We start from the raw sequence: 454,798 nt of genomic DNA, 5'->3' as shown, positions 1-454,798 counted from the left end.
AGTCGGCGTCCGGCACGTCACGCAGGCTCCAGCCGGCAAACAGCGCCGGGTCCAGTTCGCCCGCCGCGGCGGCTTCTTCCATGATCTGCGCGGGGTCGGCTCCGTCGGGCAACAGCGCCACGACGCGGTTGCGCTCCCAGGCCTGCACGTCGGGCTCGGTGCCGGGCTCGCCGAACAGGGGCCGCTCGTCGTCGGTGCCCAGGTCGGCATCTTCGACAGAGACCGACAGCACGCCGGCTTCGAGCAGCGCGTCGGACAGGGCCTCGGCTTGCGCCTCCTGGCAGTGGAGCACGAGTTCACGCATGATGATTCTTCCATCTGGCCAACGGGCCGCGGCAAACGCCGCGGCCCGGTCAGCCGGTTAAGGCAACGCCTTGATCAAGGCGGTAAAAAAGGGGCACGAGGCCCCTTCGGCTGGTCAGGGACGCTGCGCCAGCTTGTTTTCCAGATAGTGGATGCTGGTGCCGCCTTCGACGAAGCGGGCATCCTGCAGCAGCTCGCGATGCAGCGGGATGTTGGTGGAAATGCCTTCCACCACCATTTCCGACAGCGCCGTGCGCATGCGGGCCAGCGCCTGGTCGCGCGTATCGCCGTAGGTAATGACCTTGGCAATCATCGAATCATAGTTCGGCGGCACGAAATAGCCGTTGAACGCGTGCGAATCGATGCGCACGCCCGGGCCGCCCGGCGTGTGCCAGTTGGTGATGCGGCCGGGGCTGGGCACGAAGCGGAACGGATCTTCGGCGTTGATACGGCATTCGATCGCATGGCCCTTGAAGACGATGTCGCGCTGACGCAGCGTGAACTTCTCGCCAGCGGCGATCAGGATCTGCTGCTGCACCAGGTCGACGCCGGTGATCAGTTCGGTGACCGGATGTTCGACCTGGATGCGGGTGTTCATTTCGATGAAATAGAACTCGCCGTTTTCATACAGGAATTCGAACGTGCCGGCGCCGCGGTAGCCCATCTTGCGGCAGGCGTCGGCGCAGCGGTCGCCGATGCGCTCGATCAGGCGACGGGCGATGCCCGGGGCCGGCGCTTCTTCGATGACCTTCTGGTGGCGGCGCTGCATGGAGCAGTCGCGTTCGCCCAGCCACACGGCGTTGCGTCCGCCATCGGCCAGCACCTGGATTTCCACATGGCGCGGGTTCTCGAGGAACTTCTCCATATAGACTTCAGGGTTGTTGAACGCGGCGCCCGCTTCCGAACGCGTCATGGTGACGGCGTTCAGCAGCGCGGCCTCGGTGTACACCACGCGCATGCCGCGGCCACCGCCGCCGCCGGCGGCCTTGATGATGACCGGGTAGCCCACTTCGCGCGCGGTGCGGATGATTTCCTGCGGATCGTCGGGCAACGCGCCCTCGGAACCCGGCACCACCGGCACGCCGGCTTCGATCATGGCGCGCTTGGCGCTGACCTTGTCGCCCATCAGGCGAATGGTGTCGGGACGCGGGCCGATGAACACGAAGCCGCTCTTTTCGACGCGATCGGCGAAGTCGGCATTTTCGGACAAGAACCCGTAACCCGGGTGGATTGCCTCGGAATCCGTGACTTCGGCCGCCGAAATGATGGCGGGCATGTTCAGGTAGCTGTCGCGCGACGGCGCAGGCCCGATGCACACGGATTCATCGGCCAGGCGCACGTACTTGGCTTCGCGGTCGGCCTCGGAGTGCACCACCACGGTTTTGATGCCCAGCTCGCGGCAAGCGCGCTGAATGCGCAGGGCGATTTCGCCCCGATTGGCGATCAGGATTTTTTCGAACATTTTCAGCTATCAGCCAATGACGAACAGGGGTTGACCGTACTCGACGGGCTCACCGTTTTCGACCAGGATTTCTTTGATGACGCCGGACTTGTCGGCTTCGATTTCATTGAGCAGCTTCATGGCTTCAATGATGCACAGCGGGTCGCCTTCCTTGACGGTGGAACCGACGTCGATGAACGGCGCGGCGCCCGGGTTCGGCGAGCGGTAGAAGGTGCCGACCATGGGCGCCTTGACCACGTGACCCTGGATCGCCGGGGCGGCTTCCGCGGCCGGGGCGGCAGCGGCGGCGGGGGCTGCGGCAGCCACGGGCGCGGCGGGCACGCCGGCTTCGGGCTGGTGGTAGGCCACCGGCTGCAAGGTCTGCGAGAACTTGACGATGCGAACCTTGCCTTCGCCTTCGGTGATTTCCAGCTCGGCGATACCCGATTCAGCCACCAGGTCGATCAGGGTTTTGAGTTTTCGGAGGTCCATAGAAGCTGCTTCCCGAGATAGTGTCGGCAACGTCCCGGTGTTCGGGTTCGCGCCATATAAGATGTAAAAGCGATGAGTTGGTGCGAGATCAGTGCCGCACTGCGTAACGCAGAGCCGCTTCGTAGCCATCCGCGCCCAGGCCGCTGATGAGGCCTACTGCCAAGTCGGACAGATATGAGTGATGCCTGAAGGGCTCTCGCTTATACAGGTTGGACAAATGTACTTCAATAAATGGGATCGCGACCCCAGCCAGCGCATCGCGGATCGCGACGCTGGTGTGCGTATATGCCGCCGCGTTGATGATGATGAAGTCCGTGCCGTCTTGCCGGGCCGCCTGGATGCGGTCAACCAGCGCACCTTCGTGATTGCCTTGCCACGCCGTCAGCGTGGCGCCCAATTCGCCCGCCAGCAACTCAAGCCCCTCGTTGATCTGGGACAGCGTGAGGCTGCCGTAGATGTGAGGTTCCCGGGTGCCTAGCAGGTTCAGATTCGGGCCATGCAATACCAGTATGTTTTGCGCCATGCGCTTGCCAATGAGTGGATTGCCAATTGTTGGCAAAACAGCCGATAAACCAGCTTTTTACGCCAATTCCTATTATTTGTCCAACAGACTTACGCCTTGAGGCCGGACAGCGTCTGGTTCAAGTCGTCGGGCTGGATTTCGCCCAGTATTTTCCGGTTAATGCTGCCATCTGCATTGAAAACGATGGTAAATGGCAGGCCGCCACTGGGATTACCCAGTTTGCGCAGGGTATCGATGGCCCCTGCCCCAATGACCCACAACGGGTAGGAAACCTGTACTTTCTCGACAAATTTTTGCATGTTGGCGGCGGAATCGACGCCGATGCCGACAAAGCGGATTTGTGGGTACTTTTTCTGCAAGGCGTCGAGTTCGGGCATTTCCTTGACGCAAGGCGCGCACCAGGTGGCCCAGAAATTGACGACGATGGGCTGCCCTTTCCAGGCGGCCAGCGAGTGGGAGGCGCCATTCAGGTCGGGCAGTTGCAGTTGCATCAGGCCGGCGACGGGATCGTCGGCAGCGGCTGCCGGTGCGGGCTGGGGCTTGTTGCGGCCCAGAAGCGTGTAGCCGCCCGCGACCGTGGCGGCTATGGCCACGCCGGCGGAAAGGAGTAGGCGTCGATTCATGGCGCGATCATAACCGTTGCAGCCGGTTTGCGCCGCAACCGCGCCAGGCCTGCCCGACGCGCCGGTGCGGCCGCTGCCTATATATACAATGCAGGTCAGGAGAGTTTTCAATGCACCTGCACATTCTTGGCATCTGCGGTACGTTCATGGGTGGCCTGGCGCTGATCGCGCGCGCCGCCGGCCACAAGGTCACCGGTTGCGACGCGGGCGTGTACCCGCCGATGAGCACCCAGTTGTCCGAACAGGGAATCGAGCTGATCGAGGGCTTCGGCCCCGAACAGATGGCGCTCAAGCCCGACCTGTACGTCATCGGCAACGTGGTCAGCCGCGGCAACCCGCTGATGGAAGCGATTCTGGAATCCGGCGCCCGCTATGTGTCCGGCCCGCAATGGCTGGGCGACAACATCCTGCCCGGCGCGCACGTGCTGGCCGTGGCCGGCACCCACGGCAAGACCACCACCAGCTCGATGCTGGCCTGGATCCTGGAAGCCGCGGGCATGGCGCCCAACTTCCTGATCGGCGGCGTGGCCCCCGACCTGCAGGTGTCGGCGCGCTACGACCCGGCCCGCCGCCCCTTCGTGATCGAGGCAGACGAGTACGACACCGCATTCTTCGACAAGCGGTCCAAGTTCGTGCACTACCGCCCCCGCACGGCCATTCTGAACAACCTGGAATACGATCACGCCGACATCTTCCCCGATCTGGCGGCGATCGAAACCCAATTCCACCACCTGGTGCGCACGATTCCGGCGACCGGTCGCATCTTGCGCCCCGCCCGATCCGACGCCCTGGATCGCGTGATTGCGCGCGGATGCTGGTCGGAAACCATCACGTTCGGTCCTGATGGCGCCTGGCAGGCCGCCCCCCCCGATGCGGACGGCGCTTTCGAGGTACTGCACGATGGCGCCTCGCCGGGCACCGTGCGCTGGACGCTCACCGGCGAACACAACCGCATGAACGCGTTGGCGGCGCTGGCGGCGGCCGAACACATCGGCGTGCCGGCGGCCCAGGGCATCGAGGCGCTGGGACGCTTTGGCGGGGTCAAGCGCCGCATGGAACTGCGCGGCACGGTCAACGGCGTCAAAGTCTATGACGACTTTGCGCACCACCCCACTGCCATCGCCACCACCCTGGAAGGCCTGCGCCGCCAGGTCGGGTCGGCCCGCATCCTGGCCGTGCTGGAACCCCGTTCCAACACCATGAAGCTGGGCGCCATGGCGGCCCGCCTGCCCGAATCACTGGCCGACGCCGACCTGGTGTTCTGCTTTGGCGCCCGCGCCGGCAAGCACGCCCTGGGCTGGAATCCGGCCGAGGTGCTGGCGCCCCTGGGCGAACGCGCTTCCAGTTACGATGACATCGACGCCCTGGTGGCGGCCGTGGCGCACGCCGCCCGGCCCGGCGACCAGGTGCTGGTCATGAGCAACGGCGGATTCGGCGGCATCCACGGCAAGCTGCTCGCCGCGCTGGAACCGCGCGGCTGAGGCGCCGCCCGCCTCCTGCCCGGCCACTCGAAAGGCACGACATGATTCTCTATCTGCACGGTTTCCGTTCGTCGCCGACCTCGTTCAAGGCCCGCATGATGGCCGACGCCATGGCCGAGCGCGGCCGGGCCGCCGACTGGGCCTGCCCACAGTTGCCGGCCAGCCCGCGCGAAGCTGCCGAGCTGGCGCTGGACATCGCCCGCCGCCAACTGGCCCAGGCGGCCGATTCCCTGGCGCTGACCGTGGTGGGCTCGTCGCTGGGCGGGTTCTACGCCACCTGGCTGGCCGAACAGCTGGGCTGCAAGGCCGTGCTGCTGAACCCCGCCGTCGAGGCCGCGCGCGACCTGGCGACCCAGGTGGGCGAGCACCGCATGTATCATTCCGACGCGCCGTTCGTGTTCCTGCCCGCCTATGTCGACGAACTGGCCGCCCTGCACGTACCCCGCATCACCCGGCCGGACCGCTACTTTCTGGTGGCGGCCACGGGCGACGAGGTGCTGGATTGGCAGGAAATGCGCGATCGCTACGCGGGCTGTCGCCAGCGTATCGTGCAAGGCAGCGACCACGGTTTGTCCGACTTCGCCACCTGGCTGCCCGAGGTGCTTGATTTCGCCCTTGGCCCCCAGCCGGATGGCCCCAGATAATCCCCTGTACTCAACACTCTATATATAGCTGCGCAAGGCGGCGCGTGCGCGCCGCCCAGGACGACCCTCACCATGTATGTGTTTTACGAAGACGACGGCAGCTTCAAGGCCGGCCATATCCTGTCTGAAACCGACGCCAGCCTGCAGGTGGAATCGGAGTCGGGCAAGCGCAGCAAGATCAAGCGCGCCAACACCCTGTTCACCTTCGCCGCGCCCGACCCGGCGGCGCTGATGAGCCAGGCGGCCGCGACCGCCGAGACCCTGGACCTGCAATTCCTGTGGGAATGCGCGCCGCAGGAAGAATTCGACACGCCCACGCTGGCGGCGGACTATTTCGGCCATGCCCCCACCCCGGTGGAGCAGGCCGCACTGCTGATGCGGCTGCACGGCGCGCCGGCCTATTTCCATCGCCGGGGCAAGGGCCGCTACCGCCCCGCCCCGCCCGACATCCTGGCCGCCGCGCTGGCCGCGCTGGACAAGAAACAGCGCCAGGCCGAGCAGCAGCAGGAATGGGTCGACGAGATGGCCGCGGGCCGCCTGCCCGAGCCGATCGCCCAGGCCGCCGAGTCGCTGTTGATCCGCCCGGACAAGAATTCGCAGCAATGGAAGGCCCTGGACGCCGCCTGCGCCAAGCTGGGCAAGAGCCCGGACCGCCTGCTGCTGGAACTGGGCGCGTGGCCGCACGCGCTGGCGCTGCACAAGCGCCGCTTCCTGGCCGTGAATTTCCCGCGCGGGCTGGCCTTCCCCGACCTGGAGCTGCCGCCGATCGACCGCGAACTGCCGCTGTCCGACGCCGAGATCTATTCGGTGGACGACGTGACCACGACGGAAATCGACGACGCCTTGTCGGTGTCGAGGCTGCCGGACGGCAATCTGCGGGTGGGCGTGCACGTGGCTGCCCCCGGCCTGTCGGTCACGCGCGACAGCGAGTTCGACAAGCTGGCGCGCGCGCGCCTGTCGACGGTGTACATGCCGGGCGACAAGATTCCGATGCAGCCGGACAACGTGATCCGCGCGTTCTCGCTTGATGCGGGGCGCGAGGTGCCGGTGCTGTCGCTGTACGTGACGGCCAACCCGGAAACGGGCGAGGTGATTGAGTCCGAAACTCGCCTGGAGCGCGTAGTGGTGCGCGAGAACCTGCGCCACAACATGCTGGACACGCAAGTCACGGAAGAAAGCCTGTCGGACCCGGCAGCAGACCTGCCCTACGGCCACTGGCTGCGCCCGTTGTGGAAGCTGGCGCAGGCGCTGTCGGCGCAACGTGAAAACGTGCGCGGCAAGCCGGAAAACAATTCGCGGGTGGAATACAGCTTCTACCTGGACGGCGACCCCGACGATCCGGACACACCAGTGCGCCTGGTGCCGCGCCAGCGCAATGCGCCGCTGGACCGGATGGTGGCCGAATACATGATCCTGGCGAACAACCTGTGGGGCGGCCTGCTGAACCAGCACGGCGTTCCGGGGATCTACCGTTCGCAGCAGGCCGGGCGGGTGCGCATGAGCACGCAGGCGCTGCCGCACGAAGCTATCGGGGTGCCGCAATACGCGTGGAGCACGTCGCCGCTGCGCCGCTATGTGGACCTGGTGAACCAATGGCAGCTGATTGCCGCCGTGGAACACGGGGTGTCGGCCCGCCTGGTGGCGCCCTTCAAGCCGCGCGACGCGGACCTGTTCGCGATCATCGGGGCGTTCGACGCGCAATATGCGGCCTGGGCAGAGTTCCAGAGCGCGATGGAACGCTACTGGTGCCTGCGCTGGCTGAAGCAGAACCACATTACGCGGACGGTGGCGCATGTGCTGCGCGAGGATTTGATCCGGCTGGCGAATTGTCCGTTGGTGACTCGGATTGGCGGGATGCCTGAGTTGGAGCGGGGGACGGCTGTGGAAGTCGAGATTCTGGGGATGGATGAGTTGTCTTTGGAACTCGATTGCCGGTATGTGGGAGAGGTGAGCATTTCTGCTTCTTCTGCTTCTTCTGCTGATTCTGCTGCTGAGGGTGCGGGTAGCTGATTGTTTCTTCGCGTCTTCTTCGTAGGCCGCCCCTGGCGGGGGTGGCATGCGGAGTGGGCGCCCACGATTGCGGTCCGGAGCCTTCGCTCCGGACTTCCCCCTCGTCATCTTCGTCCGGGCCTACGGCCCCTCCTCTCAAGAATCTCCCGTCAAGCTGCTGATTTGTTTGGGGTTTTTTACGCTGTCTCTGGAAGTGGCGTGAGGCTATAGCCCATCGCCTGGGCGCGCTTGGTCAAGTGATGCATGACGCGCTGCTTGTAGCGTTCCTCGTAATACAGCTCGCCCTGGTCGACATATTCGGTGCCTTTGGTGAGCATGGCGTAGATCAGACGAGCCAACTTGTGGGCCGCAGCGGTGATGGCGCGAGGCTTGTCCAGGCGTGCGCACAGCCGTCGGTAATAGGCACCCAAGGCCGACTGGCTTGTTCGCAACGCAGCGGCGGCCAGGCGCAGGGCTTGGGCGGCGCGGTTTGGCGAGCGCTTGGTGGCGCTGCTCAGGACCTTGCCCCCGGAGATCCGTGTCCCCGGGCACAACCCGAGCCAAGAGGCGAAGTGCTTGGATGTGGGGAAGCGGGTCATATCAGGCCCGACCTCGGCCAGGACTTTGAAGGCGGTCATTTCATCGACCCCATTGATGCGGGTCAGGTCCACGCCGCACATGGCGAACAGGTGCGTGCGCAGGTCGAAGGCCATGGCCTTCTTGGGCCAGCGACGCTGGGACTTGCCTGGGTCGCCGTCATGGCGCTGTAGCTTATGCAGCTCAGTCTGGATGAGCTGATCGCACTCATAGAGCTGGCTCTGATACGCGTCGTACAGGGCAAGCGCCTGGCGTAGCGCGAACAGGTGCTCATGGCGCCAGGTCCCTTGCAGGGCTGCGGCGATATCGTCTTCGCTGGCCTTGACCTGGCGCTTTTTAAGGCGGGCCAGGACGTGGGGATCACGCTCGCCGGCCACGATGGCGCGGATGATGGCCTGGCCGGTGACCCCGACGACGTCCGAGAGCACTTGGGTCAACTGGATGTTCATCTGCGTGAGCGCCTTCTGCATGTGCTGCACGTGGCGCACCTGTGAGGCCAGCAGCATCTGGCGTTGGCGCGAGAACTCGCGCAAGACGCAGATCTGGTCCGAAGGCCGGAAGGCGCTGGCCAGCAGGCCGTAGCTCATGAGCTGTTGCAACCACTGGCAGTCCAGGACGTCGGACTTGCGGCCGCAGACGTTCTTGACGTGCCGGGCGTTGACCAGATAGACAGTAAAGCCCTGGCTGTCGAGCAACTCGTACAAGGGGATCCAGTAGACGCCGGTGGACTCCATGGCGACCGCGGTAATGCCGCAGTCCTTGAGCCACTGCGCCAGGCGATAGAGATCGGCAGTAAAGCTCTTGAACTCACGAACGGGCTGCTCATCGCGGTCGGCAGGCACGGCGACAAAGTGACTGGCCGAGCCGATGTCGATGCCTGCGGCATCGGGGTGGGCCAGGGTTAAGGGTGCAACAGACTTGCGCAGGGACATGGCTTGCTCCATGATCACAAACGGAATGCCGCCGGGCATGGGTACGTCGTTGTACTCACTCTCTCAAACGGGATGCACGCGCTATGCGTGTGCTCACCAATGTCGGTGACGTCACCCGGGGCCATGCTTCAGAACGGGCGTGCGCTAACACGCACCACTGGAAGGTCGGTCTTTACCTGGCGGCATTCCACCTTGCCACAGCCGATGCCACGGAGAAAGTTTCTTCGTCACGGGTGTCGTGCATGACGACTATTGGGCTTCAGATTCCCTCGGGCGCATCGAGGTTGCCCACTCCGCATGCCACCCCCGCCAGGGGCTACGTGCGTCTGAGTTTGTCGCGCTGCTAGACCTGTGGTCAGGGATGACGTTGCTGCTGCCCGCCGATGACGGCCGCGCGGGCGGCCGCCAGCGGCTTACGCGGTGTCTTGGTTTGCTTGATGACGCTTGCGCGCTTTTTGTCAGTTGCTTGCTTGGGGGCCTCCCCATTTGGGGGTGGGCGGTGATGGGCGGCGCGATGGCGGGTGGTTTGCGTTTGAAGGGCTGTGGCGCGCCGCCCATCGTTGTGGGGGCTGGGGTTCTTGCCGAATAGGGTTCTTTCGGCGGAGCCGGATGTTTGTCACATCGGTTCATTTGGCAGCCACGATTCCTGCCACTAGCGCTTTTCCATGGGGCCGGCGTTCGTACCTACTAATGCTCGTTTGAGGGGCCGTCGGTCCATCGCGCACACCCTCCACCGACCGCGCCTGTTTTTCTCTTCCCCGTTGCCCCGCGCACGGGAGACCGCCAACGCCGCGGGCGGCCTTCGAAGAGCTGGCCGCCCACTAAAACGCACAGCCTCCCGTTAAACTCCCCCAAAAAACCACAACAACATTGGAGAACAAACATGCGCATTTTGCTCGTCGAGGACAACCTTGACCTGGGCGATGCCGTGGAGAGCAAACTGCGCTCGGCCGGCCATAGCGTGCAGTGGGTGCGCAATGGGGTGGAGGCGTTGCGGTGGGGGTTGGACGAGACGTGGGATGCCTTGGTGCTCGATATCAACCTGCCCGGCAAGGATGGGTTTACCGTCATTCGGGAACTGCGGGCCGCGGGGCTGGAAGCGCCGGTGCTCGTCGTCACGGCGCGGTCCGAGATCGAAGACAAGATCGATATGCTGGACCTGGGAGCCGACGATTATCTCGTCAAGCCGTTTGATCTGCGCGAACTTGAGGCGCGGCTGCGGGCGTTGCTGCGGCGGCCGGCGGGGCAGACCACCAGCGTCACCACCTATGGCAACCTGAGCCTGGACATGGCCAATCGGCATGTCGTGTTGGCTGGCATGCCGCTGGAACTGGGGCGGCGCGAATTTCGGTTGTTGGAGATTCTGCTGGGCAAACTGGGGCAGACCGTGGCCAAGGAGCGGTTGATGAACCAGCTGTTCGACCTGGATGATGGGTCGCTCAATGCGCTGGAATTGCTGATTTCGCGGCTGCGCAAGAAGCTCGCGGGTGCGTCCATCGATATCGTCACCGTGCGGGGCGTGGGGTATCAGGCCCGCAGCCATGAGCCTTCCTGACAGCTTTTCGATCCGCCGGCGCGTCTTCACGTTGGGCGCCGTGCTGCTGGCCTGCGCGTTGCTGGGGCTGGTCTTCTTTTTGCGCGGCTATGCCCAGCGGGCCGCCGAGCAGGCGTTTGACCGGCTGTTGGCGGCGTCGGCGCTGACGATTGCGGGGTCGGTGCAGATCGAGGACAACGGCGTCACCGTGGAACCGCCGGTGTCGTCGCTGGCCATGCTGTCGGGCAGCGAAAGGGTGTTCTACGAAGCGCGCACCTCCAACGGCCGGCTCATTACCGGCTATGCCGATCTGGCGCCGGGCCTGCCGTTGGCGCAGTCGGCCACGCCTGTGTTCACGTATCTCAGCTATCACGATGAACCCGTGCGCGTGGCGACAGTGGGGCGGCTGGTGTCGGCCAGCCAGCATGCGGGCTGGGTGACCGTGCGGGTGGCGGAAACGCTGGGGTCGCGCGAAGAATTGGCCGATGAAATATTGGGGCGCAGCGTGTTGCCGTTGATCGTGGTGTCGCTGGTGGCGTTGGGGCTGCTGTGGTTCGGGGTGCAGCGGGCCTTTGCGCCGCTGGCCGTGGTGGAACGCGAACTGCGGCGGCGGGCGCCGGATGATCTGGCGCCGCTGGTCACCCCCGTGCCCAGCGAAGTGCGGCGGCTGGTCGAGGCGCTCAATGCCTTCATGCAACGGCTGTCCGGGCTGATGGATACGCTGAACACGCTGGTCGCCGATGCCGCGCACCAGGTGCGCACGCCGCTGGCCTCGTTGCGGGCGCAGGCCGAGGTGGCGCTGGACGAAACCGACCCCAAGCGCCTGCACGAGCGCCTGGGGCGCATCCACCAGAACGCCACGCATGCCAGCCAGCTCATCAACCAGCTGTTGATGGACGCCACCATCACGCACCGGCTGGGCAAGGGGTCGCGCGCGCCGGTGGGCGTGGCCGAGACCATCAATGAAACGCGGCGCCGCATCGGGCCGCTGGAGGCGCAGCGGCTGCGCATCGAAATCGCGCCGCAGGTGCGGCGTGCGCGCATCGCAGGCGATCGCGTGGCCTTGCGCGAAATGCTGCGCAACCTGGTGGACAACGCGCTGCGCTACGCGCCGGACGGCACCGTGGACATCCAGGCCACGCCCGTGGCCGGGTTCCGGGTGGCGCTGACCGTGTCCGATCGCGGCCCCGGCATCGCGGATGACGAAAAGGATGCCGTGCAGCAGCGCTTCATACGCGGACGGACGGGAGAATCGCAGCCGGGTTCCGGCCTGGGCCTGGCCATCGTGCGGTCGGTGGCGGTGGCGCACGGCGGGTCCCTGTGGCTGCAGGACCGCCCCGGCGGCGGCCTGTCGGCGCGGGTGATCCTGCCGCTGGCGCGCCAGCGCAGCGGGGCCGGCGGGCGCACGCTGGCGGGTTGGCTGGGAGCCGTGTTTGCGGCCGCGCTGCTGCTGGCGGCCGCCCCGGCCGACGTGCGCGCCGCCGACATTCCGGAAATCGTGACCCGCTATCCGGCGCCGCAGCCGTCGTCGCGCGTGCTGACCATCGCGGGGCCGACCGACACGCCGGTGGTGGCGCCGCTGATCCTGGGCTTTCAGGCGCAGCGGCCCGACGTCACCGTCGTGTATCGCGAGATGGGCAGCCGCGAACTGTACGAGGCGGCCATCGAGAACCAGCTGAAGGACGTGGACGTGCTGATGAGCTCGGCCTCGGACTTGCAGATCCGGCTGGCCAACGACGGCTACGCACAGCGCTATGCCTCGCCCTATGCGGCCAAGCTGCCGTCGTGGGCGGTGTGGCGCAACGAGGTCTACGGTTTTACCTTCGAGCCGGCGGTGTTCGTCTACAACCCCAAGCGCTACACCGAGGCCACCGTGCCGCGCTCGCGCCAGGACCTGCTGCGCACGCTCGAACACGACCGCGCGCGGCTGCATGGGCGCGTGGGCACCTATGACATTTCGCGCAGCAGCGTGGGCTACCTGATGGCCGAACAGGACGAACTGGTGTCATCCAATTTCTGGGGCCTGGCCAACGCCCTGGGCCAGGTCGGCGTGCGCTTGTCGGCCACCAGCGCGGACCTGCTGGACGCGATCGAGAACGACGAGATGGACCTGGGCTACAACATCCTGGGGTCCTATGCGCTGTCACGCCAGGCGGCGGGCAGCAAGATCGGCATCGTGTTTCCGCAGGACTACGTGCTGGTGCTGGCGCGTTCGGTGCTGATTGCCCGCAAAGCGCCCAATCCGGACCTGGGCCGCGCGCTGGTCGACTGGCTGCTGTCGCCGGCCGGCCAGCAGGTGGCGTCCAGCCACGCGGCGCTGGGGTCGATCATGGAAGACACACCGGGGCGCTGGACCTCGGAGGCCGTGCTGGCACGCTCGCAAGGCATCGTGCAGCCCGTGGTGCTGTCACCCGCGCTGCTGGTGGGGTTGGACCAGCGGCGGCACTCGCGCTTCGTGCAGAACTGGATTCGGCTGGTCACCGATACGCCGGAACGGCCCTAGGCCACACCGCCCCGGCACGACGCCGCGTCGTGCCGGCGGGCCTGCTCCCGACCACGGGATTACCCCTATCCCACCCTGCCCCCCATGACAGGACGACGACAGACGCCGGCCCCTAAGATGCGGTCGAACAGGCTTCGCGCCTGTCGATACTAATTCCAACGGAGACAAGACCCATGCTTGCCAAGTCCAGACTGGCGGCCGCCTGCGCCGCTGCATTCGCCATCGCCGCCGGCAGCGCCTACGCCCAATCCGTGCCCGCGGGCTACCCCGCCGACTACCAGAAGATTCTCGACGGCGCCAAGAAGGAAGGCAAGGTCGTGATCTATTCGACCACCGACACCAAGGCCGCCGGCCCCATCATCAAGGGCTTCGAAGCGCTGTACCCGGGCGTCAAGGTCGAATACAACGACATGAACAGCACCGAGCTGTACAACCGCTACATCAGCGAACAGGCGGCGGGCGGCAGCAGCGGCGACATCGTCTGGAGCTCGTCGATGGATTCGGCCCTGAAGCTGGCCACCGACTACGCGCTGCAGTACAAGTCGCCCGAGATCGGCAAGCTGCCGGCCTGGGCCGTCTGGAAGGACTCGGCCTACGGCACGACCTACGAGCCGGCCGTGTTCATCTACAACAAGCGCCTGATTCCGGCCAACGAAGTGCCGACCACGCACGGCGCCCTGGCCAAGCTGATCGCCAGCCAGCCGGACAAGTTCAAGAACAAGGTCACCACCTACGACATCGAGAAGTCGGCCGTGGGCTTCATGCTGGCCGTGCAGGACAAGGCCAATGACCCCAAGTACTTCGACACGCTCAAGGACATCGCCAAGGGCGGCCTGATCGTGCAGTCGTCCACCGGCACCATGATGGAACGCGTGTCGTCGGGCGAAAACCTGATCGGCTACAACATCCTGGGCTCGTACGCCGAAACCCGCGCCAAGACCGACCCGTCGCTGGGCGTGGCCTACCCGACCGACTACGCGCTGGTGCTGTCGCGCGTGGCGTTCATCAGCAAGAAGGCCAAGAACCGCAACGCGGCCAAGCTGTGGATGGACTACCTGCTGTCGCAGAAGGGCCAGGAAATCATGGCCAACCAGGCTGACCTGGCCTCGGTGCGCGACGACATCGAAGGCGACAACGATGTGGACGGCATGACCAAGAAGCTGGGCGCCTCGCTCAAGCCGATCCCGGTCAACGAAACGCTGCTGGACTACCTGGAGCAGAACAAGCGCCTGCAGTTCATCAAGGACTGGCGCGCCGCAGCAGGCAAGTAAGGCTGCCGGCGCCACGGGGGCAACGCATCCGCCCCCGGCCGCCAGCACGCGGGAGGGCGGCATGCCCCCCACCCGCCGGCCGGACATTCACCTGCGGGTGAATGCCGGCGGGTGATCGCCAGCGGGCGCCCCCCGCGTCTATCGAATCAACAGGATTTCCCCATGCAGTCATTGCGCAGAAAATGGCAGTCCCTGCCGCGCGGCGTGGTGGTGCTGATCACAGCCCTGGCCATCTACGTGCCGCTGTCGTTCATCATCATCCAGAGCTTCCTGTCCGCGCCCTTCTTTTCGCCGTCCAAGGTCTTCAGCCTGGACGCATTCCGCTTCATCTTCGCGGACCCGGATTTCTACAAGGCGCTGAAAAGCGGCTTCATCCTGGCCTTCGGGCTGGCCATCATCGCCATCCCCCTGGGCGGCATGCTGGCCTTCCTGATGATCCGCACCGACCTGCCCGGCCGGCGCTGGATCGAGCCCCTGATCCTGGTGCCGGTGTTCGTGTCGCCGATGGTGCTGGGCTTTGGCTACGTGGTGGCGGCCGGCCCGGTCGGCTTTTTCTCGACCTGGGCGCAGAACATCCTGGGCTTCGTGCCCTGGAACGTGTATTCGCTGACCAGCATCGTCATCATCGCCGGCCTCACGCACGTGCCGCACGCCTACCTGTACATCTCGTCGGCCCTGCGCAGCATGGGGTCGGACGTGGAAGAAGCGGCCCGCGTCACCGGCGCCTCGCCGCTGCGCGTGATGGTGTCGGTCAGCCTGCCGATGGTGCGCCCGGCCATGCTGTACGCCACCGTGCTGCTGTTCTTCCTGGGCCTGGAAGTGTTCGGCCTGGTGCTGGTGCTGGGCGACCCGGAAGGCAACCTGGTGCTGGCCACCTACCTGTACAAGCTGACCAACAAGCTCGGCATTCCGTCGTACCACCTGATGGCCGCCGTGGCCGTGGTGCTGATCTGCATGACGATTCCGCTGGTGATGCTGCAGCGCCGCCTGATGCGCACGGCCAACCGTTTCGTCACCGTCAAGGGCAAGGCCTCGCGCGCCCGTCCGCTGCCGCTGGGCAAGTGGCGCTGGGTGGCGGGCGGCGTGGTGGCGTTCTGGCTGCTGGTCACCATCGTGGTGCCGCTGATGGGCGTGCTGCTGCGCGCGTTCGTGTCCAACTGGGGCATGGGCGTGTCGCTGTTCGACGTGCTGTCGCTGGATGCCTTCCGCACCGTGTTCGCGCAACCGAACCTGATGCGCGCCATCGTCAACTCGGTGGCCATCGGCGTGTTCGGCGGCGCGCTGGCCGTGATGTGCTACATGTTCGTGGGCCTGGCGATGCACCGCAAGCCGGACAACGTCACCCGCTTCATGGACTACAGCGTGCTGGTGCCGCGCGCGGTGCCCGGCCTGCTGGCGGGCCTGGCGTTCCTGTGGGTGTTCCTGTTCGTGCCGATGTGGCTGGACAACGCGCTGGATCCGGACCTGGGCGGCTGGCTGTCGGGCCTGCCGTTCGCCGAGTGGCTGCGCGAGAACTTCATCGAATGGCTGCGTGCCATGCGCAGCACCATCTTCAGCGTGTGGCTGGCCTACACGGTGGTCTGGATGGCCTACGGCCTGCGCCTGATCTCGTCGACGCTGCTGCAGGTGGGGCCTGAACTGGAAGAGGCCGCCCGCAGCGCCGGCGCGCGACGCGGCCAGGTCACCCGCCACGTCACCGTGCCGCTGGCCAAGTACGGCCTGATCGGTTCGTGGCTGCTGATGTTCCTGATCTTCGAGCGCGAATACTCCACCGGCGTCTACCTGCTGTCGCCAGGCACCGAGACCATCGGGTCCATGCTGGTGTCGCTGTGGGCGTCCGGCGCCATCGACATCGTGGCCGCGCTTTCCTTCATCAATATCGTTCTGGTCGTGATCGGCCTGGGCATCGCCCTGCGATTCGGAGTCAAACTTCATGATTGAGCTTTCTGTAGAAGACCTGCACCTGGATTACGGCGACAACCCGGTGCTCAAGGGCGTGTCGATGCAACTGCGCCAGGGCGAAGTGGTGTCCTTGCTGGGCCCGTCGGGCAGCGGCAAGACCACGCTGCTGCGCGCCGTGGCGGGCCTGGAAGGCCCCAAGCGCGGCCGCATCACCATCGGCGACCGCGTGGTCTACGACGGCGGGGCCCGCAAGGAAATCCCGGCCGAAGAGCGCAACCTGGGCCTGGTGTTCCAGTCGTACGCGCTGTGGCCGCACAAGACCGTGTTCGAGAACGTGGCCTACCCGCTGAAGCTGCGCAAGGTGCCGTCCGCCGAAGTGCGCGAACGCGTGCAGGCCGTGCTGGACCAGCTGGGCCTGGGCAAGCTGGGCCAGCGCCATCCGCACGCGCTGTCCGGCGGCCAGCAGCAGCGCGTGGCCATCGGCCGGGCGCTGGTGTACAGCCCGCCCGTCATCCTGCTGGACGAGCCGCTGTCCAATCTGGATGCCAAGCTGCGCGAAGAGGCCCGCGCCTTCCTGCGCGAACTGATCATCCGTCTGGGGCTGTCGGCCCTGATGGTGACGCATGACCAGAGCGAAGCCATGGCCATTTCCGACCGCATCCTGCTGCTGAACAACGGCAAGATCGAGCAGCAAGGCACGCCGCAGGAAATGTACGGCTCGCCGTCGACCCTGTTTACCGCCGAGTTCATGGGCAGCAACAACCGGCTGGACGGCAAGGTCACCGAAGTGCGCGACGGCCGCGCCCGCATCGAGGGCCACGGCTGGGCGCTGTGGGGCAAGGCCGGCGAAGGCGTGACCCAGGGCCAGGACGCCACCGCGGTGATCCGGGTCGAACAGGTCCGCCTGGCGGACGATCCCGACGGCAACCACCTGGACATGCCGCTTCTGACCAGCATGTACCTGGGCGACCGCTGGGAATACCTGTTCCGCACCCCCGATGCAGACCCGGCCAACACCCTGGCGCTGCGCGCCTACGGCCCCGAAGGCCGCGAACCCGGCCCCTGCCGCCTGGCCCTGCCGGCCAGCAAGGTCTGGGTCTTCCCGCGGCCCTCGAAGTAAGCGCTACGGGCAGCCACAGGTGACGGCGGCGGGCGGACTGGCTCTACAATGCGTGCGTGCAACGCCTTGCTGATTCCCCCTCTCCGCTGAGCCGTCTGCTGTGGTGGCTGGGCGCGCCCGCCCAGCACTACCTGCGCATCGGCATTGCGATTTCGCTGTTGGTGCACGCCGGCGCCCTGGCGTGGCGCTTCGGCGCGCCCGCGCTGTCCCGCCCCCCGGCGGCCAGCCTCGAAGTGGTGCTGCTGAACGCCCGCAGCGAAACGCCCCCCGATACCCCCCGGGCCCAGGCGCAAAACCAGATGAGCGGCGGCGGCAATGCCGAACGCGGCCTGTCCACCACCCCCCTGCCCCAGACCGGCGCGTCGGCCGAGACCATCGTGCTGGAAGCCATGCGGCGGCGCCAGGTGCAGTTGGAAGCCGAACAGGCCCGCCTGATGACCCAGCTGCGCGCCGCCGACAAGGCTGGCGCCGAGCGCCAGGCGGTCAACCCCTGGCCCGACGGCAACGAGCGCGGCCAGGACGCCCAGGACCAGGCCAGCGTCATCCAGAACGCCCAGATCGCCGCCCTGGCCGCCAAGGTCCAGCAATACAGCGCCGAGCCGCGCAAGCAGTTCGTGGCGCCCTCGGCCGAGGCCTCGCGCTACGCCGCCTACCTGGATGCCTGGCGCACCCGCATCGAATCCGTCGGCACCCAGCATTACCCGGACGAAGCCCGCGGCCGCATCTATGGCTCGCTGCGCATCACCGTGTCGGTGCGCGCCGACGGCAGCATCGCGGCGGTCGACATCGACCAGCCCTCGCCCCATGCCGTGCTGAACCAGGCCGCCCGCCGCATCGTGCAGCTGGCCGCGCCGTTCCCGCCCTTCCCGCCCGACATCGCCCGCGACACCGACGTGCTGGTCATCACCCGCACCTGGCATTTCGTCAACGACACCCTGGAAACCGAAGCCCCATGACCGAGGCGCCCCCTCTTGCCCGCTACGCCGTCATCGGCAACCCCATCGCGCACAGCCGCTCGCCCCAGATCCACGCCCTGTTCTCGCAACAGACCGGCAAGCCGCTGACCTACGAGCGCCTGCTGGCGCCGGTGGACGGCTTTGGCGCCGCGGTCGCCGCCTTTGCCGCCGAAGGCGGGCTGGGCCTGAATGTCACGGTGCCGTTCAAGCAGGACGCCTACGCGCTGGCGTCGGGCCACCTGTCCAGCCGCGCCCGGTTGGCCGGGGCGGTCAACACCCTGTCGTGGCGCGACGGCGTCTGGCACGGCTGCAACACCGACGGCGTCGGTCTGGTGTCCGACCTGATGCGCCTGGGCGTGCGCCTGACCGGCGCGTCCGTCCTGCTGGCAGGCGCGGGCGGCGCCGCCCGGGGGGTGCTGCAACCGCTGGCCCAGGCCGGCTGCGCCCGCATCCATATCGTCAACCGCACCGCCGCCCGGGCGCTGGAACTGGCCGAGGCCTGGCGCGCAACCGGCGCCGAGCCCCAGACTCGCGTCACTGCCGGCGGCCTGGCGGACGCCGCCCTGCCCGGGGGCTGGAACCTGGTGGTCAATGCCACCGCCAGCGGCCTGCAGGATGCCGCCCCCGACCTGCCCGCCGGCCTGTATGCCGAGGGCGCGGCCGGCTACGACATGATGTACGGCGCCCAGCCCACCGCCTTCATGCGGCAGGCCCGCGAGGACGGCGCAGCCCTGACCGCCGACGGCCTGGGCATGCTGGTGGGCCAGGCCGCCGAAAGTTTCTTCATCTGGCACGGCGTGCGGCCCGACCCGGCCCCTGTGCTGGCGGCGCTGCGCGAGGCGCTGATGGCCGGAAGCTGACCCGATGGCCGCCCGCGGCAAGAGCGGCAAGCGCCGTTCCTGGTTCCGGATCATCACCGGCGTACTGATGGCGCTGGTGTGTGCGGTGCTGCTCTACCAGTTCTGGCTGTTCGGGCTGGTGGTCTGGTACAAGTACCAGAACCCGGGCAGCAGCGCCGTGATGCGTGAAGAACTCGCCCGACTGCAGGACGGCAACCCCGATTTCCGCCTGAAATACGAATGGGTGCCCTACGACAAGATCAACCGCAGCCTGAAGCTGGCGGTGGTGGCATCCGAAGATTCCAATTTCACCGAGCACGACGGCGTCGAATGGGACGCCATCCGCAAGGCGTGGGAATACAACCAGAAACAGGAAGAAGCCGGCCGCAGCAAGATGCGCGGCGGCTCGACCATCACCCAGCAGCTGGCCAAGAACCTGTTCCTGTCCAGTTCCCGCAGCTACGTCCGCAAGGGCCAGGAACTGGTGCTGACCTACATGATCGAACACGTCATGACCAAGGAACGCATCCTCGAGCTGTACCTGAATGTGGCGGAATGGGGCGTGGGTGTCTTCGGCGCCCAGGCGGCGGCCAAGCACTATTACAACGTGCCGGCGGCCAACCTGGGGGCCAGCCAGTCGGCCCGGCTGGCGGCCATGCTGCCCAATCCCCGCTTCTATGACAGCCATCGCAATTCCAACTACCTGAACTCCCGCGTCTACACCCTGACCCGGCGGATGCAGATGGTGGACATCCCCTGACACGAGAAACCGACTGATTCCCCAGGCTCCCGCCCACCTTGGACGGCGGGATTTGTTAAGCTTTCACGTTTACGCGCTCCTTCGTCCCTTTTCATGCGTACCGCACGTCGCTACCTGGCCCGCGAGATCTATCGCTCTTGTGCAGTGGTCCTTATGGCCCTGCTGGGCCTTTTCACGTTTTTCGCGCTGGTGGACGACCTGGACAACGTGGGCGACAAGTTCTCCATGCTGGCCTTGCTGTACATGCAGGCGCTGGCCATCCCCACCCGCCTGTACGACCTGCTGCCCATCGGCCTTCTGATCGGCGCGATCCTGGCGCTGGCCGGCCTGGCCCAGCGCAACGAACTGGTCATCTTGCGGGTTTCGGGCGTCAGCGGCATGCGCCTGTTGCGCATGCTCTGGATCGTGACCATCCCGCTGATGATCGGCGCAGCCCTGCTGTCCGAATACGTCACGCCCTGGGCCGAAATCAAGTCTGGCGAAGCCAACCTGCAGTTTCGCGGCAAGGCCGGCGGCGACCGCCTGAACAGCGGCTACTGGTTCAAGGAACCCACGGCCAACGGCGGCACCCGCATCATCAACATCGCCGAACTGAAGGGCGACGGCCAGGTCACGGGCGTCACGCTGTACGAGTTCAAGAAAGACCTGACGCTGTCGGTACTGTCGACGGCGCCCACGGGCCTGTTCGCCCATGGCGACCTGGTGCTCAAAGACGTGGCCGAAACCCGCCTGGATGACGAGGCCTCGGAAGCCCTGGCCAACGCCCGCCCCCCGAAGAACCCGCCGGCCACGGTGGTGAAAGTGCCCGAACGCACGGTCGACACGACGCTCAGCGCCGAACGCCTGCTGGCCCGGGTGCTGACGCCCGAGCGCATGTCGATCGTGACGCTGCTCGATTATGTGGATTATTTGCGCAACAACCAGCTGCAATATGGTCGACAGGTCGTCGCGTTGTGGCGCAAACTGGCGTATCCGTTCACGCTGCTGGTGATGATCACGATCGCGGCCCCCATCGGGCTGATGCAGACTCGCCGCGGCGGCGTGGGCGCCAAGGTCTTCATCGGCATCCTGCTGGGCGTGGGCTTTTTCATGCTGAACCAGCTGGCGCTGAACGTAGGCATGCTGGGCAAGTGGCCGCCCTGGCTGACGGCCCTGGGCCCGAATATCGGGGCCATGGCCTTGGCGCTGGGCGCCATGAGCTACATGGAATACCGCCACACCATTACCCGTATCGTCCAACAACGTTGGCCCTGGAGTAAGAGTCCCGCATGAACAGCAGTATCTGGATGATCGGCGACGTGCAAGGTTGCTGCTCGCCGCTGGATCGCTTGCTGTCCCATCCCGAACTGGTCGGCGACCCGAAGTCGCGCTTCTGGTTCGCCGGGGATCTGGTCAATCGCGGCCCGCAGTCACTGGCAACGCTGCGTCGCATCATCGACCTGGGCGACCGCGCCACGGTGGTGCTGGGCAACCATGACCTGCACCTGCTGGCCGCGGCCGCGGGCGTGCGCAAGCCGTCAAAATCAGACACGCTCGACGAGATTCTTCGCGCGCCGGATTCGGCCGCGCTGATCGACTGGCTGCGCTCGCGCCCGCTGGCCCATTTCGAGCACGACCACCTGATGGTGCACGCGGGCACGCTGGCAAAATGGGACGTGGCCAAGACGCTGTCGCTGGCCGCCGAAGTGCAGGACGCGCTGCGCGGCCCGAACTGGCAGAAAGCACTGCAAAAGATGTACGGCAACGAGCCGGCCACCTGGAAGGAAGACCACAAGGGCGGCAAGCGGATGCGGGTGATCATCAACGCACTCACGCGCATCCGCCTGTGCACGCCCAACGGCCACATGGAATTCGCAACCAAGGTAACACCGGGTGCATGGCCGCCGGGGCTAGTGCCTTGGTTCGACGTGCCGAATCGAGCTACCCGAAATATCACGACGGTGTTTGGACACTGGTCTACGCTGGGGCTGATGCAGCGTCCGGATGTGATCTGCCTGGATACGGGTTGCGTGTGGGGTGGGGCGTTGACGGCGTTGCGGTTGCAGGATCGGAAGCTGGTGCAGATCAAGTGTTCGCAGTTTCAGGATCCGATGGCGGAGTGAATCTTCGGTTGATTTTTGAGGCCGGCTGACGGGGTGTTGCTTGTCGCTTGCTTGCTTGCTTGCGGCGTTTGGGCTTCGTAGGTCGCTCGGCGGGGCGACCTACGAAGAACAGCTCACCCGATCAACCGATCAAAGAATCAAAGCACAGCCCGAATAGCATCCCGAGCCTGATGCGACAACTCCAACCGAGTCGGCAACGTCCCATCAGCATGCTTAGCCGCCAAAGCCGGCAAGAACACCACTTCCACTGACAGCCCCGTAGCCCCCATAACCTTCCAAAGATTCGCCACCAGCGTCTCCTCGCCCACAAATGCGGCGAAGCCGCTGCGTTTGCCGTCTTTCAGAAAGCGCAGGGCTACCGGTTGGATTTCGATGGCGGCCGATCTTGCCGGTTCGAACAGGCTGGCGTGGAAGGGGCGCAGGTCGAAGCCTTCGCTGGTGGTGCCTTCGGGGAACAGGCCCACCGCGTCGCCCAGCTTGAAGCGGGCTTGCATCGATTCGCCCATTGCATGGACCGCGTGGCGTTGGCCGCGTTCGATGAAGAGCGTGCCCGCGCCGGCCACCAGCCAGCCGATCACCGGCCAGCTGCGGATTTCGCTCTTGGCCACGAACGACGTCGCGCGGGCCGAATTGAGCACGAAAATGTCGATCCAGGAGACGTGGTTCGCGACCAGCAGCACCGGGCCCGTCATGCGCGGTTCGCCCTTGAAGACGACCCGCAGCCCACAGGCCGCCATCAGGCAGCGCGACCACGTGCGGTTCAGCCAGGCGCGCGACTTGGGACGCAGCAGCGGATACACCAGGCCCACGCACAACAGGCCGAAGACGATCAAAGGCACGACGAGAAAAAGCCGGAGGACAAAGCGCAGCAGCTTCAAGCAGGGGTCTCCCAGGCCGGGCTGCCACCCACCAGGGTGGCGCGGACTCGACCGGGCAGCATCATACCCGCGAACGGCGTATGACGGCTGTGGCTTTGCAGTGCCGGCGGGGCGACCAGCCACTCCGCTTCCAGGTCCACCAGGCACACGTCTGCCGGCGCGCCGACCGCCAGGTCGCCGCGGCCGGACTGCGATGGCAACAGGCCCCGCAACACCGCTGCCGGGCCGGTCGTGACGCGGGCCAGCGCCTGCGGCAGCGGGATCCGATTGTCGCGGGCCCATTTCAGCGTCAGTGACAGCAACAACTCCAGCCCCGTGGCGCCGGGCGGTGACAACGGGAACGGCGCGGCCTTGCCGTCGGCGTCCACCAGCGTGTGGTCCGAGCAAAGCGCGTCCACCAGGCCGTCGCGCAGCGCCGCCTGGATCGCCTCGCGGTCGCGTTGGCCACGCAGCGGCGGCGTCACGTGGAAATTCGTATCGAAATAGCCGATATCCACGTCGGTCAGCAACAGGCTGTTGGCCGACACGTCGGCCGTGACCGGCAGACCTTGGCGGCGCGCGGCGCGCAGCAGCTCCAGGCCTGCGGCGGTGGACAGGCGCGACAGGTGCACGCGGGCGCCTGTCGCGCGTTGCAACTCGAAGATCGTCTGCAACGCCAGCGTCTCGGCTTGCGGCGGCAGGCCGTGCAGGCCCAGGCGGTCGGCGTAGGCGCCGGCGGCCACCACCGCGTTCTGGGCCAGCCAGGGGTCTTGCGGATGCAGCCATAGCGTCAGGCCCTGGCCGCTGGCGTAGCGCATGGCGCCCCACAGCACGCGGGTGTCGGCGATGCCGGCGTTGCCTTGCGAAAACGCGATGGCGCCGGCTTGGGACAACAGCGTCATCTCGGCCAGCGTTTCGCCGCGCAGGCCGACCGTCAGGGCGCCCAGCGGCAGGATGCGGGGCCGGTCGGCCGGCGCCTGGCACAGCAGCGCCTCGAGCTTGGCGGGTTCGTCCAGCGGCGCGTCGGGCTGCGGCGGCAGGACCAGCGTGGTCACGCCGCCAGCCAGCGCGGCGCGCAGTTCTGCCGGGGCGAACTGCGGGTCGGCTGGGGCCATGCGCGAACCTGGCGGAAGATTGTCGGGATGCCCCGCCGCGGCAGTCGCAGCGGCCATCGCCACAGCGCCATGGCTGGCCGCCGGATCGCGCAATACCCGGGCCGACAGATCCACCAGGCCCGGCAGCACGACCAGGCCGGTGGCGTCCAGGCGGCGATCGGCTTGGAAGCCGTCCGGGGCCTGCCCGGTGGCAACGATGTGGCCGTCGGCAATGAAGAGGTCTTGCGGACCGTCGTAGCCGCTGGCCGGGTCGATCACGCGGCCGTGGGCGATGTGCAGTCTCATGGCGCGGCCCCCAGGACGCTCAGCGCCGCCAGGCGCAGGTGCCGTTCGGTGTCCGCCAGTTGCGCGTCGATGGCGGTCAGGCTGGCGGCGAGCTCGCCGTCGACCTCGATGCCAGGGGTCAGGCGCCCCCCGGGCAGCAGCAGCGCGTCGGGCTTGGCGGCGGCCAGGCGGGCTGCCGTCAGGCCGCAGGCGGCGGCGTATTCGCGGGCGGAGGGCAGCAGTGCGCCGCTCAGGGATTCGATATGCAGCGGCAGCACGATGACCACGTCGGCATCGGCCAGGCATTCCTGCAGCGTGGCGCAGGCGCGCACGCCGAGCTGCGGCAGGCCATCGGGCAGCAAGGTCCGCGGCGCGGTGGCGCGCACTTCGGGCACGCCCAGCGTGGTGAATGCGTGGATCAGGCTGCGGGCGACCGCGCTATGGCGGATGTCGCCGACCAGGGCGACGGCCAGGTGGGTCAGGTCTTGCCTGGCGCGCAGCATCGCCGCCACCCGCGCCAGGGCGGGCAAGGGATCGGCATGAATGCCGTCGCCGGCATTGAGGATGCGCAGGCCGGGCGGTGCGGCGGCCGCCGCGCTGACGGCAGCGCCGCTGGCGGCGTGGCGCAGCACCAGGATGCCGGGGGGCAAGTCGGCGGCGGGCGCGGGGATATTCCCCGCAGGCAGGTCGTCATCCAGCACAATCGGCCGCAAGCCCAGCCGCCGCGCAGCGGACTCGTAGTCCCGGCGCAAAGCGGCATCATCGGCAGGCAGGCCGAGATACAACGGCAGGTCCAGAGGCGCGCCGGACGGTGCCGCGGGGGTTCCTGGCGTCTTGGCGTGTGTTGCGGCGCTGGCGCTGGCGGCCGCCGCATCCTCCTGCGCAAACCCCGCGGCCGCGTCCAGCAGCCGTTCGACGTGGCGGCGCGGCAGCCCTTCCGTGGTGAGCAGGTGGATGAGTTCGCCGCGGCGGTCGAGTTGGGGATTGAGCATGAGCGGACCGGAGGGCGGGCGTCAGGGCGCCGGCAGTTTATCCAGGTAGCGTTGCAGGATGACGGCGGCGGCCATGGCGTCGTCGGCCTCGTGGGTGCCCAGCAGGCGCTGGGCTTCCATGCTGGAGCCGCGCTCGTCGACCAGTTCGACGGTGACGCCGAAGCGGCCGTGCAGTTGGTTGGCGAAGCGACGGCAGCGCGCGGTGGCGGGCTGTTCGCCGCCGTCGGCGTCCAGCGCCAGGCCGACCACCACCCGCTGCGGCTGCCATTCCTTGAGCAGCGCGGCGATGCGCGAAAAGCGCACGTCGCGGACCTCGCTGAAAATGATTTCCAGGGGCCGCGCGTGGCGCGTCAGCGTATTGCCGATCGCGATGCCGAGCTTTTTCTCGCCGAAATCGAAGGCAAGCAGGGTTTCTTCAGGCATGGCCCGCATCGCCGGCAAGCATCACGGGATCGATGCCCAGCAGCTTGAGGGCGGCGGGGTAGCGATCTTCGGGCGGCACGTCGAAGATGATGTGGTCGTCGGCGCCGACCGACAGCCAGGCGTTCTGGCCCATTTCGCTTTCGAGCTGGCCCGCGCCCCAGCCGGCGTAGCCCAGCGTGACCAGCATGCGGGCCGGACCATTGCCGTCTGCCACGGCCTGCAGCACGTCGCGCGACGTGGTCAAGGCCATGCCGCCCAGCTTGATGCTCGAGCTGTAGTCGCCGGCAGGCGCGTGCAGCACGAAGCCGCGGTCGGTCTGGACCGGCCCGCCGAAGAACACCAGCGTGTCCTTGACCGGGCCGATCTCGAGCGCCAGGTCGATGCGTTCGAACAGCGTGCCCAGCGTCAGGTCGGTGGGCCGGTTGATGACCAGGCCCAGCGCGCCGCGCTCGGTGTGTTCGCAGACGTAGATGACCGACCCCGCCAGACTGCCTTCGACCATGCCGGGCATGGCGATCAGGAACTGGTTGGCGAAGTTGGCCGACTGGGTCTTGGGGTTCTCGTGGTGTTTTTCCGTCATGGCAACCCCTTTATTCGCGGAAAGGATCGGTATGGCCGATCAGATTTCCATCAGTTCGAAGTCCTCTTTGCGGGCGCCGCATTCAGGACAGACCCAGTTCGGGGGCACATCTTCCCAGCGGGTGCCGGGTGCGATGCCTTCGTCGGGCAGGCCGGCTTCTTCATCGTAAACCCAGCCACAAATCAGACACATCCAAGTACGCATAGTTCTCTCTTACATCAATTCCCCGCCGTCTTCCCCGTGATGGGGCAAAGGCGGAAGGCATCCATTAGAATGGGGACAATCTTACCGAAACCCAATAGGGGATCCCCTGATTCATCGCAAATGAGTCCGGGCACCCTTACTCAAGCGCTGTCCACGTGGCCCCCGTTACTCCCCCTCTCGTTTTGGTCTTCGGCCCGCTCGACCCCTCGGGCGCCGACGGTTTGCCCGCGGACGCCGTTACCTGCGCCCGGCTGGGCTGTCATGGCCTGGCGGCCGTCACGGCGTTGACGGTGCAGGACACCGCCGGCATCGAAGAAATCCATCCCGTATCGCCCGACCTGCTGGACGACCAGGCGCGCTGCCTGCTCGAAGACATGTCCGTGCAGGCAATCAAGGTGGGCGGACTATACACCGCCGAAACGGCAAGCGTAGCCGCCCAGGTGGCCGCCGATTACAGCCAGGTGCCGCTGGTGCTGCACCTGGGCCAGCGCGCCCAGGTGCCGGCCGACGCCGCCGACGAGGACGACGCCGACGACCTGCTGGCCGCCACGCTGGAACTGGTGCTGCCGCAGACCGACCTGCTGGTCATCGAGCACCTGCGCCTGGCGCAGTGGCATGCGGACGGCGACATCGATATCGGGGACGCACCATCGCCGATGCACGCCCTGGTGTCGGCCGGCGCCGAATGGGTGCTGGTGCTGGGCAGTCCGCAACGCCCCGGCCACTACGCCAACGTGCTGCTGGGCCCCAACGGCCAGACCACCACCCTGCCCTGGCAGGCGCCGCCCGACCGCAACGGCGATGCCGGCGGCCTGGCGGCCACGGCCATCACCGCCATGCTGGCCCGCGGCCTGGAAATGCCCGAGGCCGTGCGCCAGGGCCTGGCCCATGCCGACGCGGCGGTGGCCGCCAGCTTCCTGCCGGGCATGGGCCGGCGCATTCCCAACCGGATCCAACCGCAATGAAAGCCCTGCGTTTTCCCGCCGGCCTGTACGGCGTCACCCCCGAATGGGACGACACCGAGCGCCTGCTGCGCGCGGTACGCCAGGCTGCCGACGGCGGCATGCGGGCGCTGCAGCTGCGCCGCAAGAACGTGCCCGACGCCGTGCGCGCCGAACAAGCCCGCGCCCTGGCGCCGCTGTGCCGCGAGCTGGGCGTGGTGTTTCTCATCAATGACGACTGGCGCCTGGCGCTCGAGGTCGGCGCCGATGGCGCCCACGTCGGCCGCGACGACGACAGCCTGGCCCGCATCCGCGCCGAAGTGGGCCCCGACCTGATCCTGGGCGGCTCCAGCTACGACGATCTGGCCCGCGCCCGCGAACTGCTGGATGCCGGGGCCGACTACATCGCCTTCGGCGCGATGTTCGCCTCGCAGGTCAAGCCCGACACGGTGCGCGCGCCGCTGTCGGTGCTGACCGAAGCCCGCGCCCTGGTCGAAGCGCGCGACGCGCCCCGCCCGGCCGTGGTCGCCATCGGCGGCATCACGCCCGACAACGCGGCGCTGGTCGCCGCAGCCGGCGCCGACTCCATCGCCGTCATCACCGGCCTGTTCGAGGCGCCAGCCATCCGCGCCGCCGCGGCCGCCTGCTCGGCGCCCTACTCCGTTAACCGCAACCAGAAGCCTTGACCGCCATGTCCCGTAACGCTCAGCTTTTCGAACGCGCCTGCCGCAGCATTCCCGGCGGCGTCAATTCGCCCGTCCGCGCCTTCCGCTCCGTGGGCGGCACGCCGCGCTTCATCAAGCGCGCGCAAGGCCCGTACGTCTGGGACGCCGAAGACAAGCAGTACATCGACTACGTGGGCTCGTGGGGTCCGGCCATCCTGGGCCACTCGCACCCTGAGGTGGTGCGCGCGGTGCAGGAAGCCGCCGTCAACGGCCTGTCGTTCGGCGCCCCCACCGAGGCCGAAATCGAACTGGCCGAAACGCTGATCGCCCGCCTGCCGTCGCTGGAGCAGGTGCGCCTGGTCAGCTCGGGCACCGAGGCCACCATGACGGCCATCCGGCTGGCGCGCGGCGCCACCGGCCGCGCCAAGATCGTGAAATTCGAAGGCTGCTATCACGGCCACTCCGACAGCCTGCTGGTCAAGGCCGGCTCGGGCCTGCTGACGTTCGGCAACCCCAGCTCGGCCGGCGTGCCGCCTGAATTCGTCTCGCACACGCTGACCCTGGAATACAACAACCTGGACGCGGTGCGCGAAGCCTTCGCCCAGCACGGCGCCGACATCGCCTGCATCATCGTCGAGCCGATCGCCGGCAACATGAACCTGATCAAGCCCGCGCCCGGCTTCCTGGAAGGCCTGCGCGAAGTCTGCACGCAGCACGGCGCGCTGCTGATCTTCGACGAAGTCATGACCGGTTTCCGCGTGGGGCCGCAGGGCGTGCAGGGCCTGTCGGGCGTCAAGCCTGACCTGACCACGCTGGCCAAGGTGATCGGCGGCGGCATGCCGGTGGGCGCCTTCGGCGGCAGCGCCGAGATCATGAAGCACATCGCCCCGCTGGGCGGCGTGTACCAGGCGGGCACGCTGTCGGGCAACCCCGTGGCCGTAGCCGCAGGCCTGGCCACGCTGCGCCTGATCGCCGCGCCGGGCTTCTACGACAAGCTGGCGGCCCAGACCGCCAAGCTGGCCCAGGGCCTGCAGGAACGCGCCCGCGCCGCCGGCCTGGCCTTCTCGGCCGACTCGGTGGGCGGCATGTTCGGCATTTACTTCAGCGACACGGTGCCGACCTCGTTCGCCGAGGTGTCGACGTGCGACACCGCGCGCTTCAACCGCTTCTTCCATGCCATGCTCGACCACGGCGTGCATTTCGCGCCGTCGGCCTTCGAAGCCGGCTTCGTGTCGGCCACCCACGACGACGCCGTCATCCAGTCGACGCTGGACATCGCCGAAAAGGTCTTCGCTTCGATCTGAGGCCCGCGCCGGACCGCCCCACGGGGCGCTCCGGCCTCTCGCCCCCTCAGGGCGTCTTGTAGTGCTTGTACAGCGCCGTCACGTCCCGCACGTACTGCTGCGTTTCGGCATAGGGCGGCACGGCGTCGTATTTGCGCACGGCCCCTTCGCCTGCGTTGTAGGCCGCCAGCGCCAGGTCCAGCCGGCCGGGATACTGGTCGATCAGCCGGCGCAGCAAGCTGGACCCCGCCTTCACATTGGTGGCCGGGTCCACCAGCGCGCGTTCGATATCGTCGGACGCCAGCAGCGTGGCGGCGGTGGCCGGCATCAGCTGCATCAGGCCCAGCGCCCCCTTGGGCGAGCGCGCATCACTGCGAAAGCCCGATTCCACCGCGATGACCGCGGTGATCAGCGCCTGGTCCACCCCTGAATCCTTGGCCGCCTGCGCGATCAGCCCATCGTGCGCCGTGGACGGCGGCACCGGCCCCCAGCGCAACACCCGGTTGCCCAGCGCCAGCACGCTGGCGCCGTCGCCCACCTGCGGCTCGCAATCCAGGCAGACCTTGATGCGATTGCCGCGCAACGCGGTGCGGACCTGCGCCCGCTTGTAATACTTGGCGTAGCCGTTGGGCACCTTCATGGCGCGCCAGACGCCGAACGGGTCTTTGTAACGGTAGATCTCGTCTGCGTGCGCGGCGCCGGCGGGCATCAGCGCGGCAGCCAGGCCGGCCAGGGCAATGGCCAGCGCGAGGCCGGCTGCGCGCGTCCAGGCCGCGCCAGGCGCGGGGGGCAGGAAGCAGGAAAGGCGGGACATGGCGTGGGCGCTCCGGCGGCGTCCAGGGACGCGGATTCGAACGCCTATGCTGAGCCTGCCCGGGCGCTTTGTCGCTCGTGCCTATGCCCTAGGATCCGTCGCCACAATTTGCGCAAGCGCCCTCGCACCGACCGCTGCCGACGGCCCATTCCCGCGTGGCCCGCCGATGCAGACTTTGTAACGGAACACGGCCACAGAAATCAGGGCCGGCATTACATCTTTTGGTGGAGTTTCCCTTGCATTACTGCGCAGTAGGGCGAGGTTCATGGGTTAACATATGTCGCAATATTTCGTTTAATTACTAAATGAATGAACCTGGCTGCGAATGCCGGGCGGGAGAGGCGACAGATGGGCGCAGACCACACGCTCCAGCTACTGCTGGATGCCAATACCAACGTCCTGACGGCGGTGTATGTACCCCCGCCCGCCCCGGAGACCGACACCGCGCGCGAGGCGGGCGACCCGCCTGCCGCCGAAGGCGAAGCGCAGGCCGCCGACCAGGCCGTCGGCATCGCCCTGGCACCCTCGCCCGCCAACCTGCCCAGCTGGGATTCCCTGGCCGCGCTGGCCGCCGCCCAAGGCTGGTCCACCGAAGCCCTGGACAACCACGCCGTCATCACCTTCATCGACCTGTGCCGCGAAGCCACGGAGCCGGTCCAGGCCCCTGTCGGCAAGGTCGTGGACGGCTCGTTCGACCTGGAAGTGGACGCCAGCTGCATGTCGGCGCTGGTGACCCTGCACCCGCCCAAGGGCGGCAAGCCGGTGGCCCTGGCCGTGCTGCGCCAGGCCATCGCCGACCAGGGCATCGTGCATGGCGTGCTGGAACAGGAACTGGCCGACGCCGTGGAACGCGGCGGCAGCCAGACGGTGCTGATCGCCCAGGGCACGCCGCCCACGCGGGGCACCCCCACTCGCTTCGAAAGCCTGCTGGACCGCCTGAAGCCCCGCGCCCAGGAAATCGACGAACTCGCCCAGGTGGACTACCGCGACCTGGGCAGCCTGCTGCTGGTGACCGCCGGCACGCCCCTGATGCGCCGGATTCCGCCGCTGCCCGGCATCGACGGCTGTGACGTGCTGGGCCAGCCGGTGCTGCCGGAAGAACTGCCCGATACGCCGTTTTCCAAAGACATGTCCGGCGTCGAGGTCGACCCCGAAGACCCCAATCTGCTGCGCGCCAGCATCGCCGGTTCGCCCAAGCTGATCCACCAGGGCGCCCAGGTCAACCCGGTGGTCGAGGTGGATGCGGTGGACCTGTCCACCGGCAACATCAATTTCGAAGGCTCGCTGCAGGTGCGCGGCGACATCAGCGCCACGATGGAAGTGCGGGTGACGGGCGACGTGGTCGTCAACGGCACCATGGAAGCCGCGCTGGTCGAGGCGGGCGGCAACGTCACGGTCAAGGGCGGCATCATCGGCATGGCCGAGGCCATGCAGGACAGCGCCAACGTCAGCACCAGCCCCGCCCGCACCGCGCACATCGTCTGCGGCGGCGACCTGAAGGCCCGCTTCATCACCAACGCCATCATCAGCGCCGGCCAGAACGTGGAAGTGGAACGCGAAATCCGCCAGAGCAGCATCGCCGCGGGCGGCAGCGTCAATGTCGGCGCGCCCAACAGCCAGCAGACCGCGATTACCGGCGGCCATACCCGCGCCCTGAAGTCGGTGCGGGCCGGCACCATCGGGTCGCCCGCGGGCGTGCCCACAGTGGTGCAGGCGGGCCTGGACCCGCACGCCGACATCAAGCGGTCGGCGCTGACGCGCAAGCGGCTGAAGATGAACGAGGAAAAGGCCAAGCTGGAACAACTGCTGCTGTTCCTGCATGCGCACCCCGAGCGCGCCACCGGCGACGTGGTCGAGCGCGCCCGCAACACCCACACCAAGCTGGGCCGCGACCTGATCCAGCTGGACGAGGAAGAAGCCCAGCTGATCCGCGACCTGCAGCCCCTGCACGACGCCACCATCATCGCCGCGCGGCGCTTTTGCGGCGGCACGAAGATTCAGGTGGGCAACAAGCAGCAGGAATTCCTGGAAGACCAGGTGGGTGGCAAGGCCGGCGTGGAAGAAGGCCAGATCGTCATCCGCTGACGACGGGCGGCGGCGTCTCGCCGGGCGCCGTGTGCGCCTGCGCTGGCCCATGACAATGAACGCGGCGCAGGGTCCGTACGACCGCCGCGCCCGGATCAGGACACGCGCGTCAAGGCGCCAACTGCTTGAACCAGGCGCGAGGCGAAATGCCGCGGTCCGGGCCCAGGATCGAAAAGCCGCCGTCCACCGGGATATCCACGCCGGTCATCCAGGACGCCGCATCGGAACACGCGAAGCACACCGCCGCGGCGATCTCTTCGCCCGAGCCCACGCGGCCCAGCGGATGAAAATGCGCGCCGACGGCGTCGGCCGCTTCGCGCGAGCCGCCCGCCAGCTGTTCGACGGAGGGCGACCAGGTCCAGGCGGGCGACACCGCCAGCACGCGGATGCCGGCGGGGGCCAGTTCCACCGCGAAATTCTTGGTGATCTGCAACAGCGCCGCCTTGGACGCCGGGTACAGCGCGCGCCCGGCCGCGCCGAACTTGCCACCGGTGCTGCCCAGGTTGATCACGGCGCTGCCGCGCGGCAGCAGGGGTGCGGCCATCTGCGTGAAGATCGCCGCCGACACGAGGTTGGTGTCCAGCGTGGCGTGCCACTCTTCGCGGGTGGACGCCAGGCCGCGGTCGGCGTACTGGCAGGCGTTGTTCACCAGGATGTCGACCCGGCCGAACCGGGCCTGCGCCGCATCCAGGCAACGCTGGATCTGGCTGTCCTGGCCGATGTCGGTTTCGCAGAACAGCGCCGCTTCGCCCAGGCTGGCGGCCAGCGCCTGCCCGGCCTGCGCGTTGCGCCCCACCAGCACTACGTTGGCGCCCGCCGCGGCCAGGCCGCGCGCAATGTCGGCGCCCAGGCCCTGGGTGCTGCCGGTCACGATGGCGGTCTTGCCGGCCAAGCCGGGAAAGCCTGAAAAGTCCATGAATCATCCTTGATCAGTGGGGCGCCGCGGCCCAGCGCACAGCTTGCGCCACCGAGCCCGTCTGCGCAATCAGGCGCATGCTGGCCAGCGAGGCGTCGTGCACGGCCGGGTCGGCCGAGGCGCAGGCGTCTTCGGCCACCATCACATGAAAGCCGATATCGGCCGCGTGCCGCACGGTGCCTTCGACCACCGAATGCGTGGCCACACCCGCCACCACCAGCCGCCGGGCCCCCAGCACCCGCAGCGTTTCTTCCAGCGGCGTGCCGTAGAAGGCGCTGATGCGGGTGTGCTTGACCACGAACTCGCGTGGGCTGCCGGCCAGCGGTTGCAGCCCGTCGTAGAAGTCGCTGCCCCACTGCCCTTCCGCCACGGCGCCGATGCTGGCCACGTTGCGAAAGATATCGCAGTTGGGCAGCAGATCGGCGTAGTCGGGCCGAAAGGCGATGCGCACGTGCACGATGGGCAGCCCCTGGGCCCGGGCGCTGTCAAGCAGCGACGCGGCAGCGCGCAGCAGCCGTTGGCGCACGTCGCCGTCGGCATCCAGCCCGACGCGGATCTTGCCTTCCGGATGCAGCACGTCGTTCTGGTAGTGCAGCGCCAGCACCGCGGCGTCGGTGGCGCTCACACGAACACCTCGAACACGTCGTGGGCGTCATCGCAGTTCACCAGGTCCACGCGCTTCATGCGGATGCGCCAGCTGTCGCCGTCGGCCGCCAGCTTGTGGGTGTAGCGCCCAGCCAGCTGGCGCGGCTGGCGCTTGCGCCATTCGGTCATCTGGAATGCAGAATGCACCACCAGGTTGCCCCCCGCGTCCACGCCTTCGACCTGCACGCCGCCCACCAGCCGCACGCTGCGCGTAGGGGGCTGCTGCGACCAGTTGCGCGGGTGCTCCAGGCGGCGGATGCGCACGTCGCGCAGCATGCGGTCTTCCCAGAACAGCGAGATGTGGTCGTAGGGGCTGGCCTGGCCGGGTTCGCGCGGCATCCAGTACATGCCGTCATCCGTCCACAGCGCCTGCCAGTCGTCGTAGCGGCGCTCGTCCAGCAGGCGGGCCTCGCGGTACAGGAACTGGGCGATGCGGTGATAGGCCTCGGCCGGCACGTCGGCCGGGGCCAGCTTGTCGATCGAGACGTCGAAATCCAGGTCTAGCAGCATGCGCCTTCTCCTTGGGCCGGGGCCTGCGCCACCGCGCCCGCTTCCATGTATTGCTTCCAGGCGCGAAATTGGTTGCGCATCGGCAGTTCGCTGGTGCCGTTGACCGACACCATGCCGTCGGCATCGCTGCGGTCGGTGCCGTGGTAGCGGTGCATGCTGACCCATTCGCCGCCGCGCGTGGCGTTGCCTTCCTGGCAGCGGTTGTACAGCTCGATGTCGTCCGGCATGACGTTGGACGACGGCGAGTTGATCACGTTGGCATACAGCATGGCGCGCTTGAACACGCCGTCAGGCGCGCCCTTGCAGCGGAAGGTCTGGATCTCGATCAGCGTGCGATCCACGGCGATCGGGCGAATGACGCGGAACTGCTGGAACACGGTGTGGGGTGAACCGCTGCCGTAGATGACCGTGTTGTGGCGGTTCATGCCCAGGATCTCGCGGGCGCGTTCCGGCCCGTAGGCGGCGGACAGCGTTTCGAAGTGGGCGCGCGAAATCGGGTCGCGTTCGGCCGCGCCGGGGTTGAAGATGCCTTCCATGTAGCCATGGCCGTTGTCGTAGGCGCGCAGTTCCAGCTTTTCCCAGAACTCGTAGGGCTCGCCGTTGCCGTCCATGATGTGCAGCTCGAACGGCATTTCACCGATTTCCCTGGCTTCGTCGCGGGCCGCGGCAAACGACGATTCATGCGTCACGCGGGCATGCATGGTGTCGTGCAGGTTCTCGTAGAACACTTTCCAGTTGGACCGCTGCATCACGCGGAAGATGCCGCCGGCCACTTCCACCTCGCCCACCGGCGAGCGGTCGCAGAGGTTGTCGATGGACGAACGCGCGCCGCCCAGGAAGTCTTCCAGGCCCTGGCCGTCACGGGCCTGGCTGGCAAAGACGAAGCCGCGGTAGCTTTCCACGCGCGGCAGCCGCCGCATCGAAAAACTGGGGTCGGTGGGGTCGTAGGACGTGCCTTCGAGCCCCTGCTTGAGCGGCACGCCCAGATGGCTGCCATCCAGCTTGAAGGTCCAGGCGTGGTACGGGCAACGGAAGAACTTGCCCACGCAGCCATCGCCGTCGGCCACCACCTTGGCGCCCTTGTGCGGGCAGCGGTTGTACAGCACGTGCACACGGCCATCGGTGGCGCGCACCATCAACACGTCCTGGTCGCCCAGGCGGGTGGTGTGATAGTCGCCCGTCTTGGGCACCTGGCTTTCATGGCCCACGTAGACCCAGGCGCGGCCGTAGATGCGCTGCATCTCCAGCTCGAAAATGGCCGGGTCGGTGTACAGGCTGCGGTGCACGCTGTCGCCGCGCACCATCTCGCCCAATTGTTGATCGCTGTACGACATGGCGGTCTCCTACTTGTTCTCGCTGTCTTTCCAGCGCGCCATCAGCGTGTTGGACGGCAGCGTCTCGTCCAGCAGCTTGCGCGCCGTGTCACGACCGGCCACCGGCAGGCCCTCGGGGTCCAGCAGGCCGATCTGCACCAGCACGCTGGCCTGGTCCCAATAGATATGTTCGTGGCAGAGCTTGTCGCCGCGGAACTTCACGATGGCCACCAGCGGAATCTCGACATACTTGCCCGTGGGCGGCACGCCCGGCAGCATCCAGTCGATCTCGGTGGTGTGGGTGAAGCAGAACAGCAGTTCGTCCACGATCTGCGTGGCGCCCACGGTGCGCGACAGCGGCACCAGACGAGTGTCCGGCGGATTGCTGTTGACGAAGTGGTGCTGGTAGAAGCGCGAAAGCTCGCGGTAGCCGACCCCACCCGTCATGGTGGGGATGTGATTGACGTAGGGCTCGGCCACCATCGTGGCCATGGTGGCGGCCACGTCGCGGGTGCCGAATTCGTATTCGCAGTGCTTGTCCCACAGGAATGAATAGTCGAACTGCGGCCCGATCACGCGTTGCAGCGCGGCCATGCTGCGCTGGTGCGCCATCAGCGCCGACGGCTTGTCGTAATGCGCGCCGCCCGTGCGGGCAAAAGCGTGGTCCATGCCCGGATAGACGTACAGCTCGACGCCCGGCTTGCCGCCCAGCGCCTCGAGAATGCGCTGGCGTGCGGGCGGCGGACAGAAGCCGTCCTGCTCGGCGATGTGCAGCACCAGCCGGCCGCGCAGGTTCGCGGCTTCGTCCAGGCTGTCTTCGATGCCCACGCCGTAATAGCCGACGGCCACGTCCGCATCCGTGCGGCAGGCGGCCAGGTAGGCCAGCTTGCCGCCCAGGCAATAGCCCAGCACGCCGGCGCCGCCCTGCTGCTCGGGCAGCGCGCGCAACGCCGCCAGGGTCGAGGCGATGTCCTTGATGCCCAGGTCCACGTCAAAGCGCTGGTACAGCTCGAAGGCGCGCGGCATGTCGGCCGGGCCATCGGTCAGCTGGATGCCGGGCTGCTGGCGCCAGAACAGGTCGGGTGCCAGCACCACATAGCCTTCCTCGGCCAGGGCCTGCGCCGTGCGGCGCATGAAATCGTTGATGCCGAAGATCTCCTGGCACAGCACCAGGCCGGGCCCGTGCCCCGAGGCCGGCACGGCCAGGTAGGCGCCAAAAGACTGGCCATCGTGCGAGGCAATGGTGACCTCGCGGGTCGAGATAGTCGCTGTCATGCGTCGTGCTCCTTTGCGATCGTTGCCGCGCCTACTTCATCTGGCAGGCGGCGGCGAACGGGTCCTGGTACTGCGTCAGCACCGTGCCCGACAATTTGTTGGCCAGCTTGCCGTCCGCGCCCTTCTCGATGGTGCGCAGGTAGTAGTTCTGGATGGGATACTGGTTGCGATTGAATTTGAAGTCGCCGCGCACCGACTTGAAGTCGGCGCGACGCAGCGCCGGCCGCAGCGCGTCGGCGCCGAGCTTGCCGCCCGTCTGGCGCACCGCGCTGTCCAGCAGCATGGCGGCGTCGTAGCCCTGCGACGCATACAGCGTGGGGCTGCGGTGGTAGGCCTTCTTGAAGTCGGCCACGAATTGGCGGTTGGCCGGGTTGTCCAGGTCCACCGCCCACTGCGAGGTATTGCGCAGCCCCTCGATCGGCGCGCCCACGGCGCCGATGGTGTCTTCATCACCCGAGAAGCCCGGCGCCAGCAGCACGATGTCCTTGCCCAGGCCCGCGCCATTGAACTGTTTGATGAAATTCACGCCCATGCCTCCCGGCAAAAAGAAGAACACCGCGTCCGGCTTGCTGGCGCGCAGCCGCGTGATTTCCACGCCATAGTCCAGCTGGCCCAGTTGGGTATAGATCTCTTCGGACAGGCCGCCCTTGTACAGGCGCTTGAAGCCGTTGAGCGACTCGCGTCCGCCCGGATAATCCGGCGCGATCAGCGCGACCCGCTTGAAACCCTGGTCCGCCGCGTACTTGCCCATGGCGGCGGGAATGTCCTCGTTCTGCCAGGCCACCGCGAAGAAATTCGGATTGCATCCCGCACCCGCATAATTCTCGGGTCCGGTGTTGGTGCTGAGATAGATCGTGCCGGACTGCAAGATGGCCGGCATCACGGGCAGCAGCACGTTGGAAAACACGATGCCGGTCATGACGTCGACCTTGTCGCGCTTGAGCAGGCGCTCGACCGCCTGGCGGCCCGTATCGGCCTTCTGCTGGTCATCGGCCACCACCACTTCGGCGGGCAGCCCGCCCAGCTTGCCGCCGGTATGTTGCAACGCAAGATTGAATCCGTCGCGAATTTCATTGCCCAGCGCGGCCCCCGGCCCGGACAGCGTGGTCAGCAGCCCGACCTTGATTTTGTCCTGGGCCGACACGCCGGCCGCCGCCGTCATGCAAACCAGCGCCGCCAGCGCACGCCGACTCCATCGTTTTCCATTCATGAGCCACCCCTTGTGTCCGCCGGCGCCGCCGGCACGATGCTGACAGAATCCGTCTGCCGTCGGTTACCGCAAGCCGCCCTGAAAATCGCCAGCTTACGCGCCGCGGCGCCGCCTTCCAACAACCCCCAGAGTAGGCCCGCCCGCCGCGCCGCTCTATCCGATTCCGCCCACGCTTATCCGGGATTCACTTAATTCCCACGGCTGGCCGATTGCATTACGCTGGTCGGCCATACGGGAGCGTTCCCGTCCCGGAGACTCCCATGCACGGCTGGTCCCGCATCGAGCTGGCGCCATTGCTCAAAAGGCGCGTGTTCAGTTCCACCCAGGCGGCGGAAACGCGCGAACGCGTATCCGAAGCACTGAAGGAACACCGCCTGACCTGGAAAGGCGGTCGCGTCGACGCCGAACTGAACCGCGGCCGCTTCGGCGCCCTGAGCGTCTGTACGCTGCGCTACGGCGCCGAAGTCCACATCGAACCCGACCGCCTGCAGGACTTCATGCTGGTCCAGGTGCCCCTGCACGGCCGTGCCCGCATCGAATGTGGCGCCGACAGCGTAGACACCCACCCCGACTGCGCCGCCGTCATCGCCCCCAACCGCGCCCTGAAGCTGCACTGGGAAGCCGGCTGCGAACAACTGCTGTTGAAGATCCCCCGCGGCAAACTGGAAACCATCGGCCGCCGCATCTTCGGCGACGCCGCCACCCGCCCCCTGGACTTCACCCCCGCGCTACGCCTGGACACCCCCATCGGCGCTGCCTGGCGCAGCATGGTCACAGGCCTGATCCACCTGCTCCCCACGCTTGACGACGGCGCCCCTCGCCCGCCTGCAGCATGGCTGGAACACCTGGAAGACACGCTGGTACTGCACCTGCTGTACAACCAGCCGAACACCTGGCAAAGCGGCGCGACGCAAGCCCCTGCGCAACCGCGCAGGCTGGCCCAAGCCGAGTCGTACATGAGAAAGAACCTGTCAGCCCCGCTAACGCTGACAGAAATCGCCCGCGGCGCAGGCGCCAGCGCAAGCGCGCTGACCAGGCTATTCCAGGAACATCGCGGCACAACCCCGATGCAAGCGCTGAGAACGCTACGCCTGGACGCGGCACGAGAACGCTTACAGCAAGGCTCCTGCGCAAGCGTGACGGAAGTAGCGGTATCCGTAGGAATCGGACACCTGGGCAGATTCTCGGAGTACTACCGAGAACGCTTTGGCGAGCTGCCACGGGAAACGCTACAGCATCGAGGCTGAATTCCCATCACCCACACGCGAGAGCGTCATCGGCGCCCGCAAGACGCCGCGTAAGCTTCGTAAGGCCGCCCGCGCGGCCGGCACGAAGCGGGCACCGTCCCACCCCGCCCACCCCACCCCGTCGCTGCAAAAAAACGCCAAGCACCCCACCCGCCCCAACACCCACGAGTAATGCACATCATGAGCGCGTGGCGGGGCAGGCGGGGTGAGGGCGGGGCGTGTAGATGCGCCCGAGGGAATCGGAAGGGAGCCGAAGGCGGACGACGATGACGAAGGGGGGGGCCGCCTAGGCAAGTCCGGAGCGAAGGCTCCGGACCGCAATCGTAGCCCCGCCCTCACCCCGCCTGCCCCGTCACGCGCGGCTCAAGAACTCAACCGCAACAAACAAACGAAAACCCCAAAACCCTACCCCGGCACAACAGCCGTAACTTCAATCTCAACCTTAGCCCGATCCTCAACCAGATCAGCCACCTCCACCGCCGTCATAGCCGGAAAATGCCGCCCGATCAGCTCCCGATAATGCTTCCCGATCTCCGGATAAGCCGCCACATAAGCATCCTTGTCGGTCACATACCAAGTCATCCGCACAATATGCTCAGGCTTCGCCCCACCCTCGGCCAAAATCGCAACGATATTGGCCAACGTCTGCCGAACCTGATCAGCCAGGTCATCCGATTCAAACTGCTGCTGCCCGTTCCAGCCGACCTGCCCCCCCACGAACACCAGCTTGCTCCCCACCGTCATCTCGGTCAGGATTCCATTCGAATAGCCTCGCGGCGCCATCCAATCCGGCGGTTGCAGAATCTTCATAACGTCTCATCCTATTATCAAAAAAACAAATGACGCGGAATCACTCCGCGGCGACCAGATAAGCCTGCATCCGTTCACGTAGATCGTCCGGCAGCGGCATCGACTTCATCGTCCGCAGGTCCACCGTCACGATCGTCAGCGTCGCCGACAGCCGCAACTGGCCGTCCGGCCCCTCGAAACGCACCAGCGCCTTGAACGACGCCCCGCCGATACGCTGCACCTGCAGCGTCTGGCGCAGTTGCTCGTGCCAGCGGCTCGGTGCGCTGAAATCGCACGTCACCGACGCCATCGGCGTGCCGATATGGCGATCCACGTGCAGCGCATGGAAAGGCAACCCCATGCCCTTGTCGAACCATTCCTCGACAAAGTCATTGATCATCTCGAAATAGCGAGGATAGAAAACGATGCCCGCCGGATCGCAATGACGAAAGCGGACTTCGACCTGGCTGATGAAAGGGGCTGCCATGGGATTTCCTTGTGATTCCTTAGTGCCGGTTCACGCCATCTTGCGCAGCGCAAAGCGCTGCAGCTTGCCCGTTTCCGTGCGCGGCAAGGCCGACACGAACTCGATGGCGCGGGGATACTTGTACGGTGCGATGCTGGCTTTGACGAACTGCTGCAGTGCCGCCACCATTGCGTCACCGGGCTGGAAGCCGGGCTTGAGCACCACGAACGCCTTCACGAGCTGGCCGCGTTCCTCGTCGGCCGCCCCCACCACCCCGCACTCGGCCACGGCCTCGTGGCGCAGCAGGGCGTCCTCCACCTCGGGACCCGCGATGTTGTAGCCGGCCGACACGATCATGTCGTCGTTGCGGGCCTGGTAGAACAGGTAGCCGTCGTCGTCCTGCAGGAACGTATCGCCCGGCAGGTTCCAGCCCTTTTGCACGAAACGGCGCTGGCGCTCGTCGGCCAGGTAGCGGCAACCGGTGGGGCCCTTGATGGCCAGCCGGCCCACGGTGCCGTTAGGCACCGGGTTCATGTCGTCGTCCACGATCTGCGCGATGTAGCCGGGCACGACGCGGCCGATGGCGCCGCGGCGTACCGATTCGGGCGGGCTGGACACGAACACGTGGATCATCTCCGTGCCGCCGATGCCGTCGATCATCTCGATGCCGCTCGCTTGCTTCCACAGTTGGCGGGTGGCGTCGGGCAGCGCCTCGCCGGCCGACACGCTCTTCTTCAGCGACGACAGGTCGAACTTGCCGACCAGCGCGGCCATCTGGCGATAGAACGTGGGCGCCGTGAACACGATCGTGGCGCGGAAGTCCTGGATCAGCTGCAACAGGCTTTCCGGCGTCAGGCGTTCGGCCAGCACGGTGCTGGCGCCCACGCGCAGCGGAAAGCACAGCAGCCCGCCCAGCCCGAACGTGAAGGCCAGCGGCGGCGTGCCGCAGAAGATGTCGTCCGGGCCCGGCTTGATGACGTGCCTGGGGAACAGGTCGCACATGGCCAGCACGTCGCGGTGAAAGTGCATGCAGCCCTTGGGCGCGCCCGTCGTGCCGCTGGTGAAGGCGATCAGGCAGACGTCATCGGCGGCGGTGTCGCAGGCCGTGAAATCATCCGGCTTGGCCGCGGCCAGCGCGTCCAGCGCATCGGGCGCGGTGTCGTTGAAGTACATGATCTGCGCCAGTTCGGCGCAGTGGTGCTCGTGACCGGGCTGGGCGCAGAACTGGGCCTCTTCCTTCAGGCGTGCATCGCACAGCACCGCCTGGATCTGCGCCTTTTCGATGATCTGCTTGAGTTCCTTGGCACGCAGCAGCGGCATGGTCGGCACGGTGACCAGGCCCGCCTTGATGGCGGCCAGCCAGGCGGCGGCCATCATGGGGTTGTTCGGGCCGCGCAGCAGCAGGCGGTTGCCGGGCACCAGCTTCATGTCTTCGGCCAGCACGCGGGCGATGCGGTTGGTCAGCGCCGCCAGTTCGCGGTAGGTCATGGTGGCCGGCTTGCCGTCCTGGGGCCAGCGCAGCGCGATGCGCTCGCCGTGGCCGCGTTCGACCATGGCGTCCACCAGTTCCACGGCGCAATTGAAGCGCTTGGGATAGGCCACGTCGGGGCCGTCCAGCAGGAATTCTGGCCATTGTTCGCCCGGGGGCAGGTTATCCCGGGCAAAGGTGTCGATGTGGGCGGATACTTCCATGAAATTCCCCTTGCTGCTGCGGTGTGGTTGACTATGCGGAAGGCGGAAGGCTCGATGGCCTCTTTATGCCTTCAGCAGTTCGCGGGCGATGATCAACTTCTGCACTTCGGTGGCGCCTTCGTAGATACGCAGCGCTCTGATTTCCCTGTAAAGCTTCTCCACCGGCATTCCCGACACCACGCCCGCGCCGCCGAACATCTGCAACGCGCGGTCGATCACGGTCTGCGCCGATTCCGTGGCCGTCATCTTGGCCATGGCCGCTTCGCGCGTGGTGCGTACTTTCTGCACGTCGCGCATCCACGCGGCGCGATAGGTCAAAAGCGCCGAGGCGTCGATAGCGGTGGCCATGTCGCCCAGCGCGGCCTGCGTCAGTTGCAGGTCGGCCAGCGTCTGGCCGAACATGCGGCGCGACTTCGAACGCGCCAGGCCTTCGTCCAGCGCGCGGCGGGCAAAGCCCAGCGCGGCGGCGGCTACCGAGGCGCGGAAGATGTCCAGCGTCATCATGGCCAGCTTGAAGCCCTGCCCCGCATCGCCCAGCCGGTGCGACACTGGCACACGGCAGTTGTCGAATGTGATGGTGGCCAGCGGGTGCGGCGCGATCAGCTCGATGCGTTCCGAGACCTCGAAGCCCGGGGTGTCGGCATCCACCACGAAGGCGCTGATGCCGCGTGCACCCGGGGCCTCGCCGGTGCGGGCGAAGACGCAGTAGAAATCGGCGATGCCGCCGTTGGAAATCCAGGTCTTGGCGCCGTTCAGCACATAGGCGTCGCCGTCCAGGCGGGCCTCGCAGGCCAGCGCGGCCACGTCGGAACCGGCATCGGGCTCGGACAGCGCAAAGGCCGCGATGGCCTCGCCGCGGGCCACGCGCGGCAGATAGCGCTGGCGCAGCTCGTCAGAGCCCATCAGCGAAATCGCGCCGCTGCCCAGGCCCTGCATGGCGAAGGCAAAGTCGGCCAGGCCTTCGTGGCGCGCAAAGGTCTCGCGCAGGATGCAGACCGCGCGCGAATCGACTTCCGGCAGCGCGCCGCCCCAGGCGCCGCCCGGGCCGCCGGCCACCGCATAGCGCAGCCAGCCGGCCTGGCCCATGGCCTTGACCAGCTTCTTGCAAGCGGCGTCGGCATCGTGGTGGTCCACGTCGGTCAGCGCGCCCTCGCACCAGGCGTCGACCTCGTGCGCCAACTGGCGATGGGTTTCGTCGAAAAAGGGCCAGTCCAGCCAGCTTGCGTCGCGCATCATCAATTCCCTTCGAAAACGGGCTTTTGCTTGGCCACGAAGGCCTCGTAGGCGCGATGGAAATCGCGCGTCTGCATGCAGATGGCCTGGGCCTGGGCTTCGGCCTCGATGGCCTCGTCCACGCCCATGTTCCATTCCTGGTGCAGCAGCTTCTTGGTCACGCCCTGGGCGAAGGTGGGGCCGGCAGCCAGTTGCGCGGCCAGCTTGGCGGCAGCGTCCATCAGCTCGCCCGATTCGTGCAACGCGTTGAAGAAGCCCCAGCTGGCGCCCTCGTCAGCCGTCATGGCGCGGCCGGTGTACAGCAGTTCAGAGGCGCGACCCTGGCCGATCATGCGCGGCAGCAGCGTGCAGGCGCCCATGTCGGCGCCCGCCAGGCCCACCCGCGTGAACAGGAAGGCGGTGCGCGAGGCCGGCGTGCCCAGGCGCATGTCGGACGCCAGCGCCACCATCGCGCCGGCGCCGGCGCAGATGCCGTCCACCGCCGCCACGATGGGCTGCGGGCAGGCGCGCATGGCCTTGACCAGGTCGCCCGTCATGCGGGTGAAGTCCAGCAGCTCGGGCATGCTCATTTTGGTGAGCGGCCCGATGATCTCGTGCACGTCGCCGCCCGAGCAGAAGTTGCCGCCGGCGCCGGTCACCACCACCACCTTGATGTCGGTCGCGTACACCAGGGCGCGGAACAGATCGCGCAGCTCGGCGTAGGAATCGAAGGTCAGCGGGTTCTTGCGCTCGGGGCGGTTGAGCGTGATGGTGCCAACCTTGCCGTCGGCCGACACCTGCCACAGGAACGTGCGGGCCTGGTAGTCGGCCAGCGGGCGCTTGTGGTGCTTCATGGTGTGCTCTTCGGGCTGGGTGCTCATGGTGTCTCCGTTCATGAATGCTGGGGATGGGGGCCGGCTCAGCCGGTCATCACTTCACCGCCGTCGACGGCGATGGCCTGGCCGTTGATCGCCGCCGACGCCGGCAGGGCCAGCCAGGCGACCGTCTCGGCCACTTCTTCGGGCTGCACCAGGCGGCCCTGCGGGTTGCGCTCGGCCAGCTTGGCGCGCGCGGCTTCCGGCGTCATGCCGGTCTTGTCGACGATATTGGCCACCGCGCCGCGCACGATGTCGGTTTCGGTATAGCCCGGGCAGACGGCGTTGACGGTGACGCCCTTCTGCGCGGTCTCCAGCGCCAGCGAGCGGGTCAGGCCGATGACGCCATGCTTGGCCGCGCAGTAGGCGCTGACGTAGGCGTAGCCGATCAGGCCGGCGGTGCTGGCCACGTTGATGACGCGGCCCCACTTGGCGGCCAGCATGCCGGGCAAGGCGGCCTGGATGCAATGAAACGTGCCGGTCAGATTGACCGCCAGCATCGACTGCCACAGCGCAGCGTCGGTGCGGTCAAAGCGCTGGCTGACGGCCTGGCCGGCGTTGTTGACCAGCACCAGCACGGGGCCGAGTTCGGCCTCGGCCTGGGCAAAGGCCTGGCGGACCGACGCCTCGTCGGCGATGTCCGCGCTGACCGCCTGCACCTGGCCCAGGCCGGCCAGGCTGTCGACGGCGGCTTCCAGCGCACCGCCATCGCGGCCCAGCAGCGTGACGCGGGCGCCGCGCGCCAGCAGCGCGCGGGCGCTGGCCAGGCCGATGCCGCGGGCACCGCCCGTCACCAGGGCGTGGCGGCCTGCCAGGGGTTGGGCGAGCGTACTCATTTGATGTCCAGTTGCGCCATGGCGGCGGCGCGCTCGAAGTTGGTTTCCAGCTGGCGCTTGCCGGCGAAGTACTGGCTGGGCCAGGCCACGTCGCGGTAGCCCACGCGGGCGGATTCGCGCAGCGTCCAGGACGCATCGGCCAGGTGCGGCCGCGCCAGCGCGCACAGGTCGGCGCGACCCGAGGCGATGATGGCGTTGGCGTGGTCGGCCTCGAAGATGGCGCCCACCGCGATGGTGGGAATGCCGGCCTCGTTGCGCACGCGGTCGGCGAACGGGGTCTGGAACATGCGGCCGTAGACGGGCTTTTCTTCCTTGCTGACCTGGCCCGACGAGCAGTCGATCATGTCGGCGCCAGCGGCCTTGAAGTGGCGCGCGATCTCGACCGCATCGTCGGCGGTGATGCCGCCCTCGACCCAGTCGCTGGCCGAGATGCGCACCGACATGGGCTTGTCTTCAGGCCAGACGGCGCGCACGGCGTGGAACACTTCCAGCGGGAAGCGCAGGCGGTTTTCCAGGCTGCCGCCGTAGTCGTCGTCGCGCTGGTTGGTCAGCGGCGAGATGAAGCTGGACAACAGGTAGCCGTGGGCGCAGTGCAGTTCCAGCCAGTCGAAACCGGCAGCCCGGGCGCGGCGGGCGGCGGCCACGAAGTTGTCGCGCACCTGGTCCATGTCGGCGCGCGTCATGGCGCGCGGCGTCTGCGACACGCCATCGATGTAAGGCAAGGCCGACGCCGACAGCAGCGGCCAGTTGCCTTCGGCCAGCGGATGGTCGATCTTCTGCCAGCCCAGCTGGGTGGAACCCTTGCGGCCGGCATGGCCGATCTGCACGCCGATACGGGCATCGCTGTTGCCATGCACGAAGTCGACGATGCGGGCGAAGGCCTGCTGCTGTTCGTCGTTCCACAGCCCCGGGCACCCCGGGGTGATGCGGGCATCGGGCGACACGCAGGTCATTTCGACCATGACCAGCCCGGCGCCGCCCATGGCGCGCGCGCCCAGGTGCACCAGGTGGAAGTCGCCCGGCACGCCGTCGGTGCACGAGTACATGGCCATGGGCGACACCAGGATGCGGTTCTTGAGCCGCACGCCGCGCGCCTGGTAGGGCGTCAGCATGGGCAGCGGCGGCCGCTGGCCGGCCGGCGCCGGGGCGCCGGCATGCTCGGCGATCCAGCGCTCGAAGCCCTCGAGCCAGGCCGGATCGCGCAGCCGCAGGTTTTCGTGCGAGATGCGCTGCGACCGGGTCAGCAGCGAGTAGGCGAATTGTTCGGGTTCGAGTTCCGCATAACGCTCGACGTTCTCGAACCATTCGGTGGAGTTGCGCGCGGCGTTCTGGATTTTCAAGACTTCCACGCTGCGCACGTCTTCGTAGTGCTTGAGCCCGCGCTCGACGCTGCCTTCGGCGCCGCTCAGGCAGCGCGCCAGTTCGATGGCGTCTTCCAGGGCCAGCTTGGTGCCGGAGCCGATGGAGAAGTGGGCGGTATGGGCGGCATCGCCCATCAGCACGACGGGCACGGTGCGCTTGCCGCGGGCGGTTTCAAGCGGGTTCCAATGCACCCAGGTGTTGCAGATGACGCGCGGAAAGCGAATCCAGATGGCCGAGCCGCGCAGGTGCGAGGCGTTGCTGATGAGCGCATTGCCATCCAGCCAGGGCGCGAACAGTTTTTCGCAGTAGGCGATGCCCTCTTCCTGGCTCATCTGTTCGATGCCGGCGGCCTGCCAGGTTTCTTCGGGCGTTTCGACGATGAAGGTCGACATGCCGTCTTCATACCGATAGGCATGGGCCTGGAACCAGCCATGCTCGGTCTGGACGAAGGCAAAGGTGAAGGCGTCGAAGACTTTCTTGGTGCCCAGCCAGACGAAGCGGCAGCGGCGCTGGTCGATGTCGGGATGGAAGGTGTCGGTGTAACGGGTACGGATCTGGCTGTTGATGCCGTCGGACGCGATGACGAGGTCGGCATCGTATTCGCGGGCGATGGCCTGGTCGTCCTGGACGAAGTTTTCGAAGACGAGCTTGACGCCGACGTCTTCGCAACGCGCCTGCAAGATGTTCAACAGCTTTTTGCGGCCGATGCCGATGAACCCATGGCCGCCGCTGCGAATGCTGCGTCCCTTGAAGTGGATGTCGATGTCATCCCAATGATTGAAGGCATCGCCAATGGTCTGGGCGGAGACGGGATCCGCCTCGCGCAGGTTCTGCATGGTGGCATCGGAAAACACGACGCCCCAACCAAAGGTGTCATACGGACGGTTGCGCTCGATGACGGTAACTTCGTTGGCGGGGTCTTGCAGCTTCATGAGCAGACCGAAATACAAGCCGGCGGGACCCCCACCAATGCAGACTATTTTCATTGCCGTAATGCTCCATGAAGGGCGATCTGCGAGTGACGGGATCGCGGCTTTTTAGGTCTTGATAGTTTAGGCTTGAAATATATACCTGGATGGGGAGGATCGCAAATGGGGGAAACGTTTAGTTGAAATGGGGACGGGATGTGGGGTTTTTTTGGGGGGGTGGGTTTGGTTGCTGGCGGGGAGCGGTCTTCGTGGGTCGTCCCTCGCGGCGGTGGCATGCGGGGCGGGCGCCCACGATTGCGGTCCGGAGCGTTCGCTCCGGACTGCCCCGTCGTCATCGTCGTCCAGGCCTTCGGCCTTCCCTTCCGATTCCCTCGGGCGCATCGAGGTTGCCCGCCCCGCATGCCACCGCCGCGAGGGACTACGCGCGTCTTGGATCGTTGCGCTGCTAGACCTGTGGTCAGGGCATGAGATCTACAGGGTCGCCAAGCCGCGGCCGCGCGGGCGGCCACGTTTGGCATTGCGTTGCTGGAATGTGTTGCGGGTGCGCTGCGCGCTGTTGGAGATCGGCTTTCTAGTGGCCCGTCATTCATGTTGGGGGTGGGGCGGTGATGGGCGGCGCGGCAGAGTCCTGCTTGCGCATGCTGACTGTCTCGCGCGCCGCCCATCGGGCGCTGCACATTCATGTTGAACGCCACGGCATCCGCGCCGCTACAGACCACCAGCGATTCTGATGCCATCTGCTTCGCTCACACGCAAGAGCGACATCTTGGCACCACCAACACCACTACCCACACGCGAGAGCGGCATCGGCGCTCGCAAGACGCCGCGTAAGCTTCGTAAGGCCGCCCGCGCGGCCGGCACGAAGCGGGCAACGCACCCTCCTCCATACCCCCTCTGACCGTGGCTACCATGCCAAGCACACTGACCGCCCCAGCGGCCGATGCCAAGCCTCATCTAGAGCGCTGGGCGGGGTGGGTGTGGGGTGGGCGGGGCGTTAGATGCGCCCGAGGGAATCGGAAGGCAGTCGCCGAAGGCGACAACGACGATGACGAAGGGGCAGTCCGGAGCGAAGGCTCCGGACCGCAATCGTAGCCCCGCCCACCCCACACCCACCCCGCCCAGCGCGGCTTAAGAACCAACATCTACACACCAAAAACCGATCACCCCCGCGCCCGCAACCACTCCTCCAAATCTCCCGCCGGCAACGGCGGCGAAAACAAGAACCCTTGTCCTGCTGCACACCCCTGCTCGATCAAGAACCGCCGCTGCTCCTCGTTCTCGATCCCTTCGGCCACCACCGGCAAGCTCAGACTCTCCCCGATTCGAATCACAGCGCTTGTCAGCGCCCGAGCCGCATCGTCGCTCTCCAGCCCCTGAACGAAACTGCGATCCAGCTTCAGCTCATCGACGATCAAGCGCCTCAAATGTCCCAGGCTTGAATAGCCGGTCCCGAAATCGTCCATCGACAGGCGTACGCCCAGGCGGTGGAGTTCGGCGATGGTGCGTAGCGTGCCGGCGGTGGCGTCCAGGACCACGCCTTCCGTGATTTCCAGCATCAGGTCCTGCGCGGCCAGGCCGAACTCGGCCAGGGTCGCCGCGATCATGCGGGGCAGGTTCAGGTTGTGGAAGTTGGTGGCTGACAGGTTCACCGATACCGACGGGACGCGCAGGCCGTTGTGGCGCCATGTCGATAGTTGCGAGCAGGCTTCGCGTACGGCCCAGTCGCCCAGGTCGCCGATCAGGCCGCATTCTTCGGCCAGGGGCACGAAGCGGGCGGGGGAAATGTCGCCCAGCGTGGGGTGGCGCCAGCGGGCCAGCGCCTCGACCCCGTACAGGCTGCCGTTCTTCAGGCCGACCTGGGGCTGGTAGTGCAGCCGCAGCGCGCGGCCTTCCAGGGCGTCGCGCAGGGCGGCTTCCAGGGCCAGGCGTTCCTGGGCCTGGCGGTTCATTTCGGCGCTGAAGAACGAAATGCGGTTGCGGCCCGCTGTCTTGGCCTGGTACATCGCCATGTCCGCGTGGCGCAGCAGCGTATCCATGTCGCGACCGTTTTCCGGGAACACGCTGATGCCGATGCTCACCGACGGGTTCAGCGTGACGCCGCCCACCACGAACGGTTGCGCCAGGGCGACCAGGATGTGTTCCGCGGCGGCGGTCAGGCGGCCGTGCTCGAAATCGGGCATCAGCATCACGAACTCGTCGCCCGACAGGCGGCCGACGATGTCGGTGGCGCGGGCCAGGCGGCGCAGGCGCTGGGCGACGTCGCGCAGCAGTGCGTCGCCGATGGGATGGCCGAGCGTGTCGTTGACCTGTTTGAAGCGGTCCAGATCCAGGAACAGCACCGCCACGCGCTTGCGATCGGGTTCGGCCCGCGCGATGGCCTGCTCGGCCTGGGCCAGCAGCAGATTGCGGTTGGGCAGGCCCGTCAGCTCGTCGTAGAACGCCAGCTGGCGGATGCGGGCGCGCGCTTCTTCGCGTTCCAGCGCCAGCGCGCACAGGTAGACGCAGACGTCCACCAGGCGGTGGTGGAAATCGTCGGGCAGGCGGCGTTCACGGAAATAGAAGCCGAACGTGCCGATCACGCGGCCGTCGCTGGACTTGATGGGCGAGGACCAGCACGCCTTGATGTCTTCCGGCAGCGGCAGGTGGCGGTAGTTGTCCCACAGCGGATCGGTGGCGATGTCCGGCACGATCACCGGGCGGCCCAGGAAGGCGGCGGTGCCGCAAGCACCGGACTGCGGGCCGATGGCTTCGCCGTCCAGGGCGTCGGCGTAGGCCGACGGCAGGCTCGGCGAGGCCAGGGGCCGCAGCTTGCCGGCCTCGTCCACGCGCAGCACCGTGGCCGCGACTTCGGGCGCCAGGCGCTCGACCTCGCGGCACACCATGTTCATCACTTCCACCACCGAAGCCTCGTTCACCATCGCCTGCAGCACCCTTCGCTGCAGCACCTCGTGCACCTTGGTGGGCGTGATGTCGGTCAGCACGTCGACGATGTTGACCAGCGAGCCGCGTTCGTCGAACACGGAATTGGCCATCACCGACACCCACAGCGGCTTGCCGCCGCGGTCGTAGACCAGCACGTCCTTGTGGTAGCCCTCGCGGCAGGCGATGCGGCGGTCGAGCTCTTCGCGGGTGCCGCCGTCGGGGCGCCCGCCGGCCAGCAGTTCGCCCAGCTCCTGGTTCAGCGCGTCGCCGCGGGCAAAGCCCAGCATGCGCTGGAAACCGTCGTTGACGTAGACGATGCGGCCGTCGCGGCCCGAGACGGCCACGGCGTTGCCGGTTTCGTTGATGCCCAGCAGCAGCAGGCGGATTTCTTCCTGGCGCTCGGCGTCGGCGATGGACTTGCGCGAGATGACCGAGATGCGGCGCACCTCGCCCGTGTCGTCGCGCATCGGCAGGTAGGTGGCTTCGATCCAGAGGGATCCGCCGTCCTGCCTGCGGTAACGGCAGGTGCCGGAAAAGAAGTCGCCGCGGCGCAGCCGGGCCCAGATGTTTTCGGCGCTGGCAATGCCTTTGCCTTCGTCCATGCTGTCGCACAGCAGGTCATGGCGCAGGCCGTCGATGTCGCCTTGGGCGTAGCCCATGGCGGCCAGGAAGTTTTCGTTTGCGTTCAGGAGCGAACCGGCCGCGTCGAAATCGAACAGCAGCAGTGCCCGGTCCATCGACGCCAGGTAGTTGTCCACCTGCCACGCGGCGCCTTGCGGGGCCGCGCTTGAACCACCTGGATGAGAATCAAGCATAAGGGGCTCCATACCGGAAGACTGCGATTCCGGGTTCATTTCAGGGCCGGGGGAATCCAAGCGCGACGCGATCGCGTCCGTCCTGCTTGGCCAGGTACAGCGCCTGGTCCGCCCGGCTGAGCGTTTCTGAAAAAGTTTCTCCGAGCTGGTGATACGCCATGCCGATGCTGACGGTCAGGCGCAGCACGTCTGCGCCGACATTGATCGCCAATCCCCGCACCGCGCCCACCAGGCGGTCCATCACGCCCTGCGCCGTTTCCGGCGGGGTCGCGGGCAGCAGCACCAGGAATTCCTCGCCGCCCCAGCGACCGCACAGGTCGTATTCACGCACGCTGTTGCGCATGGCGCCGGCCAGTTCGACCAGGGCGCGGTCGCCGATTTCGTGACCGTAGCGGTCGTTGACCGACTTGAAGTGGTCCACGTCCAGCATGGCGACGACGAAGGCCTGGCCGCCGCGGGCGGCGCGCTGGACTTCCTGCTTGATCATTTCCATCAGCGCGCGCCGGTTCAAGAGACCCGTCAGGGGATCGCGGCTGGAGGTTTCTTCCAGCGCCGCGTTCAGGTCGCGCATCATGCTCTGGTAGTGGTCGGAGATACGGGCGATACGGGCAAGGCGTCGCAACTGCCGGTCGAACTGTTCGCACAGACCCATTTCCCGCTGGTGCGCCATGGACTGGTAGGCGTCGGACAGGTGGGTGACGCGTTCGATCCGCGCCATCTGCTCGGCGGTGTGCCGCCACAGGTCCTGCAATGCGTCACGCAGGGGATGCCCGGCGTAGGCCGGATCCGCCAGCAGGCGGCCGATGCGTTCGTCCAGCTCGGCGTTGCCGGGCTTCATTGGCGGCCGACGACCGAGAACGGGAAGGTGCAGTCTTCCTTGAATTCCTCGGCCAGTTCGCCCACGCGCTCGTTGCGCATGTCGTAGAACCAGGTGACGCTGACGCTGCGGCCCTTGCCGTGGGCGGCTTCCAGCAGGTCGAAGATGTCCATCACCGACTTGATGCTGCTGGTGTTCAGGTACAGCAGTTCAAGTTCCAGGTTCAGCGGCGCATCGCCGCCCTGCAGGTAGGTCTCGACCCACTCGATCACCGGGCCGAACAGCTCGAAGGAATTCTCGGGGTAGGAATCGCCGCGCATCGCCAGCACGCCGGCGGCGAAGTCGGCGGTAATGGCGGGCGTGGACTGGGTCCCGGGAATATTCAGGTCTTTCATCAATCACTCCGAAAAGGGTCTAGGGCGCGCGGAGAGGCGGCGGTCAGATCACGACGCTCAGGCTGAAGAACGCCTTGCCCTCGCCCGCCGCGGGCGTCAGGCTGGCTTCCAGCGGTGCGCCCGCCCGGCGCGCGATGTCGATCAGCCCCAGGCCGGCGCCCGAGGCAACGCCGGGGGTGCGCGGCTTGTGCAGCTGAGCCTTGTATTCGGCTTTCAGGGCCGCCTTGTCCAGCGCGGCCAGTCGCTGGATGCGGTCCACCAGATGGCGGCCGTCTTCGGCCTTGACCAGGTTGCCGGCCGACACCACATAGCGGCTTTCGTCACGGCGGCCGATCACCACGGTGGCGGCGGCATCGGCATCGCCGTTCTGCGCGGCGTACTGGCGGATGTTCTGGATCATCTCGATGTAGACCGAGAACACGTCCATGGCTTCCGCCGGCCGGGCGTGTTCGGCATTCAGGTAGTTCTTCAGCGCATTGCCGATTTCCTCGATCAGGCTACGGGAGATCGGCCCGTTGAAGCACAGCAGGGTGCGGTTCTGGTCGAACCGCTCGCCCAATGCGTAGAGATCGGAGGCATTCATGGGAGTTACCGCCCTGATAACGATTATTCGAAACGGAAAGACAGCAAGGTAATGTCATCGCGCTGCGGCCGTCCGCCTTGATACTGGGCCAAGGCCTCGGAAAAAGCGGCCGCCTGTTCGGTTAACGGCTGCTGCGCGTGTCTCTTGAGCATTTCGGCGAAACGCGTGTTGCCGAAACCGAAGCCGTGCTCGCCGCCCGCCTGGTCCAGGAAGCCGTCGGTGGCCAGGTAGTACGTCCAGCCGGGTTCCATGCGCAGCTCGATGTTCTGGTAAACCCCCGTGCGCTTGTCGCCCAGCGCGCGCTTGCCTCCGGGCACTTCGCGCAGGGTCTGGCCGTCGCTGGCATACAGGCTGATCTTGGCGCCGGCATACCGCAAGCTGCCGGATTCGCGGTCAATATATACCAGGCCCGCGTCCGTATTGGTGGCCAGGGCACGGGGCAGTTGCGCATCCGCAAGCATGGCCCGGATCGCGCTGTCGGTACGCGCCAGGATGCCCGCCGGGTCGGCCGGCCCGGCCTCGGTGATGGCCAGGTCGATGGCCGCGCGGGCCAGCATGGTCATCAGCGCGCCGGGCACGCCGTGGCCGGCGCAGTCCATGATGCCGAGCAGGCAATTGTTGCCATCGGAGCGGAACACATAGAAATCGCCGCCCACCACGTCGCGCGGCTTCCACAGCACGAAGTGATGCGCGCCCAGCGACTGGGTCAGTTGGCGGTCGGGCAGGATGGCGCGCTGGATCAGGCTGGCGTAGTCGATGGAATCGCCGATCTTCTTGTGAGCGGCGGCCATGGCGCGGTTGGCGTCTTCCAGTGCGGAGGTACGTTCGCGCACCTTGGTCTCGAGTTCGGCGGTGTGCTGGCGCACCTTGTCGGCCATTACGCCGAAGGCGCGGCTCAGGTCGCCGATCTCGTCCTGCCCGCCCGGCGGCAGGCGCACGTCGTAGCTGCCGTTGGCGATGGCACGGGCGGACTGCTGCAGGCGGCGCAACGGCCGCAGCATCAGGCGTTCAATGGCATAGCCGAAGCACAGCAGCAGCGCGGCGAACAGCAGCACCAGGCCGATTGCCGCGGGCCACAGCCAGTCGGTATCCAGCACCCGGGCAGCGCCCAGGTCCACCACGGTCAGCACGTGCCAGCGCAATTCGGGCATGTAGGCCACCGACACCAGCTGGCGCACCCCGTCGAGGGTGACCCAGGCGGATTGCACCGATTGCGGGTCGGCCTGGGCGGCGTGCAGGGCCGCGCGCAGTTCGTCGCGGCCGTGCCCGGCGTCCAGCAGGTTGAACACCATGCCGCGGCCGTCCTTGCCGCCGGCCCCGCCCGCGCCCGAGTTGTAGGCGATCAGGGTGGGGTCCATGTGCGCCTGGATCGCGCCATCTTCGTCGACGATGATGGGGGTGACGCCCGGCTGGCCGCTATTGACGAAGTCGCGCAGGAAGCCGCCCACGTCCAGGCCGGCGCCGGTCAGGCCGATGACCTTGTCGCCGTCGCGCACCTGCACGTTGATCCAGACCCGCGTGGTCTTGAGCTTCAGGTCGGGATTGACGTTGATGTTGTAGCGGTTGGGCGACTTGAGCGTGCTGTAGAACCAGCCGTCGTCGGCGGCCTCGCGGCTGAGCGTGTAGCGCGGCGCCTCGGACAGGGGCTGGTCATCGTTGAAGTAATAGTGGCCGGTGGCGGCGCTGGCGATGAAGTAGGCGCGGCCCAGCAGGTCGCGCCGGTACCCATCGGCTTCGCGGAAGAACAGCTCGCGCGCGGCCGGATCGCTTTCATTGCGCAGCCAGCGGCGCGTGACTTCGCTGTCGGCCAGGCGCTGCGACAGCGCCAGTTCGCGCGACACCGGCGCCAGGATGCGCTGGCGGTTCAGTTGAGTGAAATTGTCGGCGAACGCGCGGCCGAAGTGGTCGCGGACCCCGTCCAGCACCTGCCATCCTATCAGCGCGGCCGGCGCCAGAGCGACCAGGCACGCCAGCAACAGCGCCATCAATGATTTTTTGCGCAAACCCCATTTCGCCATGCGAAGTCTTCCTGACAGTCCGGGCCTGTTGAGACGCTGGGCCCTGTTTGAGACGTGACGCATCCACGCGGGATCGCACGGCGCGCTAAGTGTAGAGAACAGCGGGATGAATTGAAACAGGCGTAAACGCGCGAATTTGCCAAAGGTCAGCCTGTTTCGCGCAGGCTGCGCCGATCCGTGCGTTTATTGCGTTTTATATCGAAAGAAAAGCCGCCACCCGCATCGGGGCTGCGGCTTTCGCGCTACACGCCCAGGTAGCGTTCCCACAGGCCGCGGTCGGCGTCCAGCGCGGCGGAGTCACCGTTCCAGACCACCTTGCCGCGTTCCAGGATGACATGGCGGTCAGCCAGGCTGAGCAGGCGTTCGACGTATTTGTCGATCACCAGGATCGTCTGGCCGGCCTGCCGCAGGCGCGCCAGGCAATGCCAGATTTCCTCGCGGATCTTGGGCGCCAGGCCCTCGGTGGCCTCGTCCAGGATCAACAGCCGCGGGTTGGTGACCAGCGCGCGGCCAATGGCCAGCATCTGCTGTTCGCCGCCCGACAGCTGGTTGCCCATGTTGCGGGCGCGTTCGCCCAGGCGTGGAAACAGCTCGAACACGCGTTCGGGTGTCCAGGGTTCGCCAATGGACGGGTTGCGCGCGGCCACGAAGGCCGTCAGGTGTTCGCGCACGGTCAGGTTGGGAAAGCACTGGCGCCCTTCGGGCACGATCGCCATGCCGGTGCGCGCAATGCGGTCGGGGCTCCAGCCGCTGATGTCCTGGCCGGCGAAGCTGATCTTGCCGCCGCGCAGCGGCAGTTGCCCGAACAGCGTGCGCAACAGCGTGGTCTTGCCCATGCCGTTGCGGCCCAGCAAGGTCACCACCTGGCCGGCGCCGATCTGCAGGTCCACGCCGAACAGCACCTGGCTGGCGCCGTAGCCGCTCTGGGCCGATTCAATGCTGAGCATCACGCTGTCTCCTGGCGCGCGGGCGCCGTCTCGTCGTCGCCCAGGTAGGCCTGGCGCACGTCCGGATTGGCGCGGATTTCGTCGGGCGTGCCGGTGGCGATCACCCGGCCATAGACCAGCACCGAAATGCGGTCGGCCAGCCGGAACACGGCCTGCATGTCGTGTTCGACCAGCAGCATCGCGGCGCGGCCGCGCAGGGCTTCGATCAGTTCGGTCAGGCGCAGGGTCTCGTCGGGCCCCATGCCGGCCATGGGTTCGTCCAGCAGCAGCACGCTGGGCCGGGCGGCCAGGGCCAGCGCGAATTCCACCTTGCGCTGCTCGCCGTGCGGCAGCGTGCCGGCGGCGCGGTCCAGCAGGGCCGGGGCGATGGCGCATTCGTGCGCCAGTTCGCGGGCCTGCTCGTACAGGGCCGCTTCGGCGGCGCGCGGCCGCCAGAAACGGAAGCTGCTGCCGGCGTGCGCCTGCACGGCCAGCACCAGGTTGTCCAGCACGCTGGACTGCTTGAAGATGTTGGTGATCTGGTACGAACGCGACAGGCCCGCCGCCACGCGCTGGTGCGCGTTCATGGCCGTGACGTCGCGCCCGCCCACGGCCAGCGTGCCGGAATCGGCCGCCAGCGTGCCCGACAGCAGGTGGATCAGCGTGGACTTGCCGGCGCCGTTGGGCCCGATCAGGGCATGGATCTCGCCCGGGTTCAGCGAGATCGAGACATTGTCGGTGGCCACCAGCGCGCCAAAGCGGCGCACCAGGTTGCTGGCCTGCAAGGCAGGCGTACTGGACTGAGATGGGGATTGGGGTTGACTCATGATCCCGCCTTGCCGGTTGATGCCGCCTTGCCGCCGCCGAACAGCGGACCGAACAGGCCCACCAGGCCGCGCGGCGCGCCGAACACCACGCACAGCAGCAGCACGCCCAGCGGCAGGTGCCAGTATTCGGTCCATTGGCGCAGCACTTCTTCCAGCACCAGCATCACCACCGCACCCGCCACGCCGCCGTAGCGCAGGCCGATGCCGCCCACCAGCACCATGATCAGCAGGTTGGCCGACTGGGTCCAGTGCATGAGGCTGGGCGAGATGAACAGGTTGTGGTTGGCCAGCAGCGCGCCCGCCAGCCCGGCCGCCGCGCCGCTCAACGTGAACGCCGTGAGCTTGATGCGGTAGACGGGATAACCCAGCGATTCCATGCGCGATTCGTTTTCGCGGATGCCTTGCAGCGCCGTGCCGAAGCGCGAGGCCACCACCCGGCCGAACAGCCACATCGCCACCGCGAACAGCGCCAGCACCAGGTAATAGAACGACACGTCGTTGGCCAGGTCGATGCCGGGCAGCGTGGAATAGCCGGGCAGGTTCAGGCCGTCTTCACCGCCATACTGGCGCAGCGAGATGAAGATGTAGAACAGCATCTGGGCAAACGCCAGCGTGATCATGATGAAGTACACACCGCGGGTGCGCAGCGAGATCGCGCCGGTGATGCAGGCCAGCAGGCCGGCCAGCGCCATCGCCACCGGCCAGGACACCAGCGCCGAGGTCACGCCCGACATCGCCAGGATGCCCACCGCGTAGGCGCCTGCGCCGAAAAAGGCCGCGTGGCCCAGCGCCACCATGCCGCCATAGCCCAGGATCAGGTTCAGGCTGGTCGCGGCCAGCGCGTAGATCAGCACGCGGCGCACGAAAGAAATATAGAAGTCCAGGCCCAGCGCCGGCGCCACCAGCGGAAACACCGCCAGCAGGGCCAGCAGGGCCAGGGTCCAGAGAGTCGAAGACATCCGCATGCTCAGCCTCGCGCCGGAAACAGGCCGGAAGGCCGGAACACCAGGACCGCCGCCATCAATACATAGATGGCGATCGCGGCCAGCGTGGGGCCGACGCTGGAAGCCACGGCAGGCGAGAACACCTGGCGCAGCAGCATCGGCAGGAAGGCCCGCCCGGCGGTGTCCACCATGCCCACCAGCAGCGCCCCGACAAAGGCGCCGCGGATCGAGCCGATGCCGCCGATGACGATGCACACCAGCACCAGGATGAGGATTTCCTCACCCATGCCGACCTGCACCGAGGTGATCGGCCCGAGCAGCGCGCCGGCCACGGCCGCCAGCATGGCGCCCAGCACGAATACGCCCAGGAACAACAGCGGCACGCGCACGCCCATCAGCGTGGCCATCTGGCGGTTCGAGGCGCCGGCCCGCACCAGCACGCCGGCGCGGGTGCGCGTGACGAACCAGTACAAGCCCACGGCCGAGGCCACGCCGAAGACGATGATCATCAGGCGGTAGGCGGGATAGAGCAGGTCGGGCAAAAGCCGCACCGGGCCGGACAGCATGGCGGGCATGTTGAGCATGACGGGGGCCGGGCCCCAGATCATCTTGACCAGGTCATTGGCGATGAGGATGACGGCGTAGGTGCCCAGCACCTGGGCCAGGTGATCGCGCAGCGCCAGGCGGCGGATCAGCGTGAGTTCCAGCGCCACCCCGACCAGGCCGGTGGCGACCGCCGCGACCAGCACCGCGGCCGTGAACGACCCCGTGCGCTGCATGGTTTCGGCGGCGACATAGGCGCCTGCCATATAGAGCGAGCCGTGCGCCAGATTCATGATGTCCATGATGCCGAACACCAGGGTCAGCCCGGCCGCGATCAGAAACAACATCAACCCAAACTGCAGACCGTTCAGCAATTGCTCGACGATGAGCGTGAACGTCATGAAAAAATCCCCTCTGGTCTTCCCACCCCCGAAGCGCTGCGCGCTTCCCCCTCAAGGGGGCGTCGCGACGGACCGGCAAAGCCGGCTCCGTGCGACCCCGCGGGGCAGAGCCTTATCGTTTGTCGTTTGCGAGCGTCAGAGCTTGCAGTCGCCGACGTAGACGTCTTGATACTTGTCGAAGACCTTGCCCACCAGCTTGTTGGTGATGCGGCCGCTGGCGTCCTTGTCGACGACGCGCAGGTAGTAGGCCTGGATCGGGTAGTGGTTCTTGCCGTAGGTGTAGCTGCCGCGCACCGAGGGGTAGTCGGCCTTTTCCAGCGCCTTGACGATGGCCTCGCGGTCGGCGGCCTTGCCGCCGGCCTGCTTGACGGCGGCGTCCATGGCCATGATGACGTCATAGGCCTGGGCGGCGTACACCGACGGGTAGCGGCCGTTGTATTCCTTGCGGAAGGCCTCGACGAAGGCCTTGTTCTGCGGCACGTCCAGGTCATGCGCCCACTGCGCGGTGTTGTACATGCCCAGCATGGGTTCGCCCACGGCCTGGATCACGTCTTCGTCGGCCGAGAAGCCCGGGCCGATCAGCTTGACGCTTTGCGACAGGCCGGCCGAGACGAATTGCTTGACGAAATTGATGCCCATGCCGCCCGGCAGGAAGATGTAGACGGCGTCCGGCTTGGCGGCGCGGATCTGGGCAATCTCGGCGGCGTAGTCGATCTGGCCGAGCTTGGTGTAGACCTCGTCGCCCGGGGCGGTCTTGTAGCCGCGCTTGAAGCCGGTCAGCGCATCCTTGCCCGCCGGGTAGTCCGGGGCCATGATGAACATCTTCTTGAAGCCGCGGTCGGCGGCGACCTTGCCGGCGGCTTCGTGGAAGGCGTCGTTCTGGTACGACGAGCCGAACCAGTAGTTATTGCACTGGGCGCCGGCGAACTGGCTGGGGCCCGGGTTGTTCGACAGGTACGGCACCTTGGCGGCGAACAGCGCGGGGCCGACGGCCAGCGCCACGTTCGAGCCGATCGGGCCGGTGAAGAAATCGACCTTGTCGCGCTGGATGTAGCGCGTGACCAGCTGGCGGGCCTGGTCGGGGTTGCCGCCCATGTCGGTCTGCAGGAATTCGGCGGGCTGGCCGCCCAGCTTGCTGCCCAGCTGCTTGATGGCCAGGTTGAAGCCGTCGCGGGCTTCGGCGCCCAACGCCGAGAACGGGCCGGAAATATCGTTGGCGATGCCGACCTTGACCGGGTCGGCGCAGGCCAGTGCCGGAACCAGCGCGGCGGCGGCAACGAGGGAAGTGATCAAACGCATGGTGGTGTGCTCCGTGCGCGAGCCGCGCAGAGGGTGTTTTTTTGGAATTGCGATTCGAAGGACTTCTATGCCCGGCCTGCCGGCCTGGTTAGGCGGCCGTCAGACCGGCGCCCGCAGCAGCCGATCCCGTGATGCGGCATGGGGAGAACTGGCGTGGTTCATAGTTTAGGTTTAAAGTATTCGCCAAAACAAGTCTAGGGTTTTCACCAGCCCCGCGCGGACATTACCCGACATCCGGCGGATACTCAAGAAATCCGCCCGTCGAAAACCGCCCTTCACCCTGTATTCCCGGTAACCTTCCCGACCATGACAGACGCTCCCGACCTGGAATCCCGCGCCGCGCCCGACGACCACCATGCGCTGCGCCTGTGGCTGCGCATGCTGACCTGCGCCAATCTCATCGAAGGCGAGATCCGCAGCCGGCTGCGCAACGAGTTCGACACCACCCTGCCCCGTTTCGACCTGATGGCGCAACTGCAGCGCGCCCCCAAGGGCATGAAGATGGGCGAACTGTCGCGCCACATGATGGTGACCAACGGCAATATCACCGGCATCACCGACCAGCTCGAAAAAGAAGGCCTGGTGGTGCGCACCAAGGTCGAATCCGACCGCCGCAGCTCGCTCATCAAACTGACGCCGCAGGGCAAGAAGAGCTTCGCCAGGATGGCGCGGGCGCACGAGTCGTGGGTGAAATCCATGTTCGGCGAGCTGCCCGAAGGCAGCCGCAACGCGCTTTTTCAGGCGCTGGGCGAGCTGAAGCTGCAGGTGGTGGCCACGCGTTCGGCCGCGGCCAAGGACTAGGCGACGGCCTCGGGCGGCAGGCGCCGTCCGGCCAACCGTTTGCGGCCGGCGGTTTTCCCCCCGCCCGCGCCGGAAAACGCCATCGGTTTGGCGCATAATTGCCGCCATGATTCCGGTATCTCTTCCTGGCGGTAATTTCTACGTGATGATGGTGGTCTCGCTGGCCTGCCTGTCCACGCTGCTGACCTGGCTGGCCGTGCTGGCCACCAGCCGCGGCGCCAGGCTGTGGCTGGGCGAACACCGGCGCGGCGGCGCGATCCTGATGGCGCTGCTGGCCAGCATCGGCGCCATCTTCCCCTACCAGCAACTGAGCCTGTGGCTGGCCGCCCAGCGCGACGCCCGCCAGGACGCCAGCCTGAACATGACGCTGCCCCAGCCCACCCGGCTGGCCGGCGTGGACATGCCCGCCGGGACGGTACTGCGCGTCACCACCCCGGGCGACCCCGGCTCGTTCGACCGCGCCACCTTTCCAGAGGGCCACCTGGCCTCGGTGCAGGGCGTCAGCGCGACCCGCCTGTTCCATTACCCGGCCACCGCCCGCCAGCCCGAAACCCTGTCGGTCGAGATCGCCCGCGACCAGGCCCAGGACGGCTGGCTCTGCGCCCACGGCCACCGCCTGGAATTCGTGATGCTGGGCGGCCAGCCCCGATTTGCCAGCTGCCACCTGGCCATCGGCAACACCCTGAACCAGCAGCCGGTGCCGGCCGGCGCCTGGATCAAGGTCGACGAGGCCGCCCGCGCCAGCGCCCCCGACCCGGCCAGCCCGGCGCCGCGCTGGCGGCTCAGCGCCGAAGGCAGCGAGCCCCTGACCGTAGCCGGCATGCCGCTCTTGAAGGTGGACATGACGCTGGACGCCCAGCGCCGCCTGCTGGCATTCGAAGGCCTGCTGGCGCGCGAAAGCGCACTGGGCGGCATCACCTACCCCACCGGCACCCGCATGCTGACCGCCGGCCCGCGCGTGCCCGGCGTGCAGGCCGGCGACCTGCTGTTTTCGCCCTCGCGCGGCCGCTCGGCGCGCCAGGCCGACGGCAAGGAGATCGCCGCCGGCATGTCGGTGCTGCAGGCGCCGGACGGCACCGTGCGCGGCATCCTGTCCAACCGCGACGCCGGCGTGCTGGACGTGGCCGCCATGCGGACCGCCCCCTGACCGCCGGCGTTGCGCCGCCCGCCGCTGCCTGTCGCAAAGCAGTGGGATAATACGAAGCTTTCCCCCCCGCGCGCCGCCTGGCCCAGGCGGCGATTCCGTCCTTCTCATTCATGAGACGAAGTCATGGCCGTTAACCTGCTGATCCCCTCCGAGTCCGAAATTTTCCCTGTTGCCGGCGTAGAAATCGGCGTCACCGAGGCCGGCATCCGCAAAGCCAACCGACGCGACCTGACGGTTTTCCGCCTGGCCGAAGGCACCAGCGTTGCCGGCGTGTTCACGCGCAACCGCTTCTGCGCCGCGCCCGTGCAGGTCTGCCAGGCCCACCTGGCCGCCGGCGGCCCGATCAGCGCCCTGGTCATCAACACCGGCAATGCCAACGCCGGCACCGGCGCCGAAGGCCTGAAGAAGGCCCAGGACACCTGCGTCGAACTCGGCCGCCTGCTGGGTGTGCCCGCCGAACAGGTGCTGCCGTTCTCGACCGGCGTGATTCTCGAACCGCTGCCCCTGGATCGCCTGTTCGCCGGCCTGCCCGGCGCTATCGCCGACCTGGCCGCCGACCACTGGTCCAGCGCCGCGCACGGCATCATGACCACCGACACCCTGCCCAAGATCTCGTCGCGCCGCGTCCAGATCGCCGGCAAGACCGTCACCTTCACCGGCATCAGCAAGGGCGCCGGCATGATCCGCCCCAACATGGCGACCATGCTCAGCTTCCTGGCCACCGACGCCGGCATCGCCCAGCCGCTCTTGCGCAAGCTGGCCGTCGAAATCGCCGACGCCTCGTTCAACCGCATCACGGTTGACGGCGACACCTCCACCAACGACTCGTTCATCATTGCCGCCACCGGCAAGTCGGGCGTGGAAATCAACGCCGAAACCGACGCCGCCTACGTCGCCGTGCGCGAGGCCCTGTCGGCCGCTGCCCTGGAACTGGCGCAGAAGATCGTGCGCGACGCCGAAGGCGCCACCAAGTTCATGACGGTGCGCGTCGAAGAAGCCGGCAACACCGAAGAAGCCCTGAAGGTGGCCTACGCCGTGGCGCACTCGCCGCTGGTCAAGACCGCCTTCTTCGCGTCGGACCCCAACCTGGGCCGCATCCTGGCCGCCGTCGGCTACGCCGGCATCGACGACCTGGACGTGTCGCGCATCCGCCTGTGGCTGGACGACGTGCTGGTGGCGCGCGATGGCGGCCGCAACCCCGACTACCAGGAAGCCGATGGCCAACGCGTCATGAAGCAGGCCGAGATCACGGTCCGCATCGCGCTGGGCCGCGGCCAGGTCAGCGACACCGTCTACACCTGCGACTTCTCGCACGAGTACGTGACGATCAACGCCGACTACCGTTCCTGACCGTTTTACCGTCGCCCGCCGTCCGGCTGACCCCGGCGGTGGGCGGCAGCAGTGCAATCCAGTGGCTGTGCCTTACCCATCGCCTGTCACTGCCCCCCGGCGGCCCGCGGCATCACTGCGGCCCCGGCCGGTGACAACCGTTGAGCGGCGCGTGTTCCAGGACGCCTTGCGGCGGAACGCGCCCCCCTCATCCGACGATGCCCGCGAATGCGCCGCGGGCCCGACGCCAGGGCCCGCCCGTTCGCTCTCCCAGGACTACACCGTGACCGCAAACGAATTCACCACCCTCATCCAGCGCGCCGAGCGCGTGCTGGCGCAGCTTGAAGCCTGGCTGCCCCCGGCCCCGCCCGAAATCGACTGGAGCGCGCACGCGTTCCGCTGGCGCAAGCGCGGCTCGCGCGGCTGGCTGGACGCCGTACGCCACGTAGCCACCATCGACCTGCAGGACCTGCAGCACATCGAGCGCCAGAAAGGCATCATCGACCGCAACACCCAGCAGTTCATCGACAAGAAGCCGGCCAACAACGTGCTGATGACCGGCGCGCGCGGCACCGGCAAGAGCTCGCTGGTCAAGGCCATGCTGGCCGCCTACGGCGACCGGGGCCTGCGCCTGATCGAGGTCGACAAGTCCGACCTGGGCGACCTGGCCGACATCGTCGAACTGGTGGCCTCGCGCCCCGAACGCTTCATCGTGTTCTGCGACGACCTGTCGTTCGAGGAAGGCGAAGCCGGCTACAAGGCGCTGAAGTCGGTGCTGGACGGCTCGGTGTCCGCCTCGGGCGACAACGTGCTGATCTACGCCACGTCCAACCGGCGCCACCTGATGCCGGAATACATGAGCGAGAACCTGGCGGCCAAGCACCAGCCCGACGGCGAGATCCACCCCGGCGAAACCGTGGAAGAGAAGATCTCGCTGTCCGAGCGATTCGGCCTGTGGCTGTCGTTCTACCCGTTCAAGCAGGACGACTACCTGGACATCGTCTACCACTGGCTGCGCGAGCTGGGCTGCCCCGAGGCGCAGATCGAGCCGTCGCGCACCGAGGCGCTGCAATGGACCATCGAACGCGGCTCGCGTTCGGGCCGCGTCGCCTACCAATTCGCGCGCGACTGGGCTGCCCGCCATGTCTGACAAGATCATCGATGTCGCCGCCGGCCTGATCCTGCGCCCGGACGGCATGCTGCTCCTGGGGCAGCGCCCCGAAGGCAAGCCCTGGTCGGGCTGGTGGGAACTGCCCGGCGGCAAGCTGGAGCCCGGCGAAACCGTGCTGCAGGCCCTGGCGCGCGAATTGCAGGAAGAAATCGGCATCCGCGTGACGCAATCGCGTCCGTGGGTGACCTACGTGCACGTCTACCCCCACACCACGGTGCGCCTGGCGTTCTGCCACGTCACGGCGTGGGAAGGCGAACCGCGCAGCCTGGAAAACCAGCGCCTGGAATGGGTAGACCCGGCCAACGCCGCCGCGGTGGGCGACCTTTTGCCCGCCACGCTGCCGCCGCTGCGCTGGCTGCAACTGCCCACGGCTTACGGCATCAGTTCCATCGGCTCGCGGGCCGGGCTGGCGGCCTTCCTGGGTCGGCTGGATGCGGCGCTGGCGCGCGGCGTCAAGCTGGTGCAGCTGCGCGAGCCGCAATGGCCGGACGGCGCGGCATCGGCCTCGCTGCACGAGGCGCTGCAGCAGATCGTCAAGCGCTGCCGCGCCGCGGGCGCGCGGGTGCTGGTCAACAGCGCCCACCCGGCCGCCTGGTGGCGCGAGGCTGATGGCGTGCACCTGCGCAGCGCGGATGCCGCCCGCCTGACGGCCCGCCCCGAGCTGCCGGCCGGCGCGCTGGTCGGCGTGTCCGCCCACGACAACGCGCAGGTGGTGCATGCGCGCGAGCTGGGCGCCGACTTCGCGGTGCTCGGCCCCGTGCTGGATACGCCCAGCCACCCCGGCGCGCCCACGCTGGGCTGGGAAGGCTTTGTGGAAGGCAACCGCGACGCCGGCATTCCGGTGTTCGCGCTGGGCGGGCAATCCACCCAGACCGTGTCGCAGGCCTTGCGCCACGGCGCGCACGGCATCGCCGGCATTCGCGGGCTGATCTGACGGCCCCGGGGGCTGGCGCCGCCGCGCGCCGGCCCCATTCCCGCCGGGCTGCGGATCGGCCCGAAAACCTTCCTGGCAAACGCCGCCCGTGCATGGGCCGAGGCGTCGGCGCATCCCGTTAGGGAAACTCCCCCCTTGCTGCCCCGGACGCGAAAGCCATATCTTCACGTTTGATGTGACCATGCAGTCACATTGCGATCGCCCCACCGCTGTTGCTGCACCGTTTCTTTGTCGTCGTTCCCACAACAAGGAAGTCCAGCATGCCCCTGCCCCCTTTTCCCGATGGCCACCCCCACCCGGGCCCGGCGTCGCCTGACCGCGCCGGCCTGGACCGCCGCGGCTTTCTCCTGCGCGGCGCCGCGGGCCTGGCCGGTGCTGCCGGGCTGGCGGCCGGCGGCTGGCCCCTGCGGGCGCTGGCGCAGCAGGCCGCGCCGCTGACCTTCGCCTTCTGGCCCTGGGGCAGTGAAATCGTGCAGCAAGGCGCGACGCGTTTCACCCAGGAAAGCGGCGTGCCGGTGAACCTGTCGCCCATTCCCGGCGACTACGCCGCGGTGCTGGAAACCCAGCTGGCCGCCAAGGCGCCGCTGGACATGTTCTACGCCCAGCGCGGCCAGGCCTCGCGCTGGTATGCGGCCGGGTGGATCCGCCCCATCGACGACATGCCCGGCCTGGCCGACATCCAGAAGCAGATGTTCCCCGGCATCGTCGACGATGCCCGCGCCACCGACGGCCGCTACCTGGGCCTGACCTACTACAACGGCGGCCCCTACGCCCTGTTCCGCAATGAAAAGATGTTGGGCGAGGCAGGCTTTGGCGGCACCGCCAACGCCGCCGACTACCCGCAGGACTGGGCCACCGTCGAAAAGCAGGCGCGCGAGATCAAGAAAAAGGGCCTGGCCCAGCACCCCATGCTGATGCCCTGGTACAACGCCTGGACCGGCCTGCCATGGGCCCTGATCGCCCAGTGCTTTGCCGAAGGCGAGCGCTTTGTCAACGGCGAACTGCGCGCCACCTTCGGCCCCGACACGCCGCTGGTGAAGGTGCTGACCGACTGGAAGCGCTGGTGGGACGACGAGCTGGTGCAGCGCGCCGTGCTGACCTGGTCGGGCACCGAGACGTCCAGCTCGTGGATGAAAGGCCAGCACGCCTTCCACCTGAACATCGACTACTACAGCTTCAACTACAACGACCCGGCCAAGAGCCAGATCGCCGAGCATTCCAGCTACAACCCGGTAGTGCCGGGCGCCACCCACGACACGGTGCTGGTGGGCCATGCCTTGCTGTGCATGTCGACCCGCAAGCGCAGCGACGCCGAGCAGGCCGCGCTGTGGGAACTGGTCAAGTACTTCGGCTACCGCGACCGCGCCGGCCAGCTGACCACGCACAAGAACTGGATCGCCAAGGCCAACCTGGAAGTGCCGTTTCCCGAGCTGTACCGCGATGCCGACAGCCGCGCCGCCATCATGAAATGGATGTACCCAGCCTACAGGGAGCAGGTCTACCAGTGGCTGTTCGAAGGCCGCGAGAAAGCCGTGGCCGCCAACATCCTGAAGGCGCCCTGGTACCAGGAATGGGATACCGGCATGCACGAGATGATCGCGCAGGACATGCTGATCAAAGGCACCCGCACGCCTGTGCAGGTGGCCACCGAGCTGCGGGCGCGCTGGGACGGCCTGTACAAGAAGTACGCCAAGATCTTGAAGCGGAGCTGACATGGCCAGCGTATCCCTGCAAGGCATACAGAAGTCGTACACGCGCTTCACGGCCGTGCATTCACTGGACCTGGACATCCGCGATGGTGAATTCGTGGTGCTGCTGGGGCCGTCGGGCTGTGGCAAGACCACCACGCTGAACATGATCGCGGGACTGGACACGCCCACGGGCGGCCAGATCCGCATCGACGACCGGCGCGTGGACCAGGTGCCGCCGCACCGGCGCAACGTGGCCATGGTGTTCCAGAGCATCGCGCTGTATCCGCACATGACCGTGCGCGAGAACATCGGCTTTCCGCTGCGCATGCAGAAGATGCCCGCGGCCGAGGTGCGCAGCCGGGTCGACCGCGCGGCCGCGCTGCTGCGGGTCGAATCGATGCTGGACCGCAAGCCCTACCAGTTGTCGGGCGGCCAGCGCCAGCGCGTGGCGATCGGCCGCGCCGTGGTGCGCGACCCCGACCTGTTCCTGTTCGACGAGCCGCTGTCCAGCCTGGACGCCAAGCTGCGCACCGACATGCGGGTCGAGCTCAAGCGCCTGCACCGCAGCCTGAACGCGACCTTCATCTACGTCACCCACGACCAGGTCGAAGCCATGACGCTGGCCGATCGCATCGCGGTGATGTCGGGCGGCAACCTGCTGCAGTTCGCCGACCCGGACACCATCTACCGCCGCCCGGCCACCATGGAAGTGGCGGACTTCATCGGCAACCCGGGCATGAACTTCCTGCGCGGCACGCTGGACGCGCAGGACGGCGCCCCGGCGCTGCGCACCGCCGGCGGCGTCTACGCGTTGCCGCCCGCGCTGGCCGCGGCCGCGCGCGCATTGCCCGCCGGCAGCCAGGCCGCCCTGGGCATCCGCCCCGAAGCCATGGCGCCCGCGCCGCTGGCCGGCAGCGGCGTGCTGCTGCAGGGCCATGTCTGGGCGGTGGAACCGGTGGGCCCGGACCAGTTCGTGGACGTGGCCACCGCGGGCGAAGACGGGCCGCGCCTGCGCGCCCGCCTGCCGCCGGAGCGCCGCTACGAGGTGGGCGCCCCCATCGCGCTGGCCCTGCCCGAAGCCCGCCTGTACCTGTTCGACGCCGCCGGCCTGCGCGTGCATGGCGGCGAGGAGCCGCGCACATGAGCGCCGCCAGCCTGCCGCAGACGTCCGCGACGCGCGCCGCCCCCGGCGGCAAAGAGATGTCGGACCTGAGCTTTGCGCTGACGGTCATCATCGCCGTGTATGCGCTGAACACGCTGATCATCGGCGTGCCGCTGGGCTATTCGTTCTGGCTCAGCCTGCACGACACCAATGCCATCCTGCGCACAGAGGAATTCGTCGGCGCCGATCTCTACGGCGAAGTGCTGTCCGACCCCGCCGTGACCGACGCCATCTGGCGCAGCCTGGGCTTCGTGGCGATGTGCGTGGTGGGGTCGTTCGTGGCGGCGCTGGGCATCGCACTGGTGCTCAACGAAGAAATGCCGCTGCGCGGCCTGGTGCGCGGACTGGCATTGCTGCCCTGGGCCATGTCGCAAGTGGTGACGGCCACGGTGTTTTCCTTCCTGCTCAATCCCAGCTTCGGTGCGCTGACCGGTCTGTTGACGCCGTTGGGCCTGGCCGGCCCGGGCACCGTGTGGCTGGGCAGCGACTGGGCGCTGTTCTGGGTGGCGCTGGCCTTCGTGTGGCACATCGCGCCGCTGGGCAGCTTCTTCTACCTGGCTGCCTTGCAGACCATTCCGCGCGACCTGTACCGCGCCGCGCGGGTGGACGGCGCCGGCCCCCTGGCGCGCTTTCGCCACATCACGCTGCCGCACCTGAAGCACACCACGCTGATCGTGCTGGTGGTGATGACGGTGGAAGCCGTGCGGCAGTTCGACCTGCTGTTCTCGCTGACCCGCGGGGGGCCGGGCACGTCCACGCAGATCCTGCCGCTCTTGATCTTCCGCTACAACTTCGAGTTCTCGAAATACGGCCTGGCGTCGGCCGCCGCCTTCCTGCTGACGGTGCTGTCGCTGCTGCTGGCGACGGCGTATTTCATGTTGATCCGCAAGAAGCGTCCGCAAGGAGCCAGCCATGCGTAGTGAAACCGCAAGAGCGGCCGGCGAAGGCTGGCGCCCCTGGCTGGTCGGGGCCGGCGTGGCGGCCGTGGCGTTCTGGTGCCTGTTCCCGCTGTACTGGACGCTGAAGGCCTCGTTCATGGACGAGTCGGCCATCATCATGGGCGTGGCACACAACGCCGGCGGCTATACCTTCGACAACTACCTGCGGGTGCTGGGGCTGTCCAGCTCGGATTCGATCTTCGGCGGCCAGACCCGCGCCATCATGGCCGGCTTCGTCAACAGCGCGCTGGTGGCGCTGCCTGCGGCGGCGGCCGGCACCGCCATCGCCACGCTGGCGGGCTACGTGCTGGGGCGTTTCGAGTTTCCCTTCAAGGGGCCGCTGCTGTACGTGCTGCTGGCCTCGCGCACGCTGCCGCCGATTGCCCTGCTGATTCCGTACTACGTGTTCTTTGCCGCCATCGGCCTGGCCGGCAGCCTGTTCGGGCTGTGGATCGTCTACCTGACCGCCGTCATTCCGCTGCTGTCGTGGGTGCTGATGGGCTACTTCGCGTCGCTGCCGGTGGAAATCGAACGCGCCGCGCGGATGGACGGCTGCACCCGCTGGCAGATGCTGCGCCACGTGACCCTGCCGATGGCGCTGCCCGGCATTGCCGCGGCCTTCATCATCGCCTTCCTGGTGGGCTGGAACGATCTGCTGTTCGCCATCGTGCTGACAGGCGGCACGGCCGCGCAGACGCTGTCGGCGGCCCTGCTGGGGCTGTCGCCGCTGATGCCGGGCTTTCGGGCCGACCTGGGCCTGTTCGCCGCGGCCAGCATGCTGGCCGCCCTGCCGCCGCTGGCGCTGGCCATGCTGTTCCAGCGCTTCATCACCAACCTGAACATCGTCGACCCGGTGACGAGCAATACGGACTGACGCCATGCCCACGACCAGGAACTCCGCATGACCATCGGCGTCGCCGCCTACGGCCCCAACGCCGGCGCCGCGGTGCACGCCGCCGCGCTGGGGGCCGAACTGCTGGGCCACGGCGCCATCGGCGGCTTCGCGGTGGTCGCCGTGCTGGACGACGACGGCCGGGTGCAGCACGCGACAGTCCAGCGCGGCGGCGTGACGGCGCTGGACCTGCCGCCGGCCTGGCTGCGGGCCCGCCATGCGGCCCTGATCGAAAGCGGCCCCGACCGCCCCGAACCGCTGGTGCAATTCCTGCCGGGCGCCGACGGCGTCGGGCTGGTGACCGGCCACCGGCTGCCCAACCGCCCGGGCGCCGACGGCGTGCCGCTGAACCAGGCGGTGCTGCGGCGCCTGGCCGCCGGGCAAGCGCCCGAATCCGCCGTGGCCGAGGTATTGCAGGCCCACCCTGAAGTCGATGCCGGCCTGATCGCCCTGGCCGCCGACGGCCGCCTGGCCTGGGGCAACACCAGCCGGGTGGCTCGCCGCCCCGACCATGGCCAGGCCGCCCGCGACGACGGCGCCTGCCGGCTGGCCGTGCTGCACAACTCGATCTTTCCCTGCCCGCCGCTGGCCGAGGCGATGGCCGACCTGGCCTGGCAGGTGCTGACGGGCGCGACCGGCGCGTGCCGGGCCCTGAGCCTGCGCGCACCGGTGACGATCCAGCCCGGTCCGCGCGACCGGGTGCACGTCGACGCCCGCCTGCGCGTCAGCGCCATCGAGCAGGCCGATCCGTCGTTTCCCGCCGCCCGCCGACGCGCCAACGCCGTCTACCTGGGCAGCGAAGTCTGGCAAGATGGCAGGCATATCGGCCATACCGTCAGCGAGCTAGTCGTCGACATGGCCGACGGCCGGGTGTTCGGTCTGCCGGACCCCGCCCGCTCCCTCATCCTCATGAAGGAATCGGCCCATGTCCCGACGTGAAAACACCGAGCGCCAGATCCTGCAGGCCCTGGAAGACCAGATCAAGGAAACCGGCATGCAGGGCGTGGGCATCAATGCCATCGCCAAGCGCGCCGGGGTCAGCAAGGAACTCATCTACCGCTACTTCGACGGCATGCCCGGCCTGATGCTGGCCTGGATGCAGGAACAGGACTTCTGGACCCGCAACCCGGGCCTGCTGGCCGCCGACGAGTCCAGCCAGCGCAGCCCCGGCGACCTGGTGCTGTCCATGCTGCGCGCCCAGATCGACGCACTGGCCGGCAACGAGTCGCTGCGTGAAGTGCGCCGCTGGGAACTGATCGAGCGCAACGACGTGTCCGCGCCGCTGGCCGAGCGCCGCGAGCGCGCCGCGCGCGGCTTCATCGACCGCGTCGACGGCCTGACCAGCGACATGGACGCGCCCGCCGTCGTCAGCGTGATGCTGGCCGGCGTGCTGTACCTGATGCTGCGCGCCAAGACCGAAAGCCACTTCCTGGGCGTGCCCCTGCGCACCCCGGAAGGCTGGGACCGCATCAACGGCGCCCTGGAACACCTGGTCAAGCACGGCTTTCCCGAACCGCTCAACACCGAATCCCTCGCCACCCTGGAGGCGCGCCGCAAGAAAGCCCGGCCGCCCGCCAATACCGACACCTGACACCCTCCATGCCAGCGCATCCGCAGGACTACGACCTCATCATCAGCGGCGGCCTGATCGCCGACGGCCTGGGCAGCCCCGCCCGCCGCGCCGACCTGGCCATCTCGGGCCAACGCATCGCCGCCATCGGCGACGGCGCCGCCTGGACCGCCCCGCGCCGCCTGGATGCCACCGGCAAGGTGGTGGCGCCGGGCTTCATCGACTGCCATACCCACGACGATCGCGCCCTGCTGGGTTCGCCGCTGATGCGCCCCAAGGTCAGCCAGGGCATCACCACCGTGGTGACGGGCAACTGCGGCATCAGCCTGGCGCCGGTGCGTGCGCCGGGCGACACGGTGCCGCCGCCGCTGAACCTGCTGGCCCAGCACACCGGTGAACTGTATGCCCGCATGCAGGACTACGCCGCCGCGCTGGACGCCCACCCCGCCGCCGTCAACAGCCTGGCGCTGGTGGGCCATTCCAGCCTGCGGGTATCGGCGATGGACCGGCTGGACCGGCCCGCCGACAAAAAGGAAATCGCCGCCATGCGCCACGCGCTGGACCAGGCCATGGCCGCGGGCGCAGCGGGCCTTTCCACCGGCCTGTACTACCCCACCGCCATGCACGCCAGCACCGAAGAGGTGATCGGCGTGGCCGCACCGCTGGCCGCCTGGCAGGGCCTGTACACCACCCACCTGCGCGACGAGGCCGACCACGTCTGCGAGTCCATGGAAGAGGCCTTTCTGATCGGCCGCGCGGCCGACGTGCCGGCCATCCTGTCGCACCACAAGGTCACCGGCAAGCACAACCACGGCCGCACCGCCGAAACGCTGGCGCTGTACGACCGCGTGCGCGCCGACCAGCCGGTGGGCATGGACGTGTATCCCTACGCGGCCTCGTCCACCATCCTGGAGCCGCGCCGCGTGCCGGCCGGCGAGAAGATCATCGTGACCTGGTCACAGACCCGGCCCGAGATCCAGGGCGTGGACCTGCGCGAACTGGCGGCCCGCGAAGGCAAGGACCCACAGCGCCTGGCCGAAGAACTCTCGCCGGGCGGCGCCATCTATTTCTCGATGGACGAAGACGACGTCAAACGCGTCATCGGCCACGCCAACGTGATGATCGGCTCTGATGGCCTGCCGCATGACCAGCGGCCGCACCCGCGGCTGTGGGGCGCGTTTTCGCGGGTGCTGGGCCGGTATGTGCGAGAAATGCGGGTGCTGGGCATGGAGCAGGCCATACGCCGCATGACCAGCCTGACCGCCGCGCAGTTCGGCCTGCGCGACCGCGGCGTGCTGCGCGCCGGCTGCTATGCCGACGTGGTGGTGTTCGACCCGGCCGCCGTGGCCGACCTGGCCACCTTCGCCGACCCGATGCAACCGTCCGCCGGCATCCAGGCGGTTCTGGTCAACGGCCAACTGGTCGAAGAACACGGCGCGCCCACCGGCGCGCGGCCGGGCCGCCTGTTGCGCGGCGACGACCGCGCGGCGCCGGGCTTTGACACGCCGGCATGGGCCGGCCCCGGCACGCCCGCTTCTTCGGACCCGCCAGCCGCCTGATCCCCGTCTGAATCGCGCGGCCCCGCCGCGCGGCATCCCTGCCATCCGACGCCGTCCCGCGGGCGGCGCCTTTCCTTGGAGCATCATGCGCACTATCGTCATCGGCGCGGGCGTGGTCGGCATGGCCACTGCCTACACCCTGCATCGCGAAGGCCACCAGGTCAGCGTGGTGGACGCCGGACCCGGCCCCGGCCTGGGCACCAGCCGGGCCAACGGCGCCCAGCTCAGCTACAGTTTCGTGGCGCCGCTGGCCGACCCCGCGGTGCTGCCCAAGCTACCCGCCTGGCTGCTGGGCCGCGACACGCCCCTGCGCTGGCGTCCGCGGCTGGACCCGGCGCAATGGCGCTGGTGCCTGGACTTCCTGCGCGCCTGCACCCGCGCCCAAAGCCGCGCCACCACGCGCGAGCTGCTGGCGCTGGGCCTGTACAGCCGCTTGTGCGTGCATGAGCTGGTCGGGCAGGAACGGCCGGCATTCGACTTCAGTTCGAGCGGCAAGCTGCTGGTCTACCAGGACGCCGCCAGCTACGGCCGTGCGCTGGCGCAGATGGACTACCAGGCGTCGCTGGGCTGCGAACAGCGTGCGCTGGACCGCCAGGCCTGCCTGGACCTGGAACCCGCGCTGGCCGACATCGGCGCCAGCATCGCCGGCGCCATCTATACGCCCACCGAAGACGCCGGCGACTGCCTGCGGCTGTGCGATGAACTGGCCCGCATCCTGCGCGCCGCGCCCGGCCCGGCGCGCTTTCATTTCAATACCCCGGTGTCAGCCCTGCGCACCGAGAACGGCCGTATCGTCGCACTGTCCACGCCCGACGGCGACCTGCAGGCCGATCACTACGTGCTGGCCGGCGGCATCGGCGCGCAGTTGCTGGCGCGGCGCATCGGGCTGGACCTGCGCATCTACCCGCTCAAGGGCTACAGCTTGACCTACGACCTGACGCACGACAGCATCGCGCCCGTCTCCAGCATCAGCGATATCGGCCGCAAGGTGGTGTATGCGCGGCTGGGCCAGCGCCTGCGCGTGGCCGGCATGGTCGACATCGGCGCGGCGGACGCGGCCATCGACCCGCGCCGCGTGCAAAGCCTGCGCGACGACGTGGCGCGTTTCTTTCCCCGGCTGAATCCTGCGGGTGCGCCCCAGGCCTGGGCCGGCCTGCGCCCCGCGCGGCCCGACGGCAAGCCGCTCATCGGCGCCACGCCGTGGCGCAATCTATGGCTGAACGCCGGCCATGGCGGCCTGGGCTTCACGCTGGCCGCGGGCAGCGCCCGCATGTTGGCGGACTTGATGCGGGGCCGCCGTCCCGCCGTGGATCCGGCGGCGTTCGCACTGGCGGCATGACGCCGCGGGGCCGATTGCCGGCCCCGCCCGCCCTCAATCGGCCTTGATCCCCCGGCTCTGGATCAGCTTGCCCCACTTGTCGCGTTCCTTCACCTCGAAGGCCGCCAGATCCGCGCCGAACAGGTTGCCGGGCGTAGCGCCCCCCTGCGCCAGCGACTGCTTCAAGGCGGGCGATTGCAGGGCCTGCTTCATCGCCGCGATCAGCTTGTCCACCACCGGCGCGGGCGTGCCGCGCGGCGCGTACAGGCCCGACCACGCGGTGACCTCGAAGCCCGGCAGCCCGGCCTCGGCCATGGTGGGCAGGTCAGGCGCGGCGGGGCTGCGTTCGGCCGACGTGACGGCGATGCCGCGCAGCCGGTCGCCCGCCTTCAACGCCGCCATCGAACTGGGCAGGTTGTCCATCAGGATATCGACCTGCCCGCCGATCACCGCGGGGATCGCGGCCGACGAGCCCTTGAACGGCACGTGCAGCATCTGCAAGCCCGCCATCGACTCGAAATACGCACCGGTCAGGTGCACCGACGAGCCGATGCCGGGCGACGCATAGGAATACTTGCCCGGGTCCTTCTTCACCGCCTTCATGACGTCGTCCAGCGTGCGCCAGGGCGATCCGGCCGCCACCGCCATGACGTTGGGCGTGGACGCGATCATGCCCAGCGGCACCAGGTCGGTGGCGGGATTGAAGCCGATGTTGCTGTACAGGAATTGATTGACGCTCTGCGTACCCACCGAGCCCAGCACGATGGTGTAGCCGTCCGGCTGCGCGCGCGCCGCCGCGGCCACGCCCAGGTTGCCGGCCGCCCCCGGCTTGTTCTCGACCACGATGGACTGGCCCAGCGCCGGCCGCATGTGCTCGGCGATGGTGCGGGCGAAAATGTCGGTCGTGCCGCCTGGCGGGAAAGGCACGATCAGGGTGATGGGCCGCTCGGGCCAGGCCGCGACCGCGGGTGCACACACCGCCAGGGCGCCAGCCGCCACGGCCATGCCTGCGACAGCCAGGCGAGCGGCCGCAGCGCCCGCGCTTGCACGAAAAAACCTGCCCATCCTCTTCCCCTTCACAAGAAGTGTTCGATTGATCAAACGGAATCCGGCGCCACGGTACTTCGATGCGGACGGGTCGGCCAGGCCAGGCCCGGCACGCGTCCCGGGCGGTGCGCCCAGCGTGACCAGTTGGTCACTTTTGACGCATTAAGAACCCGCGGCCCGGCCTTGTCAATCGGGGGAAGGAGAGGTTAGGCGTTATCCCTAGGGCTGCGCGGCGGGGGTCGCCGCGGGCGCCGGCGCCGGGCTGGCTGCCGCGGTGGGCGCTGCGGCGTCGGCAGCCGGCGCAGGCGTGCCAGACACCGGGCCCAGCCCGTCCCAGCCGCCGCCCAGGGCCACGATCAGGTTCACGCTGGCCACCAGGCGGTTGCCGTACAGGCTCAGCGCGCTGCGCTCATTATTGAGTGCGGTGGCATCCACCACCGCCACGCTCAGGTAGTCGACCAGGCCGGCCTTGTACTGGTTCTGGATCAAGCGCAGCGATTCACGTGCCGCTTCCAGCGCGCGGCGCTGCACCGTCTGTTCGCTTTCCATCACGCGCAGCTGGATCAGGTAGTCCTCGACCTCGCGCAGCCCGACCAGCGCGGCCTGGCGATACGCGGCGGCCTGCGCGTCATACGAGGCCCGCGCCTGCTCGACCTGGGCCTCGCGCGCCCCGCCATCGAAGATCGTCAGAGCCAGCGCCGGGCCCAAGGACCAGAAGCGCGCCGGCGCGGTCAGCAGTTCAGCGAACTGACCGTTGCGAAAGCCGCCGTCGGCCGACAGCGTCAGGCTGGGGAACCAGGCCGCCTGCGCCACGCCGATCTGCGCATTGGCCGCGGCCGCGCGGCGTTCCGCGGCGGCCACGTCGGGCCGGCGTTCCAGCAATTCCGACGGCAGGCCCACCGGAATCTGCGGCAGCTGCACGTTGAAGGCGGCGGGCGGCAGGGTGAAGTGCGACGGCGCCTGGCCCATCAGCACGGCGATGGCGTGCTCGTACTGGCCACGCTGCCAATCCAGGTCGATCGACTGCGCGCGGGTGCTCTCCACCTGCGTGCGCGCCACGGCCACGTCCGACTGCCCCACCACGCCGACGTTGTAGCGGTTCTGCGTCAGTTGCAGCGATTTCTCGTAGGCCGCCACGGTGGCGTCGAGCAAACGCTTCTGTTCGTCCAGCACGCGCAGCTGCAGGTAGGCCTGCACCAGCGCGGCCTGCGCGCTCAAGCGCGTGGCGGCCAGGTCGGCCAGGCTGGCCGCGGCGCTGGCCTCGGATGACTCGACATTGCGGCGCACGCGGCCCCACACGTCCAGTTCCCAGCTGACGCTGCCGGTCAACGAATACTGGTTCGACACATTGCTGCCGCCGCTGCCGCCGGAAGACGAAGACGCGCCGCTGCCCCCGCCGCTGCCCGAGCGCGTCAGGCCCGCACCGGCACCCACCGTCGGGAAAAAGCCCGCGCGCGCGCCGCGCACCAGGCCCAGCGCCTGCCGGTAATTGGCCTCGGCCTGCGCAATGGTCTGGTTCGACGCGTTCAGCCGCGCCACCAGGTCATTGAGCGTGGCATCGTCGTACACAAGCCACCACTTGCCGCGGTCGGCATCGTCGCGCGGTTCGGCCCGCTTCCAGCCCGGCACTTCGACCTGCCCTTCCTTGTAGGCCGCGCCCACGTCCAGCGCCGGGCGCTGGTAATCAGGGCCGACGGCGCAGGCGCCCAGCGCGGCGCACAGCGCCAGCACCGCGCCCGCGCGCGGCAGGATTGCGTAGGAAGAAGGCTTGGCGTTGCGGATCATATTTGTTCTATGGAAGCGTCGCCGCCCGTTCGCCGGGTGCGCCCGCGCGCGGCCCAGAGACGGAAACGGTCTAGGTAAAGATAAACCACGGGGGTGGTGTACAGCGTCAGGATCTGGCTCAGCACCAGCCCGCCCACGATGGTAATGCCCAGCGGCTGGCGCATCTCGACGCCGGCGCCGGTGGCCACCACCAGCGGCAGCGCGCCGAAGATGGCCGCCATGGTGGTCATCATGATCGGGCGAAAACGCGTCAGGCAGGCCTGGAAGATGGCTTCACGCGGCGCCATGCCCTGGTTGCGCTCGGCATCCAGCGCAAAGTCCACCATCATGATGGCGTTCTTCTTGACGATGCCGATCAACAGGAACACCCCGATCAGCGCGATCAGGGTGAAATCGGTGCGCACCAGCAGCAACGCCAGCAGCGCCCCCAGGCCGGCGGAGGGCAAGGTCGACAGAATCGTCAGCGGGTGCACGAAGCTCTCGTACAGGATGCCCAGCACGATATACATCGTGACCAGCGCCGCCAGGATCAGCCAAGGCTGCTGCGCCAGCGTCTGCTGCAACGCGGCCGCCGTGCCCTGGAATCCCGCCTGGATCTGGTCCGACGGCAGGCCGATGCGCGCCACCGCCGCATCGATGGCCGCCGTGGCCTGCCCCAGCGACACGCCGGGTGCCAGGCTGAACGACACCGTGTCCGCCACGAACAGCCCCTGGTGCTGCACACTGAGCGGCGCGTTGGCGTTCTCGAAACGCGCAAACGCCGCCATCGGCACGCGCGCCCCGGTCGAGGTAATCACTTCCACCTGCTTGAGCGATTCGATGTCCTGCGCGAACTTCGCGTCCACACCCAGCACCACGTGGTACTGGTTCAACGGCCCGTACATCACCGACACCTGCCGCTGGCTGAAGGAATTGTTCAGCACCGTCGAAATCGTCGACATGCTCACGCCCAGCCGCGTGGCGGCCTCGCGGTCGATCACCAGATTGATCTCGCGGCCCTTGTCCTCGACGTCGGTATCCACGTCGGTGATCTCGGGAATCTTCGACATCGCCAGCTGCACCTTGGGCATCCAGGTGCGCAGCAATTGCAGGTCGCCCGACATCAGGGTGTAGTCGTACGAGCCCTGGCTCTGCCGGCCGCCGATGCGGATGTCCTGCTGCGACACCAGGAACATGCGCGCCCCGGGCATGTTCTGCAACCGGGCGCGCAGGCGGTTGATGACCTGGTCGGCCGACGCCTGGCGTTCGCCCAGCGGCTTGAGCTGGATCTGCATGAAGCTGCTGTTGCTGCCGCCGCGCCCGCCGGCGTAGCCGGTCATGCTCTGCACGGCCGGATCCGCCAGCACGATCTTGCGCAGCGCATCCAGCTTCGGAATCGTGGCCTGGAACGACGTGCCCTGGTCCACCCGGAAAAAGCCCAGAAGCTGGCCGGTGTCCTGCTGCGGGAAAAAGCCCTTGGGCACGACGGTGTACAGGTAGACATTCAGGCCCACCGCCGCGGCCAGTATCACCATCATCAGGCGGCTGTGCGCCAGCGCCCACGCCAGGCTGCGGCGGTAGCCGTCCTGCATCCAGGCAAAGCCGCTTTCGGCCCAGCGCGCCAGCCGGCCGGGCGGTTCGGGTTCCTTGGGCTCGGGTTTGAGCAGGCGGGCGCACATCATGGGCGTCAAGGTCAGCGATACCACCAGCGACACCATGATGGACGCCGACAGCGTCACGGCGAACTCGCGAAACAGCCGCCCCACCACCCCGCCCATCAGCAGGATGGGAATGAACACCGCCACCAGCGACAGGCTCATCGACAGCACGGTAAAGCCGACCTCGCGCGAACCGCGCAGCGCCGCCCGCATCGGCGACATGCCGTTCTCGACGTGGCGCATGATGTTCTCGAGCACCACGATGGCGTCGTCCACCACGAAGCCGGTGGCGACAATCAGCGCCATCAGCGAAATGGTGTTCAGCGTGAAGCCGCACAGATACATGATGCAGAAGGTACCGATCAGCGACACCGGCACCGCAATGCTGGGAATGATGGCCGCCCGCCACCGCCGCAGGAACAGCAGCACCACCAGCACCACCAGGCCCACCGCGATGATCAGCGTCAGTTCGGCCTCGTGCAGCGACGCGCGGATGCTGGGCGTGCGGTCCTGCGCCACGGTCAGCTGCACATCGGCCGGCATCAGCGCCAGCAACACCGGCAGTTGCGCCCGCACCGCGTCCACGGTCTCGATGATGTTGGCGTCGGCCTGGCGCCGCACGATCATCAGAATGGCATTGCGCTGGTTGTAGAAGCCGGTCTGGTACAGGTCTTCGACCGAATCCTCGACCTTGGCGACGTCCGACACACGCACCGGCGCACCGTCGCGCCAGGCCACGATCAGCGGCCGGTATTGCTCGGCCCGGCTGAGCTGGTCGTTGACCATGATCTGCCAGTGATAGCGGTCGTTTTCCAGTACGCCCTTGGGCCGGTTGGCGTTGGCATTGGCCAGCGCCGTGCGTACCTCGTCCAGCGATACGCCGCGGTTGGCCAGCGCCCCCGGCAGCACCGTCACGCGCACCGCCGGCAGCGAACTGCCGCCCACCGTGACCTCGCCCACCCCGTCCACCTGCGACAGCTTCTGCGCGACGATGGTGGACGCCAGGTCGTACATCTTGCCCTGGCTGAGCGTGTCGGACGTCAGCGCCAGGGTCATGATGGGTGCGTCCGACGGGTTGGACTTGTGATACGTGGGGTTGCTGCGCAGGCTGGTCGGCAACAGCGAACGGGCCGCGTTGATGGCCGCCTGCACGTCGCGCGCCGCGCCGTTGATGTCACGCGACAGATCGAACTGCAGCGTCACGCGGGTCGAGCCCTGCGAGCTGCTGGACGTCATTTCGGTCACGCCCGCGATGCTGCCCAGCGAACGTTCCAGCGGCGTGGCCACGCTGGACGCCATGGTCTCTGGGCTGGCGCCCGGCAGGCTGGCCGACACCGAGATGGTGGGGATGTCCACCTGCGGCAGCGGCGCCACCGGCAGCAGGAAAAACGACAGCATGCCCGCCAGCACGACCGCCAGCGACAGCAGCGTGGTCGCCACCGGCCGGACGATGAAGGGGGCCGACAGGATCATCGCACGTCCCCGGCGCGGGCCTCGCGCATGCTGCGCCAGCGCCGCGACATGCGGTCGAACATCAGGTAGATCACGGGCGTGGTGAACAGGGTCAGCACCTGGCTGAGCAGCAGGCCGCCCACCATCACCAGGCCCAGCGGCTGGCGCAGCTCGGCGCCGGTGCCCGACGACAGCATCAGCGGCAACGCGCCGAACAGCGCGGCCAGCGTGGTCATCAGGATGGGCCGGAACCGCAGCAGGGCCGCCTCATGGATCGCCGCCCGCGGCGACAGGCCGCGCTTGCGCTCGGCGTCCAGCGCGAAGTCGATCATCATGATCGCGTTCTTCTTGACGATGCCGATCAGCAGGATGATGCCGATGATGCCGATCATGTCCAGCTCGGTGCCGCTGATCAGCAATGCCAGCAACGCCCCCACGCCGGCCGACGGCAGCGTCGACAGGATGGTGATGGGATGGATGTAGCTTTCGTACAGCACGCCCAGCACGATGTACATGGTGACGATCGCCGCCAGGATCAGCCACAGCGTGCTGGTCAGCGAATTCTGGAACGCCAGCGCCGCGCCCTGGAAGCGCGTCTCGATGCTGGCCGGCATGCCGATCTCGGCTTCGGCTGCCGTAATGGCCTCGACCGCCGCCGACAGCGACGCGCCGGGCGCCAGGTTGAACGACACCGTCACCATCGGAAACTGGTCCAGCCGGTTCACGGCCAGCACCGTCTTGCCTTCGGTGATGCGGGCAATAGACGACAGCGGCACCTGCGTGCCGCTGGACGTCGGCACATGGATCTGCCCCAGCGCGGCCGGGTTCATCTGGAACTGCGGCTGCACTTCCAGCACCACGCGATACTGGTTGGACTGGGTGAAGATGGTGGAGATCAGGCGCTGGCCAAAGGCGTCGTACAGCGCCTCATCCACCACCGCAGCCGTGATGCCCAGGCGCGAAGCCGCATCGCGATCGATCTCGACCCAGGTCTGCAGACCGTCGTCCTGCAGGTCGTCGGTCACGTCCTTCAGGCCCGGCACCTGGCGCAGGCGGTCGATCAGCTTGGGCGTCCATTCGCTCAGCACCGCCAGGTCGGGGTTGGACACCGTCATCTGGTACTGCGTGCGGCTGATGCGGTCTTCGATCGTCAGGTCCTGCACCGGCTGCATGTAGACCGTCAGGCCGTCCTGCTTGGCAAACGACTGCTGCAACCGCGCCATCACGGTGGCGAGATCGCCTTTGCGCTCGGCCTGCGGCTTGAGCGCGATCTGCATGCGTCCGGCGCTGAGCGTGGCGTTGCTGCCATCCACGCCGATGAACGAGGACACCGCCTGCACGTCCGGGTCTTCCAGCGCCAGCCGCGCCGCGACCTGCTGGCGATCGGCCATGGCCGTGAACGAAATGGATTGCGGCGCCTGGGTGATGGCCTGGATCAGGCCGGTGTCCTGCTGCGGGAAAAAGCCCTTGGGCACCAGGATATACAGCAGCACCGTCAGCGCGAACGTGGCCAGGGCCACCAGCAAGGTCAAGGGCTGGTGGCGCAGCACCTTCTGCAGCATGCGGTCGTAGGCGGCAATGACGCGGTCGATGAAGGCGCCGGTGGCCTGGTGGAACCGGCCGTGCTTCTGTTCGGATTCGGCGCGCAGCAGGCGCGCGCACATCATCGGCGTCAGCGTCAGCGAGACCACCAGCGATATCAGGATCGACACCGCCAGCGTGATGGCGAACTCGCGAAACAGCCGACCCACCACTTCGGTCATGAACAGCAGCGGGATCAGCACCGCGATCAGCGAGAACGTCAGCGAGATCAGCGTGAAGCCGATCTGCGAGGCGCCCTTGAGCGCCGCCTGCAGCGGCGTTTCGCCCTCTTCGATGTGGCGCGCGATGTTCTCGATCATGACGATGGCGTCGTCCACCACGAAGCCGGTGGCGATCGTCAGCGCCATCAGCGTCAGGTTGTTGATCGAGAACCCGGCCAGGTACATGATGCCGAACGTGCCCACCAGCGACAGCGGCACCACCACGCTGGGAATCAACGTGGCGGTCAGGCTGCGCAGGAAGACGAACGTCACCATCACCACCAGCCCCACCGCCAGCAGCATTTCGAACTGCACGTCGGCCACCGAATCGCGAATGGTCTGGGTGCGGTCGGACACCACCGTCACGTCCAGCGTGGCCGGCAGCGCCGCGCGCAGTTGCGGCAGCAGCTTCTGGATGCGATTGACCACGTCGATGACGTTGGCACCCGGCTGGCGCTGGATGTTCAGCAAGATGGCCGGCTTGTCACCGGCCCAGGCCGCCTGGCGCGTGTCTTCGGCGCCTTCCACCGCGCGCGCCACGTCGGACAGGCGCAGCGGCGCGTTGTTCTTGTAGGCAATGATCAGGTCGTTGTAGTCGGTGGGCGACTTGAGCTGGTCATTGGCATTGATGGTGGTCGAGCGCAGCGGCCCGTCCAGGTTGCCCTTGGGCTGGTTGACGTTGGCGCCCACCACCGCGGTGCGCAGATCCGTCAGCCCCAGCCCGTTGGCCGCCAGCGCCTGCGGGTTGACCTGCACCCGCACGGCCGGGCGCTGCCCGCCTGCCACGCTGACCAGGCCCACCCCGGGAATCTGCGACAGCTTCTGCGCCACCCGCGTATCGACCAGGTCGCGCACCTGCGGCAGCGGCATGGTGGGCGAGGTGATTGCCAGGGTCAGCACCGCGGCGTCCGCCGGATTGACCTTGTTGTACGTCGGCGGCACCGGCAGATCGCTGGGCAGCAGGTTCGAGGCGGCATTGATGGCCGCCTGCACCTGTTGCTCGGCCACGTCCAGCGGCAGCGTCAGGTTGAACTGCATGGTGATGACCGACGCGCCGCCTGAACTCGTGGACGACATCTGGTTCAGGCCCGGCATCTGGCCGAATTGCCGTTCCAGCGGCGACGTCACCAGCGAGGTCATCACGTCCGGGCTGGCGCCCGGATACAGCGTGGTCACCTGGATGGTGGGGTAGTCGACTTCGGGCAGGGCCGAGACGGGCAGCAGGCGATAGGCGATGAAGCCCGCGATCAGGATGGCCACCATCGACAGCGTGGTGGCCACGGGCCGCAGGATGAACAGGCGCGACGGGCTCACGGCGATATCCCTGGCTTACCGGGTCGCCGGCGTGGTGCCCGCCGGGGCGCCCCCGCCCAGCGACTTGTCCTTGGGAATCACCTCGGCGCCGCCCACGACCTCGACCTTGGCGCCAGCGCGCAGGCGGTCGGTGCCCTCGGTCACGACGCGGTCGCCGGGCTGCAGCCCTTCGTTCACGGCCACCATGCCGTTGTTGATGGCGCCCAGCTTGACCTGCTTGACCTGCACCGTGTTGTCCGGCTGCACCTGGAACACGAACGCGCCGGCGGACCCCTGCTGGATCGCCGCCGTGGGAATCGCGGTGACGTCCTTGCGCGTCAGCACGTGCAGGCGCACGTTGACGAACTGGTTCGGAAACAGCGCGTCGTCCTGGTTGTCGAACTTGGCCTTGAGCTTGAGGGTGCCGGTGGTGACGTCGATCTGGTTGTCCAGCGTTTCCAGCTTGCCGGCGGCAATGCGGCGGGTATCGGCGCGGTCATAGGCCTCGACCGCCAGGGTGCGGCCCTGGGCCAGTTCGGCGCGCACTTCGGGCAACTGGGTTTCGGGCAGCGTGAACACCACCGAAATCGGCTGGGTCTGGGTAATCACGACCAAGCCGTTGGTGTCCGAACTGGACACGAGGTTGCCGCGGTCGACCTGGCGCAAGCCCAGGCGGCCGCTGATGGGCGCGGTGATGCGCGCGTAATCCAGTTGCAGGCGGGCATTGTCGACGTTGGCCTGGTCGCTCTTGATGGTGCCTTCATATTGGCGCACCAGCGCGGCCTGGGTGTCGACCTGCTGCTTGGCGATGGAGTCCTGCTTGAACAGGGCCTGGTAGCGCTGCAGGTCGCGGCGCGCGTTCTCGAGCAGCGCCTGATTCTGCATCTGGGTGCCGCGGGCCTGGTCCAGGGCCACCTGGAAGGCGCGCGGGTCCACCTGGGCCAGCAGGTCGCCGGCCTTGACCATCTGCCCTTCCTGGAACGGCACGTCCACCAGCTCGCCGCTGACGCGGCTGCGCACGGTAACGGTGTTGTAGGCGGTCACGGTGCCCAGCGACTTCAGGAAAATGTCGATGTCCTGCGTCACGGCGGTGGCCACGCGCACCGGGACGGCCAGGTTGGCCATGGCCGCCGCCATGTTGGGCCGCCCGCCTGCGCCCGGGCGTCCGCCCCCCGCGCCGCCCGGCGTGGCTGCCGGCCGCAGCGCCACCCAGGCAACGCCGGCCACCACCAGCAAAAGCACCACCACCCCGATGATTCTGCGGCGGGTCCAGCGGGAGGTCGGGGAAACGGGACGACTATCGGACATGGGAAACGGTTCCGGCACGGACGGAGAAAGCCGTATTGTGTACTAGACAACCGTCATTTCAGCGATTGGCCGTTACGACTGAAATAGCGCGCAACAGGAATCGGGACATGGGCAGGGGGGGGGGACGGCCCGCCGAGGGGGGAGACCATCCAGGGACGGCCATCCGGGGCCGATCACCCCGGGGACCTGCCATCCGGGCGCCACCCCGGAGGGGGCCGCCCGTGCGGATCAGGAATTGCAGAGCGTCATCTGGAAGGGGACGTCCCGGGCGACCTGCTGGGGCTTGAATTCGCCGTCTTGCGTCGAAAAGCGGATCCAGATCATGTACTTATTGGCGCTGATTTCGGGAAACACCCCCTGGGCCGCGTCCACCCATACGCGCAGCAGCTGGAACTGCTTGCCGGCCAGCATCTGCTGGTAGGCGCCCTGTTCGGCCACGATGTCGGTCTTGCGGCCGGATTCGCGCAACAGGCGCAGCGCCAGGGTCAGGCCGTCGTAGAGCGGCCCGAAAGGCGCCAGCCAGGCTTGCAGGTCGGCGCAGCGCGCGGCCTCGGACTTGTGCTGCCAGGCGTAGTACGAGGGCATGTCGACCTGGGTGGCGCCGCCGGGCACCGACAGGCGCCCGCGCAGGCTGGTCAGCCATTCGTTTTCGCGCAGCGATTGGCCGGTCTTGCCGGGCGCGGCCAGGGCCGCCGAGACTTTTTCCAGTTCGCGCAGCATGCCTTCCAGCGCATCTTGCGCCACGCCGGGGTGGTCGCGCAGGCCCATCAGGGCCACGCGTTGGCGTTCCAGGTCTTGCAGCACGGCGCCTTTGACGTCGGTGCGTTCGCACGCGTCGAGCAGATCGAACAGCGAGGTGACGGCGACCTGGTGCTGGCGTGAGTCTCCCTCGCGGGCGAAGAAGAACAGCCTGTCGAACAGGTATTCCAGCCGCAGGTAAGCGCGGATGCGCTCATTGAAGGGATATTCAAAAACAATCACGCTTGTAAACAGGCCCATCAGAGGTCGGCCTGGAGGCCGAGATTATTCAGGGGTGCCGGACAAGCCCTGGGCTTGCCGGCCCGTCGTGGCCGCCAGCGCCAGCCAGCGATCATGCAGGGTCTTTGCCTGCGCGCGCAATTGGTCCGGTGAGGTCGCACCGTCGTTATTGATGACATCGTCGGCGACTGCCAACCGGCTTGCCCGCGCAGCCTGTGCCGCCATGATACGCCTGATGGCAGAGTCCGTCAGCCCGCTGCGCGAACGCACGCGCGCCACTTGGGTTTCGGGGTCGCAATCGACCACGCAGATGCGGTCGACGCGGTCGCGCCAACGCGCGATCGACTCGACCAGCAGCGGCACCACGAACACCAGATAAGGCCCGCGCGCGGCCGCGGCCTGGCGCTCGGTTTCCTGGCCGATGACCGGATGCAGCAAGGCTTCCAGGCGCAGGCGGACCTGCGGGTCGGCGAAGGCGCGCTCGCGCATCCAGTCGCGGTTCAAGGCGCCGTCGGCGGTCAAGGCCGCGGGCCCGAACTCACGTTCGATGGCGGGCATCGCGGCACCGCCAGCGGCCGTCAGGGCGCGTGCAATCTCGTCGGTATCGACGACCGATGCGCCCCATTCACCCAGCATGTCGGCCACGCGCGACTTGCCGGAACCGATGCCGCCTGTCAGGCCGATATTGAACATGTGCGTCATTCCTTGCGAACTAGAACGGTAGAGCCTGCCATGGCGGGGGATTGCATCGATGAGTAACCGGCATTGGCGGATGGGCCGCATCGGCGGGTGGGCGGCATCGGCTGGGTGAGCGGCGTCCGCGTTGCGGCCAGGGTCAGCCCAGCAACCATCCCAGGCCCTGCTCGCCCCCCAACAGCAGCACCACCACACCGGCCAGCGCCAGGTACGGCCCGAAAGGCAAGGCCTGCCCGCGGCTGGCACGGCCGCTGAGGGTTTGCGCCCCGCCGATCACCACGCCCACCACCGAGGCGCCCAGCAGCAGCATCGGCAAGGCGCCCACGCCAAACCACGCCCCCAGCGCGGCCAGCAGCTTGAAATCACCAAAACCCATGCCCTCGCGACCGGTCAGCAGGCGGAAGGCATGAAAGATAACCCACAGGAACAGGTAGCCGGCCACCGCGCCCACCACCGCCAGCTGCAACGTGGTGAAGGCGTCGAACAGGTTCACCAGCAGGCCCGCCCAGGCCAGCGGCAGGGTGATGGAATCGGGCAGCAAGGTGGATTCCAGGTCGATCCAGGCCAACGCCACCAGCGCAGCCGACAGGCCCATGGCGCACAGCGCGATGGGCGTGGCGCCGAAGCGCCAGGCGCAGGCGGCGAACAGCACGCAGGTGGTCAGTTCAATGGCGGGGTAACGCCAGCCGATCACGCCGTGGCACGCGGCGCAGCGGCCCCGCAGCGCCAGCCAGCCCGCGAGCGGCAGCCGGCGCCAGCCGGCCACGGGGGCTTGGCAATGCGGGCAATGCGAAGGCGGCGCCAGCAGGCCGTAATCGGCCGGTGGCCGGGCCTTGCCCACGGCGTCCAGGCATTGGGCCTGCCACTCGCGTTCCATCATGCGCGGCAGCCGGTAGGTCAGCCGGGTCAGCCAGCCGCCCACGAACAGGCCAACCCCCGCGGCCAGGCCGATGAACGCGGCCAGCGGTAACGGATAGACATGCCACAAGGAGGTCATGCGAAGCCCCGAGACGCGGTCCGCCCTGCCGAACATCCGGCATTTTCGGCAAAACGGCAGGCTGGCCGCCTGGGACCGTGTCGTAATTTGTGCATAAAGGACGAACAGTGTCTTTCGGGGTGTGGGGGAACGTATCGAATCTTCGCATAAGTGCGTAAAATCGGAGACAGACTCAACTTACGGATCAGCTGCCATGGCCGCGCGCGTCGATATCCCCTCCCGCCCCCGCAAACTCAGCATCGTGGGGCTGCTGTTAGCGGGCACGGTACTGGGCGCTGCGGGCTGCGCCCAGCAACGCACCGAAGGCTACTACGACCCGCCGGTCGAAAGCACGGTCACCGACGCCCAGTACCAGGGCTCGGGCGCCGGCTACCGCACCGTGCTGCGCGCGCCCTCGCAAGTGCAGATCGCGCTCAAGCCCGACCAGAAGAAAACCCAGGCCCAAGCCAGCCAGCCCGCCCAGGGCGGCAACGTCACCGAAGACGGCCAGGCCGTACCGGAAGGCGCCGAAGGCGGCTCGGTGTCGGCCGGGTCGGCCACCGCGCCGGTCGCCGCGCCCGTGGGCGGCGCCGGCGGTGCCCCCCATAGCGCCGCTGCCAACAGCCTGGTGCCGCAACCGCAAACCTACATGGGCACCCTGCCGTGTTTCTCGCCCGCCATGCAGTGCACGGCCCAGCGCGTCACGCTGACGCTGGCGCCCAATGGCCGCTGGCGCGGCCGCACGGCCTACCTGGAAGATGCCGCCAAGAAGGCCGCCCCGGTCGTGGAACAAGGCTGCTGGGATGCCACCGACGAACGCCCGCCGCGCGTGATCTTGCTGGATGGCCAGGGCAATGTGCGGGTGGAATTCCTGGTGGCGGCCAATAACGTGCTGCGCGTGCGTTCCATTGGTGGCCAGACGCCCAACCTGAACTACAACCTGACCCGCCAGCCGGATCTGGACCCGATCGACGAGCTGGCCAAGGCCAACGCGCCCCAGTGCCCGTAAGCCTGCCGGGCCGGTCGTTCCGCCTGGCTTGACCTTGGCGCTTTCCTTCCAGGGCCTGCCGAACTTCACGTTCGCCAGGCCCTGAATTTTGGGCGCCAGCGGGATTGATGTAAGCACCCACTTACTCCACAGGCGTTGAATCACGCGCTTTTATCAGAAATTTCGGGGCCAGGCTGCCCGTTCGGGGCGGCATCCGCGCCAGACCCGCCCGTGGCCGTGCCCGGGAGGTCGCCGGCCGGCGCAGCCCGGGCCGCATACCCCGCCCGGGCGTCCTGCGGTTCATGCAACCAATGCGCCGCCACTGGCGCAGCTGCCGCCCACGCGGGCGGGGCCGCCAAAGACAGCAAGGGATCTTCCTGCGTGATGCCCAGCACGGGCGAGGCGCCCGACCGGCCATGGGCGCACAGCCGGCACGCCAACTGCATGGCATTGCGCGCCCGCAGCTTGGTGAAGATGCGGGCGCGGTGGGATTCCACGGTGCGCAGGGAAATGCCCAGGTCGATGGCGATGACCTTGTTGGGGCGGCCCGCCGCAACGTAGGCAACGATTTGCCGCTCGCGCGGGGTCAGGGCGGACAGGACGGCATGGAGGTCGGGACGGGGTGTCTGCATGGGTGGACTCGGCTCTGCAATGAAGGATTGCAGTGAGTCTGCCCGGCGACCGACGCCGCCGTAAGCTGGCAATTCTGACAGGGGCCCCGGCGTCGCCGGGGCTGCCGGCCGGCCCCCCTGGCACCGGCACGCAAGCACGCCCCGGGCCACGACCCGGCCGCCCGTCGGACACCCTACGCGGTGTAGGACAGTTCCAGGTTATCGATCAGGCGGGTGGCGCCCAGCTTGGCGGCGGCCAGCACCACCACCGGCTCGCCGGCCTGCAGGTCGGCGGCTTCGGGGCGCTTGAGGTCGCGCTGGCGGCGCAGGGCGATGTAGTCCACGCGCCAGCCGCGGTCGGTCAGGGCCTGGGTCGCATCGCGTTCCAGGGCGGCCGCATCGCGCTCGCCGGCGGCCAGGCGTTGGCCGATGTGCTGCAGCTGCGCGTACAGCACCGGGGCTTCGGCGCGTTCGGCATCGCTCAGGTAGCGGTTGCGCGAAGACAAGGCCAGGCCGTCGTCGGCGCGCACGGTCTCGTGCGCCAGTACCTCGACGGGCAACTGGAACTGGCGGCACATGTTGCGCACCACCATCAGCTGCTGGTAGTCCTTCTTGCCGAACACGGCCACGCGCGGCTGCACGCAGGAAAACAGCTTGAGCACCACGGTGCTGACACCCGCGAAAAAACCCGGGCGGAATTCGCCTTCCAGGATGTCGCCCAGGTCATCGGGCGGCTGCACGCGATAGTTCTGGGGTTCGGGGTACATCTCGCGCTCGTTGGGCGCGAACAGCACGTAGACGTCGCGTTCGCGTTCGAGCTTTTCGATGTCGGCGGCCAGGGTGCGCGGGTACTGGTCGAAATCTTCATTGGGCCCGAACTGCAGGCGATTCACGAAGATGCTGGCCACCACCGGGTCGCCATGCTGGCGCGCCAGTTTCATCAGCGCCAGGTGGCCTTCGTGCAGGTTGCCCATGGTGGGCACGAACGACACGCGGTTCTGGCCGCGCAGCTGGTCGCGCAATTCCTGGATGGTGTGTACGACTTTCAAGGGAATTCTCCGGGGTTGGGGGCAGCCCGGTCAGGTTTAGGGCCTGTTGACGAAAAGGACCTAGGCCGCGACCGCCGCGACGCTGGTGTAGGCCAGGCGCACGTAGATGGGAGCATAGGGTTCGGCCTGCGTGATTTCCAGCAAGGATTCACGGGCCAGTTCCAGCATGGCGATGAAGTGCACCACGACGACCGCCGCGGGCGCGCCTTCGCGCACCCGTTCCATGAACAGGTCGCCGAATTCCATGAAGCGCACGTCGTTCAGGCGCCGCAGGATGTGCGTCATGTGGTCGCGTACCGAGAGCTGCTCGCGCGTGATGTGGTGGTGCTGGTTGAGCTTGGCCCGCTTCATGATGTCGGCCCAGGCTTCGCGCAGGTCATCGACACTGACTTCGGGCAGCATGCGCTCGACGCTCAGGTCGGCCACGGCATGGCTGCTGACGAAGTCGCGGCCCAGCTGGGGCATGGCGTCCAGCTTCTGGGCGGCCAGCTTCATCTGCTCGTATTCGAGCAGGCGGCGCACCAGTTCGGCGCGCGGGTCTTCGGGTTCTTCGCCGGTGTCGGTCTTTTTCACCGGCAGCAGCATGCGCGACTTGATCTCGATCAGCATCGCCGCCATGAGCAGGTATTCGGCCGCCAGCTCAAGGTTGTGGATGCGGATCTGGTCTACATACGACAGGTACTGCCGCGTGACATCCGCCATGGGGATGTCCAGCACATTGAAGTTCTGTTTGCGGATCAGGTAGAGCAAGAGGTCCAGCGGCCCCTCGAACGCCTCGAGGAAGATCTCCAGCGCGTCCGGCGGAATGTACAGGTCCGTCGGCATCTGGAACAGCGGCTCGCCGTACAGACGCGCGAACGCCACGCTGTCTATCGTGTCGGGGGTGCTGTCGACGGGCGGTTCCACTAGCGCGGCCAGGGCATCGCCCGGGACGGAGGGGGGGTGGGCCATGGTTGCCGCAGCGAGATCAGTCGGCCTGATACACGTACGGCTTTTGCGGCACGCGCGCCGCGCGGAAGCCTTCCAGCAGTTCCGGGTCCTGGGGCTTGTCCCAAAGACGGGCGCGGCCTTCGCGCTGGCGTTCTTCGGTGCCAGGATGCGACTGCTTGAAGTCTTTCAGGAAAAGGGTGATCTCGGATTCGTAGTTGGTCGCCATGGCACCAATTTCATTGGGTTTCGGATACCCGGAGTTTACTGCACGCGGGACCGGGCCCCGGCGTTACAATCTTTTGGCTCCCAACGCCCCCTCCCGCCATGTCCGCAGAATCCGCAGCCGCAGCCAATCCCGCTCCCCCTACCACCCCGGACGCGGTGCGCGCGGCGCGAATGATTCCCTTCATCGTGGGCTGTGCGCTGTTCATGCAGATGCTGGACGCCACCGTGGTGGCCACCGCCCTGCCGGCCATGGCCCGGGCCCTGGGATCGACCCCGGTGCGGCTGAACGTGGCCATTACCTCCTACCTGCTGTCGGTGGCCGTGTTCGTGCCGGTCAGCGGCTGGGCAGCCGACCGCTACGGCGCGCGCCGGGTGTTCGTGGCCGCCATCGGCCTGTTCACGCTCAGCTCGGTCGCCTGCGCCCTGTCGCAGGATCTGCCCCAGCTGGTCGTCGCCCGGGTCATCCAGGGCATGGCCGGGGCCATGATGGTGCCGGTGGGGCGCATCATCCTCTTGCGCACCGTGCCCAAGCAGGACCTGCTCAAGGCCATGTCGTTCCTGTCGATCCCGGCGCTGCTGGGGCCGGTGATCGGGCCGCCGCTGGGCGGCTTCATGGTCACCTACATGTCGTGGCACTGGATCTTCCTGATCAACATCCCCATCGGCGTGCTGGGCATCGCCCTGGTGCTGCGCTTCGTGGCCGAAATCAAGGAAGAAACCGCGCCGCGCCTGGACTGGCTGGGCTTTCTGCTCAGCGCCGTGTGCCTGGCCGCCCTGGTCAGCGGCTTCGAGGCCATCGGCCGCGACGTGATGCCGCTGCCTGCCCTGCTGGGCCTGATCGCGCTGGGCGCGGCCTGCGGCCTGGCCTATGGCTGGCACGCGCGGCGCATCGACTACGCCATCATCGACCTGTCGCTGATGCGCATCCCCACCTTCGCCATCTCGACGCTGGGCGGCAACCTGTGCCGCTTCGCCGTGGGCGCCACGCCCTTCCTGCTGGCGATGCTGCTGCAGGTGGGCTTCGGCCTGTCGCCGTTTTCGGCCGGCCTGATCACCTTTGCCAGCGCGGCCGGCGCCCTGCTGATGAAATTCGTCGCCACCCCCATCGTGCGCCACTTCGGCTTTCGCCGCGTGCTGACCGTGAACGCCGTGCTGACCGGTATCTTCATCATGGTGTGCGCCACCTTCACGCCGGCCACGCCGGTGTGGCTGCTGATCGCCATCCTGCTGGTCGGCGGCTTCTTCCGTTCGCTGCAATTTACGGGGGTAAATACGCTAACCTATGCCGACATCCCCCCTGCCAAGATGAGCCGCGCCAGCAGCTTTGCCGCCATGGCGCAGCAACTGGGCATCAGCCTTGGCGTGGGTGTGGCCGCCGTCACGCTGAACATCAGCATGACGCTGCGCGGCGCCGAAACACTGGCGGTCGGCGACGTCATCGCCGGCTTCATCGTCATCGGCCTGCTGTGCGCGGCCTCGGTCTTTTCCTTTAGACGCCTCGATCCTCTGGCCGGGGCACACCTGAACGGCGCCAAACAAAGTGACGACGAATGAATTTGTCCTAGCCCTGGACCAGGGCACCACCAGCTCCCGCGCCATCGTGTTCGATCGCGACGGCGTGGTGCGCGGCATCGGCCAACGCGAATTCCGCCAGCACTATCCGCGGCCGGGCTGGGTCGAGCACGACCCCGGCGAAATCTGGCACAGCCAGCTGGACGTGGCCCGCGAAGCCTTGCGCAACGCCGCCGCCAGCGCCGCCGACGTGGCCGCCATCGGCATCACCAACCAGCGTGAAACCACCCTGATCTGGGAACGCGCCACCGGCCGCCCGCTGGCCCGCGCCATCGTCTGGCAGGACCGTCGCACGGCGCCGCTATGCGACCAGCTGCGTGCGGACGGCCACGCCGACTTCCTGCAGGCGCGCACGGGCCTGGTGCTGGACGCCTACTTCTCGGGCACCAAGCTGGCCTGGCTGCTGGACCACGTGCCCGGCGCGCGCCAGAAGGCCGAGCGCGGCGAACTGGCCTTCGGCACGGTCGACACCTGGCTGGTGTGGCAACTGACGGGCGGCGCGGTGCACAGCACCGACCCCAGCAACGCGTCGCGCACGATGCTGTTCGACCTGCATACGCAAGACTGGAACGACGAGATCCTGGCGCTGCTCAACATTCCGCGCAGCGTGCTGCCAGCCATCGCGCCCAGCAGCGCGGTGGTGGGCGAGGCCCTGCCCGAATGGCTGGGCGGCTCCATTCCCATCGCCGGCGTGGCGGGTGACCAGCAGGCCGCCACCTTCGGCCAGGCCTGCTTCAAGCCGGGCATGGCCAAGAACACCTACGGCACCGGCTGCTTCATGCTGATGAACGTGGGCGACCAGCCGGTGCAGTCGCGCAACCACCTCCTGTCCACCGTCGGCTGGGGCCTGCCGGCGCAGGGCCAGGCCGGTTGGCAACCCACCTACATGCTGGAAGGCGGCGTGTTCGTGGCGGGCGCCGCGGTGCAGTGGCTGCGCGACGGGCTGGGCATCATCCAGCGGTCCGAGGAAATCGAATCGCTGGCCGCCAGCGTGGCCGACACCGACGACGTCTTCATGGTGCCGGCCTTTGCCGGCCTGGGCGCGCCGCACTGGGACCCTTACGCCCGCGGCACGCTGGTGGGCCTGACGCGCGGCACCACCCGCGCCCACATCGCCCGCGCCACGCTCGAATCCATCGCGCTGCAAAGCGCCGAACTGCTCACCTGCATGAACGGCGACAGCGGCATCGCGCTGACCGAGCTGCGCGTGGACGGCGGCGCCGCCCGCAACGACCTGCTGATGCAGATGCAGGCCGACCTGCTGGGCGTGCCCGTGGTGCGCCCGCGGGTGCCGGAATCCACCGCGCTGGGCGCGGCCGGCCTGGCCGGGCTGGCGGTCGGCTTCTGGTCGGGCCAGGATGAATTCGCCTCCAAGTGGCAGGCCGAACGCACGTTCGAACCGTCATGGCCGCAATCGGTGCGCGACGCCCGCATGAAACGCTGGCGCCAGGCGGTGGAACTGTCCAAGGGCTGGTCCAACACGGCCAACTAGGCCAGACGGCAGCGGCGCAACGCCGCTGCCCCTTGCAGGATTCGGCGCCGGCCCGTCGGGCTGCCCCCGCCCGGCGGCGACTCAGCGCCGCCGCGCCCGCATCACACGCCGCGCCATCTGGTAGCCGGCGAACACATAGAACGCATTGCTGTTCATCAGCAGCCAGGCGCCCGCGCCGCCGAGCAAGGCGACCACCGGGCCCACGGCCCGCATATCCCCTTGCGACCAGGCGATCAGCCCGAGGACGCCGCTGGCCGCCAACGTCAGCGCAGTGCGCTTGAGCAGCACCAGGCCGAACGCGTGGCCGCCCATGAAAGCCACCACGCCGATGGCCAGCGCCAGTGCGGTGACCGCGCAGGCCAGCACCAGCGCAAAGGCCGCCAACGCCGGCCCCGCGGGGCGCAGCAGCAGGCTCAACAGGCCGATGCCCACGCCGATGCCGCCCACCATCGTCAACACCGCCAGCACCAGCGGCGACCACAGGCCGGGCGGGGTCTGGCGCGCGTCCACGTCGGCAATGAAGCGGTGCATGGCGGTGGACGTGGCAGCAGCGCGGCGATCCCCCTCTGGCGCCGCGCCATCCTCGCGCCCGGCCTCGTCCCGCAGCGCCGCTTCCAGCTTGCGGCACTGCGCGATCAGCGCGTTCAGGCCCGGGCTTGTAGCCATCACAGCCTCGTCACGCCCGGGGCGTGTTCGGCCACCGTGTTGCGCAGGGCCGCCATGGCTTGCTGCACGGCGGCCGGGCGGAAGGCGTCTTCGCGCCAGTACATCGCCACCGAGCCAAAACCCGACAGCCGCACCGGGATGATGCGCATCGCCTTCATCTGCGCAAAGCGCAGCGCGGCGCGGTGCGAGGCCACGCCGATCATGTCGCTGTTGTTGATCAGCGTGAGGTTGATGGTCACCGAATTGGATTCCACGTGATCCGCGGGCGGCGCCTGCCCGGCCGCGGCCAGCGCGGCATCGACTGCGTTGCGGATCGGCGTGCCCTTGGGCCAGAGGATCCAGCGGTACGACAGCAGGTCCGGCCAGCCCGGCTGTTCCAGCGCGAACAGCGGATGGCGCGGCCGCGCCACCAGGTGGATCGGTTCAAGGTACAGGGCTTCGAAGCGGATGGCGGGGTCGTGGTGCTCGGGCGCCGAGCGGCCCACCACGATGTCCAGGTCGCCCTGGGCCAGTTGCGCCAGCAGGCGGTCGGTGGTGCCTTCCACCAGCTTCACGCGGGCCTGCGGCATGCGCTCCAACAGTTTCAGCACCGCCAGCGGCACGGTGTCGGACGCCGAAGCGCCCGATGCGCCGATCACCACCCGGCCGCCGCCGCCTTCGCGCAGCGCGGCCATGTCCGCGCTGGCGCGGTCCAGCTGCGCCTCGACCCGCTGCGCATGCGCGATCAGCACGTCGCCATGCGGCGTGGGCCGCAGGCCGCGCGCGTGGCGCTCGAACAGCGGCAGGCCGATATCGTCTTCCAGGTCCTTCAGCCATTTCGACAGGCCCGGCTGGGTCGTGTTGAGCATGGCGGCCGAGTGGCTGATGTTGCGGGTCTGGGCCAGGCTGAGCAACATTTTCAGGTTGCGCAGGCGCAGGCGGTGGGTCCAGTCCATGGCGCCCTCTTGTCTCTTGTGAGGTGTCGTACGTGAGCCGGGCGGCGCCGTACGTATATGGTTATTGGTATGGATAATAAGATAATTTCATTTCAAAACACATAGCTCGTTCCGCATAATCGTCTCCCTATCAGGCCCCGCCGCGCCCCTTGCGACGGCGGGCCATGCCGACAAGAAGGCCGGCCCCGACGCCGGCCCAGGAGACAAGACCATGCCCGACGGCCATCCCCCCGGCGCGGACCGCGCTGCCTATTACGCGCGCATCGCGCAGAAACACATGGCGCCCCTGTGGGAATCGCTGCACAACCTGGTGCCGCGCCACCCCGCGCCGCGCTGCGTGCCCGCCCTCTGGAAATACGACGACGTGCGCGATGACGTGCTGTCCTCGGGCTCGCTCATCAGCGCCGAAGAGGCCGTGCGCCGCGTGCTGATCCTGGAGAACCCCGGCCTGCCCGGCCAGGCCAGCATCACGCAAAGCCTGTACGCCGGCCTGCAACTGATCCTGCCCGGCGAAATCGCGCCCAGCCATCGCCACACCCAGTCGGCCCTGCGCTTCATCGTCGAAGGCCGCGGCGCCTACACCGCGGTCAACGGCGAACGCACCACCATGCACCCGGGCGATTTCATCATCACGCCGTCCTGGACCTGGCACGACCATGGCAACGCCGAAACGGTCGACGGCGGCGAGCCGGTCGTGTGGCTGGACGGCCTGGACATTCCGCTGCTGCGCTTTCTGGACGCGGGCTTTGCCGAGAACTACCCGCAGGCCACCCAACCCGTCACGCGCCCCGAAGGCGACAGCATGGCGCGCTTTGGCCACAACATGGCGCCCGTGCGGCATCGCGCGGCCGGCGGCACCTCGCCGATCTTCAACTACCCCTACGAGCGCAGCCGCGAAGCCCTGGATTCACTCTACCGCCACGGCGAACTCGACCCCTGGGACGGCGTGAAGCTGCGCTACCTGAACCCGGCCACCGGCGGCTACCCCATGCCCACCATGGCCACCTTCATGCAGCTGCTGCCCGCGGGCTTTCAGGGCAAGCCATTTCGCAGCACCGATTCCACCGTCTACAGCGTGGTGGAAGGCCGCGGCACGGCCCGCATCGGCGACGCCGAATTCCACTTCGGCCCGCGCGACGTGTTCGTGGCGCCGTCGTGGCTGCCGGTGCAACTGGCGGCGCTGGACGACGCCACGCTGTTCAGCTATTCGGACCGCCCGGTGCAGGACGCCCTGGGCCTGTGGCGCGAAGAGCGCATCGCCTGAACGCCCCGCGTTTCCCACTTCATGTCGGCCGGCGCCCGCGCGGGCGCCGGCCTCGCATTCCTACAAGGTGACCCATGTCTTTTGTCTTTGATCCCGCCGCTCCCGTTGCCGTGCCCGTCGCCGGCAGCGCCGACTGCTTCCCCGTGCGCCGCGTCTACTGCGTGGGCCGCAACTACGCCGCCCATGCCCGCGAGATGGGCTTCGACCCCGACCGCGAACCGCCTTTCTTCTTCTGCAAGCCGGCCGACGCCGTGGTGCCGGTGGCGCCGGACACCACGCTGTCGCTGCCCTACCCGCCCGAAACCGCCAACCTGCACTACGAAATCGAACTGGTCGCGGCCATTGGCAAGGGCGGCGCGAACATCGGCGTCGACGAGGCGCTGCAGCACGTCTGGGGCTATGCCGTCGGCCTGGACATGACCCGCCGCGACCTGCAGATGAAGATGCGCGAAGCCGGCCGCCCGTGGGAATTGGGCAAGGCCTTCGACCAGAGCGCCCCGATCGGCCCGTTGCACCGCGCAGCCAAGGTGGCTGGCATACACGAGGCGGCCATCTGGCTGCAGGTCAACGGCACGGACAAGCAGCGCAGCGACATCGGCAAGCTCATCTGGTCGGTCGCCGAAACCATCGCCTACCTGTCCCGGTACTTCCGCCTGGAAGCCGGCGACCTGATCTACACCGGCACGCCCGAAGGCGTGGGCCCGGTGGTACGCGGCGACACGATGGTCGGCGGCGTGGACGGCCTGGGCACGCTCAGCGTGCGCATCGACTGAGCCGGAGGCCCCATGCAACTGCACAGCTTCTTCAACAGCTCCACCTCGTACCGCGTGCGCATCGCGCTGGCCCTGAAGGGCGTGGCGTTCGAGGTGCTGCCCATCAACCTGCGCAAGCAGGAACAGCGCGCCGCCGGCTACGTTGCCATCAACCCGTCAGCCGGCGTGCCGCTCTTGACCGACGGCGATTTTTCCTTGTCGCAGTCGCTGGCCATCATCGACTACCTGGATGCCACCCACCCCGAACCACGCCTGATCCCGCGTGACGTGCGCGAGCGCGCCCGTGTGCTGGAACTGTCGGACGCCATCGCCTGCGATATCCACCCGGTCAACAACATGCGCATCCTGCGCTACCTGCAGGAAGAACTGGGCGCCACCGACGCCCAGAAGAACGCCTGGTATCACCACTGGATCCGCGAAGGCCTGACGGCGGTCGAGACCCTGCTGGCCCGCCACGGCCATGGCGCCTACTGCTTTGGCGCTGCGCCGACGCTGGCCGACTGCTGCCTGGTGCCGCAAGTGGCCAACGCGCAGCGCATGGGCTGCGACCTGTCGGCCTACCCGAACGCGCTGCGCGTCTATGCGCACTGCACCGCCCAGCCCGCGTTCCAGCAGGCCGCGCCCGCCCACCAGCCGGACTACGTCAAATGAGCCGCCAAGCCACGCCGGGCCAGGAGCCCGACCCCCAGGGCGCGCCGCTGCGCGAATACACCGACCCCGCCTACCGGCCCCTGTGCGCGACCCTGTCCGAGGTACGCGCCAATATCGATCGGCTCGATGACGAGATCGTGCGGCTGATGGCCGAACGCGCCATGTACGTGAAAGACGCCGCACGCTTCAAGCGCGACGCCTTCCAGGTCAGCGCCCCGGCCCGCCAGGCCGAGGTCTTCGAGAAGGTGCGGCGCCTGGCCGAACGCCACGACCGCGGCTTCGAGAACCTGGACCAGGTGGTGGACGCCGCCTACCGCGCGATGGTCGCGGCCTTCATCGCCAATGAACAGACCTATTTCAACACCATGAAGATCGTGGGAGACAAGCATGCGTGATTTCACCCCCCTGACCCGAGCGCGCGGTGTCGCGGCATGCGCCCTGGCCCTGGGCCTGGTCGCGCTGGCGCCATGGGGCGCGGCGCAGGCCGCCGATGCCTGGCCGACGCAGCCGCTCAAGGCGATCGTGCCGTTCGGTCCGGGTTCCAGCCCCGACCAGGTGGCGCGCATCGTCGGCGAGAAGGCCGGCGCCCTCCTGGGCCAGACCGTGGTGGTGGAAAACAAGCCCGGCGCCAGCGGCAACATCGGCACCTTCGCCATCGCCAATGCCAAGCCCGACGGCTACACCTTCGGCGTGTCCATCACGGGCCCCCTGGTGAACAACACGCTGCTGTTCGACAAGCTGCCCTATTCGCCCGCCACCGACCTGGCGCCCCTGACGCTGGCGGTGCACCAGCCCAACGTGCTGGTGGTGCCGGCCAACGCCGGCATCGCCAACGTCGGCCAATTGCTGGAGGCACTGAAGAAAAACCCGGACAAGTACAACTTTCCCTCGCCGGGTGCCGGCACGGTGTCGCACCTGGCCGTCGAACTGCTGCTGCAGCAGATCGGCGCGCGCGCCACCCACGTACCGTATCCGTCGTCGCCTGCCGCGCTGACCTCGCTGCTGTCGGGCGATACCCAGTTCGCCGCGCTGCCGCCGATTGCCGTGATGCCGATGGTCAAGGATGGCCGCCTGAAGGCGCTGGCCGTCACCTCGTCCAAGCGCTCGGGCCTGCTGCCCGAGATTCCCACGCTGGCCGAAGCCGGCGTGCCCGGCATCGAAGGCTCGGCCTGGATCGGCTTCGTGATCTCGTCCAAGGTGCCGGCCGACATCCAGAAAAAGCTGTCCGATGCGCTGATCCAGGCGATCCGCGACCCGGAAGTCGTCAAGCGCCTGCAAGCGCAGTTCATGGACCCCGTGGGCAGCAGCCCGGCCGAGTTCCGCGCCTACATGGACGACGAGCTCACGCGCTGGGAACCCCTGATCAAGAAGCTGGGCATCAAGGGCCAATAGCGTTGCGCAAGGAGACAAGCATGAGCATTACCGAACCCGCCCGCCAGATTCCGCTGTACGGCGAATACGACGTCGTGGTGCTGGGCGGCGGCCCCGCCGGCATTCTCGCGGCCGCCAGCGCCGCCCGCAACGGCGCCCGCGTGCTGCTGGTGGAACGCTACGGCTTTCTGGGCGGCATGGGCACGGCCGCGGGGGTGTCCAACTTCTGCGGCCTGCATGCCAACATCCACGGCGAGATCCACCAGGTGGTGCACGGCATGACCGACGAACTGCTGGACCGCATGCGCGCGCTGGGCGGCCTGAACGACCCACACCTGATCCTGGGCAAGATCCACGCCCAGGCCTACGACATCTCGGCCTTCAAGTGCGCGGCCGACGGCATGGTGCAGGACAGCGGCGCGCAGATCCTGTTCCACGCCCTGGCCACCGGCCTGACGCGCGACGCGGCCGGCAATGTCGATGCGCTGTTCCTGGAAACCAAGTCGGGCCGCTGCGCGGTGCGCGGCAAGGTCTTCATCGACTGCTCGGGCGACGCCGACATCGCCCAGTGGGGCGGCCTGCCCTTCGAGAAAGGCGATGCCCAGGGACACATGCTCTACCCCACGCTGATGTTCAAGGTCGGCAACGTCGACGGCACCCGCGCCCAGGAAGCCTGGAAGACGATTCCGCTGCTGATGGACCAGGCCGCGGCCAGCGGCGAATTCACCTTTCCGCGGCGCGGCGCCATCGTGCGGCCGCAAAAGCATGACTACGAATGGCGCGTCAACGTCACGCAGCTGGCCAACGCCGACGGCAGCGCGGCCGACGGCACCGACGCCGCGTCGCTGTCGGCCGGCGAACTGGAAGGCCGCCGCCAGATCACGCAGTACCTGGCTTTCCTGCGCGCCAAGGTGCCGGGCTTCGAACAGGCCTATGTGCTGGACATTGCCCCGCAACTGGGCATCCGCGAAACCCGCCGCATCGTCGGCGAAGCCGTGCTGACCAAGGAAGACGTCCTGGGCTGCGCCGATTTCGACGACAGCATCGGCGTGAACGGCTGGCCGCTGGAGATGCACACGGCCGGTGACGTGCAATGGATGTGGCCGCCCATTCCCGAATCGCGCGGCTACAACCAGCTGCCGTTTCGCATGATGGTGCCGCGCCGCGGCGCGGGCGTGGCCGGCAACGTGCTGGTGGCCGGGCGCTGCGCGTCGATGACGCACGAAGGCCAGTCGGCCGCGCGTGTCAGCGGCAGCTGCTTCGTCATGGGCGAAGCCGCCGGCACCGCGTCGGCGATGGCGCTGCGCGCCGGCATCGCGCCGGCCGACGTGCCCGTGGCGGCGCTGCAGGCGCAACTGGAAAGCCAGGGCGCCTTCCTGGGCCGCCAGGAATGACCCTGCAAGGAATTTCGCAATGAACGCAACACCGGCAGTCTCTTCTTCCCCGCAATCCGTGATCGTCGTGGGCGGCGGCATCGGCGGCCTGGCCGCCGCGCTGGCGCTGACCCGCCAGGGCATCGCGGTGCAGTTGCTGGAACAGGCCGCGCACATCGGCGAAATCGGCGCCGGCATCCAGCTGGGGCCCAATGCCTTCGCCGCGCTGGACGCCCTGGGCGTGGGCGCCACCGCGCGGCAGCGGGCGGTCTTCACCGACCACATCATCATGATGGACGCGGTCGATGCCCGCGAAGTGGTGCGCATCGACACCGGCGCGGCGTTTCGCGAGCGCTTCAACGGCCCCTATGCCGTGATCCACCGCGCCGACATCCACCTGTCCATCCTGGAAGCCGTGCAGCAGAACCCGCTGATCCGCTTTCGCACCTCGACCCAGATATCCAGCGTGTCCCAGGACGGCCGGCGGGTCGAAGTGGTCGACACCGACGGCAACCGCTATCAGGCCGATGCCGTGGTGGGGGCCGATGGCGTGAAATCCGTGATCCGCGAACGCCTGATCGGCGACCCGGCGCGCGTGACGGGCCACGTGGTCTATCGCGCCGTAGTGGAACGCGACAACATGCCCGAGGAACTGCGCATCAACGCACCCGTGCTGTGGGCCGGCCCGCACTGCCACCTGGTGCACTACCCCTTGCGCGGCGGCCAGCAATACAACCTGGTGGTGACCTTCCACAGCCGCGAACCCGAACAATGGGGCGTGCGCGAAGGCAGCAAGGACGAAGTGCTGTCGTACTTCCAGGGCATCCATCCGCGCCCGCACCAGATGCTGGACCGCCCCACCTCGTGGAAGCGCTGGGCCACCGCCGACCGCGAACCCGTCGAACAGTGGGGCGAAGGCCGCGTCACGATCCTGGGCGACGCCGCCCATCCCATGACGCAGTACATGGCCCAGGGCGCCTGCATGGCGCTGGAAGACGCGGTGACGCTGGGCGAAGCCGTCAAACGCTGCGACCACGACCTGCAAGCCGCTTTCCGCCTGTACGAATCGGTGCGCATTCCCCGCAGCGCGCGCGTGGTCTGGTCGACCCGCGAAATGGGCCGCCTGTATCACGCGCGGGGCGTCGAACGCACCGTGCGCAACATGCTGTGGACCGGTCGCAGCCAGTCCCAGTTCTATGACGCGTTGCAGTGGCTCTATGGCTGGAAAGTGGAGAACTGTCTCGCGGGACCCATCGAGCCGTAGAAAAACGGCAGGCAAGGAGGAGACAACCATGACACACCCCACCATCCGCGGCGCCGCCGCGATGCTGCTGGCCACGGCGGCACTGGCCGCCCAGGCACAGCAAAAGCCCGTGGACATCGGCTTCATCGGCACGCTGTCCACGCCCGCCGGCTATATCGGCGAAGACGAGCGCGACGCCTTCATGCTGGCCGTCAAGGAAGGCGGCGGCAAGCTGGGCGGCGTGCCGGTCAACGTGCGGGTCGAAGACGACGCGCTCAAGCCGGCCAACGCCAAGCAGATCGCCGACAAGATGGTGCAGGGCGGCGTGCGCCTGTTCACGGGCGTCAATTTCTCCAACGTGCTGGCCGCGGTGGCGCCCACGGTGCTCAACGCCGGCGGCTTCTATGTCAGCCTGAACGCCGGGCCGTCCAACTACGCCGGCAAGGCCTGCCACCCCAACTACTTCTCGGTGTCGTTCCAGAACGATTCGTACGCCGACACCGCGGGCATCGCCGCCAACGAGCTGGGCGCCAAGCGCGTCGTGGTCATGGCGCCCAACTACCAGGCCGGGCGTGACGCCGTGGCGGGCTTCAAGCGCACCTACAAGGGCGAGATCGCCGAAGAGATCTACACCAAGCTGGACCAGGCCGACTTCTCGGTCGAATTGGCGCGCGTGCGGTCGCTGGCGCCCGACGCCATCTTCCAGTTCCACCCGGGCGGTGCGGGCATCAACCTGACCAAGCAGTTCGCCAATTCCGGGCTGGACGGCAAGATCAAGATGATCACCCCGATCTATTCGATGGACGAGCGCATGCTGGCCGCCACCGGCACCGCGGGCAAGGGCTTCTACCTGAGTTCGCTGTGGAGCGCCGATCTGGACAACGCGCAGAACAGGCACTTCGTGGATGCCTTCACCAAGGCCTACAACCGAGCGCCTACCGCCTATGCCGCGCAGGCCTACGACACCGCCAACCTGATCGGCATGGCCCTGAAGGCCGCGGGCGGCGACATCGCCGGCAAGCCCGACGCCTTCCGCGACGCATTGCGCCGCGCCAACTTCCCCAGCGTGCGCGGCAAGTTCAAGTTCGGCCCCAACCAGCATCCCGTGCAGGACTGGTATCTGCTGCACATCGAAGCCGGCCCCGACGGCAAGCTGGTCTACAAGAACCTCAAGGTGATTGCGCGCGACCACACCGACGTGCATGTGGCCGACTGCAAGATGTAGGCCCTAATCCTGCGACTCGCAGAACGTCAGCCGGTTGCCGAAGGGGTCGGTCACCTGCAGCAGCCGGCCCCAGGGCGCGTCTTCGATGCCGGGGCGCGCATAGCCGTATTGCTTGGCGATCAATTCGGCCTGGTAGTCATCCACGCCCTGCGTACGCACGAAGATCGCAGAGCCGGGCGTGGCGTCGCCATGATGCTCGCTGAGGTGCAGCACCAGGTCGCCGCGATGCACCTGCGCGTACAGCGGCAGGCCCGGTTCGAAGCGATGTTCCCAGTCCCATTCGAAGCCCAGGAAATCCAGATAGAACTCGCGCGCCTTTACTTCGGAAAAGATACGCAGGATGGGAATGGCGGGGGACAAATCCATGGTCAGGCCTTAGTATGCGTAGGGTCGCGCACCGGGTGCCGGTGCGCCGCGACGACCGCACGTGCATCAGCCAGCATATATCAAATCGATCCCCATGCCCGACGCCCAAGCCGCTTCCTGGAAACACCTGCCCGCGCCGAAAAAGCGCACTGCCCTGCCCTTTGACGCCGTCTATACGGCCGAACAGTACGCCCGCCTGCGCCAAGGCCGCGTGCCGCAGGAAATGGAAGACAAGTGGTTCATCTACCTGGAAGACGGCGTGCTGCGCTTTCACCGCAGCTGGACCGGCATCTGGATCTACGCCGTAACCTTGCAGCCAGACGGCGAGCAATGGCGCGCGGGCCATGCCTGGGTCAATCGCGAGGCCGACCAGTACGGCTGCACCGACCTTGAGACCGACCGCAAGCTGCTGCTGCGGCTGGTCGACAATCTGCTGGCCTCGCCCGTGGCGTGACGTCATCGGCCGGCCACGCATGCCACCTGGCCGGCCCAGGAAAAAGCCGCGCCCTGGGGCGCGGCTTGCATCAGGCCCGCGTAGCCGACGGCATGTCGCCGGCACGCACGCGTCAGGCGCCTGCGTTCAATTCAGGCTGGCGCCGGAGATCTTCACGATCTCCTGGTACTTGGCCTTTTCGGTCTTGACGAATTCGGCGAAGGCTTCGGGCGTCATCGGGCCCACTTCCGAACCCATCAGCAGCGAGCGCTGCTTCACATCCGGCAGCTCCATCGCGTCGGCGAAGGCCTTGTGCAGCTTGGCCACCACCGGCGCGGGCGTGCCGCCCGTGGCGAACACGCCGAACCAGGTGCCCAGGTCAAAGCCCTTGATGCCGGACTCTTCCACGGTGGGCACATCGGCCAGCAGCGACGAGCGCTTGGCCGTGGTCACGGCCAGCGCCTTGACCTTGCCGTCCTTGATCAGCGGTGCGGAAGCCGCCAGGTTGTCGAACATGAAGTCCGACTGGCCCGACAGCAACGCCAGCTGCGCGGGTGCGGCGCCCTGGTAGGGAATGTGCTCGACGTTGATGCCGGCGCGCGCCTTGAGCAGCTCGCCCGACAGATGGCCCGCGCTGCCGTTGCCGCCCGAACCGTAGTTCAGCTTGCCCGGGTTCTTCTTGGCATAGTCGATCAGGTCGGCCAGCGTCTGGATCTTGTTCTTGGTGGCGAAGTCGACGTTCATGACCAGCACGTTCGGCACCGACGTCACGATGGTGATGGGCGCGAAGTCCTTCACCGGGTCATAAGGCAGGTTGGCGAACAGCCAGGGATTGATGGCGTGGGTAGCCACGGCGCCCATCACCAGCGTGTAGCCATCGGCCGGGGCCTTGGCCACCAGGTCGGCGCCGATGTTGCCGCCGGCGCCCGAGCGGTTTTCCACGATCACGGGCTGGCCGAGCGAGCCGCGCACCTTTTCGGCCAGCATGCGGGCCATGGTGTCCAGCGGGCCCCCGGGCGGGTAAGGCACCACGAAGCGCAACGGCTTGGTGGGAAAATCGGTGGCCTGGGCCAGCGCGGGCGCCGAAAAGGCCAGCGTGGCGGCCAGGGCTGCGACGCCGCCCAGCAAGGCGCGGCGCAGGGCGCTACGGGGGGTCTGTTTCATGTCGTGTTCTCCTCTCGATGCATCATTGGCGGTCGGTAGCATACCGCAGCGAGACGAACGGCGTAACAAAGGGCTACCGCCGAAAGCGGCTCGAATTCGGGCAAAAGAAAAGCCGCCTTCGCAGGAAGGCGGCTTTCGTTCCCCAGGGCAGCGGCCAACGCCGCCCCGCGTTCCAGATCAATGCAAAATCTGGCTCAGGAACAGCTTGGTGCGTTCGTTCTGCGGATTGTCGAAGAACTCGTCCGGGCTGTTCTGCTCGATGATCTCGCCGCGGTCCATGAAGATGACGCGGTTGGCGACCTTGCGCGCAAAGCCCATTTCGTGGGTCACGCACAGCATCGTCATGCCGCTTTCCTGGGCCAGGTTGACCATCACGTCCAGCACTTCCTTGACCATTTCCGGGTCCAGGGCCGAGGTGGGCTCATCGAACAGCATGATCTTGGGGCTCATGCACAGCGACCGGGCAATCGCCACGCGCTGCTGCTGGCCGCCGGACAGCTGGCCGGGGAATTTCTTGGCCTGGTCCGGAATGCGCACGCGTTCCAGGTACTTCATGGCCGTGGCTTCGGCTTCGGCACGCGGCTTTTTCAGCACCCACATGGGGCCCAACGTCAGGTTCTCCAGCACCGTCAGGTGCGGGAACAGGTTGAAGTGCTGGAACACCATGCCGACGTCCTTGCGGATGGTCTCGATGTGCTTCAAGTCGTTGGTGAGCTCCGTGCCGTCCACGATGATGTGGCCTTTCTGGTGCTCTTCGAGCCGGTTGATGCAGCGGATCATGGTGGACTTGCCCGAGCCGGACGGCCCGCACACCACGATGCGCTCACCCGGCGCCACGTCCAGGTTGATGTTGCGCAGCACGTGGAACTGGCCGTACCACTTGTTCACGTCCTGCAGTCGAATGATGGCATCAGACATGCCTGTACTCCCTAAGTATCGCGGTGCGCGCCCGCTTGGGGCGGACGCGCGGCAAAAGTGTGGGGCTGTTGACCCTAGCGTTCATGACCCGTGGCCAGGCGTTTTTCCAGTGCCTGGCTGTATTTGGACATGGAGAAGCAGAAGACGAAGTAGATCAGCGAGATGAACAGGTACGCCTCTACCCCGAAGCCGCGCCATGCCGCGTCGGACAGCGCCGCCTTGGCGGCCAGCGTCAGGTCGAAGATGCCGATGATGACCACCAGCGAGGTGTCCTTGAACAGCGCGATGAAGATGCTGACCAGCGGCGGGATGACGATCTTCAGGGCCTGCGGCAGGATGATCTTGCGCATCTGCTGCCAGTAGTTCAGGCCCAGCGAATCGGCGCCTTCGTACTGCCCCTTCGGAATCGCCTGCAGGCCGCCGCGCACCGTTTCGGCGATGTACGCGGCCGCGAACATGATGATCGCGATCTGCGCGCGCAACAGCTTGTCGATGGAAAAGCCTTCGGGCAGGAACAAGGGCAGCATCACCGACGACATGAACAGCAGGCTGATCAGCGGCACGCCGCGGATGAGCTCGATGTACACGACGCACAGCGCCTTGATGGCGGGCATCTTCGAGCGCCGGCCCAGGGCCAGCAGCACGCCGATCGGGAAGGCGAAGGCGATGCCGAACGTGGACAGGATCAGCGTGAGCGGCAGGCCGCCCCAGCGTGCGTTTTCCACGTAGGTCAGGCCGAACACGCCGCCCCACATCAACAGGGCCACGGCGGTCAGGCCGACGGTCCAGATGACAGCGAGCTTCCAGTTCCAGAAACGGCGGATGCCGCTGCAGACGATGACCGCGATCAGGATGATCGTGGCGATCAGCGGACGCCATTGTTCGTCGTACGGATACGTGCCGAACAGGATCAGGCGGTGCTTCTCGATGATGAAGGCCCAGCAGGCGCCGCCGACGGACGCGCGGCATTCCTGCGCGTTGGCGGCGGTGTAGTTGGCCTTGATGAAAGCCCATTCCACCAGCGCCGGCACCGACATCAACAGGAACCAGGCCACCAGCACGGTGATCAGGATGTTCAGCGGCGAGGAAAACAGGCGCTCGCGCACCCAGGCCCACGCACCGACGTGGGTCTTGGGCGGCGGCAGCCCTTCGGTGGGGATATGCGTAGTGCTGCTCATATCAACGCTCCACCAGCGCGATGCGCTTGTTGTACCAGTTCATGAATATCGAGATCGACAGGCTGACCGTCAGGTAGGCGCCCATGATGATGAGAATGCCCTCGATGGCCTGGCCGGTCTGGTTCAGCGTGGTGTTCACCACCGACACGATGTCCGGATAGCCGATGGCGACTGCCAGCGAGCTGTTCTTGGTGAGGTTGAGGAACTGGCTGGTCATCGGCGGGATGATCACGCGCAGCGCCTGCGGCAGCACCACCAGGCGCAGCATCTGCTTGCGGCGCAGGCCCAGGGCTTCAGCCGCTTCCCACTGGCCTTTGTTGACGGCCTGGATGCCCGAGCGCACCACTTCGGCGATGAACGCCGAGGTGTAGATCACCAGGCCCGCCAGCAGCGCGGCGAATTCCGGCGACAGCGTCAAGCCACCCGAGAAGTTAAAGCCCTTCAGTTCCGGCATGTCCAGCGTCAGCGAAGCACCGCTGACCAGCCAGCCCACGACCGGCAAGCCGATCAACAGGCCGATGGCGGCGCGGCCCAGCGGGAACACGTGGCCGGTGGCTTCCTGGCGCTTCTTGCCCCAGTGGCCCAGGAACAGGATGGCGACAATGGCCAGGCCCAGTCCGGCCAGCATCCAGTCGAGCGAATTGCCTTCCAGCGCGGGCACCTTCAGGCCGCGGTTGGAAATGAACACGCCCGGCAAGGGGTTGTGCGCCTGGCGCGGGCCCGGCATGTTCTCGGTGATGAGCGCGTACCAGAAGAACAGCTGCAGGAGCAGCGGCACGTTGCGCATCACTTCGACGTAGATCGAGGTGATCTTGGCGACGAGCCAGTTCTTGGACAGGCGGCCCACGCCGATCAGCGTGCCCAGGATGGTGGCCAGCACGATACCCAGCACGGCGACGCGCAGCGTATTGAGCAGGCCCACCACGATGGCGCGGCCATAGGTGTCTGCGGGGGTGTAGGCGACGGGCGTTTCGCCGATGGCGAAGCCGGCCTCGCGGTGAAGGAAACCGAAGCCCGTGGCGATGTTGCGCACGGACAGGTTGTGAAGCGTGTTTGAAACCAGGAACCACACCGCCAAAGCCACGGCGGCCAGTGCTAGCACTTGATAGACCACGGCGCGCACGCCGGGGTCGTTCCAGTTCAGACGCCGGGGGGGTGCCGAAATCGGGGCGTTTTTATTTGGAGTTGTCATCGAATGAATCTACAGAAGTCGGACACCGGGCGGCTGGGGTCTGAAAGACCGCGCGCCGCCCACTCCTGCCGCCCGCTCGGAGGCGGGCTAGGCATGGCGCAAGGGGTTGCGCCATGCCGGGCAGAGCCGTGTGTTAGCGCACCGGCCAGCCGTACATCAAGCCACCTTGCTTATAGTTGGCATTCAAGCCGCGGTCCAGCTTCATGGCGCTGCTCTTGCCGAGCGTGGCTTCGAAGCTTTCGCCGTAGTTGCCGATCTGCTTGATGATGTTGTAGGCCCACTTGTCATCCACGCCCAGGTTCTTGCCCATGCCCGGGGTCACGCCCAGGATGCGCTGGATATTGGGGTTGGTGCTCTTGGTCATTTCATCGACGTTGGCCTTGGTGATGCCGTATTCCTCGGCTTCCAGCATCGCGTTCAGCGACCAGCGCACGATGTTGAACCATTGCTCGTCGCCCTGGCGGACCATGGGGCCCAGCGGCTCCTTGGAGAAGTCTTCCGGCAGGATGATGTACTTGTCGGGATTCTCGAGCGTGGTGCGGGTCGAGGCCAGCTGCGACTTGTCGGTCGTGAAGGCATCGCAACGGCCGGCCGAGAAGGCGCGGATGATTTCGTCGTACTTGTCGATCACGACGGGCTTGAATTCGATCTTCTGGCCGCGGAACCAGTCAGCCAGGTTCAGCTCGGTGGTGGTGCCGGGCTGCACGCAGATGGTGGCGCCGTTCAGTTCCTTGGCGCTCTTGACGTTCAGGTCCTTGGAGACCATGACGCCCTGGCTGTCGTAGTAGTTCACGCCCACGCCGATCAGGCCCAGGGTGGTGTCGCGGGTCAGCGTGACGGTGGTGTTGCGGGTCAGCACGTCCACTTCGCCCGATTGCAGCGCGGTGAAGCGTTGCTGGGTGTTCAGCGGGGTGACCTTGATCTTGGTGGCATCGCCGAACATGGTGGCGGCGACGGCGCGGCACAGGTCCACGTCCAGGCCCTTGTACTCACCCTTGCTGTCCGCGATCGAGAACCCCGGGATGCCGGTTGAAACGCCGCACTGGACAAACCCTTTTTTCTTGACGTTATCGAAGGTCGCACCTGCATGGGCAGCCGCGGACGCAGCGAACAGGGCGGTGCCAATGGCAGCGAGTTTCAGTACTTTCATCGTGATCTCCGTAGGGGTGATGCGAAGCCGAACGCAAGGCCGGGTCGGGCTTTACGCATGGGGCGGATGGTAGCGTCCGCAAAGCAGCCTCCGCATCCGGGAATTCCCTTGAAATATAGGGACACTGGATGAAATCAAACGCAGTTCGGCAGCAAAAACGGGGACATGGTTTTGCATCGCAAAACGTGTCCGACCGGTCACACGATCCGTCGGTTTCAGGTGACATCAGGACACTTTTTCCGGCGGGCCCGGGATCCGGATTTGGTCCGGCTTACTGTCCCCGAGTTACTATTGCGGCTTCATCCGACAGCCGCCATGATCGAATTCCAGCACGTATTCAAATCGTATGGTCGCGGCCGCAATATCCTGGCCGACATCAACTTCCGCGTAAGCGCGGGAGAGTTCGTCTTCGTGTCGGGGCCGTCCGGCGCCGGCAAGTCGACCCTGCTCAAGCTGATCGGGGGGCTCGAGCCCGCCAGCCGCGGCTCGATCCAGGTCAACGGCCAGCGACTGGACAAGCTGCCCGCCCGCGCCCGGCCCTACCTGCGCCGCGCCGTCGGCGTGATCCTGCAGGACACGCATCTGCTGTTTGACCGCAGCGCCTTCGAAAACGTGATGCTGCCCCTGGCCGTCACGGGCCACCCCCGGGATTCCGCCGCCGCCCGCGCCCGCGCCGCGCTGGACAAGGTCGGCCTGTCCGGCAAAGAAGACCTGAACCCCATCGAATTGTCGGGCGGCGAGCAGCAACGCCTGGCGATCGCGCGCGCCATCGTCAACCGGCCCGCCATCCTGATCGCCGACGAACCCACCGCCAACCTCGACCACGACAACGCGCAGCGCATCATGAACGTGTTCCGCGACTTCAACCGCGTCGGCGTCACCACGCTGATCGCCTCGCACGACCAGGAACTCATGGCGCGCTACGCCACCCGCACCCTGCGCATCGATCCGGGCAAGTTCGCCGATTCGCAGGGCGACGCCACGCCCGCCCCCGCGGCCGGCCGCGGCATTGCCGGAGAAACGGCATGAACGCCTGGCTGCGGCAGCATCGCTATGCGCTCATGGTCACCCTGCGCCGGCTGGTGAAACAGCCGTTCTCGTCGCTGGCCAACCTGCTCGTCATGGCGCTGGCGCTGGCGCTTCCCCTGCTGGGCAGCGCCATCCTGGTGTCGGTACAGCCGGTAGCGCGCGAAATGTCCGTCACCCCCGAGGTCACCGTGTTCATGCGCGTGGACGCGCCGGCGGGCGCCGCGGCCGACGTGGCCAAGCGCATCCAGGCCGACTACGCCGCCGACATCCGCGCGGTGCGCGTGGTGGGCCGTGAAGACGCCCTGGCCGACCTGCGGGCCAACCCCGCCTGGGCGCAGGCGCTGGCCGTGCTGCCGGGCAATCCGCTGCCCGACGCCGTGGTGGTGACGCTGGCCGACGGCGAAGACCTGGCCGGCCGCGCCGGCAAGCTCGCCAAAGACTGGAAGCAATGGGACCAGGTCGACCTGGTGCAGCTGGACAGCGCCTGGGTCCAGCGCCTGGAAGCCATCCTGCGCTTTGCCCGCATCGGGCTGGCCTTCCTGGCCGCCTGCGTCGCCGTGGTGGTGCTGGCCACGGTGTTCAACACCGTGCGCATGCAGGCCCTGTCGCAGCGCGAGGAAATCGCGGTGGCGCGGCTGGTCGGAGCCACCGAATCGTTCGTGCGCCGCCCGTTCCTGTACCTGGGTGCGCTGTCCGGCGCCCTGGCCTCGCTGCTCGCCATCGGCGTGGCGGCGTTGGCGCTGTCGCCCCTGAACAACGCCCTGCTCGGCCTGGCCCGCAGCTACGGGGCCGAGTTCGCGCTGCACCTGCCCGGCGCCCCCGTGCTGCTGGTGGCCATCGTCGCCTCGGCCGCCCTGGGTGCGTTGTCTGCGCGCTGGTCCGTGACCCGCAGTACGCGGTTCTAAACCTCCGTATAGCCCCCCTTCTTCCCCGTGATCCGGGGAAAGACCCCGCCCGGCCCTGTGTAGGATGGATGCACCATCCTTGCAGTGGCCGCGTGCGGTCTGCTGGTGCCATGCTGTCACGGGGATGGAACGGCGCATGCGCCCATCCCGTGTTACGGGTGGTCCGGGCGCCGCAAGGTGTCACGCAAGCGGGCCGAACTGCCCAGGGAATCGCAAACGCTTATAAATCAGGGACATAACAAAGTCGCGGTTACACAGGATTTCACCCTATTGTTGGCGAGATGTGTAAGAATAAAGCGACATTTTTATACATATTTTGAAACGTTTATTGTTCCATCGAGCGCTGCCCTTCGTGACCCAACCGCTGTCCTTGCCCTTTATTCCGCCCCATGGTCGCCCGTCTTGAAGCCCGTGCGACGCGCCATTACTTCGATAGCGCGTTCCAGTGTCAGGCGGTGAAGGTACTCCCCAACGAGTACTACGTCACCGACGAAGACCTGATGATCTCGACCGTGCTCGGGTCGTGCGTGGCCGCCTGTATCCACGATCCCGTCACCGGCGTGGGGGGCATGAACCACTTCATGTTGCCCGAGGGCGACATGCAGTCGCCCGCCTCGGCCACCATGCGCTACGGCGCGTTCGCCATGGAAGTGCTGATCAACGAACTGCTCAAGGCCGGTGCGGTACGCGACCGCCTGGAAGCCAAGGTGTTCGGCGGCGGCGCCGTGCTGTCGGCCATGCAGCAGATGAACATCGGCGAGCGTAACGGCCAGTTCGTCCTGAACTACCTGAAGACGGAAGGCATTCCGGTCAAGGCGCAGGACCTGGGCGACGTGCACGCGCGCCGCATCAACTATTTTCCGCGCGACGGCCGCGTGATGGTGCGCAAGATGGCCCCCCACCACCAGCGCGCCGAAGAGATCATCGCCAAGCGCGAACAGGCCGCCGCCCAGAGCGTGCAGGCCAAGACCCAGAGCCCGCCGCGGGTGGAACGCTTCACGCCGCCCGGCGTGCAACGCTTTGACCGGCCTGCCGCGCGTGCGGGGGTGGAACGCTTCGACCGCCCCGGCGTCGAGCGTTTCGACCGACCCGCGACCCGCCCGGGCGTCGAACGCTTCGACACCGGCGTGGCCAGGCGCCGCAAACCCGAGACGGCGGGCAGCTAAGCCCGCCCCCGGCCGGCGCCGGCCGCAATGCCCGCCCCCGGCCCGTATCAGCGGCCGAAGCGGGCGCGGTACGCGCTGGGCGATACGCCCAGCCGCCGCTGAAACACCTCGCGCAGGTGGCGCGCGTCCCGAAAGCCGCAGCGAAAGGCCACGGTCTTGAGCGGCGCGGATTCGCGTTCGAGCCGGACGCGCGCCGCATCCACACGCGCGCTTTCGACGAAATCGGCCGGCGTCACGCCCGCATCGCGCAGGAACACACGCGAGAAATTGCGGCGGCTCATGTGGGCCTGCGCCGCCAGCGCGTCCAGGCCCAGATCGTCGGCCAGGTGGCCCAGCACGTATTGCTGCACCAGGGCGACGGCGGACGTTTCTTCGACGAATGGCGTCAGGAACGGACTGAACTGCGATTGGCCGCCCGCCCGCTGCATGAAGACGACCAGCCGCTTGGCCACATTCAGCGCCACATCGGGTCCATGGTCCTGCGCCACCAGGTACAGCGCAAGATCGATGCCCGCGGTGACGCCAGCCGAGGTGTGCAGGCGGCCATCCTGCGCGTACAGGCGGTCGGCCTGCACCTGCAGGCTCGGATAACGTGCGGCCAGCGCCTGCGCGTCGTTCCAGTGCGTGGTGACGACCGCGCCGGGCGGCAACCCCGCGCGGGCCAAGAGGAATACGCCGTTGCAGATCGAGCCGTAGCGCGGCGCCTGCGCACAGGCCTCCTGCAGCCAGGCCAGCGCCTCGTCCGGCTCGCGGGCGTCGGGCAGGCCCGGGCCGCCCGCGGCCAACAGCAGGTCGGGGACGTCACCGGCGTCGGTGTAATGCCGCTGCGGCATCAGCAGCATGCCGTTGGAACACGGCACGGCGCCGCGCGTCAGGCCGATCAATTCCAGCCGGTACTGCTGGGCGGGCAGCAGGAAGCGGTTGGCTTCGGCAAAGACGTCCAGCGGCCCACTGACGTCCAGGGACTGCACGCCGGGGAACACGACGATGGCGACGGATTTCATGGTGGCAGGCAAAGGCGACGGATAGAAGGGCCGGCGGACGGCATGCCGCTACCTTAGCTCAGCGGGGCCGCGCGCAACGACCCGCGGCGCACACGCTGGCCGCAATCCGCACCAGCGCGGCCCTGATCCGCCGCCGGCCAGGCGCTTGGCCGCAAGACGCGCCACGCTGGCCCGAATCCGTGCCGCGCCGCGGTCGTGCGCGCAGGTTCCGCCGCCCAGAATGCCTGCATCGGCCCAAGCGCCGCCCACCAGGAACCGCCCTTCATGCAAATCCCCCACCCGACCCGACACCCCGACCCCAGCGAGCGCGTCGGCCCCGCCTTTTCCGTGGACGGCATGCTGCTGGCCCGCAACAAGACCCGCCATGCCATCGACGCCATCGCCGCGCGCATCCAGCCCGGCATGGTCGAGGAAGACGCGGTAGCGTTGGCCAAGCAGACGCTGATCGACGCCGGCATGGCGCTCAGTTGGCATCCCACCCGCGTGCGCTTCGGCGCCAACACCATGAAAGCCATGCGCCAGGCGTCGACCCCGGGCGTGGTGCTGGGCGAAGACGACATCTTCTTCCTGGACATCGCCCCCCGGCTGGACGCGTGGGAAGGCGACGGTGGCAAGAGCTACGTGGTGGGCAACGACCCCGGCCAGGCGCGCTGCGCCCGCGATGCCGAAGCGCTGTTCCACGACGTGCGCGGCGTGTGGCTGCGAGAACGCCTGAGCGGGCAGGCGCTGTACGCCTATGCCGACCGCCAGGCCCGCGCCATGGGCTGGGCATTGAACTTCGACCTGCCGGGCCACCGCGTGTCGGACTTTCCCCACGCGGCGATCCATACCGGGTCGCTGGCCGACCTGGCCATCAGCCCGTCGGAAATGCGCTGGATCCTGGAGATCCACCTGCGCGATCCGCAGGGCCGCTACGGCGCGTTCTTTGAAGACATGCTGCTGGACGATGCGCACTATCCGGCGTAGGCCGCCGGCGTAACGCATCACAGAAGAGTCTGACGACAGGCGCGCATGAAACCCGCGCCCGTCGTCACCCGCATCACTTCACGCACATCACGCCGCGCGCGCCCCGCCGATCGACACCACGCTGGCCGTGAAGTCCTTCAGCAAGGCCTCGCGCCGCGCCGCGGCCTTTTCCATTGCCGCTTCCTTCACGTGGCCATAGCCGCGGATGTCTTCAGGCACGCTGGCCAGCGCCACCGCGCGATCCAGGTTGCCGCGGTTCAGCTTGCCCAGGATGGCCCCGATGGTCTCGCCGTACTCGCGCGCCAGTTCACGTTCGGCACGCCGTTCGCGGGTGTAGCCGAACGGGTCCAGCCGCGTGCCGCGCAGGCGCTTCATGCGCGCCAGCAGGCGGAACACGCGCAGCATGCCCGGCCCGTAGGCCTTCTTGACCAGATGGCCGTCCGGGCCGCGGCGCGCGAACAGTGGCGGCGCCAGGTGAAAGCGCAGCTTCCAGTCGCCCTCGAACTGCTCGCCCACGCGCTTGAGGAACTCGCCGTCCGTGTACAGCCGCGCCACTTCGTATTCGTCCTTGTAGGCCAGCAGCTTGAAGTAATAGCGCGCCACCGCCAGCGCCAGCCGCTGGGTGCCGGTGGCCTCGTGCTCAGCGTGCGCCACCTTGTCCACCAGGTCCGTGTACAGCCTGGCGTAGGCGGCATCCTGGTATTGCGTGAGAAACGCGCGTCGCACCTCGACCAGCCGGGCCAGCTCGCCCGGCGGCTTCTTCAGTTCCAGCACCGGCGTTGCGCGCGGCCGGCGAATCTCGATGATGCCGTCCGGATGCGCGGGCGCGGCGGCGCCCGCAGCCAAGAGCCGCATCACGCCGGCCAGGTCGTGGGCCGCGCGGCGCCCCCAGGCGAACGCCGCCAGGTTGTTGGGCACCTGCTGACCGTTCAGTTCAATCGCGCGCAACAGCGCTTCGCGCGACAGCGGCAGCCAGCCCTTCTGGTAGGCGTAGCCCATCATCAGCGGATTGGAATAGATGGCGTCGCCCAGCAGGCCCACCGCCAGCGCCGACGCGTCCACCGCGTGCAGGTTATCTTTGCCGCAGGCGGCCTGCAGGTCGGCGGTCAGGTTGGCCCCGGGCAGCGTCCAGTCCGGGTTGGACACGAACGCCGCAGTGGGCGCGGTGTCGCTGTTGAGCAGCGCATGGGTACGCCCCGGGCGCAGCCGCGCCATGGCGTCCGCGCTGGTGGCCACCACCAGGTCGCCCGCCAGCAGCAGGTCGGCCTCGCCCATTGCCACGCGCGTGTTCATCAGATGGTCTGGCGTCTGCGCCAGCACCACGTGCGAATACACCGCGCCCCCCTTTTGCGCCAGGCCGGCCATGTCCAGCACCGAACAGCCTTTGCCTTCCAGATGAGCGGCCATGCCCAGCAGCTGGCCGATGGTGACCACGCCCGTGCCGCCCACGCCGGCAATGAACACGCCGTAGGCCTGGTCCAGCCCACGCGTGGCCGGCCGCGGCACGTCGTCGTCGACCGCGCCGTCGGGCGCCAGGGCGCGCGGCTTTTTCAGCTTGCCGCCTTCCACCGTGACGAAGCTGGGGCAAAAGCCCTTCAGACAGGAAAAGTCTTTATTGCAGCTGGACTGGTTGATCGTGCGCTTGCGGCCGAACTCGGTTTCCAGCGGCTCGACCGACAGGCAATGCGACTTCTGCGAACAGTCGCCGCAGCCCTCGCACACGCGCTCGTTGATGACCACCCGACGCGCCGGATCGGGGTACGCGTTGCGCTTGCGGCGCCGCCGCTTCTCGGTCGCACAGGTCTGGTCGTAGATCAGCACCGACACGCCGGGGTATTCGCGCAGCTCGCGCATCACCGCGTCCAGCTCGTCGCGATGCTTGACCGGCACGCCCGGCGCCAGGCCGGCCATGTCCTTGTATTTGTCCGGCTCGTCCGTCACGACCACGATCTTGTCGATGCCTTCGGCCGCCACCTGGCGGCTGATCATCGGCACGCTGATGGGGCCGTCCACCGGCTGCCCGCCGGTCATCGCCACCGCGTCGTTGAACAGGATCTTATAGGTGATGGGCGCCTTGGCCGCCACCGCGGCACGAATCGCCAGCAGGCCCGAATGGAAGTACGTGCCGTCGCCCAGGTTGGCGAACACGTGCTTTTCCTCGGTGAACGGCGCCTGGCCCAGCCACGGCACGCCCTCGCCGCCCATTTGCGTATACACCTGCGTATTGCGGCCCATCCAGGTCACCATGTAGTGGCAACCGATGCCCGCCATGCCGCGCGAACCATCCGGTACCCGCGTAGACGTATTGTGCGGACAGCCCGAACAGAACCAGGGCTTGCGGTCTTCGACCACGCGTGGCCGCGCCAGCGCCTGCTCGCGCCCGGCAATGAAGGCCAGCCGCGCCTCGATGCCCGCGCGCACGTCCGGCGGCAGCTCGAACCGCAACAGCCGCGCCGCGATGGCCTTGGCCACCATGGCCGGCGAAAACTCGTAATGCGCCGGCAGCAGCCAGTTGCCTTGCGGCACCGACCATTCGCCGCCGTCCTTGTCGTCGAACTTGCCCACCACGCGCGGAATCTTCTTGCCGCTGCCGATCCAGCTGAACAGCTCTTCTTTCAGCTGGTATTCCAGCACCTGGCGCTTTTCCTCGACCACCAGGATCTCGTCCAGCCCTTCGGCGAAATGCGCCATGCCGGTCGATTCCAGCGGCCACACCATGCCCACCTTGAACAGCCGCAGGCCGATGCGCTGGCACACCGCTTCGGTCAGGCCCAGGTCCGACAACGCCTGGCGCGTATCCAGATAAGCCTTGCCCGACGTCATGATGCCAAAGCGCGCATCGCGCTGCGGCACCTGCCAGAGTTCACGATTGAGCTTGTTGGCGCGCGCATAGGCCAGCGCCGCGTACAGCTTGTAGTCCAGCAGCCGCGCCTCTTGCTGCAGCGGCGTATCGGGCACGCGGATGTTCAGCCCGTCCGGTGGCAGCTGGAAGTCTTCGGGCAGCAGGATCTTCACGCGGTACGGATCCACGTCCACCGACGCCGACACCTCGACGATATCGGTAATGCACTTCATGCCCACCCACACCCCGGCATAGCGGCTCATCGCCCAGCCATGCAGGCCGAAATCCAGCACCTCCTGCACGCTGGACGGAAACAGCGCCGGGATCATGCAGGCCTTCAGGATGTGGTCGCTCTGGTGCGGCAGCGTCGACGACTTGGCCGGATGATCGTCGCCCGCCACCACCAGCACCCCGCCGTGCGGCGACGTCCCCGCCGCATTGGCGTGCTTGAACACGTCGCCGCAGCGGTCCACCCCCGGCCCCTTGCCGTACCACATGCCGAACACCCCGTCGTACTTCGCCCCGGGGAACAGATTCACCTGCTGCGAGCCCCACACCGCCGTCGCCGCCAGGTCTTCGTTGATGCCCGGCTGGAATTCCACGTGGTGCGCCTTCAGGTACCTGGCCGCCTTCCACATGTTCTGGTCCACCCCGCCCAGCGGCGACCCCCGATACCCCGACACGAACCCCGCCGTGTTCAGCCCCGCGCGCAGGTCGCGCAGCCGCTGCATCATCGGCAGGCGCACCAGGGCATGGATGCCGCTCATCCAGGCGCGGCCGGTTTCAAGGGTGTATTTGTCGTCCAGCTGGACGGATTCGAGCGCCGCGCGGACCGCGGGCGTGAGAGGGGCATTCATGTCTACTCCGAGGGTCGTGGAACGCCCGCAGCAGCATCGCGCCGAGTTCTTCTGGAGCCCGGGCTGGCCTGCGGCGGAGGTGAATTCCGGGCGCTTGGCGCGCCTCTTCCTGACGGTTGTAACCGCTCGTCCCACCCCCGGCAATAGGGCGATGCGATAATTGCCGACATGGACTTCGCCCCTCGCATCGTCGCCTGGCAACGCCAGCATGGCCGCCACGATCTCCCCTGGCAGAACACCCGGGACCCCTACCGCATCTGGCTATCCGAGATCATGCTGCAGCAGACGCAGGTGGCCACCGTCATCCCCTACTACGAACGCTTCCTGCAGCGCTTCCCCGACGTCGCCGCGCTCGCCGCCGCCGCCCAGGAAGACGTCATGCCCTACTGGGCCGGCCTGGGCTACTACGCCCGCGCCCGCAACCTGCACCGCTGCGCCCAGGAAATCGCCCGCGACTGGAACGGCCGCTTCCCCCCCACCGCCGAAGCCATCGCCACCCTGCCCGGCATCGGCCGATCCACCGCCGCCGCCATCGCCGCCTTCGCCTACGGCGAACGCTCGCCCATCCTGGACGGCAACGTCAAACGCGTCTTCACCCGCCACTTCGGCATCGCCGGCGACCCCGCCAAACGCGACGTCGAACAACGCCTGTGGGCCCTGGCCGACGCCCAGGTCGACGCCGCCCCCGGCCTGGACATGGCCGCCTACACCCAAGGCCTGATGGACCTGGGCGCCACCCTCTGCACCCGCGGCAAACCCGCCTGCGACCGCTGCCCCGTCACCACCACCTGTATCGCGCGGCAGGAAGGCCGCCAAGCCGAACTGCCCACCCCCAAGACCCGCAAAGCCATCCCCGAACGCGAAACCGGCATGCTGGTGCTGCAATACCAGGGCGCCTTCCTCCTGCAACAACGCCCCGAACCCGGCATCTGGGGCGGCCTCTGGAGCCTGCCCGAATTCGACGCCGCGGGCGACCCCCTCACCGCCTCTCGCGCCCTGGGCCTCATCCCCGAACACCGCTTCGAACTCGCCGCCTTCGCCCACACCTTCACCCACTACCGCCTGCACATCCGCCCCTGGTACATCCCGGTACGCAGCGCCACACTGCGCGAACCCACCCAGACCGAACGCTGGATCCCCCAGGAAGACCTGCCAAAGACAGCCCTGCCCGCCCCCGTAAAAAAACTTTTGCTAGGCCTGGTAGAAGCCGGCCTCCCCGGCGACCTGCTGACCACCACCAAATAAACCCCACGCAATCGCGCAGCGTCATCCGCCGACGCAAGACACGACGGAAGCCGAGCAAGGCCGCCCGCGCGGCCGGCGCGAGGCGGGCACCGTCCCACCCCGCCACCCCCCTCCGATGTTGGCTAGCATGCCAAACACACTGACCGCCCCAGCGGCCGCGACTAAGTCACATCAAGAGCGCGTGACGGGGCAGGCGGGGTGAGGGCGGGGCGTGTAGATTGCGCCCGAGGGAATCCGTAGGGAAGGCCGAAGGCCTGTACGAGGATGACAACGGGGCAGTCCGGAGCGAAGGCTCCGGACCGCAATCGTAGCCCCGCCCTCACCCCGCCTGCCCCGGCACGCGCGGCTTAAGAACCCACGCTATCCCCCAACAACATCACCAACTTCAAATCCAGATGCGTAGCCAACCGGAACGTAATCTGCTGAAACCCCATCCGCCCCCGCCGCGGATGAGAAAACTCCCGCAACCCCCCTTCCCGCTCAACGACAGCATGCCGATTCCACCAATGCGCAAACACCGCACTCTGCCGATTCAACGCATCGATTAAGGCAAGCACCGCCGGCTCGTCCAGATGCGCCCCCGCATCCGCTCGAAATTCCGCGACGACACGGCGCGCCCGCTGCTCCCAATCCACTACCAGCTCCCGCGCCGCCGGATCCAGAAAGATATAGCGCAGCAGATTCGGCTCAGGATCCCGCGCCGGCCAGTCATCGAACAGATCCCGCAACGGCCCATTACAGGCCAGCACATTCCAGGCCCGGTCCAGCACGTAAGCTGGCGCCGTGATCGCATCCACGCACTCGCGCAACGACCCCGGCGCCCCCATCGCGTCGTCCCGCGCATGCTGCGGATCCGCGCAATCCGCCAGATCGAACAGGTAAGCCCGCTCGGCCCGCGCCAACTGCAGCACTCCCGCGATCCGCGACCACACCGACGGCGACACCGATACCTCGCGCCCCTGCTCGATCCACGTGTACCAGGTGACGCTGATTCCGCACAGCTGCGCCACCTCTTCGCGCCGCAGCCCCGGCGTGCGCCGCCGCATGCCTTCCGGCAGCCCGGCCATCTGCGGCGTGATGCGCGAGCGGGCGCTGCGCACGAATTCGCCCAGCGCCTGGCGGCGCAGGCGGGAGCCTTCGTGGCCGGCCGCGCCGGCTTGGGGGGAAGTAGTCATACCAGGATAAGAGGCAGGCTTGTACGTGTATAAGTGCCGCCTATCTTAGCGCCTCGGCGGCCCGCGCTCGACAGCACCACAGTCCACCCTGTATAGATCGGGACTGCACCGAAAGAATCGAACCGACAAGAAGGAGACAACCCGCCATGCCCGTCCCCCAGACGCCTGCCGCCTGCCCCACCCTCACCGAAGCCGCAGCCCGGCTTCGCGACGGCAAGATCACCAGCGAGGCACTGACCCAAGCCTGCCTGGACCGCATCGCGTCCCGCCAGGATCTCAATGCCTTCATCACCGTGGACACGGACGGTGCCCTGGCCCAGGCCCGGGCCGCCGACGCCGCACGCGCCGCCGGCCGCGCCCCACGCCCCCTGGAAGGCGTGCCCCTGGCCATCAAAGACAACATCCACGTCGCCGGCTTGCCCAATACCGCCGGCACCCCGGCCTTGCACGACTTCCGCCCCGCCCAGGACGCGCCCGTCGTGCAGCGCCTGCGCGATGCCGGCGCCATCATCGTCGGCAAGGCCCACATGCATGAACTGGCTTTCGGCGTCTCGGGCTACAACGCTGCCTATCCCGGCTCGCGGGGCGCCGGCACCCGCAACGCCTACGACCCCGAACGCATCGCCGGCGGCTCGTCCTCGGGCAGCGGCGCTGCCGTGGGCGCACGCCTGGTGCCGGCCGCCCTGGGCACCGACACGGGCGCCTCGGTGCGCCTGCCGGCTGCGCTCAATGGCGCCGTGGGCTTGCGCCCGTCGGTGGGCCGCTACGACGGCGCCGGCATTACCCCGATTTCGCACACCCGCGACACCCCCGGCCCCATCGCCAACAGCATGGCCGACATCGCGCTGCTCGATGCCGTGCTGACCGGCGACCACTCGCCCCTGCCCGCCCTGCGCCCCACGGACCTGCGCCTGGGCCTGCCCGCCTACTTCTGGCAGGACCTGGACCCGCAGGTGCAGGCCACCACGCAGGCCGCCCTGGACAAGCTGCGCGCGGCCGGCGTCACCCTGATTGCCATGGACATGCCCGGCCTGGAAGCCAGCAACGCCGCCAGCGGCATGCCGATCTGCCTGCATGAACAGAAAGTGGATCTCATCGCGTACCTGCAACGCTACGAGGTCGGCGTGAGTTTCGAGGACGTCGTGGCGCAGATTGCCAGCCCCGACGTCAAGGGCATCTTCGACAACCTGGTCGTGCCGGGCGTGCTGCCCACGCCGACCGGCGAATTGCTGGCGTTGCAGCCGCTGTACGACAGCGCGATGGCGGTGCATCGCAATGCGCTCATCGATGTCTATCGGCGCGCGTTCCAGGCGCATGGCCTGCATGGCCTGCTGTTTCCCACCGTGCCGGTCCTCCCGCCGGTCGCCGCGCCGGAAGCCAGCAGCCTGGAGACATTCCTGCGGCTGGCGCGCAACGTCGACCCCGGCAGCAATGCGGGCCTGCCCGGCTTGAGCCTGCCCGCCGGCCTGTCTGAAAGCGGATTGCCGATCGGGCTGGAGGTGGATGGCTTGCCGGGCGACGACCGCCAGGTGCTGGCGATCGGCCTGGCGCTGGAGGGCGTGCTGGGACGGTTGGCGCCGCCGACCTCGGCCTGAATTTCCAGCCTGATTTGTCGGCCTGATTTACTGGCCTGACTTCGGACCTGAAGTCAGGCCAGCTCCTTCAGGCCAGTTCCTTCAGGCCAGTTCCTTCAGGCCAGTTCTCCTGCTACGACGCGTCCGGCATGACCGCCAGCGTGGCTTCCAGCGCCCCCGCCACGCCCAGCGTGCGCAGCGACTGCACCGCCTGCGCCACCGCCCGCACGAAGCGCGCGTCTTCGCCCAGGTCGCCAAATACCGCAGACAGGCCCGTCATCTGCACCGTCCAGGCCGACGCCGCTGCCGGCCCCGGCCCGGCAGCCCGCGCCGCCTGTTCCGCCAGATCCAGCCGCGCTGCCAACACGTCTGCCAGCGGATCGTCGATGTTGTAGCGGCGCCCCGCCTGGTCCACCCCGCGCAGAAAGTGCAGCCAGCCCGCCACCGCCAGCGCCAGCCCCGCAATCGGCTGATCCGCCGCCAGCCGGTCGCGCACCGTGCCCAGCAACCGCTGCGGCATTTTCTGCGATCCGTCCATGGCGATCTGCCGCGTCTGGTGCTTGAGCGCCGGATTGGCATAGCGCTGCAACAGCCGCTGCTGGTACTGCGCCAGGTCCAACCCCGGCAACGCAGGCAAGGTCGGTGCGATCTCCGTCTGCATCAGCCCGGCCAGATAGCGCCGCAACAGCGGTTGCGCCACCGCCTGGTCCACCGTGCTCCAACCCGCCATCACCGACAGATAGGCCAGCGCCGAATGCGCGCCGTTCACCATGCGCAGTTTCAGCGTCTCGAACGGCGCCGCCTCGGCCACGAAGCGCGCCCCGCCCACCGCCCAATCCGGACGGCCGGCGGCGAATTCGTCTTCCACCACCCATTCCAGATACGGCTCGGCCAGCACGGGCCAGGCATCCGCCAGGCCCAGCGCCTGCGTCACAGCAACGCGGTCCTCGTCCGTCGTACGCGGCACGATGCGATCCACCATCGAGCACGGGAAGGTGCAGGCCTGCCCGATCCAATCGGCCAGGCCTGCATCCACCTGCGCGGCAAACGCCAGCACCAGACCGCGCAGCAGGCGGCCGTTGGATGGCAGATTGTCCAGCGACAGCAGCGTCAGCGGGCCCAGGCCCGCCGCGCGCCGGCGTTGCAGCCCCCACACCAGGAAGCCGATAGCGCTGCGCGGCGCGGCTGGCTGGCCCAGGTCATGGACGATGTCCGGGTGCTTGAAATTCAGCGCGCCGCTGGCCGGATCGTGGCAATAGCCCTTCTCGGTCACCGTCAGGCTGACGATGCGTGTGTCGGCGGCAGCGATGCGCGCCAGCACGGCTTGTGGATCTTCGGGCGCCACCAGCGTTTCCAGCAGGCAGCCGATCACGGCCAGCTGCTGGCGCGGCTGCCCCTGGGCATCGGCGCTGCGCAACGCCAGCGTGTACAGACCGCCCTGCGGCGCCAGCGCATCGCGGGTGTCGGCCTGGCGCAGCGACACGCCGCACAGGCCCCATGCCAGCTCACCGCCGGCATGCAGCGCCGCTTCGTTCACCGCCGCCAGGTGGCCGCGCGCGAACGCGCCCAGCCCCAGGTGCACGATGCCGGTGCGCAGCGCCGCGCGATCGTAGGCCGGCCGCGCCACGTCGGGCACCAGCCCCGCCAACCGTGACGGATGCAGGCGGACGGCGGGTTGCGCCGCGCCCGGTTGCGCCGGGTCAGGCTGCCGCGCTACCAGTTCCATAACGTCCCATCCTGCTGCAGCCGGTTCACCGGCAGATAGGCGCGCTTGTACGGGTACTTGGCGGCCAGCTTCTCGTCGATATCCACGCCGTGGCCCGGCACGTCGCCGGGGTACAGCATGCCCTGGTCGAAGGTGTAGGCGTGCGGGAACACGGCATCCGTTTCATCGGTGTGGCGCATGTATTCCTGGATGCCGAAATTGGGCACCCACAGGTCGAAGTGCAGCGCCGCGCCCATGCATACGGGCGACAGGTCGGTGGCCCCGTGGCAGCCGGTGCGCACCTGGTACAGCGATGCCAGGTCCGCAATGCGCCGCAGGTGGGTGATGCCGCCGGCGTGCACCACGGTCGTGCGGATGAAGTCGATCAGCTGGTTCTGCACCAGGTCCTTGCAGTCCCAGATCGAATTGAAGATCTCGCCCACCGCCAGCGGTGTGGTGGTGTGCTGGCGGACCAGGCGGAAGGCCTCCTGGTTCTCGGCCGGCGTGGCGTCTTCCATCCAGAACAGGTTGTAGGGTTCGAGCGACTTGCCCAGCCGGCCCGCTTCGATCGGCGTCAGGCGGTGGTGCACGTCGTGCAGCAGATGGTGGTCGAACCCCAGCTTTTCGCGAATGCGCTCGAACAGCTTGGGCGTGTGCTGCAGGTATTTCTCGGTGGACCAGTCGTGCTCGCTGGGCAGGTCGCTGTCGGCGGGCTCGTAGAACAGGTTGCCGCGGCCCACGCCGTAGACCTTGTCCAGGCCCGGTACGCCGCTTTGCGCACGGATGGCGCGGTAGCCCATGTCGGCGTAGCGCAGCACCTCGTCGACCGTGTGCTCGATGTCGCTGCCGTTGGCATGGCCGTAGACCATCACGCCGGTGCGGCTCTTGCCGCCCAGCAGCTGGTACAGCGGCAGGCCGGCGGCCTTGGCCTTCAGGTCCCACAGCGCCGTGTCCACCGCGGCGATGGCTGTCATGGTGACGGGGCCCCGGCGCCAGTAGGCGCCCTTGTACAGGTACTGCCAGATGTCCTCGATCTGGTGCGCGTCGCGGCCGATCAGGCAGGGCACCACGTGTTCGGTCAGGTAGGCCGCCACGGCCAGCTCGCGTCCGTTCAGGGTGGCATCGCCGATGCCGGTCAGGCCCTGGTCGGTTTCGATTTTCAGGGTCACGAAATTGCGGCCCGGCGAACAAACAATGACGCGTGCGTTCGTAATTTTCATCATGGATTCCGTAAGGACGGGAGAATGTTCAGCCTTCCCAGCCCAGGTGGCTGAGGAAGTCGCGGGTACGGGCGACCTGCGGGTTGTCGAAAATCTGCGTGGGCGGGCCTTGCTCCAGGATGGCGCCGTTCTCGAACACCACTACCCAGTTGGCCACGCGCTTGGCAAAACTCATTTCGTGGGTCACGACGATCATGGTCATGCCCTCTTGCGCCAGCTTCTTCATGACGTTGAGCACTTCGCCCACCGTCTCGGGGTCCAGCGCCGACGTCGGCTCGTCGAACAGCATCACCTCCGGCTCCATCGCCAGGGCGCGCGCGATCGCCACGCGCTGCTGCTGGCCGCCCGACAGGTTGGCCGGAAAGTTGCCGGCCTTGGCCGCCAGGCCCACCTTTTCCAGAAGCGCCTGGGCGCGAGCGCGGGCCGCGTCCGGCGCCATGCCCAGCACCGTGATGGGGCCCATGGCCACGTTGTCCAGCGCCGACTTGTGCGGAAACAGCTCGAAGCTCTGGAACACCATGCCCATGCGCTGGCGCACCTTGCGCACTTCGGATTCGGCCTCGGGCAGCGCCACGCCGTCCAGCAGCACGCGGCCGCCATCCAGCTTTTCAAGCGCGTTGGTGCAGCGAAGCAGCGTGGACTTGCCCGAACCGGACGGCCCGATCAGGCACATCACCTCGCCCTTGTTGACCTGCAGCGACACGTCGCCCAGCGCCACGAAGTCGCCATAGACCTTGCGCACGTTTTCATAGACCAGCACCGGCGGCTGGTCGGCGCCTTTGCGCGCCGCGGCGGCAGCCGCCGCGCCCACCGCCTGTTGTTCCAGGATCATCTCGTTCATTCCTTGACTCCGTATTTGCGATGGATCCAGTCGACCAGCTTGGCCTGCGGATACCCCATCAGCCAATAGATCACCGCCATCGCGGTCAGCATCTCCAGCACGCGGAAACTCTGCGCGCGCACCTGCATCGAGGCGTAGGCCAGCTCGCTGACCGCAATGACCGACACCAGCGACGTATCCTTGAACAGCGAGATCCAGGTGCTGGCCAGCACCGGCAGGATGCGCCGTGCCGCTTGCGGGATCAGCACCTTGAACATGGCCTGGCGGTGCGACATGCCCATCGCCAGCGCGGCTTCCATCTGCCCCTTGCGGATGGAATTGATGCCGGCGCGGAAGGTCTCGGAGTTGTAGGCCGACACGTTCAGCACCAGCGCCACCAGCGCGGTCGTCACCGCCGAGAACTGCACGTCCAGCGCCATCGGCATGACGTAGAACGCCCAATAGATCACCAGGATCAGCGGCAGGTTGCGAAAGAACTCGACGATGGCCACTGCGACGCCGTTGGCCAGGCGGTTGGACGACAGCCGCATCAGCGCCAGCACGATGCCGCCGGGCACGGCCAGCGCCATGGTCACCACCGTCAGCATCACGGTCATGGCCGCGCCCTGCAGCAGGACCTGGCGCGAGTCCCAGATAATTCCCCAGTCCAAGTTCATGAGCGCCCCAGATGTGCGTAGCGTTGGTACAGGCGGTCGACGCCGCGGGTCACCGGGAACAGGATCACGAAGTACGCCACGATCACGGCGGTGAACACCTCGATGGGCCGGTAGCTCTGCCCGGCGATGGTTTCGGCCTTGTGCATCAGTTCCGGCACGGCGATCACCGTGGCGATCGCCGTATCCTTGATGGCCACCGTCAGCACCGACCCGAAGGCCGGCAGCATGCGGATGGTGGCCTGCGGCAGGATGATCTTGCGCAGCGCCTGGGCCCGCGACATGCCCAGCGCCAGCCCGGCGCGCATCTGCCCCGGACGCACCGATTCGATGCCGGCGCGGATCACCTCGGCCGAATAGGCCGCGATGTGCAGGGTCAGCGCCACCAGCGCGGCCCAGAACGGCGCGAAGTTCACGCCGGCCAGCAGCGGGAAGGCGAAGTAGATCCACACCAGCACGACCAGCACCGGAATGGCGCGCATGCTGTCGATGTAGAACACCAGCAGCACGCGCAGCCAGCGCGGCCCGTACAGGCGCAAGAGCGCGATCACCAGCCCCAGCAGGATGCTGGACACCGCGGTGACCGCGCTGAGCGCCACCGTGATGCCCAGGCCGCCGGCAAAGAAGCGCCAGTTCTCGACGATGGGTGAAAAATCAAAGTCCATGGAATCTCCGTACGGACAGGAACGCGGACCGGCTCAGAACGTCACCATCACTTTCATGGCCTGGCGCCGGTCGGCCGCCAGCGCAAAGGCCTCGTGCGCCTGGCGTGCGGGAATGGCCGCCGTCAGGAGCGGCGCCACGTCCACCAGGCCGCGGCTCAGGTAATCCACAGCCCAGGCGTATTCATCGACGAAGCGGAAGCTGCCGATGACGTGCAGGCTCTTGACCATGATCTGGTTGAAGGGGCACTGCTCGCTGCTGCCGCTTAGCGTGCCCACCGTGACGATGGTGCCGCGCGGGCGCGCCGCGCGGATGCAGTTGGCCAGGCCGGCGTAATTGCCCGATGCCTCGAAGCACACGTCGACCGTGCCCTTGCCCGCCGCCAGCGCCTCCAGTGCCGCCGGGTCGGTGGCCGCGTTGATGGTGCGCGTGGCGCCCACCTTGGCGCAGGTGGCCAGCGTCTGGTCGACGATGTCGACCACGATCAGCTGGCTGGCGCCCGCCAGCTTCGCCGCCATCATCACCAGCGCGCCGATGGGCCCGGCGCCCACCACCATGACCGTCTTGCCCAGCAACGAGCCGGCGCTGTGCACCGCGTGCAGCGCCACGGCCAGCGGTTCGCCAAAGGCGGCCAGCTCGAACGACAGGCTGTCGGGCACCGGCAGGCACTGCTTTTCCTCTACCACCACCTGCTCGCGCATCGCGCCCTGCATGTGCGGATAGCGGCTGGCGCTGCCGAAGAAGAACACCGCCTCGCAGTGATTGGAATCTCCCTGGCGGCAGTAACGGCACACGCCGCAGGTGCGGGCCGGGTCCAGCGCCACGCGGTCGCCCGGCTTGACGGCCGTCACCGCCGCGCCGATTTCCAGCACCTGGCCCGAGGCCTCGTGCCCCGGTGTCAGCGGTTCGCGGATGACGAAGTCGCCCACCCGGCCGTGGCGGTAGTAATGCAGGTCCGACCCGCAGATGCCCACCGCCTTGACGCCGACCCGCACCTCGGTCGGGCCCAGGGGTTCGGGCGCCTGTTCGACCAGCCGCAGGTCTTCGGCCCCATGGATTGCGCAATTGAGCATGGCGTCCGCCTTATTTCAGCTGCTGGGTCATGCGGCGCTCTTCGGCGACCAGCTCGGGATGCATGCGCGCTTCGACCTTGCGCAGCCATTCCAGGTACACGGGCTGGCCCTTGGCCACGCCCATGCCGGCGTCGATCGCGAAGATCTTGCTGTCCTGGCAGTCGTTTTCCTTGGGGAACACGGCCAGGCCCTTGACCTTCTTGCTGATGTTGGGCCAGAGCATGCGGTTCAGCGGCGCCACGTCGGAACGGCCGGCCAGCACTTCCTCGATGGGCGCGACCGAACCCGAATTGGTCACGCCGCGCAGCTTGGCCTTCGGAAAGTTTTCCAGCACCAGCGGTTCTTCGCCGGCGCCGGAGAAGTACGCCATGGTGATGCCGGGCTGGTTGAAGTCCTCGACCTTGGTGGCGTTGGTGAACTTGGGGTTGGACGCCAGCCCGAACATGCACACGCTGGTGTTCGAGAAGGTCACGAAGTCGATGATCTTGGCGCGTTCGGCGTTCTGGTTCAGCGGCCCGATCATTACGTCCATCTGGTTGGCGATCAGCGCTGGCACCTTGGTTTCGTGGCTGACCTGCACCGGCACGATCTTCACGTCCAGCAGGCGCGCGAATTCCTTGCCCAGCAGCCACGACGACCCCATCCACGGTTCGCCCGAGCCGCTGGTGTTCTGCACCAGCCAGGGCGGATTGTTCACCACGCCCACGCGCAGCACGCCGGCCTTGCGGATGGCGTCGATGCGCGGGCTTTCGCCGGGCGCGGGCGGCGTCTGCGCCTGGGCCACGGATGCCGAGGCCAGCAGCAGGGCCGCGGCGGCAAGACGAAGGAAATAAGGCTGTTGCATTGCTGTCTCCTTGGAGGGAAGCCCGGCGGTTTGCGCCGGATACGGCCGCGCGTGGCCACGGGCAGGCGCCCGGGCCGCGCGCGCCTTGCGCGGGGTCGGAAAATCGGTGTGTGTTGTCGGGGTGTGCTGCTGGAAATAGCGGCCCGGCCGCTTACGGACTCTGTTCGATGATGCGCATTTCGTCGGCATCCAGGCGCGGCTTCATCGCTACCGCCACTTGTCGCAGCCAGGCCAGGAATTCAGGCTGGTGCTTGTCGATCGCCAGGCCCACCGGCGAGGCCTTTTCGGTGCTTTGCTGGCAATTGGCCTCGGCCGGCAGCACGGCCAGTCCGCGCACCTTGCGGTTCAGCCCCACCCAGGGCACCCGGTTGATGGGCGCCGCATCGGCGCGCCTGGCCATGATTTCCTCGATGGGCGCGGTGGCGCCCGAATTGGCCACGGCGCGCAGCCGGGCCTGCGGAAAGCGCTGCTTGACCCAGGCCTCTTCGGCCCCGCCGGTGAAGTAGGCGATGGTGACGTCGGGCCGGTTCAGGTCGTCCACCGACTTGGCCGCGGCCAGCTTGGGATTGGCCGCCAGACCGAACATGCACACACTGGTCGACGAATACAGCACGAAGTCCACGACCTTCAGGCGCTCGGGCGTTTCGGCCAGGGGGCTGATGGTCATGTCGACCTGGTTGGCCGCCAGCACCGGCACCTTGGTTTCGTGCGACACCGGCACGGCGGTCAGCGTCACACCCAGTTGGCGGGCGTATTCCTTGGCGAGCAGCCAGGCCGGGCCGCTCCAGGCTTCGCCGCCGCGGCCGGACACGTCCTGGATCAGCCAGGGCGCGTTCTGCAGCACGCCCACGCGCAGTTCACCGGCCTTGCGGATGGCATCGATGCGCGGGCTCTGGCCCACGGCGGGCGCCTGCTGCGCCGACGCAGGCGCGGCCAGCGCGCAGACGGCCAGCAGGCCTGCCGACAGCGCGCTGGCCGCCGTGCGAAGGGCCCGCACGCGACGCGCCGCCCCACGGATGGCCGCCCCACGGATGGCCGCCCCACCTGTCCCGGTGCGGCTCCCCTTGTTCGTTTGCTGCATTGCTTGTCTCCTGATTCGAATCAGCCCGATTCCGGGGCGCGGTATCTTCCGCGCTCAGCCGGGGGCCGCCTGCCGTTGCCGCGTTAGCGCCACCCTTGCGCGAATTCGCCGATGACGCGTTCCAGATGGCCGCGCATGGCCAGGCGCGCGCCGTCCGCATCGCGGGCCACCAGGGCGCTGAAGATGCGCTGGTGGTCTTCCTGCGAGGCCTGGCGCAATTCCTGGGTGTGGAAATGCTGTTCGATCTTTTCCCAGATGGGTCCCTGGGCCTGGTCCCACATCGCCGATACCGTGCCCAGCAGCACGCTGTTGCCCGTGGACTGCGCGATGTACAGGTGAAAGGCCCGGTCGGCGGCCTCGTTGGCCGCCTTGTTCATCATCTGTTCGCGCATGGTCGTCAGCGCTTCGAAGATGCGGTCCAGGTCGGCGTCGTTGCGGGTGGTGGCCGCCAGCGCGGCGATTTCGGATTCGATCAGGCAGCGGGCGCGCAGCAGTTCGAAAGGCCCGGCGCCCGGCTCTTGCGTGGCCGGCAGGCGGGCCACGCCGGCGGGCGGTTCGCAGACATAGATGCCCGAGCCGCCGCGCACTTCCACCACGCCCTGCAGTTCCAGCGCGATGATGGCCTCGCGCAGCGAGGTGCGGCTGACGTCGAAGCGTTCGGCCAGCGCGCGCTCGGCCGGCAGGCGCTTGCCCACCGCGAATTCTCCCTGGGCGACCAGCGCCTGGATCTGCGCGGCCAGCCGCAGGTAGGCACGGTCGGCCACGGGCCTGGCGGCGGGTTCCTCGGGCTTGGGGATCAGTTGTAGTGTCATGGCAGTTAAAAGTGGTTGGACCAAATATTATTTGGTTTACCAATTTGGCACATCATGGTTTACCACTATCAGGGTGGTGAACCATCGGGGACAAAACAAAGCGCCGCGCCGGACGAGCCGGGGCGGCGCTTGGGGACTGCGGCCTGGGGCGGGATCAGCCCAGGTTCGGCGCCAGGGTGCGCTTGAGGTCTTCCAGGCTGCGGCCGCTGCGGGCGGCGTAGTCCTGCAACTGGTCTTCGCCGATGATGCCGACGTTGAAATACTGCGACTGCGGGTGGCTGAAGTAAAAGCCCGATACGCTGGACGCCGGGAACATGGCGTAGCTGTCGGTCAGCATCATGCCGATGTCGGCGCCGTCCAGCACGCGGAACATGTCGGTCTTGATGACGTGTTCCGGGCAGGCCGGGTAGCCGGGCGCCGGGCGGATGCCCACGTATTTCTCGGCGATCATGTCTTCGTTGGACAGCGCCTCGTCGGCCGCATAGCCCCACAGGTCCTGGCGCACGCGAGCGTGCAGGCATTCGGCGAAGGCTTCGGCCAGGCGGTCGGCCAGCGACTTGAGCATGATGCTGGAATAGTCGTCCAGCGCCTTCTCGAATTCGGCTTCCTTCTTTTCGATGCCCAGGCCGGCCGTGACCGCGAACATGCCGATGTAGTCCAGCTTGCCGCTGGACTTGGGCGCAATGAAGTCCGACAGCGACTTGTTGCTGACGCCTTCGCGCTTGGCGCCCTGCTGGCGCAGGTTGCGGTAGGTGAACAGCACTTCGCTGCGGGTTTCGTCCTTGTAGACCTCGATGTCTTCATCGTTGACGCTGTTGGCCGGGTAGAAGCCGACCACGCCGTTGGCGGTCAGCCAGCGGCCTTCGACGATGCGCTTCATCATGGCCTGGCCGTCGGCGTAGACCTTGCGGGCCTGCTCGCCCACGACCTTGTCGTCCAGAATCGCCGGGAACGGCCCGAACAGGCTCCAGGTCTGGAAGAACGGGCCCCAGTCCACGTACTTGGATATTTCAGCCAGGTCGTAGCTCTTGAAGGTACGGCGGCCGATGAACTTGGGCCGCGGCGGCGTGTAGGCGTCCCAGTCGATCTGCGGCCGCGAGGCGCGCGCCTCGGCCAGCGGCAGGATCGGCGTGGCCTTGCGGTTGGCGTGGCGGCGGCGCACGTCCTCGTATTCCTCGGCCAGTTCGGCCAGGTAGGCGTCCGCCTGGTCCGACATCAGGTTGGTGGCCACGCCGACCGAACGGCTGGCGTCCGGCACGTAGATCACCGGACCTTCGTAGTTCGGCGCGATCTTCACGGCAGTGTGCACGCGGCTGGTGGTGGCGCCGCCGATCATCAGCGGCACCTTGCGGCTGCGGAAGTACTCGTCGCGCTGCATTTCCGAGGCGACGTAGGCCATTTCCTCGAGGCTGGGCGTGATCAGGCCGGACAGGCCGACGATGTCGGCATTCTCTTCCTTGGCCTTTTCCAGGATCTGGGCGCAGGGCACCATCACGCCCATGTTCACGACTTCGAAGTTATTGCATTGCAGGACCACCGACACGATGTTCTTGCCGATGTCGTGCACGTCGCCCTTGACCGTGGCGATGACGATCTTGCCCTTGGCGCGCACGTCGCCGCCGGCGGCCGCGATCTGGCGCTTTTCCTCTTCGATGAACGGAATCAGGTGGGCCACGGCCTGCTTCATGACGCGCGCCGATTTCACCACCTGCGGCAGGAACATCTTGCCTTCGCCGAACAGGTCGCCCACCACGTTCATGCCGTCCATCAGCGGGCCTTCGATCACTTCGATCGGGCGGCCGCCGCGTGCGGCGATCTTCTGGCGCACTTCTTCGGTGTCTTCGACGATGAAGGCGGTGATGCCGTGCACCAGCGCGTGCGACAGGCGCGCCTCGACCTCGGCATTGCGCCAGGCCAGGTCTTCTTCCTTCTTGGCGCCCGAGCCCTTCACCGTGTCGGCGAACTGCACCAGGCGTTCTGTCGGGGTGCGTTCGTCGGCCGGGTCGGTCTTGCCGACCGGCACGGCGCGGTCCAGCACCACGTCTTCGACCAGGTCGCGCAGCGTCGGGTCCAGGTCGGCGTACACGCCCAGCTGGCCCGCGTTGACGATGCCCATCGTCATGCCTTCCTTGACCGCGTAGTACAGGAACACGGTGTGGATGGCTTCGCGCATTGGCTCGTTGCCGCGGAACGAGAAGCTGACGTTGGACACCCCGCCCGAAATGCGGGCGTGGGGCAGGTTCTCGCGGATCCAGCGCGTGCCTTCGATGAAGTCCACGGCGTAGTGGTTGTGCTCGTCGATGCCGGTGGCGACCGCGAACACGTTGGGATCGAAGATGATGTCTTCCGGCGGGAAGCCTTCTTCCTCGACCAGGATCTTGTAGGCGCGGCCGCAGATTTCCTTGCGGCGCTCCAGCGTGTCGGCCTGGCCGAGTTCGTCGAACGCCATCACCACCACCGCGGCGCCGTAGCGGCGGCACAGGCGGGCGTGGTGGCGGAAGGGTTCCAGCCCCTCCTTCATGGAAATCGAGTTCACCACCGGCTTGCCCTGCACGCACTTCAGGCCGGTCTCGATGACTTCCCATTTCGAGCTGTCGATCATCACCGGCACCCGGGCGATGTCGGGTTCGGACGCGATCAGGTTCAGGAAGCGGTGCATGCAGGCCACCGAATCCAGCATGGCCTCGTCCATGTTGATGTCGATGATCTGCGCGCCGTTCTCGACCTGCTGGCGGGCCACGGCCAGCGCCTCGTCGTATTTTTCTTCGCGGATCAGGCGCGCGAACATCTTGCTGCCCGTCACGTTGGTGCGCTCGCCGACGTTGACGTACAGCGTGTCTTCGTCGATGTTGAGCGGCTCCAGGCCCGACAGGCGGGTCTTGACCGGAATGTCGGGCACGACGCGCGGCGTCAGCGCCGTGACCTTCTCGGCAATGGCGCGGATGTGGTCCGGGGTGGTGCCACAGCAGCCGCCCGACATGTTCACCAGCCCGGCGCGGGCAAATTCTTCCAGCAGCGCCGACGTGTCGGCCGGCGTTTCGTCAAAGCCGGTCTCGGCCATCGGATTGGGCAGGCCGGCGTTGGGGTACACGCAGACGTAGGTGTCGCAGATCTTGGACAGCTCGGCCACGTAGGGGCGCATCAGGGCCGCGCCCAGCGCACAGTTCAGGCCGATGGTCACCGGGCGGGCATGGCGCACCGAGTTCCAGAAGGCCTCGACGGTCTGGCCCGACAGGATCCGGCCGGACGCGTCGGTCACCGTGCCCGAAATCATGACCGGCAGGCGGATGCCGCGTTCCTCGAACACTTCCTCGGTGGCGAAAATGGCCGCCTTGGCGTTGAGCGTGTCGAAAATGGTTTCGATCAGGACGATGTCGATGCCACCGTCCAAGAGGCCGTTCAGCTGTTCTATATAGGCGACCCGCAATTCGTCGAAGGTGACGTTGCGCGCGCCCGGGTCGTTCACGTCGGGCGAGATCGAGGCGGTCTTGGGCTGCGGACCCAGCGCGCCGGCCACGAAGCGCGGCTTGTCGGGCGTGCTGTATTGGTCACAGGCCTCGCGCGCCAGCTGGGCCGACACCAGATTCAGTTCATAGGCCAGTTCCGGCAGGTCGTAGTCGCCCTGCGCAATCGACGTGGCGCCGAAGGTATTGGTTTCGATGACGTCGGCGCCGGCTTCCAGGTACTGGCGGTGGATCTCCGAAATCACGTCGGGGCGCACCAGCGACAGCAGCTCGTTATCGCCCTTCAGGTCCTTGCCGTGGTCGGCGAAGCGCTGGCCGCGGAAATCGGCTTCCCCCAGCTTGTAGCGCTGGATCATCGTGCCCATGGCCCCATCCAGGATCAGGATGCGCTGGCCAAGCAGGCGGGCGAAGTCGCCGCCGCGGGTATAGCTTTCGGGCGGATAAGGCAGGCGGGGATACGACACGTTCAGGTCCGGATGGGGTTGGGCGGCGCCAGAGGCTGCGCAATTGTCGCTAAAAAGCGATAAACGCCGAAAAAACAAGTCCTGATCGTAACAAAATGGGCGCGATTGCGCCCCGCGGTGATACAGTTTCGGCCCCGAACCGGTGCTTTCGGCGCAACAGGCGGGCAAGAACGCAACACTTGCCCGGCCGCGTGCGAAAGGTAAACGGGAAACAGGAAGACGCTGGCTCCTCGCCGCCCACAAGGCAGGCCCGGCCGGCATCCAGCCTGTGCTGCCCCCGCAACGGTCCCCATGTGCGCAATGCGCCCATGGCAGCCCGATACCGGCCAGTTCGATCGCCAGGATGTCCGCCCCGGCGCCCGTTGCCGGGCCGCTGCCGGCATGGACAGCCTCCCCATCGTGATTGACCTGCGGGGTCGCGGGTCGCATCGAGGTTATGTAGATGAAATCCCGCTCCATCCGGCGCTACGCCGGTGCCCTGCTCTGTTCCGCTCCCGCCCTGTCGGCAGCCCAGCAAGCCTCTGCCCCCGCCTCCCCCGCCGAACTCGACGCCATCACCGTCACCGCCCAGCGCGTGCCGACCGACGGCCGCACGCTGCCGGTGTCCATCTCGGTCATCACGGCCGAGGACATCGCCGCCAGCAGCGCGCGCACCATGCAGGACCTGCTGTCGACCCAGGCCGGCATCCACCTGATCAACACCAGCAGCGCCAGCGACAACGCCATCGTCGACCTGCGCGGCTTCGGCATCACCGGCGCCAGCAACACGCTGATCATGATCGACGGCGTCAAGCAGAACACCAACGACCTGTCGGCCCCCAGCCTGGGCGTGGTGCCGCTGGACCAGGTCGAGCGCGTGGAAATCGTGCGTGGCAGCGGTTCGGTGCAATACGGCGGCGGCACGACCGGCGGCGTGATCAACATCATCACCCGCAAGGACTTCTCGAAGGAACCGGTGACCGCCCGCGCCACCGCCACCTTCGGCAGCTACGGCCTGCGCCAGTACGACGCCGCCGTGGCCATGAACAACCAGAAGGTCGGCGTGGACGCCTACCTGCAGTCGCTGCGCAGCGACGGCTATCGCGACCACAGCGGCGAAACCCGCGACGGCGGCGGCGGTGGCATCACGTTCCGCCACGACAACGGCTCGATCCGCCTGTACGGCAACACCACCACGCAGAAGCTGGACCTGCCGGGCCCGCGCCTGATCAACCCGACCACGGGTGAAAACCAGTTCGAGAGCGACCCGCGCGGTTCCAAGAACAAGGTCGATTACGTCAAGACGACCACCAACACCTTCGGCCTGCAGGTCGAGCAGCAGATCGGCGTGGGCACCCTGTACGCCGACGCCTCGACCCGCGAGAAGAAGCTGAACGGCCTGTCGTACGACGGTTTCGGCGACACGCTGCGCGACCAGAAGCTGCAGGAAAACCTGGCCAGCCTGCGCTACCGCCTGCCGATCAACGGCGGCCACAGCCTGGTGTTCGGCGCCGATGCGCAGGAAGCCAAGACCACCGCCGACCAGAACGCCTACTACGACTTCGAACCGTCCAAGTGGCAGTCGCGCCAGCACCAGTACGGCCTGTTCGCCGAAGGCCAGATCCGCGCCACCGACAGCACCTACGTCACCATGGGCGTGCGCCGCCAGTACGCGTCGGACAAACTGGAAGTGATTTCCGGCTCGGGCGAGGAATCGGACAAGGGCCGTCACCTGACCGCCTGGCAACTGGGCGTGCGCCAGGACCTGGCCGCCGGCTTCGGCCTGTACGGCAAGGTCGGCCGCAGCTTCCGCCTGCCCAACGCCGACGAAGCGCTGTCGGTGCAGTCGCCGCTGGCCCCGCAGACGTCCACCGACAAGGAACTGGGCGTGACCTGGGCCTCGGACAAGAGCAGCGCCCGCCTGTCGTGGTTCCGCTATGACCTGACCAACGAAATCCAGTACAACCCGCTGGCCGACGGCATGTGGGGCCCGGGCACCGGCGCCAACACCAATCTGGACCCGACCCGCCGCCAAGGCGTCGAGCTGGAAGGCCACCACGCCCTGACCAGCAGCATCACGCTGGACGCCAACGTGACCTGGATGCAAGCGCAATTCCGTTCGGGCACCTACGCCGGCGTGGACCTGTCGGGCAAGACCGTGCCGCTGGCGCCCAAGTGGCTGGCCAACGCCGGCGTGACCTGGCGCCCCACCGACGCCTTCCTGTGGAACGTGTCGGCGCAATACGTGGGCAAGTCGCGCATGGACAACGACCAGGCCAACCAGTTCGAGACGGAACTGGACGCCTACGTGCTCTTCAATACCAAGGTGGCCTACAAGTTCACCCGCAACATCGAAGGCGCGCTGGGCGTGAACAACCTGCTGGACCGCAAGTACGCCACCTACGGCATCCGCGGCGGCAACGCGTCGTTCGAAATGCTGGGCCCGGTTGCCAACTACAACCTGTACCCCGCGCCTGGCCGCAACTTCTACGCCTCGCTGACGGTGCGCTACTGAGCTGCCGGGCATGAAGCTCCCGCGCGCGCTTGCCCTTGCCCTCCTGGGGCCGTTACTGGCCTTCAGGCCGGCTGCGGGCAGCGCCGCGGATCCCCCCGCGATCCACGCGCAGGACGACCGCGGCCGCAGCATCGACCTGGCCGCCCCGGCCCGCCGCGCCATCACCCTGGCGCCGCATGCCACCGAGCTGGTCTACGCCGCGGGCGCCGGCCCTTACCTGATTGCCACCATCCGCGGCAGCGACTATCCGCCCGCCGCCCGCCAATTGCCCGTCATCGGCGACGGCACCCAGCCCGACCCCGAACGCGTGGCGTCCGTGCGGCCCGACCTGGTGATCGCCTGGCAGCCGTCGGCCGCCGCCCCGCTGGTGCCCGTCATGGACAAGCTGGGCGTGCCGGTCTATTACAGCGATCCGCAGACGCTGGCCGCCATCCCCGACGCCATCGAACGCTTCGGCGTCCTGTTCGGCACCGAAGCCACCGCCGGTCCGGCCGCCCGGGCCCTGCGCGACCGGCTCGACGCCCTGGCCGCGCGCTATGCGTCCCGCCCCCCCGTGCGCGTGTTCGTGCAGGCCGGGCTGGACCCGATCTACACCCTGAACCACGCCAGCATCGTCAGCGACGCCCTGCGCCTGTGCGGCGGCGTCAATGTGTTCGCCCAGGCGCCCGTGGTGGCGCCGCAGGTAGGCCTGGAAAACGTGCTGGCCGCGCGCCCCGACGCCGTGCTGGCCGGCGTGTCCACGCCCGCCGACACCGCCCGCAACCTGGCCGCCTGGCGCGCCATGGGGCTGCCCGCCGCGCAGGCCGGCCACGTCTACGGCATCGACGCCGACGCGCTCTACCGCCCGGGCCCGCGCCTGGTCGATGCGGCCGAGCAGTTGTGCGCCGACCTGGAGCGGGTGCGCACGCCATAGGCAGGGCATCCTGCCCGCCAGGGCCGGCGCGATTTCAGCCAGCCGCCGGCAACCGTCCGCCTTGCAAGCCATGCAGGAAGCGCGGTTTCTGGAACGGCGCCCGCCCCCGGTGCTTTATGATTCGCGTAACCGTGATCAACCCGCCGTGATCGACCCGTTGATCCGCCTGATCATCAGCCAGCCCCCGCGGGTCCCGCAGCGCGCGCCCGCTCTTTGAAACACCGCCATGACCACTCAAGACACTCTCAGCATCGCCGGCCGCGCCTACTCGTCGCGCCTGCTCGTCGGCACCGGCAAGTACAAGGACTTCGAACAGACCCGCGCGGCGCTGGACGCCAGCGGCACCGAAATCGTCACGGTCGCCATCCGCCGCACCAACATCGGCCAGAATGCCGGCGAGCCCAATCTGCTCGACTACGTGCCGCCGTCCAAATTCACGCTGCTGCCCAACACCGCCGGCTGCTACACGGCCGACGACGCCGTGCGCACGCTGCGCCTGGCGCGCGAGCTGCTCGACGGCCATGACCTGGTCAAGCTGGAAGTGCTGGGCGACTCGCACACCCTGTTCCCGAACATGCCCGAAACGCTCAAGGCCACCAAGACCCTGGTCGACGAAGGCTTCAAGGTCATGGTCTATTGCACCGACGATCCCATCCAGTGCCGCATGCTGGAAGACCTGGGCGCCGTGGCCGTCATGCCGCTGGCCTCGCTGATCGGCTCGGGCATGGGCATCCTGAACCCCTGGAACCTGCGCCTGATCATCGACCAGGCCCGTGTGCCGGTGGTGGTGGATGCCGGCGTGGGCACCGCGTCCGACGCCGCCATCGCCATGGAACTGGGCTGCGACGCCGTGCTGATGAACACCGCCATCGCCGCCGCGCGCGACCCGGTGCTGATGGCCAGCGCCATGAAAAAGGGCGTGGAGTCCGGCCGCGAGGCCTTCCTGGCCGGCCGCATGCCCAAAAAGCTGTACAGCGGCGCGCCCAGCTCGCCCACCGAAGGCCTGATCACCGCCGCCCCCGGCGCCGCCAAATGAGCAGCCGCCAATCGGCCGCCGGCGAGCGCCGCATTCCCAACGCGCTGACCATCGCCGGCGTCGACCCCTCGGGTGGCGCCGGCGTCCTGGCCGACGTCAAGGCCATGAGCGCCCTGGGCGCCTATGGCTGCGCCATCATTGCCGCCCTGACCGCCCAGAACACCCAGGGCGTCACCGGCATTTCGCCCGTGCCGCCCGACTTCGTCGGCCTGCAGATCGACACCCTGTTCGCCGACGTGCGCATCGACGCGGTCAAGATCGGCATGCTGGGCCAGAAACCGGTGATCCAGGTGGTGGCCGAAAAGCTGGCCAAATGGGCACCCGTCCATGTGGTGCTGGACCCGGTCATGGTCGCCAAGAGCGGCGACCTGCTGCTCGAACGCGAGGCCGTCGGCGCCATGCGCGAAGCCATGCTGCCCCAGACCACCCTGCTCACGCCCAACCTGCCCGAAGCCGGCGTGCTGCTCGAAGAGCGGCCCGTCGAAACGGTCAAGGAAATGCGCCGCGTGGCCGAGCGCCTGCGCAACAAGCTGGCCCATTCCGGCCAGCGCTGGGTGCTGGTCAAGGGCGGCCACCTGCCCGGCAGCGAAACCATCGACCTGCTGCACGACGGCGACCGCATGATCGAGCTGCCCGGCCACCGCATCGACACCGCCAATACCCACGGCACCGGCTGCACCCTGTCGGCCGCCCTGGCCGCCCTGCTGCCCCAGGTCGAAGACGTGCCCGAAGCCGCCCGCCGCGCCAAGGCCTACCTGACCGAAGCCATCCGCCACGCCGAGCGCCTGTCGGTCGGCTCGGGCCACGGCCCCGTGCACCACTTCCACGGCTGGTGGTGATTCCCGGGCGCCGGGTGCGGCCAATGGCCACATCCGCCCGAGGGCGGTTACATCCGGCAGGCCCCGTGCGGGCCTGGCCGGTGGGCCGACCGGCAAGCCTGAACGGTCGGCCTGGCCTGTAACGTCTCCGTCGCGCCCCGTCGCGTCACAGGACGCTACGAATCGGTACAATGGTCAGTTGATTCCTCTGTTTTTTCTGACCGTCATGAACGCTTCGACCCTGCCCGACGTAGAACAAGCCCGCTTCAACATGGTGGAACAGCAGATCCGCCCGTGGGACGTCCTGGACGCCAACGTGCTGCAAGCGCTGTTTGACGTGCGCCGCGAACAATTCGTGCCGCCCGCCCTGCGCGCCCTGGCGTTTTCCGACCTGGAACTGCCGCTGGAAATCAATGCGGTCAACACCCGCCAGACCATGCTCGCCCCCAAGGTCGAAGCCCGCCTGGCGCAGGAACTGCAACTGAGCAAGTCCGACTGCGTGCTGGAAATCGGCACGGGCTCGGGCTACCAGGCCGCCCTCCTGGGCTACCTGGCCCAACAGGTCACCTCGGTCGAGATCGACAGCCGCCTGGTCACGTTCGCGCAGCAGAACCTGCAGATGAACAACGTCACCAACGTCAAGGTCGAAACCGGCGACGGCCGCAACGGCTGGGGCTCCACCGAATACGACGCCATCCTGGTCACCGGCTCGGTGCCGGTCGTACCCGACGCGCTGAAGTACCAGCTGCGCGTGGGCGGCCGCCTGGTCGTCGTCGTGGGCCAGGCCCCCGTCATGACCGCCTGTCGCATCACCCGCACCACCGCCGCCAGCTTTGAAACCGTGAATCTGTTCGAAACGGTCATCAAGCCCCTGCGCGGCGCCACGGTATCGCAGTTCAAGTTCTGAGTCCCCCCGGGGTGGGGCCCTGCCGGCCCCGCCCTTCCGACCCGCGTGCGCCGGCCGGCAAACGGGCCCCGGGTCACCTGGAGCACCCCCCTCCTCCTGACAGATCATGCGCGTCCGACTGCTTACGGCTTTACTGGTTTTTACCTCCGCCGCAAGCGTCGGTCCGTCGCCCGCGTCTGCACAGAACCTGATGCAGGTATGGCAGGCCGCGCTCGGCAACGACCCCATCTATGCTGCGGCGCGCGCCAACTACCGTGCCGGCCTGGAAAAAGAACCCCAGGCGCGAGCCCTGCTGCTGCCCGAAGTCTCGGCCGGCGCCGGCGGCGCCTACCAGCAGACCCGCAGCACCCGCGGCGGTGTCGCCTATAGCGGCGGCCGCGGTGTCTGGGATCTGGCCCTCACCCAGCCCCTGTTCGACTGGGGCCGTTGGCAGAATTTCGAGCAGTCCAGGCTGATCGTCGCCGACGTCGAAGTGCAGTTGCAGCAGGCCTATCAAGACCTGCTGCTGCGCGTGGCCGACGCTTATTTCAACGTGCTGTACGCGCAGGACACCCTGACCGCCACCGAGGCCGAAAAGGCCGCCGTGGCCGGCCAGCTGGAATCGGCCAAGCGCAACTTCGAGCTGGGCAACGCCACCATCACCGACACCTACGAAGCGCAGGCGCGCTACGACCTGGTGGTGGCCCAGGAACTGCGGCTGCAGAACGACCTGGACGTGCGCCGCGACGAACTCGCCAAGATCATCGGCACCCCGCCCGGCGCCCTGGCCGAACTGCCGCAAGGTGTGCAATTGCCCGCCCCGCAGCCCGCCCGCGTGGCCGACTGGAGCACCCAGGCCGAGGCATCCAGCCTGGACGTGCTGCGCGCCCAGCTGCTGACCCGCATCGCCGGGCGCGAAATCCAGATCGCCAAGAGCGGCCACTACCCCACCCTGAATCTGCGCGCCACCAGCGGCAGCGCCAGCGACGCCGTGATGCGCAACGGCGCGCCGGGCAAGCCCATCGACAGCAGCATCGGCGTGGTGCTGTCGATTCCGCTGTATTCAGGCGGCGGCGTATCGTCGCAGGTCACCGAAAAGGTGCAGCTCGAACAAAAGGCCCGCTATGACTTCGAGGCCGCGCGCCGCCAGGCCGTGCAAGCCGCTCGCCAGTACTACACCGGCGTGACCAGCGGCCTCGCCCGCATCCAGGCCCTGGAAGCCGGCGAAAAATCCAGCCGCGCCGCCGTCGAGGCCAACCGTACCGGCTACGAGGTGGGCGTGCGCATCAACCTGGACGTGCTCAACGCCCAGCAGCAGCTCTACGCCACCCAGCGCGACCTGGCGCTGGCCCGCTACAGCACCGTGCTGTCGGGGCTGCGCCTGAAGGCCACCAGCGGCATCCTGGCCGAAACGGATCTGGACGCGATCAACCGGCTGCTGCGCGAACCGCGCTGAATCGCCCCCCCGAATTTGCTCCCCGAATGCAACAAGGCGGCCCGCAGGCCGCCTTGTCCATGGGCGCAGTCCGGCTTGCGGCTACGCGCCCTGGATCTTCTTGACCAGCGCCGTGGTGGACCGTTCGAACTCGAACGGAATGGCCACCGCCCGGCCGCCCCAGGATTTCACCAGGGCGGTTTCGGGCAGTTTTTCCATGTCGTAGTCGCCCCCCTTGACGATCAGGTCGGGCTTGAGCTGCCCGATCAGGGCTTCGGGGGTGTCTTCGTGAAACGAGGTGACCACCGTGACGAATCCCAGCGCCGCCAGCAGCGCGGCGCGGTCTTCCATGCGGTTGAGCGGGCGTTCTTCGCCCTTGCCCAGGCGGCGCACCGATTCGTCGGTGTTGACCGCCACGACCAGCGTGGCGCCCAGTTGGGCGGCCTGGTCGAGATAGGTGGCGTGGCCCCGGTGCAGGATGTCGAAGACACCATTGGTGAACACCAGCGGCCGCGGCAGGCGGCCGGCAGCGACCGCGGCGACGCAGTCGTCACGGGACAGGACTTTGGATTCGAAACGGGCGGCAGGCATGGCGCGATTGTACTCAGGCGCCGGCCAGGATGATTTCCTTGTCCTTGGGCATCACCAGCGCGGTCATTTCCTTGCGGTAGCGGTTCAGGTCCTTGACGGACTCGAAGCTGCGATCCATGAGCTTGGACAGGATGTGCAGGATGCGCGTGGCGACTTTCTGTTCCCAGACGCCGTCAAAACGGATCTGCGTGTCCAGCCAGTGTTCCAGCCAGCCCGGCTCGGGCAGGCGCGACTGCACCGTGTCATTGGGGAACAGGTCTTTGTTGACGTGCAGGTTGGTCGGGTGCAGCGCCTGCTGCGTGCGGCCGGCCGAGGCCATCAGCACGCCGATCTTGGAGAACGCCAGGCGGGCCTGGACGCTGGTGTCCTGGCCGCGGTCGTGCAGCGCACGGCGCATGTATTGCAGGTACGCGCCGGCATGGCGGGCTTCGTCCTGGGCCACGGTCTTGTAGATGGCCTTGATGACCGGTTCGGTGTGCCATTCGGCGGCGCGGCGGTACCAGTGGTTCAGGCGCACTTCGCCGCAGAAGTGAAGCATCAGCGTTTCAAGTTCGGGGGCCACGTCGAATTCGAAGCGCACGTTGTGCAGCTCTTCTTCGGTGGGCACCAGGTCAGGGCAGAAACGGCGCAGGTATTCGATCAGCACCAGGGAATGCTTTTGCTCTTCGAAGAACCACACCGACATGAACGCGCAGAAATCGCTGTCGCCGCGATTGTCGCGCAGGAACATTTCGGTGGCCGGCAGCGCCGCCCACTCGGTGATGGCGTTCATCTTGATCGTCTGGGCCTGCTCGTCAGAGAGCTTGCTGCGATCAAAATCGCCCCAGGGAATATCGTGCGCCATGTTCCAGCGCACCGCTTCCATGGTCTTGAAGAGTTCAGGATAAAGCATGTTCTGCCCTTGTTTTCGTCCCGCTAGTGGGGCTATAGAAATTAATGAATGGCGCACGCGCTTGCTGGCGTGACGCTGCATTGGCCGCCGCAGCGCTATTTTTCGCCGTCTCCCGCGAAGCTATGATGACTGTTTCATGAATGAAACATGACAGGGGATCGCACTACACCATCGCGCCGCCTATCGCGTCAATGCCCATAAGGCGACCCCGATCGCCAAGGCAAGCACCCCAACCAGCGCCGCGACGAGCCGGTTGCTCTGCTCCTGGGCCCGCCGCAACTGCACCATTTCGGCCAGCAAGGCCGGCGACAGATTCGGGCGGTTCAGGTGGTCATGCACCAGCCTGGGCAGGGCCGGCAGCATCTGCGACCACTGCGCGGCTTCTTTTTCCAGGCTTTGCCGCAGGCCCTTGATGCCGACGCGCTGGCGCATCCAGCGTTCGAGATAGGGCTTGGCGGTCTTCCAGAGGTCCAGGTTGGGGTCCAGCTGGCGGCCCAGGCCTTCGACGTTCAGCAGCGTCTTCTGCAGCAGCACCAATTGGGGCTGGATCTCGACGTTGAAGCGGCGCGAGGTCTGGAACAGGCGCAGCAGCACCTGGCCCAGCGAAATCTCGGACAAAGGCCGATCGAAATACGGTTCGCAGACGGCGCGCACGGCGCCTTCCAGTTCTTCTTCGCGCGTGTCCGGCGGCACCCAGCCCGACTCGATGTGCAGTTGTGCCACGCGGCGGTAGTCGCGGTGGAAGAAGGCCAGGAAATTCTGGGCCAGGTAGTTCTTGTCGAATTCGGAGAGCGAACCGACGATGCCGAAGTCCAGCGCGATGTAGCTGCCCAGCGTTTCGGGGCGGTCGGACACGTAGATGTTGCCCGGGTGCATGTCGGCATGGAAGAAGCCGTCGGTGAACACCTGGGTGAAGAAGATCTCGACGCCGGTGCGGGCCAGCGTGGGAATGTCGATGCCCAGCTCGCGCATGCGTTCGACCTGGCCTACCGGCACGCCGTACATGCGCTGCATGGTGAACACGGTGGACGCGGTGTATTCCCAGATGACCTCGGGCACCATCAGCATGTCGCCACGGCCCGATTCGGGGCCGAAATTGCGACGCAGCTGGCTGCAATTGGAGGCCTCGCGCACCAGGTCGAGCTCGTCGTGCAGGTACTTGTCGAACTCGGCCACGACCTCGCGCGGCTTGAGCCGGCGGCCATCGGCGCCCAGGCGCTCGATGATGCGCGCCACGATCTTGAGCAGCGACAGGTCTTTCTCGATGATGTTGAGCATGCCCGGGCGCAGCACCTTGACCGCGACTTCGCGGCCGTCGTGCAGCACCGCGAAGTGCACCTGCGCGATCGAGGCCGACGCCACCGGGTCGACCTGGAACTGCGCGAACAGCTTTTCGGGCGGCGCGCCCAGCGCGGCCTCGATGCAGGCCGCGGCCTGCGCCGACGGGAAAGGCGGCACGCGGTCTTGCAGCAGCGCCAGCTCGTTGGCGATGTCGGCGGGAATCAGGTCGCGGCGGGTGGACAGCACCTGGCCGAACTTGACGAAGATCGGGCCCAGCGATTCCAGCGCCATGCGCAGGCGCTGGCCGCGCGGCTGGCGCGGACGGGTGCCCAGGCGGATGACGCGCAACAGGCAGGTGGCCAGCGGATGGTTCAGGCTGGACAGCACCAGTTCGTCCAGGCCATAGCGCAGCGAAACCAGGATGATGCGTAAGAGGCGCAGCAACGGGAACATGGCTCAGGCGCCCCGCTTCGCGCCGGCCGTGGCCAGGCGGGTTTGCAGGGCGGCGGCCGAACGGGCCACCGCGTCGGCGCGGGCATTCAGCTCGGCCAGGTCCAGGCGCCATTGCTCCAGCGCCGGGCGGCCCAGCAGCATGCCGCTTTCTTCGGCCAGGTATTCGGACACATTCTCGGCCAGGCGCTGGCTGGCCTTGCGGGCGCCGCCAGCGGCAGCACGCAGCCCGCCGGCGATGCGCAGCGCCGGGATGTCGCCCACCACGCGGGCCAGGCTGTCTTCGGGGTCCCAGCGCAGTTGCTTGGACAGGTCCGCCACCACCTGGGCCAGCGCGGCGTCGCCGGAGATATGCGTGGCCTCGGCGAAATCAGGGGTTTCACCGCCCGCGCCCAGGCGCGGCAGCGGCAGCTTCTCGGGCGCGACGGTCAGCGTCACGTCGGGCACCACGGCCGGGTCGGCCTGGGCGGCCAGGCCTTCGCTATCGAGGGTCAGGCCCAGCGTGAATCCGCCCAGTGCGAAGCGCACGGTCTTGCCGGCATGGCGAGCCAGGCGTTCGCGCGCCCAGTCTTCGCGCTTCAACAGGGCGTTGAGCGCGTTCACAGCCAGCCGCGAGGGAGTGGGCAGAAACGAGAAAGGCAACATGACGGTCCGCAGCCCCGCAGGCGGGGTGACGAAGTTGATGGGTAAATCGGGAGTGTAACGGGTTAGATGGGGGTTGTTCCGGGGAGACAAGGCGCCGCTTGCGCGAACGCATGGGGGACGTGCACGACGCAGATGGAAAAACCGGCCCTGGCGGGCCGGTTGTGACAGGCGCGCCCAAGGGACGCCCGCGATGTCTGGCGAATGCCGCCGGCCTGCTTAGCTGGCGAATTCCACCGGAATCTGCTGGATGCCGGCCAACAGCCAGCCGCCGTTGGCGGGCTTGAACAGATTCCAGACTTCTTCGAAGCGGAAGGCCTCGGCGCCGGGCGCCTCGCGCAGCATGCCCGAGAAGCGGACGCTGGCCAGGTGGCCGTCGGACACCGTTTCAATGCCCAGCAGCTCGGCATTGAGCAGCACGACTTCGGTCTTGTTCGGCGCCGCGCCGCGCTCGGCCAGTTGCGGCTTGAGCTCGGTGATCAGGTCGTCGGTCAGGTAGTCGCGCAGGCGGTCGGTGCTGCCGCTGTCCCAGACGGCCTGGATGCGCACGAACTGTTCCTTGGCTTGCTTCAGGAAAGCAGGCGTATCGAAGTCGCCAGGGACGAACCAGTTGCCGTCTTCGCCCGGCTTGGGCAGATCGGCCACCGGGGCCGCCACGGCGGCGGCGACGGGCGCTGCGGCCGGCGCGGCCGGCTTGAGCATTTCGCGCCACGCAGGCTGTTGCGGTTGACCCGGGGCGTTGTTGGCACCGCCGAAGGCACTTTGGGTTGCCGGACGCGGGGCCGCGCCACGCAGGCGGCGGATGATGAACATGATGGCGAACACGGCCACGGCAATCAGGAGCGCCGACGACAGGAATTCGGCGAAGGCGCCGGACAGGCCCATGTGCGACAGCAGGGCCGCGATGCCCAGGCCGGCGGCGATGCCGGCGATGGGGCCGAGCCAACGCGACGCGCCGCTCTTGGCGGCAGCGCCCGCGGCGCCGGCCGTGGCCGCACCGGCGGCAGCCGGGGCGGCGGTGGCGCCGGCCGTGTTGCTGGCCGCCGACGGCGGCGTGGTGGCCTGGCGCTGCTGGGTCACGTTGGAGGATTGGCGGCCGACGCTGCTGCCGCCGCCCGCACGGCGGGCTTCGGCGTCAAACGACGCCGTCACCAGCGCCGCGCCGGAGATGGCGATGAGCGCCGCGGCGACAAACCGCGAGAAACAGAATTTGGTCATGGATTTTTGCTCCCTCGTACTCGCGCCCCTGCTGCCCCGAGCAACAGGAAGCTGCACGGATATCGTGCAGCCCTCAGCGCGACTTTCTTACAGTAATCTGAATGACGTAAGAATAACGGACAAGACGTCGCCCCACAAGTTCCCCGTGGGGCAAAGAAATGCCGTCGGAACCCGGGGCGCTCAGCCCAGCCGCACACCCTCGTGCAGGGCCGCGATGCCGGCCGTCAGGTTGAAGTACTGCACCCGCTCGAGACCGGCGGAGCGCAGCATGTCCGCCAGGGTGTCCTGGTCGGGGTGCATGCGGATGGATTCGGCCAGGTAACGATAGCTGGCCTCGTCCTTGGCGACCTTCTTGCCCAGCCAGGGCAGCACATTGAAGGAATACCAGTCGTAGGCGGGCGCCAGGGGCTTGGCCACCCGCGAGAATTCCAGCACCAGCAGCTTGCCGCCCGGCTTGAGCACCCGGGTCATTTCGGCCAGGGCGCGGTCTTTGTGGGTCATGTTGCGCAGGCCGAAGGCCACGCTGACGCGGTCGAAGTAGCCCGACGGGAACGGCAGGCGCTCGGCGTCGCAGACGGCCGTGGGCACCAGCAGGCCGGCGTCGGCCAGGCGGTCGCGGCCCACGCGCAGCATGGAATCGTTGATGTCGGTCAGCCAGACCTCGCCGGTGGGGCCGGCGCGCTTGGCGAAAGCCTTTGCCAGGTCGCCCGTGCCGCCGGCGATGTCCAGGACCTTCATGCCGGGGCGCACGGCGGCGCGGCCGATGGTGAAGGCCTTCCAGACGCGGTGCAGGCCGGCCGACATGAAATCGTTCATGATGTCGTAGCGCTGGGCCACGGAATGGAAGACTTCGGCGACCTTGCGGGCTTTTTCGGCTTCCGGCACCGATTGGAAGCCGAAATGAGTCGATTGCGAGGCGGAATCCGCGGAATGTTGCGATTCGGAGGGGTTTTGCATGGTGAATTCCCGATATATCGTCCAATGGTAGCCTATCGGGGCCTGCCCAAGGCCGCCCGCCGGCCCCCTGGCGCAACCCGCGGTCACATACCTGAAATATTGCGGCCATACTATCGCAATGTTCGCGCCGCGCCGGCGCTCAGAAGCGTACCCAATTCGCCATGTCCAGCACTATCCTCGTCGTCGAAGACGAACCCGCAATCCAGGAACTGATCGCCGTCAACCTGTCCTTCGCGGGGCACAAGGTGCTGCGCGCCTTCGACGCCGACCAGGCCCAGACCCTCATCCGCGCCGAACTGCCCGACCTGATCCTGCTGGACTGGATGCTGCCCGGCACGTCCGGCCTGGCCATGGCGCGCAAGCTGCGCAACGATGAACGCACCCGCGCCGTCCCCGTCATCATGCTGACCGCCAAGGGGTCCGAGCAGGACAAGGTGGATGGCCTGGAAGCCGGCGCCGATGACTACATCACCAAGCCTTTCTCGCCCAAAGAGCTGATGGCCCGCATCAAGGCCGTGCTGCGCCGCCGCGCGCCGCAGCTGACCGACGACGTGATCGACGTCGGCGGCCTCAAGCTCGACCCGGTGACGCACCGCCTGTCGGGCAACAGCCAGTCCCTGCAGATCGGCCCCACCGAATTCCGCCTGCTGCACTTCTTCATGACCCACCCGGAACGCGTGTTCTCGCGCTCTCAGCTGCTGGACCAGGTCTGGGGCGACCACGTCTTCGTCGAAGAGCGCACGGTGGACGTGCACATCCGCCGCCTGCGCAAGGCGCTGGAACCCAGCGGTCACGACGCCCATGTGGAAACGGTGCGCGGCAGCGGCTACCGGTTTACGGCACAGGTCCCGGCGCGGTAAAACTTCCGCACGATGATCTGGCTGCGTACCCTCTTCCTGGTCGCCCTGTGGGCGGCGTTGGCACTATTGGCGCAATGGCTCATTGGAGACCCGGCGGGCTGGATCGTGTTTTCCGCCGCGCTGGCCGCCATGCTGCTCTGGCGCAGCTGGCGCCTGCACCTGGTTTCCCATTGGGCCAATCACCCGGACACCTCTCCCCCCGCCTCGGTGGGCCCCTGGGACGACATCCTCGCCCCGCTCTACCGCTACACCCGGGCCCGCGCCCGCGAGCTGACCGAAACCCGCGACACCATGCAAGGCATGCTAGCGGCCGCCCAGGCCCTGCCGGATGGCGCGGTGACACTGAATGAAGACTTCCAGATCGACTGGTGCAACCGCATGGCGCGCCAGCACCTGGGGCTGCGCCTGCCGGCCGATCGCGGCCACAACCTGCTGAACCTGCTGCGCGCGCCGGAATTCGTCGAATACGCGCACCGCGCATCCTGGCCGGATCCGATTTTGGTACGCCTGGGCCAGAACGGCCAGGAACGGCTGATGATGATGCAGCTGACCGCCTACGCCAGCAACCAGCGCCTGTTGATTACGCGCGACGTCACCCAGATCGAGCGCCTGGAAACCACGCGCCGCGACTTCGTGGCCAACGTCTCGCACGAGCTGCGCACGCCGCTGACGGTGCTGGCCGGCTTTCTGGAAACGCTGCGCGACATGCCGGCCGATGCCCTGCCGCCCGAACAACGCGCGCAGTACATCGACATGATGCACGAGCAGGCCCAGCGCATGCAGGCCATCGTCGAAGACCTGCTGACGCTGTCGACCCTGGAATCGTCGCCGGGCAGCGATCCGCGCGCGGTCAACATGGGCGCGCTGCTGCAAAAGGCGCGCCAGCAGATCGAGGCCCTGTCCGGCGGGCGCCACGTGCTGCAATGGCACATCGACGACACGCTGGACGTGCTGGGCGCCGAAACCGAGCTGACCTCGGCCCTGTCGAATCTGCTGACCAACGCCGTGCGCTACACGCCCGACGGCGGCACCATCACCGTGCGCTGGGAACGCGACGCCGATGGCGGCGGCCGCTACAGCGTGCAGGACACCGGCATCGGCATTCCCGCCCGCCACATTCCGCGCCTGACCGAACGCTTCTACCGGGTCGACCGCGGCCGCTCGCGCGCCGTCGGCGGCACCGGCCTGGGGCTGGCCATCACCAAGCACATCGCCATGCGCCATGACGCCGAGCTGCTCATCAGCAGCGAGCCGGGCAAGGGCAGCCTGTTCACGCTGCGCTTTCCGCCCGACCGCATCGCCGTCGCGCTGCCGGCCTGAACGCCGCCCGCCCATCCTCCGCGCCGCACCGGCGGCGCGGGTGGTAAATTTCCGGCCATGCGCATCCTGGTCATCGAAGACGAACCCAAACTCGCCGACTACCTGAAAAAGGGCCTGTCGGAGCAAAGTCACGTGGTCGACCTGGCGCGCGACGGCGTCAACGGCCTGCACCTGGCGCTGGAAGGCAACCACGACCTGATCGTGCTGGACGTGATGCTGCCGGGCGTGGACGGCTTCGGCATCCTGGCATCGGTGCGGGCCCGCAAGGACACCCCCATCCTGATGCTGACGGCGCGCGATGCCATCGAAGACCGCGTGCGCGGGCTGGAAGGCGGCGCCGACGACTACCTGGTCAAGCCCTTCGCCTTTTCCGAGCTGCTGGCGCGCGTGCAGGCGCTGCTGCGCCGCGGCCGCTCGCAGGAACCCACCGTGTTCCGCCTGGCCGACCTGGAACTGGACCTGGCGCGCCGCAAGGCCGCGCGCGGCGGCCAGCGGCTGGACCTGACCGCCAAGGAATTCAACCTGCTGGCCCTGCTGCTGCGCCGCCAGGGCCAGGTGCTGTCGCGCACCACCCTGGCCGAACAGGTGTGGGACATGAACTTCGACAGCGACACCAACGTCATCGACGTGGCCGTGCGGCGCCTGCGCAGCAAGCTGGATGACCCCTTCGAGACCAAGCTGCTGCACACGGTGCGCGGCATGGGTTACGTGCTCGAATCGCGCCCGGCGACCGCGCGCCCATGAAACCGCCGCGCATGCGCTCGATGCAGGCGCGCCTGACCCTGCTGCTGGGCGCCATCGCCCTGCTGGTATCCAGCCTGGCGGGCGCCACGCTGTTCTGGGCGCTCAAGCGCGAGGTCGAACGCCAGGAGATCACCGAGGTCAGCGGCAAGCTGGAGTTGATCAATCACCTGATCGACATGCAGAACAGCGCGCGCGGCCTGCATGACCTGGCCGCCACCTTCGATGACATGCGCACCGGCCAGAGCCAGCTGGGCATCTGGATCGTCGATGCCCAGGGTCGCCCCGTCTATGGCGGCGACGCCCCCGAAACGCTGGACACGCTGCCCGGCCGGCAGGTGCTGCTGCAACAGGCCGACGGCAGCCGCATGCGCGGCCTGCGCGTGGCCGTCGACGACCGCATCCTGCCCGGGGCGCACCTGACGGTGGCGGTCAGCACCCGCACCAGCTCGCAGTTCCTGTACGCCTACGGCACCGCCCTGGCGCTGATCTGCGCGCTGTGGGTGGGCGCCACGGTGGTGCTGGCGGCCTGGGCCGTGCGCCGCAGCATGGCGCCCACGCGCCGGCTGTCGGAACAGGCCGCCCGCATCCAGCCCGACAACCTGGCCCTGCGCCTGCCGCTGCGCGACACCGACCGTGAACTGCATGAACTGGTGCTGTCGTTCAACCGCACGCTGGAACGGCTGCAGGCCGCCTACCAGCAGATGGAAGGTTTCAACGCCGACGTCGCCCACGAGCTGCGCACGCCGCTGGCCACGCTGATCAATGGCACCCAGGTGACGCTGTCCAGCGGCCGCGACGCCGACGAACTGCGCGAGGCCCTGGAATCCAACCTGGAAACGCTGGAAGACCTGAAGACGCTGGTCAACGACATGCTGTTCCTGGCCCGCGCCGACCGCGGCGAACAGGCGGCCGACCCGGTGCCGGTATCGCTGGCCGCCGAAGCGCGGCGGGTGGCCGACTACTACGAGGCCGCGCTGGAAGAGCGCGGCGTGGCCCTGCGCTGCGAGGGCGACGCCATCGTCGCCGCCAACGCCGGGCTGGTGCGCCGCGCGCTGGCCAACCTGATCTCGAACGCCATCAAGGCCACGCCCCGGGGCGGTGAAATCGTGCTGGCCTGCCAGCCGCAGCCGCAAGGCGCCCGGGTCGAAGTCCGCAACCCCGGCGACCCCATCCCCGCCGCCGACCTGCCCCGCATCTTCGACCGCTTCTTCCGCTCGGGCCAGGCCCGCGCGCCGCGCAGCGAGGGCCACGGGCTGGGGCTGGCCATCGTGCGCGCCATCGCCCGCATGCATGGCGGCGAGGTCGATGCGGCCTCCGGCCCCGGCGGCACGGTGGTCGGCATCACCCTGCGCGGGCCGGCCCCTGGCGGACCCAACATTACAAAGAAGTAATCTGCGCGACAGAACCGGGTCACCCCGGTTTTCCTAAAGTGCCTGCATGGTCAACCCCTTTGAAGGGAACAGCATGAAAGGCACTTTGCACCGCATCACCCTGGCCGCGGCCCTGGCCGCCCTGTTCGGCGCCGGTTCGGCATTCGCGGCGGGCGCCCACGGCGAACACGCCGGCCACGCCATGCCGATGGCATCCGCGCCCATCGGCGTGCCCGGCGACGCCGCCCGCGTCACGCGCACCATCGACATCGACATGACCGACGCCATGCGCTTCACGCCTGCCCAGGTGCAGGTGAAGGCTGGCGAGACCGTACGCTTCAATGTGCGCAACTCGGGCAAGATCCGCCACGAAATGGTGCTGGGCAGCGATGCCGACCTGCAGGCGCACTACGCCATGATGATGCAGGACCCCGGCATGCGCCACGAAGAGGCCAACGCTGTGTCGCTGGATGCAGGCAAGAGCGGCCAGATCGTCTGGAAGTTCGACCGCGCCGGCAGCGTGTCCTTCGGCTGCCTGGAACCCGGCCACTACGCCGCCGGCATGAAGGGCGCGGTGTCGGTGCAGTAGCGCCCACCCGGATCCGCCATGAGTTCCCGCCCCCTTTCCCGCCGCCGCTTCGTGCAGGGCCTGGCCGCCGGCGGCGCGCTGGCCGCGCTGGGCGGCTGGCGCGCGGCCCAGGCCGCCACGCCGGCCGGCCCCACCGAGCTGCGCGGCACCGAATTCCACCTGGAAATCGGCGAAACCCCGGTCAACTACACCGGCGCCGCCCGCATCGCCACCACCGTCAACGGCCAGGTGCCCGCGCCGCTGCTGCGCTGGCGCGAAGGCGACACGGTCACGCTGCACGTCACCAACCGCCTGCGCGAACAAACGTCGATCCACTGGCACGGCATCCTGTTGCCCACCGACATGGACGGCGTGCCGGGCCTGAGCTTTGCCGGCATCGATCCGGGCCAGACGTTCACCTACCGCTTCGACGTGCGCCAGAGCGGCACTTACTGGTATCACAGCCATTCGGGCTTCCAGGAGCAGACCGGCCTGTACGGCGCCATCGTCATCGACCCCAGGCGGCGCGACCCGATCGCCTCGGACCGTGACTACACCGTGCTGCTGTCCGACTGGACCGACGAAGATCCCATGCGCGTCTTCGACAAGCTGCGCGCCATGCCCGACTACTACAACCGCAACCAGCCCAGCGTCGAAAGCCTGGCTCGCGAGGCGCAGGACAAGGGCTGGCGCGCCGCGCTGTCCGAGCGCTTGATGTGGGAACAGATGCGCATGAACCCGTCGGACCTGGCCGACGTGTCGGGCGCCACCTACACCTACCTGACCAACGGCGCCACGCCGGCCGGCAACTGGACGGGGCTGTTCACGCCCGGCGAGCGGGTACGGCTGCGCCTGATCAACGGTTCGGCCATGACCTATTTCGACGTCCGCATTCCCGGACTGAAGATGACGGTGGTGGCCGCCGACGGCCAGGACGTGCGGCCGGTGGAGGTCGAGGAACTGCGCATTGCGGTGGCCGAGACCTACGACGTGATCGTCGAGCCCGTCGACGATCGCGCGTACACGATCTTCTCGCAAGCCATGGACCGGTCCGGCTATGCCCGCGCCACACTCGCGCCGCGCCCCGGCATGCAGGCCGCCGTGCCGCAAGTGGACCGGGTGCAGTTGCTGGGCATGATGGACATGGGCATGAAGCACGACATGTCGCCCGGGCAGGACATGGCGGGCATGGATCACGCCGCGATGGGTCATGGCGCCACGCCCGCGGACAGCGGCGCCATGGCCGGCATGGCGCACGGCAGCAGCCACGGGGCCGGCGCCGATCAGGGCGGCATGGTCGAGGTCAAGCACCCCTACCCCGCCGAACGCGGCCCCGGCAATTCCATGCTGCCCGACGTGGTGTCCACCCGGCTGGACGACCCCGGCATCGGCCTGCGCGACAACGGCCGCCGCGTGCTGACCTACGCCGACCTGCGCTCGGTGCGCGAACCCGCCGACAACCGTCCGCCCACCCGCGAGATCGAGCTGCACCTGACCGGCAACATGGAACGCTACATGTGGTCGTTCAACGGCGTGAAGTTCTCGGACGCCAAGCCCATCCTGCTGCGCTACGGCGAGCGCGTGCGCTTCGTGCTGGTCAACGACACCATGATGACCCACCCCATCCACCTGCACGGCCTGTGGAGCGACCTGGAATCGCCCGACGGCGCCTTCCAGGTGCGCAAGCACACCCTGTCGCTCAACCCCGCGCAGCGCCTGTCCTACCGCGTCAGTGCCGACGCCCGCGGCCATTGGGCCTACCACTGCCACCTGCTTTACCACATGGAAGCCGGCATGTTCAGGGCCGTGGTGGTGGAGTAAGCGATGAGACATCCGACCATGCCCGACCGCCTTCCCTTCATCCGCCGTGCCGCGTTCGCCGCTATCCTGCTCGCCGGCCTGGCGGCCCACCCGACGCGCGCCCAATCCATGCCGGATCATGCCGGCATGGACCATGCATCGATGCCCGGCATGAACCTCGCCGCCCCCGACGACTCGCCGCCCATCGGCAGCCTGCCGTCCAGCGACGGCGCGGCGCCACGCGGCTACGACAGCTACGGCATCCATCCGCACATGATGGACAACGCAGCCACCTGGCACCTGCTGTTCGACAAGTTCGGCGGGTCGCGCAATCGCGACGGCCAGGATGCGCTGGAATGGGATGGCCGCTTCTGGTTCGGCACCGCCACCAACCGCCTGGTGATCAAGAGCGAAGGCGAGCGCGAACGCGGCGGCGGCTCGGACGCCAAGGTCGAAGCTTTCTGGAGCCACGCCATCTCGCCCTTCTGGGACCTTCAGCTGGGCGCCCGGCGCGACGTCGGCACCGGCCCCAAGCGCAACTGGGCCGCCGTCGGCATCGAAGGCGTGCTGCCCTACAACATCGAGCTGGAAACCACTGCCTACGCCGGCCCGTCCGGTCGCACCGCGCTGGCCATGAAGGCCGAATACGACCTGCTGCTGACCCAGCGCCTGATCTTCACGCCCGAACTCGAAGCCAGCGCCTACGGCCGCAACGATCCCGAACGCGGCATCGGCTCGGGCCTGTCCAAGGGCTCGCTGTCACTGCGCCTGCGCTACGAGGTCACGCGGGAATTCGCCCCCTACGTTGGCGTATCCTTTGAACGCAAATTCGGCCGCACCGCGGACTACGCGTCCGACGCCGGCCAAAGCCGCTCGCAGGCCGCCGTGCTGGCCGGCGTGCGCTTCTGGTTCTGACCCCTTGCCCGTCAACGGAGCCCCATGAAAAAAACGCTCGCCCCCACCCGTCGCCTGGTCCTGGCCGCCGTCCTGTGCCTGCCGCTTTACGCCCCGGCCTTTGCGCTGGCGCAACCGGCGCCCAAGGTCCAGGTCTGGAAGACCCCCACTTGCGGCTGCTGCGAAGACTGGGTCAAGCACATGCGCGACAACGGCTTTGAAGTCACGACCCACGACGTCCAGGACACCGGCCCCGTGCGCCGCAACGCCGGCATGGCCGACTATGGCTCCTGCCACACCGCCGTGGTCGACGGCTACGCCATCGAAGGCCACGTGCCCGCCAGCGACGTGCGCCGCCTGCTGCTCGAAAAACCCGATGCGGCCGGCCTGGCCGCCCCCGGCATGCCCCTGGGCTCGCCCGGCATGGACGGCCCCGAATACGGCGGCCGCAAGACCCCGCACGACGTCCTGCTCGTGGACAAGCAGGGTGGCGCCAAGGTCTTCCAGGCGTACCGCTGAAGGCATGACGCCCGGCCAGCCCATGCAGGGGCTGGCCGGGCAAACGCTTTCCCGGCGCGGCCGTTGAAACAATTCATCCACACCGCGCCAATGGCTACTCCTTGCACTGCAGCAAAAATGGGCCACAATAAATAGAACGTATTTCCCCACCCGACCCCTGGCAGTCATGGCAAAAATCGTCCTGTTCGAGAACATCCACCCGAGCGCCCGCGCCGTCTTCGAAAACGCGGGCTACACCGACATCGTCTCGCACGCCGCGGCCCTGCCGCCCGCGCAGATGCAGGACGCCCTGCGGGGCGCCCACGTCGCCGGCATCCGTTCTCGCACCCACCTGGACGCCGCCCTGCTGTCCGGCAACCCCGACCTGCGCGTCGTCGGCTGCTTCTGCATCGGCACCAACCAGGTCGATCTCGACACCGCCATGCAGCGTGGCATCCCGGTGTTCAACGCCCCCTTCTCGAACACCCGCTCGGTCGCCGAGCTGGTGCTGGGCGAAGCCATCCTGCTGCTGCGCCGCATTCCCGAAAAGAACGCCCGCGTGCACCTGGGCCACTGGGACAAGAGCGCGTCCGGCGCTTTCGAGACCCGCGGCAAGACGCTGGGCATCGTCGGCTACGGCAACATCGGCTCACAGATCAGCACCCTGGCCGAAAGCCTGGGCATGCGCGTCCTCTACCACGACGTCGAAGCCAAGCTGCCCCTGGGCAACGCCCGCCCTGCCGGCTCGCTCAACGACCTGCTCGAACAGGCCGACGTCGTGACCCTGCACGTGCCCGGCGGCAAGTCCACCGAAAACATCATCGACGCCGACGCCCTGGCCCGCATGCGCCGCGGTGCCATCCTCATCAACGCCTCGCGCGGCACCGTCGTCGACATCAACGCCCTGCACGCCGCCCTGAAATCCGGCCACCTGGCCGGCGCCGCGCTCGACGTCTTCCCCACCGAACCCAAGAGCGCCGACGAACCGCTGGCCAGCCCCCTGATCGGCCTGCCCAACGTCATCCTCACCCCGCACATCGGCGGCAGCACGCAGGAATCCCAAGAGAACATCGGCCGCGAAGTCGCCGAAAAGCTCGTGCGCTTCCTGCAGGCCGGCACCACCAAGGGCGCCGTCAACTTCCCCGAACTGCCCTTCCTGGAACAGGCCGGCGCCACCCGCATCCTGCACGTGCACCGCAACGCCCCCGGCGCCCTGGGCACGCTCGACAACCTGATGGCCCAACACGGCCTGAACATCGTCAGCCAGACCCTGCAGACCAAGGGCCAGATCGGCTACGTCATCACCGACGTCGAAGGCCACGTCGACGACCTGGTCATGACCACGCTGCGCGACCACCCCATCACGGTCCGCTGCGACCGGCTGTAAAGCCCGCAACGGCAAGGCGCAGAAAAAGAGGGGCCCTGTCGGGGCCCCTCTTTTTCAATTGCTCCCCCAGCGTGGCGCGCCCCCACCTGCCCGCCCCGTATCTTCCGGGCCGATGGGGCCCGCGCTCGGCACCCGCACATCCCTCGCCAGATACCGCGCGCGTGCCGCTGGATTTCACTTGTCCCAGGCCTCCCCGGGCGCAGCCGCGGCCCGCCCCAGGCATTCCGCCATTTTGCCCCCGACGCTGCCCGCATCGAACGGCAAGCGCCCGATGATGCCGATTTCCCGGTAGAACGCCGCCTCGCCCAGCGACAGCAGCCGCAAGCCGTCCAGGTTCAAGCCCCGCAGCCGCGGCAACAACCCCACCCCCAGCCCGTGCCGCACCATATTGGCAATGGCCTCGATCTCATCGAGTTCCACCGCCTCGTGCACCGTGATGCGCTGCTTCTTCAGGAACAGGTCCACCACCCGCCCGCCGAACGACGCCCGGTCGTAGCGGATGAACGGCTGCGTCGCCAGCAGCTCGCGCCACGGCGCCGGCGGCATCGATTCCGGCATGGCCAGCACGACCTCTTCGCGCAGCAGTGGCTGCCAGCCCAATTCCGGCGGCAAGGCGAACGGCGGCCGGATCAACAGCGCCATGTCGACCTCGCCCGCGTCCACCTGCCCCAAAAGCGACAACGACACCCCCGGCACGATGCGCACGCGCACGTCCGGATAGCCTGCGCGGAATTCCCCCAGCGCCCGCACCAGCAGGTCCTGCTGCACCGAGGCAATGGCGCCGATGCGCAGCGATCCGCTGACGTGGCCGGCGCCCGCCGTGGCCATGCGCTCGGCCATGGCCACCAGTTCCTCGGCCTGCGGCAGCATCTCGCGCCCGTGCGCGTTCAGCGTCGCCGCGCGCGCGCCGCGGTCGAACAGCGCCACGCCCAGGTATTCCTCCAGGCGCTTGATCTGCGCGCTGACGGCCGACTGGGTCAGGCCCAGCTGGGCGCCCGCCCCCGTAAAGGTGCCGTCCCGCGCCACGGCGATGAAGGTCTTGAATTCTTTGATCACGATCAATATTTTCGATGCTAAGACACAAAAAATATCGTTTTTCAATCAAAAAAACAATTCTTAAACTAGCAATCAGGACACGACCCGATGGTGACGGTCCGCATTCTGATTTACCTTTTCCGCCTTATCCGGAGCTTTTCATGACCGCTCAAACCAACTTGCCGCCGTTCCACCTGGCCTTCCCGGTCCGTGACCTGGCCGAAGCCCGCGCCTTCTACGGCGAAAAGCTGGGCTGTCCCGAGGGCCGCAGCTCGCCCGAATGGATCGACTTCAATTTCTACGGCCACCAGATCGTCGCCCACCTGGCCCCCAGCGAGTGCGGCCACAAGGCCACCAGCGCCGTCGATTCGCATAATGTGCCCGTGCGCCATTTCGGCGCGGTGCTTTCCATGGAACAATGGGAAGCCATGGCCAAGCGCCTGACCGATGCCGGCACCGAGTTCGTCATCGAGCCCTACATCCGCTTCAAGGGCGAAGTCGGCGAACAGGCCACCATGTTCTTCCTGGATCCGTCGGGCAATGCGCTGGAATTCAAGGCATTCAAGAACCTGGATTCGTTGTTCGCCAAGTAATCCGTCTCTACAGGTTTCGTGCCGTTGAACGCAATATCCGACCCACCTTCTTCGGCCGAAATCACCTGGCGCATCCAGCCCCAGGGTGACCGCTGCCTGATCGTCTCGTTCGGCGACCAGATCGATGCCTCGATCGGACGCACCTGCCTGGCCGCGGCGCGCAAGCTGCGCGACGCCGGCCTGCCGGGCGTGACCGACGTGGTGCCCTCGTTCGTGGCGGTGGCGGTCCACTACCGGCCCGACGGCCTGGGCAACGGCCCCACGTACGCCAGCCTGGCCGAGCGCATTGAAACCCTGTTGGCCGAAGGCATTGCCGCCGACGCCACGGCCGGCCGCGAGGTCGACGTGCCCGTCTGCTACGGCGGCGAACACGGCCCCGACCTGCTCGACGTGGCCGCCGCCGCTGGCCTGACGCCCGACGAGGTCATCGCGCTGCACAGCGGGCCGCGCAGCATGGTGTTCATGCTGGGGTTTGCGCCCGGCCATGCCTACCTGGGCGTACACGACGACAAGCTGAACCTGCCGCGGCGCGCGTCGCCACGCACGGCGGTGCCCCCTGGCGCCGTGGCCATCGCCAATCGCCAGACCGTCATCTATCCCAACCGCCTGCCCGGCGGCTGGCACATCATCGGCACCACGCCGCTGACCATGTTCGACCCCGCGCGCGAACCGGCTGCGCTGCTGCAACCCGGCGACTCGGTCCGCTTCGTGCCCATCACCCCTGAAGCATTCGACCGTCTGCGCGAGGCCCGGCCGTGAGCATCACCGTCATCAAGCCGGGCATGCTGTCCAGTTTCCAGAACCGCGGCCGCGACGGCTACCAGCACCAGGGCATTCCCGCCGCCGGCGCCATGGACGAACGCGCCCACCGCCTGGCCAATGCGCTGGCCGGCAACACCGGCGACCCGGCCACGCTCGAAATGACCCTGACCGGCCCGACTCTGCGCTTTGATGCGCCAGCCTGCTTCGCGCTGGCGGGCGCCGACCTGGGCGCCACGCTCAACGGCCAGGACATCCCCTTGCACCGCCCGTTGGTGGCGCGCACGGGCGACACGCTGGCGTTCGGCGCCCGGCCCGCCAACGGCGTGCGCGGCTACCTGGCGGTGCATGGCGGTTTTGCGCTGCCGTCCGTGATGGGCAGCGAAACCACCTACCTGCGCAGCGGCTTCGGCGGCTTCGAAGGCCGCGCGCTGGCAAAGGGCGACCAGGTCGGCCTGCGCCAGGCGCTGGGCCATTCCGATCTGGACGCCCTGCAGAAAGCGCTGTGGGACATCCGCATCTACCTGCCCGGCGCGCTGGGCCATAAGCAACGCGACGCCATCCGTTTCCTGCCCGGCCTGCAATGGGAAGAATTTTCCGAAGCCACCCGCCATGCCTTCGGCGGCTCGGAATTTCGCATCAGTCCGCAATCGGACCGCATGGGCTATCGCTTGCTGGGGCCTGCGCTATCCATGAGCCAGCCGCGCCAGATGCTGTCGGAAGCCGCGTGCTTTGGCACCGTGCAGGTGCCGTCCGGCGGCGAAGCCATCATTCTCATGGCCGACCGCCAGACCACCGGCGGCTATCCCAAGATCGCGCAGATCGCCACCGTCGACCTGCCGCTGCTGGCCCAATACGCCCCGGGGCACACCCTGCGCTTTGCGCGGATCGAACTGGACGAGGCCCAGCGCCTGGACGGTGAACGCGAACGCGCCTTTACCCAATTGCTGGACACGCTGGCGCCGCTGCGCGCCTTGCTGACACAAGGACACTGACATGAGCCAAAGCATCGACCTGAACTGCGACATGGGCGAAAGCTACGGCGCCTGGACCATGGGCAACGATGCCGCGGTGCTGGCGTTCGTCAGCTCGGCCAACATTGCCTGCGGCTTCCATGGCGGCGACCCCGCCACCTTGCGCAAGACCGTGGCCGCCGCGCTGGCCCAGGGCGTGGCGCTGGGCGCGCACCCCAGCCTGCAGGACCTGGCCGGCTTCGGCCGCCGCGCCATTCCCACCACGCCCGAAGAAGCCTACGACATCGTCGTCTACCAGATCGGCGCGCTGGCCGGCGTGGCCGCTTCGCAAGGCGCTCGGCTGCATCACGTCAAGGCGCATGGCGCGCTGTACAACATGGCCGCGAAAGACGCCAGCCTGGCGCGCTCCATCTGCCAGGCGGTGAAAGACGTGGATGCCTCGCTGGTGCTGTACGGCCTGGCGGGCAGCAAGCTGATCGATGCCGCCCGCGACATCGGCCTGGCCGCGGCCAGCGAAGTCTTTGCCGACCGGTCCTACCAGGACGACGGCTCGCTCACCCCGCGCACCCGCGCGGGCGCCATGATCGAAGACGTGGACCAGGCGGTGGCGCAGGTGCTGCGCATGGCCCGCGAAGGCCTGGTGCGCTCGGTCGACGGCAAGGACGTGCCGGTGCAGGCCGACACGCTCTGTATCCACGGTGACCAGCCCAACGCGCTGGTGTTCGCGCGCGCCATCCGCGACGCGCTGCAAGAAGCCGGCATCGCGGTGCGCACGCCGCAGGCGCGCTGAGAACAATCGACGAGAAAGGGGCCGCGCGCTAGCCGCGGCCGAAACGCGGCGCAGGCTCTTCGGCGTCCTGCAGCGAGGCCTCGTGGTAGGCCCGCAAAATGCCCGGCAGCACATCCAGCACGTAGCTGCGCGTCAGTTCGGCCGCGCGCTCGAAGTCGCGGCTGGCCATGGCCTGCGTGATGCCCTGGGTGTAGGTCTGCAGCTTGTTCGAGTCCATGCTCTGCCGGGCCAGCAGGTAGCGCAGCGGCTCGACCTGCTCGTACAGCTTGGTCAGCACCTCCACCAACGGCACATTCCCCGTGAAGCGGGCGCCGGCCAGGTAGAACTCGCGCAACGCCGCGATGTAGGCGCGCACGTCGCGCTTGGCCATGGCCGCGGCGATGGCATCGTCGTAGGTGCGCAGTTCGGCCACCAGCGGCGATACGTCGTCCATCTCGGCGACCTGGCGGATGCAGTAGGCTTCCAGCTCCGCGCGCAGCTTGTACAGGTGGCGGATCTGGGTTTCCGAATACAGGGTGGCCCTGAAACCTTTGCGCTGGACATGCGTCACCAGGCCGCTCAATTCCAGCAACCGCAGCGCTTCCCGGATGGGGCTGCGGCTGGTGCCGAAACGCTGCTCCAGTTCCTGTTCCCGCAACGGCTGCCCGGGCCGGATAGTGCCATCCACTATCAACTCACGAATCTGTTCCTGCAGGAAATACGGAATCGTGGCGGGCGCTTTGACGTCCAATCGGCTCCCCTTGTGCTGCGTGATGCAAGTATTGCGACCCAGAGAAGATACTAGAAATCTATTGAAACACAAATAAGAAAATTGTTGCAGCAGTTCGCGCATGAATCCGTTGATGGCCATCGGCACGACAGTTGAACTGCGGCAGTGGGCGAGTCAGGCGCTCGGTCAGCAGGTGCCGACGCGACGCGTCAATCCCAGTCGTCGCGGTAGACGAACTTGGGCATCTGCCAGTTAAAGCGCAGGGCGAGCAGGCGCAAGGCCAGGCCGGCGGCCAGGGCGATGGGCACGGCGGCATTGGCGGACAGCCCCAGCGACTGGCTGCCCAGGTACAGCGCGCCGGTCACCACCGACACGCTGGCGTAGAGTTCCTTGCGGAACAGCAGCGGCACCTCGTTGCAGAGCACGTCGCGCAGCACCCCGCCGGCGCAGCCGGTGATCATGCCGCTGATCAGCACCACCGTGATCGGCAGCTGCATCAGCTGCGCCACCTGGCAACCAATGACCGTGAACGCCACCAGGCCCAGTGCGTCGGCCAGAAGGAACAGGCTGCGCAGCCGCCGCATGATCGGCGCGATCAGGGCCGTCAGCAGCGCCGCGCCCGCCGTCATCCAGAGGTACTCAGGGTGAATCACCCAGGTCAGCGGGTAATGGCCCAGCAGCACGTCGCGCAGCGAACCGCCGCCCAGCGCGGTGACGCAGGCGATGATGCATACGCCCATCCAGTCCATGTCGCGCCGACCGGCCGATAGCGCTGCGGTCATGGCTTCGGCCACGATGGCAACGAGATAAAGCGTGTGCAGCAGGACGGGAGAAAGATCGGGAAACATGGGTCGGGCCGTGGATGGAACGGCGCCTGGCCGGGGACGGACCCCGGGCAGGCGGCAGGCCCCCATTGTATTGACACCGCGCAATGGCGTTGCCGCGGGCCCCCGCCATCCCTTACGCTGCAAGCACGTTGATATCGATCAAGCCCCGGTCCGCGCCACGCCCGGACAATGGGGTATGCCCGCCAAGGGCGCCATCGGCCGGACGCGGCTTGCGGGAGCCGCCAGCCCGGCCTCACATCGGGAGAATCGTATGTCGCAACAACCTGGCCCCATCCTTCTGGCCACGGACCTGAGCGCGCGGGGCGACCGCGCGCTGGACCGGGCGCTGCAACTGGCCAAGGAACGCAACACCAAGCTGGTCGTGCTGCACGTCATGGAAACCCATGCCGTGCCGGCGCGGCTGACCACGCCGGTCTGGCGCCGGCTGTCCACCGACCACAAGGCCCTGGCCGAGCGCGAACTGGCCGAAGACCTGGCCGACGCCGGCGTGCCCACCGAAGTGGTGGTGACCACCGGGGATCCGCTGGTGCGCATCATGGAAACCGCCGACAGCTTCGGCTGCTCGTTGATCGTCACCGGCATCGCCCGCGACGAAACGCTGGGCCGGCTGCTGCTGGGCACCACGGTGGAAAAGCTGGCGCGGCAGGCCCGCCAACCTGTGCTGGTGGTCAAGACCCGCCCGCGCAAGCCGTATCACGACGTGCTGGTCGCCACCGACTTTTCGCCCGGCTCGCGCCAGGCGCTGCGCGCCGCGCTGCAGCTCGTGCCCGACGCCAACCTGACGCTGTTCCATGCCTACGATGTGCCGTTCCAGGGCAAGAACGTGCCGGACGACGCCGTGACGCGCAGCTTCTACAAGGCGGCCGAGCAAAGTGCGCGCGAGTTCATCGCCGACACGGCGGAACTGGCGGACGTGGCGGCGCCCCAGGTGGTGCTGGAATGCGGCCAGCCGGAAACCGTGCTGTCGGAATACTCGTTCAACCATCGGTCGGACCTGGTGGTGACGGGCACCCATGGCCGCACGGGCCTCTTGCGCACGGCCATCGGCAGCGTCGCCGAACGGCTGCTGGAAGCCCTGCCCAGCGATGTGCTGATCGTGCGGCTGACCGGCGAGGAATAAGGAATAAATCGCCGGGCGGGGACTCAGGCGTCCCCGTTCTGGATCATGGCCTCGATGCTGCCGCGCAGCATGCGCAGCAGCACCAGCCCGGGCAGCGCAATGACGACCGTCACCAGGAAGAAGCCGGGCCAGCCCAGGTGCTCGACCAGGGGCGGCGTCAGCGGTCCGGCCAGGTAGGTGCGGCCGACGGCCGACAGCGCCGACAAGAGCGCGAACTGCGTGGCCGAAAAGCGCTGGCGGCACAGGGCCATCAGCAGGCCCACAAACGAGGCCGTGCCCAGCCCGCCGCAGAGGTTTTCCAGGCCAACCGCGCTGGCCATCAGCCAGATGCTCTTGGGGCTGACGGCGATCAGCCAATAGCCCAGGTTGGACACCGCCTGCAGCAGGCCGAACACCATCAGCGACCGATACAGCGTCCAGCGCGACATGATGAAGCCGCCGGCCAGTGCGCCGACGATGGTGGCGGCCATGCCCATGACTTTGTTGACCGCGCCAACCTCGGTGGGCGTGTAGCCCGCGCCACGGATCAGGAAGGTGGTGGACAAGGCACCGGCAAAGGCGTCGCCCAGCTTGTACAGCACGATCAGCAGCAGCACCATCAAGGCGCCGCGGCGGGTGAAGAATTCCTGCAATGGCGCCGCCACGGCCTCGCCCAGGCTGCGCGGCGCCACGGCCACGCGTTCCGGCTCGGGCGCCCACAACGTGGCCAGCGCGCACAGCAGCATCAGGCCGCCCATCACCACGTAGGTATTGCCCCAGCCGATCCATTGATCCGCCATGATCAGCGCCAGCCCGCCCGACACGATCATGGCCAGTCGGTAGCCCATGACCTTGATGGCCGCGCCCGCGCCCCGCTCTTCCTTGCGCAGCACGTCGGTGCAGTAGGCGTCAAAGGCGATGTCCTGGGTGGCGGAAAGAAACGCCACCAGCAGCGCCAGCAGCGCCAGCGTCTGCAAGGCCGACGACGGCGACAGCGTGCCCATGACCATGATGGCCAGGCCCAGCAGGATCTGCGTGACCAGCATCCAGCCACGGCGCCGGCCCAGCAACGGCGGCACGTAGCGGTCGACCAGCGGGGCCCACAGGAATTTCAGGGTGTAGGCGGTGCCTACCAGGGTCAGGAAACCGATCTGCTGCAACGGCACGCCGGCCACGGTGGCCCACGCCTGCAAGGTGCCGCTGGTCAGGGCCAGCGGCAATCCGCTGGCAAACCCCAGGACCAGCAGGGGTGCGACGCGGGGGCTGGTGTAGACGTTGGATACAGCGGTAATGACGGTCTCCTGGAACGGGCCGGCGCGGCGCACAGGCGTGCGCGGCGGGCTTGCGGCATTTTAGGCGCGGATCGCCCGGGCCGTCAGCCGCCGTTGCAGAAAGTCAGGGAGAGGCGAAGCGGTACACCGCCAGGGTGCTGCGCCAGCTGGGAAAGGCCTTGATCTCGCGCCCTTCGTTGAACGTGGCGCGCTCCAGGATGCGCAGCCCCAGGTCACCGGCCAGCTGTTCGAAGTCGCGCAGCGTGCACAGGTGGATGTTCGGCGTGTTGTACCACTGGTAGGGCATCTGGCCGGTCACCGGCATGCGGCCGCGCAGGATCATCCAGCCGTGCGGCCAGTAGCCGAAATTGGGAAACGACACGACGCCGTGGCGCGCCACCCGCGCCATTTCGCGCAGGATGTGTTCGGTGCGGTGCATGGACTGCAGCGTCTGCGACAGCACCACGGTGTCGAACTGCTTGTCGTCGAACAGCGCCAGGCCGTCTTCGAGGTTCTGCTGGATCACTTCCACGCCGCGCTTGACGCAGGCGATGACGCAAGTGTCGTCCAGCTCCACGCCCGCGCCGCGCACCTGGCGGTGGTCGCGCAGGTGCGCCAGCAGCGCGCCGTCGCCGCAGCCCAGGTCCAGGACGCGGCTGCCGGGCTCGATCCAGCTGGCGATGCGCGCCAGGTCGGGCCGCAGCGTGGCCACGGCGGGACGGGGGGTGACAGGGTTCATGCGAGGCGTCCTTCGATCTGAGCGGCGTCGACCAGGCCCAGTTCGCGGGCGATGCGCTCGTAATAGCCGCGAACCACGGCATGGTAGCGCGCGTCGTCCAGCAGGAAGGCGTCGTGCCCGTGCGGCGCGTCGATCTCGGCGTAGGTGACAGGGCTGGCGTTCTTGAGCAACGCCCGCACGATCTCGCGCGAGCGTTCCGGCGGAAAGCGCCAATCGGTGCTGAACGACACCAGCAGGAAGTCGGCCTTGGCCGGCGCCAGGGCGCGTGCCAGGTCGCCGCCGGTCTTGCGGGCCGGGTCGAAATAGTCCAGCGCGCGGGTGATCAGCAGGTAGGTGTTGGCATCGAAATAGCGGGTGAATTTCTCGCCCTGGTAGCGCAGGTACGATTCGACCTCGAACTCGACGCCATAACCGTAATGGTAGGCGCCGTCCGCCGCTGGCTCGCGCTGGGCGCGGCCGAATTTCTCGGCCATGTCGTCGTCGGACAGGTAGGTGATGTGGCCGATCATGCGCGCCACCGACAGGCCGCGGCGCGGTACGGTGTCTTGCGCGTAGTAGTCGCCGCCGTGGAAATCCGGGTCGGTGATGATGGCGCGGCGCGCCACCTCGTTAAAGCCGATGTTCTGCGCCGACAGGCGCGGCGTGCTGGCAATGACCACGCAATTGGCCACGCGGTCGGGCAAGGTGATGGCCCAGCTCAGCGCCTGCATGCCGCCCAGCGAACCGCCCATCACGGCGGCAAAGCGCTCGATGCCGAAGTGGTCGGCCACCCGGGCCTGCGCCTGCACCCAGTCTTCCACCGTCAGCACCGGGAACGCAGCGCCCCAGGGCTTGCCGGTCTCGGGGTTGATGCTGGCCGGGCCGGTCGAACCGAAGCACGAACCCAGGTTGTTCACGCCGATGACGAAGAACACGTTGGTATCGACCGGCTTGCCGGGCCCCACCATGTTGTCCCACCAGCCCACGTCGCTGGGCGCGTCGGCCGCCTGGCCCGCCACGTGGTGCGAGGCGTTCAGGGCGTGGCAGATCAGCACGGCGTTGCTGCGCTGGGCGTTCAGGGTGCCGTACGTTTCGACCGCCAGTTCGTAGGCGGCCAGCGACTGTCCGCTGAGCAGGGACAGTGGCTCATCGAAACGCAGGTAGATAGGGGCGACCAGGCCGACGGAACCGGGATCAGCGGCGTCGGACTGCGTGACGGGTGCGACGGTGGCAGGCGAGCCTGCAAGCGCGGCGCTGGCCGAATCACCGGCCAAATGTTGGGCAGGAGTGGTCATACGGACCTCTTTAGCTGGATTTATTGGAAGGCGCCCGCAAGCGGATCAGGCAAATCGGCGCCGAAATTAGGATAGTGCGGCAGGAATTCTAGCACTGCTTGCGGCCGGGTCCGCAAGCCCCTGCCGTCGCCACGCGGGTGGGGCGGCGACAGGAACAGGCGGTCAGGCCCCTGCCTCCCAGGGCTCGTGGCCCAGGTATTCGTAGTGCTCGGTGTTCACGCGCGAGATGCGCCATTCCACCGGCTGGCGGTTGTACGAGAACGCCACCCGGCGGATTTCGAGCAGGGACGCGCCCTCGGCCACGCCCAGCCAGCGCGCGTGGGCGCGGTCGGCCAGGCAGGTGCGCAGGCGCTCGTCGGTGGCGATGACGTTGACGCCGAACACGTCCTGGTACAGCGCATACAGGGTGCTGGCACGCTCGCGCAGGTGCGCCTCGGTCATGCCGGGAAAGCGCGACTCGGGCAGGCAGATGTCGTCGATCATGACCACGTCGCCGTTCAGCGACAGCATGTTCAGAAATTCGAACACGTAGGCACCGGCAGCCAGGCCCAGCTTTTCGCGCGCCGCGGCCGATGCCTTGACCCGGCGAAAACGCAGCAGCTCGGTCGTGGGGTACGACTTGTTGCCGTCCTGGCGCAGGATGCGGAAGAACTTGAAGAAGTGGTGGTTGCGCGTGTGCACCGCCACGTACGTGCCCCGGCCCTGGTGACGGACCAGGATGTTCTCCGCGGCCAGTTCGTCGATGGCCTTGCGCAGCGTGCCGATCGACACGCCAAAGCGCTCGGCCAGATGCTTTTCCGGGGGAATTGCCTCGCCCTGCTTCCATTCGCCTTGCGCCAGCGCGGCAAGCACGGCTTGCTTGACCTGCTCGTACAAGGGACTGCCCAAAGGCACAGTCGATGACAGGCTGGTGTTCATGGGTGCATCGCAATAATCAGGGCCCTCCAGTGTAGCGGTGCGCGACGGCCCGGCTCAAGTCATACAATTCATATATATGATTTAGTTGACATACCGAAAAGCCGATCTTAAGATTTGCCGGACGTTGCGATCCCGAAGCGCTTGCGGCACCCGGCCGCACGCCCAGCCCAAGAGAGGAAGACGATGATTCACGCCGTATTGCACGATGCCAAGGACACGGTGGCGGTCGCCGTGGTGGAAGGCCTGACCGCCGGAACGGAACTGAACGCCTGGATCATGGACGAGGACAAGATCATCCATGTCCGGGCCTCGCAGGACATTCCCATCGGCCACAAGGTCGCGATGAAGGACATGGCCGTGGGCGACACGGTCTTCAAGTACGGCGTGGACATCGGCCGCGTGGTGGCGCCGATCAAGGCCGGCCAGCACGCCCACGTGCACAACATCAAGACCAAGCGCTGGTAAGCGACCCACCCGCCCCCAAGAGGAAAAACTCATGTCCGTCATCAATGCTCAAACCACCTTCCAGGGTTACCGCCGCGACAACGGCCGGGTCGGCGTACGCAACCACGTCATCGTGCTGCCCGTGGACGACATTTCCAACGCCGCGGCCGAAGCCGTCGCCCACAACATCAAGGGCACGCTGGCGTTGCCCCACCCTTACGGCCGGCTGCAGTTCGGCGAAGACCTGGAGCTGCACTTCCGTACCCTGATCGGCACCGGCTGCAATCCCAACGTGGCCGCGGTGGTGGTGATCGGCATCGAAGAAGGCTGGACCAAGCGCGTGGTCGACGGCATTGCCGCCACCGGCAAGCCGGTCATGGGCTTCAGCATCGAACTGCATGGCGACCACGACACCATCATGCGCGCCTCGCGCTGCGCCAAGGAATTCGTGCACTACGCCACCGCGCTGACGCGCAGCACGTGTCCGATCTCGGACCTGTGGGTGTCGACCAAATGCGGCGAATCCGACACCACCTCGGGCTGCGGCGCCAACCCCACGGTGGGCAACGCCTTCGACAAGCTGTATGCGCTGGGCTCGACCCTGGTGTTCGGCGAAACCTCGGAGCTGACCGGCGGCGAACACATCGTGGCCGAGCGCTGTGCCAACGACGCCGTGCGCGAACGCTTCATGTTCATGTTCAACCGCTACCAGGCCATGATCGACCGCTGGAAGACCAGCGACCTGTCCGAATCCCAACCCACCAAGGGCAACATCGCCGGCGGCCTGACCACCATCGAGGAAAAGGCGCTGGGCAACATCCAGAAGATCGGCAAGCACTGCCGCGTGGACGGCGTCATCGACAAGGCCGAGATTCCCGATGGCCCGGGCCTGTGGTTCATGGATTCGTCATCGGCCGCCGCCGAAATGGTGACCCTGTGCGCAGCGTCGGGCTATGCGGTGCACTTCTTCCCCACGGGCCAGGGCAATGTCATCGGCAACCCCATCCTGCCGGTCATCAAGATCTGCGCCAATCCGCGCACCGTGCGCACCATGTCCGAACACGTGGACGTGGATACCAGCGCGCTGCTGCAGCGCGAGATCGACCTGAACCAGGCCGGCGACATGCTGCTGGAATGCATGCTGGCCACCGCCAACGGCCGCTGGACCGCGGCCGAGGCCCTGGGTCACCGCGAATTCGTGCTGACCCGCATCTTCGAAAGCGCCTGATCGCGCCCGGCCGGCCTGCGCCGGCCGCTTCTTTTCCGCGTGGCCGGGCCGCCGCTGCCCCAGGGCGGCCCGGCCACGCCGCAGCACTCTCGCAGCACCGACGCACAAAAGCATGCAGACCCGGGCGCAAGCCGCCACGGCAGCACAGGCGTATGCATTCCTACCCGGGCGCCACCCCCAAGGAGGAAGACAGATGAATCGCGAGCAATCCCCCCCGATCGACGGCGCGCAACGGCGCCGCGTCATCAGCGCCCTGGGCGCCGCCGGCCTCTGTGCGCTGGCCCCCTGGCAGCCGGCGCTGGCGCAGAAACGCGCCTGGCCCGAACATCCCATCAACTACGTCGTCCCCTTCCCCCCGGGCGGCCTGACCGACGTGGCGGCGCGCCAGGTCGGCAAGGCGCTGGGCGATGCCGAGCGCTGGAACGTGGTGGTGGAAAACAAACCCGGCGGCAGCGCCAACATCGGCGCGGCGCACGTGTCGCACGCCGCGCCGGACGGCTACACCTGGCTGGCCATCACCCTGTCGCACGCCGCCAACGCCACGCTGTTCGCCGGCAAGGCCGGCTACGACCTGACGCGCGACCTGACGCCGCTGGCCGGGCTGGCCTCGTCGCCCATCATGGTGGTGGTCAACGCCAAGAGCCCCATCAAGACCATGGACGACCTGGCCCGCGCGGCCGCCGCAAAGCCGCTGGCGGCCGGCTCCAGCGGCAACGGCACGCCGCCGCACCTGACGCTGGCGCTGTACCAGAAGCTGACCGGCACGCCGCTGATGCACGTGCCGTACAAGGGCGGCGCGCCTTCGCTGACCGACCTGATCGGCGGCCACCTGGACGTGGTGTTTTCGAACTACCCCGAGTCCTTGTCCCACGTGAAGAACGGCTCGCTGCGGGCCCTGGCCATCACCACCCGCGAACGCAGCGCCGACCTGCCCGACGTGCCGACCGTGGCGCAGGCCGGCCTGCCCGACCTGGTGGTGGAGAACTTCACGGGTGTGATGGGTCCGGCCGGCTTGCCGCCCGAACTGGTGCAGCGCATCGGCGCGGCCATCGTGCAACAGGTATCGCAACCCGCCATGCAGCAAGCGCTGCTGCAACTGGGTTTCGTGCCGCAGCCGCGTGGCCCCGAGGCGTTCGGCGCCTATCTGCGGTCCGAGGTCGACCGCTGGGCCAAGATCATCCGCGATGCCAATATCCAGATCGCCTGACGCCGGAGCATCCGCCATGCACGTACTCATCTCGGAATTCATGGACGCACCCGCCGTCGACGCCCTGCGGCAACGCTTCGACGTGCGCTACGCCCCTGACCTGGTAGAGCAGCGCGATGCCTTGTTGCAGGCCGCCAGCCAGGCCGATGGCCTGATCGTGCGCAACCGCAGCCAGGTGGACGCCGCGCTGCTGGCCGCGGCGCCGAAGCTGCGGGCGGTGGGCCGCCTGGGCGTGGGGCTGGACAACATCGACCTGCCCGGCTGCGCCGCCCGCGGCATCCAGGTGGTGCCGGCCACCGGCGCCAACGCCCGCGCGGTGGCGGAATATGTCATTGGCACCGTACTGGCGCTGCTGCGTGGCGCCTATGGGTCCAGCGCCGACGTCGCGGCCGGACGCTGGCCACGCGCGGCGCTGTCGCAAGGGCTGGAGTCGCAGGGGCGCACCCTGGGCGTGGTGGGCTTTGGCGGCATCGGCCAACTGACTGCCCGCCTGGCGGCGGGCCTGGGCATGCGCATCGTCGCCTGCGACGCGGCGCTGCCGGCCACGCATCCCGCCTGGGCCGAAAGCGGCGCCACGCCCCTGCCGCTGGATGCCCTGCTGGCGCAGGCCGACGCGGTGTCGCTGCACGTGCCGCTGAACGCCGACACCCGCCACCTGGTCAACGCCGAACGCATCCGGGGCATGCGCCCGGGCGCGATCCTCGTCAATACCTCGCGCGGCGGCATCGTCGACGAAGCGGCCCTGGCGGCGGCGCTGCGCGCGGGCCACCTGCGCGGGGCGGCCTTGGACGTGTTCGACCAGGAACCCCTGCCCGCCGGCGGTCCGCTGGCGGACGCGCCCAACCTGATTCTGACCCCGCACATCGCCGGCCTGACGCAGGAAGCCAACACCCGGGTTTCCGACATGGTCGCCGCCGGTGTGACAATAGCGCTTACCGGCGGCGCCCGATGACGCGCGGCGCGCCCCCCTGACAGGAAGGATATGGCTCACATCTATCTGGACGAATTGCAACACCTGGCCGCGGCCAGCCTGGCCGCCGCGGGCGCCAACCCCGCCATGGCCGACAGCACGGCGCGGGCCCTGGTCTTCGCCGAAAGCCAGGGCCTGAGCTCGCACGGCCTGTCGCGCGTGCCGTTCTACGCCGGCCACCTGCGCACCGGCCGCGCGATCGGCAGCGCCGTGCCGCGCATCGTGCACGAGCGCGGCGGCGCTGCCCTGATCGACGCCGGATCGGGCCTGGCGTTCCCGGCCTGCGCCATGGCGGTGGAACAGGCCGCCGTGCGCGCCCGCGAACACGGCGTGGCTTTCATCGGCGTGGCCAACAGCCACCATTTCGGCGAAGCCGGCTACCACCTGGAAGCCCTGGCCGATGCCGGCCTGGTGGCCCTGGCCCTGAGCAATTCCCCCGCCGCCATGCCGGCCTGGGGCGGCAAACGCCCCCTGTTCGGCACCAACCCCATCGCCGCGGTGTTCCCGCGGCGCGGCGGCGCCCGCATCGTCATCGACCTGTCGCTGTCGCAAGTGGCACGCGGCAAGCTCATGATCGCGGCGCGCGACAACCAGCCGATTCCGCTGGGCTGGGCGCTGGACGCCGACGGCCAGCCCACCACCGACCCCAAGGCCGGCCTGGCCGGCAGCATGCTGCCCGCGGGTGGCGTGAAAGGCGCAATGCTGGCGCTGATCATCGAACTGCTGGCCTGCGCCCTGACCGGGTCACACTTCGGATTCGAGACCGAGTCCTTCTTCGTCGACGAAGGCGGCCCCGCCCGCCTGGGCCAGGCCTTCATGGCGATCGACCCGGGCGCCCTGGCCGGCAAGGAAACCTACCTGGACCGCGTCGAAGTCCTGGTGGACGCCATGCTGGAAGACGACGGCGTGCGCCTGCCGGGCGAGCGCCGCCGCAAGCTGCGCGACGAGGCGATCAAGCACGGCGTGGAAATTCCCGAGGCACTGATGGCGCAATTGCGTGCGATGTCGGGCGCGGCCTAGCGCCAGCCGGGACGGCGCGGCGCCCCCCCCTTCCCCGCCACGGCTCCTAGCCGCCGTGGCTGAACCACAGCATCAATGGCGCCAGCAGCAGGAACACCACGGTCGACACCAGCACGGCACCCGCCGCGGTGTCGCCCATGGCGGTGTAGCGCTTGGCGTACATGTAGCTGACCACCGCGCAAGGCATCGCCATCTGCAGCGTCAGCGCGCCAGCCAGCACCGGTTCCAGGTCCAGCAGCCACACGATCGCCAGGCCCGCGGCCAGGCCGGTGACCAGGCGCATCGCCGCCACCTTGGCGCCGTCCTTGATGCCGTTGGCCGGAATCAGCGCCAGCGCGTGGCCCAGGCTCAGCAGCATCAGCGGCACGGTCACCGCGCCCAGCATGCGGGCGGTCTCGATCACCCAGTCCGGCACCGGGATGTGCAGCATGCGCATCGCCACTGCCACGACCGACGCCAGCAAAATCGGACTCTTCCAGCTGCCCTTCGTGTTCACGCCGGGCAGCAGCCGCACCGCGATCGTGTGCATCACGAAGGAATTGACGGCAAAGAACGCCACGGCCACCGACAGGCCCGCATCGCCGAAGGCCAGCTGTGAAATCGGCAGCCCCAGGTTGCCGGCATTGGGCAGGAAGGCGGTGGGCAAGAGCGTGCGCACCGGCAACCGGCCCAGCTTGAGCAGCAGTGCGCAGGCCAGCGCGCACAGCAGCAGCGCCAGCAGCGTGGCCGCGGCCACGTCGGCCAGCGCGCGGTCGTCCAGGTGGGTGGTCACAAAGGTGTGGAACACCAGCGCGGGCGTGGTCACCGAGGTCACCAGCGTGGTGATGAAGGAACCGCCGAAGGGCAGATCGCGCTTGCCCCAGAACACGCCGATGCCCACGCACGACAACAGGGGCATCATCAGCACGATGGCCGACAGGTAGAACTGCGCGATGGCAAGCATCCGGTTATTCCGTCAGAGATAAGTAAAGTAATTCGCGGCAGCATCAAAGCTTGCCCGGTGCACCGGCTTGGCCCCAGCATGGACCTTCTGTCGCCAGGAATCCGTGCCATTGCCCTCGCCCGCCAAACCCGCCCCCGCCGTCCGGCTGTCGCCGCGCGAATCCGCCTGCCTGCACTGGGCGGCCGTCGGCAAGACCAGTTGGGAAACCGGCCGCATTCTCGACATCAGTGAAAGCACCGTCAATTTCCACTTGCGCAACGCCTGCCGCAAGCTGCAGGTGCGGGGCCGGCGCGCCGCGGTGGCGGCGGCCATCCGGCGGGGCCTGCTGCACCCCATCACGGCTTGACGACGACCGATCTCAGGAATTCACGGGCGCGTTCGGCCGGCAGGCTTTCCTCGGTGCCGGCGGCCACGGCCTCGATCAGCATGTTGTCTGTCACCCACACCCGCGCCCGCAGCCAGCCCGGCTTGCCCATGGCCTTGCCCTGCACGTCGATGTCCTGCCCGAAAGGCGGCCATTCGGTGGGCGGCGGCGCCTGCATGTTGACGTACAGCGAACGCATCAACGCCAGGCCCAGCGCCTGGCGGGCCACCGGGTCGGCGGCCAGCTCGGGCGGCAGCGGGGCCGACCCGATCGCGAACACGGCCTCGCCCACCGTGGCGCTGGCCAGGGTAAAAGTCAGGGTATGGGTATCCAGCCGCAGCTGGCGGGTCTCGGTCTGCACGCGGTCCGGGAACGCCGCCCGCACGTGACCATCCGCCACGTCGACTTCACGCCAGTTGTAACGGGGCGAGCAGGCGGCCAGCAGCAGGGCCAGCGCAAGAATCGCGCCGCCTTTCTTGAACATGAAACGAAACAGCGATGAAATCGTCATTACCGGAAGACCCCTCGGTCTTTTCATTTCGAGGAAAGCCCCAAATTGTCGCCGATTTCGATGACCCCCGCGCCCGACGGCACGCTTTTGGCCAATTATGTCTGGGACGCCGCCCCGAACGTGCCCGCGCCGGTGACCGGCCCCGGCACCCCCAGCATCTACCTGCTGCACGGCCTGAGCGAGCATGCCGGGCGCTATGACCGGCTGGCGCGCTGGCTGACCGCGCGCGGCTGGACGGTCGGCGCCCACGACCACCGCGGCCATGGCCGCTCGGCGGGCCGTCCCGCCACCCTGGCGCGCCAGGAAGACCTGGTCACCGACGCGGTGACCCGCCTGGACGCCTGGACGGCCGCCCAGGGCCGCCCGCCCATCCTGCTGGGCCACAGCCTGGGCGCCCTGGTGGCGGTGCGCATCGCCCTGCAACAACTGGCCCCGATCGACGCCCTGGTGCTCAGTTCGCCGCCCTTCGTGGTCAACGTGCCCCTGTGGGTGCGCCGCACCCTGACCTGGATGTCGCTGCACGCCCCGGACCTGCGGGTGCCCCATGGCTTGGCGCCAGCCCGCATCTCGCACGACCGGGCGGTGGTCAAGGCGTACCGGTCCGACCCCCTGGTGCGCCGCAGCATGACCGGCCGACTGGCCCGATTCGTGGATGATGGCGGGCGCGATTCCCTGCGCGAAGCCCACCAGCTGGCCTGCCGCACCCTCTTGATGGTGGCGGGCGACGATTCCATCGTGGCGGCCGAGGGCAGCCGCCAGTTCGCCCAGCGGGCCCCCGCCGAATTGCTGACATTGCGCTGGTACGACACGGCCTGGCACGAGATTTTCAATGAAACCGCCCCCATCGCCGACCCGGTCTACGCCGACCTGGACGAGTGGCTGGCGCGGACCGCCGCGGCATTGTCCCTGTCCCCAGTACTGACTCCCTCTGCAGAGGAGGCCAGCACCCCGTAAAATCCCGCGACAGACCCCAACGAGAATATTCCGTGACTGATACCGCCGCACACCGCCTCGCCCGCCTGGAGGCCAACCGCCCGCTGCTGGCCCAGACCCTGCGAGGCATCGAAAAAGAAGGCCTGCGCGTCGACGAGCAGGGCATCCTGGCCCGCACGCCGCACCCGGCCGGGCTCGGTTCCGCGCTGACCAACGAGCACGTCACCACCGACTATTCCGAATCCCTGCTCGAACTCATCACCGGCACCCACAACAATGTGGATGCCCTGCTGGCCGAACTGACCGCGACGCACCGCCACGTCTACAGCGTGCTGGACCACGAACTGATCTGGAACCAGTCCATGCCCGCCACGCTGCCGCCCGAGGCCGACATTCCCATCGCGTGGTACGGCACGTCCAATACCGGCATGCTCAAGCACGTGTACCGCCGCGGCCTGGCCGAGCGCTACGGCAAGACCATGCAATGCATCGCCGGCGTGCACTACAACTTCTCGCTGCCCGAATCCCTGTGGTCCGTGCTGGACAACCAGCCGGGCACCGATCAAGAGCGCCGCTCGCGCGGCTACATCGGCCTGATCCGCAATTTCACGCGCTATTCCTGGCTGCTGATGTACCTGTTCGGCGCGGCGCCCGCGCTGGCGCGCGATTTCCTGCGCGGCCGCGAACACCCGCTGCAAAGCCTGGGCGACCACACCCTGTACCTGCCCTACGCCACCAGCCTGCGCATGAGCGACCTGGGCTACCAGAACAAGGCGCAGTCGCAGCTCAAGCTTTGCTACAACGACCTGGACACCTTCCTGGGCCGCCTGTACGACGCCGTCACCCAACCCTGGCCCGACTACCAGAAGCTGGGCACGCACCGCAACGGCGAATGGATCCAGCTCAACACCAACGTGCTGCAGATCGAAAACGAGTACTACTCCAGCATCCGCCCCAAACGCGCCACCGGCCGCTGTGAGCGCCCGATCACCGCGCTGGCCGAACGCGGCGTGCAATACGTGGAAGTGCGCTGCCTGGACATCAATCCGGAATCGCCGGTGGGCATCGACGCCGACACCAGCCGTTTCGTCGACGCCTTCCTGCTGTTCTGCGCCACCGCCGACAGCCCCTTCTTCCCGGCCAACGGCTATTGCCAGCGCAGCGCCGATAATTTCTCCACCGTCGTCAAGGAAGGCCGCAAGCCCGGCCTGCAACTGGACCGCGACGGCCAGGCCATCGGGCTGGCCGAATGGGGCGAGCAACTGCTGGACCAGATCGCGCCCTATGCCGCCTTGTACGACGCCGCGCTGGGCGGCAGCGCCTATGCCGACAGCCTGGCCGTGCAGCGCGCCAAGCTCGGCCGCCCCGACGCCACGCCGTCGGCGCACCTGCTGACCGCGCTGATCGACAGCGGCGAATCGTTCCACGACTACTCCCTGCGCCAAAGCCGCGAGCATGCCGACACGCTGCGCGCCCAGGCGTTGCCGGCGGACCTGGCCGCCGAATACCGGCAGGCCGCGCTGGACTCCAGCGCCGAGCAACGCCGCATCGAGCAGGCCGACGACGTGGATTTCGACACCTACGTCGCGCGTTACCACGCCGCCCTGAAGGCGCCGCGCAAATAAGGCGTATCGTATGGCCTGTTAACACCCAGGTTTTGGATCAGGAGGCTTTTCCCATGCGCCGCTTTGCAACACTTCTGCTGGCCCTGGCCGCCAGCACGGCGGCGATTTCCCACGCCGCCCCGCCGCCCATGCAGACCGTGGAATCGGTGGACCTGAAGCGCTATGCAGGCATGTGGTACGAGATCGCCAATTTCCCGATGTTCTTCCAGCGCAACTGCGTCGGCGACACCACCGCCGAATACACGCTGCACCCGGACGGCACCGTGGGCGTGAACAACCGGTGCCGCACCAAAGACGGCGATGTCGACTCGGCATCGGGCACCGCCACCGTCGTCGAAGGCAGCAACAACGCCAAGCTTGAAGTCTCGTTCTTCAAGCCGATCAAGGGCGATTACTGGGTGATCGGCCTGGATCCCGACTACCGCTGGGCCGTGGTCGGCACGCCGGACCGCAAGTACCTGTGGATCCTGTCGCGCTCGCCGCAACTGCCCAAGGAAGACCTGGACCGCGCCCTCGCCGCCGCCACGGCGCAGGGCTACCAGCTGGACGAACTGCGCTACACGCCGCAGAAATAAGCAAGCTCAGCCCGCGTAATCGCGCGCCAATCTCACCACGGTCACGCCGGGTTTGAGCTGTCGCAGCGACGGCATGACCAGCGTGCAGCGGTCGTACGGCGACAGGATCGGCTGGCCGTCCGCCCAGCCGATCACCGACCCCGCCTGGTCCAGCGTTTCCAGCCCCTGCCAGGGCTGCGAGAACGTCAGGTCCATGGACGGCGCCACCACGGCGTCGGTCACTTCCAGCACGCGCTGCGCGGGCGGGTCCGGCAGCCGCCAGCCGGCCGGCATGTCCGCCGCATCGACCACGCCCGATTCGACCAGCATGCGCGCCACCATGTCGCGCGCCACGTCGCGCGTGGCGGGGTCGCCATGAAAGCCGCATTCGATCAGCAAGGCGCAGGCGTCTTCACGCGCGGGATCGCCGAACTGGGCGAAGTCGCGCATGCGCACGCCGTCCTTGTGGCCCGCGTCCACGATCACGTGCTGCGGCGCCTTCAGGCGCCGCGCCAGTGCGATATTGCGCGGCAGCACGCCGGTCAACAGCAGCGGCGCACCCGGCTCGTGCATCGAATGCAGGTCCAGCAGCCAATCGGCGCGCTCCACCCAGGGCCGCAACTGCACTGCGCGCTGGCGGTCGCTCGTGGTCGGGTGATCCAGCCGCTTGGCGCTCCAGACGCGATTCATGTCCTCGTCCACGAAACGCGAAGCATCGTGGCGGGCCAGGTCAAAGCGGTCAAAGGCCGGCAGGTTGCAGAACGCCAGCGTCAGGCTGCCGCGGCGCGGCCGCACGCCGGCCGCCAGCAGGTCTTTCAACGCCCAGGCGCCGCACAGCTCGTTGCCGTGCACCAGCGCCGACAGCATCAACGTGCGTCCGGCCACGCCGGAATCGAAATGCCACACGCCCGGCGTCTCGGTGTTGCCCACGCGCTCGGCGGCGAGGTCGGGTACGGAAAGCTTGAAGTCCATCTTGTTGCCTGCGTGATGAGGGTGATGCGTGCGAGGGCGCCTTACTGCGCCTCGATCTTGGCGGCCTTGACCAGGGCGCCGTACTTGCGGGTTTCTTCGGCCTGGTAGGCCACCGGGTCCAGGCCCGGTTGCGACAGCACGCCGCCGGCTTCCTGCATCTTGGCGCGGAACTGTTCCGACTTGAGCGTATCGGCCAGCGCCTCGCGCAGCTTGGCCGCCACCGGCTCGGGCAGGCCGGCCGGGCCGTACAGCGAGAACGACACGCTGATGTCCACCGACTCGAATCCCGGCGTCTCGGCCAGCGCGGGCACGTCCGGCGCCACCGGCGAACGCTGCTTCTGCGTCACACCCAGCGCCACGATCTTGTCGCCGCGCACTTGCGGCAGGCCCGACGACAACACCAGCATGCCGAAGTCCAGCTGGCCGCTCATCAGGTCGGTCACCAGCGGCGATACGCCACGGTAGGGCACGTGTTCGGCGCGCGTGCCGGTGGACTGGTTGATCATTTCGCCGGCCAGGTGCAACGTGGTGCCCACGCCCGACGAGCCGTAGTTGAAGCTGCCGGGCTTGGCCTCGCGCAGCTTGTGCAGGTAGTCGGCCGCGGTCTTCACGCCAGAATTCTTGCTGGCGGCCAGCAGCATGGGCTGCGAGGCAATCACGCCCAAGGCGGTGAAGTCCTTGGCGCCGTCGTACTTCACGGCGCTGTTGATCATGCGGGCAATGACCATTTCATTGGTCGACCCCAACAACAGGGTGTAGCCGTCGGCCGCGGCGCGGGCCACGCGCTGCGCGCCGATGGTGCCGCCGGCCCCGCCGGCGTTTTCCACCACCACGCTCTGACCCATGCGCTTGGCCAGTTCTTCGCCGAACAGGCGCGCGGTCAAATCGACGCTGCCGCCGGCCGGGTAGCCGACGACCAGCGAAATGGGGTGATCGGGGTAGCCGGCGGCCACGGCCGGCTGGGCGATGGCCATCGCCGAGGCGGCACAGAACGCGGCCAATGCGGCGCGCAGCGGATACGGTACGGATTTCATGCATTTCTCCCTGGGGTGCTGGGTTGGACGGTGGAGCCGCCTCATTCGAATTTCGGGAGACATTTTGCGGCGCGAGCCAGGGCCGCTACGTGCCAAGTCGGCACATTGGCGTGCTTATTCGGCTCTCTAGCCCCGCGTGTCCACGATGGCCTGGCGCGACCGATCAGGCCTTGCGGTTGGCGGTGGCTTCCCACGCCGCCTCGGCCAGGTCCGCCAGCCGTGCCCGCGACCGGTACAGTCGCACCTCGAAGGCGATCTCGTCGCTGCGTCCGCCCAGGGACACCAGCGTGCCGCGGCGGCAATCGGCCGCCACCATCGACCACGGCAGCCAGGCTACGCCCAGCCCCTTGGCCGCCGCGCCGTGCGCCGCGTCCAGCGAGTCGCTGCGCACGAACGGCGCCAGCGCGTAGGGCGTGGCTTCCAGCCGGTCGCCCAGGATGCGTTCCATCGACAGGCCGCCGGCATAGGTGATCAGCGGCACGGGCTGGCCGCCCTCGCCCAGCGTGTAGCGGGCGCGGCCGCGGCCATCGGCCTGGCTGACCGGCACCAGCTTGTCGGTGCCCAGCGTCATGTAGCGGTAGCGCACGGGATTGAGCGGCATCGACAACGCGGGATGCTCGTAGCAGCACAGCAGGTCCACCTTGCCCTGCTCCAGCCGCATGGCCATGTCTTCCATCTTGCCGGTGGAGATTTCCAGCTGGGTGCCGTCGACCAGCACCTTGGGCGCGCGATGGCGCAGCCGCGCCACCCAGTCGGCCACCAGCGTGCGCGCCAGGCTGCGGCCGGTGGCGATGCGCAACACGGCCTCGCCGCCCGCCCCCGAGCTGCGGATGCGATGCCGCACCCGCCCCATCTGCTCGACCACCTGCGTAGCCGTCTTGAGCAGGGCCTCGCCTTCGGCCGTGAGCGTGACCGGCACGCGCTGGCGTTCCACCAGCGGCGCGCCGGCCCAGGCCTCCAGGGTGCGGATACGGCGCCCGAACGCCGGATGCGTCACGTGCCGCGCCTCGGCGGCGCGCACGAAGCTGCCGGTCTGCGCCAGCGCGATCAGGTCTTCCAGCAGCTTCAGGTCAGCCATGGCATGCGAGGCGTCGGCTGGGCCGTCAGGCCGGCGCCAGGCCCATCATCGCCAGGGTGGCGCGGGTCAGGTCGCTGTTCGGGTCTTCCAGTTCGTTCACCAGGTCGAAGTGATTGCACTGCGGCGTGGGAATGCGGGTGGCTTGCAGGCCGGCGCCCGTCCAGGCCCGTTCAAAGGCCTCGGTCTGGTTCTTGAAGCCTTGCGTTTCCAGCCCGCCCACCGCCAGCAGCATCGGGCCGGCGCGCTTGGGCAAGTGAAAGATCGGGCTCTGGTGCGCGGCCTGGTCGGGCGTGAGCTGCAGCCAGGTGTTGGGCAGGATGTCGCACAGCGGCCGCAGATCGAACAGGCCGCTCAGCGCCAGGGTGCCCTTGACCACGTCGTCGGGCACGCCGTAGCGCGCCGGCCAGTCGGGCGCGGCCAGCATGCCGGCCAGTTGGCCGCCCGCCGAGCTGCCACCCACGTAGATGCGGTCGGGGTCCACGCCATAGGTGGCCGCGTTGTGATACAGCCAGGCCAGCGCCGAACGCATCTCGCGCACCACTTCGCCCAGCGTGGCCTCGGGCACCAGCGTGTATTCGGGCACGGCCACTGCGGCGCCGGCGTTGTTGAAAGCCTCGGCCATCACCGGCGCGTCTTCCTTGCGCTGTGCGCGCCAGTAGCCGCCATGGATGAACACGAACAGCGGCGCCGGCGTGCGCGTGGCGGCGGGCAGGAACAGGTCCAGCCGTTCATCGTGGCCCATGCCGTAGCGCAGGTTCAGGATGCCGGGGCGGCGCGCCTTCACCTTTGCTGACGATTCCGCGTAGCGGCGCACGCAGGCGTCGAAATCCGGCACCGATTCCCGGGCGTTGTATTGCACCTCGCGCTCGGCGATGGTGGGAAAAAACAGATCGATATCCGTGTCACTCATTGATGGCCTGCCTGTCGTCCTGGGAAATGATGTGTTCGATGAACTGCGCTGTCTTGCGGTAATGCGCCGCCAGCATCGCCACCGAACGTTCGACGTCGCGCGAGATCGCGGCGTCCAGCAGCTGGCGGTGTTCGTCGTCGACGTTGCGCTCGGGCCCGTAGGCCGTCGCGCCGGCACGCGCGGGACGCCGGTAGCGTTCGGTCTGCGCATACAGCTGCGTGGACAGGTCCAGCAGCCAATGCGAACGGCAGGCGCCGATCAGCGCGTGATGGAAATCCAGGTGACGGGCCTCGAGCGACTCTTCGAGTTCCTGGCTGGGCGGCGAGACCTCGCCGGCGCGCTGCGCAGCCAGCGTCAGCGCGTGGTACGCACCCACCAGGCGCGTCTCCCAGGCATCGTCGGCATTGGCCAGCGACCGCCTCAAGGCGTCGCAATCGATCAGGATGCGGGTTTCACAGGCGTCCCACATTTCTTCGATCGACAGGGGCGCAATGCGGAAACCGCGCGAGGTGGTGGTGACCACCATGCGCTCGCTGCGCAGGCGGTTCAGGGCTTCGCGAATGGGAGAAAAGCTGCTGCCGTAGCGCTGCTTGAGCAATTCCAGGCGCAGGGACTGGCCCGGCGCGAAGGCGCCGCTCATGATGTCGCGCCGAAGCAGGCGGTAGACCTGCTCGGACAGCGTGATTTCCTCTACCTCGGCGCTCCCGTCCGATCCGGGCTCGTCCTGGCGGGAGGCTTTGATTCTTGGCTTCAACGTGCTCTCCAGATGTCGGCGGCTGGCCGGCCGGCCCGCAGGCCGGCGGCCCATTCTACTCGCGGGCCGGTCGGCCTTGCCGGCGTCCATCGGGTTGCGGTTCGGTCAGCGCGGCCGGCGGGGCCCGGTCGGGCTCGTCCTCGTTCAGATCGTTCGGGTCGTCATAACGGGCCGCCTGCAAGGGCCGGCGGTTCACGCGCAGGTCGAACACGTCGAAGCGGTTGTAGTGGCCGGTGATGTCGTGCATCTGGCGCGGCTGGATGCAGCGCGACAGGTCGATGTCGGCATAGACGATGCCTTCGTCGTCGATCAGCGGTTCGCCGATCACGCGGCCGTCCGGTCCCAATATCCCCGAAAACGCGCTGTTGCGGCGCGCCAGCGTCTCGCGGGCCTCGGGGTGGCTGGCACTGATGGCGTCCTGGATCTCGGTCGAGATCGTCGAGCACGACACCACCGTGAACACCTTGCCTTCGAACGAATGGGCCGCGGCGCGCAGGCGGATGGCCTCGGCCATGTCGTAGTCCGGCGGCGCCACCGGCAGCGAGATGTAGCTGGCCACGTGCACCATTTCGCCTTGCGCCAACAGCGAAAACCGCGCCAGCGTGTTGGTGTTCTCGCCACAGGCCAGGCCGCCCAGCTTGCCGAGCGAGGTGTCGTACACCCGCAGCGATTCGCCATCGCCGTGCGCCCAGGTCAGCTTTTCGGCCCAGGTCGGCACCAGCTTGCGGTGGCGGCCCAGGATGCGGCCTTCGTCGTTGATGAACACCATGGTGTTGTAGATCGTGCCCACGCCAAAACGGCTGCGCTCGTTCACGCCTACCACCACGTTGATGCCGTGCTGGCGCGCGGCCTGCGCGATACGGCGGATCTCGGGGCCGGGCAGTTCGATGGCGCTCTTGCAGAGCTTTTCAAACCACGGACTGCCCTGCACCGGGTTCATCACCCAGCTCCAGTACGGATAGGCCGAGATGAACACTTCCGGAAACGCCACCAGGCGCGCGCCCTGGCCCGCGGCCTCGGCGATCAGCGCGCAGGTCTTGTCGACCGTGGCGTCGGTGTCCAGGAAGACGGGCGCCGCCTGCACGGCAGCGGCCTTGAATTGGGGCAGATTCAGCATGATTTCGGTTCCTCTTGCGGGTCAGATGCCCAGATAGCGCTGCGCCAGCTCGGGCTGCGCGGACAGTTCGGCAGGCTGGCCCGACCAGGCCACGCGGCCCTTGTCGACGATGTAGTGGCGGTCCACCAGCGTCGCCATCTCGGGCAGGTTCTTATCGATCACCAGAATCGTCTGGCCTTCGGCCTTCAGGGTGCGCAGGCACCGCCAGATTTCCTGCCGGATCAGCGGTGCCAGCCCTTCGGTAGCCTCGTCCAGGATCAGCAGCTTGGGGTTGGTCATCAGCGCCCGGCCCACCACCAGCATCTGCTGCTCGCCGCCGGACAGCGTGCGTGACGACTGGCCGCGGCGTTCCTGCAGCCGCGGAAACAGCGCGTAGACGCGAGCCAGGTCCCAGCCGCCGGGTGCGCCGCGCGAGGTCGCCACCAGGTTTTCTTCCACCGTCAGCGACCCGAACACGCGCCGGCCCTCGGGCACCAGCCCCACGCCCAGCCGCGCCACCGCGCTGGGCGCGGGCCGCGACAGCGTCTGGCCGCGAAACTGCACCTGCCCGCCAGTCGCGGGCAGCATGCCCATCAGCGTCTTGATGGTGGTGGTCTTGCCCATGCCGTTGCGGCCGATCAGCGAAATCACCTCGCCCTCGCCCGCCTCGAACGACATGCCGAACAGCACCTTGCTCGAGCCATAGCCGCCCGTCAGGCCGTCAACCTTCAACATGTTCTTCTCCCAGATAGGCGGCGCGTACGTCCGGATGGCGCCGCACCTCGTCGGGGGCACCGCTGAACACCACCTTTCCGTAGACCAGCACGCTGATGCGGTCGGCCAACGCAAAGACAGCGTCCATGTCGTGCTCCACCAGCAGGATGCCGTAGTCGCCCTTCATGCCCAGCAGCAGCCGGGTCATGCGGGCCGATTCCTCGGGCCCCATGCCGGCCATGGGCTCGTCCAGCAGCAACAGCCGCGGCGATCGCGCCAGCGCCACCGCCAATTCCAGCTGGCGCTTTTCGCCATGGGCCAGGTCGGCCGTGCGCACATGGCGGCGTTCGGCCAGGCCCACGTGCGTCAGCCACTGCATCGCCTGGGCCTTAAGGCCCGCGTCGCGCCGTGGGTCGGACCAGGCGCCGAACGCCCGGCCGCCCTTGAGCATGCTCGACAGAATCACGTTTTCCAGCGCGGTGTATTCGTGGCACAGCTCGGTAATCTGGAACGAACGCCCCAGGCCCAGCCGGGCGCGTTCGAAGGCCCGCAGCGCGGTCACGTCGCGCCCTTCCAGATGGATCGTCCCCGAGTCCGGCCGGATCTCGCCGCAGATCTGCGCGATCAGCGTCGACTTGCCGGCGCCGTTCGGGCCGATGATGGCGTGGATCTCGCCCGCCCGCACGTCCAGGTCGACCCCATTGGTGGCGACCACCGCGTCGAAGGCCTTGCGCAATCCAGACAGCTGCAGCAGTACCTTCCCGGCAGCGGTGTGCGATGCGGCGACCTTATCGGGATGCCATGGAGCCGGCTGCGCCGGTCCGTCGGCATGCCCCCTTGAGGGGGAGGCGCGCAGCGCTTCGGGGGTGGGCTTAGTCAGCATGTCGCGTCTCCAAGAGGCGGCCGAAGAGGCCTTTCTGACCCCACAGCACCACCAGCACCAGGATCGGCCCCATGTACAGCAGCCAATGCTCGGTCAACGACGACAGCAGCTGCTCCAGCCCCAGGAACACGGCCGCGCCCGCAATCGGGCCCAGCAGCGTACCCACGCCGCCCAGGATCACGATGGCCATCAGCTCGCCGGACTTGGTCCACGCCGCCATGTCGGGCGTCACCAGCCCCGCGTAGTTGGCCCACAGCACGCCGGCCAGCCCCGTGCCCACCGCCGACAGCACGAAGGCGGAGAGGCGGTACGGCGTGGGCGCCACGCCCAGGTTCAGCGCGCGCCGCTCGCTCTGGCGCAGCGCTTGCAGCACCATGCCGAACCGCGAATTGACGATGCGGATGCACAGCAGCGTCCAGCCGGCCAGAAGCGCCAGGCAGACGTAGTAGAACGTCACCGGGCTCTCCAGGTTCAGGCCCGGCAGCACATTGCGCTGCGCGATCATCAGGCCGTCGTCGCCGCCGTAGAACTGCAGCGACACCAGGATGAAATACACCATCTGGCCGAACGCCAGCGTGATCATGATGAACTGCACGCCGCGCGTGCGCAGCGCCAGGTAGCCGAACACCCAGCCCGCCAGCGCGCACACCGCCAGCGCGATCGGCCACACCACCAGCGCGGCATTGCTGCCGGCCCAGCCGAACAGCGGGCCCGCCTCGGCCGTGTGGAACGCGATGATGCCCACCGCATAGCCGCCCAGCCCGAAGAACATCGCATGGCCGAAGCTGACCATGGCGCCATAGCCGATCACCAGGTCCAGGCTGACCGCCGCCAGCCCGTAGATCAGAAAGCGCGTGACCACGCCGATCAGGAAAGGCGACCCGGAGGCAGCCGCGGCAGCCGGCAGCGCCAGCAGCAGGACCAGCCCGGCCAGCCCCCAGCGCGCGCGATTCGAAAGATTCATTGTCATCATCATCCCCGCGCCGGAAACAGCCCGCCCGGCCTGGCGATCAACACGATCGCCATCAACACATAGATGCTGGCAGACGCCAGGCCCGCGGCCAGCGGGTCTGCCGTGGCCGGCGAGAACACCGCGCCCAGCAACTGCGGCAGAAAGGCCCGCCCCATGCTGTCCACCATGCCGACCAGCAGCGCCCCCGCCAGCGCCCCGCGCACCGAGCCCACGCCACCGATTACGATCACGACGAAGGTGGTGATCAGGATGCGTTCGCCCATGCCGATTTCCACCGCCAGCAGCGGCGCGGCCATCACGCCCGCCAGGCCGCACAAGATCGCGCCCAGGCCGAACACCAGCGTGTAGAGCTTCTTGATGTCGATGCCCAGCGCGTCGACCATCTCGCGATCGTCGGCGCCGGCACGGATCAGCATGCCGATGCGGGTACGGTTCACCAGCCACCACAGCCCCACCGCCACCAGCGCGCCGATGGCGATGAACGACAGGCGGATCAGCGGATACTGGAACCCCGGCGCCAGCGTCACCGCGCCTTCCAGGAAGGACGGGATGCCCACCAGCGGCGGACGCCGCCCGAAGATCAGGCTGACGGCCTCGTTCGAAAACAGCAGCAGGCCGAACGTGGCCAGCACCTGGTACAGGTGATCGCGCTTGTACAGCTTGCGGATCACCAGCACCTCGACCGACAGGCCGTAAAGCCCGGCCCCCAGCAGCGCCGCCAGCACGCCCGCCAGGAACGAACCGGTGGTGCCGATGGCGTAGGCCGCGCAGTACGCGCCCACCATGTAGAACGAACCGTGGGTCAGGTTCACCACGCCCATGATCCCGAAGATCAGGGTCAGTCCGGCCGCGAGCAGGAACAGCATCGCGCCGAACTGCAGCCCGTTGAGCAACTGTTCGAAAAGCAATGTCATGACGGCATCTTGCAGAATTGGGCGTAGGCGTCCTTGTCATCCGACACCAGCTTGCGCACCAGGTGCGGCGACAGCACGCCGCTGGCGTCCTTTTCAATCTTCATCAGGTACAGGTCCTGCACCGGATGCTGATTGGTGTTCATGCTGAACTTGCCGCGCAGCGACGCGAATTCCGGCTTGCGCAACGCGGCGCGGAACTCGGCCTGGCGTGACAGGTCGCCGCCGGTGGCCTTGAGCCCCGCCCCGATCAGTTGTGCCGTGTCGTAGGCCTGCATGGCGTAGTCGGTCGGCACGCGGCCATAGGCCGCTTTGAATGCCTGCACGAAGGCCTTGGACTGCGGGTTGTCGAAGTCCGCCGACCAGATGCCGGTGGTGTAGGCGCCCAGCGCCGCGTCGCCGGTGGCCTGGATCATGCGCGCATCCATCGAGAAGCTGGGCATCAGCATCGGAATGGTCTTGTTCAGGCCGGCCGCCGCGTACTGCTTGACGAAGTTGATGCCGGTGCCGCCCGGATGGAACTGATAGACGGCTTCGGGCGCCAGCGAGCGCAGGCGCGCCAGTTCCACCGAGAAGTCCGACTGATCCAGCTTGGTGTAGATCTCGGCCACCACCTCGCCCTTGTAGGTGCGCTTGAAGCCTTCGATGGCGTCGCGCCCGGCCTGGTAGTTGGGGGCCAGCAGCACCACGCGCTTGTAGCCCAGTTCATTGGCCGCCACGCCACCCGCTGTATGGAAGGCATCGTTCTGGTACGAGGCCACGAAATAATTCTGGTCGCACTTCTCGCCCGCGAAGCTGGACGGCCCGGGGTTCAGACTGACGTAGAAAGCGCCCGCCTTGACCACGCCCGGCGCCACGGCAGCGAGCACGTTCGAGAAATTCACGCCGGTGAACAGCTTCACGCCCGACTGCAGCATCCGGTCGGCCGCCTGCTTGGCGTTGGCCGGCTTCAGGCCGTCGTCCTCGATCACCAATTGCACCGGCACCCCGCCCAACGCGCCGCCGCCCTGCTTGATGGCCAGGTTGAAGGCATCGCGTTCGTCTTCGCCGATGTAGCCCGCCGGCGTGGACAGCGTGGCGATGAAGCCGATCTTGACCGGGTCCGCGGCCTGCGCCGCGCCGCCCAGCGCCATGGCCATTGCGGCCGCCCATACTGTTTGCTTGATCATTGTTTTCCCCTTGGAGACCGCTCAGCCGGCCGCCCTTGCGACCGGCGCCGGAATTCGCCTAGACCGCCACCACCGGATGCCGCAGCGTGCCGATACCTTCCACGCACGCCACCACCACGTCGCCCGGCCACAGCCATTCCTGCGGCTTGCGGCCCGCGCCCACGCCTTCGGGCGTGCCGGTGGCGATGATGTCGCCCGGTTCCAGCGTGATGCCTGCGCTGATGTCGGAAATCAGGAACGGCACCTTGAACAGCATGTGGCGCGTGTTCGAACCCTGCTTCTTTTCGCCGTTCACCGTCAGCCACAGGTCCAGCACCTGCGGGTCGGGAATCTCGTCGGCCGTGACGATGCACGGGCCGAACGGGGCGTAGGTATCCTGGCCCTTGGAATAGATCCACTGGCCCGCACGGCGGCAATCGCGCGCGCTCATGTCCAGCATCACGCTGTAGCCGAACACGTACGACAGCGCATCGGCCTCGGCCACGCGCGTGGCGCGCCGGCCCATGATCACCGCCAGTTCCACCTCCCAATCCAGCTGCTGGGTGATCCTGGCGTTGTGCTCGATGGCGTCGCCCGGGCCGATCACCGTGGTGGGCGGCTTGGAGAAAATCACCGGCTGCTTGGGCAGGTCGGCCGACGTGTCCAGCGTGCGGCTCGATTCCGCCACGTGCTCGACGTAGTTCAGGCCGATGCCGAAGATGTTCTTGCGCGGACGCGGAATCGGCGCCAGCAGCTTCACGTTTTCCTGCGGCAGCGCCGTACCCACGGGCCAATTGCCGCGATAGGCATCCAGCAGCCGCGATGCCTGGGCCACGGCCACCGGGCCCAGGTCGATGAAGGCCAGCATGTCGTCCGGCAGCGCCACGCCACCGGCCTGGCCCAGCAGGGCCAGGTCGATCACATAGCCTTCGGCCAGCGCACCCAGGCGGGCGGCGGCGGCGGGATGGGCGCGAAAAGTTACCAAGCGCATAGGAACTCCAGGAAATTCAAGACGAGTTGAGACAGGCGCCCGGGTCGCCCCGGGCGGCGGATGAAGATTCAAAGTGGGGGGGTTGCCGCCGCTAGATCAGTTTCTGGTGGCCGCCGTTGTCCTTGACCGCTTCTTCGCGGTAGAGGGCCAGCGAACGCATCACCGGCAGGTCGTTGAAGCAGAACAGGCAGGCATCGTCGTTGGACGACAGGTTGGCGTGCTCATGCACGGCCCAGGACGGCACACAGAAGATGTCGCGCTCGGTCCAGTCGTAGCGCTTGCCGTCGATGATCGAAAAGCCGCTGCCCTTGGCCACCTGGTAGATGAAGCTGCCGGTGTGGCGATGCGCCTGGGTGTGCTCGCCCGGCCGCAGCAACTGCATGCTGGCGCCGATGGTGGGCATGACCGGGCCGCCCGTGGCCGGGTTGACGTAATCCATCAGCACGCCGTCGTAAGGGCTGCCCGCCGACACCCGCGCATGCCGACGCAGCGCTTCGTAGGTCGGCTCCCATTCGTACTTGAACAGGGGCGAATAGGGTTTGGTCCAGCCCGATGCCTGCGGCCGCAGGGCCACGTTGCCCCAGGTGGCGCTGGTGTCGTCCACCGGGTGCGTCACGGTCTGGTTCAGGTCGGGATGCACGGCATAGAAGCCGGCCTCCAGCGCATTGACCAGCGGAATGTCCAGGCCGTCCTGCCAGATGCAGGTGCTGCCGTCTTCGGCCACGCCATGCTCGTGCCAGGTGCCGTTGGGGGTCAACACGAAATCGTTCGCCCCCAGCGTCATCTTGTGGCCGTCCACCACCGTGAACGCGCCCGTGCCTTCCATGATGAAGCGCAGCGCCGAATGCGAATGCGCATGGGCCGAGGCCAATTCGCCCGGCTGCATCACCTGCAGCCCCGAATACAGCCAGCCCACCGCCGCGGCCACGTCGCGCCGGCCGGGATTGTTCAGGTAGATCACCCGGCGGCCGGCTTCTTCGGGCGAAACCAGCTCGGCCGAGCGCAGCACGTGGCCCCGCAGTTCCTGGTAGCGCCACACCACCGGCACCGACGCCGACCGCGGCGCCCAGGGCTCGATCTTGTTCGCCACCGTCCAGAGCGCGCCGGTCTCCAGGCGCGCCAGCTCCTGGTAGTAGGCGATGCGCTCCGGCGAATCCGCCACGTTGGCGCGGCCCGCGGTGCTTTCGCGGTAGGCGTCGTACCTGTTTGCTTCCATCCCTAGCCTCTTTTTATAAAACCTAAAAGATTTTCGAAAATATTAGAGGCGAGCGGGACTTTGGGCAATCTTTGCGCGCTAGGGGTTTTCCTGGGTCTGATCGGCCTGTCGAAGATTTACCTGCGCGCTTGTCGAAAATACTGTACAAAAACACAGTGCAACATGCTACATTTCGCTCGCCCGAAAAACGTCGTCCAGGAGAATCCTGTGTCCGAAGCCGCTCATCTCGTCCAGTACATCGTCGTCCCCTACCGCGCTGCCGCCAACGGCGTGGCCCCCGGAGAAATCCGGCCGGCCAGCAGTGAGTTCGGCGCCATCCGCATCGCCAACGCCATGGCCTCCAAGTTCGCCGGCGTGGCCGCCTACGAAGTCATGATCGACAAGGAAACCGGCGACATGGAATCGCCCCGCATCCTCGCCCAGATCGGCACCGTGCCGTCGCTGGACGACTGACCCTTCCCCTTTTCCGTCTCCTCAAACGGAAGCGCCACCGGCACCGCATTGCGGTGCCGGTGGCGCTTGGGCCTTCGGGCAGGCTGACTCATCCTGACCTGGGTTAGGGTGAGCGGACTGAGAGTGGAGCTAGGGAGGTGGCCGCTTTTTTCGCGTCTGTGGCCGGGTAAGACGCCCAGTCCGCTCAATGCAACCGCGGTCCGCCAAACCGGGGCATGGCCGCCGGTCCGGCGGGTCCGGCTTTTCCACGGCGCGCACCATGCACGCGCCGTCGATGCGCCGGACCGCGAGGCGTCGCTTAGAAGCGGTGACGCACGCCCACCAGGCCGACCGTGCTCTTCACACCGTCGATGAAGGCGAAGTTCGTGGCGTACGAACCCAGCGCGTACAGGTTGGTGCGCTTGGACAGGTTGTAGGTGTAGCCGATGCTGTAGATGTTCATCGTGGCATCGTCACCGGTCAGCGCCGTGTTGTTGGCGTCAGCACGCTGCCACGAGGCCAGGATGCTGCTTGCGCCACCGATCGGGGCCGACAGGCCAACCAGGTACGAGTTCGACTTGAAGTCCTTGGCCACGACGTTGCTGCCGAAGCTCTTGGCCGTGGCCGACCCGCTGCCGAAGGCGTTGATGGCCTGGCCGGTGAACCAGCCGTCACGCGTCTGGCCGTAGGCCAAAGCCAGCTTGACCACTTCGAAGTCGTACGAACCGCCGATGATCCACTGCTTGGGCGACGCATCCTCGCTGCCGGCAACCTGGTTGGCCAGGTTCAGTTGGTCGTACGACAGGGCCACGTTCAGCGGGCCATTCACATAGCGCACGCCGGCCGTGATGGCACGGGTGTTGTCGGCGGTCTTGAAGCCGGTCTGGGCGGCGGTGGTGTCAGCCACGTTGAACGAGTAGCCCAGGCCGACCTGGAAGCCGCTGAACGACGGGGTCGAGTACTGCACCATGTTGTCGTGACGGACCGTGTTGGCCGCGCCAAAGGCCGCGCCGACGTTGGCCTGGCCGTAGCTGGCGCCGAACGGATCGATCGCGCCGAAGTACTTCGAGGCGATGTTGGTCTGGCGGCCGAATTCCAGCAGGCCCCAGGAATCGCTCTTCAAGCCGACGGTGGCTTGGCGGCCGAACAGGCGGCTGCTCTGGCCCGACTGGCCGTTGGCCGAATTGAAGCCGCTTTCCAGCGTGAAGACGGCGCTCAGGCCATCGCCCAGGTCTTCGGCGCCACGCAAGCCCCAACGCGAGCCGCTGGACACGCCGTTGGTCATGCCGACCTTCGACTCCTTGTAGCCATCATTGCCCTTGATGCGCTGGAAGCCCACGCCGGTGTCGATCAAGCCGTACAGAGTCACCGAGGTCTCGGCGTGCGCAACGCCGGACAGCGCGGCGAACAGGGCGGTGACGAACAAAGTCTTTTTCATTACAGATTCCCGTTGATTGAACAGACATGCGCTTGCGGGCGCCCCGCAACACCAGCGGCAACGCCGCGCATGACAGGAACGGATTCTAGGAACGCCATGTGTCAGTTTTCGGGACACAAGCGGAAACAGTCCGGGCGCAATGGAATCTGCAGGAATTTGTGGCACAAGGCCGACAGGCAAGAAGACGTCGCACCATGCGCTTAAGCCTGTCATGCCGGTGTGCTACTACGGAGGGGATAACAATCCTCCAAGCCATAATTCGGCCGACAAAAAAAGGAAAGCCCGCAATGGCGGGCCTGCAAACACAGAAACTTGGGCCGATACGCTGTCAGAAGAGATCGCTATGTGTTCCCAAGCGAACCAGCTTGAGAACATCTGGATCACGCTTATAAATTAAGACCAAGTCATTGCGAACATGACAATCGCGATAGCCCTTGTACTCTCCTGCCAACGGATGGTCGCAGTACCGAGCATCTAAGATTGCGCCTCGGCACAAGGTCGTGAGCACAGCACGCAGTCTATTTGCAGTCTCGCACTAGGCCCGTGCACGCCTGCGCTTAAGCGCTTCAGATCTCGTTCGAACTGCTTCGACACCTCGATTTTTCTCGCCATTCACGCCATCCTGGAACATAGCGTCCACGCTGGCATATTGCTTACCTTGACCGCTTTCAAGCTCTTCAATAGCAGCTCGAGTTGTTCGATTCGGAAGCTCAATTGCAAAAGGCAATCTTCCTTCCGCAGCCACCCGGGTCATCAGCAAACGAATCGCTGTAGAAACATTGAGTCCCATAGCATCCAGCACGCGCGTAGCGCGTTCTTTCGTCTCGTTGTCAATTCGGGCACGAATATAAGTGTCAGCAGTGGACATGGGTTTCTCCCCGTAGCGGGCGTTTTGGCTATCAGGACTACATTGTGGTCACAATGAAGCCACCGGACAACTCGGGAGGATTGATCTGACCATCAATACTTTCGTCAGATCCATCAAACTACATCGGTCCTCGTACCGTTACTTAAGAGGGGCCGCAGAATCAGAAGAATCCGACGAAGACCCTGTCAGAAGTTTGGTCACGAAAGCAACATCCACCCCAATCCCCACCGCCGCAAAGCACGAAAAACGCATGCCACATGCAGCCCGCATGCCTCGTGCCGATGAGGTGTCGAAGACGACGCTCACGCAAGGAAGCAAAACCAGATGTGATGTTTTTGCCGCCCTTTTCCCCATCTGTCTCAATCTTCCCGCCAATTTGTCTCATCCCGCCGCACGCGTGGTTTTACGCGCGATACCCCGGTGTAAATTCTGCCGCACATTCAGGTCGGGCCGCGCCAGGCCGCATTGAATGACTTCCCGCAGACACTGATTTCACCGACGGTACAGGCCGAACATGCGCTCGAGAATTTCCAAGACGGCAACCCTTTTTGCGCTGGCCCTGGCCGGCATGAACGCCGGGGTCGCTGCCGCGCAGGACGCGCCCGGCCCCAAGGTCACCGATCCGCACTTCCAGCTGGCGGCAGGCTACATCCCGCCCAAGGAACTGCCCGACAGCCTGGAACTGCTCGGCCCCCCGCCCGCCAAGGGCAGCGCCGCGCTGGCCCGCGACGAAGAAGCCCGCGCCGCCACCATCCCCCTGCGCGGCAAGGCGCGCGCCGGCCTGGCAAAGCTGGATGCCGATCTGCAGTTTCCGCAACCCGCCGCGAATTTCTCGTGCGCCATGGGCATCGACATCAGCGAGACCACCACGCCGCGCCTGTTCGTCCTGATGCAGCGCGTGCTGACCGACGCCGGCCTGTCCACCTACGGCGTCAAGAACACCTACAACCGCACCCGGCCCTTCGTCGTCCACAACGAAGGCACCTGCTTTGCCGAACAGGAACCGCTGCTGCGCAACGATGGCTCCTATCCGTCCGGCCACACGGCCGCGGGCTGGGCCTGGGCGCTGGTGCTGGCAGAACTCAATCCTGAGAGAACCGACGCGCTGCTGCGCCGCGGCCTGGAATTCGGCCAAAGCCGTGTCGTCTGCAATGCGCACTGGCAAAGCGACGTCGACGCCGGCCGCACGATGGGCGCGGCCACGGTGGCCAAGCTGCACACCAACGCCGAATTCCTGGCCGACATGGCAGCCGCCCGCCAGGAAGTGCTGGCGGCCAAGGCCACGGGCGCCGCGCCCAAGCAGAACTGCGGCCTGGAAGACGCCGTCCTGTCCGCGCGCTGACCCGCGCATTGCCACGCCTCTACAGCTACTGCTTCATCGGGAAATCATGCGGTCTTTCGCCCCCAGCTTGATCCTCGCCACCGCGCTGGCCGGTCTGTCCGGCGCGGCCTGCGCCGACAACCCACTGCCCATCAGCCCGCTGCTGAAAGACAACGCCGGCGACGGCGACAGCTGGCGCGTCAGCGCCAGCCCCTACATCTGGGCCGCGGGCCTGAGCGGCAAGGCCGGCCAGCTCGGCCAACCCGCACTCAAGATCGATTCCAGCTTCAGCAAGATCTTCAGCGAGCTGGACCTGGCGTTCATGGGCGCCATCGAGGCACGACGCCAGCGCGTCAGCCTGCTGGGCGACGTCATGTACAGCCGGCTCTCGGGCAGCGGCAAGAACCGTATCGGCGTGCTCAGCAAGGAAGTCGACATCACGTCCAAATCGTTTTCCGGCTTTTTGGGGGCAGGCTACAGCGTGGCCGAATCCGACCGCGGCCATCTGGACGTCGTCGGCGGCGGGCGGCTCTGGTACGCCAGCACCAAGATCTCGCTCAAAGGCGGGCTGCTGGATGGCAAGGGCCAACGAGACAGCGCGACGTGGGTCGATGCCGTCGTCGGCCTGCGCGGACGCTACATGCTGGACGACAGCTGGTTCGTGACCGGCTGGGGCATCGTCGGCGCGGGCCAGGCGCGGCTCGACTGGGATGCCACCGCGGCGTTCGGCTACCAGTTCAAGAACAATTTTTCGGCCGTGCTGGGCTATCGCGCGCTGGGCGTGAACTACAACCGCAACGGTTTCATCTACAACGTCGTGCAGCAGGGTCCCATCATGGGGCTGGCCTATCGCTTCTGACCGCTGTCGTACGCGGCGAAATGATGCGACAGCTGGGGCGCGCCGCCAGTGATCGACGCGGGCCAGCTTTCGAGATCGCGCGCCTCGTCCGGCGTCATGCCGAAGCGGGCGATGAACGCCTTGCGGAACTTGCCCGTGTCTGAAAAACCCAGGTCGGCCGCAATCCGCACCGGCGGTTGCGCCGCATTGCGTGGATCGACCAGTGCGGCGTAGGCCGCGTCCAGGCGCTTGCTTTTGATCACGTGGGCAATGCCGCCCAGGTCGGCGAACGCGCGGTACAGGTGCGCGCGCGACACGCTGAAGCGCTGCATCAGCAGTTCGGGCCCCAGCGTCGGGTCCGCCAGGTGGCGATCGATGAACGCCAGGGTGCGCGCGCGCAGGGCTCGCCCCAGTACGGACTGCGGCTCGTCCTGCGCCGGGCCGGCCCCTGCCAGGCCCGCTGACAGCAGCGTCATCAGAGCATCCTGCACCGCCACGTCCTCGCTGGCGGACAGATCCGCCGACACGGCATGCAGGCCTTGAAGATAGTCCACCAGCAGACGCGTGATGGGCAGCTGCGGGTCCAGCGCGAAACCGTGCAGATCGCGGGCGCCCAGCAGCTTGTCGATGCTGGCGCGCGGCACCGTCGTGGCCAGCCGCACGCCCGCGTCCACCTCGCAAGCGTAGGGCCGCGACAGATCAATGATGCAGATCCCGCCCGGCGCCGCCACCGCGTCGCGCCCGGCAAAGTCGCCACGGATCGAGCCCGCCACCAGCACGTGCACGAGGTAGTGATCGATGGGACTGCGGGCGATCGTCCAGCGGTCGCGCTTGTAGCGCTGGGCATTGAAGGCCGTGGATCCCAGCGTCAAGCCCGCCACGGTGCGGATACGCATCGTGCCTTCCAGCGTCGCGCCCTTCTCATCGGCCATCGGCGCGGTTTCGCAGAACGGCCGCGTGACCTCGCGCCAATATTCGTTGCGAAGCGCGGGCTCTACTGCGTCCGTGGAAATAAGGATATCCGTGGAGGCCATGATGGGGTCTTATTCATAGGGAACGATCAGGCGCAGGATAACCGACGCAGGGGGATTTTCCCCCAACAAGTTTGATCGTCCAGCCGCCACGCCTGGTTTGAGCGTGAATTCCGATCGGTTAACATCGCATTTCGCGAGCGCATTCGCGCTTGCCCCCCACCAGGACGACCTGGCCGGCGTGTCATTCCTAGGGACGACCCTGTCATCTTTCACGGAAAGAACAGCGATGCCCGTCCCCTCCTCTTCTGCACATGCCCCTCGCATCCCCAAGGCCACCTGGTTCAAACTCGGCTGGGCCTGGCTGGTCGTGATTGCCTTCACCGTCTACGGCGGCGCGTGGCTCGCGCAGCCGCTGACGCCGGTCGCCGCGATGGTCTGCTTCGCCGTCCTGTTCTTCACCATCATCGCGGCATCCTTTGGCGTGGTTCACGAAGCGGACCTGCTGGCCCACAAGCTGGGCGAACCCTACGGCACGCTGATCCTGACCCTGTCCATCGTCTCGATCGAAGTCATCCTGATCGCGTCGATGCTGCTGGGCCCGGGCGAATTCCCCACCATCGGCCGCGACTCGATCTTCGCGGTGATGATGATCATCCTGAACCTCGTCATGGGGCTCTGCCTGGTCGTGGGCGGCCTGAAACACGGCGAACAGGAATACAACGCGCAGGGCGCCAACGCCTATCTGACGATGATCGTGCTGCTGACCGGCACCGCGCTCGTGCTGCCCAATTACCTGTCGGGCGCCGGCGAATTCACGACCTTGCAGGCCTGGACGATTGCCGCCATCACGGCCGGCCTGTATGCGGTGTTCCTGTGGCTGCAGATGGGCCGTGAAAAGCGGCTGTTCATCCAGCCCACCGCAGGGCAGATGGCCGTGGCGGCCGGCAACGCAACCCTCCCGGCCAACGCGCCGACCACCGAATCGGGCGACAACACCTCGATCTGGCGCAGCAGCGCGCTGCTGCTGGGCATGATCATCCCGATCGTGCTGCTGGCGCACCACCTGGCCATCGTCATCGACTACGGCGTGGTCACGGCCGGCGCGCCCATTGCCGTCAGCGGCGTACTGATCGCCATCATTGTGTTCACGCCGGAATCGCTCACCGCCATCAAGGCCGCGCGCAGCAATGAAATGCAGCGCTCTATCAACCTGTGCCTGGGCGCCTTCGTGTCGACGGTCGGCCTGACCGTCCCCGCCGTGCTCGTCATCGGCCTGGTGACCGGCAAACAGGTCGTCATGGGCATCTCGATGCTGGAAACCGTATTGCTGGGGTTGACGGTGTTGCTCGGCATGCTGTCGTTCAATGGCCAGCGGACTTCCGTCATGCAGGGCGCGATGCACCTGGCATTGTTTGCGGTGTACGGCTTCTTGTTATTCAACCCCTGACGCGGAATCGCTGACGTTGAACGCGCGCCCGATATTCGTCATGGCAACGAACCGCCAGCTTCAGTATTGCGACGACCAGGCAGCATGCATCGGCCACGGCATATTCGAGGCTGGCTCGAAGGCGGCAAAGACAAGGCTTGAATAAAGCTGGAAGGGGGACTTCAAGGGAGGGGGTAAAGCGCAGCGGTGGCGCGCCCGACAGGAATCGAACCTGTATCAAGAGCTTCGGAAACTCTCATTCTATCCATTGAACTACGGGCGCAGCGCAAGGAGGCGGTATTGTACCTAGTTTTGCGCAATCTGCATGAAGCAGATCAAACCCTAGGGAAAACTCCGCGAAAACCCGTGTCCGGGGGTTGGACGTGTGTCCATGACACCGTTATATAATCCAGCGTTTGCTTGCAAGGCGGTCTGCTTTTGCCGCCCTTTGTGCAGTACTGATTTTCTGTTGCCGCCGCCAGGCGCCCCCGGTACCCGTTAGCAGGATTTGGTCATGAGCAACGAGCAGGAACACATAGAAGAGCACTCCTCCCCCATCAAGACCCCGAAGCAACTGGTCGTCACCATCGTCCTATCCTTCGTGGTGCCCATCGCGATCATCATCCTGTTGGTGAATCTGGTCGTATCAGGCACCAAGGTAGGCGCCGGCTCGGACACCCTGTCCAACGAAGCCGTCACCAAACGCATTGCCCCGGTCGCCGGTTTCTCGCTGGTCGACGCCAACGCCCCCAAGGTCTTCAAGACGGGCGAACAAGTCTTTGCGGCCGTCTGTACGGCCTGTCATACCGCCGGCGTGGCGGGTGCTCCCAAGATCGGCGACAACGCCGCCTGGGCACCCTTCATCAAGTCCGGTTTTGACGCCATGATGAACGTGGCCCTGCACGGCAAGGGCGGCATGCCGGCCAAGGGGGGCAACCCCACGCTGTCCGACTACGAAGTCGCCCGCGCCGTGGTCTACATGGCCAACAAGTCCGGCGGCTCGCTGCCCGAACCGGCCGCCCCCGCGGAAGAAGGCGCCAAGAAGGAAGCCGACGCCACGCCCGCCGCAGCGCCCGCTGCAGCGGCCCCCGCCGCGGCTGCCCCTGCGGCGGCGGCTCCGGCTCCGGCCCCTGCTGCTGCTGCGGCTGCTGCCGCACCGGCCCCCGCGCAGGCCACTGCCGCCGTCAATCCGGCCGGCGAAAAGCTCTACAAGAGCGTCTGTTTCGCCTGTCACGCCACCGGCGTGGCCAATGCGCCCAAGTTCGGCGACAAGGCCGCTTGGGACCCTTACATCAAGACCGGCATGGACGCGATGGTCAAGGTCGCCATGCAAGGCAAGCCGCCGATGCCCCCCAAGGGCGGCGCGGCCAACGCCTCGGAAGACGACATCCGCGCGGCCGTGCAGTACATGGTGGACGCCGCCAAGTAAGGCCACATCCCGGCCACGTCGCGTGTGCCGCGGCGCACGCAAGCCGCCAGGCACACCACGCCCCCGCAAGAAAAAGCCCTTCGAGAAATCGAAGGGCTTTTTACATGGCGCACAGCCAGACGGGGATCAGTCGGCGGCGGATGCCTTCAACAACGACATGCCCAGCTGCACGCGGCGCTGCAGCCACAGGCTGGGGCGATAGCGCGGGTCACCCGTGACGCGCTGCATGCTCTTGAGGATTTCCAGGATGCGCTCGGCGCCCAGGGCATCGCCCAGCGCCAGCGGGCCCACCGGATAGCCCAGGCCGAGCGTCACGGCACGGTCGATGTCCTCGGGCGTGGCGATCTGCTGCTGTGCGATGTCGGCCGCGATGTTGACGATCATGGCCACGATGCGCTGGGCCACGAAGCCCGGCGAATCCTGAATCACCGACACCGGCACGCCATCGCCTGCCAGCAGCGCGTGGGCGGCATCGCGCCATTTGTCCTGCGTGGCCGGCGACACCATGATGCTGCGGCGGCGCGCCGTGTCAAAGGCCTGCAGCGTATCCAGGCCCACGGTGCGCGAGGCATCCAGGCCTTGTGCCGAAACGGTCGTGGACACGTCTTCGCCAAAGGGCGTGACGATGATGAGCGCATCCGATGCCGGCGATGCGCCGGACACCAGCGGCGCGCCCAGCTTTTCCAGCAGTGCCGTGGCGCGCGCATAGCCTTCGGGCTGCTTGGGGCTGATCCAGACCTTCAGGCCCTGCGGCAACGCCGGCACGGGCGGCTCGGCGGGCACCTGCTTCTGGCCGTCGACATACGTATAGAAGCCCTCGCCGGCCTTGCGGCCGATCAGCCCGCCGGCCAGGCGCACGGTGGTGATGGGCGACGGACGAAAGCGCGGCTCGTCGAAGAACTGGCGATAGATCGATTCCATCACCGGGTGCGAGACGTCCAGCGCAGTCAGGTCCAGCAGTTCGAACGGCCCCATGCGAAAGCCGGCCTGCTCGCGCATGATGGCATCCACCTGCGCAAAGGTCGCCACCGATTCCTGCGCCACACGCAGGCCTTCGGTGTTCATGCCGCGGCCCGCATGGTTGACGATGAAGCCGGGCATGTCCTTGGCGCGCACAGGCGTGTGGCCCATGCGACGCGCCAGTTCGGCCAGCGCATCGCCGGTTTCGGGCGCGCTGCGCAGGCCGTCGATCACCTCGACCACCTTCATCAGCGCCACCGGGTTGAAGAAGTGATAGCCGGCCACGCGCTGCGGCCGCTTGCACGCCGCGGCGATGGCGGTGATGGACAGCGACGACGTGTTCGACGCCAGGATGCAGTCATCGGCCACCACGCCTTCCAGCGCGGCGAACAGGTCACGCTTGACGTCCAGGCGCTCGACAATGGCCTCGACCACCAGCTGGCACTGCGACATGTCGGTCAGCGCCGTGGCCGACTCGACACGATCCAGTGCGGCCTGCGCCTCGGCGGCCGACAGCTTGCCCTTTTGGGCCAGCTTGTCCCAGGTCTGGCGCAACGATTCGCGCGCCGCCGCCACCGCGTCGGCGCTGGTGTCGTACAGGCGCACGCGCAGACCGGCTTGCGCCGCGATCTGGGCAATGCCCCGCCCCATGGCCCCGGCGCCCACGACGCCGATGGTTTGAATCTCCGTCATCAACTCTCTCCTGCCTGTAATGGGAATAGTGTTCGCGCGCCGCGGCGCTTGCAGCCACGCGGCGGCACGCGCCGCGCGGCCATCATGCTCAGGCCTGGCCCTGGGCCAGCGCCTGGATTTCTTCGGCGGACAAGCCCAGCTTTTCAGCCAGCACCTGCGCCGTGTGCTCGCCCAGCATGGGCGGCGGGCGCCGGTATTGCACCGGGCTGCCCGAGAACTTCAGCGGACTGGCCGCCATCGGCACCGTGCCGGCCACCGGATGCGGCAGCTCGCGCTTCATGCCGCGCGCCAGCACCTGCGGATCTTCGTAGACCTGGTCCAGCGTATTGATGGGCCCGGCCGGCACGCCCACGCCTTCCAGCGCCGCCAGCCAGTAATCACGCGCCCCCGTGGCCATGCGCTCGACCAGCAAGGGCACCAGTTCTTCGCGGTTCTTCACGCGCTGCGGGTTGGTGGAAAAACGGGGGTCCGCCGACAGCTCGGGCAAACCAATGGCGCCGCAATAGTTGCGGAACTGGCTGTCGTTGCCCACGGCCACGATGAGGTGGCCATCGCTGGCCGCGAAGACCTGATACGGCACCAGGTTCTGGTGCGCATTGCCGGCCCGCCGCGGCGCCTTGCCGGACGTCATGAAGTTCAGGTTCTGGTTGGCCATCATGGCCACCTGGCAATCGAGCAGCGCCATGTCGATGTGTTGCCCCAGCCCGCTGACCGAGCGCTCATGCAGCGCCGCCAGAATGCCGACGGTGGAATACATGCCGGTCATCAGATCCGCCACCGCCACGCCCGCCTTCTGCGGCCCGCCCCCGGGCAGATCGTCGCGCTCGCCAGTGATGCTCATCAGCCCGCCCATGCCCTGGATCATGAAGTCATAGCCCGGACGGCTGGCATAAGGCCCGGTCTGGCCAAACCCGGTGATGGAGCAATAGATGAGGCGCGGATTGATTTCCTTGAGGCTGTCGTAATCCAGCCCATATTTGGAAAGCCCGCCAACCTTGAAGTTCTCGACCAGGATGTCGCTCTGCAACGCCAATTCGCGCACCAGCTCGGCCCCACGCGGCGACGCGATGTCGAGCGCGACCGAAAACTTGTTGCGATTGGCAGACAGGTAGTAGGCCGCCTCGCTGGTGTCATTGCCCGCCGCATCCTTGAGATACGGAGGCCCCCAGGCACGCGTGTCATCGCCCGCGCCGGGCCGTTCGATCTTGATGACCTCGGCCCCAAGATCGGCCAAGTTCTGCGTGCACCACGGACCCGCCAACACACGAGTCAAATCCAACACACGCACACCAGTAAGAGGAGCAGGACGTTGCGACATTTTTTATCTTTCGCGGCAAGAGTGATAGGTCAAGTGGGATATTAGCCGGTGGGGGCTTGATGTGGCGTTTGGGTGGTCGGGCGACGGACGGTTACGTGGTTTGGTGTCGGATGGAGTTCTTAACACGCTCTGCGGGGTGTGGGTGGGGGTACGCGGGGCTACGATTGCGGTCCGGAGCCTTCGCTCCGGACTGCCCCTTCGTCATCGTCGTTGTCGCCTCCGGCGACTGCCTTCCGATTCCCTCGGGCGCATCTACACGCCCCGCGTACCCCCACCCACACCCCGCAGAGCTGCAATAGCTGCAATTTCGAGGGCACTGGAGCGGGCGGTTTGCTTGGCATTCTGGCGTCGAACGAGGGGGGGGGTGGGCGGGGTGGGACGATGCCCGCCTCGTGCCGGCCGCGCGGGCGGCCTTACAAGGCTTACGCGTCGTCTTGCGTGCGCCGATGCCGCTATCGCGTGTGGGTGACGATGCTGGCTGTTGGCGCCGATGCAATCCATCGAGCACCACCGCCCCACCGCCGGATGGGCGGCGCGCGAGACGTTCGCCATGCGCAAACCAGTACCTGCCGCGCCGCCCATCACCGCCCCTCCCCCCTGACTGAGAAACCATTAGAAAACCAATCTGCAACAGCGCGAAGCGCACCCACAACACAGTCAGCAACACGAATGCCAAACGTGGCCGCCCGCGCGGCCGCGGCTTGGCGACCCTGTAGGTTTCATTCCCTGACCACGGGTCTAGCAGCGCGACAATTCTCGAAAACCGTAGCCCCTGGCGGCGGTGGCTTGCGGAGCGGGCAACCTCGATGCGCCCGAGGGAATCCGTAGATAGCCGAAGGCGTACGAGGATGACGAAGGGGGGGGCCGCCTAGGCAAGTCCGGCGCCCGCGCGCCGGACCGCAATCGTGGGCGCCCGCTCCGCAAGCCACCGCCGCCAGGGGCGACCTACGAAGAACAACTCGACGCACAACAACCCATCACGTCAGAAAAAAAACTACCCCTGCGCCTTGATCACTTCCCGAGCAATCACCAGCTGCTGAATCTGCGAAGTCCCCTCAAAGATCCTGAACAACCTCACATCCCGATAAAACCGCTCAACCGCATACTCCGACATATACCCAGCCCCCCCATGAATCTGCACAGCCCGATCCGCCACACGCCCCACCATCTCGGTAGCAAAAAGCTTGCAGCAAGCCGCCTGCATCGTCGTGTTCTCGCCCCGGTCCCGCATCTTCGCCGCATCCAGCACCATGCAACGCGCCGCGTAAAGCTCCGATTGGCTATCGGCAATCATCGCCTGGATCAATTGGAATTCAGAGATCGGCTGCCCGAACTGCTTGCGATCCATCGCATACTGCACCGCGTCCTTCAACAGCCTGTCCGCAATGCCCACGCATAGCGCCGAAATGTGCAGACGGCCCTTGTCCAGCACGCGCATCGACGTCTTGAAACCGTTGCCTTCCTCGCCGCCCAGCAATGCCGATGCCGGCACGCGGCAGTTGTCGAACACCACATCGCTGGTCAGCGCGCCCGCCTGGCCCATCTTCTTGTCTGGCTTGCCGATGATCAGGCCCGGCGTGCCGGCTTCCACCAGGAAGCATGAAATCGACGCCGCGCGGCGTTCCGGGGCCGTGCGCGCCATCACCGAGAACAGGCCCGCGATCGGCGCGTTCGTGATGTAGCGCTTCGTGCCGTTCAGCACATAGTGGTCGCCGTCGCGTTCCGCCGACAGGCGCAGCGCCATCGCGTCCGAGCCCGCGTCCGGCTCCGTCAATGCGAACGAACCGATCAGCTCGCCGCTGGCCAGGCGCGGCAGGTAGCGTGCGCGTTGCTCGTCCGTACCGGCCAGCACGATCGCCTGCGAACCGATGCCGATGTTCGTGCCCGCCAGCGAGCGGAATGCCGGCGACGTCTGGCCCAGCTCGAACACCACCCGCACCTCTTCTTCCATCGTCAGGCCCAGGCCGCCGTAGTCCGGCGAAATCGACAGGCCGAACAGGCCCAGCTCGCGCATCTCGGCCACGATGTCAGGCGGCACCTGGCCGCTGGCGGCCAGCTCGTCTTCGGCGGGGATCAGGCGTTCGTGCGTAAAGCGGCGCACGGCGTCCAGCAACAGGGTCAGGGTTTCGGTATCCAGGGCCATGATCAGGGTCTCTCAGGGTGTGGGGCGGCCACGCTCAGGCGCGCAGGCCGCCAACCAGTAAATCGAAATAGCCGGCGGCGATCGTCTCGGCGCTGTCGCCCTGGCCGGGCTTGTACCAGCGCACCATCCAGTTCAGCATCGACAGCACCGCGCGGCCCGTGGCCGGCACGTCCAGCGCGCGGAAGGCGCCATCCGCCACGCCTTGCGCGATCACCTCGCGCAGCCGCTTCTCGTAGCCGTCGCGCAGGCGCGCCGCGTCCTCGCGTTCGGGCAGCGCCATGCCCGAATAGCCGATCAGCATCGTCACGAACTCCGCGTGGTGCTGCTCGAAATAGCGCGCGTGGCCCACCATGAACGCCCGCAGCCGGTCGGCCGCGCCCTCGGCCCGCGCCACGTCCTGCCCCACGCTTTGGGTCAGGCCGTTCAGCACCGCCAGGATGATCGCGTCGTAGATGTCCTGCTTGGTCGTGAAGTAGTGGTAGATCGCCGCCTTGGACACGCCGATGGCGGCGGCCAGGTCCGACACCGAACTGCCGTCGTAGCCGCTGCGCGCGAACAGCTTCGCGGCTTCGGCCAGGATGCGTTCGCGCGGCGCCGCCATGGTGGGCGGCCGGCCGGCGCGGGCACGTTTGGAAGCAGGGGCAGCAGAGGTCGGCATGAAGGGGCCAGGTGGGGCGGCGCCGGCTTCTTCAATAGCGGACCATTGGTAGGGTCCCTTCCATTGACAGCAGTTCGGCGCTTGCCGTTAAATAAAGATTAATTAATTACCGGACGGTCGGTAGGTAATTATAGGCACATCCGTTCCCGCCGCTCAAGCCACCCTTGCGCGATTCCCCGAAACTTCACGCGACGACGCTATGCCCCACTCACTAGTGACTGATTTGTATGGCCAGATGTCCCTGCCGGTCATCAGCGCCCCCATGTTCATCGTGTCCAACCCGAAACTGGTCGTTGCGCAATGCACGAGCGGCATCGTCGGTTCGTTTCCGGCGCTGAACGCGCGGCCCCAGAGCCTCCTGACCGACTGGCTGGACGAAATCGAAGCCGGCCTGGCCTCGTACCGCGAGGCCCACCCCGGCGCCGCCGTGGCCCCGTACGCCGTCAACCAGATCATCCACCAGTCCAACGACCGGCTCGAGCAAGACCTGGCCGTGTGCGCCAGCCACCGCGTGCCGCTCATCATCACCAGCCTGCGCGCGCCCGGCGACCTGGTCAAAGGCGTGCACGACTGGGGCGGCAAGGTGTTCCACGACGTCACCACCATCCGCCACGCCGAAAAGGCGCTGGAAGCGGGCGTCGACGGCCTGATCCTGGTGTGCGCGGGCGCGGGCGGCCATGCCGGCACGCTCAGCCCGTTCGCGCTGGTGTCCGAAGTGCGCCGCTTCTACGACGGCCCGCTGATCCTGTCGGGCGCCATCACGGCCGGCGAACACGTGCTGGCCGCGCTGGCCATGGGCTGCGACTTCGCCTACATGGGCACGCGCTTCATCGCCAGCGACGAAGCCAACGCCAGCGACGGCTACAAGTCGGCCATCGTAGAGGCCAGCGCGTCCGACATTCTCTACACCCCGTTCTTTACCGGCATCCCGGGCAACTACCTGAAGGCCAGCATCACGGCCGCCGGGCTCGACCCCGCCAACCTGCCCCAGCCCGACAGCGGCGCGTCCAATTTCGGCTCCAGCCGCGTCAAGCCCTGGAAAGACATCTGGGGCGCCGGCCAGGGCGTGGGCGGCATCGCCAGCGTGCAGCCCACGCGGCAGATCGTCGACACGCTGCGCCAGGAATATGCCAAGGCCAAGGAACAACTGGCAGGCAGGACCTACGCATGAGCGCCGGCCTGAAGGTTTCCCGCGAAGGCGCGGTGCTGACGCTGGTGATCGATCGCCAGGACCGCCGCAACGCGCTGGACACCGCCACCTATGCCGCGCTGACGGCGCAGATCTCGCAAGCCGCCGCGGACCCCTCGGTGTCCGCGGTGATCCTGGCCGGCGCGGGCGAACACTTCACGGCCGGCAACGACCTGCGCGACTTCCAGGCGGAGCGCGGCGCCGGCGACAGCGCCGGCCTGACGTTCCTGCGCGCGCTGACCCAGGCCGATGTGCCCATCATCGCCGCAGTCGAAGGCTACGCCATCGGCATCGGCGTGACGCTGCTGCAGCATTGCGATTTCGTCTACATCGGCGAAGGCGCCACGCTGCGCATGCCCTTCGTGGCGCTGGGCCTGTGCCCCGAGGGCGCATCCAGCCTGCTGATGCCGCGTCTGGCCGGCGCCCGCCGCGCCGCCGAATGGCTGCTGCAAGGCAAGGCGTTCTCGGCGCAAGAGGCCTGCGACGCCGGCCTGGCCACCGCCGTCACGGCCAAGGGCCAGGCGCTGGCGGCTGCCCAGGACACCGCGGCCAGCCTGGCCAGGCAGCCGCCCGCGGCGCTGCGCCTGACCAAAGCCATGCTCAAGCGCCCGGACCGCCAGGCGATCCAGGAAACGCTGGACTACGAGGCGCAGCAGTTCCGCGCCCGGCTCCAGACGGAAGAGGCGCAGGCCGCCTTCGCAGCCTTCTTCAAGAAATAGGGTTCAGAACGGCGAATCCGGCCGGAAATTCGGCGCCCGCCGTTCGCGCAGCGACTGCACGCCTTCGCGCACGTCCGGGCCGCCAAAGCCCATGAATTCCAGCGCCAGCGACGTATCGAACGTGGGGCCGGCCATGCGCAGCCAATTGTTCAGCGAATACTTGGTCCAGCGGATGGCGGTCTGCGAACCGGCCGCCAGGCGGTTGGCCACTTCGAAGGCGCGGCCGATCAGTTCGGCCTCGTCCACGCACAGGGACACCAGGCCGATGCGTTCGGCTTCTTCGCCCGTGACGGTTTCGCACAGCATCAGGTAGTACTTGGCGCGCGCCATGCCGCACAAGAGCGGCCAGACGATGGCAGCGTGGTCGCCGGCCGTGACACCCAGGCGGGTGTGGCCGTCGATGATGCGGGCGTCGCGCGCGGCGATGGAGATGTCGGCCAGCAGGCCGGCCACCAGGCCCGCGCCCACCGCGGCGCCGTGCATGGCCGACACGATGGGCTTGCTGCAATTGATGATGTTGTAGACCAGGTCGCGGGCCTCGCGCCACACGCGGGTGCGCACGTCGAAGTCATCGGCCATCTGCTGCACCAGATCCAGGTCGCCGCCGCCGGAAAAGCCCTTGCCCTCGCCGCGGATCACCACCACCCGGGTGTCCGGGTCCGTATCGATGTCGCGCCAGATGTCGGCCAGTTCGCGGTGCATGCGGTCATCGGCCGTGGACAGCTTGCCCGGCTTGCCGTCCTTGGACCCCATGATCAGTTCCAGCACGCCGTTGGGATGCCGGCGCAGCTTCAGGGATTCATAGGCGGAATAGTGTTCCAGCGTGATGTCGGTCATTGTCTTCTCCGGTGGCGCGGGCGAAAGGCCGCGCGTTTTTGGGCACTATAGTGGATACGGCATGCGCCACCACGGCCACCCTGACCAGGAACCTCAGCCCATGAACACCCCCACCATCGCTCCTGCCCGCGAGATCCGCCGCGACGACCTGCCCGCCCTGTTCGCCCCGCGGGGCCAGGACACCCACAAGGGCAGTTTCGGCACTGTTGGCGTGGTGGGCGGCGGGCGCGGCATGGAGGGCGCGGCACTGCTGGCGGCCCGCGCGGCCCTGAAGGCCGGCGCCGGCAAGGTGCTGGTGGGCTTTGCCCAGGAGAGCGCGCCGCTGGCCTGCGACCCCCTGCAACCCGAACTGATGCTGCGCGATGCACGCTCGCTGCTGGAAGGCGGCTGGGGCGTCACCGCCTGGGTGGCTGGCTGCGGCATCGGCACGGGCATCGAGGCGGCCAATGCCCTGTCCGAACTGTTCGTGCTGCGCCAGGGCGCCGCGCTGGTGCTGGACGCCGACGGCCTGAACCTGCTGGCCCAGGGCGCCGTGCAGCCCAACTGGGGCGATGGCCCCGTGGTGCTGACCCCGCACCCGGCCGAAGCGGCCCGCCTGCTCGGCACGGACACCGCCCACGTCCAGGCCGACCGACCGGCCGCCGCCCAGGCCTTGGCGCGGCGCCACGCAGCGTGGGTGGTGCTGAAAGGCGCCGGCAGCATCGTCTGCAACCCGGACGGCGCCTGGCGCCGCAACACCAGCGGCAACCCGGGGCTGGCCACGGCAGGAACCGGGGACGTATTGGCTGGCCTGCTCGGTTCGCTGCTGGCGCAGCGCCTGCCCCTGGACCAGGCCGTGGCCGGGGCGGTCTGGCTGCACGGAGCCGCCGCCGACACGCTGGTCGCCCAGGGCATCGGCCCGATCGGACTGACCGCGGGCGAGCTGGCGGATGCCGCCCGGCGCCTGCGCAACGGCGGCTGATGCCCTGGCTGGCCTGGCTAAGTCCCTGCGGCAAAAAACATTTTTACAACATACTAGGGTTTTCCCCTAAAAACACATTGCGTTCGATTTAGGGTTTTCCCTATAATGGTTTTCACCAAGACGAAACGGACTGGAGCAAACCATGAGCGAACTGACCCTGAACCACACTGCCCGCCTGACCGACGCGCTGGAGCGTGACCTGCTCCGCGGCGCTCTCGAGAACCAACCGAATTCCCACCCGCTGACCAACCTGAAGAAGGCCGGCCAGGCAATCGCCGCCGCCGTCGCTGGCGTGTTCGCCTTCATCGACGAAGTCAACGAATCGATGAACAAGGCCCGCGCCGCCAGCTCGCGCTTCTCCGGCTCGCAGTGGTAAGAACAGCCGCGCCGGGCTGAATCGCGACCGATCTCCCGCGATTTCACCCAGCGTGCTGTAGACGCAACGCCCGCCGCCCACGCGGCGCCAGTTGTGTCGATCCCGGCGCCCGGGGCTTCCAAGCCCTTCCCCTCACCGGGCGCCATCGCGCCGCGCCGGCCCCACTTGCGGGGCCCCCGCGACGCCCTCTGCCACGCAATACCGTAGCAAGATTCCCTGTCGCCTCAGCGCGAAGCCGTCCCGAAGCGGGACCGCCTCGCACTGGGGCGATTGGCATTTTGGGCGCCGCCGCACCGGCGTTGCCCCTCTCGGCGTTTACCCTAGCGTCGACCCGGCGCGCATTGACAGCGCGCGAAGCCCCTACCGATAATCGGCCCCTTGCCGTCGTGCTGGCGCCAAAAACACCGCAAGCCCCCCCGGCCGACGTCCTGTTTCCCGGTTGGCCCCCTCGCTGTTCCCCCCGCCTGCACGATCCGGTTCGTTCCCCATCCGGAGTTGTCACCATGAAGTTGCGCACCACCCTGGCCCTTGTGGCCGCCGCCATTCCCTTGGCCGCTGCCCAGGCCCAGACGCTGAAGATCGGCCTGTCCGCCGAACCCACCTCGGCCGACCCCCACTACCACAAGATGACGCAGAACGACGCCTTCTCGGCGCACGTCTACAGCTCGCTGGTGGGCCGCAGCGCCGACATGAAGCTGGTGCCCGCGCTGGCCACGTCCTGGAAGAACCTGGATGACCTGACCTGGGAATTCAAGCTGCGCGACGACGTCAAGTTCTCCAACGGCAAGCCGTTCACGTCCGAAGACGTGCTGTTCACCATCTGCCGCACGCTGAACAACGAGACCAACGTGTCGCAGTCCTACATGGACACGACCAAGCTGATCACCGACGTGCAGACGCCGGATGCGCACACCGTCATCATCAAGACCGGCGCGCCCTTCCCGCTGATGCCCGCCGAACTGGCGCGCTCGCTGCCGATCGTCTGGAACGGCATCGTCGAGCACGGCAAGCTGACGTTCGATCCCAAGAAGGGTTGCGGCGTGACCGGCCCGTGGCCGACGGTGGCTGACTTCAACAACGGCAAGGACGCCATCGGCACCGGCCCGTACACCCTGAAGTCCTACGTCAAGGGCACCGGCATCGAACTGGTGCGCAACGAAAACTACTGGGGCCCCAAGCCCTACTGGAAGGAAGTGAAGTTCGTGCCGGTGCCGTCCGCGGGCCCGCGCCTGACCGGCCTGCTGTCGGGTGACTTCGACATGATCGAAAACCCGGCCGCGCGCGACCTGCAACGCCTGAAGGACAACCCCAAGTTCGGTTTCGTGGCCACGCCCTCGACCCGCCTGGTGTTCTTCCAGCCCGACGTGGCGCGCAACCCGAGCCCGTTCGTGAAGTCCGCCGACGGCAAGAACCCGCTGCAGGACCTGCGCGTGCGCAAGGCCATTTCGATGGCCATCGACCGCAAGACCATCACCGCCCGCATCATGGACGGCATGGCCACCCCGGCCTACCAATACATGCCCGACGGCATGTTCGGCGCGCTGCCCAAGGCCCCCGAAATCAAGTACGACCCCGAAGGCGCCAAGAAGCTGCTGGCCGAAGCCGGCTACCCCAACGGCTTTGAGCTGACGCTGTCGTCGACCAACGACCGTTACGTCAACGACGGCCAGGTTGCCCAGGCCGTGGCACAGTACCTGGCCCGCGTCGGCATCAAGACCAACGTCGACGCCATGACCGCCTCGATCTACTTCCCCAAGCGCGCCAAGCGCGAGTTCAGCTTCTCGATGGGCGGCTGGCCGGCGGAAACGGGCGAAGCCTCGGCGCTGTTCCAGCTGTGGGTCGCTTCGCTCGACTCGCCCAACAGCCTGGGCACCAGCAACTACGGCGGCTTCACCAACGCCGACTTCGACAAGGTCTACAAGCAGGCCATCGTGACGGTGGACGCGCCCAAGCGTGAAAAGCTGCTGCAGGAAGCCACCCAGATCGCACTGGACAACGTGCCGCTGATCCCGCTGCACTTCGAAAGCAGCATCTGGGCCTTCCGCAAGGGCATCACCTACGAAGGCCGCCGCGACCAGTTCACGCTGGCCACCTCGGTCAAGCCCGACGCCAAGTAATCCGGCTTCGTGCAACGAAAAACGGCTGCCCCGAGGGGCAGCCGTTTTTCGTTGGCCGCGGCATCGCCGTGCCGATGCCGCGATGCGTCAGGGCGCCGGCCCGTCGTCCAGCAGCCGATCCAGCTCGCGCGACAGCAGGGCGATGAAGGCCTCGGTCTTGGGCGGCAGCACCCGCCCCTGCATGACGTAGATCTGCAAGGTGCGCGACTGCAGTTCGGCATTGGAGATCGGCACCGCCACCAGTTCGTCACGCTTCAGGCTCCAGGCCACCGAGATATAGCCGCTGAGCATGATGGCGTCGGAACCGAACACGAAGCCGTGCAGCGGCGAGGAATCGTTGCAGGTCAGCGTGGGTTCGAGCTGCACCGATTCCAGCAGGCAGCCCATTTCGAACAGGTGCCGGGTGGTGGTGCCCGGCCCGGTCAATGCCAGCGGATAGCGGCCCAGGTCCTGCAGGCTGACGCTCTGCCGCCCGGCCAAGGGGTGGCCGGCGGCCATCACGGCATGCACCGGCGCCCGGCGCGAATAGCGCACGCTGACACCAGCGATCCGTTCCACATTGAAGGTCATGCCCAACTCGACGCTGCCTTCGGCGACCCGCCGGGCCACGTCGGACGGCGCCCCCACGTGCAGGTCAAAGCGCACGTCGGGCCAGTCGCGGCGAAAGCGCGCCATGGAAGACGGCAGGAAAATGCGTGCCACGCCTTCGACCGCGGCCATGCGGATCTCGTTGCGCGCCATGCCCTTGAGGGCGGCGATTTCCTGCAGTACGGACTCCGATTCCAACAAGGTGCGGCGGGCGTGCGCCAGCAGCAATCGGCCAGCTTCGCTCAGCACCATGCCGCGCGCGGCGCGTTCGAACAAGGGCGCGCCCGCCTCTTCTTCCAGCTTGGCGATCTGGCGGCTGATGGCCGACACGGCCACATGCAGGCGCTCGGACGCCCCGCTCAAGCTGCCTGCCTGGGCAACCTCGACAAAATAGCGCAAGGCAATGCCGTGCATATTCAACCCTTGTAGGTGGGGAAGCGCCGGGATGAAGCTTTGCCTTTTATGCAAAGCTATCGATAAATATTCTAATTGTAGAGAAAGCTTCCCTGATCCTAGAATTTGCGCAACGATGCAGGCAGGCGCGCACGACGCGTCCGTCCAGATAAGGGGAAGTCCGTGTCAGCAGCAGTCCCGAGCGCCAGCCGTGCCGCCGCCGTCGGCCGCGCGGCCGCCTACGCCGAAAGCGGCGCCTTGCAACGCGACCTGGCCAGCCTGGTCGCCTACCGCACCGAAAGCCAGAATCCCGACCAGCGCGACGCGCTGTACGACTACCTTCGCACGGCGGTGGCGCCGCGTCTGCAAGGGCTGGGGTTTTCCTGTCACGTCAAAGACAACCCCGTGGCAGGCGGCCCGCCCTTCCTGATCGGCGAGCGCCTGGAAGATCCGGCCCTGCCCACCGTGCTGATGTATGCCCATGGCGACGTGGTGCGCGGCTACGACGAACAATGGCGCGACGGCCTGGCCCCCTGGCAACTGACCGCCGAAGGCGACCGCTGGTACGGCCGCGGCACGGCCGACAACAAGGGCCAGTACTGCATCAACATGGCCGCGCTGGAACAGGTGCTGGCCGAACGCAGGCAACGCCTGGGCTTCAACCTGCGCATGCTGGTGGAATGCGGCGAAGAGGTCGGCTCGCCTGGCCTGCACCAGGCCTGCGACCAATGGCGCGACCTGCTCGCCGCCGACGTCTTCATCGCCTCCGACGGTCCGCGGCTGGCCGCCGACCTGCCGACCCTGTTCCTGGGTTCGCGCGGCACGCTGCTGTTCGACCTGGTGGTGGACCTGCGCGGCCACGCCCACCATTCCGGCAACTGGGGCGGCGTGCTGCCCAACCCCGGCATCATCCTGGCGAACGCGCTGGCCAGCCTGGTCGATGCGCGCGGCCGCCTGCGGGTCGACGGCCTGCGTCCCCCGGCCATTCCGCCCGCGGTGCGCCAGGCGCTGGCCAGCATCCAGGTTGGCCTGGACGACGACGCGCCCGATATCGATCCCGACTGGGGTGAACCGGGACTGTCGCTGGCCGAACGCCTGTTCGGCTGGAACACGCTGGAAGTGCTGGCCTACAAGACCGGCAACCCGGACAACCCGGTGGGCGCGATTCCGCCGCGCGCCAGCGCCACCTGCAATCTGCGTTTCGTGGTCGGCACCGACTGGCGCCAGACCGAAGCCATCCTGCGCCGCCATCTGGATGCGCACGGCCTGACGCAAGTGGCCATCCGCATGCGCCGCGGCACGCCCGCGACCCGGCTGGACCCCGACGATCCCTGGGCCCGCTGGGCCGTGGCCTCGCTGGCCGCCACCACCGGCAAGACGCCGGCGCTGCTGCCCAACCTGGGCGGCACGGTGCCCAACGACGCGTTTTCCGAAGTGCTGGGCCTGCCTACGGTGTGGGTGCCCCATTCCTACCCCGCCTGCTGTCAGCACGGCCCGGACGAGCACCTGCTGGCGTCCGTGGCGCGTGAAGCCGCCGCCGTCATGGCGGGCCTGTTCTGGGACCTGGGCGAACAAGGCGCGGATATCGTGGCCCAACGCGGGCGCTCAACCCCTACCTGACCGCCGCCTGACCGCCCTCTGCCGTCATCCCCTATACAATCCCCTTCGCTTGATCGGAGTTCCCATGTCCTTGTCTTCGTCCGCGCCCCGTCCGCGCCCCTTTCTGCTTGCCTGTCCGGATCTGTCGGCCGAACGCCTGGGCAATACGGATACGCCGGGCGTCTGGCATTTCGACTCCGGCGTGCCGGGCAAGCGCGTCATGCTCAGCGCCCTGATCCACGGCAACGAGCTGTGCGGCGCCTGGGCCCTGAAAGACGCCCTGGCCGCGGGCCTGCGCCCGCGCCGCGGTTCGCTGACGCTGGCGTTCTGCAACCTGGCCGCGTTCGACCGCTTCGACCCGGCCAACTACGCCCCGGCGCGCTTTGTCGACGAAGACATGAACCGTGTCTGGAGCGACGACAAGCTGGCCCAGCCGATCAGCCAGGAACGCCGCCGCGCCGCCGAGATCCGCCCCTGGGTGGCCCAGGCCGAGTGGCTGCTGGATTTCCACTCGATGAGCAATTCCGACGTGCCGTTGCAATTGACCGGCCTGGAACAACGCAACATCGACCTGGCCCTGGCGCTGGGTAATCCCGCCACCATCATTGCCGACGCCGGGCACGCCGCCGGCGTGCGCATGCGCGACTACGGCCGTTTCGGTGAAGCGGGCGACAACGGCACCCGTTCGCTGCTGATCGAATGCGGCTTCCACGGCGCCCCCGAGGCCCGCGGCGTCGCGGTCGACCAGATGGCGCGCTTCTTGATCGCGGCCGGCACGGTGGACGAAGCCGACCTGCCCCAAGACTGGATCGCGCCCCAGGCCAGCGCCCAGCGCGCCCTGCGCGTGACCCACGCGGTGGCCGCCAAAAGCGCCGATTTCCGCTTCGCCGAGCCCTGGAAAGGCCTGGAAACGCTGCCGCGCGCCGGCACCGTCATCGGCTGGTCCGAGGGCGAGGCCGTGACCACGCCCTATGACAACTGCGTGCTGATCATGCCGTCCACCGCCAACCTGCGCGCCGGCGTCACCGTCGTACGGCTGGCCCAGCCCATCGCCTGACTGACCAGGCGGGGCCCCCTCGACGGCGCCCCGCCATACATAAAAAGGCCCCAAGGGAACGCAATGTCCGCAAACGTTTTCATCCGCAGCGCCTTGTCCGCCTGTACGCTGGCGGCCGCCATGGCAGGCGGTGCGCCCACCGCCCTGGCCCAGGCCGCCCCCCAGACGCTGCGGATCGACCTGCCCAGCATTCCCCTGCACTTCGAAAGCAGTATCTGGGCGTTCAGGAAAGCGCTGACCGACGAAGGCCGCGCCGCCCAGTACACCCTGGCCCTGTCGGCCAGACCCGCCCAATAAGATCGCCAATCCGGCGCCTGCAACCCGAGCCCACCAAGGAAATATCACGTGGCCCTTTTCATCCTACGCAGACTGATACAGAGTCTGTTCGTACTGCTGGCCGTATCGGTCGTGGTCTTCTTCGCGGTGTATGCCGTGGGCGACCCGATCGAGCTGCTGGTCAGCCCCGAAGCCAGCCAGGCCGCCCGCGAAGCCATGATCGCGCGCCTCGGCCTGGACCTGCCGGTATGGCAGCAATACACCGGGTTCCTGTGGCGCGCGCTGCATGGCGACCTGGGCACGTCGTTCGTGCACGGCATTCCCGCCATCGAACTGATCGTGCAGCGCATTCCCGCCACGTTCGAACTGGTCATCGTGGCCATCGGCCTGACCTGTGTGATCGGCATTCCGCTGGGCCTGGTGGCCGGCCTGTACCGCGACGAGCCGCTAGGCCGCGGCATCATGGGTTCTTCCGTGCTGGGCTTTTCGCTGCCCAACTTCTGGCAAGGCATGATGCTGATCCTGCTGTTCGCCGTCTGGCTGGGCTGGCTGCCAGCCACCGGCCGCGGCGACACGGTCACCGTGCTGGGTGTGCGCCTGTCGATCCTGACGGCCGACGGCTGGTCGCACCTGATCATGCCGGCGATCAACCTGGCGCTGGCCAACATCGCCCTGGTGCTGCGCCTGACGGCCTCGGGCGTGGTCGAGGCCCGCAGCCAGGACTACGTGAAATTCGCCCGGGCCAAGGGCGTCAAGCCCGGCCGCATCGTGCGCCGCCACATCCTGCGCAACATCCTGATCCCGGTGGTCACCGTGATCGGCATGGAATTCGGCACCCTGATCGCCTATTCCACCATCACCGAAACCGTGTTCGCATGGCCCGGCATGGGCAAGCTGCTGATCGACAGCGTCTACCAGCTTGACCGCCCCGTGGTGGTCGCCTACGTGATGCTGGTCACCCTGATCTTCGTGGTCATCAACCTGGTCGTGGACATCCTGTACGCCGCGCTCGACCCGCGCGTGCAGCTCGTGACCCCTGCTCAATAACCGCCATGGCTAATCCTCCCAACACCGGCCGCACTCGTACCGTCCAGCCCCTGGCCGATACGCCCAAGCGCGCCTCGATCCTGAAGAAACTGCGGGCCCGCCCCACCGTGCGCGGCTCGGCCATCGCCCTGATCATCCTGATCCTGCTGGTGGTGTTCGCACCGTACTTCGCGCCGCAGAACCCCTATGACCTGGCCAACCTGTCGCTGATGGACGGCCGCCTGGCGCCGCGCCAGGCGCTGATGGACGGCAGCATCGCGTGGCTCGGCACCGACGACCAGGGCCGCGACATGCTCAGCGCCATCCTGTATGGCCTGCGGATCAGCCTGATGGTGGGCCTGTCCGCCGTGATGCTGGCCACCGCCGTGGGCGGCGCGGTCGGCCTGGTGGCCGCCTACCTCGGCGGCCTGGTCGACACCGTGCTGATGCGCATCGTCGACTTCATCCTGGGCTTTCCGACCATCCTGGTGGCGCTGGTGCTGCTGGTGGTGCTGGGGCGCGGGGTCGACAAGGTGATCCTGGCGCTGGTGCTGGTGCAGTGGGGCCACTACGCCCGCATCATGCGCAGCCGCGCGCTGCAGGAACGCCGCAAGGAATACGTCGAAGCCGCCGCCAACCTGGGCTTTCCGGCGTGGCGCATCATGGTGTTCCACCTCTTGCCCAATTGCCTGGGCCCCGTGATGGTGTTTGCCACCATCCAGATCGCCACCGCCATCGCGCTGGAAGCGACGCTGTCGTTCCTGGGGGTGGGCGTGCCCATCACCGAACCGTCGCTGGGCCTGTTGATTTCCAACGGCTTCCAGTACCTGCTGTCGGGCGACTATTGGATCAGTTTGTTCCCGGGCATTGCTTTGCTGGTGCTGATCCTCTCCATCAACATCGTAGGCGACCGCCTGCGCGAGAGCCTGGATCCAAGGAAATGACCCACCCCAGAAGCGCTGCGCGCTGCCCCCTTTGGCGGGCCCCCCTCAAGGGGGCATGCCAGCGGACCGGCGGAGCCGGCTCCGCGGCATCCCGATGGAACGATACCGGCTACACCTGCGGCGGTTTGCGCACTGGATTACTGACATGAGCGAAACACTACTCGAGGTGCGCGGCCTGCGCACCGCATTCCATACCGAAGCCGGCGCCTGGCTGGCGGTCGACGGCGTCGACCTCACCGTGCGCCGTGGCGAAATCGTGGGCCTGGTCGGTGAATCGGGCTCGGGCAAGTCGGTCACCGGTTTCTCGCTGCTGGGCCTGATCGACCCACCGGGCGAAGTCGTCGACGGCGAGGTCAAGTTCAAGGGCAACGACCTGCGCAAGCTCTCGGAAGAGCAGATGCGCCAGTTGCGCGGCAACCGCATCGCGATGATCTTCCAGGACCCGCTGATGACGCTCAACCCGGTGCTGCGCATCGGCGAGCAGATGATGGAAGCCATCCTGACGCACGAGGACGTGCCGCGCGCCCAGGCCCTGGAACGCTGCCGCGAAGCGCTGGCCATGGTCGGCATCCCGTCGCCGGAAAAGCGCCTGAGGAGCTATCCGCACGAGTTCTCGGGCGGCATGCGCCAGCGCGTAGCGATCGCGATCGCCATGCTCAACAAGCCCGACCTGATCATCTGCGACGAACCCACCACGGCGCTGGACGTCACCATCCAGGGCCAGATCCTGTACCGCATGCAGGAGATCTGCCGCGAACACAACACGGCGCTGATCTGGATCACCCACGACCTGGGCGTGGTGGCCGAACTGGCCGACCGCGTGGCGGTCATGTACGCCGGCCGCATCGTCGAAAGCGGTCCGGTCGAACAGGTGCTGGATTCCCCTCGCCACCCCTACACCAAGGGCCTGCTCGACTCGATGCCCGGCGCCACCCAGCCGGGTGCGCGCCTGCACCAGATCAACGGCATGGCGCCCAGCCTGGCCGGCCGCCCGTCGGGCTGTGCCTTCCGGCCGCGCTGCGCCCACGCGGTCACGCGCTGCACCGAACAAGCCCCCACCGTCACCACCGAAGGTCCGCGCAGCTATCGCTGTTACGTCCCGATCGCCCGCGAGGCCGAGCAAGCATGAGCCAAGCCGATACCCCCGTCATCGAGCTCAAGAACGTCCACAAGCGCTTCGAGCAGCGGCCCGACCTGGCCCAGCGCATCCTGGCCCTGACCGGCTGCCCCATCGACCGCCGCACCGTCTATGCCGTCAACGGCGTGGACCTGCGCATCGGCCGCGGCGAAGTCGTCGGCCTGGTCGGTGAATCGGGCTGTGGCAAGTCCACCCTGGGCCGCGTCGTGGCCGGCCTGCACCGCCAGACCGAAGGCGACCTGCTCTACCAGGGCCAGGACGCCCGCCGTCTGCGTGGCGCCGACAAGCTCGCCTACACGCTGGGCGTGCAGATGATCTTCCAGGACCCGCAAGCCTCGCTGAACCCGCGCCAGCGCCTGCGCCAGATCCTGGGCGAGTCGCTCAAGGTGCACAAGCTGGCGCCGCCGGCCGAGATTCCAGCCCGCATCGACCAGGCACTGAAGGAAGTGGGCCTGGACACCGAGTACCGCGACCGCTTCCCGCACCAGATCTCGGGCGGCCAGCGCCAGCGCATCGGCATCGCCCGTGCGCTGATGGTGGCGCCCAAGTTCCTGGTGTGCGACGAACCCGTGGCCGCGCTGGACGTGTCGATCCAGGCGCAGGTGATCAACCTGTTCATGGACCTGCGCGAACAGCACGGCTTCACGTACCTGTTCATCAGCCACGACCTGGGCGTGGTCAAGCACATCTCGGATCGCGTGGCGATCATGTACCTGGGCAAGATCGTCGAGATCTCGACGTCTGCCGAGATTTTCGCGCGCGCCAACCACCCGTACACTCAGGCATTGATGGCCGAGGTGCCGGACGTGGCCCGCCGGGGCCGCAAGTTCACGCCGATCAAGGGCGAAATCCCGTCGCCGCTGAACCCGCCCCCCGGCTGCACGTTCAACCCCCGCTGCCCCCACGCCATGCCGCGCTGCCGCGAGCAGGCGCCGTCCCTGAAAGAAATATCGCCGGGCCACTGGTCGGCCTGCCACCTGAACGAAGCCACCGCCTGAACGCCATGAAACCCTCCGACATGTCCAACAAGGACCGCATCGCCATCGAAATGGGCCACGCGGGCCGCAACACCATCGCCTACATCGACGAAGACCGCAATTCCGACCGCCCGTTCAAGCTGCAGACCTACCGCCCCTACGGCTACACGCCGGACCGTCCGGTGGTGATCGTGCAGCACGGCGTGCTGCGCAACGGTGACGAATACCGCGACTTCTGGGTCGAGGCGGCCGACAAGCACAAGCTGCTGATCGTGGCACTGACATTCTCCAACGAGATCTGGCCGGGCGTGGAAAGCTACAACAACGGCCGCGTGTTCTCGGCCGGCGGCAACCCGCGCCACATCGACGGCTGGACCTACGCGCTGGTGGGCAACGTGATCCGCGACATGATCGACGGCGAAATCACCGATGGCCAGAACGTCTACCTGTTCGGCCACTCGGCCGGCGGCCAGTTCGTGCACCGCCTGATGAGCAGCCAGTCGCACGCCCCGTTCAAGGCGGTGGCGGCAGGCAACCCGGGCTGGTACACGCTGCCGACGTTCGATTACCCCTTCCCCGAAGGCATGGACGGCGTGGGCCTGACGGAAGACCACCTGGTCAAGCTGCTGGCCTACCCGATGATGATCCTGGCGGGCGACCAGGACATCGCCACCGACGACCCGAACCTGCCGTCGGAACCCGCTGCGATGCGCCAGGGCCCGCACCGTTTCGCGCGCGCCCATAACTACTTCGAAGCCGGCCGCAAGGAAGCCGAACGCCGCGGCGTGCCGTTCAACTGGACGCTGCAAGTGGTGCCCGGCATCGGCCACGACGGTCGCGCGATGTCCGCCGTATGCGCCAGCCTGTGGTTCGACGGCCGCATGCCCGACGACACCGAACTGGCCCGCCTGGCCGGCCAGCAGGTCGCCTGAACGCTCCCCCTTTCCTAGCCGACATTCCCGGATACCGCTATGTCTTCTTCCCGCACTGAACAGCTCGTCGCCGGCATCCAAAGCTGGCTGCAATGCGAATCGCCCTCGAACTTCCCCGACGGCATCGCCGCCATGGCCCGCATCATCGCCGACTACGCGGCCGCGGCCGGCCTGACGGTGGAACTGTCGTCGCTGGGCCCCACGACCGGCCCGCTGCTGTACGCGACCAACCGCGCCCCCGGCGACACGCGCCCGGGCATCCTGATCCTGGCGCACATGGACACGGTGCACCCGGTGGGCACGCTGCTGGAAAACCCGGTGCGCATCGAAGGCGATCGCCTGTACGGCCCGGGCAGCTACGACATGAAGGCCGGCATCTACCTGGCGCTGACGGCGCTGGCAGGCGTGGCCCGTCCGGGCGCGACGCAACTGCCGGTGGACTTCCTGGTGGTACCTGACGAAGAAACGGGCAGCCATGCCTCGCGCGTGCACATCGAACGTTTCGCGGCCAACGCGAAGTACGCGCTGGTGTGCGAGCCTGCCCGCCCGAACGGCGGCAAGTGCGTGACGGCGCGCAAGGGCACGGGCATGCTGAACCTGAACGTGAAGGGCCGCCCGGCCCACGCCGGCATGCAGCACGAGAAGGGCCGCAGCGCGATCCGCGAGATGGCGCACCAGGTGCTGGCGCTGGAAGCGATGACAGACTACGAGCGCGGCATCACGGTCAGCGTGGGCACGATCGCCGGCGGCACGGTAACGAACACGGTGCCGGCGCTATGCCGCTGCGTGGTGGATTTCCGCGTGCCGGACATGGGCGCAGCCGAAGACGTGCTGCGCCGCATGCGCGAGCTGTGCGCAGTGGGCCCGGACGTGGAGCTGGACATCGACGTGGAACTGAACCGCCCGCCGATGGTAAAGACGGCAGAAGCTGCCGCCCTGCTGGCGCTGGTGCAAGGCTACGCGGAACGCGCAGGCTTCCTGCTGGAAGACGCCCCGATGACGGGCGGCGGCAGCGACGCCAACTTCACCTCCGCCATGGGAATTCCGACGCTCGATGGTTTGGGTGCGGACGGAGATGGTGCTCATACTTTGAATGAGTACATCTTGGTTTCTACGTTGGAGCAGCGGTTGAAGTTTTGGGAGTTGTTGTTGAAGGATCTGGCTTAAAAGATCTGGTCGGTTTAGCGCGTGCGGTGGGGTTCTTAAGCCGCGCGTGACGGGGCAGGCGGGTGAGGGCGGGGCTACGATTGCGGTCCGGAGCCTTCGCTCCGGACTGCCCCTTCGTCATCTTCGTCCTCGCCTTCGGCGACTCCTTCAGATTCCCTCGGGCGCAATCTACACGCCCCGCCCTCACCCGCCTGCCCCGTCACGCGCTCTTGATGAGGATTAGTCACGGTATCTGGGGTGGTCAGTGTGCTTGGCGTGTTAGCCACCATCAGGGGGGGGTTGGCGGGGTGGGACGGTGCCCGCCTCGTGCCGGCCGCGCGGGCGGCCTTACGAGGCTTACGCGGCGTCTTGCGTGCACCGATGCCGCTCTCGCGCTTGCGGGGATCGTGCGCATTTTGATCACCTGTTGAATTGCCCTCCACCGGCCATCGGTCTTCTAGCGGCGCGGATGCCGTGGCGTTCCACACCCATGTGCAACGCCTGATGGGCGGCGCGCGAGACAATCAGCATGCGCAAGTCAGTGCCTGCTCGCGCCGCCCATCACCGCCCCCTCCCCCCTGACTGCGAACCATTAGAAAACCAATCTCCAACAGCGCGAAGCGTACCCGCAACACATTCCACCAACGCAATGCCAAACGTGGCCGCCCGCGCGGCCGCGGCTTGGCGACCCTGCAGATTCCATTCCCTGACCACAGGTCTAGCAGCGCAACGAACCGAGACACGCGTAGCCCGGCGCGGGGGTGGCTTGCGGAGTGGGCAACCTCGATGCGCCCGAGGGAATCCGTAGGGAGCCGAAGGCGGACGAGGATGACGAAGGGGAAGTCCGGCGCCGGCGCGCCGGACCGCAATCGTGGGCGCCCACTCCGCAAGCCACCCCCGCGACGGGCGACCCACGAAGTACGAAGCCCCCAAGACACAAACAACCTGGCCTAGAATATTCCCCCAGAGAACCCCCAAAAAAGAACCACAACAGAACTCAGCAAGAACCATGTCCCAAGCTACTCAAACCAGCGCCATCGCCTACGGCCTGGCCACTATTGCCGCCGACGGCACCGTTCTTGATACTTGGTATCCCCGCCCCTCCCTGGCTGACAACTCGCCCGCCGGCGGCACTCGTCACCTGACGCCTGAAGAAGCTCGTGCTGCCCTCGGTGAGCATGTGCCGACGTCACTTGGCCGCGACACCCGCCGGAAAGTCGATATCGTGGCCGTGCGTACCGCCATCGCGTCGCTTGATGCGCCGCCCGCCGATGCGCATGATGCTTATCTGCGCCTGCATCTGCTCAGTCATCGGCTCATTCGGCCGCACGGTGCCAATCTGGATGGCTTGTTCAATGTGTTGGCCAATGTCGCCTGGACCTCGGTCGGGCCTTGCGCCGTCGAACAGGTCGACGCCTTGCGCTGGCAGTTGCGGGCGACCGGGCAGGTGCTTGAGATTCGCGGCGTCGACAAGATTCCGCGCATGACCGACTATGTCGTGCCCGCGGGTGTTCGTATTGCCGATACCGCGCGCGTGCGGCTCGGTGCGCATCTGGCGGCGGGCACCACCGTACTGCACGAAGGGTTCTGCAACTTCAATGCCGGCACCCTGGGGGCTTCCATGGTCGAAGGCCGCATCAGTGCAGGAGTCATCGTCGATGATGGCACCGACGTCGGCGGCGGTGCGTCCATCATGGGCACCATGTCTGGTGGCGGCAAACAGGTTGTTGCCATCGGCAAGCGCTGCCTGCTGGGCGCCAACTCGGGCATCGGCATCTCGTTGGGCGACGACTGCGTCGTCGAAGCGGGTTGCTATGTCACCGCCGGCACGCGTGTGCTCACGCCCGAAGGGGCGGTCGTCAAGGCCGTTGAGCTGGCCGGACAGCATGGGCTGCTGTTCCGCCGCAATTCGCAGACCGGCGCGGTCGAGGCGCTGGTGCGCACCGCGGCGTGGGGCACGCTCAACCCGGCCCTGCATACGGGCCATTGATCCGCGCGGCGAGCGCCGCGCCCCCACGACACAAGGGCCGCTTTCGCGGCCCTTGATACTTTGGGGATTGCGCTATGCGCTTGGCGTGTGGCGCCAGAGGCATCCAGTCCGTCAGGCCGATGCCGCTTGCGCCGTTTCACCCAGGCGGTCGTAGACCAGGTTCACGAACAGGTCCGAACTCAGGATGCGCGCGGCGGGGCACGAGAACACCGTCGCGCCGTCGTCGGTGCGCAGGCTGACCGTTTCGGTCCAGTCGTTCAGGTCGATGCGTTGCAGCGATTCGTAGGGCCAGGTGTCGGCGCCGATGTGCAGGCCTTCGGCCGACAGGGCCAGTTCGCGGGTCGTCAGGTTGGGGAAATCGCCGCCATCCAGCGTGCGGAAGGCCACCTGCGCGCCATCGGCCAGGCGGGCTTCCAGCACCGGCAGGCGCTGATCGACCAGGCGCGAGCGGAAGGCGTCCATGAAGCGGGGGAATTCGACGATGTCGCCCGGCACCAGGGTCCAGCCAGGTTCGGCGCGGCTGCGGTAGGCGAAGCGGTCGATGCCGTCGAGGCCGGCTTGCGGGCCGGGGGCAGACAAATACAGGTCGGAGATGTCGGCGAAAGCGGTGTAGTAGCGTTCGCCATCTTGCTGGCGGACGATGCCGCGCTCGTGCAATTCAAAGCAATCCGGGGTGCTCCCCGTATCTACAAACACCGCCAATGCGTCAGGAGCCTGCGGGGTTTTGTCATCAGTCATGCAACTTCCTTATTGGAATCAGGGTGCTTTCGCGGCCCAGGAACGTCGCAAAGTCATGCGATACGCATTCTCCCCCATATCGGCAAAGCGTGCTCGATGACCCCGTTTTAGCGGCCAGATGCGGCAATAACGGGGTCAGGCGCGTATCAGCCGTTGCATCGCCTGTGGCGATTGGCCGAATGCGCGCAGGAAGGCCTTGCGCATGCGGTCGCGGTCGCCAAAGCCCGTTTCGCGCGCCACCACCTCGGCCGAGTGGCGGCCGGATTGCATCATGCCCTGCGCGGCCTCCAGCCGCAGGTGCTCCACCGCCTTGGCGGGCGACTGGCCGGTTTCCAGGCGGAAGACGCGGCTGAACTGGCGCGGGCTCAGGTGTGCGGCGCGGGCCAGTTCGTCGACCGACAGTTCGGCCCTCAGGTTGGCCTTGGCGTAAGCCAGCGCCGTCTGCACCCGGTCGGACTTGGCGTCCAGTTCCAGCAACGCGGAATACTGCGACTGGCCACCCGCGCGGCGCTGCGTCAGCACCAGCTTGCGCGCCACCATGCGGGCCACGTCCGCCCCCAGGTCGGCTTCCACCATCGCCAGCGCCAGGTCCACGCCTGCGCTCATGCCCGCCGACGTCCAGATCGGGCCGTCGGCCACGTAGATGCGGTCTTCGTCCACCTGCAGGCCGGGGTATTCGCGTTGCAGCCGCCGCGCAAAGTGCCAGTGCGTGGTGACGCGGCGCCCTTCCAGCAGGCCGGCCTGCGCCAGGATGAAGGCGCCGGTGCACATGGCGGCGCAGCGGCGCACGCGCTTGCTGGCGGCCTGCAAGGCGCGCAGCAAACCATCGGACGCCCCCGCGCCGGTGTTGTCGCCGGCCACGATCAGCGTGTCGAATGTGCGCCGGCCCAGCTTGGTGGAATCCACCGAAAAACCCTGTGAACTGGGCACCGGACCACCGTGTTCGGACACCAGCGTCACCCGGTATTGCGCCGACTCCAGGTGCATGTTGACCGTTTCGAAAACGGAACTGGCGGCCAGGCTCAGAACCTGGAAACCGGGGTGCAGCACGATCGCGATCGTTTTCATGGAGAAGCCTGCCAAGAGAAGAAAAGCCCTGGCTCAGGCCGGGGTCCACGTCCTGAGCCGGCCGATTTCATCGGAATGTCCTAAAAAGACGTTTCTATGTCATTGAGGATATTTCCTGCCAATTCTACTCTGCATGGGTACCGGCGGCATCCACCGCCTTCCCCTTGGAGCCAACATGAGCACTACCCCCTTGAATCACACGCCCGGCCGCGCCCTGGTCACCGGTGCCTCGACCGGTATCGGCGCACGCTACGCGCATCACCTGGCCCGCCGCGGCCATGACCTGACGCTGGTGGCGCGCAACGCCGGCCGGCTGGAAGCACTGGCGGCGCGCCTGCGCGCCGAAACCGGCCGCGACGTACGTGTGTTGCCGGCCGACCTGGCCGATGCCGACGGCCTGGTCCGGGTGGCGCGTGAGCTGCGTGAAGACGAGTCGCTGACCGTGCTGGTGAACAACGCCGGTATCGGCTCGGTGGCGCCACTGCTGCAATCGGATCCCGACCAGATGCAGGCCATGATCGACCTGAACGTCAGCGCGTTGACACGCCTGACCATGGCCGCGGTGCCGGGGTTCGTCGCGCGCGGCAACGGCACGCTGATCAACATTGCGTCGGTCGTGGCGCTGCATCCGGAACTGCTCAACGGCGTCTATGGCGCCAGCAAGGCGTATGTGCTGGCGTACTCGCAATCGCTGCGCCACGAGCTGGCCGACAAGGGCCTGCGCATCCAGGCCGTACTGCCGGGCGCCACGGGCACCGACTTCTGGGACCTGGCGGGAAAACCGGCCAGCGAATTGCCGGCCGCCATCGTGATGAGCGCCGATGACATGGTGCAGGCCGCGCTGGCCGGCCTGGACCAGGGCGAGTTCGTGACCATTCCCGCCTTGGGCGAAGCGGCCCTGTGGCAGCGCCTGGAAGACGCGCGCCAGGCGCTGGGCCCGGAACTGTCTCGCAATGCGCCCGCGGCCCGCTACGGCGTTCAGGCGCCCGGCGCCACCGGCACGAACGGGTAATGCTCCACCCGGCCGTGCGCCGCGATGATGGCGGTGGCCTCGGGCACTTCTTCCCAGGCCCCCGGCATCTCGGACAGCGGCTCGGACAGCAGCAGGAAGGCGTTGTCATCCAGCGCCGCGATCTGCGGATCGTCGGGGTACAGCTGGCGCAGGTGGTGCACGCAGGTGTTGTGAAACAGGGTGCGCGATTCGCGTTCGCTGGAATAGCGCACCGCGATCAGGCGTTCGCCGTCCAGGGCGCACACCGTCATATTGATGGGCTGCGCCACGCCGTGACGCCGGCCGGTCTCTTCGACCGCGCCGACCATGCGCGCCAGCGCCGGCAGCGCGTCCTCTTCCAGGCCGAACGTCAGCGCCAGCAGGAACATCACCTCGGAATCGGTCGACCCTTCCAGGGATCCGAAATAGCTCGGCGCGATCATCAGCATCAAGTCGCGCCGCAAGAGCGGGTAGTCGCGGATCACGCCGTTGTGCACGAACAGCCAGTTGCCGTGGCGAAACGGGTGGCAGTTGGTCTCCTGGGCCGGCGTGTCGGTGGCGGCGCGAATGTGCGCCACGAAGAGCGGGGCGTGGATCGCGCGCGCCGCTTCGCGCAGGTTGCGGTCGTTCCAGGCGGGATGCACGCTGCGGTAGCGGAATGGCGGCTCTTGGGGCGGGCTTGCCTGGGGTGCGTCATTCGGTGCTTGGCCATTCGGGTGCCGGCCGCCTCGCGGCGGGCTGTACCAGCCCAGGCCGAAGCCGTCGCCATTGGTGGTGGTGACGCTCATGCGGGCGTGCAGGCTCTGGTCGATCAGAGAGTGCCTGGCCTTGAACAGCACGCTCTCCATTTGCAGGGGACTACCGGTGTAAGCGAGCCAGCGGCACATGATGCGCTCCTTCAAGACAAGCCCGGCGCGGGGCCTTGGCGATACGTCCCAGTGTAAGCGGCGTGCAATTTTCTACAAGCCCGCCTGCCACCGGGTCGGCATAGTGGGCATTCGCCCTATCCGCCAGAGAGCCTTGCCTTGGACACTTCCCCCCCGTTTTCCCCGCAGCTGGGTTTTTCCAGCGACAACATCGCCGGCGCCAGCCCGCAAGTCCTGGAGGCGCTGCTGCGCGCCAATGAGGGACAGGCCCAACCCTATGGCGCCGACGACGCCAGCCAGCGCGTGGCGCGGCAATTGGCCGAGATTTTCGAACACGAGGTCGAGGTGTTGCTGGTGCCGACCGGCACCGCGGCCAATTCGCTGGCGCTGTCGGTGCTGACGCCGCCGTGGGGCAGCGTGCTGTGCCACGCGCAAAGCCACATTGCCAACGACGAATGCGGCGCGCCGCAGTTCTACACCAGCGGCGCCCGCCTGACCTTGCTGGACGGCGACGCCGCCAAGATCGACCCGGCGCAACTTGCCGTCGAAGTGCGCCGCAAGGTCGGCGACGTGCATTCCATGCAGCCCGCCTGCGTCAGCATCACTCAGGCGACTGAAACCGGCAGCGTCTACACGCTGGCTGAAATCGCCGCGATCAGCGAGATCTGCCGGGGCGCCGGCCTGCCGCTGCACATGGACGGCGCACGCTTTGCCAACGCGCTGGTCAGCCTGGGCTGCACCCCCGCCGAGATGACCTGGAAGGCGGGCGTCAAGGCGCTGTCGTTCGGCGCCACCAAGAACGGCGTGCTGGGCGCGGAAGCCATCGTGCTGTTCGAGCCGGGCCTGGCCACCGAACTGGCTTACCGGCGCAAGCGCGGCGGTCACCTGTTCTCGAAGATGCGCCTGCTGTCGGCCCAGATGGAAGCCTATCTGGATGACGGCCTGTGGCTGCGCAACGCGCGCCAGGCCAACGCCATGGCGGCCCGCCTGGCCGCCGGCATGGCCGACCTGCCGGGCGTGCAAACGCAAGGACCGGCAGAGGCCAACATCCTGTTCTGCCGCCTGCCGGCCGCGGCCATCGAAGGGCTGCTCGCACAGGGCTTTCGCTTCTATCACGATCGGTGGGGCCCTGGCGTGGTGCGCCTGGTCACCTCGTTCGCCACGCGCGAACAGGACGTGGACCATTTCCTGGCGGCGCTGCGCGAACAGTGCCGGTAGGGCTTCGTATCGGGGCTACGCTGCGCGCCGAAACGCCGACGGCGCCACGCCGTAGGCCGTGCGGAACGCGCGGTTGAAGTGGCTTTGATCGTAGAAGCCCACGTCGGCCGCGACCTGCGCGATCGACGCCTGCGCGCGCGCCAGCACCGCGCAGGCCCGCTCCAGGCGCAGCCGCGTCAGCCAGGCATGCGGGGTCAGGCCGACCGATAGCGCGAAACGCCGCAGGAACTGGTAGCGGCTCAGGCCGCACAGCCGCGCCAGGTCTTGCAGGCTGATCTTGTCGGCCAGGTGGGCCTGGCAGTAATCCAGCACCTGGCGCGTATGCACGGCCGACAGGCCGCCGCGGATATCCTGCGGCGCCACGGCGCCGGTACGGGCGAACAAGGCGCCCATCAGCGCCAACGATACGGATTCATGCGCCAGCGGACCGGAAGGCGCGCCGTCCATCCACGACGCGTGCAATGCCATGAAGCGAGCCGCCAGCCGCGCATCTTCGACCAGCGTGCCCGTGAAGCGCTCGTCCGGCCCCGCCCCCGAGACTTCGGCGATGAAACCGCGCATCAGGTCCGGCGCGATGCGGAAGGTCTTCAGCGTATAGCTGTGGCCGTAGTCGTCCACGCCGGTGCCGTCATGGACCTCGCCCGGCGGCATCAGCGCCACCGCGCCGGGCCCCAGCAGGATGCTCCGGCCGCCAAAGGTCTGGCGCTGCACGCCCTGCGTCACCAGGCCGATGTGGTAATCCACGTGGTAGTGCCGGTCGAACTGGAATTCGGACAGGCGCGCTACGCCCAGCACCAGGCCCGGCGTACCCGCCACCGGTTGATATCGAACGTCGTCCTTCATGGATAGCGCCATGGTGCAAAGCGGCAGGTATACGCCCTGAAGCCGCCCTCCGTCATGTAATTTATTGCGGCGCTACTTCTTGAGCAACGCCTTGAGCATGGCCATGCGCTCTTTGGGATTCATGGCGGCCGTGGTCTCGTCTTCCTGCACGGTCGGATCATCCAGCCCCATTTCCTCGATGAAACGCGATGGCTCGCGCACCACGTCTTCGCGCGCCCGGCGACGGCGCTTGCACCAGCTGAGGTTCAGGCTGCGCTGGGCCCGCGTGATGCCCACGTACATCAGGCGGCGTTCTTCCTGGATGCGGGTGGCCAGGTTTTCGGCGGCACGCGCCGGGTCGCCGTCTTCGTCGTCCTTGCCCAGGTGCGGCAGCAGGCCTTCTTCGACGCCGGCCAGGTAGACGTGCGGATATTCCAGCCCCTTGGACGCGTGCAGGGTCGACATCTTGACCGCGTCCGGCTCTTCTTCTTCGCCGCGCTCCAGCATGGTGACCAGCGCCACGTGCTGCACCAGGTCGAACAGCGACATGTTGTCTTCTTCGGCCTTGCGCTTGAGCCAGCCGGTCAGTTCCAGCACGTTCTGCCAGCGCGTCTGCGCCGGCCGCTCGTCGAACAGCTCGAACAGGTGGCGTTCGTATTGGATGGCCTGCACCAGATCGTCCAGGATGACGCCGGCGGGTTCAGCCGGTGCGGCGTCCTTGCCCGACGTGGCGCCCCGGCCGGCGCGCCACTGCATGCGGCGGATGAATTCGGTGAAGGTGCGCAGGGGTTCCAGCTGGCGCGGAGCCAGCAGGCTCTCCAGGCCGGTTTCTTCCACCGCCGCCAGCATCGAAAGCTCGCGGCTGGCGGCGTACTGGCCCAGCGTCTGCAGCGTGGCCTGGCCGATGCCGCGCTTGGGCGTGGTGGCCGCGCGAATGAAAGCGGGATCGTCATCGTCGTTGGCCAACAGGCGCAGGTACGACAGCACGTCGCGCACTTCGGCCTTGTCGAAAAAGCTCTGCCCACCCGAGATCGTGTACGGAATCTTCAGGTTGCGCAGCGCCTGCTCGAGAATGCGCGACTGGTGATTGCCGCGATACAGGATGGCGAAGTCCTTCCATTGCGCCTGGCGTTCGAAGCGCGAGGCCGAGATCTTCATGGCGATGGATTCGGCTTCCTGCTCTTCGCCGTCCATGGCCGACACCACGATGGGCTCGCCCACGCCCAGGTCCGACCACAGTTTCTTGTCGAACAGCTTGGGATTCTTTTCGATCACCTGGTTGGCCGCCGCCAGGATGCGCTGCACCGACCGATAGTTCTGCTCCAGCTTGATGAGCTTGAGGTTCGGGTAGTCGGTCGTGAGCTTGGCCAGGTTCTCGATGGTGGCACCGCGCCAGGCGTAGATGGCCTGGTCGTCGTCGCCCACCGCCGTGAACATGGCGCGCGGCCCGGTCAATAGCTGCACCAGGCGGTACTGGCACACGTTGGTGTCCTGGTATTCGTCCACCAGCAAATAGCGCACGCGGTTCTGCCAGCGGGTGCGCACTTCTTCGTTGTTGGCCAGCAGCATCGCCGGGATGCGGATCAGGTCGTCGAAATCCACCGCCTGGTAGGCGGCCAGCGTGGCGGCATAGCTGCGGTAGACATTGGCGGCTTCGACGTCGCCCGGCGTGATGGCTTCGCGCGCGGCATCGTCCGGTTCCATCAGCGCGTTCTTCCACAGCGAGATGATGCCCTGCACGTGGCGCAGCCGGCCCTTGTCGGTGGTGGCGAGCAGTTCCTGGATGATCGCCATGGCGTCATCGGCATCCAGGATCGAAAACGTGGGTTTCAGGCCGGCATTGCGAGCCTCTTCGCGCAGCATCTTCACCCCCAGCGAGTGGAAGGTGCTGATGGTCAGGCCCTTGCCCAGCTTGCGGTCGACCAGCGTCTTGACGCGCTCGTCCATCTCGCGCGCGGCCTTGTTGGTGAAGGTCAGCGCCACCACGTTGCGGCCCATGTAACCGCATTCGCGCAGCAGGTAGGCGATCTTCTGCGTGATCACGCGCGTCTTGCCGCTGCCTGCGCCGGCCAGCACCAGGCAAGGGCCGTCCAGGTACAGCACCGCTTCTTTCTGCGCGGGGTTCAGGCCGTGGCCAATGGGTTCGCTTGCGGACATGGAGACTCAGAGAATGGAGCACGATCATAGAGCAATCAGGGTGGCGACGCCGAGGCCGCCGCCGTCAGATTTCCAGCGGATCGACCTCCAGTTGCCAGCGCACGCGGGCCTCGTTGGCCAGATACGGCAGATGGTGCGACCACGACGCCAGAAACGCCTGCAACGCCGGGCGGCTGGTGCTTTCGACCAGCAACTGGGCGCGCTCGATATTGGCCACCCGCACCACCCGCAGCGGCACCGGGTCGTACAGCATGATGGCGTCCAGCCCCGGGAAATCGGCCGCCCATTCGCCTTCGGGCAAGGCCCGCGCCTGCTGCAGGAATGCCTGCGCCACCGCCAGCTCGCGCGCCTCGGCCGTCAATAGCGCCTGGTAGGCAAACGGCGGCAGGCCGGTGCTTTCGCGTTCGTGCAGCGCATGGCGGGCAAAACCCGCGTAGTCGTGCCGCAGCAGGGCCTGGTACACGGGCTGCTCGGGGTAACCGGTCTGGATGATGACCTGGCCGTTGCCTTGGTGGCGCCCGGCCCGCCCCGCCACCTGCATCAGCTGGGCGAACAGGCGTTCGGGCGCGCGGAAATCGTGGGCAAACAGGGCCGAGTCCGGATTCAACACCCCCACCAGCCCCAGCCGCGCAAAATCGTGGCCCTTGGCCACCATCTGGGTGCCCACCAGGATGTCGACCTCGCCCGCATGCACCGAGGCGAACAGGGCCTCGGCGCTGCCTTTCTTGCGCGTGCTGTCGGCATCGATGCGCAGGATGCGGGCTTCGGGGAACAGCTCGGCCAGGTGCTCTTCCACGCGCTGGGTGCCGCGACCCATCGGCGCCAGATCCTGGTCGCCGCATTCGGGGCAGGCATGCGGCACCGGCGCCTGGTAGCCGCAGTGATGGCATTGCAGGCGGTGGCCACGGCCCGCGCGATGCAGCACGGTGAAGGCCGTGCAGCGCGGACAGTTGCTGACCCAACCGCAGGATTGGCAATGCAGCACCGGCGCAAAGCCGCGCCGGTTCAGGAAAATCAGCGACTGCTCTTTGTTGGCCAGGCGCTCGCCGATGGCTTCCAGCAGCTGCGGCGACATGCCGTGCTTCATTTGCAGGCGGCGGGTGTCCACCAGCTTCATCGACGGCAAGGTGCTGGACCGCGCGCGCGCCGGCAAGGCCAGCCGCAGGTAGCGCCCGCGCTCGGCGTGCTGCCAGGTTTCCAGCGACGGCGTGGCCGACCCCAGCACCACCGGAATATCCAGGTCGTGTGCGCGCCACACCGCCAGGTCGCGCGCGGAATAGCGCAGGCCGTCCTGCTGCTTGTAGGACGCATCGTGCTCTTCGTCGACCACGATCAGGCCCAGCTCGCTCATCGGCGCAAAGATCGACATGCGCGTGCCCAGCAGCATCCGCGCCTGGCCGCGTTGCGCCCGCGACCAGGCCTGCAGCCGTTCGCCATCGGACAGGCCGCTATGCATCACCGCCAGGCCGTCCGGGCCCACCAGGCTTTCCAGCCGGGCCCGCAGCGCACCTTCCAGCTGCGGTGTCAGGTTGATTTCCGGCACCATCAGCAGCACCTGGCGCCCGGCCGCCAGGACCTTTTCGGCGGCGCGCAGGTAGACCTCGGTCTTGCCGCTGCCGGTTACGCCGTACAGCAGCACCGGCTTGAAGCTTGTCAGCCCGGCGATGGCGTCTACCGCGGTCTGCTGGGCGTCGTTCAGGTCGGGCGGCTGGTCGGCCGTCGCGGCGGCGCGTACCGCCTTGCGTTTGCGCGCATCCAGCCGCGCCACCGGGCCGCCCGCCGACCGCTTGCCCTGGTAGGCGGTGGGTTTGCGCAGCGGTGGCGGCAGCGTGGGCAGCATCACCTCGCCCAGCGGCCGTTGATAGTATTCGGCGGCAAACCGGGCCAGGCGCAGCCAGGCGTCGTCAAACGGCGGCAGGTCTTCCAGCACCGCCTCGATCGGCTTGATCTGCTTCGGTTCGAAGGACGGTTCGGCCGGGTTGTCCACCACCACGCCGACCAGCTTGCGGCGGCCGAACGGCACGATCACCCGCAGGCCCGCCGTAATGGGGGCTGTGTGGCGATAGTCGAACGGACCGGGCAGCGGCACGTCCAGCGCCACGCGCACCCAGGAGGTCGCCGCCGGCTCGACCGGCGTGGATTCGACCAGCGCGAAGACTTCAGACATGAGCTGCGGAACGGAACATTGACTGGGCGGACCCGAAACGGCTCCGGTCCCTACCCTGTGGATAACTTTGGGGAAAAGGCTGGAGCAACGTCAGAAATTGGAATAAGGCAAGATTGCATCAAGTCTTGCAAAGCTGTTGAAAACCTATTTTATTCCAACAAAAACAATAGCTTATGCAAACTTCCAAGATTGTAAACAAGCTTCTAGAGGGTTTTCCCCAAGCGTAATCTTGCTGTGCACAAGTCTCCGCCCGGGGCCTCCAGCTTCGGCCCTAAGGGCCGAAGCGTTCACTCACTTACCCTCTGAGCGAACGGCTGTGTTGGTGGACTTCGTCGACCAATTCGGCTACCGCTTCGGGCGGCGTGAAACGCGAAATGCCATGGCCCAAGTTGAACACATGGCCGCCCTTGCCCACCGGGCCGAAGGCATCCAGCACCCGGCGCGCCTCGGCACGGATGGCGGGGCCGCCGCCGAACAACGCCATGGGGTCCAGGTTGCCCTGGAACGCGACCGAATCGCCGGTGCGGCGCCGCGCCGCAGCCAGGTCCACGGTCCAGTCCAGGCCCACGGCATCGCAACCACAAGCGGCGATGGCTTCCAGCCACTGTCCGCCCCCCTTGGTGAAGACAATCGCGGGCACGCGGCGCCCTTCGTGTTCGCGGGTCAGGCCCGCCACGACCTTGCGGGTATAGGCCAGCGAGAACTGCTGGAACAGGCCGTCGGCCAGCACGCCGCCCCAGCTGTCGAACAACATCACGGCCTGCGCACCCGCGGCGATCTGCGCATTCAGGTACTGCAGGGTAGCTTCGGCGTTGATTTCGAGAATGCGGTGCAGCAGGTCCGGACGCGAATACAGCATGGTCTTGATCAGGCGGTAGTCGTCGCTGCCCTGCCCTTCGACCATGTAGCAGGCGATCGTCCAGGGGCTGCCGGCAAAGCCGATCAGCGGCACCTTGCCGTCCAGGTCGCGGCGGATGGTGGATACCGCATCGAACACATAGCGCAGCTTGTCCATGTCGGGCACGGCCAGGCGCGCCACGTCATCTTCCGTGCGCACCGGGCGGGCAAAGCGCGGGCCCTCGCCCTCGGCGAAGTCCAGGCCCAGGCCCATGGCGTGCGGCACGGTCAGGATGTCGGAAAACAGGATGGCCGCGTCCAGGTCGAAGCGCTCGAGCGGCTGCAACGTGACTTCCGACGCGTAGTCCGGGTTCTGAGCCAGGCCCATGAAGGAACCGGCCCGCGCTCGCGTCTGGCGGTATTCGGGCAGGTAGCGACCCGCCTGGCGCATGAGCCAGATGGGGGTATAGGGCACGGGCTCGCGCAAGAGCGAGCGCAAGAACACATCGTTCTTCAAGACGGCAGCGGACACGACTATCCTCGATGATCGGAAGCCGTGATTTTACTGCCCCAAGCTGACAGGGCATGACCGGGGCCTGCCAACGCCTTGCCGGTGCGCAAAGCCGGACGTTTTTCACTTGGATTCCAGCCCTGGCGGCCGGCAACCTCCGTGGCTGCTGCGCCGGCCCGTGCGCCATGCGCCGCGCCGTGTTGCCGGGCGATGCCCGTCAGACGTCGCCGCGTTCAGCCCGGCGCCGGTACGGCGCGGCGTCGATGCCGTGCTTGCGCATCAGCGCCCAGAATGCCCGCCTGTGCTTGCTGGAGGCCCGGGCGGCCCGTGCCACATTGCCCTGGTGGCGCGACAACGCCAGGCGGATGTAGTCGGACTCAAAGCCGTCCACCACCCGCGCCTTGGCTTGGCGAAAAGGCTCGTGCGTGCCCCGGTCCGCCTGGTACTGCAGGCCCGCCAGGCCTTGCTGCAGCACCTGACGCGCCAGTGGCGGACGAACGTCCGACGGCGGCACCTGCCGAGCCAGCGGCAGTCTTGCATCAGGCCGGCCAGCCCTGTCCGGGTCCGGCGCGGGGTACACGACCCCGGCTTCCGCGAGCTGGCCAGATGGCGCCCACGGCCCGCGCCGGGCCAGGCGCCCCAGCCTCACCCGCAGGCTTTCCAGGCAATACGGCGCCGTCATGAAATCGGCCGCGCCCAGTTGCAGCAGGTCTTCGATGGCCGGCGCGGTCATGTCGTGCACGAACAGCAGCACCGGCGTGACCAGCGACTCGCCCGCCTGCTGCAAGGCCATGCGCGTCCAGGCCAGCGAGGCCGGCGCGACGGGCAGGATGCAATGGTCGTAGCGCCGCAGGCCCACTGCCAGCCGGGCCAGCGCGTGAATGTCCGGGCCGTCGCTGGCGACCCGGGCGGAAACGCTCGCAACGCCTGTGCCAGCCCGTCTGCCGGCAGCGCGGCTATCGGGTGCCCCTGCCACGGCGGCCTGGGCCCGCAAAGGCACCAGGTGCAGCCGCACCCTGGCCAGCCTGGGCTGGTCGCGCACGACCCAGTCGCGCATGGCAGTTTCGTGGCCAGGGGTCAGCAGTACCCCGCAATCCGTGGTGTCTCGCACGCTTTCTTCCTCAGGCAGCTTGCCTAAAGTTGAAGGCTACGGGCGGGCCGTTCCGCTCGCCATTCGTAGCGAACGCAACTTTCCTGATGGTTTGCCGAGACCGGGGGCCCCGCGGCCGGCATGAAAAAAGCGGCCCGTGGGCCGCTTCTTTCAAGTCCGGGGCAAACCCCGGCGGACAACTGTCGCTTAGTGCGAACGGCCGCCTTGGCGCAGCTTGCGCGCCGCGATGGCTTGCGCAGCCAGCATGGCGAGTTCAGCTTCGACAACCGCGATGTCGGCCTTGTCCTTGGCGTTGGCCAGGGCCTCTTCGGCGCGCTTGCGCGCTTCCAGGGCACGGGCTTCGTCCAGGTCCGCGGCACGGATGGCGGTGTCGGCCAGGACCGTCACGCTGCCCGGCTGCACTTCCAGAATGCCCCCGGCGACGAAGATGTTTTCCTCGCCTTGGTCGGCACGAACGATCTTGACCGTCCCGGGGCGTATGCGCGAAATCAGCGGGGTGTGGCCGGGCAGAATGCCCAGTTCACCCGCCTCGCCAGGCAGCACCACGAACTTCGCCTCACCGGAGAAGATCGCTTCCTCTGCGCTGACGACATCCACATGCAGGGTAGCCATATCGGTTCCTTATTGCAGTTTCTTGGCCTTCTCGAAGGCCTCGTCGATCGAACCGACCATGTAGAAGGCCTGTTCCGGCAAGGCATCGCATTCGCCGTTCACGATCATCTTGAAACCACGGATGGTTTCAGCCAGCGGAACGTACTTGCCGGGCGAGCCGGTGAACACTTCGGCCACGTGGAACGGCTGCGACAGGAAGCGCTGGATCTTGCGCGCGCGGGCCACGGCCTGCTTGTCTTCCGGCGACAGTTCGTCCATGCCCAGAATCGCGATGATGTCGCGCAGTTCCTTGTAGCGCTGCAGCGTTTGCTGCACGCCACGGGCCACGGCGTAGTGCTCTTCGCCGACGACTTGCGGGTCGAGCTGGCGGCTGGACGAATCCAGCGGGTCCACGGCGGGGTAGATACCCAGCGAGGCGATGTCACGCGACAGCACGACGGTCGAGTCCAAATGCTGGAAGGTCGTGGCAGGCGACGGGTCGGTCAAGTCGTCCGCAGGGACGTACACGGCCTGGATCGAGGTGATCGAGCCGGTCTTGGTCGACGTGATGCGCTCTTGCAGCTTGCCCATTTCTTCGGCCAGCGTGGGCTGGTAGCCCACGGCCGACGGCATACGGCCCAGCAGTGCCGACACTTCGGTACCGGCCAGGGTGTAGCGGTAGATGTTGTCGACGAAGAACAGGATGTCGCGGCCTTCGTCGCGGAACTTCTCGGCCATCGTCAGGCCGGTCAGCGCCACGCGCAGACGGTTGCCCGGGGGTTCGTTCATCTGACCGAACACCATGGCGACCTTGTCCAGAACGTTCGACTCTTCCATTTCGTGGTAGAAGTCGTTGCCTTCGCGGGTACGCTCACCCACGCCGGCAAACACCGACAGACCGCTGTGCTGCTTGGCGATGTTGTTGATCAGTTCCATCATGTTGACGGTCTTGCCCACGCCGGCGCCGCCGAACAGGCCGACCTTGCCGCCCTTGGCGAACGGGCACACCAGGTCAATAACCTTGATGCCGGTTTCCAGCAGTTCCACCGACGGCGACAGTTCGTCGAAGCGGGGAGCCGATTGGTGGATGCCACGCTTTTCTTCGTGCTGGATCGGGCCGGCTTCGTCGATGGGACGACCCAGCACGTCCATGATGCGGCCCAGCGTGCCGGTGCCGACCGGCACCGAGATCGGGGCGCCCGTGCCCGTGACCTTCATGCCGCGGCGCAGGCCGTCGCTGGAGCCCAGCGCAATGGTACGCACCACGCCGTCGCCCAGCTGTTGCTGCACTTCCAGCGTCAGGCCCTTTTCGGCGAACGAGGAGGTCTCGTCGTCGGCCAGGGTAAGCGCTTCATAGATCTTGGGCATGTGATCGCGGGGGAACTGAATATCCACCACGGCGCCGATGCACTGAACGATGGTTCCGTTGCTCATGTCGATTCCTTGCTTGATAGCTTTAGATGGGAGCTGCCTGCCTTAAACGGCGGCAGCGCCCCCTACGATTTCCGAAATTTCTTTGGTGATCGCGGCCTGGCGGGTCTTGTTGTAGACCAGCTGCAGATCGCCGATGACCTTCTTGGCGTTGTCCGACGCCGCCTTCATGGCGACCATCCGGGCCGACTGCTCCGAAGCCATGTTCTCGGCCACGGCTTGGTACAGCAGGCCTTCAACGTAACGCTGCAGCAGGTCGTCGATCACGCTACGGGCGTCGGGTTCGTAGATGTAATCCCAGCTGTAGTCCGACTTCACTTCCGACGTCTTCGCCAGGCTTTCGGCGCCCGTCTGGTACGGATCTTCCAAACCGCTGGCCAACGGCAGCAGGCGCAGGAACAGCGGCTCCTGCTTCATCGTGTTGACGAAGCGGGTCGAAGCCACGTACAGCGCGTCGATGCGGCCTTCCAGGTAGGCGTCCAGCTGCACCTTGATCGCGCCCAGCAGGCGGTCCAGTTGCGGCTTGTCGCCCAGTTGCACGTCCTGGGACACCAGTTTGGCGCCGATACGGGTCAGCACACCCACGCCCTTGTTGCCGAAAGCGGTCGCTTGCACGGCGATGCCGTTCTTCTCGAACTCTTTCAGCTTGCCCAGCACCACGCGAGTGATGTTGGTGTTCAAGCCGCCGCACAAACCCTTGTCGGTCGTCACCATGACCACGCCGACCGCCTTGACTTCGCGTTCGACCAGGTACGGGTGGCTGTACTCGGGGTTGGCTTGCATCAGGTGCGCAGCAATCTCGCGCACCTTGGTGGCGTACGGACGACCGGCACGCATCCGTTCCTGCGCCTTGCGCATCTTGGATGCGGCGACCATTTCCATCGCCTTGGTGATCTTGCGCGTGTTTTGCACGCTCTTGATCTTGGTTCGGATTTCCTTAATTCCGGGCATTGCGCTTTCCTGTGAAGACTGGCCGATGGGTTCCGCTCACGCCTCAACCATCCGGTAAGGATGGGTGAGGCGTTGCAGACGCCTAACCCATCACTTTCTTAAAAAGCACCGTGCTTCTTGAATTCCTGAACGGCGGTGGCCAGTTCGGCCTCGTCGTCCTTGGACAGTTCCTTGGTGTCTTCGATGCGCTGGATCAGGGCCGCATGCTTGGCCTTGAGCTGATCCTTCAGCGACTTCTCGAACGACAGCACTTGGGCCACGTCCACGTCATCCAGGTAGCCGTTGTTGACCGTGTACAGCGTGACGGCCAGTTCCCACACTTGCAGCGGCTGGTATTGCGGCTGCTTGAGCAGTTCGACCACGCGCTTGCCGCGTTCCAGCTGGCGACGGGTGGCGTCGTCCAGGTCGGAAGCGAACTGCGCGAAGGCGGCCAGTTCACGGTACTGCGCCAGGTCGGTACGGATACCGCCGGACAGCTTCTTGATGACCTTGGTCTGCGCAGCGCCACCCACACGCGACACCGAGATACCGGCGTTGATGGCGGGACGGACACCGGCGTTGAACAGGTCGGTTTCCAGGAAGATCTGGCCGTCGGTGATCGAGATCACGTTGGTCGGAACGAAGGCGGACACGTCGCCAGCCTGGGTTTCGATGATCGGCAGCGCGGTCAGCGAGCCGGTCTTGCCCTTGACGGCGCCATCGGTGAACTTCTCGACGTAGTCTTCGTTCACGCGGGCAGCGCGTTCCAGCAGGCGCGAGTGCAGGTAGAACACGTCGCCCGGGTAGGCTTCGCGGCCCGGCGGACGGCGCAGCAGCAGCGACACTTGGCGGTAGGCCCAGGCTTGCTTGGTCAGGTCGTCATAGACGATCAGGGCGTCTTCGCCACGATCGCGGAAGTATTCGCCCATCGTGCAGCCGGCGTAGGCGGCCAGGTACTGCATGGCGGCCGAGTCGGAAGCCGAAGCGGCCACGACGATGGTGTATTCCAGCGCGCCGTGCTCTTCCAGCTTGCGAACCACGTTGTTGATCGTGGAAGCCTTCTGGCCGATAGCGACGTACACGCAGGTGACGCCCTTGCCCTTCTGGCTGATGATGGTGTCGACGGCCACGGCGGTCTTGCCGGTCTGGCGGTCGCCAATGATCAGTTCGCGCTGGCCACGGCCGATGGGAACCATCGAGTCGATAGCCTTGACGCCGGTTTGCAGCGGCTGCGACACCGAGCGGCGGGCGATAACGCCAGGCGCCACTTTTTCGATGATGTCGGTGGCCTTGGCGTTGACCGGGCCCTTGCCGTCGATCGGCTCGCCCAGCGTGTTGACCACGCGGCCTTTCAGTTCGGGACCGACCGGAACTTCCAGAATGCGGCCGGTCGTCTTGACCTGGTCGCCTTCGGAGATGCCGGTGTAGTCACCGAGAATAACGGCGCCGACGGAATCGCGCTCGAGGTTGAGCGCCAGACCGAAAACGTTGTTGGGGAATTCGAGCATTTCGCCCTGCATCACGTCGGACAAGCCGTGGATGCGGGTAATACCGTCGGTCACGGACACGACGGTGCCCTGAGTACGGACATCAGCCGAAGCGCCCAGGCCCTCGATGCGGCTCTTGAGCAGTTCGCTGATCTCGGAGGGATTGAGTTGCATATTGACTCCTGGAATCCTGTTAGTTGCCTTAAGCGGCGAGCGTATCGCGCATGCGGGCCAATTGGGCTTGTACGGACGTATCGAGCACCTGGTCCCCGACGGCCACGCGCACGCCGCCAATCAACGACGGGTCGACGGTGACGCTGGGCTTGAGCTTGAGGCCGAATTTGTGTTCAAGGGCGGTGACCAGTTCTTTGACTTGGGCATCGCTCAGCTCGAACGCGCTGGTGATTTCCGCCTGCGCCGTGCCATCGTGACGATTCCGCAGCACCACGAATTGCGTGGCGATATCGGGCAGCAGCAGCAGCCGGTCGTTTTCAACCAGCAGCTCGATGAAATTGCGGGCGGCTTGCGGCAAATCGGCCTTGATCAGGCCGGTAAACAGGTCGACGCGCTGCTTGTCACCCAGACGCGGGTCGGCCATGGCCTCGCGCACGTCGGGGTTGGATGCGACCTGCGCCAGCTCGCTGACCAGGTCGGCCCAGACCTGCAGACCGGCCTTGTCGTCGCGCGCGGCGGCGAACAAGGCTTCGGCGTAGGGCCTGGCAACAGTGGAAAGTTCAGCCATGACGGTCCCGGATTAAAGCTGCGCGCGAAGCTGGTTCAGCAGCTCGGCGTGCGCGCGGGCGTCAACCTCGCGCTTGAGGATCTGTTCAGCACCCTTGACAGCCAGCGCGGCAACGTCGTCGCGCAGCGAATCACGGGCGCGCTGGACTTCCTGCGCGGCATCCTGTGCAGCTTGCGCCACGATGCGGGCACGCTCGGCTTCCGCTTCACGGCGGGCCTGCTCGATCAGGGAGGCGGCTTGTTTCTCGGCCTCGATGATGCGGGCGTGGTTTTCGGACTTGGCAGAAGCCTCGATCAGACTGACGCGCGCCTGGGCCTGGGCCAGATCGGCCTTGCCCTTCTCGGCGGCGGCAAGGCCGTCGGCGATTTTTTGGCGGCGCTCGTCCATCGCCTTCGTCAGAGGAGGCCACACGAATTTCATCGTGAACCAGCCCAGAACGAAGAACACGAGCATCTGGAAAATGATCGTCGCGTTCAGATTCACGGTCGTTCCTTTAACACCTTGCGGCTCCGACGGCACCCGGGAGGGGCAACGCGGAGCACTCGATACTTTGCTGACCGGCGACGGGGCTTATGCCCACATCGCCGCCAGCGTCATGACCCGCCTTTTCGCCGGCGGGCGTGCCTTAGCCGACGAACGGGTTGGCGAAGGCGAACAGCATGGCGATACCCACGCCGATCAGGAATGCCGCGTCGATCAGGCCAGCCAGCAGGAACATCTTCGTTTGCAGAGCGTTCATCAGTTCAGGCTGACGAGCCGAGGCTTCCAGATATTTGCCGCCCATCAGTGCGATGCCGATGCAAGCGCCGATAGCGCCCAGACCGATGATAAGACCGCAAGCGAGAGCAACGAAAGCGACGTTGGTCATGACAACTCCTTGGTTAGAAATCTGAAGTCAAAAAATAAAAAATGAGGGTACTGCTCAATGCAAGAGGATCTTGCTATCCAGCGCCGGCCGGGTGGCCGACGCCGGAAATTCGGGGGATCAGTGGCCTTCGTGGGCCTGGCCGAGATACACCAGGGTCAGCATCATGAAGATGAAGGCCTGGAGCAGCACGATCAGGATGTGGAAGATTGCCCAGATCGAGCCGGCCAGCACGTGGCCGATTCCCAAGCCGATGCTCGAACCGTTGAAGCCGGTCCAGGCGCCGCCCAGGAGGGCGATCAGCATGAAAATCAGTTCGCCGGCAAACATGTTGCCGAACAACCGCATGCCCAGCGATACGGACTTGGCGGCGTATTCGATGAGGTTCAGCAGCAGGTTGAACGGTGCCAGCACGACGGCGCCAATGCCGTGCGCGTGGAACGGCGCGGTGAAGAGTTCTTTGACGAAGCCGCCCGGGTGCTTGATCTTGATGCCGTAGTAGAACATCAGCAGCAGTACGCCCAGCGACATGCCCATGGGCACGTTCAGGTCGGCGGTGGGCAGCACGCGGTGGTAGTAGAGGGGGTCGCCATGGTGCACGCCCAGGCCGGTCCAGCGCCAGATCGAGGGCAGCAGGTCGACGGGCAGCAAGTCCAGCGCGTTCATCAGGATGATCCAGAGGAACACGGTGAGCGCGAGCGGGGCGATGAAGAGGCGGCTCTTGGCGTTGTGGACAATGCCCTTGGCCTGGTCGTCGACCATGTCGACGATCATTTCCACGAAGGCCTGGAAGCGGCCCGGAACGCCGGCGGTCGCACGGCTGGCGGCGCGCCACAGGAAGAAGATGACGATCAGACCCGTCAGGCCGGACCAGAACAACGAGTCGTAATTGATGATGTCGAACTGAGCAATTGCGCTCTGTTTCTCGCCCGTATTGTTCAGATGCACCAGGTGATGCTGAATATACGCGGACTGAGGCGACACGTCGCTGGCAGCAGCCATTTGAATCCTACCCTATTTGCTGTATGCCCAGCCCTTGCGAGCTGGACGATTCCACGATTCGGTTTGCCGTAAATTTCCCGGCGCGCTATGACAACTTGCGGAACATCAAAAGCAGGAGATATCCCTTCAAGGTGAGTATCAGACCGAGCAGTGCGGCAGGCCAGACCAGCGTGTCCTGCGCCACATGCGAAAGCAGCCACAACAGCAAGGCCGTTGCGAACAACTTGATCAACTCACCAGAGAGAAAGGTAAAGGGACTGGCCTTACCGGCCCGAACACTGACAGCCAGGCGCAATGCGAACAACGCATTGGGTATGAAATACGCTCCTGCCCCCGCCAGCGCCGACCAACCTGCCGCCGCCCCTCCGACAACCCCCGCTATTACTGCTGCTGCGAGCCCCATGGCGCCTTGCGCCACCAGCGCCAACAAGAGTCCGCGACCCGCTTGAGCATTCAGCGCCGCGCGGTCCGCGTCGCTAAGCACCAGCACCCGGTCCACCGAGTCCTGATTCGCCAGAACCTGGCGCGCTTCGCCCTGTTGCGACAGTTGCTGTTGTTGCATCTGCCGCGCAGGTTCGTGCCGCACTGTGTTCTGCTGCATCAAACTTCCCCGCGTAAATTCCGGCCTGGCCACCTGCCCGACAAGAAACCCCAAAGCGCTATTGAAATCCATTCAAGTAGCCCCACGTAGTTCCTGGCCCAGCTTCTTTCGCCCGGCTTTTCTGGCCTGGCTTTTCAGCCTGGCCGCATAGCCGTGCCTCGTTGCCCTGCCGCTTTGTCCTGCCCTCTTGTCTCGCTCAAGGACCAGTGCTGTCGGCACCTTTGCCCTTATCCCGCAAGCGTCAAACCCGCAGAGTATAGCGTGATTCTTTTTGCCCGAGCAAATGAACTTTCGGGGGTTTGTAAGGTGACAACGCGGGCCTGAAGCCCCGCGGGTTCACAGAGAAATTGGGGACGCGAATAGCACACCCCGCCGCCGCCCTCACCGCCCATCGGCAGGACGTGATCGCCCAAAAAAAAGCGGCCCGCCGGGGCCGCTTTGCCTTTGGCGGGCGCCACCCTCATGGCGACGCCCTCGCGCTGCAGGCAGATCAGTCCCGCTTGACCGGCGGAGGGGCCCACAAGCCATCCAGCGCCGTGTCCTGCGGCCAGTACAGACGCATGCTCAGCAGGAAGCGGCCTTCGGTGGCCGGCGTCGCCAACCAGTTCGAGCGCTTGCGTCCGCCGGGGTCGCGCCGCTGGATATAGATGTCCAGCGAACCGTCGGCGTTGTACTTCAGGCCGTCCGTGCTGCGCAGCACATAACGGTTGGCGGGGTTGTCCGGGAAGGCGTGCTGGTCGTTGTAGACATGCAGCGACCAGAACGCGTTGGCCGGCGGCAACTGGCCCTTGTCGAAATGCAGCACGTAGTCTTCGTTCGACGACAGCACGCGGCCCTTGGAATCAGACACGGTGACCGGATACAGCACATCTTCCGGCGTGGGCGCGCCCAGGCCCGCGTAGGCGATGGCGGCGCGGCGCGTGTAGTCGGTACCGTAGGTGCCGATGCCGGTCAGCACCGTATTCCAACCATTGATCGGCGTGGCCAGGCGCGACACGCTGTCGGCGATGCGGCGGCCGGCCAGGGGCTGCGCTTCGGCCAGGGCCTGCTGAACGGTCGGGCTCAGGCGGCCATACGAGAACGGCTGGCGACCATCCAGCCCGATGCGGCGCATGCGATCCAGGATGGGCGTGTCATTGGCATGCGGCGGGTTGTTGCGCAGCACGTCGAAGAACAAGGTGAAGAACGAGGCCGCGTCCATGGCGGCTGCCTGCTCGGCCGGCGTGCCGTCGACCACGGTGACCGGCATGGGCAGCGGCACGTCGCTGCCGATGGGCGCGGTGCCGACCCCCGGGCCGGTTTGCGGATAGGGCGACGCCGCGCCGCGGGCGCGTCCCGGCACCGGGACAACCGGCGCGATCAGCGGGCTGGCCGACATGTTGGCCTGGATCTGGTTCACGTTGGCGTAGTCCTGCGGACCGCCGGTCTGGGTCCAGCCGATCAGCCAGCCGGTGGAGGTGGGACTGTGGATCACGTCCACGCCGGGCGGCAGCGTGCCCTGCCAGTTAGGGCCGACGATGGCGAACGACTGCGGGCCGGGGCCGTTGGTGCGGGTGCCGCGCGAGGCGAACACATCACTCCACATGTCCAGCGCCGACAGCACGCTGTAGCGGTTGCCGGTGTCGGGCAAGCGCACGATCAAGGGCGCACGCGACACGTCGAACCACAGGCTGGAGTACAGCGCGTCGGCGCTGGGCCACGGCGTGTCGGCCGCGCGCGGATCGGGGAATGCGGCCTTGTGGCCGAACTGGTTCACTGGCGCCTTGCCGTCCAGCGGCGACTGCACGGCGGTGGCCTTGCGGCGGGCCAATTCCATCAGCACCATCGGATACGCGTAGACGTAGGCATCGATGGCCGTCTCGCGCAATTCCTGCGCGCTCATCTGCGGCGCGGGCGCGGCAGCGGCGGGGTATGGCGTCTCGGACACCAGCCGCATCGACGGCCGCGGCGATTGGGCTTGCGTAGCGGTCACGAAGCAGACGCCCAGGGCGCCCGCGAGCACGGCGGCAGACCACCGGCGGTTAAAGGGGGAAGTACGCATGCAAGGCTCCTTGTTGCTATTGTTTGCAGGCGAGCCGCCGCGCGTGGGCTTACCAGTTCGGTCAAGCCTCTCTGGCGCGGCACCTCTTTGTGATGACGCCCGATCAGGATAGGACCGAACACTGCAACAAGGTGCTGCCCAAAGGTTTCAAGGCGCAACGTCCCGGGCCCCCAAACGCCCCCAATAAAAACGCGCCCTGGCGGGGCGCGTGGGACGGGTGGGGACGCGACCGAGCGCCCCGCGCCAACGTAACAAGAATTAACGGTGTTTGAAGTCCGGTTTGCGCTTTTCGGTGAAGGCCGCCATGCCTTCCTTCTGGTCTTCGGTGGCGAACAGCGAATGGAACACGCGGCGCTCGAACAGCAGCCCTTCGTTGAGCGAGCCTTCGAAGGCACGGTTGACGCACTCCTTGGCCATCATGACCGACGGCAGCGACATCGAGGCGATGACGGTGGCGGCGTCCATGGCCTCTTCCATGAGCTTGTCGGCCGGCACGACGCGCGACACCAGGCCGGCGCGCTCGGCCTCTTCGGCGCCCATCATGCGGGCGGTCAGGGCCATGTCCATGGCCTTGGCCTTGCCCACCGCGCGCGGCAGGCGCTGGGTGCCGCCGGCGCCGGGGATGACACCCAGCTTGATTTCAGGCTGGCCGAATTTGGCGCTGTCGGCGGCGATGATGATGTCGCACATCATGGCCAGTTCGCAGCCCCCGCCCAGGGCATAGCCGGCGACCGCGGCGATGACGGGCTTCTTGATGCGCTTGAGGGTTTCCCAGTTGCGGGTGATGTATTCGCCGCCGTAGACATCCATGTACGACCAGTCTTTCATGGCGCCGATGTCAGCGCCGGCGGCGAAGGCTTTTTCGCTGCCGGTGATGACCACGGCACCGATGCCGGCGTCGGCTTCAAAGGCCAGCAGCGCCGCCCCGAGCTCGTCCATCAGTTGATCGTTGAGCGCGTTGAGCGCCTTGGGGCGGTTCAGCGTCAGCAGACCGACGCGGCCGCGGGTTTCGACCAGCACAAACGACTCGCTCATTGAATGTCTCCAGGGGAAGGATGAAATAAGATATGCGCATGGATAAAACCGATGCTTTCCCCGTACTTTACCGCCTCGCGCCCCATGACCCCGCCGGACACCGCTACCGGATAACCCTAACCGTCCAGGCCCCCTCGCCGGACGGCCAGCGGCTGTCGTTGCCGGCCTGGATTCCGGGCAGCTACCTGATCCGTGATTTCTCCCGCCAGATCGAGTCGTTGACCGCCTATTCGGGCAGCCGGCGCGTGCTTGTCGACAAAATAGACAATCACACCTGGCAGGCGGCGCCCTGCGATGGGCCGCTACGGGTGGAGTATTCGGTGTACGCCTGGGACTTGTCGGTGCGCGGCGCGCATCTGGACGAAACGCATGGCTTCTTCAACGGCACCAGCGTGTTCCTGCGGGTGCACGGGCAAGACCACCTGCCGTGCCTGGTGGACCTGGCGCCGCCGCGCGGCATCGACGGCTGGAAGGTCTACACCAGCCTGCCGGAGGCCCGCGGCCATCAGGGCGCGGCGCGGCGGCATGGGTTCGGACGCTATCTGGCGCCCGACTACGATGCGCTGATCGACCATCCGGTGGAAATGGGCACGCCGCAGGTGGCGAGCTTCACCGCGCATGGCGCCGAGCACGAGCTGGTGTTCACGGGCGTGGCGCCCAACCTGGACCTGGCGCGCATCACGGACGATGTACGCAAGATCTGCGAAACCCAGATCGCGTTTTTCGAGCCGCGCACCAGGCGCGCGCCGTTCCTGGACAGCGCGGATCGCTATGTGTTCATGACGATGGTGACGGGCGACGGCTACGGCGGCCTGGAGCATCGCGCGAGCACGGCGCTGATGACGGCGCGCAAGGATCTGCCGGTGCTGGGCCAGCAGGGCCAGGGCGACGGCTACCGGGGGTTCCTGGGGCTGGTGAGCCACGAGTATTTCCACACCTGGAACGTGAAGCGGATCAAGCCGCAGGCCTTCGTGCCGTACGACCTGTCGCAGCCGGACCTGTCGCGGCTGCTGTGGGTGTTCGAGGGATTCACGTCTTACTACGACGATCTGCTGCTGTTGCGTTCGAACGCGATCACGCAGAACGATTATCTGCGGCTGCTGGCCAAGACGATCACGAGCGTGGCGCGTACGCCGGGGCGGCACAAGCAGTCGGTGGCGGAAAGCTCGTTCGATGCCTGGACACGCTATTACAAGCAGGATGAAAACTCACCGAATGCGCTGGTGAGCTATTACACGAAGGGTGCGCTGGTGGCGCTGGGGCTGGATCTGTTGATCCGCCAGGAGTCGGCCGGGGCATATTCGCTGGACGACGTGATGCGGCTGCTGTGGCAGCGCTATGGGCGGGATTTCTATCGGGGCAAACCGCAAGGATTGCCTGAGGATGGGCTGCCCGAGGTGATCAAGGAAGCAACCGGGGTGGATGCGCGGCGCTTCATCGCCCGCTATGCCTATGGCGTGGCGGATGTGCCGCTGGCCGAACTGCTGGCGCCGCATGGAATCAAGGTGCAGTGGAAGGTGTCGGCGAATCTGCCGTCGCTGGATGTGCGCACGCGCAAGCAAGGGGACTCGCTGGTGCTGGCTACCGTGTTGGAAGGCGGGGCTGGGCATAAGGGGGGGTTGTCGGCGGGGGATGTGCTGGTGGCCATTGATGGGTTGAAGGTTGAGGGGGCTGCGGGGGTGGAGGTGTTGCTGGGGCAGTATCGGGCGGGGGATCGGGTGGATGTGCATGTGTTTCGGCGGGATGAGTTGAGGGTGTTTACGGTTCGGTTGAGTGGGCCTGAGGCGTTGGATTGTGTGTTGACTGTTGGGTGAGGGTTTTTTTGATGGTTTTGGTTGAGGGCTCTTCTTTGGAAGGGTCCTTTGCTTTTTTGCGTCGGTTTGAGTTCTTGAGCCGCGCGTGACGGGGCAGGCGGGTGAGGGCGGGGCTACGATTGCGGTCCGGAGCCTTCGCTCCGGACTGCCCCGTACTCATCCTCGTCACCGCCTTCGGCGGTTCCTTCGGATTCCGTCGGGCGCAATCTACACGCCCCGCCCTCACCCGCCTGCCCCGTCACGCGCTCTTGATGTGCCTTACTGGTGGGCGCTGGGGCGGGCTTCTTGCTTGGCGTGGAGGCCGCCGTCAGTTTGGGGTTGGAGAGGTTTGCGGGGCCCGCCTCGTGCCGGCCGCGCGGGCGGCCTTGCTCGGCTTACGCGGTGTCTTGCGTCGCGTGATGACGCTGCGCGCTTGCGGCGGGGGTGCTGTGATTTCGGGGGGGGTGTTGGCGACTTGTCGTTGCGTTGCTCAGTTCAGCTTTGCGCCTGAGACTTCTACCGCTTGTTTCCAGGTGGCGAGTTCTTTTTCTATGTGGTCGCCGAAGGCTTGGGGGGTGGAGCCTACGGTTTCGTAGCCGTAGCTGTTCAGTTGGGCCTTCAGGTCGGGGGTCTGGATAACGGTGGCGATGGCGGTGCTCAGGGTGTCGATGATGGGGGGTGGGGTGTCGGCGGGGGCCAGGATGCCGTACCAGCCGTTGACGACGAAGCCGGGGACGGATTCGGCGACGGTGGGGACGTTGGGGAGCAAGGGGGAGCGGCGGTCGCCGGTGACGGCCAGGGCTTTGAGTTTGCCGGATTGGACTTGGGGGAGCGAGGTGGAGATGCTGTCGAACATCAGGGAGACTTCGCCGCCCAGCAGGGCGACGACGGCGGGGCCGCTGCCTTTGTAGGGGACGTGCATCATGTCGGTGCCGGTGCGGGCCTTGAACATTTCGGCGGCGAGGTGGCTGGTGTTGCCGTTGCCGGCGGAGGCGAAGCTGAGTTTGCCGGGGTGGGACTTGGCGTAGGCAATGAGGTCGGGGATGTTGTCGGCAGGCGTGGCGAGCGGGGCCGAGACGAGCATGGGCAAGGTGGCGACGAGGGAGACCGGGGCGAAGTCGCGGCGGGTGTCGTAGGGTAGCGAGGGGTAGAGGCTGGGGTTGATGGCGTGGGCAGCCAGGACCATGAGCAGGGTGTAGCCGTCAGGCTTGGCGCGGGCCAGTTGCGAGGAGGCGATGGCGCCGCCTGCGCCGGGTTTGTATTCCAGGACGACGGGCTGGCCCCACTTCTTTTGCAGGGCGGCGCCCAGCGGGCGGGCGAGGATGTCGGCGCTGCCGCCTGGCGGGTAGGGAATCAGCAGGGTGATGGGTTTGTCGGGATACGGGCCGGCGGCCTGTGCCGGGAAGGCCGCGAGCAAAGTCACCGCGGCGGCGGCCAGGGCAGCGAGGAAGGAACGGGGCATGGCGGGGCTCCTGGGTTTTCGGACGAGAGGTCTGCGCGGATGCGGCTGGCGTGTCCTGCTTTTGCGCCCTGCGGGTGCGCCAGCCAACACACCAGCGCGCAAGATCACACGTAGCGCGGGGTGCCGGCGGGATCGAGCTGGATGGTGCGCAGCGGGTCGGGGAACTGCAGCGGGGCTTCGGTGACGGACTGCAGGAAGTCGGGGCTGATGCCTTGCAGGACGGCGTGGACGCGCAGGCCGTCGGGGGTGACGTCGATGACAGCCAGGTCGGTGTAGATGCGGGTGACGACGCCGGCGCCGGTGAGCGGATAGCGGCAGCGGCGCAGGATCTTGGGCGCGCCGTCGCGATCGCGGTGTTCCATGATGGCCAGGACCTGCTTGGCGCCGACGGCCAGATCCATGGCGCCGCCCACCGCGGGGATAGCGTCGGCGGCGTCGGTTTTCCAGTTGGCGAGGTCGCCGCTTTCGGAAACCTGGAAGGCGCCGAGCACGGCGTAGTCGAGGTGGCCGCCGCGCATCATGGCGAACGAGATGGTGTGCTCGGTGATGGATGCGCCTGGCAGCAACGTGATGGGCAGGCGGCTGGCGTTGATGAGGTCGGGGTCGATGGCGTCGCCCACGGCGGCGGGGCCCATGCCGAGAATGCCGTTTTCGCTTTGCAGCAGGATGTCCTTGTCGGGCGGCAGGTAGTCGCCGACCAGGGTGGGCATGCCGATGCCGAGGTTGACGATGGCGCCGTCGGGGATGTCGTTGGCGAGCAGTTGGGCGACTTGTTGGCGGGTCAGGGGGGTCTGCATGTCAGGTCTCCACCCGGACGACGGCCTTGACGAAGAGGCCTTGGGTCATGATCTGCTCCGGCACGAAGGTGCCCAGCGGCACGACGTCGTCGACCTGGGCGATGGCGTGGCCGGCGGCCATGCACATGACGGGGTTGAAGTTGCGGGCGGCGTGGCGGTACATGAGGTTGCCCCAGCGATCGCCCAGGTGGGCGCGGATGAGGGCGTAGTCGCCGCGCAGCGGCTGTTCGAGCACGTAGCCGACGCCGTCGATGACTTCCTGGTGGCGGCCCTGGGCCAGTTCGGTGCCGTAGCCGGTGGGGGTGTAGAACGGCCCGAGCCCGGCGCCGGCTGCGCGCAGGCGTTCGGCCAGGGTGCCTTGGGGCACGCACTCCAGTTCGACCTCGCCGGCGCGAAAGGCGCGCGCAAACGCTTCGGAGTTGGGCGGCCGCGGGTGCGAGCAGATGATTTTCCTGACCTGCCTGCGGTTGAGCAACGCGGCGATGCCGCGGTCCCAGGTGCCGGCGTTGTTGGCGATCAGGGTCAGGTCGCGGCGGCCGAGTTCGGCCAGGCAATGCAGCAGTTCGAAGGGTACGCCAGCTTCGCCGAAGCCGCCGACCAGCACGGAAGCGCCGTCGGGAATGATGGCCACGGCCTCGGCCATGGACGCCTGAATCTTGTCGATCACTTATTGCTCCTGCGCAATGCCCGCGGCGGCCACGATCTGTTGCCAGCGCGCGCGTTCCTGGTCGATGAAGGCAGCGAACTCGGCCGGCGTGTCGCCGCCGGCCTGCCCACCCATGGCGCGGAACCGCGCGCCGATGTCCGGGCTGCGGACCACGTCGCGGGTGGCGGCATAGAGGGTGTCGATGATTGGTCGCGGCGTGCCGGCGGGCGCGACCAGGCCGAACCAGGCGGTGACGACCATGTCCTTGACGCCGGCCTCGCCCATGGTGGGCACGTCGGGCAGCTCGGCCAGGCGCTGGTCGCTGGTGACGGCCAGCGCGCGCAGCTTGCCGGACTGGATGTACGGCATGGAGCTGGGCAGGTTGTCGATCATGAAGGTGAACTGCTGGCCCAGCAGCGCGGCCACGGCGGGACCGGCGCCCTTGTAGGGCACGTGGGTGCCCTGGATGCCGGCGCGCTGTTTGAAGAGTTCGGCGGACAGGTGCGGCGACTGGCCGGACCCGGAACTGCCGAACGAGATCTTGCCCGGCTCGCGACGCGCGTCGGCCAGCAGGTCGGCCACGTTGTGCGTGGGCGAAGCCGCATTGACGACCAGCACGTTGGGCACCGAGATGACGCGCGTGATGGGCGCGAAGTCGGCGGCCTGGTAGGGCAGCGTCTTATAGAGCGCGTAGTTGATGGCGTTGGGGCCGATGTTGCCCATCAGCAGCGTGTAGCCGTCGGGCTTGGCGCGGGCCAGGGCCTGGGCGCCGATGATGCCGGCCGCGCCGGCGCGGTTTTCAACGATGACCTGCTGCCCCAGCCTGGCGGCCAGCTTGTCCGCGATGAGGCGCGCGGCGATGTCGGTGGTGCCGCCGGGCGAGGCCGGGATGATGAGGGTGATGGGTCGCTCGGGCCAGGCCGCCTGCGCGGGGCCCGCCAGGGTGATCGCCAGCGCGCTGGCGGCCAGCCAGCGTTGCGGGTGCAACATGCTTGTCTCCCTACGTGATCATCGAACGGATCAACTTGTGCGGGAGAGTGTGTGCGCGGCAGGCGCAAATGCCTATTCCGGAATGTGGAGGAGCGGCTTCGCCTGTGCCGAAGAGGCGACGTCGCGACGCGCGGCAATCTTGCCGGCAGTCTGCAGAAAGGCCTGCAAGGCACGGTTGCGGCCCTGGCGCCGGGTGACGGCGTAGACGGTGCCGCGCGACAGTTCGGCGGGCAGCGCGCAGACCGCGATGCGATCGCCGAAATGGCCGCAGGCGGACTGGGGCACCAGCGCCACGCCCAGTCCGGCCGCCACCAGCGCCAATTGAGCGGGCACTTCGGCCACGCGCTGGGCCACGGTGTGTGCGATGCCGGCGCGAGCACAGGCGTCGGCCAGGCCGCGCGCAAAGCCCGAGGTGTCCGGACGCAGCATCACGAAGGCATCCTGCGCCAGGTCGGCCAACGCCAGGCGTTTTCTGGCCGCGAGCCGGTGGCCGGCGGGCAAGGCCGCCACCACGGGGTCGGGCCAGAGCGCCAGCGATTGCAGTTCGTCGTCATCGACCGCGGTGCGCGAGATGCTGACGTCGATGCGTTGCCCGCGCAGCGCATCCAGCTGCGCGGCCGGGTTCATTTCGTTGAGCAGCACGGAAACCTGCGGATGGGTGGCGGCGTGGCGGGCGATGAGCGCCGGCACCGGGCCCAGGAAGTGCGATCCGGACAGGCCGATCTCGATGCGCCCCGCCCTGCCCTGGTCGACTTCGCGGGCTCGCACGGTGGCGTCCTTCAGGCCGGCCAGCGTGGCGCGCACGTCGTTCAGGAAGGCCGCGCCGGCCTCGGTCAGCGCCACCCGGCGGTTGTTGCGGTCGAACAGCTTGACGTCGAGCTCGCGTTCAAGCTGCGCGATCTGCAGGCTGAGCGGCGGCTGCGAAATATGCAGCCGGGCGGCGGCGCGGGTGAAGTTCAGCTCTTCGGCCAGCACGGCGAAATAACGAAGTTGGCGGAGTTCCATGGTGGCCATTGATTTGCGAAAGATATGAAACCAGACAAAAACTATATTGGAAACTATCGTTCGCGGCGAGCAGAATTGTTTGGCGCCGATCGGGCGCAGACCATTTCCCCCGGAGGCCCCGCCATGACCACGCCGCCCCGCGCCCTGCGCATCGGCCAGATCGTTCCCAGTTCCAATACCACCATGGAAACGGAAATCCCGGCCATGCTGCGGCTGCGCGAGACCATCGCGCCCGAGCGCTTCACCTTCCATTCCAGCCGCATGCGCATGAAGCAGGTGACGGCGGCCGAGCTGGCCTCGATGGACCGCGAATCCGACCGCTGCGCGCAAGAGCTGTCCGACGCCCGCGTGGACGTGCTGGGCTACGCCTGCCTGGTGGCCATCATGGCGCAAGGCCTGGGCTACCACCGCGTATCGCAGGAGCGGCTGCACCAGGCGACCGTCGACAACGGCGCGCCGGCACCCGTCATTTCCAGCGCCGGCGCACTGGTGGAAGGCCTGCACGCCATCGGCGCGCGCAAGGTCGCCATCCTGACACCCTACATGAAGCCGCTGACCAAGATGGTGGTGGACTACATCGAAAACGAAGGCATCGAGGTGCACGACAGCCTGTCGCTGGAAATCGCCGACAACCTGAAGGTGGGCGCGCAGGACCCGCTGGCGCCGGCCAGCCACGTCAATCGCCTGGACACGCGCGGCGTGGATGCGGTGGTACTGTCGGCCTGCGTGCAGATGCCGTCGCTGGCCTCGATCCAGCCGGTGCAGGACCGCCTGGGCCTGCCGGTGGTGACCGCCGCCGCGGCCACCGTGTACCGCATGCTCAAGGTGCTGGGCCTGGAGACGCGCGTGCCCGATGCCGGCGCGCTGCTCACCGGCAAGTACTGATCCGCGCCCGCACTTTCAGGGTGCGCGGCGGATGACGCTGTTGGCGTACATCGGGCCCTGCACGTGGTGGCCCGTCATGACGTTGGTCTGGTAGCGCTGCACCACCCCATCGAGCGATGCCGGGTCGAGCAGCGCGCGCATCGTGGCAAAGCCGGCCGAGTCGACCCGTTCGGGCGCGCGGCCCTTGGGGTAGAGGCGCCGCTTGCCTTCGTCGATCGGCGCCTGCAGCACGCCGCCGCTGGCCGTCAGGTCCAGCACCAGCTTGCCGTCGCGCAGGCGCGCCGACCCGTAGGCGCCCAGTTCCGCATCATCCAGCAGCAGGCTTCCGGTCAGCGCATAGTCGCCCGAGGGCAACGGCTGCACGTAGAGACGCAGCGTGTAGGGCGGCTCGCCATTGCGGTCGTCGACCGTCCAGCGGTATTCGCCGGCAGCCCAGGCGGGCGCGAGGGCGGCAGTCGCAGAGGGCGCAGGTGCCGGCACCGCAGGCGTGGCAGCCTGAGCCGCCGCGCCTGCGCAGAGCGCAGCGCCCAGGATGGTGGCGCGCAGCGCGCGCGTCAGGAATGCATGCATGGATTTCTCCTTGTCGTTCGTTCATGAAAGGCGAATGCGGACCGCCCCCGCCTCAATACTTGACCCGCAGGTTCAGCATGGCGCTGCGCGGCTCGCCATAGGCGTTGCCCATGTCGGCGTTGCCCAGCCGCTGGTAATAGACCTTGTCGAACAGGTTGTTCACGTTCAGGCCTAGCGACACGTGATCGCTGACGCGGTAGCCGATGCGGGCGTTCCAGATCGCGTACCCGGCCTGCGACACGCGCACCGAACTGCCGCGGACCGGGCCCTGCACGGCGCTTTCGGTGTAGATGCCGCTCTTGATGTTGACGCCGCCGCCCACGCTCCAGCGGTTCCATTCACCAGGCAATCGGTAGGTGGTCCATAGCTGGAAGATGTGCTTGGGCGTGAACGTCCTGAAGGCCGCGCCGCCATTGGTGTTGTCTTTCAGGTAACGGGTGGTGTTGAAGGTATAGCCGCCCGCGACTTCCCAGCCTGGCGCGATGCGGCCCGAGACCTCGGCTTCCAGGCCCTGGCTGCGCACCTGGCCGCTGGCGTCATAGCAGCAGTCGCCCACGTCGGGATAGGCCGGGTCGCGTTGGGCGCGGTTGCGCTCGGTGATGCGAAACAGTGCGAAGGACGTATTCAGCTTGCCGTCCAGCCATTCGCTTTTGAGGCCCGCCTCGTAGTTGGCCCCCACTACCGGCGGCAAGGAGCCGCCGTCCGCCGTGCGCAGATCGCTTTGCACGCGGAAGATGTCGGCATAGCTGGCGTAGGCGGTCCATTGGCTGTCGATGTCGTAGACCAGGCCGGCATAGGGCGTCATGCGGCCATGCTCGCTGACCGCCGGATCGCTGCGGCCGGTGATGAGATTCCTGCTCTGCGTGCGCCACCAGCTCATGCGCGAGCCCAGCACCAGCGTCAGCGGGTCGGCCAGCTTCAGGCGCGTCATGGCGTACACACCGGATTGGCGGGTCTTGACGTCGCTCTTGCTACCCCATTGCGGGTCGGCCGGCTCGGGATAGTCGTTGACGTCGTAATGGAAGACATCCACCGACCGCGCCGGAAAGCCCGGCAAGGAATACGCGTTGTAGGCCCGCGCACTACGGTCGTACCAGTTTCCGCCGATCACCAGTTCGTGGCGGCGGCCCAGCGCCTCGAACGCGCCGGTCACCATCAGGTCCAGGCCCAGTTGCCGGTTGCGGTACTGGTTGGCGCCGCCGTACAGCCGCGGCCCCAGGCCAGTCTGGCGATCGACCCCGCCGCGCACGTAGGCGTACTTGAGCTTGCTGGTTTCGTCGGCCTGGTTGACGTTGAGCTTGACCGTCCAGTCGGACGCGAACTGATGGGCCAGTTCGGCGAACACCTGCGTGTTCTCGAAGTCCCAGCGATTCCAGTCGGCGCCCAGGTAGGTACCGCGCGTCAGGCCGAGATCGCCGCCGTCCTTGTAGCGAGGCTGGTGCATCATGTAGGGCAGCCAGTCGCGCTGCTGGTAACTGCCGCCCAGGGTCACCAGCGTACGCTCGCCCAGGTCGGCCTCGACAATGCCGTAGTAGGCCTGCTTCTGCGAGTTGGCCACGTCATAGAAATACTTGCGGTCTTCCTGCGCCGTGGCGATGCGGCCGCGCACCGAGCCAGAGGCGTTCAGCGGCGTGGACAGGTCCAGTTCGCCGCGGTAGTTGTCCCAGGACCCGGCGCTGGCCGATCCGGAAAACTGCAGTTCGCGCGTCGGGCGCTTGCGCACCAGGTTGATGACGCCGCCGGGCTGGCCCGCGCCATTGAACAGGCCGGCCGCGCCGCGCAGCAGCTCGACGTGGTCGAACATGAACAGGTCGGGCTGCGCCCAGGACGCGCCACCCGTCTGCATCGGCACGCCGTCGTATTGGAAATACTCGATCTGGAAGCCGCGCGAATAGAACTGCGGAATCGCCGCGGTGGCGGCCAGGTCGATGGTGATGCCCGGCGTCTGCGCCATGGCGTCTTCCAGCGACACCAGGTTCTGGTCTTCGATGCGCTGGCGCGTAATGACCGACACCGACTGCGGAATCTCGCGCAGCGACAGCGGCAGCTTGCCGCCGACGGTGACGCTGGGCGCCGTGTAGGACGCGCTGCCTTCGGTGACGCCGGCCTGCTCGCCCTGCACCGTGACCGGCGCCAGCAGGGCAGTGTCCGGTTCTGCCGCCTGGGCGCCGGCGGCGCACGCCGCCAGGCCAACCGCCACGGCGCCGCGCCGCCACCACCGTGCGGCATGTGCCGCGCCTGCATGGGCTGCGTGTTTCCGTCGCGCCGGCCTACCCCGCCCCCCGTGCGCCCCACGTGTCTTGATGCCCACAATTTCCTCCGCTTCCAACCCAATAAACAAGATTGATAATCATCTTCATTGGAAGAGCGGCGGGCAATCGGAAAGGCTTTCGAATTCCGGATTAAGGCTTTCGCTTTTTCACCGGCGACACGGCCTGGCGGATGGCGGGCGCCTGCTCGCGCAGGGCCTGCCATAAGTGCGTCATCACCGGCCCCTGCGGCCGGTCGCCGCGCCGCGCGGCCGCCAGTGTTTCGGTGCTGCCGGGCAAGTGGCGGTTGGCCAACGACACCAGACGGCCATCCTGCAGTTCGTCTTCGATCAGAAAGCGCGGCATGTGGCCCCAACCCAGGCCTTGCAGCAGGATCTCTTTCTTCATCAGCTGGTCCGCGACCGTGCACTGGCGCGCCCCTTCGACCATGAAGTAGTTCCGTGCGGGCGTATGGCGGGCGGTGTCGCGCATGACGCACTGCGTGTAGTCGCGCAGTTGCGCCGGCTTGATGGTGCGTGGCGCGGGCGTGCCCAGATAGCCAGGCGCGGCCACCGGCACGAACGGCACGCTGCCCAGGTCCAGCCATTCGACCTGCGCCTCGCCGGGTTCGACGCGATGCAGGATCAGGTCGGCATCGCCGTCCATCAGGCGTTCCCAGGGGCCGGTCACCGCCTCGAAATGCAGGTTCAATCGCGTAGCCGGCCACTGTGCGAAGAATTGGCCCAGCCAACCCAGCAGCAGGGGCCGTGGGCAGAAGTCGCCGATCACCACGTTCAATTCGGTTTCCTGGCCCATCGCCAACTGTTCGGCGTGGGCACGCAAGCCGGCCAGTTCGCGCAGCAGGGCCTGCGCGCGCAGGTGAAACGACTGCCCGGCCGGCGTCGGCCTGACGCGGTAGCCGGCCCGGTCCAGCAAGACCAGGCCCAGCTGGCGCTCCAACTTGGCCACCGCGGCGAACACGGCCGGGTGGGACCGATGCAGCTGCGTGGCGGCGGCCTGGAAGCCGCCCGCCCGCACCACCGCGTCGAAGCACTGCAAGTCGTGCAACGTGAATTCGCTCATGTCTATTTTTCCGACAATCTCTGTGCGATCTTTGTAATATCTTCAAAATCGGGCCGCAACTACGATCTGTCTCATCGAACCTTCTTCCATGAGGCCATCATGCAGACCGACTCTTTCATCACCACGGGCGACGGCACCCGCATCGCCTACCGCTGGGATGGCGACGCCGCCCGGCCGGTTCTGGCGCTATCGAACTCCATCGGCACCACGCTGCACATGTGGGACGATCTGGTGCCGGCGCTGGCGCGGCATTTCCGCGTGCTGCGGTTCGACACCCGCGGCCATGGCGGCTCCAGCGTGCCGGCTGGCGCGTATTCGCTGGATCGGCTGGGAGGCGACACGCTCGAATTGTTCGACGCGCTGGGCGTGGCGCGCGCGCACTTCCTGGGGCTGTCGCTGGGCGGCATGATCGGCCAATGGCTGGGCGTGCACACGCCCGAGCGCATTGACCGCCTGATTCTGGCCCACACCTCGCCCTATCTCGGGCCGACGCCGCAATGGGACGAACGCATCGCCGCCACGCTGCAGGCGCCCGACATGACCGAAACGGCCGAGACGTTCCTGGCAAACTGGTTCCCGGCTTCACTGCTGAGGGCCGGCGGCCCCGTCATCGACGCCTTCCGCGCCATGCTGCTGGCGACCGACAAGCACGGTCTGGCGGGCAATTTCGCGGCGGTGCGGGACATGGACCTGCGCCGCACCATTGCGCTGATCCCGCGGCCCACGCTGGTGATCGCCGGGCGCGACGACACGGTCACCGCCGCCAGCCACAGCGAACAGATCGCCGCGACCATACCCGATGCGAAACTGCTGACGCTGCAGGCGGTGCACCTGTCCAACATCGAACGCCCGGACGAATTCCGCGAGGCTGTGCTGGGCTTCCTGTTGTCGAGCGGTCGCGCCTAGCGTGGTGGCCGGTTACCGGGTTGTGCGAGGCCGGCGGTCACCGGCATCAGCGCAATGCGCTGGGCGGGACGCCGAAGCGGCGGCGAAATGCCACCGAGAAATGCGCGGGCGCATAGCCCACGTGCCAGGCGGCTTCTGACACGCTCAGGCCGCCATTCAAGATCAGTTCGCGGCCGTGGGCCAGGCGCGCCTCTTGCAGGTAGCGCGCCATGCTGACGCCGAACGCACGCTTGAAGGCCTGATCCAGCTTGCGGGTGTGCAGGCCCAGCTCACGTGCCAACGCCGATGACGACGGTGCGCCGCGCAGGTCGGCGGCCAGCCGGCGACGTGCCTCGTGGGCCGCATCCAGCTCGCGGGCGGCGGCCAGCGGGGCCGCCTGATGCGTCTGCTGCCGTGGCGCCGGCACGGCCTGCGCCAGCGCGATGGCCGCCAGTTCCAGCCCCTTCGCGGCCAGGTACAGGCCCCGCGCCGGCCCCTCGTAGCGGCAGACCCGCACCTGATCGGCGATGCGCCGCGCCTCGCGGCCCGCGGCGCCCTGCCAGATGACTGGCCGGCCCGCGCCCGCCGTGGGGTCGCCCGCTGCCGCGTACAAGCCCCGCAAGAAATCCGGCTCCACGCCCAACTCATTCCACAGGGATGCGGCCGGCAACGTGACCAGCGTGTAGCGCTGGTCCACGCCGGCCGCGAAGGCGTCAGCGCCCTGCGCCTGCCCGGGATTCCAGGCCAGGCACAACGTTGGTCCCCGCAACGTCAGCGGCGCGCGATCTTCGACACGGCTTTGCACCTGCCCATCGATCAAGATGACCTTCAGGCCCGGATAGAGGGATTCCTCGCGCCACTCGGTAGTACCGCGGCGGAACACGCCGGCACGCAAAGAGCCGCCGTTGGCCAGGTCCAGCGCCGCGTCGACGCGATGGTGTTCGGCGGCAGGAACCGCGGCGCGGGTGCGCATGAAAGGCATGGGATCGATCCGGCCGAACCGGACAACAGGCTCATTTGAGAATAATTATTATTACCCAAGTCCTGCACGGGCTCAATCCGGTCGCCCTGCCTGCGCTGCGCAGCGTGCTATTGCCCCGCCCGCTCCCAGCGCCGCTGGATCGCCTTGGCCGCCACGACGCCATCCGCCATCGACGTCACGACGCAGGGGTGCATGCGGTGGGCCACCTCGCCGATGGCGTAGATATCCGGCACGCTGGTTTCGGCGGTGGCGACATCGGTGCGGATATAGCCGCGCTCGTCGCGCGCCAGGTGCAGATCGTCGGCAAACGACGCCTGCGGCTCCCAGCCGTAGAACACCAGGATCAGGTCATACTGCCGGCCATCCACGCTGCGCGTGGCCGGGTCGACCTGGTAGGGGCCGATACGCACGCCTTCCTTGCCGGCGCGCTGCACCCACTGCTGCTGGGCCCGCACGCTGCGGGCGTACAGGTGCACCGTGGCAGCGCCGCGGTTGCGCACGTAGACGTAATTTTCGAAAGCGTTGTCGCCGCCCCCCAGTACCGCGACCGACAGGCCGGAGTAGTCCTGCGCCACGATGGGCGACCCCGGACCGATCAGCACGCCGGGCCAGCGCGATCCAGGCGGGTGTTCCGGAAAGCCCTTGGCGCGTACGCCGGAGGCGATCACCAGGGTGCGGCCGCGCACCTGTGATGCGACCCCATTTTTCTCGACCAAGGTGGCCTCGATGCCGCCCTTGCAGGGCCGCACCGCCGTCACCCGGGCACCCAGCCGCAGCGGCACGCCGGCGGCGCGCACGCTGGTGTCGATATTGGCGGCCACCTGCTGGCCGGTCACCCCGGGCAGCACGGCGATCCAGTCGTCCGTGAACGGGTTGTCGCTGCTCAGGCCGCCCAGGCGGTCGCCGGCTTCGACCAGCAGCGGCGCCAGGCCCAGCCGGGCCAGCCACAGGGCGCAGGAAGCGCCGGCCGGGCCGCCCCCTACAATGACCGCATCGTGCATCTGTTGCATTTCACCCCTTGTTTGCCATTGCCGGCCCCTCGCGGGCGCCCGGACATGGCCGAATTGTAGCCAGCGCGCCAACCCCGGCCCGGCATCGCCTTACAATTCCGCCTATTCCACCCAGGTTTTCATCATGCCCACACGCCGCATCATCCTTTCCGGGCTCGCGCTCGACGCCCGCATCGGCATTCTCGAACACGAGCGCCGTGCCACCCAGCCCCTGCATGTCGACGCCGAATTCGACGTGGATATCCAGCGCGCGGTCGACGACCACGACATCCACAGCGTGCTGGACTACCGCCGCCTGCGCGAAGCCATCGTCGAGGAATGCACCCAGGCGCATGTGAACCTGATCGAAACCCTGTCCGAACAAGTCGCCGCACGCCTGTTGGCCGACTTCCAGGAAATCCGCTCGCTGCGCCTGCGCATCAGCAAGCCCATGGCCTTTTCCGACTGTGCGGCGGTGGGCGTGGAAATCCAGCTCTCGCGTTGACCATGAACGATATCGCTCCCCCCGGCATCCGCTTTCGCACCGAAGCCGAAGAAAAAGCCCGCCACGAAGGCAACAAGCTGACCAAGCGCCTGGCGCGTGAAACCACGCGCGCGCTGTCCGACTACAACATGATCGAGGCGGGCGACCGCGTGATGGTCTGTCTGTCCGGCGGCAAGGATTCCTACGCCATGCTGGACATCCTGCTCCAGCTGCAAAAGCGCGCGCCGTTTCCGTTCGAGCTGATCGCCGTCAACCTGGACCAGAAGCAGCCCGGCTTTCCCGCCGACATCCTGCCGCGCTACCTGACCGAACTGGGCGTGCCGTTTCACATCGAGACGCAGGACACCTACTCGATCGTCACGCGCGTGCTCGAAGAGGGCAAGACCATGTGCTCGCTCTGTTCGCGCTTGCGCCGGGGCATCCTGTACCGGGTGGCGTCCGAGCTGGGTGCGACCAAGATCGCGCTGGGCCACCACCGCGATGACATCCTGGGCACGTTCTTCCTGAACCTGTTCTACGGCGGCAAGGCCAAGGGCATGCCGCCCAAGCTGGTATCCGACGACGGCCGCCACACGGTGATCCGCCCGCTGGCCTACGTGCCCGAGACCGACCTGATCGCCTATGCCGAACTCAAGCAGTTCCCGATCATTCCGTGCAACCTGTGCGGCTCGCAGGAAAACCTGAAGCGCAAGGAAGTCGGCCGCATGATCAAGGAATGGGACAAGCAGCACCCCGGCCGCTCGTGGAACGTCTTCAACGCGCTGTCGCGCGTGGTGCCGTCGCACCTGATGGACCGCAACCTGTTCGATTTCGTCGGCCTCAAGCCGAGCGGCGTGCCGGACGCCAACGGCGACACGGCGTTCGACACCGTGGACCCGACCGAGGGCGATGACGCCTGCGGCGACACCGCGGCCCCGCCAGCGCAGGCGCCCGACGGCATCGTTGAAAAGAAAGTGATGTTCAGGCGCGGCTGAATGCCGCGAATGCGGGCCAAGGCGACAAGGGCCCCGGTGGGCATGGATCACACAACGCGTGCCGGCGCTCGACCGGTACGCGTGCCTTGAGCGCCGGCCTGGCGCTCAAGGCACGCAGGCCCGCTACGCGTTCAACACCCGCACCGGCGTCCCGGCCTGCCAGGCCTTCACGGCTTCGAGCGCATTGCGATAGAACGCCTCGAAATTCTCGCGGCTGACATAGCCCAGGTGCGGCGTCAGGATGACGTTGTCCAGGTCGCGCACATTGTCGGTGGGCGACAGCGGCTCTTCGTCAAACACATCCAGCCCGGCGCCCGCGATGCGGAACTTCACCAGTGCATCCATCAGGGCTTCCTGGTCGACCAGGCCGGCCCGCGACGTGTTGACCAGATAGGCGGTCGGCTTCATGGCGGCCAGCGCGGCCGCATCGACGATGTGGCGGCTGCGGTCGGACAGGATCAAGTGCAGGCTGACGACGTCGGACGTGGAAAACAGCTCGTGCTTGTCCACCCGCTTGACGCCGGCCTCGGCCGCGCGCTCGTCGGTCAGGTTGGGGCTCCAGGCCACCACGTCCATGCCGAAAGCCAGGCCAACCTTGGCCACCGCCGCGCCCAGCTTGCCCAGGCCCAGCACGCCCAGCCGCTTGCCGGCCAGCGGCTCGGGCATGCCCGTCTGCCACATGCCGCGGCGCATGGCCGCGTCTTCGGCGGTCAGGTGCTTGAACAGGCCCAGGATGTGCGCCCACGCCAGTTCGGCGGTGGCGGTATTGGCGTCGGCGCTGCCGGGCGCGCCGCTGACGACGATGCCCTGCGCGGTGCAGGCTTGCATGTCGATGGCATTGTTGCGCATGCCGGTGGTGACCAGCAGGCGCAGGCGCGGCAGTGCGCGGATGCGCTCGGCCGGGAACGGCGTGCGTTCCCGCATGGCGATGATCACGTCGAACGGTTCGAGGGTGGCCTCGACCTGTTCGTCGGGAATGAAGTTGTTGAAGATCTGCACCTCGGCATCGTCGCCCAGGGAACCCCAGTCGGCGTAGCGTTTGGCGACATCGTGGTAATCGTCGAGGATTGCGATTTTCAAGTCTTGTCTCCGGGTGGCGTGGCGCTCGCCGCGCCAGCCCCCCGGCCGGCGCGATCGGCGCCGGTCAGTTCAGTCGTGCCTTGAGCTGGTCCAGCGGCAGCGCGCCGCTGATGCGCGAGCCGTCGGGGAAGAACAGGGTCGGGGTGCCGCGCACCATCAGCTGCTTGCCCAGCGCCAGCAGCTTGTCTTCAGGCACGCTGCAATTGGCGGTGGCCGGCTTCTGGCCACGCAGCATCCAGTCGTCCCAGGCCTTGCCCGGGTCTTTCGAGCACCAGACGTCGCGTACCTTCACGTTGGAGTCGGGCGACAGGATGGGATACAGGAAGGTGTAGACGGTGATGTTGTCCACGTCTTCCATGGTCTTGCGCAGCTGCTTGCAATAGCCGCAGTTGGGGTCTTCGAAAATCGCGACCTTGCGCGAGCCGTCGCCCTTGACCTGCTTGATGGCCAGGTCCAGCGGCAGCTGGTCGAACGGAATGGTGCCCAGCTTTTCCTGCGCTTCGCGCGTGACGTCGCGGCGCGTCATGGCGTCGATCAGCGGCCCTTCCATGACCCAGGTGACTTTTTCGTCCGTGTAGATCAGGTCCATGCCCAGCTGCACTTCGAACAGGCCATAGGGCGTGCGGCGCACCGCGGTGACGTCCATGCCGGAAAAGCGCTGCTTGAAGCGGTCTTTGACGGCGTCCGCCACGGGGTCCGCCGGCGCCACCTGGGTGGTGGAATAGCTCTTGTCGCCTTTGGCCGGCTGCCCCACCGTGCTGGTGGAAATGGACTTGTCGCCCTTGGCCGGCGCCTGCGCCTGGGCGCCTGCGGACAAACCCAGGCCCGCGGCCATGAAGCAGGCGGCCAGCGCGGCGGGAAAACGGAAATTCATGGGGACTCCTGTAATTATCGTGACGTATCGCATACGTAGGCGGAAAGCGTAACCGATCCGGTGTGACGCGGCGCCGGGCAATGCCGGGGCCTGGCGCCAGGACCATGGGAATCAGACCGGTCGGGACCCGTACGGGTTCCTCAATGCGCCGATTCCGGCGGCCGCCCGCAGGCGATACGAAAAACGGGGCCTCGCCCCCCTTCAATTCGTGGAGGCGCCCGCGATCAGGCGCCGCTTGATCAGTGGGGCCCGCTCGACCCAGTGCATGCCGGCGTTGCGCAGCCAGACCAGCGGCGTGGCGTGCGACCCGAACAGCTTGTGCAGGCCATCGGTGGCCAGCCGCAGGGCCAGCACCGGCTCGGCGCGCGCGCGCTGGTAGCGGTGCAGCACCCGCAGGTCACCTGCCTGGCGGTAGGGCTCGCGCCCGGCCACGGTGCGGGCCAGGGCCTCGACGTCGCCCAGCCCCAGGTTCAGGCCCTGCCCAGCCAAGGGATGCAGCCGGTGCGCGGCGTCACCCGCCAGCGCGATGCCGGGCGCGACCATCTGGGCGCGTTCCAGCGTCAACGGAAAGCCGTGCAGCTTGCTGCGCACCTTCAGGCGGCCCAGGCGGCCTTGCGCGGCGTGTTCCAGCAGGGATTCGAGCCGCGCGGCCTGCTCGTCGGCCGGCAGGGCCAGCAGTTCGGCGGCGCGCTCGCTGCGCATCGACCAGACCATGGACACCTGCGGGCCGTCGGCGGTATCGGGCAACGGCAAGAGCGCCAGCACGCCGTCGTCGCGGAACCATTGGAAGGCCGTGCCCTGGTGGGCGTGTTCGGCGTCCAGGTTCACGACCAGGCCGGTGTCGTTGTACGACACGGCGTCGTGCTTCAAGCCGGCGGCAGTGCGCAGCGGCGAGGCGGCGCCGTCGGCGCCCACGAACAGTTCCGCCTGCAGGCGAGCGCCGCCTTCGGTCTCGACCGCGCCGGCCTGGTAGCCGGTGCAGCGGTCTTCGATCCAGGGAATGCCGAACATGCGCACGGCCTGGATCAGCACCCGTTCGATTTCGCCGGATTCGACGATCCAGGCCAGTTGCGGCAGGGCCGCCTGCCAGGCGTTCAGGTGCACCAGGCCGTCGGCGTCGCCATGGATTTCCATGGCCTGCACCGGCGTCAGGCGGGCTGACGGCATGGCGTCCCAGACGCCCAGCTCGGCCAGGAAACGCTGGCTGGCGGGCGAAATGGCATAGACGCGGGCATGGTAGTGGTTGGGATCGGCCGGCGGCACGGCGGTGCGCGGCGCCAGCAGCGCCACGCGCTGGCCGCGGCGGGCCAGGGCCAGGGCGGACGACAGGCCGACGATGCCGGCCCCGCAAACGACGATCTGGTGGGTCATCTTGCGCTGGGCTCCCCGGCTTGCTTGGGCCACAGCAGCCACATCTGGCCGCGCTGCTTCATGCGGCCTGCCTGTTGGCCGGCTTCTTCGCCGTAGCCCCAGTAGAAGTCGGCGCGAGCCGCGCCCCGGATGGCGGTGCCGGTGTCTTGCGCGAACACCAGGCGCTGCAACGGCCGGTCGGACGCCGGATAGGTGGTGGCCAGGAACACGGGCGTGCCCAGCGGCACGAAGCCGGCGTCCACCGCGATGGCGCGGCGCGGGGCCAGGTTGACCCCGTAGGCGCCCTTGGGGCCCAGTTCGGGGTCGATCACGGGTTCTTCGCGGAAGAACACCACGGCCGGGTTGGCGTTGAGCATCTCGGGCACGCGCTTGGGATTGCGCTGCGCCCAGGCGCGGATGTTCTGCATCGAGGCCTGGTCGGCCGACAGCTCGCCACGGTCCGCCAGCCAGCGGCCGATGGACACGTAGGGCTGGCCGTTGTGGTCGGCATAGGCCACGCGGATGGTCTTGCCGGTGTCGGGGCCGTCGGTCAGTTGCACCCGACCCGAGCCCTGCACCTGCAGGAAGAAGTTGTCGACAGGGTCGTCGACCCAGACCACCACCGGCGGGCGGCGGCCCGAGGATTCGATCGCGGCGCGGGTGTCGTAGGGCACGACGCGCTTGCCTTCGAGCTTGCCGCGCACGCGCTTGCCGGCCAGGTCCGGGTACACCGACCCCAGGTCGATGGTCAGCAGGTCGGCCGGCACGGCATACAGCGGCCATTGGTAATTGCCGCCCTGGCGGCGCGACCCGCGCACCAGGGGTTCGTAGTAGCCGGTGACGGTGTTGGCCGCCGGCTTGCCGTCAGGGGCGTTCAGGCGCCAGGGTTGCAGGTAGGTCTGCAAGAAGCGGCGCACGCCCTCGATGTCGGTGGCGGCGGGCGCGCGGGCCGGATCGGCCGCGGCAGCGCAGACCGGCTGCCAGGCGCGCGGGGTGGCACGGGCCGGCGCGGCCAGGTTGCCGCTGGTCGGGCGCATCAGCCCCTTGCAGTTGCGCAGGAACAAGGGCCAGAACTGCGCCAGGTCGTCGTTGGACCAGCCCGGCATCTCGGCCCACGAGGCCGCCTTGAACTTGCCTGCCAGAGCGCGCGGCGGGGTATCGGGCAGGGCCGACAGCGCCGGCACCACCAGAGGGCCATCGACGGCAGTGGAACGCGGGCCGGACGGGCCCGGCTGGCCGGAATCGGGAGGGACCTCGGAGGTCGTGCTGCATGCCGCCAGCAGGACTGACAGCACGGACAGGCTAAGAATGCGCTTCATGAGCAGATGGAAAACCGTACAACGAGTGGCCGCGCCCCGGTCAATGCAGGGTACGCGGCATGGCCAGGACGAATTCGGAGATCGGCACTTCGAACGGAATGCCGTTCTCGCCGACGCAATGGTAGGTGCCGCGCATCGTGCCCACCGGCGTGGGCAGGGGACAGCCGCTGGTGTATTCGAAGGTCTCGCCGGGCGCCAGCAGCGGTTGCTGGCCCACGACGCCCAGCCCGCGCACTTCCTGCACACGCTGGTTGCCATCGGTGATAATCCAGTGGCGGCTGATCACCTGGGCCGGATGCTCACCGGTATTGGTGATGCGAACGGTATAGGCGAACACGAATTGCTGCTCGCCAGGATCGGACTGTTCCGGCACGAAGCGCGGAGAGACGGAGACGCTAAGGTCGTAAGGTTTCACAGCCCTTCCCTGTGTGGCACGCTCAAACTGCAATAATGGCACATTATGCCTTCCCCAACCCCGAACATCATGTCTACGTCCCCTACCCGCATTACCCCCAGCATCCTGTCCGCCGACTTTGCCCGCCTGGGCGAGGAAGTCCGCAACGTCGTGGCCGCCGGCGCCGACTGGATCCACGTCGACGTGATGGACAACCACTATGTGCCCAACCTGACCATCGGCCCGATGGTCTGTGCGGCGATCCGTCCCCATGTGTCCGTGCCGATCGACGTGCACCTGATGGTCGAACCCGTGGACGCCCTCGTGCCCATGTTCGCCAGCGCCGGCGCCAACTACATCAGCTTCCACCCCGATGCCAGCCGCCACGTCGACCGCACGCTGTCCCTGATCCGCGAAAGCGGCTGCAAGGCCGGCCTGGTGTTCAACCCGGCCACGCCGCTGTCCTATATGGACTACGTGATGGACAAGATCGACCTGGTGCTGATCATGTCGGTCAACCCCGGCTTTGGCGGCCAGAGCTTCATTCCCGCCACGCTGACCAAGCTGCGCGAGGCCCGCGCCAGGATCGACGCCTGGATGCAGGCCGGCGGCCAGGAAATCATGCTGCAGGTGGACGGCGGCGTGAAAATCGACAACATCGCCGAAATCCGCCGCGCGGGCGCCGACACCTTCGTGGCCGGTTCGGCCATCTTCGGCAAGCCCGACTACGCCGGCATCATCACGGCCATGCGCGAGCAGATCGCCGTCGGCGAAACCACCGCCATCTGAGGAACGCCATGACCGCCTTTCGCGCCGCGCTGCTGGACCTGGACGGCACCCTGCTCGACTCCATCCCCGACCTGGCCTTCGCGGCCAACGCCATGCGCGTGGAACTGGGCATGATCTCGCTGCGCGAGGACGTCGTGGCCACCTTCGTAGGCAAGGGCGTGGACAACCTGGTGCGCCGCAGCCTGGCGGGCAGCCTGGATGCCGCCGACCCCTCGCCCGAAGATTTCGACCGGGCACGCGTGGCGTTCTACCGCCACTACCACCTGGTCAACGGCGAACGCGCCCGGGTCTACCCGGGCGTCATCGAGGGCCTGAAGCACATGCGCGACCAGGGCCTGAAGCTGGCCGTGGTCACCAACAAGCCCACCGAGTTCACCCTGCCGTTGTTGCAGCGCACGGGCCTGGCGGGCTTTTTCGACGCCGTGGTGTGCGGCGACACCTGCCCGCGCCGCAAGCCGGACCCTGACCAGGTGCTGCATGCCTGCGAACTGCTGGGCGTCACCGTGGACGAAGCCGTCACCATCGGCGATTCCATCAACGACGCCCAGGCGGGCCGCAGCGCCGGCACCCAGGTGCTGGTGGTGCCTTACGGTTACAACGAAGGCCGTGACGTGCGCGAGCTGGATGTCGATGGTATAGTTGACACGCTTGTCAACGCCGCCCAGTGGGTGGCGCTCTGGAATCAAAACCAGAACGCCGCGAAAACCGCGGTCTGAACCGAAATACCGAATCCTTACCTGACCTGATGAACGTTTCCATCCAGAACCAAATGCTCGGCGCCTCGTGGCGCTGGTGGCGTTTGTCTTCCGGGTGGCGATGATTCCCTTCCCGGCCCTGGACGCGTACACCACCGCCTAGCGCCGATACTGTGCAAAACACAGAGCCAAGCCCGGAACCAGATACCTGGACCGGGCTTTTTGTTGTGCGCCCGGTCCCCAAGCAGACACTTTGCTCACGAGACCCGACATGACCGAAATCGAATTCAAAGCCCTGGCCGCGCAAGGCTACAACCGCATCCCCTTGGTGGCCGAGACCTACGCCGACCTGGACACCCCGCTGGGCATCTACCTGAAGCTGGCCCACGCCGGCCCCCAGGCCGGCCGCATGACCTGCCTGATGGAATCGGTGGTGGGCGGCGAACGCTTCGGCCGCTATTCGTTCATCGGCCTGCCGGCCCGCACGGTGATCCGCGCCAGCGGCACCCGCACCGAGGTGCTGCACGACGGCAAGGTCGCCGAAACCCATGACGGCGATCCCCTGGCCTTCATCGAGCAGTACCAGAGCCGCTTCAAGGTGGCCCTGCGCCCCGGCATGCCGCGCTTCTGCGGCGGCCTGGCCGGCTATTTCGGCTACGACACCGTGCGCCACATCGAGCCCTGCCTGGGCCCGGCCGTCAAGCCCTTCCCGGCCGGCATGGAAGGCGGCACGCCCGACCTGATGCTGATGCACGTGGACGAACTGGTCATCGTCGACAACCTGGCCGGCCGCATCTACCTGATGGTCTACGCCGACCCCGCCCAGCCCGAAAGCTACAGCCGCGCCCAGCAGCGCCTGCACGACCTGCGCGCGCGCCTGCGACGTCCGGTGGAAATCCCGTACAGCCACGCCAGCATGCAGACCGAAGAGCGGCGCGACTTCAAGAAAGAAGACTACCTGGCGGCCGTGCACCGCGCCAAGGAACACATCGCCGCCGGCGACCTGATGCAGGTGCAGATCGGCCAGGTCATCGCCAAGCCCTTCCGCGATTCCCCGCTGTCCCTCTACCGCGCCCTGCGGTCGCTCAATCCCTCCCCCTACATGTATTTCTGGAACTTCGGCGACTTCCAGGTGGTGGGCGCGTCGCCCGAGATCCTGGTGCGCCAGGAACGCGCCGTGGTCGACGGCACGCCCAAGTCGCAGATCACCATCCGCCCGCTGGCCGGCACCCGCAAGCGCGGCGCCACGCCCGAGGAAGATGCCGCGCTGGCCGCCGAGCTGCGCGCCGACCCCAAGGAAGTGGCCGAGCACGTGATGCTGATCGACCTGGCGCGCAACGACGTCGGCCGCGTGGCCGAAGTGGGCTCGGTCAAGGTCAGCGACACCATGGTCATCGAACGCTATTCGCACGTGATGCACCTGGTGTCCAATGTGACCGGCAATCTCAATCCTGGCATGAGCAGCATGGACGTGCTGCGCGCCTCGTTCCCGGCCGGCACGCTGACCGGCGCGCCCAAGGTCGAGGCCATGAAGATCATCGACGAACTCGAACCCGTGCGCCGCGGCATCTATGGCGGCGCGGCGGGGTACCTGTCGTACGGCGGTGAAATGGACGTGGCCATCGCTATTCGCACCGGCGTCATCAAGGACGGCACGCTGTACGTGCAAGCCGCCGCCGGCATCGTCGCCGACTCCAACCCCGAAGCCGAATGGGCCGAGACCGAAGCCAAGGCCCGCGCCGTGTTGCGCGCCGCCGAGCAGGTGCAGCACGGCCTGGACGAACCCATCTAAGGCCCGCCCCGATACCCGCCCCGAGCCGCGCGACGGCCCGCCTGGAGAGAAAAATGCTATTGATGATTGATAACTACGATTCGTTTACCTACAACCTGGTGCAGTACTTCGGCGAACTGGGCGAAGACGTGCGCGTGGCGCGCAACGACCAGATCACGCTGGAAGAGATCACCGCACTGAACCCGGACCGCATCTGCGTGTCGCCCGGCCCGTGCTCGCCGGCCGAAGCCGGCATCTCGGTGCCCGTGATCCAGGCCTTCGCCGGCAAGAAGCCGATCCTGGGCGTGTGCCTGGGCCACCAGGCCATCGGCGCGGCCTACGGCGGCGACATCGTCCGGGCCCAGCAGATCATGCACGGCAAGACGGTGCAGATCTCGCACACCGGCACCGACCTCTTCACCGACCTGCCGACGCCGTACACTGTCATTCGCTACAACTCGCTGACCATCGACCCGGCAACGCTACCCGACTGCCTGGCCGTAACCGCCACGGCGCCGGACGGCGACATCATGGGCGTGCGCCACAAGACGCTGCCCCTGTACGGCGTACAGTTCCACCCCGAATCCGTGCTCAGCGAACACGGCCACGCCCTGCTGCGCAATTTCCTGAACCTCGCCTAAGAAGGACGCACCGTGACGATCTCCCCCGCAGAAGCGCTGACGCGCTGCATCGAACACCGCGAAATTTTCCACGACGAAATGCTGCACCTGATGCGCCTGCTGATGCGCGGCGAAATGTCGCCGCAGATCGCCAGCGCGTTGCTGATGGGCCTGCGCGTAAAAAAGGAAACCGTGGGCGAAATCACGGCGGCCGCGCAGGTCATGCGCGAATTCGCCACGCCCGTGGTGACGCCCAACCCCGAAGACCTGCTGGACATGTGCGGCACCGGCGGCGACGGCAGCCATACCTTCAATATTTCCACCACCGCCATGTTCGTGGCGGCGGCGGCCGGCGTGCCCATCGCCAAGCACGGCAACCGCAGCGCCTCGTCGTCCAGCGGCAGCGCCGATGTGCTGGAAGCCCTGGGCGCCAATCTGGTGCTGACGCCCGAACAGGTGGCCGAGTGCATCCAGGCCACCGGCATCGGCTTCATGTTCGCCCCCGCGCACCACGGGGCCATGAAGAACGTGGCGGCAGTCCGCAAGGAACTGGCCGTGCGCACCATCTTCAACATCCTGGGGCCGCTGACCAACCCGGCCGGCGCCGCCAACCAGCTGATGGGCGTGTTCCACCCCGACCTGGTGGGCATCCAGGTGCGCGTGCTGGAACGCCTGGGCTCGCGCCACGTGCTGGTGGTGCACGGCAAGGACGGCATGGACGAGGCCTCGCTGGGCGGGGCCACCATGGTGGGCGAACTCAAGGACGGCAAGGTCAGCGAGTACGAAATCCACCCCGAGGACTACGGGCTATCCATGATGTCCAATCGCAGCATCAAGGTGTCCAATCGCGAACAGTCGCGCGAACTTGTCATAGAGGCGCTGGACAATGTCGAGGGCACCGCCCGCGACATCGTCGCGCTGAATGCCGGTCTCGCCATCTACGCAGGCAATAAAGCCGATTCCATTCCCGCAGCCTTAGCGCTAGCATTCGAACTGATATCCACCGGCGCGGCACGAGCCAAGCTGGAAGATTTCTGCGCATATACCCGGAAATTCCAGAAATGAACGATATTCTCGCGAAGATCCTCGCCGTCAAGGTCGAGGAAGTCGCCGCCGCTCGCCAGATGCGCAGCGAAGCCGAAGTCCTGCGCGAAGCGCAGGCCCGCCAGGACGTGCGCGGCTTTGCCCAGGCCATCGAAGACAAGATCTCGCAGGGCAAGGCCGGCGTCATCGCCGAAATCAAGAAAGCCTCGCCGTCCAAGGGCGTTCTGCGCGAAACCTTTCAGCCCGCTGAAATTGCGGCATCGTACGCCGTGCACGGCGCGGCCTGCCTGTCGGTACTGACCGACGTGCAGTTCTTCCAGGGCTCGCACGACCACCTGCGCCAGGCCCGCGCGGCCTGCTCGCTGCCGGTGCTGCGCAAGGATTTCGTGATCGATCCCTACCAGATCATCGTGGCCCGCGCGATGGGCGCGGACTGCGTGCTGTTGATCGTGGCGGCGCTGACGCCGGCGCAATTGCGCGACTACGAGACGCTGGCCATGGAACTGGGCATGGACGTGCTGGTGGAAGTGCATGACGCCCAGGAACTGGACGTGGCGCTGACGCTGAAGACGCCGCTGCTCGGCATCAACAACCGCAACCTGCGCACGTTCGAGACCAGCCTGCAGAACACGCTGGACCTCTTGCCGCGCATTCCCGCCGGCAAGCGCGTCGTGACGGAAAGCGGCATTCTCAAGCCCGAAGACGTCAAGCTGATGCGCCAGCACAAGGTCGACGCCTTCCTGGTGGGCGAAGCCTTCATGCGCGCCAAGGACCCGGGCGCCGAACTGGCCCGACTGGTCGGCTAAGCCCGCCCCAACGCCACCACCCGCCGGTACAAGGTGCTGCGATGCACGCCCAGCGCGCGCGCCGCGGCGCTGACGTTGCCTGCGTGCGCGGCCAGCGCTGCGCGGATGGCGTCGTCGGCAATCGCCTGCAGGCTGGCGGCCGGGGCCGCCGTGGGCGCGGCCGCGACGGTCTGGCCACGCACCTCGGCCGGCAGCATCTCGCGGTCGACCACGCCCGACGCGCCTGCCAGCACATGCAGCGTGCGCAGCACGGCCGCCAGCTGGCGGTAATTGCCCGGCCAGGCGTATTGCACCAGCGTGTCTTCGATGTCGGCCGGCAGTACCGGGCCCGCGCCCTGCGCGGCCCATAGCGCGCGCAAGAGTTCGCGCAGGTCGGCGCGCGCGCGCAGCGGCGCAAGCGTGACGGTGTATTCGGCAATGCGGAAATACAGGTCGGGGCGCACGGGCGCATCCGGGCCGTCGTGTGCCAGCGCACGATGGGTGGCGCACACCAGCGTGAAATCCACGGCCACCGGCCGCGCCGCGCCCAGCGGCGAGACCTCGCGCGATTGCAGCACGCGCAACAGGCGCGACTGCAAGGTCAGCGGCATATCGCCGATTTCGTCCAGGAACAGCACGCCGCCATGGGCCTGTCGCAGCAGCCCCTTGCTGCCCTGGCGGCGCGCGCCGGTGAAGGCGCCGTCTTCGTAGCCGAACAGTTCGGATTCGATCAGGCTTTCGGGCAGCGCCGCGCAATTGACGGCCACGAACGGGCCCGCCGCGCGGCGGCTGCGGGCATGCAACTGGCGCGCGAACACTTCCTTGCCCACGCCGGTTTCGCCTTGCAGCAGGATCGACACACCCGCATCCGACAGATGCACGGCGCGCGCCAGCGCACCCAGCGTGGTCGCGTCGAAACTGGCGATGCCGGCGCGCGCATCGGGCGCCGGCGTCACCGCGGGGGTCGGCAAACGCAGGGAAGGCGCGGGTAGCGCGGGCGTACGGCTGCGCGGCAGGCGCAGGCGCGCGTGGTAGATCGCGCCGGACCGCGCATGGACGCGGCCGGCGGCATCGGGACTGTGTTCCAGGTCGCCTTCGAACAGATCCGCGTAGCGGTAGACCCCCAAGGCCGTGGCGGCCAGGCCCAGCGCCAGCATCGCGCGGCGGTTGGCGCCCACCAGCAGGTCGCCCTGGAAGGCCAGCAGGGCTTCGCCCGGCGTGCCCAGGCCCGAGCGATCGCTATGCAGCCGCAGCACGGCGCAGGGCTCGTGCGCGGCGTCGAACAGCTGGTGCTCGATCAGGTCGACCGCGGCGCGCACCAAGGCCAGCACGTCGGGACGGGCGTCGCGCGCCGGACTGGACAGATCCAGCACGCCCAGCATGCGGCCTTCGCTGTCGGTGATGGGCACGGCCGCGCAGGTCAGGATGCGGTTGGGTTCGAAATAGTGTTCGGCGCCATGCACGACCGTGGGCCGGCCTTCGACCAGGGCGGTGCCGATGGCGTTGGTGCCCGCGGCGGCTTCGTCCCAGGGCGCCCCTGGCATCAGCGCCACGCGGGACGCGCGCTGGGCGAAATCCAGGTCGCCGTCGCTGTCGAGCACCAGCCCTCGGGCATCGGACAGGATCACCAGGCCATCGCGGCCGCCTTCTCGGCGCAAGAGCGACATGGCGGGTTCGGACAGGCGGCGCAGCGCGTCGTTGCGCTCGCGCGCCTCGCGCAGTTCGCCGGCGGTCATGAGTTCGGCGCGACGCGCGCCGCGCATGTCGAAGCCCAGGTCGGCGCAGCGGCGCCACGACCGCAGGATGGGCTCGGCAACCAGCCCGGTCGGGACCGCGCCCTGCTGGTTGAACAGCTGGCGCGCTTGCGTCAGCGATTGCCGACGGGAATGAGTGGCCATGCATGTCTCCTTGGACGGTGTTCTGCGACACCTGTTCCGCGACAGTGTCGCGAAACGCGACACCCTGGGGCGGCTGACCGCCGCCCACGCCCGTTGCTGGCGCGTGGAAATCTACTGTCGCACGCGGCACGCGCCCTTGTCCAGCGGGGAAGCCCCGGGATGGCACGCGGTTTGCTTGATACCAGGCAGGCACTCGACTGCCGCCATCCCGACAATACGGAGACAAGCATGGACATCGCGACCCGCGTCACCCCCGAATCCTATGGCACCCGCCTGGATCTGAAGACCCAGTACGACAACTTCATCGACGGCAAATGGCAAAAGCCCGCCGACGGCGAATACTTCGACAACGTCACGCCGGTCACCGGCCAGGTGCTGACCCGCAACGCCCGCTCGAAAGAGCGCGACATCGAACTGGCGCTGGATGCCGCGCACCGCGCCGCGCCCAAATGGGGTGCGACCCCGGCCGCCCAGCGCGCGCAGATGCTGATGCAGATCGCCGACGTGATGCAAGCCAACCTGGAACGCCTGGCCACCGCCGAAACCTGGGACAACGGCAAGCCCATCCGCGAAGCCCGCGCCGCCGACATCCCGCTGGCGATCGACCACTTCCGCTACTTTGCGTCGTGCATCCGCAGCCAGGAAGGCGGCCTGTCCGAAATCGACAGCGACACCGTGGCGTATCACTTCAACGAACCGCTGGGCGTGGTGGGCCAGATCATTCCCTGGAACTTCCCCATCCTGATGGCCGCCTGGAAGCTGGCGCCCGCGCTGGCGGCCGGCAACTGCGTGGTGCTCAAGCCGGCCGAACAGACGCCGCTGGGCATCCTGCTGCTGATGGAACTGATCGGCGACATCCTGCCCCCGGGCGTGGTCAACGTGGTCACCGGTTTTGGCCTGGAAGCGGGCAAGCCGCTGGCGTCCAGCAAGCGCATCGCCAAGATCGCCTTCACCGGCGAAACCACCACCGGCCGCCTGATCATGCAGTATGCGTCGCAGAACATCATCCCCGTGACGCTGGAACTGGGCGGCAAGTCGCCCAACATCTTCTTTGCCGACGTGGCCGCGCAGGACGACGACTTCCTGGACAAGGCGGTCGAGGGCTTCGTGATGTTCGCGCTGAACCAGGGCGAAGTCTGCACCTGCCCCAGCCGCGCGCTGATCCAGGAATCGCTCTACGACAAGTTCATGGAACGCGCGCTCAAGCGCGTGGGCGAGATCAAGCAGGGCAATCCGCTGGACGCCGACACCATGCTGGGCGCGCAGGCCTCGACCGAACAGCTGGAAAAGATCCTGTCGTACCTGGACATCGGCAAGCAGGAAGGCGCGCAGGTGCTGGCCGGCGGCGGCCGGGCGCAACTGCAGGGCGCGCTGGAAGGCGGCTATTACGTGCAGCCCACCGTGTTCAAGGGCCACAACAAGATGCGCGTGTTCCAGGAGGAAATCTTCGGGCCGGTGGTGGCGGTGACCACCTTCAAGGACGCCGACGACGCACTGGCGCTGGCCAACGACACGCTCTATGGCCTGGGCGCGGGCGTGTGGTCGCGCGATGCCAACACGTGCTATCGGATGGGCCGCGCCATCAAGGCCGGCCGGGTCTGGACCAACTGCTATCACGCCTACCCGGCGCATGCCGCGTTCGGCGGCTACAAGCAGTCGGGCATCGGGCGCGAGAACCACAAGATGATGCTCAACCACTACCAGCAGACCAAGAACCTGCTGGTGAGCTATTCGCCCAAGAAGCTGGGTTTCTTCTGACCGCGACGCAAGGCGGCGCCGGGCCTTCGGGCCCGGCGCGATCCACCCGAACAGCCCCCTGCGGAGCCGCATCATGACAGCACCCACCCCACGCGTGGTCGCCACCGACGCGGCGCGCGAACTCATCGATATGCTGCGCGCCAAGCATGGCCCGCTGATGTTCCACCAGTCCGGCGGCTGTTGCGATGGCAGCTCGCCCATGTGCTATGCGCAGGGCGAATTCATGGTGGGCGGCTCTGACGTGCTGCTGGGCGACCTGGAGGGCTGCCCGTTCTACATGGGCGAAGACCAGTTCGCCTACTGGGAACACACGCAACTCATCATCGACGCGGTGCCCGGTCGCGGCGGCGCGTTTTCATTGGACAGCGCCGAGGGCAAGCGCTTTTTGCTGCGCTCGCGGCTGTACTCCGATGAAGAATGGGCCAACGTGGCGGCGGTCACCAAGGGCTGAGGCCCGATCGCGCCCGCCCCCGCATCGCCTCACGACCCTTGCGGCGTTCCGCCCTTGTCCGCAGCGGTCTCGCTGGCGGCCTGCTTCCATTGGAACGACACGCGACGGATGCGCGCGGCGCGAAATTGCGTGAACGAACGGCCACCGGGCATCGGTGCGCCACGTAGGGGACTGCTGGCGTTTTTCATTGCGGATCAAGCACTGACGGGAAAATCTTGCGGGCGCGACGCGGCCGATCAGCCGGCGCTGGCGGCCCAGGCGCTGACGGGGGCCCGGCGGGTCCAATCCAGGGCGTCTTCCAGACGGTCGTTGCCCCAGAACATTTCGCCATCCACGAAGAAGGTCGGCGCGCCGAACAGGCCCAGGTGACGCGCCTGGTCTACCTGGCGGCGCAGCGCTTCCTTGGCGGCTTCCGACTTGCCGCGCGCGATCAGCGCATCGGCGTCCAGCGACAGTTCGGTCAACAGTTCGTGCACGACGTCTTCGGCCTGGATGTCCTGGTCGCGCTGGAAATTGGCGCGGAACACGGCCACGCAGAAATCACGCCCCCAGGGTTCGTCCTGGCCCAGCAGGGCAATGCGCGCCGGCAGCACGCTCATGCGCGGAAACAGCCGCGGCCGGTTGTAGGGCACGCCGTATTTTTCAGCCAGGCGCGCGATGTCGCGCATCATGTAGGCGCCCTTGCCCGGGAACAGTCGAAAAGGCGTGTCGTTCCAGCCCTGGGCCTGGAAGATCGGGCCCAGCAGGAAGGGCCGCAGGTCCACTTGCACATCCGCCTGCCGAGCCAGGGCGTCGATGCGCTCGATCGCAAGATAGCTGTAGGGACTGGCGAAATCGAACCACATCTCGATGCGGGGGGTGGCGGACAAAGGCGCATTCATCGCAAAAGCTCCGGCGGCGGGACGTGGGAACAGCATAGTCCAGGGCGCCCATCTGCGGGAATCGCATTCCCGCGGTGCAACATGACGGAATCGTGGCAATTCCCCGGCGGCGCTGCCGACTGGCGGTCGCCTTGGCCAAGGACCAGGTTCTATTGGACGCGCCAGGCGTTATATTGCACAAGCGACTTTTCCGCCCCCTACGCATGAGTTTCACGAATGTCATATCCGCTGGCCAAACTGCCTCCGCTTGATCTGGTGCGCGGCTTCGTCGCCGTGGGCCGCCGCATGAGCATCACCCTGGCGGCGCAGGACCTGCACGTAACGCAATCGGCCGTCAGCCGGCAGATCCGCGCCCTGGAAGCCCACCTGGGCGTACCGCTGCTGCTGCGCGGCTTTCGCAGCGTGTCCTTCACCTCGGAAGGCGCCCAGCTATTCCGCATGGCCGACGCCTGGCTCAGCCAGCTGGGCGACCTGACCGAACAGTTGCGCGCGCCCGAGCGCCGCACACCGGTCACCGTCACCACCACCATCGGTGTCGCTTCACTGTGGCTGCTGCCCCGGCTGGGCGACTTCCAGGCCGCATATCCGAACATCGACGTGCGCGTGGCGGCCGACAACCGGGTCATCGACATCGACCGCGAAAGCGTGGACATCGCCATCCGCTACAGCCTGCGCGATACGGTGCCGGACGGCGCCGTCTGGCTGTTCGGCGAATCGGTGGTGCCGGTGGCTCATCCGTCCCTGAAAGCACGCTCCCTGGACGCCCGTGAATTGCAGCGCCACGTGCTGCTGGAATTCGACGACCCCACCCGGCCGTGGCTGCAATGGTCCGAATGGCTCAACGCGCGCGGCCTGGGCCGGGTGCGGCCCAAGGGCATGCTGCGGTTCAACCAGTACGACCAGATCGTGCACGCGGCGCTGGCCGGGCACGGCATCGCCCTGGGGCGGCTGGCGCTGATTGCGCCGATGCTGGCCGACCAGCGCCTGACCACCGTGGGCAGCGCGGCCGCGGATGCGACCGAGCACGCCTATTGGCTGGTGCGCAACGCCCGCCGCAGCACGCCCGATGCCGAAATCGTGACCCGCTGGCTGGTGCAGCAAGGCGCGGCCACCGCGCAGGCGCTGACGGCGGCATGAGTCGGGCCTGACGGGCCCGGTACAAGATCTATACAAACCTTCATACATTCCCGCCTGCGCTCCTGTAGATTGCGGCCTGCGCAACGAGCACGGATCCCCGCCGTGCCGGCTTGCGATGGCATCCTGCCTCGCCGCCTCCCCCTGGCAGCCGGCCCGCGGCCCTGGCGCCGCCGCCCCTCCCGGCGAGCTTCCCCGCAATTCTTTCAAGGCGTAGATGACGCTCTTCCGATCCACCCGCGCGTGGCAAGACTGGTTTTTGAACTTCCAGCGCTCCTTCCTGATCCTGCTGGCGCCATGGCTGGTGTCGGTGCTGGCCCAGGGCGCCGGACGCGGTTACCTGCTGTACGCCTACGCGCCGCCCAACGCCTATGCGGCGTTGCCGCAGGACATCAGTCGCACCCTTGGCATCGGCCTGCTGTTCGACATCAAGGTGTCGGCCATCGCCTTTTCCGTGCTGCTGCTGATTGCCCTGCTGCTGCCCGCCCGCGCGGCGCTGCAAGCCCGCTGGCTGCGCAGCCTGCCCTATGTGGGCGCGACGATGGCCACGCTGTTCGCCGCCAGCACGGTGATCAGCGTCTGCTACTTCGCCACCTTTTCGCGGTCGATCGACATCTTCGTGTTCGGCCTGATGGACGACGACACCCACGCCATCCTGCTGACGCTGTGGCATGGCTACCCGGTGTTGCGGGCGCTGGCGCTGCTGGCGGCAGTGCTGGGCATCACCTTCTGGCTGGCGCGCCGCTGGGGCGCCAGCGTGCTGCGGGCACGGCTGGCGCAGCGGCCGCTGCTGCCCAGCGCCTTGCGCCTGCTGCTGATCATCGGCATTACCGTGCTGGCCTGCCGCGGGTCGCTGGGCACCTTTCCGCTCAACAAGGACGACACCAGCATCTCGTCGCTGCGTTTGCTGAACGACATCACGCCCAACGGCATTTCCGCGTTCTTCTGGGCACTGGACGACCGCGGCAACGACAAGCGCTTCACGCCCGTTACCGAACAGGATGGCGCGCAGCTTTACCAGCGCTTCCTGGGCCAGCCCGGCCACGGGCTGGAACCCTTCATGGCCAGCACCGGCGCCAATCCGGCGGCCCAGGCCCGCCCGCCCCACGTGGTGCTGCAAGTCATGGAGAGCATGGGCCACCACATGAACCAGTACGACCGCCCCGGGCGCGACCTGCTGGGCGCGCTGCGGCCGCACTGGAACGCGGACTGGCGCTTTGACCGCTTCCTGTCCGAAGGCAACGGCACCATCGATTCGCTCAGCCGGCTGCTGGTGCGCAGCCCGGTGCCGGCCATCAGCCAGTCATCGGCGGCCAGCGGCAATTTCGCCAGCAACGCCTTCACGCCGTTCCTGGCGCGTGGCTACAAGGTACTGTTCGTGACCTCGGGCGCGGCCACCTGGCGCAACCTGGGCAGTTTCGCCAGCCACCTGGGCGCGCGCGAATTCATCGACCAGCTGGCGCTGAAACAGCGCTACCCCGAGGCCGAATCCGGCGCCTGGGGCGTGCCCGACGAATACATGTTCCGCTACATCGCCGAGCGGCTGGCGCAGGCCGACCGCGACGAACAACCGCTGTTCATCGTGGCCCTGTCGACCACCCATCATCCGCCCTTCCTGGTGCCCGAGGGCGGCAAGCGCGGCGGCATCAACCTGGACGACGTGAAGGACCTGCCGTACTACGATTCGTGGACCGGCCTGGACGACGCCTTCGACACGCTGCGCTACGCCAACGACCAGCTGGGCCGCTTTCTCACCGGCCTGAAAGCCTCGGCCAACGGCGCCAACACCATCGTTGCCGTCACCGGCGACCACAACATCCTGGGCGTGGACTACCAGGCCGACACCGACGCGGTGCTGGCGCGCGCCGTGCCCTTCTACCTGTATGTGCCGCAAGCCTACCGGGGGCAATCGACCTACGATCCGTCACGTCCCGGCAGCCAGAAGGACATCCTGCCCACGCTGTACCACCTGAGCCTGCCCGACACGCCGTACTTCCGCAGCGGCTGCGACCTGCTGGCCGCCCGGCCGGACCCGCAATGGTGCTTTGGCTACAACAACCCGCGCCTGCTCATCACCCGCGACGGCGCCTATCGCAAGGACCGCCCGGGGCGCATCATGCCGTGGGCTGGCGATGCCGGCGTGGCGCTGGGGCCGGAACAGACCGCCTCGCCCACGCAACGCACCGAAGAAGCCAGGCTGCAAGCCTACGGGCCGCTGCTGAAATGGCAGATCAACTACCAGGTGCAGAACCAGGCGCCGGCCCGGCTTGCGCGCCCCTAGGCTGGCGCGGCCGCCGCGCCGAACCTAATCCACCCGCACCAGCGCGTCGCCCGGCACCATCTCGCCCACCACCGCGGCGTCCTCGAAGCCCTGGTGATGGAACAGGTCCAGCACCGCCTGCGCCGTCTGCGGCGTGCAGGCCACCAGCAGGCCGCCCGAGGTCTGCGGATCGGTCAGCAGCGCACGCTCGACGTCGGTCACGTCCGCCCCCAGGCGCACGGACTCGCCGTACGAAGCCCAGTTGCGGCCCGACGCCCCCGTCACCACGCCGTCGGCCGCAAAGGCCTGCACGCCCGGCAGCCACGGCAAGGCGTCGCGGCGCAGCTGCGCCGTCAGCTTGGCGCCGCGCGCCATCTCCAGCGCATGGCCCAGCAGACCGAAGCCGGTCACGTCGGTAATCGCGTGCACGCCGTCCAGCGCGGCCAGCGCCGCCCCGGGCCGGTTCAACCGGGTGGTCGTATCGATCATCACGCGGTAGCCCGCGGCATCCAGCCGGTTCTTCTTCAGCGCCGCCGACAGGATGCCCACGCCCAGGCCCTTGCCCAGGATCAGCACGTCGCCCGCGCGCGCATCGGCATTGCGCTTGATGCGGCCCGGATGCACCAGGCCCATCGCCGCCAGGCCATAGATGGGTTCGACCGAATCGATGCTGTGGCCGCCCGCCACCGGAATGCCGGCATCTGCGCAGACCGATTCGCCCCCGCGCAGGATGTCAGCAATGACGCTGTGCGGCAGCACGTTGATCGGCATGCCCACGATCGCCAGCGCCATGATCGGCGTGCCGCCCATGGCGTACACATCCGACAGCGCATTGGTTGCCGCGATGCGGCCGAAATCAAACGGATCGTCCACGATCGGCATGAAGAAATCGGTCGTGGCGATCAGCGCCTGCTCGTCGTTGAGCCGATACACGGCCGCATCATCGGCCGTCTCGGTGCCTACCAGCAGGTCCGGATAGCTCGCCGCGGGCCCGAAACGCGCCAGCAATTCCGACAGCACGCCGGGCGCGATCTTGCAGCCACAGCCGCCGCCATGGGACAGCGAAGTCAAGCGCGGCACCGCCGCCGATGCAGCATCCTGGGTCATGTCAGTCTCTCCGTAAGGGGTCTCGGAAAAGGATAGCATCGCCCCCCGGAATGGCCCTATCATCATTGCTGCAGCACGCAGCAACGGACGGCCCGCCCGCCACCGGGCGCACCGACAGCCAAACTTCACCGTGCGTGGGGGCTTTATGGATCGCCGACACTTTCTCCGTTTCTCGGGCGCCGTGTGCGCCACCCAGGCCGCCCTGCCGCTGACGGCCCGAGCGCAGCAGGCTCCCGTCACCGCCGGCTGGCGCGCCTACGAACTGACCAGCAGCATCGACGTCAAAGACCCCGGCGCCCAGACCCGCCTCTGGATTCCGGTGCCCTACGCCGCGAACACCGCCTACCAGCGCGGTGCACAAAGCACCTGGCAGGTCAGCGGCGGCGGCACCGCCCGGTTGGTACAGGCCCCCGGCTACGACGTGCAGATGCTGGCCGTGCAATGGCCCGACGCCCAGGCCCCGCGACAGGTCACCGTCACCAGCCGCTTCCAGACCCGCAATCGCCGCGTCGACCTGACCCAGCCGCCGCCCGCCGGCACCCCGCGCGAAAGCGCCGCCACCCTGCGCGAATTCCTCAAGCCCACCGCGCTCCTGCCCACCGACGGCATCGTCAAGACCACCGCCGACCAGATCACCCGCGGCCACCAGGGCACCCTGGCCCGCGCCCGCGCGATCTACGAATGGGTCGTCGAAAACACCTGCCGCACCGCCGCAACCCGCGGCTGCGGCGTCGGCGACGTGCGCTACATGCTCACCGCCAACGACCTGAACGGCAAATGCGCCGACATCAACGCGCTCTTCGTCGCCCTGGCCCGTGCGTCCGGCATTCCCGCCCGCGACGCCTACGGCCTGCGCGTGGCCGACTCACAGCTCGGCTACAAAAGCCTGGGCAAGGCCGGCGACGTCACCAAGGCGCAGCACTGCCGCGCCGAGTTCTACGCCGACGGCTACGGCTGGATTCCCGTCGACCCCGCCGACGTGCGCAAAGTCATGCTCGAAGAGCCGCCTGGCGACCTGCCCCTGACCGACGCCAAGGTGCGCGCCGCACGCGTCATGCTGTTCGGCGCCTGGGAAATGAACTGGGTCGCCTACAACCATGGCCACGACGTCGTCCTGCCCGGCACCGCCCACGGCCCCGTCCCGTTCCTCATGTACCCCAACGGCGAAACCGCCGACGGCCGCCTGGACAGCCTGGACCCCGACAGCTTCAGCTACAAACTGACCGCCAAACCGCTGTCGACCTGACCTGCGCGCGCCATGATCAGCCGCCGCCAGCTCCTGCAATCCGGCCTGTCGCTCGCCGCCCTGCCCCCCAGGGCCCGCGCCGCCAGCGACAGCGCCCTCAAAGCCGCCACCGGCCCCGACTGGGCCCCCTGGACCACCCCCACCCCACCGCTCGTCCTGCCCGACCTCTCCGGCCGAGAACAGAAACTCTCCACCTGGCGCGGCAACGTCATCATCGTCAGCTTCTGGGCCACCTGGTGCGACCCCTGCCGCGACGAAATCCCCCTCATGTCCGCCATGGCCCGCCGCCACCGCGAAGAAGGCCTGCGCCTGGTCGCCGTCAACGTCGGCGAAGCCCTGGGCAAGATCACCACCTTCCTGGCCAAATGGCCCGTCGCCGGCACCGTCCTGCACGACCGCAACAGCACCGCCTCCAAAAAATGGGACGCCGCCGGCCTCCCCGCCAACTACCTGATCGACCGCGGCGGCACCGCCCGCTACTGGCACCTGGGCGCCCTGGACTGGAAAGCCGAAAACGTCACCAGCGTCGTCACCAAGATGCTGCGCGCGTAGCGAATAACCCACCCGTCATTCCAAACCGCCCGCCCAAACAAAAGGCGGCGCAAAGCGCCGCCCCCGCCAAAATAAAACCCCTTCCGCCACCCCCCACAACAAGCAAACCGTTCGATCAAGGTTCAGCAACGCGACAACCCAATCCAACGTGAGCCGTGGCGTTGCGGGGCGTGTGACAGTGGGCCGTTTAGATTGCGCCCGAGGGAATCCGAAGGAGTCGCCGAAGGCGAGGACGAGGATGACAACGGGGCAGTCCGGAGCGAAGGCTCCGGACCGCAATCGGAGGCCCACTGTCACACGCCCCGCAACGACAGGGCGGCAGAAGAACTCACCCCATCGCCAGCAACAACACAACGTCAGCAAAAGAATTGGCGGAAGGCAGCAGGAGTCGAACCTACCTGGGAACGTCTGACGCCCCCAACCGGGTTTGAAGCCCGGCCGTGCCACCGGACACGGATGCCTTCCGCAGTGACCCGCCTATGATACCCGCAGCACATGCGCATCCCGCACCCGCCGCGTCACCCCCGTCCGATCAAAGAACTCCAGAATCTGGATCGCCCGCTTGCGCCCCAACCCCGTCGCATCCCGGAACGCCGCCGCATTCAACCCGCCCGGCGTTCCCGCCAGCTCGACCGCCAGCGCCACCAATTCCGCCACCCGCTCGCGGTCGTAAAACAGATCCTTCACCACCTGCGCCACCTCCCCCCGCCTGAGCAGCTTGCGCAACACCTGCCGCACCCGCTCTTCCGGCTCGGCAAGCGCACGCGCCATGTCCCGCACCCAGGGCGGGTCGTAGGCCCCCGCTGCCAGCAGCGGCAGCAACCGCTGCGCCAAGGCCGACTCGGCCTCGGCCAGCACCGCCACATGCGTCGGCAGATGCAGCCACGGCCCGTTGCGCACCACCCGGCCGTGCTGCTGCAGATGGTCCAACAGCCCCTGCCACAACGGGTCAGGCGCCGTCGGCATCGCCATGCGGCGCAGACGCGAACTGTCCGGCCCCGGCTCGTCCGGCGCCCCCTGGTGAAAGGCCGCCAGCGCCTCTTCTACCCGGACGTGCAGCGCCTCCCAGTGCGCCGACAGGATCAACGTGCGCGTCCCTTGCGGCGTGCGCGGCGCGATCCAGCAGGCCCCGTGCGGCGCGGCCAATTCGCTCACCGGCTGGCCCGTCAGGCGCTGCAACGCCGCTTCGTCCAGCCCCAGCGTCGCCTGCTCCAGCAACGGATACAGCCCGCCGCCGTCCAGCATCTCTGCCACCGCGCCCAGCCACTTCAGCCGCGGTGCCGCGCGACGCTTGCGGTCCGGCGCGTTGGGATCCAGCACCCGACCGCCGCCCACCGTGCGCGTTGCCTGCGCATTGCGCACGATGTAGCGGTCGCCCGGCATCGCGCACACCGGCTCGTCGAACACCAGTTGCACCCAACTCGACTGCCCCGGCGCCAGCGTTTCCGTTGACAGCGGCACCGCGTGCGCCATGTGGCGCGCGGCGCCGATATGCACGTGCAGCGGCGTCCAGGCCCGCAGCGCTGCGTCCGCCGAATCGAGCAGCGTCAGCGCCACATCCACATGGCGCGACGGCAGAAAGCAGCGTGCGTCCGCAATCCAGTCGCCACGCGAAATCGCGTGCTTGTCGATGCCCGTCAGGTTCAAGGCGCAACGCTGCCCGGCCGAACCCGTTTCACTGGCCTGGTTCTGCGCATGGATGCTGCGCACCCGCACCCGCGTGCCCGCCGGCATCAAGCGCAGATCGGCAGCGTCGTCGCCCGCCCGCGCCCGCCCGCCGTGCGCCGTGCCCGTCACCACCGTGCCGTGGCCCGCCAGCGTGAACACCCGATCCACCGCCAGCCGGAACAAGCCTTGATGGCCGCGCGCCCCCAGCGCCTGCGCGGTATCGTCCAGATGGCGTTTCAGATCGGCCGTGCCGCCGTCATCCGGCTGCGCGGCACAGACCTCGAACACCGGCGCGCCCTGCAGGAAGGTATCTGCCGCCAGGGCCGCGATCTCGCCGCGCACCGCAGCCAGCCGGCCCGCATCGGCACGATCCGCCTTGGTCAGCGCCACCGCCCCGCGCGCCACGCCCAGCAGCGCCAGGATCGCCAGGTGTTCGCGCGTCTGCGGCATGACGCCGTCGTCGGCGGCCACCACCAGCAGGCCGAAATCGATGCCGCTGGCGCCCGCGGCCATCGTGTGCACCAGCTTTTCGTGGCCCGGCACGTCGATGAAGCCCAGCACGTCGCCATTGGCCAGCGGCGTATAGGCGTAGCCCAGTTCAATGGAAATGCCGCGCGCCTTCTCTTCCTTCAGGCGGTCGGTGTCCACCCCCGTCAGCGCCCGCACCAACGTGGTCTTGCCATGGTCGATATGGCCGGCGGTGCCGACGATCATGCCAGCGGCTCCGCCAGTTGCGCGGCAAAGTCGGCTTCGTCGCGCGCCTCCAGGCAGCGCAGATCGAGCCACAGCGCGTCGTCCGCAATGCGTCCGATCACGGGCACCGGCAGACCCCGCAGCCGCGCTTCCAGGCGGTCCAGATGCCGCCCCGGGCGGCCGCTGCCTGTATAGCGCACCGCCAGCCCGAAGCTGGGCAGCTGGTCCACCGGCAAGGCGCCGCTGCCGATCTGGCTGAACATCGGCACCGCCTGCACTTCGTAGCCGGCGCCCACGGCATGGGCCAGCGCGCCGCGCAGACGCTCGGCCTGCGGCTGGATCTCGCGCTGCGGGCGCGTGAGCAGCCGCAGCGTGGTCAGGCGCTGCGCCAGGAATTCCGGCGCGCGATACAGCGCCAGCACCGGTTCCAGCGCGGCCAGCGTCAGCTTGCCCACGCGCAGCGCACGCTTGAGCGGATTCTTCTTGATCTTGCGGATCAGGTCGGCGCGCCCCACCAGCAGGCCCACCTGCGGTCCGCCCAGGAGCTTGTCGCCGCTGAACGTCACCAGGTCGGCCCCGGCCGCGATGGTCTCGCGCACCGTGTCTTCGCGTGGCAGGCCGAACTGCGTCAGGTCCACCAGCGTGCCGCTGCCCAGGTCCACCGTGGCCGGCAGCCCGCGCGCATGCGCCAGCGCCGCCACCTCGGCCACGCTGACGCTCTTGGTGAAGCCGGTCACCGCATAGTTGCTGCAATGCACCTTCATCAGCATCGCGGTACGCGGACCGATGGCGGTCTCGTAATCGGCCGCATGGGTGCGGTTGGTGGTGCCCACCTCGACCAGCTTGGCGCCGGCCCGCTTCATGATGTCCGGAATGCGGAAGGCGCCGCCGATCTCGACCAGCTCGCCGCGCGACACGACCACCTCGCGACGATCGGCCAGTGCGTTCAGCATCAGCAGCACGGCGGCCGCGTTGTTGTTGACCACCGTGGCGGCCTCGGCCCCGGTCAGTTCGCACAGCAGGTCATCGATCAGGTCGTCGCGGTCGCCGCGGCCGCCCGTATCCAGGTCGAACTCCAGGTTGGCCGGCGAGCGCAGCGCGCGCAACACCGAATCCACCGCCTCGTCGGGCAGCAGCGCCCGCCCCAGGTTCGTGTGCAGCACCGTGCCGGTGAGGTTGTAGACCGCCCGCAGGCGTGGCGCGGCCGCAGCCGCCAAGGCGGCCGATACGGCACCGGCAACCGTGGCCTCGGCCAGCTCCGCGCGCGGCAATTCGCCCGCCAGCGCCCGTTGGCGCAAGGCATCCAGGTGGCGGCGCAGCGCGGCCACGACCTGCGTGCGGCCGTGGGTGTCCAGGGCGGCCGCCAGCGCGGGCGCGTTCAACAGGCGGTCCAGCGCCGGAATGTCGGCGGCGGCAGCGTGGTCGGCCATGGCTATTCCTCGTCGGCGCCGTGCCACAGCAACGGGTTGCCGCTGGCCCGCGAGTAGCCGGCCTCGCCCACCAGCACGTCCAGCATCAGGCTGGCCAGGTCGTCGGCCACGGGTTCGACGTGCAGATCCTTGTCCTGGTAGAAGATCTTGCGATAGCTATGGCAGCGGTCACAGGTTTCGGCCTTGATGGCGGGCGAGCGTCCGTCGATGGCCTGGTAGGCCACCGATTCGACGTCTTCGCAATGGCTGCACTTGACCCGCACCATGTGCCATTGGGTGGCGCAGAGGCTGCAGCACAGGTAGCGGTAGCCTTCGAACTGCCCGCCGACCCGCACCACGCTGGCCACCGGCAGGCTGGCGCACACCGGGCAGACGCCAAAGGGCGATGCCACCGGCAGCTGCTTTTCGTCGAAGCGGCTGGCCAGGTCGGTCCAATAGACCTGCAGCGCGGCCATCACGAACGGCGCTGCGGCGCCGTCCACACCGTGGTGCTGCTCGGACAGCACCGCCTCGGCCAGGTCTTCGAGCGATTCCGTGTCTTCGTCCAGCGCGCGGCGCAGCGAGGCACAGACCTCGACGGCCTCGGCCGGCACGTCGGGGCCCGCGGCCACCTCGTCGACCAGCTGGCGCAGAATGTCGCGCCACAGCGGGTCGCGCGGCCAGCCCACCGCCTGCAGCGGCGGCATGCCATGGGTCTGGGCCAGCTCGATACGCTCTTGCGAGGCGGGCGGCGCGGCGCAGCCCTTGAGCGCGCGATGCTGGGCGTCGACCAGCCGGGCCATCAACAGCAGGTAGTCGGCCACCGGACTATCCGCGGCCAGTTGCCGCAAGCGGGCCGCGCGGGTCGCGAAAACCGACTCGCGCGCCGGCAGCTGGACGCGGGGAATGGTGTTGTGGTCTAGCGCTTCGATCTCGCCGCGCGGAAGAATTCGCTGCAATTCGCGTCTCCAGATAAACAAACACGGCTGCCGCCCCAACCAAGGGGAGGCAGCCGTGCGGTCAGACCCGTGAAATCGGCCGGGCGGATTACTTGCTCTTGCCCACCTGTTCCCGGAACCAGGCGCGATGGTGCTTCCACGCCCAGCCCGCGGTCACGTAGCCCCGCAGCATTGCCGTCAGGGAGCCCTTGACCCAGATCGCCGCATAAATATGCACAATGATCGCGCAAATCAGCACCAATGCACAAACGGCATGCAGCACCGAGGCGGCGCGGACGACCCAGATGGGGAAATAGAAGGCGAAGTACTCGCGCCAGATCACGATGCCGCTGGCGAACAGCCCCAGCATGCACAGGATCAGCACGTAGAACAGCAGCTTCTGGCCGGCGTTGTACTTGCCGACCTCGGGCAGCTTTTCTTCGCGGTTGTCCAGCACGTCGTCCAGCTGGCGCAGCCATTGGCGGTCGGCGCGTGTCAGCAGGTTGTGGCGCCACATGTGGCCGGCGAACACAACGAAGCAGACGAACATCACCAAGCCGATGAACGGATGCAGGATGCGGGTCCAGGGGCCGCCGCCGAACAGATTGGTCAGCCAGAACATCGACGGATGAAACAGCGCCAGCCCGGATAACGCCAGCAGGATGAACGTCAGGGCGATGATCCAGTGGTTGGTGCGCTCGCCGGGCGAATACCGCTTGATGCGGCGATGACGATGGTCTTCACTCATGGCGCACCTCCTCTTCGGCGCGGCGTTCGTCTTCCTCGCTGACCTCGTTGCGGCCAACGCGGGCGTAGTGGAAGAAGCCCGCCAGCGCCGTCAGCGCCATGACGGCCACGCCAAGCGGCTTGGTGATGCCCTTCCACAGCGACACCATCGGGCTGATGTGCGGGTCCTTCGGCAGGCCGTGGTACAGCCCGGGCTGGTCGGCGTGATGCAGCACGTACATGACGTGGGTCCCGCCCACCCCTTGCGGGTCGTACAGGCCGGCCTGGTCAAAGCCCCGCGACTTCAGGTCTTCGATGCGTTCGGCCGCGTGCTGCTTCATGTCGTCCTTGGTGCCGAACACGATGGCACCGGTGGGACAGGCCTTGACGCAGGCGGGCTCCTGGCCGACGGCGACGCGGTCGGAACACAGGGTGCACTTGTACGCCTTGTGGTCCTTCTTGGAAATGCGTGGCACGTTGAACGGACAGCCGGTGATGCAGTAGCCGCAACCGATGCAGTTCTCTTCGTGGAAATCGACGATGCCGTTGTTGTACTGGATGATGGCGCCCGGCGACGGACAGGCCTTCAGGCAGCCCGGGTCCTCGCAGTGCATGCAGCCGTCCTTGCGGATCAGCCATTCCAGGTCGCCCTGCGGATTCTCGTATTCCGAGAAGCGCATGACGGTCCAGGAATGCTCGGTCAGGTCGGCCGGGTTGTCGTACACGCCGACGTTGGTGCCGATCTCGTCGCGCAGATCGTTCCATTCCATGCAGGCGCTTTGGCAAGCCTTGCACCCGATGCACTTTGACACGTCGATCAGCTTGGCCACCGAGCCCGTGATGGGTTCACGAATGCCGGGCGGCGGCGTGGTGGTGGCGGAGCGCCGTTTGATGTCCAGGGATTGCATTGACATGTCGGTCTCCTAAGCTTTCTCGACCTGCACCAGGAACGACTTGAATTCCGGTGTCTGGGAATTGCCGTCGCCTACGAATGGCGTCAGGGTGTTGGTGAGGAAGCCCGGCTTGGCCAGGCCCACGAAGCCCCAATGGATGGGAATGCCCACGTGGTGCACGGTCTTGCCTTCGATGGTCAGGGGCCGCAGGCGCTTGGTGACCAGCGCCACCGCCTTGATGTAGCCGCGGTTGGACGACACCTTGACGCGCGACCCGTTGGCAATGCCCAGTTCCTTGGCCATGGCCTCGCCGATCTCGACGAACTGCTCGGGTTGCAGAATCGCGTTGATGCGGACGTTCTTGGTCCAGTAGTGGAAATGCTCGGTCAGGCGGTAGGTGGTGGCCACGTACGGGAACTTGTCCACCGTGCCCATCGCCGCCAGGTCGTCCTTGAACACGCGCGCCGCCGGATTGCTGGTGACGCCCTTGGCCTTCGGATGCAGCGGGTTGTAGCCCAGCGGGTTCTCGAACGGCTCGTAATGTTCGGGGAACGGCCCTTCGGCCATGCCCGCCCGTGCGAAGAAGCGCGCCACGCCCTCGGGGTTCATGATGAACGGCCCCATGCCGCCGTCGGGGTTCTCGTCGCCCTTGAAGTCAGGGATGTCGGCCCCGACCCACGCCTTGCCGTTCCAGGAAATCAGGTTGCGGCGCGGGTTGAACGGCTTGCCTGAGACGTCGCACGAGGCGCGGTTGTACAGGATGCGGCGGTTGGCCGGCCACGCCCAGGCCCAGTTCAGGGTCTGGCCGATGCCGGTGGGGTCGCTGTTGTCGCGGCGCGCCATCAGGTTGCCGCCGGGCCCCCAGGCGCCGGCGAAGATCCAACAGCCGCTGGCCGTCGACCCATCGTCGCGCAGCTCGGCAAAACCGGCCAGCTGCTCGCCGCCCTTGCGGGTGATCTTGGTGGCGTCCTTGGGGTCGGCCAGATCCACCAGCGCCTTGCCCGAGTATTCCTTGGCCAGCTCTTCCGCGGTGGGGCTTTGCGGGTTGGAATACGGCCACGACAGATTGACGATGGGGTCGGGATACTTGCCGCCTTCGTCCTGGTACATCTTGCGCAGGCGCGTGAAGATCAGCGACATGATCTCGATATCGCTCTTGGCCTCGCCCGGAGGTTCGGCGCCCTTCCAGTGCCATTGCAGCCAGCGCCCGGAATTGACCAGCGCGCCGTCTTCCTCGGCGAAACAGGTGGTGGGCAGGCGGAACACTTCGGTCTGGATCTGCGAGGGATCGACGTCGTTGGCCTCGCCCGCGTTGCGCCAGAATTCCGAGGTCTCGGTGACCAGCGGGTCCATGATGACCAGGAACTTCAGCTTGGCGAAACCCTGGTTCAGCTTGGCCTTGTTGGGCGCGGCCGCCAGCGGGTTGAAGCCCTGCGCCAGGTAGCCGTTCATCTTGCCCTGCACCATCAGCTCGTAGACCTGCAGCATGTCGTAGAGCTTGTCCAGCTTGGGCAGGTAGTCGAACGCCCAGTTGTTCTCGGCCGTGGCCGCCTTGCCCCACCAGGCCTTCATCAGGCTCACGTGGAACTTGCTGTAGTTCTGCCAGTAGCTGAGCTGGTTGGGCCGCAAGGGCTTGAGCGCGCGCGCCTCGATGTACTTGCCGTAGTCCTGTTCAGGCTCGTTGGGCAAGGTCATGTAGCCGGGCAGCAGGTTCGACATCAGGCCCAGGTCGGTCAGGCCCTGGATGTTCGAGTGCCCGCGCAGCGCGTTCATGCCACCGCCGGCAATGCCGATGTTGCCCAGCAGCAGCTGCACCATGGCGCCGGTGCGGATGATCTGCGACCCGATCGAATGCTGCGTCCAGCCCAGTGCGTACAGGATGGTGGCGGCGCGGTCGGTGGTGGCGGTGGACGCCAGCATGTCGCACACCTTCAGGAACTTGTCCTTGGGCGTGCCGCAGACGCGTTCGACCATCTCTTCGGTGTAGCGCGAATAGTGCTTCTTCAAGAGCTGGTAGACCGTGCGCGGATGCTGCAGCGACGGGTCGGTCTTGACGAAGCCGTCGTCGCCGCGCTCGTAGTCCCAGCTGGCCTTGTCGTAGCTGCGCTTGTCGGCGTTGTAGCCCGAGTACAGGCCCGCGTCGAACGTGAAGTCCTCGCGCACGATGTACGAAAAGTCAGTGTAGTTGCGCACGTACTCGTGCTGGATCTTGTCGTGATCCAACAGGTACTTGATGACACCGCCCAGGAAGATGATGTCGGTGCCGGTGCGTATGGGCGCGTAGAAGTCCGCCACGGATGCCGAGCGCGTAAAGCGCGGATCCACGACGATCAGCTTCGCCTTGTTATGGGCTTTTGCTTCCGTGACCCATTTGAACCCGCACGGGTGGGCCTCGGCGGCATTGCCACCCATGATCAGTACTACGTCCGCGTTCTTGATGTCGACCCAATGGTTCGTCATCGCTCCACGGCCAAACGTCGGGGCAAGACCTGCCACCGTCGGGCCATGTCAGACACGGGCTTGATTGTCGAACGCCAACATCCCCATGCTGCGCACGGTCTTGTGCGTGATGTAGCCCACCTCGTTGCTGCTTGCCGAGGCGGCCAGCATGCCGGTGGTCAGCCACCGGTTGACTGTCTTGCCGTCCGCGGTCTTCTCGACGAAGTTCGCGTCGCGGTCGGCTTTCATGAGCTTGGTGATGCGCGTCAGGGCGTCGTCCCACGACATCCGCACCCACTTGTCCGAACCGGGCGCCCGGTATTCCGGGTATTTCAGGCGGTTGGGGCTGTGGATGAAGTCGATCAGGGCCGCGCCCTTGGGACAGAGCGTCCCGCGGTTCACGGGGTGGTCGGGGTCGCCTTCGATGTGCATGATGCTGGCGCGGGCATTCTTGGCGCCATCGCCAAGGCCGTACATCAAGAGACCACAGGCGACCGAACAGTAGGGACAGGTGTTGCGCGTTTCCGTCATGCGCGCAAGCTTGTACTGGCGGACTTCTGCCATGGCCGTGCCGGGGGCTACCCCCAGCAAGGCCAGGCTCGAGCCCGCCAGCGTCGTACCGGTCACCTTGAAGAACTGGCGGCGGTTCATGTTGACCATGAAACACTCCTCTCCGGGTGAAAGGGGGGAAATCTGGGACTCATCCGAAGAAAAGCCCTACGAATTCCAAGGATATGCAAGCAAGTATAGGCGCAGCGCGCGCCGGACGCCATCCGCCACGGGGACGGGTGTTCCCGGTGGATTTGGCGGCCAAACCAGGGGTTTTCGCAGATTTTGGATGATCGCGGGGCTGCTACCATTGCCGGCGGCGGGTTCCGGCCCGCCTTTTCCGCCCGTCCCCCGCACGCCTGTTGGAGCGCCGATGCGCCGCTTTGCCCCCCTGGCCCTGTCCCTGTCACTGTCGGCGCTGCCCCGCTTGGCGTGGCCCCGAACAAGACTGCCCCACGTCGCCCTGTGCCTGACGACTCTGGGCCTGGGCGCCGCCCCCGCGCTGGCCGCACCCGCGCTGTCGCCCGCGGCGGCCGCCACCGAGTCCGCCCATGAGGCGGCCATGGAAGGCTATCTGTACTTCTACCCGCTGGTCACCATGGACCTGACGCGGCGCCAGTTCACCCACCCGTCGCAGGGCGGCCAGGGCGCGCCCGCCAACACCTTCCTGCACCAGCGCACCCTGCCGCGGCCCGGCGCGGCCACGCCGTGGGCCAACCCGGACATGCTGCGCAGCACCGCCTGGCTGGACCTGACGGCCGGCCCCGTGGTGCTGTCGGCCCCCGACACGCACGGCCGGCTGTACACGCTGACGCTGCTGGACATGTGGAACGAGGCCTTTGCCACGCTGGGCAAGCGCAGCACCGGCACGGCGCGCGGCAACACCGCCCTGGTGCCGCCCGGCTGGACCGGCACGCTGCCGTCGGGCATGCCGCGCATCGACGCCCCGACGGCCTACGTCTGGGCCAAGAACCTGATCCAGGCCGACGGCCCCGCCGACTATCCGGCCGTCAACGCCTTGCAGGACGGCTTTACCGTGACGCCGCTGGCCCAGTGGAACCTGCCGCCGCAGTCGCAACGGGTCAAGGCGGACCCGTCCCTGGATCTGACGATTCCGGTGCGCGAACAGGTGGAGTCGATGCCGACCGATGCCTTCTTCACTTACGCCGCCGAGCTGCTGCGCAAGAACCCGCCGCACGCCACCGACCAGCCGGTGCTGGCCAAGCTGCGCCGGGTCGGCTTGATACCCGGCCGGCCGTTCGATTTCGACAAGCAGGACCACCCGGTCAAGCAGGGCCTGCGCCGCGGCCTGCGCGCCGCGCGCGACCGCATGCAGGCGGCCGCGGGCGTCACGCTGGGCGGCGTCAACGGCTGGCAGCGCGAAACCGCCAGCACGGGCGTCTACGGCAACGCCTATCTGCGGCGCGCCCTGTCCGCCCAGGCGCAGCCCGGCGCCGGGCTGCCGGAAGACCTGGCCGTGTTGCTGCTGGCCGCCGACAGCCAGGGTCGGCCGCTGGAGGGCGCGCACCGCTACACCCTGCATTTCGCCAGCGGGCAGTTGCCGCCCGCCGGCGCGCTGTGGTCGCTGGCGGCGTACGACGGCCAGGGCATGCCGGTCGCCAATCCGCTGGACCGCTACGCGCTGGGCGACCGCGATCCGCTGCAATACAACACCGATGGCTCGCTGGATGTGGTCATCAGCCACGCCGCGCCCGAGCCGGGCGTGCAGGCCAACTGGCTGCCGGTGGCGGCCACGGGGCCGGTGGCCGTGCTGCTGCGAGCCTATGCCCCCGGCCCGGCGCTGCTGGACGGCCTGTGGGCGCCGCCCGCGGCCGTACGCGACGAACCCGTGCCGGAACCCCTGGTGGAAGCGGAACCGGCTCCGGCGACGCCCGCCGCCGCGCCGGCACCCGCGGCCTCGGCGGCACCTGCGGCGGCCCCCGCCTCCGGGAAGACGCCGGCCGCCGGGAAGAAACCCTAGCAAACGCCGTGAAGACGGCGATATGACAGGCTTTCGCCACTACCATAGGCGTTTTATCGTTGAGTAGAACGCCCGCCATGGACGACGCCTTTAGCCACCAACTGTCGATGACCATCCTGATGACGCCTGACATGGCGAATTTTTCAGGCAATGTGCACGGCGGCACCATTCTCAAATACCTGGACCAGGTGGCCTATGCCTGTGCCAGCCGCTACGCCGGCCAGTACGTCGTGACCCTGTCGGTCGACCAGGTCGTGTTCCGCGAGCCGATCCACGTCGGCGAGCTGGTGACCTTCCTGGCGGCGGTGAACTACACCGGCCGCACCTCGATGGAAATCGGCATCAAGGTGGTCACCGAAGACATCCGCAAGAAGCTGGTGCGCCACACCAACAGCTGCTATTTCACGATGGTGGCAGTGGACGATGCCGGCGCGCCGACGGCGGTGCCGCCGCTGGCGCCGCGTAACCTGGAAGAAAAGCAGCGTTTCGAAGCCGCCCGCCTGCGCCGCGAACTGCGCCAGGAAATGGAACGGCGCCACGACGAGATCAAGCGCGAGACCACGGGCTGAGGCCAGCCCCGCGCATCGCGCAGCGGGCGAGGTTGCAACGCCTTGTTGCGGTAACGCCTGCGCCAAGAGCGACCTGAGCACGCATGAAAAAACCCCCGAAGGTTGGATCAAGTCCAACTTTCGGGGGTCATCACTTTGCCCGGTTTTTTCGTGTCGTGACATCTGCCACGGCCCGCCTGATGCCGACAGCGCCTTACGCGCCCTCAGTCGCCCCCGGCGGGCGCGGCGGAGCGGTGACAGCCGGCTCGCGGTCGCGGCCCACCATGCGTTTGAGCCCCAGCCACTGCTGCGCCCAGAAGCCGCGGCCGTAGTCGCGGCCGCCCAGTTCGGGCTGCTGGTCGTGGATGCCGGTAGGACCGTACCCCACGCCAAAGCGCGCCGAGCGGAACAGCACGTCCCAGATGGGAAACAGCGCGGCGAAGTTGTAGCCGCCGGCCGGCCCCGGCGTGGACGCGTCGTAGGCGATGGAATGGTGATGGCGGTGAAAGCGCGGGCTGACCAGCAGACGCTCGCCGATGGCGCCGAAGTGCATGCGCAGGTTGGCGTGCGAGAAGCTCTGCGCCAGCTGGGTGATGGCCACGATCGCCACGAACTGCGCGGGCGGCACGCCCACCAGTTGCGACACGAACACCACCAGCACGTCGCGCAGCATGTCGTCGAGCAGGTGGTTGCGGTCGTCGCTCCAGATCGTCATCTGGCGTTGGCTGTGGTGCACGGCGTGCAGCGCCCACAACCAGCTGTAGCGGTGTTGTGCGCGGTGATACAGGTAATCGACCAGGTCGAACAGCAGCAGGTAGATGACCAGGCTGACCCAGGCGTTATCGGTGACGCCGGGCCAATACTGGTCCAGCTGGAACGGCGCGAAGCCCCAGATGTGCAACTGCCCGAAGACGCTGTCCCAGAACGGGTCGATGGTGAAGAACAGCGCCAGGCGGAACACGCCCAGGCGGTGGATCAGCGTGTAGAGCACGTCGATGCCGATCTGCTGGCGATCGGTAACGGGTTCGACCGGCCGCAGGCGTTGCAGCGGGCCGAAGATCAGCAGCAGCACGGCCACCTGCACCAGGCCCACCAGCAGCCACATGGTGGCGTCGTAGCCGTCTTCGATGAAATTGCTCAGGCCCAGGTGGAACAGCGCGGGCTGCACCAGGGTTTCGAACAGCCATTGCTGGCAGTTCCCGAACCATTGACTAAGCGTATCCATGATCAGTGATGCGTAGCGATCCAGTCGCGGTAGGCGGGATGCGTATCCAAAGTAGCAAAACAATAGCCCTTGCGCTGCAGGCCTTCAATCAGCGGCTCGAGCACGGCGGGGGCCCAGGGGTCCTGGCGCGACCAGATGCCCAGGTGCGCCAGCAGGATGTCGCCCGGCTTGATGGTGCGCAGCGCCTGGTCCAGCAGCTTGGCGTTGGGGTATTTGTCGCTGGGCAGTTCGTCGCCCAGGAACCCGGCCGGGGCCCAGCCCACGTGTTCGTAGCCGCAGGCCTTGGCGGCGCGCAGGAGGGCCGGCGAGGTCTTGCCGCCCGGGGCGCGATACAGCGGCAGCATGGTCTTGCCCGTCATCTGCTTGAAACGGGTGGCCGACCGGGTGATTTCGGCGCAGTACTGCTCGGCCGTCCAGGTCTGGCGCTTGCCCGTGTCGGGGCCGGCGCTGGGTTTGACGCGGAACTTGCCGTCCGGCAGGTCGCCCTGCCAGTAGACGTGGTCGTAGGTGTGCGAGCCGAACACATGGCCTTCGGCGGCGCGCGCCTTCCACCAGGGCGCCCATTGGTCGTCCAGGCTGCTGCCGTCGGTCAGGGTGCGCTCGTTGGCCAGGAAGAACGTGACCTTGACGTGGTGGCGCGCCAGCACGTCGGCGATCAGCGGGGCCACGCCCATGTGGCCGGTGTCGAAGGTCAGGTAGACGGGCTTTTCGCACGCCGCCGGGGCCGCCGTGGCGGCCGAGGCCGTCATGGCCAGGCAGACAGCGGCGGCAAGGCGTTTAGCGGGTCGGCGCATGATTCAGCGTCCAGACCCCGTGCGGCGACTTGCCCACGTTGACCTGCTTGACGACCTTTTTCTGGTCCAGGTCGACGACGGTGAGCTTGCGCGCCCAGCGCGAGGTGACCAGCAGCGTCTTGCCGTCGGCCAGGACGTCCATGCAGTCCGGGCCGCCCGGCACCGGGAAGGTGTCGACCACGGCCAGCGTCTGCAGGTCGATGCGGCTGATGGAGTTGGCGGTGCGGTTGCTGACGAACAGATGGCGCTTGTCGCCCTGCGCGCGGAAGGCGTGCGCGCCGGCGGCGGTCTTGATGCGGGAAATCAGCTTGGCCGGGCCGTTGCTGACGTCGTAGGCCTCGACGTAGGAATCACCCGTCAGGGCCACCAGCAGCGTCTTCTGGTCGGGGGTCAGGAACACGTCGGCCGGCGTCTTGCCCGTGGAGACGGTCCATTTGGGCGTCTGCGTAGCCAGGTCGATGGCGATGAGCTGGTCGCTGTCTTGCAGCGTGACGTACGCCGTGGTGCTCTTGGCGTCGATCATGATGTGGCTGGGCGTCTTGCCCGCGGGGATGCGCTTGACCAGCTTCAGGTCAAAGCCTTTTTCCAGCGGCTTCCAGGCGTAGATGTCGATGTGGTCCAGGCGGTTGGCGGCCGTGACGAACCATTTCATGTCCGGCGAGAACTGCAGCTGGTAGGGATCGACGATGCCGGTCAGGGTGCGCTGCACCTCGCCGGTGTTGGGGTCCATCAGCGTGATCGAGTCGCCGGTGGCGTTGGCCACCATCAGCGACTTCTTGTCAGGCGTGAGATACAGGTGATGCGGTTCCTTGCCCGTGGGCACGCGCCGCACTTCGGTGTAGGTGGCGGGATCGACGATGCTGACGTTGGCGTCCAGGGAGTTCAGGACAAAGATGGGGGCAGACACCGCCGCGGCGCTGAGCGCCATCCCTGCACCGGCAATGGCGCAGCGGACAAAATGCAAGGGATTCAATTTCCAGGTCCGACAAGAGGGGATCGGGAGCCGATCCCAATGCCCGCCATTTTGGCATAGCCACCTGTCAAAAAACCGTAAGCCAAAACCCAATCCGGCGCGCTCCGGGCAAAGGCTCGGCCGTGTTGCGACCCCGCAACAACGGCGGCCTCGCCCAGCCTGCAACAATCGGAAAAATCATTTGGCGCCAACGGGTTGCGGGCTGGCGTCGATCCAGTTTCCGAACGACACATCGCTGCCCTGGAGCCGCGGCGCGCGGCTGGCGGTATTGGCCCCCAGGTCGGCCTCGCGCACCCCGCCCTGGGCGCCGATGACGAAGCTGCCGATGCCGGTCTGGCCGTAGCGGGCGGGCCAGGCGATGATCCAGTAGCCGTCGCCGCCACGCGCCGGCAGCACCTTGTAGCGATAGCCGTCGTAGGCGTCGGCCACCGGCACGTCCGGCCCCATTGCCAGCGCGTCCGGGCCGAAGGCCTGCGGCGGGTAGCCGGGCAGTTCGGGCCAGTACAGGCCGTCCGTGGTGCCGGGCCGGCTGACCAGCCGGTCGGCGTAGCGGCCCTGGCCCACGCCGTCGCGGTAGCGAGCCTGGGCGGCTTGCAGCGCGTGCAGGGTATCGATGGTGCTCAGCTCATTGCGGCCAATGGTGCGGCGGCGGATTTCGGCCTTGCCGGCCACCGGGTCGAAGCGCCACCCCTGCGCGACGCGCACGATCGGCACCGCCATGGTCCAGCCCGAATCGCCCACGCCCACCCAGGCGCGCCGGTCGCCGTCGGCAATCACGTCGTGCTTGCGGGCCCAGGCGGCCAGGAAACGGTAGATGTCGTCCTGCGCCACGCCACCGGGCACGATCTGCCGGTAGTCCGGCCCCAGCACCTTGGCCATGGCCTCGCGGTCGCTGGTGGCCAGGGCCTGGCCGAACGCGTCGGCCGCCGCCTGGGGCGTGGGATAGGTCTGCTGCGCCGAAGCGGGCGCAGCCAGGGCGGCCAGGGCCAGCAACGCGGCGGCGCCTGCCAGGCGGATGCCGTGGCGGGCGTGACGGGCAAGCGCATTCATCATGGAGACTCCGCTGTTCATGGTGCCTACCTCCGGCCGCCGAAATGACCGCCGCCACCGCCAAGATGCCCGCCGCCACCACCGCCGACGCGTCCGCCGCCCGAACGCGGACCCTCGCCGCCCCGAGGCGCGACCTGCGCGCGATCGGTGCGCTGGGCCTGCTGGCGCATGCGGTCGCCGTTGCCGGCGTCGCGTAGCGCATTGCTGCCGTTGTTGGCGCGGGAACGGTCGCGTGCCGCCGCGGCATCGGCCCGTTGGCGCTCAGCCGCCGCCTGGCGGTCAGCCGAGGGCGCCTGGCGCTGCGCGGAAGGGGGACGGCGATCTGCCGAAGGCGTGCGGCGGTCGGCCGCCGGATCGCGGGCCGCCCCCGGCGCGCGGGTGCCGGCGCCGCCCTGCCCCAGGCGGTCGCCGCCACGGGGTTCGACGTGGCCGGGAATGGATTGACCGGTGCGGCCCTGGAACGATTGCGCGGCGCGGTCACGGGCGGCTTCGCGCGAACCCGGTGCGGGCGCCGGGCGCCCGTCAGGACGTCCCTGGCCCCGGTTCTGCAAATTGGCCTGGCGCTGGCTGTCAAAGCGCTGGCGGCTGCCCGCGTCTGCATAAGGCACGTTGCCGCGGTGGTCCGGGTTGTGCTGCCAGTTCGCGCGATTGCCGTTGGCGGTGTTGATGCGCTGGTTCACGTTGATGTTGTTGTACCGATTGACGTTGATATCGACGTCGTTATGGCCCCAGTTGAAGCCGCCCCACATCGAATCCACGGCCGCCACGCCCAGCCCGAAGCCGATCCCGGCCACCAGCGAGGTGGCGAACACGGACCCCGGGGGTGGCGGGTAGTACGCGGGGGGGTAGGCGGGATAAGGCCAGGCGCCGTAGACCACGGTCGGGTTGTAACTGGGCACGTAGACCACCTGCGGGTCGGCCGGCTCGATCACCACGACGGTCTTGCCGCCCGTGTCGCTGGAGGTGACCTTCTGCTGCGGCGTGCTCTTCAGGTTACCGGCCTGGCGGGCCTGGGCGCGCAGCCGCTGCACCGAATCCATGACGTCGTCAGGCTGCGCCAGGAAGGCATCGCCCAACGATTTCACCCAGGCTGGCTGGCGGCCCATCATATCCATCACCGACGGAAACGCGACCAGCGACTTGACGCTGGGGTCCCAGGCTTCGGGTTCGACGGCCTTGGCGGCCGCGTCGCCGGTCAGATTGGTGTGCGCGGCGGACCACTGCGCGGCCGCGGCGATGTCGTCGGGGTAGGTGGCCCCCATCAACACTTGCGACAGGAGGGCATCGGGATACAGCGCCACGGGCGCCAGCAGTTGGTCGAGCTGTCCCTTGTCGAGCTTGGCCTGCGCCATGGCGGGCAGGCAGACGGCCAGGCCCAGACACAGGCAGCCGATGAACCACGCTTGCAGTCGACGCATTTCCCGTTCTCCATGATCGCAACGCAACTGCTACAAGCGGGGTGGAACCGCCGGATACCGCGCAGACAATATATCCCGAAACCGGCGCCGGGCAAGCGCCGATTTCGGGACGGGCATCAAAGGCCGGGCAGAACGGCCGGGCGTTACAGCTTGGCGACCGAGACTTCGGTGGCCTTGACGAAGGCCAGCACCTCGGTACCCACCTGCAGGTCCAGTTCCTTGACGGACCGGGTAGTGATGACCGACGTGACGATGCCGGCGGGGGTGTCCACGTCGACTTCGGAAACCACCGGGCCCAGGATGATTTCCTTGATCTTGCCGCGGAATTGGTTGCGGGCGTTGATGGATTGAATGCTCATGGTCCTGCTCCTAAGTAATGGGAAAAAAACCGGCGACAAGCGCCTGCGCGTTGCCTGCGCCGGCGCATGGAACCGCGGTGGCGGCCCGGGCTGGACGGATCTAGACCGCCAGCCGCAGGTGCCGTATCTGTATGACCGGCGCGAGGGGCCGGTCCCCTTGCGCCGACGCTTCCTGCTGCGCTTGCTGCTTCATCACCACGCGCAACACGCGCGCTTCCAGCGCCGCGAACGCGGCCGAACCGCGAGCCCGGGGCCGCGCCAGCGTCACGCGTTCGTCCAGCGCCACGCGGCCATCCTCGATCACCAGGATGCGGTCGGCCAGCGCCACGGCTTCGCCCACGTCGTGCGTCACCAGCACCGCGGTAAAGCCGTCGCGCCGCCAGATGTCTTCGATCAGCTGCTGCATGCCGATGCGCGTCAGCGCATCCAGCGCGCCCAACGGTTCGTCCAGCAGCAACAGGCCCGGCCGATGCACCAGCGCCCGGGCCAAGGCGACGCGCTGGCGCTGGCCGCCCGACAACTGCGCCGGCCAGTCGCCGCCGCGGTCGCCTAGGCCCACCTGGCGCAGCACGGCGGCGGCCTGCGCCCGCGCTTGTCCGGGCAGGCCCAGCGCCACGTTCTGCAGCACGGTCTTCCAGGGCAAGAGACGCGCGTCCTGGAACATCATGCGCACCCGGCTGTCCGCCGACCACTGCGGAAAGTTGTCGAACAGCACCGGCGACCGGGTGGGCAGGCCGCCCTGCTCGCCGCTGGCGGTCTCCAGCCCCGCCAGCAGGCGCAGCAGCGTGCTCTTGCCGCAGCCGCTCTGCCCCACCACCGCGACGAACTCACCCGGCGCGAATTCCAGGTCCAGGCCATCGAGCACCACGCGTTCGCCGTAGCGCTTGGCCAGCTTGCGCAGGGTCACGCGCAGCGCGGGCCGGGCCCCGGGCTCGTCGTCAGGCCCGGCATCCGGCTCGATCCGCCCCGGCACGTCCAGGTGCTGCAGCAGCTCGAACTCGTTGGGGTTGATGAACATGGCCGAGGCCTCCTGTGGCGCGCGCCGCGCCCTAGCGGGTTGCGGCCAGCTTCTGTTGGTAGTCGGTCTTGACGAAGCCGGCGAACGACTTTTCGGTCACTGCCAGGAACTCGGGCGAGGCATAGGCCGCGGCGATGTCCTTCACGAAAGGCTTGTCCAGGTCGGCCGTGCGCACCGCCACCAGGTTCTGGTAGGTGGGCGTGGTCTTTTCCAGCGCCAGCGCTTCGGTCAGCTTCAGGCCCGAGGCCAGCGCGAAATTGCCGTTCACGAACGAATAGTCGGTGTCTTCCAGCGAACGCGGCAGTTGCGCGGCTTCCAGCGGGATCAGCTTGATCTTCCTGGTGTTCACGGCCACGTCCTTCTCGGACACCTGCAAGGGGTCATAGCCCTCGCGCAGCTTGATCCAGCCCAGTTCCTGCAGCACCACCAGCGCACGGGCCTGGTTGGTGGGGTCGTTGGGCACCGCCACGCTCACGCCCTCGGGCGCGGCGTCCACGCTCTTGTACTTGCGGCTGTAGATGGCGATGGGCGCGGTGGGCACCTTGACCAGCTCCGACAGTTCCAGCTTGTTCTTGGCCGCGAAGTTCTTCAGGTACACGATGTGCTGGAACGCGTTGGCATCCAGCGCCCCTTGCGCCAGCGCGAAATTGGGCTGCACGTAGTCATTGAATTCGACGATGCGCACGGTGTAGCCCTGCTTTTCCAGGATGGGCTTGATGCCCAGCTTGATCTGGTCGCTGTAGGGGCCGGCGGTGGCGCCGAACACGATTTCCTTCTTGGCCGGGTCGGCGGCCTGTGCGCCGGATGACAGCGACAGCGCGGCGGCGGTCAGCGCCAGGGTCAGGAGATTGCGGGTCATGAACATGGTCTTGCCTCTGGAATCAGCGTTTGTCGATGCGTCGCGCGACGGTATTGCCGGCGAACTGGATGATCTGCACCAGCACGACGAGCAGCGCCACGGTGAGCACCATCACGTCGGTCTGGAAGCGGTAATAGCCATAGCGGATGGCCAGGTCGCCGATGCCGCCGCCGCCCACCACGCCCGCCACCGCGGAATAGGACAGGAAGCTGACGGCCAGCACGGTCAGCGCCAGCACCAGGCCCGAGCGCGCTTCCACCAGCAGCACGCGGCGCACGATCTGCAATTCCGACGCGCCGGCCGCGTGCGCGGCCTCGATGACGCCGCGCGGCACCTCGCGCAGGCACTGTTCGACCAGGCGGGCGAAATACGGAATGGCGGCGAACGACAGCGGCACCGCGGCGGCCACCGGCCCGATCGACGTGCCGGCGATGACCCGCGTGAACGGCACCAGCGCCACCAGCAGGATGATGAAAGGGAACGAGCGCACGGTATTGACCGTCCAGCTCAGCAGCCGGTGCGCCACCGGGCGGTCCAGCGACTGGCCCGGCCCGGTCAGGAACACCAGCACGCCCAGCGGGCCGCCCAGCAGGATCGACGCGGCCAGCGCGATGCCCAGCATCAGGAAGGTCTGGCCGACGGCCACGCCCAGTTCGGGCAGCAATTGCACAAAGGTGTCCAGCATTACGCGACCTCTTCATAGGGGTGGGTGGCTTCGCGGATGAGCTCGCGGCCCAGCGCCGAGGACAGGTGCACGCCGGCACCCGAGATCTCGGCCTGCTCCAGCACCTGGCCGTTCTCCATCACGGCGACGTGGCGGCACAGCGCGCGCACCACGGCCAGTTCGTGCGTGACGATCACGATGGTCACACCCAGGCGCTTGTTGATGTCGCGCAGCACACTCAGTACGGAACGGGTGGTTTCCGGATCCAGCGCCGAGGTCGGCTCGTCGCACAGCAGCACCGCCGGCTCGCTGGCCAGGGCCCGGGCGATGGCCACGCGCTGCTTCTGGCCGCCCGACAATTGCGCCGGATAGCTGGTCGTCTTGTCGGTCAGGCCGACGATTTCCAGGCAGTCGCGCACGCGCGCCGAAATCTGTTCGCGGCTGCGTCCGCCGTGCACGCGCAAGGGGAAAGCCACGTTCTCGAACACGGTTTCGTTCTGCAGCAGATTGAACTGCTGGAAGATCATGCCGATGTTCTGGCGCGCGGCGCGCAGGTCGCGCTTGGCCAGCGCGGTCAGCTCGGTACCGCCGACGCGCACGGTGCCCTCGTCGGGGCGCTCGAGCAGGTTGATCAGGCGCAGCAGCGTGGACTTGCCCGCGCCGCTCTTGCCGATGATGCCGAAGGTGTCGCCCGCGCGGATCGACAGCGACACGTCGCGCACGGCGTCAAAGCGCCCGGCGCGTGTCGCGAAGGCCTTGCTCACGCCATCCAGGCGGATGAGCGGCTGAGCGGCGGCGGCAACGTCGGTCAGGGAAGCAATATCGGTCATCGGATCAGGGAAAGGGTCGTCATGCGTATCAGGAATACGCGGTGGGTTCGGGAATCTGGTCCAGCAGCGCATAGCGGCCCAGGTCGCGGATCTTGTAGGCCACGGGGTCATGCAGCGTGTGCACGCGGGCGTTGCGCCAGAAGCGGTCGTAGCCGTAGCGCGCGGCCGTGGACGAGGCGCCGGTGACGTCGAACAGGCCAGTGCCGACATCCAGCGCGGCGCGATGCGCCAGCACCTTGGCCTGGGCGCCGGCCACGGCCACGTCGCCGCGTTCGTCGGCGGTCAGCGACGGCCCGCGCGCCAGCGCGGCGTCCAGCTTCTGCCCCGCCAGGTCGGCCAGCGCCTGCGCGGCCTGCACCCGCAGCCAGAACTCGCCGAAGCGTTCCTGCACATAGGGGTCGTCGACCTGGCGCTGCACGTCCGACGCGAACCAGGGCCGCGCGTGGTCGCGCACATAGCGGCGCGCCTCCTGGAAGGCGCCGCGGGCGATGCCCAGGTACAGATTGGTCATGATCAACTGCGCCACCTGCGAACGCAGCGTGGCGCGCGGCGTGGGCGCCACGCCCGGGGCCTGCAGCACCTGGATCGGTTCAAGCCGAACGTGATCGAACCGCACGGTGCCGCTGTCGGTCTGGCGCTGGCCGAAGGCGTCCCAGTCGGGGTTGACCGTGATGCCGTCGGTGCGCGTCGGCAGCGCGGCGATCAGCGCCGTACCGGAGGTCTTGTGCCAGGCCGAAAACGTCAGCAGGTCCGACCCCACCGAACCGGAACTGAAATTCTTCACGCCATCGATGCGATAGCCGTCCAGCTCGGCGCGCGCCACCACCCGCCGGTCCAGCGGATTGAGCGCATTGCCCCAGAACAGGTTGCGTTCCACGGTAGGCCGCAGGAAATACGCGTGTTGTTCGGTGGTGCCGTACAGCAGCACGCCCGCCACCTGTAGGTGGTGAAAGCCGAACACGTGCGCCAGGGCGCTGTCGGCCTCGGCCAGCGTGCGCACGGCCGCAAGCACCGTGGACCAATGGGCCCCCGCGCCGCCGTACTGCGTGGGCACCGACAGGCGCAGCAGGCCGCTGGCGCGGATCAATTCACGCTCGGCGGCGGCATGGCCACCTGCCCGGTCGCGTTCCACGGCGGTAGCGGCCAGTTGCGCCGCCAGGGCCTGGAGGGCACCGGCGGCATCGGCAGCGCGGGCCGGCGCGGCCCCGGCGTTCGGCGCCGGGCGTGTGTCTTGGTCTGTGGAAATCTTGGCCATGGAATCTCGTTGCAAAAGTGCGCGCTCAGGCCGGCCGGTAGGCCGGATTCCAGCGCAGCAGGCGCCGCTCAAGCGCCCGGGCCAGCGTGTCGGCCACCTTGCCCAGCAAGGCATAGAGCAGGATGCCCAGCAGCACCACGTCGGTCTGCAGGAATTCGCGCGCGTTCATGGTCATGTAGCCGATGCCGGACTGCGCCGAAATGGTTTCCGTGACGATCAGGATCACCCACACCAGCCCCAGCGCGAAACGCAGGCCGACCAGGATCGACGGCAACGCGCCCGGCAGGATCACGTCGCGATACAGGCGCCAGCCCGTCAGGCCATACGAGCGCCCCATCTCGATCAGCGCCGGGTCGACCGAGCGGATGCCGTGAAAGGTATTCAGGTAGACGGGAAAGAACACGCCCAGCGACAGCAGCACGAGCTTGGCGGTTTCCTCGATACCGAACCACAGGATGATCAGCGGAATCAGCGCCAGCACCGGAATGTTGCGGATCATCTGCAAGGTGGTATCCAGCAGCGTCTCGGCGGTGCGAGACGAGCCGTTCAGCAAGCCCAGCGCCAGGCCTAGCCCGCCGCCCAGCAGCAAGCCCCACAGCGCCCGCAGGGCGCTGATGCGCACGTGCTGCCAGAGCTCGCCCGACACGGCCAGCGACCATGCCGCCGCGGCCACGCTGGAGGGCGCGGGCAGAATCCGTGACGACAGCCAGCCGGCCTGCGCGGCCAGCTGCCACACGAGCAGGATCAGGGCGGGAACCAGCCACGGCGCCAGCGCCGCGCGCCAGCCGCCGGACTTGTGGGCGGCGTTCATCAGCTGGCCGATTCCTTGGGCACCAGTTCGGTGGCCATGACCTCGCCGAACGGACCCGTCAGCACGGTGTTGCCGACCTTTTTGCCGCCCTTGCCGGGCAACAGCGGGAACACCAGTTCGGCAAAACGGTACGACTCTTCCAGGTGCGGATAGCCCGAGAAAATGAAGGTCTCGATGCCCAGATCCGCGTATTCCTGGATGCGCGCCGCCACCGTCTCGGGATCGCCCACCAGGGCCGTGCCGGCGCCGCCGCGCACCAGCCCCACGCCGGCCCACAGGTTGGGCGAAATTTCCAGGTGCTTGCGCCCCCCCTGCTCGTCGTTGAGCTTGCCGCCGTGCAGCGCCGCCATCCGCCGCTGGCCTTCGGAATCCATTTTCGAGAATGCGGCCTGCGCGGCGCGCACCGAGTCTTCGCTGAGATGGCTGATCAGTTCGTCGGCCGCGGCCCAGGCCGCGTCTTCCGTCTCGCGCACGATGACGTGCAGGCGGATGCCGAAACGCACCGTACGGCCATGCCTGGCAGCGCGGGCGCGCACGTCCGCGATCTTGGCGGCCACGGCATCGGGCGCCTCGCCCCAGGTCAGGTAGACATCCAGCTGCTCGGCCGCCAGTTCGTGCGCGGCCTCGGACGAGCCACCGAAATACAGCGGCGGATAGGGCTTTTGCACCGGCGGGTAGATCACCTTGCCGCCCTTGCACACCAACTGCTCGCCTTCGAAGCTGTAGCCCTCGGCCTCGTGGCTGTTAGCCAGGATGCCGCGCCAGATGCGCAGGTAATCGGCCGTGATGGCATAACGCTGGTCGTGGCTGACGAATACGCCATCGCCTTCCAGTTCGCCCGGATCGCCGCCGGTCACGACATTGACCAGCAGCCGGCCTTCGGACAGGCGATCGAAAGTGGCGGCCATGCGCGCCGAGAACTGCGGCGAGCTGACACCCGGCCGGATCGCCACCAGGAATTTCAGGCGTCGCGTCGCGCCGATGAGGCTGGACGCCACCACCCAGGCGTCTTCGCACGAGCGGCCGGTAGGCAGCAGCACGCCGTCATAGCCCAGCGTATCGGCTGCCACCGCCACCTGGCGGAAGTAATCGTAGCTGGCAGCGCGTGCGCCCTGGCTGGTGCCGAGGTAGCGCGAGTCGCCGTGGGTGGGAATGAACCAGAAGACGTCCATGGAGGGCCTGCCCTTGTCTATTTCAGGTCCGACGGCGCGGCGTCGAACACGTTGAGAGGTTTGGGGATGAGCTTGAGCGCGTGAAACGCGTCCGCCACCTGCTGCTGCTCTTGCAGCACTTCCCGCGTGATGGGCTGCACGCCGTAGGCCAGTCGGTCGGCCGCCAGCTCGACGACCGCTTTATCCAACCCCAGCACCGGCTGCAACAGCGCCACGGCTTCTGCACGATGATCGCGCGCCCACAGGTCGCCCTTGCGCACTTCATCGAGCACCGTCCGGATCACGTCCGGATGCGCCTTTTCATAGGCCCGCGCCGCCAGGAAGAATTGATAGTTCTTCACCACGCCCGTGCCGTCGGCCAGCACGCGCGCGCCCAACTGCTTTTCGGCGGCTGCCTGAAACGGATCCCAGATCACCCACGCATCGACCGCGCCACGCTCGAACGCGGCGCGCGCATCGGCTGGCGTCAGGTATGCCACATTGACGTCGCCATAGGCCACGCCGGCACGCTCCAGCTGCTTGACCAGCAGATAGTGCACGTTGGAGCCCTTGTTCAGCGCGACCTTCTTGCCTTTCAGGTCGGCCACGCTCTTGATGGATGAATCCTTGGGCACCAGGATGGCTTCGCTGGTGGGCGACGGCGGCTCGTTGCCGACGTACACCAGCGCCGCGCCGGCCGCCTGGGCAAATACCGGCGGCGCTTCGCCGACGGTACCGAAGTCGATGGAACCGACGTTCAAGCCTTCCAGCAATTGCGGGCCGGCGGGAAACTCGGTCCACTTCACGGTGATGCCTTGCGCGGCCAGGCGCTTGTCCAGGTCACCCAGCGCCCGCACGATGGTCAGGGTGCCGTACTTCTGAAAGCCGATGCGCAGCGTCTTGGCCTCCTGCGCCTGCGCCGCGGGCCACAGCAGCGCTGCGCACAGCAACGCCGCCAACCAGCGGAACACGGAAAGACGGGACACCCAGATCACGCTGCGCATGGAAAACCTCCGTTTCAGACGCTGAAGCCGCCCGCAAGCGCGAGCCGGCCCAGGTCAAATGCTTCGTTGACGACCGCACCGCGCGGCGCCACCTGTTCGGCCAGCCGCTCGACCGAATCCTCCAGCCGCGCCAGCACGTCCGCATCGATCTGGCTCACGCCCGCATCATCGATGCTCACCTGCTTATCGGTGGCATAGACCCCCGCCAGAATGTGCCGCGCACCCAACGCCGACAGCACGGGCTTCAAGCCATACTCCAGCGCCAGCAGATGCGCCGGACTGCCGCCGGTGGCAATCGGCAGCACCACCTTGCCCGCCAGCGCCTTTTCGTCCAGCAGATCCAGCACCGCCTTCAGCCCACCCGAAAACGAAGCCTTGTAGACGGGCGTGGAAATCAGCACGGCATCGGCCGTGGCCACCCGCGCCCGCAAGGCATTGGCGGCGGCCCCGGTGTAATGCCCCTCTACCAGGTCTTCGGCGGGAATGTCGCGCAACCCCAATTCGACGATGCCCAACCCCCGCGCCCGCAACAGCTGCGCGGCATGGCGCAGCAAGGCGGAAGAACGGGAGCGCTGCGACGGACTGCCCGCCAGGGTAAGAATGCTCATGTCAGATGGCCGGTGTAGCGTTGAAGAATCCTGCTCGGCGCCAGGCCGTGTCAGAAGGCGGGAATCAGCGAACCCTTGAATTCGCTTTCGATGAAGGCCCGCACTTCGGGCGACTGATAGGCGGACACCAGCTTCTTGACCCAGGGCTGGTCGCGGTCTTTGGTACGCACGGCAATGACATTGGCATAAGGCCCATCCGCCGCTTCGCGCCCAATGGCATCCCGCGCCGGCACCAGGCCGGCCTGCGTGGCGTAGTCGTTATTGATGGAAGCGGCGGTCAGGTCATCCAGCGAACGCGGCAGTTGCGCGGCATCCAACGCCACCAGCTTGAGCTTGCGCGGATTGGAAACCACATCGAGCGGCGTGGCATTGTTCTTCTGCTCGGCCTCGGGCTTGAGAGTAATGAGCTTATAAGCCGCCAGCAGACGCAACGCCCGGTTGCCATTGGAAGGATCATTCTGAATACCGACGGACGCGCCTTCCGGCAGGTCGTTGAGCGATTTGATCTTGCGCGAATAGAACCCCAACGGCGCAGTGACGGTCAGCCCCACCGGCACAATGTCAAAGCCGCGCGCCTTGATCTGGTTATCGAGGAAAGGCTTGTGCTGGAACGCATTGGCATCCAGGTCACCGGCATTGAGCGCCGCGTTGGGCAGCTGGTAATCATTGAATTTGACGAACTTGATCTCAAGGCCCTGGCGAGCGGCAACCTGCTTGACGACGTCAAAGATCTTCTCGGTGGTACCGACGGAGATGCCGACAGTGATGGTCTTTTTATCTTGCGTATCGGCATGGGCGGCAGGCGCGATTGCAAAGGCGATTGCGGTGATGGCCAGCAGGTTTTTGGCGAACGACATCTTGTTTTTTCCGAGTATGCAAAGAATCGATGGCTGATTCTGGCATCGTGGGGCGGGGCGGAAAAATACTTAGTCGGTATGAAGTTATGTGTTGAAGATTGATCTGGAGGGGAATGGCTTTGTTTTGGAAATATGACGATATTTCTTGGGGTTGTAGGGGGATTGGGCTGTGCGTGGGTTTGAGTTCTTAAGTCGCGCTTGGCGGTGTCGGTGAGCGGAGGGCGGGGCTACGATTGCGGTCCGGAGCCTTCGCTCCGGACTGCCCCGTCCTCATCTTGTATGGTGTAGGTGCGCCCTCTGCAGTGGGGAGGGCGCTGGGGTACGGGACGTCCTCATCCATCAGCCGGTAGCAGCCGGACTGCCACAGCGAGAGCATCCCACCCCGCCTCACAGCGTCGATAAGGAATCTAGCGGCCAGGACCGCCGATTGATCGCAAGGTAACGCCCGAGGCGAGGCTACCCCAGCGGACTTAACGTATCGCAGGGAGAGCAATCATGCAAACATCCGTCTGCTTTATTGGGGTCGATGTCGGTAAATTTGAGCTGCAAGTTGCAGGGCATGAGGGGCAGATTGTGGCGGGCGTGCTGCCCAACAATCGTTCCAGCATCGTCGGTTGGCTCAAGCGTTTGCCCGCCGGCAGCGTGATCGCGATGGAGGCGACCGGGGGCTACCAGGAGCTGCTGGCCCGTACGGCGCACGAACGGGGGTTTGAGGTCTACATTCTGAACCCCACCCATGTGCATCATTACGCCATCTCATTGGGCAACCGGGGCAAGACCGATCGCCTGGATGCCGAGGTTATTGCGCAGTACATCGCGCAGCGGCGTACAACATTGCACCGTTATGAGCCGATATCGCCAGAGCTGCAACAGGCCAAGTCGCTTCAGGCGCTTCGATCAACGGTGGTGCGCGTAGGCACTTCGTTGAGGCTGTCCGCGCAGCGGCATGGTTGCGCCAGCAGCCATCAGAAGAAGGCCCTGGCCAGCTTGAGTTCGTGGGCTGAACAGCTTGAACGGGAGTTGATCGCCACGATCAAGGCAGACAGTGAGTGGGCCAAGACCTACAGCCTGCTGACCGGCATTTGCGGCATCGGGCCGATCAATGGCGCTGCCCTGACGACCTTGTTCAACCGGATCCACTTCGCCAGCAGCGATGCCGCGGTGGCCTTCTGCGGGCTGGACCCCAGGCCGAACGAGTCCGGTAGAAAGACCGGCCGGCGGCGCTTGAGCAAACAGGGTGACAAGGCGGCTAGGACCTTGCTCTACAACGCGGCCAGCTCGGCAGCGCGTTCGATCTACTTCAAAGACTACTACGCCATGCTCCGGGCGCGCGGCCTGGCCTCAACGGCAGCCCTGGTGGTGATCGCGCGCAAACTCTTGCGCATCGCCTACGGGGTCTGGCGCACCGGCCAGCCCTTCGATCCTGGGAAATTGCGGCCGGTTATGGGTTGACCCAAACCATAGAATCTCGTACGCCTTCGGCTCCCTACGGATTCCGTCGGGCGCATCTACACGCCCCGCCCTCCGCTCACCGACACCACCAAGCGCTCACGATTAGGATCGGTCACGGACGCTGGGGCGGGCGGTGTGCTTGGCGTTTTTTTCACGGTCAGTGGGGGTGGGCGGGGTGGGACGGGGCCCGCTTCGTGCCGGCCGCGCCGGCGGCCTTACGAAGCTTACGCGGTGTCTTGCGTGCGCCGATGACGCTCTCGCGTGTAGGTAGTGGTGTTGGTGGTGCCAAGATGTCGCTCTTGTGTGTGAGCGGAGCAGGTGGCATCAGAAACGCTGGTGGTCTGTAGCACTGCTGGCCTGTAGCGGCGCGGATGCCGTGGCGTGTCACATCAATGTGCAGCGCCCGATGGGCGGCGCGCGAGACAGTCAACATGCGCAAGCAAGAGTCTGCCGCGCCGCCCATCACCGCCCCCACCCCCAACGATGTGGACCCAATAGAAAACCAATCTCCAACAGCGCGAAGCGCCGTCGCAACACTTTCCAGCAACGCAATGCCAAACGTGGCCACCCGCGCGGCCGCGGCTTGGCGGCCCCGTAGATTCCATTCCCTGCACACAGGTCTAACAGCGCAACAACCCGAGACACGCGTAGTCCCTCGCGGCGGTGGCATGCGGGGCGGGCAACCTCGATGCGCCCGAGGGAATCGGAAGGGAAGGCCGAAGGCCTGGACGACGATGACGACGGGGCAGTCCGGAGCGAACGCTCCGGACCGCAATCGTGGGCGCCCGCCCCGCATGCCACCGCCGCGAGGGACGACCTACGAAGTACCGAACGCCCTACGAAGCCCAGAGCGACCTACGAAGCACCAAGCAACCGAAGAAGCATCACGCAATCACCCCTCGGAAGTCCCCCGCCACATGCTCCAAAGGCAACCGACTCCGCCCCACCCCAAAAAGCTTCTCCCGAAGCGTCCCCTCGACATAAGAAGTCTTGAAAACCCCACGTTCCTGCAACTCAGGCACCACCAGATCGATAAAGTCCGAATAGCACTCAGGCGTCACCGTACGCGCCAGATTGAAGCCATCGATATCGGTTTCTTCCACCCAGGACGCCAGCTCCTCTGCCACCTGCGCCCCGCTGCCCACCAGCGCCGGATAACGACCGCCCAGCGCCATATCCGCCAGCAGGTCATTCACCGTTCGATCCGTCCTGGCCACCGTCAGATTCTTCACGGCCGACTCGATCGCGTTGTTCTTCACATAGCGTATCGGCTCGTCGTTCCTGTATTGCGAAAAGTCTATCCCCGTTGAACTCGCATAGTGTGCCAGGCCGGCCTCTGGACTCGCGTACCGCAAATATTCCGCGTGCTTTTCCCTGGCCTCGGCTTCCGTCTTGCCCACCACCGCCGTCACGCCCATGAAGAACTTGATATCGCTCGGATCGCGGCCTTCCTTGGCGACCGACTCGCGGACGCTGGCCACCAGCTTGCGCAGGCCTTCCTTGGTTTGGCTCGACACGAACACGCATTCCGCGTGGCGTGCCGCGAACGCCTGGCCGCGGCCGGACGAGCCGGCCTGGTACAGCACCGGCGTGCGTTGGCGTGATGGTTCCGACAGATGGTAGCCCTGCACCTTGTAGTACTTGCCCGCGTGATCCACCCGGCGTACCGCCGCCGGGTCCGCGTACACACGCGCCGCGCGGTCCGCGCGCACCGCATCGTCGTCCCAGCTGCCTTCCCACAGCTTGTAGGCCACTTCCAGGAACTCGTCCGCACGGTCGTAGCGTTCGTCGTGCGCGATCTGTTCCGACAGGCCCATCGCCCGCGCCGCGCTTTCCAGATAGCCCGTCACGATGTTCCAGCCGATGCGGCCGTTCGTCAGGTGGTCCAGCGTCGAAAAGCGGCGAGCCAGCAGGTAGGGAGCCTCGTACGTCAGGTTCACCGTCACCCCGAAACCCAGGTGTCGCGTCGCGGCCGCCATGGCCGATACCGTCAGCAGCGGGTCGTTCACCGGCAACTGGATCGACTCGCGCAGCGTCAGGTCCGCCGAGTCCTGGTACACGTCGTACACCCCCACGATATCGGCCAGGAACAGGCCGTCGAACAGGCCGCGCTCCAGCAGGCGCGCCAGGTCAGTCCAGTAGTCCAGCGTCTTGTACTGCGTCGACGTATCACGCGGGTGCGTCCACAAACCGTGGTTGATGTGGCCCACGCAATTCATGTTGAACGCGTTCAGGAGGATTTGCTTCTTCGCCATGGCGTGCCGCTTTCCAAAAAGTCAGGTAGTGCCGACCCGGCCGGGGACCGCGTCGTTCAGGTAGTAGTTGCCCACCGCGTGGCGCTTCCAGCGCACCGGGTCGTGCAGCGTGTGAGTGCGCGCGTTGCGCCAGTGGCGGTCCAGGTTCAGGTGGTCCAGCGTGGCCTGCGTGCCGGCCAGTTCGAACAACTTCGTGCCCGCCGCCAGCGCCGATTCCGTCGTCAGCGCGCGGGCCTCGGCCACCGCGATGGCGGCGGCTGCCACCAGGTGCGGTTGCGGGTCTGCTGTTGCCACGTCCAGGATGCGGCCGGCGCGCGCCACCAGCGCCCTTGCGGCATCCAGGCGGATCGACAGGCGGCCGAACTCGCTGAGCGTGAGCGGGTCGTCGGCCGCGCGCTCCACGCCCGCATCGATCCACGGGCGCGAGCGGTTGCGCACGAACTCCAGCGCATCCGCCAGCGCCGCCTGGCCGATGCCCAGGTCGATCGCGGCGTGGATGATCTGCGCCAGCGGCTTGATCGTGTTGGGCGGCGCGGTGGGGTCGACCAGCACCATCACGTTCTCGGCCGGCACCGGCACATCCTTGAACAGCACCGTGCCGCTGCCCGTCACGCGCTGGCCAAAGCCCGACCAGTCGTCGATCACCTCCACGCCGGGGCTGTCGCGGCGCACGAAGGCCAGGCGCTGGATCGCGTCGTCGCCCACCGTCGCGGTGGGAATCCACTGGGCATAGAGGGCGCCCGTGCAATAGAACTTGCTGCCGTTGATGCGCCAGCCGCCCTCGCCATCGGGCGACAGGCGGGTGCGGCGTTCAGCGGCGGTACGGGTGCCGATCTCGGCCAGGGCGTTGCCGAAGCGTTCGCCGGCCAGGGCGCGGGCGTAGAAGCGGCGCTTCTGGTCGGCGCTGCCGTTCACGCGCAGCACTTCCAGCGCGTAATAGTGGTTTTGCGGAATCTGGCCCAGCGAGCCGTCGGCCCCCGAAACGATGGCCGTCACTTCGGCTAGCGTCACCCGCGACACCCCCGCGCCGCCGTATTCGCGCGGCACCGTGATGCCCCACAGGCCGGACTGGGAATAGCGCTCCAGTTCCGGCAGCGGCAGGCGCCGTTCGCGGTCGCGCTGGGCGGCCTCCAGGGCGAAGTCGGCCGCCAGCGCGCGCGCAACGCCCAGCGCCTGGGCATCGTTGGCGATGATCGCGGCGCGCTGGGGCGCCAAGGTCGAAACAGGCGTGTCGCTCATGGCTCAGATCCAGGAATGGCGGTTGGGGCGGCGGCCGTTCAGCAGGTAGTTGCCCACGGCGTGGTACTTCCAGCGCACCGGGTCGTGCAGCGTGTGAGTGCGGGCATTGCGCCAATGGCGATCCAGGTTGAATTCCGCCAGCGATGAACGCGAGCCGGACAGCTCGAACAGCGTTTCGCTGGCGGCCAGCGCGATCTCGGTGGTCAGCGCCTTGGCGCGCGCCACCGCGATGGAGGCGGCGGCCACGTCGTCGGCGTCCAGCGTGCGCGGGGTGGCGTCGTCCAGGTGCGCGGCCGCTTCCAGCAGCACGGCCTGCGCCGCGTGCAGGTCGATGAACAGGCGGCCCATGTCGCCGATCACGTAAGGGTCTTGCGTGGCGCGTTCCACCCCGGCCTCGGCCCAGGGGCGGGCACGTTCGCGCAGGAACGTGACGGTGTCGTTCAGCGCGGCCTCGGCAATGCCGGCGTCGATGGCGGCCTGCATCAGCTGGGCGAACGGACCTTGCAGCGCGGGCTTTTCCTGCACGGTCCAGGCGGGCAGCACGGCATCGGCTTCGACCCGCACGTTGTCCAGCAATACCGTGCCGCTGGCCGTGGTGCGCTGGCCAAAGCTGGACCAATCATCCACCACCGTCAGGCCCGGTGCGCCGCGATCCAGCAGCACGGTCACCAGGCGGCCCTCGGTATCCAGCGCCTTGGTGGGTATCCAGTGCGCGTACAGCGCGCCGGTGGAATAGTATTTGCGGCCCGACAACCGATAGCCATCGCCCTCGGCCACCAGCCGCGCCTGCACGTCGCGGGCATGGCGGGTATGGCGTTCGGGGCCGGCATTGCCCAGCCGGCGGCCGGCCAGCACGCCTTCGTAATAGCGCTGTTTCTGCTGCGGCGTGCCCACCTGGCGCAGCAGGTTGAGCGAGCCGAAATGATTCTGCGGAATCTGCCCCAGCGACGGATCTGCCGCGCTGATGATGCGAAACACCTCGGCCAGCGTCACGTGAGACACCTGGGCGCCGCCATATTCGCGCGGCACGGTGATGCCGCCCAGGCCGCTGGCCGAATAGCGTTCGATCTCGCGCCACGGCAGGCTGCGGTCGCGATCGCGCTGCGCCGCGCCTTGTGCGAAGTCGGCGGCCAGCGCGTGGGCGGCATCGAGGGCCTCGGCATCGCTGTGCAGCCGGGCGGCCGGCACCACGCGGGGCGCCTCGTCGTTGTCCTGCGGAAAGGGGGAAGCTGCGGCTTGCGGCATGAGACAGGGCGCCAGGGGTGAAAACATGCAGCCTATCGGCGCGGCCCGTCGCGCGGAAGGACGGATTTCTCATGCGGTTATTTGAAATCGGTATATGCCGCGCAATGCCCCGTGCCACCTGTTAGCAGACGCCGCGGCGGCATAACGAAATCACCAAAGAGTGTTTGCGGGCGGCTTTCGCGCTTGCTTAGAGTCGAGCTTTTCCCAGCCCTGCGCCTTGCCGCCCGCCTTCATGCCTGAACTGGATCTGCCTATTGCCCTGGACTACGACGGCGCGCTGGAAGCCCGGTTGTTCGACGACATCCGCGTCGTGGTGGCGCCCAATGTTCCCGCCACGCGCCTTGAGCCGCCGCGCGACCTGGCCAATGCCGACGAGCGCCAGGCGGCCGGTGAATACGCCATCTGGAACACCGTGCACGACCTGTTCATCACGCAGGTGGCCGCGCATGCCATTGCCGGCTTGTTCCGCGACGACACCGAGTTCCAGTTCGCCCTGGCGCGCCAGCTGGGTGACGACGCGGCCCATGCGGAATTCTCGCGTGGCCGTGCCGCCGTGCTGCTGGGCCGCGACCCCTTGCCCGAGGTCGAGCAAGGCGTGCGCGATGCCTGGGACCTGATCGGCGGCTTTGCGCTGCGCAACTGGCAGAACTTCCTGGCCTGGCAGTTCCATTACGAACACTACATCCTGGCGCGCCTGTTCGTGAACCGGCGCACCGCCCGCGTGCTGGACTTCGGCCATCGCGAATTCGGCGAAAACCGCATCCTGCCCGACGAAGAAGCGCACCGCATCCGCATCACGCAGTGGTGGCTGCGCAAGCTGGCGAACGCCAGCGACGCCCAGCGCCATGACTGGACCGAAAGCCTGGTCCAGGCCGACGAAGACGTGCAACGCATCCTTGCACCTTACCTGCGCGATTCCTGGCAACTGAACCGGCGCGCCACCGGCCTGGATACCCGCGGCCACGTCGCGCTGTACGACGCCTGGCGGCGCGAGCTGCTGGCCACGCTGCTGCGCGTAGCCCCCGACGACCTGCCCCCCTTGACCAGCCTGGCCGCCTGACCCGGCGACGCCCCTCACGACCGAAGGAACCCGCATGACCCAGCCCTTGCCCCCGGCGTCCGCCATCGACACGCCGCAGGACACCGTCAACCCCCTGCGCCGCTGGCTGCTCAGCGCCGGTGCGCTGATGGGCACCGGCGCGCTGTTTCCCAACGTGATCTTCGCGCCGGCCCACGCCGACACGCAGAGCCTGCCCAACACGGTGCAGGGCGCGACCCGCGGCGGCGTGCTGAACGCCGTGGTGCACCCCGAGCCGCCGACGCTCGCCTTCTACCTGAATTCGTCCACGCCTACCGGCACCGTGGCCAGCAAGATCTTCGACGGCCTGGTGGAATACGGCCCCGACCTGAAGCCGCGGCCGGTGCTGGCCGAAAGCTGGACCGTATCCGAAGACGGCAAGACCATCACCTTCAAACTGCGCCAGGGCGTGCTGTGGCACGATGGCAAGCCCTTCACCGCGGCCGACGTGAAATGGTCCGCCGAAGAGGTCTGGCTGAAACATGCGCCCAGCGCACGCCGCGTGTTCCAGTACCTCAAGCAGGTGGAGACGCCCGACGACCACACCGTGGTGCTGCACCTGTCGCAGCCCACGCCGGTGGCGCTGAACGCCATCGATTCGCTGGGTGCGCCGATTTTGCCGCGCCACCTGTTCGAAGGCACCGACATCCAGAACAATCCGTACAACAACAAGCCGGTGGGCACGGGGCCGTTCGTCTTCAAGGAATGGAACCGCGGCAACTACATCGTGCTTGAACGCAACGCGCATTACTGGCAGCCCGAACGCCCCTTCCTGGACCGCATTGTCTGGAAGATCGTGCCCGACGTGTCCGGCCGCGCCACCGCGCTGGAAACTGGCGCGGTCTCGTACGGCGAACGCAATCCGGTGGCCTTCACCGACGCCACCCGCCTGTCCAAGCTGCCCAAGCTGGCGGTGGACACGTCGGGCTACAACGGCTTTGCCGCGTGGCTGTGGCTGGAAGCCAACCTGCGCGACCCGATCCTGTCGAACCTGAAGGTACGCCAGGCGATCGCCCACGCGGTCAACAAGCAGGCGCTGGTCAAGACCGTCTGGAACGGCTACGCCGAGCCCTTCGTCAGCCCGGTGCCCTCGCGGGTCTTGCCCTACCACAACCCCAATGTGCAGCAGTACGCCTACGACCCCGCCCTGGCCGAGAAGCTGCTGGACGAAGCCGGCTACCCGCGCGGCGCCGGCGGCTGGCGCTTTGCGCTGACGCACGACTACATTCCGTTCGGCGACGACTACCGTCGCACTGGCGAATTCGTGCGCCAGGCACTGCGCAAGATCGGCATCGACGTGACCTTGCGCGGGCTGGACCTGGCCACCTGGACCCGCAACGTCTTCACCGACTACAACTTCCAGCTGATCAGCTCGTGGGGCACGGTGCTGATCGACCCGCAACTGGGGGTCGAAACCCGCTACTGGAGCAAGGCTGAAGCCCGCGGTACGCCCTGGTACAACGTGTCCGGCTACAACAACCCCGAGATGGACCGCGCCATCGAGGCCGCCCAGGTCGAGACCGATCCGAAAAAGCGCATCGAACAGTACAACGAAGTGCAGCGGCTGGCGCAGCGCGACCTGCCGCTGATCGGCCTGTTCGAGTTCCGCTGGTTCGGCGTCTGGGACAAGCAGCTGCGCAATGTGACCGACGCGTCGTCCCACTCGCGCAACAACTTCGCCAACGTCTGGCTGGGCAAGGCCTGAGCGCCGCAGGACACACCCGCCATGTTCGCGCGCCTGCCCCGCCCCGTCCGCTACCTGCTGCAGATCCTGTTCGTGGTGGGTGCCACCGCGGTGGCGAATTTCTTCCTGCTCAAACTGGTGCCTGGCGACCTGGTGGACGTGATTGCCGCCGAAAACAGCGGCATCACCCCGGCGCACGTGGCCGAGCTGCGGCTGGCCTACGGGCTGGACCAGAGCCTGCTGGCGCAACTGGGCTATTACCTCAAAAGCCTGGCTTCGCTGGACCTGGGTTACTCCTTTCGCTATGGCGAACCGGTGGCGACGCTGATCTTCGGCCGGCTGCCGGCCACGCTGGCGCTCATCGGCACCGGACTGGCGCTGTCGGTAGCGCTGGGGGTGCTGCTGGGCGTGCTGGCGGCCCGGCGACCGCACGGCCTCCTGGACACGCTGCTGTCGGCCCTGGCCACGGCCGGCTATTCCGCCCCCATGTTCTGGACGGCACTGATGCTCATCGTCGGTTTCGGCGTGCACCTGGACTGGCTGCCGGTCGGCGGCATCCGCGACGTGGGCGCGGCTTACCAGGGCTGGGCGCTGTGGCTGGACTACGCCCGGCACCTGGCGTTGCCGGTGGCCACGGTGGCGATCTACTACGTGGCCATCTACGCGCGGCTGTCGCGCGCATCCATGATCGAAACGCTGCAGGAAGACTACATCCGCACCGCCCGCGCGCGCGGCAACGGCGAGGCCCGGGTGATCTGGCGCCATGCGCTGCGCAACGCGATCCTGCCCGTCGTCACCATGCTGGGCCTGCAAAGCAGCGCGCTGCTGGGCGGCAGCATCGTGGTGGAAACCGTATTCGCCTGGCCCGGCCTGGGCCAGCTGTCGTTCGAGGCCATCGCCAGCCGGGACGTCAACCTGCTGCTGGGCATCCTGCTGATGAGCGCGGCGCTGGTGGCGGTGATGAACATTGCCGTGGATGCCACCTACGGCCTGCTCGATCCCCGTGTGAGAAAGACATGACGCCCGCCCTGCACGCCGTCCTGCGCCTGTTGCGCGCACCGTCCGCCGCCATCGGTGCAGCCATCCTGCTGGTGCTGCTGGGTGCCGCCGCCACCGCCGGCTGGCTATATCCCGGCGATCCGCTGGAGATGGTGGGTGCGCCCTTCACCTGGCCCGGCAGCGATGCCGAGTTTCCCGCCGGCACCGACCTGATGGGCCGCGACATCCTGGCGGGCCTGTTCCATGGCGCCCGCGTGTCGCTGCTGGTGGGCGGCGCGTCGGCCGCCATCGCGCTGGGCATCGGCCTGCTGGTGGGCGCCTTTGCCGGCTACGCCGGCCCGCGCACCGACGCCGCGCTGATGCGCGTGACCGAACTGTTCCAGACCGTGCCGTCGTTCCTGCTGGCAATCGTGCTGGTGGCGATCCTGGGGCCATCGCTGTCGACCATCATCTTCGCGCTGGGCGTCACGTCGTGGACCGGCATCGCGCGCCTGACGCGCGGGGAATTCATTGCGCTGCGCGAGCGCGAATTCGTGCGGGCCGCCCAGGCGCTGGGCGCCGGCCACGCCCGCATCATCTTCCGCGAGATCCTGCCCAACGCCTTGCCGCCCATCATCGTCACCACCGCCGTGCTGGTGGCCAATGCCATCCTGTCCGAGGCCGGGCTATCGTTCCTGGGCCTGGGCGACCCCAACGTGGTCAGCTGGGGCAGCATGGTGGGCGCCGGCCGCGAAGCCTTGCGCACCGCCTGGTACATGACCGCCCTGCCCGGCCTGACCATCATGGCCGCCGTGCTGGCGCTGAACCTGCTCAGCGACGCCATCAACGACGCACTCAACCCCAAGCTGCGGCGCCGCACCGCCGCGACGCCCGCCCCCGCCTCTCTCTCATGAGCACACTGATCGACATCCAAGGGCTGAACGTGGCCTTTCCCGGCCACCAGGCCGTCAGCGGCCTGGACCTGCAGATCCGCGCCGGCGAAACGCTGGCGCTGGTGGGCGAGTCCGGCTGCGGCAAGTCCACCACCGCGTTGGCGCTGCTGGGCCTGTTGCCACGCCACGCCCGTGCCAGCGGCCGCATCCTGTTCGAAGGCCGCGACCTGCTGGCGCTGCCGGAACGCCAGCGCTGCGCGCTGCGCGGCGACCGCATCGCGATGATCTTCCAGGAACCCATGACCAGCCTGAACCCGGTGCTGACGCTGGGCGAGCAGATCGGCGAGGCCCTGCGCCTGCATCGCGGCGCCACGGCCCGCGCCGCGCGCCAGCGCGCGATCGAACTGCTGGACCTGGTGCGGGTGCCGGAACCGCAGCGCCGGGTCGACGATTACCCGCATCGGCTGTCCGGCGGCCAGCGCCAGCGCGCCATGATCGCCGCCGCCATCGCCTGCGAACCCGCCCTGCTGGTGGCCGACGAACCCACCACGGCGCTGGACGTCACGGTGCAGGCGCAGATCCTGCGGCTGCTGGACGACCTGCGCGCCGACCTGGGCATGGGCTTGCTGCTGATCACGCATGACCTGGCCGTGGTGGGCGACTGGGCCGATCGTGTCGCCGTGATGGTCGCGGGCGAAAAGGTCGAGGAAGGCCTGGCGTCGGCGTTGCTGTCGCAACCTCGCCATCCCTACACCCTGGGCCTGCTGGGCGCCTCGCTGCGGCTGGACGATGCCACCCACTACCGCCAGCGCCGCCTGCCGGAAATCCGCACCCGGCTCGACCCCGCCTCCGGGCGGCCCGTCTTCGGGCTGGTCACCCCGCCCCGCGTCGCCGCCGCCAACGACCCCGCCGTGCCGGACGCCGTGCCGCTGTTGCAGGTGCGCGACCTGCGGGTGGACTACCCGAGCCACCAGGGCACCAAGACGGCCGTCGATGGCGTGTCGTTCCAGATCGCGCGCGGCGAAACACTGGGCCTGGTGGGCGAATCGGGTTGCGGCAAGTCGACGCTGTCGCGCACCCTGGTGCGCTTGCTGGCCCCCGCCGGCGGCCACATCCTGTTGCGCGGCCAGGACACCATCCAGCTGGACAAGCGCGAGCTCGCGGCTTACCGCCAGAGCGTGCAGATGATCTTCCAGGACCCCTACGCCTCGCTCAATCCGCGCCATACCGTGGGCGACATCCTGGAGGCCGCGCTGCGCATCCACCGCGTCACCGACCGCCAGGAACGCCGCCGCCGTATCACCCACATGCTCGATGCCGTCGGCCTGCCGCAGGCCGCACTGGCCCGCTACCCCAGCGAATTCTCGGGCGGCCAGCGCCAGCGCATCGGCATCGCCCGCGCGCTGGTGCTGCGGCCGGCGCTGGTGATCTGCGACGAACCCGTGTCGGCGCTGGATGTGTCCGTGCAGGCGCAGATCCTGAACCTGCTGGTGGACCTGAAGGCCGAATTCGGTCTGTCGTACCTGTTCATCTCGCACGACCTGTCGGTGGTGCACTACCTGGCCGACCGGGTGCTGGTCATGAATGCGGGCCGGATCGTCGAAGAAGGGCCCAACGCCACCCTGTGGCGCGACGCCCGCCACCCGTATACGCGCAGCCTGATCGAGGCCCTGCCGCGGGGGCTGGCCGGGGACGGCGAGACGCTGCGCCGCATCGCATAGCGGGCGCCGGCGGGGCAGCCGGCCAGGCCCCGGGCCAGGTGCCCGGCTCGCCTCCCCCTCCTCCCAACGCACTACTGGATTGCGGCCAGGCGCAGGCCTATACTGAATTCACCCGTTGCTGGACCTTCCTTTTTTCAAAGGAGACGCAACATGTACAGGCATCTGCTCGTCGCCGTGGACGGCTCACTCACGTCCGAATCGGCCTTCAAGCAAGCGCTCGTTTTCGCCAAGGAAATGGGGGCTTCGATCACCATCCTGCGGGCCATTCCGGAAGACCACCTGCTGGTCTACCAGGCCGAAATGCTGGGCGCCCACCAGGCCCCGCCCACCGACCAGGCCCGCAAGAACGCCACGGCGTATCTCGATGGCCTGGAAATGGAGGCGCGCCACGCCCTGGTGCCCTGCAGCACGGCGGTCGCCGTCAACGACCATCCCCACGAAGCCATCGTCGAAGCGTCGCTGCAGCATCATTGCGACCTGATCGTGATGGGTTCGCACGGGCGCCACGGCATGACGGGATTCCTCCTGGGCAGCGAAACCCAGCGGGTGCTGGCGCGCACGAAGCTGCCGGTGCTGGTGTTCCGGCAAGACCGGCCGAAGGCGGCTTGAGGGGTTGCAGGCGGGACAGGCTCAATCCTGGCCGGCCGCCACCGCCGCATGCTGGAACGTGAAGCTGTCGGCATACACGTGATCCAGGCTGGCGCCGCGCGCGGCGAGCAATGCGGTGGCCTCGCTGACCATGGCCGGGGCGCCGCACAGGTAGATGGCATGTTCCGACAGGTCGTCATGATCTTGCAGCACCGCCTGCTGGACATGGCCGCGCCGGCCTGGCCAATCCGCGCCCGCGCGCGACAGCACGGGCACGAAATTGAACTCGTACAGCCGCCCCGCCCAGCTTTCGATCTCTTCACGCAAGTACAGGTCGGCTTCGGTGCGCATGCCCCAGTACAGCGTCACCGGCGGGCAATCGTCGCTGTCCAGCAGCGATTCCAGGATGGCTTTGATCGGGGCGATACCGGTGCCCGTGGCCAACATGATCATCGGCCGCCAGTCTTCCTCGTGGTAGCTGAAGACGCCCAGCGGCGCCTCGATCTGCAGCGGCGCGCCGGCCTGCGCCTGGCCCAGCCAGTGGTCGGTATAGCGGCCGCCGGGAATGCGGCGCACATGGAAATCGACCAGGTTGCCGGCCGGGGCCGACGCCATCGAAAAGCTGCGGGTTTCGCCATCCGGCAGCAGCACATTCATGTACTGGCCCGGCGCGTAATCCAGCGGCGTGTCCGGCGGCAGCGCCAGCGTCAGGTGAATGACGTCGTCGCACAGCCGCGCAATACGATGCACCTGGGCGGGCAGGCGCCGTGGCTCGGGGAAGGCGCGCCGGTCGGGCACGCTCAGGCTCAGGTCGCTTTGCGGCCGCGCCTGGCAGGCCAGCGCGTAGCCCTGGGCCGCCTCTTGCGGCGTCAGCGCCATGGGGAACTCGTCGTAGGTCACCGTCCCCGCCGCCAGCTTCACGCGGCAGGTGCCGCAGCCGCCGAAGGTGCATTCGTGCGGCAGCTTCACCGCGGCGCGGGTGGCCGCGTCCAGCACGGATTCGCCTTCCTCGACCAGGAAGGTCTGTTCGGTTTCCAGGATATGCACGCGGTATGCCATGACGTTACCTGCCGGGTGTCGGTTATTTCTTGATGTCCGCCTGCACCAGCACTTTAAGGCCGTGCGGCTCCAGCAGTTCGGCCAGCGCCGTCAACGCCGCCAGGCCGGCCTGGGTGTCCTGCTCGCCGTTGCCGCCGCTCAGGCCCACTCCGCCGATCACCTCGTCGTTGACCACGATGGGAAAGCCGCCCACGAACGCGGCAAACTTGCCCTCGAAGCTCCATTGGATGCCAAAAGCCTCGTTGCCCGGCAGCGCCGGGCCGTTGGGCGGGGTGGTGAACAGGTGGGTCGAGCGCTTGTGGCCCGCGGCGGTAAAGGCCTTGTTCCAGGCGATCTGCGGGCCGGTGATGCGGGCGCCGTTCATGCGTTCCAGCGCTATGGGGTAGCCGCCGTCGTCGACGATGCACACTGATTCCAGCACGCCGATCTGTTCCGATCGGGCGATGGCCGCGCGCACCATGGCGCGCGCTTCTTCCAGTTCCAGGCGATAGATCTGCTTCATGTCTGCGATTCCCAGGTTGGCCGTCAGCCGGCGCGGTAGACGGTCTTGATCTGCGTGTAGAACTCCAGCCCGACGCGGCCCGACTCGCGGAACGTCGACGTGCTGGAACTTTTCAGGCCACCGAACGGCGCGTTGATGAGGTTGCCGGTGGTGGTGCGGTTGATCTTCACGGTGCCGGCCTGGATGTCGCGGGCGAAGCGATGCGCATAGCGTGCATCGGTCGTGGCGATGGCGGCCGACAGGCCGTACTCGGTGTCGTTGGCGCAGGCGATGGCTTCGTCGTAGCCATCCACCGCAATCAGGGCCAGCACCGGGCCGAAGATTTCCTCGCGGGCGATCCGCATCTGCTGCGTCACGTCCGTGAACAGGGCCGGCGTCACGTAAAAGCCGCGGTCGAATCCTTCGCCAGTCAGGCGATCGCCGCCCAGCAGATGGGTGGCCTCCTGCTTGCCCACCGCCACGTAGCTCAACACCGTGTCCAGCTGCTTCTGCGTCGCCAGCGGGCCCAGGTCGAAATTGCCGTCCAGGCCGTTGCCGATGGTCAGCGCCTTCATCCGCGCCAGCAGCTTGTCGGTAAAGGCGGGCAGCACCTTGCGGTCGACCAGCAGCCGGCTGGTGCCGGTGCAGGCCTGGCCCGACAGCGAAAAGCCGCCCTTCACCGCCAGGTCCACCGCACGGTCCAGGTCGGCGTCGGCCAGCACGATCAGCGGGTTCTTGCCGCCCAGCTCCATTTGCGTGCGGGTGGTCAGGCCGGCGCCGCGGTGGATCTGCTCGCCCGCGGCGGTGGATCCAGTGAACGAAATCGCACGTACCGCCGGCGCGGTGGTGATGGACGGCCCCACTTTGGACGCCGGGCCGATGACCAGGTTCAGCACGCCCGCGGGCAGCCCGGCCTGCACGAAGGCTTCGGCCAGCCGGTAGCCCGACAGCGGCGCGTCCGACGACGGCTTGAAGACCACCGTATTGCCGCTGATCAGCGCCGGGGCGATCTTGCGCGCGGGGATCGAGATCGGGAAATTCCACGGCGAAATCACCGTCACCACGCCAAGCGGCTCGCGCTGGCTGTAGACCACCATGTCCGGGTCGTCGTTGACGAAGGTCTCGCCGGTGAACGACTGCCCTTCCACGGCATAGAAGCGGATCGTCTGGGCCGATCGCAGCACTTCGTCGCGCGCCAGCGCCAGGCCCTTGCCTTCTTCGCGGGTCAGTTCCCGCGCCACGCCGTCGACGTGGTCTTCCAGGTATTGGGCGGCGCGAAAGAGGATGGCGGCGCGCTTGGAGATCGGCGTGTCGCGCCAGGCGGCGAACGCCGCCTGCGCCGCGTCCACCGCCCGGGCGCCGTCGGTGGCGTCCGACAGCGGAAACCGCCCCACCACGTCCGTCGTGTCGGCCGGATTGAGATTGGGTGCGGTGGCGCCCGAGGCGCACGCCAGCCACTCGCCGCCGATATGGTTGCGGAATTCCTGCTGCGAAAGATCGTCCACGGGTGTCCTTCCTTTGCCGGGCTGGCCGGGGTGCCCGGAAATGGGCCGTCTGAGGTAGTTTCTGAACATTGTATACTTTAATCCAAGCTATTCGATCGGCGTAAACCCGGAGGCAGGCGGAGCCCCGGAGGGCCGTACCCCGGAAGGCCGTACCCCGAGAGGCCGGACCCCTCGCTCACCGCCAGATCAGGACGGCGCAGATGGTGGACACGAACAGCGCCAGCAGCACCGGCAGCAGCAGCGCCCGCACCAGCGACAGCACGTGCACCCGCGCAAAGCCGGCCACCGCAATCAACGAGGACCAGGCGATCAGCGTGCCGCCGCCCGTCCAGACCGCGCCCATCTGGCCCACCGCCGCCAGCGTGGCCGCGTCCACCCCCACCACCGGGCCCAGCGCGCCCGACAGCGTGCCCGTCAGCGGCAGGCCGGCGAAACCCGAGCCATCGATGCCGGTGATCATGCCCACCAGCAGCACACCGAAGGCGACCAGGAAGTGGTTTTCAGGAATCAGGTGCTGCGCGGCCGAAATCACTTCGAACAGCAGGCCCGGCGCCTGCGCCTGGGGCATGCCCAGGATCTGCGCCGCGGTTTCATTGGCACCCACGAAGAAGAAGCCGGCAATCGGCAGCACCGAGCCCATGGCCTTGAAAGCGAACACGAAGCCGTCGGTGACGTGCTCGGGGCACACGTCCAGCATCTTGCGCGGGCCTTCGGCCGCCAGCGTCACGAGCATCATCACCACGAAGGCCACGCCGCCCACCAGCGCCGCGGCATCACCGCCGCGCAGGGCCGGCAGGCCGGGAACCAGCCGCGGCACCACCATCACGGCGATCACGCCCAGGAATGCCAGCGGCGTCACGACCGCGAACACGCGCGACCAGCGCACGCGGCGCCGTTCGGCCTCGTCCAGCCCGGGGCCGCGCGGCAGCGTGGGGTTGGCTCCCATGGTGCCGCGCGCCAGTTCCGCCTTGTCGAACGAGCCCGAGTGCTCGATCTCGGCCAGGCTGCCGTCCTGCGCCCGCGCCTGCCAGGCCGACAGCAGCGCCGGGTCGGCCGCCACGATGTGCTTGCGGATCAGCAGGTAGGCGGCGGTCAGCGCCACCGCGCCGGTGATCAGGGACAGCACCAGCGCGCGGTCCGCCACCACGGCCGCGCTGACCGCCGCGCCCGCCGCCTTGGCGCTGATGCCCGGCGCCACGCCGATGACATAGTCCGACGACAACGCCATGCCCTGCCCGGCGATGGCGATCGCCATCGCGCCCGCCAGGGGTGGCAGGCCCGCCGCGATGGCCGCGGGCAGCAGGATCGCGGACACCAGCGGCACCGCCGGCGTGGGCCAGAAGAACAGCGAAATTACATAAGTACAGAGCGCCAGGATGATGAACGACGAATGGCCGCCCCGCATCACCCGCCGAAACGGCTGCACCATGCGCACGTCCGCCTGCAACGTCTTGAGCGCGTTGAGCAACGCGGTCATGAAGGTGATGACCAGAAAGATGTTGAAAAGCTCTTTGGCCGCCACGAAGCTGGCCGAAAAAATGCCGATCAAACCACTGATCGGGTTGCCCGTGATGGCCAGCACCACCAGGAAAGTGCCGATCACCGACGGCACCACCACGTTGGCCCGCAGGATCATCGTCAGGATGATGGCGGCCACACTGGCCAGATACACCCAGTGAGCGGCGTTGAGCACGACGTCCGATTGCATGCGTGTTTCCCCTTGTCGACGTGGCTGTTAAGTCGCCACGTCGGTATACTATATTTTGTTTGGCCGCATACCCATCGAAATATGAGATGCCTAGGGAAACCGATAATTCTGAAAATTTCTTGAATATCCCAGGAAAATCAGCGCACTAACGGGTGCATCCTGCCCAGTTTTGGTGCATGTTGATGTTTCACTTAGACTACCGTATACAAAATAGGCGTGCAGGCATGACAACGTTCGTCCCTGATTTATGGCACTACGCAGCCATGGCCGTCGTGGTGTTCGGCGCTGCGCTGGCCCAGGGCGTAGGCGGCATCGGTTTCGCCATGTTCGCCGCACCGGTCGCCGCCCTGTGCTTTCCCCAACTGGCGCCCGGTCCGCTCCTGACGCTGGGCGGCTTCATTTCCCTGCTGACCGCCCTGCGCGAGCGCGCCGCGATCGACTGGCCCGCAGTGGGCTATGCCCTGACGGGCCGGGCCGCCGGCACGCTGATCGCCGTCTATGCCATGGCCCGCTTTTCGGCCCAGGCCCTGGGCCTGCTGTTCGCCACGATGATCCTGGCCGCGGTCGCGCTCAGCCTGGCCGGCCTGCGCTTTACCGCCACGCCAGGCCGCGTGTCGGGCGCCGGCGTGGCCTCGGGCATCATGGGCACCATGACCTCGGTGGGCGCCCCGCCCATCGCCATCGTGCTGCAGCACGCCGAGCCCGCGCGGCTGCGCGCCACGCTGGGCATGGTCTTGTTCCTGGGTTCGATCTTCTCGCTGGCCATGCTGGCGCTGGCCGATCGCTACACCGGCTACCATGCCGGCCTGGCCCTCAGCCTGGCGCCCTTCCTGCTGGCCGGCTTTGCCGTGTCCAGCCGCCTGCGCGGGCTTCTGCCGCCGCGCGCCGTGCGCGGCGTGCTGCTGGGCGCCTGCGCCGTGGGGGCACTGGGCGTCATCGCCAAGGCCCTGTGGACGGGTTGACGCCCCCGCCCGCATGGCCGGGTGATACAACCCGGTAATACAATGAAGACTGTATCCATTCCACCCCACCTGCTCGCCATGACCACCATGCCCGTCAGCCCGCAAGCCGTAGACACGCAGCCTTCTGCCTCGCTGAAGATCGGCGAGCAGCACCCGCAGTTGTTCGCGGTCATCCGCGACAAGCTGCGCGAGCGCATCCTCAGCGGCGAATTCACGCCGGGAGACCGGCTGGTCGAAGGCCGCCTGTCCGAAGAAATGGGGGTGTCGCGCATCCCGGTGCGCGAAGCGCTGCGCGCGCTGGCCGCCGAAGGCCTGGTCACCATCGAGCCGCGCCGCGGGGCGTCGGTGTCGGTGCTGTCCGACGCGGTGGCCTACGACATGGTCGAAGTGCGCGCCACGCTCGAAGGCCTGAACGCCAAGCTGGCCGCGCAGCGTCGCGACGACAAAACGGTGGAACGCCTGCAGGCCTTCCTGCGCGAAGGCACCGAGGCCGCGCGCAGCGAGCAGCTGGACAAGTTCCTGGCGCTGAATTCGCAGTTCCACGAAATGCTGGCCACCATCGGCGGCAACGTGGTGCTGACCGACCTGATGCGCTCACTGCGCGACCGCACCGCGCTGCTGTTCGCGCCCAGCAACATGCACCGGGCCAAGCAGAACTGGGACGAACACTCGCAGATCCTGAACGCCGTCATCGCCGGCAACGGCGACCTGGCCGCGCTGCTGGCCAGCCAGCACGTGCACAACGCCGCCAAGGCCTACACCGACACCCGCCAGGCGCATTCATCGGCCGCCTGAGCGGCCCGGCGGCGCATCCCGCAATCACGAATCCGCCTGTGCGGCGGGCTCCGCGGCCACCGGCGCGTTGGTCGGCTCGACCACCACGTCCTTGCCGTTCTGCCCCCCCCACGACACCGCCACGTCGCCCAGCACGAAAGTCTGGCACGCCATGCGGTAGCCGGCCTCGAAATCCTCGGGCCGCAGATGCTTGCGTTCCTTGGGCTTGATGGCGTCGGTGTTTTCCAACCCCTGTTCGATGCGGCATTTGCAGGTGCCGCACAGCCCACCGCCGCACTTGAACGGAATGCCGCCGCGCTCCTTGAGCGACACGCGCAGCAGATTGCTGTTTTCGGGCGCGCTGGCGACCTTGCCGCCGTTCGAAAGAAAGGTGATCTTGACCATGCTGCTCAATGCTCCGCGGCGACGGCATGGGCGCGTCGCGTCAAAGTGGTGTCGCTGCTGCCGAATCGCGTCAGGTGATCGAGTTCGCGGCGCGCCGCCTCGATCGAGGCGAAGTGATCCAGGAACTTGGACGGCACGCGGTTCACGACGTACGGCGGCGTCTCTTCGGTGACGACCAGCCGCGTCGGCCTGGCCAGCCGTGCAATGCTGAACACCGCGCGCGTTCGACCGCCGCAGGTGTAGTCGTAGGTTTCGATGATCTCGGCGTCCTCGCCCACCTCGGTGCGGAACACGCCGGGCTTGGTCGTCAGGATCACGTAGGGCGCATCGCCTGAATTCATGCGGGCTTCCTGGTGAAGTCGGTCGGGTGCGAAACGCGACGCAAGGTCTTTAGCCTTCCGCGTCCTGGGCCAGCTCGACGTCGTGGCCGATCCATAGCTGGCACACCAGCCGGTAACCATCGTCGATGCGCTCGCCCAGCTGCTTTTTTTCTTTCCAGTTCACGGGCGGCAGGTGTTCGCCCCCCGCCAGCACACGGCAGGCGCATTTGGCACACTTGCCCATGCCGCACTCGTAGCGCAGGTGCGGAAAGGGAAACTGCCGGATGCCGGCGCGCACGACCAGATTGGTGTTGTCCTGCACCTCGCCGGTGTAGGTCTGGCCGCCTTTGTGGAATACAACGGTGGGCATGGATCGGGGTATCCGTATCGGCGGCCGTGGCGGCGCCCACGCAGGCTGCGCAGGCGGCGCCAGGGCCAAGGGGGGATCAGGCGGCCAGGCCCAGTTCGGGCAGCGCGATTTCCTGCTGCACGTAGTCGGTATAGAGCGCGGTGGTGTACAGCAACCGCATCTGCGCGCCGATTTCGCAGATCTTCAGGCAGCGCTGTTGCAGGTCCACCGTGTTGGCATGTTCCAGCACGATCTGGTAGCCGCGTTCGCCGTGGATTTCGTCGGACACGATGTGCAGGTCGAAGAATTCGACTTCTTCGTCGGTAAAGCCGTATTTTTCGCGCAGGGTCGGCGTCTGCTTGCGGTAGATGGACGGCACCTGCGATTCCAGGCCCACCACCAGGCCGGCCACGGCCACGATGGGGTCTTCGCGCATGGCCACGGCGTAGCACCAGCTTTGCAGCGCCCGCGTGGTGGGCGACATGTTGTCGGGGTTGGTCACGCGTTCGCGGGTGGTGCCGCAGGCTTCGGCAAAGCGAATCAGCAGGTCGGTGTGGCGGTCGCCGCCGATTTCCTCTTCGTACATGTTCGCCAGGAGGAAATCCTTGGCTTCGGTGTAGGTGTCCGGCGTGCGGGCATACAGGTAGCCCAGGTAGTCGGCGAACGGACCGACGTAGTGGTAGTGGTTTTCGGCCCAGCGCTGCAGATGCTGGCGGGTGAGCTTGCCTTCAGCCCAGGCAATGGAAAAGGGCGAAGCGTTGGCGCTTTTGCCCTTGATCGCGTTTTCCAACGCGCTACGAAATTCATCTCGGTTCATCAGTTCTGCCATGACGCGCTCCAGGTCCTAAGGGGGAGAGGGGGGCCGGCCGGATGCTGCCCTTGGCCGATGATGAACATTGTATACCGTCTACCGTTTTAGTCGCCTAGGGTATTCCCGTCCGTTTCGGCCATATAAAGGGACCGACCCTCTGTTATCAAGGACTTGCAGCGCCTGCTCGGGTTTGATCCAAGTGTGCGCAGTGCAGTACAATGAATACACTTTCAATGCAATACGGAAATACCATGAAGAACCGCCATCCCCTGGGAGACGCCCCGATCGGCCAGCAACTGTTGGCCCACTACGCTCGCCGCGACGCCGTGCGCCACGCGACGCCGCTGCTGCCCAAGTCCTGGTCGGAATGCTTCGCGCCGCTGCGCAGCGAACGGTTGCAGCCGCTGGCCAAGCCCACCGGCCAGGCAAACAATGGCCGCAATGACGCGCCGGTGGGGCAGGCGGGCTGAACCGCCTGATGGGATGCGCACCACGCGCGCTGGCGTGCTAGGCCGCGCGCAACTCCCGGCGCCGCTGGATTCCAGCCAATAACAGCACCAGGAAAAATCCCAGCGTGTAGGCCAGCATGTCCCACCAGTCGGGCACGCTGCCCAGGACGACGCGCAGCACCGGCTGCTCGATGCGCCAGCCGAAGTGACGGGCCAGGTACTGACCGAACTCCACCGCGTAACCCGTCAACAGCGCGGCCACCGCCAGCGGCAGCACGCCTGCGCGGATGAAGCTGCGATACACCAGGTAGGCCCAGCCCACGGCCACCACGTCGCCCACGAAACCGCGCAACAGCGGGTAGGGCCTGCCCAAGGTGGCGATCAGTGCCTCCAGCAGGGTCACGGCCAGGAGGGCGGCAAAAGCGGATCGGTTGAAGGTCAGTCTCATCGTGTCGGCAAGGGCGGTTGTCACGGCGGCCGGCAGGCCGGCGCCCGTTGGGGCATGTCGTGCGAAAAACTCGGTTATTGGAACGGCGAACATGACAATCCAGGCGCTGTTCACCCCGTTGTCAGCCCGTCAGGCGTAGCCTGATCCGACCGCGCCGCGAGGGGCAGGGTACTAGAAAACAACGAGGAGACAAGCATGAGCACATTCGACCCGGATGGGCGCCGACGCTTCCTGCGTCAAGCCTGTACCGTGGGCGCGGCCGGCACGCTGGCCGGCCACGCCCTGACCAGCCTGGCCGCCCCGGCCACCGTCACGCTGCCGTTCGCCAATGGCGAACGCGACCTGATCGCCTACCCCCAGAAACGCCCCCTGATCCGCCAGACCTCGCGGCCGCCGCAACTGGAAACGCCGTTCGCGGTGTTCAACGACGGCCTCATCACGCCCAACGACGCGTTCTTCGTGCGCTATCACCTGGGCAACATTCCCACCGCCATCGACCCGGCCACCTACCGGCTGCGCGTCAGCGGCAAGGTCGGCACACCGCTGGAATTGTCGCTGGTCGACCTGAAGCAGCAGTTCGGCGCGCCGGTCGAGCTGGTGGCCGTCACCCAATGTTCCGGCAACAGCCGCGGCTTTTTCGAGCCCCGCGTGGGCGGCGGCCAGCTGGGCAACGGCGCCATGGGCAATGCCCGCTGGCTGGGTATTCCGCTCAAGCGCATCCTGGAAAAAGCCGGCATCCAGGCCGGCGCCCGCCAGGTCACCTTCGAAGGGCTGGACCGGCCCGTCCTGCCTGGCACGCCCGAATTCATCAAGGCCCTGGACGCGCCCCACGCGCTGGACGGTGAGGTCATGCTGGCCTACGCCATGAACGGCGCCGACCTGCCCATGCTCAACGGCTATCCCGTGCGGCTGGTGGTGCCGGGCTACTACGGCACCTACTGGGTCAAGCACCTGGCCGACATCAAGGTGCTGGACACCGAATTCGACGGCTTCTGGATGCAGAAGGCCTATCGCATCCCCGACAACGACTGCGCCTGTACCCCCGCGGGCAAGGCGCCGGAAAAGACCCGGCCCATCGGCCGCTACAACGTGCGCAGCTTCATCACCAGCCTGGCCGACGGCGCCCGCGTCGCGCGCGGCCGGCCGGTAGCGGTGCGCGGCATCGCCTTCGACGGCGGCCACGGCATCCGCGAGGTGCAATTCTCGGCCGACGATGGCAAGACCTGGCGCGCCGCCAGACTGGGCCAGGATCTGGGACGCTATTCCTTTCGCGAATGGCACGCCGAGTTCACGCCCGACAAAGCGGGCGCCTACGCCTTGAAAGTGCGCGCCACCAACATGGCCGGCGACACCCAGCCGCAGGACCCGCTCTGGAACCCATCCGGCTACATGCGCAATGGGGTTGAAACCGTGCACGTCGACGCCGCGTAAGGAGCCCGCCATGACCCGATCCCCTCGCCCCGCTTCCCCCGTCCGCCTGGCTGGCCTGGCCCTCGCCCTGGCCGCTGCGGGTGCCGCCACGCCCGCCGTCGCCCTGGACATCCAGCTGCCCGCAGAGACCGCCACCCTGCACCCCGGCACCGGCCCCGGCGCCCAAAGCGCCGCCCTGTGCCTGATGTGCCACTCGGTCGACTATCTGTCGTCGCAACCGCCCATGCCGATCGGCTTCTGGGACGCCGAGGTCAAGAAGATGGTCGGCACCTACGGCGCCCCCATCCCGGCCGACCAGGTGCCGCTGATCGTGCAATACCTGAACCAGGCCTACCCGCCCCCCGCGTCAACGCCCGCCAAGCCCTGAGCCTGCCCCCCCCCAGACGCCGCGCCGCCCCCCTGCGCACGGCGTCGCAATCCCTCACATTGCGGCCTTCGCCTCGACTTAACCGGGACCCCTATTAGGCGTACCATTGGACGGCCCCCGCTCGCCGTTCCCCGGGGTTCCCAGAGGCCTACATGCTCCAGCCCGTCTCGGCCAACACCGATCTGGCCGCCGCGCCGCCCGAGGCGCCCGCCGCCGCCGCCCCGCCCGTCCTGCGGGTCAGCACGCTTTCCCCCTTTGCTTTCCCCGCGTTCCGCATCATCTGGATCGCCAATCTGTTCGCCAACCTGGGCACCTGGGCGCAATCCGTCGCCGCCGCCTGGGTCATCACCACCGAACAGAGCAGCCCGCTGATGGTCGCGATGATCCAGGTGGCGGCGGCCTTTCCGCTGGTGGCGCTGTCCATCCTGACCGGCGTGCTGGCCGACAACTACGACCGCCGCAAGGTCATGCTGACGGGCATGCTGCTGGAACTGGCCGGCGGCATCTTCATCACCATCCTGGCGTTCGCCGGCCTCTTGCACCCGGTCACCCTGATCATCTCGGTGTTCTGCATCGCCATCGGCAGCGCCGTCGTCACGCCCGCCTGGCAGGCCGCGGTGGGCGAACAGGTGCCGCGCGCCCATGTCGGCAGCGCGGTGCTGCTGAACAGCGTGAACTTCAACGTGGCGCGCGCCGTCGGCCCCGCCATCGGCGGCCTGCTGCTGGGCGCCACGGGCGCGCCCACCGTGTTCCTGCTGAACTGCGTCTGCTACGCCGGCCTGATCTGGGCCATCTGGCGCTGGCGCCGCGACATTCCCGAACGGCGCCTGCCGCCCGAACGGCTGTTCGAAGGCGTGATCGCCGCGCTGCGCTACACCCAGCATTCCACCGTGACGCGGCTGGTGATGCTGCGGGCCTTTGCCTTCGGCCTGTCGGCCAGCGCCCTGTGGGCGCTGCTGCCGCTGCTGGCCTATGGCCACGAAGACGGCAACGCGCTGCTGTACGGCTACATGCTGGGCGCGCTGGGCGTGGGGGCCATCCTGGGCAGCGCCGTGGTCCGCCGGTTGCAGGCCGCCTGGGGCGCCGGCGGCCTGGTCAGCGCCGCCGCCGGCCTGCTCGCGGCCTGCCTGCTGGCGCTGGGCACGACCACCACCCTGTGGGTGGCGTTTCCCGCGCTGCTGCTGTCCGGCGGCTGCTGGATCGGGGTGCTGGCCACCTACAACACCACGGTGCAGATGCTGGTGCCCGACTGGGTGAAGGCGCGTTCGCTGGCGCTGTACCAGACCGCCATCTTCGGCGGGCTGGCGGCCGGCTCGTTCATGTGGGGCCATTTCGCCGGCACCATGGGCGTGTCCGGCGCCCTGTCGGCAGCCGGCATCATGCTGGGCATCACCGTCGCCCTGCTGTACCGCTCGCGCCTGCCCGAGCAGGTCGACACGCAATCGCTGGCGCGCGCCGACAGCACCGAGCCGGCCCTGTCGGCCGCGGGCTTCAACACCCAGCACGGCGCGGTGCTGGTCGCCGTGGAATACCTGATCGCCCAGGAAAAGCTCTCTGACCTGATCCGCGCAGCCGGCCCCCTGCGTCAGCTGCGGCTGCGCAACGGCGCCCAGCAATGGCAGCTGTTTCGCGACCTGGAACGCGAAGGCGTCTGGCGCGAGGTCTTCCTGGTGGAAAGCTGGATGCAATACCTGCGCATGCTCGACCGCCTGACGCTGGCCGACAAGATCGTGCTGGACCAATTGCGGGCGCTGCACACGGGCGACAAGCCGCCGGTGGTATCGCGCAATGTCAGCTACCTGGCCATGAACGAAGCCCAGGGCTTCTCGCTGCGCCGCGAACCCGAATCCCTCTGACCCACAAGGCCCGACGATGCTGACCTCTCTTTGGCGTAAATGGCGCGCGTCCAGCCATGGCGGACCTCAGCTGGACGTGATCCTGGCCGGCGCCGATCCCGAAGCGCCCCTGGCGCAGCGCAATCTCTGGATGGTGGACCTGTGCCGCTGGATCGACCGGCCGGCACAGGCCCCGAACGACGACGGACGCCACCCGCAGCACGCGCGCCTGCGCTACGTGCTGCAGGTGCTGGAACACAACCCGGCGCTGGCCACGCCCGTCGCCGCGACGCTGCGCTCGCTGATCGTCGACAACGATCCCACCTCGCTGCTGTGCGATACCGGCGTGGCCTCGCACCCGGGCTTCTGGGGCGAATTCTGGGAACGCGCCCAGGCACGGCTGCTGCCGCCGCCGCCCAACCGCAGCGACATGTTCGGCCTGTTCTCGCTGATCTTCCGCAAGGCCCACGATGCCTCCTGGATCGAAGCGCTGGACGACGACACCCTGACGCGCATGCGCCTGCTGCTGCGCCACGGCGACGGGGTGGCGCGCGCGGACCCGGCCGCCCCCGAACCGCCGCCGCGGATTCTCGAAGAGGCGCTCACCAGCAGCATCCAGGTGCTGGCCAGCCAGGTGCGCGCCACCGGCCTCTCCCAGGACATACGCTCGCGCCTGCCGGGCCGGGTGCGGGAAAATCCGTTCTTTCCGCTGGCCACGGCCGCCGCCGAACTGTGCGACAGCGCCCCGGACACGCCACGCGAGGTCTTCGGCCGGCGCCTGAACGTGTTCCGCGCCCTGCTCGACAGCTGCCGCGCGGCCTCGCAACAGGTCTATGCCGAACTGGAACAGAACGGCGTGTCGGTCGAAGTCGTGTTCCAGATCGAACGCATGAAGCTGCGCCTGGCACGCATCGAGCTGCTGCTGAGCGTATGGGTCGACCCCACCCAGCGCCACAAATACGTGCACCTGGCCGCCGAACTGATCCGCTCGACCCAGGCCCGCAGCAGCATCCGGCACCTGGCGGCCTCGTCGTTCGCGCAACTGGCCCGCCGCGTCATGGAACGCACCGCCGAAACCGGCGAACACTACATCGCGCGCGACCCGGCCGAATACCTGACGATGCTCAAGGCCTCGGCCGGCGGCGGCTTGGTAATGGTACTGACGGTCTACCTGAAGTTCTTCATCGTCTCGCTGCACCTGGACAAGTTCATCGAAGGCCTGCTGGCCTCGCTGAACTACGCCGGCGGCTTTCTCGTGATCCACTTCGCCCACTTCACGCTGGCCACCAAACAGCCCGCCATGACCGGCCCGGCCCTGGCCCACCGGCTGGACGAGGCCAACACCCCCGAGGGCCGCGAGGCCTTCCTGGACGACACCCTGGCCATGATCCGCTCGAACGCGGCCGCCATCCTGGGCAACCTGGCGGTGGTGTTCCCGCTGGCCTGGGCGGTGCAGTGGGTGGCGCAGAACGCACTGGACCGGCCGCTCATCGACGCGCAAAAAGCGCAGGCCACGCTCGACTCGTTTTCGGCCTGGGGCCCCACGCCCATCTACGCCGCCGCCACGGGCGTGCTGCTGTGGCTGTCCAGCCTGATCGCCGGGTGGGCCGACAACTGGTTCGCGCTGCACCGCGTGCACGACGTGATGGCCTACGACCGGCGCATGCGCCACCTGTTCGGCGCGCGCGGCGCGGCCCGCTGGGCGGGCTTCTGGCAGCGCAACATCTCCGGTATCGCCGGCAATGTCTCGCTGGGCCTGATGCTGGGCCTGGGGCCGGCCATCGTCAGCTTCTTCGGCCCACACGTCGAAGTGCGCCACGTCACGCTTTGCGCGGGCCAGATCGGGTCGGCCATCGGCGCGCTGGGCTGGGAAGTCGTGCACACGCATGCGTTCTGGATGGCGGTGGCCGGCACGGCCCTGACCGGCATCCTGAACGTGGGAGTGAGTTTCGCGCTGGCCTTCAACGTGGCGCTGCGCTCGCGCAACCTGCGCCGCGGCGATCGCCAGGCCCTGGCGATGGGCGTACGCCGGCGTATCTGGCAGCGCCCGGCGACGCTGTTCTGGCCGGTCAAGCCGCGGCCGGCGGCGACGTGACGGGTTGCGGCAACGTCAGAACGTAATGGTGGCCGTGACGGTATCGCTGTAGTCGCCCGGCCGCGGCGTCGCCTGCACCGGCACCCGCCCGTAGACCGTGAACTGCTGGTTCGCACCGGTTCCCGTGCGCGCCAGCGGCGTGCCGCCCGTGACGCCGTCGCCCCAGACCGTCGCGTAGTTGCTGTCCTGGTACAGCTGGTAGCTGACCGTATCCGCCGCCGTGGCGTGCTTCATCTTGCGCGCCGATACATTGTTGGCCACCGAACCGCCGCTGAGCGCCACCGAGAAGGCATTGTTGTTGGTGCAACGCACCGTGATCTGGCCGTTGGCCGTCACCACCTGGTTCAACAGTCCCTGCGGCGGAAACGCCAGGTTGGTGGCATTGATGGTGCAGTTCTTCTGCACGGTCGCCTGCACGGTCAGCGGGATGCTCAGGGTCTGGGTCGGCGCCGCAATCGGGCAATTGATCAGCAGCGTCGCGAGCAGGCCGACGGCGATATCGACGCGGGCCGTCGTGGCGTAGGTTTCGCTGTACAGCGTGTTGGCGTTGCCGATGGTCGACACGCCCGATTGCCCGCCCGGCAGCTTGCCATAGAACGAGAACGACGCAGACGCATTACCGCCCAGCGCCGGGCCAGCCAGCAGCACCGAGGTCGGCGCGATGGTCGTCGCCGCGCCCCATACCTGGCTGTGGCCGCTGTCCGTATACAGGTTGTAGTTCATGCGGAAAGCGCCGGCCCCCAGCGCCCGCGCGGCCACCGACGGACTGGTATTGCCCACGCCGGCGGAAAAGCACAGGCGCGCGCCCAGCGCCAGGGCGGTGAAGTTGCACGTCACCGTGACCGTATTGCTGTCGGCGAACGTATCGGCGGGCAACAAGGGATTGACCGTGCCGAAATTGACCGTGCTGACCGTGCCGGCCCCGAGCGAACATGTGGTCGCCTGTGCGTCCACCGACCACCCCAGCCCCAGCAAGGCCCCCACCCAGAACAACGCGGACTTCATTGGCCAGGCTCCTTCAACGGTTGGCACACGAACGGCCCCAAGGTCGGCAACGGCCGCGCGGGATCATGCCGATAGGGAAACTCCACCACGCAGGACACCCCGCCGCCCTTGATGCGCAAGTGGTTCTCCGCTTTGAGGTCTTCGACAAACGCAATGCCGTCGTATCCCACTACCGACTGCTTGCCGCTTTCCACATGGGCCACCTGCACCCCCACCGGCACCGCGCCGCCGTCCGGCAGGTGCAGCACCACCGACGCGGCGGCGTAGCGCTGCAGCTGGAATCTGGCCAGCACGCCGGAGCCGGCCTGCGGCACCACCACGACCTTGGTCGACTCCAGCTTCATGTCCACCGGCAATTCATCAGGGTCGATGGACAGGCGGTTGATCTGGTAGGAATTCAAGTCCGGCACCAGCAGGTGCCCGGCGCTGTTGGTGCGGCCCAGCTTGCGATTCTCGTGCAGCACTGCCACGTCCGGCGTGCCGTCGGTGCTGACCAGCGCGAAACCGTCGTTGATGCGACGCGACGGGGTCAGGGCGCCATCCATCAGCACCACCGCGCCCGAGGCCTGCACCGCCGCCTGGCTCTTGCCGGCGTAGTCCTGCCCCAGCGCGGTCACCTGGCCGTAGCGCCCCAGGAACTGCACCTTGCCCTGGTTGTACTGGCCGCCGCCGCTGCGGCCGTTTTCCACGCCCCAGCCCCAGCCGCCGTCGTAATCCACGGTGCGCTGCGCGCCGACGCTGTAGAGGTTCTGCTCGCCCTGCTTGCCGGCCGACGCGTTGATCTGGGTGTTGTCGCCCAGCAGGATGGACAGGGCCAGGTAGACGCCGTGTGATCCGGTCTGGGCGAAATCGTTGTACGCGCTCACGTTCATCGACACGCGGCTGTGCAGGTTGGCGGTATAGGACGCCGACCCGATCCTGGCGGCCGGCGACTGCGGCATGCGAAAGCCGATATAGCTGAACGCCATGCTCTGCGAGGTCGTGAGCGGCAGCGAGAACGTCACCCGGTCGGTCTGGCGCGGCACCGGCACGTCTTCCCTCGACCCCAGGTCACCGTAATCGCCCAGCGCGCGCACGGTCTGCAGTTCCACGCTGAAGGCGGGCTGCACGTATTGGTAGCCCAGGCTGACCTGCCCGCCGGCATGATTGCCGGCGCTGCCCGACAGCGCGCCGTTGATCACGCCCGCCTGCCCCAGCCGCACCAGGGCGCCCGCGCCCACGTTGTAGACGCCCGCGCTCATCTCGCTATGGCCTTCCAGCGTCAACGCGTCGTCCAGCCCATAGCGGCCGGACGCGGTGAAGGCGGGCCGCTTGTCGTAATCGAAAGACCGCACGCTGAACAGGCGCCGCGCAAAGCCCGCCTCGATCGAATAGCTCGACAGCCCCGCCGCCAGCATGCGCGTATCGATGTACAGCGGCACCGACGTGCTGACGCTGCGCCCCAGGGCGTCGCGCGTCACCAGCGTGGCCTGGCCCGATCCGGTGATCCCCGGGATCTGGTTGACCACGAACGGCCCGGCCGGCACGTTGCCCGAGTATTGCTGCACCCCATTCACATACAGCGACACCGACGACGGCACCACCGACGAGGCGCTCAACGAAGACACCGGAAAGGTCACCAGGTCAGGCCGCAGCGCGAAGTTGCGCCCCCACTGGATGCCCGCCACCCGCACCGAGCGCGACCAGTTCAACGACGACGTGATCGTGTCGCCCACTCGCAGCGTGCGCAGCGTGTCCTGGTCAGATTGGGTCCAGTACGTGTCGTAGCGCACGTAGCGGTCGGCACGGCCGCCCATATAGGCGGTGCCGGTATTGTTGAAGGTGCCGCGCGGATCGAAATAGCGTTGTTCGCTGTACATCGACACCTTGTTGTAGGCGTCGGTCTGGGCATAGGCCTCATAGTTCAGGATCAACCCTCGGCCCGACGTGGCCGGCGGTGTCCTGGGCAAGCCGCGCGTATCCACCTGGTAGGGCTGGCGCAGCGCGTCCGGCACCACCAGGTTCACGGACTGCATTGCCGCGTTGTAGGTGTAGCGCAGGCCGGCCACGTCATCGAGCCGGATCTCGCTGTCGTCCCCCGCGCCCAGCTTGCGCACGTCCACCCCCACCGACCCCAGCGCCCCGGGGCTGGCCGACAGCCGGCCCTGCGCGTCGCGAAAGCGCAGCAACTGGGTGGTGTTCACACCGTTGATACTCACCTCCAAATAGACGTCGCGCTCGGCGATATCGCCGAACGACACCAGTTGGATGGGCACGTCCGCCGCCGCCGCCGACGCCCCGATCAAGAAGAGCGCGAGACGGCATGCGCAGCGCCCGCAAGCACGGATAGCGCGTACTGCCATGGGCTGCCTTCTCTTACCCCGCGGCCGCCGGCAAGGCAGGCGCGCAGCGCAATCAGTCAGTCGACTCGCGGCGTCACGGTGACGGCGCTGCCGTTCACCAGGGCCTTGATTTTCAGCGGCCCTGCCGCGCCGTGTCTGGCGGGTATCCGCCATTCGCGCTGGCGCTGGGCCAACGCGTAGCCCAGCAGGCCATCCACTTTCGCCACCTGTGCATCCGCGCCGCCCACGATCTGCAGCGACGCCACCTGGGCGTAGCGCGTGCCGGTGTTGTCCAGCCGCAGAATCCATTCCTTGCCCGCACGCGTCACCCGCCAGGCCAGCTCGGGCGTCGGCTCGGGCGTGGCGCCCGCCACGAACACCGGCACCGAATAGCGCATGCGCAGCACGACGCCGTTGACCAGCGGCGTGGAAGGGTCCGGAATCTCGTCGATCACCAGGCGATAGCTTTTCTGCAGCGGCGCCAGATCGTTGCCGCTGCGCACCAGCCGCACCAGTTGTTCGCCCTTGGACGGCACCTGGATGATGGGTGGGCTGGCCTGGATCTCGGTCGTGGGCGTGAGCACATCATCGCCCTGCGCCTGGTCCCAGGCATACACGCGCACCTGGCCATAGATGGGCGTGGTCCCCGGATTGCGCAGCATGATGCCAGTGGCGGCCTGCTGCGGCGCCAGGTCCACCAGCACGGGGGATATCTGCAAGGTCGCGGCGTGCGCGGGCAGGGCGCCAAGGCTGCAACCGGCGGCCAGCACAATGCCTGCCAGCCCATGCATCGCGCCGCTTGCGCCCGAGTGATTTCCGATCGGGCGCCGCACTAGAAATACACCGTCGCGGTGACGGTGGACGAATAGGTATCGGGCGCCGGAGTCGCCTGCGCGGGCACCGTACCGGTGACCGTCAACGCCTGGGATGCCCCGCTGCCGGTGCCACCGACACGGTCCGCCGCGCCGGTGTCTCCCCACACCACCGTCTGGTTGGGTGCGGGTTGATACAGCTGATAAGCCACGGTGGAGGCCGTGTTGCCCGTGGCCGTGCCGTTCATGAGCCGGTTGGCCAGGGTGGACCCCGTGCCCGTGCCGGCGCTGAGCCCTACGGTATAGGGAGTGGTATTCGTGCAGGTCACGTTGACCGTGGTGGTATTGCTGAACGCGGTGTTCAACACCCCGTGGCTGCCGAAATTGAGATTATTCGCGGCGATGGTGCAGTTTGCCGTGATGGTCAGCGTCACCACCATGTTGGCGGTGGTTTGCGCCTGGGCCGAAAGCGGTAAAGCGCCTGCGGTTGCCAAGGCCAGAGTCGTCGCGCACAAAGACAAGCGTTTCATGAAATCACCCCCACGAAATACTGTTGCACTATCAGACTTGCATAGGAAACATGGTACGTCGGATACACCGGCGCGGCGTGATTCAGTTAATTTTTGAATGACGCTATTTACCCTTTCTAACCGATCCGATTAACAAATCTCGGCAAATCGACGCGTTTTCTCTATGAAAACAGGCTTCGGGCAGTATCGGATAAATTGTTGTAAATCAGCAAATTAGATAATTTCAGCTAGTAACAAAATCCGCCGACTCGACGCCGATTGCCGCCACGCACGATTATGCGGGCCGATTATTCGACCCACACCAAGGGTGACCATCCGGTCGCATTATCGGGCGCAGCGCCCGCATCCCCCTCCAGTCGTCAGGGCCGTCCCCCCTGGCTGACGAAGCGTTGAATCGCCATGTCGCACTAGAATCAACGCACAACCACCCCCTCACTTCCGGTCGGCGCCGCCTGGCCCCGACGCCTTGCCGCGCGGCTCCTCATGTTCTCGTTCTCACGCAATACCATCTATCCGGCGGGCCAGGGCCTGCCGGCGTCCGAGCGCCTGGGCGCGCTGCTGGCCGTCATGCTGGCCGTCTGCATGGCCAGCCTGGACACTGCCATCGCCAACACGGCACTGCCCACCATCGCGCATGACCTGCAAGCCAGCGATGCGGGCTCGATCTGGGTCATCAGCGGCTACCAGTTGGCCATGGTGGCGGGCCTGCTGCCGGCGGCGGCGCTGGGCGAGATCCTGGGGCATCGGCGCGTCTACATGGTGGGTATCGTGGTGTTCACGCTGTCGTCATTGGCGTGCGGGCTGGCGCCGTCGCTGCCGGTGCTGGTGGCGGCGCGCATCCTGCAAGGGCTGGGCGCGGCCGGCGTCATGAGCGTCAACGCCGCCCTGCTGCGCTTCATCTATCCCGCGCCGGTGCTGGGACGCGGCATGGGCCTGAACGCCATGGTGGTGGGCCTGTCGTTTGCCGCCGGCCCCACCGCGGCGTCCACCATCCTGCTGCTGGGGTCATGGCACTGGCTGTTCCTGATCAACGTGCCGATCGGCCTGCTCGCCATGGTGCTGGGCCTGCGCGGCCTGCCCGAAACCACGCGGTCCACGCACGGCTTTGACGGCGTGGCCGCTGCGCTGTGCGCGACGACGCTGGGCTTGTTCGTGCTGGGCTCCAACGAACTGGCGCACAGCGCGCCCTGGCCGCGCGTCACGCTGGAATGGGGCCTGGCCGCCGCCAGCCTGTGGCTGCTGATGCGTCGCCAGGCCGGCCACCCGGCGCCCATCCTGGCGGTGGACCTGCTGCGCCGACCGCTGTTCGCGCTGTCAGCCGCGACCGCCGTGTGCGCCTTCGCGGCGCAGGCGCTGGCGTTCGTGTCGCTGCCGTTCCTGTTCCAGACCGTGCTGGGCTACACGCAGGTGCACACCGGCTTCCTGATCACGCCGTGGCCAGTCGTGGTGGCCATCATGGCACCCATCGCCGGGCGCCTGTCCGACCACTACCCGGCGGGCATGCTGGGCGGCGTGGGCCTGGCGCTGCTGGCCTTGGGCATGGCGTCGATGGCCTTGCTGCCGGCCGCGCCCTCGGCCTGGGACATTTCCTGGCGCATGGCGCTGTGCGGGGCAGGCTTCGGCTTTTTCCAGTCGCCCAACCTGCGCGCCATCATGACGTCGGCCCCGCCGTCGCGGGCGGGCGGGGCCAGCGGCATGATCGGCACGGTGCGCCTGCTGGGCCAGGCCACGGGCGCGGCGCTGGTGGCCGCGTGCTTCAACGTGTCGACCACGCACGGCGCCGTCATGTCGCTGTGGCTGGGCGGTCTGTGCGCGGCGCTGGCCAGCCTGGCCAGTTTTGCACGGTTGCGCTTCGGCGCGGTGGAACCCCCGCAAGCCGCGGCGACGCGCTGAAACCCCTATTTATTGCGGTTGATTTCGATATATTCCAGAACGGGCCAGACATATACGTAAGATGTGCAACACGCGCTAAATATCGTTCAGGCGGGGCCGTTGTCCGGGTGTAGTCCCTCTCTACACCCTAGAAAGACGCGTATGACACAGTTCCTGAAAGACATCACCATCCGCCGCATGATCCTGTGCACCTTGCTCACGATCAGTGTCCTGCTGGCAGGCCAGTCGGCCATCAGCGTCCATGGATTGCGTGGCGCCGGCGAGGCGCTCACCGCCAGCAACAATCTCCTGAACGAAGTCGCATCCCTTTCGCGAGTCAACGACCAGATCATGCGGGCCCGCTTGCGGCTGGCCCGCCAGCTGGAATATGCGCGGGACGGCCTGGCCGGCCCCGCAGCCGAAGAAGGACGCGGCATCGACGCCGCGCTGGACGAGGCCCGCAAACACCAGGCCCTGTTCCTGGAATCGGCCAAGGCGAACACGCCTGCGTCCATCCTGGAACCACTGCAAGGCGGCTTCGATGCGCTGGTCAATGGCGGTATTGCAGTGCAGCGCAATTTCCTGGCCCAGGACGACATCGAAAAGGCACGTGCCCACGCCAGCGGACCGGTGGTTGCCGCCAGCCGGGCCTTCGGCAAGAGTATCGAGAACTACGAGACCTATGCCAAGAACCGCCAGGACGCACTGATCGAATCGGCCGCCCACGAGCGCCAGCAGGCCTATACCGGGATCGGGGTGGTACTGGCCGTGAGCCTGTTGCTGCTGTTTCTGGGTGACCGCTACGTCGTGGCATTCGTCCGGCGCCCGCTTGACGACCTCAAGCAGCATTTCCAGCACATCAGCCGCGGCGACCTGACCGTGCCCATCGTGCCGTTCGGCCGCAACTGCGCGGGGCAACTGATCCCCTATCTGCAAGACATGCAGGCCAGCCTGGTGCGCACCGTGCACGCCGTTCGCGACGGCGTGGCCGAGATCAACACCGGGTCCAGCGAGATTGCCGCGGGCAACCAGGACCTGTCCAGCCGCACCGAGCAGCAAGCCGCATCGCTGGAAGAAACCGCCGCCAGCATGGAAGAGCTGCTGTCCACCGTGACCAGCAACGCCGACAACGCCCGCCAGGCCAACGCCATGGCGGCCGAGGCCTCGCAGGTGGCGCTTCGCGGCAGCGAGGCGGTGCAAAGCGCCGTGGCCACCATGCGCGAGATCGCGCAGGACTCCGGCCGCATCGAGGATATCGTCGGCGTGATCGACGGCATCGCGTTCCAGACCAACATCCTGGCCCTGAACGCGGCCGTGGAAGCCGCCCGAGCCGGTGAGCAAGGCAAGGGCTTCGCGGTGGTGGCGGGCGAAGTGCGTTCACTGGCCCAGCGCAGCGCCAGCGCTGCCAAGGAAATCAAGCAGCTGCTCGGCGCGTCGGGCGCGACGGTGCAGGCCGGTTCCGTCCAGGTCGAGACCGCCGGGCGCACGATGCAGGAAATCCAGGCCGCGATCGAGCGCCTGACGCTGCTGGTCGGCGAAATCGCGGCCGCGTCGCGCGAACAGGTCACCGGTATCGACCAGGTCAACACCGCCGTCACGCAGATGGACCAGGTGACCCAGCAGAACGCCGCGCTGGTCGAACAGGCGGCCGCCGCCGCCGCGTCGCTGGAATCACAGGCCCAGCGCCTGCAGAGTTCGGTCAGCGCCTTCCGGCTGCCGGGCCCGGATGCCGCCCACGAGACCCTGGCCGCGCCGGCACGGGAACGCCTGGCGTTATCGGCGTGAACGCCCAGGCGAGCCGTCAGAACGGCCCGCCTGTGGGCAAAAGACGCCGCGCCTTATTCCAGCGTGGTGACACACACTGGCTGGCCATGGCGCACCACCCGCTTGGGCAGCTCACCGCCGATCCAGTAGGCCAGTTCGGCCGGGTGCGAGATGTCCCAGGCGACGAAGTCGGCCGTCATGTCCGCCGCCAATACGCCATGCGTGGCCTGCAGGCCCAGCGCGCGGGCCGCGTGCACGGTGGCCCCGGCCAGCGCTTCTTCCGGTGTCAGGCGGAACAGGGTGCACGCCATGCTCAACATCAGCCGCAACGACAGGGCCGGCGACGTGCCCGGGTTCAGGTCGCTGGAAATCGCAATGGGCACCCCATGGCGACGCAGCAGTTCAATGGGCGGCAGCTGGGTTTCGCGCAAGGCGTAGAACGCACCCGGCAGCAGCACCGCCACCGTGCCGGCCGCAGCCATGGCCCGCACGTCGGCTTCGGTCAGGTATTCCAGGTGGTCCGCCGACAGCGCGCCGTAGCGCGCGGCCAGGCTGGCCCCGTGCAACGACGATAGCTGTTCGGCGTGCAGCTTGACTGGCAGGCCCAGGTGGGCCGCGGCCTGGAACACACGCTCGACCTGCGCCGGTGAAAACGCCAGGTGCTCGCAGAAGGCATCCACAGCATCGACCAGCCCTTCGGCCGCCAGCACCGGCAGCATGCGGCGCGCGACTTCATCGATGTAGTCGTCGGCGCGGCCCGCGAATTCCGGAGGCAGCGCGTGCGCAGCCAGGCAGGTCGCCCGCACCGTCAGCGGCAACGTCTGGCCCAGGCGCCGCGCCACCCGCAGCATCTTGCGTTCGCTGGGCAGATCCAGCCCGTAGCCTGACTTGACCTCCAGCGTGGTCACGCCGTCTCGCAGCAGGTGCAGGGCGCGCTTGCGGGCGCTGGCATACAGCTGCGCTTCGGTGGCCTCGCGCGTCGCGCGCACTGTGCTGGCGATGCCGCCGCCCTGCGCCGCAATCACCGCGTAGTCCACGCCTTGCAGCCGCTGCTCGAACTCCTGGCTGCGGTTGCCGCCGAACACCAGATGGGTGTGGCAGTCGATCAGGCCGGGCGTGACCCAGGCGCCGCCCAGGTCGTGCTCGTGCTCGGCATCGATAGGCGGCAACGCGTTGTCGGGACCGATCCAGGCGATGCGTGCACCGTCGGTCACCAGCGCGGCCCGCTCGATCGTCGAATAGCGGCCATCGGCCATGGTGGCGGCGTGGCAGTTGCGCCATACCTGTTTCATGGATGCGCTCCGTCAAAGGCTGGGCAACAGGCCCGGGGGCATCAGGGCGTTCAAGTGGCGGGCCCCGATCAACTGGCTGGCCGCTTCGATGTCGGGCGCGAAAAAGCGGTCTTTCTCGTAATGCGCCACCTTTTCGCGCAGCAACCCGCGGGCCCGTTCCAGCTTGGGCGAGGTCTTCAACCCTGCGCGGAAATCCAGCCCCTGGCAGGCGCCCAACCACTCGATCGCCAGGATATCGCGCACGTTCTCGGCCATGGGCCACAGCCGCTTGCCGGCGTTCGGCGCCATCGATACGTGGTCTTCCTGGTTGGCCGACGTGGGCAGGCTGTCGACGCTGGCGGGGTGCGCCAGCGCCTTGTTGTCGCTGGCCAGCGCGGCCGCAGTCACCTGGGCGATCATGAAGCCCGAATTCACGCCGCCGTTGCTGACCAGGAAGGGCGGCAGCTGCGACATGTGTTTGTCCATCATCAGCGAAATGCGGCGTTCCGACAGGGCGCCGATCTCGGCCAGCGCCAAGGCCAGGTTGTCGGCCACCAGCGCCACCGGTTCGGCGTGGAAATTGCCGCCCGACAGCACGTCGCCCTGTTCGGCAAACACCAGCGGGTTGTCGGACACCGCGTTGGCCTCGATCTGCAGCACCTGCGCCACATGGCGGATCTGGGTCAGGCAGGCGCCCATCACTTGCGGCTGGCAGCGCAGCGAATAGGGGTCCTGCACCTTGTCGCAATCCACGTGCGAATGGCCCACTTCGCTGTCATCGGTCAGCAGGTCGCGGAACACGGCGGCCACGTCGATCTGGCCGATCTGGCCGCGCGCCTCGTGGATGCGGGCATCGAACGGCACGCGCGAACCCAGCATGGCTTCGACGCTGAGGCTGCCACACACCAGGCCGGCGGCCAGCAGGTCTTCGGCCTCGAACAGGCCGCGCAACGCATAGGCCGTGGACACCTGGGTGCCGTTCAAGAGCGCCAGCCCTTCCTTGGCGGCCAGCGTCAGGGGTTCGAGCCCGGCGCGCGCCAGGGCTTCTTTGGCCGGCAGCCATTCGCCGCGATGGCGCGCCCGGCTTTCGCCCAACAGCAGCAGCGACATATGCGCCAGCGGCGCCAGGTCGCCCGAGGCACCCACGGACCCCTTGAGCGGAATGTGCGGATAGACGCCGGCATTGACCAGCGCAATCAGGCTGTCGATGACCTGGCGTCGAATACCCGAACGGCCCCGAGCCAGGCTGTTGATCTTGAGCACCATGATGAGTCGCACCATCGCATCGTCCAGCGGCTCGCCCACGCCGGCCGCGTGCGACAGCACCAGCGAGCTTTGCAGCGCTTGCAGGTCTTCGCGCGCGATCTTGGTGGACGCGAGCAGGCCGAAGCCGGTATTGATGCCGTAGGCCGTGCGGCCGTCGGCGATGATGCGCTCGACGCAGGCGACGCTGGCGTCAACCGGCCCGTAGGCCGCCGGGTCCAGCGTCACACGGCCCGGCTGCTGGTACACCTGGCGCAATTGCGCCAGGGTCAGGTGGCCGGGGTTCAGGTGCAGATCCATTGTTTTTCTCCAGGACGGTGGGTCCGTGTCATGCAGTATCGTGCCGGCCGCCGGCCGCATACGCCATGGTCGCGGGCAGCGGGTCACGGCGGGCAAACAGGTAATACAGGATGCCGGGCACGATCAGCCCGATGATCCAGGAAATATCGACGCCACCCAGGTGCGCAACCAGCGGGCCGGTGTAGAGCTTGGTCGAGATGAAGGGCATCTGCACCAGCACGCCGAACACATATACCAGGATACCGGGCCAGTTCCAGCGGCCATAGCGGCCGTCGGGGTCCGCCAACGCGGCAACGTCGTAGCGACCGTGGTTGACGAAGTAATAGTCCACCAGGTTGACGGCGCTCCAGGGCGTGAAGAACGCCAGCAGGAACAGGATGAACGACTTGAACGCGTTCAGGAACGAATGCTGGCCGACCAGCGCCACGCAGGTCGCCGCGCCCACGATCACCAGCACGAAGCAGAGCCGTTGGCGCCGGGTGATATCGACATGGCCGCGAAAGCCGCTGATGATGGTGGCGATGCACATGAAGCTGCCGTAGGAATTGAGCGTCGAGATCGTCACCTTGCCAAAGGCGATGCTGAAATACAGCAGCGCCGCCATCGTGCCCGTGCCGCCCAGGCCGACGATGTACGCCACCTCGCGGCCAGCGAACTGACCGGCCGCCATCGCGGCGGCCAACACCCCCAGCACCATGGCGATCTGCGCGCCCAGCACCGAGCCCAGGCCCACCGCCAGGAAAGTCTTGAACGACGACGTGCGGCTGGGCAGGTAACGCGAATAGTCCGCCACATAGGGGCCGTAGGCGATCTGCCAGGATGCCGCCAGCGATACGGCCAGCAAGAACGACGTCCAGCTGAAATGGCGAATCTGCAGCAACTGCCCGACATCGCCCAGCGCGATCACCCGGCTGAACAGATACACGAAGGCGATCAGTCCCAGCACGCTGGCGACCCGCCCGATCAGGTGGATCATGCGGTACCCAAACACCGTCACCAGTACGATCACGCTGGCAAACACCAGGATGCCGGCGCTGTCGCTCACGCCCAGCAGCTGGCCGATGGCCTGACCGGACAACACCGTGCCGGTGGCCGTGAAGCCCAGGTACATCAGGCATACCAGCACGATCGGAATTGCCGCGCCATAGACGCCGAACTGCACCCGGCTGGAGATCATCTGCGGCAGGCCCAGCTTGGGCCCTTGCGCCGCGTGCAGCGCCATGACCGCGCCGCCGAACACCTGGCCGATGAACAGGCCGATCAGGGACCAGAACACATCACCGCCCAGCACCACCGCCAGGGCACCGGTGACGATGGCGGTGATCTGCAGGTTGGCACCCATCCAGAGCGTGAACTGGCTATGCAGCCTGCCATGGCGCTCGGTTTCCGGAATGAAGTCGATCGAACGTTGCTCGATCAGCGCGCCTTTCGATGCGGCGCTTGCCTGCTCCATGCGATTCTCCTTGCGGGCGCCGGCCGGCGCCTTTTTTCATTTGGCCTGGCCGTGGATCAACGGCTGGTGTTGATCATCGGCAGATTCAAACCTTGCTCGCGGGCGCAGTCGATGGCGTCTTCGTAGCCGGCGTCGGCATGGCGCATCACGCCGGTGGCCGGGTCGTTGGTCAGCACCCGCGCGATGCGCTCGGCGGCGGCGTCGGTGCCGTCGCACACGATCACCATGCCGGCATGCTGTGAGTAGCCCATGCCCACGCCGCCGCCATGGTGCAGCGACACCCAGGTGGCGCCGCCGGCCGTGTTCAGCAGGGCGTTCAACAACGGCCAGTCGGACACCGCATCGGAGCCGTCGCGCATGGCTTCGGTTTCGCGGTTGGGGCTGGCGACCGAGCCGGAATCCAGGTGGTCGCGGCCGATCACCACGGGCGCCGACAATTCGCCGCTGCGCACCATTTCATTGAAGGCCAGGCCCAGCTTGGCGCGCTGCCCCAGGCCCACCCAGCAGATACGTGCGGGCAGCCCCTGGAAGTTGATGCGTTCGCGTGCCATGTTCAACCAGTTGTGCAGATGTGCGTCGTCGGGGATCAGTTCCTTGACCTTGGCATCGGTCTTGTAGATGTCCTGCGGATCGCCGGACAGCGCCGCCCAGCGGAACGGCCCCACGCCGCGGCAGAACAGCGGTCGGATATACGCCGGCACGAAGCCGGGAAAATCAAACGCATTGGCCACGCCTTCTTCCTTGGCCATCTGGCGGATGTTGTTGCCGTAGTCGAAGGTCGGCACGCCCTGCTGCTGGAAGGCCAGCATGGCCTTGACGTGCGCGGCCATGGATTGCCTGGCCGCCTTCACCACCGCCGCAGGCTCGCGCTGGGCGCGCGCGCGATACGCGTCCCAGGTCCAGCCGGCGGGCAGATAGCCGTTCAACGGGTCGTGCGCGCTGGTCTGGTCGGTCACCATGTCCGGGCGCACGCCGCGGCGCACCAGTTCGGGCAGCACCTCGGCCGCATTGCCGCACAGCGCGATCGAGATCGCGCGGCCGGCCTGCGTGTACCGGGCGATGCGGGCCAGTGCGTCATCCAGGTCGGCGGCCTGCTCGTCGACGTAGCGGGTGCGCAAGCGGAAATCGATGCGGCTTTGCTGGCATTCCACGGTCAGCGAGCAAGCGCCGGCCAGGGTCGCGGCCAGCGGCTGGGCGCCGCCCATGCCGCCCAGGCCGGCGGTCAGCACCCAGCGGCCCGTCAGGTCACCGCCGTAGTGCTGGCGGCCGGCTTCCACGAAGGTCTCGTAGGTGCCTTGCACGATGCCCTGGCTGCCGATGTAGATCCAGCTGCCGGCCGTCATCTGGCCGTACATCGCCAGGCCCTTGGCATCCAGTTCGTTGAAGTGTTCCCAGGTGGCCCAGTGCGGCACCAGGTTGGAATTGGCGATCAGCACGCGCGGCGCATTGGCGTGCGTCTTGAACACGCCCACCGGCTTGCCCGACTGCACCAGCAGCGTCTCGTCGTCGTTCAGCCGGGTCAGGACCTCGACCATCCTGTCGTAGCAGTCCCAGTCGCGCACGGCGCGGCCGATGCCGCCATAGACGACCAGTTCCTTCGGGTTCTCGGCCACGTCCGGATCGAGGTTGTTCATCAGCATGCGCAGCGGCGCTTCGGTCAACCAGCTCTTGGCGGTCAACGCAGTGCCGCGCGGCGCGCGGATCTCAACATCGCGGTATCGGTTCGATTTTTCCAAGGTCGTCTCCATGATCGCAGGCGCCGCGCCTTGCCGCGCAGCCGTTGCAGAAATCATAGGACGCCTATGCTTGTATATACAAGTGAGACGAACGGGTTTGCAGGTCAGGGATTTCCCGTAAGGCGATGTCGATGAGACCGATGCCCCGCCACGGGCGCCGGGGCATCCGCCCCGCGCCGCCTCGCAGCACCCGGCTTACGCGCGCGGCACCAATTCGATCAGGCAAGCATCGAGCATGCCTTCGGATTCCAGCCGATATTCGGCCAAGCCGTCCGGTCCCTCGATATGCAGGCAGTCGTACCGCGAGGGCGCCTGCAAGGGCTGGCCGTCGCACCACAGGCTCAGGTCCGAGCCGGCATTCAACAACAGCACCGTACTGGCCGCGCTATGGAACGTCCAATGCCGTGCCCCGCCGATCCACTGCAAGCGCGCGTGATAGCGGGCCGGCGAATAGATCAGGTTGAAATCGCGGATGGGGCCGTTGACCAGCCGGCAGTCCACCGCCGCATCGCCCGAAAACGCGTAGGCCTGCCGCGGCCCAAGCGGCGCCTGCGCCTGGCCGTCCACCGTCAGGGCGATACCCGCGCCTTCGAGCACGGTGATGATGCGCTGCAAGCCGCTGAACACCGAGAATCCGCCGTCCTGCGCCACCTCGGCGATGGACAGCCGCCAGTCGAACGCCGCGCTGCTGCCGCCCGGGTTGCACGCCACTTCCTGCGTGATGCCACCGCCATTGCGCCACGGCATGCGGGGATAGTCCTGCGCCCGGTACAGGCGCGCATCGAGAGGCTTCATGTGGAAAACTTTCCTTCAAGACGGTGACGCGATCCGGGGTGGATCAGGCGGGCCAACGTCACCACGCGCTCGCCCGACCAGGTGCGCCGACGAATCAGCAGACAGGGTTCGGTGCGGTCGATCTGCAGCAGCTGGCATTCGCGCGGCTTGGCGACGATGGCCTCGACCACGTGTTCGCCTTCGGTCAGCGGAGCCACGCGCGTCAGGTATTCATAGGGCGTATGTTGTGAGAAGTCCTGCTTCAGATAGTCGGGCGCCAGCCGCACATTGACGTAGCGGTCTTCCAGCTGGATCGGCACATCGTCTTCGAAGTGCACGATGATGGAATGGAAAACCGGCTGGCCTTCGCGGATATCCAGCGCCGAGGCCTGCTCGCCGCCCGCGGGCTCTTCGACCAGCCGCACCACGCGGCTATGGTGCCGATGGCCGCGGGCCGCGATTTCATCCGCAATATTGTTGACGGCGAACAGCGCCGAACGCGTCTTGGGCTGCGCCACGAACGTGCCCACGCCTTGCATGCGCACCAGCAGGCCTTCGGCCGTCAGTTCGCGCAGCGCGCGGTTGACGGTCATGCGCGAATAGCCCAATTCCTGCACCAGTTCGCTTTCCGACGGCACGCGGTAATGCGCGGGCCAGGCGCCGCTGCGAATCTGCTGGGCGATCATCTGCTTGAGATGGGCGTAAAGCGGAGCCGGCGGGGCGGTGGCCTGGGCCGGCAGGCGGGGCGGGGAAGAAGCCACGGAAAGGTCCTGTGTCGTGCCGTTGGTCGAAAGCGGATTATAGGGGGGTGATAGACATGTACAGACAAGGGAAGGTGGCACGAAGATCGATCAACTGGACGCGGAAGCCCCGGTTTCGTATACTCCCCCCCTGTATCGACCGGAGCCCGCCGTGCCCCATTCCCCCGCTGAAAAGAAGCGCGTCACCACGCGCCTGCGCCGTATCCAGGGCCAGGCGCTGGCGCTTGAGCGCGCCGTCAACGAAGGCACGGAATGCGGCGCACTGCTGCAGCAGCTGGCCGCCCTGCGCGGCGCGGCCACGGGCTTGATGGCCGAAGTGCTTGAAAGCCATCTTCGGGAAACCTTCCTGCAATCCGCCCAGGGCGGACGACCCGGCGCGACGCTCGAACCCGAAGCGGAGATCGATCAGGTCATGCGCATCGTCCGTTCCTATTTGAAATAACGCCACCCGACCTCGTGGAGCAAAGCTTATGAAATCACGCGCAGCAGTCGCATTCGGACCCGGCAAGCCGCTGGAAATCGTTGAAATCGACGTCGCGCCGCCGCAGCGCGGCGAGGTGCTGGTGCAGATCACCCACACCGGCGTCTGTCACACGGATGCGTTCACCCTCAGCGGTGACGACCCCGAAGGCCTGTTCCCGGCCGTGCTGGGCCACGAAGGCGCCGGCGTGGTGGTCGAAGTGGGCGAGGGCGTCACGTCGCTCAAGCCGGGCGACCACGTCATTCCGCTCTACACGGCCGAGTGCCGCGAGTGCAAGTTCTGCCTGTCGGGCAAGACCAACCTGTGCCAGAAGGTGCGCGCCACGCAGGGCAAGGGCGTCATGCCGGACGGCACCTCGCGCTTCAGCTACGAGGGCAAGCCGCTGTACCACTACATGGGCTGCTCGACGTTCAGCGAATACACCGTGGTCAACGAGATCTCGCTGGCCAAGATCAACCCGGCGGCCCCGCACGAAAAGGTCTGTCTGCTGGGCTGCGGCGTCACGACCGGCCTGGGCGCGGTGCACAACACCGCCAAGGTCAAGGAAGGCGATACCGTTGCCGTGTTCGGCCTGGGCGGCATCGGCCTGGCGGTGATCCAGGGCGCGGTGCAGGCCAAGGCCGGCCGCATCATCGCGGTGGACACCAACCCGAACAAGTTCGTGCTGGCCAGCGCCATGGGCGCCACCGACTGCATCAACCCCAAGGACTACGACAAGCCCATCCAGGAAGTCATCGTCGAACTGACCGATGGCGGCGTGGACTTCTCGTTCGAGTGCATCGGCAACGTGCACGTGATGCGCGCCGCGCTGGAATGCTGCCACAAGGGCTGGGGCGAAAGCATCATCATCGGCGTGGCCGGCGCCGGCCAGGAAATCAGCACCCGCCCGTTCCAGCTGGTCACCGGCCGTGTGTGGCGCGGCTCGGCCTTCGGCGGCGTCAAGGGCCGCACGCAGCTGCCGGGCATGGTCGAAGACGCGATGAGCGGCAAGATCGACCTGGACCCGTTCGTGACGCACACGCTGCCGCTGGACCGCATCAACGAAGCATTCGACCTGATGCATGAAGGCAAGTCGATCCGCACCGTGATCCACTACTGATCCGCCTGCCGCACCACGACAGGCCCGGTGCGATTGCGCCGGGCCTTTCTGTTTGTGTGACCAACGCAAGACATCGCCGCCACGGCCCATGACAGTGCTGTCATTCATCTTCACGTAATCTTGGCCCGCGACCATGCGCCCTCGTAGAACAAGAGGGATGCACGCATGACGACGTGGAAGAGGACTGCCGGCGCGGCAGCATTGAGCCTGATGATGGCGTTGTTGGCCGGTTGCGGCGGCAGCGACGACGATGACGATGCGCCGGCCACGCCGGGCCCGGCGGCCAGCCGGCCGATGGAACTGACGATCCTGCACATCAACGATCATCACTCCAACCTGGACAGCAAGAAGAAAGACCTGAAGCTCAAGAATGCGGCGGGTTCCCGCGTGACCGTGAACACGGACGTGGGCGGTTTTCCGCGGGTGACGGCGGCCTTCAAGGAACTGGCCGCGAAATCGCCCAACGTGCTGAAACTGCACGCGGGCGACGCCACCACCGGCACGCTGTACTTCAACCGTGCGGGCGATCCCGGCGAGGCCGATGCCGCGCTGATGAACACGGTCTGCTTTGACGCCATGACGCTGGGCAACCACGAATTCGACAAGGGCGACAGCGGTCTGAAGCGCTTCATCGAGCTGCTGCATGCCGGCACCTGCCAGACCCCCGTGCTGAGCGCCAACGTCACGTTCGGCGCCAACTCTGCGTTGAATCCATCGCGCGCGCCGGGCATGGTCAAGCCATCCATCACCTTGCAGCGCGATGGCCAGCCGATCGGCCTGGTGGGCCTGACCATCGCCAACAAGACGCAGCAGTCCTCCAGCCCCGACCCCGGCACGCGGTTCTCTGACGAGACCGCCGCGGCGCAACAGCAGATCGATGCGCTGCGCGCCCAGGGCGTGAACAAGATCGTGGTGATGAGCCACATCGGCTATGACTACGACAAGCAGATCATTCCCAAGCTGAGCGGCGTGGACGTGGTGGTGGGCGGCGATTCGCACACGCTGCTGGGCCCGGCTGCACTGTCGACCTACGGCGTCGGCTCGCCCGCGGGTGCCTACCCGACCGAACTGCGCAACAAGGACGGCAAGCCCGTCTGCCTGGTGCAGGCCTGGGAATACTCGCAGGTGGTGGGCGAGCTGAAGGTCAGCTTCGATGAAAACGGCGACGTGACGGCCTGCGCCGGCACCCCGCACGTGCTGGTGGGCGATGCGTTCACCATCGGCGGCGCGACGCCTGCGGCGGCAGACAAGACCGCCATCCTGGCCGACGTGGCTGCCAGCGGCTTCCTGCGCGTGCAGGCGCCCGACGCCCAGGCGACCTCGGTGCTGCAACCCTTCAAGGCCAAGGTCGATGCCTTCAGCGCCAGCCTGGTCGCTTCGGTACCGCAGGAGCTGTGCTCGCGCCGCGTACCGGGCGGCCCGGGTTCGCGCGACTACAACCGCTCCAGCGTGGCCTGCAACACACTGGGCAACGTCAACCTGCACGGCGGCGACATCCAGCAGCTGGTGGCGCAAGCCTACCTGGAGGTGGCCAACGCCAGCTATGGCGGCGCCGACATCTCGCTGCAAAGCGGCGGTGGCGTGCGCGTGCCGCTGCTGGGCAACGTGACGGCCGCCAACGTGATCGAGGTGGTGCCGTTCGGCAACATGCTGTGGCGCCTGGACGTCACCGGCGCCGAGGTCAAGAGCATGCTGGAAGACGGCATGCAGGCCGTCTACGGTCCGGGCGGTTCCACCGGTCCGTATCCCTACGCGGGGGGCCTGCGCTGGGACGTGAACGCGGCGCTGGCCCAAGGCAGCCGGGTGTCCAATATCGAAGTGCACGACAACGCCAGCGGCAACTGGCTGCCAGTGGACCCGACCCGCACCTACAAGCTGTTCGTGCTGAGCTTCAATGCCACCGGCGGCGACGGCTACAAGACGCTGGCCAACGTGCCCGCAGCGCGGCGCCAGGACATCGGCGTGCTGGATGCCGACGTGCTGCAGGCCTACATCGACAAGCAGGCCAAGGACCCCGTGTCCGGCCTGCCGGTGCTGAACCTGCTGCCGATCAGCCTGTACAGCACGAAGACGTACAGCGAATAGGCGGACAGCCCCGCCCAGGCCGTGATATACCTGTGCCGCGTGCGCGGCGCCTGCCTGCCAGGCCCGCGCGCGCCGCACACCAGGAGCCTGCGCATGTCCACCACCGCCACCTTGAACGCCGCCGCCGCGGCGCCCCGCCGCATGACCGCCCCGGCCTTTCGCGCACGCAAGCGCGCCGAGCCCCTGGTCATGCTCACCGCCTACACCGCGCGCATGGCCGAGCTGCTGGATCCGCACTGCGACGCCCTGCTGGTGGGCGACAGCCTGGCGCAGACCCTCTACGGCCTGCCTTCCACGGTGCCGGTCACGCTGGACATGATGATCGCGCATGGCGCGGCCGTGGTGCGCGGCTCGCGCCAGGCGCTGGTCGTGGTCGACATGCCATTCGGCAGCTACGAAGAAAGCCCGGAACAGGCCTTTCGGTCGGCCGCGCGCGTCATGAAGGAAACCGGCGCGGGCGCCATCAAGCTGGAAGGCGGCCAGGCCATGGCGCCGACCATCGCGTACCTGTCGGCGCGCGGCATTCCCGTCATGGCGCACATCGGCCTGACGCCGCAGGCCGTCAACATCCTGGGCGGCTACGGCGCACGCGGACGCGGCGAAGCCGAATATGCCCGCATCGCCGCCGATGCCTCTGCAGTGGCCGACGCCGGCGCGTTCTCGGTCGTGATCGAAGGTGTGGTCGAATCGCTGGCGCAGGCCATCACCCACGCCATTGCGTGCCCCACCATCGGCATCGGGGCATCGGTCGACTGCGACGGCCAGGTGCTGGTCGTGGACGACATGCTGGGCATGTTCGAGCGCACGGCACGCTTCGTCAAACGCTACGACAGCCTGGCCGACCGCATCCAGGCTGCCGCGCGCAGCTACGCCGACGACGTGCGCGCCCGCCGCTTTCCGCAGGCAGAGCACCTGTACTAGGCGGGCCACGGGGCCGGATCCGGCCCCGTTCGCGTTTGTGGCTAGAATCAGGCATTGCCTTGCCCTCTCGCAGCCGCCCATGACACCCCCCCGCCACGATTCCCCCCAATTGCAGGATGCCATCGCGGACGCGATCAGCACCGCCACGCGCGGCGCGGGACGCGTCAACATCCTGGTGGCCGGCAAGACGGGCGTGGGCAAGAGCACCCTGATCAACGCCGTGTTCCGCGGCGACCTCGCCAAGACCGGCGCGGGCAAGCCGGTCACGCAGACGACCCAGGAATTCTCGCGGCCCGGCCATCCGCTCACCATCATCGACACGCGCGGCCTGGAAGTCGGCGACTACGCGCGGTCGCGCCAGCAGCTGGCCGACCTGATCCGCGAACGCTCGGTGGCCGAAGACCAGGACCGGCACCTGCATGTGGCCTGGCTCTGCATCCAGGACAGCAGCCACCGCGTCGAAGACGCCGAAATCGAACTGTGTGCACTGTTGGCCGATGCCGGCATTCCCGTCATCACGGTGCTCACCAAGGCCCGCAAGAACAGCCCCTTCCAGCACGAAGCCGAAAAGCTCCTGCCGCGCGCCCGGCAGGTGGTGGCGGTGCGTGCGCTGCCCGAACGCATCGAGGAACTGGACGCGGACCTGCCGCCGATGGGCCTGGACGCGCTGATCGAAGCCACGGCGCAGTACATCCCTGAATCGCAGCAGCGGGCCTACGCCAACGCGCTGTCGACCCGCAACAAGAAGGCCCTGGAAGTAAAAAAAAAGCGGGCTGAGATAGAAGTGAACATCGCGGCCGGCCTGGCCGCGTCCGCCGCCGCCGCACCGATTCCTTTCTCGGACGCGGTCGCGCTGGTGCCGATCCAGGTGGGCATGATCGCCAAGATCGGCATCACCTTCGGCATGGAATTGAACACCGCCGCCATCAGCACGCTGGTCACATCCACACTGGGCGCCTCTGCCGCCACCCTGGTGGGGCGGTCGGTCGTGTCCGGCCTGCTCAAGTTCATTCCTGGTGCGGGCAGCGCCGTGGGCGGCACCATTGCCGCCACCACGGCCGGCGCCATCACCAAGCTGCTGGGCAACGCCTATATCGCCGTGTTGTACGACTTCTGCCAGAAGCATCCCGGGCAGGACATCGACATCGCCATGATCACGCAGGCCCTGAAGCAGCGCGTCAAGCTCTGACGCCGCCGGCCGGCCATCGCAACGATTCGACTCAATGCGCCAGGATTGGCAAGGAACGGCCTTTTCTCGCGGCGCCGGTAAATAATCGCGGCCGCGCGACGTAAACGTATTGCCGCGAATCCCGCCATACCCCGCTCAAGCCAATGATCATCGACAACTCCGACGTCATGTACCGGCACCTCGTGCAAGGTGTCATCGACTACGCCATCTACATGCTCAACCCCGACGGCACCGTCGCCAACTGGAATGCCGGGGCCGAGCGAGCCAAGGGCTACACGCGGGACGAGATCGTGGGCAAGCACTTCTCGTGCTTCTACAGCCCGGCCGACCAGGCTGCCGGCGTACCGGGCAGGGGGCTGGAAATCGCCCGCAGCCAGGGCCGTTTCGAAGCCGAGGGCTGGCGCATGCGCAAGGACGGCACGCCGTTCTGGGCCCACGTGGTCATCGATGCGATCCACGATGACGCCGGCGCCTTGATGGGGTTCGCCAAGATCACGCGCGACTGCACCGAACGCCGTGAACGCGAATTGCAGCTGCTGCGCGCCAAGGACCTGGCCGAGCGCTACAACACCGAGCTGACCTCGCTGTCGAGCTTCCTCGAAGCGGTGGTTTCGCACATCCCCTCGTGCGTACTGGTGCTGGACGCCGTATCGCGCCGCATCCTGCTGGCCAACCGCCAGGCCGAAACGATGTTCGGCGGCACGCGCGAGCAGATGCAGGGCAAGACCGTGCAGGAATGCCTGCCGCCCGCCGTGCACGAGTTCTTCGACCGCCTGACCAACGACGCGCTGCGGTCCGATGGCGCGCTGCGCGAAGCCGGCCAGGAAGAACTGACCTCCCCGGGCGGCCCGCGTACCTTGCGCAGCAAGACGCTGGTGTTCCACAGCAGCGATCCACGCTCGCGCTATGTGCTGCTCATCGCCGACGACATCACCGACGAAAACGCCGCCCATGCCCAGGTGCGCTACATGGCGCATCACGACACCCTGACCGGCATCCCCAACCGCCGACTCTTCCGCGAACAACTGCTCAAGGCGCTCAACCCCGACTACCCCGCACGCACCGCCGCCGTGCTGTGCCTGGACCTGGACAACTTCAAGAGCGTCAACGACACCCTGGGCCATCAATACGGCGATGAACTGCTGCGCCAACTGGCCCGCCGCCTGGCCAAGAACCTGCGCGAGCAGGACACGCTGGCCCGCCTGGGGGGTGACGAATTCGCCGTGGTGCTGCCCGGCGTGGAGAAAACCGATGATCTGCGCCAGATGGCGCAGCGCCTGATCGACGCGGTGCGCGAGCCATTCCAGGTGGACGGACACACGGTGCCGGTCAGCGTCAGCATCGGCATCGCCACGGCCAGCGCGCAGGAATGCAGCGCCGACCACTTGCTGCGCTACGCCGACATGGCGCTGTACGAAGCCAAACGCAACGGCCGTAACTGCCTGGCGTTCTTCCAACCCGAAATGGAGGCCGCCGCGCTCAAGCGCCACGAAATGGAAATGGACCTGCGCCAGGCGATCCTGTCGCATCAGCTGCACCTGCACTACCAGCCCATCAAGGACATCAGTCACGTCCGCACGGTGGGGCGCGAGGCGCTGATGCGCTGGCAGCACCCGGTAAAGGGGCTGATCATGCCCAACGACCTTCATCTTCATCGCCGAGGAAACCGGGCTGATCCACGAGCTGGGCGCTTTCACGCTGCATGAGGCCTGCCGCGAGGCCATGACCTGGGCACCGCACGAGACCGTGGCGGTCAACCTGTCGCCCACCCAGTTCACCAACAATGCACTGGTCTCGCTGGTGGAATCCGCCCTGGCCACGTCGGGCCTGCCGGCCAGCCGCCTGGAACTGGAAATCACCGAATCGGTGCTGCTGGCCAATTCCGAGGCCAACCTGAACACGTTGAACCGCCTCAAGCAGTTGGGCGTGAAGGTGGCGCTGGACGACTTCGGCACGGGCTACTCGTCGCTGGGCTATCTGCGCAGCTTCGAGTTCGACAAGATCAAGATCGACAAATCGTTCACGCAGGACGTCGAGTCCAGCAAAGAGGCGCTGGCGATCATCCGCGCCATCAATGGCATCGGCCGCAGCCTGGATATCCCGACCACGGCCGAGGGCGTCGAAACCGAAGCCCAGCTGGAACGCCTGACGCAGGAAGGCTGCTCGCACTTCCAGGGCTACCTGCTGGGCCGGCCGGTGTCGCACGAGACGCCCGACGCCCCCCCTGCGACCCAGGCCCTGTCAGCACGGAAAGGAACCTCGCGCAGGCCCTAGTCCTTGAGAACCACCTGGCTGGCCCGGGCTGCGGCCTGGCGGCCACGCACCAGCTCGAACAGGTTCTTCGGATCGGCCAGGCGCGGCGCCACTTCGACCCGTACGCCGATGCCGTGCTTGACCGCGCTGTCGCGCAGCCAGCGCAACGCCGAGAAGTCTTCCAGCGCGAAGCCCACTGAATCGAACACCGTGATTTCCTGCGCGTCGCGGCGGCCGGCGCTTTGGCCGGTCAGCACGCGCCACAGTTCGGTCACCGCGAAATCCGCCGGCATCTGCTGCAGATCGCCTTCGATGCGCGTCTGCGGCTCATATTCGACGAACACCGAGCCGGCGCGCAGCACATCCGCATGCAGTTCGGTCTTGCCGGGGCAGTCGCCGCCCACCGCATTGATGTGCATGCCCGGCTCGATCATGTCGACCGTCAGGATGGTGGCGTAGGCCTTGTCGGCCGTCACGGTGGTCACGATATCCACGCCCTTGACCGCGGCTGTGGTGCTGTCGAAACGCCGCAGGTGCAGGCCCGGCACGTTCGCCAGGTTGCGCGCCAGCTTGTCGGTCGCGGCCGGATCCACGTCGTACAGGTGCAAAGTGTCGATGCCCAGGATGTGATGGAACGCCAGCGCCTGGAACTCGCTTTGCGCGCCGTTGCCGATCAGCGCCATGGTGCGCGAACCCGGACGAGCCAGGGCGCGGGCGGCCAGCGCCGACGTGGCGGCGGTGCGCAGCGCGGTGGTCAGCGTCAGTTCGCTGATCAGCAGCGGCTCGCCGGTGTGGACCTGCGCCAACGCGCCAAAGGCCATCACCGTGCTCAGGCCCGCCAGCGGATTGCCTGGGTGGCCGTTGACGTACTTGAAGCTGTACAGGTCGCTGTCGGCGGTCGGCATCAATTCGATCACGCCGGTATCGGAATGGCTGGCCACGCGGGCGCTTTTATCGAACTCCTGCCAGCGCAGGTAATCGGCCAGCAGATAGTCCAGAAGGTCCTCGAAGACCTTGCGCGGGCCCTGTGCGGCCACGATCTTCGCGACGTCGGTGGTAGTGAGCAATGTCGTCATTATTTTCCCCTGTTGTATCGATAGGGAAATTCTGGCCGATGGCCAGGTCAATGCCTAGCGCCCACTTTCCACACAAAATGCAAGGAACCTGCCATTGTGGCAACGGCCAATGCCACTTGTCGCAATTCGGCCCGGACAATGGCCTGAAACGGCGTTATTGGGCCTTCTGGCCGGCTCTGGCCTTCGAATTTGTGCCTGCTTTGGCCTGCTTGAGGCTTTCGCACAGCTCTGCCGGCAGGTGTTCGCGCATGGTCTCGATGAAACGCCGCAGGCGGGCCGGTTGCAATCGCGACGGGGCATAGACCAGGTGCACCGGTAATGGCGCAGCCTGCCAGTCAGGCGCCAGCAGCACCAATTGGCCGCTGGCCAACTCATCGCGCAGCGCCCACGCCGAGGCGATGCCCACTCCCAGGCCCAGCACTGCCGCCTTGCGCAGCGCATACAAGCCATCGGTGGACAGGCGCGGCTGGATATCGAAACACGCCACTTCGCCGGTCTGCGAATGCGTCAGGCAGACTTCGTCGCGGTAGAACGTGCGCAGCGCCAGCCAGGGCAGGCGAGCCAGCTCGGCAGGATGTTGCGGCACGGGGCCGCCCGCCAGCAAGGACGGCGCCGCCATGACGCTGCGCGGCACCTCGCCCAGCTTGAGCGCGACCACGGAAGGGTCCGACACCGGCCCGACCTTGATCGCACAATCGATGTTTTCCGCCACGAAATCCGGCACCCGGTCATGCAGCAGCCATTCCACGCGCATGCCTGGGTACTGCTGCAGGTACTTGGCCAGGGGCTCCATGAACTGGTTCTGTCCGAACGCGTGCGGGGCCACCACCCGCAGCGTCCCGGCCAATTCCTCGCCCGCGCCCCGCACGTCATTTTCGAACGATTGCCAGGTGGCCATCAACGCTTTCGCGCGTTCATAGCCGCGCTGGCCGTCGTCGGTCAGCCGGATGGCGTGGGTGGAGCGCTGCAACAGGCGGACCCCCAGGGTGCGCTCCAGCAATTGCAACCGGCGGCTGACCGTGGGCTGGGTGGCGCCCAGTTGCAGGGCGGCGGCCGAGAGGCTGCCTGCCTCGACGATGCGCACGAAGGTCTCGACCAGCAGCATGCGGTCAGTGCCGGCAGCCGAGGCGAAATGGGAAAGGGCGGACTTGGTCATACGCCCATCGTATAACGGATCTACCCCGGCGACGGCTACCCAAGGGGCCCGCAGGCGAGCAGAATCTGCCCCATTCGCACGTTGCAGTGCATCATTCCGAACGGATTTCTCATGCCCCCCGACGCTCACACCCCCACCGCTCCCCAGGAGCTTTCCGCCCGGCTCGTGCTGTTGCTGGCCATTGGCGCCGGCCTGGCGGTCGCCTCGCTGTATTACAACCAGCCCATGCTCGGCATCCTGGGCGCCGACCTGCACGCCAGCGCCGCCGAGCTGGGCTGGATTCCCACGCTGACCCAGCTTGGTTATGCGTTTGGCATATTGGCGCTGGCGCCCCTGGGCGACCGCTACAACCGCAAGCGCATCGTGCTGATGAAGGTCGCCGCCCTGGCCGCGGCCCTGCTGTCGGCGGCCCTGGCGCCGTCGGCTGGCGTGTTGCTGGCGGCCAGCTTCGCCATCGGCCTGTCGGCCACCCTGGCGCAGGACATCGTGCCCGCCGCCGCCACGCTGGCGCCGCCAGCCCATCGGGGCCGTATCGTCGGGACGGTGATGACCGGCCTGCTGCTGGGCATCCTGCTGTCGCGCGTGATCAGCGGCCTCGTGGCGCAGCAGCTCGGCTGGCGCGCCATGTTCCTGGCGGCCGCCGCGTCCATCCTGGCGTTGGGCGTGGCACTGTGGCGCGGCCTGCCCGCCTTCGCGCCGACCACGCAGTTGCCCTACACCGAGTTGCTGCGTTCGCTGGGCAGGCTATGGCGCCAGCACGGCGAACTGCGCCGCGCTTCCATCGCGCAGGGGCTGCTGTCGTTGGGCTTCAGCGCGTTCTGGTCGACGCTGGCCGTGATGCTCCATGGCGAACCGTTCCACCTGGGCTCGGCCGCAGCCGGCGCGTTCGGCCTGGCCGGCGCCGCCGGCGCCCTGGCGGCCCCGCTGGCCGGGCGCTATGCCGACCGGCGCGGCGCTCATGCCGTCAGCCGCCTGGGCGCCGCGCTGACCGCCCTGTCTTTCGCGGTCATGGTCCTGCTGCCGCTGCTGTCGCCCCAATCCGGCCTGTGGCTTCTGGCGGCCAGCACCATCGGCTTTGACCTGGGCATCCAGGTGGCGCTGATCGCGCACCAGAGCATCGTCTACGGCATCGATCCGGCCGCTCGCAGCCGCCTGAATGCCGTGCTGATGGTCAGCGTGTTCATCGGCATGGCGGCCGGCGGCGCGCTGGGCAGCCTGGCGCTGGCGAACTGGGGCTGGACGGGCGTGACGGTGGTGGCCACCGTGGCCGCGGTCGGCGCGCTGATGCTGCGCGTGCTGCCGGGCCGGCTGCGCCTGCGCCGCCGCGCCGGTTGCCCGGCGTGATGACGCCCTGACGCCGCACGATAAAAACGGGGCGGGCCCACAGCGCGGCGGCAACGCAGCGCTGTGGGCCCGCCCCGGCCTGCAGATGAACGGAATCAGGCGTCCGGCTGATTGATCTGCGAGGCGTCGATGATTTCCGCCACCAGCACCGTGGCCGGGCCGTGCAGGAAATACTCGGACTCGGCCGGTTCCCGCAGCTTCATATAGCTGGTTTCGCCGATCTGCATCGTGTGGCCCGCGGCCAGCTCGGCGCCGCTATCCAGCATGTACGCCATGATGTTGTTGAACATGCCGGAATACTGTTCGCCCTGGTGGTGGCCCTCGGCCAGCACGGCGAAATCCGGCAGCCCGAACACGTCGCCGCCGTAGGTGCGCATCCACACGCCCTCCGTGCCTTCCACCTCGTATTTCACGAAGCCGCAGTACAGCATGGTCAGCGGCAACGAGCGCAACAGTTCCAGGCTTTCGTCGCCCATGGATTCCCGCGTGAACACGCCGGCCGGCAACGAGGTGTGCGCGTGCTCGTTCAGCACCGCCACCGCGTTGAAGTCCGACAGCGCGCCGGCCACCGCGGCCAGCGCCACGTACTGCTCAAGCGGGTCCTGCTCGAAGCCCGCGTAGTACAGCAGCACATTGCTGACATGGGCGCGCACCTGCGCCTTGACGTCCGCCGGGTAATGCGCGGGGGCCACGCAGGCTTCGATCGATTCCTGCGGGTAGGGCGCATTGAAGCCCACCAGGCGCACGACGTGCTTGCCCCAACCCACCATGGCCAGCAACTCGGGCATGTCGGGTTCGATCTCGGCGCGGGCCTGGCGCATGTCCGGGTGGTAGGCGCGCAGCGCCGCGGTCAGCGCGTCGGCCGTCAACGCCAGCGGGGCGCTGAACACGACTTGCAGGCTGATCGGATCTTCGATGGCCGGGTTGGCCGTCAGCGCGGCAGCGGCGGCAGGCGATTCATTGCGGCCGAAAAAGCGGGAGATGAGACTCATGGTGGGAAAGCGAACCTGTCCGGGGAAAGCGGGGATGCTATCAAGCCCCGGCGGCAGGCTGGCCGACGATGTGCAACAAAACCCCGCTGCGCGAAACCGGACGTTAGATTTCCCAAGATTTCAGGCCGTGTTTCACGGCGCCCCGCTCAGGTTGCCCCACGCACCGCGCCTCGTTTCACTTCAATTCACGCGTCGCGCCAATCACCCGCAGCGTCGGCATCAACTGCCGCCAGGCGTCCTTGGGAATCGATTCGGGCCGCTTCAGCTCGGCAGCCGCCGGGTCGTCCAGCCGTTCGCCCTTGCAGGCGAACACGATGCTGTTGGTCATGTCGTCGTCCACCACTTCGAACATCGACGCGCCGAACGACTCGCGCACGCGGTCCAGATAGTCACGGTGATTCGGGTGGTTCAAGTGGAAATTGATGACCAGGATGCCCTCGTCGCGCAGGGCCGTGTAGCAATCGGCGTAGAACTCGGCCGAACACAGGGCATCGGGAATGCCCGCGTCGCCGTAGCCGTCCAGCAGCAGCACGTCGGCCGCGTCCCGCAAGCCGCGCAGATGGTCGGCCGCATCGGCCTGCACCACCCGGAAGCGGGCATCGTCGCGCGGCACCAGGAAAGCGTCGCGCAGCGCGATCACGCCAGGGTCGATCTCCACCACTTCGATGCGCGAACGGGACAAGTAGCGGTAGCAGAACTTGGCCAGCGAGCCCCCGCCCAGACCCACCATCAGAATGTCGGCCGGCGCCGGCGTGAACAGCACGAAGCCCATCATCATCCGGGTGTACTCCAGGTCGAGCGCATCCGGGTTGAGGGTGGACATGCGACTCTGGATGACCTTTTCCGAAAAATGCAGGGTCCGGGTGGTGCCGGACTCCTGGATGAAGGGGTGCAGCGGCGCTTCGCCACCGGCGTCGGAAGGCTGGGACAAGGAAGGGGACGGATCGTGTCGGGACATGGACGCAGAAGATACCACCGCCGAAGGGTCCGAGCGATTGCCGGACGGATTCTCCTCTGGAAACATAAAGAACGTGCGCCGGCCTGCCGTATATATGGGCATGAACACCCTCCTGGATACGGATAGCCCCTTTTCACCGGCCACGCCACGCCCGGCGGATGCGCGCGCCGCCGACAAGCGGGACGCGGATGCCGCAGCCGACCGTGACAAGGCGCAGGCGCCCAAGGAACTGCCGACGTCGTTTCGGGTCGTGTTGAGCGACGACGCGCTGGAACGGGCCGACAAGGCGCGCAAGGCCATCGCCCAACTGTCAGCCAGCACGGTGCAATCGCGCCAGGACCAGGCCCGCAGCCGCGTCGAGCAGATCAAACAGCGTATCGAGATGCTCAAGAAGATGCTGATGCTGCTGGGCAAGGCCGCGGCCAAGGCCATCCTGGTCGAACTGCGCCAACTGGCCGGTGAACTCGGCCAGGCGGCCGCCGCCTTGAAGGACAGCGGCGGGGCCGCCACGACCGGAACCAGCATGGGGCCGACCGCCGCGCCCGTGGTGCACGGGGCGCCGACGCCCGCCATCAGCGCCGGCATGGGCGCCACCACGCCGGGCGCCGAGGGCGCGTTGGCCGAGTCATCGACCGCATCGGCCGAACGCGCAGCATCCCTGTCCAGCGGCACCGAGGCCACTGCCAGCCAGGCGCCCGCCGCGACCTCCCGCGCGCTGGCGGCCTACGCCGCCGGTGAAGCCGCGGCGGGCAGCCCCACCCCCGACAACCCGCCGGCGACGCAAGCCGGGGCAGCCGCCGCTGGGGCAGCCGACGCCAACCCGGCACAAGACGCCCGTACGGCCCGAGAGGCCGCGGCCGCCGCGGTCGATGCCGCCCTGGGCAACTCAAGCCCCGACGACACTGACCAGACCGATGCGGACCCAGACAAACCGTCCCCCTCCGCCCCCGAATCCCGCCAGGAACGACAGGTCGCCGACAAGCGGCGCCAGGACGACGCCCAGTCCGTCCGCGACGCGATCCGCGCCTTGAAGGAACTGCTGGCCCTGGTCAAGCGCAAGCTGCGCGAGCCCGACGGCCACGAGCCAAAGCAGGCCGCCGACGTCCAGCACGCGCTGACGCAAGCCGAACAGGCCGCCCAGGCGCTGGATGGCGGCGCTTCGGTGACGGTGTCGGCCTGATTCCTCATGCCTTGAACGTGACCCACGGCTTGAGCCGCGCGACCGACCGGATCAGCCCCGCTTCTTCCTGGGCCTGCAACACCGGACCGATCGGCTTGTAGGCGTGCGGCGCCTCTTCGATCCGGCGTTCTTCGCGCAGGGTCACGCATTGCCAGGTGCCCGGCGAGGTCTCGTGCCGGGTCCGGCGCACGTCCTGCCGGCGCATGCTGCGGCCCGCGCCATGGCTGCAAGACCACAGCCAATCCGCGTTGCCCAGGCCGGTGGCCACGAAACTGAAATCGCCCATCGAGCCGGGAATCAACGCCAGGTCGCCTGCGCGCGCCGGCGTTGCGCCCTTGCGGTGGATATTCAGCCCCTGCTCGCGCAGCACCACGTTATGCGGCACGTCCACGACCAGGCGTGACCGCATGCCGCCAAGGGCGGCATCCAGCTCCTGGCGCACCATTTCGCCCAGCACCATGCGATTGGCCCAGGCGTAGCGGGCCGCCGTGCCCATGGCCTGCAGGTATTCCTGCGCCAACGCGCCCGACAGCCCATACAGCTTGCTGTCCGGGTGCTTCAGCCCTTTGGGCCACTCGGCGCGCGCACGGTCCATCCAGCGCGCCCCCACATGGAAGCCCACGTCGCGCGAACCGGTGTGGATCATGACGACGACGTCGCCCTTCACCAGGCCGGCGGCATAGGCCGCATGCCGGTCCAGCACCTCGTCGACGATCTGCAATTCCACGAAGTGATTGCCGCCGCCCGTCGTGCCCAGGCCCGGGTCGCGAATGGTCTCGCGGCCATCCACCATGCCTTGCGGCGCATAGCGGGCCGCGCTGTCGAAATCCGACAGGCTGACGCACTGCGCCAGTTCGGCGTGCAGCTGATCGCGCCGCACGCCCGCCCACAGGCCCTCGGCCGTCAGGCTGTCCAGGAACGCATCCGGGCTGTCGTCGAACAGCGCCTTGAACGCCTTGCTGGGCACCGGCACGTTGCGGCCGTTTTGCAGCAGCACGCGCGTCAGCCGGCGGATCAGTTCCGCCTTGAACGGTTCGACCGCCGTGTGCGCCAGACCGGTGGTCAGCAAGCGCATGCCGCAGTTGATGTCCGTGCCGACCGCCGCCGGGATGACGAAACCGCCATCCGTCGCCACCACGGTGCCCACGGGCGCGATGCTGCCCGGATGGAAATCCGGCGTTGCGCACGCCTTGCAGACGCCATGATCCGCATCGGGCGAACGCACCGACGCAAAGGCAAGCAGTTGATGTACGGCCTTTTCCTCAAGGGGAAGCGCCGCGGGGAGAAGAACAGACGCTTGCGCCTGTTCATTGCTCAGGTGGTACACGCCATGCTGGTGTTCCACCTGGATGCCCTGCCGTTTCAGGGCGGATTTCAAACGGGAGATGTTCTTCACTTTCGCTGCCATCAAACAGGTACAGAAGTGCCTCCGTGTTCCGGAAGGCGTTGTACCCCCAGCAGCAGCGCCAGGAGGAGGCCGAAGTGTACAGAGGGTTCCGCGTCCGTGCGAGAAACGCGGCGTGACGCGTTGCGAAGCCGCAACGAGCCGGTCGCCGTTACCCCAGCGCGTCGATCCGCCGCAATGCGCGCGTGCCCGCCCTGGACACCTGAATGTGCGGATGCGCCTGGCACAGCGCCGCGACCGCGCGCAGCGCCCGCGATGGCCGCCTTTCGATCGCCATCGCCACCGCTTCACCCAGAAAGAAATCGTCATCCCGCGCCAGCGTTTCCAGCAACGCCAGATCGCCCAGGTCCAGAGACGGGATCAGTGTCAGCACCACGTCCACGCCTGATTCCTGTTGCAGCAGTTCGCGGATCAGGCCACCCAACGGCGGCTGGCCATCCACGAGTGGCGACGTATCGGGATGCAGTTCCTGCACATCCAGCCCTTGCTCGCCCGCCTGGCGCACCGCCGCGACAAAGTCCGCCAGGGAATCGAACACCACGCGGCTGTCGCCGTCGTGGGTCAGATACAGCACGCAGCCCGCCAACGGCGCCCGGCCCAGCAGCAGATGGTGATTGCTGGTCTGGGGGTCATCGAGCACCCGCCCTTGCAGCAGGTCGACCACCGGATGCCCCCGCATGGCCTCGGTCAGGTCGCTGGCCCGGTCGCGCGGCAGCAAACCCAGTGCGGCAAAGCCCGGGGCATCGATCGCGGCGAAATACTCGTCCAGGGTCACGGCGTCCGTCCTGTGAGGGAAAAGCCGACTGTAACCCCGGGCACCGACACCCCGTAGGTGAAAAACCTAAGTGACACGGCTGTCCGGCCCCTCTTATAAAGTCCATATTATGAACAATTGACCACATAAAGGACAGGCATGCCGCTAGACAGCCGCGACGAACAGCCCCTGATGCCGTATCAGTACCCCAATCCGTCCGACGCCCTGCCCGAAATCGTGGTCCCCAGCGCGATCCCGGACGACGAACGCGTCTGGGTGCCGCAGGCCGAGAACGTCTGGTTCCGCCCGCTCTGTCTGAACGCCAGCCAGGGCTACTGGACCAACCTGCTGCGCGTGCGCAAGACCGGCGTGCTCAGCCGCCACCGCCACCCGCAGGCGGTGCATGGCTTCGTGCTCAAGGGCCGCTGGCGCTACCTGGAACACGACTGGGAAGCCACCGAAGGCAGCTACGTCTTCGAACCCCCTGGTGAAACCCACACCCTGTACGTGCCGCCCGATGTCGAGGAAATGATCACGTTCTTCCAGGTCAACGGCGTCATGTACTACACCGACCCGTGGGGCAAGGGCATGGGCTACGAAGACGTCTTCACCAAGATCGACATGTGCCGCCAGCACTACGACGCCGTCGGCCTGGGCATCGATTACGTGCAGCAGTTCATCCGATGACCGCGGCGGCAGACACTCGCGCCCGCTACGACTTTCGTGGCCACGTCGCGGTGGTTGCGGGCGGCGCGGCCAAGGCGGGCGTCATGGCGCTGACCAAATCGCTGGGCAAGGAACTGGCGGGCAGCGGCGTGCTGGCCAACGCGGTGGCGCCCGCGGCCGTCAAGACCCGCCTGCTGGAACAGATGGCCCCCCGCCACGTGGAAACCATGATCGCCAAGAGCCCGCTGCGCAGGCTGGGCGAACCGCGCGAAGTGACCGAGCTGGTCGCCTGGCTCTGCTCGGCATCGTGCAGCTTCAACACCGGCGCGGTATTCGATCTGTCGGGAGGACGCGCCACCTGCTGACCGCGGCACCGCCGCGGCTGGCACAACAGCGCGGCAACAACCCAAAAAAAACCAAGGAGACAACGCATGAAACCTCGTACGACTGCCGCGCTTGCGCGGTGCATGGTCGGTGCCGCGCTCGGCCTGGCCGCGTTCGGCGCCCAAGCCCAGGGCGCCGCCTACCCCGCGCGCGCCATCGAACTGGTGGTGCCGTTCGCGGCCGGCGGCGGCACCGACGCCATGGCCCGCGCCTTCGCCGACGCGGCCCGCAACCACCTGCCGCAGACGGTGGTGGTGTTGAACAAGCCCGGCGCCTCCGGCGGCATCGGTTTTGCCGAAGTGGCCGGCGCACGGCCCGACGGCTACAAGCTGGGGCTGGTCACGGCCGACCTGGCCATCATTCCCCACCTGGGCATCAGCAAGACCACCTACGACAAGTTCGTGCCGGTCGCCCAATTGAACGCCGATCCGTCCGCCATCACGGTGCGCGCCGACTCGCCGCACACCACCATCGAAGGCTTCATCGAGGCGGCCAGGAAAGACAAGGCCGGCCTGCAGATCGGCAACGCCGGCACGGGGTCGATCTGGCACCTGGCCACCGCCGCCTTCGAAGACAAGATCGGTGCCAAGTTCAGTCACATCCCCTTCAACGGCGCCAACCCCGCCGTGCTGGCGCTGCTGGGCGGCCACATCGACGCCGTGGCCGTCAGCCCCGCCGAAGTGGCCGCCTACGTCACCGCCGGCAAGCTCAAGATGCTGGCCGTCATGGCCGACCAGCGCGTGCCCGGCTTCGAGAACGTACCGACGCTGAAGGAACGCAATATCGACCTGTCCATCGGCACCTGGCGCGGCATTGCCGCCCCGCTGGGCACGCCGCCGCAGATCATTGCGCAGCTGCAAGCCGCCGCCGCCAAGATCGCGGAAGAACCGGCCTTCCGGCAGACCCTGGAAAAGCAGAACCTGGGCTACCGCTATGCCGATTCCGCCGGCTTCGAAGCCACCATGCGGCGTGACGACGCGACCTTCAAGGCGTTGATCGACAAACTGGCCCTGCGCCAGCAATGACCCGGCGACTCACGCTGCAACCCGGGGCGCGGCCTGACTGCGCCCCGCACTTCTGGAGAGACAGGACATGGATCTGGGCATACAAGGTAAATCGGCGCTGGTATGCGGCGCCAGCAAGGGCCTGGGCTACGGCTGCGCGCTGGCACTGGTGCGCGAAGGCGTGCACGTGCTGATCGTGGCGCGCGGCGCCGACGCCCTGCAGGCGGCCGAACGCCAACTGCAGCAGGCCGCCGCCCACGGCGCCCAGGTGCGCGCCATCGCCGCCGACATCACGACCGAAGCCGGCCGCGCAGCGGTCTTCGACGTGCAGCGCGACTTCGACATCGTCGTCACCAACGCCGGCGGCCCGCCCCCTGGCGACTTCCGCGACTGGGACCGAGACGCCTGGATCAAGGCCGTCGACGCCAACATGCTCACGCCCATCGAACTGATCAAGGCCACCGTCGACGCCATGGCCGAGCGCGGCTTCGGCCGCATCGTCAACATCACCTCCAGTTCCGTGAAAGCGCCCATCGACGTCCTGGGGCTGTCCAATGGTGCTCGCAGCGGCCTGACCGGCTTCGTGGCCGGCGTCGCCCGCAGCAGCCTGGCCGCCCGCGGCGTCACGATCAACAACCTGCTGCCCGGCGCCTTCGCCACCGATCGCCTGAACGCCACGCTGGCCGCCACCGCCGCCAAGACCGGCCGCGACGCCGATGCGCTGCGCCAAGCCCGCCAGCAGGCCATTCCCGCGGGCCGCTTCGGCAACGCCGATGAATTCGGCGCCATCTGCGCCTTCCTGTGCAGCACCCAGGCCGCCTACATCACCGGACAGAACCTGCTGGCCGACGGCGGCGCATATCCCGGCACCTACTGACCCCATGACCTACCAACCTGATCTCTTCCAAGGCAAGACCGCACTGGTCACCGGCGCCACCCAGGGCATTGGCGCCGCCATCGCCAACCAGCTGCATGCACTGGGCGCCCGCGTCATCGCCACCGGCCTGGATGCGGGCGACGGCTCGCTGGCGGTGGGCGTACGCGTCGAACTGGCCGACTCCAGCAAGCAGCAGGACGTCGACCGCCTGTTCGGCACGCTGGACCGCCTGGACATCCTGGTGAACTGCGCCGGCATCATCCGCCGCAACGCCGAACATGACCTGGACGTGTTCGAGCAGGTGCTGGCCGTGAACCTGACCGGCACCATGCGCACCTGCGCCGCCGCCCGTCCGCTGCTGGCCAGGCACGGCGGCGTCATCGTCAATACCGCATCGATGCTGAGCTTCTTCGGCGGCGCGCTGGTGCCGGCCTATTCGGCCAGCAAGGGCGGCGTGGCGCAACTGACCAAGTCGCTGGCGCTGGCCTATGCGGCCGAGAACATCCGGGTCAATGCGGTGGCGCCGGGCTGGATCGCCACCCCGTTGACGCAGGCGCTGCAGGACGACCCCGCGCGGTCCGGTCCGATCCTGCAACGCACCGCGCTCGGGCGTTGGGGCCAGCCGACGGACGTGGCTCGCGCGGCCGTGTTCCTGTGTTCGCCTGCGGCCGGTTTCATCACCGGGCATATCCTGCCGGTCGACGGCGGCTATCTGGCGGCCTAGCGCAGGCCGGGCCAGGGGATGGCTCGGCCTGCCCCAAGACCGGCCTGCCTCGGCCCTCCCGGCCTCACGGCGCTTCGGCGCTGTACGAGGCCGGCGTGTCCCGCAACAACCGCGAGATCGACCGGCAAGCCTCCAGCAGCGGCGCCACATACTTGCGCTGCACGTCCTCTTCCTGCCGGAACAGCAAGGTGCTCACGCTGATGCAGGCCACCGGCGCGCCCTGCTTGCCGAAGATCGGCGCGCCAAAGCAGCGGATGCCCGCTTCCTGCTCTTCATCGTCGATGGCCCAGCCCCGCTCGCGATACAGATCCAGCTGCACACGCAGCGCGGCCTCGTTCATCAGCGTCTGCGGCGTGAAGACCTTCCAGGGCTGCGGCAATTCGCGCAGCCATTGCTCGCGCGGCGCCTCGTCCAGAAAGGCCAGATAGGCCTTGCCGACCGAACTTGAATGCATCGCCACGCTGGTGCCCACGCGCGAAGTCATCCGCACCGCCTTCGGGCTTTCCAGCTTTTCGATATAGACCATCTGGTCCGCATTGGGCACCGCCAGGTGCACCGTCTCGCCGGTGACGTCGCGCAAGCGCGTCAGGTCCGCCATCGCCAGCAGGCGCAGATCCGACCGCTTCCAGCTGCGGTTGGCCAGCTGGATCAACCGCGGACCCAGCTCAAGCCGCCCCGACACCACGCTCTCGGCAAGCAGGCCTTCGGCGATCAGCGCATACACCGTGCGATACACGGTAGGGCGCGGATAGCCGGACACCTTGCACAGCTCAGCCACGGTCATCGCCGCATCGCGGTCTGCCACCAGCTGCAGCAGATGCACGAACTTGGAAAACGCGGCGGTGCCCGCCACCTGGGCGGTGGCGGCCCGCGCGGCGGAATCAACTACTGAGCTCGAGGATCGCAAAGCCTATCAACCTCTGATGTACGTCGGACTGCAGAATTAGACACCTGAATCCGCGCGCTGCGCTTTCCGTGATGGTATTGGCTATTGTCGGCGTCCACCAAGCGGCGTCGTGCCCGTTGCGCCCGCGTGTCAGGCCCCGCGGTGGCAAGGAGCCGAAACCCAGACATGTATGCATTTTTAGGCGATACATGGGCGGCATGTATTACCCTTATGTATGTTTTTTTTAAACGACCATCAATCAAAAAATACGTACAACTGGCACCATTCAACAATATGTATGGATTTAGGCGGTAGAATTTGGCTGCTTATAGGGAGCATGGTGTTCACGCTGCCCGCTCCCAACCTCTTTCAGCGTTGCCAATCCTGACGCAAGCACCAGATTCGTGGCCCTCGCGGCGATCGTCCGTCCTTGCCTGGTCCACGAGCAGTCCATGAAGCTGCATAAGCAGCGTTTTGAGGAAATGATGAATTTTTGGGTCCCTGTCGTCTTCGGTACGTTCAAGCTCCTCGTGTTGGGCACCGGCATGTTTCTGGCCATCAAGTCTCACTACGATGGAGAAAAAAAGGAGAAGAAGGAAAAAGAAAAGGAGATGAAGACACCGTAGAGCAGACCTGGCGGCGATCGGCGACGTCCCGATCGAGGGGTTCGATGCCATGGGGTAGCCGCGTCAGGGGCTATCGTCCAAAGAGCCGTCTGCCCCAGGGGACAGCCGACGTCAGGATGTCTCAATGTACCGATCCTGGAGAACCTCAACTCCGACCCGCTGTCTTTCAGACGTGCACGGCATGGACGGCCTGACCGTGTGGCGGCATTGCCACTCGAACCCGTAGAGCGATGAAGAGCGCGGCGAGGATCATCACGCCTCCTGCCGTCACAAAGACGCCGATCACCCCGCCGAATCCGAACACCATGCCACCCAGTGCAGCCCCCGCGGCGATGGACGACTGCACGCACGCAACCACCATACCTCCAGCCGTTTCAGCCTGATCCTGAACCGCTCGCGCGACCCAGTTCGACCATGCCACTGGGACCCCTCCGAACGCGAGCCCCCAAAGCGCGACCACGAGCATCAGCCCCGTCTTGTCCACCGGAAGCAAAATCATGGCCAGGGCGGCGACGCCGACCAGCGCAGGCATCCAGATCAACGTCGCGCGCAGGCTGCGCTCCATCACCCAACCCGCAAGCAAAGTTCCGACAAAGTTGGCGATACCGAAGCCCAACAACATCAAGGACAGATCCTGTACGTTGATATGCGCAACGCTCTCGAGCGCCGGACGTATGTAGGTGAACAGTGCAAACTGACCTGTGTGGGCCAACACGCATCCGGTCATTCCCGCTGCAATGCCAGGACGGCGAAGCAACTGCAGCACCGTCGCGGTCTGCAGCAATTTGCGCGGCGCCATACGGGGCAACGTGAGCACTTGAAAGAGGAGCGTGACGATGCCCACCGCGGCGGCCGCCAGGAAGGCGCTGCGCCAGCCGTAGAGTTCACCCAAGTAGCTGCCGAGTGGCACGGAAACAACCGTGCCCACAGCGATGCCACTGAAGATAATGGAAAGTGCGCGTGGGACTAGCCTGGCCGGAACCAAGCGCATCGCAACCGCGGCCGCCATGCCCCAGAAACCACCCAAGGCAAGGCCCAGAAGGACTCGCATCGCCAACAGCATCGGCAGGCTCGAGGAAAACGCCACCAGCAGATTGGAGGCGATCATCAATACGGTGAATCCAAGCAAGACCAGCCGGCGATCAAGCCCGCGTGTCAGGCGCGGCACCAACAAACCGGCGAACAGCGCGACAACGGCCGTTACGGTGACGGCTTGGCCGGCAAGGGCCTCCGACACCCCAAGATCCGCTGCCATCGGGGTCAGCAGGCTGGCGGGGAGGTATTCCGCGGTGAGCAACCCGAACACGCCCATCGCCAGAGAAAAAACGGCTACCCACGCGGGCGTGTTCACCTCCTGGGCCCCTGCATCCTTCACATCACTTCTCATTTCAAACGACTCCCGAATATCTATCTCAGCCAGGAAGTCTAGGGCCGCATTCCAGGATGATCTATGATAGTAAGTCCTGATTTTTTAACCGAAACACCTGAAATGACAGAAAGCCGCTCCTTTGCTCTGTCGTCCGACCTCATCAGCGAGCTGCTAACAGGCATGCGTTTGCGCGGGGTGCAGTACCGCCGCGTTCAAACGGGTCCATCGTTCGGCTTCGATTTCGACACCAGGCCTGGATACGGATATTTCCACTACCTCGCGGTCGGCAACGCAGTCCTGCGTACGCATGACGGTGCAGTTCATGAACTCACCGCCGGCAGCGCCGTGTTTTTGCCGCAAGGCGGCGGACATAAGCTCCTTTCCGATCCGAACGCCTCTTTCCAACCGATCGACACGTTCGACGTGGCGCCATTGGGCGAGGCTGTCAGTGGGGTCGATACTTGCCCCAGTACACATTCGTCGCCCAGCGCCGTCCTCTTCTACGGCTGCATGGAGTTCGACCTGGGCGGTATGCAGGGACTGGCAAAGCTGATGCCGGATGCCATGGTGGCCGATACGGACGGGACGAAGTATCCCGGCTTGCGCGAGATCCTGGACGCCATGAAGCGTGAGATATGCTCCGGCCGCATCGGCTTCGCTGGCATCCTGGCGCGGCTTGCAGAGGTGGCGGCAGCGATGATCACGCGTGGGTGGATTGAATGCGGTTGCGAGAGCGCTTCCGGACTCGTAGCTGCCTTGCGCGACCCCCGTCTCGCCCGCGCCATCTTGGCGTTGCATCGCTCGCCCGGTAAGGAGTGGACAGTCGCGGAGCTGGCCGCAGAATCGCATGTTTCTCGATCGGTCTTTGCCCAACGCTTTCAGGCGACTCTGGGGGTTCCGCCTCTGCGCTACGCGACAGAACTCAAGATGCGCCTCGCCAACCAATGGCTGACTCAGGACAGGCTGTCGATCGATGCAGTGGCGCATCGTCTGGGCTATACCTCGCAAGCTGCGTTCAGCCGGGCGTTCAAGCGCATCAGCGGCCAATCGCCAGGCGCGACGCGGCGAATGGCGGCATAACCAACACACGCTTCTTCTCATGCCCGATGTAGAAATGGCCGCGCGAGCGGCCATTTCTACTTTCACGAGCGAGATTGCGACAAGAACCAAGTAAATGGCGGTAGAACGATGCTGTTCACGTTGCGACCGATTTTATTCCGCGCGACCGACTTTATTTCTCGTTTTCAACGGCGGAGCATTTCACTCGCGCGTCATTCCACCGTCACGCTCTTGGCCAGGTTTCGCGGCTTGTCCACATCCGTGCCTCGTGCGCAGGCCGTGTGGTACGACAGCAATTGCAGCGGCACCGTGTGCAGAATCGGCGACAGCTTGCCGTAGTGCTCGGGCATGCGGATCACGTGCATGCCTTCGCCGCTCTGGATCTTGCTGTCGGCGTCGGCAAACACGTACAGCTCGCCGCCGCGCGCGCGCACTTCCTGCATGTTGGACTTCAGCTTTTCCAGCAGCTCGTCCTTGGGCGCGATGGTGACGACGGGCATGTGCTCGGTCACCAGGGCCAGCGGGCCGTGCTTGAGTTCGCCGGCCGGATAGGCCTCGGCGTGGATGTAGCTGATTTCCTTGAGCTTGAGCGCGCCTTCCAGCGCAATCGGATAGTGCATGCCGCGGCCCAGGAACAGCGCGTTTTCCTTCGAAGCAAAGCGATCGGCCCAGGCCATGATCTGCGGCTCCAGCGCCAGCACCGATCCTATGGCCACGGGCAGGTGGCGCAGCGCCTTCAGGTGCTCGGCTTCCTGCTCGTCGCTCAGACGGCCGCGCACTTGCGCCAGCGCCAGGGTCAACAGGAACAACGCGGTCAGCTGCGTGGTGAACGCCTTGGTCGAGGCCACGCCGATTTCAACGCCGGCGCGGGTGATGTACGACAGCTTGCACTCGCGCACCATCGCGCTGGTGGACACGTTGCAGATGGTCAGCGTGTTTTCCATGCCCAGCGACCGGGCGTGCTTCAGCGCGGCCAGCGTGTCGGCGGTTTCGCCGGACTGCGAAATCGTGACCACCAGCGAACGCGGATTGGGCACGCTGTCGCGATAGCGGTATTCGCTGGCGATTTCCACGGCCACCGGGATCTTGGCGATGGACTCGATCCAGTACTTGGCGGTCAGGCCGGCGTAGTAGCTGGTGCCGCAGGCCAGGATCAGCAGGGAATCGATGTCCTTGAAGATCTTGTAGGCGTCGTCGCCGAACAGCTCGGGGGTGATGGCCTCGATGTCCTGCAGCGTGTCACCCACGGCGCGCGGCTGCTCGAAGATTTCCTTCTGCATGTAGTGGCGGTAGGGGCCCAGTTCGGCCGCGCCGGTGTGCACGTGCACGGTGTGCACTTCACGATCGACGTTCTTGCCATTGGCATCCACGATCCAGACGCGCGACAGCTGCAGGTCGACCACATCGCCGTCTTCCAGGTAGATGATCTGGTCGGTGGTGCCGGCCAGCGCCAGCGCATCGGAAGCCAGGAAGTTCTCGTTCTGGCCCACGCCCACCACCAGGGGCGAACCCTGGCGGGCGCCGACCACGCGGTGCGGCTCGTCGCGGCAGAACACGGCAATGGCGTAGGCGCCATGCAGGCGGCGCACGGCGTTCTGCACCGCCTCGAACAGGTCACCGGTGTACAGGTGGTTGACCAGGTGCGCGATCACTTCGGTGTCGGTCTGGCTTTCGAAGACGTAGCCCACGGCCTGCAGCTCGGCGCGCAGTTCGTCGTGGTTTTCGATGATGCCGTTGTGCACCAGCGCGATGCGCGGCTCGTCATTGCCCAGGCGCGAGAAGTGCGGGTGGGCGTTGTGCGTGGCCGGCACGCCGTGCGTGGCCCAGCGGGTGTGGGCGATGCCCGTGAAGCCCTGGACGTGGTCCTGGGCCACCTGGTCGGCCAGTTCGGCGACGCGCTGCGTGCTGCGCGTGCGGCGCAGATGGCCGTCGGCGTACACGGCGACGCCGCAGGAGTCATAGCCCCGATATTCCAGCCGCTTGAGGCCTTCAACGAGGATCGGGGTGATGTCGCGCTGGGCGACGGCGCCAACAATGCCGCACATGGGAGAGACTCCTGAAAGTTCGAGTACGGACGCATTGTGCGCGCACCCTAAAGAAATTTGATTTCTTTATCTGCTGATATTTGACAGTTTATTTACTTACCTATTTGTGATTAAATAATATTTCACTAATGTGTTTTTAATGAATTAATTATTCAAAACACCATGCAAAACCCGTCGCTTTCCCTGCCCGAGCTGGACGACCTGGACCTGCGCATCCTGGAACAGCTCCAGGAAGACAGTTCGCTGACCAACCAGGACCTGGCCCTGCGGGTGCACGCGTCGCCCCCGACCTGCCTGCGGCGGGTACGGCGGCTGGTAGAAGAGGGGGTCATCGAGCGCCAGGTGGCCATCCTGGCCGCCGACAAGCTGGGCAGCACGCTGACCGCCATCGTCGAGATCACGCTGGACGTGCAGGCGGCCGAAAGCCTGGACGCCTTCGAACAGACGCTGCTGGTCGAACCGGCCGTGCTGCAATGCTATCGGGTGTCGCCCGGCCCGGATTTCGTGGTGATCGCCCAGGTGAAAGACATGCCCGCCTACCACGCGCTGGCACACCGCGCCTTCACCGCGCACGCCAACGTGCGCAACGTGCGCACGTTCTTCTCGGTGCACCGGGCCAAGTTTGAAACGCGGATCGATCTGCGGCGTTAAACAGAATCCGACGCAATAACGTCCGAATCACTCGTGAATACGCCGTTCTCGGTGCTTGGCAGAAGACAATTGGCGACATTCCGGCGAAAGACGCCAGACGGTCCCGTACGGAGTATTCGTTGCAGAAACATGCCACCCCATATCTCGATATGATTGCGACGCACCTCAATGCCCCTTACGGCCTGGTGGTGCAAACGGCCCACATCATCGCTGCGTTACGTTCCAGCGACCTGTCATCGGTGCCCGGCGATGCTCTCGTGAAAGAGCTACTGGCAGGCATGTTCATCGAATTGGAGCCTGAATGCATCGGCAGAGCCTGCTTCGAAGCGGGTGTCCGACTCGAAGAAGCGGAAGCGTTGTATCAACAAGCCCGTACGGAATTCGGGTTGCCCAAGGCGGTACGCTGGGAAGCCGCGATGGAAGGGGTGCTGTAAAGTGGGTAACCGACTTTCGACGGACCGCCACACCTCGGGATCTGCAATACGCGCAGATGGCCCTTGCACGTCAAAGGCATTCCACCTCTTGACGTCGCACGCCTAACGGCCTGCCCGCGAACCCATCAGCCGCTCGAACTGCGCCAGATACCGATTGCCCATCTTCTGCACGTCGTGCTCGTTGCGCACGTAGTCGTACGCGCGGTCGGTGATTTCCTGGCGGAAAGCCGCGTCATCCAGGCAGCGCGCCATGCCTTGCGCCATGGCGTGGAAGTCGGCCACCGCGCACAACACGCCGCGGCCGTCGGCCAGGCTTTCCTTCAGGCCGCCGGCATCGGTGGACACCACCGGCACACGCTGCAGGAAGGCGTCCAGCACGCTGCTGCCCAGGGCTTCTTCCTCGGAACTCATGACGAACACATCCAGGATGCTGTAGAAGTCTTCGACGCCCTTGCGAAAGCCCGCGAAGCGGTAGACGTCTTCGATCCCCAGCAGTTGCGCCTCGTCGCGCGCCTGCTGTTCACGATCGCCGCCGGCGCCGAAATGCAGGAAGACGAAGTCGCGGCGCGTCTTGGCCAGTTCGCCCACGGCGCGCACCAGCGTCACCGGGTCCTTGTCGCGGATCAGCGCGGCCGACGTGGCCATGACCTTCTTGCCTTCCAGGCCGAATTCGCGCACCAGCGCGGCGACGTTGTCCTGGTTGATCACATGGGGCTCGACGGCGCTGCGGATGATGATCGAGTCCAGCCCCAGCCGGCGCGGCTCGCTGGCAGCCATGTCGCTGATGGCCACGAACAGATCGGTGTGGCGCCACTTGAAGCCGGTCTTCCATTCCTCGCCTGGCTTGACCACGAACGAGGTGCGGCGCGAAAACACCACCGGACGGCGGTGCAGCCACTTGGTCAGCACCGCCCAGGTGATGGTGTTGGCGGTCTGGGCGTGAATGATGTCGTAGCCGCTGCCCTGCGATGCCAGAAAGCGCAACTGCGCCGGCACATTGCGGCAGGTATGCGCCACGAAGCCTTCCTGGCGCACGCGCTCGGCCAGCGGGCCGCCTTCGCGGCACAGCACTTCGACCTGATGGCCGGCATTGCGGAACGCACGCATGCAATACAGCGTCTGGCGTTCGCCGCCGCGCCAACCTTTCTCGAAGTTGAGCTGCAGGATCTTCATGCGCGGCCGATGCCCGAATACTCGAAGCCCAGCGCGCGCACGTCGGCCGGCGTGTAGAGGTTGCGGCCGTCCAGGATCAGCGGCGTCTTGAGCAGCGCCTTGACGCGGTCGAAGTCGGGCGCGCGGAACACCTTCCATTCGGTGGCGATCAGCAGGGCGTCGGCGCCGTCCAGCGCGTCGTACATGTCGGTGGCGAAGCTCACGCCAGGCTGGCCCGCCAGCACGCGGGCAGCCTCGTGCATGGCGACCGGGTCGTACGCGCGCACCGTGGCGCCGCGACGCGTCAGCTCGGCGATGACGGTCAGGCTGGGCGCCTCGCGCATGTCATCGGTATTGGGCTTGAACGACAGGCCCCACAGGGCGAACTTGCGGCCAGTCAGGTCTTCGCCGTAGTGCTGCACCAGCTTTTCGGACAGGCGGAACTTCTGCGCGTGGTTGGCGGCCTCGGCGGCCTCGATGACACGCATCGGCAGGCCATTCTCGGCGGCGGTGTTGACCAGCGCCTGCACATCCTTGGGAAAGCATGAACCGCCGTAGCCCGCGCCGGGGTACAGGAAGTGGTAGCCGATGCGGGGGTCCGCGCCAATGCCGCGGCGCACCTGCTCGACGTCAGCGCCCAGCGCTTCGGCCAGGTTGGCCATTTCGTTCATGAACGAAATGCGGGTGGCCAGCATCGCGTTGGCGGCGTACTTGGTCAGTTCGGCCGAACGCACGTCCATCACCATGAGGCGGTCGTGCGTACGCTGGAACGGCTCGTAGATGCGGCGCATGACGCCGACGGTATAGTCGTCGTCGGCGCCGACGATGACCCGGTCCGGGCTCATGAAGTCGTTGATCGCCGCGCCTTCCTTCAGGAATTCGGGATTGGACGCCACGCTGAACGGCACCTGCACGCCACGCGCGGCCAGTTCCTGTTCGATCACCGCGCGCACCTTGTCGGCGGTGCCGACCGGCACGGTGGACTTGTCCACCACCAGCTTGCGGCTGGTCATGTGACGCGCGATGTTGCGGGCGGCGGCCAGCACGTATTGCAGGTCGGCCGAGCCGTCTTCCCCGGGCGGGGTGCCCACGGCGATGAACTGCACGTCGCCAAAGGCCACGCTCTGGGCCACGTCGTCGGTGAAATGCAGGCGACCGGCCTGCACGTTGCGCCGGACCAGGTCTTCCAGGCCGGGTTCATAGATGGGGATACCGCCTTGGCGCAGCAGGGCGATCTTGGCCGCATCCACGTCCAGGCACATGACATCGTTGCCCATGTCGGCCAGGCACGCTCCCGACACCAACCCCACGTAACCGGTACCCACGACCGTGATCTTCATGCCTGAACGCCTTAAAAATAGGTAATCGTTGCGCCGGGCATTGCAGACCCGGCGCCGGCGGCCATTATAGAAGCCGCCGCGCCGTTGGGTCTTGCCCCCCCTAGGTGACCCGCAGCTTGTTGAAGCGGACCGTGTTCACGACCACCGCCAGGGCGGCGCAGATCGTGCCCAGCACCAGGGCCAGTCCGGGACCGTGCGCGGCGCTGACGCTGAAGGCGATCGCCACCAGCGCGGTGCCGAAGCTCTGGCCGAACACCCGGGTGGTGGCCTGCAGGCCGCCCGCCGCGCCACTGCGCGCACGCGGTGCCGCCGACAGCATGGCGCGGTTGTTCGGGGTCTGGAAAAAGCCGAAACCCACGCCCGCCACGAACATGCCGGCGATGATAGGCACGTTGCCCACGGACGCCGGCAGGGCCGCCAGCCACAGCATGCCGATCACCATGCCGGTTGCCCCCACGCCGCTCAACGTGGCGGCGGAATAGCGGTCGGACAGACGTCCGGCCACCGGCGCGATCAGGGCCGTGCCCACCGGCCAGGCGCCCATCAGCATGCCCACCTCCAGATAAGGCCTGCCCAGCACCTGCTGGAAATAGAACGGCAGCGATACATAGGACGCCATCTGCGCGGCGAACGTGCAGGCCGACGCCCCCACGGCAAAGGCCAATTGACGGATTCGCAGCAGGTCCACCGGCACCAGCGGCGCGGGCTGGCGGCTGGCCCGGCGCACCAGCACCAGGCCGGCCACGACCGAAATCGCCACCAGGCCGATGCCCCGCAGCAAGTCCTGGCCCATCATGTCGATGCCCGAAATGAACACGCCCAGCGTCGCCATGCAGAGCAGGGCGCTCACCCAGTCCAGCCGCACGTCGTTGCGCGGCACTTCGGGCAAATGGCGCAGGCCGAACATCGCCAGCACGCAGATCGGCAGGTTGACCGCGAAAATCCACGGCCACGGCGCCACCGACAGGATGGCCGAGCCGATGGTGGGCCCCAGCACCGACATCACCGCCACCGTGGTGGCGTTGATGCTGATGCCGCGGCCCAGCATTTTCAGGGGATAGATATTGCGCACCAGGCCGCCGAACAGGCACATCAGCGTGGCCGCCCCCACGCCCTGGAATACCCGCGCCAGCGTCAGCTGCAGCAGCGAGCCGGCCAGGGCGCAGCCCAGGGACGCCAGCGTGAACAGCACCAGTCCGAACGTGAACATGCGACGAAAGCCAATGCGCTCGGCCAGCGCCGACAAGGGCAGCAGCATCATCACCACCGCCAGGTTGTAGGCGTTGACCACCCATACCGCCTGCGCGGGCGACGCGTTCAGGTCGGCCGCGATGGTGGGCAGGGCCACATTGGCGATGGTGGTGTCCAGGACCGACAGGCTGATGCCGGTCATGACGGTGGCCGCCGCCCAGTAGCGGCGGGGCACCGGCAGGCCGTCGGGCGCGGCGGGCTTGACGCCGCCGCCCGATGCCTCGGACGCCTGCGGCGTCACGACTTCTTGACCGGCCGTTGCCAACCGTCGATGGTGACCTGCTTAGCGCGCGATACGGTCAGCTTGTCGGCCGGCGCGTCACGGGTCAGGGTGGTGCCGGCGCCCAGGGTCGCACCGCGACCCACGCGCACCGGGGCCACCAGTTGCGTATCCGAGCCGATGAAGGCGTCGTCTTCGATGACGGTGCGGTGCTTGTTCACGCCGTCGTAGTTGCAGGTGATGGTGCCCGCGCCCACGTTGACGCGCGCGCCGATGGTGGCGTCGCCGATGTAGGCCAGGTGATTGGCCTTGCTGTCCGCGCCCAGCACGCTCTTCTTGATCTCGACGAAGTTGCCGACGTGGCTGCGATCACCCAGCTCGGCGCCAGGACGCAGGCGGGCATAGGGGCCCACGCGAGCATCGCCGCCCACCTGGGCCTCTTGCAGATGGCTGTAGGCCTCGATCTGCGTCCCTGCGCCCACGCTCACGTCGCGCAGCACGCAGTGCGGGCCCACGCGCACGCCATCGGCCAGCGTGACCTTGCCTTCGAACACGCAGCCCACGTCAATGAACACGTCGCGGCCGCAGGTCAGCGAGCCGCGCACGTCGAAACGGGCGGGATCCGCCAACGTCACGCCGGCTTCCAGCTGGCGGCGGGCCTGCTCGGCCTGCCAGCGGCGTTCCAGTTCGGCCTGCTGCACGCGGCTGTTCACGCCCAGCGTCTCCCAGGACGCGCCCGGCTGGGCCGCGCCCACCGGCACGCTGTCCACCACGGCCAGCCCCACCACATCGGTCAGGTAGTACTCGCCCTGGGCGTTGTTGTTGTCGATGCGCGAAAGCCAGTCTTTCAGCTTGGCGGTCGGCGCGGCCAGGATGCCGGTGTTGACTTCCTTGATGGCGCGTTCGGCGTCAGACGCATCCTTGTGCTCGACGATGCGGCAGACATTGCCGGCGGCATCGCGCACGATGCGGCCATAGCCGGTGGAATCGGCCAGCACTTCGGTCAGCACCGCGGCGCCTTCGCCGCGCGCGTCCAACAGGCGGCGCAGGGTTTCGGGCTGCACCAGCGGCACATCGCCGTACAGCACCAGCGTCACGTCGTCCTTGCCGTCGCCTTCCCGCAGCAGCGGCACCGCCTGCTGCACCGCATGGCCGGTGCCCTGCTGCGGCTGCTGCAGCGCGAACTGCAGATCGTCCTGGCCGCCGAAGGCCTGTTTGACCCGGTCGGCGCCATGGCCCACCACCACGATCACGCGGGCCGGTTCCAGTTGGCGGGCGCTGTCCAGCACATGGGCCAACATCGGCTTTCCGGCCAGGGTGTGCAGCACTTTGGGAAGGTCGGACTGCATGCGCTTGCCCAGTCCGGCGGCGAGAATCACTACATTAAGCATAAGTTCTGATGTGTTGGAATCGATCGGGGCGGCACCTTGCTGCCCCGAACCGGGATTGAAAAATTCAGGGCTTGCCGTCGGCAGGCCCCGTGTTCTTGGTCGCGCCCTTGGACGCCGCCGGCTTGCGCGCGGCCTTCTTGGCAGGTGACTTCGCAGCGGGCCTGGCGGCCGCCTTGGCCGTGGGTGCGGCCGCAGCCTGCGAACCACCGGCCTTGCCCTTGGGCGCCTTGTCTGCGTCCGTCGCAGCCGGAGTGCCAGGCATCGATGCGGCCGTGGCGGCGGCGATCTGGTTGAACTGCTGCTGCAGCAGATCCCACCACGCCTTGGAGGCCGATTGCGCCGCCGCGCCCATCTGTTCGCTCATGCCAGGCTGGGGCTCCGCGGCCGCGGTGCCCTCCGCCTTGGCATCGGCGACCTTGTCGTCCGCAGCCTTCGCTTCGCTTGCCTTGGCCGGTGCGCTCCTGGCCGCTGCCGGCGCCGGCTTCAGGCCCAGCACCACTTCCAGCGGCGACGCCGCGCCACTGTCACGCAGCGTGCCCAGGTCCATATTGGCTGCCGAATCCACAAACGCGCGCAAGGTGCTGATGGTGGAGCGCTGCACCTCCATGCCCTGGATCGTGCTGGACAGCATCGACAGGTTCATGCGCAGCCAGTTTTCCACTGATCGCAGCTCGGCAATACGGCGGTCCAGGTCTTCCAGGTTCATGGGAGGCGCCATCGGCAGGCTGCTTGCCAACCCGCCCGGGCCGGTCAGCCCAGCCCACGCCTGGCGCATCATTTCCATGCTGGCCAGCAGCGGGTTGCCCGACAGGTCCGAATGTTGGCCCATCCCGGGCAGGACGAACGGATTGCTGTGTTGGTCGCTCATTCCTGGTCTCCCCATAGATCGCAAAGGGGCTGCCGGCCGGGAAGATCACCCCGGCAGCAGCTGATTATTCTCCACTCGCACGTGGTCGCCGGACGCGAAGGCGAACGGCTGGGCGCTGCGGAATTGGCGCGCGCTGCCGTCGTTCATGCGTACCGTGAGCTCGTAGTGCGTCACCGTTTGTTGCTGTCTGATATTACGCTCAACTTCACGGCCTGCCAAAGCGCCGCCCACCGCGCCCAGCACGGTCAGCGCGGTCTTGCCGTTGCCCCCCCCGAACTGGTTGCCCACGACCCCGCCCACGGCGCCCCCGGCGATGGTGCCGACCAGATGATCGCTGTTGTCCTTGACCGGCACCTGCACCTGGCGAATGGTCTCGACCACGCCGCAGGTGTGGCAAGCCTGCGCCGGCGGCTGTGCGGCGGGCGCCGCAGGGCGGGCCTGGGGCTGCGCCTGGGCGACGGGTTGGCGGGGCGCCTGCGCGGGCGCGCCGGGCTGGGCCGGGGCCAGATTCGCGCCCTCGGGGCCGGCTTGGGCCACCGCAGGGTCCTCGGGGTGAGGCGTGGCCGACGGCGTCGGCAGCCAGCCCATCACGGCGGCAACGCCCACCGAGCACATGACGATGACGGCGATGGCGGCGGCCGCGACCAGGGGATGCAGGGCGCGGCGGGAAGATTCGGTCGGGTTCGGATTCATGACGATGCTCCATCGTTGCTAACCGGCAGTGGTATAGCACCCCGACGCGGTTTCGGCATGTTGCGATGGTGACGCTTCATTGCGGCGCCGGCATTGGACAGCCCCCGCCATTCGTGGACAATAGGCGCATGGATTCCATTACCTTGCCCCAGATCGAAGCAGCCATCAACTACTGGCGCAACGTCTCGCCGTCGGTCGGCGACGAATCGCGCCTGTGCCCCGAGGCCGCCGCGCTGGCCGCCCCCTATGCCCTGATGATCATTTCGCACCGCCGCGACATTCCCGCCGCCGAACTCAGCGACAAGGCCCGCGCCGCGCTGGCGGGCTGGGTGGCCGCCGGCGGCAGCGACTAGCCTGCCGGGGGCTGCCGCCCCAGGCGGGCGGTCTGCCCGCCCCTTTGCGGCCACCGTGCCGGTCAACCTTTGAGCAGCGCCTTGATGTCGTGCACCAGGGCGTCCACCCCGATGTTGTTGTTGGCCAGCACCCGCGATTCGCCCTTGCCATCCAGCAGGTAGAACGCCGCGGTGTGGTCCATCGTGTAGTTGCCGTCCTTGGTGGGCGCCTTGGCGTAATACGCCTTGAACGCCGCCGCGGCCTTCTTGACCTGGTCAGGCGTGCCGGTCAAACCCAGAAATCGGGGGTCGAATGCCGTTACGTATTGCTTGAGCACCTCGGGGGTGTCGCGCTCGGGGTCCACGGTGATCAGCAGCACCTGGACGCGTTCAGCGTCGGGCCCCAGTTTCTTCATCACTTCGGTCAGTTCGGCCAGCGACGTCGGGCAGACGTCCGGACACTGCGTGAAGCCGAAGAACACCACCACCACCTTGCCGGCAAAATCCTGCAACTGCCGCGTCTTGCCGTTGTAGTCCGACAGTTCAAGCCCGCGGCCCAGCTGCGTGCCGCTGATGTCGCTGCCCTTGAACGCGGGCGCATTGTCGCCGCAGGCGGCCAGGGCGGCGGTGAAAGCAGCGGCCGTGGCCAGGCGCAAGGCCAGGCGCCGGCTGGCGGAAAATACGGACATCGACAACCTCCAGGGGGTCAGCGCAGCAGGGCGACCCAGTGGTCCACCAGCAGGGCGCCGAACAGCAGCGCCAGGTAGAGAATGGAAAAACGGAACATGCTGCGCGCCAGCTCGTCGCTGTAGGCGCGATACAGACGCCAGGCATAGGACACGAACATGCCGCCCAGCACCAGCGCCGACGCCAGGTACAGCACGCCGCTCATGCGGATCGCGTAGGGCAGCAGCGTGGTGGCAAGCAGCGCAATGCTGTAGAGCAGGATATGCAGGCGGGTGAACTGCTGGCCGTGCGTGACGGGCAGCATCGGCAGGCCGGCCTTGGCGTAATCGTGGTTGCGGTACAGCGCCAGCGCCCAGAAGTGCGGCGGCGTCCAGATGAAGATGATCAGGACCAGCACCCAGGCTTCGGCCGGCACGGAATCGGCCACCGCCGCCCAGCCCAGGGCCGGCGGCATGGCGCCGGACAGGCCACCGATGACGATGTTCTGCGGCGTGCGCGGCTTGAGGATGATGGTGTAGATCACCGCATAGCCCACGAACGTGGCGAATGTCAGCCACATGGTCAGCGGATTGACCAGGGTGTACAGCACGAACATGCCGGCGCCGCCCAGCAAGCCCGACAGGCTCAGCACCTGGAACGCCGAAATGGTGCCGCGCGCCGTCGCGCGCCGCGCCGTGCGCAGCATGCGGGCGTCGACTTCCTGCTCGATCAGGCAATTGATGGCGAACGCGGCCGCGGCCAGCAGCCAGATGCCGATGGTGCCGAACAGCACCCGGCGCATGTCCGGCACGCCGGGGACGGCGAGAAACATGCCAATCACCGCGCAAAACACCGCCAGCTGCGTGACGCGCGGCTTGGTGAGTACGAAGTATTGGCGGAACAATCCGGTTTGGGGAGCGGCAAGACTGGTCATCATGGACCCTATTTTAAACGCGCACCGAATTGGGGCCGTAGCCCCCGGCGGGCGGCTGGCCGGCCGTGGCCAATCGCACCATCAACACCACCGCGGCCAGCGTCAACCCCGCCGCCCCGCCATTGTGCAGCACGGCGATCAAGAGCGGCCACTGGAAGAAAATGGTGGTCAGGCCGGTCAGCAACTGGGCGCCCAGCAGCGCCAGCATCAGCGTCGCCGGCCCGCGCAGCCCGGACTCGGCCCGCAGGCGCCAGGCCAGGATGCCCAGGTAGGCGAACACCACGAAAGCGAAATTACGGTGCACCCAATGGATGGCCGTCAGCGCCGGCTGCGAGATCATTTCGCCGGAGGGCAGCTCGCCCAGGCCCCGGATGATGGAATAGCCGCCATGGAAATCCATGTCCGGCACCCATTTGCCGTGGCACATGGGAAAGTCCATGCAGGCCAGCGCGGCGTAGTTGGTGCTGACCCAGCCGCCCAGGGTCACCTGGATCAGCAGCAGCAGAAAGCCGCCCACCACCCACGGCTTGAAACGCGCGGCCGCAGCCGCCACGGCCAGGTGCGGCCGCTCGCGCGCCGACAGCCAGGTCATCAGCGCCAGCACCGACAGGCCGAACACCAGGTGTGCGGTCACGACGGCGGGCATGAGCTTGTGCGTCACGGTCCAGGCGCCGAATGCCCCCTGCACGCAGACGGCCACCAGCGTCGTCACGGCCAGGGCCGGCGAGCGGCCCAGTTCGCGGCGGTAGCGCCAGGCCATGTAGACGATGGCGATGATCAGCATGCCCAGAATGGTGCCGACGTAGCGGTGGATCATTTCGATCCAGGCCTTGGACAGTGTGACCGGGCCGAACGGCATCGCCTGGGACGCCTGGTGGATGTCGCCCATGGCGCCCAGCGGGGTGACCTTGCCATAGCAGCCGGGCCAGTCCGGGCAACCGAGCCCGGAATCCGTCAGGCGCACGAAGGCGCCGAACATGATCAGGTCCAGCGTCAGGAACCAGGTGAAGAATACGAGCTTGCGATACCGCGCTTTGATGCGTTCCATGGAATTCAACTAAAAACTCAATCAACCGATGCGCGAGTTATAGACCAGCTTGCTGATGTCCTTGCGCACCTTCACCCCGTCGGCGTCGGCGGGATACTGCATCATCAGGTTGCCCAGGGGGTCGACCACCCAGATCGGCGCCTGCAGGCCGGGCTGGCCCGCGGCCGTGTCGCGCGCCAGCAGGTAGCGCGCCAGTTGGTCCGGATCGGCGCGCAACATGATCGTGCCCTTGTAGGCTTCCAACACCTTGTCGGGCACCGGCCCGTCGTCGGTAATGAACCATACCCGCGCCAGCCGGTCGACGTTCTTGCCCTGGCTGGCGTGCGTATTGCGGGTGATGTAGAGCTTGCGGGCGCAGCTTTCGGGGCAGGCCGCGCCGTCGGCTGCGACGAGCAGCCACTTGCCCTTCAGGCTTTGCAGGTCGAAAGGCTTGCCATCCAGCGTGGTCAGCTTGAGCGCCTCGGGCGCCGGCATGGGTCGCTGCGGCGTCACCAGCTCGCCATAATTGCTGGCGTCCTCGGGCCACCACTGCGGATTCATGTAGACGACGAACGCCGCCACGATGGGCGCCAGCGTGCACAGGAACACCAGCACCATCGGCACCAGCGAACGCTTGGCGGGTTTGGAAGAAGTCAGGTCGCGAGCCACGTTTTTATGGGTCCTGTTGTGGTGAAAGCCAGGCGGTCAGGCCGCCGGATCCTTGGCCGCGCGTTGGCGCATGCGCTTGATGGCGCCCCCCAGCACCACCAGCCAGGCGATGGCGGCAAACAAGGCAAACGAAAACCACTGCACTGCGTAGAAAGTGTTCTTCTGGAAATCCACCGATGGCTCGGGCCAGTCGTGCACGAGCGCGTCGTTTTCACCGGTGCCGAACTGGCTCACCACCACGGGCAGGAGCGTCAGCCCGGTGGCCTTGGCGTAGGCGTCCAGCGGCAGGTTCTGCACCTGCGGCACTGTGCCGCCGGCCACCGGCAAAGTGGCGGGCAGGGCGGAGGCATCGTTGCCGTCCAGCGACCAGATTTCGAACATGCGCGGCACGCGTTCGGACAATTCGCCCTTGATGGTCTGGTCGCCCTGCGGCGTGGCCGGCAGCGTCGGGGCGCCCTGGCCCTGGATCACGCGCGGCAGCCAGCCGCGCAGCACCAGCACCGCGCTGCGGCTGGGGCCATCGAGCAGCAACGGCGTGGCCAGCCAATAGCCCGGGCGGCCCTCGTAGTTGCGGTTGTCCAGCAGTACACTGAACTGCGGCAGCCACGTGCCCGTGGCCTGCGCCACGCGCCAGGGTTTCAGGTCGCCTGGCGGGGTGGACGGCGACAGCGCCAGCGGCGCTTGCTTGCGGCCGGCTTCGATAGCCGCCAGAATGGCGCGTCGCTCATCGGCGCGCCGCAACTGCCACTGGCCCAACGACGTCAGGATCACCACGGCGATCCCAAGCAGAAGTAAAGCGGCTATGGTGTAGCGAGTCGAATGCGGTCGGGCCATTTGTCTTCAATAACTCTGATTTGTCCGGAGACCATCATGCGCGTTTTCGTCGTTCTGGCCTTCATCGGTATCCTGGCCAGTCTGGCATCCGCCCTGGTCTACCTGATGCGGGACAAAGGCACGACCAGCCGCACGGTCAATGCGCTGACGGTGCGCATCGGCCTGTCGGTGGCCCTGTTCCTGTTCGTGCTGTTCGCCCACCACATGGGCTGGATCGAAAGCACCGGTTTTAGATAGGCCGGCGCCCGGCGGGTTCCCTGCGCGCCGGGCGGTTACGCCGCCCGGGCCAGCCGTATTGGAACACGGACTGCCGTCGTGCGAAGGGCGAGACCCGCGGCGCCGGTATTTCCCGGCGGCCCGCAAGCCTCGCCCCGTTCAGCCGATCGGCCCGGGCCCGGCAGCGCCGGACCCGTCCCTTAGAACCAGTAGACGAACAGATACAGGCCCAGCCACACCACGTCCACGAAGTGCCAGTACCAGGCCGCGCCTTCGAAGCCGAAGTGATGGTCGGCGGTGAAATGGCCGCGCATCAGGCGGATCAGGATGACCGTCAGCATCGTGGCGCCCAGGATCACGTGGAACCCGTGAAAGCCGGTCAGCATGTAGAACAGCGACCCATAGGCGCCCGAATTGAACTTGAGGTTCAGCTCGGTATAGGCGTGGTGGTATTCGGCGGCCTGGCAGGCCACGAAGATGAAGCCCAGGATCACCGTGGCGGCCAGCCAGAACATGGTCTTGCCGCGATGGTTTTCACGCAGCGCGTGGTGGGCGATGGTCAGCGTCACGCCCGAACTGAGCAGCAACGCGGTGTTGATCGTGGGCAGCCAGAAGGGGCCGACCGTCTGGAAGTGCTCGACCACGCCCGCGGGGCCGAAGTTGGGCCACACGGCCTGGAAGTCGGGCCACAGCATCAGGCGGTGGTCCATATCACCCAGCCACGGCGTGGTGATGGTGCGCACGTACCAGAGGGCGCCGAAGAACGCGGCGAAGAACATCACTTCCGAGAAAATGAACCAGCTCATGCCCCAACGGTAGGAACCGTCGATGCGCTTGCTGTTCATGCCGGCTTCGGATTCCTGGATGGCGTCGCCGAACCAGTAGTACAAGACGACGATCAGCGCGACGAATCCCGCCAGCACCGACCATTTGGCCCAGCTTACGCCGTTGATCCAGCCCGCGGCGCCCAGGCCCATGAGCAGCAGCGCCACGGCCGTGCGCACGGGGTGCCCCGAGTCGGCGGGCACGAAGTAGTACGGTGCCTCTTTTCCTTGAACCGAGTGGCTTGCACTCATGGCTTTCTCCCTGGTACTGATTTATAGAATTAAGTGATTCAAGTCAGGCTGGATACGGCCCAACGCACAATTAACACCAGCACGGTCACGAAGATGGCCGCCGCCAACAACCCCGCCACGATCACATGGACCGGATTGAGCCGGGCGCTGTCCTCGCGATAGCCTGCGCCCTTGCGGACACCGAAAAACCCCCACGCCACCGCCTTCATCGTCTGAAGAAAGCTCAGCTTGCGCTGGGCGGATTCGCGCAGGTCGTCGCTCATGGCTAGCCGCCGACAGCCTTGCCCGTCAACAGCGCCGATCCGCGAAATACGGTCCAGGCAAACACGGCAATGACGAATACCAGCAGAATCAGTCCTGCGATCTTGTTGCGACGGCGCTGCTCGGGTGTCATTGCTATGCTGCCTGTTGCGTTGTAGGGATCGGACTTACTTGACTTCGGGCGGCGTCTCGAAGGTATGGAACGGCGCCGGCGACGGCACGGTCCATTCCAGCCCTTCGGCGCCTTCCCACGGCTTGGCCGCGGCGACTTCGCCCTTGCCCATGTAGCAGCGCAGCACTGCCCACAGGAAGATCAGCTGCGACAGCCCGAACCAGAAGGCGCCGATGGTGGCGATCTGGTGGAACGTCGTGAACTGCGCGGCGTAGTCGGCGTAGCGGCGCGGCATGCCGGCCAGGCCCAGGAAGTGCATCGGGAAGAAGGTCACGTTGAAGGAAATCAGCGTCGACCAGAAATGCAGCTTGCCCAGCTTTTCGCTGTACATGCGGCCGGTCCACTTGGGCAGCCAGTAATAGGTGCCGGCGAACAGCGCGAACAGCGAACCGGCCACCAGCACGTAGTGGAAGTGCGCCACCACGTAATACGTGTCGTGCACCTGGATGTCGATGGGCGCCACGGACAGGATCAGCCCGGTGAAGCCGCCCATGGTGAACACGAAGATGAAGCCGATCGAGAACAGCATCGGGGTTTCGAACGTCATGGACCCGCGCCACATGGTGGCAACCCAGTTGAACACCTTCACCCCGGTCGGGATGGAGATGAGCATGGTCGCGTACATGAAGTACAGCTGCCCGGTCACCGGCATGCCCGTCGTGAACATGTGGTGCGCCCACACGATGAACGACAGCACGGCGATCGACGCGGTGGCGTACACCATGGAGGCGTAGCCAAACAGCTTCTTGCGGGCGAAGGCGGGCACGATGGCCGACACGATGCCAAACGCCGGCAAGATCATGATGTAGACCTCGGGGTGCCCGAAGAACCAGAACACGTGCTGGTACAGCACCGGGTCGCCGCCGGCCGCGGCGTTGAAGAAGCCCGTGCCGAAGTGGCGGTCGGTCAGCACCATGGTGATGGCGGCGGCCAGCACCGGCATCACGGCCAGCAGCAGGAACGCAGTGATCAGCCAGGTCCAGCAGAACAGCGGCATCTTCATCAGCGTCAGGCCGGGCGCGCGCATGTTCAGCACGGTCACGATGATGTTGATCGCGCCCATGATGGACGAGGCGCCCATGATGTGCATGGCGAAGATGGCCAGGTCCATGCCCGGGCCCATCTGCAGCGACAGCGGCGCGTACAGCGTCCAGCCGGCGGCGGTGGCGCCGCCCGGCACGAAGAACGAGGCGGTCAGCATGATGGCAGCGACCGGCAGCAGCCAGAAGCTGAAGTTGTTCATGCGCGCGAACGCCATGTCCGATGCGCCGATCTGCATCGGGATCATCCAGTTCGCAAAGCCCACGAACGCCGGCATGATGGCGCCGAACACCATGATCAGGCCGTGCATCGTGGTGAACTGGTTGAACAGCTCTGGGCGGAAGAACTGCAGGCCCGGCTCGAAGAGCTCGGTGCGCAGCAGCAGCGCCAGCGTCCCGCCCTCGAGCAGCATGACGAACGAGAAGATGAGATACATCGTCCCGATGTCTTTGTGGTTGGTGGCGAAAAGCCAGCGGCGCCAGCCGGTCGGCATGGCGTGGTGGTGGTCATCGTGACCGTGGCCGTGGCCCGGCGACACGTGGTCTACAGTGACGCTGCTCATGATGGACTCCTTCCTGCTGAGTGCCGGCCCCGTTCCACGGAACCGGCAGGGTATCTCTAACTAAACGGAACCAGCTCTGACGATGGGAAAACGCGGTGCGCTCAACGCGCGGCCGTGACATCCTTCGGCATCACTGTCGGGTCCTGCCCCTTGCCGGCGTTGCTCCAGGCATGGCGCGTATAGCTGATGACCGCGGCGATTTCGACATCATTGAGCTGCGGACCGAACGCCGCCATGGCGGTGCCGGGTTTGCCCTTCAGCACGGTGTTGATCTGGGCCGCCTTCGGGCCCAGCACAACCTTGTCTCCGTCGAGCGCGGGGAAGCTGCCCGGGATGCCCTTGCCGTTGGCCTGGTGACAGGCCACGCAATTGGCGGCGAAGACCTTCTCGCCACGGGCAACCAGTTCGGCTTCCGTCCACTCTTTATTGGGATCGTCGGCGTTTGCCGCCATCTTCTTCTTTTGGTCTTCGACCCACTTGTCGTAGTCGGCCTGCGCCAGGACTTCCACGACGATGGGCATGAAGGCGTGGTCCTTGCCGCAGAGTTCTGCGCACTGGCCACGGTAGATGCCGGGCTTTTCAGCACGGAACCAGGCATCGCGCAGGAAACCGGGGATGGCATCCTGCTTGACGCCGAAATCGGGGATCATCCAGGAGTGGATGACGTCGGCCGCGGTGAGGACGACGCGAACCTTCTTGTCCACGGGCACCACCATGTGGTTGTCCGTTTCCATGAGGTAGAACTCGCCCTTGGCCTCGCGGTTCTCGATCTGGGCGCGCGGCGTCGACAGCGTGGCGAGGAACTTGATGCCGGCGGCGGAGCCATCGAGATATTCGTAGCCCCACTTCCATTGGTAGCCGGTGACCTTGACGGTGAGATCGGCGCTGGAAGTGTCTTTCATGGCGACGACCGTCTTGGTGGCCGGCAGCGCCATGGCGATGACGATGATGAAGGGGATGACCGTCCAGGCCACTTCCACGCCAAGATGTTCGTGGAAGGTCGCCGGCTTGTGGCCGCGGGACTTTCGATGCGCCCAGATGGAGTAGAACATCACTCCGAAGACGCCGACGAAAATCACGATACAGATCGTGAGCAGCATCCAGTGCAGCCACATGACATCACGCGTGATCTGCGTGACGCCTTCGTGCAGGTTCAGCTGATTGACCTTCGGGCCGCCGGGCATGTCTTGCACCTGAGCGCCGGCCACGCTGCCAATCAGCATCGCACAAGCCCCCAGTATCCCTCTCCACTTCTTCATGCTTACCTCGAAACACGGCGCGAGGGCCCTTGTCGCCTAGTGGCACGGATGTCACTGCAACAGGACTACGCGCAATTATTAGATGGCAGGGCTAGGCAGGGAGATAGAGCGGCCCCCGCATTCCCACTCGAAATCACAAAGAAACTGGCGGATTATAGCGGACGCACAAATAGATGTAAGTTTGTGCTCTTGAATTCATGGTACCCGCCCCCATCTGGCCGACCCCTATTGACGCGCCAGGCAAACAGGGTGGCATAAAATCCCGCACAGTCTCATCACGACGGCCCCACGATGCCCAAGCAGTTGTCCGATTTGTATGCCGACCTGAGCGCGCGCGCCCAAGAGCCCGCCCCCGTGGGCGCACACGCTTTATATATAGCGGGGCGCCGCTGCGGCTGGGCCACGCATGCGGCGTGCGATGCCCTGCACGGCGCGGATCACATCGAGGCCGACGACGACGCACTGCGTATCGGCGCCGCGCTGGCTCCCGGTGCCGCGCTGGACGCCGTGCTCGAACAGGCCGCGCAACTGTTGCGCCAAGCCAACTGCCTGCGTGGCTGGCGGGATGAATTGCTGGACGTCCTGGACGGCGACACCGCCATCGGCGCCATCGAGCGCGCGGCGGTACGGCCGCTGGGCCTGTTGACCAAGGCCGTGCACCTGAATGCCTGGACGCCCGACGGCCGCGTCTGGATCGCGCGCCGCTCGCTCAGCAAGTCCACCGACCCCGGCATGTGGGACACCCTGGTGGGGGGACTGGCGGGCAGCGGCGAAGACCTGGAAGCCGCGCTGGTGCGCGAATGCGGCGAAGAGGCCGGCCTGGATGCACCCGACCTGGTGGCGCGCACGCCGCTGCGCACCATCTTGCGCATCCACCGCCGCCTGCCCGAGGGCTACCAGGTGGAAGACGTGCTGACCAGCACCTGTGTGCTGGCAGCCGACGCCCGTCCCGCCAACCGGGACGGCGAAGTCATGGAAATCGCCGCCGTCGACGTGGCCACGGCGGTACGCCGAGTGGCCGACGGCGAATTCACGCTGGAAGCGGCGCTGGTGATTCTCGAAGACATCATGCAGCGCCAGGCCGCCGGCGAAATCTGACGCGCCGGCCTGCCCGCGGCCGCGCTAGCGCGGCTGCACGCCGGGCTCGCCCAGCAGCGGGTCGCGCCGCGCGGCGTCATCCGCGGCCCCATCCCCCGCCTGCAACTCCCCCTGCGCAAGCGGGGCGGGCCGAGCGGCATCGGGCTGGATAACCTCGTGCGGGCTGACGCCATGGTCGCCGGCCTCTCGCAGTGCACGCGACGCTTGCACATCGATACCGCCCGTATCCGCCGACCCCGCCCCCGCGGCCTCGGCCGCCTCGGCGGCCTGCGAAGGCGTCGGCACGGAAGCCGGAGCAGGCACCACGGGCGCCGGCGCGGCGTTCGCCTGCGAAAACTGCTTCCAGACCTCGATGGCGCGCAACCGCTGCTTGGCCACCACCTGGATGCGCTCACGCAAATGCTCGTCGCGCGCCAGCAGCGCGTGGAAATCCCGCGACGACAGCATGAGCAGCTTGCTGTAGCCCAGCGACGTCACTTCCGGCGCAATCTGCTGCTCGCCCAACAGGCCCAGTTCGCCAAAGAATTCGCCGCTGCCCAGCTCGATCATGGTGTTGTCTGGCAGGTGCACCGCCACGGCGCCCGAGGCCACGAAACACATTTCCTCGCCGTGCCGCCCCTTGGTCAGGACCCGCTGGTCGGGCAGCGCCAGGCGCGGCTTGAGCAGCTTGCTGATGGCCCGCAGCGAATCGGCCGACAGGCCTTCGAACAGCGGCACGCGGTTGATCAGGTCGGCCGCGCTCATTTCGATGTCCAGCGGCGGATGCGTGTCGATGTGCGCCCAGCGGCTCTTCAATTGCGCCATCAGGTCGGCGTAGACCTCGCCGCTGATCAGGAACTGCTCGAGCATGTCGCGATAGCGGATGCGTTCAAGCTCGCGGGCCACGCGGCCCAGGTAGCTTTCCTGCAGCCACTGGGCATACGAGGGATATTGCAGGTTCAGCGCCTGCATGGCGTTGTCGATCAGGTCCAGCCGCCGCTGGTGCAGCGACACGATGCGCTGCGTGGCGGCTTCGCCCAGCAGGGGCGTGATCTGTTCGCGCGCGAATACGATCAGGCGCTGCGCGACCGACCGCTTGCTCATCAGGTTGGCGAACCGCTGTCCCAGCTCGCGCGCCAGCCAGCCCTGGAAGCCGAACAGGTAATGCAACCGCAACGCCAGCCGGAACCCGGTGGAATAGCGTACGTCCGCCACGATGGCCCGTTCGAAACCGGGCACGCCGCCCATGCGGATGGCATCCTCCAGCCGTTCGGCCCGTGCCAGCAGCGCCTCGGCCATGCGCCAGTCGACGATTTGCGCCTTGAGAACGTCGAAGAACATTTCCTCTTCGCGCTGCGCCACGATCGCCAGGCCCACCGATACGCGCTGCTCGTCGCTCATCTGGCTGACCTGGCCGTCGTGCACGCTGGTCAGGCTGGCGTCGAACACGGCGCGGATGCGGTCGCGCACCTCGGTGCCGATGTGTTCGGTCTTGGCCACTTCGTCGGTCTTGCCCTGCAGGTCCTCCAGCGCCACCGCCAGCGCCTGGTTGCGGATGGTGCGTTCCACCGGCGACAGCTGGTTCAGCCCCAGCATGCGGATCAGCGGCCGCAGGCTGATGCCATTGACGAACAGCGTCAACAGCACGAAACCGGTGGTGGCCACGGCGATGAACTGGCGCGCCTCTTCGGGTACCCCCGTCTGCTCGGTCACGGCCAGCGCCAACGCCAGCGACACGGCGCCGCGCAGGCCGCCCCACAGCATCACCACCTTATAAGGATTGCTGACCTTGGTGCCCAGCCGGGTCAGCCCCAGCAGGGGCAAGAGGCCGAACACCACGATCGCACGCGCCACCAGGGTCACCACGAACACGACGCCAACCAGCACCAGTTCCTGCCAATCGGCCGCGGCCATCAGCTTGGGAATCAGCATGGCCGCGAACAGGAAGATGAGGGAATTGGCCCAGAAACCGAATTGCTCCCAGGCGCTGGACAGGTATTCGAAGGTGGTGGGCGACATACGCGTGCGCCCGGTCGAGCCGACCACCAGGCCGGCGATCACGGTGGCCACCACGCCCGACACGTTCAAGTAGTGCTCGGAAATGAAGAACGACAGATAGGCCAGCGTCAGCGTCAGCGTAATCTCGGCGGTGGGAAAGCCGCGCAGCCAGGCGAACAGGAAACAGGCCAGGCGCCCCATGGCAAAGCCGGCAATGCCGCCGCCGATGAAGTGCACGATGAAGTCGTTGAAGATGCCGCTGACGGTCAGTTCGCCGTGGCCACCCAGAACGGCCAGCAGCACCGAATACAACGCGATCGACGCCGCGTCGTTGAACAGGCTTTCGCCCTCGACCAGCGTCGTCAGGCGCTTGGGGGCCCCGACTTCGCGGAAGATGCCCACCACCGCCACCGGATCGGTGGTGGCCACGATGGCGCCCAGCAGCAGGCACACCACCAGGCCATAGGGTGAAATGGCGTCCAGCGTCACGCCCACCACCACCGTGCACACCACGACGGCCACGATGGCCATCATCAGGATCGGCCCGATGTCGTCCATCAGCCGGCGCACGTTCATGGACAGCGCGGTCTCGAACAGCAGTACCGGCAGGAAGACCATCAGGAAGGTCTCGGACGAGATCTCGAAGCGTTCCAGCGAATCCAGGAAATCGCCGATCCAGCTGGGCGCCCAGCCGTGCACGTGCACGATGATGCCCAGCAAGCAGCCGACGATAGCCAGCAGCACCGAATAGGGCAGCTTGAGGCGACCGGCCAGGGGCGGCATGAAGCACACCAGCGTCAACAGGCCGGCCAGGCCGAATACGAGAAAACCTACATCCATGGAAAACGCCGCGTCCCGATCATGAAGCTTGTGAGAAGTTCCACAAGAATAGCGGGTTTTCGTGCAAGTCCTGCCGCGGGCGCCTGCACCACCACGTTTCGTTACGCCATCCCTGCCACCGGGCATGCGCCGAGCCGCGACTTTTTCGGTAAGGTAAGGGCCGTGCAGAACTTTGCAGGAGCCGCACTTGGCACGCGTCCACACCCTGGCCCGGCGCAACGATCCCCCGGCCATGCTTGTCCAATTGACCGATTGCCATCTGTTCGGCGAGCCCGAAACCGTGATGCTGGGCGTCAATACCGACGCCAGCCTGCGCGCGGTGCTGCGCCAGATCGAGGCCGACGGCAAGCATCCCGACCTGCTGCTGGCCACCGGCGACCTGTCCCAGGACGGCGAGCCCGCGGCCTACCGCCGCCTGGCGGCCACCCTCGGCTCGGCCCCGGCGCTGGAAGGCGCGCAGATCCGCTGCCTGCCCGGCAACCACGACCTGCCGGCGGCGATGCGCCAGGAACTGCCCGAATGGTCGGCGCCCGTGACGGACGTGGGCGCCTGGCGGGTGGTGTCGCTGGACACCACCGTGCCGGGTTCGAACGCCGGCCATCTGCCCGACAGCCAGCTGGACTTGCTGGAAGCCGCCCTGGCCGAGGCGGCCGGACGGCACACGCTATTGGCCATGCATCACAACCCGATGCAGATCGACAGCCACTGGCACGACTCGATGATGATCGACAACCCGCAGGCGCTGTTCAAGTTGTTGACGCGCTGGCCGCAGGTGCGCGTGCTGCTGTGGGGCCACGTGCACCACGAATTCGATCGCCGCCGGCACAACCTGCGCATGCTGGCCACCCCATCCACCTGCTTTCAGTTCAGCATCCGCGACGGCAAGCATGTGGTGGACAACCTGGCGCCGGGCTATCGCTGGATCAAGCTCTATCAAGACGGCTCGATGGCCACCGGCGTGCGGCGCGTCCAGGATGCCCTGTGGCATACGGCGCAGGCCGAGCCGGGCAGCGCGCAGGCGGCTTAGCGACCTGGTGCGTTTGGCGCGCGCAATAAAAAACGGGGCACCATATGCGTGGTGCCCCGCAAGCATCCGTCTCATAGGGGAGGGGAAAGAGGAGAAGCCGAGACGGATGACAAGACTGCCAACCAAAGTTTGCGGTCTACGTGAAGTTAGGCGGTGCGCACCTCATTAAGTTTCTGGAATCGCGCGTTATTTCGCGATGAATTTGTATCAATTTATTGACATAGGGAAGGGCTCGCACGAGCGGCCTGCGCCCCGCCTCGCGGGGTTGCACCCGCAAATGAAAAGGGCTGCACACGGCAGCCCTTTTACGTGGTGCGACGCAAGCATCAGGCGGCGAGGTTGCCGCGCATTTTCTTCAGTGCAGCCGCTTCGATCTGGCGGATGCGTTCGGCGGATACGCCGAATTCCTGGGCCAGTTCGTGCAGCGTGGCGCCGCCGTCGTCTTGCAGCCAGCGGGCTTCGACGATGCGGCGCGAGCGCGCATCCAGCGCTTCGAGGGCACTGGACAGCCCCGTGCTTTGCAGCTGATCGCGTGCGGCGCGTTCCAGCACGCGGGTCGGTTCCTGGCGGCCTTCGTCGGACAGGTACGCGATGGGCGCGTAGCTGTCGTCATCGTCATCCTGGTTTTCCAGCGACATGTCGCGGCCGGACATGCGCACTTCCATTTCGCTGACGTCTTCGCGGCGCACGTTGAGTTCGCGCGCGATGTGGTCGACCTGTTCGGGGTCGAGCGTCTGGCCGTCGGGGCGCATGCTGCGCAGGTTGAAGAACAGCTTGCGCTGGGCCTTGGTGGTGGCCACCTTGACCAGACGCCAGTTGCGAATGATGTATTCGTGGATTTCGGCCTTGATCCAGTGCACGGCGAACGACACCAGGCGCACGCCGCGCTCGGGATCGAAGCGCTTCACGGCCTTCATCAGGCCGACATTGCCTTCCTGGATGAGGTCGGCGTGAGGCAAGCCGTAACCCAGGTACTGGCGAGCTACCGACACCACCAGGCGCAGGTGCGACAGCACCAGTTCGCGCGCGGCGCCCAGGTCTTCCTGGTCGCGCAGGCGACGGCCCAGTTCGGTCTCGCGCTCGGCGGACAGGACCGGCAGGCGGTTGACTGCGGAAATGTACGCGTCGATCGTGCCGAGTGCGCCCGGATTGGCAATGGCCAACGCCAGGGCGTTGCCGGAAGCGGCCAACGAGGTACTGGGTTGTTTCATAGCGGCGGTCTCCGGAAAGCGAAGGGGTAAAGACATGGATTCGATGTTAGCACTCTAGTAAAGGGAGTGCTAATTCGACTATTGCGGCGCGTCAAAGTTTCCTTCTCGCAACACGTCCCCAATTTAAATTCATAACCGCCCGCCTGCCTGGCCGCCCCAAGGGCGGGCAGCTCCCGCCCCGGGCTCCCCCTACCAGCCCAAGCGTTTGAGGCCCTCGGCGGTGGACTCGCCGTCCGGCCGGACGAACAGGGCGCCGCGGGGGTCCAGGAAGACCTGGTATTTCGCGCCGTCGAAAAGCGGCATGTAGGCCGCGCTGCCGAATTGGACATCGACGAAGGGGAACCAGTTCGGGAAACTTTGCTTGAGCTGGCCCAGGTCCGGCGCGGGCCAGTCGTCCAGCGCGTGCACCGAGCGCGTGGCCGAGGCTTCGCGCGCCGTGTCGCTGTAGCGGCCGGACAGGCGCTCGAGGCGGTACAGCGGCGGCACGCCGGCCATCAGGGCCGGCAGGCGCCAGCGCACGACGCGGGCGTCGATCTGCCACTGGTCGCCGTACAGCACGTATTGCCGGGCGCCCACGCCCGGCGCGGTGGCGCTGACCTGGAACTGGCCATCGGCCTGCTGGCGGGCCTCGATCCGGGCGACCGGCTGGTCGGTGGTCAGCCTGAAGAACTGCACCAGGGACAAGGCCAGCAAGCCGGACACGCCGCCCAGCAGCAACAGCATCAGGCCGAACAGGCGCCGCACCGGGCGGAACTGGAAGGTGCGACGGCCGCGCTCGTCGCGCGGGCCGCCCTTGCCCAGGAGCATGGCGATGCCCGGCAGAAACAGGACGATCGCGGCCAGCAGGATCCAGACGAAGGGAGCGATTCCGTTGATCAAATCAGGCGGTCCTTAACAAGAACGCCGGGACGGGCAGTCTGGTGCACACGGCGCCGACAGCCTGCCCCGGCAGGCTGCCCAGTATAGAAGCGAGACGTCAGGGGGCTGGCTTTCCAAGCCGCTCGACGTGAAACCGGATGTGATCTTCGATGAACGTCGAGATGAAGTAGTAGCCGTGGTCGTAGCCGTCCTGGCGACGCAGGGTCAGGGGCTGGCCCGCGGCGGCGCAGGCGGCTTCGAAAACCTCGGGATACAACTGTTCGGCCAGGAATTGGTCTGCCGTGCCCTGGTCGACCAGGATGCCGCCGGGGAAGGGCTGGCGCAGGCCGCGCATCAACAGGGAAGCGTCATAGGCCGCCCAGTCGTCCGGATTGTCACCCAGGTAGGCGCCGAACGCCTTTTTGCCCCAGGGGCACTGGCTGGGCGCGGCAATCGGCGCGAAGGCCGACACCGAGCGGTACTGGCCCGGGTTGCGCAACGCCAGCACCAGTGCGCCGTGCCCACCCATCGAGTGGCCGAACAGGCCGACCCGCGCGGCGTCGCCTGGCAGGGCACGGGTGATGATGCCGTGCAGTTCCCGCGTGACGTAGCTGTCCATGCGGTAGTGGCCGCGCCAGGGCGCGGTGGTGGCGTCCACATAGAAGCCGGCACCGGTGCCAAGGTCCCAGCTTTCGTCTTCGCCCGGCACGCTGGCGCCGCGCGGACTGGTGTCGGGCGCCACCAGCATCACGCCCAGTTCGGCGGCCAGGCGCTGGGCGCCCGCCTTGATCATGAAGGTCTCTTCGGTGCAGGTCAGGCCGGCCAGGTAGACCAGCGCCGGCACGGGGCCCTGCTCAGCCTGGGGCGGGACGAACACCGAAAAACGCATCGGCAGGCCGATCTCGGCCGAATCGTGGCGGTAATAGCGCTGCGTGCCGCCAAAACAGCGATGCTGGGAAATGAGTTCCAGGGCGGCGGGCATGAGCGATCTCCGGGGGCTGAGGCTGAAATGAACACGGTCGGGATTAGGGTATATCCACGGTACGACGATCCGTCGCCGAATGTTAACCTGCCCGAAACGGGGTCCTTCTTATAAAAAGTATCGATTCCGTGCCCATATTGTGATCACGGGGCTTGACCAGCGTCCACCGTGGCACTATTTATATAAGTACGAGAAGACAACCCGTTCTTCTGGAAGCGCAAGCCCTGACACTATGGCCCGTCTGCCCCGTCTGTACGCCCCTGGGCTGCCCCAACTGGTGCAGGCCAACTTCATTCAGCCGCTGGCGGCGCCGTCCCAGCCCGCCCCGGCCGATATCCTCAACCAACTTGCCGCGTGGCTGGGCGAATCCGCCCAGCGCCACCGGGTCTCGGTCCATGGCTGGCTGCTCGCCAACGACCGCATTCTGCTTTTGGCCACGCCCGCCGACGAAGAAGGCCTGCCGCGCCTGATGCAGACGCTGGGCCGCAACCTGGCCGCGCGCCTGCGGGGCGGCCGCGTCTTCGCGGGCCGCTACCGGTCTGCATTGCTCGAGCCGGGCGCCTGGGTGCTGCCCGCCCTGGTCTGGCTGGAAACCTACCCCGTGCGCAGCGGCGCCTCGCAAGATCCCGATTCCTGGCCCTGGTCGTCGGCCTCCAGCCATACCGGCAACACCTCGGCCGCACCGGCACAATGGCAGTCCGACCACGCCGACTACTGGGCGTGTGGCAATACGCCGTTCGACCGCCAGGCCAATTACCGCAAGCGCCTGCAAGACGGCCTGTCGCGCGAAGAAACGCAGCGCATCGACCAAGCCGTCTCCGGCCAATGGGCGTTGGGCGGCGCGAACTTCATCGCCAGCCTGGCGCACACCGCCAGCCGCCGCGTCGCGCCCGGGCAGCGTGGCCGCCCGCGCAAGAAGCCGGCCGCGCCCGCTGCCGACACCGAACAGGCGGCGACGCCTGCTCCCGTCTCGCCGCCAACCCCATCCGGTTCGACTTCCTGACACAGCGCCTTCGGGCGCTTTTTTTCATTGCCGACACGCGGTAAGCCGCCGCCGGCCGCTTGCGTTCGTGCCTGCCGACGCTGTTCTCCGCAGCGTCCCGGTGACGCGAAAACATCAAAATAAACGGGGACGAAACATCGGGAAAATAGGGATTTCACTACCCTTGGCCTGGCCGCCCGGAAGGCGTGCCCTCGCCAAGCCTTATTTGGCAAGGGCTTTGATACGTCACCATATTAATGCTCTATGACGGTGCATTCTTTTAATTAGGGTCATACCCCTTATATTCCTGTTGCACCCTACTGTTGACGGGGGTATTGTCCGTCTCCTGCACTGCAACATTACGACGCAGGCTCACTGCGGAGCGCGCCATGCCCCAAATTACCCCGAACGACTCCTGTCCCACCCCCAAGGCGACCCCGATCGATGCCACCCGCATCGGCATGCCGCCTGCCCAGGGCCTGTACCACCCCAAGAACGAGCACGACGCTTGCGGCGTGGGGTTCGTGGCACATATCAAGGGCAAGAAAAGCCATGCCATCATCCAGCAGGGCCTGAAGATCCTGGAAAACCTGGATCACCGCGGTGCGGTGGGCGCGGACAAGCTGATGGGCGACGGCGCCGGGATCCTGATCCAGATTCCCGACACGCTCTACCGTGAGGAATTCGCCCAGCACGGCATCACCCTGCCCCCGCCCGGCGAATACGGCGTGGCCATGGTGTTCCTGCCCAAGGAAACCGCCTCGCGTCTGGCCTGCGAACAAGAGCTGGAACGCTCGGTGCGCGCCGAGGGCCAGGTGGTGCTGGGCTGGCGCAACGTGCCGGTGGACGTCGACATGCCCATGTCGCCCACCGTGCGCGACTGCGAGCCGGTGATCCGCCAGCTGTTCATCGGCCGCGGCGCCGACGTGATGGTGCCCGACGCGCTCGAGCGCAAGCTGTACGTGATCCGCAAGACCGCCAGCCACGCCATCCAGCACATGCACCTGGCGCACGGCAAGGAATACTTCGTGCCGTCGGCCTCGGTGCGCACCGTGGTCTACAAGGGCCTGCTGCTGGCCGACCAGGTGGGCCGCTACTACCGCGACCTGGCCGACCCGCGCACGGTGTCCGCGCTGGCGTTGGTGCACCAACGCTTCTCGACCAACACCTTCCCCGCCTGGCCGCTGGCCCACCCGTACCGCATGATCGCCCACAACGGCGAAATCAACACGGTCAAGGGCAACTTCAACTGGCTGCGCGCCCGCGAGGGCATGATGCAGTCGGCCGTGCTGGGCGACGACCTGAAAAAGCTCTACCCCATCGTCTACGAAGGCCAGTCCGACACCGCCACGTTCGACAACTGCCTGGAACTGCTGGTCAATTCGGGCTACTCGCTGGCCCACGCCATGATGATGATGATCCCGGAAGCCTGGGAACAGCACACGCAGATGGACGAAAGCCGCCGTGCCTTCTACGAGTACCACGCCGCCATGATGGAGCCGTGGGACGGCCCCGCCGCCGTCGCGTTCACCGATGGCCGCCAGATCGGCGCCACGCTGGACCGCAACGGCCTGCGCCCGGCGCGCTACCTGGTCACCGATGACGATATGGTCATCCTGGCCTCGGAAGCCGGCACGCTGTCCATTCCCGAAAACCGCATCGTCAAGAAGTGGCGCCTGCAGCCGGGCAAGATGTTCCTGATCGACCTGGAACAGGGCCGCATCATCGACGACGCCGAAATCAAGCTGCAGCTGGCCAACAGCCGCCCGTACCGCCAGTGGATCGAGCGCCTGCAGATCAAGCTGGAATCGCTGCCGGCCCCGCGCCAGGCCGCCGTGGCGACGCAATCGTCCGTGTCGCTGCTGGACCGCCAGCAGGCCTTCGGCTGGACCCAGGAAGACTACAAGTTCATCCTGGAACCCATGGCCACGTCCGGCGAGGAAGTGATCGGCTCGATGGGCAACGACGCCCCGCTGGCCGTGCTGTCCGACCGCGCCAAGCCGTTCTACAACTACTTCCGCCAGTTGTTCGCCCAGGTCACGAACCCGCCCATCGACCCCATCCGCGAACAGATGGTGATGTCGCTGGTGTCGTTCATCGGCCCCAAGCCCAACCTGCTGGACATCAACAACGTCAACCCGCCGCTGCGCCTTGAAGTGTCGCAGCCGGTGCTGGATTTCGCCGCCATGGCGCAGATCCGCGACATCGAACAGGTCACCGGCAAGAAGTTCCGCAGCTTCGAACTGGACATCACCTACCCGGCCGCCTGGGGCCCCGAAGGCATCGAAGCCCGCGTGGCCGCGCTGTGCGCCCGGGCCGTGGATGCGGTGCAAAGCGGCTACAACATCCTGATCGTGTCGGACCGCCTGGTCGACAGCGAGCGCGTGGCGATTCCCGCGCTGCTGGCCACGTCGGCCGTGCACCAGCACCTGATCCGCGCGGGCCTGCGCACCAACACCGGCCTGGTGGTCGAAACCGGCTCGGCCCGCGAAGTGCACCACTTCGCATTGCTGGGCGGCTACGGCGCCGAGGCGATTCACCCCTACCTGGCGCTGGAATCGCTGGGCAAGATGAACGACCCGGAAAAGGCCGTCAAGAACTTCATCAAGGCGATCGGCAAGGGCCTGAACAAGGTGATGTCCAAGATGGGCATTTCCACCTACATGTCCTACACCGGTGCGCAGATCTTCGAAGCCGTGGGCCTGCAGAGCAGCCTGGTGAACAAGTACTTCACCGGCACCTCGTCCAACATCGAAGGCATCGGCATCTTCCAGGTGGCCGAAGAAGCGCTGCGCCAGCACCGCGCGGCCTTCAGCACCGATCCGGTGCTGGCCAACGACCTGGATGCGGGCGGCGAATACGCCTATCGCGTGCGCGGCGAAGAGCACATGTGGACGCCGGATTCCATCGCCAAGCTGCAGCATGCGTCGCGCGCCAACAACTACCGCACGTACAAAGAGTACGCGCAGATCATCAACGACCAGAGCCGTCGCCACATGACGCTGCGCGGCCTGTTCGAGTTCCGCTTCGATCCGTCGCGTGCGATTCCGCTCGATGACGTCGAACCGGCCAAGGACATCGTCAAGCGCTTTGCCACCGGCGCCATGTCGCTGGGTTCGATCTCGACCGAAGCCCACTCGGTGCTGGCCGTGGCCATGAACCGCATCGGCGGCAAGTCCAACACCGGCGAAGGCGGCGAAGACGAACTGCGCTACCGCGCCGAAATGCGCGAAGGCAAGAGCACCATCAAGGACGGCGATACGCTGGCCTCGCTGCTGGGTTCGGACCGCATCGAAGCCGACGTGGCGCTCAAGAAGGGCGACTCGCTGCGCTCGAAGATCAAGCAGGTCGCGTCGGGCCGCTTTGGCGTCACCGCTGAATACCTGTCGTCGGCCGACCAGATCCAGATCAAGATGGCGCAGGGCGCCAAACCCGGCGAAGGCGGCCAGTTGCCCGGCCACAAGGTGTCGGAATACATCGCCAAGCTGCGCTATTCGGTGCCGGGCGTGGGCCTGATTTCGCCGCCGCCGCACCATGACATCTACTCGATCGAAGACCTGGCCCAGCTGATCCACGACCTGAAGAACGTCAATGCGAAGGCATCGATCTCGGTCAAGCTGGTGTCGGAAGTGGGCGTGGGCACGGTGGCCGCGGGTGTCGCCAAGGCCAAGGCCGATCACGTCGTGATCGCCGGCCACGACGGCGGCACGGGCGCATCGCCGGTGTCGTCCATCAAGCACGTGGGCACGCCCTGGGAACTGGGCCTGGCCGAAACGCAGCAGACGCTGGTGCTGAACCGCCTGCGCAGCCGCATCCGCGTGCAGGCCGACGGCCAGATGAAGACCGGTCGCGACGTCGTCATCGGCGCGCTGCTGGGCGCCGATGAATTCGGCTTCGCCACGGCCCCGCTGGTCGTCGAAGGCTGCATCATGATGCGCAAGTGCCACCTGAACACCTGCCCGGTGGGCGTGGCCACGCAGGATCCGGTGCTGCGCAAGAAGTTCCAGGGCAAGCCCGAACACGTCGTCAACTTCTTCTTCTTCATCGCCGAGGAAGTGCGCGAGATCATGGCCCAACTGGGCATCCGCAAGTTCGATGACCTGATCGGCCGCGCCGACCTGCTGGACATGCGCTCGGGCGTCGAACACTGGAAGGCCCAGGGCCTGGACTTTGCCCGCGTATTCCACCAGACCCAGTCCGACGCCGACGTGCGCCAGACCGAAGAGCAGGACCACGGCCTGGCCGGCGCGCTGGATCACCAGCTGATCGAACGCAGCAAGCCGGCGCTGGAGCGCGGCGAGAAGGTCTCGTTCATCGTGCCGGTGCGCAACCGCAACCGCACCATCGGCGCCATGCTGTCCGGCGCGGTGGCATCGCGCTACGGCCATGACGGCCTGCCGGACGACACGATCCACATCCAGTGCAACGGCACGGCCGGCCAGAGCTTCGGCGCGTTCCTGGCCCATGGCATCACCATGGACCTGGTGGGCGAAGGCAACGACTACGTGGGCAAGGGCCTGTCCGGCGGCCGCATCATCGTGCGCTCGCCCAACGACTTCCGCGGCTTCGGCCCCGACCACATCATCGCCGGCAACACCGTCCTGTACGGCGCGCTGGCCGGCGAAGCGTTCTTCAACGGCGTGGCTGGCGAGCGTTTCGCGGTGCGCAACTCGGGCGCCGCCACGGTGGTGGAAGGCACGGGCGACCACGGCTGCGAATACATGACCGGCGGCACCGTCGTGGTGCTGGGCGCTACCGGCCGCAACTTCGCGGCGGGCATGTCGGGTGGCGTGGCATATGTGTGGGACCCCGAGCGCACGCTCAAGCATCGCGCCAACCTGTCGATGGTCGAACTGGAAGCCGTGGTTCCGCATGCGGAACAACAGGCCCAGAACAACATCGACATCTGGCACAGCGCGCAGCGCGGTGGCGAGCGCGAAACGGATGAAACCATCCTGCGCCGCCTGGTGGAAGACCACTTCCGCTACACCGGCAGCTTCCGCGCCCGCGAAATCCTGGGCGACTGGGAAGCATCGCGCGGCAAATTCGTAAAGGTCATGCCGACGGACTACCGCCGCGCATTGGGTGAAATGTGGCGTGCAGCCAACCCGCAACAACTGGCTGCGTGAGGGATACCATGGGAAAGATTACCGGCTTTATGGAATTTCAGCGTCTGCAGGAGGCCTCGGAGGCCCCGCAGAAGCGGCTGAAGAACTGGCGCGAATTCGTGCTGCACCTGACCGATGACCAGGCCAAGCAGCAGGCGGCGCGCTGCATGGACTGCGGCATCCCGTTCTGCAACAACGGCTGCCCGGTCAACAACATCATTCCGGACTGGAACGACCTGGTCTACAAGCAGGACTGGCGCCGTGCGCTGGACGTGCTGCACTCGACCAACAACTTCCCCGAGTTCACCGGCCGGATCTGCCCGGCGCCGTGTGAAGCCGCCTGTACCTTGAACATCAACAGCGACGCTGTCGGCATCAAGTCCATCGAGCACGCCATCATCGACAAGGGCTGGGCCGAAGGCTGGGTGACCCCGCTGGTGCCTGCCCGCAAGACCGGCAAGAAAGTCGCGGTGGTGGGTTCGGGCCCGGCCGGCCTGGCCTGCGCCCAGCAACTGGCGCGCGCCGGCCACTCGGTGACCCTGTTCGAAAAGAGCGATCGCATCGGCGGCCTGCTGCGCTACGGCATCCCCGACTTCAAGCTGGAAAAGCACCAGATCGACCGCCGCATCTCGCAGATGGAAGCCGAAGGCGTGGAATTCGCGCCGTCGACCTACGTCGGCAACCCGTCGGATGCCGTCGCTGACGGCCTGACCGTGCGCACCCCGCAGTCGCTGCTGGCCGAGTTCGACGCCGTGGTGATGAGCGGCGGTTCGGAGACCCCGCGCGACCTGCCGGTGCCCGGGCGCGAACTGTCGGGCGTGTATTTCGCCATGGACTTCCTGCGCCAGCAGAACAAGGCCGTGGCCGGCGACCGCCTCACCAACCAGACGCTGGCCAAGGGCAAGCACGTGGTGGTGATCGGCGGCGGCGACACCGGGTCCGACTGCGTGGGCACCAGCAACCGCCACGGTGCGGCCTCGGTCACGCAATTCGAGCTGATGCCCCAGCCGCCCGAGTCCGAGAACAAGTCCATGACGTGGCCGTACTGGCCGCTGAAGATGCGCACCTCGTCGTCGCACGAAGAAGGCTGCGACCGCGACTGGTCCGTGACCACCAAGCTGCTCAAGGGCAGCAACGGCAAGGTCGAAAAGCTGGTCGGCGCCCGCGTCGAGTGGTTCAAGGACGAGTCCACCGGCCAGATGAAGATGCGCGAGGTCGAAGGCTCGGAATTCGAGATCAAGGCCGACCTGGTGCTGCTGGCCATGGGCTTCGTGTCGCCGGTGCAGACGGTGCTGGATGCGTTCGGCGTGGATCGCGACGCGCGTGGCAACGTGCGCGCCAACACCGACGACTATCGCACCAGCGTGGAAAAGGTCTTCACCGCCGGCGACATGCGCCGCGGCCAGTCCCTGGTGGTCTGGGCCATCCGCGAAGGCCGTCAGTGCGCGCGGTCGGTGGATGCCTATCTGATGGGATCGAGCGAATTGCCGCGCTGATCCCCGGCACGTAACGCCCTGATTTCGCCGCCTTGCGCATCCAGTGCCAAGGCGGCGAAGTCTTTTCAGGCAACCGACACTTTCGTTTCCGTAAGATGCGGCATCGACCCCGCCGCCGCCCCCCGCCATGTCCGCCCCCGAACCCGAGCTTGCCGCCCCGCCGACGCTGCCGCAGATTTTCCTGGCCTTCACCAAGGTCGGCCTGACCAGCTTTGGCGGCGGCCTGAGCGGCTGGATGCTGCGCGAATTCGTGCAGCAACGGCGGTGGATGTCAGAGTCCGATTTTCTCAGCGGCCTGGCGCTGGCGCAGTCGTTTCCCGGCGTCAACGTGGTGAACCTGGCCATCTGGATCGGCTTTCGGCTGCGCGGCGGCCCCGGCGCCTTGCTGGGCGGCCTGGGCATCACGGTGCCGCCGATGGTCGTGGCCATCGGCGTGGCCGCGCTGTTCGCCAGCCTGGCGCAGTCACAGGGGCTGCACATGGCCATGGCGGGCGTGGCGGCTGCAGCGGTGGGCGTGTCGCTGCAGACCGGCCTGCGCGCCGCGCGGCGCGCGCTGGTGGGCTGGGTACCGACCGCAGTCATGGGCATCACCTTCGCCGCGATCTTCCTGTTGCGCCTGCCCTTGCTGTGGGTGGTGGGCGCCATGGCGCCGCTGTCCATCGGCATCGCCTACAGCCGCTTGCGGCGCCAAGGGCGGCGCCCATGAACCTGGCCCTGTTGCACGACCTGTTCTCGGTGTTCACGCCGCTGTCGTTCCTGACGGTGGGCGGCGGCCAGAGCATCCTGCCCGACATCCACCGCCAGGCGGTGGACAGCTATGGCTGGATCAACGAGTCGCAATTCCTGGACTACTTCGCACTGTCGCGCATCACGCCCGGTCCGGCGTCGTTGCTGGTGACGCTGATCGGCTGGCACGTGGGCGGATGGGGCGGCGCGATCGCGGCGTCGATCGCCATCTTCCTGCCCTGTTCGCTGCTGATCTACGCGCTGGCGCGGGTCTGGGCGCGCTACCGCCACGCCACCTGCGTGCGCGCCATCGAAGCCGGACTGGTGCCGGTCGCCGCCGGCATGATCCTGGCGTCTTCCTGCACCGTGCTGCGCGCCGCTGAAGGCGGTGCCTGGGCCTGGGGCGTGGCCGCCGCGTCCACGCTGGTGCTGGTCTATACCCGGGTCAGCCCCTTTCTGATGTTGGCGGTGGGCGCCGCCGTGTTCCTGGCCGCGCTGGCCTGATTCCCCCCTTGCGCTTGCCGTCTGCGCTGCCCGTTGTTGCAGTGCAGCCACGGCGGCGCCGGCTTGCCCGCAGCGTTTGACGCATATCAACCGGCCCCGGCGCCGGGTCTGCGAACCTTTCCACTCACCCCATGGAAAGATCGGAGAAGAAAATGTTTTCGCTGAATGGGCGTATCCGCGCCACCGCCATCGCCGGCCTGATCGCTGCCGGCGCGTTTGCCGCCCCCGCCCAGGCCCACGAAGCCGGCGACATCCTGTTCCGGGTCGGCGCAACGCAGGTTCGCCCCGCATCGAACAACGGCACCGTGCTCGACGGCAGCGTCAAGCTCGATGCCAACAACAACGTGCGCCCCAGCTTCACGCTGGCCTACATGGCCACGCGCAACATCGGTATCGAACTGCTGGGCGCCTGGCCGTTCCAGCATGACGTGCACGGCAGCGGCCTGGGCAAGATCGGTTCGAGCAAGCAATTGCCGCCCACGCTCAGCCTGCAATGGCACATCCTGCCCGACAGCATGGTCCAGCCCTACATCGGCGTGGGCATCAACTACACCAAGTTCTTCGACACCAAGGCCGAAGGCGCGCTGAAGGGATCGGACCTGAAGATGGGCGACTCGTGGGGCGTGGCTGCGCAACTGGGCGCGGACATCAAGATCAACGAACGCTGGTTCATGAACGCCGACATCCGCTACATCGACATCAAGTCGAAGGTGAAGCTGAACGGCGAACACATCGGCACCGCACGCATCGACCCGTGGGTGCTGACCATGGGCGTCGGCTACCGCTTCTGACCCCCATGCCCGCCCATCAAGGGCGGCGCTGCGCGAGCAAGTCCTGGAACGCCTGCAATGCAGGCGTTTCGTCATCTGCGCGCCAGACCAGCTGCGTCTGCGCGCGGCCATGCTGGCCGGACAGGGGCATGACACGCAGCGACGCTTGCGCCCCCAGCACCGCCAGCACCGAGCGCGGCACGATGGCCACGCCCGATCCCGCGGCCACGCAGGCCACGATGGCGTGGTAGGACGCGAATTCCATCACCTTGCCCGGCGCCACGCCCGCCTGGCTGAACCATGATTCCAGGATGCGGCGGTACGAGCAGCCGGCCGTGAACGCAATGACGCTGCGGTCGCCCACGTCTTCGGGGCCGCGGATCTCGGGCCAGGCCAAGGGTGAAATCAGCGCCAATTCTTCCTGGAAAACCGGCTGCTGCGCCAGCCCCTGGCCGTCGAACGGTTCGGCCACGAACGCCGCTTCGATCTCGTAGTTGCGCACCTTGGCGGCCAATGCACCCGACGTGCCGGTGACCAGTTCGATACGCACTTGCGGCCAGGCCGCATGGTAGGCCGCCAGGATGGGCGGCAGGCGCGCCGCGGCCGTGCTTTCCATGGTGCCGATGCGCAGCAGGCCCTGCGGCGCGCCGTCGCGCACCGCCGCCTGGGCCTCGGCCGACAGGCGCAGCAGGCGGTCGGCATAGGACAGCAGCACGCGCCCCTGGTCGGACAGCACCAGGCGCCGGTTCTGGCGCCGGAACAGCGGCGCGGCCAGCGAGCTTTCCAGTTGCTTCAGGCGCGTGGACACGTTGGACTGCACCCGGTTCAGGTGGGCCGCGGCGCGCGCCACGCCGCCGTGGTCGGCCACCGCCTTGAAGATCTGCAACGCGTCGAGGTCTAAGTTTCTCATTTCAAGAACTTAAGTTCTTAATAATTCACTATTCAAGATATTAGTACAGCCGTAGAGTGGGAGCCATGTCAATAGCCGCCCACCCTGATTCCGTCCGCCCGCGCGGAGCCGCCTCGCTGGCCTGGCCCGCCGCGCTGGCGCTGGCCGCCGCCATGGGCATCGGCCGGTTCGCCTTTACCCCCGTCTGGCCGCTGATGGCCCAGGAGGCCGGGTTGTCGTTGGCGCAGGGCAGCTGGCTGGCATCGGCCAATTACGCGGGCTATCTGCTGGGCGCGTTGGCCGCGGCCGTGCGGCCCCCGCGCCATCCACGCACCATGCTGGCCGCCAGCCTGCTGACCGTGGGCCTGTTGACCCTGGCGATGCCCGGGTTCCATGGCGTGCTGGCCTGGGCCCTGCTACGGCTGGCGGCGGGCTACGCCAGCGCCAGCGCCTTCATCTGCATTGCCGCCGCCCGGCCTGTGGCCGCCGACGATCCGCGCCGGCCAGCCGTCGCCGCCATCACCTACGCCGGGGTCGGCGCCGGCATCGCCCTGACGGGCCTGGCCTGCCTGGCGCTGATGGCCGCGGGCGCCGACGCCAACGGCAACTGGACGGCGCTGGGCATCCTGACCCTGGGCTTGTCCGCGCTGGCCTGGCCGCGCCTGTCCCGCGCCGACGCCAAGGCGCACCTGGGAACGGTGGCCGCGCCTGCCCGCCTGCCGCCGGCCATCGGCCGGCTGGCCTTGCACTACGGCATCTTCGGCGCCGGCTACATCATTCCCGCCACGTTCCTGCCGGCCATGGCCCGCGAGATCATTCCCGACCCCGCGGTGTTCGGCTGGGCCTGGCCGCTGTTCGGCCTGGCGGCCGCGCTGTCCTGCCTGCTTGCGCCCCGCGTGGCGCAGGCGCTGAACGACAAGGCGGTCTGGCGCGGCGCGCAAGCGGTGATGGCGCTGGGCATGCTGGCCGCGGCGATCTGGCACAACATCGCCGCCGTCATCGTCGCCGCCATCCTGGTGGGCGGCACCTTCATGGTCATCACCCAGGCAGGCATGCTGGCCGCCCAGCGGCTGGCCGGGCCGGCCGCGCCGCGCGCCGCCGCCATCATGACGTCGTCCTTTGCCGCCGGGCAGATCCTGGGCCCGCTGCTGGCCTCGGGCGCGGCCCGCTGGGGCGCCGGCCTGCCGCAAGTGCTGGCGGGCGGCGCGGTGCTGCTGGCGCTGTCGGCCTGGCGCCTGGGAAAAATCAGCGTCGCCGCCCCCAACGCTGGGCATAATGCGATGGGTTCCTAGGAACCCATCACATTAGAAAGAGGAGTCACCCAGCATGAAATCGCTACGCCCCTTGGTCGCTGCCCTGGCGGCCTTCGCCGCCTTCAGCGGCGTCGCACAGGCCCAGGCCACCGACTGGCCCGCCAAACCCATCACCATGATCGTGCCCTACGCCCCGGGCGGCTTTGCCGATACCCGGGTGCGCCTGTTGGCGCGCAAGCTGGGCGAATCGCTGGGCCAGCCCATCGTGGTGGAAAACAAGGCCGGGGCGGGCGGCGTCGTCGGCACCAACCTCATCGCCAAGGCCGCCCCCGACGGCTACACCATCGGCACCGGCAACCTGGCGCCGATGGCCGTGAACCCGTCGCTGATGAAGGACATGCCCTATGACCCGCTCAAGGACCTGGCGCCGGTCATCCTGATCGAAAACAGCCCGCTGGTGCTCAGCGTGAACAACGAACTGCCGGTCAAGACGCTGGCGGACCTGATCGCCATGGCCAAGAAGCAGCCGGGCAAGCTGTCGTTCGGTTCATCGGGCGTGGGCGGCGCGCATCACCTGTCGGGCGAAATGTTCCGCGAACAGGCCAAGATCGACATCGTGCATGTGCCCTACAAGGGCGGCAGCCTGGCTGCCACCGACCTGATGGGCGGCCACATCTCGATGATGTTCGAAATGGGCTATTCGGCGTTGCCCGCCATCCAGGGCAAGAAGATCCACCCCATCGCGGTGACGTCGGCCCAGCGCCTGGCGGTGCTGCCGGACGTGCCCACCATGGCGGAATCCGGCCTGCCGGGCTTCGAGTCGTACAACTGGCAGGGCATCGTCGCCCCCGCCGGCACCCCCGCGCCCATCATCGCCAAGCTCAACGCCGAGCTCAACCGCATCCTGAAGGAAGCGGACGTGCAGAAGGCCATCGCCGACACCGGCAGCCAGGCCGGCGGCGGCACGCCCGAGGAATTCGGCGCGTTCATCAAGAGCGAAACGGCCAAGTGGGACCACGTCATCAAGGCTGGAAACATCCAGCTTCAGTAACCCAACCAGGAGACTCCCATGGCATCCCGCCTTCTCGATCAGCTCAAGCTCGACCACCCCATCATCCAGGCGCCCATGGCCGGCGGCGCGACGACGGTCGAGCTGGTGTCCGAGGCGTCGAAGGCGGGCGTCCTGGGATCCCTGGGAGCGGCTTACCTGACGCCCGAGCAGATTGACGCGGCCGCAGGCGCGATCCGCGAACGCACCGACCGGCCGTTTGCGATCAACCTGTTCGCCTCGGTGCCGGACCAGCCCTACCACGGCAATGCCTCCCGCATGCTGGACCTGCTGGCGCGCTACCACGACCAGTTGGGCCTGCCGGCGCCCGCCGCCCCCGGGCCGCAGGCGGACCCCTTGCCCGGCCAGATCGACGCCGTGCTGCGCGTGCGGCCGGCAGTCTTCAGCTTCACGTTCGGCCGCATGCCCGCCGATGCGCTGGCGCGCTGCCGCGAACTGGGCATCCTGACGGTCGGCACGGCCACCACGGTGCGCGAAGCCGTGGCCCTGGAGCAGGACGGGGTGGACGCCATCGTGGCCCAGGGTGCCGAAGCGGGCGGTCATCGGGGCACTTTTCTGGACGATTTCGAGCATTCGCTGATCGGCACCATGGCGCTGGTGCCGCAGATCGCCGACGCGGTGTCGGTGCCCGTCATTGCTTCGGGCGGCATCATGGACGGCCGCGGCATCGCGGCCGCCCTGGCCCTGGGCGCCCAGGCCGCACAAATGGGGACGGCCTTCCTGACCACCGACGAAGCCGGCATCAACGACGCCTACAAGGCGGTGCTACCCGCCTCGCGCGCCGAGCAATCCCGGGTGACCCGGGCGTTTTCCGGACGTCCGGCCCGCGGCATCGTGAACTCCTTCATGCGGGATGCCGACCAATTATCAGACGACATCCTGCCGTACCCCCTGCAGAATGCGCTGACGCGGCCGATGCGCACGGCGGGCGGCAAGGCCGGCAACGTGGCCGTTCTGTCCCTTTGGGCGGGCCAGGGGGCCCCGCTGGCACGGCGTGAAAGCACGGCCGCGCTGGTCGCCCGATTGGTCCGCGAAACCGCAACGGCGCGCTCGCGCGGCTGACGCGAGGGCCGGCCGACGGCCCGCCGATTGTTCCCCGGGGCGAAAACACTGTTCCACGAACTGACATACCGCACTGCGGTGACAGTTCGTCGGGCTACAATGGCCCCTCGCCGCTGGGTGCAACAGTTTGTCTTCCTGTCCCCGGCATATGAGTAACAGGGCGCTTCCCGACGCAGCCTGTCTCGCTCGCGCCGGCCATCGTCCCGCCCGCGCCCGAGCGGGGCGGCAGGGCCGCCGCCACCGAAACACCCGTTCTTGTTGCCCATGCCCGCTCAAACCAGCAGCCCCCCGGAATTTGCCTTGCACCTGCAAGGCGTGGCGCTCGGCTACGGTGATTTCACCGTCCTGCGCAACATTTCCATGGAAGCGCGCCCGGGCCAGGTGGTCGCCATCATGGGCGGCTCCGGTTCCGGCAAGACGACCCTGCTGCGGGCCGCCACCGGCCAGCTCGTCGCCAAGGAAGGCACGGTGCTGGCGTTCGGCCAGGACATCGCCCGCGCCACGCCGTCCGAACTGCAATCCCTGCGCAAGCGCATGGGCGTGCTGTTCCAGCAAGGCGCGCTGTTCACCGACCTGAATGTCTTCGAAAACGTGGCGTTTCCGCTACGCGAGCACACGCGGCTGGCCGAGTCCGACATCACCGAACGGGTGCTGGACAAGCTCGATGCCGTGGGCCTGCGCGCCGCGGCCCACCTGAAGGTGGCCGAGGTCTCCGGCGGCATGGCCCGCCGGGTGGCGCTGGCCCGCGCGGTGGTGCTGGAACCCGAACTCATCCTGTACGACGAACCCTTCGCCGGCCTGGACCCGATCTCGCTGGGCATCACCGCCCGCCTGATCCGCAGCCTGGCCGACCGCCTGGGCTGCGCCTCGGTGCTGATCACCCACGACGTGCACGAGTCCTTCGCCATCGCCGACCAGGTCTACCTGGTGGGGCAGGGCGAACTCAAGGCCGCCGGCAGCCCCGAGAGCCTGTCGGCCTCGCAAGACCCCTACGTGCAGCAATTCCTCAAAGGCGAACCCGACGGTCCGGTCGCGTTCCAGTACCCCGAAACGCCGGCTTTCCAGAAGTGGCTGGCGCAACAACAAGGGCGCCGCGCATGAACGCATCGAACAACGCCATCGGCGCGCTGGGCGGCTGGGTGCGCACCCGCATCGCCGGCATCGGCTACTTCACCCGCTTCTTCGGCGCCATGCTGGCGCGCAGCGGCATCGCGCTGTCGCGCCCGCGGCTGGTATCGCAGCAGATCCATTTCATCGGCAACTACTCGCTGCTGATCATCGCCGTGTCCGGCATGTTCGTGGGCTTCGTGCTGGGCCTGCAGGGCTACTACACCTTGAACCGCTACGGCGCCGAGGAATCTCTTGGCCTGCTGGTCGCGCTGTCTCTGGTGCGCGAACTGGGCCCCGTGGTCACGGCACTGCTGTTCGCCGGCCGGGCCGGCACGTCGCTTACCGCTGAAATCGGCCTGATGAAGGCCGGTGAACAACTGTCCGCCATGGAAGTCATGGCGGTCGACCCGATGCGCCGCGTCCTGGTGCCGCGCCTGTGGGGCGGCATCATCGCCATGCCCATCCTGGCCGCCGTGTTCTCCATGGTGGGCATCCTGGGCGGCTGGGTCGTGGGCGTCCTGATGATCGGCGTCGACGCCGGCGCCTTCTGGTCGCAGATGCAGGGCGGTGTCGATGTCTGGAAAGACGTCCTGAACGGCGTCATCAAAAGCCTGGTGTTCGGCGTCACCGTGACGCTGGTCGCGCTTTACGAAGGCTGGCAGGCCAAGCCCACTCCCGAAGGCGTCGCCCGCGCCACCACCCGCACGGTCGTGGTGGGCTCGCTGGCGGTGCTGGGGCTGGACTTCCTGCTCACCGCCTTGATGTTTGGAAACTGAAACGGATCGATCATGTCACGCGAAAAAACCGACATTTGGGTAGGCCTGTTCATCTTGCTGGGCGCGGCCGCGCTGGCGTTCCTGGCGTTGCGCGCCGGCAACTTGAGCACCTTTTCTTTCGCTCCCACCTATACGCTGACGGCCAATTTCGATAACGTAGGCGGCCTCAAGGTCCGCGCGCCCGTGAAAAGCGCGGGCGTGGTGGTGGGCCGGATCGCCAAGATCTCCTTTGACGACAAGACCTTCCAGGCCGTCGTGGCGATCAACCTGGAAACCGCCTACCAGTTCCCCAAGGACTCGTCCGCGGCCATCCTCACGTCCGGCCTGCTGGGCGAACAGTACCTGGGCTTGACCCCGGGCAGCGAAGAAGACAACTTTGCCGATGGCGGGAAAATCCGCTATACCCAAAGCGCCGTCGTGCTGGAGCAGCTGATCAGCAAGTTCCTGTACGGCTCGGCCGAAAAAGAAGGCTCGAAAGCGGCTGCCGCCCCCGAAGCGAACGCCCCGAATTAAAGACAATCCGCCCGATGCGGCCATCGCCGCATCGGGCGCGCGCTGCAATAAGAATAGAACTCTGCTGATAGGGATGCCCTGATCATGAACAAGAAAGCTCTTTCCCGTATCGCCACCGTGGCCGCCGCCGGCGCGCTGATGGCGGGTTGCGCTGCCCCGCAGCAGCCGGACCCGCGCGACCCCTGGGAAGGCTTCAACCGCGGCGTCTACAAGTTCAACGACACCGTCGACCGCGCCGTCTTCAAGCCGGTGGCGCAGGCCTACACCTACGTCACGCCGCAGCCGGTGCGCAGTTGCGTCCACAACATCTTCAGCAACGTCGGCGACCTCTGGTCGGGCACCAACAGCTTCCTACAGGGCCGCGGCCACGACTTCGTCAACACGCTGGGCCGTTTCCTGTTCAACACCACCATGGGCGTGGGCGGCTGCTTCGACGTCGCCTCGGCCAACGGCGCCCGCAAGATCCCGAACGACTTCGGCACGACGCTGGGCGTGTGGGGCCTGGGCCAGGGCCCGTACCTGGTGTTGCCGTTCTTCGGTTCGTCCAGCGTGCGCGACGGCGTCGGCCTGATCGGCGACTGGCAAGGCCGCCAGTACGGCTACATGGGCGTGAGCGCCATCGACAACGTGCCGCTGCGCAACTCGCTGTGGGGCCTGGAAGTCGTCGACACCCGCGCCAGCCTGCTCAACGCCACCGACACCATCGACCGCGTCGCGCTCGACCCCTACAGCTTCATTCGTGACGCCTATCTGCAGCGCCGCGCCGCCATGGTCAAGGGCCAGCGTGTGGACGACGAGTCCAGCCTGCCCAACTACGAAGACGACGAGGGCGACGCGCCCGCCGCCAAGGACAAGGGCGCCGCCACCCCGGCACCCGTGCCCGCAACCAAGTAAGCTGTCAGATTGCGTAATCAGTACAGCAAGGAGTTTTCATGCGGTTTTCTTTCTTTTCCCTGCTCCAGCGCCTGGCCCTGGCCGGCCTGCTGGGCCTGGCGGCCGGCGCCGCCGTGCAGGCGCAACCCGACGCCAATGGCGCACCCGACCAGTTCGTGCTGGGCGTGGCCAATGAAGCCCTGGACGTCCTGAAGGCCGACGGCGCGATCAAGGCGGGCAATACCGCCCGCATCAACCAGGTCGTCAACGAACACATCCTGCCCTACGTCAACTTCCAGAAGACCACCCGCCTGGCCGCCGGCCGCTACTGGCGCCAAGCCAGCGACGCCCAGAAAAAATCCCTGGCCGACGCCTTCCGCGGCACGCTGGTGCGCACCTACAGCGGCGCGCTGACCCGCGTCACGTCCAGCACCAAGGTCACGGCGCTGCCGTTCCGCGGCGACCCCAAGGCCGACGACGTGGTCGTGCGCACGCTCATCAGCCAGGCTAACGGCCAGCCCACCGGCGTGGACTACCGCCTGGAAAAAACGCCCCAGGGCTGGAAAATCTACGACATGAACGTCGAAGGCATCTGGCTGATCGAGAACTACCGCAACCAGTTCGCCCAGCAGATCAACCAGAACGGCATCGACGGCCTGATCCAGGCCCTGAACCAGCGCAACCAGTAAGGTCCTGTCCGGTTGCCTGCCGGCCCGGCGCGCCCTTGCGGCCCGCCGGGCCTGTTATTTTGGGGACACATTACAGCCCATGCCCTACGGTCGCCGGGGCTATCAGCGTGCCGCAAGGCGGGCCGCTTATATAATGATCAATTCGCTCTTTTCCGGGCAACCTCCCCGCCGTCATGTCTGCCGTTAGTCTAGAGAACGTCTCCAAAATCTACTCGCCGCGCCGTAGCGGCTGGGGCAAGCTCACCGGCCGCGCGCCTGGGGCCGGCTTCCAGGCGCTCGACAACGTCAGCCTGAACATCGAGCACGGCGAGTTCTTCGGCCTGCTCGGCCCCAACGGCGCGGGCAAGACCACCCTGATTTCCATCCTGGCCGGATTGGCCCGCGCCAGCGCCGGCCGCGCCACCGTCTGTGGCTACGACGTCGTGGCCGACTACAAGTCGGCACGGCGGGCCCTGGGCGTCGTGCCCCAAGAGCTGGTCTACGACCCGTTCTTCACGGTGCGCGAAACGCTGCGCATCCAGTCGGGCTATTTCGGCCTGCGCAAGAACGACGACTGGATCGACGAAATCCTCTTCAATCTGGGGCTGGCCGACAAGGCCAACTCGAACATGCGGGCGCTGTCCGGCGGCATGAAGCGCCGCGTGCTGGTCGCGCAGGCGCTGGTGCACCGTCCGCCCGTGATCGTGCTGGACGAACCCACCGCGGGCGTCGACGTCGATCTGCGCCGCACGCTGTGGGAATTCATCTCGCGCCTGAACAAGGCCGGCCACACCATCATGCTCACCACCCACTACCTGGAAGAAGCGGAAGCCCTGTGCGGCCGCATCGCCATGCTCAAGGGCGGCCGCATCGTGGCGCTGGACACCACCCAGGCGCTGCTGGCCCGCGTCGGCGGCGTCGACCTCGAAGACGCCTTCGTGCGCATCATGCACCAGGACGACAAGCCCGCCCCGCAACCCGAAGAGATGCCGCAATGACGCAGCCCGCCGCCAACGCCAGCCAGCCGCTGGTGCAACCCCGCCTGGATGCGGGGTCGGGCTTTCCGACCCTGCTGCGCAAGGAATTGCTGCGCTTCTGGAAGGTCAGCTTCCAGACCATCGCCGCGCCCGTCATCACCGCGCTGCTGTACCTGCTGGTGTTCGCCCACGTGCTGGAAGGGCGCGTCATGGTGTACGGCAGCGTGCCCTACACCGCGTTCCTGATCCCCGGGCTCATGATGATGAGCATGCTGCAGAACGCCTTCGCCAACCCGTCCTCGTCGCTGATCCAGAGCCGCATCACGGGCAACCTGGTGTTCATGCTGCTGCCGCCGCTGTCGCACCGCGACATCTTCGCCGCCTACGTGCTGGCGGCCGTGGTGCGTGGCCTGGCCGTAGGCCTGTGCGTGTGGGTGGTGGCGCTGTTCTTCGTGTCGCTGGTGCCCGCCAACCCGCTGTGGCTGCTCGTGTTTGCCGTGCTGGCCTGCGGCATCATGGGCGTGCTGGGCCTGATCGCCGGCCTGTGGTCCGAGAAATTCGACCAGCTCGCCGCCTTCCAGAACTTCCTGATCATGCCGGCCACCTTCCTGTCCGGCGTGTTCTATTCCATCCATACGCTCCCCGCCTTCTGGCAGGGCGTGTCCCACTGGAACCCCATTTTCTACACCATCGACGGCTTCCGTTACGGATTCTTCTCGGTGTCGGACGTCTCCCCCTGGCGCAGCCTGGCGGTGGTGACGGGGGTGTTCCTCGCACTGTCGATCTATGCGCTGCGGCTTCTGGCCAGCGGCTACAAACTCAGGAACTGACGTCCATGCTTCCCACTCCCGCGCAAGTCCGCCAATACATCGCGGACGGCCTGCCCTGTGAACATCTCGACGTGCAAGGCGACGGCTCGCATTTCGACGCGGTCATCGTCAGCGCCGCCTTCGAAGGCAAGCGCCTGATCCAGCGCCACCAACTGGTCTACGCCGCCCTGGGCGACCGCATGAAAGCCGAGATCCACGCCCTGTCGATGCGTACGCTGACCCCTGGCGAGTACGCCCAGGCGGGCAAGTAATCATGGACAAGCTACGCATTACCGGCGGCGCGCAACTGCGCGGCGAAATCACCATTTCCGGCGCCAAGAACTCGGCCCTGCCGATCCTGTGTGCCGGCCTGCTGACGGCCGACCCGCTGTCCCTGTCCAACGTGCCGCACCTGAACGACACGGCTACGATGCTGCGCCTGCTGGGCCGCATGGGCGTGCGCGCCGAGCGCGCGGCCGACGGCCTGGTCACGCTGCAGGCCGACCGCGTCGACAACCTGGAAGCGCCCTACGACCTGGTCAAGACCATGCGCGCGTCCATCCTGGTGCTGGGCCCGCTGGTGGCGCGCTTCGGCGAAGCCCGCGTCAGCCTGCCGGGCGGCTGCACCATCGGCCAACGGCCGGTGGACCAGCACATCAAGGGCCTGGCCGCGCTGGGCGCTGAAATCAGCATCGAGCACGGCTTCGTGGTGGCGCGCGCCAAGCGCCTGAAGGGCGCCTCCATCCGCACCGACATGGTCACCGTCACCGGCACCGAGAACCTGCTGATGGCCGCGGTGCTGGCCGAAGGCCGCACCGTGCTGGAAAATGCCGCCCGCGAGCCCGAAGTGGTGGACCTGGCCGAGCTGCTCATCAAGATGGGCGCCCGCATCCAGGGCCACGGCACCGACCGCATCGTGATCGAGGGCGTCGAGCGCCTGCACGGCGCCGAGCACCGCGTCATTTCCGACCGCATCGAAGCCGGCACCTTCCTGTGCGCCGTCGGCGCGGCCGGTGGCGACATCCTGCTCAAGAATGCCGACGCGAGCATCCTGGGCGCCACGCTGGACAAGCTGGTCGAGGCCGGCCTGACCATCGAAACCGGCCCCGACTGGATCCGCGGCGCCATGTCCACCCGGCCCAAGGCCGTGGGTTTCCGCACCCACGAGTACCCGGGCTTCGCCACCGACATGCAGGCCCAGCTCATGACCCTGAACACCGTCGCCGACGGCACCAGCGTCATCGTCGAGAACATCTTCGAAAACCGCTACATGCACGTGCAGGAACTGCGCCGCATGGGCGCCGACATCGACATCGACGGCCATACCGCCATCGTACGTGGCATCAAGCGCCTGTCGGGTGCCACGGTCATGGCGACCGACCTGCGGGCCTCGGCCAGCCTGGTCATCGCCGGCCTGGCCGCCGACGGCGAAACCGTGGTCGACCGCATCTATCACCTGGACCGCGGCTACGACCGCATGGAAGTCAAGCTGCGCGCCCTGGGCGCCAACATTCAACGCGCAACCGGCAAGGAATCGGCATGAGCGATGCCCAACTCGCGCCCCTGACCCTGGCTTTGTCCAAGGGGCGAATCTTCGAAGAAACCATGCCGTTGCTGGCGGAAGCCGGCATCGAAGTGCCTGAAAACCCCGAAAGCTCGCGCAAGCTGATCCTGCCCACCAGCGACCCCGGCCTGCGCCTGATCATCGTGCGCGCCTCCGACGTGCCGACGTACGTGCAGTACGGCGCGGCCGACCTGGGCATCGCCGGCAAGGACGTGCTGATCGAGCATGCCGCCGAACAGCCCGGCGGCCTGTACCAGCCGATCGACCTGAACATCGCCAAGTGCCGCCTGGCCGTGGCCGTGCGCAACGGTTTCGACTACCAGGCCGCGGTGCACCAGGGCGCGCGGCTGCGCGTGGCCACCAAGTACGTGCAGTCAGCCCGTGAACACTTTGCGTCCAAGGGTGTGTACGTCGACATCATCAAGCTGTATGGTTCGATGGAACTGGCGCCGCTGGTAGGCTTGGCCGACTGCATCGTGGACCTGGTCTCCACCGGCGGCACGCTGCGCGCCAACGACCTGGTCGCCGTCGAAGACATCATGCCGATCTCTTCGCGCCTGATCGTCAACCAGGCCGCCCTGAAAACCCGCGGCGACCGCCTGCAGCCGCTGCTGGACGCCTTCGAAAGAGCCGCCACCCGCAACGCCTGACTTTCGCCCGCCGCGCCCGCGCGGCGGCCGCTCCCTTGCTTGAACCATGACGCCATGGCCCTGATCAACCGTCTCGATTCCCGCGATCCCGGATTCCAATCCGCCCTGTCCAAGCTGCTGGCCTTCGAGGCCACGGAAGACGAATCCATCGACCGCGCCGCCGCCGGCATCCTGGCCGACGTGCGCACCCGCGGCGACGCGGCGCTGGTGGAATACACCCAGCGCTTTGACCGCATGCCGGCTGCCTCGGCGGCCACGCTCGAAATCCCCAAGGCCGAATGGCATGCGGCCCTGGCCGCGCTGCCCGCGGCCCAGCGCCACGCCCTGGAAGCCGCCGCCGAGCGCGTGCGCAGCTACCACCAGCGCCAGCGCGCCGAGACCTGGACCTACACCGATGCCGAAGGCACGATGCTGGGCCAGCAGGTGACACCGCTGGACCGCGTCGGCCTGTACGTGCCGGGCGGCAAGGCGGCCTACCCGTCGTCGGTGCTGATGAACGCCATTCCGGCCAAAGTGGCCGGAGTCGAAGAACTGATCATGGTCACGCCCACGCCCGACGGCGTGCGCAACCCCATCGTCCTGGCTGCGGCCGCCATCGGCGGCGTCGACCGCGTGTTCGCCATCGGCGGTGCGCAGGCCGTCGGCGCGCTGGCCTACGGCACCGCCACCGTGCCCGCCGTGGACAAGATCGTCGGCCCCGGCAATGCCTACGTGGCCGCCGCCAAGCGCCGCGTGTTCGGCGTGGTCGGCATCGACATGATCGCCGGCCCCAGCGAAATCCTGGTCATCTGCGACGGCAAGACGCCGGCCGACTGGATCGCCATGGATCTGTTCTCGCAGGCCGAGCACGACGAACTGGCCCAGTCCATCCTGCTGTGCCCCGACGCCGCCTTCATCGCCGAGGTCGAAGCATCCATCGCGCGCCTCTTGCCCACCATGCCGCGCGCCGACATCCTGCGCGTCAGCCTGGCGAACCGCGGCGCGCTGATCCAGGTCCGCGACCTGGACGAAGCCTGCCGCATCGCCAACGACATCGCCCCGGAACACTTGGAAATCTCCACCGAGCAGCCCGAAACCTGGACCGCCAGGATCCGCCACGCCGGCGCGATCTTCATGGGCCGTTTCAGCTCGGAAGCCCTGGGCGACTACTGCGCCGGCCCGAACCACGTGCTGCCCACCTCGCGCACGGCCCGCTTCTCGTCGCCGCTGGGCGTCTACGATTTCCAGAAACGCTCCAGCCTGATCCAGGTGTCGCACCAGGGTGCCCAGACGCTGGGCCGCATCGCGGCCGAGCTTGCGCTGGGCGAAGGCCTGCAGGCCCACGCCGCCAGCGCCCAATACCGGATCGACAAGCCATGAGCGGCGCCGCCGGCCGCATCGCCGGCACGATCCGGCCCGACATTCTCGCGCTGGCCGCCTACCCGGTGGCGCATGCCGAAGGCTGCATCAAGCTGGACGCCATGGAATGCCCCTACGAGCTGCCCGAGGCGGTTCGCGACGACCTGGCCCGCGTGCTGCGCGACACCCCGCTGAACCGCTATCCGGCCGCAGACTTGTCCGGGCTGCAGCAAGCGGTCAAGACGGCCTTCGGTGTGCCGGCCGACGCCGACGTACTGTTCGGCAACGGTTCGGACGAACTCATCCACATCGCGGTGCAGGCCTGCTGCAACCCGGGCGACGTGGTGCTGTCGCCGTGGCCGTCGTTCGTCTATTTCGACATGGCGGCGCGCTTTGACCACGCCCGTTTCGTCGGCGTGCCGTTGGCCAGCGATCTGTCCCTGGATATTTCCGCGATGCTGGCCGCCATTCGCGAGCACCAGCCCAAGGTGGTGTTCCTGGCCGTGCCCAACAACCCCACCGGCGGCGCCTGGTCCGACGCGGACATCGCCGCCATCATCGCGGCAGCCCCGGGCCTGGTGGTGGTGGACGAGGCCTACCAGCCGTTCACCGACCGCAGCTGGATGCCCCAGGTGCTGGCCGCGCCCAACGTGGTGGTGATGCGCACCGTGTCCAAGATCGGCCTGGCGGGCCTGCGCTTTGGCTACCTGGCCGGCCACCCCGACTGGATCGCCCAGCTCAACAAGGTGCGTCCGCCCTACAACCTGGACGTGCTGACCCAGGCCGCGGTGCTGACCGTGCTGCGCCACAAGCCGGTGCTGGACGAGCAGGCCGCCCGCCTGCGCGCCGACCGCGAGCCGCTGGCCGCCGCCCTGGCCGCGTTGCCCGGCGTCAGGGTATTCCCTTCCGCCGCCAACTTCGTACTCGCCCGCTTTTCCGGCAAGCTGGACGGCAACGCCGTGCATCTTGCCCTGAAAACGCGCAAAATATTGGTTCGTAACTTCTCCAACGCCCATCCGCTCCTGGCCGACTGCCTCCGCATCTCGGTGGGCACCCCGGCCGAGAACGCCGCTTTGCTATCGGCACTGCAAGACATCCTGAGTGCCTAATCGAGTTCTGACATGCGTACCGCAGAGATCACCCGCAACACCAACGAAACCCGCATCCGCGTGGCCATCAACCTCGATGGCACCGGCAAGCAGACGATCGACACCGGCGTGCCCTTCCTGGACCACATGCTGGACCAGATCGCGCGCCACGGCCTGATCGACCTCGACATCAAGGCCGAGGGCGACCTGCACATCGATGCGCATCACACGGTGGAAGACGTGGGCATCACCCTGGGCATGGCCATCGCCAAGGCGGTGGGCACCAAGGCCGGCCTGCGCCGCTACGGCCACGCCTACGTGCCGCTGGACGAAGCCCTGTCGCGCGTGGTCGTCGACTTTTCCGGCCGCCCCGGCCTGGAATATCACATCCCCTTCACGCGATCGCACATCGGCGCCTTCGACGTCGACCTGACCCGCGAATTCTTCCAGGGCCTGGTCAACCATGCCCTGATCACGCTGCACATCGACAACCTGCGTGGCACCAACGCGCACCACCAGTGCGAAACGGTCTTCAAGGCCTGTGGCCGCGCGCTGCGCATGGCCGTCGAAGTCGACCCGCGCATGGGCGACGTCGTGCCCTCCACCAAGGGCGTGCTGTAACCGCCGCGACCTCCCACGCACCAGGTAAATCGAAGTGACCACTATCGCCATCGTCGACTACGGAATGGGCAACTTCCATTCCGTCGCGCGCGCGCTCAAGTACGCCGCCCCCGACGCGGACATCCGCATCTGCAGCCAGCCCCAAGATATCGACGCGGCCGACCGCGTCGTCTTTCCCGGGCAGGGCGCCATGGCGGACTGCATGCGCACCCTGAATGAATCCGGCCTGCGCGAAGCGGTCGTCAAGGCCGCACGCAGCAAGCCGCTGCTGGGCGTCTGCGTCGGCGAACAGATGCTGTTCGACGCCAGCGAAGAGGGCGGCACGTCCTGCCTGGGACTGTTCCCCGGCGTGGTGCGCCGCTTTTCGGGCCCGCGCTTTGCCGACCCGGTGCCGGCCGACGACGAAGCCTGCCTGGCCGATACCGGCGGCGCGGGCCTGGTCGATGGCCGCCCCGAACGCCTCAAGGTCCCGCACATGGGATGGAACAAAGTCCGCCAGACGCGCTCTCACCCTATCTGGGACGGCATTCCGGACGACACGCATTTCTATTTCGTCCATAGCTATTACGCCGACCCGGTCGATGCAAGCCTGACCGTCGGTGAAACCGATTACGGCCTGTCCTTTACCTGCGCAGTAGCGGCAGCTAACATTTTCGCGGTGCAGTTCCACCCGGAAAAGAGCGCCGAGCACGGTTTGCGCCTGTATCGCAATTTTGTAGACTGGCAGCCGTAGGCCGCTTCGGCCCACGCGCTCCAGACCATTCAACCTATATTTTCCCGCTGCCCACCATGCTGCTGATCCCCGCCATCGATCTCAAAGACGGACGCTGCGTGCGTCTGCGCCAGGGCGACCTGGACGATGCAACGGTGTTCTCCGAAGACCCCGCTTCCATGGCCACCCGCTGGCTCGAGCAAGGCGCCCGCCGCCTGCATCTGGTCGACCTGAACGGCGCCGTCGCCGGCAAGCCCAAGAACGAAGCGCCCATCAAGGCCATCCTGGACGCCGTCGGCGACGACATCCCCGTCCAGATCGGCGGCGGCATCCGCGATCTCGACACCATCGAGCGCTACCTCGACGCCGGCATCTCGTACGTCATCATCGGCACCGCCGCGGTCAAGAACCCGGGCTTCCTGCAGGACGCCTGCGGCGCCTTCCCGGGCCAGATCATCGTCGGCCTGGACGCCCGCGACGGCAAGATCGCCACCGACGGCTGGAGCAAGCTGACCCGCCACGACGTGCTCGACCTGGCCAAGAAGTTCGAAGACTACGGCTGCGAAGCCATCATCTACACCGACATCGGCCGTGACGGCATGCTGTCGGGCGTCAACGTCGAAGCCACCGTGCGCCTGGCGCAGCACGTGCGCATCCCCGTGTACGCCTCGGGCGGCATCGCCGGCATCCAGGACATCGAAGCGCTGTGCGCCGTCGAAGAAGAGGGCGTCGAAGGCGCCATCCTGGGCCGCAGCATCTACGAAGGCACGCTCGATTTCCAAGCGGCCCAGGCCCGCGCCGACGAATTGGCAAAATGACCACTCCCAGCAGGTCCCCCGAGGCCGGCGCGCCCACCCAAAGCGCGCTGACCCGCCGCATCATCCCTTGCCTGGACGTCACCGCCGGCCGGGTCGTCAAGGGTGTCAACTTCGTCAACCTGCTCGATGCGGGCGACCCCGTCGAGATCGCCCGCCGCTACAACGAGCAGGGCGCCGACGAACTCACGTTCCTGGACATCACCGCCACCAGCGACGGCCGCGACCTGATCCTGCCCATCATCGAGCAGGTGGCCTCGCAGGTCTTCATTCCGCTGACCGTCGGCGGCGGCGTGCGCCAGGTATCCGACATCCAGCGCCTGCTCAATGCCGGCGCCGACAAGATCAGCATCAACAGCGCCGCCGTGGCCAACCCGGACCTGGTGCGCGCCGCGTCCGATTACCACGGCTCGCAATGCGTGGTGGTCGCCATCGACGCGCGCCGGGTGTCCGCCCCCGGCGAAGCGCCCCGCTGGGAAGTCTTCACCCATGGCGGCCGCAAGGCCACCGGGCTGGACGCCGTGGCCTGGGCCCGCCGCATGGCCGCCTACGGCGCCGGCGAAATCCTGCTCACCAGCATGGACCGCGACGGCACCAAGTCGGGCTTCGACCTGGAACTGACCCGCACCGTCTCGGACGCCGTGCCGGTGCCTGTCATCGCCTCCGGCGGCGTCGGCAACCTGCAGCACCTGGCCGACGGCGTCACCACCGGCCGGGCCAGCGCCGTGCTGGCCGCCAGCATTTTCCACTTCGGCCAGCACACGGTCGGCGAATGCAAGCGCTTCATGGCCGAGCAAGGCATTGAAGTGAGGTTATAGAAATGAGCAACGAACCCAGCTGGATGGCCGACGTCGTCTTCGACGAAAACGGCCTGATCCCCGCCATCGCGCAAGATGCCGACAATGGCCAGATCATGATGGTCGCCTGGATGAACCGCGAATCGCTGACCGAAACCGCCGCCACCGGCCGCGCGGTGTACTGGTCGCGCTCGCGCCAGCGCCTGTGGCGCAAGGGCGAGGAATCCGGCCACGTCCAGCAGGTGCATGAATTGCGCCTGGACTGCGACGGCGACGTGGTGCTGCTCAAAGTGCACCAGGAAGGCGGTATCGCCTGCCACACCGGCCGCGCCAGCTGCTTCTACCGCCGCCTGGAAGGGCAGACGGACCAGGCCGCCTGGGTCACCGTGGACCCGGTCCTGAAAGACCCCGAACTGATCTACAAATGACCCACTCGCCCCTCAGCGCCCACGACATCCTGGCCCGCATCGCCGACACCCTGGAAACCCGCCGCCCCGAAAACGGCGGCGATCCCCAGGCCTCATACGCGGCCAAGCTGCTGTCCAAGGGCCCCGACGCCTTCCTGAAAAAGATCGGCGAAGAAGCCACCGAACTGGTCATGGCCGCCAAAGACGGTGTCCCCGACCGCATCGTCAGCGAAACCGCCGACCTGTGGTTTCATTGCCTGGTCGCGCTGACGCACTTCAACCTGCGCCCCGAGGACGTGCTGGCCGAGCTGGCCCGCCGCGAGGGCCTGTCGGGCCTGGCCGAAAAAGCCAGCCGTCCCCAAGACTGACACGGAACCCGCAAAAATGAGCGCCAACTGTCTTTTCTGCAAGATCGCCGCTGGCGAAATCCCGTCCAGGAAGGTCTACGAGGACGAGGACTTTGTTGCATTCCACGATATCAATCCGGCCGCGCCGGTGCATTTGCTGCTCATCCCTCGACGTCATGTCACATCCATGCAGGATATTACGGACGAGGACGCAGGTTGGTTGGGTAGAATGATGTCGTTGGCGCCGCGGCTTGCCGCTGAAAACGGTTGCCGTCCGGGCCCTGATGGCGGATTTCGCATCATGATCAACTCTGGCGTCGAAGGCGGCCAGGAAGTCCCGCATCTGCATTTCCACATCATCGGTGGCTCGCGACCCTGGAAAGGGCGCGTGGCCCCCACCGCGTAATACGGAGAACCGTCATGGGTAGCTTTAGCATTTGGCATTGGTTGGTCGTTCTGGTCATCGTGGCGCTGATTTTCGGCACCAAGAAACTGCGCAACATCGGTTCCGACCTCGGCGGCGCCGTCAAGGGCTTCAAGGAAGGCATGAAAGACGCCAACGGCGACAAGCCCGCCGAACCGATCGCGCAGCAGCGCGTGGCCGGCGACACCATCGATGTGCAGGCCAAGGAAAAATCCAACCCCTGAGCGCCTGCTCGCCCCCCGGGCCCGGCCTGAACCGGCCGGCCCTCATTGCCTCAATTCCCGAGCGGCCGTCGAATGTTTGATGTCAGCCTCACTGAACTGATGGTGATCGGCGTCGTCGCGCTGATCGTCATCGGCCCCGAACGCTTGCCCAAGGTCGCCCGCACGGTCGGCCACTTGCTGGGCCGCGCGCAGCGTTACGTCAACGACGTGAAATCCGATATCCAGCGCGAAATCGAGCTGGACGAACTGCGCAAGTTCAAAAACGAAATGGAAGACGCCGCCCAAGGCGTGAAGCAATCGCTCAACGACACCCACGCCGCACTGCAGGAACCCGTCCAGCAATTCCGCGCCGAACTCGACGAGGTCGCCCGCGAAGCCAGCGGCAAGCCCGCGGCCGCGACAGGCACCGACGCCCCCGCCGAACCGCTGATGCAGCCGCTCGCTGGCCAGGCCGCCGCGACGGCTGACGCGCCTGCCGCAGGTTCGCCTGCCGCCCCTGACACACCGCGCACCATTGCGCCGCCCAGCCCGAATCTGAGCCTGGACCTGGAAACGCCCGCCTCCATGCCGGCCACACAACCGGCTCCCGCCCCGGCGCCCAGCGCGCCCGCCGCGGGTTCGCCCGCCGCTGGCGCTACCTCGTCGGCCAAGCCCGCCACGCCCTCCGGAACGACAACGTGACCCAGGACGCCTCCCAAGAAGACGGCCAGCAGGAAAGCTTCATCTCCCACCTGGTCGAACTGCGGACCCGCCTGCTGCGCGCCGTTGGCGCGGTGGTGGTCGTGTTCATCATCCTGTTCATCTACCCCGGCGCGTCGGCCATCTACGACGTGCTGGCCCAGCCCATGCTGGCCTCGCTGCCGCAAGGCACCCGCATGATCGCCACCGGCGTCATCACGCCCTTCATGGTGCCGGTCAAGGTCACCATGATGGCCGCCTTCATCGTCGCGCTGCCGGTGGTGCTGTACCAGGCCTGGGCCTTCGTCGCGCCTGGCCTGTACAAGCACGAAAAGCGCCTGGCGTTGCCGCTGATCATCTCCAGCACGCTGCTGTTCATCGCGGGCATGGCGTTCTGCTATTTCGTGGTCTTCCGCACGGTCTTTCACTTCATCGCCACCTTCGCGCCGCAGTCCATCACGCCGGCGCCTGACATCGAGGCCTATCTCAGCTTCGTCATGACGATGTTCATGGCCTTTGGCATCACCTTCGAAGTTCCCGTGGCCGTGGTCTTGCTGGTACGCATGGGCGTGGTCGAGCTGTCCAAGCTCAAGAGCGCGCGTGGCTACGTCGTGGTCGGCGCCTTCATCATCGCCGCCGTCGTCACCCCGCCCGACGTGGTCAGCCAGTTCATGCTGGCCGTGCCGCTCTGCCTGCTGTATGAGATCGGCCTGATCTGCGCACGAATGGTCACCCCCAAGCCCGGGGCCGAAGACGCCCCGGCCGACGGCTCGCTCACCGAGCGCCACTAAGCATCCATCGCCGTGCCATCGGGGGCCTTCGCGCCCCCGGCACCCGCGGCAACTCCCGTTTCACGCGCGCGAATAAACGGACCGTTTCCGCTTGTACCAACCTGGCTGCAATCCTACATTGCAACCATGTCGCTCGCCCTCCGGCTGCGCGCCCTGATGCGGCGGCGTGGCATCAAAAGCCAGAACCAGCTGGCACGCCTGTCCGGCGTGTCGCAGTCCTGCATCCACCGCATTCTCACCCGCGAAGACCACTACTCGCCCACGCGTGGCACCTTGCTGCGACTGGCCCGCGCGCTGGGCACCCACGTACCCTGGTTGACCGACGGCATGGCCGGCCCGAGTGCCGTCCAGGGCGCCGCGCCGTCCGACGAGTACTGCTGCGCACTCTGCACGCTATTGCGGCGCCAGCCTGAAATCACACAAAGGAAAGTGCTGAAGGTCGTACGCCTGATGCTCGAAGACCCCGGCGCAACCCCGGCGGTGCGCAACGCTGCCAAGGCACGCCCCGTGCGGCGTCCCGGCGGCATCTAGCGCGGCGTCACCCCTGCGGGCCTAGCGCGGCAGCCCCGGACGCGTGCCCACCACCACCGCCACCTCGGTCGCCTTGCCGCCGCGCAGCACCCCCAACGTGGCGCGCTGCCCCGGCGGCAGTTGCGCAATTTCGGCCAAGAGCCCCGACGTATCCGTCATCGGCTTGCCGTTCACCGTCTGCACGATATCGCCCACACGCAGCCCGCCCTTGGCGGCCGGGCCGTCGCGCATCACGCCGGCAATGATCACCCCGCGAGCGTTCGCCTCCATCTGGAACGCCCGCGCCAGTTCCGCCGTCAGGTCCTGTGGTTCCACGCCCAGCCAACCGCGCTTCACGCCGCCCGTCTTGACGATCTCGTCCATCACCTTGCGCGCGATATCGATCGGCGTCGCGAACCCGATGCCCAGCGACCCGCCCGATTCCGAATAGATCGCCGTGTTGATGCCCACCAGATTGCCCTGCGCATCCACCAGCGCGCCGCCCGAATTGCCCGGATTGATCGCCGCGTCCGTCTGGATGAAATTCTCGTACGTGTTCAGGCCCAGCCCATTGCGCCCCAACGCCGACACGATGCCCTGCGTCGTCGTCTGTCCCACGCCAAACGGATTGCCGATCGCCAGCACCACATCGCCCACTCGCAGGCCGCGATCCGGTGCCAACGTCGCCGCCGGCAGATTGCGCAGCGTCGCCAGCTTCAGCACCGCCAGGTCCGTATCCGGATCCGCGCCCACCACCTTCGCCGTATCCTTGCGCCCGTCGGCCAACGCCACCTCGATCGCGTCCGCCGCCTGCACCACGTGGTAATTCGTCAGCACGTAACCGTCGTGGTTCACCACCACCCCCGAACCCAGGCTGGTACTGGCCTGCCGCCGGCTCACCCCCGGCACCTGCCCGAACAACTGGCGCAGGATCGGATCATCCGGCAACGGCACCAACGGCACATTCACGTGCTTGGTCGTGTACACATTCACCACCGACGGCGCGGCCCGAGCCACCCCGTCCGCATACGACACCACGCCCGCCAGCGGACGTGCCCCTACCGCCTGCTGGGGCACGGGCGACGACGCCGCCGGCCCGCCCAGCCGCAGCAGATCGGGCCGCAAGGTAGTCACCACGAATAGAATACCCAGGCAGACCGTGACGGCCTGAGCGAATATCAGCCAATATCGGCGCATGTTTCTGATAGGACTAGCAATGAGTAAAGTGGACTCCCACATCCTGGCCAACTGGCTGGACGACACCCTGCAAGCCGCCCGTTTCAAGGACTACTGCCCCAACGGGCTGCAGGTGGAAGGCCGTTCCGAAGTCGGACACATTATCACCGGTGTCACCGCCAGCGAAGCCCTGCTGCGCATCGCCGTCGAACGTGGCGCCGACGCCGTCCTGGTCCACCACGGCTGGATGTGGCGCAACGAAGACCGCCGCGTCATCGGCACCCGCCGCACCCGCATGGCCCTGGCCCTGAAAAACGACCTGAACCTCTACGCCTACCACCTGCCCCTGGACGCCCACCCCACGCTGGGCAACAACGCCCAGCTCGCACGCATCCTGGGCCTTGCCCCCGAACGCCGCGACGACGGCACGCCCCGCACCTGTGGCGCCGACAACCTCGTCTGGCTGGGCTCGGCCCCCGACCTGCCCACCCTGGGCGACCTTGCCGCCCGCGTCCAGCAACGCCTGGGCCGCCAGCCCCTCATCGTCGGCAACCCCGACCAGCCCCTGGCCCGCATCGCCTGGTGCACCGGCGGCGCCCAAGGCATGCTCGCCGACGCCATCGACGCCGGCGCCACCGCCTACATCACCGGCGAAGCCTCGGAATCCACCTTCCACCTCGCCCAGGAAACCGGCGTCGCCTTCATCGGCGCCGGCCACCACGCCACCGAACGCTACGGCATCCAGGCCCTGGGCCAAGCCGTCGCCGACCGCTTCGGCATCCAGGTCGACTTCGTCGACCTGGATAACCCGGTGTAAAGGAAGTGGGGCGGCAAGACGCTCCCACGCGCCGCCCGCCCTGATTCGGACAATCCGATATCGTGGCAACGAATCAGCCGAGCCACGCGCAAAACCACGCAAGCAACAGAACTGGTCCGATTTCGCAGCCCAACGCCAGCGCGCAGCGCCCACCGCCACAACGCCCCACAAGCGCGTAAGCCGATTGCTGGCCGCCCGCGCGGCCGCAAGCGGCGGGCCCCGAAAATCCCGCACGCAATCCTCGGTCTGACGGCTTCGGCATTCGAGAAGCTTTGAGCCCGTCGGGGCTGGGGCACGAAGCCAAACCCGATGCCAGCAAACACTTCCAACAGCCAAAAAAGAAAGCGCCCCGAAGGGCGCCTTGTCTTTACGGCCGCTTGAGCAGATCCCGGATCTCGCGCAGCAGCGCCACATCCTCGGGCGTCGCAGCCGGTGCGGCCGGCGCTTCCTCGGCCTTCGTGCGAGCCTTGTAGATCGCCTTCACCATCCAGAAAATCACAAACGCCAGCAACACGAAGTTGATGATGATCGTGACGAAATTGCCCCAGGCGAACACGTTCGCGCCCGCCTTCGTCAGATCCGCATACGTCATCGGCCCGTTGTATCCCGCAGGCATCGACAGCACCAGGAACTTGTTCGAGAAATCGACAGACCCGCCAAGCACGAAATTGACCAATGGCATGACGATGTCCTTGACCAGCGAATCGACAATCCTGCCGAATGCTGCGCCGATGATCACACCGACCGCCAAGTCAACCGCATTACCTTTAACAGCGAAATCTCGGAATTCTTTGACGAAACCAGTCGCTTTGCTCATAAAAGCACTCCCTTCGTGATACGCCCGCCAGTGGGCTGGCGCTATAATACGCGGTTGCTATGTTGTTACACATTCCCGCGAACCCGATGCCGCAGAAGTGATGCTACTCGTAGAGCGGGCGCATCAACAAGGATAGGAAGATGAGTCAGGATACGCTGGTGCATGACGATGACGGTGCGGTTGATCCCAACCTGCCACCTGATCCTTCGCGACGTTTCTGGGTTACCACCGCCTGTGCTGTGGGTGGCGTAGCAGGTGTCGCAACGGCAATACCCCTAGTAAGCACGTTTTCCCCCTCCGAAAAAGCCCGCGCCGCCGGGGCGCCCGTCGAAGTCGACATCGGCGACATTCCCGTCGGCACCATGAAAACCGTGGAATGGCGTGGCAAGCCCGTCTGGATCATCCACCGCTCTCCCGAGCAGCTCGCCGGCCTCAAAAGCCAGGACGCCCTCCTGGCGGACCCTGACTCCAAACGCGCCGGTTTCACCCCCAAATACGCCGAAAACGAAGGCCGCTCGCGCAAGCCCGAGATCTTCGTCTGTGTCGGTATCTGTACTCATCTGGGCTGCTCGCCCACCGCGCACTTCGAGACAGGTGGCGGTGGCGGCATGGGCGCCTCATGGCAAGGCGGATTCCTCTGTCCGTGCCACGGCTCCACGTTCGACCTGGCTGGCCGGGTCTACAAGAACAAGCCTGCTCCCGATAATCTCGAAGTTCCGCCGTACCAGTACCTCACCGACACCCGCATCATCGTGGGCGTTGATGAAGACAACAAGGCCTGACGCTCGCGTCGCGCTTTTTTCCCGAATTACGTAAGTAAAACAAATACGCCACGTATTAGAGAAGGAGCCGTTACATGGCTGGCGAGAAAACCGTCGAGACGACAGGCCTGTTGGGCTGGCTGGACCGGCGCTTCCCGGTGACCTCCACCTGGAAAGCCCATCTGTCCGAGTATTACGCACCGAAGAACTTCAACTTCTGGTATTTCTTTGGGTCCCTGGCACTCCTGGTGCTGGTGCTGCAGATCGTGACCGGCATTTTCCTGGTCATGCACTACAAGCCGGACGCCGAACGCGCGTTCCAGTCCGTCGAATACATCATGCGCGAAGTCCCGTGGGGCTGGCTGGTGCGCTACATGCATTCCACCGGCGCGTCGATGTTCTTCGTCGTCGTCTACCTGCACATGCTGCGCGGGCTGCTCTACGGTTCGTACCGCAAGCCGCGCGAGCTGGTGTGGATCTTCGGCGTCGCGATCTTCCTCTGTCTGATGGCCGAAGCCTTCTTCGGCTACCTCCTGCCGTGGGGCCAGATGTCCTACTGGGGCGCACAGGTGATCGTGAACCTGTTCGCCGCCATCCCGTTCATCGGCCCCGAGCTGTCGATCTGGATCCGCGGCGACTACGTCGTGTCCGACGCCACGCTGAACCGCTTCTTCGCCTTCCACGTCATCGCCATTCCGCTGGTGCTGGTGGGGCTGGTGGCGGCTCACCTGGTGGCGCTGCACGAAGTCGGCTCGAACAACCCGGACGGCATCGAAATCAAGGAAGGCCCGAAAGACAAATACGGCCGGCCCAAAGACGGTATTCCGTTCCACCCGTTCTACACGGTGCACGACCTGGTCGGCGTGGCGGGGTTCCTCCTCGTCTTTGCCTTCATCGTGTTCTTCGCGCCGGAAATGGGCGGGTACTTCCTCGAGTTCAACAACTTCATTCCTGCTGACTCGCTGAAGACGCCCCCGCACATCGCCCCGGTCTGGTACTTCACGCCGTTCTACTCGATGCTGCGCGCCACCACCGATGAATTCACGTGGGTCCTGGCCGGCGCTTCGGTGCTGGGCGCCATCGCGCTGCTCGTCAAGAGCAACCTGAAGGGCTTCATGCGCATCGCCATCCCCGCGATCCTGATCATCGTGGCCGTGCTGCTGCGCGCCATCGATGCCAAGTTCTGGGGCGTGGTCGCCATGGGCGGCACCGTGGTCATCCTGTTCTTCCTGCCGTGGCTGGACCATTCGCCGGTCAAGTCGATCCGCTACCGCCCCACCTGGCACAAGTGGATCTACGGCATCTTCATGGTCAACTTCCTGGTGCTCGGCTACATCGGTACGCAGCCGCCCAGTCCGCCGTTGAACATCACGTCGCAGATCGGCACGCTGCTGTACCTGGCATTCTTCTTCCTGATGCCGGTCTGGAGCCGCCTGGGCACCTTCAAGAAAGTGCCCGACCGCGTCACGTTCCACGCCCACTGAGCCCACGAGAATAACGGACTAACCATGATCAAGAAGCTGATTGGTGCCGTGGCCTTGATGCTCACGTGTACCGCCACTTACGCCGCTGAAGGCGGCTTTCCGCTGGACAAGGCGCCTTACCGCGTCAACGACGTCGCGTCGCTGCAAAACGGCGCCAAGCTGTTCGTCAACTACTGTCTGAACTGCCATAGCGCATCCTCGATGCGCTACAACAAGCTCAAGGACATCGGGCTGACCGACCAGCAAATCAAGGAAAGCCTGCTGTTCACCGGCGAAAAAGTGGGCGATATGATGCATATCGCCATGACGCCCAAGGACGCCAAGAAGTGGTTTGGCACGACGCCCCCGGACCTGTCCGTGATCGCCCGTGCCAAATCCGTCAACGCCGGCCCCTCGGGTTCCGACTACATCTACACCTACCTGCGCACGTTCTACCGCGACACTTCACGCGCCACGGGCTGGAACAACCTGGTGTTCCCGTCGGTGGGCATGCCCCACGCCCTCTGGGAACGGCAGGGTCCGCGCGAGCTGACCACCGTGGCCATGCACGAGGTCGAGGGCAAGGAAGGCGCCCCGAAAACCTGGGAACGGGTCACGACGGTGTACGATGCTCAAGGTTTTTCCACGGTCAAGGCCGAACCGGTAGCCAACTACCACGGCCATGCCACCTTCGATGCCAAATTTAAGGCCGCCAACCCGGCCCAAGTCGCAACATACGACAACGACGTCGCTGACCTGACCGCGTTCATGTCCTGGATGGCCGAGCCCGTCCAGACTTTCCGCGTGAAGCTGGGCGTCGGTGTCATGTTGTTCCTGCTGTTGTTTTTCCTGGTGATGTGGCGTTTGAACGCCTCTTACTGGAAACACGTGCGCTAACCGCAACGCCCCGCCAGGCTTAACTTCCGTCCCCAATATCGGAGCCGGAAACGGCGGATAGGGCTGTACGCCTATCCCCGCCTGGCAATCGGGGCCAGCGCCTGCTAGATTAAGGCGCTGGCCTTTCGTTTTTCATAAAGGACTTACCGCCATGATGGTGCTCTATTCCGGAACCACGTGTCCGTTTTCGCAACGCTGCCGCTTCGTGTTGTTCGAAAAGGGCATGGATTTCGAGATCCGCGACATCGACCTGTACAACAAGCCCGAAGACATCTCGGTGATGAACCCGTACGGTCAAGTGCCCATTCTGGTCGAGCGCGACCTGGTCCTGTACGAGTCGAACATCATCAACGAGTACATCGACGAACGCTTCCCGCACCCGCAGCTCATGCCGGCCGACCCGGTCATGCGCGCCCGCACGCGCCTCTTCCTGTACAACTTCGAGAAAGAACTGTTCGTTCACGTCTCGACGCTGGAAGACCGCAGCGCCAAGCCGGACGAGAAGAAGCTGGCCAACGCCCGCCAGAACATCCGCGACCGCCTGGCCCAGCTGGCCCCCATGCTGCTCAAGAACAAGTACATGCTGGGCGAGGAATTCTCCATGCTCGACGTGGCCGTGGCCCCGCTGCTGTGGCGCCTGGACCACTACGGCATCGAACTGCCCAAGAACGCAGCGCCGCTGCAAAAGTACGCCGAACGCATCTTCTCGCGTCCGGCCTACATCGAAGCGCTGACGCCTTCGGAAAAAGTGATGCGTCGCTAAGGTTGTTGCGTGATGGGTGAAACTTCGACCAAACCGTACCTGATCCGCGCGCTGCACGAATGGTGCACCGATAACGGCTACACGCCGTACATCACCGTGCAGGTCGACGAGCACACGATGGTGCCCGTCGCCCACGTGCGCGACGGACAGATCACACTGAACGTCGGCACGCTGGCCACCAACCGCCTGGTGCTGGGCAATGAATTCATCGAATTCCAGGCCCGCTTCAGCGGCGTGACCGAAAACGTCTACGTGCCGGTGGGCGCCGTCAGCGCCATCTACGCGCGCGAAACCGGCGCAGGCATGGGCTTCGAAGTGCAGCCCTACGAACCGCCGGCGCCGGGCACGCAGAACGCGTCCGACACCGCCACGCCCGAAGCCGACGCGGATGCCGCGCCTGACGACGACGGCGGCGACGACGAACCCAAGCGTCCGCGCCTGACGATCGTCAAATAGCGAGCGCCACGCAGGGGTCGCGTTTTTTAATTACAATGCGGTCCCTGCGCGTGCCCCGGCACGCCACGCCGGTGTAGCTCAGTTGGTAGAGCAGCTCACTTGTAATGAGAAGGTCGAGGGTTCGATTCCTTTCACCGGCACCATCTGCTTCAAGCAAAAGCCCAACCGAATGGTTGGGCTTTTTGTTTTGCAGATCGACTGCGGTCACTACGAACAGACAAGCCTGTGTAGCACACGGTAAATTTGAGCCGTCCCGCAAAACTGCCGTGAGTAGAACCCGAGCATGGAACACCCCGCACGAAACGGCTCCCAATTTCTCTTCTACGCCTCAGCCGACGGCGACGTTCGCATCCAGGTGATCGCAGAAGACGAGACCGTATGGGCCAGCCAAAAGGGGATGGCCCAGATCTTTGCTGTAGAAGTCCAAACGATCAACTATCACCTGAAGGAAGTCTTTAAATCCAACGAGTTAGATGAAGATTCAGTTATTCGAAAATTTCGAATAACTGCCGCAGACGGTAAAGCCTACCTGACCAACTACTAGAGCCGGGACGCCATCATCTCCGTCGGCTACAGGGTCAATACAGTTGGACTTTTCGCAGAGTCGACCCGCCCCGGGGCATCACCCCAACGCCGGCAACATATTGAACAGCAGCACCATGATCAGGCCCACGACCGACACGATGGACTGCACCACCGAAATGGTCTTGGTGGCTTCGCCCATGGTCATGCCGAAGGATTCCTTGACCATCCAGAAGCCCGCGTGATTGGCGTAATTGAAGAACAGCGAGCCGCAGCCGATCGACAGCGCCAGCAGGGGCAGGTTCAGGTTGGGGTCGGCGCCGGCCAGCGGGGCCAAGAGGCCTGCGGCGCCGACGATGCCGACGGTGGCGGAACCCGTGGATACCGACAGCAGCATGGCGATCAGCCAGCCCAGGATCAGCGGCGGGAAGGCAAACTGCTGGGTCAGGTGCACGATGGCGTCGCCCACCTTGGCGCTGGTCAATACCTGCTGGAAGGCGCCGCCGCCGGCGATGATCAGCATGATGCCGGCAATGGGCTTGAGACTCTGGCCCAGCGCACCGCGCAGTTTCTCGGCGTCGCCGCCGCGCGGCAGGGCCAGGGTGGCCATGGCAAACAGCACGCCCAGCAGCATGGCGACCAGCGGGTTGCCCAGGAAGGCGGCCGCGTGCAACAGGCCCGAGCCCTTGGGCAGCAGCATCTCGGCCACCGCATGCACCAGCATCAGCAACGCCGGCAGCAAGGCGGCCAGCACGCCCAGGCCCACGCTGGCCGGGACGCGACCCTTGGTGGCTTCCTGGGTGGCGGTGAACTGCTCGAGCAGGGCGTCATCAGGCCGGGTGGTCATGCGCGGCGCGATGAAGGCGCCGTACAGGGGGCCGCCCAGGATCATGGCGGGCAGCGCGGCGATGAAGCCGTAGATCATCGTCGGGCCGACCGTGGTCTTCAGGCTGGCGATGGCGGTCAGCGGGCCCGGATGGGGCGGCACCATGCCATGCATGGCCGCCAGGGCCGAAATGACGGGCACGCCCACGTAGACGTAGGCCGACCCCTTGAAGCGCTCCTGGGTCTCGAGCTTGCGCGCCACGCTGAAGATCAGCGGCAGCATCACCACCAGGCCCACTTCGAAGAACATGGGAATGCCGATGACGAAGGCCACCAGCGTCATGGCCCAGGGAATGAGGCGCACGGAGGTGCGGGCCAGGATGGCGTTGGCCAGGCGTTCGGTGGTGCCGGAATCGGCCAGGATCTTGCCCAGCATGGCGCCCAACGCGATCACCACGCCCACCGCGCCCAGCGTCTTGCCGGCGCCGTCGGTGAGGCTTTTGACGATGGCGGTGGGTTCCATGCCGGTGGCAAAACCCACGCCCAGGGAAACGATCAGCAGCGCCAGCAGCGGATGCATGCGGACGCGCGAGACGATAAGAGCGACCAGCACCAGAACGCTCACCAGGGCGGTGAGCAGCAATTGAATGTCGAACGAAGACATGGATAAACCCAGAAAAGACGAGAGAGGTCGCGAACCTTCTGGGTGCCATGATACGGGATCAACCGGCGCCGCCCTGCAATACCCCTGTCACTCGGGACGGATCCCCGCAACCTTGATGATGGCCACGTTGCGGTCCAGTTCCGCTGGGTGCAACTGTTCCACACCGCGCAGGCCATCCGGCAGGGCTGAACCAGGCCGCACGCACCCGTTTTGCATTCCCCGCAAAATTTGTGCATAATTCGGCCCCTCTACCTGTTCCCCGATAGCTCAGTCGGTAGAGCGACGGACTGTTAATCCGCAGGTCGCTGGTTCGAGCCCAGCTCGGGGAGCCAAAGAATGCAGTACTGAAGGGCCCGCAACGTTGTTGCGGGCCTTTTGCATTGGCGGGCCCCATTTGAAGGGCTTTTTGCATTGCGCCCGCCACCCGGCGTAGGATGACGCGCATCCCTGGTTCTACCTGCGATTTCCGATGCGTTCCCATCGTTCCCTGCCCGCCCTGGTTTCGCTGCGCGCCTTCGAAGCCGCCGCACGGCGCCTGAGCTTCAGCCTGGCGGGGGAAGAACTGTTCGTCACGCAAAGCGCGATCAGCCACCATATCCAGCGGCTGGAGACGGAACTGGGCGTGGCGCTGTTCGAACGCCGTACCCGCGCCGTGGCGCTGACGCCGGCCGGGCAGGCCTACTACCAGCGGGTGCATGCCGCCTTTGAACTGCTGCGCCAGGGCACCGAGGCGATCCGCGCGCCGGCCACCGAACGGCGCGTGCTCAAGGTCGGGCTGCTGGCCTCGTTCGCGACCCGTTGGCTGGCGCCACGCTTGCCGGATTTTGCCGCCGCCCATCCCGAGATCGACCTGCAGTTGCTGCCCGATATCGGCCTGGCTGATGTGGCGGGCGGCGAGGTCGACGTGGCGATCCGCTATGGCCGCGGCACGTGGCCCGGCGTGCGAGCGCGGCGTCTGATGCCCGAACGGCTGTCCGTGGTCTGTGCACCGGCCCTGGTGGCTGGCAAACGGCGTCCGCGCACGCCCGACGACCTGCTGCGCTATCCGCTGTTGGCCTCGCACACCAAACACCCCTTCGAGTGGGATGCCTGGGCCCGTCGTTTCGGCCTGGACCTGGGGCGCGCCCAGACGGTGCGCCTGCACGACTACAACATCGTGGTCGAAGCCGCGCTGGCCGGGCAGGGCCTGGCGATGGGCCGTCACCGGATGATCGCCGCACAATTGGCCAGTGGTGCACTGGTCCAGGCCCTGCCGGATACGGTTCTGGAAGACGCCCGCATCGGCTGGTGGTTCATCAGTCCGCGCGGCAAAGCCAACGATACGGCGCAGGCCTTCCATGCCTGGTTGGCAGATGCTGCGGCATCGGACTGAACGCATTAGTTTTACTCATATATACCTGGCAAGAATTGATTGGTCAGCGCCGGCTGCGGCCGATAGCATCGGGGGGATGTCTTTTCCCTTTTCCGTTTCAGAGGTGACCCCCATGACCCGTTCGATCTCCGGCCGCGTGGCCGAACTTGGCCTGACGCTGGAAGCCGCGGCCGCCCCCGCCGCCAACTACGTGCCTTTCGTGCAGGAAGGCAACCTGCTCTATATCTCGGGCCAGATTTCGCGCCAGGGCGGCAAGCCCACGTTCCTGGGCCAGTTGGGCAACCAGGTGTCCGAAGAAGACGGCGTGGCCGCCGCACGGCTTTCGGGCCTGGGCATCCTGTCGCAAGTCGCCGCCGCCACCGGCGACCGGCTCGACCGGGTGGCCCGCGTGGTGCGCCTGGGCGTATTCGTGGCCAGCACGCCGGACTTCAACCGCCAGAGCGCGGTCGCCAACGGCGCCTCGGACCTGATGGTCGAGGTATTCGGCGATGCGGGCCGTCACTCGCGCAGCGCCGTCGGCGTGGCGTCGCTGCCGCAAGGCGTGGCCGTGGAAGTCGAAGCGGTCATCGCACTGACCCCCGCCTGATGCCTTGGCGCCGGGCCGCGGTCCGGCGCCGCTTTCTGGAACTGCCATGCCCGCTGCCCCGTTGACCCCCGACACCTTGCAGGCGCTGCGCGCTGCCACGCCCGGCACGCGCACTACCGTGCACTTCAACCATGCGGGTGCATCACTGCCGTCCGCCGCCACGCTGGACGCCATCCAGGCCCACCTGCGCCGCGAGGCCGAGCAGGGGCCCATGGAAGCGGGTGTGGCCGCCCGCGCGTTGACCGGCAAGGCCCGCGACCTGGCGGCCCGGCTGCTCAACGCCCAGCCCGATGAAATCGCGCTGACAGGCGGCAATTCACCCGGCTGGGGCGCGGCGTTCGCGGCATTGGGCCCATGGCGCGACGGCGACCGCATCCTGGTTGGCCGCCACGAATGGGGCGGCAACCTGGCGGCCATGCGGCTGGCGACACGCGGCGTGGATGTGTCCATCGAAACCATTCCGTCCGATGACAGCGGCTGCGTCGACCCCGCTGCCTTGCAGGCCATGCTGGATGCGCGGGTGCGCCTGGTGGCGCTGACCTGGCTGCCCGCCAACGGCGGCCTGATCAACCCCGCCGCCGCCGTGGGCCGGGTGACACGCGCCGCAGGCGTGCCGTACTTCGTGGATGCCGCGCAAGCGGTGGGCCAGTTGCCGGTGGACGTGGCCGAGGTCGGCTGCGACGTGCTCAGCGGCGCGGGCCGCAAGGCGCTACGCGGCCCGCGCGGCACCGGCCTGCTGTACGTGCGGCGCGACTTCCTGCCGCAATTGACGCCCGCTTACGTGGACACCTACTCCGCGCCCCTGGATGTGGGCGGCGAGCCCCAGCTACGCACCGACGCGGCGCGCTTCGAATCCGCCGAGGCGTCGCTGGCGCTGCGTTGCGGCCAGGCCAATGCGTTGCAGGAAGCGCTGGATATCGGCCTGGATACCATCCGCGCCCAGGTCGACGCCACCGCCCAGGCGCTGCGCGCCGAATTGGCTGCCATCCCCGGCATCGAGGTACTGGACCAGGGGCGCGAACTTTCGGGGTTGGTGTCGTTCAACCTGGCGGGCCAGGAAGCGACTGCCGTGCAGCAGGCGCTGGCAGCCCAGGGCATCGTCATCGGCAGCAACGGCGTGCCGTACACACCGCTGGACATGAATGCGCGTGGGCTGACGCAGATTGCGCGCGCCTCGGTCAGCTACCTGACGCATCCGGACGAAATCGACCAGCTGGTGCAAGCGCTGCGCGCCCTGGCCGGCCAGCGCCGATAAGCCCCATGGCCAGGGCCGCTAAGCCGCCGCCCGGCGCACGAACGGCGTCCATTTCGTGAAGACCAGCAGGTTGCCGAACATGACCAGTGCCAAGCCCAGCAATGCGGGCGCCGTCCACTGGTAGCCTTCGGCGAAGGTGGACACGCTCAGCGCCACCACGGGAAACAGCACCGTGCAATACGCCGCACGCGCCGGCCCCATGCGTCCGACCAGCGTCAGGTAGGCGGTGAAACCGATCACCGACCCCGGAATCGCCAGGTAGAGCAGGGCGCCCACGTAGGCCGAGGACGTGTCGAACCGGAACGGCACGCCGGCCACGGCGCATCCGGCCAGCAGCACGGCCGCGCCGTACAACATGCTGTAGGCGTTGCCGGTCAACGGACGAATGCCCGCCCGTTGCTGCAGCGACGACAGCATGTTGCCGGTGGAAAAGCAGAACGTGCCCAGCAACGCGAAGCCCAGGCCCAGCAGCGTCTCGTGGCTGGCCTGCTGCCCTGACAGCTCCGGCCAGAACAGGAGCACCAGTCCAGAAAAGCCCACCAGGCCGGCGACCATCACGCGCGGTGCGATGCGGGTGCCGAACCACAGTCGCGCATTCAACGCGTTCCACAGCGTCGCGGCCGAAAACACCACCGACACCAGGCCGCTGGGAATCCATTGCGTGGCCGTGTAGAAGCACAGGAAGTTCAAACAGAACAGGCACAGGCCCTGGCCTACACACAGCCAGTGCCCGCGCCGATCCAGGCGTTGCAGTTTGCGCGTCAGCAGCAACACCGCGAACAGCACCAGGCCGGCCAGCGCGAAGCGGTAGAAGATGGACACCGGAATGGCCACCACGCCCAGTTGCAGCTTGATGGCGATCCAGGTGGTGCCCCAGATGACGACGGTCAGGAAATACAGGAAAAGGTTCACTTTGAGACACCCCGCAGGGCAGAAAAAGACATGAGGGCCAGACCTGCGGATAGCGGCCGGCAGCAAGGCCCAGTCTGCCTCGGACGAAGTCCGAAAAATTGCCGGTTCTTGCGGTTTTTTCTTCGTTTGCACATGCCGCACACGCGCGGATCGCAGTAGCATTTCGGTTCCATGGGCACCACCGCTTCGGCTCCGTCCGACTTCTCCGTCTTTCGCACCCTGTCCGCGTCGACCGCCACGCTGGCCCGTGCGGCCTCGCTGGGCGAGGGCATCGCCATCTCGCAATGGGGTCGCAGCGCCCACGAGACGCTGGGCTACGACATGCCGGGTCATCACACACTGTCGCTCTACCTGCATGGCGGCGAAAAATCGTTCCGCGTCGGGCACCCCTTGCACGGTGGCGCCGGCAAGTTCTGCGTGTTGCCCGCCGAGCATTATTCGCGTTGGTGCATGAACGACACGGTGCATTTCCTGCACCTGTACATTGCGCCGGAACGCCTGGCGCGCGAAGCGGTCATGCGGCTGGACTGCGAACCGCGCACGCTGGAACTGCGCGACCGCACCTACATCCACGACGAGTCCCTGACCGACGTCTGCCAGACCCTGCTGGGCACGGACTGGGCCGCGCCCGCCGACCGGCTGGCCGCCAGCAGCGCGGCCGAAACCGTGCTGCACCACCTGCTGAACCAGGGCGTGACGCGCCGCACCGCCGTCCCCGCGCGTGGCGGCCTGGCGCCCGCGGTGCGGCGGCGCGTGATGGACTACGTCGATGCACACCTGGCCGACGCCCTGACACTGGACGAGCTGGCCCGCGTGGCCGCGCTGTCCACCTATCACTTCGCCCGCATGTTCCACGCGTCTTTCGGCGAACCGCCGCACGCCTGGGTGCGCGCGCGCCGGCTGGCCCATGCGCGCGGCCTGCTGGCCACGGGCAAGGGCGACCTGGCCGGCATCGCGCAGGCCTCAGGCTTTGGCAATGCCAGCCACCTGTCACGCGTGTTCCGCGATGCCGTGGGCGTCACGCCCGGCCAGTATCGCGCCGCCCGTCGCCGCCACTGAAGCCTTCTCCCTGCGGCCGCGGCCACCCCCCCCGGGCGGTCTACAATGGCCCACCGCCCTTCGCGGCCTGATCGCCTGCCCTGCCCGCGATGCCATCGCCGACTTCCCGCGACCTTTCCTTCCCCCTCGACGCCCCTGGCCAGTCGCCCGTGCGCGCCCACTGGCTGGCCGAACTCATCCGGCTGCGCGAAGCCCATTGGGGGCCGCTGGAAGACGCCAGCGTGGTGCGGCAGGTGCGCCAACAGGATGTCCCGCTGCGGGACCGCATCCTGGCCCGCGCCCAACTGCTGGCCCAACGCGAAAACCTGATTCCCCTGGTCGATGGCTGGCGCCGCAGCGCACTTGCCGTACTGGCTGTCTTGCTGCTGCTGGCGCTGGTGTCCGGCGTGGGCGTGGCCGCGGGTGCCCTGGGCGACGGCACGCGGCCCGTGAACGTGTTGTGGGCGCTGGGCGCCTTGCTGGGCCTGCATGCGTTGACCTTTCTGCTGTGGCTGGCCAGCTTCCTGCTACGGCCCGCGGCCATGACGCCACTGGGGCGGCTGTGGCTCTGGGCCACGCGCAAGCTGGCGCGCGGCCCGGACGGCGCGCTGGTGCCCCAAGCCTTCCTGAACCTGATGGCGCGCGCCGGCGCCCTGCGCGGGCTGTTCGGCGCCGTCAGCCAGGGTCTGTGGCTGGCCGGGCTGGGTGCGGCGCTGGCAACCCTGCTGGTATTGCTGTCCACCGCCAGCTATCGCTTCATCTGGGCCACCACGCTGCTGGCGCCCGACACCTTCGTCTGGCTGACGCAGGCCATCGGCTGGCTGCCATCCAAGCTGGGTTTTGCACTGCCTGACGCCGCCATGGTGCGCGCCAGCGATGGCGCCCAGGCGTTGGCCGCCGACGCCCAGGTGCAATGGTCGGTATGGCTGATCGGCGTGGTCGTGGTCTACGGCATCCTGCCGCGCCTCGCGGCCTGGCTGGCCTGCCTGGCCGTTGCCCGCCGGGCGGTGCGCACCCTGGCCATCGACCCCACGCTGGCAGGCCATGCGGCGCTGCGCGACCGGCTGGACCCGCCGGTCCAATCCACCGGCATCGACCGGCCGGTGGATCCGCTGCACGAACCGCGCGTGGCGCCGGCCGCGCCGCTGATCCTGGGCGGCCAGCCCGTGCTGCTGGGGCTGGAGCTGCCCGCAGATCTGCCCTGGCCGCCGGCCGAGCTGCCCGCGACCATCCGCGATGCCGGCAAGCTGGATACCCGCGAACAGCGTCACCGCGTGCTGGATGCCCTGGCTCAGGCCGCCGCCTCGCGCCTGCTGATCGCCTGCGACGCGCGCCAGACCCCCGACCGGGGCACCCTGGCGCTGATTGCGGAGCTGGCCGCGCACGCCGGCCAGACACGCGTCTGGCTGCTGGCCCCGGCCAACGCCGACACGCGCGAACCGCTCTGGCGCGAAC

General features: G+C 67.2%; 422 protein-coding genes, 4 tRNA genes, 1 pseudogene and 1 riboswitch (2 of these 428 cut by a window edge). Of the genes and pseudogenes, 203 read left to right on the top strand and 224 right to left on the bottom strand.

What is annotated here, in order from left to right:
• The 5 genes from prmA to ACUDP5_RS02895 form a co-directional block, all read right to left on the bottom strand.
• A protein-coding gene (gene prmA, locus ACUDP5_RS02915; protein ID WP_263914361.1) for a 50S ribosomal protein L11 methyltransferase crosses the window boundary here: on the bottom strand, positions 1–304 show its beginning. It extends 623 nt beyond the left edge of the window; 304 of the gene's 927 nt are visible here — the first part of the coding sequence; the start codon lies at positions 302–304; its stop codon lies beyond the left edge, outside the window.
• 114 nt (positions 305–418) lie between these two features.
• Complete coding sequence (accC, locus tag ACUDP5_RS02910) at positions 419–1,765, bottom strand: acetyl-CoA carboxylase biotin carboxylase subunit (RefSeq protein WP_263914362.1); 1,347 nt, start codon at positions 1,763–1,765, stop codon at positions 419–421.
• Positions 1,766–1,774: 9 nt separating this feature from the next.
• Complete coding sequence (accB, locus tag ACUDP5_RS02905; RefSeq protein ID WP_263914363.1) at positions 1,775–2,236, bottom strand: acetyl-CoA carboxylase biotin carboxyl carrier protein; 462 nt, start codon at positions 2,234–2,236, stop codon at positions 1,775–1,777.
• An 88-nt stretch (positions 2,237–2,324) separates the two neighbouring features.
• Positions 2,325–2,759, bottom strand: coding sequence for a type II 3-dehydroquinate dehydratase (gene aroQ / locus ACUDP5_RS02900; RefSeq protein ID WP_025137627.1), 435 nt, complete (start codon positions 2,757–2,759; stop codon positions 2,325–2,327).
• Positions 2,760–2,848: 89 nt separating this feature from the next.
• A complete protein-coding gene (locus ACUDP5_RS02895) occupies positions 2,849–3,382 on the bottom strand; it encodes a TlpA family protein disulfide reductase (RefSeq protein WP_263914365.1) in 534 nt (177 codons plus the stop codon).
• Positions 3,383–3,492: 110 nt separating this feature from the next.
• Between ACUDP5_RS02895 and mpl the strand changes: the two genes are divergently transcribed.
• The 3 genes from mpl to ACUDP5_RS02880 all read left to right on the top strand — a co-directional run bounded on the left by mpl (position 3,493) and on the right by ACUDP5_RS02880 (position 7,517).
• A complete protein-coding gene (mpl, locus tag ACUDP5_RS02890; RefSeq protein WP_445658123.1) occupies positions 3,493–4,863 on the top strand; it encodes a UDP-N-acetylmuramate:L-alanyl-gamma-D-glutamyl-meso-diaminopimelate ligase in 1,371 nt (456 codons plus the stop codon).
• 41 nt (positions 4,864–4,904) lie between these two features.
• Entirely contained in the window at positions 4,905–5,507 is a 603-nt protein-coding gene (locus ACUDP5_RS02885) for a YqiA/YcfP family alpha/beta fold hydrolase (RefSeq protein WP_263914368.1), read from the top strand.
• Positions 5,508–5,579: 72 nt separating this feature from the next.
• Positions 5,580–7,517, top strand: a complete 1,938-nt coding sequence (locus ACUDP5_RS02880; protein ID WP_445658122.1) for a ribonuclease catalytic domain-containing protein — start codon at positions 5,580–5,582, stop codon at positions 7,515–7,517.
• Between the two features lie 176 nt (positions 7,518–7,693).
• On the opposite strand, the gene ACUDP5_RS02875 is transcribed toward ACUDP5_RS02880, so the two are convergent.
• Positions 7,694–9,025: an IS110 family transposase gene (locus ACUDP5_RS02875; protein ID WP_445658121.1), complete on the bottom strand. Its 1,332-nt coding sequence runs from the start codon at positions 9,023–9,025 to the stop codon at positions 7,694–7,696.
• An 883-nt stretch (positions 9,026–9,908) separates the two neighbouring features.
• Here ACUDP5_RS02875 and ACUDP5_RS02870 point away from each other — a divergent pair.
• The 10 genes from ACUDP5_RS02870 (at position 9,909) to ACUDP5_RS02825 (ending at position 22,012) form a co-directional block, all read left to right on the top strand.
• Positions 9,909–10,580 (top strand): response regulator transcription factor, encoded by a 672-nt coding sequence (locus tag ACUDP5_RS02870; RefSeq protein WP_263914371.1) that lies wholly within the window; start codon positions 9,909–9,911, stop codon positions 10,578–10,580.
• Positions 10,567–13,062, top strand: a complete 2,496-nt coding sequence (locus tag ACUDP5_RS02865; RefSeq protein WP_445658120.1) for a sensor histidine kinase — start codon at positions 10,567–10,569, stop codon at positions 13,060–13,062. Before ACUDP5_RS02870 ends, ACUDP5_RS02865 begins: the two co-directional genes overlap by 14 nt.
• A 173-nt stretch (positions 13,063–13,235) precedes the next feature.
• Complete coding sequence (locus ACUDP5_RS02860) at positions 13,236–14,333, top strand: ABC transporter substrate-binding protein (protein WP_025137634.1); 1,098 nt, start codon at positions 13,236–13,238, stop codon at positions 14,331–14,333.
• Between the two features lie 162 nt (positions 14,334–14,495).
• A complete protein-coding gene (locus ACUDP5_RS02855) occupies positions 14,496–16,274 on the top strand; it encodes an ABC transporter permease (protein WP_263914373.1) in 1,779 nt (592 codons plus the stop codon).
• The gene (locus ACUDP5_RS02850; RefSeq protein WP_025137636.1) at positions 16,267–17,355 is read left to right on the top strand and encodes an ABC transporter ATP-binding protein; all 1,089 of its coding nucleotides are present in this window, start codon (positions 16,267–16,269) and stop codon (positions 17,353–17,355) included. Before ACUDP5_RS02855 ends, ACUDP5_RS02850 begins: the two co-directional genes overlap by 8 nt.
• 56 nt (positions 17,356–17,411) lie before the next feature.
• Entirely contained in the window at positions 17,412–18,311 is a 900-nt protein-coding gene (locus ACUDP5_RS02845) for a TonB family protein (protein WP_263914375.1), read from the top strand.
• Positions 18,308–19,171 carry a shikimate dehydrogenase gene (gene aroE, locus ACUDP5_RS02840; RefSeq protein ID WP_445658119.1) on the top strand — a complete coding sequence of 288 codons (864 nt, stop codon included), beginning with the start codon at positions 18,308–18,310 and terminating at the stop codon, positions 19,169–19,171. The genes ACUDP5_RS02845 and aroE overlap by 4 nt, the downstream gene beginning before the upstream one ends.
• A gap of 4 nt (positions 19,172–19,175) precedes the next feature.
• A complete protein-coding gene (gene mtgA / locus ACUDP5_RS02835) occupies positions 19,176–19,910 on the top strand; it encodes a monofunctional biosynthetic peptidoglycan transglycosylase (RefSeq protein WP_263914377.1) in 735 nt (244 codons plus the stop codon).
• Positions 19,911–20,003: 93 nt separating this feature from the next.
• Positions 20,004–21,182, top strand: coding sequence for an LPS export ABC transporter permease LptG (gene lptG, locus ACUDP5_RS02830; protein WP_263914378.1), 1,179 nt, complete (start codon positions 20,004–20,006; stop codon positions 21,180–21,182).
• Positions 21,179–22,012, top strand: coding sequence for a symmetrical bis(5'-nucleosyl)-tetraphosphatase (locus tag ACUDP5_RS02825; RefSeq protein WP_263914379.1), 834 nt, complete (start codon positions 21,179–21,181; stop codon positions 22,010–22,012). The genes lptG and ACUDP5_RS02825 overlap by 4 nt, the downstream gene beginning before the upstream one ends.
• Before the next feature lie 137 nt (positions 22,013–22,149).
• Here the strand turns inward: ACUDP5_RS02825 and ACUDP5_RS02820 are convergent, their stop codons facing one another.
• Genes ACUDP5_RS02820 through ACUDP5_RS02795 form a run of 6 tightly spaced genes read right to left on the bottom strand, consistent with a single transcriptional unit; the run spans position 22,150 to position 26,447 of the window.
• Complete coding sequence (locus ACUDP5_RS02820; protein WP_263914380.1) at positions 22,150–22,890, bottom strand: lysophospholipid acyltransferase family protein; 741 nt, start codon at positions 22,888–22,890, stop codon at positions 22,150–22,152.
• Positions 22,887–24,269, bottom strand: a complete 1,383-nt coding sequence (locus ACUDP5_RS02815) for a dihydroorotase (RefSeq protein ID WP_445658118.1) — start codon at positions 24,267–24,269, stop codon at positions 22,887–22,889. Before ACUDP5_RS02815 ends, ACUDP5_RS02820 begins: the two co-directional genes overlap by 4 nt.
• Positions 24,266–25,240 (bottom strand): aspartate carbamoyltransferase, encoded by a 975-nt coding sequence (locus tag ACUDP5_RS02810; RefSeq protein ID WP_263914383.1) that lies wholly within the window; start codon positions 25,238–25,240, stop codon positions 24,266–24,268. Before ACUDP5_RS02810 ends, ACUDP5_RS02815 begins: the two co-directional genes overlap by 4 nt.
• 21 nt (positions 25,241–25,261) lie before the next feature.
• Entirely contained in the window at positions 25,262–25,663 is a 402-nt protein-coding gene (gene ruvX / locus ACUDP5_RS02805; RefSeq protein ID WP_445658117.1) for a Holliday junction resolvase RuvX, read from the bottom strand.
• Complete coding sequence (locus tag ACUDP5_RS02800; RefSeq protein WP_263914385.1) at positions 25,656–26,243, bottom strand: YqgE/AlgH family protein; 588 nt, start codon at positions 26,241–26,243, stop codon at positions 25,656–25,658. Before ACUDP5_RS02800 ends, ruvX begins: the two co-directional genes overlap by 8 nt.
• A 39-nt stretch (positions 26,244–26,282) precedes the next feature.
• Entirely contained in the window at positions 26,283–26,447 is a 165-nt protein-coding gene (locus tag ACUDP5_RS02795; RefSeq protein ID WP_003814980.1) for a rubredoxin, read from the bottom strand.
• Positions 26,448–26,602: 155 nt separating this feature from the next.
• On the opposite strand from ACUDP5_RS02795, the gene ACUDP5_RS02790 reads away from it, so the two are divergent.
• From ACUDP5_RS02790 to hemL, 3 genes are read left to right on the top strand one after another with little or no spacing between them, the layout of a single operon-like run.
• Positions 26,603–27,412 carry a hydroxymethylpyrimidine/phosphomethylpyrimidine kinase gene (locus ACUDP5_RS02790; RefSeq protein ID WP_445658116.1) on the top strand — a complete coding sequence of 270 codons (810 nt, stop codon included), beginning with the start codon at positions 26,603–26,605 and terminating at the stop codon, positions 27,410–27,412.
• Positions 27,409–28,074: a thiamine phosphate synthase gene (thiE, locus tag ACUDP5_RS02785; protein ID WP_445658115.1), complete on the top strand. Its 666-nt coding sequence runs from the start codon at positions 27,409–27,411 to the stop codon at positions 28,072–28,074. Before ACUDP5_RS02790 ends, thiE begins: the two co-directional genes overlap by 4 nt.
• A 5-nt stretch (positions 28,075–28,079) precedes the next feature.
• Positions 28,080–29,357, top strand: a complete 1,278-nt coding sequence (gene hemL, locus ACUDP5_RS02780; protein ID WP_263914387.1) for a glutamate-1-semialdehyde 2,1-aminomutase — start codon at positions 28,080–28,082, stop codon at positions 29,355–29,357.
• A 46-nt stretch (positions 29,358–29,403) separates the two neighbouring features.
• Here hemL and ACUDP5_RS02775 read toward each other — a convergent pair whose 3' ends face one another.
• Complete coding sequence (locus tag ACUDP5_RS02775; RefSeq protein ID WP_445658114.1) at positions 29,404–30,150, bottom strand: lytic transglycosylase domain-containing protein; 747 nt, start codon at positions 30,148–30,150, stop codon at positions 29,404–29,406.
• 348 nt (positions 30,151–30,498) lie between these two features.
• Here ACUDP5_RS02775 and ACUDP5_RS02770 point away from each other — a divergent pair, with 348 nt between their 5' ends.
• Positions 30,499–32,235, top strand: a complete 1,737-nt coding sequence (locus ACUDP5_RS02770; protein WP_445658113.1) for a DUF342 domain-containing protein — start codon at positions 30,499–30,501, stop codon at positions 32,233–32,235.
• A 109-nt stretch (positions 32,236–32,344) separates the two neighbouring features.
• On the opposite strand, the gene ACUDP5_RS02765 is transcribed toward ACUDP5_RS02770, so the two are convergent.
• From ACUDP5_RS02765 to ACUDP5_RS02740, 6 genes are read right to left on the bottom strand one after another with little or no spacing between them, the layout of a single operon-like run.
• The gene (locus ACUDP5_RS02765; protein ID WP_263914390.1) at positions 32,345–33,151 is read right to left on the bottom strand and encodes an SDR family oxidoreductase; all 807 of its coding nucleotides are present in this window, start codon (positions 33,149–33,151) and stop codon (positions 32,345–32,347) included.
• Between the two features lie 13 nt (positions 33,152–33,164).
• Positions 33,165–33,776 (bottom strand): cysteine hydrolase family protein, encoded by a 612-nt coding sequence (locus ACUDP5_RS02760; protein ID WP_263914391.1) that lies wholly within the window; start codon positions 33,774–33,776, stop codon positions 33,165–33,167.
• Complete coding sequence (locus ACUDP5_RS02755; protein WP_263914393.1) at positions 33,773–34,306, bottom strand: aromatic-ring-hydroxylating dioxygenase subunit beta; 534 nt, start codon at positions 34,304–34,306, stop codon at positions 33,773–33,775. Before ACUDP5_RS02755 ends, ACUDP5_RS02760 begins: the two co-directional genes overlap by 4 nt.
• Positions 34,297–35,640 (bottom strand): aromatic ring-hydroxylating dioxygenase subunit alpha, encoded by a 1,344-nt coding sequence (locus ACUDP5_RS02750; protein WP_263914394.1) that lies wholly within the window; start codon positions 35,638–35,640, stop codon positions 34,297–34,299. The genes ACUDP5_RS02755 and ACUDP5_RS02750 overlap by 10 nt, the downstream gene beginning before the upstream one ends.
• Before the next feature lie 9 nt (positions 35,641–35,649).
• Positions 35,650–36,894 (bottom strand): dienelactone hydrolase family protein, encoded by a 1,245-nt coding sequence (locus ACUDP5_RS02745; RefSeq protein ID WP_445658112.1) that lies wholly within the window; start codon positions 36,892–36,894, stop codon positions 35,650–35,652.
• A 31-nt stretch (positions 36,895–36,925) separates the two neighbouring features.
• Positions 36,926–38,104: an ABC transporter substrate-binding protein gene (locus tag ACUDP5_RS02740; protein ID WP_445658111.1), complete on the bottom strand. Its 1,179-nt coding sequence runs from the start codon at positions 38,102–38,104 to the stop codon at positions 36,926–36,928.
• Positions 38,105–38,364: 260 nt separating this feature from the next.
• On the opposite strand from ACUDP5_RS02740, the gene ACUDP5_RS02735 reads away from it, so the two are divergent.
• On the top strand, positions 38,365–39,351 hold the full coding sequence (locus ACUDP5_RS02735; RefSeq protein ID WP_445658110.1) for an AraC family transcriptional regulator: 987 nt from the start codon (positions 38,365–38,367) through the stop codon (positions 39,349–39,351).
• Positions 39,352–39,756: 405 nt separating this feature from the next.
• Here ACUDP5_RS02735 and ACUDP5_RS02730 read toward each other — a convergent pair whose 3' ends face one another.
• The 17 genes from ACUDP5_RS02730 to ACUDP5_RS02650 form a co-directional block, all read right to left on the bottom strand.
• The gene (locus ACUDP5_RS02730) at positions 39,757–40,161 is read right to left on the bottom strand and encodes a RidA family protein (RefSeq protein WP_175193439.1); all 405 of its coding nucleotides are present in this window, start codon (positions 40,159–40,161) and stop codon (positions 39,757–39,759) included.
• Between the two features lie 40 nt (positions 40,162–40,201).
• Positions 40,202–40,627: an acyl-CoA thioesterase gene (locus tag ACUDP5_RS02725; RefSeq protein ID WP_175218676.1), complete on the bottom strand. Its 426-nt coding sequence runs from the start codon at positions 40,625–40,627 to the stop codon at positions 40,202–40,204.
• 30 nt (positions 40,628–40,657) lie between these two features.
• The gene (locus ACUDP5_RS02720; RefSeq protein ID WP_263914399.1) at positions 40,658–42,298 is read right to left on the bottom strand and encodes an AMP-binding protein; all 1,641 of its coding nucleotides are present in this window, start codon (positions 42,296–42,298) and stop codon (positions 40,658–40,660) included.
• Positions 42,299–42,361: 63 nt separating this feature from the next.
• A complete protein-coding gene (locus tag ACUDP5_RS02715; RefSeq protein WP_445659121.1) occupies positions 42,362–43,531 on the bottom strand; it encodes an acyl-CoA dehydrogenase family protein in 1,170 nt (389 codons plus the stop codon).
• A 2-nt stretch (positions 43,532–43,533) separates the two neighbouring features.
• Entirely contained in the window at positions 43,534–44,391 is an 858-nt protein-coding gene (locus tag ACUDP5_RS02710) for an enoyl-CoA hydratase family protein (RefSeq protein WP_445658109.1), read from the bottom strand.
• Positions 44,392–44,429: 38 nt separating this feature from the next.
• The gene (locus tag ACUDP5_RS02705; RefSeq protein WP_445658108.1) at positions 44,430–45,221 is read right to left on the bottom strand and encodes an SDR family NAD(P)-dependent oxidoreductase; all 792 of its coding nucleotides are present in this window, start codon (positions 45,219–45,221) and stop codon (positions 44,430–44,432) included.
• Positions 45,218–47,569 carry a bifunctional salicylyl-CoA 5-hydroxylase/oxidoreductase gene (locus tag ACUDP5_RS02700; protein ID WP_263914403.1) on the bottom strand — a complete coding sequence of 784 codons (2,352 nt, stop codon included), beginning with the start codon at positions 47,567–47,569 and terminating at the stop codon, positions 45,218–45,220. The genes ACUDP5_RS02705 and ACUDP5_RS02700 overlap by 4 nt, the downstream gene beginning before the upstream one ends.
• A gap of 1,103 nt (positions 47,570–48,672) precedes the next feature.
• On the bottom strand, positions 48,673–51,249 hold the full coding sequence (locus tag ACUDP5_RS02695; protein ID WP_263915458.1) for an EAL domain-containing protein: 2,577 nt from the start codon (positions 51,247–51,249) through the stop codon (positions 48,673–48,675).
• Positions 51,250–51,289: 40 nt separating this feature from the next.
• Positions 51,290–52,087 carry a biofilm regulation diguanylate cyclase SiaD gene (gene siaD, locus ACUDP5_RS02690; protein ID WP_263915459.1) on the bottom strand — a complete coding sequence of 266 codons (798 nt, stop codon included), beginning with the start codon at positions 52,085–52,087 and terminating at the stop codon, positions 51,290–51,292.
• On the bottom strand, positions 52,084–52,461 hold the full coding sequence (gene siaC / locus ACUDP5_RS02685) for a biofilm regulation phosphoprotein SiaC (protein ID WP_263915460.1): 378 nt from the start codon (positions 52,459–52,461) through the stop codon (positions 52,084–52,086). The genes siaD and siaC overlap by 4 nt, the downstream gene beginning before the upstream one ends.
• A gap of 43 nt (positions 52,462–52,504) precedes the next feature.
• Positions 52,505–53,044, bottom strand: a complete 540-nt coding sequence (gene siaB, locus ACUDP5_RS02680) for a biofilm regulation protein kinase SiaB (protein WP_199168715.1) — start codon at positions 53,042–53,044, stop codon at positions 52,505–52,507.
• 23 nt (positions 53,045–53,067) lie between these two features.
• A complete protein-coding gene (gene siaA, locus ACUDP5_RS02675; RefSeq protein ID WP_263915462.1) occupies positions 53,068–55,062 on the bottom strand; it encodes a biofilm regulation protein phosphatase SiaA in 1,995 nt (664 codons plus the stop codon).
• A 242-nt stretch (positions 55,063–55,304) separates the two neighbouring features.
• Complete coding sequence (locus ACUDP5_RS02670; RefSeq protein ID WP_025137247.1) at positions 55,305–56,009, bottom strand: ABC transporter ATP-binding protein; 705 nt, start codon at positions 56,007–56,009, stop codon at positions 55,305–55,307.
• Entirely contained in the window at positions 56,009–56,815 is an 807-nt protein-coding gene (locus ACUDP5_RS02665) for an ABC transporter ATP-binding protein (RefSeq protein WP_445658107.1), read from the bottom strand. Before ACUDP5_RS02665 ends, ACUDP5_RS02670 begins: the two co-directional genes overlap by 1 nt.
• Positions 56,812–57,774 (bottom strand): branched-chain amino acid ABC transporter permease, encoded by a 963-nt coding sequence (locus ACUDP5_RS02660; RefSeq protein WP_263915466.1) that lies wholly within the window; start codon positions 57,772–57,774, stop codon positions 56,812–56,814. Before ACUDP5_RS02660 ends, ACUDP5_RS02665 begins: the two co-directional genes overlap by 4 nt.
• A gap of 8 nt (positions 57,775–57,782) precedes the next feature.
• Positions 57,783–58,703: a branched-chain amino acid ABC transporter permease gene (locus ACUDP5_RS02655; protein ID WP_263915467.1), complete on the bottom strand. Its 921-nt coding sequence runs from the start codon at positions 58,701–58,703 to the stop codon at positions 57,783–57,785.
• Between the two features lie 135 nt (positions 58,704–58,838).
• The gene (locus tag ACUDP5_RS02650; protein WP_445658106.1) at positions 58,839–60,002 is read right to left on the bottom strand and encodes an ABC transporter substrate-binding protein; all 1,164 of its coding nucleotides are present in this window, start codon (positions 60,000–60,002) and stop codon (positions 58,839–58,841) included.
• A 306-nt stretch (positions 60,003–60,308) separates the two neighbouring features.
• On the opposite strand from ACUDP5_RS02650, the gene ACUDP5_RS02645 reads away from it, so the two are divergent.
• The 13 genes from ACUDP5_RS02645 to ACUDP5_RS02585 all read left to right on the top strand — a co-directional run bounded on the left by ACUDP5_RS02645 (position 60,309) and on the right by ACUDP5_RS02585 (position 74,535).
• Positions 60,309–60,803 carry a MarR family winged helix-turn-helix transcriptional regulator gene (locus tag ACUDP5_RS02645; protein ID WP_263915470.1) on the top strand — a complete coding sequence of 165 codons (495 nt, stop codon included), beginning with the start codon at positions 60,309–60,311 and terminating at the stop codon, positions 60,801–60,803.
• Between the two features lie 106 nt (positions 60,804–60,909).
• Positions 60,910–61,950, top strand: coding sequence for a hypothetical protein (locus ACUDP5_RS02640; RefSeq protein ID WP_263915471.1), 1,041 nt, complete (start codon positions 60,910–60,912; stop codon positions 61,948–61,950).
• A gap of 123 nt (positions 61,951–62,073) precedes the next feature.
• Positions 62,074–63,300 (top strand): bifunctional glutamate N-acetyltransferase/amino-acid acetyltransferase ArgJ, encoded by a 1,227-nt coding sequence (argJ, locus tag ACUDP5_RS02635; protein WP_263915472.1) that lies wholly within the window; start codon positions 62,074–62,076, stop codon positions 63,298–63,300.
• A gap of 262 nt (positions 63,301–63,562) precedes the next feature.
• A complete protein-coding gene (locus ACUDP5_RS02630; RefSeq protein ID WP_445658105.1) occupies positions 63,563–64,429 on the top strand; it encodes an ATP-binding protein in 867 nt (288 codons plus the stop codon).
• Positions 64,422–65,384 carry a Nudix family hydrolase gene (locus ACUDP5_RS02625; RefSeq protein ID WP_263915474.1) on the top strand — a complete coding sequence of 321 codons (963 nt, stop codon included), beginning with the start codon at positions 64,422–64,424 and terminating at the stop codon, positions 65,382–65,384. The genes ACUDP5_RS02630 and ACUDP5_RS02625 overlap by 8 nt, the downstream gene beginning before the upstream one ends.
• A gap of 260 nt (positions 65,385–65,644) precedes the next feature.
• A complete protein-coding gene (locus ACUDP5_RS02620) occupies positions 65,645–67,096 on the top strand; it encodes an ABC transporter substrate-binding protein (RefSeq protein ID WP_445658104.1) in 1,452 nt (483 codons plus the stop codon).
• Between the two features lies 1 nt (position 67,097).
• A complete protein-coding gene (locus tag ACUDP5_RS02615; RefSeq protein WP_263915477.1) occupies positions 67,098–68,219 on the top strand; it encodes an ABC transporter ATP-binding protein in 1,122 nt (373 codons plus the stop codon).
• The gene (locus ACUDP5_RS02610; RefSeq protein ID WP_445658103.1) at positions 68,216–69,157 is read left to right on the top strand and encodes a carbohydrate ABC transporter permease; all 942 of its coding nucleotides are present in this window, start codon (positions 68,216–68,218) and stop codon (positions 69,155–69,157) included. Before ACUDP5_RS02615 ends, ACUDP5_RS02610 begins: the two co-directional genes overlap by 4 nt.
• A complete protein-coding gene (locus ACUDP5_RS02605; RefSeq protein ID WP_263915480.1) occupies positions 69,150–70,049 on the top strand; it encodes a carbohydrate ABC transporter permease in 900 nt (299 codons plus the stop codon). The genes ACUDP5_RS02610 and ACUDP5_RS02605 overlap by 8 nt, the downstream gene beginning before the upstream one ends.
• Positions 70,050–70,076: 27 nt before the next feature.
• Positions 70,077–71,006, top strand: a complete 930-nt coding sequence (locus ACUDP5_RS02600; protein WP_445658102.1) for a DUF6963 family protein — start codon at positions 70,077–70,079, stop codon at positions 71,004–71,006.
• On the top strand, positions 70,993–71,658 hold the full coding sequence (locus tag ACUDP5_RS02595; protein WP_263915482.1) for a TetR/AcrR family transcriptional regulator: 666 nt from the start codon (positions 70,993–70,995) through the stop codon (positions 71,656–71,658). Before ACUDP5_RS02600 ends, ACUDP5_RS02595 begins: the two co-directional genes overlap by 14 nt.
• 8 nt (positions 71,659–71,666) lie before the next feature.
• On the top strand, positions 71,667–73,196 hold the full coding sequence (locus tag ACUDP5_RS02590; protein ID WP_445658101.1) for an N-acyl-D-amino-acid deacylase family protein: 1,530 nt from the start codon (positions 71,667–71,669) through the stop codon (positions 73,194–73,196).
• 85 nt (positions 73,197–73,281) lie between these two features.
• The gene (locus ACUDP5_RS02585; protein ID WP_445658100.1) at positions 73,282–74,535 is read left to right on the top strand and encodes a D-amino acid dehydrogenase; all 1,254 of its coding nucleotides are present in this window, start codon (positions 73,282–73,284) and stop codon (positions 74,533–74,535) included.
• A 33-nt stretch (positions 74,536–74,568) separates the two neighbouring features.
• Here ACUDP5_RS02585 and ACUDP5_RS02580 read toward each other — a convergent pair whose 3' ends face one another.
• The 8 genes from ACUDP5_RS02580 to ACUDP5_RS02545 all read right to left on the bottom strand — a co-directional run bounded on the left by ACUDP5_RS02580 (position 74,569) and on the right by ACUDP5_RS02545 (position 87,509).
• Positions 74,569–75,519, bottom strand: coding sequence for a Bug family tripartite tricarboxylate transporter substrate binding protein (locus tag ACUDP5_RS02580; protein WP_445659120.1), 951 nt, complete (start codon positions 75,517–75,519; stop codon positions 74,569–74,571).
• Positions 75,520–75,780: 261 nt separating this feature from the next.
• Positions 75,781–77,346 carry an efflux transporter outer membrane subunit gene (locus tag ACUDP5_RS02575; protein ID WP_445658099.1) on the bottom strand — a complete coding sequence of 522 codons (1,566 nt, stop codon included), beginning with the start codon at positions 77,344–77,346 and terminating at the stop codon, positions 75,781–75,783.
• Positions 77,343–80,456 (bottom strand): multidrug efflux RND transporter permease subunit, encoded by a 3,114-nt coding sequence (locus tag ACUDP5_RS02570; RefSeq protein ID WP_263915488.1) that lies wholly within the window; start codon positions 80,454–80,456, stop codon positions 77,343–77,345. Before ACUDP5_RS02570 ends, ACUDP5_RS02575 begins: the two co-directional genes overlap by 4 nt.
• On the bottom strand, positions 80,453–83,551 hold the full coding sequence (locus tag ACUDP5_RS02565; RefSeq protein ID WP_263915490.1) for an MdtB/MuxB family multidrug efflux RND transporter permease subunit: 3,099 nt from the start codon (positions 83,549–83,551) through the stop codon (positions 80,453–80,455). The genes ACUDP5_RS02570 and ACUDP5_RS02565 overlap by 4 nt, the downstream gene beginning before the upstream one ends.
• Positions 83,552–83,566: 15 nt before the next feature.
• Positions 83,567–84,838 (bottom strand): MdtA/MuxA family multidrug efflux RND transporter periplasmic adaptor subunit, encoded by a 1,272-nt coding sequence (locus ACUDP5_RS02560; protein ID WP_445658098.1) that lies wholly within the window; start codon positions 84,836–84,838, stop codon positions 83,567–83,569.
• Positions 84,839–85,066: 228 nt separating this feature from the next.
• Entirely contained in the window at positions 85,067–85,819 is a 753-nt protein-coding gene (gene zapD, locus ACUDP5_RS02555) for a cell division protein ZapD (RefSeq protein ID WP_263915493.1), read from the bottom strand.
• 42 nt (positions 85,820–85,861) lie between these two features.
• Positions 85,862–86,509, bottom strand: a complete 648-nt coding sequence (gene coaE, locus ACUDP5_RS02550) for a dephospho-CoA kinase (RefSeq protein ID WP_445658097.1) — start codon at positions 86,507–86,509, stop codon at positions 85,862–85,864.
• A gap of 142 nt (positions 86,510–86,651) precedes the next feature.
• Positions 86,652–87,509: a prepilin peptidase gene (locus tag ACUDP5_RS02545; protein ID WP_445658096.1), complete on the bottom strand. Its 858-nt coding sequence runs from the start codon at positions 87,507–87,509 to the stop codon at positions 86,652–86,654.
• A 193-nt stretch (positions 87,510–87,702) separates the two neighbouring features.
• On the opposite strand from ACUDP5_RS02545, the gene ACUDP5_RS02540 reads away from it, so the two are divergent.
• Positions 87,703–88,497: a copper resistance protein NlpE gene (locus ACUDP5_RS02540; RefSeq protein ID WP_263915496.1), complete on the top strand. Its 795-nt coding sequence runs from the start codon at positions 87,703–87,705 to the stop codon at positions 88,495–88,497.
• A gap of 140 nt (positions 88,498–88,637) precedes the next feature.
• On the opposite strand, the gene ACUDP5_RS02535 is transcribed toward ACUDP5_RS02540, so the two are convergent.
• The 4 genes from ACUDP5_RS02535 to ACUDP5_RS02520 form a co-directional block, all read right to left on the bottom strand.
• The gene (locus ACUDP5_RS02535; RefSeq protein WP_445658095.1) at positions 88,638–89,108 is read right to left on the bottom strand and encodes a response regulator transcription factor; all 471 of its coding nucleotides are present in this window, start codon (positions 89,106–89,108) and stop codon (positions 88,638–88,640) included.
• 173 nt (positions 89,109–89,281) lie between these two features.
• On the bottom strand, positions 89,282–90,136 hold the full coding sequence (gene panC, locus ACUDP5_RS02530) for a pantoate--beta-alanine ligase (protein WP_263915498.1): 855 nt from the start codon (positions 90,134–90,136) through the stop codon (positions 89,282–89,284).
• A gap of 60 nt (positions 90,137–90,196) precedes the next feature.
• Positions 90,197–91,087, bottom strand: a complete 891-nt coding sequence (locus tag ACUDP5_RS02525; RefSeq protein ID WP_025137218.1) for a segregation and condensation protein A — start codon at positions 91,085–91,087, stop codon at positions 90,197–90,199.
• 16 nt (positions 91,088–91,103) lie between these two features.
• Complete coding sequence (locus ACUDP5_RS02520) at positions 91,104–91,292, bottom strand: DUF3460 family protein (protein WP_263915500.1); 189 nt, start codon at positions 91,290–91,292, stop codon at positions 91,104–91,106.
• A 98-nt stretch (positions 91,293–91,390) separates the two neighbouring features.
• On the opposite strand from ACUDP5_RS02520, the gene ACUDP5_RS02515 reads away from it, so the two are divergent.
• Both ACUDP5_RS02515 and glpK read left to right on the top strand, forming a co-directional pair.
• A complete protein-coding gene (locus tag ACUDP5_RS02515) occupies positions 91,391–92,845 on the top strand; it encodes a DHA2 family efflux MFS transporter permease subunit (protein WP_263915501.1) in 1,455 nt (484 codons plus the stop codon).
• Positions 92,832–94,355, top strand: coding sequence for a glycerol kinase GlpK (gene glpK / locus ACUDP5_RS02510; RefSeq protein ID WP_263915503.1), 1,524 nt, complete (start codon positions 92,832–92,834; stop codon positions 94,353–94,355). The genes ACUDP5_RS02515 and glpK overlap by 14 nt, the downstream gene beginning before the upstream one ends.
• An 81-nt stretch (positions 94,356–94,436) precedes the next feature.
• Here the strand turns inward: glpK and ACUDP5_RS02505 are convergent, their stop codons facing one another.
• Positions 94,437–95,021, bottom strand: coding sequence for a hypothetical protein (locus ACUDP5_RS02505; RefSeq protein WP_445658094.1), 585 nt, complete (start codon positions 95,019–95,021; stop codon positions 94,437–94,439).
• Complete coding sequence (locus tag ACUDP5_RS02500; protein WP_263915505.1) at positions 95,021–95,956, bottom strand: LysR family transcriptional regulator; 936 nt, start codon at positions 95,954–95,956, stop codon at positions 95,021–95,023. The genes ACUDP5_RS02505 and ACUDP5_RS02500 overlap by 1 nt, the downstream gene beginning before the upstream one ends.
• A 211-nt stretch (positions 95,957–96,167) precedes the next feature.
• On the opposite strand from ACUDP5_RS02500, the gene gtdA reads away from it, so the two are divergent.
• From gtdA to ACUDP5_RS02460, 8 genes are all read left to right on the top strand, one after another.
• A complete protein-coding gene (gene gtdA / locus ACUDP5_RS02495; RefSeq protein WP_445658093.1) occupies positions 96,168–97,220 on the top strand; it encodes a gentisate 1,2-dioxygenase in 1,053 nt (350 codons plus the stop codon).
• Between the two features lie 74 nt (positions 97,221–97,294).
• Positions 97,295–97,993, top strand: coding sequence for a fumarylacetoacetate hydrolase family protein (locus ACUDP5_RS02490; protein WP_445658092.1), 699 nt, complete (start codon positions 97,295–97,297; stop codon positions 97,991–97,993).
• Positions 97,994–98,005: 12 nt separating this feature from the next.
• Entirely contained in the window at positions 98,006–98,644 is a 639-nt protein-coding gene (maiA, locus tag ACUDP5_RS02485; protein WP_445658091.1) for a maleylacetoacetate isomerase, read from the top strand.
• Positions 98,641–99,039: a chorismate mutase gene (locus tag ACUDP5_RS02480; protein ID WP_445658090.1), complete on the top strand. Its 399-nt coding sequence runs from the start codon at positions 98,641–98,643 to the stop codon at positions 99,037–99,039. The genes maiA and ACUDP5_RS02480 overlap by 4 nt, the downstream gene beginning before the upstream one ends.
• A complete protein-coding gene (locus ACUDP5_RS02475; RefSeq protein WP_445658089.1) occupies positions 99,032–100,036 on the top strand; it encodes a Bug family tripartite tricarboxylate transporter substrate binding protein in 1,005 nt (334 codons plus the stop codon). Before ACUDP5_RS02480 ends, ACUDP5_RS02475 begins: the two co-directional genes overlap by 8 nt.
• A 20-nt stretch (positions 100,037–100,056) precedes the next feature.
• Positions 100,057–101,409 (top strand): FAD-dependent oxidoreductase, encoded by a 1,353-nt coding sequence (locus tag ACUDP5_RS02470; protein WP_445658088.1) that lies wholly within the window; start codon positions 100,057–100,059, stop codon positions 101,407–101,409.
• A gap of 19 nt (positions 101,410–101,428) precedes the next feature.
• Positions 101,429–102,652 (top strand): 3-hydroxybenzoate 6-monooxygenase, encoded by a 1,224-nt coding sequence (locus ACUDP5_RS02465; protein WP_445658087.1) that lies wholly within the window; start codon positions 101,429–101,431, stop codon positions 102,650–102,652.
• A gap of 28 nt (positions 102,653–102,680) precedes the next feature.
• Positions 102,681–103,856 (top strand): ABC transporter substrate-binding protein, encoded by a 1,176-nt coding sequence (locus tag ACUDP5_RS02460; RefSeq protein ID WP_445658086.1) that lies wholly within the window; start codon positions 102,681–102,683, stop codon positions 103,854–103,856.
• Positions 103,857–103,859: 3 nt separating this feature from the next.
• Here the strand turns inward: ACUDP5_RS02460 and ACUDP5_RS02455 are convergent, their stop codons facing one another.
• On the bottom strand, positions 103,860–104,222 hold the full coding sequence (locus ACUDP5_RS02455; RefSeq protein WP_445658085.1) for a glyoxalase superfamily protein: 363 nt from the start codon (positions 104,220–104,222) through the stop codon (positions 103,860–103,862).
• Between the two features lie 94 nt (positions 104,223–104,316).
• Between ACUDP5_RS02455 and ACUDP5_RS02450 the strand changes: the two genes are divergently transcribed.
• A complete protein-coding gene (locus tag ACUDP5_RS02450) occupies positions 104,317–104,676 on the top strand; it encodes a hypothetical protein (protein ID WP_263915520.1) in 360 nt (119 codons plus the stop codon).
• A gap of 126 nt (positions 104,677–104,802) precedes the next feature.
• On the opposite strand, the gene ACUDP5_RS02445 is transcribed toward ACUDP5_RS02450, so the two are convergent.
• From ACUDP5_RS02445 to ACUDP5_RS02425, 5 genes are all read right to left on the bottom strand, one after another.
• The gene (locus ACUDP5_RS02445; protein ID WP_445658084.1) at positions 104,803–105,819 is read right to left on the bottom strand and encodes a Bug family tripartite tricarboxylate transporter substrate binding protein; all 1,017 of its coding nucleotides are present in this window, start codon (positions 105,817–105,819) and stop codon (positions 104,803–104,805) included.
• Positions 105,820–105,996: 177 nt separating this feature from the next.
• Positions 105,997–106,737 (bottom strand): amino acid ABC transporter ATP-binding protein, encoded by a 741-nt coding sequence (locus ACUDP5_RS02440; RefSeq protein ID WP_006386910.1) that lies wholly within the window; start codon positions 106,735–106,737, stop codon positions 105,997–105,999.
• A 74-nt stretch (positions 106,738–106,811) separates the two neighbouring features.
• Positions 106,812–107,915, bottom strand: a complete 1,104-nt coding sequence (locus ACUDP5_RS02435) for an amino acid ABC transporter permease (RefSeq protein ID WP_445658083.1) — start codon at positions 107,913–107,915, stop codon at positions 106,812–106,814.
• Between the two features lies 1 nt (position 107,916).
• Entirely contained in the window at positions 107,917–109,107 is a 1,191-nt protein-coding gene (locus ACUDP5_RS02430; RefSeq protein ID WP_263915807.1) for an amino acid ABC transporter permease, read from the bottom strand.
• A 133-nt stretch (positions 109,108–109,240) separates the two neighbouring features.
• On the bottom strand, positions 109,241–110,257 hold the full coding sequence (locus tag ACUDP5_RS02425) for an amino acid ABC transporter substrate-binding protein (RefSeq protein WP_263915806.1): 1,017 nt from the start codon (positions 110,255–110,257) through the stop codon (positions 109,241–109,243).
• A gap of 315 nt (positions 110,258–110,572) precedes the next feature.
• On the opposite strand from ACUDP5_RS02425, the gene ACUDP5_RS02420 reads away from it, so the two are divergent.
• The 3 genes from ACUDP5_RS02420 to cheD all read left to right on the top strand — a co-directional run bounded on the left by ACUDP5_RS02420 (position 110,573) and on the right by cheD (position 113,357).
• Positions 110,573–111,286: an ATP-binding cassette domain-containing protein gene (locus ACUDP5_RS02420; protein ID WP_263915805.1), complete on the top strand. Its 714-nt coding sequence runs from the start codon at positions 110,573–110,575 to the stop codon at positions 111,284–111,286.
• Positions 111,283–112,191: a cell division protein FtsX gene (locus ACUDP5_RS02415; protein WP_175196154.1), complete on the top strand. Its 909-nt coding sequence runs from the start codon at positions 111,283–111,285 to the stop codon at positions 112,189–112,191. The genes ACUDP5_RS02420 and ACUDP5_RS02415 overlap by 4 nt, the downstream gene beginning before the upstream one ends.
• A 389-nt stretch (positions 112,192–112,580) precedes the next feature.
• Positions 112,581–113,357, top strand: a complete 777-nt coding sequence (gene cheD, locus ACUDP5_RS02410) for a chemoreceptor glutamine deamidase CheD (RefSeq protein WP_263915803.1) — start codon at positions 112,581–112,583, stop codon at positions 113,355–113,357.
• 47 nt (positions 113,358–113,404) lie between these two features.
• Here cheD and ACUDP5_RS02405 read toward each other — a convergent pair whose 3' ends face one another.
• The gene (locus ACUDP5_RS02405) at positions 113,405–114,361 is read right to left on the bottom strand and encodes a GlxA family transcriptional regulator (RefSeq protein ID WP_445658082.1); all 957 of its coding nucleotides are present in this window, start codon (positions 114,359–114,361) and stop codon (positions 113,405–113,407) included.
• Between the two features lie 264 nt (positions 114,362–114,625).
• Between ACUDP5_RS02405 and ACUDP5_RS02400 the strand changes: the two genes are divergently transcribed.
• On the top strand, positions 114,626–115,327 hold the full coding sequence (locus tag ACUDP5_RS02400) for a M24 family metallopeptidase (RefSeq protein ID WP_445658081.1): 702 nt from the start codon (positions 114,626–114,628) through the stop codon (positions 115,325–115,327).
• A gap of 87 nt (positions 115,328–115,414) precedes the next feature.
• Here the strand turns inward: ACUDP5_RS02400 and ACUDP5_RS02395 are convergent, their stop codons facing one another.
• Positions 115,415–119,026, bottom strand: a complete 3,612-nt coding sequence (locus tag ACUDP5_RS02395; RefSeq protein ID WP_445658080.1) for an indolepyruvate ferredoxin oxidoreductase family protein — start codon at positions 119,024–119,026, stop codon at positions 115,415–115,417.
• A gap of 168 nt (positions 119,027–119,194) precedes the next feature.
• Here ACUDP5_RS02395 and mutY point away from each other — a divergent pair, with 168 nt between their 5' ends.
• Positions 119,195–120,271, top strand: coding sequence for an A/G-specific adenine glycosylase (mutY, locus tag ACUDP5_RS02390; RefSeq protein WP_445658079.1), 1,077 nt, complete (start codon positions 119,195–119,197; stop codon positions 120,269–120,271).
• Positions 120,272–120,618: 347 nt separating this feature from the next.
• On the opposite strand, the gene ACUDP5_RS02385 is transcribed toward mutY, so the two are convergent.
• On the bottom strand, positions 120,619–121,446 hold the full coding sequence (locus ACUDP5_RS02385) for a helix-turn-helix transcriptional regulator (protein WP_263915206.1): 828 nt from the start codon (positions 121,444–121,446) through the stop codon (positions 120,619–120,621).
• Between the two features lie 146 nt (positions 121,447–121,592).
• On the opposite strand from ACUDP5_RS02385, the gene iaaH reads away from it, so the two are divergent.
• Positions 121,593–123,041 (top strand): indoleacetamide hydrolase, encoded by a 1,449-nt coding sequence (gene iaaH / locus ACUDP5_RS02380; protein WP_445658078.1) that lies wholly within the window; start codon positions 121,593–121,595, stop codon positions 123,039–123,041.
• Between the two features lie 112 nt (positions 123,042–123,153).
• On the opposite strand, the gene ACUDP5_RS02375 is transcribed toward iaaH, so the two are convergent.
• From ACUDP5_RS02375 to metH, 10 genes are all read right to left on the bottom strand, one after another.
• Positions 123,154–124,746, bottom strand: a complete 1,593-nt coding sequence (locus tag ACUDP5_RS02375; RefSeq protein WP_445658077.1) for a mannitol dehydrogenase family protein — start codon at positions 124,744–124,746, stop codon at positions 123,154–123,156.
• On the bottom strand, positions 124,734–125,945 hold the full coding sequence (gene manD, locus ACUDP5_RS02370; protein ID WP_445659119.1) for a D-mannonate dehydratase ManD: 1,212 nt from the start codon (positions 125,943–125,945) through the stop codon (positions 124,734–124,736). The genes ACUDP5_RS02375 and manD overlap by 13 nt, the downstream gene beginning before the upstream one ends.
• A gap of 28 nt (positions 125,946–125,973) precedes the next feature.
• Positions 125,974–126,786 carry an amino acid ABC transporter ATP-binding protein gene (locus ACUDP5_RS02365; RefSeq protein WP_445658076.1) on the bottom strand — a complete coding sequence of 271 codons (813 nt, stop codon included), beginning with the start codon at positions 126,784–126,786 and terminating at the stop codon, positions 125,974–125,976.
• Positions 126,783–127,442 carry an amino acid ABC transporter permease gene (locus ACUDP5_RS02360; RefSeq protein ID WP_445658075.1) on the bottom strand — a complete coding sequence of 220 codons (660 nt, stop codon included), beginning with the start codon at positions 127,440–127,442 and terminating at the stop codon, positions 126,783–126,785. The genes ACUDP5_RS02365 and ACUDP5_RS02360 overlap by 4 nt, the downstream gene beginning before the upstream one ends.
• Complete coding sequence (locus tag ACUDP5_RS02355) at positions 127,439–128,104, bottom strand: amino acid ABC transporter permease (RefSeq protein WP_025135583.1); 666 nt, start codon at positions 128,102–128,104, stop codon at positions 127,439–127,441. Before ACUDP5_RS02355 ends, ACUDP5_RS02360 begins: the two co-directional genes overlap by 4 nt.
• A 33-nt stretch (positions 128,105–128,137) precedes the next feature.
• Complete coding sequence (locus tag ACUDP5_RS02350) at positions 128,138–129,175, bottom strand: L-idonate 5-dehydrogenase (RefSeq protein WP_445658074.1); 1,038 nt, start codon at positions 129,173–129,175, stop codon at positions 128,138–128,140.
• Between the two features lie 10 nt (positions 129,176–129,185).
• Positions 129,186–130,019, bottom strand: coding sequence for a substrate-binding periplasmic protein (locus ACUDP5_RS02345; RefSeq protein WP_025135581.1), 834 nt, complete (start codon positions 130,017–130,019; stop codon positions 129,186–129,188).
• Positions 130,020–130,170: 151 nt separating this feature from the next.
• Positions 130,171–131,100, bottom strand: coding sequence for a substrate-binding periplasmic protein (locus ACUDP5_RS02340; protein ID WP_445658073.1), 930 nt, complete (start codon positions 131,098–131,100; stop codon positions 130,171–130,173).
• Between the two features lie 83 nt (positions 131,101–131,183).
• Positions 131,184–131,912 (bottom strand): FadR/GntR family transcriptional regulator, encoded by a 729-nt coding sequence (locus tag ACUDP5_RS02335; protein ID WP_263915211.1) that lies wholly within the window; start codon positions 131,910–131,912, stop codon positions 131,184–131,186.
• Positions 131,913–132,066: 154 nt separating this feature from the next.
• Entirely contained in the window at positions 132,067–135,840 is a 3,774-nt protein-coding gene (gene metH, locus ACUDP5_RS02330) for a methionine synthase (RefSeq protein WP_445658072.1), read from the bottom strand.
• Positions 135,841–136,282: 442 nt separating this feature from the next.
• Between metH and ACUDP5_RS02325 the strand changes: the two genes are divergently transcribed.
• From ACUDP5_RS02325 to ACUDP5_RS02300, 6 genes are all read left to right on the top strand, one after another.
• Positions 136,283–138,334 (top strand): TonB-dependent receptor, encoded by a 2,052-nt coding sequence (locus tag ACUDP5_RS02325; RefSeq protein ID WP_445658071.1) that lies wholly within the window; start codon positions 136,283–136,285, stop codon positions 138,332–138,334.
• A gap of 10 nt (positions 138,335–138,344) precedes the next feature.
• The gene (locus ACUDP5_RS02320) at positions 138,345–139,247 is read left to right on the top strand and encodes a cobalamin-binding protein (protein ID WP_445658070.1); all 903 of its coding nucleotides are present in this window, start codon (positions 138,345–138,347) and stop codon (positions 139,245–139,247) included.
• A 226-nt stretch (positions 139,248–139,473) separates the two neighbouring features.
• Entirely contained in the window at positions 139,474–140,283 is an 810-nt protein-coding gene (locus ACUDP5_RS02315) for a thiazole synthase (RefSeq protein ID WP_263915214.1), read from the top strand.
• Positions 140,280–141,122 carry a bifunctional hydroxymethylpyrimidine kinase/phosphomethylpyrimidine kinase gene (gene thiD, locus ACUDP5_RS02310; protein WP_263915215.1) on the top strand — a complete coding sequence of 281 codons (843 nt, stop codon included), beginning with the start codon at positions 140,280–140,282 and terminating at the stop codon, positions 141,120–141,122. The genes ACUDP5_RS02315 and thiD overlap by 4 nt, the downstream gene beginning before the upstream one ends.
• A gap of 205 nt (positions 141,123–141,327) precedes the next feature.
• The gene (locus ACUDP5_RS02305) at positions 141,328–142,008 is read left to right on the top strand and encodes a protein-L-isoaspartate O-methyltransferase family protein (RefSeq protein ID WP_006386870.1); all 681 of its coding nucleotides are present in this window, start codon (positions 141,328–141,330) and stop codon (positions 142,006–142,008) included.
• 106 nt (positions 142,009–142,114) lie between these two features.
• Positions 142,115–143,443, top strand: a complete 1,329-nt coding sequence (locus tag ACUDP5_RS02300) for a TolC family outer membrane protein (RefSeq protein ID WP_445658069.1) — start codon at positions 142,115–142,117, stop codon at positions 143,441–143,443.
• A gap of 81 nt (positions 143,444–143,524) precedes the next feature.
• On the opposite strand, the gene rfaE2 is transcribed toward ACUDP5_RS02300, so the two are convergent.
• The 6 genes from rfaE2 to ubiE all read right to left on the bottom strand — a co-directional run bounded on the left by rfaE2 (position 143,525) and on the right by ubiE (position 149,453).
• Positions 143,525–144,013 (bottom strand): D-glycero-beta-D-manno-heptose 1-phosphate adenylyltransferase, encoded by a 489-nt coding sequence (gene rfaE2 / locus ACUDP5_RS02295; RefSeq protein WP_025135571.1) that lies wholly within the window; start codon positions 144,011–144,013, stop codon positions 143,525–143,527.
• Positions 144,014–144,026: 13 nt separating this feature from the next.
• Positions 144,027–144,905, bottom strand: a complete 879-nt coding sequence (locus tag ACUDP5_RS02290) for a ferritin-like domain-containing protein (RefSeq protein ID WP_263915217.1) — start codon at positions 144,903–144,905, stop codon at positions 144,027–144,029.
• Between the two features lie 180 nt (positions 144,906–145,085).
• A complete protein-coding gene (gene ubiB / locus ACUDP5_RS02285; RefSeq protein WP_263915218.1) occupies positions 145,086–146,639 on the bottom strand; it encodes a ubiquinone biosynthesis regulatory protein kinase UbiB in 1,554 nt (517 codons plus the stop codon).
• A gap of 3 nt (positions 146,640–146,642) precedes the next feature.
• A complete protein-coding gene (locus ACUDP5_RS02280) occupies positions 146,643–147,281 on the bottom strand; it encodes a ubiquinone biosynthesis accessory factor UbiJ (RefSeq protein WP_263915219.1) in 639 nt (212 codons plus the stop codon).
• 216 nt (positions 147,282–147,497) lie between these two features.
• Positions 147,498–148,496: a Tim44 domain-containing protein gene (locus ACUDP5_RS02275; protein WP_445658068.1), complete on the bottom strand. Its 999-nt coding sequence runs from the start codon at positions 148,494–148,496 to the stop codon at positions 147,498–147,500.
• A 180-nt stretch (positions 148,497–148,676) separates the two neighbouring features.
• The gene (gene ubiE / locus ACUDP5_RS02270; protein WP_263915221.1) at positions 148,677–149,453 is read right to left on the bottom strand and encodes a bifunctional demethylmenaquinone methyltransferase/2-methoxy-6-polyprenyl-1,4-benzoquinol methylase UbiE; all 777 of its coding nucleotides are present in this window, start codon (positions 149,451–149,453) and stop codon (positions 148,677–148,679) included.
• Positions 149,454–149,614: 161 nt separating this feature from the next.
• Between ubiE and phoB the strand changes: the two genes are divergently transcribed.
• From phoB to serA, 9 genes are all read left to right on the top strand, one after another.
• A complete protein-coding gene (gene phoB, locus ACUDP5_RS02265; RefSeq protein ID WP_006386862.1) occupies positions 149,615–150,313 on the top strand; it encodes a phosphate regulon transcriptional regulator PhoB in 699 nt (232 codons plus the stop codon).
• Positions 150,314–150,325: 12 nt separating this feature from the next.
• Positions 150,326–151,633, top strand: coding sequence for a phosphate regulon sensor histidine kinase PhoR (gene phoR / locus ACUDP5_RS02260; RefSeq protein ID WP_263915222.1), 1,308 nt, complete (start codon positions 150,326–150,328; stop codon positions 151,631–151,633).
• Positions 151,634–151,690: 57 nt separating this feature from the next.
• The gene (locus ACUDP5_RS02255; protein ID WP_263915223.1) at positions 151,691–152,377 is read left to right on the top strand and encodes a heavy metal response regulator transcription factor; all 687 of its coding nucleotides are present in this window, start codon (positions 151,691–151,693) and stop codon (positions 152,375–152,377) included.
• Positions 152,374–153,768 (top strand): heavy metal sensor histidine kinase, encoded by a 1,395-nt coding sequence (locus tag ACUDP5_RS02250; RefSeq protein WP_445658067.1) that lies wholly within the window; start codon positions 152,374–152,376, stop codon positions 153,766–153,768. The genes ACUDP5_RS02255 and ACUDP5_RS02250 overlap by 4 nt, the downstream gene beginning before the upstream one ends.
• A gap of 73 nt (positions 153,769–153,841) precedes the next feature.
• Complete coding sequence (locus tag ACUDP5_RS02245) at positions 153,842–154,336, top strand: cupredoxin domain-containing protein (RefSeq protein WP_445658066.1); 495 nt, start codon at positions 153,842–153,844, stop codon at positions 154,334–154,336.
• A gap of 18 nt (positions 154,337–154,354) precedes the next feature.
• A complete protein-coding gene (locus ACUDP5_RS02240; protein ID WP_445658065.1) occupies positions 154,355–156,136 on the top strand; it encodes a copper resistance system multicopper oxidase in 1,782 nt (593 codons plus the stop codon).
• Between the two features lie 18 nt (positions 156,137–156,154).
• Positions 156,155–157,030, top strand: a complete 876-nt coding sequence (locus ACUDP5_RS02235; protein ID WP_445658064.1) for a copper resistance protein B — start codon at positions 156,155–156,157, stop codon at positions 157,028–157,030.
• A gap of 24 nt (positions 157,031–157,054) precedes the next feature.
• Positions 157,055–157,528 (top strand): DUF411 domain-containing protein, encoded by a 474-nt coding sequence (locus ACUDP5_RS02230; protein WP_263915227.1) that lies wholly within the window; start codon positions 157,055–157,057, stop codon positions 157,526–157,528.
• 166 nt (positions 157,529–157,694) lie between these two features.
• Complete coding sequence (serA, locus tag ACUDP5_RS02225; RefSeq protein WP_263915228.1) at positions 157,695–158,894, top strand: phosphoglycerate dehydrogenase; 1,200 nt, start codon at positions 157,695–157,697, stop codon at positions 158,892–158,894.
• A 174-nt stretch (positions 158,895–159,068) separates the two neighbouring features.
• Here serA and ACUDP5_RS02220 read toward each other — a convergent pair whose 3' ends face one another.
• The gene (locus tag ACUDP5_RS02220) at positions 159,069–159,950 is read right to left on the bottom strand and encodes a LysR family transcriptional regulator (RefSeq protein ID WP_263915229.1); all 882 of its coding nucleotides are present in this window, start codon (positions 159,948–159,950) and stop codon (positions 159,069–159,071) included.
• Positions 159,951–160,090: 140 nt separating this feature from the next.
• Here ACUDP5_RS02220 and ACUDP5_RS02215 point away from each other — a divergent pair, with 140 nt between their 5' ends.
• From ACUDP5_RS02215 to ACUDP5_RS02200, 4 genes are read left to right on the top strand one after another with little or no spacing between them, the layout of a single operon-like run.
• Complete coding sequence (locus tag ACUDP5_RS02215) at positions 160,091–160,522, top strand: VOC family protein (RefSeq protein WP_006386852.1); 432 nt, start codon at positions 160,091–160,093, stop codon at positions 160,520–160,522.
• 24 nt (positions 160,523–160,546) lie between these two features.
• The gene (pxpB, locus tag ACUDP5_RS02210; RefSeq protein WP_263915230.1) at positions 160,547–161,281 is read left to right on the top strand and encodes a 5-oxoprolinase subunit PxpB; all 735 of its coding nucleotides are present in this window, start codon (positions 160,547–160,549) and stop codon (positions 161,279–161,281) included.
• Positions 161,278–162,276: a biotin-dependent carboxyltransferase family protein gene (locus ACUDP5_RS02205; protein ID WP_263915231.1), complete on the top strand. Its 999-nt coding sequence runs from the start codon at positions 161,278–161,280 to the stop codon at positions 162,274–162,276. Before pxpB ends, ACUDP5_RS02205 begins: the two co-directional genes overlap by 4 nt.
• A gap of 1 nt (position 162,277) precedes the next feature.
• Complete coding sequence (locus ACUDP5_RS02200; RefSeq protein ID WP_445658063.1) at positions 162,278–163,045, top strand: LamB/YcsF family protein; 768 nt, start codon at positions 162,278–162,280, stop codon at positions 163,043–163,045.
• Positions 163,046–163,073: 28 nt separating this feature from the next.
• Here ACUDP5_RS02200 and ACUDP5_RS02195 read toward each other — a convergent pair whose 3' ends face one another.
• Both ACUDP5_RS02195 and ACUDP5_RS02190 read right to left on the bottom strand, forming a co-directional pair.
• Positions 163,074–163,775 carry a GntR family transcriptional regulator gene (locus ACUDP5_RS02195; protein WP_263915233.1) on the bottom strand — a complete coding sequence of 234 codons (702 nt, stop codon included), beginning with the start codon at positions 163,773–163,775 and terminating at the stop codon, positions 163,074–163,076.
• A 188-nt stretch (positions 163,776–163,963) separates the two neighbouring features.
• On the bottom strand, positions 163,964–164,602 hold the full coding sequence (locus ACUDP5_RS02190) for a trimeric intracellular cation channel family protein (protein WP_263915234.1): 639 nt from the start codon (positions 164,600–164,602) through the stop codon (positions 163,964–163,966).
• A 250-nt stretch (positions 164,603–164,852) separates the two neighbouring features.
• Here ACUDP5_RS02190 and ACUDP5_RS02185 point away from each other — a divergent pair, with 250 nt between their 5' ends.
• Positions 164,853–165,722 carry a universal stress protein gene (locus ACUDP5_RS02185; RefSeq protein WP_445658062.1) on the top strand — a complete coding sequence of 290 codons (870 nt, stop codon included), beginning with the start codon at positions 164,853–164,855 and terminating at the stop codon, positions 165,720–165,722.
• Between the two features lie 23 nt (positions 165,723–165,745).
• Here ACUDP5_RS02185 and ACUDP5_RS02180 read toward each other — a convergent pair whose 3' ends face one another.
• From ACUDP5_RS02180 to ACUDP5_RS02165, 4 genes are all read right to left on the bottom strand, one after another.
• The gene (locus ACUDP5_RS02180; protein WP_445658061.1) at positions 165,746–167,026 is read right to left on the bottom strand and encodes a muropeptide transporter; all 1,281 of its coding nucleotides are present in this window, start codon (positions 167,024–167,026) and stop codon (positions 165,746–165,748) included.
• A gap of 70 nt (positions 167,027–167,096) precedes the next feature.
• Positions 167,097–167,711, bottom strand: coding sequence for a methionine biosynthesis protein MetW (gene metW, locus ACUDP5_RS02175; protein ID WP_263915236.1), 615 nt, complete (start codon positions 167,709–167,711; stop codon positions 167,097–167,099).
• Positions 167,708–168,985, bottom strand: coding sequence for a homoserine O-succinyltransferase MetX (metX, locus tag ACUDP5_RS02170; RefSeq protein WP_445658060.1), 1,278 nt, complete (start codon positions 168,983–168,985; stop codon positions 167,708–167,710). The genes metW and metX overlap by 4 nt, the downstream gene beginning before the upstream one ends.
• Positions 168,975–169,056: riboswitch (SAM riboswitch) on the bottom strand. It overlaps the preceding gene by 11 nt.
• A 91-nt stretch (positions 169,057–169,147) precedes the next feature.
• Complete coding sequence (locus ACUDP5_RS02165) at positions 169,148–169,903, bottom strand: GntR family transcriptional regulator (protein WP_445658059.1); 756 nt, start codon at positions 169,901–169,903, stop codon at positions 169,148–169,150.
• Between the two features lie 183 nt (positions 169,904–170,086).
• On the opposite strand from ACUDP5_RS02165, the gene ACUDP5_RS02160 reads away from it, so the two are divergent.
• From ACUDP5_RS02160 to ACUDP5_RS02140, 5 genes are all read left to right on the top strand, one after another.
• On the top strand, positions 170,087–170,368 hold the full coding sequence (locus ACUDP5_RS02160; protein ID WP_056327564.1) for a UxaA family hydrolase: 282 nt from the start codon (positions 170,087–170,089) through the stop codon (positions 170,366–170,368).
• A gap of 31 nt (positions 170,369–170,399) precedes the next feature.
• Positions 170,400–171,575, top strand: a complete 1,176-nt coding sequence (locus ACUDP5_RS02155) for a UxaA family hydrolase (RefSeq protein ID WP_263915240.1) — start codon at positions 170,400–170,402, stop codon at positions 171,573–171,575.
• A gap of 193 nt (positions 171,576–171,768) precedes the next feature.
• On the top strand, positions 171,769–172,782 hold the full coding sequence (locus ACUDP5_RS02150) for a Bug family tripartite tricarboxylate transporter substrate binding protein (protein ID WP_445658058.1): 1,014 nt from the start codon (positions 171,769–171,771) through the stop codon (positions 172,780–172,782).
• A gap of 16 nt (positions 172,783–172,798) precedes the next feature.
• Positions 172,799–173,734 (top strand): hydroxyacid dehydrogenase, encoded by a 936-nt coding sequence (locus tag ACUDP5_RS02145; RefSeq protein WP_445658057.1) that lies wholly within the window; start codon positions 172,799–172,801, stop codon positions 173,732–173,734.
• A 30-nt stretch (positions 173,735–173,764) separates the two neighbouring features.
• On the top strand, positions 173,765–174,772 hold the full coding sequence (locus ACUDP5_RS02140; RefSeq protein ID WP_263915243.1) for an Ldh family oxidoreductase: 1,008 nt from the start codon (positions 173,765–173,767) through the stop codon (positions 174,770–174,772).
• Between the two features lie 46 nt (positions 174,773–174,818).
• Here ACUDP5_RS02140 and ACUDP5_RS02135 read toward each other — a convergent pair whose 3' ends face one another.
• Complete coding sequence (locus ACUDP5_RS02135) at positions 174,819–175,715, bottom strand: AEC family transporter (RefSeq protein ID WP_025135541.1); 897 nt, start codon at positions 175,713–175,715, stop codon at positions 174,819–174,821.
• 103 nt (positions 175,716–175,818) lie between these two features.
• Here ACUDP5_RS02135 and ACUDP5_RS02130 point away from each other — a divergent pair, with 103 nt between their 5' ends.
• Positions 175,819–176,061, top strand: a complete 243-nt coding sequence (locus tag ACUDP5_RS02130) for a helix-turn-helix domain-containing protein (RefSeq protein WP_263915244.1) — start codon at positions 175,819–175,821, stop codon at positions 176,059–176,061.
• On the opposite strand, the gene ACUDP5_RS02125 is transcribed toward ACUDP5_RS02130, so the two are convergent.
• Positions 176,051–176,590 (bottom strand): hypothetical protein, encoded by a 540-nt coding sequence (locus ACUDP5_RS02125; protein WP_263915245.1) that lies wholly within the window; start codon positions 176,588–176,590, stop codon positions 176,051–176,053. The genes ACUDP5_RS02130 and ACUDP5_RS02125 overlap by 11 nt on opposite strands.
• 60 nt (positions 176,591–176,650) lie before the next feature.
• Between ACUDP5_RS02125 and ACUDP5_RS02120 the strand changes: the two genes are divergently transcribed.
• The 3 genes from ACUDP5_RS02120 to ACUDP5_RS02110 are packed head-to-tail and all read left to right on the top strand — an operon-like array spanning position 176,651 to position 179,723.
• Positions 176,651–177,544 carry an alpha/beta hydrolase gene (locus tag ACUDP5_RS02120; protein WP_445658056.1) on the top strand — a complete coding sequence of 298 codons (894 nt, stop codon included), beginning with the start codon at positions 176,651–176,653 and terminating at the stop codon, positions 177,542–177,544.
• A 32-nt stretch (positions 177,545–177,576) separates the two neighbouring features.
• A complete protein-coding gene (gshA, locus tag ACUDP5_RS02115) occupies positions 177,577–179,148 on the top strand; it encodes a glutamate--cysteine ligase (RefSeq protein ID WP_263915247.1) in 1,572 nt (523 codons plus the stop codon).
• A 53-nt stretch (positions 179,149–179,201) separates the two neighbouring features.
• Positions 179,202–179,723, top strand: a complete 522-nt coding sequence (locus ACUDP5_RS02110) for a lipocalin family protein (protein WP_263915248.1) — start codon at positions 179,202–179,204, stop codon at positions 179,721–179,723.
• A 6-nt stretch (positions 179,724–179,729) separates the two neighbouring features.
• On the opposite strand, the gene ACUDP5_RS02105 is transcribed toward ACUDP5_RS02110, so the two are convergent.
• From ACUDP5_RS02105 to ACUDP5_RS02045, 13 genes are all read right to left on the bottom strand, one after another.
• Positions 179,730–180,674, bottom strand: coding sequence for a succinylglutamate desuccinylase (locus ACUDP5_RS02105; protein WP_445658055.1), 945 nt, complete (start codon positions 180,672–180,674; stop codon positions 179,730–179,732).
• Positions 180,675–180,715: 41 nt separating this feature from the next.
• Positions 180,716–181,708: a Bug family tripartite tricarboxylate transporter substrate binding protein gene (locus tag ACUDP5_RS02100; RefSeq protein WP_445658054.1), complete on the bottom strand. Its 993-nt coding sequence runs from the start codon at positions 181,706–181,708 to the stop codon at positions 180,716–180,718.
• 163 nt (positions 181,709–181,871) lie between these two features.
• Positions 181,872–182,786: a LysR family transcriptional regulator gene (locus tag ACUDP5_RS02095; RefSeq protein WP_263915251.1), complete on the bottom strand. Its 915-nt coding sequence runs from the start codon at positions 182,784–182,786 to the stop codon at positions 181,872–181,874.
• Positions 182,787–182,811: 25 nt separating this feature from the next.
• Positions 182,812–183,696 carry an alpha/beta hydrolase gene (locus tag ACUDP5_RS02090; protein ID WP_263915252.1) on the bottom strand — a complete coding sequence of 295 codons (885 nt, stop codon included), beginning with the start codon at positions 183,694–183,696 and terminating at the stop codon, positions 182,812–182,814.
• A complete protein-coding gene (locus ACUDP5_RS02085; RefSeq protein WP_263915253.1) occupies positions 183,689–184,450 on the bottom strand; it encodes a GntR family transcriptional regulator in 762 nt (253 codons plus the stop codon). Before ACUDP5_RS02085 ends, ACUDP5_RS02090 begins: the two co-directional genes overlap by 8 nt.
• 55 nt (positions 184,451–184,505) lie before the next feature.
• Positions 184,506–185,567 carry a carbon-nitrogen hydrolase family protein gene (locus ACUDP5_RS02080; protein WP_445658053.1) on the bottom strand — a complete coding sequence of 354 codons (1,062 nt, stop codon included), beginning with the start codon at positions 185,565–185,567 and terminating at the stop codon, positions 184,506–184,508.
• A gap of 21 nt (positions 185,568–185,588) precedes the next feature.
• On the bottom strand, positions 185,589–186,281 hold the full coding sequence (locus tag ACUDP5_RS02075) for an ABC transporter ATP-binding protein (RefSeq protein ID WP_263915255.1): 693 nt from the start codon (positions 186,279–186,281) through the stop codon (positions 185,589–185,591).
• Positions 186,268–187,143: an ABC transporter ATP-binding protein gene (locus ACUDP5_RS02070; RefSeq protein WP_445658052.1), complete on the bottom strand. Its 876-nt coding sequence runs from the start codon at positions 187,141–187,143 to the stop codon at positions 186,268–186,270. Before ACUDP5_RS02070 ends, ACUDP5_RS02075 begins: the two co-directional genes overlap by 14 nt.
• Positions 187,133–188,116: a branched-chain amino acid ABC transporter permease gene (locus ACUDP5_RS02065; RefSeq protein WP_445659118.1), complete on the bottom strand. Its 984-nt coding sequence runs from the start codon at positions 188,114–188,116 to the stop codon at positions 187,133–187,135. Before ACUDP5_RS02065 ends, ACUDP5_RS02070 begins: the two co-directional genes overlap by 11 nt.
• Positions 188,116–189,030, bottom strand: coding sequence for a branched-chain amino acid ABC transporter permease (locus tag ACUDP5_RS02060; protein ID WP_445658051.1), 915 nt, complete (start codon positions 189,028–189,030; stop codon positions 188,116–188,118). The genes ACUDP5_RS02065 and ACUDP5_RS02060 overlap by 1 nt, the downstream gene beginning before the upstream one ends.
• Complete coding sequence (locus ACUDP5_RS02055; RefSeq protein WP_445658050.1) at positions 189,027–190,196, bottom strand: ABC transporter substrate-binding protein; 1,170 nt, start codon at positions 190,194–190,196, stop codon at positions 189,027–189,029. Before ACUDP5_RS02055 ends, ACUDP5_RS02060 begins: the two co-directional genes overlap by 4 nt.
• Before the next feature lie 58 nt (positions 190,197–190,254).
• Positions 190,255–191,166: a fumarylacetoacetate hydrolase family protein gene (locus tag ACUDP5_RS02050; protein WP_263915260.1), complete on the bottom strand. Its 912-nt coding sequence runs from the start codon at positions 191,164–191,166 to the stop codon at positions 190,255–190,257.
• Positions 191,167–191,257: 91 nt separating this feature from the next.
• On the bottom strand, positions 191,258–192,382 hold the full coding sequence (locus tag ACUDP5_RS02045) for a cupin domain-containing protein (RefSeq protein WP_445658049.1): 1,125 nt from the start codon (positions 192,380–192,382) through the stop codon (positions 191,258–191,260).
• Positions 192,383–192,589: 207 nt separating this feature from the next.
• On the opposite strand from ACUDP5_RS02045, the gene ACUDP5_RS02040 reads away from it, so the two are divergent.
• Positions 192,590–192,835, top strand: coding sequence for a hypothetical protein (locus ACUDP5_RS02040; protein WP_263915262.1), 246 nt, complete (start codon positions 192,590–192,592; stop codon positions 192,833–192,835).
• Positions 192,836–193,133: 298 nt separating this feature from the next.
• On the opposite strand, the gene ACUDP5_RS02035 is transcribed toward ACUDP5_RS02040, so the two are convergent.
• The 3 genes from ACUDP5_RS02035 to ACUDP5_RS02025 form a co-directional block, all read right to left on the bottom strand.
• Positions 193,134–194,252, bottom strand: coding sequence for a porin (locus ACUDP5_RS02035; RefSeq protein WP_263915263.1), 1,119 nt, complete (start codon positions 194,250–194,252; stop codon positions 193,134–193,136).
• Between the two features lie 328 nt (positions 194,253–194,580).
• Entirely contained in the window at positions 194,581–194,760 is a 180-nt protein-coding gene (locus ACUDP5_RS02030; protein ID WP_445658048.1) for a type II toxin-antitoxin system YafQ family toxin, read from the bottom strand.
• A gap of 27 nt (positions 194,761–194,787) precedes the next feature.
• Complete coding sequence (locus tag ACUDP5_RS02025) at positions 194,788–195,120, bottom strand: type II toxin-antitoxin system RelB/DinJ family antitoxin (protein WP_445658047.1); 333 nt, start codon at positions 195,118–195,120, stop codon at positions 194,788–194,790.
• 514 nt (positions 195,121–195,634) lie between these two features.
• Between ACUDP5_RS02025 and ACUDP5_RS02020 the strand changes: the two genes are divergently transcribed.
• Both ACUDP5_RS02020 and ACUDP5_RS02015 read left to right on the top strand, forming a co-directional pair.
• The gene (locus ACUDP5_RS02020; protein ID WP_445658046.1) at positions 195,635–196,462 is read left to right on the top strand and encodes an acid phosphatase; all 828 of its coding nucleotides are present in this window, start codon (positions 195,635–195,637) and stop codon (positions 196,460–196,462) included.
• Positions 196,463–196,508: 46 nt separating this feature from the next.
• A complete protein-coding gene (locus ACUDP5_RS02015) occupies positions 196,509–197,300 on the top strand; it encodes a hypothetical protein (protein ID WP_263915267.1) in 792 nt (263 codons plus the stop codon).
• Here the strand turns inward: ACUDP5_RS02015 and ACUDP5_RS02010 are convergent.
• Positions 197,288–198,313 (bottom strand): helix-turn-helix domain-containing protein, encoded by a 1,026-nt coding sequence (locus ACUDP5_RS02010; RefSeq protein WP_263915268.1) that lies wholly within the window; start codon positions 198,311–198,313, stop codon positions 197,288–197,290. The genes ACUDP5_RS02015 and ACUDP5_RS02010 overlap by 13 nt on opposite strands.
• Before the next feature lie 226 nt (positions 198,314–198,539).
• Between ACUDP5_RS02010 and ACUDP5_RS02005 the strand changes: the two genes are divergently transcribed.
• On the top strand, positions 198,540–199,700 hold the full coding sequence (locus ACUDP5_RS02005; protein ID WP_445658045.1) for a calcium:proton antiporter: 1,161 nt from the start codon (positions 198,540–198,542) through the stop codon (positions 199,698–199,700).
• A 187-nt stretch (positions 199,701–199,887) separates the two neighbouring features.
• On the opposite strand, the gene ACUDP5_RS02000 is transcribed toward ACUDP5_RS02005, so the two are convergent.
• Positions 199,888–199,962 (bottom strand) — tRNA-Arg (locus ACUDP5_RS02000).
• Between the two features lie 231 nt (positions 199,963–200,193).
• Here ACUDP5_RS02000 and ACUDP5_RS01995 point away from each other — a divergent pair.
• Positions 200,194–201,108, top strand: a complete 915-nt coding sequence (locus ACUDP5_RS01995; protein WP_445658044.1) for a c-type cytochrome — start codon at positions 200,194–200,196, stop codon at positions 201,106–201,108.
• A 126-nt stretch (positions 201,109–201,234) separates the two neighbouring features.
• On the opposite strand, the gene ACUDP5_RS01990 is transcribed toward ACUDP5_RS01995, so the two are convergent.
• The 4 genes from ACUDP5_RS01990 to ACUDP5_RS01975 form a co-directional block, all read right to left on the bottom strand.
• Positions 201,235–202,761, bottom strand: coding sequence for a 3-hydroxyacyl-CoA dehydrogenase (locus tag ACUDP5_RS01990; protein WP_445658043.1), 1,527 nt, complete (start codon positions 202,759–202,761; stop codon positions 201,235–201,237).
• Between the two features lie 88 nt (positions 202,762–202,849).
• A complete protein-coding gene (locus ACUDP5_RS01985; protein WP_445658042.1) occupies positions 202,850–204,079 on the bottom strand; it encodes a CaiB/BaiF CoA transferase family protein in 1,230 nt (409 codons plus the stop codon).
• A gap of 994 nt (positions 204,080–205,073) precedes the next feature.
• Positions 205,074–206,222 carry an acyl-CoA dehydrogenase family protein gene (locus tag ACUDP5_RS01980; protein WP_445658041.1) on the bottom strand — a complete coding sequence of 383 codons (1,149 nt, stop codon included), beginning with the start codon at positions 206,220–206,222 and terminating at the stop codon, positions 205,074–205,076.
• 34 nt (positions 206,223–206,256) lie between these two features.
• Positions 206,257–206,880: a TetR/AcrR family transcriptional regulator gene (locus ACUDP5_RS01975; RefSeq protein ID WP_175193624.1), complete on the bottom strand. Its 624-nt coding sequence runs from the start codon at positions 206,878–206,880 to the stop codon at positions 206,257–206,259.
• A 199-nt stretch (positions 206,881–207,079) separates the two neighbouring features.
• Here ACUDP5_RS01975 and ACUDP5_RS01970 point away from each other — a divergent pair, with 199 nt between their 5' ends.
• Together ACUDP5_RS01970 and ACUDP5_RS01965 are read left to right on the top strand one after the other, a co-directional pair.
• Entirely contained in the window at positions 207,080–208,051 is a 972-nt protein-coding gene (locus ACUDP5_RS01970; protein ID WP_263915787.1) for a nitronate monooxygenase family protein, read from the top strand.
• Positions 208,048–208,788 carry an enoyl-CoA hydratase-related protein gene (locus tag ACUDP5_RS01965; protein ID WP_263915786.1) on the top strand — a complete coding sequence of 247 codons (741 nt, stop codon included), beginning with the start codon at positions 208,048–208,050 and terminating at the stop codon, positions 208,786–208,788. Before ACUDP5_RS01970 ends, ACUDP5_RS01965 begins: the two co-directional genes overlap by 4 nt.
• Positions 208,789–208,791: 3 nt before the next feature.
• Here the strand turns inward: ACUDP5_RS01965 and ACUDP5_RS01960 are convergent, their stop codons facing one another.
• Entirely contained in the window at positions 208,792–209,625 is an 834-nt protein-coding gene (locus tag ACUDP5_RS01960) for an enoyl-CoA hydratase/isomerase family protein (protein WP_263915785.1), read from the bottom strand.
• 100 nt (positions 209,626–209,725) lie between these two features.
• Between ACUDP5_RS01960 and ACUDP5_RS01955 the strand changes: the two genes are divergently transcribed.
• The 3 genes from ACUDP5_RS01955 (at position 209,726) to ACUDP5_RS01945 (ending at position 213,079) form a co-directional block, all read left to right on the top strand.
• Entirely contained in the window at positions 209,726–210,586 is an 861-nt protein-coding gene (locus ACUDP5_RS01955) for an NAD(P)H-hydrate dehydratase (RefSeq protein ID WP_445658040.1), read from the top strand.
• A gap of 142 nt (positions 210,587–210,728) precedes the next feature.
• Positions 210,729–210,962, top strand: a complete 234-nt coding sequence (locus tag ACUDP5_RS01950; protein ID WP_006392557.1) for a hypothetical protein — start codon at positions 210,729–210,731, stop codon at positions 210,960–210,962.
• A 503-nt stretch (positions 210,963–211,465) separates the two neighbouring features.
• Positions 211,466–213,079, top strand: a complete 1,614-nt coding sequence (locus ACUDP5_RS01945; protein ID WP_263915783.1) for an ABC transporter substrate-binding protein — start codon at positions 211,466–211,468, stop codon at positions 213,077–213,079.
• An 87-nt stretch (positions 213,080–213,166) separates the two neighbouring features.
• On the opposite strand, the gene ACUDP5_RS01940 is transcribed toward ACUDP5_RS01945, so the two are convergent.
• On the bottom strand, positions 213,167–214,081 hold the full coding sequence (locus ACUDP5_RS01940; RefSeq protein WP_263915782.1) for a LysR family transcriptional regulator: 915 nt from the start codon (positions 214,079–214,081) through the stop codon (positions 213,167–213,169).
• A gap of 162 nt (positions 214,082–214,243) precedes the next feature.
• Between ACUDP5_RS01940 and ACUDP5_RS01935 the strand changes: the two genes are divergently transcribed.
• The 10 genes from ACUDP5_RS01935 (at position 214,244) to dapD (ending at position 225,145) form a co-directional block, all read left to right on the top strand.
• Positions 214,244–215,680 carry a M20 family metallopeptidase gene (locus tag ACUDP5_RS01935; protein ID WP_445658039.1) on the top strand — a complete coding sequence of 479 codons (1,437 nt, stop codon included), beginning with the start codon at positions 214,244–214,246 and terminating at the stop codon, positions 215,678–215,680.
• Between the two features lie 64 nt (positions 215,681–215,744).
• Positions 215,745–216,716, top strand: a complete 972-nt coding sequence (locus tag ACUDP5_RS01930) for a succinylglutamate desuccinylase/aspartoacylase domain-containing protein (RefSeq protein ID WP_263915780.1) — start codon at positions 215,745–215,747, stop codon at positions 216,714–216,716.
• Positions 216,717–216,779: 63 nt separating this feature from the next.
• Positions 216,780–217,013 (top strand): hypothetical protein, encoded by a 234-nt coding sequence (locus tag ACUDP5_RS01925; protein ID WP_445659233.1) that lies wholly within the window; start codon positions 216,780–216,782, stop codon positions 217,011–217,013.
• 48 nt (positions 217,014–217,061) lie between these two features.
• Positions 217,062–218,039, top strand: coding sequence for an ABC transporter permease (locus tag ACUDP5_RS01920; RefSeq protein ID WP_263915778.1), 978 nt, complete (start codon positions 217,062–217,064; stop codon positions 218,037–218,039).
• A 5-nt stretch (positions 218,040–218,044) separates the two neighbouring features.
• Positions 218,045–218,962 carry an ABC transporter permease gene (locus ACUDP5_RS01915; RefSeq protein ID WP_445658038.1) on the top strand — a complete coding sequence of 306 codons (918 nt, stop codon included), beginning with the start codon at positions 218,045–218,047 and terminating at the stop codon, positions 218,960–218,962.
• Between the two features lie 145 nt (positions 218,963–219,107).
• Positions 219,108–220,091 carry an ABC transporter ATP-binding protein gene (locus ACUDP5_RS01910; protein ID WP_263915776.1) on the top strand — a complete coding sequence of 328 codons (984 nt, stop codon included), beginning with the start codon at positions 219,108–219,110 and terminating at the stop codon, positions 220,089–220,091.
• Positions 220,088–221,098 (top strand): ABC transporter ATP-binding protein, encoded by a 1,011-nt coding sequence (locus tag ACUDP5_RS01905; protein WP_445658037.1) that lies wholly within the window; start codon positions 220,088–220,090, stop codon positions 221,096–221,098. Before ACUDP5_RS01910 ends, ACUDP5_RS01905 begins: the two co-directional genes overlap by 4 nt.
• A 5-nt stretch (positions 221,099–221,103) precedes the next feature.
• On the top strand, positions 221,104–222,009 hold the full coding sequence (locus ACUDP5_RS01900; RefSeq protein WP_263915774.1) for an alpha/beta hydrolase: 906 nt from the start codon (positions 221,104–221,106) through the stop codon (positions 222,007–222,009).
• A gap of 39 nt (positions 222,010–222,048) precedes the next feature.
• Positions 222,049–223,176 (top strand): M20 family metallopeptidase, encoded by a 1,128-nt coding sequence (locus ACUDP5_RS01895; RefSeq protein ID WP_263915773.1) that lies wholly within the window; start codon positions 222,049–222,051, stop codon positions 223,174–223,176.
• A gap of 988 nt (positions 223,177–224,164) precedes the next feature.
• Positions 224,165–225,145 carry a 2,3,4,5-tetrahydropyridine-2,6-dicarboxylate N-succinyltransferase gene (gene dapD / locus ACUDP5_RS01890; protein WP_263915730.1) on the top strand — a complete coding sequence of 327 codons (981 nt, stop codon included), beginning with the start codon at positions 224,165–224,167 and terminating at the stop codon, positions 225,143–225,145.
• A gap of 111 nt (positions 225,146–225,256) precedes the next feature.
• On the opposite strand, the gene ACUDP5_RS01885 is transcribed toward dapD, so the two are convergent.
• Together ACUDP5_RS01885 and ACUDP5_RS01880 are read right to left on the bottom strand one after the other, a co-directional pair.
• Positions 225,257–225,883, bottom strand: a complete 627-nt coding sequence (locus tag ACUDP5_RS01885) for a hypothetical protein (protein ID WP_263915731.1) — start codon at positions 225,881–225,883, stop codon at positions 225,257–225,259.
• A gap of 135 nt (positions 225,884–226,018) precedes the next feature.
• Positions 226,019–226,951 (bottom strand): GlxA family transcriptional regulator, encoded by a 933-nt coding sequence (locus ACUDP5_RS01880; protein ID WP_263915732.1) that lies wholly within the window; start codon positions 226,949–226,951, stop codon positions 226,019–226,021.
• Positions 226,952–227,126: 175 nt separating this feature from the next.
• Here ACUDP5_RS01880 and ACUDP5_RS01875 point away from each other — a divergent pair, with 175 nt between their 5' ends.
• Positions 227,127–227,963, top strand: coding sequence for an SDR family oxidoreductase (locus ACUDP5_RS01875; protein WP_263915733.1), 837 nt, complete (start codon positions 227,127–227,129; stop codon positions 227,961–227,963).
• Here ACUDP5_RS01875 and ACUDP5_RS01870 read toward each other — a convergent pair.
• On the bottom strand, positions 227,930–228,829 hold the full coding sequence (locus ACUDP5_RS01870) for a class II glutamine amidotransferase (RefSeq protein ID WP_263915734.1): 900 nt from the start codon (positions 228,827–228,829) through the stop codon (positions 227,930–227,932). The two genes, ACUDP5_RS01875 and ACUDP5_RS01870, sit on opposite strands and share 34 nt — an antisense overlap.
• Before the next feature lie 138 nt (positions 228,830–228,967).
• Here ACUDP5_RS01870 and ACUDP5_RS01865 point away from each other — a divergent pair, with 138 nt between their 5' ends.
• Positions 228,968–230,026 carry a threonine aldolase family protein gene (locus ACUDP5_RS01865; protein ID WP_445658036.1) on the top strand — a complete coding sequence of 353 codons (1,059 nt, stop codon included), beginning with the start codon at positions 228,968–228,970 and terminating at the stop codon, positions 230,024–230,026.
• A 15-nt stretch (positions 230,027–230,041) separates the two neighbouring features.
• On the opposite strand, the gene ACUDP5_RS01860 is transcribed toward ACUDP5_RS01865, so the two are convergent.
• From ACUDP5_RS01860 to ACUDP5_RS01785, 16 genes are all read right to left on the bottom strand, one after another.
• Positions 230,042–230,869, bottom strand: a complete 828-nt coding sequence (locus ACUDP5_RS01860; protein ID WP_263915736.1) for an AraC family transcriptional regulator — start codon at positions 230,867–230,869, stop codon at positions 230,042–230,044.
• Positions 230,870–230,941: 72 nt separating this feature from the next.
• On the bottom strand, positions 230,942–233,005 hold the full coding sequence (locus ACUDP5_RS01855) for a UvrD-helicase domain-containing protein (protein WP_263915737.1): 2,064 nt from the start codon (positions 233,003–233,005) through the stop codon (positions 230,942–230,944).
• 64 nt (positions 233,006–233,069) lie between these two features.
• Positions 233,070–235,172, bottom strand: a complete 2,103-nt coding sequence (locus ACUDP5_RS01850) for a primosomal protein N' (protein WP_445658035.1) — start codon at positions 235,170–235,172, stop codon at positions 233,070–233,072.
• 295 nt (positions 235,173–235,467) lie between these two features.
• Complete coding sequence (gene hemE, locus ACUDP5_RS01845) at positions 235,468–236,541, bottom strand: uroporphyrinogen decarboxylase (protein ID WP_263915739.1); 1,074 nt, start codon at positions 236,539–236,541, stop codon at positions 235,468–235,470.
• A 196-nt stretch (positions 236,542–236,737) separates the two neighbouring features.
• Positions 236,738–237,631, bottom strand: coding sequence for a helix-turn-helix domain-containing protein (locus ACUDP5_RS01840; protein ID WP_445658034.1), 894 nt, complete (start codon positions 237,629–237,631; stop codon positions 236,738–236,740).
• Positions 237,632–237,817: 186 nt separating this feature from the next.
• Positions 237,818–238,243: a F0F1 ATP synthase subunit epsilon gene (locus tag ACUDP5_RS01835; RefSeq protein ID WP_006392535.1), complete on the bottom strand. Its 426-nt coding sequence runs from the start codon at positions 238,241–238,243 to the stop codon at positions 237,818–237,820.
• Between the two features lie 9 nt (positions 238,244–238,252).
• A complete protein-coding gene (gene atpD, locus ACUDP5_RS01830) occupies positions 238,253–239,656 on the bottom strand; it encodes a F0F1 ATP synthase subunit beta (RefSeq protein WP_263915741.1) in 1,404 nt (467 codons plus the stop codon).
• Between the two features lie 42 nt (positions 239,657–239,698).
• Positions 239,699–240,604: a F0F1 ATP synthase subunit gamma gene (gene atpG / locus ACUDP5_RS01825; RefSeq protein WP_263915742.1), complete on the bottom strand. Its 906-nt coding sequence runs from the start codon at positions 240,602–240,604 to the stop codon at positions 239,699–239,701.
• 98 nt (positions 240,605–240,702) lie between these two features.
• Entirely contained in the window at positions 240,703–242,244 is a 1,542-nt protein-coding gene (gene atpA / locus ACUDP5_RS01820; RefSeq protein ID WP_263915743.1) for a F0F1 ATP synthase subunit alpha, read from the bottom strand.
• Between the two features lie 28 nt (positions 242,245–242,272).
• Complete coding sequence (locus ACUDP5_RS01815) at positions 242,273–242,812, bottom strand: F0F1 ATP synthase subunit delta (protein WP_025139745.1); 540 nt, start codon at positions 242,810–242,812, stop codon at positions 242,273–242,275.
• A gap of 12 nt (positions 242,813–242,824) precedes the next feature.
• A complete protein-coding gene (locus ACUDP5_RS01810) occupies positions 242,825–243,295 on the bottom strand; it encodes a F0F1 ATP synthase subunit B (RefSeq protein ID WP_006227275.1) in 471 nt (156 codons plus the stop codon).
• Positions 243,296–243,437: 142 nt separating this feature from the next.
• Complete coding sequence (atpE, locus tag ACUDP5_RS01805) at positions 243,438–243,680, bottom strand: F0F1 ATP synthase subunit C (RefSeq protein WP_003815363.1); 243 nt, start codon at positions 243,678–243,680, stop codon at positions 243,438–243,440.
• A gap of 117 nt (positions 243,681–243,797) precedes the next feature.
• Positions 243,798–244,679, bottom strand: a complete 882-nt coding sequence (atpB, locus tag ACUDP5_RS01800) for a F0F1 ATP synthase subunit A (protein ID WP_263915744.1) — start codon at positions 244,677–244,679, stop codon at positions 243,798–243,800.
• A gap of 85 nt (positions 244,680–244,764) precedes the next feature.
• Positions 244,765–245,178, bottom strand: a complete 414-nt coding sequence (locus ACUDP5_RS01795) for an ATP synthase subunit I (RefSeq protein WP_175193693.1) — start codon at positions 245,176–245,178, stop codon at positions 244,765–244,767.
• 592 nt (positions 245,179–245,770) lie between these two features.
• A complete protein-coding gene (locus ACUDP5_RS01790; RefSeq protein ID WP_445658033.1) occupies positions 245,771–247,321 on the bottom strand; it encodes a DUF1254 domain-containing protein in 1,551 nt (516 codons plus the stop codon).
• A 258-nt stretch (positions 247,322–247,579) separates the two neighbouring features.
• Complete coding sequence (locus ACUDP5_RS01785) at positions 247,580–248,356, bottom strand: enoyl-CoA hydratase (protein WP_263915746.1); 777 nt, start codon at positions 248,354–248,356, stop codon at positions 247,580–247,582.
• A 32-nt stretch (positions 248,357–248,388) separates the two neighbouring features.
• Between ACUDP5_RS01785 and ACUDP5_RS01780 the strand changes: the two genes are divergently transcribed.
• Complete coding sequence (locus ACUDP5_RS01780; protein ID WP_263915747.1) at positions 248,389–250,170, top strand: M61 family metallopeptidase; 1,782 nt, start codon at positions 248,389–248,391, stop codon at positions 250,168–250,170.
• A gap of 469 nt (positions 250,171–250,639) precedes the next feature.
• Here ACUDP5_RS01780 and ACUDP5_RS01775 read toward each other — a convergent pair whose 3' ends face one another.
• From ACUDP5_RS01775 to ACUDP5_RS01755, 5 genes are all read right to left on the bottom strand, one after another.
• On the bottom strand, positions 250,640–251,611 hold the full coding sequence (locus ACUDP5_RS01775; RefSeq protein WP_445658032.1) for a tripartite tricarboxylate transporter substrate binding protein: 972 nt from the start codon (positions 251,609–251,611) through the stop codon (positions 250,640–250,642).
• A gap of 104 nt (positions 251,612–251,715) precedes the next feature.
• Entirely contained in the window at positions 251,716–252,408 is a 693-nt protein-coding gene (locus ACUDP5_RS01770; protein ID WP_263915456.1) for a 3-oxoacid CoA-transferase subunit B, read from the bottom strand.
• 1 nt (position 252,409) lies between these two features.
• On the bottom strand, positions 252,410–253,075 hold the full coding sequence (locus tag ACUDP5_RS01765) for a 3-oxoacid CoA-transferase subunit A (RefSeq protein WP_445658031.1): 666 nt from the start codon (positions 253,073–253,075) through the stop codon (positions 252,410–252,412).
• Complete coding sequence (locus tag ACUDP5_RS01760; protein ID WP_445658030.1) at positions 253,076–254,044, bottom strand: Bug family tripartite tricarboxylate transporter substrate binding protein; 969 nt, start codon at positions 254,042–254,044, stop codon at positions 253,076–253,078. It lies immediately after the preceding gene.
• A 72-nt stretch (positions 254,045–254,116) separates the two neighbouring features.
• Entirely contained in the window at positions 254,117–255,049 is a 933-nt protein-coding gene (locus tag ACUDP5_RS01755; protein ID WP_445658029.1) for a LysR substrate-binding domain-containing protein, read from the bottom strand.
• 123 nt (positions 255,050–255,172) lie between these two features.
• Between ACUDP5_RS01755 and ACUDP5_RS01750 the strand changes: the two genes are divergently transcribed.
• Positions 255,173–255,934, top strand: coding sequence for a maleate cis-trans isomerase family protein (locus ACUDP5_RS01750; RefSeq protein ID WP_025139756.1), 762 nt, complete (start codon positions 255,173–255,175; stop codon positions 255,932–255,934).
• A gap of 15 nt (positions 255,935–255,949) precedes the next feature.
• Here the strand turns inward: ACUDP5_RS01750 and ACUDP5_RS01745 are convergent, their stop codons facing one another.
• From ACUDP5_RS01745 to ACUDP5_RS01735, 3 genes are all read right to left on the bottom strand, one after another.
• A complete protein-coding gene (locus ACUDP5_RS01745; RefSeq protein WP_263915451.1) occupies positions 255,950–256,504 on the bottom strand; it encodes a hypothetical protein in 555 nt (184 codons plus the stop codon).
• A 52-nt stretch (positions 256,505–256,556) separates the two neighbouring features.
• Positions 256,557–258,704 carry a TonB-dependent siderophore receptor gene (locus ACUDP5_RS01740; protein WP_445658028.1) on the bottom strand — a complete coding sequence of 716 codons (2,148 nt, stop codon included), beginning with the start codon at positions 258,702–258,704 and terminating at the stop codon, positions 256,557–256,559.
• Positions 258,705–258,906: 202 nt separating this feature from the next.
• Positions 258,907–259,836: a LysR family transcriptional regulator gene (locus ACUDP5_RS01735; RefSeq protein WP_445658027.1), complete on the bottom strand. Its 930-nt coding sequence runs from the start codon at positions 259,834–259,836 to the stop codon at positions 258,907–258,909.
• A 99-nt stretch (positions 259,837–259,935) separates the two neighbouring features.
• On the opposite strand from ACUDP5_RS01735, the gene ACUDP5_RS01730 reads away from it, so the two are divergent.
• On the top strand, positions 259,936–260,742 hold the full coding sequence (locus tag ACUDP5_RS01730; RefSeq protein ID WP_445658026.1) for an alpha/beta fold hydrolase: 807 nt from the start codon (positions 259,936–259,938) through the stop codon (positions 260,740–260,742).
• A 46-nt stretch (positions 260,743–260,788) separates the two neighbouring features.
• Here the strand turns inward: ACUDP5_RS01730 and ACUDP5_RS01725 are convergent, their stop codons facing one another.
• Complete coding sequence (locus tag ACUDP5_RS01725; protein WP_445658025.1) at positions 260,789–261,703, bottom strand: helix-turn-helix domain-containing protein; 915 nt, start codon at positions 261,701–261,703, stop codon at positions 260,789–260,791.
• Positions 261,704–261,810: 107 nt separating this feature from the next.
• On the bottom strand, positions 261,811–262,713 hold the full coding sequence (locus ACUDP5_RS01720; protein WP_445658024.1) for an NAD(P)/FAD-dependent oxidoreductase: 903 nt from the start codon (positions 262,711–262,713) through the stop codon (positions 261,811–261,813).
• 124 nt (positions 262,714–262,837) lie between these two features.
• Here ACUDP5_RS01720 and folB point away from each other — a divergent pair, with 124 nt between their 5' ends.
• On the top strand, positions 262,838–263,197 hold the full coding sequence (folB, locus tag ACUDP5_RS01715) for a dihydroneopterin aldolase (protein WP_263915445.1): 360 nt from the start codon (positions 262,838–262,840) through the stop codon (positions 263,195–263,197).
• 2 nt (positions 263,198–263,199) lie between these two features.
• Positions 263,200–264,171: a tRNA 2-thiocytidine(32) synthetase TtcA gene (gene ttcA / locus ACUDP5_RS01710; protein ID WP_445658023.1), complete on the top strand. Its 972-nt coding sequence runs from the start codon at positions 263,200–263,202 to the stop codon at positions 264,169–264,171.
• A 123-nt stretch (positions 264,172–264,294) separates the two neighbouring features.
• Here the strand turns inward: ttcA and ACUDP5_RS01705 are convergent, their stop codons facing one another.
• From ACUDP5_RS01705 to apaG, 5 genes are all read right to left on the bottom strand, one after another.
• On the bottom strand, positions 264,295–265,251 hold the full coding sequence (locus ACUDP5_RS01705; protein ID WP_445658022.1) for a D-2-hydroxyacid dehydrogenase family protein: 957 nt from the start codon (positions 265,249–265,251) through the stop codon (positions 264,295–264,297).
• Positions 265,252–265,315: 64 nt separating this feature from the next.
• The gene (locus ACUDP5_RS01700; protein WP_445658021.1) at positions 265,316–266,125 is read right to left on the bottom strand and encodes a DsbC family protein; all 810 of its coding nucleotides are present in this window, start codon (positions 266,123–266,125) and stop codon (positions 265,316–265,318) included.
• A 201-nt stretch (positions 266,126–266,326) separates the two neighbouring features.
• Positions 266,327–267,496: a UbiH/UbiF family hydroxylase gene (locus tag ACUDP5_RS01695; RefSeq protein WP_263915440.1), complete on the bottom strand. Its 1,170-nt coding sequence runs from the start codon at positions 267,494–267,496 to the stop codon at positions 266,327–266,329.
• Positions 267,493–268,794, bottom strand: coding sequence for a murein transglycosylase A (locus ACUDP5_RS01690; RefSeq protein WP_263915439.1), 1,302 nt, complete (start codon positions 268,792–268,794; stop codon positions 267,493–267,495). The genes ACUDP5_RS01695 and ACUDP5_RS01690 overlap by 4 nt, the downstream gene beginning before the upstream one ends.
• A gap of 40 nt (positions 268,795–268,834) precedes the next feature.
• The gene (apaG, locus tag ACUDP5_RS01685) at positions 268,835–269,209 is read right to left on the bottom strand and encodes a Co2+/Mg2+ efflux protein ApaG (protein ID WP_006392509.1); all 375 of its coding nucleotides are present in this window, start codon (positions 269,207–269,209) and stop codon (positions 268,835–268,837) included.
• A 45-nt stretch (positions 269,210–269,254) separates the two neighbouring features.
• Here apaG and rpe point away from each other — a divergent pair, with 45 nt between their 5' ends.
• The 6 genes from rpe (at position 269,255) to trpC (ending at position 274,913) form a co-directional block, all read left to right on the top strand.
• Positions 269,255–269,977 (top strand): ribulose-phosphate 3-epimerase, encoded by a 723-nt coding sequence (gene rpe, locus ACUDP5_RS01680; RefSeq protein WP_263915438.1) that lies wholly within the window; start codon positions 269,255–269,257, stop codon positions 269,975–269,977.
• A gap of 8 nt (positions 269,978–269,985) precedes the next feature.
• Positions 269,986–270,693, top strand: coding sequence for a phosphoglycolate phosphatase (locus tag ACUDP5_RS01675; RefSeq protein ID WP_263915437.1), 708 nt, complete (start codon positions 269,986–269,988; stop codon positions 270,691–270,693).
• 250 nt (positions 270,694–270,943) lie between these two features.
• On the top strand, positions 270,944–272,464 hold the full coding sequence (trpE, locus tag ACUDP5_RS01670) for an anthranilate synthase component I (RefSeq protein ID WP_263915435.1): 1,521 nt from the start codon (positions 270,944–270,946) through the stop codon (positions 272,462–272,464).
• A 53-nt stretch (positions 272,465–272,517) separates the two neighbouring features.
• Positions 272,518–273,084 carry an aminodeoxychorismate/anthranilate synthase component II gene (locus ACUDP5_RS01665; RefSeq protein WP_263915434.1) on the top strand — a complete coding sequence of 189 codons (567 nt, stop codon included), beginning with the start codon at positions 272,518–272,520 and terminating at the stop codon, positions 273,082–273,084.
• A 12-nt stretch (positions 273,085–273,096) separates the two neighbouring features.
• On the top strand, positions 273,097–274,128 hold the full coding sequence (trpD, locus tag ACUDP5_RS01660; RefSeq protein ID WP_025139783.1) for an anthranilate phosphoribosyltransferase: 1,032 nt from the start codon (positions 273,097–273,099) through the stop codon (positions 274,126–274,128).
• Entirely contained in the window at positions 274,125–274,913 is a 789-nt protein-coding gene (trpC, locus tag ACUDP5_RS01655) for an indole-3-glycerol phosphate synthase TrpC (protein ID WP_263915433.1), read from the top strand. Before trpD ends, trpC begins: the two co-directional genes overlap by 4 nt.
• Here trpC and ACUDP5_RS01650 read toward each other — a convergent pair.
• Positions 274,910–276,790 (bottom strand): sigma-54-dependent Fis family transcriptional regulator, encoded by a 1,881-nt coding sequence (locus ACUDP5_RS01650; protein WP_445658020.1) that lies wholly within the window; start codon positions 276,788–276,790, stop codon positions 274,910–274,912. The genes trpC and ACUDP5_RS01650 overlap by 4 nt on opposite strands.
• A gap of 228 nt (positions 276,791–277,018) precedes the next feature.
• Here ACUDP5_RS01650 and adh point away from each other — a divergent pair, with 228 nt between their 5' ends.
• Together adh and ACUDP5_RS01640 are read left to right on the top strand one after the other, a co-directional pair.
• A complete protein-coding gene (adh, locus tag ACUDP5_RS01645) occupies positions 277,019–278,548 on the top strand; it encodes an aldehyde dehydrogenase (protein ID WP_445658019.1) in 1,530 nt (509 codons plus the stop codon).
• A 73-nt stretch (positions 278,549–278,621) separates the two neighbouring features.
• Positions 278,622–278,999: a DUF779 domain-containing protein gene (locus ACUDP5_RS01640; RefSeq protein WP_263915430.1), complete on the top strand. Its 378-nt coding sequence runs from the start codon at positions 278,622–278,624 to the stop codon at positions 278,997–278,999.
• A gap of 236 nt (positions 279,000–279,235) precedes the next feature.
• Here the strand turns inward: ACUDP5_RS01640 and ACUDP5_RS01635 are convergent, their stop codons facing one another.
• Complete coding sequence (locus tag ACUDP5_RS01635; RefSeq protein ID WP_263915428.1) at positions 279,236–279,880, bottom strand: 2-hydroxychromene-2-carboxylate isomerase; 645 nt, start codon at positions 279,878–279,880, stop codon at positions 279,236–279,238.
• A gap of 216 nt (positions 279,881–280,096) precedes the next feature.
• Between ACUDP5_RS01635 and ACUDP5_RS01630 the strand changes: the two genes are divergently transcribed.
• Positions 280,097–281,017, top strand: coding sequence for a LysR substrate-binding domain-containing protein (locus ACUDP5_RS01630; RefSeq protein WP_263915427.1), 921 nt, complete (start codon positions 280,097–280,099; stop codon positions 281,015–281,017).
• A gap of 214 nt (positions 281,018–281,231) precedes the next feature.
• Positions 281,232–283,295 (top strand): LTA synthase family protein, encoded by a 2,064-nt coding sequence (locus ACUDP5_RS01625; protein ID WP_445658018.1) that lies wholly within the window; start codon positions 281,232–281,234, stop codon positions 283,293–283,295.
• Between the two features lie 24 nt (positions 283,296–283,319).
• On the opposite strand, the gene selD is transcribed toward ACUDP5_RS01625, so the two are convergent.
• On the bottom strand, positions 283,320–284,381 hold the full coding sequence (gene selD, locus ACUDP5_RS01620) for a selenide, water dikinase SelD (RefSeq protein WP_263915425.1): 1,062 nt from the start codon (positions 284,379–284,381) through the stop codon (positions 283,320–283,322).
• 145 nt (positions 284,382–284,526) lie between these two features.
• Here selD and ACUDP5_RS01615 point away from each other — a divergent pair, with 145 nt between their 5' ends.
• Together ACUDP5_RS01615 and ACUDP5_RS01610 are read left to right on the top strand one after the other, a co-directional pair.
• On the top strand, positions 284,527–285,627 hold the full coding sequence (locus ACUDP5_RS01615) for a transglutaminase-like domain-containing protein (protein ID WP_445658017.1): 1,101 nt from the start codon (positions 284,527–284,529) through the stop codon (positions 285,625–285,627).
• A gap of 12 nt (positions 285,628–285,639) precedes the next feature.
• Complete coding sequence (locus ACUDP5_RS01610; RefSeq protein WP_445658016.1) at positions 285,640–286,179, top strand: TlpA disulfide reductase family protein; 540 nt, start codon at positions 285,640–285,642, stop codon at positions 286,177–286,179.
• Between the two features lie 369 nt (positions 286,180–286,548).
• On the opposite strand, the gene ACUDP5_RS01605 is transcribed toward ACUDP5_RS01610, so the two are convergent.
• The 7 genes from ACUDP5_RS01605 to fdnG all read right to left on the bottom strand — a co-directional run bounded on the left by ACUDP5_RS01605 (position 286,549) and on the right by fdnG (position 295,605).
• A tRNA-Sec gene (locus ACUDP5_RS01605) sits at positions 286,549–286,644 on the bottom strand.
• Between the two features lie 12 nt (positions 286,645–286,656).
• A complete protein-coding gene (gene selB, locus ACUDP5_RS01600; protein ID WP_445658015.1) occupies positions 286,657–288,561 on the bottom strand; it encodes a selenocysteine-specific translation elongation factor in 1,905 nt (634 codons plus the stop codon).
• A complete protein-coding gene (gene selA / locus ACUDP5_RS01595; RefSeq protein ID WP_445658014.1) occupies positions 288,558–289,970 on the bottom strand; it encodes an L-seryl-tRNA(Sec) selenium transferase in 1,413 nt (470 codons plus the stop codon). The genes selB and selA overlap by 4 nt, the downstream gene beginning before the upstream one ends.
• 2 nt (positions 289,971–289,972) lie before the next feature.
• Entirely contained in the window at positions 289,973–290,908 is a 936-nt protein-coding gene (gene fdhE, locus ACUDP5_RS01590) for a formate dehydrogenase accessory protein FdhE (protein ID WP_263915419.1), read from the bottom strand.
• 88 nt (positions 290,909–290,996) lie between these two features.
• Positions 290,997–291,635, bottom strand: a complete 639-nt coding sequence (locus ACUDP5_RS01585) for a formate dehydrogenase subunit gamma (protein WP_263915418.1) — start codon at positions 291,633–291,635, stop codon at positions 290,997–290,999.
• Complete coding sequence (fdxH, locus tag ACUDP5_RS01580) at positions 291,628–292,527, bottom strand: formate dehydrogenase subunit beta (RefSeq protein WP_025139798.1); 900 nt, start codon at positions 292,525–292,527, stop codon at positions 291,628–291,630. Before fdxH ends, ACUDP5_RS01585 begins: the two co-directional genes overlap by 8 nt.
• Positions 292,528–292,536: 9 nt before the next feature.
• The gene (fdnG, locus tag ACUDP5_RS01575; protein WP_263915417.1) at positions 292,537–295,605 is read right to left on the bottom strand and encodes a formate dehydrogenase-N subunit alpha; all 3,069 of its coding nucleotides are present in this window, start codon (positions 295,603–295,605) and stop codon (positions 292,537–292,539) included.
• Between the two features lie 262 nt (positions 295,606–295,867).
• On the opposite strand from fdnG, the gene ACUDP5_RS01570 reads away from it, so the two are divergent.
• Positions 295,868–297,475, top strand: coding sequence for a DUF1254 domain-containing protein (locus ACUDP5_RS01570; protein WP_445658013.1), 1,608 nt, complete (start codon positions 295,868–295,870; stop codon positions 297,473–297,475).
• Positions 297,476–297,552: 77 nt separating this feature from the next.
• On the top strand, positions 297,553–298,044 hold the full coding sequence (locus ACUDP5_RS01565) for an acyl-CoA thioesterase (protein ID WP_025139802.1): 492 nt from the start codon (positions 297,553–297,555) through the stop codon (positions 298,042–298,044).
• 193 nt (positions 298,045–298,237) lie between these two features.
• Here ACUDP5_RS01565 and ACUDP5_RS01560 read toward each other — a convergent pair whose 3' ends face one another.
• The 16 genes from ACUDP5_RS01560 to ACUDP5_RS01485 form a co-directional block, all read right to left on the bottom strand.
• A complete protein-coding gene (locus ACUDP5_RS01560; RefSeq protein ID WP_263915413.1) occupies positions 298,238–299,248 on the bottom strand; it encodes a sterol desaturase family protein in 1,011 nt (336 codons plus the stop codon).
• A 2-nt stretch (positions 299,249–299,250) separates the two neighbouring features.
• On the bottom strand, positions 299,251–300,042 hold the full coding sequence (locus ACUDP5_RS01555) for a polysaccharide deacetylase family protein (protein WP_263915412.1): 792 nt from the start codon (positions 300,040–300,042) through the stop codon (positions 299,251–299,253).
• Positions 300,026–301,006 (bottom strand): YVTN family beta-propeller repeat protein, encoded by a 981-nt coding sequence (locus tag ACUDP5_RS01550; protein ID WP_445658012.1) that lies wholly within the window; start codon positions 301,004–301,006, stop codon positions 300,026–300,028. The genes ACUDP5_RS01555 and ACUDP5_RS01550 overlap by 17 nt, the downstream gene beginning before the upstream one ends.
• 186 nt (positions 301,007–301,192) lie before the next feature.
• Positions 301,193–302,086 (bottom strand): DUF2950 family protein, encoded by an 894-nt coding sequence (locus ACUDP5_RS01545; protein WP_445658011.1) that lies wholly within the window; start codon positions 302,084–302,086, stop codon positions 301,193–301,195.
• Between the two features lie 5 nt (positions 302,087–302,091).
• Positions 302,092–303,483, bottom strand: a complete 1,392-nt coding sequence (locus ACUDP5_RS01540; RefSeq protein ID WP_445658010.1) for a DUF3300 domain-containing protein — start codon at positions 303,481–303,483, stop codon at positions 302,092–302,094.
• Between the two features lie 143 nt (positions 303,484–303,626).
• Positions 303,627–303,842 carry a TOBE domain-containing protein gene (locus tag ACUDP5_RS01535; RefSeq protein ID WP_006227327.1) on the bottom strand — a complete coding sequence of 72 codons (216 nt, stop codon included), beginning with the start codon at positions 303,840–303,842 and terminating at the stop codon, positions 303,627–303,629.
• Between the two features lie 100 nt (positions 303,843–303,942).
• Positions 303,943–304,860, bottom strand: a complete 918-nt coding sequence (locus tag ACUDP5_RS01530) for an ATP-binding cassette domain-containing protein (protein WP_263915409.1) — start codon at positions 304,858–304,860, stop codon at positions 303,943–303,945.
• A 31-nt stretch (positions 304,861–304,891) separates the two neighbouring features.
• Positions 304,892–305,725 carry a MetQ/NlpA family ABC transporter substrate-binding protein gene (locus ACUDP5_RS01525; RefSeq protein WP_445658009.1) on the bottom strand — a complete coding sequence of 278 codons (834 nt, stop codon included), beginning with the start codon at positions 305,723–305,725 and terminating at the stop codon, positions 304,892–304,894.
• A gap of 16 nt (positions 305,726–305,741) precedes the next feature.
• On the bottom strand, positions 305,742–306,404 hold the full coding sequence (locus tag ACUDP5_RS01520) for a methionine ABC transporter permease (protein ID WP_175193218.1): 663 nt from the start codon (positions 306,402–306,404) through the stop codon (positions 305,742–305,744).
• Positions 306,404–307,213, bottom strand: coding sequence for a methionine ABC transporter ATP-binding protein (locus ACUDP5_RS01515; protein WP_263915407.1), 810 nt, complete (start codon positions 307,211–307,213; stop codon positions 306,404–306,406). The genes ACUDP5_RS01520 and ACUDP5_RS01515 overlap by 1 nt, the downstream gene beginning before the upstream one ends.
• A 28-nt stretch (positions 307,214–307,241) precedes the next feature.
• Complete coding sequence (locus ACUDP5_RS01510; RefSeq protein ID WP_263915406.1) at positions 307,242–308,468, bottom strand: acyl-CoA dehydrogenase family protein; 1,227 nt, start codon at positions 308,466–308,468, stop codon at positions 307,242–307,244.
• A 25-nt stretch (positions 308,469–308,493) separates the two neighbouring features.
• Complete coding sequence (ssuC, locus tag ACUDP5_RS01505) at positions 308,494–309,279, bottom strand: aliphatic sulfonate ABC transporter permease SsuC (protein ID WP_445658008.1); 786 nt, start codon at positions 309,277–309,279, stop codon at positions 308,494–308,496.
• Complete coding sequence (ssuD, locus tag ACUDP5_RS01500; protein ID WP_445658007.1) at positions 309,279–310,451, bottom strand: FMNH2-dependent alkanesulfonate monooxygenase; 1,173 nt, start codon at positions 310,449–310,451, stop codon at positions 309,279–309,281. Before ssuD ends, ssuC begins: the two co-directional genes overlap by 1 nt.
• 17 nt (positions 310,452–310,468) lie before the next feature.
• Positions 310,469–311,434 (bottom strand): sulfonate ABC transporter substrate-binding protein, encoded by a 966-nt coding sequence (locus ACUDP5_RS01495; protein WP_263915403.1) that lies wholly within the window; start codon positions 311,432–311,434, stop codon positions 310,469–310,471.
• A 14-nt stretch (positions 311,435–311,448) separates the two neighbouring features.
• Positions 311,449–312,042: an NADPH-dependent FMN reductase gene (gene ssuE / locus ACUDP5_RS01490; RefSeq protein WP_263915402.1), complete on the bottom strand. Its 594-nt coding sequence runs from the start codon at positions 312,040–312,042 to the stop codon at positions 311,449–311,451.
• 50 nt (positions 312,043–312,092) lie between these two features.
• On the bottom strand, positions 312,093–312,899 hold the full coding sequence (locus ACUDP5_RS01485; RefSeq protein WP_445658006.1) for a MetQ/NlpA family ABC transporter substrate-binding protein: 807 nt from the start codon (positions 312,897–312,899) through the stop codon (positions 312,093–312,095).
• A 495-nt stretch (positions 312,900–313,394) separates the two neighbouring features.
• Between ACUDP5_RS01485 and ACUDP5_RS01480 the strand changes: the two genes are divergently transcribed.
• Entirely contained in the window at positions 313,395–314,351 is a 957-nt protein-coding gene (locus tag ACUDP5_RS01480; RefSeq protein WP_263915836.1) for an IS110 family transposase, read from the top strand.
• An 884-nt stretch (positions 314,352–315,235) separates the two neighbouring features.
• On the opposite strand, the gene ACUDP5_RS01475 is transcribed toward ACUDP5_RS01480, so the two are convergent.
• From ACUDP5_RS01475 to ACUDP5_RS01465, 3 genes are read right to left on the bottom strand one after another with little or no spacing between them, the layout of a single operon-like run.
• Positions 315,236–316,606 carry an LLM class flavin-dependent oxidoreductase gene (locus tag ACUDP5_RS01475; RefSeq protein WP_263912909.1) on the bottom strand — a complete coding sequence of 457 codons (1,371 nt, stop codon included), beginning with the start codon at positions 316,604–316,606 and terminating at the stop codon, positions 315,236–315,238.
• Positions 316,607–316,627: 21 nt separating this feature from the next.
• The gene (locus ACUDP5_RS01470; RefSeq protein WP_445658005.1) at positions 316,628–317,845 is read right to left on the bottom strand and encodes an SfnB family sulfur acquisition oxidoreductase; all 1,218 of its coding nucleotides are present in this window, start codon (positions 317,843–317,845) and stop codon (positions 316,628–316,630) included.
• Positions 317,846–317,848: 3 nt separating this feature from the next.
• Positions 317,849–319,090 (bottom strand): SfnB family sulfur acquisition oxidoreductase, encoded by a 1,242-nt coding sequence (locus tag ACUDP5_RS01465; RefSeq protein WP_263912907.1) that lies wholly within the window; start codon positions 319,088–319,090, stop codon positions 317,849–317,851.
• Positions 319,091–319,322: 232 nt separating this feature from the next.
• Between ACUDP5_RS01465 and ACUDP5_RS01460 the strand changes: the two genes are divergently transcribed.
• The 6 genes from ACUDP5_RS01460 to ACUDP5_RS01435 all read left to right on the top strand — a co-directional run bounded on the left by ACUDP5_RS01460 (position 319,323) and on the right by ACUDP5_RS01435 (position 326,053).
• Positions 319,323–320,150, top strand: coding sequence for a hypothetical protein (locus tag ACUDP5_RS01460; protein WP_445658004.1), 828 nt, complete (start codon positions 319,323–319,325; stop codon positions 320,148–320,150).
• Positions 320,151–320,184: 34 nt separating this feature from the next.
• Positions 320,185–321,873: an ABC transporter substrate-binding protein gene (locus ACUDP5_RS01455; protein ID WP_263912905.1), complete on the top strand. Its 1,689-nt coding sequence runs from the start codon at positions 320,185–320,187 to the stop codon at positions 321,871–321,873.
• A gap of 21 nt (positions 321,874–321,894) precedes the next feature.
• Positions 321,895–322,872: an ABC transporter permease gene (locus ACUDP5_RS01450; protein WP_445658003.1), complete on the top strand. Its 978-nt coding sequence runs from the start codon at positions 321,895–321,897 to the stop codon at positions 322,870–322,872.
• Positions 322,869–323,744, top strand: coding sequence for an ABC transporter permease (locus tag ACUDP5_RS01445; RefSeq protein WP_445658002.1), 876 nt, complete (start codon positions 322,869–322,871; stop codon positions 323,742–323,744). The genes ACUDP5_RS01450 and ACUDP5_RS01445 overlap by 4 nt, the downstream gene beginning before the upstream one ends.
• Positions 323,741–325,444: an ABC transporter ATP-binding protein gene (locus ACUDP5_RS01440; protein WP_445658001.1), complete on the top strand. Its 1,704-nt coding sequence runs from the start codon at positions 323,741–323,743 to the stop codon at positions 325,442–325,444. The genes ACUDP5_RS01445 and ACUDP5_RS01440 overlap by 4 nt, the downstream gene beginning before the upstream one ends.
• 150 nt (positions 325,445–325,594) lie before the next feature.
• The gene (locus ACUDP5_RS01435; RefSeq protein ID WP_263912901.1) at positions 325,595–326,053 is read left to right on the top strand and encodes a universal stress protein; all 459 of its coding nucleotides are present in this window, start codon (positions 325,595–325,597) and stop codon (positions 326,051–326,053) included.
• A 21-nt stretch (positions 326,054–326,074) separates the two neighbouring features.
• Here ACUDP5_RS01435 and ACUDP5_RS01430 read toward each other — a convergent pair whose 3' ends face one another.
• The 4 genes from ACUDP5_RS01430 to ACUDP5_RS01415 form a co-directional block, all read right to left on the bottom strand.
• Positions 326,075–327,091, bottom strand: a complete 1,017-nt coding sequence (locus tag ACUDP5_RS01430) for a 2Fe-2S iron-sulfur cluster-binding protein (RefSeq protein ID WP_263912900.1) — start codon at positions 327,089–327,091, stop codon at positions 326,075–326,077.
• Between the two features lie 22 nt (positions 327,092–327,113).
• Positions 327,114–327,593, bottom strand: a complete 480-nt coding sequence (locus ACUDP5_RS01425; RefSeq protein ID WP_025139828.1) for a GlcG/HbpS family heme-binding protein — start codon at positions 327,591–327,593, stop codon at positions 327,114–327,116.
• Positions 327,594–327,616: 23 nt separating this feature from the next.
• Positions 327,617–329,077 (bottom strand): aldehyde dehydrogenase family protein, encoded by a 1,461-nt coding sequence (locus ACUDP5_RS01420; RefSeq protein WP_445658000.1) that lies wholly within the window; start codon positions 329,075–329,077, stop codon positions 327,617–327,619.
• 175 nt (positions 329,078–329,252) lie between these two features.
• A complete protein-coding gene (locus ACUDP5_RS01415) occupies positions 329,253–330,785 on the bottom strand; it encodes a hypothetical protein (protein WP_263912898.1) in 1,533 nt (510 codons plus the stop codon).
• 224 nt (positions 330,786–331,009) lie between these two features.
• On the opposite strand from ACUDP5_RS01415, the gene ACUDP5_RS01410 reads away from it, so the two are divergent.
• Together ACUDP5_RS01410 and ACUDP5_RS01405 are read left to right on the top strand one after the other, a co-directional pair.
• Positions 331,010–331,747, top strand: a complete 738-nt coding sequence (locus ACUDP5_RS01410) for a sulfite exporter TauE/SafE family protein (protein WP_263912897.1) — start codon at positions 331,010–331,012, stop codon at positions 331,745–331,747.
• Positions 331,748–331,825: 78 nt separating this feature from the next.
• Complete coding sequence (locus ACUDP5_RS01405) at positions 331,826–332,542, top strand: GntR family transcriptional regulator (protein WP_263912896.1); 717 nt, start codon at positions 331,826–331,828, stop codon at positions 332,540–332,542.
• 24 nt (positions 332,543–332,566) lie between these two features.
• Here ACUDP5_RS01405 and ACUDP5_RS01400 read toward each other — a convergent pair whose 3' ends face one another.
• The 4 genes from ACUDP5_RS01400 to ACUDP5_RS01385 all read right to left on the bottom strand — a co-directional run bounded on the left by ACUDP5_RS01400 (position 332,567) and on the right by ACUDP5_RS01385 (position 334,424).
• A complete protein-coding gene (locus tag ACUDP5_RS01400) occupies positions 332,567–332,935 on the bottom strand; it encodes a 2Fe-2S iron-sulfur cluster-binding protein (protein WP_445657999.1) in 369 nt (122 codons plus the stop codon).
• Complete coding sequence (locus ACUDP5_RS01395; RefSeq protein ID WP_263912894.1) at positions 332,932–333,267, bottom strand: ferredoxin; 336 nt, start codon at positions 333,265–333,267, stop codon at positions 332,932–332,934. Before ACUDP5_RS01395 ends, ACUDP5_RS01400 begins: the two co-directional genes overlap by 4 nt.
• A gap of 49 nt (positions 333,268–333,316) precedes the next feature.
• On the bottom strand, positions 333,317–333,616 hold the full coding sequence (locus tag ACUDP5_RS01390) for a (2Fe-2S)-binding protein (RefSeq protein ID WP_263912893.1): 300 nt from the start codon (positions 333,614–333,616) through the stop codon (positions 333,317–333,319).
• Positions 333,617–333,692: 76 nt separating this feature from the next.
• Positions 333,693–334,424 (bottom strand): iron-containing redox enzyme family protein, encoded by a 732-nt coding sequence (locus tag ACUDP5_RS01385; protein ID WP_263912892.1) that lies wholly within the window; start codon positions 334,422–334,424, stop codon positions 333,693–333,695.
• A 233-nt stretch (positions 334,425–334,657) separates the two neighbouring features.
• Between ACUDP5_RS01385 and ACUDP5_RS01380 the strand changes: the two genes are divergently transcribed.
• On the top strand, positions 334,658–334,876 hold the full coding sequence (locus tag ACUDP5_RS01380) for a hypothetical protein (RefSeq protein ID WP_263912891.1): 219 nt from the start codon (positions 334,658–334,660) through the stop codon (positions 334,874–334,876).
• Positions 334,877–334,913: 37 nt separating this feature from the next.
• Here the strand turns inward: ACUDP5_RS01380 and ACUDP5_RS01375 are convergent, their stop codons facing one another.
• Positions 334,914–335,303: a DUF2809 domain-containing protein gene (locus tag ACUDP5_RS01375; protein ID WP_263912890.1), complete on the bottom strand. Its 390-nt coding sequence runs from the start codon at positions 335,301–335,303 to the stop codon at positions 334,914–334,916.
• Between the two features lie 195 nt (positions 335,304–335,498).
• Here ACUDP5_RS01375 and sorA point away from each other — a divergent pair, with 195 nt between their 5' ends.
• The 4 genes from sorA (at position 335,499) to ACUDP5_RS01355 (ending at position 341,031) form a co-directional block, all read left to right on the top strand.
• Positions 335,499–336,734 (top strand): SorA family sulfite dehydrogenase catalytic subunit, encoded by a 1,236-nt coding sequence (sorA, locus tag ACUDP5_RS01370; RefSeq protein WP_445657998.1) that lies wholly within the window; start codon positions 335,499–335,501, stop codon positions 336,732–336,734.
• 10 nt (positions 336,735–336,744) lie between these two features.
• Positions 336,745–337,101: a SorB family sulfite dehydrogenase c-type cytochrome subunit gene (gene sorB / locus ACUDP5_RS01365; RefSeq protein WP_263912888.1), complete on the top strand. Its 357-nt coding sequence runs from the start codon at positions 336,745–336,747 to the stop codon at positions 337,099–337,101.
• 152 nt (positions 337,102–337,253) lie between these two features.
• Positions 337,254–338,957: an MFS transporter gene (locus ACUDP5_RS01360; protein WP_445657997.1), complete on the top strand. Its 1,704-nt coding sequence runs from the start codon at positions 337,254–337,256 to the stop codon at positions 338,955–338,957.
• Positions 338,958–338,973: 16 nt separating this feature from the next.
• Positions 338,974–341,031: a site-specific recombinase gene (locus ACUDP5_RS01355; protein ID WP_263912886.1), complete on the top strand. Its 2,058-nt coding sequence runs from the start codon at positions 338,974–338,976 to the stop codon at positions 341,029–341,031.
• A gap of 15 nt (positions 341,032–341,046) precedes the next feature.
• On the opposite strand, the gene ACUDP5_RS01350 is transcribed toward ACUDP5_RS01355, so the two are convergent.
• Genes ACUDP5_RS01350 through ACUDP5_RS01335 form a run of 4 tightly spaced genes read right to left on the bottom strand, consistent with a single transcriptional unit; the run spans position 341,047 to position 345,699 of the window.
• On the bottom strand, positions 341,047–342,036 hold the full coding sequence (locus ACUDP5_RS01350; RefSeq protein WP_263912885.1) for a spore coat U domain-containing protein: 990 nt from the start codon (positions 342,034–342,036) through the stop codon (positions 341,047–341,049).
• Entirely contained in the window at positions 342,033–344,378 is a 2,346-nt protein-coding gene (locus ACUDP5_RS01345) for a fimbria/pilus outer membrane usher protein (protein ID WP_445657996.1), read from the bottom strand. The genes ACUDP5_RS01350 and ACUDP5_RS01345 overlap by 4 nt, the downstream gene beginning before the upstream one ends.
• Before the next feature lie 56 nt (positions 344,379–344,434).
• Positions 344,435–345,148, bottom strand: a complete 714-nt coding sequence (locus ACUDP5_RS01340; protein WP_445657995.1) for a fimbrial biogenesis chaperone — start codon at positions 345,146–345,148, stop codon at positions 344,435–344,437.
• Positions 345,149–345,189: 41 nt separating this feature from the next.
• A complete protein-coding gene (locus ACUDP5_RS01335) occupies positions 345,190–345,699 on the bottom strand; it encodes a spore coat protein U domain-containing protein (RefSeq protein WP_263912882.1) in 510 nt (169 codons plus the stop codon).
• Between the two features lie 483 nt (positions 345,700–346,182).
• On the opposite strand from ACUDP5_RS01335, the gene ACUDP5_RS01330 reads away from it, so the two are divergent.
• Entirely contained in the window at positions 346,183–347,592 is a 1,410-nt protein-coding gene (locus ACUDP5_RS01330) for an MFS transporter (RefSeq protein ID WP_445657994.1), read from the top strand.
• A 141-nt stretch (positions 347,593–347,733) separates the two neighbouring features.
• Positions 347,734–349,356 carry a methyl-accepting chemotaxis protein gene (locus tag ACUDP5_RS01325; protein ID WP_445657993.1) on the top strand — a complete coding sequence of 541 codons (1,623 nt, stop codon included), beginning with the start codon at positions 347,734–347,736 and terminating at the stop codon, positions 349,354–349,356.
• A gap of 53 nt (positions 349,357–349,409) precedes the next feature.
• Here the strand turns inward: ACUDP5_RS01325 and hutI are convergent, their stop codons facing one another.
• The 6 genes from hutI to hutC all read right to left on the bottom strand — a co-directional run bounded on the left by hutI (position 349,410) and on the right by hutC (position 356,893).
• Entirely contained in the window at positions 349,410–350,627 is a 1,218-nt protein-coding gene (gene hutI, locus ACUDP5_RS01320) for an imidazolonepropionase (protein ID WP_445657992.1), read from the bottom strand.
• Positions 350,628–350,639: 12 nt separating this feature from the next.
• Positions 350,640–352,169 carry a histidine ammonia-lyase gene (hutH, locus tag ACUDP5_RS01315; RefSeq protein ID WP_263912878.1) on the bottom strand — a complete coding sequence of 510 codons (1,530 nt, stop codon included), beginning with the start codon at positions 352,167–352,169 and terminating at the stop codon, positions 350,640–350,642.
• A gap of 28 nt (positions 352,170–352,197) precedes the next feature.
• A complete protein-coding gene (locus ACUDP5_RS01310; RefSeq protein ID WP_445657991.1) occupies positions 352,198–353,622 on the bottom strand; it encodes a purine-cytosine permease family protein in 1,425 nt (474 codons plus the stop codon).
• Positions 353,623–353,678: 56 nt separating this feature from the next.
• Complete coding sequence (hutU, locus tag ACUDP5_RS01305; protein WP_445657990.1) at positions 353,679–355,370, bottom strand: urocanate hydratase; 1,692 nt, start codon at positions 355,368–355,370, stop codon at positions 353,679–353,681.
• Between the two features lie 183 nt (positions 355,371–355,553).
• Positions 355,554–356,153, bottom strand: coding sequence for a HutD/Ves family protein (locus ACUDP5_RS01300; RefSeq protein ID WP_263912875.1), 600 nt, complete (start codon positions 356,151–356,153; stop codon positions 355,554–355,556).
• Entirely contained in the window at positions 356,150–356,893 is a 744-nt protein-coding gene (gene hutC / locus ACUDP5_RS01295) for a histidine utilization repressor (RefSeq protein WP_445657989.1), read from the bottom strand. The genes ACUDP5_RS01300 and hutC overlap by 4 nt, the downstream gene beginning before the upstream one ends.
• 151 nt (positions 356,894–357,044) lie before the next feature.
• Between hutC and ACUDP5_RS01290 the strand changes: the two genes are divergently transcribed.
• From ACUDP5_RS01290 to ACUDP5_RS01260, 7 genes are all read left to right on the top strand, one after another.
• Entirely contained in the window at positions 357,045–357,335 is a 291-nt protein-coding gene (locus ACUDP5_RS01290) for a metal/formaldehyde-sensitive transcriptional repressor (protein WP_025139862.1), read from the top strand.
• Between the two features lie 28 nt (positions 357,336–357,363).
• A complete protein-coding gene (locus ACUDP5_RS01285) occupies positions 357,364–358,473 on the top strand; it encodes an S-(hydroxymethyl)glutathione dehydrogenase/class III alcohol dehydrogenase (protein WP_008164710.1) in 1,110 nt (369 codons plus the stop codon).
• A gap of 165 nt (positions 358,474–358,638) precedes the next feature.
• Complete coding sequence (locus tag ACUDP5_RS01280) at positions 358,639–360,558, top strand: bifunctional metallophosphatase/5'-nucleotidase (RefSeq protein WP_445657988.1); 1,920 nt, start codon at positions 358,639–358,641, stop codon at positions 360,556–360,558.
• A 93-nt stretch (positions 360,559–360,651) separates the two neighbouring features.
• Positions 360,652–361,479 (top strand): 3-methyl-2-oxobutanoate hydroxymethyltransferase, encoded by an 828-nt coding sequence (gene panB, locus ACUDP5_RS01275; protein ID WP_445657987.1) that lies wholly within the window; start codon positions 360,652–360,654, stop codon positions 361,477–361,479.
• A 79-nt stretch (positions 361,480–361,558) separates the two neighbouring features.
• Positions 361,559–362,668 carry a GTPase gene (locus ACUDP5_RS01270; RefSeq protein WP_445657986.1) on the top strand — a complete coding sequence of 370 codons (1,110 nt, stop codon included), beginning with the start codon at positions 361,559–361,561 and terminating at the stop codon, positions 362,666–362,668.
• 143 nt (positions 362,669–362,811) lie between these two features.
• Entirely contained in the window at positions 362,812–364,374 is a 1,563-nt protein-coding gene (locus tag ACUDP5_RS01265; RefSeq protein ID WP_445657985.1) for a sensor domain-containing protein, read from the top strand.
• A complete protein-coding gene (locus ACUDP5_RS01260) occupies positions 364,316–364,942 on the top strand; it encodes an EAL domain-containing protein (protein WP_445659117.1) in 627 nt (208 codons plus the stop codon). Before ACUDP5_RS01265 ends, ACUDP5_RS01260 begins: the two co-directional genes overlap by 59 nt.
• Here the strand turns inward: ACUDP5_RS01260 and ACUDP5_RS01255 are convergent.
• Positions 364,939–365,997 (bottom strand): ornithine cyclodeaminase, encoded by a 1,059-nt coding sequence (locus ACUDP5_RS01255; RefSeq protein WP_445657984.1) that lies wholly within the window; start codon positions 365,995–365,997, stop codon positions 364,939–364,941. The genes ACUDP5_RS01260 and ACUDP5_RS01255 overlap by 4 nt on opposite strands.
• A 154-nt stretch (positions 365,998–366,151) precedes the next feature.
• The gene (locus ACUDP5_RS01250; protein ID WP_445657983.1) at positions 366,152–367,153 is read right to left on the bottom strand and encodes a LysR family transcriptional regulator; all 1,002 of its coding nucleotides are present in this window, start codon (positions 367,151–367,153) and stop codon (positions 366,152–366,154) included.
• A gap of 111 nt (positions 367,154–367,264) precedes the next feature.
• Between ACUDP5_RS01250 and ACUDP5_RS01245 the strand changes: the two genes are divergently transcribed.
• Entirely contained in the window at positions 367,265–368,497 is a 1,233-nt protein-coding gene (locus tag ACUDP5_RS01245; RefSeq protein ID WP_445657982.1) for an MFS transporter, read from the top strand.
• Between the two features lie 95 nt (positions 368,498–368,592).
• Here the strand turns inward: ACUDP5_RS01245 and ACUDP5_RS01240 are convergent, their stop codons facing one another.
• Positions 368,593–369,489 (bottom strand): DUF4261 domain-containing protein, encoded by an 897-nt coding sequence (locus tag ACUDP5_RS01240; RefSeq protein ID WP_445657981.1) that lies wholly within the window; start codon positions 369,487–369,489, stop codon positions 368,593–368,595.
• A gap of 175 nt (positions 369,490–369,664) precedes the next feature.
• Positions 369,665–370,420, bottom strand: coding sequence for a fused MFS/spermidine synthase (locus tag ACUDP5_RS01235; RefSeq protein WP_445657980.1), 756 nt, complete (start codon positions 370,418–370,420; stop codon positions 369,665–369,667).
• A 127-nt stretch (positions 370,421–370,547) separates the two neighbouring features.
• On the opposite strand from ACUDP5_RS01235, the gene ACUDP5_RS01230 reads away from it, so the two are divergent.
• Entirely contained in the window at positions 370,548–371,627 is a 1,080-nt protein-coding gene (locus ACUDP5_RS01230) for a hypothetical protein (protein ID WP_445657979.1), read from the top strand.
• A 4-nt stretch (positions 371,628–371,631) separates the two neighbouring features.
• Here ACUDP5_RS01230 and ACUDP5_RS01225 read toward each other — a convergent pair whose 3' ends face one another.
• Positions 371,632–373,023 carry an RtcB family protein gene (locus ACUDP5_RS01225; protein ID WP_445657978.1) on the bottom strand — a complete coding sequence of 464 codons (1,392 nt, stop codon included), beginning with the start codon at positions 373,021–373,023 and terminating at the stop codon, positions 371,632–371,634.
• A 160-nt stretch (positions 373,024–373,183) separates the two neighbouring features.
• Positions 373,184–373,807: a hypothetical protein gene (locus tag ACUDP5_RS01220; RefSeq protein ID WP_445657977.1), complete on the bottom strand. Its 624-nt coding sequence runs from the start codon at positions 373,805–373,807 to the stop codon at positions 373,184–373,186.
• A 138-nt stretch (positions 373,808–373,945) separates the two neighbouring features.
• Here ACUDP5_RS01220 and ACUDP5_RS01215 point away from each other — a divergent pair, with 138 nt between their 5' ends.
• The 5 genes and pseudogenes from ACUDP5_RS01215 (at position 373,946) to ACUDP5_RS01195 (ending at position 377,441) form a co-directional block, all read left to right on the top strand.
• Positions 373,946–374,473, top strand: coding sequence for a 2,4'-dihydroxyacetophenone dioxygenase family protein (locus ACUDP5_RS01215; RefSeq protein ID WP_263912858.1), 528 nt, complete (start codon positions 373,946–373,948; stop codon positions 374,471–374,473).
• Between the two features lie 56 nt (positions 374,474–374,529).
• Positions 374,530–374,817: pseudogene (locus ACUDP5_RS01210) on the top strand (SDR family NAD(P)-dependent oxidoreductase); the annotation flags it as partial.
• Between the two features lie 66 nt (positions 374,818–374,883).
• Complete coding sequence (locus ACUDP5_RS01205; RefSeq protein ID WP_263912856.1) at positions 374,884–375,861, top strand: tripartite tricarboxylate transporter substrate binding protein; 978 nt, start codon at positions 374,884–374,886, stop codon at positions 375,859–375,861.
• Between the two features lie 67 nt (positions 375,862–375,928).
• A complete protein-coding gene (locus ACUDP5_RS01200) occupies positions 375,929–376,717 on the top strand; it encodes an SDR family oxidoreductase (protein WP_445657976.1) in 789 nt (262 codons plus the stop codon).
• Between the two features lie 4 nt (positions 376,718–376,721).
• Positions 376,722–377,441 carry an SDR family NAD(P)-dependent oxidoreductase gene (locus ACUDP5_RS01195; protein WP_445657975.1) on the top strand — a complete coding sequence of 240 codons (720 nt, stop codon included), beginning with the start codon at positions 376,722–376,724 and terminating at the stop codon, positions 377,439–377,441.
• Positions 377,442–377,505: 64 nt separating this feature from the next.
• Here the strand turns inward: ACUDP5_RS01195 and ACUDP5_RS01190 are convergent, their stop codons facing one another.
• Positions 377,506–378,348, bottom strand: coding sequence for an IclR family transcriptional regulator (locus tag ACUDP5_RS01190; RefSeq protein WP_445657974.1), 843 nt, complete (start codon positions 378,346–378,348; stop codon positions 377,506–377,508).
• 431 nt (positions 378,349–378,779) lie between these two features.
• Here ACUDP5_RS01190 and ACUDP5_RS01185 point away from each other — a divergent pair, with 431 nt between their 5' ends.
• Positions 378,780–378,953: a hypothetical protein gene (locus ACUDP5_RS01185; RefSeq protein WP_263912852.1), complete on the top strand. Its 174-nt coding sequence runs from the start codon at positions 378,780–378,782 to the stop codon at positions 378,951–378,953.
• A gap of 166 nt (positions 378,954–379,119) precedes the next feature.
• Here ACUDP5_RS01185 and ACUDP5_RS01180 read toward each other — a convergent pair whose 3' ends face one another.
• Positions 379,120–380,340, bottom strand: a complete 1,221-nt coding sequence (locus ACUDP5_RS01180) for an MFS transporter (protein WP_263912914.1) — start codon at positions 380,338–380,340, stop codon at positions 379,120–379,122.
• Between the two features lie 63 nt (positions 380,341–380,403).
• On the opposite strand from ACUDP5_RS01180, the gene ACUDP5_RS01175 reads away from it, so the two are divergent.
• Positions 380,404–381,402, top strand: a complete 999-nt coding sequence (locus tag ACUDP5_RS01175; RefSeq protein ID WP_263912851.1) for an AraC family transcriptional regulator — start codon at positions 380,404–380,406, stop codon at positions 381,400–381,402.
• A gap of 191 nt (positions 381,403–381,593) precedes the next feature.
• On the opposite strand, the gene glmS is transcribed toward ACUDP5_RS01175, so the two are convergent.
• Positions 381,594–383,426 carry a glutamine--fructose-6-phosphate transaminase (isomerizing) gene (glmS, locus tag ACUDP5_RS01170; RefSeq protein ID WP_263912850.1) on the bottom strand — a complete coding sequence of 611 codons (1,833 nt, stop codon included), beginning with the start codon at positions 383,424–383,426 and terminating at the stop codon, positions 381,594–381,596.
• Positions 383,427–383,588: 162 nt separating this feature from the next.
• On the opposite strand from glmS, the gene ACUDP5_RS01165 reads away from it, so the two are divergent.
• Both ACUDP5_RS01165 and ACUDP5_RS01160 read left to right on the top strand, forming a co-directional pair.
• A complete protein-coding gene (locus tag ACUDP5_RS01165; protein ID WP_445657973.1) occupies positions 383,589–384,077 on the top strand; it encodes an Lrp/AsnC family transcriptional regulator in 489 nt (162 codons plus the stop codon).
• A gap of 119 nt (positions 384,078–384,196) precedes the next feature.
• Positions 384,197–384,511, top strand: a complete 315-nt coding sequence (locus ACUDP5_RS01160; protein ID WP_025139892.1) for a hypothetical protein — start codon at positions 384,197–384,199, stop codon at positions 384,509–384,511.
• A gap of 102 nt (positions 384,512–384,613) precedes the next feature.
• Here ACUDP5_RS01160 and ACUDP5_RS01155 read toward each other — a convergent pair whose 3' ends face one another.
• From ACUDP5_RS01155 to ACUDP5_RS01130, 6 genes are all read right to left on the bottom strand, one after another.
• Positions 384,614–385,684 carry a glycosyltransferase family 4 protein gene (locus tag ACUDP5_RS01155; RefSeq protein WP_445657972.1) on the bottom strand — a complete coding sequence of 357 codons (1,071 nt, stop codon included), beginning with the start codon at positions 385,682–385,684 and terminating at the stop codon, positions 384,614–384,616.
• Positions 385,681–387,003: a UDP-glucose/GDP-mannose dehydrogenase family protein gene (locus ACUDP5_RS01150; protein ID WP_263912846.1), complete on the bottom strand. Its 1,323-nt coding sequence runs from the start codon at positions 387,001–387,003 to the stop codon at positions 385,681–385,683. The genes ACUDP5_RS01155 and ACUDP5_RS01150 overlap by 4 nt, the downstream gene beginning before the upstream one ends.
• 100 nt (positions 387,004–387,103) lie before the next feature.
• Complete coding sequence (locus ACUDP5_RS01145; protein WP_445657971.1) at positions 387,104–388,495, bottom strand: MFS transporter; 1,392 nt, start codon at positions 388,493–388,495, stop codon at positions 387,104–387,106.
• Positions 388,492–389,865, bottom strand: a complete 1,374-nt coding sequence (glmU, locus tag ACUDP5_RS01140) for a bifunctional UDP-N-acetylglucosamine diphosphorylase/glucosamine-1-phosphate N-acetyltransferase GlmU (RefSeq protein ID WP_263912844.1) — start codon at positions 389,863–389,865, stop codon at positions 388,492–388,494. The genes ACUDP5_RS01145 and glmU overlap by 4 nt, the downstream gene beginning before the upstream one ends.
• A 64-nt stretch (positions 389,866–389,929) precedes the next feature.
• Positions 389,930–390,733, bottom strand: a complete 804-nt coding sequence (locus tag ACUDP5_RS01135) for a PhaM family polyhydroxyalkanoate granule multifunctional regulatory protein (RefSeq protein WP_445657970.1) — start codon at positions 390,731–390,733, stop codon at positions 389,930–389,932.
• 45 nt (positions 390,734–390,778) lie between these two features.
• Positions 390,779–391,426, bottom strand: a complete 648-nt coding sequence (locus tag ACUDP5_RS01130) for a glycine zipper 2TM domain-containing protein (RefSeq protein WP_263912842.1) — start codon at positions 391,424–391,426, stop codon at positions 390,779–390,781.
• A gap of 128 nt (positions 391,427–391,554) precedes the next feature.
• Between ACUDP5_RS01130 and ACUDP5_RS01125 the strand changes: the two genes are divergently transcribed.
• Positions 391,555–391,779 (top strand): DUF3717 domain-containing protein, encoded by a 225-nt coding sequence (locus ACUDP5_RS01125; RefSeq protein ID WP_025139899.1) that lies wholly within the window; start codon positions 391,555–391,557, stop codon positions 391,777–391,779.
• 62 nt (positions 391,780–391,841) lie between these two features.
• Here the strand turns inward: ACUDP5_RS01125 and ACUDP5_RS01120 are convergent, their stop codons facing one another.
• From ACUDP5_RS01120 to ACUDP5_RS01100, 5 genes are all read right to left on the bottom strand, one after another.
• Complete coding sequence (locus ACUDP5_RS01120; protein WP_263912841.1) at positions 391,842–392,447, bottom strand: SCO family protein; 606 nt, start codon at positions 392,445–392,447, stop codon at positions 391,842–391,844.
• A gap of 17 nt (positions 392,448–392,464) precedes the next feature.
• Positions 392,465–393,358 (bottom strand): heme o synthase, encoded by an 894-nt coding sequence (gene cyoE, locus ACUDP5_RS01115; RefSeq protein WP_263912913.1) that lies wholly within the window; start codon positions 393,356–393,358, stop codon positions 392,465–392,467.
• 13 nt (positions 393,359–393,371) lie between these two features.
• Complete coding sequence (locus ACUDP5_RS01110; RefSeq protein ID WP_263912840.1) at positions 393,372–394,406, bottom strand: COX15/CtaA family protein; 1,035 nt, start codon at positions 394,404–394,406, stop codon at positions 393,372–393,374.
• A gap of 21 nt (positions 394,407–394,427) precedes the next feature.
• A complete protein-coding gene (locus ACUDP5_RS01105; RefSeq protein ID WP_263912912.1) occupies positions 394,428–395,003 on the bottom strand; it encodes an SCO family protein in 576 nt (191 codons plus the stop codon).
• An 87-nt stretch (positions 395,004–395,090) separates the two neighbouring features.
• Positions 395,091–395,888: an SURF1 family protein gene (locus ACUDP5_RS01100; protein ID WP_445657969.1), complete on the bottom strand. Its 798-nt coding sequence runs from the start codon at positions 395,886–395,888 to the stop codon at positions 395,091–395,093.
• Positions 395,889–395,924: 36 nt separating this feature from the next.
• On the opposite strand from ACUDP5_RS01100, the gene ACUDP5_RS01095 reads away from it, so the two are divergent.
• Complete coding sequence (locus ACUDP5_RS01095) at positions 395,925–396,125, top strand: twin transmembrane helix small protein (protein WP_025139905.1); 201 nt, start codon at positions 395,925–395,927, stop codon at positions 396,123–396,125.
• Positions 396,126–396,304: 179 nt separating this feature from the next.
• Here the strand turns inward: ACUDP5_RS01095 and ACUDP5_RS01090 are convergent, their stop codons facing one another.
• The 5 genes from ACUDP5_RS01090 to coxB form a co-directional block, all read right to left on the bottom strand.
• Entirely contained in the window at positions 396,305–397,180 is an 876-nt protein-coding gene (locus ACUDP5_RS01090) for a cytochrome c oxidase subunit 3 (protein WP_199168027.1), read from the bottom strand.
• Between the two features lie 38 nt (positions 397,181–397,218).
• Positions 397,219–397,443 carry a DUF2970 domain-containing protein gene (locus ACUDP5_RS01085; protein WP_006392371.1) on the bottom strand — a complete coding sequence of 75 codons (225 nt, stop codon included), beginning with the start codon at positions 397,441–397,443 and terminating at the stop codon, positions 397,219–397,221.
• Positions 397,444–397,445: 2 nt separating this feature from the next.
• The gene (locus ACUDP5_RS01080; RefSeq protein ID WP_025139907.1) at positions 397,446–397,574 is read right to left on the bottom strand and encodes a cytochrome oxidase small assembly protein; all 129 of its coding nucleotides are present in this window, start codon (positions 397,572–397,574) and stop codon (positions 397,446–397,448) included.
• Positions 397,575–397,608: 34 nt separating this feature from the next.
• On the bottom strand, positions 397,609–399,216 hold the full coding sequence (gene ctaD, locus ACUDP5_RS01075; protein ID WP_199168025.1) for a cytochrome c oxidase subunit I: 1,608 nt from the start codon (positions 399,214–399,216) through the stop codon (positions 397,609–397,611).
• 101 nt (positions 399,217–399,317) lie between these two features.
• On the bottom strand, positions 399,318–400,475 hold the full coding sequence (gene coxB / locus ACUDP5_RS01070) for a cytochrome c oxidase subunit II (protein ID WP_263912838.1): 1,158 nt from the start codon (positions 400,473–400,475) through the stop codon (positions 399,318–399,320).
• Positions 400,476–400,766: 291 nt separating this feature from the next.
• Here coxB and ACUDP5_RS01065 point away from each other — a divergent pair, with 291 nt between their 5' ends.
• Entirely contained in the window at positions 400,767–401,573 is an 807-nt protein-coding gene (locus ACUDP5_RS01065) for an NUDIX hydrolase (RefSeq protein WP_263912837.1), read from the top strand.
• Positions 401,574–401,597: 24 nt separating this feature from the next.
• Here the strand turns inward: ACUDP5_RS01065 and ACUDP5_RS01060 are convergent, their stop codons facing one another.
• Positions 401,598–404,390: a cation:proton antiporter gene (locus tag ACUDP5_RS01060; RefSeq protein WP_263912836.1), complete on the bottom strand. Its 2,793-nt coding sequence runs from the start codon at positions 404,388–404,390 to the stop codon at positions 401,598–401,600.
• Between the two features lie 187 nt (positions 404,391–404,577).
• Here ACUDP5_RS01060 and ACUDP5_RS01055 point away from each other — a divergent pair, with 187 nt between their 5' ends.
• A complete protein-coding gene (locus ACUDP5_RS01055) occupies positions 404,578–405,417 on the top strand; it encodes a phosphodiesterase (protein ID WP_445657968.1) in 840 nt (279 codons plus the stop codon).
• Positions 405,418–405,743: 326 nt separating this feature from the next.
• Here ACUDP5_RS01055 and rpoH read toward each other — a convergent pair whose 3' ends face one another.
• The 3 genes from rpoH to fghA all read right to left on the bottom strand — a co-directional run bounded on the left by rpoH (position 405,744) and on the right by fghA (position 408,468).
• Positions 405,744–406,628 (bottom strand): RNA polymerase sigma factor RpoH, encoded by an 885-nt coding sequence (gene rpoH / locus ACUDP5_RS01050; RefSeq protein WP_445657967.1) that lies wholly within the window; start codon positions 406,626–406,628, stop codon positions 405,744–405,746.
• 189 nt (positions 406,629–406,817) lie between these two features.
• Positions 406,818–407,507, bottom strand: a complete 690-nt coding sequence (locus tag ACUDP5_RS01045) for a hypothetical protein (protein ID WP_175193299.1) — start codon at positions 407,505–407,507, stop codon at positions 406,818–406,820.
• Positions 407,508–407,604: 97 nt separating this feature from the next.
• Complete coding sequence (fghA, locus tag ACUDP5_RS01040; protein ID WP_263912833.1) at positions 407,605–408,468, bottom strand: S-formylglutathione hydrolase; 864 nt, start codon at positions 408,466–408,468, stop codon at positions 407,605–407,607.
• A gap of 232 nt (positions 408,469–408,700) precedes the next feature.
• On the opposite strand from fghA, the gene ACUDP5_RS01035 reads away from it, so the two are divergent.
• From ACUDP5_RS01035 to ACUDP5_RS01010, 6 genes are all read left to right on the top strand, one after another.
• Positions 408,701–409,471 (top strand): hypothetical protein, encoded by a 771-nt coding sequence (locus tag ACUDP5_RS01035; protein WP_263912832.1) that lies wholly within the window; start codon positions 408,701–408,703, stop codon positions 409,469–409,471.
• Between the two features lie 368 nt (positions 409,472–409,839).
• Positions 409,840–414,579, top strand: coding sequence for a glutamate synthase-related protein (locus tag ACUDP5_RS01030; RefSeq protein ID WP_263912831.1), 4,740 nt, complete (start codon positions 409,840–409,842; stop codon positions 414,577–414,579).
• 8 nt (positions 414,580–414,587) lie between these two features.
• On the top strand, positions 414,588–416,054 hold the full coding sequence (locus ACUDP5_RS01025) for a glutamate synthase subunit beta (RefSeq protein ID WP_445657966.1): 1,467 nt from the start codon (positions 414,588–414,590) through the stop codon (positions 416,052–416,054).
• Between the two features lie 127 nt (positions 416,055–416,181).
• Positions 416,182–416,760, top strand: coding sequence for a chromate transporter (locus tag ACUDP5_RS01020; protein WP_445657965.1), 579 nt, complete (start codon positions 416,182–416,184; stop codon positions 416,758–416,760).
• Complete coding sequence (locus ACUDP5_RS01015; protein WP_445657964.1) at positions 416,757–417,284, top strand: chromate transporter; 528 nt, start codon at positions 416,757–416,759, stop codon at positions 417,282–417,284. The genes ACUDP5_RS01020 and ACUDP5_RS01015 overlap by 4 nt, the downstream gene beginning before the upstream one ends.
• 152 nt (positions 417,285–417,436) lie before the next feature.
• Entirely contained in the window at positions 417,437–418,075 is a 639-nt protein-coding gene (locus tag ACUDP5_RS01010) for an OmpW/AlkL family protein (RefSeq protein ID WP_175193304.1), read from the top strand.
• 16 nt (positions 418,076–418,091) lie between these two features.
• Here the strand turns inward: ACUDP5_RS01010 and ACUDP5_RS01005 are convergent, their stop codons facing one another.
• Complete coding sequence (locus ACUDP5_RS01005; RefSeq protein WP_263912828.1) at positions 418,092–418,964, bottom strand: LysR family transcriptional regulator; 873 nt, start codon at positions 418,962–418,964, stop codon at positions 418,092–418,094.
• A gap of 65 nt (positions 418,965–419,029) precedes the next feature.
• Here ACUDP5_RS01005 and ACUDP5_RS01000 point away from each other — a divergent pair, with 65 nt between their 5' ends.
• The 26 genes from ACUDP5_RS01000 to ACUDP5_RS00875 all read left to right on the top strand — a co-directional run bounded on the left by ACUDP5_RS01000 (position 419,030) and on the right by ACUDP5_RS00875 (position 439,040).
• On the top strand, positions 419,030–420,235 hold the full coding sequence (locus ACUDP5_RS01000) for a YbfB/YjiJ family MFS transporter (protein WP_445657963.1): 1,206 nt from the start codon (positions 419,030–419,032) through the stop codon (positions 420,233–420,235).
• Positions 420,236–420,269: 34 nt separating this feature from the next.
• The gene (locus ACUDP5_RS00995) at positions 420,270–421,247 is read left to right on the top strand and encodes a Bug family tripartite tricarboxylate transporter substrate binding protein (RefSeq protein ID WP_263912826.1); all 978 of its coding nucleotides are present in this window, start codon (positions 420,270–420,272) and stop codon (positions 421,245–421,247) included.
• A gap of 18 nt (positions 421,248–421,265) precedes the next feature.
• Entirely contained in the window at positions 421,266–422,327 is a 1,062-nt protein-coding gene (locus ACUDP5_RS00990) for an NAD(P)H-dependent flavin oxidoreductase (RefSeq protein WP_445657962.1), read from the top strand.
• Between the two features lie 264 nt (positions 422,328–422,591).
• Entirely contained in the window at positions 422,592–423,428 is an 837-nt protein-coding gene (locus ACUDP5_RS00985) for an ABC transporter ATP-binding protein (protein ID WP_263912824.1), read from the top strand.
• Positions 423,425–424,213, top strand: a complete 789-nt coding sequence (gene mlaE / locus ACUDP5_RS00980) for a lipid asymmetry maintenance ABC transporter permease subunit MlaE (protein WP_263912823.1) — start codon at positions 423,425–423,427, stop codon at positions 424,211–424,213. The genes ACUDP5_RS00985 and mlaE overlap by 4 nt, the downstream gene beginning before the upstream one ends.
• Before the next feature lie 12 nt (positions 424,214–424,225).
• On the top strand, positions 424,226–424,726 hold the full coding sequence (gene mlaD, locus ACUDP5_RS00975) for an outer membrane lipid asymmetry maintenance protein MlaD (protein WP_263912822.1): 501 nt from the start codon (positions 424,226–424,228) through the stop codon (positions 424,724–424,726).
• A gap of 84 nt (positions 424,727–424,810) precedes the next feature.
• Positions 424,811–425,620 (top strand): MlaA family lipoprotein, encoded by an 810-nt coding sequence (locus tag ACUDP5_RS00970; RefSeq protein WP_263912821.1) that lies wholly within the window; start codon positions 424,811–424,813, stop codon positions 425,618–425,620.
• Between the two features lie 38 nt (positions 425,621–425,658).
• Entirely contained in the window at positions 425,659–426,288 is a 630-nt protein-coding gene (locus ACUDP5_RS00965; protein WP_263912820.1) for an MlaC/ttg2D family ABC transporter substrate-binding protein, read from the top strand.
• Positions 426,289–426,461: 173 nt separating this feature from the next.
• Positions 426,462–427,265: an ABC transporter ATP-binding protein gene (locus ACUDP5_RS00960; protein ID WP_263912819.1), complete on the top strand. Its 804-nt coding sequence runs from the start codon at positions 426,462–426,464 to the stop codon at positions 427,263–427,265.
• Positions 427,262–428,074: an ABC transporter permease gene (locus ACUDP5_RS00955; RefSeq protein ID WP_006392336.1), complete on the top strand. Its 813-nt coding sequence runs from the start codon at positions 427,262–427,264 to the stop codon at positions 428,072–428,074. Before ACUDP5_RS00960 ends, ACUDP5_RS00955 begins: the two co-directional genes overlap by 4 nt.
• A gap of 5 nt (positions 428,075–428,079) precedes the next feature.
• Positions 428,080–428,325 carry a BolA family protein gene (locus tag ACUDP5_RS00950; protein ID WP_263912818.1) on the top strand — a complete coding sequence of 82 codons (246 nt, stop codon included), beginning with the start codon at positions 428,080–428,082 and terminating at the stop codon, positions 428,323–428,325.
• 2 nt (positions 428,326–428,327) lie between these two features.
• On the top strand, positions 428,328–429,596 hold the full coding sequence (gene murA / locus ACUDP5_RS00945; protein ID WP_263912817.1) for a UDP-N-acetylglucosamine 1-carboxyvinyltransferase: 1,269 nt from the start codon (positions 428,328–428,330) through the stop codon (positions 429,594–429,596).
• Complete coding sequence (hisG, locus tag ACUDP5_RS00940) at positions 429,593–430,267, top strand: ATP phosphoribosyltransferase (RefSeq protein WP_263912816.1); 675 nt, start codon at positions 429,593–429,595, stop codon at positions 430,265–430,267. The genes murA and hisG overlap by 4 nt, the downstream gene beginning before the upstream one ends.
• A 54-nt stretch (positions 430,268–430,321) precedes the next feature.
• Positions 430,322–431,626 (top strand): histidinol dehydrogenase, encoded by a 1,305-nt coding sequence (hisD, locus tag ACUDP5_RS00935; protein ID WP_445657961.1) that lies wholly within the window; start codon positions 430,322–430,324, stop codon positions 431,624–431,626.
• On the top strand, positions 431,623–432,714 hold the full coding sequence (gene hisC / locus ACUDP5_RS00930; protein ID WP_445657960.1) for a histidinol-phosphate transaminase: 1,092 nt from the start codon (positions 431,623–431,625) through the stop codon (positions 432,712–432,714). Before hisD ends, hisC begins: the two co-directional genes overlap by 4 nt.
• 12 nt (positions 432,715–432,726) lie before the next feature.
• Positions 432,727–433,314 carry an imidazoleglycerol-phosphate dehydratase HisB gene (hisB, locus tag ACUDP5_RS00925; protein WP_025139936.1) on the top strand — a complete coding sequence of 196 codons (588 nt, stop codon included), beginning with the start codon at positions 432,727–432,729 and terminating at the stop codon, positions 433,312–433,314.
• Between the two features lie 34 nt (positions 433,315–433,348).
• A complete protein-coding gene (gene hisH / locus ACUDP5_RS00920) occupies positions 433,349–434,047 on the top strand; it encodes an imidazole glycerol phosphate synthase subunit HisH (protein WP_263912813.1) in 699 nt (232 codons plus the stop codon).
• 56 nt (positions 434,048–434,103) lie between these two features.
• Positions 434,104–434,844 (top strand): 1-(5-phosphoribosyl)-5-[(5-phosphoribosylamino)methylideneamino]imidazole-4-carboxamide isomerase, encoded by a 741-nt coding sequence (gene hisA / locus ACUDP5_RS00915; protein WP_025139938.1) that lies wholly within the window; start codon positions 434,104–434,106, stop codon positions 434,842–434,844.
• Positions 434,841–435,659 carry an imidazole glycerol phosphate synthase subunit HisF gene (gene hisF, locus ACUDP5_RS00910; protein ID WP_263912812.1) on the top strand — a complete coding sequence of 273 codons (819 nt, stop codon included), beginning with the start codon at positions 434,841–434,843 and terminating at the stop codon, positions 435,657–435,659. The genes hisA and hisF overlap by 4 nt, the downstream gene beginning before the upstream one ends.
• Before the next feature lie 2 nt (positions 435,660–435,661).
• Positions 435,662–436,066: a phosphoribosyl-AMP cyclohydrolase gene (gene hisI / locus ACUDP5_RS00905; RefSeq protein WP_263912811.1), complete on the top strand. Its 405-nt coding sequence runs from the start codon at positions 435,662–435,664 to the stop codon at positions 436,064–436,066.
• The gene (locus tag ACUDP5_RS00900; protein WP_263912810.1) at positions 436,063–436,413 is read left to right on the top strand and encodes a phosphoribosyl-ATP diphosphatase; all 351 of its coding nucleotides are present in this window, start codon (positions 436,063–436,065) and stop codon (positions 436,411–436,413) included. The genes hisI and ACUDP5_RS00900 overlap by 4 nt, the downstream gene beginning before the upstream one ends.
• Before the next feature lie 16 nt (positions 436,414–436,429).
• Positions 436,430–436,798 (top strand): histidine triad nucleotide-binding protein, encoded by a 369-nt coding sequence (locus ACUDP5_RS00895; RefSeq protein WP_263912809.1) that lies wholly within the window; start codon positions 436,430–436,432, stop codon positions 436,796–436,798.
• Positions 436,799–436,812: 14 nt separating this feature from the next.
• Positions 436,813–437,040 (top strand): Sec-independent protein translocase subunit TatA, encoded by a 228-nt coding sequence (tatA, locus tag ACUDP5_RS00890; protein WP_025139943.1) that lies wholly within the window; start codon positions 436,813–436,815, stop codon positions 437,038–437,040.
• A gap of 72 nt (positions 437,041–437,112) precedes the next feature.
• Positions 437,113–437,721: a Sec-independent protein translocase protein TatB gene (gene tatB, locus ACUDP5_RS00885; RefSeq protein ID WP_263912808.1), complete on the top strand. Its 609-nt coding sequence runs from the start codon at positions 437,113–437,115 to the stop codon at positions 437,719–437,721.
• On the top strand, positions 437,718–438,509 hold the full coding sequence (gene tatC / locus ACUDP5_RS00880; protein ID WP_175193317.1) for a twin-arginine translocase subunit TatC: 792 nt from the start codon (positions 437,718–437,720) through the stop codon (positions 438,507–438,509). The genes tatB and tatC overlap by 4 nt, the downstream gene beginning before the upstream one ends.
• Positions 438,510–438,635: 126 nt before the next feature.
• Positions 438,636–439,040 carry a helix-turn-helix transcriptional regulator gene (locus tag ACUDP5_RS00875; RefSeq protein WP_263912807.1) on the top strand — a complete coding sequence of 135 codons (405 nt, stop codon included), beginning with the start codon at positions 438,636–438,638 and terminating at the stop codon, positions 439,038–439,040.
• Between the two features lie 21 nt (positions 439,041–439,061).
• Here the strand turns inward: ACUDP5_RS00875 and ACUDP5_RS00870 are convergent, their stop codons facing one another.
• Entirely contained in the window at positions 439,062–440,216 is a 1,155-nt protein-coding gene (locus ACUDP5_RS00870; RefSeq protein ID WP_445657959.1) for a trypsin-like peptidase domain-containing protein, read from the bottom strand.
• A gap of 19 nt (positions 440,217–440,235) precedes the next feature.
• Here ACUDP5_RS00870 and ACUDP5_RS00865 point away from each other — a divergent pair, with 19 nt between their 5' ends.
• On the top strand, positions 440,236–441,012 hold the full coding sequence (locus tag ACUDP5_RS00865) for a Nif3-like dinuclear metal center hexameric protein (RefSeq protein WP_445657958.1): 777 nt from the start codon (positions 440,236–440,238) through the stop codon (positions 441,010–441,012).
• 367 nt (positions 441,013–441,379) lie between these two features.
• On the opposite strand, the gene mscL is transcribed toward ACUDP5_RS00865, so the two are convergent.
• The gene (gene mscL / locus ACUDP5_RS00860; RefSeq protein ID WP_025139949.1) at positions 441,380–441,829 is read right to left on the bottom strand and encodes a large conductance mechanosensitive channel protein MscL; all 450 of its coding nucleotides are present in this window, start codon (positions 441,827–441,829) and stop codon (positions 441,380–441,382) included.
• 140 nt (positions 441,830–441,969) lie between these two features.
• Here mscL and petA point away from each other — a divergent pair, with 140 nt between their 5' ends.
• From petA to ACUDP5_RS00825, 7 genes are all read left to right on the top strand, one after another.
• The gene (petA, locus tag ACUDP5_RS00855; RefSeq protein WP_025139950.1) at positions 441,970–442,611 is read left to right on the top strand and encodes a ubiquinol-cytochrome c reductase iron-sulfur subunit; all 642 of its coding nucleotides are present in this window, start codon (positions 441,970–441,972) and stop codon (positions 442,609–442,611) included.
• A gap of 74 nt (positions 442,612–442,685) precedes the next feature.
• Positions 442,686–444,074 (top strand): cytochrome b, encoded by a 1,389-nt coding sequence (locus tag ACUDP5_RS00850; RefSeq protein ID WP_025139951.1) that lies wholly within the window; start codon positions 442,686–442,688, stop codon positions 444,072–444,074.
• A gap of 24 nt (positions 444,075–444,098) precedes the next feature.
• The gene (locus ACUDP5_RS00845; RefSeq protein ID WP_263912804.1) at positions 444,099–444,950 is read left to right on the top strand and encodes a cytochrome c1; all 852 of its coding nucleotides are present in this window, start codon (positions 444,099–444,101) and stop codon (positions 444,948–444,950) included.
• A gap of 151 nt (positions 444,951–445,101) precedes the next feature.
• The gene (locus ACUDP5_RS00840) at positions 445,102–445,713 is read left to right on the top strand and encodes a glutathione S-transferase N-terminal domain-containing protein (protein ID WP_006388039.1); all 612 of its coding nucleotides are present in this window, start codon (positions 445,102–445,104) and stop codon (positions 445,711–445,713) included.
• Between the two features lie 12 nt (positions 445,714–445,725).
• Entirely contained in the window at positions 445,726–446,169 is a 444-nt protein-coding gene (locus ACUDP5_RS00835; protein ID WP_025139953.1) for a ClpXP protease specificity-enhancing factor, read from the top strand.
• 67 nt (positions 446,170–446,236) lie between these two features.
• Positions 446,237–446,312 (top strand) — tRNA-Thr (locus ACUDP5_RS00830).
• A 140-nt stretch (positions 446,313–446,452) separates the two neighbouring features.
• Positions 446,453–446,713 (top strand): hypothetical protein, encoded by a 261-nt coding sequence (locus ACUDP5_RS00825; RefSeq protein ID WP_263912803.1) that lies wholly within the window; start codon positions 446,453–446,455, stop codon positions 446,711–446,713.
• A 78-nt stretch (positions 446,714–446,791) separates the two neighbouring features.
• Here the strand turns inward: ACUDP5_RS00825 and ACUDP5_RS00820 are convergent, their stop codons facing one another.
• Positions 446,792–448,180, bottom strand: a complete 1,389-nt coding sequence (locus ACUDP5_RS00820; RefSeq protein WP_263912802.1) for a GntP family permease — start codon at positions 448,178–448,180, stop codon at positions 446,792–446,794.
• 256 nt (positions 448,181–448,436) lie between these two features.
• Here ACUDP5_RS00820 and ACUDP5_RS00815 point away from each other — a divergent pair.
• From ACUDP5_RS00815 to ACUDP5_RS00800, 4 genes are all read left to right on the top strand, one after another.
• Positions 448,437–448,512: transfer RNA gene (locus ACUDP5_RS00815), tRNA-Asn, on the top strand.
• A gap of 137 nt (positions 448,513–448,649) precedes the next feature.
• A complete protein-coding gene (gene gcvA / locus ACUDP5_RS00810) occupies positions 448,650–449,552 on the top strand; it encodes a transcriptional regulator GcvA (RefSeq protein WP_445657957.1) in 903 nt (300 codons plus the stop codon).
• 112 nt (positions 449,553–449,664) lie between these two features.
• The gene (locus ACUDP5_RS00805; RefSeq protein WP_445657956.1) at positions 449,665–450,138 is read left to right on the top strand and encodes a RidA family protein; all 474 of its coding nucleotides are present in this window, start codon (positions 449,665–449,667) and stop codon (positions 450,136–450,138) included.
• Positions 450,139–450,184: 46 nt separating this feature from the next.
• Positions 450,185–451,393 carry an aminotransferase class V-fold PLP-dependent enzyme gene (locus ACUDP5_RS00800; RefSeq protein ID WP_445657955.1) on the top strand — a complete coding sequence of 403 codons (1,209 nt, stop codon included), beginning with the start codon at positions 450,185–450,187 and terminating at the stop codon, positions 451,391–451,393.
• Between the two features lie 18 nt (positions 451,394–451,411).
• Here ACUDP5_RS00800 and ACUDP5_RS00795 read toward each other — a convergent pair whose 3' ends face one another.
• Positions 451,412–452,305: a DMT family transporter gene (locus ACUDP5_RS00795; RefSeq protein ID WP_445657954.1), complete on the bottom strand. Its 894-nt coding sequence runs from the start codon at positions 452,303–452,305 to the stop codon at positions 451,412–451,414.
• A 171-nt stretch (positions 452,306–452,476) separates the two neighbouring features.
• Between ACUDP5_RS00795 and ACUDP5_RS00790 the strand changes: the two genes are divergently transcribed.
• Together ACUDP5_RS00790 and ACUDP5_RS00785 are read left to right on the top strand one after the other, a co-directional pair.
• Positions 452,477–453,364: a helix-turn-helix domain-containing protein gene (locus ACUDP5_RS00790; protein ID WP_445657953.1), complete on the top strand. Its 888-nt coding sequence runs from the start codon at positions 452,477–452,479 to the stop codon at positions 453,362–453,364.
• Between the two features lie 89 nt (positions 453,365–453,453).
• Positions 453,454–454,798, top strand: the 5' portion of a protein-coding gene (locus tag ACUDP5_RS00785) for a DUF2868 domain-containing protein (RefSeq protein WP_445657952.1). 86 nt of this gene lie beyond the right edge of the window; the window shows 1,345 of its 1,431 coding nt (coding positions 1–1,345); its start codon is at positions 453,454–453,456; the stop codon falls past the right edge of the window.

It is taken from the genome of Achromobacter sp. NCFB-sbj8-Ac1-l (genome assembly GCF_052695805.1).
This window is presented reverse-complemented; position numbering and strand designations above follow the sequence as displayed.

Coding starts and splice junctions, on each gene's coding strand:
- accC (WP_263914362.1), bottom strand. CDS start 1,765: ATGTTCGAAAAAATCCTGATCGCCAATCGGGGCGAAATCGCCCTGCGC.
- accB (WP_263914363.1), bottom strand. CDS start 2,236: ATGGACCTCCGAAAACTCAAAACCCTGATCGACCTGGTGGCTGAATCG.
- aroQ (WP_025137627.1), bottom strand. CDS start 2,759: ATGGCGCAAAACATACTGGTATTGCATGGCCCGAATCTGAACCTGCTA.
- ACUDP5_RS02895 (WP_263914365.1), bottom strand. CDS start 3,382: ATGAATCGACGCCTACTCCTTTCCGCCGGCGTGGCCATAGCCGCCACG.
- mpl (WP_445658123.1), top strand. CDS start 3,493: ATGCACCTGCACATTCTTGGCATCTGCGGTACGTTCATGGGTGGCCTG.
- ACUDP5_RS02885 (WP_263914368.1), top strand. CDS start 4,905: ATGATTCTCTATCTGCACGGTTTCCGTTCGTCGCCGACCTCGTTCAAG.
- ACUDP5_RS02880 (WP_445658122.1), top strand. CDS start 5,580: ATGTATGTGTTTTACGAAGACGACGGCAGCTTCAAGGCCGGCCATATC.
- ACUDP5_RS02875 (WP_445658121.1), bottom strand. CDS start 9,025: ATGTCCCTGCGCAAGTCTGTTGCACCCTTAACCCTGGCCCACCCCGAT.
- ACUDP5_RS02870 (WP_263914371.1), top strand. CDS start 9,909: ATGCGCATTTTGCTCGTCGAGGACAACCTTGACCTGGGCGATGCCGTG.
- ACUDP5_RS02865 (WP_445658120.1), top strand. CDS start 10,567: ATGAGCCTTCCTGACAGCTTTTCGATCCGCCGGCGCGTCTTCACGTTG.
- ACUDP5_RS02860 (WP_025137634.1), top strand. CDS start 13,236: ATGCTTGCCAAGTCCAGACTGGCGGCCGCCTGCGCCGCTGCATTCGCC.
- ACUDP5_RS02855 (WP_263914373.1), top strand. CDS start 14,496: ATGCAGTCATTGCGCAGAAAATGGCAGTCCCTGCCGCGCGGCGTGGTG.
- ACUDP5_RS02850 (WP_025137636.1), top strand. CDS start 16,267: ATGATTGAGCTTTCTGTAGAAGACCTGCACCTGGATTACGGCGACAAC.
- aroE (WP_445658119.1), top strand. CDS start 18,308: ATGACCGAGGCGCCCCCTCTTGCCCGCTACGCCGTCATCGGCAACCCC.
- mtgA (WP_263914377.1), top strand. CDS start 19,176: ATGGCCGCCCGCGGCAAGAGCGGCAAGCGCCGTTCCTGGTTCCGGATC.
- lptG (WP_263914378.1), top strand. CDS start 20,004: ATGCGTACCGCACGTCGCTACCTGGCCCGCGAGATCTATCGCTCTTGT.
- ACUDP5_RS02825 (WP_263914379.1), top strand. CDS start 21,179: ATGAACAGCAGTATCTGGATGATCGGCGACGTGCAAGGTTGCTGCTCG.
- ACUDP5_RS02815 (WP_445658118.1), bottom strand. CDS start 24,269: ATGAGACTGCACATCGCCCACGGCCGCGTGATCGACCCGGCCAGCGGC.
- ACUDP5_RS02810 (WP_263914383.1), bottom strand. CDS start 25,240: ATGCTCAATCCCCAACTCGACCGCCGCGGCGAACTCATCCACCTGCTC.
- ruvX (WP_445658117.1), bottom strand. CDS start 25,663: ATGCCTGAAGAAACCCTGCTTGCCTTCGATTTCGGCGAGAAAAAGCTC.
- ACUDP5_RS02800 (WP_263914385.1), bottom strand. CDS start 26,243: ATGACGGAAAAACACCACGAGAACCCCAAGACCCAGTCGGCCAACTTC.
- ACUDP5_RS02795 (WP_003814980.1), bottom strand. CDS start 26,447: ATGCGTACTTGGATGTGTCTGATTTGTGGCTGGGTTTACGATGAAGAA.
- thiE (WP_445658115.1), top strand. CDS start 27,409: ATGAAAGCCCTGCGTTTTCCCGCCGGCCTGTACGGCGTCACCCCCGAA.
- hemL (WP_263914387.1), top strand. CDS start 28,080: ATGTCCCGTAACGCTCAGCTTTTCGAACGCGCCTGCCGCAGCATTCCC.
- ACUDP5_RS02775 (WP_445658114.1), bottom strand. CDS start 30,150: ATGTCCCGCCTTTCCTGCTTCCTGCCCCCCGCGCCTGGCGCGGCCTGG.
- ACUDP5_RS02770 (WP_445658113.1), top strand. CDS start 30,499: ATGGGCGCAGACCACACGCTCCAGCTACTGCTGGATGCCAATACCAAC.
- ACUDP5_RS02765 (WP_263914390.1), bottom strand. CDS start 33,151: ATGGACTTTTCAGGCTTTCCCGGCTTGGCCGGCAAGACCGCCATCGTG.
- ACUDP5_RS02755 (WP_263914393.1), bottom strand. CDS start 34,306: ATGCTGCTAGACCTGGATTTCGACGTCTCGATCGACAAGCTGGCCCCG.
- ACUDP5_RS02750 (WP_263914394.1), bottom strand. CDS start 35,640: ATGTCGTACAGCGATCAACAATTGGGCGAGATGGTGCGCGGCGACAGC.
- ACUDP5_RS02745 (WP_445658112.1), bottom strand. CDS start 36,894: ATGACAGCGACTATCTCGACCCGCGAGGTCACCATTGCCTCGCACGAT.
- ACUDP5_RS02740 (WP_445658111.1), bottom strand. CDS start 38,104: ATGAATGGAAAACGATGGAGTCGGCGTGCGCTGGCGGCGCTGGTTTGC.
- ACUDP5_RS02735 (WP_445658110.1), top strand. CDS start 38,365: ATGCACGGCTGGTCCCGCATCGAGCTGGCGCCATTGCTCAAAAGGCGC.
- ACUDP5_RS02730 (WP_175193439.1), bottom strand. CDS start 40,161: ATGAAGATTCTGCAACCGCCGGATTGGATGGCGCCGCGAGGCTATTCG.
- ACUDP5_RS02725 (WP_175218676.1), bottom strand. CDS start 40,627: ATGGCAGCCCCTTTCATCAGCCAGGTCGAAGTCCGCTTTCGTCATTGC.
- ACUDP5_RS02720 (WP_263914399.1), bottom strand. CDS start 42,298: ATGGAAGTATCCGCCCACATCGACACCTTTGCCCGGGATAACCTGCCC.
- ACUDP5_RS02715 (WP_445659121.1), bottom strand. CDS start 43,531: ATGCGCGACGCAAGCTGGCTGGACTGGCCCTTTTTCGACGAAACCCAT.
- ACUDP5_RS02710 (WP_445658109.1), bottom strand. CDS start 44,391: ATGAGCACCCAGCCCGAAGAGCACACCATGAAGCACCACAAGCGCCCG.
- ACUDP5_RS02705 (WP_445658108.1), bottom strand. CDS start 45,221: ATGAGTACGCTCGCCCAACCCCTGGCAGGCCGCCACGCCCTGGTGACG.
- ACUDP5_RS02700 (WP_263914403.1), bottom strand. CDS start 47,569: ATGAAAATAGTCTGCATTGGTGGGGGTCCCGCCGGCTTGTATTTCGGT.
- ACUDP5_RS02695 (WP_263915458.1), bottom strand. CDS start 51,249: ATGCTTGATTCTCATCCAGGTGGTTCAAGCGCGGCCCCGCAAGGCGCC.
- siaD (WP_263915459.1), bottom strand. CDS start 52,087: ATGAAGCCCGGCAACGCCGAGCTGGACGAACGCATCGGCCGCCTGCTG.
- siaC (WP_263915460.1), bottom strand. CDS start 52,461: ATGAAAGACCTGAATATTCCCGGGACCCAGTCCACGCCCGCCATTACC.
- siaB (WP_199168715.1), bottom strand. CDS start 53,044: ATGAATGCCTCCGATCTCTACGCATTGGGCGAGCGGTTCGACCAGAAC.
- siaA (WP_263915462.1), bottom strand. CDS start 55,062: ATGGCGAAATGGGGTTTGCGCAAAAAATCATTGATGGCGCTGTTGCTG.
- ACUDP5_RS02670 (WP_025137247.1), bottom strand. CDS start 56,009: ATGCTCAGCATTGAATCGGCCCAGAGCGGCTACGGCGCCAGCCAGGTG.
- ACUDP5_RS02665 (WP_445658107.1), bottom strand. CDS start 56,815: ATGAGTCAACCCCAATCCCCATCTCAGTCCAGTACGCCTGCCTTGCAG.
- ACUDP5_RS02660 (WP_263915466.1), bottom strand. CDS start 57,774: ATGTCTTCGACTCTCTGGACCCTGGCCCTGCTGGCCCTGCTGGCGGTG.
- ACUDP5_RS02655 (WP_263915467.1), bottom strand. CDS start 58,703: ATGACGTTCACGCTCATCGTCGAGCAATTGCTGAACGGTCTGCAGTTT.
- ACUDP5_RS02650 (WP_445658106.1), bottom strand. CDS start 60,002: ATGCGTTTGATCACTTCCCTCGTTGCCGCCGCCGCGCTGGTTCCGGCA.
- ACUDP5_RS02645 (WP_263915470.1), top strand. CDS start 60,309: ATGACAGACGCTCCCGACCTGGAATCCCGCGCCGCGCCCGACGACCAC.
- ACUDP5_RS02640 (WP_263915471.1), top strand. CDS start 60,910: ATGATTCCGGTATCTCTTCCTGGCGGTAATTTCTACGTGATGATGGTG.
- argJ (WP_263915472.1), top strand. CDS start 62,074: ATGGCCGTTAACCTGCTGATCCCCTCCGAGTCCGAAATTTTCCCTGTT.
- ACUDP5_RS02625 (WP_263915474.1), top strand. CDS start 64,422: ATGTCTGACAAGATCATCGATGTCGCCGCCGGCCTGATCCTGCGCCCG.
- ACUDP5_RS02620 (WP_445658104.1), top strand. CDS start 65,645: ATGCCCCTGCCCCCTTTTCCCGATGGCCACCCCCACCCGGGCCCGGCG.
- ACUDP5_RS02615 (WP_263915477.1), top strand. CDS start 67,098: ATGGCCAGCGTATCCCTGCAAGGCATACAGAAGTCGTACACGCGCTTC.
- ACUDP5_RS02610 (WP_445658103.1), top strand. CDS start 68,216: ATGAGCGCCGCCAGCCTGCCGCAGACGTCCGCGACGCGCGCCGCCCCC.
- ACUDP5_RS02605 (WP_263915480.1), top strand. CDS start 69,150: ATGCGTAGTGAAACCGCAAGAGCGGCCGGCGAAGGCTGGCGCCCCTGG.
- ACUDP5_RS02600 (WP_445658102.1), top strand. CDS start 70,077: ATGACCATCGGCGTCGCCGCCTACGGCCCCAACGCCGGCGCCGCGGTG.
- ACUDP5_RS02595 (WP_263915482.1), top strand. CDS start 70,993: ATGTCCCGACGTGAAAACACCGAGCGCCAGATCCTGCAGGCCCTGGAA.
- ACUDP5_RS02590 (WP_445658101.1), top strand. CDS start 71,667: ATGCCAGCGCATCCGCAGGACTACGACCTCATCATCAGCGGCGGCCTG.
- ACUDP5_RS02585 (WP_445658100.1), top strand. CDS start 73,282: ATGCGCACTATCGTCATCGGCGCGGGCGTGGTCGGCATGGCCACTGCC.
- ACUDP5_RS02580 (WP_445659120.1), bottom strand. CDS start 75,519: ATGGCCGTGGCGGCTGGCGCCCTGGCGGTGTGTGCACCCGCGGTCGCG.
- ACUDP5_RS02575 (WP_445658099.1), bottom strand. CDS start 77,346: ATGATCCGCAACGCCAAGCCTTCTTCCTACGCAATCCTGCCGCGCGCG.
- ACUDP5_RS02570 (WP_263915488.1), bottom strand. CDS start 80,456: ATGATCCTGTCGGCCCCCTTCATCGTCCGGCCGGTGGCGACCACGCTG.
- ACUDP5_RS02560 (WP_445658098.1), bottom strand. CDS start 84,838: ATGTCCGATAGTCGTCCCGTTTCCCCGACCTCCCGCTGGACCCGCCGC.
- coaE (WP_445658097.1), bottom strand. CDS start 86,509: ATGTTCAATATCGGCCTGACAGGCGGCATCGGTTCCGGCAAGTCGCGC.
- ACUDP5_RS02545 (WP_445658096.1), bottom strand. CDS start 87,509: ATGACCTCCTTGTGGCATGTCTATCCGTTACCGCTGGCCGCGTTCATC.
- ACUDP5_RS02540 (WP_263915496.1), top strand. CDS start 87,703: ATGGCCGCGCGCGTCGATATCCCCTCCCGCCCCCGCAAACTCAGCATC.
- ACUDP5_RS02535 (WP_445658095.1), bottom strand. CDS start 89,108: ATGCAGACACCCCGTCCCGACCTCCATGCCGTCCTGTCCGCCCTGACC.
- ACUDP5_RS02525 (WP_025137218.1), bottom strand. CDS start 91,087: ATGGCCCACCCCCCCTCCGTCCCGGGCGATGCCCTGGCCGCGCTAGTG.
- ACUDP5_RS02520 (WP_263915500.1), bottom strand. CDS start 91,292: ATGGCGACCAACTACGAATCCGAGATCACCCTTTTCCTGAAAGACTTC.
- ACUDP5_RS02515 (WP_263915501.1), top strand. CDS start 91,391: ATGTCCGCAGAATCCGCAGCCGCAGCCAATCCCGCTCCCCCTACCACC.
- ACUDP5_RS02505 (WP_445658094.1), bottom strand. CDS start 95,021: ATGGCTACAAGCCCGGGCCTGAACGCGCTGATCGCGCAGTGCCGCAAG.
- ACUDP5_RS02500 (WP_263915505.1), bottom strand. CDS start 95,956: ATGGACTGGACCCACCGCCTGCGCCTGCGCAACCTGAAAATGTTGCTC.
- gtdA (WP_445658093.1), top strand. CDS start 96,168: ATGCCCGACGGCCATCCCCCCGGCGCGGACCGCGCTGCCTATTACGCG.
- ACUDP5_RS02490 (WP_445658092.1), top strand. CDS start 97,295: ATGTCTTTTGTCTTTGATCCCGCCGCTCCCGTTGCCGTGCCCGTCGCC.
- maiA (WP_445658091.1), top strand. CDS start 98,006: ATGCAACTGCACAGCTTCTTCAACAGCTCCACCTCGTACCGCGTGCGC.
- ACUDP5_RS02480 (WP_445658090.1), top strand. CDS start 98,641: ATGAGCCGCCAAGCCACGCCGGGCCAGGAGCCCGACCCCCAGGGCGCG.
- ACUDP5_RS02475 (WP_445658089.1), top strand. CDS start 99,032: ATGCGTGATTTCACCCCCCTGACCCGAGCGCGCGGTGTCGCGGCATGC.
- ACUDP5_RS02470 (WP_445658088.1), top strand. CDS start 100,057: ATGAGCATTACCGAACCCGCCCGCCAGATTCCGCTGTACGGCGAATAC.
- ACUDP5_RS02465 (WP_445658087.1), top strand. CDS start 101,429: ATGAACGCAACACCGGCAGTCTCTTCTTCCCCGCAATCCGTGATCGTC.
- ACUDP5_RS02460 (WP_445658086.1), top strand. CDS start 102,681: ATGACACACCCCACCATCCGCGGCGCCGCCGCGATGCTGCTGGCCACG.
- ACUDP5_RS02455 (WP_445658085.1), bottom strand. CDS start 104,222: ATGGATTTGTCCCCCGCCATTCCCATCCTGCGTATCTTTTCCGAAGTA.
- ACUDP5_RS02450 (WP_263915520.1), top strand. CDS start 104,317: ATGCCCGACGCCCAAGCCGCTTCCTGGAAACACCTGCCCGCGCCGAAA.
- ACUDP5_RS02445 (WP_445658084.1), bottom strand. CDS start 105,819: ATGAAACAGACCCCCCGTAGCGCCCTGCGCCGCGCCTTGCTGGGCGGC.
- ACUDP5_RS02440 (WP_006386910.1), bottom strand. CDS start 106,737: ATGTCTGATGCCATCATTCGACTGCAGGACGTGAACAAGTGGTACGGC.
- ACUDP5_RS02435 (WP_445658083.1), bottom strand. CDS start 107,915: ATGAGCAGCACTACGCATATCCCCACCGAAGGGCTGCCGCCGCCCAAG.
- ACUDP5_RS02430 (WP_263915807.1), bottom strand. CDS start 109,107: ATGACAACTCCAAATAAAAACGCCCCGATTTCGGCACCCCCCCGGCGT.
- ACUDP5_RS02425 (WP_263915806.1), bottom strand. CDS start 110,257: ATGAAAGTACTGAAACTCGCTGCCATTGGCACCGCCCTGTTCGCTGCG.
- ACUDP5_RS02420 (WP_263915805.1), top strand. CDS start 110,573: ATGATCGAATTCCAGCACGTATTCAAATCGTATGGTCGCGGCCGCAAT.
- ACUDP5_RS02415 (WP_175196154.1), top strand. CDS start 111,283: ATGAACGCCTGGCTGCGGCAGCATCGCTATGCGCTCATGGTCACCCTG.
- cheD (WP_263915803.1), top strand. CDS start 112,581: ATGGTCGCCCGTCTTGAAGCCCGTGCGACGCGCCATTACTTCGATAGC.
- ACUDP5_RS02405 (WP_445658082.1), bottom strand. CDS start 114,361: ATGAAATCCGTCGCCATCGTCGTGTTCCCCGGCGTGCAGTCCCTGGAC.
- ACUDP5_RS02400 (WP_445658081.1), top strand. CDS start 114,626: ATGCAAATCCCCCACCCGACCCGACACCCCGACCCCAGCGAGCGCGTC.
- ACUDP5_RS02395 (WP_445658080.1), bottom strand. CDS start 119,026: ATGAATGCCCCTCTCACGCCCGCGGTCCGCGCGGCGCTCGAATCCGTC.
- mutY (WP_445658079.1), top strand. CDS start 119,195: ATGGACTTCGCCCCTCGCATCGTCGCCTGGCAACGCCAGCATGGCCGC.
- ACUDP5_RS02385 (WP_263915206.1), bottom strand. CDS start 121,446: ATGACTACTTCCCCCCAAGCCGGCGCGGCCGGCCACGAAGGCTCCCGC.
- iaaH (WP_445658078.1), top strand. CDS start 121,593: ATGCCCGTCCCCCAGACGCCTGCCGCCTGCCCCACCCTCACCGAAGCC.
- ACUDP5_RS02375 (WP_445658077.1), bottom strand. CDS start 124,746: ATGGAACTGGTAGCGCGGCAGCCTGACCCGGCGCAACCGGGCGCGGCG.
- manD (WP_445659119.1), bottom strand. CDS start 125,945: ATGAAAATTACGAACGCACGCGTCATTGTTTGTTCGCCGGGCCGCAAT.
- ACUDP5_RS02365 (WP_445658076.1), bottom strand. CDS start 126,786: ATGAACGAGATGATCCTGGAACAACAGGCGGTGGGCGCGGCGGCTGCC.
- ACUDP5_RS02360 (WP_445658075.1), bottom strand. CDS start 127,442: ATGAACTTGGACTGGGGAATTATCTGGGACTCGCGCCAGGTCCTGCTG.
- ACUDP5_RS02355 (WP_025135583.1), bottom strand. CDS start 128,104: ATGGACTTTGATTTTTCACCCATCGTCGAGAACTGGCGCTTCTTTGCC.
- ACUDP5_RS02350 (WP_445658074.1), bottom strand. CDS start 129,175: ATGCTCAATTGCGCAATCCATGGGGCCGAAGACCTGCGGCTGGTCGAA.
- ACUDP5_RS02345 (WP_025135581.1), bottom strand. CDS start 130,019: ATGCAACAGCCTTATTTCCTTCGTCTTGCCGCCGCGGCCCTGCTGCTG.
- ACUDP5_RS02340 (WP_445658073.1), bottom strand. CDS start 131,100: ATGCAGCAAACGAACAAGGGGAGCCGCACCGGGACAGGTGGGGCGGCC.
- ACUDP5_RS02335 (WP_263915211.1), bottom strand. CDS start 131,912: ATGACACTACAACTGATCCCCAAGCCCGAGGAACCCGCCGCCAGGCCC.
- ACUDP5_RS02325 (WP_445658071.1), top strand. CDS start 136,283: ATGAAATCCCGCTCCATCCGGCGCTACGCCGGTGCCCTGCTCTGTTCC.
- ACUDP5_RS02320 (WP_445658070.1), top strand. CDS start 138,345: ATGAAGCTCCCGCGCGCGCTTGCCCTTGCCCTCCTGGGGCCGTTACTG.
- ACUDP5_RS02315 (WP_263915214.1), top strand. CDS start 139,474: ATGACCACTCAAGACACTCTCAGCATCGCCGGCCGCGCCTACTCGTCG.
- thiD (WP_263915215.1), top strand. CDS start 140,280: ATGAGCAGCCGCCAATCGGCCGCCGGCGAGCGCCGCATTCCCAACGCG.
- ACUDP5_RS02305 (WP_006386870.1), top strand. CDS start 141,328: ATGAACGCTTCGACCCTGCCCGACGTAGAACAAGCCCGCTTCAACATG.
- ACUDP5_RS02300 (WP_445658069.1), top strand. CDS start 142,115: ATGCGCGTCCGACTGCTTACGGCTTTACTGGTTTTTACCTCCGCCGCA.
- rfaE2 (WP_025135571.1), bottom strand. CDS start 144,013: ATGCCTGCCGCCCGTTTCGAATCCAAAGTCCTGTCCCGTGACGACTGC.
- ACUDP5_RS02290 (WP_263915217.1), bottom strand. CDS start 144,905: ATGCTTTATCCTGAACTCTTCAAGACCATGGAAGCGGTGCGCTGGAAC.
- ubiB (WP_263915218.1), bottom strand. CDS start 146,639: ATGTTCCCGTTGCTGCGCCTCTTACGCATCATCCTGGTTTCGCTGCGC.
- ACUDP5_RS02280 (WP_263915219.1), bottom strand. CDS start 147,281: ATGTTGCCTTTCTCGTTTCTGCCCACTCCCTCGCGGCTGGCTGTGAAC.
- ACUDP5_RS02275 (WP_445658068.1), bottom strand. CDS start 148,496: ATGACCAAATTCTGTTTCTCGCGGTTTGTCGCCGCGGCGCTCATCGCC.
- ubiE (WP_263915221.1), bottom strand. CDS start 149,453: ATGCAAAACCCCTCCGAATCGCAACATTCCGCGGATTCCGCCTCGCAA.
- phoB (WP_006386862.1), top strand. CDS start 149,615: ATGTCCAGCACTATCCTCGTCGTCGAAGACGAACCCGCAATCCAGGAA.
- phoR (WP_263915222.1), top strand. CDS start 150,326: ATGATCTGGCTGCGTACCCTCTTCCTGGTCGCCCTGTGGGCGGCGTTG.
- ACUDP5_RS02255 (WP_263915223.1), top strand. CDS start 151,691: ATGCGCATCCTGGTCATCGAAGACGAACCCAAACTCGCCGACTACCTG.
- ACUDP5_RS02250 (WP_445658067.1), top strand. CDS start 152,374: ATGAAACCGCCGCGCATGCGCTCGATGCAGGCGCGCCTGACCCTGCTG.
- ACUDP5_RS02245 (WP_445658066.1), top strand. CDS start 153,842: ATGAAAGGCACTTTGCACCGCATCACCCTGGCCGCGGCCCTGGCCGCC.
- ACUDP5_RS02240 (WP_445658065.1), top strand. CDS start 154,355: ATGAGTTCCCGCCCCCTTTCCCGCCGCCGCTTCGTGCAGGGCCTGGCC.
- ACUDP5_RS02235 (WP_445658064.1), top strand. CDS start 156,155: ATGCCCGACCGCCTTCCCTTCATCCGCCGTGCCGCGTTCGCCGCTATC.
- ACUDP5_RS02230 (WP_263915227.1), top strand. CDS start 157,055: ATGAAAAAAACGCTCGCCCCCACCCGTCGCCTGGTCCTGGCCGCCGTC.
- serA (WP_263915228.1), top strand. CDS start 157,695: ATGGCAAAAATCGTCCTGTTCGAGAACATCCACCCGAGCGCCCGCGCC.
- ACUDP5_RS02215 (WP_006386852.1), top strand. CDS start 160,091: ATGACCGCTCAAACCAACTTGCCGCCGTTCCACCTGGCCTTCCCGGTC.
- ACUDP5_RS02200 (WP_445658063.1), top strand. CDS start 162,278: ATGAGCCAAAGCATCGACCTGAACTGCGACATGGGCGAAAGCTACGGC.
- ACUDP5_RS02190 (WP_263915234.1), bottom strand. CDS start 164,602: ATGTTTCCCGATCTTTCTCCCGTCCTGCTGCACACGCTTTATCTCGTT.
- ACUDP5_RS02185 (WP_445658062.1), top strand. CDS start 164,853: ATGTCGCAACAACCTGGCCCCATCCTTCTGGCCACGGACCTGAGCGCG.
- metW (WP_263915236.1), bottom strand. CDS start 167,711: ATGAACCCTGTCACCCCCCGTCCCGCCGTGGCCACGCTGCGGCCCGAC.
- metX (WP_445658060.1), bottom strand. CDS start 168,985: ATGACCACTCCTGCCCAACATTTGGCCGGTGATTCGGCCAGCGCCGCG.
- ACUDP5_RS02165 (WP_445658059.1), bottom strand. CDS start 169,903: ATGAACACCAGCCTGTCATCGACTGTGCCTTTGGGCAGTCCCTTGTAC.
- ACUDP5_RS02160 (WP_056327564.1), top strand. CDS start 170,087: ATGATTCACGCCGTATTGCACGATGCCAAGGACACGGTGGCGGTCGCC.
- ACUDP5_RS02155 (WP_263915240.1), top strand. CDS start 170,400: ATGTCCGTCATCAATGCTCAAACCACCTTCCAGGGTTACCGCCGCGAC.
- ACUDP5_RS02150 (WP_445658058.1), top strand. CDS start 171,769: ATGAATCGCGAGCAATCCCCCCCGATCGACGGCGCGCAACGGCGCCGC.
- ACUDP5_RS02145 (WP_445658057.1), top strand. CDS start 172,799: ATGCACGTACTCATCTCGGAATTCATGGACGCACCCGCCGTCGACGCC.
- ACUDP5_RS02140 (WP_263915243.1), top strand. CDS start 173,765: ATGGCTCACATCTATCTGGACGAATTGCAACACCTGGCCGCGGCCAGC.
- ACUDP5_RS02135 (WP_025135541.1), bottom strand. CDS start 175,715: ATGCTTGCCATCGCGCAGTTCTACCTGTCGGCCATCGTGCTGATGATG.
- ACUDP5_RS02125 (WP_263915245.1), bottom strand. CDS start 176,590: ATGACGATTTCATCGCTGTTTCGTTTCATGTTCAAGAAAGGCGGCGCG.
- ACUDP5_RS02120 (WP_445658056.1), top strand. CDS start 176,651: ATGACCCCCGCGCCCGACGGCACGCTTTTGGCCAATTATGTCTGGGAC.
- ACUDP5_RS02110 (WP_263915248.1), top strand. CDS start 179,202: ATGCGCCGCTTTGCAACACTTCTGCTGGCCCTGGCCGCCAGCACGGCG.
- ACUDP5_RS02105 (WP_445658055.1), bottom strand. CDS start 180,674: ATGGACTTCAAGCTTTCCGTACCCGACCTCGCCGCCGAGCGCGTGGGC.
- ACUDP5_RS02100 (WP_445658054.1), bottom strand. CDS start 181,708: ATGAAATCCGTACCGTATCCGCTGCGCGCCGCATTGGCCGCGTTCTGT.
- ACUDP5_RS02095 (WP_263915251.1), bottom strand. CDS start 182,786: ATGGCTGACCTGAAGCTGCTGGAAGACCTGATCGCGCTGGCGCAGACC.
- ACUDP5_RS02090 (WP_263915252.1), bottom strand. CDS start 183,696: ATGAGTGACACGGATATCGATCTGTTTTTTCCCACCATCGCCGAGCGC.
- ACUDP5_RS02080 (WP_445658053.1), bottom strand. CDS start 185,567: ATGCTGAATCTGCCCCAATTCAAGGCCGCTGCCGTGCAGGCGGCGCCC.
- ACUDP5_RS02075 (WP_263915255.1), bottom strand. CDS start 186,281: ATGTTGAAGGTTGACGGCCTGACGGGCGGCTATGGCTCGAGCAAGGTG.
- ACUDP5_RS02070 (WP_445658052.1), bottom strand. CDS start 187,143: ATGCTGACTAAGCCCACCCCCGAAGCGCTGCGCGCCTCCCCCTCAAGG.
- ACUDP5_RS02065 (WP_445659118.1), bottom strand. CDS start 188,116: ATGATGACAATGAATCTTTCGAATCGCGCGCGCTGGGGGCTGGCCGGG.
- ACUDP5_RS02060 (WP_445658051.1), bottom strand. CDS start 189,030: ATGACATTGCTTTTCGAACAGTTGCTCAACGGGCTGCAGTTCGGCGCG.
- ACUDP5_RS02055 (WP_445658050.1), bottom strand. CDS start 190,196: ATGATCAAGCAAACAGTATGGGCGGCCGCAATGGCCATGGCGCTGGGC.
- ACUDP5_RS02050 (WP_263915260.1), bottom strand. CDS start 191,166: ATGCGCTTGGTAACTTTTCGCGCCCATCCCGCCGCCGCCGCCCGCCTG.
- ACUDP5_RS02045 (WP_445658049.1), bottom strand. CDS start 192,382: ATGGAAGCAAACAGGTACGACGCCTACCGCGAAAGCACCGCGGGCCGC.
- ACUDP5_RS02035 (WP_263915263.1), bottom strand. CDS start 194,252: ATGAAAAAGACTTTGTTCGTCACCGCCCTGTTCGCCGCGCTGTCCGGC.
- ACUDP5_RS02025 (WP_445658047.1), bottom strand. CDS start 195,120: ATGTCCACTGCTGACACTTATATTCGTGCCCGAATTGACAACGAGACG.
- ACUDP5_RS02020 (WP_445658046.1), top strand. CDS start 195,635: ATGCGCTCGAGAATTTCCAAGACGGCAACCCTTTTTGCGCTGGCCCTG.
- ACUDP5_RS02015 (WP_263915267.1), top strand. CDS start 196,509: ATGCGGTCTTTCGCCCCCAGCTTGATCCTCGCCACCGCGCTGGCCGGT.
- ACUDP5_RS02010 (WP_263915268.1), bottom strand. CDS start 198,313: ATGGCCTCCACGGATATCCTTATTTCCACGGACGCAGTAGAGCCCGCG.
- ACUDP5_RS02005 (WP_445658045.1), top strand. CDS start 198,540: ATGCCCGTCCCCTCCTCTTCTGCACATGCCCCTCGCATCCCCAAGGCC.
- ACUDP5_RS01995 (WP_445658044.1), top strand. CDS start 200,194: ATGAGCAACGAGCAGGAACACATAGAAGAGCACTCCTCCCCCATCAAG.
- ACUDP5_RS01990 (WP_445658043.1), bottom strand. CDS start 202,761: ATGACGGAGATTCAAACCATCGGCGTCGTGGGCGCCGGGGCCATGGGG.
- ACUDP5_RS01985 (WP_445658042.1), bottom strand. CDS start 204,079: ATGTCGCAACGTCCTGCTCCTCTTACTGGTGTGCGTGTGTTGGATTTG.
- ACUDP5_RS01980 (WP_445658041.1), bottom strand. CDS start 206,222: ATGGCCCTGGATACCGAAACCCTGACCCTGTTGCTGGACGCCGTGCGC.
- ACUDP5_RS01975 (WP_175193624.1), bottom strand. CDS start 206,880: ATGCCGACCTCTGCTGCCCCTGCTTCCAAACGTGCCCGCGCCGGCCGG.
- ACUDP5_RS01970 (WP_263915787.1), top strand. CDS start 207,080: ATGCCCCACTCACTAGTGACTGATTTGTATGGCCAGATGTCCCTGCCG.
- ACUDP5_RS01965 (WP_263915786.1), top strand. CDS start 208,048: ATGAGCGCCGGCCTGAAGGTTTCCCGCGAAGGCGCGGTGCTGACGCTG.
- ACUDP5_RS01960 (WP_263915785.1), bottom strand. CDS start 209,625: ATGACCGACATCACGCTGGAACACTATTCCGCCTATGAATCCCTGAAG.
- ACUDP5_RS01955 (WP_445658040.1), top strand. CDS start 209,726: ATGAACACCCCCACCATCGCTCCTGCCCGCGAGATCCGCCGCGACGAC.
- ACUDP5_RS01950 (WP_006392557.1), top strand. CDS start 210,729: ATGAGCGAACTGACCCTGAACCACACTGCCCGCCTGACCGACGCGCTG.
- ACUDP5_RS01945 (WP_263915783.1), top strand. CDS start 211,466: ATGAAGTTGCGCACCACCCTGGCCCTTGTGGCCGCCGCCATTCCCTTG.
- ACUDP5_RS01940 (WP_263915782.1), bottom strand. CDS start 214,081: ATGCACGGCATTGCCTTGCGCTATTTTGTCGAGGTTGCCCAGGCAGGC.
- ACUDP5_RS01930 (WP_263915780.1), top strand. CDS start 215,745: ATGTCCTTGTCTTCGTCCGCGCCCCGTCCGCGCCCCTTTCTGCTTGCC.
- ACUDP5_RS01925 (WP_445659233.1), top strand. CDS start 216,780: ATGTCCGCAAACGTTTTCATCCGCAGCGCCTTGTCCGCCTGTACGCTG.
- ACUDP5_RS01915 (WP_445658038.1), top strand. CDS start 218,045: ATGGCTAATCCTCCCAACACCGGCCGCACTCGTACCGTCCAGCCCCTG.
- ACUDP5_RS01910 (WP_263915776.1), top strand. CDS start 219,108: ATGAGCGAAACACTACTCGAGGTGCGCGGCCTGCGCACCGCATTCCAT.
- ACUDP5_RS01905 (WP_445658037.1), top strand. CDS start 220,088: ATGAGCCAAGCCGATACCCCCGTCATCGAGCTCAAGAACGTCCACAAG.
- ACUDP5_RS01900 (WP_263915774.1), top strand. CDS start 221,104: ATGAAACCCTCCGACATGTCCAACAAGGACCGCATCGCCATCGAAATG.
- ACUDP5_RS01895 (WP_263915773.1), top strand. CDS start 222,049: ATGTCTTCTTCCCGCACTGAACAGCTCGTCGCCGGCATCCAAAGCTGG.
- dapD (WP_263915730.1), top strand. CDS start 224,165: ATGTCCCAAGCTACTCAAACCAGCGCCATCGCCTACGGCCTGGCCACT.
- ACUDP5_RS01885 (WP_263915731.1), bottom strand. CDS start 225,883: ATGACTGATGACAAAACCCCGCAGGCTCCTGACGCATTGGCGGTGTTT.
- ACUDP5_RS01880 (WP_263915732.1), bottom strand. CDS start 226,951: ATGAAAACGATCGCGATCGTGCTGCACCCCGGTTTCCAGGTTCTGAGC.
- ACUDP5_RS01875 (WP_263915733.1), top strand. CDS start 227,127: ATGAGCACTACCCCCTTGAATCACACGCCCGGCCGCGCCCTGGTCACC.
- ACUDP5_RS01870 (WP_263915734.1), bottom strand. CDS start 228,829: ATGTGCCGCTGGCTCGCTTACACCGGTAGTCCCCTGCAAATGGAGAGC.
- ACUDP5_RS01860 (WP_263915736.1), bottom strand. CDS start 230,869: ATGAAGGACGACGTTCGATATCAACCGGTGGCGGGTACGCCGGGCCTG.
- ACUDP5_RS01855 (WP_263915737.1), bottom strand. CDS start 233,005: ATGTCCGCAAGCGAACCCATTGGCCACGGCCTGAACCCCGCGCAGAAA.
- ACUDP5_RS01850 (WP_445658035.1), bottom strand. CDS start 235,172: ATGTCTGAAGTCTTCGCGCTGGTCGAATCCACGCCGGTCGAGCCGGCG.
- ACUDP5_RS01835 (WP_006392535.1), bottom strand. CDS start 238,243: ATGGCTACCCTGCATGTGGATGTCGTCAGCGCAGAGGAAGCGATCTTC.
- atpD (WP_263915741.1), bottom strand. CDS start 239,656: ATGAGCAACGGAACCATCGTTCAGTGCATCGGCGCCGTGGTGGATATT.
- atpG (WP_263915742.1), bottom strand. CDS start 240,604: ATGCCCGGAATTAAGGAAATCCGAACCAAGATCAAGAGCGTGCAAAAC.
- atpA (WP_263915743.1), bottom strand. CDS start 242,244: ATGCAACTCAATCCCTCCGAGATCAGCGAACTGCTCAAGAGCCGCATC.
- ACUDP5_RS01815 (WP_025139745.1), bottom strand. CDS start 242,812: ATGGCTGAACTTTCCACTGTTGCCAGGCCCTACGCCGAAGCCTTGTTC.
- atpE (WP_003815363.1), bottom strand. CDS start 243,680: ATGACCAACGTCGCTTTCGTTGCTCTCGCTTGCGGTCTTATCATCGGT.
- atpB (WP_263915744.1), bottom strand. CDS start 244,679: ATGGCTGCTGCCAGCGACGTGTCGCCTCAGTCCGCGTATATTCAGCAT.
- ACUDP5_RS01790 (WP_445658033.1), bottom strand. CDS start 247,321: ATGCGTACTTCCCCCTTTAACCGCCGGTGGTCTGCCGCCGTGCTCGCG.
- ACUDP5_RS01785 (WP_263915746.1), bottom strand. CDS start 248,356: ATGAGCGAGTCGTTTGTGCTGGTCGAAACCCGCGGCCGCGTCGGTCTG.
- ACUDP5_RS01780 (WP_263915747.1), top strand. CDS start 248,389: ATGCGCATGGATAAAACCGATGCTTTCCCCGTACTTTACCGCCTCGCG.
- ACUDP5_RS01775 (WP_445658032.1), bottom strand. CDS start 251,611: ATGCCCCGTTCCTTCCTCGCTGCCCTGGCCGCCGCCGCGGTGACTTTG.
- ACUDP5_RS01770 (WP_263915456.1), bottom strand. CDS start 252,408: ATGCAGACCCCCCTGACCCGCCAACAAGTCGCCCAACTGCTCGCCAAC.
- ACUDP5_RS01760 (WP_445658030.1), bottom strand. CDS start 254,044: ATGTTGCACCCGCAACGCTGGCTGGCCGCCAGCGCGCTGGCGATCACC.
- ACUDP5_RS01755 (WP_445658029.1), bottom strand. CDS start 255,049: ATGGAACTCCGCCAACTTCGTTATTTCGCCGTGCTGGCCGAAGAGCTG.
- ACUDP5_RS01750 (WP_025139756.1), top strand. CDS start 255,173: ATGACCACGCCGCCCCGCGCCCTGCGCATCGGCCAGATCGTTCCCAGT.
- ACUDP5_RS01745 (WP_263915451.1), bottom strand. CDS start 256,504: ATGCATGCATTCCTGACGCGCGCGCTGCGCGCCACCATCCTGGGCGCT.
- ACUDP5_RS01735 (WP_445658027.1), bottom strand. CDS start 259,836: ATGAGCGAATTCACGTTGCACGACTTGCAGTGCTTCGACGCGGTGGTG.
- ACUDP5_RS01730 (WP_445658026.1), top strand. CDS start 259,936: ATGCAGACCGACTCTTTCATCACCACGGGCGACGGCACCCGCATCGCC.
- ACUDP5_RS01725 (WP_445658025.1), bottom strand. CDS start 261,703: ATGCCTTTCATGCGCACCCGCGCCGCGGTTCCTGCCGCCGAACACCAT.
- ACUDP5_RS01720 (WP_445658024.1), bottom strand. CDS start 262,713: ATGCAACAGATGCACGATGCGGTCATTGTAGGGGGCGGCCCGGCCGGC.
- folB (WP_263915445.1), top strand. CDS start 262,838: ATGCCCACACGCCGCATCATCCTTTCCGGGCTCGCGCTCGACGCCCGC.
- ttcA (WP_445658023.1), top strand. CDS start 263,200: ATGAACGATATCGCTCCCCCCGGCATCCGCTTTCGCACCGAAGCCGAA.
- ACUDP5_RS01700 (WP_445658021.1), bottom strand. CDS start 266,125: ATGAATTTCCGTTTTCCCGCCGCGCTGGCCGCCTGCTTCATGGCCGCG.
- ACUDP5_RS01695 (WP_263915440.1), bottom strand. CDS start 267,496: ATGACCCACCAGATCGTCGTTTGCGGGGCCGGCATCGTCGGCCTGTCG.
- ACUDP5_RS01690 (WP_263915439.1), bottom strand. CDS start 268,794: ATGAAGCGCATTCTTAGCCTGTCCGTGCTGTCAGTCCTGCTGGCGGCA.
- rpe (WP_263915438.1), top strand. CDS start 269,255: ATGCCTTCCCCAACCCCGAACATCATGTCTACGTCCCCTACCCGCATT.
- ACUDP5_RS01675 (WP_263915437.1), top strand. CDS start 269,986: ATGACCGCCTTTCGCGCCGCGCTGCTGGACCTGGACGGCACCCTGCTC.
- trpE (WP_263915435.1), top strand. CDS start 270,944: ATGACCGAAATCGAATTCAAAGCCCTGGCCGCGCAAGGCTACAACCGC.
- ACUDP5_RS01665 (WP_263915434.1), top strand. CDS start 272,518: ATGCTATTGATGATTGATAACTACGATTCGTTTACCTACAACCTGGTG.
- trpC (WP_263915433.1), top strand. CDS start 274,125: ATGAACGATATTCTCGCGAAGATCCTCGCCGTCAAGGTCGAGGAAGTC.
- ACUDP5_RS01650 (WP_445658020.1), bottom strand. CDS start 276,790: ATGGCCACTCATTCCCGTCGGCAATCGCTGACGCAAGCGCGCCAGCTG.
- adh (WP_445658019.1), top strand. CDS start 277,019: ATGGACATCGCGACCCGCGTCACCCCCGAATCCTATGGCACCCGCCTG.
- ACUDP5_RS01640 (WP_263915430.1), top strand. CDS start 278,622: ATGACAGCACCCACCCCACGCGTGGTCGCCACCGACGCGGCGCGCGAA.
- ACUDP5_RS01635 (WP_263915428.1), bottom strand. CDS start 279,880: ATGAATGCGCCTTTGTCCGCCACCCCCCGCATCGAGATGTGGTTCGAT.
- ACUDP5_RS01630 (WP_263915427.1), top strand. CDS start 280,097: ATGTCATATCCGCTGGCCAAACTGCCTCCGCTTGATCTGGTGCGCGGC.
- ACUDP5_RS01625 (WP_445658018.1), top strand. CDS start 281,232: ATGACGCTCTTCCGATCCACCCGCGCGTGGCAAGACTGGTTTTTGAAC.
- selD (WP_263915425.1), bottom strand. CDS start 284,381: ATGACCCAGGATGCTGCATCGGCGGCGGTGCCGCGCTTGACTTCGCTG.
- ACUDP5_RS01615 (WP_445658017.1), top strand. CDS start 284,527: ATGGATCGCCGACACTTTCTCCGTTTCTCGGGCGCCGTGTGCGCCACC.
- ACUDP5_RS01610 (WP_445658016.1), top strand. CDS start 285,640: ATGATCAGCCGCCGCCAGCTCCTGCAATCCGGCCTGTCGCTCGCCGCC.
- selB (WP_445658015.1), bottom strand. CDS start 288,561: ATGATCGTCGGCACCGCCGGCCATATCGACCATGGCAAGACCACGTTG.
- selA (WP_445658014.1), bottom strand. CDS start 289,970: ATGGCCGACCACGCTGCCGCCGCCGACATTCCGGCGCTGGACCGCCTG.
- ACUDP5_RS01585 (WP_263915418.1), bottom strand. CDS start 291,635: ATGAGTGAAGACCATCGTCATCGCCGCATCAAGCGGTATTCGCCCGGC.
- fdxH (WP_025139798.1), bottom strand. CDS start 292,527: ATGTCAATGCAATCCCTGGACATCAAACGGCGCTCCGCCACCACCACG.
- ACUDP5_RS01570 (WP_445658013.1), top strand. CDS start 295,868: ATGCGCCGCTTTGCCCCCCTGGCCCTGTCCCTGTCACTGTCGGCGCTG.
- ACUDP5_RS01565 (WP_025139802.1), top strand. CDS start 297,553: ATGGACGACGCCTTTAGCCACCAACTGTCGATGACCATCCTGATGACG.
- ACUDP5_RS01560 (WP_263915413.1), bottom strand. CDS start 299,248: ATGGATACGCTTAGTCAATGGTTCGGGAACTGCCAGCAATGGCTGTTC.
- ACUDP5_RS01555 (WP_263915412.1), bottom strand. CDS start 300,042: ATGCGCCGACCCGCTAAACGCCTTGCCGCCGCTGTCTGCCTGGCCATG.
- ACUDP5_RS01545 (WP_445658011.1), bottom strand. CDS start 302,086: ATGAACAGCGGAGTCTCCATGATGAATGCGCTTGCCCGTCACGCCCGC.
- ACUDP5_RS01540 (WP_445658010.1), bottom strand. CDS start 303,483: ATGCGTCGACTGCAAGCGTGGTTCATCGGCTGCCTGTGTCTGGGCCTG.
- ACUDP5_RS01535 (WP_006227327.1), bottom strand. CDS start 303,842: ATGAGCATTCAATCCATCAACGCCCGCAACCAATTCCGCGGCAAGATC.
- ACUDP5_RS01530 (WP_263915409.1), bottom strand. CDS start 304,860: ATGTTCATCAACCCCAACGAGTTCGAGCTGCTGCAGCACCTGGACGTG.
- ACUDP5_RS01525 (WP_445658009.1), bottom strand. CDS start 305,725: ATGTTCATGACCCGCAATCTCCTGACCCTGGCGCTGACCGCCGCCGCG.
- ACUDP5_RS01520 (WP_175193218.1), bottom strand. CDS start 306,404: ATGCTGGACACCTTTGTGCAATTGCTGCCCGAACTGGGCGTGGCCGTC.
- ACUDP5_RS01515 (WP_263915407.1), bottom strand. CDS start 307,213: ATGACCGATATTGCTTCCCTGACCGACGTTGCCGCCGCCGCTCAGCCG.
- ACUDP5_RS01510 (WP_263915406.1), bottom strand. CDS start 308,468: ATGGCCAAGATTTCCACAGACCAAGACACACGCCCGGCGCCGAACGCC.
- ssuC (WP_445658008.1), bottom strand. CDS start 309,279: ATGAACGCCGCCCACAAGTCCGGCGGCTGGCGCGCGGCGCTGGCGCCG.
- ssuD (WP_445658007.1), bottom strand. CDS start 310,451: ATGGACGTCTTCTGGTTCATTCCCACCCACGGCGACTCGCGCTACCTC.
- ACUDP5_RS01495 (WP_263915403.1), bottom strand. CDS start 311,434: ATGCGCAGCGTGATCTGGGTGTCCCGTCTTTCCGTGTTCCGCTGGTTG.
- ssuE (WP_263915402.1), bottom strand. CDS start 312,042: ATGAGCATTCTTACCCTGGCGGGCAGTCCGTCGCAGCGCTCCCGTTCT.
- ACUDP5_RS01485 (WP_445658006.1), bottom strand. CDS start 312,899: ATGTCGTTCGCCAAAAACCTGCTGGCCATCACCGCAATCGCCTTTGCA.
- ACUDP5_RS01480 (WP_263915836.1), top strand. CDS start 313,395: ATGCAAACATCCGTCTGCTTTATTGGGGTCGATGTCGGTAAATTTGAG.
- ACUDP5_RS01475 (WP_263912909.1), bottom strand. CDS start 316,606: ATGGCGAAGAAGCAAATCCTCCTGAACGCGTTCAACATGAATTGCGTG.
- ACUDP5_RS01470 (WP_445658005.1), bottom strand. CDS start 317,845: ATGAGCGACACGCCTGTTTCGACCTTGGCGCCCCAGCGCGCCGCGATC.
- ACUDP5_RS01465 (WP_263912907.1), bottom strand. CDS start 319,090: ATGCCGCAAGCCGCAGCTTCCCCCTTTCCGCAGGACAACGACGAGGCG.
- ACUDP5_RS01460 (WP_445658004.1), top strand. CDS start 319,323: ATGCCTGAACTGGATCTGCCTATTGCCCTGGACTACGACGGCGCGCTG.
- ACUDP5_RS01455 (WP_263912905.1), top strand. CDS start 320,185: ATGACCCAGCCCTTGCCCCCGGCGTCCGCCATCGACACGCCGCAGGAC.
- ACUDP5_RS01450 (WP_445658003.1), top strand. CDS start 321,895: ATGTTCGCGCGCCTGCCCCGCCCCGTCCGCTACCTGCTGCAGATCCTG.
- ACUDP5_RS01445 (WP_445658002.1), top strand. CDS start 322,869: ATGACGCCCGCCCTGCACGCCGTCCTGCGCCTGTTGCGCGCACCGTCC.
- ACUDP5_RS01440 (WP_445658001.1), top strand. CDS start 323,741: ATGAGCACACTGATCGACATCCAAGGGCTGAACGTGGCCTTTCCCGGC.
- ACUDP5_RS01435 (WP_263912901.1), top strand. CDS start 325,595: ATGTACAGGCATCTGCTCGTCGCCGTGGACGGCTCACTCACGTCCGAA.
- ACUDP5_RS01430 (WP_263912900.1), bottom strand. CDS start 327,091: ATGGCATACCGCGTGCATATCCTGGAAACCGAACAGACCTTCCTGGTC.
- ACUDP5_RS01425 (WP_025139828.1), bottom strand. CDS start 327,593: ATGAAGCAGATCTATCGCCTGGAACTGGAAGAAGCGCGCGCCATGGTG.
- ACUDP5_RS01415 (WP_263912898.1), bottom strand. CDS start 330,785: ATGCAATCGGACGTCGTGCTCAACGCCGCTCACTGGGTGTATCTGGCC.
- ACUDP5_RS01410 (WP_263912897.1), top strand. CDS start 331,010: ATGACAACGTTCGTCCCTGATTTATGGCACTACGCAGCCATGGCCGTC.
- ACUDP5_RS01405 (WP_263912896.1), top strand. CDS start 331,826: ATGACCACCATGCCCGTCAGCCCGCAAGCCGTAGACACGCAGCCTTCT.
- ACUDP5_RS01395 (WP_263912894.1), bottom strand. CDS start 333,267: ATGAATTCAGGCGATGCGCCCTACGTGATCCTGACGACCAAGCCCGGC.
- ACUDP5_RS01390 (WP_263912893.1), bottom strand. CDS start 333,616: ATGCCCACCGTTGTATTCCACAAAGGCGGCCAGACCTACACCGGCGAG.
- ACUDP5_RS01385 (WP_263912892.1), bottom strand. CDS start 334,424: ATGGCAGAACTGATGAACCGAGATGAATTTCGTAGCGCGTTGGAAAAC.
- ACUDP5_RS01380 (WP_263912891.1), top strand. CDS start 334,658: ATGAAGAACCGCCATCCCCTGGGAGACGCCCCGATCGGCCAGCAACTG.
- ACUDP5_RS01375 (WP_263912890.1), bottom strand. CDS start 335,303: ATGAGACTGACCTTCAACCGATCCGCTTTTGCCGCCCTCCTGGCCGTG.
- sorA (WP_445657998.1), top strand. CDS start 335,499: ATGAGCACATTCGACCCGGATGGGCGCCGACGCTTCCTGCGTCAAGCC.
- sorB (WP_263912888.1), top strand. CDS start 336,745: ATGACCCGATCCCCTCGCCCCGCTTCCCCCGTCCGCCTGGCTGGCCTG.
- ACUDP5_RS01360 (WP_445657997.1), top strand. CDS start 337,254: ATGCTCCAGCCCGTCTCGGCCAACACCGATCTGGCCGCCGCGCCGCCC.
- ACUDP5_RS01355 (WP_263912886.1), top strand. CDS start 338,974: ATGCTGACCTCTCTTTGGCGTAAATGGCGCGCGTCCAGCCATGGCGGA.
- ACUDP5_RS01350 (WP_263912885.1), bottom strand. CDS start 342,036: ATGAAGTCCGCGTTGTTCTGGGTGGGGGCCTTGCTGGGGCTGGGGTGG.
- ACUDP5_RS01345 (WP_445657996.1), bottom strand. CDS start 344,378: ATGGCAGTACGCGCTATCCGTGCTTGCGGGCGCTGCGCATGCCGTCTC.
- ACUDP5_RS01340 (WP_445657995.1), bottom strand. CDS start 345,148: ATGCATGGGCTGGCAGGCATTGTGCTGGCCGCCGGTTGCAGCCTTGGC.
- ACUDP5_RS01335 (WP_263912882.1), bottom strand. CDS start 345,699: ATGAAACGCTTGTCTTTGTGCGCGACGACTCTGGCCTTGGCAACCGCA.
- ACUDP5_RS01330 (WP_445657994.1), top strand. CDS start 346,183: ATGTTCTCGTTCTCACGCAATACCATCTATCCGGCGGGCCAGGGCCTG.
- ACUDP5_RS01325 (WP_445657993.1), top strand. CDS start 347,734: ATGACACAGTTCCTGAAAGACATCACCATCCGCCGCATGATCCTGTGC.
- hutI (WP_445657992.1), bottom strand. CDS start 350,627: ATGAAACAGGTATGGCGCAACTGCCACGCCGCCACCATGGCCGATGGC.
- hutH (WP_263912878.1), bottom strand. CDS start 352,169: ATGGATCTGCACCTGAACCCCGGCCACCTGACCCTGGCGCAATTGCGC.
- ACUDP5_RS01310 (WP_445657991.1), bottom strand. CDS start 353,622: ATGGAGCAGGCAAGCGCCGCATCGAAAGGCGCGCTGATCGAGCAACGT.
- hutU (WP_445657990.1), bottom strand. CDS start 355,370: ATGGAGACGACCTTGGAAAAATCGAACCGATACCGCGATGTTGAGATC.
- ACUDP5_RS01300 (WP_263912875.1), bottom strand. CDS start 356,153: ATGAAGCCTCTCGATGCGCGCCTGTACCGGGCGCAGGACTATCCCCGC.
- ACUDP5_RS01285 (WP_008164710.1), top strand. CDS start 357,364: ATGAAATCACGCGCAGCAGTCGCATTCGGACCCGGCAAGCCGCTGGAA.
- ACUDP5_RS01280 (WP_445657988.1), top strand. CDS start 358,639: ATGACGACGTGGAAGAGGACTGCCGGCGCGGCAGCATTGAGCCTGATG.
- panB (WP_445657987.1), top strand. CDS start 360,652: ATGTCCACCACCGCCACCTTGAACGCCGCCGCCGCGGCGCCCCGCCGC.
- ACUDP5_RS01270 (WP_445657986.1), top strand. CDS start 361,559: ATGACACCCCCCCGCCACGATTCCCCCCAATTGCAGGATGCCATCGCG.
- ACUDP5_RS01265 (WP_445657985.1), top strand. CDS start 362,812: ATGATCATCGACAACTCCGACGTCATGTACCGGCACCTCGTGCAAGGT.
- ACUDP5_RS01255 (WP_445657984.1), bottom strand. CDS start 365,997: ATGACGACATTGCTCACTACCACCGACGTCGCGAAGATCGTGGCCGCA.
- ACUDP5_RS01250 (WP_445657983.1), bottom strand. CDS start 367,153: ATGACCAAGTCCGCCCTTTCCCATTTCGCCTCGGCTGCCGGCACTGAC.
- ACUDP5_RS01245 (WP_445657982.1), top strand. CDS start 367,265: ATGCCCCCCGACGCTCACACCCCCACCGCTCCCCAGGAGCTTTCCGCC.
- ACUDP5_RS01240 (WP_445657981.1), bottom strand. CDS start 369,489: ATGAGTCTCATCTCCCGCTTTTTCGGCCGCAATGAATCGCCTGCCGCC.
- ACUDP5_RS01230 (WP_445657979.1), top strand. CDS start 370,548: ATGAACACCCTCCTGGATACGGATAGCCCCTTTTCACCGGCCACGCCA.
- ACUDP5_RS01215 (WP_263912858.1), top strand. CDS start 373,946: ATGCCGCTAGACAGCCGCGACGAACAGCCCCTGATGCCGTATCAGTAC.
- ACUDP5_RS01205 (WP_263912856.1), top strand. CDS start 374,884: ATGAAACCTCGTACGACTGCCGCGCTTGCGCGGTGCATGGTCGGTGCC.
- ACUDP5_RS01200 (WP_445657976.1), top strand. CDS start 375,929: ATGGATCTGGGCATACAAGGTAAATCGGCGCTGGTATGCGGCGCCAGC.
- ACUDP5_RS01195 (WP_445657975.1), top strand. CDS start 376,722: ATGACCTACCAACCTGATCTCTTCCAAGGCAAGACCGCACTGGTCACC.
- ACUDP5_RS01185 (WP_263912852.1), top strand. CDS start 378,780: ATGAAGCTGCATAAGCAGCGTTTTGAGGAAATGATGAATTTTTGGGTC.
- ACUDP5_RS01180 (WP_263912914.1), bottom strand. CDS start 380,340: ATGAGAAGTGATGTGAAGGATGCAGGGGCCCAGGAGGTGAACACGCCC.
- ACUDP5_RS01175 (WP_263912851.1), top strand. CDS start 380,404: ATGATAGTAAGTCCTGATTTTTTAACCGAAACACCTGAAATGACAGAA.
- glmS (WP_263912850.1), bottom strand. CDS start 383,426: ATGTGCGGCATTGTTGGCGCCGTCGCCCAGCGCGACATCACCCCGATC.
- ACUDP5_RS01165 (WP_445657973.1), top strand. CDS start 383,589: ATGCAAAACCCGTCGCTTTCCCTGCCCGAGCTGGACGACCTGGACCTG.
- ACUDP5_RS01155 (WP_445657972.1), bottom strand. CDS start 385,684: ATGAAGATCCTGCAGCTCAACTTCGAGAAAGGTTGGCGCGGCGGCGAA.
- ACUDP5_RS01150 (WP_263912846.1), bottom strand. CDS start 387,003: ATGAAGATCACGGTCGTGGGTACCGGTTACGTGGGGTTGGTGTCGGGA.
- glmU (WP_263912844.1), bottom strand. CDS start 389,865: ATGCTTAATGTAGTGATTCTCGCCGCCGGACTGGGCAAGCGCATGCAG.
- ACUDP5_RS01135 (WP_445657970.1), bottom strand. CDS start 390,733: ATGAGCGACCAACACAGCAATCCGTTCGTCCTGCCCGGGATGGGCCAA.
- ACUDP5_RS01130 (WP_263912842.1), bottom strand. CDS start 391,426: ATGAATCCGAACCCGACCGAATCTTCCCGCCGCGCCCTGCATCCCCTG.
- ACUDP5_RS01125 (WP_025139899.1), top strand. CDS start 391,555: ATGGATTCCATTACCTTGCCCCAGATCGAAGCAGCCATCAACTACTGG.
- ACUDP5_RS01120 (WP_263912841.1), bottom strand. CDS start 392,447: ATGTCCGTATTTTCCGCCAGCCGGCGCCTGGCCTTGCGCCTGGCCACG.
- cyoE (WP_263912913.1), bottom strand. CDS start 393,358: ATGACCAGTCTTGCCGCTCCCCAAACCGGATTGTTCCGCCAATACTTC.
- ACUDP5_RS01110 (WP_263912840.1), bottom strand. CDS start 394,406: ATGGAACGCATCAAAGCGCGGTATCGCAAGCTCGTATTCTTCACCTGG.
- ACUDP5_RS01105 (WP_263912912.1), bottom strand. CDS start 395,003: ATGGTGCTGGTGTTCCTGTGCACGCTGGCGCCCATCGTGGCGGCGTTC.
- ACUDP5_RS01100 (WP_445657969.1), bottom strand. CDS start 395,888: ATGGCCCGACCGCATTCGACTCGCTACACCATAGCCGCTTTACTTCTG.
- ACUDP5_RS01095 (WP_025139905.1), top strand. CDS start 395,925: ATGCGCGTTTTCGTCGTTCTGGCCTTCATCGGTATCCTGGCCAGTCTG.
- ACUDP5_RS01090 (WP_199168027.1), bottom strand. CDS start 397,180: ATGAGTGCAAGCCACTCGGTTCAAGGAAAAGAGGCACCGTACTACTTC.
- ACUDP5_RS01085 (WP_006392371.1), bottom strand. CDS start 397,443: ATGAGCGACGACCTGCGCGAATCCGCCCAGCGCAAGCTGAGCTTTCTT.
- ACUDP5_RS01080 (WP_025139907.1), bottom strand. CDS start 397,574: ATGACACCCGAGCAGCGCCGTCGCAACAAGATCGCAGGACTGATTCTG.
- ctaD (WP_199168025.1), bottom strand. CDS start 399,216: ATGAGCAGCGTCACTGTAGACCACGTGTCGCCGGGCCACGGCCACGGT.
- coxB (WP_263912838.1), bottom strand. CDS start 400,475: ATGAAGAAGTGGAGAGGGATACTGGGGGCTTGTGCGATGCTGATTGGC.
- ACUDP5_RS01065 (WP_263912837.1), top strand. CDS start 400,767: ATGCCCAAGCAGTTGTCCGATTTGTATGCCGACCTGAGCGCGCGCGCC.
- ACUDP5_RS01060 (WP_263912836.1), bottom strand. CDS start 404,390: ATGGATGTAGGTTTTCTCGTATTCGGCCTGGCCGGCCTGTTGACGCTG.
- rpoH (WP_445657967.1), bottom strand. CDS start 406,628: ATGAAACAACCCAGTACCTCGTTGGCCGCTTCCGGCAACGCCCTGGCG.
- fghA (WP_263912833.1), bottom strand. CDS start 408,468: ATGCCCGCCGCCCTGGAACTCATTTCCCAGCATCGCTGTTTTGGCGGC.
- ACUDP5_RS01035 (WP_263912832.1), top strand. CDS start 408,701: ATGGCCCGTCTGCCCCGTCTGTACGCCCCTGGGCTGCCCCAACTGGTG.
- ACUDP5_RS01030 (WP_263912831.1), top strand. CDS start 409,840: ATGCCCCAAATTACCCCGAACGACTCCTGTCCCACCCCCAAGGCGACC.
- ACUDP5_RS01025 (WP_445657966.1), top strand. CDS start 414,588: ATGGGAAAGATTACCGGCTTTATGGAATTTCAGCGTCTGCAGGAGGCC.
- ACUDP5_RS01020 (WP_445657965.1), top strand. CDS start 416,182: ATGTCCGCCCCCGAACCCGAGCTTGCCGCCCCGCCGACGCTGCCGCAG.
- ACUDP5_RS01015 (WP_445657964.1), top strand. CDS start 416,757: ATGAACCTGGCCCTGTTGCACGACCTGTTCTCGGTGTTCACGCCGCTG.
- ACUDP5_RS01010 (WP_175193304.1), top strand. CDS start 417,437: ATGTTTTCGCTGAATGGGCGTATCCGCGCCACCGCCATCGCCGGCCTG.
- ACUDP5_RS01005 (WP_263912828.1), bottom strand. CDS start 418,964: ATGAGAAACTTAGACCTCGACGCGTTGCAGATCTTCAAGGCGGTGGCC.
- ACUDP5_RS01000 (WP_445657963.1), top strand. CDS start 419,030: ATGTCAATAGCCGCCCACCCTGATTCCGTCCGCCCGCGCGGAGCCGCC.
- ACUDP5_RS00995 (WP_263912826.1), top strand. CDS start 420,270: ATGAAATCGCTACGCCCCTTGGTCGCTGCCCTGGCGGCCTTCGCCGCC.
- ACUDP5_RS00990 (WP_445657962.1), top strand. CDS start 421,266: ATGGCATCCCGCCTTCTCGATCAGCTCAAGCTCGACCACCCCATCATC.
- ACUDP5_RS00985 (WP_263912824.1), top strand. CDS start 422,592: ATGCCCGCTCAAACCAGCAGCCCCCCGGAATTTGCCTTGCACCTGCAA.
- mlaE (WP_263912823.1), top strand. CDS start 423,425: ATGAACGCATCGAACAACGCCATCGGCGCGCTGGGCGGCTGGGTGCGC.
- mlaD (WP_263912822.1), top strand. CDS start 424,226: ATGTCACGCGAAAAAACCGACATTTGGGTAGGCCTGTTCATCTTGCTG.
- ACUDP5_RS00970 (WP_263912821.1), top strand. CDS start 424,811: ATGAACAAGAAAGCTCTTTCCCGTATCGCCACCGTGGCCGCCGCCGGC.
- ACUDP5_RS00965 (WP_263912820.1), top strand. CDS start 425,659: ATGCGGTTTTCTTTCTTTTCCCTGCTCCAGCGCCTGGCCCTGGCCGGC.
- ACUDP5_RS00960 (WP_263912819.1), top strand. CDS start 426,462: ATGTCTGCCGTTAGTCTAGAGAACGTCTCCAAAATCTACTCGCCGCGC.
- ACUDP5_RS00955 (WP_006392336.1), top strand. CDS start 427,262: ATGACGCAGCCCGCCGCCAACGCCAGCCAGCCGCTGGTGCAACCCCGC.
- ACUDP5_RS00950 (WP_263912818.1), top strand. CDS start 428,080: ATGCTTCCCACTCCCGCGCAAGTCCGCCAATACATCGCGGACGGCCTG.
- murA (WP_263912817.1), top strand. CDS start 428,328: ATGGACAAGCTACGCATTACCGGCGGCGCGCAACTGCGCGGCGAAATC.
- hisG (WP_263912816.1), top strand. CDS start 429,593: ATGAGCGATGCCCAACTCGCGCCCCTGACCCTGGCTTTGTCCAAGGGG.
- hisD (WP_445657961.1), top strand. CDS start 430,322: ATGGCCCTGATCAACCGTCTCGATTCCCGCGATCCCGGATTCCAATCC.
- hisC (WP_445657960.1), top strand. CDS start 431,623: ATGAGCGGCGCCGCCGGCCGCATCGCCGGCACGATCCGGCCCGACATT.
- hisB (WP_025139936.1), top strand. CDS start 432,727: ATGCGTACCGCAGAGATCACCCGCAACACCAACGAAACCCGCATCCGC.
- hisA (WP_025139938.1), top strand. CDS start 434,104: ATGCTGCTGATCCCCGCCATCGATCTCAAAGACGGACGCTGCGTGCGT.
- hisF (WP_263912812.1), top strand. CDS start 434,841: ATGACCACTCCCAGCAGGTCCCCCGAGGCCGGCGCGCCCACCCAAAGC.
- hisI (WP_263912811.1), top strand. CDS start 435,662: ATGAGCAACGAACCCAGCTGGATGGCCGACGTCGTCTTCGACGAAAAC.
- ACUDP5_RS00900 (WP_263912810.1), top strand. CDS start 436,063: ATGACCCACTCGCCCCTCAGCGCCCACGACATCCTGGCCCGCATCGCC.
- ACUDP5_RS00895 (WP_263912809.1), top strand. CDS start 436,430: ATGAGCGCCAACTGTCTTTTCTGCAAGATCGCCGCTGGCGAAATCCCG.
- tatA (WP_025139943.1), top strand. CDS start 436,813: ATGGGTAGCTTTAGCATTTGGCATTGGTTGGTCGTTCTGGTCATCGTG.
- tatB (WP_263912808.1), top strand. CDS start 437,113: ATGTTTGATGTCAGCCTCACTGAACTGATGGTGATCGGCGTCGTCGCG.
- ACUDP5_RS00875 (WP_263912807.1), top strand. CDS start 438,636: ATGTCGCTCGCCCTCCGGCTGCGCGCCCTGATGCGGCGGCGTGGCATC.
- ACUDP5_RS00870 (WP_445657959.1), bottom strand. CDS start 440,216: ATGCGCCGATATTGGCTGATATTCGCTCAGGCCGTCACGGTCTGCCTG.
- ACUDP5_RS00865 (WP_445657958.1), top strand. CDS start 440,236: ATGAGTAAAGTGGACTCCCACATCCTGGCCAACTGGCTGGACGACACC.
- mscL (WP_025139949.1), bottom strand. CDS start 441,829: ATGAGCAAAGCGACTGGTTTCGTCAAAGAATTCCGAGATTTCGCTGTT.
- petA (WP_025139950.1), top strand. CDS start 441,970: ATGAGTCAGGATACGCTGGTGCATGACGATGACGGTGCGGTTGATCCC.
- ACUDP5_RS00850 (WP_025139951.1), top strand. CDS start 442,686: ATGGCTGGCGAGAAAACCGTCGAGACGACAGGCCTGTTGGGCTGGCTG.
- ACUDP5_RS00845 (WP_263912804.1), top strand. CDS start 444,099: ATGATCAAGAAGCTGATTGGTGCCGTGGCCTTGATGCTCACGTGTACC.
- ACUDP5_RS00840 (WP_006388039.1), top strand. CDS start 445,102: ATGATGGTGCTCTATTCCGGAACCACGTGTCCGTTTTCGCAACGCTGC.
- ACUDP5_RS00835 (WP_025139953.1), top strand. CDS start 445,726: ATGGGTGAAACTTCGACCAAACCGTACCTGATCCGCGCGCTGCACGAA.
- ACUDP5_RS00825 (WP_263912803.1), top strand. CDS start 446,453: ATGGAACACCCCGCACGAAACGGCTCCCAATTTCTCTTCTACGCCTCA.
- ACUDP5_RS00820 (WP_263912802.1), bottom strand. CDS start 448,180: ATGTCTTCGTTCGACATTCAATTGCTGCTCACCGCCCTGGTGAGCGTT.
- gcvA (WP_445657957.1), top strand. CDS start 448,650: ATGCGTTCCCATCGTTCCCTGCCCGCCCTGGTTTCGCTGCGCGCCTTC.
- ACUDP5_RS00805 (WP_445657956.1), top strand. CDS start 449,665: ATGACCCGTTCGATCTCCGGCCGCGTGGCCGAACTTGGCCTGACGCTG.
- ACUDP5_RS00800 (WP_445657955.1), top strand. CDS start 450,185: ATGCCCGCTGCCCCGTTGACCCCCGACACCTTGCAGGCGCTGCGCGCT.
- ACUDP5_RS00790 (WP_445657953.1), top strand. CDS start 452,477: ATGGGCACCACCGCTTCGGCTCCGTCCGACTTCTCCGTCTTTCGCACC.